A 449199-nucleotide genomic window follows, 5' to 3' on the forward strand; every position below is an offset into this window, starting at 1 on the left:
TAAGGGATTCACAAATCGAGAGGGCAGCCAATCCCGCCGCATCCCGCTCCGCCGCCATGCCGCCCCCCGCACTGCTCTGTTACCACCGCCGGCCGTTCAAAACCCCATACGGCCAATGCCACCAACAGTTTTGTATATGATCCCTCACCTGTCCGGTCGAGAAAATCTAACCTCCATTAACCTATGTTATAGATGGTTTTATCGTTTGGCTTAATCGTTCGAGGCCGCCCGGAATTGGGCTGGCACTGGCACTCGCTTCGGGGCCATAACAATTGGACGATCAAAGGCTGGAACAGAAATGACCCGCGCCCAGGCCAACATACCGTCATCTCCACTGGGGCGCAAGATAACGAGTTACATGAGCTTGACAGATGAGGAGAAGAGTTTCCTCAACGAGTTGGAGCGCAATGTTACGCGGCACGGTTCGCGATCCGATCTTCTCCAGCAAGGCGAACGCTACGGTTGCGTGCGCGTGATGCGCAAAGGTTGGGCGATCCGTCACAAGGCGCTTCCCGACGGACGGCGGCAGGTCGTCAATTTTGTACTGCCTGGGGACATCATCGGCTTTTACTGCAACCTGTTCGAAACGGCGGACCACGGCGTCACGACGCTGACCCCGGCGGAGGTCGCCAATTTCCAGCCCGAACGCATCATTGAACTGTTCAAGCTCTTTCCACGTCTCGCCGCAGCCCTCGCCTGGTCGGGCGCCAAGGAGGAGGCGATCATCGCCGAACGCCTGCTCAGCGTCGGGCGCCGCACCGCGCTGGAGCGCACGGCCCACCTGATCGTGGAACTGCTGCGGCGCCTGAGCATCGTCGGGCTGGTCGAGGAGGGACGCTTCACCCTGCCCGTCACCCAGGAGATCCTCGCCGACGCGCTGGGTCTGAGCATCGTTCACATCAACCGGACGCTCCGCCGGCTGCGCGACATCGGGCTGATCGATCTGGCGGGCCAGCAGATCACCGTCCATGACGTGAAGCAGCTCGCCTCCGTCGGCCAGTTCGACGAGCTGTACCTGCACCTGATTCAGGCACCCAAGCAGTTGGAGCACGCGTTGGACGCCAAGTCCGACCGCAAGCGCGCCGGCGATTGACCGGCTCGCCGTGCCCCGGCGATATCCTCTTCCGATTAACCTATGACAATGCAGTGGTGCGCTGTTCGATATAGAATCTAAATTACCTGCTCAGATAATTGAGCGGACAGATCACCCAGCGGACAGCGGCCACCCCGAGACGGCTTTCCTGAACACGCCGAACGAAGGGTATCGGGCAGCCGGCAGCGCCGTCCTGTTGTTCATTGGTCCCCCGCTGTTCATTTGGATACCGCATGACCGACGCTCCCCTCGCCGGCAGATCCACCAACTCCGGCACACTGACGGTCGCCCTCATGGAGGACGACATGGTGCTGTGCCTGTGCATGGAAACCCTGTTCGAGGATTGGGGAATGCTGCTGGTCAGCGCCCCGACCCCCGCCGCTCTCCTGGACGCGCTGAACGGCGGGGAACTCCCCGACATCCTGGTGGCCGACTATCATCTGGGGCGGCACGGCAAGGCTCCGGAGTCGGTGCGGACGGTTCTGGCGGACCTCGGCCCCGACCTCCCGGTCATCATCACGACCGGCGACGAGTCCGCGGCCACCAAGTCGGAGATCCGCAATGCCGGCTGGCATTTCCTTCCCAAGCCCTATGATCCGGAATCGCTGCGCGCCCTGATCCTCACCGTGCTGGGTCGGGCCGGCTGATACCGCCGAGAGTCGGTTCCGTGCGACGCTCGACGGTAAGAGCCGCGACCGCGGCTCCGCAGGACCATGCCCGTCGGTTTCGCCCGGCGCCGCCATCAGACGCCGGCCCGGACATCCTCCACCAGCGCTTCCAGCCGCCCCAGGTCGCGGACGACCAGCGCGTCGGCCCGCCGCTCCACCAGCCCATCGCGGGCGAGGTCGCTCAGCACGCGGGCGACCGTCTCGCGGGCGGTGCTGACCCGACTGGCGATGTCGGCATGGACGGGGATCGGCGTGATCACCGCCGTCCGCCCGTCAACCTGCCCCCGCTTGGCGAGCCGCAACAATTCGGCGTGGACGCGGTTGTTGGCGCCCAGCGTCGACAGTTCCATCACCCGGTCGGTGGCGATGCGGACGACCCGGCACAGCCGCCTCATCACCGCCATGGCGAGTTCCGGATGGCCGGACACCAGGTCCTGAAATGGCCGGGGCGCCAGGAAGGCGATCAGCGTCCCCTCCTCCACCGCCACCGCGGAGGCCGAGCGGGGAAGCCCGTCGATGGCCGCCATCTCGCCCAGAAAGCCGCCGGCCTCGATGTCGTCGAAGCTGATCTCGCGGCCCGCGGGTGAATGGCTCAGCACCCGCACGCGACCGTCGACCACCAGAGCCACGTCCCGCGTGTCCCCCTGATGATCGATGATCTGCTCGTTCACGTGGAAGCGGCGCCAGCGGCACAGCCGCGCGACGGCGGTGCGCTCCTCCGCGGTCAGCGGGCTCAACAGGGTGATCCCATCCAGCCGGGACGGTCCAGCGTCGGCGGGCACGGCGTCTCCTTGGTCGTTGGCGGCGGTCTATCGGTTGCCGTCGGTCGGTTGCAGTCGGTCGGCAGCCAGAGGTCATGGGCGGGCCAGCATAGCGGGGCCTGCGCAAAGGTGGAACCGCCTCCCTCCGACGGGTATCGCTAACGTCCCGTTAACCCTGAAGGCGGCAGAACGAACGGGACGCGCCCACCGGAATTGAGAGAGCCATGTCGTTCCAACTGCCCTCCGGCCCCGTTCCCCGCAGCCTGATCCCCAACGCCGGCCGCGTGGATTCGCAGCGCCTGCTGTCGGTCGTCGCCATTCCCTTCGCCGCGGCCATCGCCATGGCGACCGCCGTGGCGGCGATGGGCGGCGTGACCGACCCCATCGCCGAGGCCGGCGGGCCCATGTACTTCGTCCTGAACTTCGTGAAGTTCTGCTATCTGGCGGTGTCGATGGCCCATCTGTCCGGCGCCCTGGCGGAGCGCGCCAACGGTGGCCTGCCCGCCGGCCTGTGGCTGGACGAGATGGACCGCGATGAGCCGGAGCCCCGCGAGTCCTTCTGGCACGCCTTCCCGAACCACCTCGACGGGGCGGCCATCGCCGGCTGCGTCACGATGCTGTGCTTCCTGCTGACCTGAGCGTGCGCCGTCCGGACAGCGCGCCATCCTCGACACGGATGCGGTGCAGGGTCAGCGGCACATTCAGCAGAGTGGCCAGCACCGCGATCCACCACGCCCCGAAAACCAGGGGCAGAACCGCCAGTTCCCCCGCCACGACCAGATAATTGGGGTGGCGGACCCAGCGGAACGGCCCGCGCCGCACCAGCGGCGCGCCGGGCAGGGTGATGATGCGGGTGGTCCAGAACCGCCCCAGCGTGGCGATCACCCAGACCCGCCCCGCCTGCAGCAGGACGAACAAAGCGAGCAGCCAGCCGTTGATCGGCGCGTCCGCCGGCACGACGGCGAACAGCAGGGCCAGCCAGCCGGCGTGCAGCCCGACGAACAGCGGGTAATGGGCGGCCCCGACCTCCTGCGCGCCCTCGGCCAGCAAGCGGCGCGTGTTGCGCTGGGCGACGGCGAGTTCGCCCAGACGCTGGGCCGCGACCAGCAGCAGGATGATGTGGGGCCAGCCCAACGGCAGCGTCTCCATTCCAAACGCTCCTAGAGGTCGATCTGGGCCAGCGCGGCGGTAAAGCCGGGGCCGAGCGCGCTCATCAGATGGGGGCCGCGGGCGCCGGACGCGATTCGCCGCTCCAGAACGAACATCACGCTGGCCGCCGACATGTTGCCGCAGCGGCGCAGCACCGCCCAGGCGTCGTCCAGCCCGGCGGACACCGGGGCGCAGACCTCCTCCAGCGCGTGCAGGACCTTGGCGCCGCCGGGGTGGACGATCAGCCCGGCGAGGTCGCCGCGGGCCATCCGCCGCCGCTCGAGGAAGCCGTCCAACACCGGCTCCAGCCGATCGCGAATCAGCGCCGGGATGCTCTGGCTGAAAATCACACCAAGCCCGTCATCCTCGACCCGCCAGCCCATCACGTCCTGCGTGCCGGGCCAGGTGTGCTCCGCCCCGTCCACGAGGCGCGGCCCCTCCCCCTCCGCATCGGCCTCCCCATCGGCGCGCAGCACGGCCGCGGCGGCGCCGTCTGCGAACAGGGCGCTGGCGACGACGTTGGTCGGCGTCGCCTCCGCCGAGCGGAAGGCCAGCGTGCAAAGCTCCACCACCAGGAACAGAACCGTCCGCCCCGCCATCGCCTGGGCGATCTGCCCGGCGCGGGTCAGCCCCAGCACGCCGCCGGCGCAGCCCAGCCCGAACAGCGGCAGCCGCACCGTGTCCGGGCGGAAGCCCATGCGTTCCAGAAGCAAAGCCTCCAGGCTGGGCGTGGCGATGCCGGTGGTCGAGGCGCAGACGATGGCGTCCACGTCCTGCGGCCCCAGACCGGCGCGGACCAGCGCCTGCCCCGCCGCCTCTTCCAGCAAGGTCAGTGCCCCCTCGCGGAAGGCGGCGGTGCGCTCCGGCCAGCCACGCGGCTCCATGTACCAGCCGACCGGCATGACGGCGTGGCGCGTTTCGATGCCGGTGTTGGCGAAGACCGGCACCAGCCGTTCGAAGTCGCGCATCCGCGGCCCGAAGACCGCCCGCGCGACGCCGAGCGCCTCGTCCTGGCTGAGGCAATGGGGCGGCAGGGCCGTGGCGAGCGAGAGGATGCGGGGGGTATGGTTCATCAGCAGCGATGTGATGCGCGCGGGGGTGGCGGACCAGCCCCCCGGAGGGAGTTCCTTCGCTTGCTCCCCCGCGACTCTTTCCCGCCGTCCGATGCGTCGTTGTGGATTGAGCCGGAGCCATGTCCTGTATCACTATAGCGGGCGTCGGTTTTTCGGGGGTGGGACGGTGGATCGGAACGAGCAGAACGGCCAGAGCGCGGCGGACGAGAGCACGTCCCACCGGCCCGCCGGCATCGGGCTGACGGGGCGGCTGCGCGCCTATTTCCTGGCGGGCGTTCTGGTGACGGCGCCGATCGCGGTCACGGTCTATCTCGGCTGGTGGCTGCTAGCCTTCATCGACGGGCATGTGCGCCCGCTGATCCCCTCCGCCTACAACCCCGAAAACTACCTGCCCTTCTCCATTCCCGGCATCGGGGTTCTGACCCTGATCATCGTGCTGACCCTGATCGGCGCCTTCGCCGCCGGCTATGTCGGGCGGCTGGTGGTGCGCATCGGCGAGGGGGTGGTGGAGCGCATGCCGGTCGTCCGCTCCGTCTACGGGGCGGTGAAGCAGATCGTCGAGACGGTTCTCGCCAAGAAGTCCAAGGCCTTCCGCGAGGTGGTCCTGGTGGAGTTCCCGCGCCACGGCATGTGGTCGCTGGGCTTCATCACCGGCGGCGCCCACCCGGAGATTCAGAAGATCTCCGAGGAGGAGATGGTGCACGTCTTCATCCCCTGCGCCCCGCCGACCGCCGGCTATCTGGCGATCCTGCCGCGGCGCGAGGTGACCGTTCTGGACATGACGGTGGAGGACGGGCTGAAGCTGGTGATGTCCGGCGGCATCGTCACCCCGCCTGACCGCAAGCCCCCGCCGCAGCTTCACAAGCTGGATCGGGAGCGCAAAAGTGCCTGACGGTCACCAGCGCCCTCAACCCGCTCAGTAGCTCACACGGATGCCTTCACGGTATTGCTGAGCGGATTTCGCGTCCTCGAAGGCACCAACGCCGCCCTTCTGCATCGCTTCCCACGCCGCCATGACCTCTTCGCGCAATTGAACCCGCTGGCCCATCACCGGAGCGTCCGTCCTGGCTTGCGATGCAGGAAGGGAGATCGAGGGAAACAACGAATCGTCCGACGTGAATTCACGGTCCTGCGCAACCGTATGGGTGGATGGCTGCCCCGTTCGCTCTGCAATCAGAGAAGCCGCATCACGCTCTCCGAGGGAGCGAAGGGCCTTGTCGATGGACGACAGGTCAACCCCGGCATCTTTCAACTTATAAGCCGCATCGGCTTCCTTGCGTGTGTACGCCATCCGCGAATCGGCGGGCTGCGTGATGCTGAAACCTTGGAAGGGATCCAGAATCATACGCTGGTTACCGGATTGAGCAAGCAACAGCGCCGGGTTGGTGCCCTGCGCCATCAGTGAGGTCGATATCTCCCCATACTGCTCCGACGCTCCCTGACCACGCTGATCCAGCAGCGACAGCTTTCCCATAAGCTCCTCTCGCTTCGCGCTGGTCGCGCTGAGAGCTTTTCTGAAATCATCCGACGTGGCGTCGTCGCTGGAGAAAAGCCCCGCATTATCATTGTGAGCCATGCGAAACGTCGCCGAGTACGCCGTGAGACGGGACTCTTTGAGCCGCTGTTTGAGCGCATTATGGACGTCTTCGCCGGTCAGCTTGCCGCTGTCGACCAACGACGACAACTGCGTCCGTGTTTCAGCAGACAGCGCATTGAACGCGGTCAAAGACTCATCACGCAGGGAAGAGGCCAGAGGGCTCAACGACACACTGTCCGCAATCCCTCCGGTGGTCCCACCGATCGCCCGCCCTGCTCCGCCTCCTGACGCCGACGAAGCGGACGGAGACGGAACGGAAGACGATGTGCGTTGGATTGATCCGCCCAGTTGTGAGGAGACATCGGAAATGCTCATCGCCGGATTCCTCGCCAGTTAGGAAAAGTGGCATTGCGCAAATTATAAACAAAAAGGATCATGAAGACACCAGTCACACACAAAACCATGTACATACTCATTAATAAATTCAGGCCACATCTTGCAAAAAGCAAACATCGATCAACGCCCAGCCGACCATAAGCTTTGAATTTCTCACGCGACCTGCGTATGAGCGTTGATCATTGTTATTGATATTCAATTACTCTCTTCCAAAAATCACTCAGGAGAACAGGCTGTTCCATGACGAGTGCGCGAGAGCGCCCCAGCCGCCGACGAGCGATCCGTTGACTGCGGCTCCCTCAATGGTCCCGTAAACACGATCCCGTCCCCAGCCGCCATCAGCGTAATCGTTTCCATCATCGGGGTAGATCCAGTCATCTCCGCCGCAGCCGTATATTTCGTCGTTTCCTTGAAGTCCAACAATACTATCATCCCCGGCGGTTCCAGGCAGACAATCCGCGCCCGCCGTTCCAATAATCACAAACTTGACGAACTCCCTATTCAATTTATGATTCCATTGATTAGGATTCATCATTAGCCGACATAAAGACAATTTCCAAGAGAAAAAACATCAATGTGTGCCAATAATTAGTTATCTAATCATTAGAAGCAGATGCAAATTATTTGAATATTTGCGTATGCATCGCATTTCGTTGAAGAAGTGTAGACGAGCATTTCTACTGCCGACTTGGCAGTGGTGATGCATTGAGAGAGAGGCACTCTTTGGGGACTCGGCGACGGGCAGGCTCACGCGAAAAAGCGCGCACACGTCAGGCTTGAGAAGCTTGCCGGAAAACAGACTCGAGGCGCCGATCAAGATTTTGATCGCACCAAGCAAAATCAATGGTTTGCGCCCATTAAAACGGGGTCTTGATCTGCGCTCCTACCCCGACCGCAGCGTCTTTGCCGCAGCGTCCCGCTCGAACAGATACAACAGAGTCCGCAGCACCTGCCCCCGCTCCCCGGCCAAGTCCGGATCACGATCCACGATCAGCTTCGCGTCGTCACGGGCGGCGGCCAGCAGGTCGCCGTGCACCGCCAGATCGGCCATGCGGAACTCCGGCAGCCCCGACTGACGGGTGCCCAGCACCTCGCCCGCGCCGCGCAGCCGCAAATCCTCCTCGGCGATGACGAAGCCGTCCTCGGTGTCGCGCATCGTCTTCAGGCGGGCGCGCGCCGTCTCGGTCAGTTGCGGGTCGAACATCAGCAGGCAGGAGGACGGCTTCTCGCCACGCCCCACCCGGCCACGGAGCTGGTGAAGCTGGGCGAGGCCGAAGCGCTCGGCGTGCTCGATCACCATGACGGTGGCCTCGGGCACGTTCACGCCGACCTCGATGACCGTGGTGGCGACCAGCACGTCCAGGTTTCCGGCCTGGAAGGCGGCCATCACAGCGTCCTTGTCCGGCCCGCGCATCTTGCCGTGGACCAGTCCCACCCGGTCGCCGAAGGTGGCGCGCAGGAAGGCGTGGCGCTCGGTCGCGGCGGCGAGGTCGGTCTGTTCCGATTCGTCCACCAGCGGGCAGACCCAATAGACCCGCGCGCCCTCCTGCACCTTGCGGTGGATCCCGTGCACCACCTCCTCCAGCCGGTCGAGCGCGATGGTCACGGTCTGGATCGGCTTGCGCCCCGCCGGCTTCTCGGTCAGGCGCGACACGTCCATGTCGCCGTAGGCGGTCAGGGTCAGCGTGCGCGGGATCGGCGTCGCCGTCATCACCAGCACGTCCACCGCCCGCCCCTTGGCGGAAAGCTGGAGCCGCTGGTGGACGCCGAAGCGGTGCTGCTCGTCGATCACCGCCAGCGCCAGATCCTTGAAGGCGACGTCCTCCTGGAACAGCGCGTGGGTGCCGACCAGCAGCGGCAGCTCGCCCGAGGCCAGCCGGTCCAGCACCGCCTGCCGCGCCTTGCCCTTGTCGCGCCCGGTCAGCAAAGCGAGGTCCACCCCCGCCGCCTTGCACAGCGGGGCGAGGCTTTCGGCGTGCTGGCGGGCCAGGATCTCGGTCGGCGCCATCAGGGCGGCCTGATGGCCGGCCTCCACCGCGTTCAGCATCGCCATCAGCGCGACCACCGTCTTGCCGCTGCCGACGTCGCCCTGGAGCAGGCGCAGCATCCGCCGCTCCGCCGCCATGTCCTCGTAGATTTCCTCCAGCGACGTGGCCTGGGACTTGGTCAGGGAAAAGGGCAGCGCCTCGGCCACCTTGGCGCGCAGCCGCCCGTCGCCCTGGATGACACGGCCGGACAGGCGGCGCTGCTGCATGCGGACCAGCGTCAAAGCGAGCTGGTTCGACAGCAGCTCGTCATAGGCCAGCCTGCGGCGGATCGGGTTGGTCGGGGCGAGGTCGGCCTCGTCCTCCGGAGTGTGGGCGCGGCGGATCGATTCGTGCCAGGTCGGCCAGCCGTTGCGGGAGCGCCACGCCGCGTCCTGCCACTCCGGCAGTTCCGGCACGTCGCTCAGCATGGCCCGCACGGCCTTGCGCAGCGTCTTGGCCGGAAGCCCGGCGGTCATCGGATAGACCGGCTCCACCGCCTCGATCTCGTCCTTCGATTCCAGCGGGACCACGGCGTCGGGGTGGGTGATCTGCGGCGTGTCGTGGAACCACTCGACCTTGCCGGACACCACCACCGTCTTGCCGACCGGCATCTGCCGCTCCAGCCAGTCGCCCTTCACATGGAAATAGATCAGCTCCAGCACGCCCGTCTCGTCGGTGCAGCGGACCTTGTAGGGATGGCGGGAATTGTGCGGGGCGGCGTGCGAATCGACGCGCACCGTCATGGTGGCGATCCGCCCGTTCGGCGCCTCGGCGATCTTCGGGGCGTAGCGGCGGTCGATGACGCCGCAAGGCAGGTGCCACAGCAGGTCCACGACCTGCGGACCGGCCAGCTTTTCGACGAGCTTGCCCAGCCGGGGGCCAAGGCCGGGGAGAGCCGTCACCGGACGGAACAGGGGGAAGAGAACGACGGGACGCACGGGGATGGGGTCTCGGCAGGGGGAGCTACGGGGCCTGTGGCACCCATTCAAGCCCGCCGAGGGGGCTCCGCGTCAAGCGCGGCGGTTTCCGATGGGGACGGTGGGGAGAAAAGAAGACGGCGGTGTGCAGGGGTTTGGGGGGAAGCCTGGGCGGGGGACGCCGATCCAAGGCAAAAACCCGATGCACACCGCCGCAAGAAACGATCCGAGGGTATGCGGGAACATTCCGGATCGTGTGTGGCCGGCGGCGGGAACCGCCGGTGGATGACTCGCCAGTAATCAAACGTCGTCAATGACTGCAGTTGTAGCGCCGCCCGCCTGACCCCAGCGTTGCGGGATCATGAAATCGGTTTCATGAATCATCGCCCACGGCCTCACCCCTCACCGCGCCGCGGCCAGCAGGGCGTCGATGTCCACATGTTCCTCCAACCGGGCGGCGATGCGGTCGAGCGCCTGTTCGACCGTCGCCGCGTAGGACTGGCCGGACGCCTCGGCTCCCAGCCCCGTCAGCAGGGCGGCGCGGAAGCCGTCCGCCCCGAACAGGCCATGCAGGTAGCAGCCCATCACCCGCCCGTCGGCGGACACCGCGCCGTCCGTCCGTCCGCCGGTCAGGGTCAGCATCGGGCGGGCGCGGTCCGGCCCCTCCGTGCGGCCCATGTGCATCTCGTAGCCGGAGACCGCGGCACCGGTGACGGTTTCCACGCCGGTCGCCTCCTCCAGCACCTTTGGCCCCTTCAGGACGGTGTCCACCTCCAGCAGGCCCAGCCCCTCGGCCTCGCCCGGCGGCCCTTCGATGCCGTCCGGGTCGGTGATGCGCCGGCCGAGCATCTGGTAGCCGCCGCAAATGCCCAGCACCCGCCCGCCGCGCCGTCGGTGCGCCGCGAGATCGACGTCCCAGCCCTGGGCGCGCAGCACCGCAAGATCGGCGATGGTCGCCTTGCTGCCCGGCAGGATCACCAGATCGGCGTCGCCCGGAAGGGGCTGGCCGCGCGGCACCATCGACAGGGCCACGTCCGGCTCCTGGGCCAGCGGGTCGAAATCGTCGAAGTTGGCGATGCGCGACAGCATCGGCACGGCGACGCGCAACCGCCCACCCGAGCGGGTCCTCCAGGTGTCCAGCGCCACCGCGTCCTCCGCCGGCAGCAGGGCGGCATCGGCCAGCCAGGGCACGACGCCGAAGCTCGGCCAGCCCGTGCGCTCGGCGATCACCGAGAGGCCGCCGTCGAACAGCCGGACGTCGCCGCGGAACTTGTTGATGAGGAAGCCGGCGACCAGCGCCCGCTCCTCCGGCGGAATCAGGGCGTGGGTGCCGACGAGGCTGGCGATCACCCCGCCGCGATCGATGTCGCCGACCAGCACCACCGGCACGCCGGCCGCCGTGGCGAAACCCATGTTGGCGATGTCGCCGGCTCTGAGATTGACCTCGGCCGGGCTGCCCGCCCCCTCGACCACCACCACGTCGGCCTCGGCCTTCAGCCGCTCGAAGCTGTCGAGCACGGTGGGGAGGAGCTGCCCCTTGCGCGACTGGTAGTCGCCGGCCCGCGCCGTACCCGCCACGACGCCGCGCACCACCACCTGGGACCCGACGTCCGACTGCGGCTTCAGCAGCACCGGGTTCATGTGGACGGACGGCGCCACCCCGCAGGCCCGCGCCTGCAGCGCCTGGGCGCGCCCGATCTCGCCGCCGTCGGCGGTGACCGCGGCGTTGTTGGACATGTTCTGCGGCTTGAAGGGCCGCACGGTCAGGCCGCGGCGGACCAGCGCCCGGCACAGCCCGGCCACCAGAAGCGACTTGCCGACGTCGGAGCCGGTGCCCTGGAGCATGATCGCGCGCGGCATGGCTCAGAACTCGATGCCCGGCTGGGCCTTGATGCCCGCCTGGAAGGGGTGCTTGACCAGCGTCATCTCGGTGACGAGGTCGGCGGCCTCGATCAGCTCCGGCTTGGCGGTGCGGCCGGTGACCAGCACATGCAGTCCCTCGCGCCGCCCGGTCAGCACGGGAAGCACCTCCTCGACCGGCAGGTAGCCCATGCGCAGGACGATGTTCAACTCGTCGAGCACGACGAGGCCGTATTGGGGATCGGCCATCAGCTCCTGCGCCTTGGCCCAGGCGGCCTTGGCGGCGGCGATGTCGCGCTCGCGGTCCTGGGTCTCCCAGGTAAAGCCCTCGCCCATCGTGTAAAAATCCACGAGGTCGTCGAAGCGCTCCAGAGCCACCGTCTCGCCGGTCGACCAAGCGCCCTTGACGAACTGCACCACCCCCACCCGCATGCCGTGCCCGGCGGCGCGCAGGATCAGGCCGAAGGCGGCGGTGGACTTGCCCTTGCCGTTGCCGGTGTTGACCATCAGCAGACCCTTCTCCTGCGTCTTGCTGGCCATCACCCGGTCGTGCAGCGCCTTGCGCCTCTTCATCTTCTCGGCGTGGCGGGCGTTCTGGTCGGCAAGGTTCCGGTCGGCGTCTTCGGTCATGGCGTCTCTCCTTTCAGCAGCAGCGGCAGCCCGGCGGCGACGAAGGCCACCCGCTGGGCCACGGCGGCGATGTCCTGATGCAGCCGCCCCGCATGGTCGCGGAAGCGGCGGGCCAGCGCGTTGTCCGGCACGATGCCCAGCCCGACCTCGTTGGAGACCAGCACCACCCGCCCTTCCACATCGACCAAAGCGGCCAGCAGCTCGGCGGAGCGGGCGGGCACGTCGGCGTCGGCCATCATCAGGTTGGACAACCACAGCGTCAGGCAATCGACCAGCACGTTCGTTCCGGGACCGGCGTTGCGGCGCAGCGCGCCGGGCAGGTCGAGCGGCTCCTCCACCGTCGTCCAGCCGGGACCGCGGTCCTCCTTGTGGCGGGCGACGCGGTCGGCCATCTCGGCGTCCCAGATCTGGGCCGTGGCGATGTAGACCCGCGGGCCGGGCGATGCGGCCGCCAGCCCCTCGGCGTAGCGGCTCTTGCCGGAGCGGGCGCCGCCCAGGACCAGGGTGATGTCGGTGCTCATGACGGTCGGGCCACCTTGACGCTTGCGGGAGGGACGCTTGCCGGACACGCGCTTGCGGAGCCGGATGGTTAGCGCAGTTGGCGCCCCGGCGCAAACCGCCATGGCGGTTGTCCTCCTCCGCCTCCGTCCCGTACCATCCGCCGCCTTCCTCCCGAACGATCCCGGAGCCGCCGACCGTGACCGACCCCAACCGGCCCCGCCCGGCCCTGGCCCGCGCCGCAGCGTTCCTCCGCCGCCTGACCGGAAAACTGTTCCGCCGCGGCGCGCCCGTGCCTCCGCCCCCGCCGCGACCGGTTCCGCTGGCGGAGCCGATGGAAACCGGGGTCTTCGCCGGCGATTCCGGCTCGCTCGCCTACCGCCTGTTCGTGCCGAAGGGGGCTGCGGCGGGGCCGCGTCCGCTGCTGGTCATGCTGCACGGCTGCACCCAGTCACCGGAGGATTTCGCCGTCGGCACCCGCATGAACCGGCTGGCCGAGGAGGCCGGCTGCCTCGTCCTCTACCCGGAGCAGACCTCCGCGGCGAACGACAGGAAATGCTGGAACTGGTTCAACCCCGACCACCAGCGCCGCGAGCGCGGCGAACCGGCGCTGATCGCCGGAGCCACCCGGCAGGTCCTGGCGGAGCGAGTGGCCGACCCGCGGCGCGTCTATGTCGCCGGAATTTCGGCGGGCGGGTCCGCCGCGATGGTCCTGGCGACGACGCACCCCGACCTGTTCGCCGCGGTGGGCGTCCATTCCGGCCTGCCCTACGGCTCGGCCACCGGCGTGCCGTCCGCCCTGCTGGCGATGAAGGCCGGCTCCTCGCCCGGCCAGCGGCCGGCGGCCGGAGCTCCGGTGGTTCCGGCCATCGTCTTCCACGGCGACGCCGACAAGGTCGTGCATCCGCGCAACGGCGACCATGTGATGGCCCAGGCCACCGCCAACGCGGAGGGACTGACCGCGAAGACCGAAAACGGCCAAGCACCCGGCGGGCGCGCCTTCTCCCGAACCGTCCACACGGACCGCGGCGGAGCGGCGCTGTTCGAGCAGTGGATCGTCCACGGCAGCGGCCACGCCTGGTCCGGCGGCAGCCCGGACGGCAGCTACACCGACCCGCAGGGGCCGGACGCCGCGCGGGAGATGCTGCGCTTCTTCCTGTCCCACCGGCACGCCGCATCCGCAAAACCCGCAAAACCCGCAAAAAGCGCGTGAGCCCGCTGTTACCACTTTTGCACAACCGAATTCGCGCCGTCTGTGCCATAAACTTCATCAGCACCCACCAGCCCATCGAACCGGCCATGCGCGTCACCGCACCCCGCCTCGCTGCCCTCGGCGCCCTCGCTCTGTGCCTGTCGGTGTCGCCGACGGTCCGGGCCGCCAACGTCTCCGCCGGGCAGGCCGAGGCGAAGGAGGCCGCCAAGTCGCTGGGCAACTGCACCCCCGCCAAGGTGGAGGTGATGAGCTACGTCACCGGCCGCTCCGGCCAGACCGTGTTCAAGGTGGGCTGCACGGAGGACAAGGACACCTTCGTCATGGTGCAGTGCCGGTCGCGAATCTGCACGCTTCTGCGCTGATTCACGGCTTTTTAATGAGGTTCGCCTGGAATCGGACTCGAACACGGGACGGGGTGCAAGGGGTGATGAGGCTCGCTCAGTCAATCGCGGTGATGGCGCTGGCGGCCCTGCCTCTGGGCGCCTGCAGCGGGCCGATGATGGTCGCCAGCGTCGGCGCCGATCTCGCCTCCGTCACCAGCACAAAGAAGACGCTCGGCGATCATCTGGTGTCCGCAGCGACCGGGCGCGACTGCTCGTCCGTGTCCTTCTCGGAAACCGGCCAGTATTGCCCGGAGAAGCTCTACGTCGACCGTTCCCGCCTCTATTGCTACAAGACGCTGGCCGACGTGGATTGCCACCACATCCCCGATCCGCACCGCAACGGCCACACCGCCCTGGCGAGCCCGCCGCCGGACATCCGGCCGGAACCACGGCAGCCGGGCTGGATCGAACGGATGATGACCGCGGCCGAGCAATAAGCCCGGCGGAGCACCCCCCCGCGCCGGGCCTCAGCGCATCTTCTTTGCCACGAAGGCCTTGGCGAGGGTCATCATCGCCTTCTCATGGGTGACGCCGCCCTGACCGCCCTTGCCGGCGGGAACCACCATGGTGGCGGACGTGACCGGAGCGGGTGAACCGGCGCGGCCGCGCGCGGCCGGCGCCTCCTCCCCGGGGTCGCGGCCGAGGCGGCTCAGCACGTCGGCCAGCGCCTCCTTGCTCAGCGCCGAATCCGCGGGGCCGCGGGACCGGCCCGGCTGCGCGGGCGCCGAGCGGCTGGGCGCCGACGGGCGGACGCCCCGCTCGATGGCCGCGGCGGCGATGGCTTTCAGGAACGGCTGCGAAATGCCCAGCAAAAGCTGCGGGTCCTCGGCCGCCCAGGCCATCAGGAGCTTTTGCGCGGTTGCCCGGCTCCCCTTGGCCGCCACCAGCGCGTCGCGCACCTTGCCGTCCACATAGGAATTCGCCATCGCCCACACGCCTCCGACCGCCGCGGAAATCCGTCCGCGCAACAGGGCGACTCTCCGGCGGCAAGGGTTAACAAAGGGTTGCAAAGGCGGTTGCCCGAACGCGGCGGGACGCCCCACGGGCAGGGCGGTTGCGCGGCGGGGCGGGAATGGGGGATAGTGGGCCTATGCTGATCGAAACCTACGCCGACCTGATCTGCCCCTGGTGCTACATCGGAAAGCGGCGGCTTGCCCGCGCGCTGGCCGACCGGCCGCGCGTCCAGGTGGAGTTGCGCTGGCAGCCCTTCCAGCTCAACCCGGACATGGCACCGGGCGGCATGGAGCGCAGCGCCTATCTGGCGGCCAAGTTCGGCGGCACGGAGCGGGCGCGGCAGATCCATCTGGTGGTCGAGGAGACGGCGGAGCGCGACGGCCTGCCGCTGCGGCTGGACCGCATCCGGCGCACGCCCAACAGCTTCGACGGGCACCGGCTGATCCGCATCGCCGCCCGCCACGGGCTGGGCGACCGGATGGCCGACGCGCTGTTCAACGCCTATTTCGTGGACGGGCTGGACATCGGCGACCGCGACACGCTGGCCGCGACCGCCGCCGGCCTGGGTTTCGATTTCGCGGACATCAAAAACCTGCTGAACGGCGACGCGGAAACCACGGCGGTCTTCAACGCCGACGCCACCGCGCGCCAGCTCGGCCTTCAGGCGGTGCCCTGCTACATCTTCAACCGTCGCTACGCGCTGTCCGGCGCGCAGGAGCCCGCCAGCTTCCTTCCGCTTCTCGACCTCGGGGTGGAGGAGCAGGAAGGCGTGACGGCGGCGGCCGACTGACGATCATGGAATTTCAACGATGATCCGGGTCACCCCGCGCATCAGCCTGGACGAGAGCGAGCTTCAGGAAAGCTTCGTCCGGGCCTCGGGTCCCGGCGGCCAGCACGTCAACAAGACGGACAGCGCGGTGCAATTGCGCTTCGACGTGGCGGCCTCGCCGAACATTCCCGACGACGTGAAGGCCCGGCTGGTCCGGCTGGCCGGTTCGCGCATGACGGCGGCGGGTGTGCTGATCATCGTCGGCGACACCTACCGCAGCCAGCTGCGCAACCGCGAGGACGTGCGGGAGCGGCTGATCGATCTGATCCGCGACGCGACGGTGGTGCCGAAAAGCCGCCGTCCGACCAAGCCGACCCTTGGCTCCAAGAAGCGCCGCCTGGAGGCCAAGGGTCAGAGGTCGGACATCAAGCGCCTGCGCTCCGGCAAGCCGGAGGACTGACGCCGCTCAATGCGGGGTCTTCTGGCGGCTGAGCGAGATCATGTTCCCGCCATACTGGAATTCCGGCAGGTTGGCGAACTGGTCCTTGGTGAGCTGGGTCGCCACGATGGCGTCCTGCTGCTGGTTGTAGCGGACGTTGTCGATGTCCAGCGCGACGTTGCGCCCGCCGATGCCCATGATGCCGCCGGTCGAGACCACGAGTTGGCTCGGGCGGTTGCTGCGGTTGAACAGAACGTCCTCGACCTGCCCCACCTTCTGCCCGTCATAGGCGACGACGGACTTGCCCAGCATGGCCTGCGGCTCGATCCGCGAGGCGGTCTGGAGCGACTGTTCGGACATCGGACGGGACGCCTGCTCGCTTCCCCCACCGAACCAACTCGACGTCTCGGCGCAGCCCCCCAAAGCCAAAAGCGCGACCGCCGACAGGACCGGAACAGCAACCTTACGCATAGCCCCCTCCTTCTGACGAGATAACCACGCGGGTTTAAACAGGCCGTCGACCGCAATCGTCACGGTGTCTTGCGGCGATTGCGCCGGGGCGCCGGAACGCGCCGCGTCCGGCCGCGTTCTGCACACTCTCAACTCTCCCCCGAGGCTCCGCAGATCATGGCCGAAGACACCGCCCGCCGGTTGCAGGCCCGCCCCATTCCGGTGCCGAAGGCCGCCCCGCCCGCCTCCACCCAGACGACTCTGCTGGTCATCGCGCTGGTGGTGGCGACCCTGTATCTGGGAAGCGACATCCTGGTTCCCATCGCGCTGGCGGTGCTGCTGACCTTCGTCCTGGCGCCCATCGTCAGCCGGCTGGAGCGGCTGCGCCTGGGCCGGATTCCGTCGGTGCTGGCGGTGGTGGTGCTGGTCTTCGCGGGCATCGCCGGCTTCGGCACGGTGGTCGGCGGGCAGATCGCCGACCTCGCCAACAACCTGCCGACCTATCAGCGCAACGTGCACGCCAAGCTGGACTCGCTGCGCTCCCGCGCCGCGTCGGCGGGCAGCGGCGGGGTGGTGCAGCAGGCCACCGAAGCCTTCCGCGACCTGAAGCAGGGGCTGGAGCAGGTGACCGGCGACGCGGCGCCCGCCGCTCCGGCCAACGCCCTGCCCGCCCCCGGCGCCGCGAAGGAGCCGGTGCCGGTGCGGATCGAGCAGGACGGCGACGCGCTGACCATCATCAGCGACGTGCTGGGACCGGCCATGGCGCCGGTCGCCACGGCGGGCATGGTGCTGGTCTTCACCATCTTCATGCTGCTGCAGCGGGAGGATCTGCGCGACCGGCTGATCCGGCTGGCCGGGTCCGGTGACCTCAGCCGCACGACGGAGGCGATGAACGACGCGGGCGAACGGGTCAGCCGCTATCTGCTGATGCAGTGCGTGGTCAACGTCACCTACGGCCTGCCCATCGGGATCGGGCTGTGGCTGATCGGCGTGCCGAACCCGCTGCTCTGGGGCCTGCTGTCGACGGTGCTGCGCTTCATCCCCTTCCTGGGGCCGGCGATCGCCGCGGCCTTCCCGATCCTGCTGTCCTTCGCGGTCGATGGGGGATGGACCCTGCCGCTGCTCTGCATCGCCCTGTTCGTGGCGGTGGAGCTGTTCTCCAACAACGTGGTGGAGCCCTGGCTCTACGGTTCGGCCACCGGCCTGTCGTCGCTGGCGATCATCGTGGCCGCAGTGTTCTGGACCACGCTGTGGGGGCCGGTGGGCCTGCTGCTGGCGACTCCCCTGACCGTCTGCCTCGTGGTGCTGGGGCGGCACGTGCCGCAGCTGCATTTCCTGGAGGTGATGCTGGGCGACCGGCCGGTGCTGCCCGAAGAGGCCAAGCTGTACCAGCGCCTGCTCGCCCGCGACCCCATCGAGGCCATGGAGATCGCCGAGGAGAGGATGAGCAAGGGCGGGCTGGTGGAGGCCGGGCACGGCCTGCTGATCCCCACCCTGTCGTTGGCCGAGCAGGACCGCCAGCGCAACCGCCTCAACCCGGAGGGGCGGCAGGCGGTGGCCGAGGGCATGGTGGCCTTGCTGGACGAGCTGATGGAGGCTTCCCCGCCCGCCGCGGAGGACACGCCGCTGGTCCTGTGCATCGGCGCCCGCAACGACCTGGACGAGGCGGCGGCGGCGTTGCTCGGCCACATGCTGCGCCCGCGCGGGCTGCGCGCCGACGTGCTCCCCTGCGAGAAGGTGTCCGTCCGCTCCATCGCCGCGCTGGCGCCGACCGGGGTATCGGCGGTGGTGCTGTCCTACCTGAACCCGTCCGCCCTGTCGCACGCCCGCCGGCTGGTGCGCCGCTTGCGCCTGCATTTCGGCCCGGATGTGCCGATCCTGCTCTGCCTGTGGAGCGCCCACCCCGAAGCCGAGGCGCCGGAGCAGGCGACCACCCAGACCACCGCCGACCGCGTGGCGACCAGCCTGACCGGCGCCGTCACCCAGTTGGAGGAGCTGGGGGTGCTCGCCGCCGTCGAGGTGGAGACGGCCAAGCAGGCCTGACGGTCAGGAGGACGCGACGACGGTGCAGACCCGCTTCAGCGCGTCGGCCGCGCGCTCCACGTCCTCCTCGCGCACCAGCACGTAATCGGTGTCGTAGGTGGACATGGCGAAGATCGGCACGCGCGCCTGGGCCAGCGGCACGGCGATGCGCGCCAGCACGCCGAACAAGGAGAAATCCAGCGGCCCCTCCACCTTGAAGGCGCGCCAGCCGCGCTCCGCCGTCACGCCGTCCGGCACGCGGGATTCGCGGCAGAGGATCGACAACTCCTCCCCCGTGCGGGTGGCGCTGACCAGCGGGTCGGTCCAGTCGAGCCAGCCGGGCATTCCATCCCCCGGCGCCAGCCGGGCCACCGCCAGCCGGTCCGGCAGAACCGACAGGATCAGCGGCTTGGTCTCCGGCAGCAGGGCGGCGTCCAGGGTGGCGCGGTCCACCTCGAACGGCTTGAGGATGCGCTTGGCCCGTGCGGCCAGCGACGGGATGCGCGAGCGCATGGCCCGGCCCAGCATATCCGCCGCGACCGGGCGAAGCTCCGGATCGTCCGCCGCCAGATCGACCATGGCCTGAAGCGCGGCGCTCTGCACGATCCGGCTGGCCCGGTTCTCGAACCAGCCCTCCAGAAGCGCCACCACCCGCTCGCGCTGCTCCTCCGTCAGGGTCAGGCGCGGCAGGATCGCCGCCAGATGCCAGCGCACCTCGGCCTGCTCGATGGCCGCCGCGTCGGTCAGCAGCCGTTCCGCGAAGGCGTCCAGCGGACGGGCATCGCCGCGCGACACCCGCTCCAGCGCGTCGGCGGCGCGCATGCGCACCCCGGCGTCGCCGTCGAACAGGCAGGCGACCAGTTCCGGCAGGCGGGCGGGGTCGGCCGCCACCGCCTCCGCCACCGTCGGGATGTCGCCGAAGGCGCGCCGGTCACCGCCGAGCGCCAGGGCCTTCGCCAAGCCCCTGTCCTTGGACCCACCAACCTTGGGTCCGCTCTCCTTGCTCATCGCCTCAGCGCCGCCCGAAGGGACGCGAGGGGATGTTCCGCCCGAACTTCGACCCCGCCTTCAGCGCGCTGGGGCGCGGCGGCGGCGGGGGTGGCGGAGGCGGGGGCGCCTCGCCCTTCGGCACGGCGCCGCCGCCGGCCATCTGGGCGAGATCGCTCATCAGCCGGTTGACGCCGCGCACCCGCTGGCCCTCGTCGGTCCATTCGCGGGTGTAGACCAGCTTGTGGTCGGGCCGCAGCTTCATCAGGCTCATCTGCTGGCTGATGTAGGTCAGCAGCTTGGCCGGCTCGGCGTAGCTGTTGTTGCGGAAGGTCAGAACGGCGCCCTTCGGCCCGGCGTCCACCCGTTCCACCTCCGCCTGTCGGCAGAGCTGCTTGATGGTCACCACGTCCAGCAGGTTCTCCACCTCGCCCGGCAGCTTGCCGAAACGGTCGATCAGCTCCGCCGCGAAGCCGTCGATCTCCGCCCGGTCCACCAGATCGGCGATGCGGCGGTAGAGCGACAGGCGCACCGTCAGGTCGGGGACATACTCCTCCGGAATCAGCACCGGGGTGCCCAAGTTGATCTGCGGGGTCCAGGGCTGGTCCTCAGCACCGCTCGGCACCTGCCCGTCCATGTTGGCGCGGGCGTTGGCGACGGCCTCCTCCAGCATGTGCTGGTAAAGCTCGACGCCGACCTCCTTGACATGGCCCGACTGCTCCTCGCCCAGCAGGTTACCGGCGCCGCGGATGTCCATGTCGTGGCTGGCCAGCTGGAAGCCGGCGCCCAAGCTGTCCAACGTCTCGATGACGTGCAGTCGCTGCTGCGCCGTGCCGGTCAGCGGCTTGTTCGGCGCGTAGGTGAGGTAGGCGTAGCCGCGCACCTTCGACCGGCCGACGCGCCCGCGGATCTGGTAGAGCTGGGCCAGGCCGAACATGTCCGCCCGGTGCACGATCAGCGTGTTGGCGTTGGGGATGTCGATGCCGCTCTCGATGATGTTGGTGGCGAGCAGCACCTCGAACTTGCCCTCGTCGAAGGCGGTCATCACCTCTTCCAGCTCGCTGGCCGGCATCTGGCCGTGGGCGGTGACGATCTTCACCTCGGGAACCAGCTCGCGCACCCGCTCGGCGACCTTGGCCAAGTCCTCGACGCGGGGGCAGACGTAGAAGGTCTGGCCGCCCCGGTAATGCTCGCGCAGGATGGCCTCGCGCACCACCACGGGGTCGTAGGGCAGGACGAAGGTGCGCACCGCCAGACGGTCCACCGGCGGGGTGGCGATCAGCGACAGCTCGCGCACGCCGGACAGCGCCATCTGGAGCGTGCGCGGAATCGGCGTGGCGGTCAGCGTCAGGACGTGCACGTCGGCGCGCAGCTCCTTCAGCCGCTCCTTCTGCTTCACGCCGAAATGCTGCTCCTCGTCGACGATGACCATGCCGAGCTGCTTGAACTGCACGCCCTTGCCGAGCAGCGCGTGCGTGCCGATCACGATGTCGGCGGTGCCCTCCGTCAGCTCCTGCTTGACCTTGGTCTGCTCCTTGGCGGTGACCATGCGGGAGAGCTGGACGATGCGCAGCGGCAGTCCCGCGAAGCGCGTCGTGAAGGTCTTGAAGTGCTGGCGCGCCAGCAGCGTGGTCGGCACCACCACGGCGACCTGCTGGCCGCTCATGGCGACGAGGAAGGCGGCGCGCAGAGCCACCTCCGTCTTGCCGAAGCCGACGTCGCCGCAGACCAGCCGGTCCATGGGACGGCCCGAGCCGAGGTCGGTGAAGACTTCCTCGATGGCCTTCAACTGGTCGTCGGTCTCCGGGTAGGGGAAGCGGGCGGCGAACTCCTGATAGACGCCCTCCGGCGTGTAGACCGGGTCGGCCTTTTTCAGCATGCGCTCGGCGGCGATCTTCAGCAGCGCCTCGGCCATGTCCTTCAGGCGCTTCTTGACGCGGGCCTTGCGGCCCTGCCAGCCGGCCCCGCCCAGCTTGTCGAGCTGCGCGTGCGCGTCCTCCGACCCGTAGCGGGTCAGCACCTCGATGTTCTCGACGGGGACGTAGAGCTTGTCGCCGCCCTCGTAGATCAGCCGCAGGCAGTCGTGCGGGGCGCCGGACACCTCCAGCGTCTCCAGCCCGTCGTAGCGCCCGATGCCGTGGTCCATGTGCACCACGAGGTCGCCCGAGGCGAGCGCCGTGTATTCGGCGATGAAGTTGGCGGCCTTGCGCTTCTTCTTCGTCGCCGGGCGGACGAGGCGGTCGCCGAGGATGTCCTGCTCGGTGATGACGGCCATGTCGGCGGAGGTGAAGCCGTGCTCCATCCCCAGAACGATCATGCCGATGACGTGGCGGTCGAAGCGGCGGACGTCCTCGACGCTCTCCGCCGGCTCCAGCCCCGGAATGCCGTGGTCGCCCAGCACCGTCATCAGACGGTCGCGGGAGCCCGCGGAATAGCCGGCGACCAGCACACGCCGCCCGTCGGCCCGCAGGGCGCGGATATGGTCCTTCACCGCCTCGAAGACGTTCACGTCGGGCCGCGCCCGCTCCTCGGCGAAGTCGTGGCCGCGGCGCCCGCCGGCGTCCAGCGTGCCCTTGATTCCCGGCGGCGTGCCGAAGGGCTGGAGCTGCGCCACCGCGTGGGCCGCGAACAGGTCGTCCCAGGCCTGCGCGTCGAGGAACATCATGCCGACCGGCACCGGCTTGTAGACCGGCGAGCCCGTCCGCTTCTCGATGACGATCATGCTCTCGCGGGAGGCGTGGAAGTCCACCACCTGCGCGATGCGCGAATCGCGCGCCTCCGTCGCCTGATGGTCAAGCGACAGGATGGCCTTGGGCATGTAGGCCAGCAGCGATTCCATCGTCTCGTGGAACAGCGGCAGCCAATGCTCCATGCCGCCGTACTTGCGCCCGGCGCTGATCGCCTCGTAGAGCGGATCGTCGTCGGTGATGGCGCCGAACAGCTCGCGGTAGCCGGAGCGGAAGCGGGCGATGCCGGCCTCGTCGAGGAAGACCTCGGACATTGGCTTCAGGTCGATGCCGTCGCGCTTGTCGGTGGTGCGCTGCGACATGGGATCGAAGCTGCGCACCGCCTCCAGCTCGTCGCCGAACAGGTCGAGGCGCAGCGGCTCGTCGGTGCCCGGCGGGAACAGGTCCACGATGCCGCCGCGCACGGCGAACTCGCCCGGCTCGCGCACGGTCTGGGCGCGGGTGTAGCCGTTGCCGGCCAGATAGCGCTGCAGCTTCTCCAGGTCGATCCGGTCGCGCAGCTTCGCCGAGAACACCGCGTCGCGGAAGGCGGCGCGGGGCGGCACCTTCTGCACCATGGCGTTGACGGTGGTCAGCACGACCAGCGGCGCAGCGTCCGCCTTGCGCGCCAGCAGGCGGGTCAGCGTGTCGATGCGCTTCGCCACGATGCCGCCGTTGGGCGACACCCGGTCATAGGGCAGGCAGTCCCAGGCCGGGAACACCTGCACCTCCAGCGACGGCGCGAAGAAGGCCAGCGCCTCCGCCAGCTGGGCGGCGCGGGTGTCGTCGAGCGCGACGTGGAGAAGTCCGGCGCTCCCCGCCCGCTTGGCGAGGTCGGCGAGGACGCGGGCGTCATGACCGGCGGGGGCGCCGCCGACCAGAAGGCGGCCGGAGCGTCCCGGCTGCAACTGTTCGAAGCTGGGCAAGGATCGGGCCTCAGGACCCCTGACGGGGCGTGTAGCGGAACTTGGTCAACAGCTGCATGACGTCGGTGTCGTGCTCGGCGGGCACCGGCTCGCGCCCGGCGTACCAGTTGTAGAGGTCGGGGTCGCTGAGTTCGAGCAGCGCCTCGTAGCGGTCGAGCTGCGCGTGGTCGAAGGCCGGGACATGGGCGTCGGCGAAGCTGCCGATCAGCAGGTCCATCTCCCGCATGCCGCGGTGCCACGACCGGAAGCGCAGCCGCTTGCGCCGGTTGTCCAGGGATTCGCCGCTCTCAGACAGGGTGTTCTCGTCGCTCATGCCATCCACGCCAAAAAGCCCCGGCCCCGGAAGATAGGGGGCGGAGCGGTCCACATCCACCCCCGCATCCTGCACACCGGCACGCCCCCGCGCAAACCGAAATGCCGGACGATCCCCCGGAAGGATCTTGATTCAGCGCGCCAGCCACGCCTCCAGCCCGTCGCGCAGGTCCGCCCCCGGTGCCAGCCGGGCGAAGCGCTCGGTCTCCACCGCCAGCCCTTCGCCGATGGTCATGTTCAGCCCGCGGGTCACCGCCCCCAGGATGCCGGACACCGCCGCCGGGGAATGCCGGACGATCCGCCCGGCCAGCTCGAAGGCCGCGGGCAGCAGGGCGTCGTGCGGCACCACCTGATTGACCAGCCCCACCGCCAATGCCGTCGCCGGCGGGAAGGCGTCTCCGGTCAGCAGCCATTCCAGCGCCCGCTTGCGCCCGGCGTTGCGGGGAAGCCGCTGCGTCCCGCCAAACGTCGGCATCATGCCGAGCCTGATTTCCGCCTTGGAGAAGCTCGCCCGCTCGCTGGCGACGGCGAGGTGCGTAGCCTCCAAAATCTCGCAACCGCCGCCGTAGCAGATGCCGTTGACCGCGGCGATGATGGGCTTGGGGAAGGACTCAATCCGCGCGCACAGCGTCTGTCCGGGCCGGAAGGCGCGCACCGCCGCCTCCGCTCCCCGCCGGACGGCCGGGGTGAACTCAGCGATGTCCGCACCGGCGGAGAAGGCCCGCTCCCCGGCGCCGGTGACGATGATCGCCCGCACCGCCGCGTCGGCCTCCAGCGCGTCCAGCGTGTCGAGCATGGCGCCGGCCAGCGCCGTGCTGATGGCGTTCAGCTTGGCGGGACGGTTCAGAGTGAGGGTGGCGATCCCCCCGGCGGTGACGCACAGCACGGGGTTGGCGGGGTCGGCGTGTTTGGTCGTCAGGGACATGACGCGGTCCTTCTGTCCTGCGTTTGAGATGCCCCACTGTCGAGCCCGAGCCACGCCCCTGACAAACGAGTACGCCGCGTGTTCGGGTGAGCAACGCTCACCTGAAACCGGGCCACCGCCGCAGGCCAAAGCGTCACCTTGACAGAATCGCGACAGTTGGTACACTGAACAGTCCCAGCCACTCGCGGTGGAGGTCGCCATGACCGACGGATCGATCGGACGCACGGAACCTCTGGTCCGCTCGGCCGGCGTGGTGGAGCGCACGGGCAGCGCGACCGACCGCAGAAAACGGCGGCAGAACCGGCAGGATCTGCAACAGCAGGAGCGCGAGCAGCAGGAGCGCCGCGACCAGGACGAGGCCAACCACAAGCGGCGGCGTCTCTACGACCTGCTGTTCGACGAGATCGACGAGCTGGACACGCTGAACGCCGGGCAGCGGGCGCGCATCAAGCAGAATCTGCGCGCGCAGCTCGCCGACCGCCGACCGCCGCCCCACCTCGCCCCCAACCTCGCCCAGCCGCCGCCGGATGAGGACATCGAACGCATCGCAGCGGCGCTTCTTGAAAAAGCCGTCGCGGCCCATCCGGTCGATCATGACCACATCGTCGGCATGGCGGCGCCGACGCATCCGGCGCTTCCGCCGGGACAGACGGCGGAGAATGTGGCGCTCGCCAACCAGCTCCGCGAATGCCTGGAACAGCGGACGACGACATCGCGGCGCGTTGCCGTGTATCTCCGCCTGCTTCTGACGCTTGAAGGCGCCTTCCGGCCGCATCTGGTGGTGGACGCCTGACCGTCGCCACCGCGGGTGTGATGCGCGAATTCGGAGAAAGCCCCCCTCCGATGCGCCACCCTGGATGGTTGGACCATGCGGCACAATGGTTCCGTTGTTTCTCCGGCGGAGTCCGGGCGCGTTCCCGCGCCGTTCCCGCCGCGGAAAACCCGCTCCCGCAGGGAGGTTCCCCCGTGCCCGACACCCATCTCGCCACGCACGCCCAGCCGTCCGGCGACGCCCTTCGCCAAGCGCTCTCCACCCGCTTCCAAAAGATCCGCGCCCGCACCGCCGAACTCGCCGCCCCCCTGTCGCCGGAAGACCTGATGGTCCAGTCGGTGGCCGACGGCGCTCCGGCCAAATGGCACCTCGCCCACACGACGTGGCTGTTCGAAACCACCGTCCTGGTGCCTTGCAACCCCGGTTACCGGCCCTTCGACCCGGCCTTTCTGACGCTGTTCGCCGCACGCGACGACCGCTTCGGCAGCCATCAGCTTCCCTCACCCACCCTGCGCCTGCTCTCCCGGCCCAACGCGGCGGAGGTGATGCGCTACCGCGACCATGTGAACGCCGCGGTCCTGCACCTGCTGAACCAGGCCGACGAGGCGGAGTTGCCGGAGATCGCCGACCGCGTGATCGTCGGCATCACGCACGAGCGGCGCCACCAGGAACGGCTGCTGACCCACGTGAAGCATGCCTTCTGGAGCAACCCGCTGCGCCCCGCCTACGAGCAGCCGCCACAGGTCGCTCCCGCCCCGCCGCAGCCGGAACGCTGGGTCGAGCATGAGGGCGGCCTCGTCGAAATCGGGCGGAGCGAAGCCTGGGCCGGCTTCGACCATGAGGGGCCGCGCCACCGCGTCCATCTGGAGCCGTTCCGCCTCGCCGCCCTGCCGGTGTCCTGCGGCGCCTTCCGCGACTTCATCGAGGATGGCGGCTACGCGAAGCGCTCGCTCTGGCTCGCCGACGGCTGGGAGGCGGTGCAGACCGAAGGGTGGCAGGCCCCGCTCTATTGGGAATGGCGCGACGGCGCGTGGCAGATCTTCACGCTCTACGGCATGCGCCCGCTCGATCCGGCCGAACCCGTCTGCCATGTCAGCTGGTTCGAGGCCGACGCCTTCGCCCGCTGGGCCGGCAAGCGCCTGCCCGAAGAAGCCGAGTGGGAGGCCGTGGCGTCCCGCTGCGACAGCATGGGCAACCTGCTGGGCACGGGCCACCGCCACCCGCGCCCCAGCACCTGCCACGGCGACGGCCCCTGGCAGCTGTTCGGCGACGTGTGGGAATGGACGCGCAGCCCCTTCGTCCCCTACCCCGGCTACCGCCTGCCGGACGGGGTGGACGAGGCCGTCCACGGCCGCTTCATGATCAACCGCATGGTGCTGCGGGGCGGCAGCTGCGTCACCCCCTTCGACCACGCCAACCCGACGACCCGGCATTACCTGCGGCCGGACTCCCGTTTGTCCTTCACCGGCCTGCGGCTGGCAGAGGACGCCTGATGAATAGGACAGCTGAGACATTGGAATCGTTTTAATCGGTGGCGCTGCACCGCGGCAGGTCCTATAACCATAATTAAATTATGGATTATGGAGCCTTTCATGCCCCTCGACCTTCCCTCGGTGTTTCGCCACCACGTCTTTTGTTGCGCCCAGCAGCGCCCGCCCGGCCATCCGCGCGGGAGCTGCGCGGCAAAGGACGCCCACCCGCTGTGGGAGCGGCTCGGCCAGCGCATCCAGGCCAAGGAGCTTCCCGACGTCGGGATGGCCTGGACCGGCTGCCTCGGCTTCTGCTCCGCCGGGCCGCTGATGGTGGTCTATCCGGAGGGCCTGTGGTACCGCCCGGAGACGCCTGAGGACATCGACGAGATCGTCGACTCGCATCTCGTCAACGACACGCCGGTCGAACGGCTGGTGATGGTGCTGACCCGCTGAACGTAAAGGCTCAACGCAAAAACCCCTCCCCGGCTCGGCCGGCGGAGGGGCTTTCTTCGTGCGGAACGACGATGCTACTTGCGGAACAGGAACTCGCGGCCGACCTTCACGCGCTTCTCGCCATCGTATTCGATGATGTCGGCGGTGGCGTAGGTCTCGGTCCAGCGTTCCGGCAGATAGCTGCCGGTGCCGATGATGTCGACGGGGGCGTTGGCCTCCGCCATCAGGCGGCACTTCGCCGGGCCGAAGCCGGAGCTGGCGACGATCTTCACCGCCGGGAATCCGGCCTCGTCCAGCTTCTCGCGCATGAAATGGATGGCCGCGGCCGACACGCCGGTGCCGATCAGGTAGCGGAGCTGCGTCTCGTCGCGGTAGCCGCGGATGGAATGCGGCGCGTGCCGCTCCAGCACCGCGTAGGAGCCCGGCGGGTCCAGCCCCTCCAGGAAGCGCCCGCCCGGCGTGTCGAGCCGCACCGCCAGCTTGCCCTGCGCGGCGAGGCCGGGGAAACGGCGGCAGACCTCCAGCGCGTCGGTCACCTCGCGCCCGAAGTAATCGACCAGGACGGTCAGCGGCAGCTCGGGGAAGGTCTCGTGGAACATCTCCGCCGCCCGCACGGTCGATCCGGCATAGCCGATCAGCGCGTGCGGCATCGTCCCCATGCCCTTCTTCTGGCCGAAGAAATGGGCGGTGGCGTCGGTGGCGTTGCCGATGAAGCCCTTGGCGCCGACCTTGCGCTTCGCCCGGTCCGAACCGACCGAGGCGGCGTAGGCCATCATCTCCTCCATCTCCGTTCCGGCGCAGTGGCGCGCCTCCATGGCGAGGAAGGCGGTCTTCGGCAGGTCGGCGCACATGGTGAAGGCGTTGTAGGCGCCGACGCAGGCGGGGCCGAGCTTCTGCAGGATGATCGTCTCGGTGTCGACCAGATGGTAGAAGGAACCGGTGATGTAGAGGATCGGCTCGCCCGCACCGACCCACTTCCCTTCCGGATAGTTCAGGACGATGTCGAGATCGAACCCGCGCTCCCGCGCCACCGCCTCCAGCCATTCGATGGCGAGTCGCGGCGCGCAGACCACCGGACGGCGCATGAAGATGGCGTAGGTGACCTTCTTGTCACCGAACTTCCCGACCGCCTCCTTGGTCCGCTTGAAATAGGTGTCGGTCCATTCGGTGATGGCCGACGCGGGCGGATGGCTGGCGGGCGCGTGACTGGCCGGCGGCTGGTTCCTGGTCTCGTCCATGGCGATGTCCTTGTCTTCCCGCTCTTGCCCTTCGCGACGGTCACGTCCGGAGGCCGCCCCCACCGCGGGAACGGCGATCCGATAGAGAAACCAGCATTATACGCCCAGGCCCTCCGGTGGAAGAGGCTTCATCCGCGGCGGCCCACCGCCGCAAGCAATGGTGATTTACCAAAAATACGCTACGAAATCCGACGCATTTCAAACGCAAAGAAGCCGAGAAGAGATGCGCAGTTCCTCACTGTAATGCGGCATCGCCAAAAAGTATAAAATACCTGTATTTGACGACTTCCCTTTACCCATTCACCATAGACCCAAGAACAGGCACCACCCCCTTTCGGTGCCGGGAAAAGCGACGAGGTCGGCATGAGCCGGACAATCCACCAGAACGCGCCGAACATTGCGGCGGCCCCCTCGACGCTGGATCGCCTGGGCCGCCGGGTCGTGGTCGGGCTTCTCTGCACCATGGCCGGGCTGGCCGCGGCGGGCACCGGCGGGGCCTTTCTGCTGAAGCCCGGCACGGCGCAGGCCGGGCGCGTCGTGGGGGACACGCTGCGCACCGCCGCCAACTACGCGCGCCTGCCGGCGATGATCTTCACGCTGAGCGACGGCGAACGGCTGCGCGAGTTGCGGGTCCGCGTGGTCCTCGACATGGAGCCGACCGCCCCCGCCAAGACGGTGGAGAGCTACGGGCCGCGCATCGCCAGCGCCATGACCAACGTGATGCTGGACACCGACCCCGGCGAGCTGCGCGGACGCAACGGCGCCTTCTACATCAAGGACGCGGTGATGCGCACCGCCGCGAAGGAACTCGGCGCGATGAAGATCCGGCAGGTGCTGGTCCAGGAACTCGTCATGCGCTGACGGAAGGCCTGCCCGCCGACCCGAGCCGCCATCTCGGCCAACGCTCGACAGGCGTTCCGGAATGGGGAACACTCCTGTCCCCTTCGGATCTTGGGATTGCAAGGAGACGGCCGTGGCCGAGTTCGATTTCGACCTGTTCACCATCGGTGCCGGCTCCGGCGGCGTCGCGGCCAGCCGGCGGGCCGCCTCCATGGGCGCCAAGGTCGCCATCTGCGAAGGCAGCCGTGTCGGCGGCACCTGCGTCATCCGCGGCTGCGTTCCGAAGAAGCTGCTGGTCTACGCCGCCCAGTTCCGCGACGCCTTCGAGGATTCCAGCGCCTATGGCTGGGCCACCACCGCGCCGGCCTTCGACTGGGCCACGCTGATCGGGCGCAAGGACGCGGAGATCGACCGGTTGAACGGCATCTACATCAAGATGCTGGAGAATTCCGGGGTCACCCTGCACACCGGCTTCGGGCGGCTCATCGACCGCCACACGGTGGAGGTGGCGAACAAGCGCTACACCGCGAAGAACATCCTGGTCGCCACCGGCGGCTGGCCATCGCTTCCCAAGATTCCGGGGATCGAGCACGCCGTCACCTCCAACGAGGCGCTGCAGCTCGGCACCCTGCCCCACTCCGTCATCATTCTGGGCGGCGGCTACATCGCCGTGGAGTTCGCCGGGATCTTCCGCGGCCTGGGCGCCGAGGTCACGATCATGATCCGCGGCGAGGAGCTTCTGAACGGCTTCGACGACGACATCCGCGTCGCCCTGGCCCAGGAGATGCGCAAGCGCGGAATCACCATCCTCACCCGCACCCAGCCGGTGAAGGTCGAGGAGGGCCCCGGCGGCTTCACCGTCACCGACCAGCTCGGGCGGGAGCATTCGGCCGGCCTCGTCATGGCGGCGACCGGGCGCCGGCCGAACACGCGCGACCTCGGGCTGGAGGCCGCCGGCGTCGCGCTGGACGACGCCGGGGCGATCCGGGTGGACGAGTATTCGCGCACCAGCGTGGACAACATCTTCGCCGTCGGCGACGTGACCGACCGCATGGCCCTGACCCCCGTCGCCATCGCCGAGGGGCGCGCCTTCGTGGAGACGCTGTTCAACGACAACCCGACCAGCATCAGCTACGCCAACATCCCGACCGCCGTCTTCTCCATCCCGCCGCTCGGCACCGTCGGCCTGACCGAGGCGGAGGCGCGGGCGAAATTCGCGACGGTGGACATCTACAAGGCCGGCTTCCGTCCGATGAAGCACACCATGTCGGGCCGCGACGAGCGCGTCCTGATGAAGCTGGTGGTGGACGGCGAGAGCCAGCGCGTGCTCGGTTGCCACATGATGGGCATGGACGCGCCGGAGATTGTGCAGGGGTTGGGCATCGCCCTGAATTGCGGCGCCACAAAGAAAGATTTCGACCGCACCATCGCCCTCCACCCGTCTACCGCGGAGGAGTTCGTCCTGATGCGCGAGAAGGTGTCCTGACGATCGGGCATAAAACCAAAGGTCAGGCGCCGGATTTCCTGGAACGCTTCTAAGAAGCCTGTGTTGAGGGCACACGACGATGGCGGCGGCACCCATGGCGGCGCACCAGCACCCCCGCGGAAGCCGTCGCCTCCTATCCTTCATCAAAGGCTCCGGGAGGGCTCCTACGCATGTTCATGCACAACAAGAACCTGATGTACACGGTCCGCGTCGCTGAACCGGACCCGAAGCTGGCCAGCCTGATGCTGGAACAGTTCGGCGGTCCCCAGGGCGAGCTGGCGGCGGCCCTGCGCTACTTCACGCAGGGTCTGGCCGACGAGGACCCGGGCCGCAAGGACATGCTGATCGACATCGCGACCGAGGAACTGAGCCATCTGGAAATCATCGGCAGCATCGTCGCCATGCTGACCAAGGGCGTGAAGGGCAAGCTGGCCGAGGGCGCCGAGGAGGTCACCGATCTCTACGCCGACATCGCCAAGGGCAACGGCAGCCACACGCTGGCCCTGCTCTACGGCGGCGGCCCGGCCCTGACCAACTCCGCGGGGCAGCTCTGGAACGCCGGCTACATCGACAGCATCGGCGAGCCGACCGCCGACCTGCGCTCCAACATCGCCGCGGAATCGCGGGCCAAGATCATCTATGAGCGCCTCATCAACATCACCCCGGACCCCGGCGTGAAGGACGCGCTGACCTTCCTGATGACCCGTGAGGTGGCGCACCAGAAGATGTTCGAGAAGGCGCTCTACTCGATCGACAACAACTTCCCGCCGGGCAAGCTGCCGGGCAACCCCGAATACACCGACAAGTACTACAACATGAGCCAGGGCGACGGCGACATGCGCGGCCCGTGGAACCAGGGCGAGCAGTGGGAGTTCGTGAATGTCACCCCCGACCAGGGCCCGGTCAGCGGCGGCGACGGCAACCCCTCGGTCCGGCTGGCGGCCGAAGAGATGAAGGCCGTCAACGAGGCCGCCAAGCGCACCATGTCGCGCACCGACGTGAACCCGGTGACGGGTGCCGACCTCGGCGCCGGCCCCGGTTCCGGCAAGATGACCCCGGTGAAGTAAGGCCCATATTCCCCTCCCCCGCCCAGCGGGGGAGGGTCAGGGTGGGGGCAAGCGTCACGTTCCGGCCTTCACCACCGCCGCGTCCCGCCGTGGCCGCGTCATCAGCCACAGCAGCACCAGCAGCCCCGGCACCGCCCCGCCGGTGGACAGCAAGAAGAAGCTGCTCCAGTCCATCCGTTCGGCCAGCCAGCCCGACGAGGCGCCGAACAGGTCTCCGCCCAGCTTGTAGAAACTGCTGAGCAGCGCGTACTGCGTGGCCGTGTAGGCGGTGTTGCACAGGCTCGACAGGTAGGCGACGAAGGCCGCCGTCGCGATGCCGCCGCAGACATTCTCCAGCGCCACCGTCACCGCCAGCGCCGACACGTCGTGCCCGACCTGCGCCAGCATGACGTAGCCCAGGTTGGACAGCATCTGCATCAGCCCGCCGACCAGCAGCCCGCGCAGCACGCCGATGCGCCCGACCAGCACCCCGCCGATCAGCCCGCCGATGATCGTCGCCCACAGGCCAAACAGCTTGGTGACGTTGGCGATCTCCGTCTTCTCGAAGCCGAGATCGACGTAGAAGGGCGCCGACATCACCCCCGCCAGCACGTCCCCTAGCTTGTAGCAGGCGATGAACAGCAACACCGCCGCCCAGGCCGGGCGCGTCATGAACTCCACGAAGGGCGCCACGACGGCGCCGTAGACCCAGGCCAGCAGGTCCGCCTTCCACCCCGTCAGGTGCGGGCGCGCCGCCAGCCAGTCGGCCACATGCTGCTCCCGCGCCTTGGATTCCGCGGTGTCGGCGACCTGGGGCTCGCGGTTCAGCAGGATCGTCACCATGCCGACCGCGACCAGCCCGGCCATGACGTAATAGGCGACGTGCCACCCGAAGAACTCCGCGAGGTACAGGGCCCCCGCCCCCGCCGCCAGCATGCCGAAGCGGTAGCCGAGCACGAGGATGGCCGCACCGGCGGCCTGCTGGTGCTCCTCCAGCACCTCGACGCGGTAGGCGTCGACCACGATGTCCTGGCTGGCCGAGAAGAAGGCGACGACCACGGCCAGCATGGCGGTCCACCACAGGTCGGTGACCGGGTTGGTGCTGCCCAGCCCGATCAGCGCCGCCATCAGCCCGGCCTGCGCCACCAGCGCCCAGCCGCGCCGCCGTCCGAACAGGCGGGTCATCACCGGCAGGCGCAGCCGGTCGATCAGCGGCGCCCAGACGAACTTCAGCGCGTAGGGCATGGTGACCAGCGCGAACAGGCCGATGGCCGTCTTGCTGACGCCGCCCTCGCGCAGCCAGATCGACAGGGTGGACCCGGTCAGCGCCAGCGGCAGCCCTTCGGAAAAGCCGAGGAACAGAATGGCCAGAACGCGCCGGTCAAGATAGACGGAGGCCGCCTGACCCCAGGAGGATGGTTTCACCCGTTCAACCCTTCCGCACACCTGCGTAACCGTCTGTATAGGCTCCCGCCGGACGCCCCGGCCAGCGCGCTTTTTCGGGCGCGGCGCCGCATCATCCATTGCGGAAGTTGCGGTCGAAACTATGGAAAAATTTCCCGACGACCGCTATACAGAGTACCCCTCTGGCCGTCATCCGGCCTTCGAGAGGAACCCTTAGCACAAGGAAAGAGCGGGCGTCATGGTTGAGCGTTGGTCCCCCGACAGCTGGAGGTCGAAGCCGGCGAAGCAGCTTCCGACCTATCCGGACCCGTCCAAGGTCGAAGCGGTCGAGCAGCGCCTGTCCTCCTATCCCCCGTTGGTCTTTGCGGGCGAGGCGCGCCGGCTGAAGGACAGCCTCGCCGCCGCCGCCACCGGCAACGCCTTCCTTCTGCAGGGCGGCGACTGCGCGGAGAGCTTCGCGGAGTTCCACCCGAACAACATCCGCGACACCTTCCGCGTCCTGCTGCAGATGGCCGTCGTGCTGACCTTCGGCGCCGCCATTCCGGTGGTCAAGGTCGGCCGCATGGCCGGGCAGTTCGCCAAGCCGCGCTCCGCCGACACCGAGGTGATGGAGGGGATCGAGCTTCCGTCCTACCGCGGTGACATCATCAACGGCTTCGACTTCACGCCGGACGCCCGCGTTCCCGACCCGGAGCGCATGATGCAGGCCTACACCCAGGCCGCCGCCACGCTGAACCTGCTGCGCGCCTTCTCCCAGGGCGGCTACGCCGACCTGCACAAGGTCCATCAGTGGACGCTGGGCTTCGTCGAGCGCTCCCCCGCCGGTGAGCAGTTCCGCGAGATCGCCAACCGGCTGGACGAGACGCTGGGCTTCATGGCGGCCTGCGGCATCACCGCCCAGACCACCCCGCAGATCCGCGAGACCGAGTTCTTCACCAGCCACGAGGCGCTGCTGCTGCCGTTCGAGCAGGCGATGACCCGTGTCGACAGCACCACCGGCGACTGGTACGACGTGTCGGCCCACATGCTGTGGATCGGCGACCGCACCCGCCAGCCGGACGGCGCGCACGTCGAGTTCCTGCGCGGCGTGAAGAACCCGATCGGCCTGAAGTGCGGCCCGACCACCGATCCGGACGAGCTGATCCGCCTGATCGACCTGCTGAACCCGACCAACGAGCCGGGCCGCCTGACCCTGATCGTCCGCATGGGCGCCGACAAGGTCGCGGACAAGTTCCCGCCCCTGCTCCGCAAGGTGCAGCGCGAGGGCCGGATCGTCGTCTGGTCCAGCGACCCGATGCACGGCAACACCGTGAAGTCCTCCAGCGGCTACAAGACCCGTCCGGTGGAGAAGGTGCTGTCGGAGGCGCGCGACTTCTTCGCGGTGCACGAGGCCGAGGGCACCCACGCCGGCGGCGTCCATTTCGAGCTGACCGGCCAGGACGTGACGGAGTGCACGGGCGGCGCCCAGGCGATCACCGACCATAAGCTGGCGCTGCGCTACCACACCGCCTGCGACCCGCGTCTGAACGCCAGCCAAGCGCTGGAACTGGCCTTCCTGCTGGCCGAGGAGCTGAAGCGCGCCCGCCTGAAGCGCGACGCCGACCGCCGAGCGGCGGCGGAGTAAGACGTCCGCAGGGGCTTGCCCCCTCCCTACCCCTCCCTACCCCTCCCCCGCTAACGCAGGGGAGGGAACGGCAGCCGCTTCGCAGAAGGCACCCTCCCCTGCGTAGCGGGGGAGGGCCGGGGTGGGGGCAAGCGGTTCAAGCGCCTACCGCACCACCATCCGCTCCAGCAGCACCTCGCGCACCCGGATGGCCTGCGCCTCGCGCTTCATCACGCTCGCCACGGTGCTCTTGATCAGGTTGGCACCTTCGGCCCCGTTCAACTGGCCCGGCTCGATCTGGCGCAGCCGGTCGGCCATCTGGTCGGCGATGCGGGGAACGAAGGGCGTGGCGGGATTCGGGTCCCCGGTGGGCTCGATCTCCAGAAGCACGCGGATGTCCACTTGGCGCGCGTCGCTGCCGCCCAGGGTGAAGGTCATCGTCGGCAAGGAGGCGTAGGTCTTCTGCGCCTTGCGGTCGCCACCGCCGCCGCGGGCGCCGGATGCGCCGGACACGACCGTCCAGGTGCCCAGGGCGGCGAGCAGCACCAGGGCCACCGCGACGACGACGGGCATCAGGGACACCGATTCCCCATCGGAGCGCCGCAGCAGGAACCGCACGGGTCGCCTTTCCCCCACCGTTCCCCTGATGGGGCATGGGCACATTTAACGATGATTTATCCTAGATAAAAAAACGGGGCCGGTCAAAGCGCGTCGCGCGACCGGCCCCGCTTTTTTACTTGAAATCAGCGGCCGGCCTTCAGCCGCCGATTCCACCCATGCACAAATATTTGATTTCCAAGTAATCCTCGATGCCGTACTTGGAACCCTCGCGGCCGATGCCGCTTTCCTTCATGCCGCCGAAGGGGGCGACCTCGGTGGAGATGATGCCCTCGTTGATGCCGACGATGCCGTATTCCAGCGCCTCGGCCACCCGCCAGACGCGGCCGATGTCGCGGCTGTAGAAGTAGGCGGCCAGACCGAACTCGGTGGCGTTGGCCATGCGCACGGCCTCCTCCTCCGTCTCGAAGCGGAACAGCGGGGCGACCGGGCCGAAGGTCTCCTCGCGCGCCACCTTCATCGCCGGGGTCACGTCGGCGAGGATGGTCGGCTCGAAGAAGCTGCCGCCCAGCTCATGCCGCTTGCCGCCCAGCACCACGCGGGCACCCTTCTCAGTGGCGTCGCGGATGTGCTCCTCGACCTTCTCCACCGCGGCCATGTCGATCAGCGGCCCCTGCTGCGCCCCCTCGGTGGTCAGGCCGGGACCGACTTTCAGCGCCTTCACCGCCTCGGCCAGCTTGGCCGCGAAGGCGTCGTAGACTCCGGCCTGCACCAGCAGCCGGTTCGCGCAGACGCAGGTCTGGCCGGTGTTGCGGTACTTGGACGCGATGGCGCCCTTCACCGCCGCGTCGAGGTCGGCATCGTCGAAGACCAGGAAGGGCGCGTTGCCGCCCAGTTCCAGCGAGATCTTCTTCACCGTGCCGGCGCATTGGGCCATCAGCTCCTTGCCGATCTCGGTGGAGCCGGTGAAGGTCAGCTTGCGCACCGTCGGGTTGCCGGTCATCTCGCCGCCGATGGCGCGGGCCGAGCCGGTGACGACGGCGAGGATGCCCGCCGGGATGCCCGCCCGCTCCGCCAGCACCGCCATGGCGAGCGCGGTCAGCGGAGTGGCGGTCGCCGGCTTGATGACCATCGGGCAGCCGGCGGCCAGCGCCGGGCCGGCCTTGCGGGTGATCATCGCCGCCGGGAAGTTCCACGGCGTGATGGCCGCGGTGACGCCGATCGGCTCCTTGGTCACGACGATGCGGCGGCCCGGCAGATGCTGCGGGATGGTGTCGCCGTAGACGCGCTTGCCCTCCTCGGCGAACCATTCGATGAAGGACGCGGCGTAGGCCACCTCGCCCCGCGCCTCGGCCAGCGGCTTGCCCTGCTCCGCCGTCATGATGCGGGCGAGATCCTCCTGATTCGCCATCATCAGGTCGAACCACGTCCGCAGGGTTTTCGCGCGCTCCTTCGCGGTCAGGGCGCGCCAGGCCGGCCAGGCGCGCTCGGCGGCATCGATGGCCCGGCGCGTCTCGTCCGCGCCCATCATCGGCACGCTGCCCAGGACGCTGCCGTCGGCGGGGTTGGTCACCTCCACGGTCTTGCCGCTGTCGGCGTCGATCCACCGGCCATCGACGAAGCCCTGGAATCGCAGCAGATCGGCGTCCTTCAGCCCAAGACGGCGGGCGGTGTCCACGGAATCATACGGCATGGTGCCTTCCTTCCCTCGTTTCTTGCGCGCGGCCGCGCGTCCGGCCGCGTGTGCGGCAGAGAGTATAGGACACCATGCCCGCTCTGCGATCCTTCGCGTGGCGGGGGCAGGCGTGCGGGGCGGGGATGGAACGCCGGCGGTTACGCCGGAATAACCGGGACGTTGTCGATGAGGCGCGCCTTGCCCATCCAGGCGGCGGCCAGCAGACGCGCCGGACGCTCGACGCGGGTCACCGGCGCCAGCGTGTCGGCGTCGCGCAGCTCGACATAGTCGATCGCGCCGAATCCGGCGGCGGTGATGCGCGCCCGAACCGCCTCCAGGACCGTGGCGGCCTCCGCCCCGCCGGCCAGCGCCGACGCGGCTTCGAGAAGCGCGCGGTTCAGCTCCGGCGCGCGGGCGCGCTCGTCGGCCGACAGGTAGGCGTTGCGGGAGGACATGGCGAGCCCGTCGGCCTCGCGCACCGTCGGCAGCCCCTCCACCCGCACCGGGATGTCGAGGTCGCGCGCGAAGCGGCGGATGACCATCAGCTGCTGGTAATCCTTCTCGCCGAACACCGCCACGTCGGGCTGGGCCTGCAGGAAAAGCTTCGTCACGACCAGGGCGACGCCGCCGAACATCTGCGGCCGGAAGGTGCCGCACAGCCCCTCCGCCGGGCCGCCGACCGAAATGGCCGTGGCGAATCCCTCCGGATACATCGCGCGCACCGTGGGGGCGTAAAGGAGATGGCAGCCCGCCGAGGCGAGCTTGCGCGAATCCCCGGCCTCGTCGCGCGGGTAGCGGTCGAAGTCCTCGTGCGGGGCGAACTGGGTCGGATTGACGAAGACGCTGGCGACCACCTGATCGGCCAGTTCCCGCGCCCGACGCACCAGGGCGAGATGGCCGTCGTGCAGCGCCCCCATGGTCGGCACCAGGGCCACCGTCTTGCCGTCGCGGTGCCAGGCGGTGACCTGGGCGCGGAGATCGTCCACGCTGCGGACGACCGGAAGGGGCTGTTCCGACTCCGGCAGGCGGGCGGCGGCGAGGGAGGTCATGGCGGGTGCTCCACAGGCGTCATAAACGGCGCTGGGATAAACCGCCGGCCCGGCGCTGTCCAGTCATGGAATTAACCGGACGGACACGAATTTGTAATTTTTCCATCCTGCGGGCGGGTCGGACCGGGCGGTCCCCCGCCCGCGGGCGGGGTCAGCGCATCAGCGTGACGACGACCAGATAGGTCAGGTTCACCCAGGCACCGAGCGTGGCGAGGAGGACCAGGGTGGCCGGAGACAGCACCACCGAACCGAGGATCACGACGAGCGCCACGACCAGCAGGCCGAGGGCGAGAAGGGTCACGCGCGTATCTTCCATGTCACTGCTTCCAGATGATTGAGAAAATCGGATGCTGGAAGCGATAGACGAAAACCCCACGCGTTGTAGCTGATCTGAATCAACTGGGGCGGTGTTCGTCTCAAAAAGACACGAGCGATTGGGCAAGGGTATTTCGCGGTGTTCCGCACAAGCACAGGACCACGCAATCGGCGAGACAACCCATTACTGGCGACTTGCAACGATGTATCGGAGAGGAGGCGGTGTTTGGGATGGTGGGCGCAGTAGGGATTGAACCTACGACCCCACCCGTGTGAAGGGTGTGCTCTCCCGCTGAGCTATGCGCCCATCCCAAAGAAACAACCGCTGACGCACCGCGGAGACGGCAAAGCGAGGTCCGATGGACCCCGGTCTTAACCAGCTCTCGTGGTGGAGGGGATGGTACCATCCGCAAAGCCCAGGAACCACCGGACTTTGGGATGGTGGGCGCAGTAGGGATTGAACCTACGACCCCACCCGTGTGAAGGGTGTGCTCTCCCGCTGAGCTATGCGCCCATCCCAGTAAAACCGCGTCGGCATCCGGCTCGTTTCGCTGTCGCGTCGTTGCCACCGCTGCGGTGAGGCGGGTTTCTAAAGGCCCCGCCCCCTCCTGTCAAGCACCTGTTTCACACCAATATCAAAGAAGCCTTCCCGCCCGGAGCCCCCGATGAGCCAATGGACATGACGCACCGGACCGCGCCTCCCGCCAAGCCTTCCATCAAGCGTCCCTCGGCCGCCCTCGTCGCCGGCCTCACCGCCGGATTAGGCGCGGCGCTCGCCGGGCTGTTCCCCCTGCCCGCCCTGGCGCAGCGCTGGCAACTGGACTACCGCGTCCATGTCGGCGGCGTGGCCGTGCTCGACGCACGGGCGGAACTGACCTTGACCGAGGGCCGCTACAGCGTTCAGGTCGACGCCGCGACGGACGGCTTTCTGGGACGTCTGTTTCCCTGGGAAAGCCAGTCGCTCAGCGTCGGCACGGTCGGCCCGGATGGCGTCGCCCCGATCCGTCACACCCAGTCCGGCGTTCTGCGCGGCTCCCCGCGGACCGTCACCTTGGACTACGGGCCGGACGGCCGCGTTCGCACGCAGGTCTCCCCGCCCCCGGAGGAGGAGGACCGCGACCCCGTGCCCGACGACCTCACCCGGCAGACCCGCGACCCGCTGAGCGGCGTCCTGGACATGCTGCTGGCCGGGCTGCACGGCCAGGGGTGCCAGCGCACGTTGCCCGTCTATGACGGGCGGCGCCGTTACGACATGATTTTCACGGATCGGGGAATGACCATGGTCGGGGCGTCGCGCCATTCGGTCTTCGCGGGCGCGGCGCGGCAATGCCGGGTGTCCCACAAGCCGATCGCCGGCTACGAGCGCACGCCGCGCCAGGCCTTCTGGCAACGCGGCGGAAACCGGGAGGAACGCCCACCCGTCGATCTGTGGATCGCTCCGGTGGAGGGGGCGGGCCCGCCCCTGCCCGTCCGGCTGGAAGCCGACAGCGGATTCGGCGGGGTGGTCATCCACCTCACCGCCGCCCGCAAGAGCGAGCGAACGGCGGATCGCCCCGCCCCGCCCTGACCGATCAGGGCCGTGACGGATCAGGCGCGCCCGACGCCGCCGCTGCCGGCGGTGGGGTGGTAGAGCAGGTCGGCCATCGGCCGCTCGGCCAGCGCCTGCTCGCACAGGCGGTTGAACTCGGCCATCTTGCGCTGGAGGTCGCTGTGATGGGCCATCATGCGGTCGAAATCCGCGGTGGCCGAGTCGATCTGGCTGTTGGCCGGGGTGCGGGCCGCGTTGTGGCCCTCGATGGACAGAGCGTCGGCGGAGAGGGTGTTGCCGGTCTGGGTCCTACCGGGGAAGGCAAGGATCTGGGCCATCGGGTGTCTCCTTCGCTCGCCACCATTCGATGCACCCATCCAACAACATTTACATTTCGTTAGCCACTGTTAATCTCTCGTTAACCATGACAAGAAGGAGACCTACGGCAAAGCCGCCGCTGCCTCGGGCAACCCGCCTCCCTTGCTCAGGCGCCCAGCCGCCGCAGGGCGTCCGGCAGGTCGGCGATGCGATCGAGCAGGATGTCGGCGCCCAGTTCGCGCACCGGCATGCGGGGATATCCGTAGGTCATGGCCACCACCGGAACCCCGGCGGCGCGTGCGGCCGCCACGTCGTTGCGGTTGTCTCCCACCATGGCGGCGCTGCCGCCGCCCAGCGCCTCGACCACCCAGGACAGATGGCGGCCGTCGGGCTTCTTCACCGGCAGCGTGTCGCCCCCGGCCAGCGCGCCGAACAGCGGCGACAGGCCCAGCCCGGCCAGCAGCTTCCGGGTGATCCGCTCCGGCTTGTTTGTGCAAAGCCCAAGCCTCACGCCGCTCTCCGCCAGCGCCGCCAGCGTTTCCGGGACGTCGGGATAGAGCACCGGGGGCTCGTCATCCTGGAGATAGTCGTCCAGGTAGGCGGCCAGGGCCGTCCGGAGCGCCTCGTCGTCCAGGGCGTCTCCGGTCGCCGCGAAGGCCTGCCGGACGAGCGCGGCCGAGCCGTCACCCACCATGCCGCGCACATGAGCCTCGCTGAGGGCCGGCCGGGCGAAGCGCGACAGGGTGCGGTTGAGGACTCGGGTCATGTCCCGCGCGCTGTCGATCAACGTGCCGTCCAGGTCGAAGACGACGGCGGCAAAGGGAATGGCGGCGGGCACGGCAGACATCAGCGGAAGTTCCATGGTGGACGACGACGGGCGGACACCCCTTTCGATAGCATGGACTTCCCCCGGCGGCGACCCCCAGTTCCCGCAATCCCCCCGGCATAGGCTCTTTGGAGCCGCCGGCGCGGCGTGCGTACACCCTCGGGCCGCGCATTGTGTATGTCAGATTGACACAAAAGTTGACTTGGGGTCCCGGCACCGGATGTGGCACTCAATGCTTGAGGACACACCTTTTGCCCGGATATTGATGCACACGCTTTTCCACCCGTCCGCTATAACCCACACCCAATACTGCAGGGACATCCGATGACTCCGCACCGCCCGCTCGCCTGCGTCATTCTCGCCGCCGGCAAAGGCACCCGCATGAAGTCGGACCTGCCGAAGGTCCTGCACCGCGTCGCCGGCCAGCCGATGGTCGGACACGTCCTGTCCGCGGTGCGGGCGCTCGACCCCGACCATGTCGTCGTGGTGGTCGGCCCCGGCATGGATAATGTGGCCGACGCCGTCGCCCCCTACCCCACCGCCGTCCAGCACGAGCAGCGCGGCACCGCCGACGCCGTGCGCGCCGCCTTCGGCCTGCTGGAAGGCTTCGACGGCGACGTGGTGGTGCTCTACGGCGACACGCCGCTGGTCACGCCGGACACGCTGCGCGCCATGGTCGCCGCACGGCGCCAGCCGAGCGACCCGGCGGTCGTCGTGCTGGGCATGCGGCCCGACGATCCCGGCGTCTACGGGCGCCTGATCCTGAACGCCCGCGGCGGGCTGGAGAAGATCGTCGAGTATCTCGACGCCTCGGAGGAGGAGCGCCAGGTCACTCTGTGCAACGCAGGCCTGATGGCCTTCGACGGTGCGCGGATGTTCGACCTGATCAGCCGCATCGGCAACAGCAACGCCAAGAGCGAATATTACCTCACCGACGTGGTGCAGATCGCCCGCAGCAACGGCATGGCCTGCGCGGTGGTCGAGGCCGCCCCGGCGGAGGTCGTCGGCGTGAATTCCCGCGCCGAGCTGTCCGAGGTGGAAAAGCTGATCCAGCGCCGCCTGCGCAAGGCCGCCATGGACAACGGCGCCACACTGACCGATCCGGACAGCGTCACCTTCTGCGTGGACACCCGCCTCGGCCGCGACGTGATCGTCGGCCCGCACGTCGTGTTCGGCCCCGGCGTGGTCGTCGCCGACCGGGTCGAGATCAAGGCATTCAGCCATCTGGAGCAGGTGCGGGTGGACAGCGGCGCGCAGGTCGGCCCCTACGCCCGCCTGCGCCCGGGTGCGGAGATCGGCCCGGACGCCCACATCGGCAACTTCGTCGAGATCAAGAACGCGAAGATCGAGGCCGGCGCCAAGGTCAACCACCTCACCTACATCGGCGACGCGCGGGTGGGGGCGAAGGCCAACATCGGCGCCGGCACGATCACCTGCAACTACGACGGCTACGCCAAGAGCCACACCGACATCGGCGCCGGGGCCTTCATCGGTTCCAACACCGCGCTGGTGGCTCCGGTCCGGGTGGGCGACGGCGCGATCGTCGGGGCGGGCAGCGTGGTCACCACCGACGTTGAGGGCGACGCGCTGGTCGTGGCGCGCGGACGCCAGCAGGCTTACACCGGCTGGGCCAAGCGTTTCCGCGAACGGAAGCAAAACGAGAAAGCGAAAAAGGCGTAAGATTGCCCCGGTTGACCGTACACCCGGCCCCGGCCATCATTCAGGAGTTGCAGGTTCATGTGTGGCATCATCGGCATCATCGGCACGCATGACGCGGCCCCCCGCCTCGTCGAGGGTCTCCGCCGCCTCGAATACCGCGGTTACGACAGCGCCGGCGTCGCCACGCTGGTCAAGGGCGGCATTGAGCGCCGCCGCGCCGAGGGCAAGCTGCTCAACCTCGACGCCAAGCTGCGCGAGGCGCCGCTGCCGGGCGTGATCGGCATCGGCCACACCCGCTGGGCCACCCACGGCGGCCCGACCGAGAACAACGCCCATCCGCACGCCACCCACCGCGTGGCCGTGGTGCACAACGGCATCATCGAGAATTACCAGGAGCTGAAGACCGAGCTGATCGAGCACGGCTACGTCTTCGAAAGCGCCACCGACACCGAGGTGATCGCCCACCTCGTCACCTATTACATGGAGAAGGAGGGGCTGGGTCCGGTCGAGGCCGCGGCCGCCTCCTTCAAGCGCTTCACCGGCGCCTTCTCGCTGGTGCTGCTGTTCTCCGGCCAGGAGGAGATGCTGATCGGCGCCCGCCACGGCACGCCGCTGGCCGTCGGCTACGGCGAGGGGGAGATGTATTTCGCCTCCGACGCCTTCGCCCTGGCGCCGCTGACCAACCGCATCTGCTATCTGGAGGACGGCGACTGGGTGGAGCTGACCCGCACCGCCGCCGTGATCCACGACGCCAGCGACGCGGTGGTCGAACGTCCGGTCAAGACCACCGCGCTGTCCGGCGCGCTGATCGGCAAGGACGGCTACCGGCACTACATGCTCAAGGAGATCTACGAGCAGCCGCAGGTCATCGGCGACACGCTGAACGCCTACATCAACCCGGAAACCGGACGCGTCACCCTGCCGGAGACCAGCTTCGACATCGCCAAGGCGACGAAGCTGACCATCGTCGCCTGCGGCACCGCCTATTACGCCGGCGTGGTGGCGAAATACTGGTTCGAGACGCTGGCCCGCCTGCCGGTCGAGGTCGACATCGCCTCGGAGTTCCGCTACCGCGAGGCGCCGATGCCCGAGGGCGGCGTGGCGCTGTTCATCAGCCAGTCGGGCGAGACGCTGGATACGCTGGAGGCGCTGCGCTACTGCAAGCGCCAGGGCCAGAAGATCCTGTCCATCGTCAACGTGCCGGAAAGCACCATCGCGCGCGAGTCCGACGCGGTGCTCTACACCATGGCCGGTCCGGAGATCGGCGTCGCCTCGACCAAGGCCTTCACGACGCAGCTGACCACGCTGGCCTGTCTGGCGGTCACGGTCGGCCACGACCGCGGCGTCATCCCGGCGGAGCGGATGCAGCAGATCGCCCAGGCCCTGCGCGAGGTGCCGGCCCGCGCCGCCGACGTGCTGGCCCACGACGAACGCCTGCACGAGTTGGCGCAGGAGGTCGCGGAGGCCCGCGACGTTCTGTATCTGGGCCGCGGAGCGATGTACCCGCTGGCTCTGGAAGGTGCGCTGAAACTGAAGGAGATCAGCTACATCCACGCCGAAGGTTACGCGGCGGGTGAACTGAAGCACGGTCCCATCGCGTTGATCGACGAGAGCGTGCCGGTCATCGTCCTGGTGCCGTCGGACAACCTGTTCGAAAAGACCGTGTCCAACGTCCAGGAAGTCTGCGCGCGGTCCGGCAAGGTGCTGCTGATCGCCGACAAGAAGGGGATCGACAAACTGTCCGACAAGGTCCGCTGGTCGCTGGAGCTGCCGGCCTGCGACCCGCTGGTCGCCCCGCTGCTCTACGCCATCCCGGTCCAGCTGCTGGCCTATCACGTCGCCGTGCTTAAGGGCACCGACGTCGACCAGCCGCGCAACCTCGCCAAGTCGGTCACCGTCGAGTAACGCGGCCCGGCAGGTCCGGCCGAAGACGGCTCAGAGAAAGAAAAAGCCCCCGTCGCACGCGGCGGGGGCTTTCTTCATAGTCCCTCGGTGTGCAATCCGGCATAAGTCGCCCAGGAAAACACCACAGCATTAAGATTACCGGTGTAATCAAAGTGACTTACGTCTTGTTCGAGACTCTCGGTCACATCACGGAGCCGCATAGAGGAGGGATGCGCACCAGCCATCATCCGAGTGGATGTCATTTCCAACGCGATTGGAATAACTTAAAGACGCTGCGCACCAAACGTTGCAGGGGCACGCGCGCCAAGTTGGAGGACCGGAAGAACGTTTTGCTTCCTCCGTCCACTGCGGCTCCCATTACCGGAACAACATCATTGGCGCGTGGCGGGATGTTGGGCGCGGCTCCCGCCTCTTCGATCTTCCGGCGAACAGCGGCGCTGTCGTAGCCCTTGTCGCCGTGCAGGAGATCGGTGGCGGGCATCCGGTCGAGCAGACGGTCGGCGGCGGTGCATTCGGCAACCTGACCGCCGGTCAACAGGAAGGCGAGCGGCCGACCGCGCGGATCACTCAGGGCGTGGATTTTGGTGGTTCGTCCGCCACGGGACCGTCCGATGGCCTGGGCGCGCTCCCCCCTTTCCCGCCACTCGCCGAACGATGGGCGCGGACCGCCGCGGAGTCGATCATTACCTGGGCCGGTGGGCCGCCTGCCGCTGCCAACGCATGGAAGATGTCCTCCCACACGCCCTTGACCGCCCAGCGGACGAAGCGGTTGTAAAGCGTTTTGCGCGGACCGGAGACCGGCGGTGCGTCCGCCCAGCGCCCGCCCGACTTCAGCACATGGACGATCCCACTGATCACACGTCGGTCATCCACGCGCGGCTTGCCTCGGGCATCGTGTGGAAGGTGCGGCTCAAGCCGTCCGAACTGTTCCACCGTCAACCGGAGCGGACCGTCGTTCATCACAAAGCCCCTTTCCAGGGCTTCGAATCACAACGATTCCCTTCGGGAAAGGCTCTTTATGGGTCCAGGCCCTGACAGCCATCTCGTCACCCCCAAGAAGCATGACGGAGGACATGGGCAAGTCGGTTGGCGTTCGTTATGAGCATATCAAGGAACCGCTCCTGGGCGGCTTCCGGAGAAACAGCGCTGCGCAGCATCATGATGTTGAGCGTTGCGAGAATACCCTGCTCGTCACGCACCGGCACCGCCATGGCCCAAAGCTGGCCGGAATATTCACGGTCGCTGTAAGAGTCATCCATGCAGGCAAAACCTCGGGCCCGCACGTCACTCAGAAGGGCCTCAAGCCGTTGCGGATCGCTGGCCAGGGCATTGGCGGGATCGGTGCGGGGCCTCAGGCGTGCAAGAATGCGTTCCCGTTCGCTGTCGGCGCAGAAAGCGAGATAAGCCCGCCCAATGGAGGTTTCCAGGATCGGCGCACGGAAACCAGGGCGGCGATTGAAGAACAGCGGCCCCGTTTCGCGGCTCGTCTGGACGACGATCATGGCGTCGTGATCGAACAGCGCCACATCGGACGGCCAACCGATCGCCTGACGGAACTCCGTCAGGATCGGTTCGCACAGCAGCCCAATTCGGTGATGCAGGTCGTAACCACGGCTTAGCTGCAGCGTGCGCCCGGTCGCGACGTATCCTGAGTTGGATGGGTTGCGGGTCACGTAACCTTCATGCTCCAGCGTCTCCAGCATTCGCACGATCGTGGCCTTGTCGAGCCCCGTTTCCCTGTGCAGAGCGGCAACGGACGCATCGCGCAGTTCGTTGACGATCCGCAGGACGTCAAGGCCTCGGGTCAGAGCCGCAACGGGTTTGAAGGAAGGCATCGAGGTCACGTTCCCTTGTTTGGCGCCGGGACTTGGGTACGCCAGCGATGTCGCCATCGCCAACGGATTGTTGGAGGGGCCATCCGTCCGTCCCGCTGTTTTTTGACCAAGCTGAAAAGACGGTTGCCTTTTATCAGAGGGCCCGTTAGCCTATCCATAATGAAATGATCGTTTCACACAGTGAAATGACTGCGACGCCGGGAAATGCAAGTCCCAGGCGTCGGAAGTGAAAAGGGAGGCTCCCGTTCCAGGTCCGGAACGGTGACGCTTGCAGCCGGAGACCACTCATTGTGACATTGCCCGAATCACCCCAAGACGAAGCCGGCAACCGTGCCGCCGGCCCGATGTCCCTGGCCGGGCTGCGGGTGCTCGACCTCAGCCGTGTGCTGGCCGGTCCCTGGGCGTCCCAAATTCTGGGCGACCTCGGCGCCGACATCATTAAAGTTGAGCATCCGGAAAAGGGCGATGACACCCGTTCCTGGGGGCCGCCCAACCTGCGGCCCGCGCCGGGTGACCGAACCGACGATCCGCCCAGCGCCTATTACTTGAGCTGCAACCGAAACAAGCGGTCGCTTGCCATCGACATCGCCAAGCCGGAAGGAGCGGCTCTCGTCCGTCGGCTGGCACGAAGCTGCGACATTGTCCTGGAGAATTTCAAGGTCGGCGGCCTGTCTCGCTACGGATTGGATTACGAGAGCCTGAGGCGGGAGAACCCCGCCCTGGTTTACTGTTCCATCACCGGCTTTGGCCAGACCGGCCCCTACGCCCCCCGCGGCGGCTATGATTTCCTGATCCAGGGCATGAGCGGGCTGATGAGCGTTACGGGCCAGCCTGAGGGGGCACCCGGCAGCGAGCCGCTCAAAGTTGGAGTGCCGGTGTCGGACCTGTTCACCGGGCTTTATGCCACCATTGCCGTGTTGGCGGCGTTGCGCCACCGCGATCGCACTGGCGAGGGACAGCACATCGATTGCGCTCTGCTGGATACCCAGATCGCCGTGCTCGCCAACCAGGGCATGAACTGGCTGGTTGGTGGTCAGGTGCCGAAACGGCTCGGCAACGGACATCCCAATGTCGTCCCCTATCGCTGCTTTGCGACGGCCGATGGCCACATCATCGTCGCCGTCGGCAACGACGGGCAGTTCCGTGCCCTGTGTCGGTTGCTGGATCGCGAGGATTTGCTGGCGGACGAACGGTTCGCCAGCAACCCCGGACGGCAGGCCCACCGCGCGGAGCTGGAGGCCACGTTGGCGGAAAGCATGGCACGGTGGACGTCCGCGGACCTGATCGAAGCGCTGTCCGGCGGCGGAGTCCCGGCCGGCCCGATCAATCGCATCGATCAAGTGTTCGACGACCCACAAGTGGTGGCTCGTGGTCTTGTCCATCGCTTGGAAACGCCGGGCGGCACGCCGGTGCCGATCGTCGGCTTTCCGGCGCGCCTGTCCCGGACTCCGGCCCGCTACCGTCGCGTGCCGCCCCGTCTGGGGGAACAGACGGACGAGGTGCTGTCCGACCTGCTGGACCTCACCGAAAACGAGCTTGAGGAGTTGCGTGCCGCTGGCGTGATCGGCACCGCGAACCGCTCCTGACGGCCTTCCCCTGACATTTCCGGCGCCACCGGCCCGCCGCATCGAAGACGTGAGACCAAGAAGATGATGGAACGAAGGAATTGGATTGCCGGACGTCTGGTCGACGGTGTCCGATTGGAAGCGAACCGCAACCCGGCGCGGCCAAGCGAGGTGATCGGCCATTATGCCTGGGCCTCGGTCGAGCAGGCGGAAGAGGCGCTCGGCGCCGCACGCGCGGCCTTGCCGGGTTGGGCGGCGAGCAATCCGCAAACCCGCTCCGACGTGTTGCGGCGGGTCGGCGACGAGTTGAATGCCCGCGCCGAAGAACTGGGCGCTTTGCTGACGCGAGAGGAAGGCAAAACCCTGCGTGAAGGCATCGGCGAAGTCCGGCGCAGCGCACAGATCTTCCACTATGCGGCCGGGGAGCCGCTGCGCCAGGGTGGCGAAGCCCTTCCCGGTCTGCGCGACGGCACCACCGCCATGGTCAGCCGTGAACCGGTCGGCGTCGTCGTCCTGATCACGCCCTGGAATTTCCCGATGGCGGTTCCCGCCTGGAAAACCGCTTATGCGCTCGCATTCGGCAACACGGTGGTCTTGAAGCCCTCGGAAGTCACCCCGGCCTGCGCCTGGGAACTGGCGGACATCCTGCACCGCGCGGGACTGCCCGCCGGCGCGTTCAATCTGGTGGTGGGGGACGGCCGGACGCTGGGACCGGCTTTGGTCGACGGAGCCGACGCGGTCAGCTTCACCGGCTCGCCGGGTGTTGGCCGGGCGATCCTGGAACGCTCGGTCGCCCGCATGACCCGCGTCCAGCTCGAGCTTGGCGGCAAGAACCCTCTGGTGGTTCATGACGACGCCGATCTGGATCTGGCGGCGGACATCGCGTTGCAAGGGGCATTTCATTCCACGGGGCAGCGTTGCACCGCGACCAGCCGCATCATCGTCGATCGCCGGGTGCACGACGCTTTCGTCGAACGGCTGGTGAGGGGGATGGCCGCCCTGCGGGTCGGCGATCCCATGGATGCGGCGACGGACATGGGACCGGTCGTCAGTGACGCTCAACTCGCCAAGGACCTGCGCTGCATCGCGGATGCGCGCAGCGAAGGCGCGGAGCTGGCTTTCGGTGGCAGGCGCATGGATGGGGACGGCTATTTTCTGGAACCGACCTTGTTCGTCGGCACCAACAACGCCATGCGGATCAACCGTGACGAGGTGTTTGGTCCGGTTGCCTGCGTCATACCGGCTGACGAGCTCGATCACGCCATCGCCATCGCCAATGACAGCGAACACGCCCTGTCGAGCGGCATCGTCACGCGTGGGCTGGCATCGGCCGAAACCTTCCGCCGCCGTTCGCGGGCCGGCCTCGTCATGGTCAACGCTCCCACCGCCGGTATCGACTACCACGTCCCGTTCGGTGGCCGCGGTCCCTCCGGCTATGGCGGACGCGAGCAGGGCAGCGCGGCCGTCGAGTTCTTCACGGACGGCAAGACCGCGTACATCAACCACGGCATCGCCGGCTGACGCCGGACGGAACAGCCAACCAACAAGCCGGCCAGATAATCGGCCAGCAAGCCAGACGGCTGCACAGCGCCGGGGGCATTCGAAGGGGAGTGATAAAATGTCAGAGACGATCGCGTTCATCGGGCTTGGCGCCATGGGGTTGCCAATGGCCTCCAACTTGGTCCGCAAGAACTTTTCGGTCATCGGCTTCGACCTCGATCAGGGCAAGCTCGACAAGCTGGTTGCGCTGGGCGCACGCCCGGCCAGCGACGTCACCGCCGCCGTGCGGGACGCGACCGTCGTCATCACCATGCTGCCCGCCCCTCCGCAGGTGCGTGAGGTGATCCTGGGCGGTGCAGGCATTCTCGCCGGCCTCCGGCCGGGCTCGCTGGTGATCGATATGAGCACCGTCGACCCCCAGACCACGGACACGGTTGCTGCGGCGTGTCTGGAGAAAGGCATTGCCTTCGTGGACGCTCCGGTCGGCCGCCTGGTCAGCCATGCGGAACGCGGCGAGTCCCTGTTCATGGTCGGGGCCAGCGATGAGGGCTTCGCCCGTGCCGAACCGATGCTGAACGCCATGGGGACGACCGTCCACCGCTGCGGCCCGGAGGGGGCCGGCACCCGCATGAAGATCGTCAACAACTATCTGGCGGTGATCGGCGCGCAGTTGACGGCGGAGGCCATTTTGCTGGGCACCAAGCTTGGCCTGCCGGTGGACGTGATGAAGGCGGTGTCGGGTGGGACCACGGCGACCAATGGTCAGTTCCAGATCAACTTCGCGACCAAGGTGCTGAAGGGGGACACGGCGCCCGGCTTCACCATCGACCTTGCCCACAAGGATTTGATGCTGGCGCTGACGGCGGCCGCGCAGCAGCGTCTCGGTCTGCCGGTCGGGTTGGCGGCGGCCGGTGCGCTCGGCGCCGCTCGTGGCGGCGCCTATGCCCAGCGCGACTTCTCCGCACTGCTCGACTACGCCTGCGACATCGCCGGCGTCACCCCGCCGCGCCTGCCGGACTGACCGGACACGGCATCGGCACCGGCACCGGCACCGGCACGACAACCGCGAAAAGCAAAACCAGGTTTGGGAGGAAGAGAATCATGAAGACTTTGGCAGCTCTGGCCACGTCGCTCGTTGCGCTGACACAGGTGGCCTTCGCTCAAGGAATTTCCGACAACAAGGTCAAGATCGGCGTCATTACCGACCTGTCGGGCGTCTACACCGACATCGCCGGCAACGGTTCGGTGGTCGCGGCCGAATTGGCGGCTGAGGATTTCGGCGGGAAGGTCAAGGGCGTTCCTATTGAGATCATCAAGGCCGATCACCAGAACAAGGCGGATATCGCCAGTTCCGTCGTTCAAAAATGGTTCGATACCGAGCAGGTCGACGCCATCGCGGACATGGTGACATCATCGGTCGGCCTCGCCCTCCAACAGGTGGCGGTCCGCTCGAAGAAGGTGGCGCTGAACACCGGCGCCGGCACGTCCGGCATGACCAACGCGTCCTGTTCTCCTTACGGCGTGTCGTGGGTCTACGACACCTATTCGCTGGCCACCGTGAACGCCAAAGCAACCTTGCAGAGCGGTGGCGACACCTGGTTTTTCATCACCGCTGACTACGCCTTCGGCCACGACCTGGAAAACGATGTGCGCAAGGTGCTGGAGGCCAATGGCGGCAAGGTCGTCGGCAGCGTCCGCCATCCCTTCCCCACGCAGGACATGAGCTCCTACCTGCTGCAGGCCCAAGCGTCGGGTGCCAAGGTCATCGCTCTGGCCAACGCCGGCCAGGACACCATCACCGCCATCAAGCAGGCCAAGGAATTCGGCATTCTCGACGACAGCAAGGTCAAGGTCGTGGCTCTGCTCGCCTTCGAGCCGGACATCCGCGCCATCGGCCTGTCCGACGCGGCCGGCATCCTGATGTCGAGTGGTTTCATCTGGAACCGCTCGCCGGAGACCATCGCCTGGTCCGACCGCTTCCACGCCAGGACCGGAAAGCGCCCGACCAGCGTGCAGGCCGGCACTTATTCCGCGGTGTTGCATTACCTGAAGGCGGTCGAGGCGACCGGCACCGACAACGCCGACAAGGTAATGGAGGCCATGCGGGCCACGCCGGTCAAGGACATGTTTGCCGACGGCGGCACCGTGCGCGCGGATGGTCGGATGCTGCACGAGATGTATCTGGTCCAGGTGAAAAAGCCTGAGGAATCGCGGGACTCCTGGGACCTGTTCAAGGTGGTTGGAACGGTGCCCGGCGAGCAGGCCTTCCGCCCCGTCACCGAAAGCCAGTGCCCGCTGCTCAAGAAATAGGAAGGGGGCGGCACTCTTCGCTCCCGGCGCGCGGTCATCGCCATCGCACCCTCCCCTTCATGTCAAGAGATCCAAACGTGAGCGAGACAAGTCAGATCGTACGGGACACGGCCAACCGGCTGTTCACGGAACGCATCTCCCCGCAACTGTTGCTCGGTGCCGAAACCGGCGCCTGGCTGGGCGAGGAGTGGACCCTGATCGAGGAGATGGGCTTGCCCCTCGCCATGGTTGGCGAGGAGGATGGCGGGGTCGGACTCGACGACGTGGACGCTGCGATGCTGATCCGCGTCGCCGGAGCCAACGCCGTGCCGCTGCCCCTGGCCGAAACCATGCTGGCGAACCGCTTCCTGGCCGCCGCGGGACTGCCTCTGTCCTCCGGACCGGCGACCGTGGCGCCGGTCCGCCCCACCGATCGGTTCCATTTGGAACGAGCGGGCGGCGGATGGCACCTGTCCGGAACCGCCCACCGCATCCCCTGGGCGCGCTCGGCACAGACCGTTCTCGTCCTGGCCGAGGCGGGTGGACAGACCTTTGCCGTCCGGCTCGACGATGGGCAGGTCCGGACGGAATCGGCTCATAATCTGGCCGTCGAACCACGCGACAGCCTGTTCGTGGACGGCGCGGTTCCGGACACAGCGGTTGCCCCTCTGCCCGACGGGATGGGATTCGGCGACCTCATGGCGATGGGAGCGGCCCTGCGCACCGCCGCGATGGCCGGTGCCATCGGGCGCGTGCTGGAACTGACCGTCGGCTACGCCAACGAGCGCGCCCAGTTTGGCCGCCCCATCGGCAAGTTCCAGGCGATCCAGCAGTCCTTGGCCGTCATGGCGGGCCACGCAGCGGCCGCGTCCGGGGCCGCCGACCTCGCCGCCGAGGGGCTGTCCCAGGGGGCCCGGTCATTGACCGTCGCCGTCGGCAAGGCGCGGGCCGGCGAGGCGGCGGGTGTCGTCGCGACCATTGCCCATCAGGTGCATGGCGCCATCGGCTTCACCCATGAACACAGCCTGCATTTCCTGACCAAGCGCCTGTGGTCCTGGCGCGACGAGTTTGGGAACGAGGCGCACTGGAATCGCCTGTTCGGACAGCGCATGGCCGAGGCCGGCGCCGATGGAGTTTGGCCGCTGATCGCCTCCCTCTGATCAGCGCCGTCCTTCCCGGAGACATCCCTCGATGCAAGATTTTTCATTCCCGGCGCCGCCGACGGCGCCGGACACGGCGGAGCTGCGTGCCGAGGTGCGCGCTTTCCTGGCCGCGGAACTGGCCGGCTATCCCGCCGCCGAACGCATCCGCTCCTGGAGCGGGTTCGATGCCGACTTCAGCCGCAAGCTGGGGCAGCGCGGCTGGATCGGTATGACGTGGCCCAAGCAGTATGGCGGACACGAACGCAGCGCACTGGAACGCTACGTCGTTCTGGAGGAACTGCTGGCGGCCGGCGCTCCGGTCGCCGCCCACTGGATCGCCGACCGGCAAAGCGGCCCTTTGCTGCTGAAGGTCGGGACCGAGGAACAGAAGCGCACCATCCTGCCGCGCATCGCCGCCGGCGAGTTCTTCTTCTGCATCGGCATGAGCGAGCCGGATTCCGGATCCGATCTCGCGGCGGTGCGCACGCGCGCCGTTCCGGTGGAGGGTGGCTGGCGGGTCAACGGCACCAAGCTGTGGACGACCTATGCCCACCATGCCCATGCCATAATCCTCTACTGCCGCACCGGCGCTGCGGACGACCGGCACGGCGGGACCAGCCAGTTCCTGGTCGATCTGACGCTTCCAGGCATCACCGTCCGGCCCATCGCCGACCTGTCGGGCGCGCGGCACTTCAACGAGGTCGTGTTTGAGGACGTGATTCTGCCGCACTCCGCCCTGATCGGGCAGGAGGGCGACGGCTGGAACCAAGTGATGAGCGAACTGGCCTATGAACGCAGCGGGCCCGAACGCTTCCTGTCGACCTTCGTGCTGTTTGTCGAACTGGTGCGGACGCTTGGCAGCCAAATGACGCCGGATGCGGCGGGGGCACTCGGTCGGCTGGGCGTCCACCTGGTCGTTCTCCGCCGCCTGTCGCGGTCGGTGGCCGGCATGCTGCAGGATGGCCGCAACCCCGCTTTGCAGGCGTCGGTCGTCAAGGATCTGGGCGCCCTGGTCGAGCAGGAGATTCCGGAAATCGCCCGACAGCTTATGGCGATGGAGCCCGACCTGCGGTCGCACGACGCCCTGTCGTCTGTGCTGGGCTACTCCATCCTAAACGCGCCGGCCTTCTCCCTGCGTGGCGGCACGCGGGAAATCCTGCGCGGAATCATCGCGCGGGGCCTGGGGCTGCGCTGAGACGCCCCTCCCTTTAGCCGTCCGTCGGCGGCCCACACCGGCTTTTCAGGAATTCCCCCATGTCCGATCCAATCTTGTCCGATCCAATCATCTTCGAGAACGACGACGGGATCGTCACGTTGACGATCAACCGGCCGGAAACCCGCAACCCCATTTCCGACCCCGACATGATCGAGGCGATGCTGGAGGCGCTCGACCGGATTGACCGCGATCTGTCAATTCGTGCGGCGATCCTGACCGGCACCGGGACGAGCTTCTCGTCCGGCGGGAATTTGAAGACGATGGGGGAGAAGGGCGGAATCAACGACCCTTTGCCGGCCCAAACCCGACGGAACTACAAGTTTGGGATCCAGCGGCTTCCCCTGGCCTTCGAGGCGCTGGAGGTCCCGATCATTGCGGCGGTGAACGGCCCGGCCATCGGTGCCGGTTGCGATCTCGCCTGCATGTGCGATCTCCGGATCGCCGCGGAACGCGCCGTGTTCGCGGAGAGCTTCGTCAAAGTCGGCATCGTGCCGGGCGATGGCGGAGCGTGGTTGCTGCCGCGCGTCGTTGGCTTCTCCAAAGCCTGCGAGATGGCTCTGACCGGCGATCCGATCGACGCGGCCGAAGCGTTGGCCTGCGGCCTCGTATCGAAGGTGGTGCCGAACGACGCGCTGCTCGCCGAAGCCCGCAAGCTGGCGATGCGCATCGCCGCCAACCCACCCCACGCGGTCCGTATGACCAAGCGGCTGCTGAGAGAAGGGCGCAGCGCCACGCTCGACCATGTGCTCGAGCTGTCGGCGGCGATGCAGGCGCTCGCCCACGCGACGGCCGACCACAAGGAAGCGGTGGCCGCCTTGCTGGGCAAGAGGCCGCCGAGCTTCTCCGGGCACTGAAAGGATGGACGCACGGCCGAACGAGACAGGACTTGGGACAGCGGGCATGATCACCGGAACCAATGACATCATCCTCGAAGCGCGCGGACTCTCGAAGGAGTTTGGAGGCTTCATCGCGGTGAAGGAGGTGAACCTCCAGGTCCGCCGCGGCACCATCCACGCGCTGATCGGCCCCAACGGCGCCGGCAAGAGCACGGTCTTCAACCTGCTGACCAAGTTCCTGACGCCGACGCGCGGCCAGATCCTCTACAAGGGGCGCGACATCACCGCCATGAAGCCCGCCGACGTGGCGCTGCTCGGCATGGTGCGCTCCTTCCAGATCTCCGCCGTCTTCCCGCATCTCAGCGTGCTGGAGAATGTCCGCGTCGCGCTCCAGCGCCCGCGCGGCACCAGCTTCCATTTCTGGAAGCCCGAAGCCAGCCTTTACGACCTGCACGCCCGCGCCGAGGAGCTGATCGAAGCGGTGAACCTCACCCCCTGGATCGGCCACACCGCCGCCGAGCTGCCCTACGGCCGCAAGCGCGCGCTGGAGATCGCCACCACACTGGCCCTCGACCCGGAGGTGATGCTGCTCGACGAGCCGTTGGCCGGCATGGGCCACGAGGACATCGAGGGCACCGCCGCCCTGATCAAGCGCGTCTCCGCCGACCGCACCATCCTGATGGTCGAGCACAACCTGTCGGTCGTCGCCCACCTGTCGGACACCATCACCGTGCTCCGCCGCGGCGAGATTCTGGCCGAGGGCTCGTACGACGTCGTATCGCGCAACCCGCAGGTCATGGAAGCCTACATGGGAACGGGTGAGGTGGGCCATGCCTGACGGTGCGACCGTGAAGACCACCATGCTGGAGATCCGCGACCTCCAGGCCTTCTACGGCGAAAGCCACGTGCTGCACGGCGTCGACATCGACGTGCGCCAGGGCGAGGTGGTGACGCTGCTGGGCCGCAACGGCGCCGGCAAGACGACGACCATGCGCTCGATCATGGGCATCGTCGGCAAGCGCAACGGCTCGATCCGCTTCCAGGGCAAGGAGCTGATCGGCATGGCGCAGCACAGGATCCCCCGCCTCGGCATCGGCTATGTGCCGGAGGAGCGCGGCATCTTCTCCTCGCTCAGCGTGGACGAGAACCTGATGCTGCCGCCGGTGGTGAAGTCGGGCGGCATGACCGTGCCGCAGATCTACGAGCTGTTCCCCAACCTGCAGGGGCGCGGCACCACCCAGGGCACGCGCCTGTCGGGCGGCGAGCAGCAGATGCTGGCCATCGCGCGCATCCTGCGCACGGGCGCCGACCTGATCCTGCTCGACGAGCCGACCGAGGGCCTTGCCCCCGTCATCATCGAGCAGATCGGGGTGGCGGTGCGCAAGCTCAAGCAGCGCGGCTTCACCATCGTTCTGGTGGAGCAGAACTTCCGCTTCGCCGCGACCATCGCCGACCGTCACTACGTGATGGAGGAAGGCCATGTCGTGGACATGATCCCCAACGACCAGCTCGCCCAGAACATGGACAAGCTCCACACCTATCTGGGCGTCTGACGGCGCGGAAACGACCTGCCGTCCAACAATCAAAACCCAACAAGCGCTCGATTTATAGGGAGGGACGGTCATGTTTGACCTGCTGGGGGTGCCGCCCCAGGTGCTGTTCGGCCAATTGCTGCTGGGCCTGATCAACGGCTCGTTCTACGCGCTGCTCAGCCTCGGGTTGGCGGTCATCTTCGGCATGCTGAACGTCATCAACTTCGCCCACGGCGCGCTCTACATGATCGGCGCCTTCGTGGCGTGGCTGCTGCTGACGAAGCTCGGCCTCGGCTACTGGTGGGCGCTGGGCCTGTCGCCGCTGATCGTCGGATTGCTGGGCGTGGTGCTCGAAAAAACCATGCTGTCGCGCCTCTACAAGCTCGACCATCTCTACGGGCTGCTGCTGACCTTCGGCCTCGCCCTGATCATGGAAGGCGCCTTCCGCCACTTCTACGGCGTGTCGGGCCAGCCCTATCCGATCCCGGACGCGCTCAAGGGCGGCCAGAACCTGGGCTTCATGTTCCTGCCCAACTACCGCGGCTGGGTCGTCGTCGCCTCCCTGATCGTCTGCTTCGGGACGTGGTTCGCCATCGAGCGGACGCGGCTCGGCGCCTACCTGCGCGCCGCCACCGAGAATCCGGTGCTGGTCCAGGCCTTCGGCATCAACGTGCCGGTGATGATCACCGCCACCTACGGCTTCGGCGTCGCGCTGGCCGGGCTGGCCGGCGTGCTGGCCGCGCCGATCTACCAGGTGTCGCCGCTGATGGGCTCCAACCTGATCATCGTCGTCTTCGCCGTGGTGGTGATCGGCGGCATGGGCTCCATCCTCGGCGCCATCGTCACCGGCCTGGGGCTGGGGTTGCTGGAGAGCCTGACCAAGGTCTTCTACCCCGAGGCCTCCAACATCGTGGTGTTCGTCGTGATGGCGATCGTCCTTCTCATCAAGCCCGCGGGCCTCTTCGGACGGGAGCGCTGAGCCATGGCCGCCCAAATCAAGACGACCGACACCCAGACGACGACCATCGCGCTGCGCCGTCCGGGGCAGGACAGCACCCGCAACGCCATCATCCTCGGCATCGGGCTGCTGATCGCTCTGGCCGCGCCCTACGTGCTGTACCCCGTCTTCGTGATGAAGGTGCTGTGCTTCGCGCTGTTCGCCTGCGCCTTCAACCTGCTGATCGGCTTCGCCGGGCTGCTGAGCTTCGGCCACGCCGCCTTCTTCGGCGGGGCCGCCTACATCACCGCCCATTCCGCCAAGGTCTGGGGGCTGGGGCCGGAGGTCAGCATCCTGCTCGGCATGGGCTTCTCCGCGCTGCTCGGCCTCGCCTTCGGCGCGCTGGCGATCCGCCGGCAAGGCATCTACTTCGCGATGATCACGCTGGCGCTGTCGCAGATGGTCTTCTTCATGGCGCTGCAGCTCAAGTTCACCGGCGGCGAGGACGGCATCCAGGCGGTGCCGCGCGGGCATCTGTTCGGGGTGATCGACCTCAACAACTTGATGTCCATGTATTACTTCGTGCTGGCGGTCTTCCTGGTCGGCTTCGCGGTGGTCTGGCGCACGGTGCATTCGCCCTTCGGCCAGGTGCTGAAGGCGATCCGCGAGAACGAGCCGCGCGCCGTGTCGCTCGGCTACCGGACGGAGCGCTACAAGCTGCTGGCCTTCGTGCTGTCGGCGAGCCTCGCCGGACTGGCCGGCGGGACCAAGGCGCTGGTCTTCCAGCTCGCCTCGCTGACCGACGTGACGTGGCAGATGTCCGGCGAGGTGGTGCTGATGACGCTGCTCGGCGGCATGGGCACGCTGCTCGGCCCGGTGGTGGGGGCGGCCATCGTCGTCACGCTGCAGAGCTACCTGGCCGACTTCAACCTGCCGGTTCCGGTGGTGACCGGCGCCATCTTCGTGGTCTGTGTGCTGGTCTTCCGACGCGGCGTCGTCGGCGAGTGCCTTGCCTGGATCGGCAGGCGCGGCCGCTGATCCTTCCTCGCCATGCACCGGAGGTGTGGCCGTGTTCTTGACGTACAAAATCCCTGGCGCGTTGGTGACTTCGGCGGTGCTTGCTGCCGTGCTGCTCGGCAGTTTCGCCTATGACGCTGCGTCCAGGCGCTTGCGGGAGACGGCGCAGGACAAGCTGGTGGCGCTGGCCGATGCGCGCGAAGCCAGCGTGCGCGCCTACTTGGACAATTTGGAAAACGACATCGTGCTGACCGCCAGCACCCGGTCCATGCGTGACGCTGCGGTCGGGATGAGCAACGGATGGCGCGTCGAGGCCGACCGCGGGGACGCCGGCACTTCCCTGCGCAAGCGCTACGTGGACGACAACCCGTACCCGGCTGGCGAGCGCCACAGGCTGGAAAAGGCGGATTCCGGCGCGATGTACGACATCGCGCACCTGCGGCTGCATGGCTGGATGCAGGATCTCATGCAGCGCCGGGGTCTCGCCGACGTGCTTTTGCTGAACCCTGAGGGAGTGGTGATCTATAGCGTGGCCAAGGGGGCCGACTTTGCCCAACCGGTCGCGTCACCCGCCCTGGCCAACCTTCAGGCCGCCGTCCGAAGCGATCCACGCCCCGGTACCCTGCAGATCGCTGACTTCACTGTCTATGGCGCGCCCGATGAGCCTCCCTCGGCCTTCCTCGTCAGTCCCATCACCATGCCGCGGCCGGACGGCAGCGCCCAATTGCTCGCCCTTCTCGCATTCCGGCTCGAGCCCGACGGCCTAAACCGCATCATGCGTGCGACCGATGGCATGGGTGAGACCGGCGACACCTACCTTCTCGGCGCCGATGGTCTTCTGCGCAGCACGCCCCGCTTCGCTCACGGCCTGCCCGTCCTGTCCCGCCACGTCGGCGGATCCACAACCATGGGCGCAACTGGCGGATCTGATGACAACCCGCGCGTGGTCGAGACGACGAACGCGCTTGGCACGGCAACGGCCCTGGCCGCGGCCCGTCCGTTGCGGCACGAGCGGCTGGCCTGGACCGTTCTGGCGGAAGCCTCGGTGGCGGAGGTGCTGGCGCCGGTTCATGCCATGCGCAACCAGATGATGATCGCCGGTTGCCTCTTGCTTCTCATCATCTGCGCGGGCGGCATCCTGTTTGCCCGTGGGATCACGACGTCGCTGAGCGCGATGAGCCACGCCATGCAACGCCTCGCCGAAGGAGACCTCGACATCACGATTCCGGCCCGGGATCGCCGTGATGAGATCGGCCGGATGGCTGGCGCCATGCAGGTGTTTCAGGAGGCATTGGGGCGTGCCGAGGTTCTGAGGGCAGAACAGGAGCGGGTGCGCGCTCGGCGCGAAAAGCGGACGCGTGCGCTGGAGCAGGCAACCCAAGGCTTCGACTCCCGTGTCGGAGGCATCGTCCGCGCCGTGGCCTCTTCCGCGGACGGATTGGAAGCGACCGCCCAAACCATGAGCGACGGTGCCGACCGTACCCTGAGCGAGGCCACCGGCGTTGCCGCTGCGGCCGAGCAGACCGCGGCGAGTGTCGGCACCGTGGCCTCGGCGGCCAATCAACTCCGCGCTTCCATCAGCAACATCCGTCGCCACAACGAGGAATCCAGCCGCATCACCCAAGCTGCCATCGGTGCCTCCGTGCAGGCCGGCGACACCATGCGGGTGCTGGTGGAAACCTCCGGCCGTATCGGCGCCGTGGTGCAGCTCATCCACGACATCGCGGCGCAGACCAACCTGCTGGCTCTGAACGCGACCATCGAGGCGGCCCGCGCCGGAGAGGCCGGTAAGGGCTTCGCCGTCGTGGCGTCGGAGGTCAAAAGTCTGGCCGCTCAGACGGCCCGGGCGACCGAGGAAATCGGCGCCCAGATCGACACCATGCAGTCTGTAACCGACGGGGCGGCCGTTGCCATTGGCCAGATCGTCTCGGTGATTGAGGAATTGGGCCAAATCTCCGCCACCGTGACCGGCGCCGTCGAGGAGCAGGGCGCGGCGATTGCCGAGATCGCTGCCAACGCCGGTCAGGCGGCAACGGCAACTCAGTCCGTGACCGCCATCATCGACGGCGTGGCGCGCTCCGCCAACAGCACCAAGACGGCGGCGGGGGATGTGTTGAGCGCCTCCGGCGACCTTACCCGGCAAGCCGCCAGCCTACGCACGGAAATCGAACGTTTCCTGTCCGACATTCGAACCACGGAAGAAGCAACCCAGACATGAAGGTCCTCGTCCCGGTCAAGCGGGTGGTCGATTACAACGTCAAGATCCGCGTCAAGGCGGACGGCTCCGGCGTTGAGACCGCCAACGTGAAGATGAGCATGAACCCCTTCGACGAGATCGCCGTCGAAGAGGCCGTCCGCCTCAAGGAAGCCGGCACGGCGACCGAGGTCATCGTGGTCACCGTCGGCCCGACCGCCGCGCAGGAGACGCTGCGCACCGGCCTCGCCATGGGCGCCGACCGCGGCATCCTGGTCCAGACCGACGCCGAGACGCAGCCCCTGGCCGTCGCCAAGGTGCTCAAGGCGCTCGTCGACAAGGAAGGCCCCCATAAAAATGGGATTGGCCTGGTCATCCTCGGCAAGCAGGCGATCGACGACGACTGCAACCAGACCGGCCAGATGCTCGCCGCCCTGCTGGGCTGGCCGCAGGGCACCTTCGCCTCCAAGGTCACGCCGGGCGAGGGCGCGGTCACCGTGACCCGCGAGATCGACGGCGGCCTGGAGACGGTGCAGCTGACGCTGCCGGCGGTCGTCACCGCCGACCTGCGCCTCAACGAGCCGCGCTACGCCTCGCTGCCCAACATCATGAAGGCCAAGAAGAAGCCCATCGAGACGCTGGCCCCCGACGCGCTGGGTGTCGACGTGGCGCCGCGCCTGACCACGCTCAAGGTCGCCGAGCCGGCCAAGCGCAAGGCCGGCGTCAAGGTCGCCGACGTCGCCGCCCTGGTCGACAAGCTCAAGAACGAAGCCCGCGCGATCTGAGGGGCCAGTGCGCCTTGAAGGGAAAGTGATCTGACATGTCCATTCTCGTCATTGCCGAACACGACAACGCCGCGCTGAAGGCCGCCACGCTGAACGCGGTCAGCGCCGCCGCCAAGATCGGTGGGGAAGTCAACATTCTGGTCGCCGGCCAGGGCGCCCAGGCCGTCGCCGAGGCAGCCGCCAAGGTGGCTGGCGTGTCCAAGGTGCTGCTGGCCGACGACGCGGCCTATGCCCACCCGCTGCCGGAGAACGTCGCGCCGCTGGTCGTCGGCCTGGCCAAGGGCTACGGCCATGTGCTGGCCGCCGCCTCGTCGGAGGGCAAGAACCTGCTGCCGCGGGTCGCCGCGCTGCTCGACGTCGCGGCGATCTCCGACATCACCGGCGTGGTCTCCGCCGACACCTTCGAGCGGCCGATCTACGCCGGCAACGCCATCGCCACGGTGAAGTCCGCCGACCCGATCAAGGTCGTCACGGTGCGCACCACCGCCTTCGAGGCGGCCGCCGCCACGGGCGGCTCGGCGACGGTCGAGAGCATCGCCGGGACGGGCGACACCGGCTCGGCCAGGTTCGTCGGCCAGGAGCTGACGAAGTCGGAGCGTCCGGAGCTGACCCAGGCCAAGATCGTGGTGTCGGGCGGCCGCGGCATGCAGTCGGGCGACAACTTCAAGCTTCTGGAGGCGCTGGCCGACAAGCTGGGGGCGGCGGTCGGGGCCAGCCGCGCGGCGGTGGACGCCAGCTTCGTGCCGAACGACTACCAAGTCGGCCAGACCGGCAAGATCGTGGCGCCCGAGCTGTACATCGCCGTCGGCATCTCCGGGGCCATCCAGCACCTCGCCGGCATGAAGGACAGCAAGGTCATCGTCGCCATCAACAAGGACGAGGAGGCGCCGATCTTCCAGGTCGCCGACTACGGCCTCGTCGCCGACCTCTTCAAGGCGGTGCCGGAGCTGACGGCCGCGCTGGACAAGGCGTAACCGGCCAGTCCTCCTCGAAAGACCAGCGGGCCAAAAGACAAGCGGGAAAGCTCATATGTCCACGATCAAGAAGATTGGCGTCATCGGTGCCGGCCAGATGGGCAGCGGCATCGCCCACGTCTGCGCGCTGGCGGGGTACGAGGTCGTCATCTCCGACATCAGCGCGGAGATTCTGCAGAAGTCGGTGGCCGCCATCTCCAAGAACATGGACCGCCAGGTTCAGAAGGGGAAGCTGACGGAGGCCGACAAGACGGCGGCGATCGCCCGCATCGCCACGGGCTCCGACCTGTCCGTGTTCCATGACGCCGATCTGGTGGTCGAGGCGGCGACGGAGAACGAAGCGCTCAAGCGCGAGATCTTCAAGAAGCTGGTCCCGAACCTGAAGCCCGAGGCGCTGATCGCGACGAACACCTCGTCGATCTCGATCACCCGCCTCGCCGCCTCGACGGACCGCCCGTCCAAGTTCATGGGCATGCATTTCATGAACCCGGTGCCGGTGATGCAGCTCGTCGAGCTGATCCGCGGCATCGCGACGGACGAGGCGACCTTCAACGCGATCGCCGAGCTGACGGCGAACATCGGCAAGACCGCGGCGGTGGCCGAGGACTTCCCGGCCTTCATCGTCAACCGCATCCTGCTGCCGATGATCAACGAGGCGGTCTACACCCTCTACGAGGGGGTGGGCGGCGTCCAGGCCATCGACACGGCGCTGAAGCTGGGCGCCAACCACCCGATGGGCCCGCTGGAGCTGGCGGACTTCATCGGCCTGGACACCTGTCTGGCGGTCATGCAGGTCCTCTACGAGGGTCTGGCCGACAGCAAGTACCGCCCCTGCCCGCTGCTGGTGAAGTATGTCGAGGCCGGCTGGGTCGGCCGCAAGGTCGGCCGCGGTTTCTACGACCACTCCAAGAACCCGCCGGTCCCGACCCGCTGACAGACGTGGAAAACCCTTTCAAATTCTTTTTAGAAGGACGAAAAATGCTGACATTTGAAGACTGCCTGGCGATTTCCGACGCTGAGGGAAGCGCAATCACAACCACGGACATCAACACTGTTGAAGCATATAGAATGATGGCTCAAGCATCCATGCAACATTCCAGAATATCGACGCCGAAAGAAGGCTCATTCAGCTCAGCAGACGAACGAAATCAGCGGGAACGCCGAGACTGATCAGGACTCCGGTCAATTTCACGGCGTTCTGATCAAGCGTTCATCCAGACGTCCGGCTGGCGTTGTCACGGGACCGGGGGCGGCGCACCGATCGCAGCATTATCTTGTTCGGATGCCGCCGCTCTCGTATGCCCGCCATCGGTTCTCGCCCGCGGTCATCCAACACGCGATCTGGCTGAACCTGCGGTTCACACTGAGTTATCGCGATGTCGAGGAGTTGCTGGCCGAACGGGGTGTCGATGTGTCCTACGAGAAACCGTCCGGCGCTGAGTTTTGAAGTTCGGGCCGGCCATCGCCGGCAATCTGCGACGCCTCCGACCCAAGCCCAGCGCGCGCTGGCATCTGGATGAGAGGGTGATCAGGGTCAGTGGAAAGCTGATGCATCTGTGGCGGGCGGTCGATGATGAAGGCGAGGTGCTGGCGATGCTCGTCCAGCGCCGGCGCGACAAGGCCGCGGCCCTGAAGTTGATGCGCAAGCTGCTGAAGAAGCACGGCTTCGCTCCCACCCAGGTGACCGCCGACAGTCTGCGCTCCTTTGGGGTCGCCTTACGTGAAGTCGGCTGGGCGGCCCGCCATGAGCGGTGGCGGCGACAGAACAACCGGGCTGAGGTCTCGCACCAGCCGGTCCGCCTCCATGTGAGCCTGTCGGAAAGTCCGAGCAAGCTGCGCGGCGGACCGGTTTTCGTGACGAAGCCGTTGCGGGGCGTACTCATGTCCGCGACTATGCCACGAGAGTTCCGCTCCCGCCAAGCTGACAGCACCACCGGAGAGTGAGCAGGCGGTTCACGCCAGAAGTGTAGTGTCCAGTCCACCCGGCATCATGTTGGTGAGGTTGCCGGGATTGGAGTGGGAATGCCATATGCGTGGGCGAGTTGGTTGAAGGATTCGATGGTCGTCTGATCGACGGGAATGCCGAGAGTCCTGCGGCGCGCCGCCTCGGCCCATTCGCGGTCGCCGGGCGCCATGACCGTTCGGCCCGGCACGGCCTGGGACCCGCGCAGAGCGGCCAGATAGCGTGCCATGTTGTCCTGGAAGTTCTCCTGTGGCAGAAACGCGTCCGGACGGATCGCCATCACGAAAGCGCCCATGCCGCGCGGCGTGCTCATGTCCGGCCCCGGCATCGGCAGGATCTCGAAGCTCAGCTTCATGCCGGTCAGAACGGCGCTCAGGATTTCCACGAACCCCGCGAGCCCGGCCCCCTTGAAGCCGAATTCCCCACCCAGAGGCGCCAGCATTTCGGCCTGTTCGGGATCGGTGGTGTTGCGCCCCTCGGGGTCCGACGCGGTGGCTTCGGGAAGCGAAAGCCCGAGGCTGCGATAGAGCTGGACGCGGTTGTAGGGAATGGCGCTGGTGGCCATGTCGAACAACCACGGATCGCCGCCCTTCACCGGAACGGCTATGGCGATCGGGTTGGTGCCGTGGAAGCGCTCGGCACCATCGTGCAGCCTCATGAAGCTGTCGGAGTTGCAGAAGGCCATGCCGATGCAGCCCGCCTCCGCCGCGGCGAGCGCGAAGGCCCCGGCCGGTCCGAAATGGGAGTTGTTGCGGATGGCAACTGCCCCGATGCCGAACCGTCCAGCCAGTTCGACCGCCTTCTCCTGCGCGCGGTAGGCGCCGAGCGCGCCGTGCGCGTTGTCGGCGTCCAGCGTGGCGACGGCCCCGAATTCAGAGAGGATGCGCAGGGCGGGACGCGGATTCACCCGCCCTTGCGTCATGGTGGCGACATAGTGCCCGAGAAGCCTCACGCCGTGGCTGTCCACCCCCAATCGGGAGCCGTGCATCATCGCGCGGGTGGCGGCGTCCGCTGTCGCGGCGTCCGCGCCGGCCGCCAGGAACACCGCGCGGCAGAAGGTTTCAAGGGTATCCGCGTCGTAGCGTGCGGGCGACTGAGCGTGTCCGGTCACAGCGTCTGCCCTCCGTCGGCGACGAGCAGGCTGCCGGTCATGAAGCCGGATTCGTCGCTGGCCAGATAGACCGCGGCGGCGGCCATCTCCTCGACGGTGCCCAGGCGGCCCATCGGCTGGCGCGCGATGAACTGCGCCCTCATTCCGTCCGGGTCGGCGCTGGACTGGATGCGCTCCTCCAGCGACGGTGAGTGGGTGGTGCCGGGGCACAGCGCGTTGCAGCGGACGCCGAAGCCGATGAAGTCGCGGGCCACGGCCTTGGTCAGGCCGATCACCGCCGCCTTGCTGGTCCCGTAGGCGGTGCGGTTGGCAACGCCGGTCAGGCTCGACGCCACCGAGGCGACGTTCACAATGGAGCCCCGGCGCCGCTCGATCATGCCCGGAAGCGCCGCGCGGATGGTGTGGAACATCGAGGTGACGTTCTGGTCCAGACTGCGCGCCCAATCCTCGTCGCTGCAATCCAGAATGGTGCCGTTGTGGACCCATCCGGCGTTGTTGACGAGAATGTCAAGCGGCCCGGCCTCGGCGATGACGCGCCGGACCGCCACCGGATCGGTCACGTCGAGCGCGACGGGGGTGATGTTGGGATCGATCCCCGGCAGATCGTCCATCTTGGACAGCGTGCGGCTCGTCGCGACGACGCTGGCCCCCTCCCTGGCGAAGGCGAGCGCGATGGCCCGCCCCATGCCCTGTCCCGCTCCGGTCACAAGGGCGCGTTTTCCGTCTAGTCTGCCGGTCATCGTGTTTGGAACTCCACCAGTCGGCGCCGCACGCGGCCCCGGTTTGGACGCAAGGATTCGGCGTGTCTGTTGGACGTGGCCGGGCGGGCAGCGTTTCCACCACCCGCGCCGGCCGCGCCGCCATCATCCGAAGAGCAGGTTCGGGATCAGGAGGATCAACTCGGGCACGAAGATCAGAAGCAGGGTCGTCAACCCGATGGCGATCATCAGAGGCAGGGACTCCCGCACATAGGCGCCCACCGACACCCTCAGGATTGAGCAGACGGTGAACATCGCCGCTCCGACCGGAGGCGTGAAGTTACCGATGGTCGCCGCGACGATGAAGACGATGCCGAAATGCACCGGATCGCCGCCCATCGCCCGCACGGCCGGCAAAAAGATCGGCGTCATCATGATGATGATCACCGTCGCGTCGATGAACAGGCCCGCCACCAGAACCAGCAGGACGATGAGAACCATCACGAGTTGGACGTTGTCGGTGAGGCTGGTCAGGGACGACGCGATGACCTCCGGGATGCGCTCGAAGACGATGCCGTAGCTGAAGATCGCCGACAGGCTGATGAGGAACATCGCGGACCCGACGTCGGCAAGGCTGATCTCCAGCGCCTCGATGAAGCTCTTCGTCTTGAGCCTGCGGTAGACCACGAAACCGATGAACAGCGCGTACAGCACCGCGAAGGCGCCGATCTCCGACGGCGTGAAGATGCCCATGCGCAGCCCGACGAGCAGGATGACCGGGAACAGCAACGCCCAGACGCCGCCCTTCAGGGCGCTGCCGACCTCGGCCAGGGAGGCCCGCTTCGACCGCTCGGGCGGGTATCCGCGCTTGTTGGAGGTGTACCAGACGGCGATGCTCATGGCGATGCCGAGCAGAAGCGCCGGGGCGAAGCCCGCCGCGAACATCCGCCCGATCGACACCTGGCCGATGGTCCCGTAGAGGATCATGCCGATGCCCGGCGGGATCAGCGGGGTGAGGAGCGAGGTGAAGGAGATCACGCCGGCGGTGAAGCCGCGCGACATGCCCCGCTTCGTCATCTCCTCGCCGAGGATGCGCGACTGCATCGCCGCGTCCGCGATGGCCGACCCCGACACGCCGCCCATCAGCGCCGACAGGACGATGGAAATCTGGGCGAGCCCGCCCTTGAAGTGTCCGGTGGCCACCGACGCCAGATTCAGCAGGCTTTCGGTGATGCCGGACCGGTTCATGTAGTTGCCCGCCATGATGAAAAGGGGAACGGCGAGCAGGGCGAAGTTCTGGGTCTGCGACACCGTCACCTGCAGCGGGATGGTGAAGGGCAGCTCCGGGTGCTGGAGGAAGAACAGCACCCCGGAGATGCCGATCGCAAAGGCGACCGGCATACCGATGAGAAGGAAGACCGCGAAGGCCAAGGCGACGAGCAGCATGGTCAGGCGGTCTCCCCGGTGGCGGTGGCGGCGGTGCACGGGACGCCGTCGGACCGCATCAGCGTCCGGATCTTGAGAAGCGTGGTGACGAGCATCAGCGCCGCCCCGACGGCGATGCTGGCGGTGACCCAGGAATAGCTGACGCCGGGAATGCCGTTGAAGGTCCGGGACCGGCTGGTCCAGGCGAGCAGGGTCCCACCGTAGATGGCGTAGCAGAGGAACAGCGCGATCGCCGCGTAGTTCACGAACAGCAGGGTCCGCTGGTACCGCTCGGACAGCTTCGCGGTCACCAGGTCGAGGGACATGAGCATGTCCTTGCGCCAGGCGATGTCGGCGCACAGGAACACCGCCCAGGCAAAGAAGCAGGTCGCCAGATCGATGGTCCAGTTGAGCGGGTGCTGCATCATGCGCGCCACGCCGCCCAGCAGGAGCAGACCGACCATCAACATCAGGAACAAGCCGGCGAGGATCGCCTCCAGCTTCAGGACATAGTCGTAGAGAGTTTTCATAAGGCAGGCCTCGCCGGCTTCGGATGAGTTAGCGGCCCATTTCCTTGTAGACGGCCGCCCGGACGTCGGTCAGGCCGAGCTTCTCGTAAGCCGCGTCGCCGGCCTTGCGGAAGGCCGCCAGATCGACGTTGTCGGTCACCTTCATGCCGCCCTTGACCAGCGCGGCCTTCTCACCCTCGGCGGCGTCGGCGAGCACCTTCGACACCTTCTGGCCGGCGGCGCTGCATTCCTCGACCAGCGCGGTCTGGTAGTCGGCGGGCAGCTTCTTGAACCAGGAGGCGCTGACAACCTCGAAGTTGATCAGCGTGATGTGGCCGGTTTCGCTGACGTTGCGGACGACTTCCTGGAGGTTGCCCGGACGGATGTTGGCGTAGGTCAGTTCCGCGCCATCGACGGCCCGCTGCTGAAGGCCGGGGTAGATGTCGCCGAAGCTCATCGCCGTCGGGGCCGCGCCGATGGCGCGCACCGATTCCTGCCAGATGGGGGCCGGCGGGGTGCGGATGCGCAGGCCGGACAGGTCGCCCGGGTTGCGGACCGGCTTGTTGGCGAACACGTGGCGCTTGCCCTGCACGAAGTCGAAGCAGACGACCTGGAGGCCATGCTTGTCCGCCAGCTCCGTCTTCCATTTCTTGACGATGTCGAGCTTCGACAGCGCGAAGGCCTCGTCGAGCGTCTCGACGAAGTACGGGCCGTTCAGGACCGCAATCTCGCGGACATAGTTGCCGAGGCGCGCCGCGTCGGTGTTTTGGCCGATGTTGGCGCCCTGGCGGATCTGCTCGATGATGTCCTCTTCGTTGCCGAGCTGGGCGCTGTGGAACACCTCGATCTTGAGGCCGCCGTTGGTCCGCTCCTCGACGCGCTTGGCCCATTCCTGGAACGCCGAGTGATAGGCTTCGACCGGGCTGTGGACGTGGTTCATGCGCAGGATGTGCTTCTGCGTCTGGGCCTGGGCCATCCCCATGCCCGCGATCAGCGTCAGTGCGGTGGCTCCGAGAAGAGCGCCAAAGCGCTTGGACATGTTGGTCACTTCCTACTCCCTAGAATTTCTTATGAGCTTGGGGATCAAGGGCGCCCGTTGCTTTGAGCGCGGAGCCTGAGAATGCCCTTATGTCATTCATTGCTGCCCACTCCCGCGGAACGGACAGCCGACACGTGGATGGCGAACGGCTCAACCAACGCAACGTTCGGTTATCTTGCACACTTGTATCCAAGGATGCAAGATGGTACGGATCATCCATGGAACGATTTGATTGGCTCCCAATCAAATCCGAATTCGGATGGGATTCCGCCCGGCAGGAGGCGGTGTCGCGGACGGGAGGTGCAACCAATAGTGCCGAAGTGTTCGTCCGGCGGCCCCGGACATCGGTCCGGTTCCACCCGCGTCCCGGCCTGTGTTCAGCGGCGCTGCGACCTTGCGTGGACCAATCCGGTCCGGCGATAATCGTGATTCGAGACTCGGGAAGGGCGATGTCCGCTTATGCAGGGGCTGGGAGAGCACGGTGAAGAACGAACGGCTGGTGTTGGAACGCAACACGCTGGACAGCGTGATCTACAAGGAACTGCGGAAGAGGATCATTTCGCTTTCGCTCCAGCCCGGCTCGATGATCTACGAAAATGCCGTCGCCGACGAGTACGGCGTCAGCCGGACACCGGTCCGTCAGGCCTTCTCCCGGCTGGCGAACGAAGGTTTGTTGAGCATCCTGCCGCAGCGCGGCGCGCAGGTGTCCCACCTGTCCGCGGCGAAGGTGAAGGAGGCCCAATTCATCCGTGAGGCGCTGGAGGTTTCGGCGTTCGGCGAGGTGGCGCGCATCTGGAACAGAACCGCCGATCACAGCGTGGCGCAAAGCAAGGCGCTGTCGCTGATCGAGCAGCAAAGACAGGTCGTGCGGGAGAAGGACTATGTCGGCTTCACCGAACTGGATGTGGCGTTCCACGACACCGTCATCGGGGTTCTGGGAAACGCCATGCTCCTGGAGATGCTGAGTGACGTGAGGACGCATCTGACACGGGTGCGCTTCCTTGAGCTTCAGGAGGCCCACCATGAGGACGATGCGATCGCCGACCACGTCAAGCTGATGCGATCGATCATGGCCAACGATGTCGCGGGAACCCAGTCGCTTCTGCTCGCGCATTTGAAGATGATCGAGGCGATGCGCGACGACATCCTCAAGCGCCACGACATTCTCTTCGAATAAGCCCCGTCCGGGACCCCTGCCGAGGGGGTCCATCGCCGGACGGCTTTTCCAACCATCGCTGACGGACGCACCCCAAGCCGGTGGGGCTACCGGCGGGGATGGGGGCTGCTCGCCCTTCGCGAACCGGCGGCGAGACCAACGACCCGGCAAGCGGGTGCAATCAGGAGGAAACGAGATGAACAGGCGGTCAATCCACAGCTACACCTGGATTCCGAAGTGGTCCACCAAGGATGGTGCCTACGCGGCCGAGCGTGCCGCGGCCTTCGGCTACGGCCAGCTCGTCGTGCCGATCCGCGACCATGACAGCATCGAACCGGCGGCCATTGCCGCGCTGTGCGAGCGGGCCGGAGTCCGCCCCGTCGCGACCTCCCCCCTTCAGGTGGACAACGACATTTCGAGCACCGACCCGGACGTGCACCGCCGTGGGATCGAGCGGCATTGCGCGGCGCTCGCCCTGGCGCGCGATATGGGCGCGGACCGCATGGGCGGCATTCTCTACAGCGCCTTCGGGAAGGCCTCGAAGGTCCCGAGCGACGCCAACTTCCAGGCGGCGGCGGACGGGTTGAGGATCGTCGCCGAACGGGCCGCATCTTATGGGATGCTGTTGGCGCTCGAAGTGGTCAATCGGTACGAAAGCAACCTGATCAACACGGCGGAACAGGCCGTTCGAATGGTCAAGCTGATCGGCGCCGACAACGTCCGCGTCCATCTCGACACCTTCCACATGAACATCGAGGAGAATGACCTGTTGGGCGCGCTTGAGCTGGCAATGCCTTATCTCGGTTATTTCGAGATCGACCAGAACCACCGCGGCCGTCTGACGGAGGGGGCCATTGACTTCGCCCCGATGCTGCGCCGGTTGAAGGCGGCCAAGTATCAGGGACTGATCGGCGTCGAAGCCTTCTCCTCAGCCGTGTCCCACCCGGACATCACTGCGGGCGTCGCGTCCTGGCGCAACCTGTTCGAACACGGCGACGACGTGGCGCGCGACGGGCAATTGCTGCTCGATCAACACGGTCTCTGACGATGCCCACCACTGCCGGCAAACTTTCCCGGTCAACGGTTCGGGGATGTTCCGGCAGTGGCCAATTTTGGTGTGGAGTTGCCCCGGCTCGGTGGACACCATCTGACTTGCGCAGGCTGTGTTGACCGATGCCGAAAACCCGCCCCCCTTATCCGCCGGCTTCCGGCAGCATATGGTCGAGCTGGTCCGCTCTGGACGCGATACAGCCGACCTCGCCCGCGAGTTCGAGCCATCCGCCCAGGCGATCCGCAACTGGGTGCCCCAAGCCGATCGCGATAACGGTCACCGCAGCGACGGCCTGAGCAGTTCCGAAAAGGAGGAACCGGCTCGCCTGCATCGCGAGAACCGGCAACTGCGCCAGGAGCGCGACGTCCTGGCAAAGGCGGCGGCTTGGTTCGCGCGGGAGACCGGCACGATCCCGTCCGGGTCTTCCCGTTCATGAGCGCGAACGTCCTGTAGCCGCTTGTCGGACGTTATTAACCTCCAAGTCGGCGGCGTCGCGAACTATGCCAAGAGGAAGCCCATTCTCCGTTCCAGTTCCCATGGCCTCCCGCGCATCACACGGAATTCCCGCCACCCCAGACAAAACGAAGAAGCGGAAGCTATGTCCGCGACAGAACAACCGCCTAACCGGCTCGACTAATTTTCTCGAAAATGGACAAACAACCTAGGAGCACAACAGGCGCCAAATCCAATTTGGACTTGGCGCCTGATTGACCCATAGGGGCGAAATAAACTTTATGCCGAATTTTTACACTTTATGCCGGATTCTACAATCGGGAGCCGGTCAGGACGCCCACTGACGCTTCGGACCGACGTCGACATGGACGAAGTTGCTGTCCGGGTAATAGCCCACCCCGCCGCCACGCAGGCTGAGCGCCGCGCGCTGCAGGGTGCGCAGCGGCAGGCCGGGCACCCGCAGGTCGATGGCCTTGCCCTGCATGTGGAAGCTGTTCTGGGCGACGCCGCTGCCGTCCTGCTCGCGCAGCCACGCGTTGGATTCGGGAGAGCGGTAGCCGGAGATGATGTGCACCGGCGTCTTGCTGCCGACCTTGCGGGTCAGCGCGTGCAGCAGGTCCAGGAGCTTGGGGTCGATGGGATGCACGGCACCGGTGCGGTGGTCGCGCAGCAAGTGGTTGATTTCCCGCAGGCCGTCGCGCTGGTAGCGGCCCTTGGACCAGTACTCCGCCCGCACCCGCTCGCCGGTGTGGAGGTTGAGCAGGACCAATTGCCGCGGCGGGGCGCGCAACGCCGCCTCCGACACCTCCGGCGCCATGACCATGCCGGCAGCGGCCGTCGCCAGACCGATGCGCAACAGTTCCCTCCGGCCGAGCTTGGCTGCTGGGGTCGGTTGGAATTTGGCCTCGGTCATCATGCCTCCATGGGGTCCCGAACGGGGGGCGTACAGAGCGCCCCCTTTTTGTCCGATGACTTTTGGCGGCAGAGCCCCCGCTTCTGTCAAGAAACCAATGGTTAACGTCTTTAAAACGCCCACATTTCCAGGTCTTGATGGGGGGCCGTGCGAGGGTTGGGAAGGCCGGGCGTCACGTTACAAGGGTGACACACGACGGATCGTCCCTCCGATTCGCTTCCTGATTCGCCGCGGATGGAGTCACGCGCCCACGCCTCCCCTAGCCGATCGTGACAAGGACGGGGCAAAAAACGGCAACCATAAGGGGTACTGCCGTGGCCTTTACCGTTTAGCCTTCGGTAAGGAATCTACCTCCATAGTTTGGATAGCGAAAACAACCCCCGTTCGATTGCTGCCCGTGCCCCCCGTCGCCACAGCCCCCGCGCCGGCCCCCTCCTATCTTCGGCCCGACCAGCTGGCCGAAGTCCTGGACCGGCACGCCCGCTGGATCAAGGGCCAGCCGGGTGGCGCGCGCGCCAATCTGGCGCTGGCGGATCTGGAGGGCGCGGATCTGTCGCAGCGCGATCTGCGCGGCGCGCGGCTGGTGGGGGCGAAGCTGGCGCGCTGCCGGCTCAGCGGCACGAACCTCGCCGGGGCCGACCTCTTCGGCGTGGACCTGCGCGATGCGGACATCACCCGCGCCAATTTGATGCAGACGGATCTGCGCGGCGCGCGGCTGCGCTCCGCCGACTTCTCCAACGCCAATCTGCGCGACGCCGACCTGCGCGCCGGCACGCTGGAACCGGGCGGCACCGCCCGCCGCGGCACCGGTCCGGACGCCCATCCTGACGCCCAGGATGCCGAGTCCATCCGGCAGAGCCACCGGACCGCTTTGGCCCGTCTGCAGGGCGGCGTCACGGCGGAGGGCGGCATCCCGACCGATCTGACCGGCGCGGTGCTGGCCGGCGCCAACCTGACCGCAGCCGACCTGTGCGGGGCGGTGCTCCAGAACGCCGACCTCTCCGGCGCGGTGCTGACCGACGCCAACCTGTCCGGAGCGCGGCTGAACGGGGCCAACCTGACCGGCGCCCTGCTGGACGGCTGCACCTTCGACAACGCCGATCTGGTCGGCACGCGGATGGTCGATTGCGATCTGTCGCAGGCCAAGCTCGGCGCCGCCTGCCTGACCCGCCCGATCGACAGCATGGGGTCGGAAATCCAGCGGGCGATCTTCGATCATGAGCGCTGGATCGACAGCGTCGGCCAGCGCGGCGAGCGCGCCGACCTGGACGGCACCGACCTCAGCCGCGCCGACCTGCGCGGCGTCAATCTCAGCGCGGCCTCGCTGCGCGGCGCCAACCTGTCCGACGCGGCGCTCACCGGCGCCCGGCTGATGATGGCCGACCTGTCCGGCGCCAATCTTGAGCGCGCGAACCTGATGGGCGCCGACCTGTCCGGCGCCAACCTCAGCTTCGCCCGGCTGACCGGGGCCGATCTGACGCGGGTCAATCTCGGACCGGCGGAAATCAAGGACCCCAGCGGGCGCCCAACGGGCCGCTCCTGGGCCGCCAACCTGATGGGCGCCGACCTGCGGCAGGCCATGCTGACCGATTCCCGTATGGTCCAGGCCAATCTGACCGACGCCGATCTGGAGAACGCCGACCTGGACGGGGCGGATCTGGCCGGCGCGAAGCTGCAACGCGCCCATCTCAAGGGCAAGGCGCCGCGGCGGCGCTGACGCGCGCCCCTTCCCTCCCCTTCGCTCCACGACCGTCATCATCCCGCAAAGGACCCGGGGCATAGTGCGGCACCGCCATCGGCCGGACGCTTCGCCATGCCCACCCTTCCCCGCCCCCTCCGGCGGCGTGGCGCCCTGCGCCTGATCGCCGCCATCCTCGCCTTGTTCGCCCCCACCGCGCGGGCCGAGGACCCGCGCCTGTCCGAAATCTGGCGGTGCGGCGGCGATCGCCCCGGCTACGAGCATCACCCCCGCGACGGCGCCCCGGAGCACGGCGCGCCGGCGGGCACCGCCTTCCAGGATTTGCCGGGTGACTGGTTCTGCCCGCGCTGCGGCGCCGGCAAGCCGGACTTCCGCCGGATGGGCGGTTGATCGGAAAATTCTCCTTGTTAAACGCCGCATTATCGGCAATTATTTCGGCCATGGACGATACCGACCGCAAAATCATCGCACACATTCAGCAAGACGGACGCGCTTCCTACGCCGACATCGGATCGGCGGCCGGACTCTCGGTGTCCGCCGTGAACGAGCGGCTGAAGAAGCTGCAGGCCAACGGCGTGATCCAGGGGTGGGGGGCGCGGCTGTCGCCCAAAGCCGCCGGGCTGGACGTGCTGGCCTTCGTCGAGGTGCTGCTCGACCGTCCGGAGCATGACGCGCCTTTCCGCGACGCCATGCGCGCCACCCCGGCGGTTCAGGAGTGCCACCACGTCACCGGGGACTGGTCCTATCTGCTCAAGGTGCGCGTGGCCGACACGGAGGCGCTCGAACGCTTCCTCTCCGACCGGCTGAAGGCGCTGCCCGGCGTCGTGCGCTCCCACACCGTCATCGCGCTTTCCTCGGTCAAGGAGACGCCGATCCTTCCCATCGAGTCCGACTGACCCAACCGGAGCATTCGCCATGGACGCCCTGCCCGCCCTGCTGAAGGGGCTGATCATCGGATTCAGCATCGCCGCCCCGGTCGGGCCGATCGGGCTGCTGTGCATCCGGCGCACCCTGGCCGACGGGCCGGCGCACGGCTTCGTCAGCGGGCTGGGTGCCGCCAGCGCGGACGCGGTCTATGGCGCCATCGCCGGCTTCGGGGTGGCCCTGATCACCGACGCGCTCTTGGGTGCGCAGGTGGCGCTGAAACTGGTTGGCGGACTGATGCTGCTGTGGCTGGGCTGGAGCACCCTGCGCGCCCGTCCGGCGGAACGCGCCGCGGACGCCCGCGGCGGCGGCGGTCTGGCCGGGGCCTACGCCTCCACCTTCGCGCTGACGCTCGCCAACCCGGCAACCATTCTCAGCTTCGCCGCGGTGTTCGGCGGGCTGGGCGTGTCGGCGGGGGATGGCAGCAGCACCGGGGTGGCCGCCCTGCTCGTCGCGGGCGTCTTCACCGGGTCGGCGATGTGGTGGTTGGGGCTCAGCGCCTCGGTCGGGGCGTTCCGGCGCCGGGTCACGCCCGCCGCCATGCTGTGGATCAACCGCGCCTCGGGCGCGGTGCTGGGAGCGTTCGGGATCGCGGCCCTCGCCTCTCTGCTGTGAGGCGGCATGCGCCGGTCACCCGGGGCCGATCAGAACAGAATGGTCACCGGACCGCCCAGCGCGACCGCGGCGACGATCAGGATGGCCACCGCCGTCAGCTTCTCCGCTGCCGACCAGCGCTGCCAATCCTTCTTGAAACTCTTGAGATCCTGGGCCATGGCAACCTCCGCCATCCCTGACTGTCCGTGTTGAGAGCGACAATGGACGTTTCCAGTTGATGTTTGGTTAACGTCGCCCGGAAACTCTTTCATCCATCGCAATGCCACAGGTAATCGGAAGAAAAACTGATGCAAGTCAAATAGAGGGCAAAAGCGGGTACAATTTTCGGCATCCCCCATGCGGAGCCCCCCGGGCGCGTCCCGCGTCCCCCGGATGGAAGGGTTTCCGCCGGGGGGCCGATGCCCCAAATCCCTTTGGACACCCATCGACGCGTCGGTGCCGGACAAGCCTGACCGAGCCCACAAGACACGAGGTGCTGGCGGTGAGCGGACTGAAGATCGGACTGGCCCTGGGCAGCGGGGCGGCGCGCGGATGGGCGCACATCGGCGTTCTGCGCGCGCTGGAGGAGATCGGGGTCGAGCCCGACGTGATCTGCGGAACCTCCATCGGCGCAGTGGTCGGCGCGGCCTACCTGACGGACCAGTTGGACGAGTTGCAGGCCTGGGCGCAGAGCATGGGCTGGCTCGGCATGCTCGGAATCATCGACCTGACCTTCCGCCGCGGCGGGCTGCTGGCCGCCGACCGCACCTTCGACCGCTTCCGCAACCACCGGACCGAAGTCACCATCGATCAGCTGCGCAAGCCCTTCGCCGCGGTCGCCACCGACCTCAGCACCGGGCGGGAGATCTGGCTGCGCGACGGGCCGATGCTCAGCGCGGTGCAGGCGTCGGCCGCCATGCCCGGCCTGTTTCCGGCGGTGCGGCGCGACGACCACTGGCTGGTGGACGGCGCGCTGGTCAATCCGGTGCCGGTGTCGTTGTGCCGCGCGCTGGGGGCCGACGTGGTGATCGCGGTCAATCTGAACAGCGAGCTGTCGCCGCTGAGCCGCCCATCGGGGCGCGGCGCCGCCAAGCTGCGCAAGGCGGCGGAGGCCAAGCCGGCCCAGATGCAGGCGTCACAGATGCAGGAAGCGCGGATGCAGCAGGCCCAGCCCGTGCCGGAGGCGGCGATGGCCCCGGCGGGGGACGCGACCTCCCCCGTCTTTTCCACCCTGACCTCGCAGATCGCCTCCTGGATGGGGCGGCGGCCGGCGGCGCGCACGCGCTTCCTCGCCGACCAGCTGACGCGTGCCCCGGCCTCCAACGTGCCGCCCAACGTGATGGACGTGATGGCCGGGTCCATCGACATCATGCAGGACCGCATCACCCGCTCCCGCTTGGCCGGCGAGCCGCCGGACGTGCTGATCGCGCCGCGCCTCGCCCACATCGGCATCCTGGAGTTCGACCGCGCGGAGGAGGTGGTGGAGATCGGCTACGGCGCCGCGTCGATCCTCAAGCCCGCGCTGGAGCTGGCCCTGCGCCGGGCCTAGCGGCGCTCAGACGGGAGCCGCCGGCCACATCCAGGTCAGCTCGTGCTTGTTGTGGTGCAGGTGCAGCACCCGCCCGCCGGGGATCGCGGCGAAGGCGCGGGCCGTCTCGTGGTCCGTCTCGGCCTGGAACTTCAGCGTGCAGATGAAGCGCTTGGCCAGCCCGCTCTCCATCCACTGGTTCACCAGCCGCAGCAGGCGCGTGGGGTAGCAGATCACGTCGCAGCACAGCCAATCCACCGGCCCGACGTCCTGGGGCTTCAGGCCGAAGGCGCTCTCTTGGCGGAACTCGATGCGCGGCAGGGCGGCGATGGCCGGGTCGAGCGGCGCCTTGTCGACGCTGACCACGCTGGCGCCCAGCTCGTGCAGCACCCAGCTCCAGCCGCCGGGGCAAGCGCCGAGGTCGATGCAGCGGTCGCCCGGCCCCGGCTGTTCGCCGAACAGGGTCAGCGCTTCCCACAGTTTCAGATAGGCGCGGTTGGGCGGGACCGTCCGGTTCTCGACGAAGGCGACCTCGCCGTGACGGTAGGGGCTGGAGCAGCGCGCCGCCGCGACGATGGTGTTCTCGTCCAGCAGCGTCCAAGAGCCCAGCGGCGCCGTCGGCAGCGGCGACGGGAAGACCACCGGCTTGGCCGAGACGTGCGGCAGGTTCTCCTGGATCAGGCTGGCCCGCCGGTGATGGCGCAGCGTCCAGAGCGCCCAGTTGCGCTGGATGGAGCGCAGGGCCCGCGCCCCCTCCTTGATCGAGGCGAACTCGATCCGCACCGGGTCATGCCAGATGTTCTGCGCCCAGGCGGCGGGACGCGCCGGCCCGTCGGCGAAGACCAGCCGGTCCTCCACCGCCGCCACGTCGCCCAGTTCGGCCACGAGATCCGGTACGAAGCCTTCGGGCGCCAGATAGACGGTCTGCCCCAGGGGCGTGTGCGCCGGGAGTGGACGGGCGGACGAAGTGTCGGATGAATCGCTCATGCCGAGGGGCTAGCGCCCCTGGCGTTCGATTGCAAGAGCGCGGTCGAAGAAATCGGCGATCTCCGTGTTGAGCCGCTCGTGAAAGGCCGCGCGGTCGAAGCCCGGGGGGTCCTGAGCGGGCGGCCCGACCTCCGCCGCGATGTCCACCGGCACCGGCATCAGGAAGGAGAAGTGACCGGCGTCGCGCACCACCTCATACGCGGGCGGCGTCGGCAGGCGGTCGCGCACCCCCTCGACCTGGGCGGCGGCGATCTGCTCGTCCCGCTCCGCCCGGTAGAGGCGGATGGGGATCGTCACTCCGGCGAGGCCATCCTTGGAGAAAGGAACGCCGACCGGCGCCGCCAGGACGGCGGCACGGATGCGTGGGTCGCGCGCCTCGACGCGGGCCTGCGTCTCCTCGTTCCCGAGATGGCAGAAGCGCTCGCCGGCCGGCGGGGTCCGGCAATGGTCGGCGATGCGCCCCAGCTCCGCCACTCCTCCGGCCGCCACCAGAACCGTGTATCCGCCAGCGGAAAAGCCGAAGGCGCCGACGCGTTCACCGTCGAGCCGGCCGGCCAGACCCGGATCGGCCAGAACGTGATCGAGCGCGGCCGAAAGCTGGGCCGGGCGCTTGCGCCACATCCGCTCCGTGCCGGCGTCACGGTCGTCGTCGAAGGCGTTGCCCCGATGATGCACCGCCACGACCACATACCCCCGCCGGGCCAGCGCCATGGCGGTGTCGGCGTGGCCGAAGGCGCTTCCCCCCGCCCCATGGGACAGGACCACCAGCGGGTGGCGCCCCTCGGCCACCGGAGCGCCCTCCGCCACCCGGAACACGAAGGGGCCACGCCGCACCGGCGTTTCCGGCGCGTCCGTGGGGTACCAGACCACCGCGCGGGCGGTCCCGCCGTCCGCCGGGTCGGGAAAGGCCAGCGCGCGCATGCCCACCTCCGCCGCGGCACCGCCGGCCCAAAGGACGGTGGCTCCAACCACCGGCAGCCACCCATTTCGCAGCACCGCATCCTCCCGCCGCTTGAAGAAAGGCATCGACCACGGAGGTAGCCGCATCCCCCGTTCGCCAGGGCTGTGACATTCCGTCGCAATCCGCTCAAATTTGGCCGTCATGATTCAGATCAATTGACAATCATTCTCAGTCGCAGCACATTGGCCCGAGCACGACCGCACAACACGCACCGCTGCCGGGGGCCCATGTACGTCTGCATTTGCCACGCGCTGAACGACAAGCAGGTTACCAAGGCGCTGGAGAACGGCGCCCGCACCCCGGCTTCCGTCTTCCGGCATTACGAGCGTCAGGTCCAGTGCGGCAAATGCGTTCCAATGATGCGGGACATGGTGCAGAGCCACTGCGCGAACCAGTGCCCGTCCTGCCCCGGACAATCCGCCCCGAACCATGCCGTGGTGCAGCAACCGGTTGCCCTCCCGGAACCGGCCAACGCCGACGCGTTTCCCTACGGCGTCGCGGCGGAGTGACGGGCCTCGCCCTTCCCCACCCCACCAAGTCGCTGCACCGGGAATCCTCAGTTGCGCCCGACAGGGCAAAAGCAGCGACGGCCGCCTGACCGCCGTTGAGCGGTTTTTAATCCAGGGCATGCTCGCGCTATTTCGGAAGAAAATGGTCTTTTCGCACCGCTTTCTCCCGCTCGATGGAAACACCCCCCTTCCATTCGGCTGCGACAAATCGCCATAGACTTACACTCCTGGCCCGCTTGACGGGGCGGGAGCGATCGTGCAGAAAGAGTCCTACCGGATTCAAGAAATCCGAAGCATTCGGAGCGGCATGGAACGCTCCCGACTGGACAGGACACACAAAAAATCAAGTCCTTTGGAACTGGAATTGCTTTTCATATGTCTATGAAAGGCAACCGGATGGATTTCTTATTCAGGCGCCGCCGCCGTGTATTTGTGCAATGCACACGCTTTTGAAAGCGGGTGTCCAGCGCGCGGCGCCACGCTGGAAGACCGGCCGGACATCCGGTCCAAGGGTCCCCGAGCGATCCGAACGGAGGAGCGAGAGATGAGCCGCCGCAACCGGCACGCCCACGACACCAAATGCCGTACCCTGCTCCAGGCGACCGCCGACCGGCTGGACCGGTTGCGGTCGCAGGTGGAGCGGTTCGGTCTTGAGGGTCACGAGGGCATGAGCCGGGTCGAGTTGGAGCGCACGCTGGACGCCCTGCGCGGCCAGCACAACCGGCTGTCCGCCCGCGTCGAGGCGGCGCGCATCGCCACGGACGACGCCTGGCCCTTCGCGCGGGCGATTGCCGACCAGACGGCGGCGGAACTGACGGACGGCCTCGACAACATGGAAGCCCGCCTGAAGCGCGTGGCGGCCTGACCGGCCACCGCTGGGCCTTATCAATCGGCCTTGAGCAACACGACGGCGCCCGGTCCGGTCATCGGGCTGGGCGGCGGCGCGCCGGGCAGAACGATGCGCACCACCGTTCCCTCCCCGGGGGCGCTGCATAGGTCCAGCCGCCCGCCATGGGCCTCGATGAAGCGCTTGGCGAGCGGCAGCCCCAGCCCGGTGCCGGAATGGGCCTTGGTCATGTAGCTGTTCACCTGGCGGAAGGGCTCCAGCGCGATCTGGATGTCCTCCGGCGACATGCCGATGCCGGTGTCGGCGACGGTCAGGACCACGCAGCCCCCCTCGTCACGCATCGCGTCCGCGCGCACGCGCCCCCCCGCCGGGGTGAATTTGATGGCGTTGGACAGCAGGTTGAGGACCGCCTGCCGCAGACGGACGGCGTCGGCCATCACCGTCAGGCCGGGCTCGACCGGCGCTCCCTCCAGCCGCACGCCCTTCTGGACGGCCAGCGCCTCCATCAACTCCAGGCATTCGCCCAGCAGAACGGCGACCGGCACCGGCTCCGGGTAGAGTTCCAGCCGCCCCGCCTCCACCTTCGCCATGTCCAGCACGTCGTTGACCAGCGACAGCAGATGCTGGCCGGAGGCATGGATGCTGGAGATGTAATCCTGGTGCTTCGGCGGGCTGGGGCCGAACAGTCCGGACAGCAGCGCCTCGCTGAAGCCGATGATCGCGTTCAGCGGGGTGCGCAGTTCGTGGCTCATGTTGGCCAGGAAATCGGATTTGGCCAGATTGGCCGCCTCGGCATGCTCCTTTTCAGCCTCCAGCCGGCGGCGCTGCTCCGCGAGCATGGCCTCGCGGGCGACGCGGGCCTCGCGTTCGGCGTGGCGGCGCCGGCGGACGTGGCGCGTCACCACCAGCGACAGCACCAGGGTCGCCAGACCGGCGCCCGCCGCACCGGCCAGGATGGTGGTGCGCGTCCGGTTCAACTGGCTGCTGATCTGCTCGAACGGGACGGCCACGATGATCGACCAGCCGGTTTGTTGCGACCGGTGAACGAGAACCAGCGCCTCATGCCCCTCCCGCGTCGTCGCCGAAAACAGCCCCGGATTCTTCCCCGTCAGCCGGGGCACCATCAGGTCCCTGACCCTTTGGCCGACATGCCGTTCCGGGTCGTGGGACCGCGCGGCGATGTTCATGGCGGGGTCGACGACCGACACCGTCCAGGCCGCGGGGATTCCGGACCCGCGCAGCACGGCGTCGAGCCCGTCCAGCCCGACCGCCAGCGACAGCACATGGCGGATCGACGCACCCTCCGGGTCATCCGGATCGAGGACCGGCGCGCGGACGATCAGCGCCGGACGCCCCGGCGGCCCGCCGGGAGGGAGGACACCGCCGAACACCGTCCGCCGGGTGGCGGCCACCTGCCGGGTCACCTCGTCCAGGCGCGGCGGCGGCAGGGCGGCGCCCAGCGGGTACTGCGTATGGAACAGGAAGGACATGTCCTCCACCGTCACCAACCCCAGCGCCAGCCAGCCCGGCTGGCTGCGCACGGCCTCCCCCGCCTCCGACTTCAGCAGGGCGAGGTCGTTCACCGTTTTGCGGCTCAAGGCGGCGAGAAGCTCCAGAGGCCGGGCCTTGCTCTCCAGCTCCCGGTCGATGGCGACCATGACGGACCGCGCCTGCGCCGCCAGTTCAGCCTCCAGCACGTCCTGCTGCCGGAGGTCCAGAATCCAGACCACCACCGCCAGGAACAGCAGCAGAGGGGCGATGGCGGCGAGCCCCAGACCAAGCGTCGACGAGGGCAGTCGCAAGGCACTCTCCGACCGTTTGCGGAAACGGAATGGCGTCGGGACTGGAACGGGAAAGACGGCGCGCTTCCCACCCCAATGGGTCGCGCGCATCCGCCCTTCTGTCAAGCCCGCCGGTTGTCCGTCCCCCTGCGCTCAGCCCACCGCCGCGAGAATGCGGGCGAGTTCCACCGCCGTCTTGACCCCCATCTTCTCGAAGACATGGGCGCGGTGAACCTCGACGGTCCGCATGCTGATCCCCAGCTCGTCGGCGATGACCTTGTTCAGCTTGCCCGCCACCACCAGCCCCATCACCTGCCGTTCGCGCTGGGTCAGGGTCGCCAGCCGGGCGGCCACGCCGGCCTGCCCGGCCTGACGCGCCCGCTCCCCGGCGTCGAAGGCGAGAGCGTCGATCACCCGGTCGACGAGGTCGTTGTCGTTGAAGGGCTTCTCCACGAAGTCGCGGGCCCCCTTCTTCAAGGCCGACACGGCGATGGGAACGTCGCCATGGCCGGTCAGGAACAGCACCGGCATCCGGCAGCCCATGGCGGTCAGCCTATCGAACAGCTCCAGCCCGCTCATCCCCTCCATGCGGATGTCCAGCAGAAGGCAGCCGGCCATGGCGGGATCGTAATCGGCGAGGAACGCCTCCGCCGACGGCCAGGAGGCCACCGGCACGTTGCGCGACTGGAACAGCCAGCCCATGGCGTCGCGAATCGCCTCGTCGTCGTCGACGATGTGCAGCTTCGGCTCACACATCGGCGGCTCTCCCGTCTGGGGCGCCGGTCGCCGATGGTTCGGAGAGGACCGGCAGGGAGAAGAGGAACATGGTGCCGCCGTCCGGCGCGGGCTCGAACCACAGGCGTCCCTGGTGGTGCTCGATGATGGACCGGCAGATGTTCAGGCCCATGCCCATGCCCTCGGTTTTGGTGGTGAAAAAGGGAGAAAACAGTTTTTCCGCATTTTCGGGCGAAATGCCACAGCCGCGGTCCTGAATGCGCGTCAGGACGGCGCCATCCTGCGCCTGCACCGTCACGCTCAGCCGGCGGCGGTCGCGCCGCGTCGCCGCCATCGCCTCGATGCCGTTGCGCATCAGGTTCACCACCACCTGCTGCAGCAGGATGCGGTCGGCCATCACCGTCGGCAGGCCGCGCCCCATCTCCAGAACCAGCTTCACCCCCTGCTGGCGGGCGTCGGCCTCCATCAGCGCCACGCAGTCCTCCAGCACCCGCGCCAGACAGCAGGGGGCGACGTTCGGCTCGCTCTTGCGCACGAAGTCGTGGATCCGGCGGATGATCTGGCCGGCCCGCTTGGCCTGCCCGGACAGCTTCTCCAGCGCCGTCGCCAGCTCCTCCGGCCGGACGCTGCCGGCCTGGAGGCGGTTCAGGCAACCGGTGCAGTAGCTGGCGATGGCCGACAGCGGCTGGTTCAGCTCATGCGCCAGGGTGGAGGCCATCTCGCCCATGGTGATGAGCCGGGCGGTCTGCTGCAGCCGCTCCTGCTGCTGGCGGGCCAGCTCCTCCGCCCGCTTGCGCTCGGTGATGTCGAGGACGGAGCCCATCCAGCCGGTGTGCCGCCCCTTGGCGTCGATCAGCGGAGCTTCGTAGATCAGCGCGTCGAACCGCTCGCCATTGGCCCTTCGGAAGCGCAGCTCGAAACCGTTGGCCGGCGCGTTGCCGGCCAGAACGGCGCGGAAGACCTCCTCGGTGTGGACGAGATCCTCGGGCAGCCAATAGGGCATGACCGGCCCGGCCCCCACCAGTTCCTCCGCCGACCAGCCGACCATGCGGCAGAAGGCCGGATTCACATAGATGATGCGCCCATCCAAGTCGCGGGCGCGCATGCCCACCGTCAGGCTGTCCTCCATCGCCTTGCGGAAGGCGTGCTCGGCGCGCAGAGCCTCCTCCGCCCGGATGCGCCGGGCGATGTGGCGGCGCACCGCCCACAGGCTCCACAAGGCCGAGACGGTCAGCGCGAAGATGGCGGCGATCAGGATGTTGCGGCCGAGGTTGCCGGACAGCTGATGCAGCGTGGCGACCAGGGCCAGACCGTGCCCCGGCGGATCGAAGGGCACGACGTGGCTGCGCCTCGGCTCCGGCATGGCGATGCGCGACTTCGTCCCCAACACCGCCCCATAGGGGTCGATGACTTCCAGCTGGTAACGCTGGGCGAACCACCAGGGCACGTGATGGGTCAGCAGGGCGTCGATCGACAGCACGCCGGCGAGCGCGCCCGCGAACTCCTCCCCGCGGAAGATGGGGATGACGATCTCGAAGGCGGTGTCCGCGGCCCCCAGCCGGTAGGGCGCCGAATAGGCCCGGCGGCCCGACGAACGGGCGATCAGGAAGGCGTCGGCGCGCGGGCTGGGGCCGAAGGCGTCGTCCAGCGCCGGGCCGTCGTCCACCGGCGGCTCCGACCGCACCGGCCGGCCCTGCGTGTCCAGCCGCACCACGCGCTGGATCGCCGGATTCACCGTCACGATGTGGCGCGCCATCACCGGGTAGTTCACCGGGCTGCTGTCCTCGCGCCCCAACGATTCGGCGAGATGCTGCAGCTTCTCCTCGTCGGACGTGAGCTGGAAATGGAGATTCTGCTCCACCCACAGGACGTCCTTGATGAGGGTGAGCGTCTCCTCCTCCCGCTCGCTGCGGTGGAGCACCCACAGGAAAACGCCGAACAGAAGGACGACCAGCGCCATCGCCACGATGGGCATGGCCTGCACCGGGCTACGCTGGCCGAGGCCATGGGCGGCGCTGGCCGCGCCGCCGGTCATTGGGGGGAGAGGTATCGCCACGGCAACCAACGCGTCAGGATCACAGCTACGGATTTCCACAATAGCGTCGGGGGAGAAATTATCGAACAATGAAAGAATATCAAAGGCCGGACCATCAGTCTGACCAACAACAAGTGGAGGATGACCCCTATGAAGTTCGTTTCGCTGCTGTGCGCCACTGTCGCCGCCGGCTGCCTGATGGCCGCCACCGCCGCCACCGCGCAGGAGCCGATCGTCATCAAGTTCAGCCACGTCGTCGCCCCGGAGACCCCGAAGGGCAAGGGCGCCGAGAAGTTCAAGCAGCTGGCCGAGCAGCGCACCGGCGGCAAGGTGAAGGTCGAGGTCTACCCGAACAGCCAGCTCTACAAGGATAAGGAGGAGCTGGAGGCCCTGCAGCTCGGCGCCGTGCAGATGCTGGCCCCGTCGCTGGCCAAGTTCGGGCCGCTGGGCGCCAAGGAATTCGAGATCTTCGACCTGCCCTACATCTTCCCCTGCAAGACCGCCCTGGTGAAGGTCACCACCGGCCCGATCGGCAAGCAGCTGTTCCAGAAGCTGGAGAACAAGGGCATCACCGGTCTGGCCTATTGGGACAACGGCTTCAAGATCATGAGCGCCAACAAGCCGCTGCACGCCACGGCGGACTTCAAGGGCCTCAAGATGCGCATCCAGTCGTCGAAGGTGCTGGACGCGCAGATGCGCGCGCTCGGCGCCCTGCCGCAGGTGATGGCCTTCTCCGAGGTCTACCAGGCGCTGCAGACCGGCGTCGTCGACGGCACCGAGAACCCGCCGTCCAACATGTACACCCAGAAGATGCACGAGGTGCAGAGCCACGCCACGCTCTCCGACCACGGCTATCTGGGCTACGCGGTCATCGTGAACAAGAAGTTCTGGGACGGCCTGCCGGGCGACGTCCGCACCCAGCTCGACGGCGCGATGAAGGAGGCGACCGAGTACGCCAACAACATCGCCCAGGAAGAGAACGACAAGGCGCTGGAGGCGATGAAGGCCGCCGGCAAGACCAAGTTCTACGAGCTGACCAAGGAAGAGCGCGCGTCGTGGCGCCAGGCGATGCTGCCGGTCCACGAGGACATGGCGTCGCGCGTCGGCAAGGAACTGCTGGCGAGCATCAAGACCGAGACCGACGCCGCCAAGTGCGAGTAATTAAGAGCGGCGAGTAACCAAGAGCGTCTGATCGGGCGGCCCGGCCGCCCGATCCAATCAAGCAAGACCAACGCACGGCCTTCGGCAAGCGCCCGCTCACTCGACGCGGGCGCTTCCTCCTGCGCGCGGAGCCACCATGCCCATGAAAATCCTAGACCATCTGGAGGAGATTCTTATCGCCTTCCTGATGGCCGCGGCGACGACGATCATCTTCGTTGCCGTCGTCCACCGTTATGCGTCCGGCATCCCCGTCATCCAGGACTACATCCTGCATTGGAATCTGGCCTGGGCGCAGGAGCTGTGCATCTACATGTTCGTCTGGATGGCGAAGTTCGGCGCCGCCTACGGTGTCCGCACCGGCATCCATGTGGGTGTGGACGTGCTCATCAACAAGCTGTCCGGCCCGATGCGGTCGAAGTTCATCGTGTTCGGCCTGCTGGCGGGAGCTTTGTTCACCGGCGTGGTCGGCACCATGGGCTCCACCTTCGTCTGGCACATGTCGGACACCGAACAGGTCTCGGCGGACCTGGAATGGCCGATGTGGATCATCTATCTGGCGATCCCGGTCGGCTCCTACCTGATGTGCTTCCGCTTCCTCCAGGTGATGGTGAACTTCCTGCGCACCGGCGAGCTGCCGCACCACGACCACGGCCATGTCGAGGGTCTGGAGGAGGACACCACCGACCCGCAGCGCGCCGCGCAGGACGTCAACTGGTTCGAGATGGACGACAACCTGCACCCGCACGACATCGCCCATCACGAGGGCCGCAAGCCCGGCAACGGCCCGGATTCCGGCCCTACCGCCGCTAAGGGACCGAAGGAGAACGACCGATGAACGCCGCCATCATCTTCGGCCTCCTGCTGGTCCTGATGCTCACCGGCATGCCGATCTCGATCTCGCTCGGCCTGACGGTTCTGACCTTCCTCTTCACCATGACCAACGTGCCGATCGAGGCCGTGGCGCTGAAGCTGTTCACCGGCATCGAGAAGTTCGAGATCATGGCGATCCCGTTCTTTATCCTGGCCGGCAACTTCCTGACGCACGGCGGCGTGGCCCGGCGCATGATCAACTTCGCCACGGCGATGGTCGGTCACTGGCACGGCGGCCTTGGCCTCGCCGGCGTGATGGGCTGCGCCCTGTTCGCGGCGGTGTCCGGCTCCAGCCCGGCGACGGTGGTGGCCATCGGCTCCATCGTGCTTCCGGCGATGGTCGCCCAGGGCTTCCCGAAGCAGTTCGGCGCCGGCGTCATCACCACCTCGGGCGCGCTGGGCATCCTGATCCCGCCGTCCATCGTGATGGTGATGTACTCGGTCGCCACCAGCGGCAGCCCGCACGCCGCCTCGGTCGGCCAGCTCTTCATGGCGGGCGTCATTCCCGGCCTGATGCTGGCCTTCGTGCTGGGCGGCGTCACCTGGTATCGCGCGCGCAAGTTCGGCTACCCGCGCCTGCCCAAGGCCAGCCTGGCCCAGCGGCTGAAGGCCCTGCGCGAGGCGATCTGGGGCCTGCTGCTGATCGTCATCGTCATCGGCGGCATCTACTCCGGCGTCTTCACGCCGACCGAGGCCGCGGCGATGAGCGCCGTCTACGCCTTCATCATCGCGGTCTTCGTCTACAAGGACATGCCGCTGCGCGGCGTGCCGAAGGTTCTGCTGTCCTCGGCCAGCATGTCGGCGATGCTGCTCTACATCATCACGAACGCGGTGCTGTTCTCGTTCGTGCTGACGTCGGAGAACATCCCGCAGGCGATCGCCGACTGGATCGTCGGCCAGGGGCTCGGCGTGATCGCCTTCCTTCTGGTGACGAACATCCTCCTGCTGATGGCCGGCAACTTCATGGAGCCGTCGTCGATCGTGCTGATCATGGCGCCGATCCTGTTCCCGGTCGCCATCAAGCTGGGCATCGATCCGGTCCATTTCGGCATCATGATGGTCGTGAACATGGAGGTCGGCATGTGCCACCCCCCGGTGGGCCTGAACCTCTACGTCGCGTCGGGCATCACCAAGATGGGCATCACCGAACTGACCGTGGCCGTCTGGCCGTGGCTGCTGGCGATGCTGGGCTTCCTGGTGCTGATCACCTACGTGCCGATCATCTCCACCTGGCTGCCGCGCGCTCTGGGGATGATGTAATCCCTCATCCCCGGGCGAAGGCCCTCAAGGAAAACCCCTCGCCGAAGCGCTCCGGCGAGGGGTTTTCTCTTTTCGGGGACGCCGGGGCGCCGTCACGCCTTCTTGACGAATTCCGACTTCAGGTTCATCGCGCCGATGCCGTCGATCTTGCAGGCGATGTTGTGGCCGTCGGCCCCGTCGACCAGACGGATGTTCTTCACCTTGGTGCCGCCCTTGACGACCAGGGACGAGCCCTTGACCTTCAGGTCCTTGATGACCGTCACCGCGTCGCCGTCGCTCAGCGCGTTCCCGTTGGCGTCCCGCACCCCCTGATCCGCCGCCGCGTCCGCACCCGCGCCGCCTTCGGCCTGCGGGTTCCATTCATGGGCGCATTCGGGGCAGATCCACAGCATGCCGTCCTGATAGACATGCTCGGAATTGCATTTCGGGCACTTCAATCCGTCGTCCATTTCATCCTCGCCGTTCGGGAGCGGCATCCTAGTGCGGCGAGGCGAAATCCGGAAACGCAACTTGCCCGCGGCGGGCATGCGCGCCCACCGCAGGCAGGTTGCGTGTCGTCCCAAGGACGTTTACGCCGCCTTGATCGAGGCCAGGAACTTCTGCACCTCGTCGCGCAGATCGACGAAGCGCGCCTGGAGGGTCTGGGCGACCTCCACCGACTGGCGGGCCGCCGTCGCCACCTCCGACGAGGCGCCGGAGGCGACGGCGATGCTGCGGGTCACCGTGTCGGCCTCGCCGGCCACGGTGCGGACCTTCTCGGCGATCTCGCCGGTCGCCGCCAACTGTTCCTGAACCGAGGCGGCGATCTCCGCCGAACGCTGGCTGAGCTGGCCGATGGTCTCGGTGATGGCGCCGATGGCGGACACCGTTTCCTGGGTCACCGACTGGATGGCGCCGATCTGGGTGGCGATCTCCTCCGTCGCCTTGGCGGTCTGGCTGGCGAGGTTCTTCACTTCGCTCGCCACCACCGCGAAGCCCTTGCCGGCCTCCCCGGCGCGCGCGGCCTCGATGGTCGCGTTGAGCGCCAGCAGGTTGGTCTGCCCGGCAATGGAGGTGATGAGGCTGGTGATCTCGCCGATCTTGGCGGCGCCAGCGGCCAGCGCCTCCACCGTCTTGCGGCTGGCGTCGGCGCGGTCGATGGCCTGGGCGGACATGGCGACCGACTGCTTCACGCTCTCCGCAATGCTGCGGATCGACTGGGTGAGCTGCTCGGCCGCCGCGCTGGCGGTCTGGACGGTGCGGCTGGTCTCGTCGGCGGCGCCGGCCACCGAGGCGTTGCAATGGTCGGCGCGCAGCGCGCTCTCCAGCATGCTGCCGGCGCTGCCCTTCATCTGCGAGGCGGCGGTGGAGGCCTCGCCGACCGTCGCCTGCACCGAGCGGTCGAAGGCGGCGGCAAGACGGGTCAGCCGCTCGCCCCGCTGCGCCTCCTCCGCCTGCCGGGCGAGCTTCTCGGCTTCGAGCTGCTGGCGATGCTGGGCGTTCTGGCGCAGCATGTCGATGGTGCGGGCCATGGCGCCCATCTCGTCGCGGCGGTCCAGAGCCGGCACGGCGACCGCGTAGTCGCCCTGGGCCAGCCGCCCGACCATGGCGGTGATCTGCATCAGAGGTCGCGTGATGGCCGAGACGACCAGATAGAGCGCCGCCATGATGGCGAGGAAGGCGACCACCCCGACGGCGACCTGGGTCGCCGCGTCGGCGGTCACCCGCGCCTCCACCCGGTCGGTGCGCAGGCGCAGGACGAACTCACCGATGGTCTTGCGCTGCCCCGCCTGCCCGCCGACGATGGGTTTCACCACCTCGATGAAGCCTTTCGCGGACTTCGTGTCGCCCACTTCGGCGACCACCCTGGCCTTGTCGTCGCGCACCTGGGCGCCGAGGAAGTCGGGGTCGGAGGATGGCGCCTTGGCGACCTCGCGCACCTGCTCGGTGTCGAAATCGTAGAGCGGAATCGCCGCCGCGCGGGCCTGCAGCGACGCCACCATGTCGGCGCGCGCCGCCAGCGTCTCCTTCGCCTGACTGGCCGAGCCGTGCACCCCCCAGGCGATGGCCAGCACCTGATAGACCAGCAGAACGCCGCCGATCAGCAGCAACGCCCGCAGGCGCAGCCCCAGACCGCCACCTTGATCTTCGCCGTTCTGAAATCCGCCCGCCGAGCCGCTGACCGTCATGATCCGCCCTTTTCTCTTGCTGAACAATCGGTTGCCGAACGGTCGGCGCCCGCCTCGGCACTATTGGGTCGCCTTGAACCCGGCTTCGAGCTTCGCCAGGACCGCCGCGGCGTCGGGGGTCTTCTTCGACACCACGATGTAGACGTCCAGGCTCTGGACCGGCGTGGCCTTCAGGTCGGCGAGCGTCTTCCCGCCCAGCGCCTGCTGCATCGGCAGCGAGTATTGCAGCAGCGTCGGCGCCCGCCCGGCCTGGAGAAGCTGCAACGCCTGATCGGCGGTGCGCGCATCGACCAGCTGCACCTTGTTGGCCGGGTCCTCCATCCAGGCGCGCCAGCCGCCGTAGGAATAGCCGTTCAGCGCGATGACCGCCTTGCCCGACAGATCCTCCTTCGCCTTCACCGCCGGGGCTTCGCCGATGCCGTAGGCGTTCAGTTCGATCCGGGCGATGGGGGCGGCGCTGACCAGCGTGGAGCCGTCGAACTCCTTGACCGTGCGGATGCCCAGGAAAATGTTGAACTCCCCGTCCGCAATGCCGGAGAAGAGGCGGCGGGCCGGGGCCGATTCGGCGGTGTAGGCGATGCCGGCCGCCTTGGCCGCCTTGTCGAAGGCTTCGATCAGGCTTCCCTTCGCGGTCCCGCCGTCGGTCTGGGTGTAGGGCGGGAACTCCACATAGCCGAGCTTGACGCCGTCCGCCCGCGCCGTGGCGATCCCCGGAGCGGCCATGCCGGCAACGGCTCCGACCAAGGCTCCGATCAGGCCGGCGAACACCCCGGCCCTCGGCGTGCGCCGGGCGCCTTCGGCAACAATCGCGATCATACGGCTTCCCCTTGCTGTGTCGTCCCGTGCTCGCGCCGACGCATTGACGTCCTTATGCGAGCATTTTTCCGGAAACATACATCTTTTCTGGACGCGCCTCCACAAGGATAGGGCTGCAATATTGAAATCTGATGGCAGTCCTTAAACAATCCTGACCGGTTGCGGAAAGCCGAACGCCGGACATAAGCTGACCACCGCTCTTTCCCCGCCGAGGCGCCCTTCCGTGAACTCCGTCTTCCTGCCGACCGCCTGCCCGCACGATTGCCCGAGCACCTGCGCCCTCGAAGTCGAGCGGGTCGCGCCGGACCGCATCGGCAAGGTCCGCGGGGCCGCCGCCAACAGCTACACGGCCGGCGTCATCTGCGCGAAGGTCAGCCGCTACGCGGAGCGCGTCCATTCCCCCGACCGGCTGAAGACCCCCTTGCGGCGCACCGGCCCCAAAGGGTCCGGCCAATGGGCGGAGATCGGCTGGGACGAGGCGCTGGACCGGATCGCCGACGCCTTTCTGGACGCCGAGCGCGTCCATGGCGCGGAAGCCGTCTGGCCCTATTTCTACGCCGGCACGATGGGGCTGGTGCAGCGCGGCGGCATCCAGCGGCTGCGCCACGCGAAGGGCTATTCCCGGCAGATCAGCACGGTCTGCGACACCCCGGCCAACATGGGCTGGCTGGCCGGCCACGGCGACATCCGCGGCGCCGACCCGCGCGAGATGGCCGACAGCGACCTGATCGTGAACTGGGGCGGCAACCCGGTGGCGACCCAGGTCAACGTGATGACCCACGTCAGCCGCGCCCGCAAGGGCCGCGGGGCGAAACTGGTCACCATCGACCCCTACCGCACCGGCACGGCGGAGGTGTCGGACCTCCACCTGATGCTGCGCCCCGGCACCGACGGCGCGCTGGCCTGCGCGGTGATGCATGTGCTGTTCCGCGAGGGGCTGGCCGACCGCGCCTACCTCGACCGCTACGCCGCCGGGGCGGACCGGTTCGAAGCGCATCTCGCCACCCGCACGCCCGAATGGGCGGCGGCGATCACCGGCCTGACGGTGGAGGAGATCGTCGACTTCGCCCGCCTCTACGGCACCACCAAGCGCAGCTATCTGCGGCTGGGCTACGGGCTGACGCGCGCCCACAACGGGGCGGCGCAGATGCACGCCGTGTCCTGCCTGCCGGTGGTCACCGGCGCCTGGGCGCACAAGGGCGGCGGGGCGCTCTACTGTTCCTCCGGCATCTACAGCATCGACCGTACCCTGTCGGAGGGGCTGGACCGGCTGGACACCACCGTGCGCGGCTTCGACCAGTCGCGAATCGGCGCGGTGCTGACCGGGGAGGACATCTCCAGCGGTCCCCCGGTCACCGCCATGCTGATCCAGAACACCAATCCGGCGGCGATCTGTCCGGACAGCGCCCGCGTGCGCCGCGGCTTCCTGCGCGACGACCTGTTCGTGGCGGTGCACGAGCAGTTCATGACCGACACGGCGCAGCTGGCCGACATCGTCATCCCAGCCACCACCTTCCTGGAGCATGACGACCTCTACCGCGGCGGCGGGCAGATGCACATCCTGATCGGCCGCAAGGTGATCGAGCCGCAGTTCGACTCGCGCGAGAACCACCGGGTGATTTCCGAGCTGGCCCGCCGCGTCGGCGCCGAGCATCCGGGATTCGGCATGAGCGCGTTGGAGATCATCGATTCCATGCTGAAGACCTCCGGCCTGACCGACGCCGCCACCCTGACGGAACAGCGTTGGATCGACGCCCAGCCGGATTTCGAGACCTCGCATTTCCTGAACGGCTTCGCCTTCCCGGACGGGCGGTTCCGCTTCGCGCCCGACTGGGCGGCGCTCGGCCCCTACGGCGCCGGCCAGTTGCCGGAGCTTCCTGACCACATGGCGCCGGGCCGCCCGGCCGACGCGGAGCATCCCTTCCGCTTGGTCACCGCTCCGGCGCGGCAGTTCCTCAACTCCAGCTTCACCGAGACGGTGACCGCCCAGCGCCGCGAAGGCCGCCCCACCGTCCTGATCCATCCGGAGGACGCGGCCGACCTCGCCCTGGCCGACGGCGACGCCGTGCGCCTCGGCAACGGGCTGGGCAGCGTCGTCGTCCACGCCAAGCCCTTCGCCGGGGTGCCGCGCGGCGTGGTGATCGTGGAAGGCATCTGGCCGAACAGCGCCTTCGTGGAGGGGATCGGAATCAACACCCTGACCTCGCCCGAGCCGATCCCGCCGGCGGGCGGCGCGGCCTTCCACGACACGGCGGTGTGGCTGCGCGCCGCCTGAGCCCAGGTCGGTGCCGATCTCCGAGGCACCCATCACCGGACATGATCCGTCCCATCTGAACAAATCATTTTTCACGATGGCCGGACTGCCCTAGCCTCCCTCCGCGGATCACCGAAAGCGGAGGGCGGCGCGATGCCGGTTCACACCACCTTGACCCAGCGCCTGGGCCTGTCCCACCCCGTCGTCCAGGCCCCGATGGCCGGGGGCGCCGACACGGCGGACCTCGTCGCCGCGGTGGGCGAGGCCGGCGGAATCGGCTTCATCGGGGCGGCCTATCTGTCCCCGGACCAGATCGCCGAACGGGCGCGGGCGATCCGCACCCGCACCTCCCACCCCTTCGGCATCAACCTGTTCGCCCCCCTGCCCGCGCCCGAAGCACCGGGCGCCGGGCGGATGGAGGCGGCGGTCGCCGCCATCGCGCGCTACCACGCCGATCTCGGCCTGCCCGCTCCCGGAACGCCGGTCCTGGGAGCCGACGGCTTCGCCGCCCAGCTGGCGGCGGCGCTGGACTGCGGGGCGTCGGCCTTCAGCTTCACCTTCGGCATCCCGCCCGCCGACGCGCTGGCCGCCATCAAGGCGCGCGGCATGCTCCTGATTGGCACGGCGACCAGCGTCGAGGAGGCGGTTGCGCTGGAACGGGCCGGCATGGACGCCGTGGTCGCCCAGGGGGCCGAGGCCGGCGGACACCGCGGCAGCTTCGCGACGGGTCCGGGCGAGGTGGACTTCGCCGCCGGTCTGGTCGGCACCATGGCGCTCGTCCCGCAGGTGGTGGACGCGGTGAACCTGCCGGTGCTGGCGTCGGGCGGCATCATGGACGGGCGCGGCATCGCGGCGGCGCTGGCTCTGGGCGCCGCCGGGGTGCAAATGGGCACGGCCTTCCTGACCTGTGCGGAGGCCGGCATCCCCGAGGCGCACAAGCAGGCGATCCTCGACGCCAGCGAGACCCAGACACGCGTCACCCGCGCCTTCTCGGGCCGACCGGCGCGCGGGATCGTCAACCGCGTCATGGAGGACATCGCCGACGGCGACGCCCTTCCCTTCCCCCTCCAGAACACGCTGACCCGCCCGATGCGCACCGCCGCCGCCGGGCAGGGCCGGGCGGAGTTCCTGTCGCTGTGGGCCGGACAAGGCGTCCGTCTCGCGCGGCGGCAGACGGCGGCGGAGCTGATGGCGCGGCTGGCGGACGAGGCCGGCGCCGCGGTCCGGCGCCTGACCGGCAAGGATTGACGGGCGGCGGTCAGCCCGCCACCGTCGCCTCCGCGCAGACCCGGTTGCGTCCGCCGCGCTTGGCGGTGTAGAGCGCCTCGTCGGCGCGGCGCAGCAGGGCCAGCAGATCCTCGGCGGGGCGATACTCCGCGGCGCCGACCGACAGGGACACCGACCCGTAATTGGCGTTGCGCGTCCGGTTGATGATCTGACGCGACCCCACGGAGGCGCGGAGCTGCTCGGCCACCTTGACCGCGTTGGCAAGGGCCGTGTGAGGCAGGATGACGCTGAACTCCTCCCCGCCATAGCGGGCGACGGTGTCGCGGCCCTTCACCCCCTCGGTCAGCACCTTGGCAACCAGCTTCAACACATGGTCGCCGACGAGATGGCCGTGCACGTCGTTGAAGCGTTTGAAATGGTCGATGTCCACCATCAGCAGGGTCATCGGCATGCCGGACTGCATCGCCTCCTCCGCGGCAGAGGCCAGCGCCAGATCGAAGCCCCGCCGGTTGGCGATGCCGGTCAGCCCGTCGGTCATCGCCTCCCGCCGCGCGGAATCCAACACGACCCGCAGTTCGGCCAATTGCTGGCTGGATTCGAGGAGCTGGCTCTGCAGGCGGGTCTGGCGGTCGACGATGGCGGTCGTTTCCGCCGCGATGGCCGCCACCATGGCGCGCAGCTCGGCCAGGCTCATCGGCTGGTCCAGCTCTCCGCGGAAGCCGGCCAGCGTCTGCCCGTAGCGATCGGTTTCCGATCCGACGCTTCCCAACTGCTCAAGGATGCGACCCAAGGCGACCCGCGCCCGCTCCGACGTCTCGCGGATGGCCTGCGCTTCGGCGTCCAGCGTGAAGAAGCGCTTGTACAGCTCGTCGCAATGGCCTTGCGACAGCAAGGCCCCATCGCGCTGGGCCAGTTCGATGGCCCGCGTCAGCTCCGGATGCTGCCCGCCGAAATAGGCGTACCAGAGGGTGAAGTTTTCCGGGTTCGGCAAAAGCCCGTGCGCGGCGATCCGTTCCATGGCGCGGTCCGCGAGAATCCGCGCCGTCTCGAAATCCTGATCGCCCGCCATCCTGCCCGCCTTTCCACCGCGCTTTGAAAAAAAAGCTACCGCAGCGGGAAAGAGACGGGCAAGCGACTTTCCGGTAAGGTAATTATATTACGATCTGTTTGAAATTTACTTGCTGGCTGCTCAGTTGCACTGGCCCAAGGATTTCTCGGCGCAGACCGTCGTACCGTCGATCCAGGTGGCGCCCGACAGATCGGCATGCCGCAGGTCCGCCCCGCCAAGCCGCGCGCCGGTGAAGTTGGCGTTGTGCAGGATCGCGTTCACCAGCTTCGCGTTGCGCAGGTCCGTTTCCTTGAAGGAGGCCCCGGTCAGATCGGCCCGCGTGAAATCGGCCTCGATCAGGCGGGCGCCGTCCAGTTTCACCCCCGGCATGGTGGCGCTGAAGAACTTCGCGCGATAGCCGTCGGTCTCCGACAGGTCGGCGTCCTTCAGCGTGGCCCGCTGGAAAGTGGCGTCGCGCAGCATCGCCCCGGCCAGCTTCACAGACGACAGATCGCGCCCGTCGAAATAGCAGCGGCGCCAGTTCACCTTCGGCTGCGCCGGGTCGGTGCATTCGGCCAATGCGGCGGAGGGGACCAGGGCGGTGCCCAGGAAGGTGGAAAGTACCGCGAAGGCGGCGAAAATTGTCGTCTTCATGCGCCAACAGATAGTGTCGCAGGGACCGAATAACAAAGGGTCCGGCGCAACAAAAGGCGGCGGCGGGCAGCGACTTACCGTCACGCCCCCTTCGGCGTCCGCAGCCCGACCGAACGCCCGGCCTGCGGCGGGACGGGCAGAGCGGCGTGCTCGGCCGCGATGCGTGTCAGCCGCTCCGCGGTTTCCGGAGCCAGCGGCACCGACCGGCGCTCCGCCAGATCGACATGAAGCAGGACGAACTCGGCCGTGGCGGCGAGGAATCCGTCCTCCTCATGGCGCATCTCGTGGAACAGATGCAGCCGTTTGGCGTCCGCGCCCAGGACCAGGGAGGCGAAGGTCAGCCCGTCGCCCTCCGTCACCTCGCGGGCGTAGGTCAGGTGCGCCTCCACCGCGAACATCGACCGCCCCTCGCCCTCCGCGTAGTCCTTGCCGATCCCGAAATGGTCGAGCACGGCGTCGGTCGCGTGATCGAAGGCGAGCAGGTAATAGGCCACGTTCATGTGGCCGTTGTAGTCGATCCACTCCGGGCGGACGGTTTCCCGGTGCAGGCAAAGCGGGGCGGGCGAATGGTTCATGCCCCCAAGGATAAGCGATGCCGCCACGCTTTGGGAACCGGCTTGGAGGGTCCGCGGCGCCGGTTCGAGCCGAACGTAAAAGGCCTCCTTTCCCGTGCGACACGGGAAAGGAGGCAATGTCCCGGTTCAGGCGCCCCGGTTCAGGCGCCCCGGGTCAGACGCTGAAATACTTCGCCCGCGGGTGGTGCAGGACGATGGCCGACGTGCTCTGCTCCGGGTGGAGCTGGTGCTCGTCGGACATCTCCACGCCGATCCGCCCGGCGTCGAGGAGCGTCAGAAGCTGCTCCTGGTCGGCGAGGTTCGGGCAGGCCGGGTAGCCGAAGCTGTAGCGGCTGCCGCGGTAGGCCTGCTGCAGCAGCTTCTCCTTGTCGCGGCTGTCCTCGGCGCCGTAGCCCAGCTCGGCGCGGATACGGGCGTGGACGTATTCCGCCATCGCCTCGGTCATCTCCACCGACAGGCCGTGCAGGTAGAGATAATCCTGATAGCGGTTCTCGGCGAACCACTCCCGCGCCACCTCGGCGCAATGCTGGCCCATGGTGACGATCTGCAGTCCCAGCACGTCGCGCTCGCCGTCGTTCACGTCGCGCAGGAAGTCGGCGATGCACTCGCCGTCCTCCTTGGCCTGACGCGGCAGGGTGAAGCGGGCGACCTCGCTGGTCCCGTCCTCGGCGAAGAGGATGACGTCGTCGCCGTCGGCCGCCGCCTTCCAGTAGCCGTAGACCGCCTGGGGCCGCAGGATCTCCTCCTTCGCGGCGATCTGGAGGATGCGGTCGAGCACCGGACGAAGCTCCTTCTTCGCCCACTCCTTGAACTCCTCGAAGGACTTGCCGTCCTTCCGGTAGCCCCACTGGAGCTGGTAGAGCATGCGCTCGTTCAGGTAGGTCACCAGCGTCTTCAGCGGCACATGCTCGATGACCTTCGGCCCCCAGAAGGGCGGCGTCGGCACCGGCACGCCCTCGCCCAGACGGGCGCGGCGGGCGCGGGCGGCGTCCTTGTCCACCGGGCCGACGGCGGCGCTGGTCGCCTGCCCGAGCACGCGGCGGCGGTTGACCGCCCGCCCCGCACGCTTGGCCTGCTGGATGGCGAGCTGCTGGTCGAAGCTGCCGCCCACCACCTGATCCATCAGGGTCAACCCGTCGAAGGCGTCGCCGGCATAGGCCACGCGGCCCGAGCCGTAGGAGGCCACGCAGTCCGTCTCCACATAGGCGCGGGTCAGCGCGGCGCCGCCGAGCAGGACGGGGACGTCCAGCCCCTCGCGGGTCATCTCCTCCAGATTCTCGCGCATGACGACGGTGGACTTCACCAGCAGGCCGGACATGCCGACGGCGTCGGCCTTGTGCTCCTTCGCCGCCTGGATGATCGCGCCGACCGGCTGCTTGATGCCGAGGTTGACGACCTTGTAGCCGTTGTTGGTCAGGATGATGTCGACGAGGTTCTTGCCGATGTCGTGGACGTCGCCCTTCACGGTGGCCAGCACCATGGTGCCCTTCTGCTGGCCGTCCAGCTTCTCCATGTGCGGCTCCAGCCACGCCACGGCGGCCTTCATGGTCTCCGCGGACTGGAGCACGAAGGGAAGCTGCATCTTGCCGGCGCCGAACAGCTCGCCCACCACCTTCATGCCGTCGAGCAGGTAGGTGTTGATGATCTCCAGCGGCGGGTGGGTCTTCATCGCCTCGGCGAGATCGTCCTCCAGCCCGGTGCGGTCGCCGTCGACGATGCGCTCCTTCAGCCGCTCCTCGACGGTCTCGGCGCGGGCCTTCTTCTTGGCGTCCGCGGCCTTGCGGCCCTCGAACAGTGCGATGAAGGCCTGCAGCGGGTCGTACCCTTCCGCGCGGCGGTCGAAGATCAGATCCTCGGCGGTCTTGACCTCCTTCTCGGGAATCTGGTGCAGCGGCATGATCTTCGACACATGCACGATGGCACCGGTCATGCCGCGCTTCACCGCATGGTCGAGGAAGACCGAGTTCAGGACGTGGCGGGCCGCCGCGTTCAGGCCGAAGGAGACGTTGGACAGGCCCAGGATGATCTGGCAGCCGGGCATCTCGCGGCTGATCGCCTCGATGCCCTCCAGCGTCCAGATGGCCAGCTTGCGGTCGTCCTCGTTGCCGGTGGCGATGGTGAAGGTCAGCGGATCGAACAGCAGGTCGTGGGCCGGCAGGCCGAACTCGTTGACCGCGAGATCGTAGAGGCGCTTGGCGATGGCGAGCTTGCGCTCCGACGTCTTCGCCATGCCCTCCTCGTCGATGGTCAGGGCGATGACCGCCGCGCCGAACTTCTTGGCGAGCGCGAGGCGCTTGCGCGCCGGCTCCTCGCCGTCCTCGAAGTTGATGGAGTTGAGGATGGCCTTGCCGCCGTAAAGCGCCAGCGCCTTCTCCAGCACGATGTATTCGGTGGAGTCGATGACCAGCGGGGCGGTGACCGAGCCGGCGAAGCGCTGCACGACGGCCTTCATCTCCGCCACCTCGTCGCGCCCGACGAAGGCGGTGCAGACGTCCAGCGTGTGCGAGCCCTCCTTCACCTGCTCGCGCGCCATCTCGACGCAGCCGTCCCAGTCGTTCTTCTCCTGAAGCTCGCGCCACTTCTTGGAGCCGTTGGCGTTGCAGCGCTCGCCGATGGCGAAGAAGGCGTTCTCCTGGCGCAGCGTGACCTGGGAGTAGAGCGAGGCGACCGCGGGCACCCAATGGACTGTGCGGCCCTTCGGGTTCGGGCGGTGCGAACCGGCCGGGGCCAGCTTGCGCAGCATCTGGTTGGCCGCCGCGATGTGCGGGACGTTGGTGCCGCAGCAGCCGCCGACGAGATTCACCCCGTCCTCGGTCACGAAGCGCTCCAGCCAATGGGCGAAGTCGTCGGCGCGCAGCGGGTAGTGGGTCTTGCCGTCGACCAGCTCGGGCAGGCCGGCGTTCGGCTGCACGGAGACGAGGCCCGGCCAGTTCTGGGTCAGCCACTTCACATGCTCGCTCATCTCCAGCGGGCCGGTGGCGCAGTTGAGGCCCATCAGCGGCACGTCCAGCGCCTGGATCACCGTGGCCGCCGCCGCGATGTCGGTGCCGACCAGCAGCGTGCCCGTGGTCTCCACCGTCACCTGGACGAAGACCGGCGTGTCGCTTCCCGCCTCGGCGCGGGCGCGCTTGATGCCGTTGACGGCGGCCTTGATCTGCAGCGGGTCCTGGCAGGTCTCGACCAGGATGGCGTCGGCGCCGCCGGCGATCAGGCCGGCCGCCTGCACGAAGAAGCTGTCCTCAAGGTCCTGATAGGGGATGTGGCCCAGGCTGGGCAGCTTGGTGCCCGGCCCGACCGAGCCGATGACGAAGCGCGGCTGTCCGTCCGTGAAGGTCTCCGCCGCCTCGCGCGCCAGCTCGACGGCGCGCTGGTTGATCTCGAACGCCTTCTCGGAGATGCCGAACTCGCCCAGCGTCACCGGGGAAGCGCCGAAGGTGTCCGTCTCCACCATGTCCGCGCCGGCCTCGAAATAGCCGCGGTGGATCTCCCGCACGATGTCCGGGCGCGAGAGCGGCAGGATGTCGGTGCAGTTCTCGTGCCCCCAGTAATCCTTCTCGACGTCGAGATCGAGCGCCTGGATGCGGCTGCCGAACCCGCCGTCGCAGAGCAGGACGCGGTCGCGGAGAGTGTCGAGAATGTGCGGCATGGGAAGGGTCTGGTCCGTTTCGGAAAGAAGGTCGGGCGGAAAGCGTCAGAAGGTCGTCAGCGGTTCACTCAAGGCCATGGCGGTTCGCGGGCCACCAGTCGTGATCAAGCACCTGTTCCAGCGTGTAGGGGCAATCCTGTGGGACGGCGTCTTCGGACACTCCATCCCGGGCGAGACCAAGGACGGCCAGACGGCGGGCGTCCCGGTGGGCGCGCCCAAGGTCGATTTTCCTGCGCAGGCTGGGGCTGGCGTCGATCTCGTCCCAGGCGGCGATGCGGTGATTGACCACCGACTCCCGCCATCCCAGCCGAGGGTCGGAGGCCGGCGAATGTTCGAGCTTCAGAAGATGCTCGATCACCCGCTTCAAAGCGCTGCCGAGCGCCTTGGCATCCGAACACCCCATGCCCTCGATCTCCTCCGCCACATGCTCCCAGTCGATGGGCGTGTTCAGGCGTTCGCGGGCGGCTTCGCGGAGAAGGCGGGCCTGTTCCTGGGTCCAGGCGTAGAAGTCGTCGTCGTAACCGATCCGGCTGTCCATGGCCCTTCCTCCGCGACCGCGATCATCCGCAACACCCTAGCACAGGGGGGCGGTCAGGACACCGCCGGCTGCTTCGCCTTCACCCCCAGCATCCGGCAGATGGCCACCGTCAGCTCCGAGCGGTTGAGCGTGTAGAAATGGAAGTCCTTGATGCCCTGGGCCTGGAGCGCCTGGCACTGCTCCGCCGCCATGGTCGCGGCGACGAGCTGCCGGGTCTCCGGATCGGCGTCCAGCCCCTCGAAGGTCTCGGCGAAGCGCTTGGGCATCGCCGCTCCGCACTTGCCGGCGAACTCCACCGCGCGGGCGAAGTTGGTGATCGGCAGGATGCCGGGCACGATCGGCACGGCGATGCCGGCGGCGGCGCAGCGGTCGAGGAAGCGGAAATAGGCGTCGTTGTCGAAGAAGAATTGGGTGATCGCCCGCGTCGCCCCGGCGTCCACCTTGCGCTTCAGGTTGTCCAGGTCGAACTGCGCGCTCGGCGCCTCCGGATGGGATTCCGGATAGGCGGCGACGGAGATCTCGAAGTCGGCGACCTTCTTCATCCCCGCCACCAGATCGGCGGCGTAGGCGTAGCCGCCGGGGTGCGGAACGTAGCGTCCGCCGACCCCGCCCTCGGTTTCCGGCGGATCGCCGCGCAGGGCCACGAGGTGGCGGATGCCGGCGTCCCAATAGGTGCGGGCGATGGCGTCGATCTCCTCCCGCGTCGCGCCCACGCAGGTGAAGTGGGCGGCAGCGGGGATGCCCGTCTCCTTCTGGATGCGCGTCACCGTGTTGTGCGTGCGCTCGCGCGTCGAGCCGCCGGCCCCGTAGGTCACCGAGACGAAGGACGGGCCGAGCGGGGCCAGGCGCTGGATCGCCTGCCACAGGCTCTGTTCCATCTTCTCCGTCTTGGGCGGGAAGAATTCGAAGCTGACCGACGGGGTGCCGGACGTCATGACTGGGCTCCGCTGATGGAGAGGATGGAGGGGTCGGCCGGGGATGCGCCCTTCGCGGCGCGCACCGCCGGCCAGATGGATACGGTAAGCGGTTCGCCCGGCAGATGCACCACGGCTCCGCAGTCCAGGCCGCAGTGGCGGCACCAGGCGGCGACCTCGGCGTCGGAGAAACCCAGGCGGCGGTGCGCGTGCTCCGCGCGCAGGGATTCCAGGCCGTGGGGAGCGAAATCGACCACCAGCAGCAGGCCGCCGGGCCGCAGCACCCGCGCCGCCTCGGCCAGCAGATCGGCCGGCGCCTCCGCGAAATGCAGCACTTGGTGGACGACCGCCGCGTCGAAGGACCCGGACGGGAACGGAAGCTGGTACATGTCCGCCTGCCGGACGTGGCAGTGGCGGAGCGCCGTGTCCTCCAGCTTGGTGCGGGCGATGGACAGCATCTCGCGCGACTGGTCCACCCCCACGGCGCGCCGGGCCCGCGGGCCCAGCACCTCCAGCATGCGGCCCGTGCCGGTGCCGATGTCCAGGAGATCGCCGATTCCGTCGGCGGGGATCAGGCGCAGCAGCGCCTCCTCCACCTCGCGTTCCGGAACGTGGAGGGAGCGGATCTCATGCCAGCGGGCGGCGTTCTCGCGGAAATAGCTGGCCGCCGCTTCGGAGCGGGCGCGCTTGATCGCCTCCAGCCGCTCCAGGTCCAGCGTCAGGGTCGGGTCGTCGGACGGAATCGCGTCCACCAGGACCCGCGCCAGTTCCGCCGAGGCGCCGCGCTCCGTCAGCCGGTAAAAGGCGAAGGTGCCCTCGCGGAAGCGGTCCAGAAGCCCGGCGTCGCACAGCAGCTTCAGATGGCGCGACACCCGCGGCTGACTCTGGCCCAGAATCTGGGTCAGTTCCGTCACCGTCAGCTCGCCATGCGCGCACAGCGCCAGCAGCCGGAGCCGCGTGGTCTCCGCCGCCGCCTTCAATGTCGCAAGCAGTTCGTCCATGACCGCCGGCACCGCCCCGAAACGCCCCGAAGGACCGGCGGACCACCACGGCCCGCCATGCGGGATACAGATATAAAGATATCTTTATGCAGCGTAAACACGTTTTCACCGGACTCCCCCTTCCAATCGGGGAGTTCCGGCCGACGCGCCGCCCGGACGCGGCGCGAAGGGCGCGGCAATCCTACCACATAGGGCGGTATCCGTACGGTGACCTCGCGTGGCACGCTGGTCAAAAGGCGGCGCCTGTGTTAGGCACGGAACAAAGGGATCGCGCGGATTTTCCGGGCGATGTCCTGTCCGGCAGCCTCCGTTGCCGCCCCGACGCAGGGTCTCACCCCTCGGACGTGGCGCGATGGGGCCGCGGAATCGGATGCCCCGCCCAAAAGTCGTGTCCCCAGAAAGAGCCGTCGCCGATGAAGCTGGCCAACCTCTCCCGCTCCCTTCTTCGCTCGGCCGCCGTGGCCGTCGTCGCCCTCGGCATGGCGGGCTGCGCGACCGCGCCCGGCAGCAACGAAGCCGACGCCACGGTCAGCGATCCGCTGGAGATTCCCAACCGATTCGTCTTCGCCGTCAACGAGACCGCGGACATCCTGCTGATCCGCCCGGCGACGGAGGTGTATGTGGGCGTCGTCCCCGACCCGCTGCGCCAGGCGGTTCACAACTTCATCCAGAACCTGCTCGGCCCGCTCTACATCGCCAACAACCTGCTGCAGGGCGATTTCGAGGGCGCCCAAGTCGCCACCGGCCGCTTCATGACCAACACCATCCTCGGCCTCGGCGGCCTCGCCGACGTGGCGACGGAGGCCGGGATCGGCGACCGTCCGGAGGATTTCGGCCAGACGCTGGGCGTCTGGGGCGTCGGCCCCGGCCCCTATGTGGTCCTGCCCTTCCTCGGGCCGTCGAACGTCCGCGACACGCTGGGCTACGGCGTCGACACGCTGGCCGACCCGTTCCGCATCGGCACCAACGCCGCCGGGGCGGACAACGCGATGTACGGGCGGACCGCGGCCGCGGGTCTGGACCGGCGCTCGCAGCTCCTGCGCGAGATCGACGACCTTCGCAAGAACTCGCTGGATTTCTACGCGACGGCCCGCAGCCTCTACGCGCAGCAGCGCCGCGCCGCGATCGCCAACGACATCGCGCCGGCGACGCCGGAATTCCCCGATTTCGACGAACCCGCCAAGAAATAAGGAGGAGGCCTGCCGCGGTGCGACCGTCCGCGCTCGATCCTTTGCCGATTGAGTGTTGACAATGGCCCCGCGGCAGCCACTTTTGCCTTGCCATGCTGACACGTCGCCTGTTTCTCGTGTGCGCGGCCCTGCTCGCGGTGAGCAGCTGGGCCGCCCGTCCCGCCGCCGCGCAATCGGCCGATCCGGGCGCGACCGCGTTCATCCAATCGCTGGGGAACGAGGCCGTCGCCACCTTCTCGAACAAGAGCCTGTCGCGCGAACAGGCGGTGCAGCGCTTCCGCGCCCTGCTCTACCAGGGCTTCGACGTGGCCTACATCGGTCGCTGGGTCCTGGGCCGCTACTGGAATTCCGCCACGCCGCAGCAGCACGACGAATACCAGAAGCTGTTCGAGCGGCTGATCGTCAACACCTACGCCGATCGCTTCGTCGAATATTCGGGCGAGACCTTCCGGATCACCGGGTCCCGCGTCGAAGGCGAGGCCGACACCATGGTCAGCACCCAGATCGTCCGCCCCAACGGCCCGCCGGTGAACGTGGACTGGCGCGTGCGCAAGCGCGACACCGCCTACAAGATCATCGACGTGGTGGTCGAGGGGGTCAGCATGGGCGTGACCCAGCGGCAGGAGTTCGCCTCGGTCATCGGTCAGAACGGCGGGCGGGTCGAAGGGCTGCTCCAGGCGCTCCGCCAGAAGGTGGGAAGCGCCGGCTGATCCTTCGCGCCGGGAATGACAGGATCTTCGCACGGGCCGCCTTCGGGCGGCCCTTTTTCATGGCCGCGTTTTCATGGGGGGGCAAACGGCGATTCCGTGACGAACACCGTCGGAAGAGGTATGGTCGCGCCCGAAGCCTCTCTTGTGTTGCAGCAGCGGGCGCCCCATCCGATGGCCGACCGGACTCCGAACGAGATCGACCAGATCAAGGCGATCATCCTCGCCCACCAGACGTGGCTGACACGCCGCGGCGGGCGGCGGGCCGACCTTAGCTTCCGTGACCTGTCGGGCCTCAACCTCGACCGGGTGAACCTGAACGGGGCGAAGCTGGCCGGAGCCAATCTGGTCGGCGCCCGCCTCGTCCGGGCCGATCTCTCGCAGGCCGACCTGTTCGGTGCCGACATGGAGGGGGCGAACCTGACCGCCTCGACCCTGATCGGGGCCGATCTGCGCGGCGCCAACCTGCACCGGGCCATCCTGACCGACGCCAACCTGCGCGGCGCCGACTTCCGCGCCGGGTCGCTGATGAGCGGAACGGGCGACAAGCCGCGCAGCGACGGCGTCACCCGCCTGACCGAGGCCAAGATGGAGCGCTCCATCCTGGCCGGCGCGAACTTCACGGGCTGCGACCTCAGCGGCGCCGACCTGAACGACGCCGACCTGACGGGCGCCGACATGACCGCGGCCGTCCTGGTCGGCGCCGATTTCTGGGGCGCCACACTGGACGGCGTGACCTTCGACGGCACGACCATCGACGAGGCGACGCTCGACCGCAACTACCTGCCCGCCTCCCTTCCCGAGAACGCCATCGTCAAGCCGGCCTACAAGCCAATGCCGTCGGGCGCCTTCCTGGAGGCCGTCGCCGAACACGAGCGGTGGGTGAACAGCCAGGGGGCGGAGGGCCGCCATCTCGATCTCGACCTCGTGTCGGTGATCGGGGCCGACCTGACCGGCCGCGTTCTCGCCGCCGCGCGGCTGCGCCGCTGCCGCCTGATGGGCGTGCGGCTGCGCAAGGCCAGCCTGGAGATGGCCGACCTCTCCTACACCGAGATGATCGGGGCCGACCTGACGGAAGCCTGCCTGAACGGCACCAACCTGCGCCGCGCCGGTCTCTCCCGCGCCGTCCTCGCCCGCGCCGACGCCCGTCCCGCCCGGCTGTCCGGCGACCGGCCCTGGCCGGCCAATTTCGACGGCGCCAACCTGACCGGCGCCGATTTGCGCGACGCCCGGATGGAGGGCGCGGTGCTGCGCTCCGCCAAGCTGGGCGGGGCGAAGCTCGACGGCACGGGGATCACGGTGACGGTGGACACCGCGCCGCCGCCGGAGCCGGAGGAACGGCGGGCGCAGAAGCGCTACGCACAGCCCTGTCTGGTCGTCCAGACCGACCGCGGCGCCCACTCCTCCCGCAACTGGTCGATCGGCGGAATCTGCCTCTACGCGCCGGACGATCTGTTCGAGGAGGGCGAGACGATCGACGGCCGCCTGTCCATGGCCGGGCGGGACGACGTCACCGCCAGCGCGCGGATGGTGGTGGTCCACAAGGGCGTGGGAAAGGGACAGGTGTCCGTGCGCTTCCACCAGTACGGCGACGATCTCAAGCAGCTCTTGAAGACCGCCTTCCTGGAGCATCAGAAGCTGGAAGGGTAACCGGAAGAGGCCCCCTCCCCCGAAGCGGGAGAGGGGGTTCGCCGAAGCCGCTCAGGAACGGACCAGCGGCTTGTACTTGATGCGGTGCGGGTTCACCGCGTCCTCGCCCAGACGGCGCTTCTTGTCGGCCTCGTAGGCTTCGAAGTTGCCCTCGAACCACTCCACATGGCTGTCGCCCTCGAAGGCCAGGATGTGGGTGGCGAGGCGATCGAGGAACCAGCGGTCGTGGCTGATGACCACGGCGCAGCCGGCGAAGTTCTCCAACGCCTCTTCCAGGGCGCGCAGCGTGTCGACGTCCAGATCGTTGGTCGGTTCGTCGAGCAGCAGCACGTTGGCGCCGGACTTCAGCATCTTGGCGAGATGGACGCGGTTGCGCTCACCGCCGGAGAGCTGGCCGACCTTCTTCTGCTGGTCCGGACCGCGGAAGTTGAAGGACGAGACGTAGGCGCGGCTGGGCATCGACTTCTTGCCGAGGTCGATGATGTCCAGCCCGTCGGAGATCTCCTCCCACACGGTCTTGTTCGGGTTCAGCGAATCACGGCTCTGGTCGACATAGCCCAGCTTCACCGTCTCGCCGACGCGGAAGGCGCCGGCGTCCGGCCCGTCCTGCCCGGTGATCATGCGGAACAGGGTGGTCTTGCCGGCGCCGTTCGGGCCGATCACGCCGACGATGCCGCCCGGCGGCAGGCGGAAGGACAGGCCGTCGATCAGCAGGCGGTCGCCGAAGCCCTTGTTGATGCTCTCGGCCTCGATGACGACGTTGCCCAGGCGCGGCGGCGTCGGGATGACGATGCGGGCCTCGCCCGTCGTCTCCTTGCCGCTCTCGGCCAGCAAGGTCTCGTAGGCGGAGATGCGGGCCTTGCTCTTGGCCTGACGGGCGCGCGGGGACTGCCGGATCCATTCCAGCTCGGTGGCGAGCTGCTTCTGGCGGGCTTCCTCGGCGCGGCCTTCCTGCTCCAGGCGCTTCTGCTTCTGCTCCAGCCAGGAGGAGTAGTTGCCCTCCCACGGAATCCCCGACCCACGGTCGAGTTCGAGGATCCAGCCGGTCACGTTGTCGAGGAAGTAGCGGTCGTGGGTGACCAGGACGACGGTGCCCTTGTAGTCCTCCAGGTGCTTCTGCAGCCACGCCACGGACTCGGCGTCCAGATGGTTGGTCGGCTCGTCGAGCAGCAGCAGGTCGGGCTTCTCGAGGAGCAGCTTGCACAGCGCGACGCGGCGGCGCTCACCGCCGGACAGCTTGGTCACGTCGGAATCGCCCGGCGGGCAGCGCAGCGCGTCCATGGCGATCTCGACCGTGCGGTCGATGTCCCAGGCGTCGGCGGCGTCGATCTTCTCCTGAAGCTCGGCCTGCTCGGCCATCAGCGCGTCGAAGTCGGCGTCCGGGTCGCCCATCGCCTCCGACACGGCGTTGAAGCGGTCCAGCAGGCCCTTGGTCTCGGCCAGGGCCTCCAGGACGTTCTCCTGCACCGTCTTCGTCGGGTCGAGCTGCGGCTCCTGCGACAGATAGCCGACCTTGGCGCCCTGCGCGGCCCAGGCCTCGCCCGAATAGTCCTTGTCCAGGCCGGCCATGATCTTCATCAGGGTCGACTTACCGGCGCCGTTGACGCCGAGGACGCCGATCTTCACGCCGGGCAGGAAGGACAGCCAGATGTTGTCCAGAACCTTCTTGCCGCCGGGGTAGACCTTGGACAGGCCCTTCATCACATAGACATATTGATAGGACGCCATGCGCCGCTCCGACCCTTCTGCACAAAAAGGAAAAATCCAGGACGCCACCCGCGGCGCCACTTCGCTCGCCCAGGGTTTTAGCGCATAAGGACGCGGCATGAAACGGCGAAGGAGGGAAGCCGGGTGGTCGAGATCTATGTGGATGCCGATGCCTGTCCGGTAAAGTCGGAAATTTACCGGGTGGCCGGCCGCAACGGAATCAAGGTTTGGATCGTCAGCAACGGCCCGCTCCGCCTGCCCAACGAATGCCTGTCGGAACTGGTGGTCGTCGGGTCGGAATTCGACGCCGCCGACAACTGGATCGCCGAACACGCGACCGAAACCGACATCGTGGTCACCGCCGACATCCAGCTCGCCGACCGCTGCGTCAAGAAGCGCGCCGTGGTGATCGGCCCGACCGGCCGCCCCTTCACCGAGGACAGCATCGGCTCGGCCATCGCCACCCGCGCGCTGATGCAGGACCTGCGCGACATGGGCGTGGTCAGCGGGGGCAACAAGCCGATGAGCCAGCAGGACAAGTCGAAGTTCCTGCAGACGCTCGATCAGGCAGTCCAGGCGCTGAAGGCCGGGCGGCGCCCGAAATGGCGGTGAGGAGTCACTCCGGCAGCGCGCCGGCCTGACCGGCGGCGAAGGCTCGCGCCTGCCCGTGCGTGACGACCCCGCGCCGGTCGAGCTGCTTCAGCAGAGCCGCCGCCAGTTCCGCCTCGACCAGCGCCGGAGCGAAGGGCCCCATGCGGCGGTCGGTGGCGATGCCGCGGGCGGCGGCCAGCCGCTCCAGCGATGCTCCTTCCAGCGCCGGGTCGAGGGCCGCGGCCAGCCGCGCGAGGTCGAGCGTCGGCGGCGCCTCGGGCTCCGGCAGGCCGGCGTCGCGGCAGGCGCGGGCCAGCGTGCCGAGCGCCGCCTCCACTCCCCAGCCGACCACCGCGCAGCCGCGCAGGGCGTCGGCGATCACCGGCCAAGCGGCGGCGAAGGGACGGGCGCCCTCCACCATCGCCGCGGTCACGCCGTGGATCGCGGTGCCCTCCGCCGGGATCGGCGCGCCGGGATCGATGAACAGCTCCAGCGACAGGCTGCGGAAGACGCGCGGCCCGACCATCCGCACCGTGCCCACCGCGACGACCGGCCCCTCCTCCGCCCGCCCGGTGGCGGTGGCGACCCACAGGCTGACCATCGGCAGGGCCAGCAGCGGGTCCTCGTCGCCGAGATGGACGGGGCGGGCGTTGGGGCGCAGGAGCAGCCGCTCGCCGGACAGCAGCGGTTGCGCCTCCCCCGCCTTCGCCGGGAAGACCAGGGCGATGCCCGATTGAAGCCCCAGATCCTTGACGCGGACCGGCACCTCGCCCCCCTGGGCGCGGCGCAGCAGGGCGGAGACCATCTGGCCGTCCTCGCGCGCCCGCTCGATGGCGCGGAACAGCTCGGGGCGCGACAGGTGGTCATAGATGTCGGCCCCCGCCGCCAGCCCGAGATGGGCCGAGGCCGCGGGGTTCAGGGTGTCGACCCGCCCGAAGTCGTCGAGCACCACCACCGGTTCCTCCAGCGCGGCGATCACCCCGGCCAGCCGCTCGCCCGGCCGGTTCTCGCCATGACGGCCATGGCGAAGCGCCTCCGCCGCCGCCCGCGCGAGGTCGCCGGCCTCGTCCTCCTTGGCGTCGGCGGCAAGGGCGGCGGCGCTGCGCCCGCGCCACGCCGACAGGGTCTCGCGCAGCCGTCCCAGATCGCGGAAATGGCGGTTCAGCCGGGCGAAGGCCATCCACAGCGCCAGCACGCCGAGCCCGACCGCCCCCATGTCCAGTAGGGAGCGCTCGGGGTCGGCGACGGCCAGCCGCCCGATCTCCACCCCCAGAAAGGCGAGCGCCATGCCCGCCACCGCAAAGCCCAGCACCGCCGAACGCCACGCCCCGCCCCGCATCGGGCCGCCTCCACACACCGTCAGGATGTCGGGACTGTAGCGCCCCCGGACGCCCGCGGAAAGGGAGCGGGCGGACAAGCCCCCCGCTCCTCTCCGGCTAGTTTGCCGCGAAGCAATAGAGCAGCCCCGCCCCGCCCGTGCTCTTCAGGGCGTCCTGGCTGCAGCCGCCGCGCGTCAGGTGCGAGCTGTTCCAGGATTTGGCCGGCGGGTCGTCGCTCAGCCCGATGCGGTCGTGATGGCCGACCATGGCGGCGCCCTCCGTCCCGCTGCGGGTCCAGTTGCCGCAGGTCCGGTCCTCCGCGCCGTCGAAGGCCCGGCCGTCCGGTTGGCTGCCGGTCAGGATGTCGTGGGTGTTCGGAGTGTCGCCGCGGCCTTTGACCGTCTCGCCGGTTTCGGTCAGCCCGGTCTGCTTGGTCAGGCCGTTGGTGGCGTGCAGATCCTCCACATTGCGGGCGATCACCTGCCCCTTGGCGTTCTGCCAGGGGCCGGCGCCGATGCGGTCGCGGGCGTTCACCGCGGGCCGCCCATCCGCCGCCTGGGTGGAGAGATAAGCCTTCCAGTCGCGGTTCCCCGCCCCGACGGCCTGCGCCAATTGCTGGCAATGGCGGTCCGCGCCCTCCAGGCCGCCGAGATCGGCGCCCTTCCCCGATCCGACGCTGGTTATGAAGAAGCTCATGCCCGCGGGGCCTCCGCCTGCGGAACCGCCAGACGTCTGCGCGGGAGCCTGCGCCGCCGTCAACAGAACCGCCGCCGATAGCGCAGCGCCGATACCGGCCCCAAAGATGGTGCGGACCATGGATGCCCTCCCCTGACTTCTTGTTCAAACGATGGTGGATCGTGGACGCCGGGACGGACCGCTTTATTCCCGCATCCTTTCGGCGCATCCCCCGGCCGCATGGCCGATCCTTTTTTTTCCCCTTCCGATGCGGCGCGGAATCCTTATGGTCCCAGGCGGTCCCGGCACGCTGGCCCGTCCGTAGGATTTAGTACGAATTTCGAACCATTTTATCCTCATAACGATAAAAAGCTTCGGTCAACTCAAAATAATAATGAGAGAAAGCGTGAACGAACACACGCCTTCGTTATCGGCCCTTTAAACATTCAAAGACTTATTCGGCGCCTGTTAATCGCTCATTAAGGCAAATCCGGCAGATTTGGTCTTGCGTTCTCCTTCACATTTTTTGGGTCCGGCGATGGTGATGGTGTACCACCCTTACGCGCTCCAGCATCGGCAGGAACGGCGGTCCGGGCGCAAGCTCGCGCTGGCCTTGATCGTCGCGCTCGGCCTCCCCCTGGCGGTGGGCGCCGGCTACACCCTGGAGACGGTGCGCGGCTACGCGGTGCAGGCCCGCCTGGCGCAGGCGGTGGACGCGGCGGCGCTGGCCGGTGGACGGGTCATGTTCGACGACCAGCGCGACGGCCACATCCGCAGCTTCTTCGACAACGCCTTTTCCAGAAGCTTCCTGGGCGCCCACACCGCGGTGCTGAAGATCGAGGACGACACGCGCAGCGGCGTGCTGACGGTGCACGGGCAGGCGACGGTGAAGGCGCTCTTCACCCGTGTCCTGGGCGGCGGCGATCTGATCGTGGAAGCGCAATCGGTCGTCCGCCGCAACGTCCGTGGCCGCAAGGGGTCTTAACCCCTTCGAACCGCAATCCCCGGCGCCCTCCCGGCGCCGTCGGATGGACGGCCACCACGGCGCCGCTCCCCTGCCCGAATTTTTTAAGGCATCGGGAAGGTTTGCGCTGATACCATGGGGGTCCTGGCCCACCCACACCCCGCGCCGCCACCCGTGTCCAGCATCCTGCCCCTGTCATCGTCGTCGAGCGCGCCGTCCCTGTCGGGGATGAGCAAGATTCGCCAGATGCTGGCCAGCGAGGCCATCGCGGTGCAGCCGATCCGGCGCGTGCCGGGGGAACAGGAGCGCCGGCGGTCCGACGACATCTCGGCCACCGACGATGCGCTGAAAAGCGGAAGCCGGACGGAACTGGGCGAGGCGGAGGGAAACCGCGCCGGTCGCGCCGGTTCCTCCTCGGCGTTCGCGCTGGACGACGCGGAGGCCGGCAACCGGCCGGTCACCGGCGCGTCGCCGCGCCTCAGCGCCATGCCCAACGCCGGCTTCCTCGCGCAGAGCATCCATCAGGACGCCATGGGCAGCGGCCTGCACATCGAACCCTGGTCCGCCGCCATCTCGGCCTACCGCAAGGCCGACGCGGCGGCCTATGCCGCCAGCGCGTCGGCCGGGATGTCCGTCTAGGCGGCGGACCGCTCCCCATCGCTTGTTAGGTCGAGGAATCCTCGCCGTAGATCTGTTCCTGCTGGTAGGCGGTCAGGCCCACGCGCTGGATCAGGTCGAGCTGGGTTTCCAGCCAGTCGATGTGCTCCTCGGTGTCCTCCAGGATTTCCCGGAAGATCTCGCGGCTTTGATAGTCGCGCACCGCGTCGCAGTCGGCGATGGCCTCCAGCAGGTTGCCCCGGTTGTGGCTCTCGATGCCGAGGTCGGCGGTGAACATCTCCGGCAGGTCCTCGCCGATCTTCAGCTTGTGCAGGTCCTGCAGGTTGGGAAGTCCTTCCAGGAACAGGATGCGCTCGATCAGCTTGTCGGCGTGCTTCATCTCGCCGATGGATTCCTCATAGACCTTGCCCGCCAGCCGGTGCAAACCCCAGTTCTTCAACATGCGGGCGTGCAGGAAATACTGGTTGATGGCCGTCAGCTCGTTCGTCAGAATCGTGTTGAGGTGCCGGATAACCTTCGGATCACCTTTCATCTACCCCTCCGTCTTGATTGGCCGTGCGGCGTGGCGCGCGGCGCGCTGTTCTTTTGCCCGACGACTGGCGCCGAGTGTAAGCCAATAGCGCAGGATCGCAATCGGCTTCCGGTTCGGCTGGCTTCAGGACCGCTCGCCGCGCACCGCCTCGGCCAACCGGCGCAGCCCCTCGTCCCCGGCCATTGCCTCCACCGGCACGCCCAGGCGGCGGCGCCAGTTCGGGTGCTGGTCGACCGTTCCCGGCAGGTTCGGCTGCTCCTCCTCGCCCAGCGCGTCCTCGATCTGCACCATGGCGATGCGGCCCGGCGAGCGGGCGAGGTAGCGGTGAACCGCCTCCATCAGTTCGCGCGAGAAGGGCTGCGAGCCCTCGTTGTTCGGGTAGCGGACCGGGCGCAGCCCTTCCCGCTCCAGCGCCTGGAGCATCCACCAGCGGTCCACCCCGCGGTCCCAGACGTCCTTGTTCCGCGCGGCCTCGTCGGGATAGAGGTCGAGCCGGGCCCGCCAGTCGAGGTCGCGGTTGGTCCAGAACCCCTTGAAGGTGGCAAGGTCGTGGGTGGTCACCGTGACCATGGCCCCGGCGGGATACTCCTGCGGCGCCTTGAACCCGCCGTCCGCGCTGCGCTCGAAATAGAGCACGCGATAGCTGAGGATGCCCGTCCGCTCCAGCGCCGGGCGGAAGCCCTCCGGCACGGTGCCGAGATCCTCGCCGATGACGATGCAGCGGTTGCGCCGGCTTTCCAGCGCGATGATCCGCAGCAAGTCCTCGAACGGGTACTCGACATAGGCGCCGTCGCTGCCGTCCGCCGGAATCCAGAACAGGTGCTGCAGCGCCATCACATGGTCGATGCGCAGCGCCCCGGCGTGGCGCATGTTGGCGCGCAGCGTGGCGATGAAGCTGCCATAGGCCGATTCGCGCAAGCCCACCGGCGACAGCGGGGCGAGGCCCCAGTTCTGCCCCTTCATGTTGAACTGGTCCGGCGGCGCGCCGACGTTGGCCCCCTGCACCAGGATGTCCGACTCGCCCCAGGCCGCCGCGCCGCCCGGATGCGCCGCCACGGCGAGGTCGCGGTAGAAGCCGATGGGCAGCCCGGCCCGCCGCCCGCGCTCCGCCGCCGTGCCCAGTTGGCGGTCGGCCTCCCATTGCAGATATTCGAAGAACGCCACCCGCTCGGCCTGCTCGGCGGCAAAGGCCTGGACCTCCGGACTGTCCGGAATCCGGAAGGCCGGCGGCCAGCTCCGCCACATCCACTGGGAGGGGTCGCGGCGGTAGAAATGTTCGTGCAGCGCCTCGAACACGGCGTGGCGGCGCAGCGGCTCGCCCATCTCGCGCCGGAACGTCTCGAACGCCTCGCGCCGCGCGTCGCTCCCGCCGAGCGCGCGGAAAGTCGTGTGCAGCGCCTCCAGCACCGGCATCTTCAGGGCGGAGACGGCGGGATAGTCCACCAGCTCCGTCGCCCGCACGGCGGCCAGCCGCTGCCGGAACTCCTCCGACGCGATCAGAGCCTGCGCCTGCGGCGTGTCCGCCAGCTCCGGCACCCGCTCCACGTCGATGTAGAGGACGTTGAGGAAGGTCCGGCTGCTCGGCGAATAGGGGCCGATGTGGTTGGGGTCGGCCGGGAACAGGGCGTGCAGCGGGTTCAGCCCGACCAGCCCGGCCCCGAGCCCCGCCGCCGTCTCGGCGAAGCGTCCGAGATCGTCGAAGTCGCCGATGCCCCAGTCGTCGCCGCTCTTCAGCGCGTAGAGCTGCAGCCCGATGCCCCAGGTCCGCCCGCCGGGAACCACGTCCTCCACCGTCAGGCAGCGCTGCGGCGCGACGATCAGCACCGTGCCGCCCTCCAGCGTCCCCCCCACGCCCTGGGGCCGGATCACCACCGACAAACGGTGATAGCCGAGCGGCAAGGTCGGCGGCAGGCGGGTCGAGACGGTGCGCCGCTCGTAGGCCACGCCGTCGAGCACCCGCTGCTCGGCCAGCGGCAGGTTGCCGACGCGCAGCGACGCGCGGTGGGCGAGCCCACCCTCCTCGGTCAGCGTCCAGGTCAGTTCGGCGTCCTCCAGCCCGGCCGGGACGGCCAGGGCGAGGCTGAGCGGCGCGCCCTCGTCGATCACCAGGACGGGGGGCAGCATGCGCCGCCACGCCCGGTCCTCCACCGCGTGGAGGCTTGCCGCCAGTTCCTCGCCGTTGCCGGCGGGATAGCCCATGGCGGCGGACAGAGCGCGCTTCGTCGCGTCGGAGGTCTCGCGCCGGTTGCCCCAGATGTCATGGTAGAAGGGCTCGATGCCAAGCCGTTCGGCAAGCCGGTCGAGATCGCTCATTCAGGGGTCCCCGCGTTTGTCGGTCGTGGCGTCTTGGTGGCGTCATCCTGGCCGCAACGGCCTGCGCGCGAGCATTGCGCGTCGGGCCAATTCCGTCCAGCCCCGAACATTCGAATTTTCATATTGACCGCAACGCTTTCGCGCGCGGTGATGGGGCAAGGGTGACAACGCGCCGCAACCCTGGATGATCCCGGCTTCGCCGTCAGCGGCGCGCCCTTCGCCGGGTCATCCCTCCACCGCCTCTTTCGGGGCATTCCCATCGGCCGCCGGCACCGCCAGGGCGGCCCGCGCGGCCTCCGCCTTGGCCTGCGCCATCTGCTCCAGGCGGGTGCGGTAGCCGGTCACGGCGGCGGCGACCTCCGCCATCATCGCGTCGAGCGGGCGGGCCGTGTCCACCGCCTGCATGAGGTCGCGGGCGAGCGAGCGAGCGCTTTCCAGCTCCTCCGCCGCGACGGCGCCCGATTCGGCGTGGAGCCGCAGCCGCTCGGCCATCATCTTCAGGGACTTGGCAACGGACTCCGCCGGTCCCGGTTCGCCCAGATCGTCAAGGCGGCGCAGCAGGTCGTCGAGGAAGGCGGGGACGCGGGCCACATGCTCCATCGCCATGCGCTCCGGCGGGCGGGCGGCCAGGCCGGGGGCCGCGAACTCGATGAGGAAGGCGGCCTGGACGCTGATGCGCAGCAGCTTCTGCTCGTTGACGAAATGGTTGGCCTCGGCCATCAGCTGGCGGGCGTTGATGTGCGCCCAGCGGTTGGTGGCCTTCAGCCGCAGCGTGTTCGGCGCGTCGAGCAGCGGCACCTGGGCGCCCTCGCGCGGCGACTTGCGCCGGTCGGGTCCGGTGTAGTCGGCGGTCACCACAAATTTCTTGCGCGATTCGATCAGGGCGCCCAACCGCTCCTGCACCTGCTTGGGGGAGACCGGCTTCACCAGCAGATCGTCGGCCCCCGCGTTGGTGACGCGCATGACCAGAAGCGGTGTCGGCTGCCACGTCGTGGCGACGATGCAGGCGTAGGGGTTGCGGGTGTCCGGCTCGTTGCGCAGACGGCGGATGAGGCGCAGCGCCTCCGCCTCCTCCCCATCGATGTCCAGCAGGATCAGGTCGGGGGTGGCCGCCACCGCCATGTCCGTCGCGTCCCGGACCGAGCCGTAGGTCTCCGCCCGCTTCATCCCCAGCCGCGCCAGAACCTCGCGCAGGACGCGCTGGGTGTTGGACTGCGTGTCGATGATGGCGGCATCAACCAGGGAATAGTCGTAATCGGGCATGCGTCGATTCCGCGGTAACCGGAGGTGGAAGGGCCACCCCCGGCCAGGACGTTAGCACAGGCGGAAAATACCGCCTATTGACCCGCATCAACGACCGGGCGATTCGACCTGCACGAACACCAGCGCCGTCCGCCCATCCACCGGCATCGTCCGCCCGGCGAGTTGCATCCGCCCGTCGCCGGCCCCGTCGGCCACGCGGGTGTCGAGCACGCAGCGCCAGCCGCGCGCGTCGGGAACCTCGGGCAGGGTGACGTTGACCGTGTCGGTGTGGGCGTTCAGCACGATCAGCAGCACCCCGTCGTCCTGCGACGCCCCGTCCACCCCGGTGTAGCTCCCGGCATGGCCGTTCAGCAGCAGCATGATGCAGCGCGCGTGGCCGTTGCGCCAATCCTCCGCCGACTTCTCCACGCCCTGCGGGGTGTACCAGACGATGTCCTTCAGCCCGTCCGCGGAGGTGCGGCGGCCGTGCAGGAACACCGGGCGGCGCAGCACCGGATGGGCCTTGCGAAGCGCGATCAGCCGCTTGACGAAGGCGAGCATCGGCCCGCCCTCGCCCTTCAGCCGCGCCCAGTCGAGCCAGGACGTCTCGTTGTCCTGGCAATAGGCGTTGTTGTTGCCCTTCTGGCTGTGGCCGAACTCGTCGCCGGCCAGCATCATCGGCGTGCCCTGCGACAGGAACAGCGTGGCGAGCAGGTTGCGCTTCTGCTTGGCGCGGGCCTCGCGGATCGCCGGGTCGTCGGTTTCGCCCTCCACCCCGTGGTTCCAGGAATGGTTGGCGGAATGGCCGTCGCGGTTGTCCTCGCCGTTGGCCCAATTGTGCTTGTCGTTGTAGGAGACGAGGTCGTGCAGGGTGAAGCCGTCGTGCGCCGTGACGAAGTTCACCGACGACCAGGGCCGCCGCCCGCGCTTCTCGAACAGGTCCGACGACCCGGCGATGCGCCCCGCCAGTTCAGGCAGCATGCCCTCGTCGCCGCGCCAGTAGCGGCGCACGGTGTCGCGGTAGCGGTCGTTCCACTCCGCCCAGCCCGGCGGGAAATTGCCGACCTGATAGCCGCCGGGACCGACGTCCCACGGCTCGGCGATCAGCTTCACGTTGGCCAGCGCCGGGTCCTGCCGCACGGCGTCGAGGAAGCCCGAACCGGGGTCGAAGCCATAGGGCTCCCGCGCCAGCACGGTGGCGAGGTCGAAACGGAAGCCGTCGACATGCATCTCCGTCACCCAGTAGCGCAGGCTGTCCATGACCATCTGGAGGACGCGCGGGTGGCTGAGATTCAGGGTGTTTCCGGTGCCGGTGTCGTTGATGTAGAAGCGCGGGTTGTCGGGCAGCAGCCGGTAGTAGCTGAGATTGTCGATGCCCTTGAAGGACAGGGTGGGGCCGAGATGGTTGCCCTCGCCCGTGTGGTTGTAGACCACGTCGAGGATGACCTCGATCCCCGCCTCGTGCAGGCGGGCGACCATGGTCTTGAACTCCGACAGAACGCCGGTGGTCATGTAGCGCGGCTCAGGCGCGAAGAAGCCGACGCTGTTGTAGCCCCAGTAGTTGCGCAGGCCCTGCCCGACCAGATGCCGGTCGTCGGCGAAGGATTGCACCGGCAGGAATTCCACCGAGGTGATGCCGAGCGCCTTCAGATAGTCGATCACCGCGTGGGTGGACATGCCGGCGAAGGTGCCGCGCAGCGGGGCCGGCACCTCCGGGTGGCGCATGGTGAAGCCGCCGACATGCGTCTCGTAGATGACCGTGTCCGACCAGGGAACCGCCGGGTGCCGGTCGTGGCCCCAGGTGAAGGCGCGGTCGACCACCCGGCATTTGGGCATGCCGCGGGCGTTGTCGCGGCGGTCGAAGGACAAATCCTCGCGCGTCGAGCCGACGCGGTAGCCGTAATGGGCGTCGGACCAGCGGAACGGCCCGAACAGCGCCTTGGCGTAGGGGTCGAGCAGCAGCTTGTTCGGGTTGAAGCGGTGCCCCGCCAGCGGCTCGTACGGCCCGTGGACGCGGTAGCCATAGAGCAGGCCGGGCCGGGCGTCCGGCAGATAGCCGTGCCAGACCTCGTCGGTGTGCTCCGGCAGGACGACCCGTTCGACCTCCCGCTGGCCGGTCTGGTCGAACAGGCACAGCTCGACCTTTTCCGCGTGGGCGGAAAAGAGGGCGAAGTTGACCCCGAAGCCGTCCCAGTTCGCCCCGAGGGGATAGGGCTTGCCGGGCCAGACGGCGGTGCGCGTGGCGGTTGAGATGGACATCAGGGCAGACTCACCACGGGCACGGGAGATCGGGCGGAACCGCAAGCGGCTTGCGTCGGGCGCAGCGGGTGACCTGGCCGAAGCGGATAGCCACCTCCTGCAATAAAGGAGCGGCACGCCGGTCGCGTCAAGTGCGGAACGCCGCCCCGCCCTTCTCCCTTCGATCGAAACGCACCCGCTAACCGGCCTTGCGTTCCAACACCAGCGTGCCCAGCGGCGGCAGCGTCAGGTTGATGGAGTGCGGGCGGCCATGCCACGCGGTCTCCTCGCTCTCCACGCCGCCGGCGTTGCCGACGCCGCTGCCGCCATACTCGGGGGCGTCGGTGTTCAGCACCTCCTCGTAGCGGCCCGGCAAGGTGACGCCGACGCGATAGCCGTCGCGCGGCATCGGGGTGAAGTTGCAGACCACGACCACATGGTGCTCGGGGTCCTCGCCGCTCTTGCGCAGGAAGGCGAGGACGGAGTTGTCGCTGTCGTTGGCCTCGATCCATTCGAAGCCCGCCGGGTCGCAATCGGTCTGGTGCAGCGGCTTCAGCCCGCGGTACATGCGGTTCAGGTCGCGCACCAACGCGTGAAGCCCCTGGTGCAGCGGCTCCTCCAGCAGGTGCCAGTCCAGGCTGCGCGCCTCGCTCCACTCGCGCCACTGGCCGAACTCGCCGCCCATGAACAGCAGCTTCTTGCCGGGATGGGCGAACATGAAGCCGTAATAGGCGCGCAGGTTGGCGAACTTCTGCCAGTCATCGCCCGGCATCTTGTTGATGAGCGAGCCCTTGCCGTGCACCACCTCGTCGTGGCTGAGCGGCAGGACGAAGTTTTCCGAGAACTGGTAGATCAGGCCGAAGGTGAGCTGGTGGTGGTGGTAGCGGCGGTGGATGGGGTCCTTCGCCATATACTCCAGCGTGTCGTGCATCCAGCCCATGTTCCACTTGTAGCCGAAGCCCAAGCCCCCGAGATAGACGGGCCGCGACACCGCCGGCCAGGCCGTGGATTCCTCGGCCACCGTCATGATGCCCTGGTTCTGGCCGTAGGTCAGCTCGTTCATCCGCTTGAGGAAGGCGATGGATTCCAGGTTCTCGCGTCCGCCGAAGCGGTTGGGAACCCATTCGCCGGCCTTGCGGCTGTAGTCGAGGTAGAGCATGGAGGCCACGGCGTCGACCCGCAGCCCGTCCAGCCGGTAATGCTCCAGCCAGAACAGCGCGTTGCCGAGCAGGAAGTTCTGCACCTCCGTCCGGCCGAAATTGTAGATCAGCGTGTTCCAGTCCTGGTGATAGCCCTGGCGCGGATCGGCGTGCTCGTAGAGATGCGTGCCGTCGAACCAGCCCAGCCCGTGCGGGTCGGTCGGGAAATGGCCGGGCACCCAGTCGAGCAGCAGCCCGATCCCCGCCGCGTGGCAGGCGTCCACGAAATACTTGAAGTCCTCCGGCGTGCCGTGGCGGCTGGTCGGCGCGTACATGCCGATCGGCTGGTAGCCCCAGGAGCCGTCGAAGGGATGCTCGGTGATGGGCAGCAGTTCGATGTGGGTGAAGCCCAGGTCCTTCACATAGGGGACCAGCCGGTCGGCCAGCTCCCGGTAGGTGAGGAAGCGGTCGCCCTCCTCCGGCACCCGCGCCCAGGAGCCGAGATGGACCTCGTAGATGGAGATCGGCGCGGTCAGGTCGGCGCTGGCCGAGCGGGTCCGCTGCCATTCGGCGTCCTGCCAGTCGTAGGACGGCAGCCCGTGCACGACGGAGGCGGTCTGCGGACGGAACTCCGCCTGGAAGGCGTAGGGGTCGGACTTCAGCGGCAGCAGATCGCCGCCCGCCCCCTTGATCTCGAACTTGTAGCGCTGGCCGACGGTGGCGTGGGGAACGAAGATCTCCCACACGCCGGCTTCCATCCGCTTGCGCATCGGCAGGCGCCGTCCGTCCCACTCGCAGAAATCGCCGACGACGCTGACCCGCCGGGCGTTGGGCGCCCAGACGGCGAAGGCCACGCCGGCCACCCCGTCGATCTCCCGCGGGTGGGCGCCCAGCCGCTCGAAGCTCTTGAGATGGGTGCCCTCGGCCAGCAGATGGATGTCCAGCTCGCCCAGGACGGACCAGAAGCGGTAGGCGTCCTCGAACTCCACCGTCGCCAGCGGGAACTGGACGCGCAGGCGGTAGCGGAAGCGTTCCTTGCGGTCGGGCAGGACGGCGACGAAGAAGCCCTCGTCGTGGACCTTGTCGGCCTCGCCCACCGGGTCGCCCGACGCGCTGTCGACCACCCAGAGCTTTTCCGCGCCGGGGATGAAGGCGCGGACCTCGACGGGCTGGTCCTTGCCGGACTGGTGCATGCCCAGGATCGCGAAGGGATCGCCGTGGTCGGCGCGGACGATGGCCTCGATGCCGCCGCTCAACGGCGACACGGCCTTCGGCGACGCCCCCTGCGCCTTGGCACGGTTTCCCGTTCGGATGTCGTTCGGCATCGGCTGACCTTCCCCTACCCTTGCTCGTTCTTGGGGTGTGAACATAGCGCCGGGGCGTTTGTCACACCACGCCCGCGGCGTCCTATGCCCCGTTTCGGGTTTTCGCCTCAGGACTCGCCGTCCAGAAGCCCCAGCACGCCCTTCACCGGAATGCCGATCCAGTTCGGCCGGTTGGCGGCCTCGTAGGCGATCTCGTACAGCGCCTTCTCCATCAGGAACAGCGCCAGCAGGCGGCGATCCGTTGCGGTTCCGTCCGGCACGTCCGGGCAGGCCCCCATGGCGGCTCGGTAGGCCTCCAGGAAGCTCTGCATGCTGCGCCGCTCCCAATCGAGCGCCGCCTCCATCACAGCACCGGCCTCCTCCAGCACGCCCGTCTCGTCGATCCGGAACAGCGCCGCCCAGGTGGCGTAGTTGAAGGAGCGCAGCATCCCCGCCACGTCGCGCAGCGGGCTGTGCTTGGCCCGGCGCTCCTCCAGCGACTTCGCGGGCTCGCCCTCGAAATCGATGATGTACCAGTCGTTCTGGGCGCGCAGCACCTGCCCCAGATGATAGTCGCCATGGATGCGGGTCTTGTCGCCCTGCGGCGGGGTGTCGGCCAGCTCGGCCAGACGATTCATCACGTCGGCGCGGCGGGCCAGCAGCGATTCCGCCTGCTCGCGCACGGCGGGGGCCAGACGGTCGAGGGCGCCGGGCAGCGCGGCGAAGGCGGCCTCGGCCTGGCGGCGGGCGGCCTCGCCCCAGCCCTTCAGGTCGTCGGCGGTGACCGGCTCCGGATCGAAGGCCGGATCGCCGGTCCGCTTCGCCAGCGCGCAATGGAGTTCCGCCGTGCGCTGGCCGAGCGTCGCCATCATGGCGGCGTGCATGCCGAAAGGTTCGCCCTCGGTCGGTTCCTCCGGATCGTGGGCGAGGCCGAGACGGATGTCGTCCAACTCGCGCACCAGCGAGTCGACGGTGCTGCTCCAGCCGTCGCCCTGGTTGCGGACGAATCCCTGGAGCACGAACAGCGCGGTCGGCGTGCCGTCCTCCGCCACATGCTCGACGGAGCCGAGCAGCGGCGGCGTGTTCTGGAAGCCCGCCACCTCGGTCAGGAAGCGGCCGACCTCAAGCTCCGGATGGGCGCCGGGGGTCAGGCGGCGGAACGCCTTCAGCACGGCCTGGCTGCCGACCAGGATGGAGCTGTTGCTCTGCTCCACGCCCAGGCGGCGGATCTCGGTGTCGTCGTCCACCGTCAGGTCGGCCATGCAGGCCGTGGGCGAGAAGCGCAGATGCCCGTGCGATGCCGGGATCTCCCGCCCCTCGCGCAGGGCGGCCAGCAGGCTGCGGGTGAAGGCGTCGGCCTGCATCGCGTCGTAGATGGCGCCGGTGCGCGGACCGCGCCGGGCCTTGGCCAGCGTGAAGGGCAGCAGCGGCCAGCCGGTGTTGCCGGCGTTCTCCTCCCAGCTCATGGCGAGCGGCAGGAAGTAGGACTGCGTGCCGCCGCCGGAAAGCTCGACGTCGGTGTGGAGCAGCATGAAACCGTCGCCCGGCCCGTTCAGCCGCGCGGACACCGGAACATGCGCGCGCTCGATCCGGCGATCCTTGGCGGCGAACCAGCGCTGCTGCGGCAGGTAGGCCTGCAGGATGTCGCGCGCGAGCTCGGCCTCGGCGCGCCCGCTGATCAGGCTCTTCCAGCCGTCGCGCACCACGACCGTCAGCAGGTCGGGCACCGGTTCCGGCATCGTCTCGTGCCAGGACGGAAGCGCCGCCTCGGCGGCCAGCGCGAACCAGTAGAAGCCGTAGGCCGGGATGGTCAGCAGGTAGGGCAGGTCGCCGACCGGCGGGAAGACCGTCCGGCCCAGCATCTCCACCGGCACGCGGCCGCGGAACTGCTTGAGGTCCAGCTCCACCGCCTGGGCGGAGCGGGACAGGTTCGCCACGCAGAGGATGACCTCGTCGCCCTCCTCCGTCGAATGGCAGCGCAGATAGGCCAGGACCTTGCGGTTGCCCGGATAGAGGAGCTGGAAGCTGCCGCGCCCGAAAGCCTTGTGCTGCTGGCGCACGGCGATCAGCCGCTTCATCCAGTTCAGAAGCGAGGACGGGCTGCGCTGCTGCGCCTCGACGTTGATGGCCTGGAAGCCGTAGATCGGGTCCTGGATCGCCGGCAGGTACAGCCGCGCCGGGTCGGCGCGGGAGAAGCCGCCGTTGCGGTCGGGCGACCACTGCATCGGCGTGCGCACGCCGTCGCGGTCGCCGAGATAGATGTTGTCGCCCATGCCGATCTCGTCGCCGTAATAGAGCACCGGCGTGCCCGGCATGGACAGCAGCAGGCTCTTCAGCAGCTCGATCTTGCGGCGGTCGTTCTGCAGCAGCGGGGCGAGGCGCCGCCGGATGCCCAGGTTGATCCGCATCCGCCGGTCGGCGGCGTAGAAGTCCCAGAGATAGTCCCGCTCGCGGTCGGTCACCATCTCCAGCGTCAGCTCGTCATGGTTGCGCAGGAAGATGGCCCACTGGCACTCGTCCGGGATGTCCGGGGTCTGGCGCATGATGTCGGCGATGGGGTGCCGGTCCTCCATGGCGACGGCCATGTAGATGCGCGGCATCAGCGGGAAGTGGAAGGCCATGTGGCATTCGTCCCCGCCCTTCTCCAGGTCGCCGAAATAGGGCAGCACGTCCTCCGGCCACTGGTTCGCCTCGGCCAGCAGCATGCGGTCGCCGTAGCCCTTGTCGATCTCCGTGCGGATCGCCTTCAGGACGTCGTGGGTTTCCGGCAGGTTCTCGTTGTTGGTGCCCTCGCGCTCCTTCAGGTAGGGCACGGCGTCGAGCCGCAGCCCGTCCACCCCCATGTCCAGCCAGAAGCGCATGACGTTCAGCACCTCCTGGAGGACCTTCGGGTTATCGAAGTTCAGGTCGGGCTGGTGCGAGTAGAAACGGTGCCAGAAATAGGCCTGCGCCTCGGAATCCCATGTCCAGTTGGACTTTTCCGTGTCGCAGAAGATGATGCGGGTGCCCTGGTACTTCTGGTCGGTGTCGGACCAGACATAGAAATTCCGGTGGTTCGATCCCGGCTTGGCCAGACGGGCGCGCTGGAACCACGGGTGCTGGTCGGAGGTGTGGTTGATGACCAGTTCCGTGATGACGCGCAGGCCGCGGTCGTGGCACTCGCGCAGGAACCGCTTGAAGTCCTGGAGATTGCCGTAGGACGGGTTGACCGCCTTGTAGTCGGCGATGTCGTAGCCGTCGTCGCGCAGCGGCGAGGGGTAGAAGGGCAGCAGCCACAGCGTGGTGACGCCAAGCTCCTGGATGTAGTCGAGCTTCTGCGTCAGGCCGGCGATGTCGCCGATGCCGTCGTTGTCGGCGTCGAAGAACGCCTTAACGTGAAGCTGATAGATGACCGCGTCCTTGTACCAGAGCGTGTCGTTCCGATCGATCCGGCCATTGTCCGAGTTCTTCATCCGCCGCCGTCGCTCCGCTGGTCTGGTGGAGCGGGGCCGCCGCACGGGCGGGGAATCCCGCGCCCATCCGGCAGCCGCGCCACATCATAAACCAGTTAGAGTTGGGTCCGTTCCACGGCAAAGGCAACGTTGGACGTGAAACCTGCGATGGCGGACCACCATCGGAGGCGGTGCCGGGCTCAGGCGGAGGTCCGCTTCCGCTTGGCGCCTTGGGTCAGGCTCCGGTAGACGCCCTGATCCTCTTCGATGAAATGGGCGATCAGCCGATGCTCGACCCAGTTGGTCAATTCGTTGGGCGTGCAGAAGACCACCCCGTACGGCCCCTCGAACCGCAGCGCCAAAAGTTCCTCGGTGATCTCCCGGTGCAGCCGCTTGTGCTTCTCGACGGCGCTGCTCTTGGCGTCGATCCAGAACTGCTCCTCGTCGGAGAAATGCTCCGCCGTGTACTTGACCAGGGCGGCGAAGGCGTTTTGGATGATCTTGTAGCCCTGCCCCGCCGCCACAGCCATGTGCAGCAGCCCGGCCAGTTCCAGAAGGGTCCGGTGCTGTTCGTCGATGGATTCGTTTCCGACCGTGTATTCGGACTTCCACGGGAATCGGGCGGATGGCTGCATAGGGGGCCTGCCGACGAACGGCTGTGCTGAAGGTGTGGGGACGCCGCAAGATATCATTCCGAACCGTCCGCCGGGGTCGGACAACTTGCCGCAAATCGAATCCCCGCCCAGCGCGATAAATGCAATTTTTGGCAAATTATCTCAAACAAGCCGGGTCAGCCTTCCACCGGTTTCGTCATGTAGGTCATCCCGCCGCCGTAGGAAGCGAGCTTCGCCGCCAGCCCAGCCCCGCCGTCATGGGGCAGGAATCCCTGCGCGTCCCAGAAGGCCCGCGCGCCGGGGGTGGAGGTCAGGGCCAGCCAGCGCACCCCCTGCCGCGCCGCCAGCGCGTTCATGCGCTCCAACGCCGCCGCTCCCAGCCCCAGTCCCCGGGCCGCCGGCAGCAGGGCGACGTCGTGCAGGTAGAGGCAATCCGGCGAATCCGGCAGCGTGCCGAGCGGCGAATCGAGCGGCGGCGGAACGCCCAGCCGGCCCGGATGCAGGACGATGTAGCCGATGCAGGTTACGTCCCCCTCCGCCCCGGTCTGTTCCGCCATGGCGCAGCCGTCCGGGTAGAGGGCCAGCCGCTCGGCGAAGACGGCGCGGTCCTCCGGGTAATCGGGGTGCACGACCTCGGCGATGGCCATCACGCGATCCAGGTCCGCCTGTTCCATGGGGCGCCAGCCCGCCTTCATCCGCATTCTCCCATCCTCCCTGCCCTTTCCAGCCTTCCAGCCCACCATCCGGGCGCGCTATGGTGGCCGTTCGCCCACCAGCCGACCGGAGGACCACCCATGACCGACACCGCCGCGGCGAGCCTGCTGCCCAAGGTGCGGACCATCGCCCACGAAGCGGGTCAGGTGATCCTGCGCTTCTACAACGACGGCATCGACGCCGCCACAAAGGTCGACGGCAGCCCGGTCACCCAGGCCGATCTGGCCGCCGAGCACGTCATCACCCCGGCCCTGCACCACATCGCCCCCGGCATCCCGGTGGTGGCGGAGGAGGCCGTGGCCGCCGGGAACAGGCCGGACATTTCCGGCGGGCGTTTCTGGTTGGTCGATCCGCTCGACGGCACCAAGGAGTTCATCAACCGCAACGGCGAATTCACCGTCAACATCGCCCTGATCGACGGCGGACGACCGGTCCTGGGCGTTGTCTACGCGCCCGCCACCGGTGACCTTTACGCCGCCTGCGGGGCCGGTACCGCCGTCCATTGGGTGGAAGGCCGCCACGACTACCCGATCCAGGTGCGCAAGCCGCCCCCCGACGGCCTGACCGTGGTCGCCAGCCGCTCCCACGGCAGCGGCGGCGAGTTGGAAGGCTTCCTCGCCGGCTACACGGTGAAGGACCGCGTGACCTGCGGCAGCTCGCTGAAATTCTGCACGGTGGCGTCGGGCAAGGCCGACCTCTACCCCCGCTTCGGCCCGACCAGCGAATGGGACACCGCCGCCGGCCACGCCATCCTCGCCGCCGCCGGCGGGCGGGTGGAGCAGCCCGACGGCTCGCCCTTCCTCTACGGCAAGGCCGACATCCTAAACCCCCATTTCGTTGCGTATGGATGGTGACGACCCTGTGCGAGGCGGCCGTTGCGGTGCTGACCACCGCGGCGCCGCTGGAGAAGGTGCGCCTGACGCGGGACTACGCCGCGGCGTGGCGCGATGGCCGCATCGCCGCGTTCGGCGCGCTGGCCCCGCCGGAGCGCCCCGCCCGTCCGGAGCGCCCGCCGCTGATGCTGCCCCGCGACATGCCCAAGCGCGGGCGCGGCGGCAGCGCGCAGAACCGTCTCGCCCTGCTGCACGCCCTGGCCCACATCGAGCTGAACGCCATCGACCTCGCCTGGGACATCGTGAGCCGCTTCGTCGGGGAGGGGATGCCCAAGGGCTTCACCGACGACTGGGTGCAGGTCGCCGACGACGAGGCCCGGCATTTCCAGATGCTGGAGGAGCGGCTGAACCAGCTCGGTTCCGGCTATGGCGAGCTGCCGGCCCATGACGGGCTGTGGCAGGCGGCGACGACCACCGCCCACGACCTTGCCGCCCGGCTGGCCGTGGTGCCGATGGTGCTGGAGGCGCGCGGGCTCGACGTGACCCCGGAGACCGTCCGCCGCCTGCGCGAGTTCGGCGACGCGGAGAGCGCCGCCCTGCTCCAGATCATCCACGACGAGGAGATCACCCACGTCGCCGCCGGACGCCGCTGGTTCGGCCATCTCTGCGCCAAGCGCGGCGTGGACCCGGTGGAGACGTGGCAGGATCTGGTGAAGCGGTATTTCCGCGGCGGCCTGAAGAAGCCCTTCAACGTGCCCAGCCGCCAAGCCGCCGACTTCGGCCCGGAATTCTACGAGCCGATCGCGGAGTGACGCCCATGTCCTCGCTTCCCTCTCCCGCCCCGGGAGAGGGAAGCCCGATTCAGCCCCCCAACAGCTTCGGGTTGGCGATGCCCAGCCGGGCCTGGACGATCTCCTCCAGACATTCCATCAGCACATCCTGGCCGTCGTGATCGAAGTCGCCCGCGGCGATCTCGATGCACAGCCGGTGCTGCAGGGCCTCCACCCGCTGGCGCAGGTCGGCGCCGGACAGGCTGTCGTCGGCGTCCTCGCCGTAGAGCAGGGCGAGCGCCGCCAGCATGGCGTGGCCGGCCTCGTCCGCTCCGGCCAGCTCGCGCTGCACGATGCCGAGCGCGTTGGCGATCATCAGCGCCGTGTAGCGCTGGGCCGGCGGGATGTGGGGAAGCAGGTCCGTCCGGAAGGTTTCCGCGGTGATGCCCAGCAGCTCCTGGGCGTTCGGGCTGGTGCGCATCAGGCCACCCTCTCTTCGTCGGCATCGCCGGCGGGTGCGGCACCCACCGCCGCCGGGGCGGACGCCGTCAGTCCCAGCCCGTGGATGTGCCGCAGCAAATCCAACTCGATTTCCGGCAGCATCCGCCCGGTCAGCGCCAGCTCCAACGATCGCTCCTCCCCCGAGGTGTGGCGGCGCCCCTGGAGGACCGCGATGGCCGCCCAGCGCATGTAGGCGGCGGTTTCCCAATAGGCGACCGCCCGCGGGTCCACCCGGCGGCCCGACGTCTCCTCATAGCCGGCATAGAAGTCCTCACGACCGGCCAGTCCGCCCGCCTCGCGGTCGTGGCGCCCGAACCGCCAGGAGCGGGCGCAGAACCAGCCGAGATCCTCCATGGGATCGCTGAACCCCGCGAACTCCCAATCCAGGATGGCGGTCAGGCCGCCGTCCTTCACCAGATAGTTCCCGGTGCGGTAGTCGCGGTGGCACAGCACCAGTTCGCCCGGCGGCGGCGCGTGGATTTCCAGCCAGCGCAGGCCCCAGGCCAGCACGGCGTCCCGCAGCGCCAGATCGCCCAGCCAGTCGCGGTAGGCGTGGACGCAGTCGAGCCCAGGCGACGCGGCCGGCACCGGCAGGTCCTCCAGCCCCGGCGTGTCCGGCCCGGCCTTGTGCAGGCGGCCGAGTTGGCGGCCAAGCTCGCGGGCGAGTCCGCGCTGCGGCTGGTCGGCCTTCACCACCTTGTGCCCGGCGCCGATGCCCTCGGCGCGGCGCATGATGTAGAAGTCGGCGCCGAGGACCGCCGGGTCGCCGCAGGCGGCGATGGGTTCGGGCGCGGCCACCCCGGCGCCGAAGGCGGCGCGCAGCACGGCGAACTCCTGCGCCTTGGAGATGCTGGCCTTCATGCCGGACGTGGCGCCGCCGCCCGGCTGGGCGCGCAGCACGCAGGCGTGCCGACCGGCCTGCGGCCCGCCGTCGATGTCCAGAGTCACCGCGAGGTTGAGCGAGATGGCTCCCCCGCCCAGGGTGCCTTCGTCGGCCACCGACACGCGCGTCGCGCCGGTCGCCCCGGCCAGCCACGATTCCAGCCGCGGCCGGCTTTCCCCGTCGATCAGTGCGCCCATCCCGTCACCCCCAGGCCCAGAAGCCGTCACCCTCGTCCATGTAGAATCGCGCCAGGACCATCTTGTGGACCTCCGACGCCCCGTCCACCAGCCGGGCCTGCCGGGCGTAGCGGTACATCCACTCCAGCGCCGTGTCCTTCGAATAGCCCCTGGCCCCGCAGAGCTGGATGGCCGTGTCCACCGCCTTGTGCAGCGTGTCGGCGACATGGACCTTGGCCATCGACACCTCCTTGCGGGCGAAGTCGCCGCGGTCGAGCTGCCACGCCGCCTTCATGATCAGCAGGCGCCCGATCTCGATCTGCATGGCGACGTCGCCCATCATCCACTGCACGCCCTCGTGCCCGGCCAGCGTGGTGCCGAAGCTCTCGCGCTCGCGCACATAGCCGGCGGCGATCTCCATGGCCCGCTTCGACAGGCCGGTCCAGCGCATGCAATGGGTCAGCCGCGCCGGGCCGAGGCGGATCTGGGTGGCCTTCAGCCCGTCGCCGACGGTCATCAAGACGTTCTCGTCGGAGACTTCCAGCCCGTCGAAGCGCAGCTCGCAATGGCCGCCATGCTCCTCCGGCCCCATGATCGGGATGCGGCGGACGATCTCCCAGCCCGGCTGGTCCTTGTCGAACAGGAAGGCGGTCAGCCCCTTGCGCTTGTCGTCGGAGGTGCGGGCGATCAGGATGAAATGCTGCGCCTCGCCCGCGCCGGTGATGAACCATTTGTGGCCGGAGATCACCCAGCGGTCGCCCTTCCGTTCCGCACGGGTCTTCATCATCGAAGGGTCGGAGCCACCGCCGGGATGCGGCTCGGTCATCGCGAAGGCGGAGCGGACCCTGCCGTCGAGGATGGGCTGGAGCCAGCGCTCCTTCTGCGCCTCGGTCGCCACCTTGTTGAGAAGCTGCATGTTGCCGTCGTCGGGGGCGGCGCAGTTGAAGCAGACCGGTCCGAAGATGGAGCGGTTCATCTCCTCGTAGGCGGCGGCCATGCCGACGATGCCCAGCCCCTGCCCGCCGCGATCCTTCGGCATCTGCGGCGCCCACAGACCGGCGGCCTTCACCTCCCCACGCAGGCGCTCCAGCAGAGCGGGCGCGATGTTCTCGTGCTCGTCGTAGGAGGCCGGGTCGGCTTCCAGCGGCAGGATGCGCTCCTCCACGAAGGCGCGCACGCGGCGGCGGAACTCCTCGATCGGCGGCGGCAGGCTGAGATCCATCGGTTCGGGTCCTCTCCGTCGTTTTCTTTTTGATTACAAGGTGCTGACCAGATGCCCGCCGTCCACCGGCACGACCGCCCCGGTCATGTAGGCCGAGGCGTCGGAGCAGAGCAGCAGCAGCGGCCCGTCGAGGTCCGTCAGCCGCCCCAGCCGCCGCTGCGGCACCCGCCGGATCAGGGACTGCCCGGCGTCGGTCGCCAGGAAGTCGCGGTTCAGGTCGGTCTCCATGTAGCCGGGGGCCAGCGCGTTGACGCGGATGCCGTGGCGTGCCCATTCCAGGGCCAGCGCCTGGGTGAGCTGCGCCAGGGCGGCCTTCGACGCGGCGTAGGCCGCGACATGGCCGGCCACCCGCAGCCCGAGGATGGAGGCGATGTTGACGATCGAACCGCCCCGTCCCTGCTCCCTCATCACGCGCGCCGCCGCCTGCGCGGTGAGGAAGGCGCCCTTCAGGTTGGTGTCGATCACCCGGTCCCACTCCTCTTCGGTGTGGTCGAGCGCCGCCTTGGAGACCGTGGTGCCGGCGTTGTTGACGAGGATGTCGAGTCCGCCGAGCGCGCTCGCGGCCATCTGGACGCCATCGCGGACGGAGGCGGCGTCGGTGACGTCCAGCGGCACGGCGATGGCCTGCCCGCCCGCCGCCCCGATCTCCGCGACGGCGGCGTCCAGGCTCTCGCGCCGCCGCGCCGCCAGCGCGACGCGCGCGCCCGCCGCCGCGAGCACGCCCGCGAAGTGGCGGCCCAGCCCGGAGGAGGCCCCGGTGACCAGGGCGGTGCGGTTGGTGAGGGTGAGGATCATGGGGGTCCTGGGTTTGTGACGGTGGGGTTCATGCGTCGGGCCCCCTCCCTAGCCCTCCCCCGCTGCCCAGGGGAGGGAACGTCTCCTCCCCCTGCGAAAGCGGGGGGAGGTCGGGAGGGGCGCAAATGCCCCTCTCACAACCCCCTCGCCTGCTCGCGCAGCACGAACTTCTGGATCTTCCCGGTCGAGGTCTTCGGCAGGGCCCCGAACACCACCGTGCGGGGCGCCTTGAAATGGGCAAGATGGTCGCGGCACCAGCCGATCACCTCGGCCTCCGTCACCCGCCCTTCCGATCCCGGCTTCAGCGTGACGAAGGCGCAGGGAGTCTCGCCCCATGTCGGGTCGGGACGGGCGACGACGGCGGCCTCCATGACGTGGGGGTGCTTGTAGAGAACCTCCTCGACCTCCAGCGAGGCAATGTTCTCGCCGCCGGAGATGATGATGTCCTTGGCGCGGTCCTTGATCTCGACGTAGCGATCGGGGTGCAGCACGGCGAGATCGCCGGTGTGCAGCCAGCCGTCGCGCAGCGCCTCGTCGGTCGCCGCCGGGTTCTTCAGATAGCCCTTCATCACCGTGTTGCCGCGCAGCGCCAGCTCGCCCAGCGTCTCGCCGTCGGCGGGCACGGCGCGGCCGGTGTCGGGGTCGAGCACGGTCTGCTCGGACATGGTGACGTTCGGCACGCCCTGGCGCGCCATCTTCACCGCCCGTTCCTCAAGCGGCAGATCCGCCCAGCTGTCCTGCCACGCGCAGCCGGTGGAGGGGCCGTAGCATTCCGTCATGCCGTAGAGGTGGGTCAGGCGGAAGCCCATCCGTTCCATTCCCGCGATCACCGCGCTGGGCGGCGCCGCGCCGCCGGTCGCCACCTGCACCGGGCCGTGGTCGAAGCCGCGCTTCACCGCGTCCGGCGCGTGGATCAGCATGGTCAGCACGACCGGCGCGCCGCAGAGATGGGTGACCTTCTCCTCGGCGCTCAGCCGGAAGATCGCCGCCGGGTCGACGGCGCGCAGGCAGACATGGGTCGCCCCCACCGCCGTCACCGCCCAGGGATAGGTCCAGCCGTTGCAGTGGAACATGGGCAGCGTCCACAGATAGACGCTGTCGGGCCGCAGCCCGAAGGTGATGACGTTGCCGAGCGCGTTCAGATGGGCGCCGCGGTGATGGTAGAGAACGCCCTTGGGGTTGCCGGTGGTGCCGGAGGTGTAGTTGAGCGCGATGGACTCCCACTCATCCTCCGGCGTGCGCCAGGGCGCCTCGGGATCGCCGGTCTTGAGGAAATCCTCATACTCCAGATCGCCCAAGGGGTCGGCGTCCTGCGCCGCCGGGTCGTCGATCCACACCACCCGTGGCGGCGCCGCCATGCGCTCCAGCGCGGCGCGGGCCACCGTGGACAGGCCGCGGTCCACCAGGAACAGGCGGCTTTCGGCGTGCTCCAGGATGAAGGCGACGGCGGGCGGGTCGAGCCGCGTGTTGATGGCGTTCAGCACCGCCCCGGCGCCGGGGATGCCGAAATGCGCCTCCAGCATCGCCGGGGTGTTGAAGGCCAGGACGGACACCACCTCGCCCGGCCGGACGCCGGCCCCGGTCACCGCGGAAGCCAGCGCGCGGGCGCGGCGCTCGACCTCCGCCCAGCTCCGCCGCAGGGGGCCGTAGACCACGGCGGTCTTGTCCGGATAGACCATCGCGGAGCGGCGCAGGAAGTCCAGCGGCGTCAGCGGCACATGGTTGGCCGTGCGCCTGGATAGGTCTGCGGACGGAGTGGTGGCGTCCACGCTCGTCTCCTTCCCTGTTCTGCGGTCCCCGCTCTCGGGCCGGCGCCTCATACCGGACGCCTTGCTGATGATGGTAGTCACGAACCATTGGGCAGGACAAGATTCACCTTCGGTCGGTCCCTTTCCCTATGCCCGCAAGAACGTGGCAGGGCCGGGCGTGCGCGTTACCGCCTCTGGCGCCGCGGTCGCGGGCCGTCCGCCCGCTACACTGTCCGGCATCGAGCCGTATGGGGGCGACCATGACGACGGTGCGGATCGCGTTCGACAAGGAACTGGTGCTGTCCGGGCATTTCCTGCTGAAGCATCTGGATAAGCCGGAGTTGCAACGCCTCGCCGCCAGCGCCCGGCTGGCCTATTTCCGGCCCGGCGCGGTCATCTTCCAGAAGGGCGACCCCGGCGACAGCATGATGGCGGTCATCCGCGGGCGGGTGAAGATCTGCTCCCACTCCACCGACGGCAAGGAGCTGGTGCTGAACATCATCAACAAGGGCGGCCTGTTCGGAGAGATCGCCCTGCTCGACGGGGAGCCGCGGACCGCCGACGCCGTGGCGCTGGAGGAGACCGACCTTCTGGTGCTCGACCGCTCGAAGTTCGTGCCGCTGCTCAACGAGCGTCCGGCGGTGGCGCTCCAGCTCATCACGGTGCTGTGCAAGCGCCTGCGCCAGACCAGCGAGCATCTGGAGGACACGCTGTTCCTGGAGGCGTCGTCGCGCTTCGCCCGCGCGCTGATGCGGCTGGCCGACGTGTTCGGCAAGCCGGTGCCGGGCGGGCTGAAGCTGGACATCAAGCTGTCGCAGCAACAGCTGGGCTGTCTGGTCGGTGTGTCACGGGAGAGCATCAACAAGCTGCTGGGCGAATGGCAGCGCAACGGCGTGATCGCCGTGGAGTCCGGGCGGATCACCCTGCTCGACCGCGACGCGCTGGAGGAGATCGCCGAGGCGAATGGGTGAGGTGTCGCGTCGGGCCCCCACCCCGGCCCTCCCCCGCTGGGCGGGAGAGGGTGCCTTCTGCGAAGCGTCGTCCGTCCCCTCCCCTGCGTCAGCGGGGGAGGGTCAGGGAGGGGGCTCGCCTCAACCACTCCCCCTCAATTTAACTCCCGCAGCACCCTCATCCCGTTGTTCAGGTACCGCACGTCGGGATCGTAGAACAGCCGCGCCGTGTCGGTGATGTCGGTCAGGCCGCCCCGCCAGGACCCGCCGCGCAGCACGCGCTCCCGGCAGGTGGCCGAGGTCCAGGCGCTGCCGTCCGTGGGCGCGCCCGCATAGTCCGCGTGCCAGCAGTCGGCGACCCACTCCGCCACGCCGCCGTTCATGTCGTGCAGCCCGAAGGGGTTCGGCTTGTAGCTGCCGACCGAGGCGGGGGTCAGCCGCTCCTGCGCGCCGCCGCAGTCCTTGCAGTTGGCGAGCGTCCCCGTCTGGCCCTCCCACCAGTAGCGGCCGGTCGTGCCGCCGCGCGCCGCGTATTCCCATTCGGCCTCGGACGGCAGGCGGTAGCGCTGGCCGGTCTTCTGGCTCAGCCACTTCGCGTAGGCCTGGGCCTCCAGCCAGGAGATGTTGTGGATCGGGGTGCTGTCGGTGGGTTTGGTCATGCGCGGCATGCCGCCGGCGCAGCCCCCGCCCTCCACGCAGGCGCGCCATTCGGCCACCGTCACCTCGTAGGCGCCGAGCGCGAAGGGCTTGGCGATGGTCACCTTGTGCACCGGGCGTTCGGAACGGTCGCCCTGGTCGCTGCCCATGGAGAAGCTGCCGGGCGCGATGCGCACCATCACCGGGCAGTCCGGGCAGTCCTGGAAGCTGGCGGACTTGCTGTGGTTGCGCACCGCGCTGTTCCCGTTGCCGGCCGGGGGTGCCGCCGCGACCTGCTCTGGGGCGGGCGTCGGCTGGGGCGGTACCGGTGAAGGCGGCGCCGGTGAAGGCGGTTTCGCCGCCTCGACGACCGGGGCGGGGATCGGTGGGGGGGAGGGAGCTTTGGGCGGCGGTTGCGGCGCCGCCGCGACCTCCGGCGGCTTGGCGGCGGGGGTGAGCGCACCCAGCTTCTCCCGCGCCGGCTTGGCGTAGGTGCCGTTCCCGAACAGCCGCAGGAAGGCCTCGAAATCGGCGGGCTCGCGGCTGCCCTTGACCATCTGCCACAGCGATTCCTCCAGCGCCGGCGCGGCCGGGGCGGCGCCCGGCAGGGCGATCTCCAGCGTCACCGTGCCGATGGCCTTGCCGCCCTTGCCGTCCTCCACCTGATAGGTGAAGGCACCGGCGGCACCCGCCCGCTCCTGCTCCGGGTCGAAGGTCAGCCGGGTCAGAGCCTCGGCCGGCAGCCGGTCGCCGGGGCGGATCAGGGTGGCGCCGTCGCGCACCTTGCCGCGGTCGGGCACGGCGGTGACGGTGATGGTCAGCGGGTCGCCGTCGGGGTCCACCGGCGCCTCGATGGCCAGGGGATTCGGCAGGGCGCGGACGGTGCGCGCGCCGGCGACGACCGGCGGGCGGTTGCTCGGCTTGATGGTGATCGCCACGCCGCCCCGCACCACGCCGCCCCGCCCGTCCATAATCGCGAAGTCGAACCGCCCGGCGTCCCCCACGACCGTCGCGTCCGGCTTGAAGCTGGTGGCGGCAAGCTGCTCCACGGTCAGATAGTCGCCGATCAGCACGATGCGGTCGCCGATGCGCACGCTGCCGCCGCGCGGCAGGCCGGAGATCTGGGCGAAAAGCTGGTCGTCGTCGGGATCGGTCGGGCGCCCGATGCGCAGCGGCTCGGCATCGGCGCGGTCGGACAGCTCCAGCGGGCGGATCTCGCCGAGCACCGGCGGCCGGTTGGGCGGGCGCGGGTTGAAGTAGAAGGGCGCCGCCCCCAGCGAGCCGAAGATGTAGGGCTCCTGCCGCCCGTTGGTCGCCTGCCGCACGGTGTCGCGCACGTTGCGGAAGAACAGGCTTAGCTCCAGCCCCGGCGTCTGGAGGTGCTGGAGCAGCGCGTCGGTGTAGGGGCTGTGGTCGCCCTGCCCGTCCTCGGCCAGCTGGTCGGCGCGGGTGGCCATGGCGACCAGCGTGTCGCTGGGCGTGTCGTCGACGCGGGCGAAGCCGTAATTGACCTGGATGCGGTTCTGCCCGGCCTGCTTCAGCCGATCCACGAAGGGGTTGTTGCGGCAGGAGTCGAGCATCAGGATGCCCAGCTTGCGCGCCTGCGACAGCTCGCCCAGCATCAGGTTCAGCGGCATCGCCTCGTAGACGAGGTCGCGCTCGCGCTCCAGCTTGGCGTCGGCGGGAACGATGTAGTTGTTGCCGCCCACCTGGAGGCCGTGCCCGGCGTAGAAGATCACCGCCACGTCGGCCTGCGAGGCGCGAATGCCGAAGTCGCGCAGCGCCCGCTCGAAGCCGCGGTTGTCCATGTCGAACTTCTCGTCCACGTCGAACTGCAGCTTGCGCAGCGCCTCGGCGATGGCCTTGGCGTCGTTGACCGGGTTCTGGAGTTCGGGGGCGAATTCGTACTTGCCGATGCCGACGACCAGCGCGATGCGCTTCTCCGGGGACTGGGAGGCCTGGGGCGGCGGAGGCTGGGAGGCCGGGGATTGGGCGGCCGCGCCCGGCGCCCAGACGAGGAGCCCCACCAACAGCAGGGCAAGGGCGACCGACCAGCGGCCTGCGCCCGAACAACGCTGCGTCAAGGGTCCGTCGAACATCGGCCGGCTCCATGGTGGGAAGGCGGTTGCGCACCCCATACCCGGCACCTGTCGGCATAAAATTGCCAATTAGCCGATCTTAATATTTCGATTCCTGCGCACCAAGCGTTCATTCAGCCTAATCCCGAATACGGAGAAGGGCGGTCATTCCCCGGCCTCCGCCGCGGGCCTCGCCTCCTCCCCCTCGCGGTCGAGGACCAGCCAGGCGCGGACCGCCTTGCGCTTGCCCTTCAGCGCCATCTCGCCGACCGGCAGCCCGGCCACCGTGTCCCGCACCGCGGTCCAGGTCGGCTCCCCGATGACGATCCGGCAATGGGGCGAGGAGCGCATGTCCACCGTCTTGCCCAGCGCCTCCAGCCGGGCCGCCGTGTTGGCGGTGTCGCCGAGCAGCGAATATTCCATGTGCCGCAGCCCGCCCAGGCTGCCCGCCACCAGCGGACCGGTGTGGATGCCGACGCGGATGCCGATGGCCGGCAACCCCTCCGCCTGCCAGCGCTTGTTCAGCTCCCGAAGCTCCCGCCCCATCTGGATGGCGCAGCGCACGGCGCGCTCGGCGTCGGCGTCGATCTCCGCCTGGGTGCTGCGGGCGACGGGGGCGCCGAACACCGCCAGGATGGCGTCGCCGATGAAGCGCAGAACGATGCCCTCATGCGCCGCCACCACCCGCACCATGGCGTCGAGATAGCCCTCCAGCCAGAGGATCAGCGGCTCCGGCTCCAGCGCCTCGCAGACGGTGGTGAAGCCCTCGATGTCGGAGAAGAAGACGGTGGCGGTCAGCTCCTGCGGGCGGGGGCGCCCGCCGGCCAGGAAGGTCGCGCGCTCCCGCCAGATCTCCTCGGCGACGGGTTGGGAGACGTGGTTGGCGAACAGCTGCATCAGGCTGCGGCGGTCGGTGCGCTCCTTCAGCGAGAGATGCGCGGTCATCGCGGCGATGCCGCCCAGCCACGCCGCCGACGGCGCCATCATCGCCACCAGCGGCCCGCCCTGGGCGAACAGCGCCAGCGCCGCCGCCCACAGGGCCAGCAGCCCGAGCAGGCTGGCCGGCACCAGCAGCCACACCGGCCAGCCGGCCACCGCCAGCGCCACTCCCGCGGCGCTCAGCGCCAGCACCAGCGCGACGGCCCAGCCGTCGGACAGGTCGCGGCTGGTCCGCCCGTCGAGGATCTGGGCCAGCGCATGGGCCTGGATCTCCACCCCCGGCGTGGACAGGCCGGCGACCGACAGCGGCGTGCGGTGCTGGTCCACACCGACCAGGACGGTGCCGACCACGGCGATCCGCCCGGCCAGCCAGCCGCGCGGCAGCATCCCCACCATGTCCGCCGGATAGGTCGGGAAGGGCGGCGCGTCCGGCGACGGGCGGGCGTGCCAGTCGATGCGGAAGGGCTCCGCCGCGATCGCCGCCCCTCCGGCCCCCTCCCCTGCAGCCTTTCCGGCGACCTGGGCCAGCCGCGCCGGGAAGCTGGGCAGCCCGTCCGGCCCGCGCGGCACATGCCAGCGCACCGTGCCGTCCAGCCGGTCCTTGGCGAGGTTGGCGTGGCCGTGCGGGATGCCGTCGAGGAACCGCCCGAGGTAGCGGCGCTGCTCCTCGGTCAGCGGCGTGTCGCCGAGCGCCGTGATGGCGACCACCGGCACCGAGGCCCGCTGGATGCGCTGGCGCAGCCGCTCGTCGAGCGCCGGCAGGGTCGGCTGGTCGAACAGGATGTCCAGCCCGATCGCCCGCACCCCCGCCGCCTCCAGCGTCCCCACCAGATCGGCGAGAAAGCCGCGGTCCACCGGCGACCGGCAGGCCAGCGTGGCGAACAGATCCTCCCCCAGCGTGACCAGCACGATGCCGGGATGCTGCGGGGCGGGCGGCGTGAAGTAGGCGATGGCGAGGTCGCGGAAGCTCTCGTCGGCGGAGCGCAGGGGCGGCACCAGCCGGGTCAGCCCCAGCGCCGCCGCCGACACGCCGACCACAGCGGCCAATCCCACGAACCCTCTGGCAAGCCATGGGACCTTCGCCCAATCCAGCCTGCCCCCGGATGTCCCCAACGGCGGCGCCCTCACTCCACGCGCAGGATCACCTGCGCCATCACCAGTTCGGTCTGCTTCAGCGAGGCGAGCGTCCGCTCCAGCCGGGCCGCCGCCTCGTCGGACAGGGGCCGGAAGGCGTCCTGACGCCCCGGCAGGTCGGCGCCGAGATCGCGCCCGGCGGCGAAGCAGCGCACCTCCTGGTCGGCGGACAGGCTCCCCGACCGCTCCGCCGCGCGCAGCGGCACCGGCATGCGGTCGCCGGCCAGCGTCAGGGTGCGGTGCCCCTCCACGAGCGAGCTGGCCGACGGACCCGGCGGGTAGATCGGCGTCAGCTGGCCGCGCGTGTTGCGCAGGTAGCAGTAGAGATGCGCGTCCCGGTTCGTCTGGAGCACCAGCGTCACCGGCTCCCCGGACCGGTAGGTCGGGTAGAGGCCCCGGTCGGTGGCGAGATAGAGGTTCAGCGGCGCCACGCTGTCCCGCACCGGGTCGAGCAGGGCCGCCGCCTGCGCCGCGCAGCCGGCGCCGGCCAGCCGGACGGCCAGATCCGCGCCCTGGCCCGCGCCGGACCCGTCCGCGGCGATCACGCGCAGGGTCAGGCTGTGGCGCACCCGCCCGTCCGGTCCGGCGACGGTGACGGCGGTGCCGTCGCTCATCGGAAGCTCGCGCGGCCAGGGCACCGCGGTTCCCTTGTCCCAGCGCAGCGTGGCGGCGGCCTCGCGCCCCTCCGCGCGCAGGGTGGCCGGGATCAGCGCCGGGTCGGCGGGCTTGCGCAGCAGCACCGTGCCGCCGGACTTCACGCATTGGGTTCCGGCCCGGCCGGGGTCGAGGGTGAAGACCTGCTCCTCCCCCTTCTGCATCGGGCTGCCGACCGCGCGGGCGGCACCCAGGTCGGTCTGGAAGAAGCGCTCGCCACCGACGAGGCTGCCGACGCCGCTCCAGCCCGAGGCGTCGGGCATGCGGTCCAGCGGCCCGTCGAACGGCCCCTTGACCCGCAGCATGCGCCCGTTGGCGAACAGGAACATGGCGTTGGCGCCGTCCGGCACGGTGACGGCGGCGCCGTCGGGGACCAGTTGCCCCTGGGCGTAGCCGGGGGCGGTGGAGGCGACGACCACCGCCGGCTCCGCCGCCGCTCCGCCAGCGGTGACGCCGACTGCTCCGAAAGCGGCCAGGGTGAAGGCCGCCGCCACGAGTCCGCTCATGGTCCTGTGCGCCATGCTGGCCTCCACCGGCGGGGATCGCGGAATCATTGGCGTTTCCCGGACGCCTGTCCAGGCGGCGAAGGGGGAAGGACGGGGCTGGGGACCCGGCCCAAAGAAGGGCGGACACCGTGAACGGACGGGCATGGTCGGACCTCCGAAATGATGCGCGCCGGCCAAAGCGCCGGCCCGTCGAGGCTAGACGGCGCAGGTTGGCGGTGGCTGTGAGACGAACCACAAAGTTGCGCAGGAGTTGGGGTCCCTCCGACGTACTGAGTGTGGCGGGCGCCACAGCGCGGCCCGGTCCAACCCCCTAGAGTGCCGGGCAGGACCGGCGCCCCGTTGGTCCGCCCCATCGCCCGAGGAGACCGACCATGACCGCCCGCCGCACCAAAGCCGACGCCGCCGATGGTTTCGATGACCGCTTCGCCCGTCATGGAATCCTGGAGGTCGCCTATCTGCGGTCGGTGGAGATCGACGGCCTGCCCGCCTACGCCGTGTACGCCGCCAACGGCACCTGCCTGTGGCTGGACACCGACCGCGCCTCGGCGGGGGCGACGCTTCAGGAGCATGGGATGGAGCTGGTCAGCGTGCATTGAGGGGTCGGGGGCAAGGTGTTGCCCCCACCCTCGCCACGTCGTGGGTCCCCTCCCTCCCCCGCTACGCAGGGGAGGGATTTTTCGTGTCAGCAACACCAGTTGCCTCCCCTGCGTGGCGGGGGAGGGTCAGGGAGGGGGCAAGGCACTCAACTCATCCCTTCGGGCTCAACAGGCACGACGTGCGGTTCCGCGTCACGATGGCCAGGCTGTTCTCCGGCTCGCCGGCCCGGCGGAAACGCAACGCGTTCAACTGGCTGGCGACGCTGAGCGACAGGACGTTCAGATCGCTCTCGTCGATGATCTTCTCGCCGTCCTGCCAGCACTGGATGCGCACGCGGCCCTTGGGGACTCCGACGTCGATGCCGCCGGGCTGCACGCCCGCGTCGCTGCTCTTCTTGCGGACCACCGTCGCGTCGGCGGCGCCCCCCACGAGGGGGAGCGCCGCGATCGCCACCAGGAGAAGGAGTTTCCGGACCATGGCGCGCCCTCCCTTCCCTCTCGATCACTGGATGGGCCGGAACTCGACGCGCCGGTTGCGGCTGTCGGTCGGGTCGGGGGTCAGCGGCTGGCTCTTGCCCAGGCCGGCGATGGCGATGCGCTGCGGCTCGATGTGATGGACGCGCACCAGATACTCGCCGACCGACACCGCCCGGCGCTCGGAGAGGGCGAGGTTGTACTGCTCGCTTCCCACGGCGTCGGTGTGCCCTTCGATGACGAGGCGGAGCTGCGGGTCCTGCGACATCAGCCCACCGACGGCGTCGACGTAGGAATAGAACTCCTTCGGGACGTCGGCGGAATTGAAGGCGAAGTTGATGCGGAAGCCGAAGCCGTTGGTCGGGCGTGTCTCCGCCGGGGTCTCCGGCGCGGACAGCGTGGCCGGCTGCACGCCGTTGGCGCGGCGCGGCGCGGCCGGCGGCGGCGCGACGGGCGGGGCCGCGGCCTCCTGCACGGGCGCGCGCTTGGGCTTGGGCTGGGGAGCCGGTTCCGGCTGCGCCGCCGGAGCGGTCGGCGGGCTGTAGCTCTGTTGCGGGGTCGCCTGCTGCTGGGCAGGCGCGCCGTAGTTCACGCTGTCGGTCGGGCGCGGGCGGTTGGCGCTGTTCATGCCGCCGCCGATGATCTCGATGCTGCGGGTGCGGATCTTCGGCTGCTCGGCGCCATCGGTGGGCGCCGGGCCGGGCTTCACCGCCTCGCGCAGCTCGTCCACGGTCGGCGGGCGCTCGAACATCATGACGCGGTTGCCGCCGGAGCCCTCGACGGTCTGCGCCCGCGCGGGAACCGCCATGCAGGCCAGGGCGATCATCGGCAGGGCCAGAGCGGGAAGCGCCACGCCGTTCAGCCGTCGGGCGATGGTCTTGGAGGTCGGTCGCGGCATCGGTGGTCTCCCATGATTCGGCGCCATGATCTGGCGTGGTGTTCGGCTGCCCCCTTCTCTACCCCCGCCCCCGTCCCCGCGCTGTGAGCCGGCCCACAATCCCTGTGCCAAACCCCCTACCGCTGCGCCGACACCGCGGGCAGCACCTGCACGGCCATCTGCCGGCTGCGCACGTTGGTCCCCTGGATGCTGCCGTAGGCGCCCACCACATCGGCCAGCGTCGCGCCGGGAATGGGCTGCAGGTCCTCGGTCTTGTAGCGGTCGGCGATGCGCGTCCCGAGTTCGTCGGGCGAGACGACGCAGGCGATGGTCTCGGAGGCGCCGGGACGGTCCATGCGCAGGTTGAAGGGCTTCTGTGCCCCCGGCGGCACCTCCACCTGCTGGTTGGCCTGGACGAAGCTGTCGGGCTGGAAGCGGTTGGGGAAGATGCGGGCCACCGACCCGGCGGCGTCCTGGTAGTAGCAGTAGACGAAGCCGTTGGCCGTCGGCTGCACCTTGACCACCAGCGCCTCCCCGGCGCGGTAGCGCGGCTGCGGCCCGCGGTCGGAACTGAGCACCAGATCGGGCGGCGCTCCGGCGGGCGCCGGCGTGGCGCGGGGCAGCCCCTCGCCGCCGGCGTTCGACACCGATTGCAGGCGCGGCGCCCCCGGTCCCCTCTCCGACCCCCTTTGGCCGCTGGGCTGGGCGAGCATCCGCTGGTAGAGGTCGAAGTCGATGCGCCCCGTGGCGATCAGGTCGTTGTCCGCCTGATAGCGGGAAATCGCGTCGCGGGTGCGCTCGTCGAGCTGGCCGCTGTCCGGACCGTCGTAGTAGCCCTCGGCCAGCAGGACGCGCTGGACGTAGGCGACGCGCTGCGACGGCGCCATGCCGTCGAACCAGTCGCGCGCCTGCCCGGCGAAGGCCGGGTTGGTCTGGTCGATGCCCAGGCATTGCCAGTAGGGTGTGCGGGTCATCTTTCCCAGCACCTCGATCGTGCTGAGTTCGATCAGCGTGCGCACCGCCTGGTGCAGCCCCTCGGACTTGTTGAGCGAGACGTTGAAGGACAGGCCGGCCTTGCCGATCACCGCTCCGGCGTCCGCGCCCTTGCCCGACGAGATGATGGCGAGCGAGTTGCTGGCCGACAGGCCGGGAATGATCTGGCGGGTCGCCAGCTCCCCGATGTTCAGGTCCACCGAGATCACCGACATCACCTGGTCGGCGGAGATGCCCAGGTCGACGGTGGGCAGGGAGATGCCGGCGCTGGCCGCCTCGCTCACCACATTGTCGTCGAGCTGGGTGATGGCGCCGCGCACGTAATAGGACGGCGCGCGGAAGTTGGGCTGCACCCCGATCATCCAGTAGAGCGCGTTCACGTCGTCCAGCGTCGGCTCGAAATCGACGAAGCGGAAGGCGTTCGACCGCTCCGACATGCGCGACACGGCGGTGATCAGCATCTCCTTGGTGCCGCCGGCCACCCGGCCCGTGGCGTCGGGAATGCCGTTGGAGGTGATGAAGATGTCGCGCTTGCCATGGTTCCACATCAGCGTGTCCATGCAGCGCAGCGCCTCGCTGAAGTTGGACACGGTGCGCACGGGCGGGGTCTTCGGCTTCTGGACCAGGGTCGCCTGTTCGCCCGAGGTGACGCAGGCCGCGAGAAGCAGGAGCGATGCAGCGGCGGCAACTCTCGCGAAACCGGTGCGCCGGACAATTCCCGTCGCCTCAAATGCCATGGCCTCACTCCCTGGACGTTCACCCGACTGGATCAGCGAACCGACACGCGCGTGCTGTCGCCACCCGGACGCACGGTGATGGTGATCTTCTTGGACAGGATCGGCGGGTCGTGCGGGATGTGCTCGGCGTCGCCCATCAGAAGCTGGAGCGTGTGCCGCCCCGGCGGCAGTTCCAGGAAGGTTTCCGTCTGGCCCTTGCCGAAGTGGATGTAGTTGCGGTTGTTGGGGATCGGCTCGTCCATCGGCGGCAGGTCGGCGTCGACCAGCAGGTGATGGTGGCCGGTCTTGTCCCGCCGCACGCCCGCCGGAGCGACGCCGAAGTTGCGCAGCCCGAACCACACCTTGAAGCGGCCCCTCACCACCTCGCCGTCGTTGGGCCAGCCGATGTAGAGATAGGCGTCCTTCGGAGCCGCCGTCCGCCCGGACTTCCCCGCGTCGGGGGTGGAGGGCGTGCTCTCATGCTCGTGTCCCGGACTGGCCGGCTGCGGCGTGTTCGTGCTGTCGGACAGCGGCTTGTCGAGGGGGTCGGCCTCCGGCGACGACTGCGCGGCCAGCGGCCCGGCGGCGAGCAGGACGGCCAGAAGGAGCGGGGCGGCGGCGCTGCGCATCATGACTTCCTCCCTGTCGCGCTCTTATTGCGGCACGATGATGGTGATCTTCTGCGACATGATCGGCGGGTCGTGCGGCACATGGTCCGCGTCGCCCAGGATCATCTGGAGCGTGTGCCGGCCCGGCGGCAGTTCCAGCCGCACCTCCGTCTGGCCGCCGCCGAAATGCAGCGACTGCTTGGTGTTCGGGATGGGTTCGTCGTAGGTGGCGAGGTCGGTGTCCACCAGCAGGTGATGGTGACCGGTGTCCTCCTTGCGGATGCCCGCCGGGGCGATGCCCATGTTCTGCAGGCCCATGCGGACCCACAGCTTGCCGCCCGGAACGGTCGTCCCGTTGGACGGCCACATGATGTAGGCGCGCGCACCCTCCGGCGCCTTCTCCCGTCCATTTGTGTTCTGAGCGGTCGTGCCTTGAGTGTTCGTGCTTTGGGCGGTCGTGTTTTGGGCCGACGCCGCGCCCGGCAACAGGAGCAGCGCGGCCGCCACGATCATGGCGGCATGAGGCATGGACACCTCGCTCTTCTGGCTCTTCTCTTTGGGAGTCTCAATCTTATGCTTGGTGGACGGACAATGTTCGCGGTTTTTCGGACCTTATCCTTTCTCTCCCCGCCCTCCGAATATTAAGGAGCGCTGGCAATCTCCAGTCACCCCATTTTGCGCGAAGACCGGGACCGCTTCGCCTATTCCTATTTTGGGCTTGACGGTTCCGTTCGCGGTGCGAAGGTCACGGGGCAGGAGGTTGCCGGTCCCGCATGCCCGATTCATCCCGCCTCGCCCCGCTTCCCGTCGGTCCCACCGGGGCGCCGCCGCGCCCCGGCCTGCGCCACCTGCTGGCCCCGGCCCTGCTGACCCTCGGGGCGGCCGGATTGGCGGGGCAGCGCCCCTGGCTGTCCGGCCACATCGCCCCCATCGCCGGCGCCATGGTGGCGGACGCGCTGGCCTCGCTGCTCGCCGCGGTGGCGTGGCTGGGGGCGGCGTGGCTGGGGTCGCGGGTCATCGACCTCGTGGTCGCGCGCAACGCCCGCGCCACGCCGATGCCGCGCCTGCTGACCGACCTGCTGCGCGCGCTGCTCTACGGGCTGGCCGTCCTCGGCATCCTGGCCTTCGTGCTGGGGCAGCCGGTGACCGGGCTGGTCGCCACCTCCGGCGTGGTGATCGCGGTGCTGGGCTTCGCGCTGCGCAACATGATCGCCGACATCTTCTCCGGCATCGCGCTGAACGTCGAGCATCCCTACCGGATCGGCGACTGGGTGGAGCTGACCCCCGGCGTCACCGGGCGGGTGGACGAGATCAACTGGCGGGCCACCCGGCTGGTCACGTTGGACGGCACGGCGCTGGTGGTGCCGAACGGGCTGGCCGCGGGAAACCGCATCACCAACTACAGCCAGCCCGGCAGCGGCTTCCGCGCCGGCGTGCCGGTGACCCTCGACGCCGAGGTGCCGGTGGCCCGCGCCAAGCGGATCATCCTGTCGGCCATCGTCTGCTGCGACGCCGTCCCCACCGAGCCGCGGCCCGACGTGGTGGTGGACTCGATCACGCTGAACGGCGTCACCTATCAGGCGCGTTTCTGGGTGGCGGACTATTCCCGGCTGGCCGCCACCCGCGACGCCGTGGCGACCACCATCCTGGAGCATCTTTCCCGCGCCGGGCTGGAGCCGGCCAGCCCCAAGCAGGAGATGCGCCGCCGCCGCGCCGCGCCGCCCGCCTGTTCGGCGAACGGGCTGGGGCGGGAGCTGCTGTCCCACGTCGACCTGTTCGCCGCCTTCCGGCCCGAGGAGATCGCCGAGCTGGCGGCCGGCATGCACCTGCGCCACGTCGCCGCCGGCGAGGCGGTGGTCCGCCAGGACGAGACGGGGACCTCCCTCTTCCTGGTGGCCGAGGGGGCGCTGGACGTGCGCGGGGCCTTCGGCGGGCGGACGCTCCTGCTCGACCACATGGGGCCGGGCGACGTGTTCGGGGAGATGTCGCTGCTGACCGGCCAGCCGCGCAGCGCGTCGGTGATCGCCAACACCGACGCCTTGGTCTACGAGCTGGACAAGGAGGCGCTCGACCCCGTCCTGCGCCGCCGTCCGGAGCTGGCCGCCCGGCTGGCCGATCTGATGGGCCTGCGCCAGCGCCGCAACGACGCCCACCGCCGCGCCAGCGCCCCCGCCGCGGTGATCCAGACGACGACCGAGCATGACCTGCTGGCCCGGCTGAAGACCTTCTTCAGCCTGTGACTCAGCCGCTCAACGGAGAAAAGGGCATCCCCGCCTGTTCCAGCGCCTTCTCGATCACCTCCGCCGAGGTCTGGTCGAACAGCTGGAGCAGCAGGTCGTCGATCTCGCGGTCCTGGCTGTTGCCGCAGGTGTCGAACAGGGTGGCGATGGCCTCGGTCTGAAAGCGCTCGCGCCCCTCGTCGCCGCCCCGGTAGTCCATGGCCTTCGCCACCGCGATGGCGACGCGGAAGGGCTTCAGCAGGGTGAAGGACAGGCCGGCCTTGGCGAACAGCCCCTTCAGAGCGTGCGGCCCGCCGTCCCAGGCGAGCTGGCGGGCGTTCTCCAACGGCAGGTTGGCGCGCACCGCGATTCCGGCGTCGAACAGCGCGATCTCCCCGGCGCACAGCGCGCGGAAGAGCAACGGCGCCGACAGCCGCCCGCGGATCAGCAGATGGCGGGCGAGCAGCTCGACGTCCGCCTCCCGCGGGGTCAGCGGCTTCAGCAGGAGCAGGGTCGCCGCCTCCCGCGCCCGCTCCACCAGGATGCCGATCAGTCGGGGGTTGAGCCGGTGGGTGCGGATCAGCCGGTTGCGGATCTCCTCGGACACGAAGAGGATCAGCTTCTCCACCACCGCCGCCGACAGGTCGGGCCGCGCCGCCATGGCCTCGTTCACCGTGGCGACGCCGCCCCAGCGGTCCAGCACGCTGTGCAGGGACGGTTCCGGGATGACGGCGCCGCGGTTGCGCAGAAGCTCGGTGATGACGATGACGTTGCCGTTGCGCACCAGCGCGTCGGACACCGCGGGCGAGACGGCGCGGCGCCCGGCGATGGCCAGTTCCTTCGCCGGGCGCCGTTCGCGCAGGATGTCCAGAAGCAGCCCCTCGCTCAGCTTTTCCGCGTGGCGCAGGATGGGGAAGGCCACCCGGTCCACGTCGCGGGCCAGCTTCTCCGCCAGCTGCTCCGTCAGCAGGGAGGAGTTGTGGATCTGCCACGCCACCGCCTCGCGCACGGCGGTCACCGCGTCGGCGGCGAAGCGCTGCAGGATGTCCATGGCCAGCGCCCGCTCCGCCTCGGCGAGGTCCCCCGCCTCCAGGTCGCGCACCAGATGGGTCATGGTGTCGATGCGCGCCTGGGCGTCGGGGGCGGCCAGCAGGCGCTCGACATCCTTCTGGCTCAGGGACCGCTGTGACATGCGCTGGGTCTTCCGGAACGGACGCTCGGGATCAATACTCCGGCGTATCGTAGCGGATCAGATCGCTCCATGCCCGCTCCAAACGGCGCAGCGTGCGGTAGGTCGTCTCCAGATCGGCGGCTTCCTCGTCGGTGCGGATCAGCGCCTCGCCCCGCACGGCCTCCAGCCCGCGCAGCGCCTCGCACAGCTTCAGCCCGCGCTCCGACAGGCGTAGCCGCGCCGTGCGCCGGTCGCGCTGCGAGGCGGAGCGGTCGACGTAGCCCGCCTCCACCAGATGCTTCAGGTTGTAGGAGGCGTTGGAGCCGAGATAGTAGCCGCGCTCCAGCAGGTCGCGCACCGACAGCTCCTCGCCGCCGATGTTGATCAGCATCAGGGCCTGCCCGGGGCTGAGGTCGTCGATCCCGATCCGCGCCAGCTCCATCCGCAGCACGTCCAGGAAACGCCGGGTCATGCTCTCGATGATGCGGCCCAGGTCGGTGTAGACGGCGGGCAGGGACGCGCCCGCCGGAACGGCGTTGTCGGGCGCGGCTGGGGTCGGCTGCTGCTTGGCGGCGGCGCTCATCGCGATACTCCCGCTTTGGAAAAAAGCTTCATGGTATGGCGTCGATCCAATTCCGAACGATGGACGGTTCTCCCGTCCTTGTGTCCGCAGAATGATAAGATTTTAGTTTAATTTGTGGAAACAATGTTGAGACATGGCGGCCCTGCGCACCGGAACCGCCCCACCCACCTCCTGTTGCACCCCTGTTCCCGCAACACGGAGGAGGCCAGCCATGCCGCATCCCACACGCTGTTCCGTCGCACCGCAAGCGTGCACTCGGAGGGTCCGCTGATGCGCAGCGGCTTGGCTCTCGCCGCCGGTCTGCTGGCCGGCCTGTGGCTGGACACCCGCCGCCGCACCAACCGGGCGGAGCGGGAACACCCGCCGTTCGGGCATTTCATGAGTGTCGGCGGCACCCGCCTGCACTATCTCGACCATGGGCCGAAGGACGGCACGGCGCCCCCCGTGGTGTTCCTGCACGGCAACGGCACCACCGCCGACGACTGGGCGCTGAGCGTTCTGGACGAGGCAGCCCGGCACCGGCGCTGCGTCTGCTTCGACCGGCCCGGCCATGGCTACAGCGAGGCGACGCCGCGGCGCGACGCCGGTCCCGCCGCCCAGGCCGCGCTGCTGCGCGCCGCCACCCGCAAGCTGGGGCTGGAGCGTCCCATCGTCGTCGGCCACTCCCTGGCCGGGGCGGTGGCGCTGGCCTGGGCGCTGGATTTCCCGCAGGAGGTCGGCGGTCTGGTCATCCTGTCGGCCTTCACCCACCCAACCCCGCGGCTCGACTTCCTCCCCATGATGGGACCAGCCATTCCGGTGGCCGGTCCGCTGCTCAGCCACACCGTCCTGCCGCCGCTGGACCGGCTGATCCTGCCGGCGATGATGCGCCGCATCTTCGAACCGAACCCCGTGCCGCCCCGCTACAACGAGTTGCCTCCCGACCTTCTGCTGCGCCCGACGCAGCTGGAGGCGGCGGCCACCCAGCTCGCCGCGCTGATTCCCGGCGTGGCGGCGATGGCGCCGCGCTATTCCGAGATCCGCTGCCCGATGTCGATCGTCGCGGGACGGGAGGACCGCATCGTCGATCCCCACGCCCACGCGGTGCAGCTGCACAACGCGGTGAAGGGATCGACGCTGCACCTGCTGGCGGAAACCGGGCACATGCCGCAGCACGCCCGCCCGGACGCGGTGATGGCCGCCATCGAGCGGGTGGAGCGGGCCATGACCACCAAGTCGATTCACGCGGAGGCATGAGTCGACTCTCCTGATTCGGCGACCGGGGATTGCGACTCGAAAAAAGCGACTCGTGGCGACTCGGGTGAGGGATGGTTAACAGTTTGGTTACGATCCAAGCGCTAACCTTCGGCCATATCGCACACTTTCAGCGCCTCAAGGATTACGCCGATGTCCATGGCCGCCGACGTTGACACCATCGAACGCACGTCCATCGTCGCCTACACCCTCCTCAACGAGCTGCACGACGTGCTGGCTCTGCCCAAGGCGCCGGATGACGTGACGCTCGGCATCCTGATGGGGCTGTCCATGTTCATGGACGACAAGGTCGGTCCGATGCGCGCCAAGCGCCTGATGTCGGAAGCGCCGACCATCGTCCTGAAGACCGACGCCCATGTCACGTCGGACCAGATGCAGCGGATCATGCCGGTCCTGCGCGCCTTCGGCGACCATCTGAAGGACATGCGCGCCAAGGCCGCACGCCCGGTGGACGACACCGTCGCCTGACCGCGGAGCGCAACCCCGGTTTTACGAAAGGCCCGGCCGGCAACGGCTGGGCCTTTTGCCGTTCCGGTGCACGGCTTGACCCGCCCGGCAATTCATCGGATGCTGAAACCATTGGTTCACCGGAGGGTCGCCGCCGGTGGTCCGGGTGCAACGCTGGGGCGGCTTCGGCCATGGAACTGCCGACGGGGGATTGGATCTGGGCTCTGGCCATCGCCGCGCTCCTGACGGGCGCGGCGGTCAGCGTCATCGTGCTCGCCGCCGTCGGCTCGATCCGCCGCAGCGTGAACGAGGGCGGCGCCCGCCACGCCCAGCAAATGCGCCGGCTGGCCGAGACTGTCGCCGCCCTGAAGGCGCAGCAGCAGGCCGCCGAGGGGCGCATCCAAACGCTGACCGAGGCGAACCGCAAGCTGGCGGAGGACGTCGCGGCGCTGAACGAGCGGCTGCGCGACGCGGACTCCGCCCCCCGCATCACCGGCACCGCAAGGCTTCTCCACTGACCATGCCCGACCTGTCCTCCCGCCCCATCGACGGCGACGCCGAGCGCGCCCGCTGGACCGCCAGCGCCGACGCCTGGGACCGCTGGGCCGACCCGATGGCCGATCTGGCCGACAAGCTGAACCAGCCCCTGCTGGACGCCGCCGGGGTGGCGGCGGGCGACCGGCTGCTCGACCTCGCCTCCGGTGCCGGCGAACCGGCGCTGAGCGCCGCGCTGCGCGCCGGTCCGGACGGGCTGGTGGTGGGCAGCGACCTCGTGCCCGGCATGATGGCCGGCGCCCGGCGCCGCGCCGCGGGGATCGCCGACGGGCGGCGCCCGGTCTTCGCCGCCGCCGACATGACCGCCCTGCCCTTCGCTGCGGAGAGTTTCGACCGCGTGACCTGCCGCTTCGGCATCATGTTCGTTCCCGACGTGGCGGCGGCCCTGGCCGAGTTGCGGCGCGTGTTGCGTCCCGGCGGGCGGGCGGCCTTCATGGTGTGGGGGCCGCGCGCCGGCAACGCCCTGTTCGACACGGTGGGCGAGGCCGTCGCGGCCCGGCTGGGCGAGGACCGCAGCCTGGACCCGCTGTTCCGCTTCGCCGCCCCCGGCCTTCTGGCCGACGCCATGCGCGCCGCCGGCTTCGCCACGGTGGACGAGACCGACATCACCCCGGTCCGCAAGGCCCCCCAGGGTCAGCCCTTCTGGCGCGCCACGCTGGAGATGAGCTTCGGCCACCGCCTGCACGACCTCACCGCCGCGCAGCGTGCCGACCTGGACGCCGAGGTGACCCGCCGCTTCGACGCGCAGGCCCAGGGCGGCACGATCCCCCTGCCCATCCACGTCCGCATTGTGACCGGCGCTTAACTTCCCTCCCCTGCGAAGCTCTCGCGCAAACCAAAGGTTTGCGCTGACGCGGCAGGCGGACCTTCGGTCCGCCGAGAGCGGGGAGGGTCAGGGAGGGGGCAAAACCTCCCCACCCCAACAACGCGCCCAAGTGCCGCAGCCGCCTCACCGAGCCACATCCCCGGTTGACCGCGCCCACGCATTCATTCGGATGTTGCGTGCCGGCGGGCCCTACCCGTCCGGCATCCGAGAGGAGGTGATGCGCTTGAAAAGGTACCTGAAGTGGCTCCGACGCTTCTGGTTCCGGATGAAGTTCGAGTTCGAAGCCGGCTTCAACCAGGACCACGATCGCTAAGGAACCAATGGGCGGGGTCGGGAAACCGGCTCCGCCTCCAGGAGACCGAAGGCGCATCACCTCCTTGCCTCCCAAAATATCACAGCCTCGAAAGCCGTCAACGGGACGCAAAAGCGCTGCCGTTCTTGCTCCGTTCGATTCGCGACACTATTCTTTCCGGTCCCAGCGAATCACCCGGTCCTTCATGCCCGACCTTCCCTCCCCCCTCCTCCCCGCCAACGTCCAGGGCTGGTTCCGGTCGCGGGGCTGGGCGCCGCACCCGCACCAGCTTGCCATGGTCGAGGCGGCCGCCGCCGGGGACAGCGCCCTGCTGATCGCCCCGACCGGCGGCGGCAAGACGCTGGCCGGCTTCCTGCCCTCGCTGATCGATCTGGCGGAGCGCCCACGCGAGGGGCTGCACACGCTCTACATCTCGCCGCTGAAGGCGCTCGCGGTGGACATCCAGCGCAATCTGGACGAGCCCGTCGCCGAGATGCGGCTGCCCATCCGGACCGAGACGCGCACCGGCGACACGCCCGAATCCAAGCGGCGGCGGCAGCGGGCCAACCCGCCGCACATCCTGATGACCACGCCGGAAAGCCTGGCGCTGATGATCGCCTACGCCGACGCGGCGACGAGCTTCCGGCACCTGCGCTGCGTCATCGTGGATGAGTTGCACGCGCTCGCCGGGACCAAGCGCGGCGACCTGCTGGCCTTGGGGCTGGCGCGGCTCGCCCGGCTGGCGCCGCAGGCCCGGCGGGTCGGGCTGTCGGCCACGGTGGCTGAGCCGGCGCAGCTGCTCGGCTGGCTGTCCAAGACCGGGCACGCGGATGGCGGCGACGTGCGGCTGGTCACCGGGCGGGCCGGCGCCTCCGCCGAGGTGGACATCCTGACGACGCGCGAGCGGCTGCCCTGGTCCGGCCGCATGGCCATGCACGCGCTGAAGGAGGTGTACCAGCGCATCCGCGCCCACCGCACCACGCTGGTCTTCGTCAACACCCGCGCCCAGGCGGAGCTGGTCTTCCAGGAACTCTGGCGCCTCAACGACGACACCCTGCCCATCGCGCTCCACCACGGCTCGCTGGCGGCGGAGCAGCGGCGCAAGGTCGAGGCCGCCATGGCGGCGGGCAAGCTGCGAGCGGTGGTGGCGACCTCCTCGCTCGACCTCGGCATCGACTGGGCGGCGGTCGATCTCGTGGTGCAGATCGGCGCGCCGAAGGGGGCGAGCCGGCTGGTTCAGCGCATCGGCCGCGCCAACCACCGGCTGGACGAACCGAGCCGCGCCCTGCTCGTCCCCGCCAACCGGTTCGAGGTGCTGGAATGCCGCGCCGCGCTCGACGCCGTGGCGGCCATGAGCCTGGACGGCGAGCGGCCCCGCCCCGGCGGCCTGGACGTGCTGGCCCAGCATATGCTCGGCATGGCCTGCGCGGAGCCGTTCCGGCCCGACGACCTGTACGACGAGGTGGTCCGCGCCGCCCCCTACGCCGGGCTGTCGCGGGACGAGTTCGACGACGTGCTGGACTTCGTGGCGACCGGTGGCTACGCGCTCGGCAATTACGAGCGCTTCCACCGGCTCAAGCTGCGCGAGGACGGGCGCATGGCGGTGGCCGGGCCGGCGGTGGCGCGGCAGTACCGCATGAACGTCGGGACCATCACGCAGGAGGCCATGCTGCGCGTGCGCCTGAGCCGCGGCCCGGTTCTGGGCGAGGTGGAGGAGCATTTCATCCAGGGCCTCACCCCCGGTGACACCTTCGTCTTCGCCGGCCAGTTGCTGAAGTTCCTCGGCATCCGCGAGATGGAGGCGCAGGTCGCCAAGGGCGGCACCGGGGAGCCGAAGGTCCCGGCCTACGCCGGCGGTCGGCTGCCGCTGACCACGGCGCTGGCCGACCGGGTGCGCGCCATGCTGGCCGACCCGGCGCAGTGGCCCGGCCTGCCGGAGGACGTGCAGGAATGGCTGCGGCTCCAGCGCTGGCGCTCCGTCCTGCCGGCGCGCGACGGGCTGCTGGTGGAGAGCTTCCCCAAGGCGGGCAAGCGCTTCCTCGTCGTCTACGCCTTCGAGGGGCGGAACGCGCACCAGACCCTGGGGATGCTGCTGACCCGCCGGATGGAGCGGATGGGCTGCGGCCCGCTCGGCTTCGTCGCCACCGACTATGTGCTGGCGGTGTGGTCGCTGCGCACACCGAAGGACATGGACGGGCTGTTCGACCAGGACATGCTGGGCGACGATCTGGAAGCCTGGATGGACGAGTCCTCGATGCTGCGGCGGACCTTCCGCAACGTGGCGCTGATCACCGGGGTCATCGATCGCCGCCATCCCGGACAGGAGAAGTCGGGGCGGCAGGTCACCTTCTCCTCCGACCTGATCTACGACGTGCTGCGCAAGCACGATCCCGGCCATGTCCTGCTGCGCGCCACCCGCGCCGACGCGGCGGGCGGGCTGACCGACGTGCGGCGCCTGTCGGATTTCCTGGTCCGGGTGAAGGGCCGCATCACCCACAAGGACCTCGACCGCATCTCACCCCTCGCCGTGCCGGTCATCCTGGAGATCGGGCGGGAACGGGTGGACGGCTCCGCCACCGACGAGCTTCTGGAGCAGGCCGCCGCCGATCTGGTGGCCGAGGCGATGCCGGAACTGGATTCGCCCCGTGACGCGTCCCATGATGCGCAGGGCCGGCTGACGTTGTGATGGACATGGACACGACGATGACCCTGCGGGGCGCCGCGCTGGCCCCCGACCCTTCCGGCGCTCTGGTCTGGCCGGCGGAGCGGACGCTGGTGGTCGCCGACCTGCATCTGGAGAAGGGGTCCGCCTTCGCGGCGCGCGGCCGGATGCTGCCGCCCTACGACACGCGGGCGACGCTCGACCGGCTGGCGGAACTGGTGGAGCGGCTGGCGCCGGAGCGGGTGATCTGCCTGGGCGACAGCTTCCACGACCGCCGGGCGGCGAGCCGCATGGAGACGGGGGACGTGGCGCGGCTGCGCGACCTGACCGGGCGGGTGGCGGACTGGCTGTGGGTCACCGGCAACCACGATCCGGAACCGCCGGAGGGGTTCGGCGGGCGCATTCTGGACGAGCTGGCGCTCGGCCCGCTGACCTTCCGGCACGAGGCGGTGCCCGGCGCCGTGGGCGAGCTGTCGGGGCATTTGCACCCGGTGGCCGCCGTCGTCGTGCCGGGCCGGCGGGTGCGGGAGCGCTGCTTCGCCTTCGACGGGGGAAAGCTGATCCTGCCGGCCTTCGGCGCCTTCGCGGGCGGGTTGAACGTGCTGGACCCGGCGGTGTCCGGCCTGCTGGCGGCGCGCTTCGAGGTGCATCTGCTGGCCCGCGGCAAGGTCCACCGCTTCCCGCGCAGCCGCCTGTCGCCGGACAAGGCGTGAAAAGAAAAAGCCCGGAGAGTCGGGGGAACTCTCCGGGCGAGTGGTCCTGCCGGAACCGGCGGTGAAACGTCCGGCAGGAGGGACCTCAAGAAAAAGCAGAACGTCAGTTCGGCATCATGACCGTGTCGATCACGTGGATGACGCCGTTGGACGCCATGATGTCGGGCTTCACGACCTTCGCGTTGTCCACCATCACGCCGCCCTTCGTCGCGTCGATGTCCACGGTGGTGCCCTGCACGGTCTTCGGCGATGCCGTCTTGCCGGCGATATCGGCCGAGGTCACCTTGCCCGACACCACATGATAGGTGAGTACGGAGCGGAGCTTCTCACGGTTCTCCGGCTTCAAAAGATTTTCGACGGTGCCGGCGGGCAGTTTGGCGAAAGCCTCGTCGGTCGGGGCGAAGACGGTGAAGGGACCGCTGCCCTTCAGCGTGTCCGCGAGCCCGGCGGCCTGGACGGCCTGGACCAGCGTCTTGAACTGGCCCGCCGCGACGGCGGTGTCCACGATGTCCGCCGCCTTCGCGGACATGGCGGCGAGGGACAGCGGCAGGGCGACGGTGGCGGCGGTCAGCAGACGTGACAGGCGGGACATGTGGTTTCCTCCATTGATGGCATCTCTTTCCTCCCCCGACCGTGGAACCGGCGCCGTCGGCCGCCGTGCCTCCGGCTCCACGTCGTGGCAGCGAAGGCGGAAATAGCGGCGCGAAAATTGCCGTCAATAGGACTTTCCCAGGAAAAATTTTTGCCGCCGTGGTGATCCGGAGCAATCGGCGCCGCGTAGCAAGAGCCATTGACCGCGGTCATTGACTGCGGCGTTTTGGCATGCCCGTTCTTCTGTCCATGTCCTTAAAGTTGGCCGATGAAGACCGATCAGTCCCCCATCCTCGTCTGGTTCCGCAACGATCTTCGCCTTGCCGACAACCCGGCGCTCAGCGCCGCGGCGGAGGATGGGGCGCCGGTCATCCCGGTCTATATCCGGGAGAAGGACGCCCACGACCCCTGGCTTCCCGGCGCCGCCTCCCGCTGGTGGCTCCACGGCAGCCTGGAGCGGCTGGGCAAGGCGCTGGCCAAGCTCGGCTCGCCCCTGGTGCTGCGCAGCGGCGACCCCGCCGCGGTGCTGGCGGCGCTGGCCGAGGAGACCGGCGCCGACACGGTTCTGTGCAACCGCCGCGCCGGCCCGACCGCCATCGCCCGCGACCGGAGGGTGGGCGACCGGCTGACCGCGCGCGGCGTGACGGTCCACCCCCACAACGCCGCCCTGCTCTACGAGCCGGGGACCATCCGCACCAAGTCGGACACGCCCTTCCGGGTGTTCACCCCCTTCTGGAAGGCGCTGCTGTCCATGCCGGAACCGCCGCGCCCCACCCGCGCGCCGACGAGGCTGACGCCGCCGGCCAAGCCGGTGTCCAGCGAGTCGCTGGAGGATTGGGCCCTGCTGCCCAGCGCGCCCGACTGGGCCGGCGGGCTGCGCGAGCGCTGGACGCCCGGCGAAGAGGCGGCGCGGGAGCGGCTGGCCGACTTCCTGGACGGGCCGGTCGCCGCCTATCCGGCGGAGCGCGACCGCCCGGACCATGACGGGACCTCCGCGATGTCCCCGCACCTCGCCTTCGGGGAGATCGGGCCGCGGCAGATCTGGCACGCCGCCCGCCACGCCGCCGACCAGCGGCACGAGTTGGCCGCCGGCGCCGAGGCCTTCCTGCGCGAACTCGGCTGGCGGGAGTTCAACCACCATCTGCTGCGCGAGGAGCCGGGCATTCCGGACACCCCGCTGGATGCGCGCTTCGCCCGCTTCCCCTGGCGGACGGACAAGGCGGGCCTGCGCGCGTGGCAGCGCGGGCGCACCGGCTATCCCATCGTGGACGCGGGGATGCGGCAGCTCTGGCAGACCGGCTGGATGCACAACCGCGTGCGGATGATCGTCGGCTCCTTCCTCATCAAGGACCTGCTGATTCCCTGGCAGGAGGGCGAGGCGTGGTTCTGGGACACGCTGGTCGACGCCGACATCGCCAACAACGCCGGCAACTGGCAATGGGTGGCCGGCTGCGGCGCCGACGCCGCCCCCTTCTTCCGCGTCTTCAACCCGATCCTCCAGGGCGAGAAGTTCGATCCGGAGGGCGCCTATGTCCGGCGCTACGTGCCGGAACTGGGGAAGCTGCCCAACCGCTGGATTCACAAGCCCTGGGAGGCCCCGGACGAGGTGCTGCGGCAGGCGAATGTGAAGATCGGCAAGGACTATCCGCGGCCAATCGTCGACCACGGCACCGCCCGCGACCGCGCGCTGGCCGCCTTCAACGAGATCAAGAAAGCCGGCGACTGATCGTTGCGGGATCGTGAAATCCGACCGTGCGTTTTCATTCCGCCTTCATGGGAGTGCAAAGAAACCGTCACAGCCCGCCGGTAAGGTGCGCCCGCCCCTACCCAAAATAAATTTGCGGAAAGAGACGAGGCACACCGATGGACACCCATGACCTGCCCCAGAAGGGCACCAAGTATCTGACCTTCGAGGGCCGCGAGGACATCGGCTCCAACTCGTCCGAAAACCCGACCATGGGCGACGTCATCAACGCCCGCCTCGGCCGCCGCGACATGATGCGCGGCATGCTGAGCGGGGCCGCGGTCAGCGCCCTGATCGGCCCGGCCGCCCTGCTCTCCTCCCCGCGCGGGGCCGAGGCCGCCGTGACCGGCGCCCCGCGCCCGGCCAAGGCCAGCTTCTCCTTCCAGGAGGTGGCGCACGGCGTGGACGCCGACCATCATGTGGCCGCCGGCTACAACGCCGATATCCTGATCCGCTGGGGTGACCCGGTGGTCCCCGGCGCGCCGGCCTTCGACCCGATGAACCAGACCGCCGAGGCCCAGTCGAAGCAGTTCGGCTACAACAACGACTTCGTCGGCTACGCCCCGCTGCCGCTCGGCTCCCAGTCGCCGGACCGCGCCCTGCTCTGCGTGAACCACGAGTACACCGACGAGGAGGTCATGTTCCCCGGCGTCGGCGTGGAGCAGCAGAAGGACAAGTTCACCCGCATGACCAAGGCGCTGGTGGACATCGAGATGGCCGCCCACGGCGGCACCGTCGTCGAGATCCGCAAGGTCAAGGGCAAGTGGGTGACGGTGGCGGATTCCCGCTACAACCGCCGCATCACCGGCGAGACGCCCTGCGCCATCACCGGCCCGGCCGCCGGCCACGCCCTGATGAAGACCAGCTACGACCCGACCGGCACCATGGTCCGCGGCATGCTGAACAACTGTTCCGGCGGCATGACGCCCTGGGGCACCTGGCTGTCGGCCGAAGAGAACTTCAACGGCTACTTCTGGGGCAAGGTCGAGGACGGCAACCCGAACGCCAAGGCGCTAAAGCGCTACGGCTTCCCCGGCGAATGGTACAACTGGGGCGTCCATCACGACCGCTTCGACATCGCCAAGGAGCCGAACGAGTCCAACCGCTTCGGCTGGATCGTCGAGATCGACCCCTACGACCCGACCTCGACCCCGAAGAAGCGCACGGCGCTCGGCCGCTTCAAGCATGAGGCCTGCCAGATCGCGCTCGGCAAGGACGGCACCGTGGTCGCCTACACCGGCGACGACGAGCGCTTCGACTATGTCTACAAGTTCGTCGCGGCCAAGAAGTTCGACCCGAGGAACCGCGCCGCCAACATGGACATCCTGGAGACCGGGACGCTCTACGTGGCGAAGTTCAAGGCCGACGCCTCGGTCGAATGGCTGCCGCTGGTCCATGGCCAGGGCCCGCTGACCGCCGAGAAGGGCTTCCCCGACCAGGCCACCGTCCTGATCAACGCCCGCCTCGCCGCCGACGCGCTGGGCGCCACCAAGATGGACCGCCCGGAGGACATCGAGGTGAACCCGGTAACCGGCAAGGTCTACGTCATCCTGACCAACAACTCCCGCCGCAAGCCGGAGCAGGTGGACGCGACCAACCCGCGCGCCGAGAACAACTGGGGCCACATCGTCGAGATCCTGCCGGAGAACGGCAACCACGCCTCGACCAAGGCCGAATGGACCATCCTGGTCCGCGGCGGCAACCCGGCGGACGAGAAGGTCGGCGCGCAGTTCCACGCCGACACCTCGGCCAACGGCTGGTTCTCCTGCCCCGACAACGCGGCGGTGGACCATCGCGGCCGGCTGTGGATCACCACCGACCAGGGCGAGAACTGGAAGAAGGCGTCCGGCACCGCCGACGGCGTCTGGGCCGTGGAGACCGAGGGCGACCTGCGCGGCCTGTCCAAGATGTTCTACCGCGTGCCGGTGGGCGCCGAGATGTGCGGCCCCTGCTTCACCACCGACGACAAGACCCTGTTCGTCGCCGTGCAGCACCCGGCCACCGACGGCGTGGACCAGTGGGAAGGCTTCAAGGGCAAGCTTTCCTCCTTCGAGGACCCGGCGACCCGCTGGCCCGACTTCAAGCCCAACATGCCGCCGCGTCCGTCGGTGGTCGCCATCACCAAGAAGGACGGCGGCGTGATCGGTCTCTGACCGGTCGGGGAACCGCCCCCAATCGAGCGACACGCCTTGAAAGGGCGGTCCCCGCGTCCGGGGCCGCCCTTCTTCTTTGTCTGGTGTCGGCGTCCGGCGATGTAATAAGATAACGCCATGACCGTCGATCCCCACCCCACCGCCGGCCCGGCCTCCGGCCACGGGCACGACCACGCGCATTGCATCGCCGACGCGCTGACGCGCGCCGACGCCCTGTGCGCGGAGCGCGGCGCCCGGCTGACGGCGCTCCGCCGGCAGGTCCTCGAACTGGTCTGGAACAGCCACAAGCCGCGCGGCGCCTACGCCATCCTGGAGGACCTCAGCCAGCGCGAGGGCAAGGCCACCGCCCCGCTGACCGTCTACCGGGCGCTGGAGTTCCTGGTGGAGAACGGGCTGGTCCACCGCATCGAATCGCTGAACGCCTACATCGGCTGCGCGGCGCCGGGGGCCGTCCATTCCGGGCAGTTCCTGGTGTGCGAGACCTGCGGCAACGCCGTGGAAATCGACGACCCGCGCATCCGCGCCGCCATCGGCACCATCGCCGCCGAGCATGGTTTCCAGGTCAGCCGCCCCACCGTGGAGGTGCGCGGCACATGCACCGACTGCCAGGAGAACACCCCGTGACCGCCGCACCCACCCCCGCCGCCCCGTCGGCGCCCCGCCTGCCCGTCTCGGTGCTGACCGGCTTCCTCGGCAGCGGCAAGACCACGCTGCTGCAACGGCTCCTGCACCATCCCGGCATGGCCCGCACCGCCGTGGTCATCAACGAGTTCGGGGAGGTCGGCCTCGACCACCTGCTGGTCGCCAAGGCGTCGGAGAACATGGTGCTGATGGACAGCGGCTGCCTGTGCTGCACCATCCGCGGCGACCTCGTCGACACGCTGCGCGACCTGTTCCTGAAACGCGTGCGCGGCGACATCCCGGAATTCGACCGGGTGGTGGTGGAGACCACCGGCCTCGCCGACCCGGCCCCGATCATCCACACGCTGATGAGCGACCCGCTGCTGGCCGCCCGCTTCCGCCTGGACGGGGTCATCAGCACGGTGGACGCGGTGCACGGCGCCAGCCAGCTCGACCGCCAGCCGGAAAGCGTGAAGCAGGCCGCCGTCGCCGACCGCATCGTGCTGACCAAGACCGACCTCGCCACGCCCCAGACGACGCTCGCCCTGTGCCAGCGCCTGTCGGCGATCAACCCGGCGGCCCCGCAGATCCCCGCCGCCTTCGGCGAGGTGGACCCGAAGCAGCTGTTCGACGCCGGCCTCTACAACCCCGACACCAAGAGCCCCGACGTGGCGCGCTGGCTCCGCGAGGAGGCGTACCGGGACGAGCAGGCCCATCATCATGATCACGGGCATGATCATGACCACGATCATCACCACGACCACGGGCATGGCGACGCCTGCGGTCCCGACTGCGGGCACGATCACCATCACCACGACACCAACCGGCACGACGACCACATCCGCGCCTTCTGCATGGTGGTGGACGAGCCGATCCCGTGGAACAACTTCGTCGACTTCATGGAGGCCCTGATCGCCACCGGCGGGGAGAACCTGCTGCGCATCAAGGGGCTGCTGAATGTCAAGGAAAGCCCGCTGCCGGTCGTCGTCCACGGCGTGCAGCACATGTTCCACCCGCCGGTCCAGCTTCAGGAATGGCCCGGCGAGGACCACCGCTCCAAGATCGTCTTCATCACCCGCGACATCGGCGAGACGGTGATCCAGCCGATGTTCGACCAGTTCGTCCGGGGGGCGGAAGGGGCGGCCTGAGGGACGTCATTGCCCCCACCCCGGCCCTCCCCCGCTTGCGCAGGGGAGGGTGCCTTCTGCGAAGCGGCAGCAGTTCCCTCCCCTGCGTAGCGGGGGAGGGTTAGGGAGGGGGCGACCGCCCCCCTCACTTCACCTTGTAAAGCTGGAAGTACCGCCCTTCCTGCACCAGCGTCAGATGCTCCGGCACCGGGTTTGCGCGGCCCGGCTCGCTGAACAGCACATAGACGTAGCCGAAGCGCCGGGGCCAGTCGGCCCAGTAATGGTTGTCGCGCAGCCCCGGCTGGCGCACCGCGTCGGCGACGTAGCCGATGCGCGGCATGTAAGTGAAATCACCGTCCAGGTCCGCATAATCCGGCTTCAGCAGCAGCACCTGCTTGCCCGGATGGGTGAAGGCGATCGGCACGAGGCTGGAGCGCTCCATCAGCGCCAGCACCGGCGCGTGGTGCAGGCCGAAGGACAAGGCGCGGTCGTCGGTGAACTGGGTGGCGCGGAAGATCGACTTGTGCAGCGTCTCGTCGGCGTAGGTGGCGAGCACGGTGCTGCCCGGCTCGATCCGCTGCAGGGATTGGCGCACCTCCTCCAGCAGAGGGTCCACCTTGGCCAGCCCCACCCCGGCGTCGGCGCTGCGCAGCAGCGACAGGCCGACCACCACCGAGAGGAAGGCCACGCGCATGGTCGAGGTCGCCAGGTCCCAGCGGACGAAACCCAGCGCGACGAAGGCGATGCCGATGGGCAGGCGGCTGTCGGCGAACCAGGAACCGAAGAGGACCAGCGGCATCGCCGCATAGACGAGCAGCCCGAGCGCGATGGTGATGGCGCCGACGGGATGGACGCGCAGCGCCCCGCTCCACAGGCCCCAGGCGATGCCCAGCCCGACCGCGATCCCCGTCACATAGCCGACCGTGTCGGCGTAGCCGCCGAACAGGAAGTCGAAGCCCATCAGCTTCGCCGTGCCGACCCACAGCACCGCGTCGGCGAAGCCCGACGACGGGCTCATCAACAGAAGTGGCGGCACGATCAGGAAGGGCAGACCGAAGGCCAGCGCGTCCGGCAGCACCCGCCGCGGGTCGCGCCAGCCGCCGCTCCGCCACAGCCGCCAGCTCTCGAAGGCCAGCAGCGTCAGGCCATAGAGCCCGAGCGCGAACAGATGCGAGATGAACAGCAGCAAAACGATGCCGAGCGAGGCCAGCCCGCGCTGCCAGGGCGCGCGCTCTCGCATGACGATCCAGCCGGCGATTCCCCACAGCGCCAGACCCAGCCCGAACAGGTAGTTGAACAGGCCCATGTAGGTGGACAGGGTGTAGAGGAACAGCCCGGCGGCCAGCGGCCCCAGCTCCACCCGGCCCCAGACCGCGCGGTAGAGCGCGATGGAGCCGGTGACCAGCACCAGATAGCTGGCGGTGACGAACAGCCGGCTCGCCGTGTGCACGCCGATCAGCTTGGCCAGCGGCGGCACGACGATGTCCATCACCAGATTGGGGATGATCGCCCAGCGCACCATGTAGAACTGCGCCAGCGCCGGGTCCTGGTCGAGATGGGCCAGGGCGTACATGCGGGTGACGTGATTGACGTAGTCGCCCAGCGCCGGAATCTCGAACATCCAGACGGGAACCGAGGCCGCCACCAGGATCAGCAGGGCGGCGGGCCAGACATAGACGGACTCGGCGCGCGACGCCGCCCGCCGGTCGACGGTGAAATCCCTGAACATGCGGCCCCCCTCAGACGCTTTTCGGGAAGGACTGGGGCGGAGCGGCGGGCGCCGCGGCCGTGGGGGACGCCTGCAGGTCCTGCGGATAGCGGTTCTGCAGGCCGGCCCGGTAATGGGTCCAGAAGCCGCGCAGCCCCTTCACGTCGGCGCGCCGGTGCAGCAGGTAGTAGAGCGTGTACTTGACCATCATGCGGGCGATGGATTTGCGCTCGTAGGTGGCGTGGATGTAGCCCATGTTGCGGAAGAAATAGGGGGCGCGGTTCTCCGGCATCTCCTCGACGGTGCCGAGAAAGCCGCCGGCCAGCGGGCGTTGGGTGCGGCGGTTGCGCGGGTGGACGTGGAGGGCGTGCACCGCCGTCCCGTCGCGCAGCCCGGCCCGGCGGGCGCGCAGCGTGAACTCCCACTCGTCGCCCCAGATGAACATCTCGCGCTTGATGTTGCCGATCCGCTCGAACACGCGGCGGCGCAGCAGGGTCCCGTTGAACAGCGCGATGGCGCCCGGCACGATGCCGTCCTGCGCCGCCGCGGCGAAGGCGTCGGCCTTGGTGAAGCCCTGCATGGTGAAGGCGAGGTCGCCGCGGTCCTCCGCCGCGACCACGGTCGGCCCGACGAGGTCGAGGTCGTGCCGCTCGCCCTGGCGCAGCAGCTCGGCGAGCGCGCCGGGTGCCGGGATGCCGTCGTCGTCGGTGCTCCAGATCCAGCGGGCGCCCAGCTCCAGCGCCGTCGCGAAGGCGGTGTGATAGGCGCCGGCGGAGCCGATGTTGGCCTGCCGCACGACCAGAAGCTCCGGCATCACCGCCCGCTGCCCGGCCAGCCATTCGGCTGTGCCGTCGCTGGAGCCGTTGTCGACCACGACGATGCGGTCGGGCCGCGGCTCCTGCGCGTGGATGGCCGCCAGACAGGTCTTCAGCAGGGCCAGACGGTTGTGGGTGACCACGACCGCGACGACCGGAGTCTCCCAGGGCGTTTCCCGAGGCCGCTCCTGGGCTCCGGTGTCCAGCGTCCGGGGCGTCTGGGCTTCTGACATGCGGTTTCCGTCCTTCGTCTTTTGGGCGTCTGTGCCTTGGGGCTGCCCCTCGAAGAGGCCACCCCAAGTTTTTTGCTTTGCGAAGAGAGGGCAATGCCCCGGACGGAGAGGGGCGGCACCATTCGCATAGCCCATAAGGAGAAAAGTCAGCTCAGACGCATCCAGCCGGTGCCCCACAACCACAAAACGGCGAATCCCATCGACAAAAGAGTCATCGGGATGCCGCATCGGGCGTGCTCCACAAAGCCGAGCCGGACGCCGGAGGCCGCCGCGCGCTCCACCACGATGATGTTGGCGAGGCTGCCGGGGATCAGCAGATTGCCGGCCAGGGTGGACAGGATCGCCAGACCGTAGAGCGCCCCCTCCGGCGGCGACGGCCAGGCGGCGAGCAGCAGGATCACCGCCGGCACGTTGCCGATGCTGTTGCTGGCGGCCAGGGCGAGCGGGGTCATCACCGCCAGCCGGTCGGGCAGCCAGCCGGCGGCCTCTAGCCCCGACACGAACTCGGCGGGCAGGCCGGTCAGCTTCAGCGCGTGGTTGATGGCGAACAGCGCGGCGAACAGCACCAGCAGGTGCCAGTCCACCATGCCCAGCATGCCGCGCGAGGCCAGCCGTCGGCTGATCAGCATCGCCCCGGCGACCAGCAGCACGCCGATCTCGTGCGGCAGGTCGGTGGTGAACAGACCGAGCAGCACCAGGGTGGCCACCACCGCCTTGCCGAGCTGCGCCCGGTCGAGAGTCACCGGCTCCGCCCCGTCCGTCCCCGTCGCGGCGTCGTCCGGCTCGCCGAAGCGGCCCCGCCAGGCGAACCACACCACGGCATACACCACCAGGAGGCCGACCAGAGCCGGCACCCCGCAGACCGCCAGGAAGCGCCAGAAATCCAGGTGGCCCATCTGGCCGATCAGGATGTTCTGCGGGTTGCCGATCACCGTCGCCGCCGAGCCCGCGTTCGCCGCTCCGGCCAGGCCGATCAGATAGGGCCGCGGGTCCAGCCGGCGGGCCAGCAGCCCGACGCAGAGCATCGGCGTCATGGCGAAGACCACCACGTCGTTGGCGAGGATCGCCGACAGGCCGCCGCCCACCGCCACCGTCACCGCCAGCAGCCGCGCCGGGGAGCGCGCCGCCTGCGCCACCCGCAGGGCGCACCAGTCGTAGAAGCCGCTGGCCGCGTATTGGGCGGACAGCACCATCAGACCGAACAGGATGAACAGGGTCGGGAAGTCGATGGCCTCCGTCACCTGCCCCGACTCCAACGCCCCGATGGCGAGCAGCAGGATCGCCGCGACCAGCGCGATGCCCGTGCGGTCGATGCGCAGACCGGGAAAGCGCCCCAGCGCCATGCCGGCATAGGTGACGACGAACAGCGCGACGACCGTCAGCGTCATGGGCGGGACGGCCAGGAAGGAAATGGGCATGGATAGGGGATCGCTGCGGGGTGGAGGAAAACCCCTCTATAACGGCCCGGTGCCCGGTTGGGCCATAGGTGCGAAGCCAGGGTCAGGCCAGCGTGACCGTCATTCCTTCCCGCGCGGCGAAGCAGTCCGGAAACACCGCCTGGGCCGCCGCCTCGATGGCGGTCATGGCGGCGTCGTCATGGTCGGGGTCGTGATGGAACAGCACCAGCCGCTTCACCCCGGCCGCCCGGGCCAGCCGGACGCCCTCGGTCCAGGTCGAGTGGCCCCAGCCGATGCGGTTCTGCCACTCCTCGTCCGTGTAGGTGCTGTCGTAGAGCACGAGGTCGGCGCCGTCGATCAGGTCCAGAATGTTGCGGTCGGGGTGCCCGGGCACATGCTCGGTGTCGGTCACATAGGCGAAGGCTTTTCCCATATGCTCGATGCGGTAGCCGGTGGCGCCGTCCGGATGGTTCAGCCGCGCCGTGCGGACCTGAACCCCCTCCCCCAAGGCGAACCGGTCGCCCGCCGTGATTTCGTCGAAGACGATGTTGCTTCCCATGGTGCGCATCGGCACCGGGAACAGGGGGCGCTCCATCTGCCGGGCCATGGCCGCCTCGATGCCGGGGGTGCCGTTCAGATGGCCGGAGACGATGCGCAGGTGGAAGCCCTTGCTGTAGGCCGGGGCGAAGAAGGGAAAGCCGCAGATGTGGTCCAGATGGGTGTGGCTCATCAGCAGGGTCGCCTCGGTGGCGCCCTCCTTCAGCAGGCGCTTTCCGAGCATGCGGATGCCGGTGCCGGCGTCGATGACGATGCGCTGGTCGCCCGCCTGGACCTCCACGCAACTCGTGTTGCCGCCGAAGCCCATATGGGACGGCAGGGGACAGGAAACCGTGCCCCGAACCCCCCAGAAGGTCACCGAAAAGCCCATACCGACCTCAAGACGCCAATCTCCGGGCCACCGCGCCGCCTGAAGCCGCCGGGGACCGTTAAAACGGCATTTTAGCATGGTTTTCGGTTTACGCGGTGACGACCGTCACAGCCCCGCCGGTTCCAAAGAGGGAGGCCGTCCCCTTCCGGATTGGCAAGGCCTCAACTGGTCCATAGGATGCTTTCGATGAAACGTTCGCAGGACCGGCGGTGGAGGCATCCGGTACAGCCGGCATCGGAACAGGGAAGCCCGGCCTTCAGAACGGTCAGCCCATCCACCAGCCGGTCCTTCGTGGCCTGATCGATGACGTCCGCCACACACACGTCGCGGATCGCCTCCGCCACGAGGTCGTCTTCCTGTTCCGGTACGATCACGATCTGCCTGAGAGCCTGCATGCGAAACACCTTTCCGTGGCTCAACTGCACCACGGCGGTGTTTCGCTAACATTTCAAGCGCGCCTCTCAAAAGATTCGAATTGCTGCAATCCGAAACGTCTACTCGCAATGACTGACGGAGTTCTGGACGATCACTCCGAACCAGCCGAGCCCCTTGTAGGTTTCATAGCCCGGCGTCACGGCGAAGCCGACCACGCGCCCCTGGTCGTCGGAATAGCTTCCCTGGCCGAGGCCGCCGGTGCGCAGGGGGAAGCTCTCCGTCAGGACGCCCCGGCGGTCGGAGGCGGCGATGACGCGGTGACGGCTGTCCACCAGAAGGCAGCGGGTCCGGGCGCGCTCCTCGTCGGTCAGGCGGACGGAGTCGACCACGCCCTGGGACTGGGGCTGCCAGTCGAAGAAGACCCCCAGCACGCCGATGACCGCGCCCGTCTCCTCCCCGCCGGCCCGGATGGCCGTGGCGTAGGTGGCCACGGTCGCGCGGTCCAGCAGGTCGTTCGTGCCGATGTCCGCCACCGCGAAATCGGTGCCGCTGCGGGTCGCCATGGCCTCGCGGAACCAGGGCTCGGACGCGACCGACGCGCCCACCGGCCGGCGATAGCGGTCGGGCCGCCCGTTCGCTAGAACCAAGCCCTTCGCATCGACAACCCAGAGATCGAGATAGACCGTGTAGGCGCCGAGGATCACGCCCAGCCGCTGCGAGGCGTCCCGGCGGTTGGACTCGGAGGGAGCGGCGGCGCAATCCACCACGGCGCGGTCGGTCGCCCACCAGCGCACATCACAGGACCGCTCGTACAAATTGCGGTCGATGATGTCGATCATGTTGAGCGCCAGATCGGCGAGCCGACCGCCCCGCAACTGCGAGACCAGACGGTTGCCCAGCGTGTTCAGCTCGTCCGTCTGCACGGCCATCTGGGCGCGCAACTCGTCGCCGATGCCGGTGATCCGCTCCGAAATGGCCTTCACCTCCTGGGCCACCACGGCGAAGCCCCGGCCGGCCTCCCCCGCGCGCATCGCCTCGATCAGGGCGTTGAGCGCCAGTATCTTGGTCGTGTTGGTAACGGCTTGGATTTCATCCATCTTGCGCGTGGCGAGATCGGACACGGCGCGCGACAAGGCCACGATTCGCTCGGGCATGAACATCACCTCCCAGGATCATCAGCGATGACGCCCGTGGATGACCGAACGACCATTTTTCCGGCTCAGCCGATCATCCGCAACCCACCCCGGCGGCATTCAATGGATGCAATCATGAAACTGCAACACTCAATGGTATCCATTCCCTGGGTGTCCGGACGGCGTCGCGGCCTGTCGCGGGACGGCGGGCCTGCCGCCGTTCAGACCTTGTAGGCCAGACGCAGCCCGCCCCAATGGCGCCCGCGCACGGTGATCGGAGCGGACACGTCCTTCATCAGGGCGTACTGCCCGCCGCCCATGTCGCGCCGGTAGGTCTGGAGCAGGAACGGCTTCGTGCTGCGCCCCGCGGCGAGGCCGACCCGGTCGTTGAAGATGCGCCGGTTGCGGCAATTGGCCGCGTTCCAGGTGGGATCGGTTCCCTGGGGCTGGCTGAACCTCCGGTTGTGGGTCGGCAGATAGCCGTTCGAATCGACGGCCACGCAGAAGACGATGCGCTCGTTCTGCCCCAGCAGCGAATCGAGGACCTTCGGCAGCATGCGGTCGCAGAACTCGGTGAAGCGCGTCATGTGCTGCTGCGGGTTCGAGCCGGGGATGGGCTGGTAGTTGCTGTCGAACAGATCGCCTTCGCGCACCTCGCCGCGCGACAGCGCGTCCTCGAAGTCAGCGGAGATGCGCGACGCGGCGTCGGTGACCATGCGGATGAAGGGGGTGTCCACCGTCTCCACGTCCAGCTCGGCGGTGATGCCGATCAGCCGCTCGCTCATGCCGACCAGCGTGTTCACGCGGTCGCGCGCCTGGGCCAGATTGTCGCTGGACAGCTGCACGCCGGCCGCGAGGTCGTCGATCTCGTGCTGAAGCTCCTCGCAGTTGGCGCCGATCTCCGAGGAGGCCGCGTCGATCTTGTCCGTCTCGCCGTTCAGCTCCGCCATGGCGCGGCCCACCGTTTCGATGACCGCGCCGATGGCGGTGGTGCCCTCGCTCACCGCGCGGGCCTTGCCGGCGCTGGACGCGCTTTCGGCCATCAGGCGCTGCGCCTGCTCGTTCAGGTACTTCAGCGTGGCGTCGATCTCCGTCGTCGCCTCGCTGGTCTTCTTCGACAGGGCCTTGACCTCGTTGGCCACCACGGCGAAGCCGCGCCCGGCCTCCCCGGCGCGGGCCGCCTCGATGGTCGCGTTGAGCGCCAGCAGGTTGGTCTGCTTGGCGATGACGAAGATTTCCTTGGCGACCCGGCCCACCCGGTCCAGCGCCTCCTGCAGGCCGGCGATCTGCCCCTCGATGCCGCCCACGGCGGCGACGAGGGCGTGGATGTCGTTCATCGACCGCTGCACCCGGTCGTGGGAGGATTCGACCTCCTGCCGGGCCTGCTCGGTCACGGAACGCGCCACGGTGGCGGCGGCGGAGATGCGCTGCGTGCTCTCCGACATCTTGTTCCCGGTGCCGCGCAACTGCGCGAAAACGTTGGCCTGATGGCCGAGGCGGCCGTTGACCTCCTCCACATGGCCCGCGATGTCCGCGATCTCGATGCCGAGATTGCCCGCTTCAGTGGCAATATCCGCGATCAAATGAGAGCGGCCGCCGAACGCACTGTCCATTTTTCCGCCATCCGTTTCACAAGAATGCGCAGAGCGCTAAAATCCAATGCAATTATTACCGAACCCTTACAATTGCGCAACGGAGGAAGGGTCATTCTAAAAGGCAATATGATCAATTATTGCGCGTTGGTAACCCGCTCGCAACCGAAGGAGGAAAAACCCCGGCCGGCACGGACGCCGGCGCCCTGACCGCGGGCGCCCTAACCGCGCCCCCCCTGTCCATCGGCGCCCCGCACGACGGCGGAGTCATCAACCCCCTGGCCGTCCGCTATGCGGTGGTCCAGGCGGTCGTCCTGAAGGCCGGCGGGCTCCTGGTGGATCATGACCTCGGCGCCCGGAAAGGCGTCTTTCAAACGGTCCTCCACCCGGTCGGTGATGTCGTGCGCCTTGGCGACCGACAGCGTGGGGTCGAGTTCCAGATGCAGCTCGATGAAGGCGCCGACGCCGGAGCTGCGGGTGCGCAGATCGTGCATCCCCGCGACGTCCGGCTGCTCCGTCACCAGCGCGGCGATGCGCTCCCGCTCCTCCGCCGGCAGTTCCCGGTCCATCAGGACGTTCAGCGCCTCCCGGGCGACCTTGCGGGCGCCGTAGAGCAGGAAGGCGGCGATGCCCAGGCCGAACAGCGGGTCGAAGGCGCTGATGCCGGTCCAGCCGGTCAGCAGGATCGCCAGGATGACCGCCGCGTTCATCAGCAGGTCGCCGGAATAATGCAGCCGGTCCGCTCCCACCGCGACCGAGCCGGTGGCCGTCACCACATGGCGCTGGAAGGTGATCAGGCCGGCGGTCAGCAGGATGGACAGCAGCATCACGGCGATGCCCACCGCCCCCTCGCCCACCGGCTGCGGGGTGATGAGGCGGCGCACCGCCTCGATGGTCAGGAAAAGGGCGGAGCCGCCGATGAAGGCGGCCTGGGCCAGGGCGGCCAGCGCCTCCGCCTTGCCGTGGCCGAAGCGGTGCGCCTCGTCCGGCGGGCGCAACGCCGTCCGCACACCGAGCAGCGTCACCACCGAGGCCATCATGTCCGTGCTGGAATCGATCAGCGACGACAGGATGCTGACCGAGTCGGTGGCCAGATAGGCCGCCAGCTTCGCCAGGATCAGCGTCAGGGACACCGACACGCTGGCGTAGGTGGCGTACCGGCGCAGCCGGTGCGAACGCGCTTCGCTCATGAGCGTCTTCTTATGCGGTGACGGTGCCGCTCCTTTACGGGAAAAGACGCTCCGTCGTCCAGCGCGCCGGCTCCTGCGCCGCCGGATCGCCCTCGCGCAGGTACACGAGCCGCTCGTGCAGGCGGAAGGGACGGTCCTGCCAGAACTCGATTCGCCGCGGCAGGATGCGGAAGCCGGTCCAGTGCGGCGGGCGGGGAACCGCGCCCAGGCCGAACTTGGCGGCGAACTGGGCGACCCGCTTTTCCAGCTCCCAGCGCCCCTCCAGCGGGCGCGACTGCTGCGACGCCCAGGCGCCGATGCGGCTTTCCCGCGGGCGGCTCTCGAAATAGGCGTCGGCCTCGGCATCGGACACCGGCTCCACCGCCCCCTCGACGCGGACCTGACGCTTCAGCGTCTTCCAATGGAAGCACAGGGCGGCGTTGGCGTTGGCCAGAAGCTGCTCCCCCTTGCGGCTTTCCGTGTTGGTGTAGAAGACGAATCCGCGCGGATCGATGCCCTTCAGGAGCACCATGCGGACCGACGGCGCCCCTTGCGCGTCGGCGGTGGCCAGCGCCATGGCGTTGGGATCGTTGATCTCGCTGCGGGTGGCCTCGTCCATCCAGTCCTGGAACAGGGCGTACGGGTCCCGGTCGTTGGATTCGCTCATTGTCCCCTCGTCGCGCGGCCGTAGGCCCAAAGTTTCAACGTCAGGTTTCGGCGCCGTTTTCGGCGTCTTGCCAGTTCACAAATATGCCCAATTCACAGATAGGATAGCCTCGCATATATGAGTGTCCACCGGTGCGCCAGAAGCAAGGCATGCCGGCTCCCAACCTTTCGAGGCAGCATCGATGTTCGTGAAGAAGCTCGTCCCGGCGGCGATGGCGATCGCCCTGCTTGCGGGTTGCGTCAGCACCTCCAAGGAAGCCACCAAGAACGCGGAGACCGTCGGCGGCCGGATCTCGTCGACCTACGGCAACGCGTCGGGCAAGGTCGCCTCCTCGGGCACCGGCCCGCTGCTGGGCGCCTTCATCGGCTCGGCCGCCATCGAGCCGTCGGACGCCGCCGCCGCCGAGACCGCGGCCAAGCGCGCCTACGCCGCCCCGGTCGGCGACAAGATCGGCTGGACCAACCCGGCGACGGGCCATTACGGCTCGCTGACCACGACGCGTGAGGGCTACAACAACGCCGGTCAGTATTGCCGGGAATTCCACCAAACGGTAACCACAAAGAGCCAGACCGAATTGGCCTACGGAACCGCTTGCAAACAGGCCGACGGTACGTGGAAGATCGTCGCCAATTCGTAACGCCTCATCCCCGGGCTTCGGGGTGGAATAACTCTGTCCGTGGACCGCATGCGTGACCCTTATCAAATCCTCGGCCTCACCCGCTCCGCGAGCGCCGACGACATCAAGAAGGCGTACCGCAAGCTCGCCAAGGAGTTCCATCCCGACCTGAAGCCCGGCAACGCCGCGAACGAGGAGCGCTTCAAGGAAATCTCGGCGGCGTACACGCTGCTGTCGGATTCCGACAAGCGCGCCCGTTTCGACCGCGGCGAGATTGACGCCTCCGGCCAGGAGCGGCATTACGGCTTCGGCGGCCGCTCCCGCGCCAACGCCGGTCGCAGCCGCGCCTACAGCGGGGCCGGCGGCGGCACCGGCGACGACTCCTTCTTCGGCGGCGAGGACTGGTTCTCCGACCTGTTCAGCGGCGGGCGCAAGCGCGGCGGCCCGGCCGGCGGCGGGGCGGGCGGCGGTGGCTCCCGGTCGCGCGGCAGCGACATCAACTACTCGGTCTCCGTGCCCTTCGTCGAGGCGGCGCAGGGCACCAAGCGGCGCATCAGCCTGTCCAACGGCAAGAGCATCGACGTGACCGTTCCGCCGGGGACGGAGGATCAGGCGAAGCTGCGCCTGAAAGGCCAGGGGCTTCCCGGCGCCGGCGGCTTCGGGGCCGGCGACGCCATCGTCGAGGTCCATGTCGAGGCGCATCCCTTCTTCACCCGCCAGGGCTCCGACATCCATGTCGAGGTGCCGATCACCCTGAACGAGGCGGTTCTCGGCGCCACCATCCGCGTGCCGACCATCAGCGGCCCGGTCGCGCTGAAGATCCCGCCGGGGGCCAACACCGGCTCCACCCTGCGGCTGCGCGGCAAGGGCGTGATGAACCAGGCGACCAAACAGGCCGGCGACCAGTATGTGAAGCTGAAGGTCGTCCTCCCCGACCCGCCCGACGCCGAGCTGGTCAAGTTCATGGAGGAATGGTCGCGGACGCGCAGCTACGACGTGCGCAAGAAGGCCGGGCTGGAGTGAATCCGGCCCGTTAACCCTCTCGTCACTTGTATGTCAAAGAATAGTCCTGGACCGAATGCGGTTGATGCCGGGCGGTGGCGCCTTCATCAATGAAGGCAATGTGCCGGAAACGGTTTTCGCTGCCTTCGTAGGACGCCATGCCGCCGATCCCGAAAAAGTACCTGATCGCCCTCGCCGTTGTTGCTGCGCTTCTGCTTGGCTGGTTCGCCTTCGCGGCCTGGACCGACTACGCGCGCGACGGCGCCGAGGAGATCGCGACCTACAGCGACTTGGTGGCGGCGGCCGAACGGGGGGACATCGCCTCGGTCACCTTCCGCGGTGACGGGGCGCACGCCGTCACTCCGGACGGCCAGCGGCTGCGCGCCGTCGTTCCGGTCACCGACGACCTGCTGAAGGAACTGCGCGGGCGCAAGATCGCCATCGCCTTCGAGGAGGACGCCGGCGGGCTGGTCTCCGGCACCGTCTCCGTTCTGGAGAAGCTGGCGCCCTTCCTGGTGATCGGCCTGCTGGTCGGCGCGCTCCTGCTCAGCGGCGGGCAGTTCCTCGGCGGCAGCCGGGCCACCCGCGTCCGCCCGAGCGACACCGGCACCGTCTTCGCCGACGTCGCCGGGGTGGACGAGGCGAAGGACGAGCTTCGCGAAACCGTCGAGTTCCTGCGCGACCCGCGCCGCTTCGCTATGGCCGGCGCCCGCGTGCCCAAGGGCATCCTGCTGGTCGGCCCGCCGGGCACCGGCAAGACGATGCTGGCGAAGGCCGCGGCCGGCGAGGCCGGGGTGCCCTTCTTCACCGTCTCCGGCTCCGATTTCGTGGAGATGTTCGTCGGGCTGGGCGCCGCGCGGGTGCGCAGCGTCTTCAAGACGGCGCGGGCCGCCGCCCCCTGCCTGCTGTTCATCGACGAGGTCGACGCCCTGGCCGGCAAGCGCGGCGAATCCAATTCCCACTCGGAGCGGGAGCAGACGCTGAACCAGCTCCTGGTCGAAATGGACGGCATCGTCAACAGCGGTGAGGTGGTGGTGATCGCCGCGACCAACCGCGCCGAGATGCTGGACCCCGCCGTGACCCGGCCAGGCCGTTTCGACCGCCACATCCACGTCGCTCTGCCCGACGTGGCCGGGCGCGAGGCCATCCTGGGCGTCCATGCGGGCCGGCTGCGCCTCGCCCCCGACGTCTGCGTCCGCACGGTGGCGCGGGGCACGCCCGGCTTCTCGGGCGCGGAGCTGGCCAACCTGACCAACGAGGCCGCCCTGTCTGCCGCGCGCAACGGGCGGGTCATCGTCGGCATGGCCGATTTCGAGGCGGCGAAGGACCGCGTCCTGATGGGCAACGAGCGGCGCAGCCTCGCCTTGTCCGGCCATGAACGGCGCCTGACCGCCTACCACGAGGCCGGCCACGCGCTGGTCTCCATCCGCTGCCCGGAGGCCGATCCCATCCACAAGGCCACGATCATCCCGCGCGGCCGCGCGCTGGGCATGGTCGTCCGGCTGCCGGAAGGGGACCGCGTGTCGGTGTCGCGCGCCAAGCTGCTCGCCGACATCGCCGTCGCCATGGCCGGGCGCGCGGCGGAGGATCTGGTCTTCGGCCCGGACGCCGTCACGACCGGGGCCGAGGCCGACTTCCGCGCCGCCACCGACCTCGCCCGCCGCATGGTCACCGCCTGGGGCATGAGCGACGCCATCGGCTATGTCGCCCACGCCGGCAACGACCCCGCCGTGGTGCGCTCGGAACGCACCGCCTGGCGCATCGACGAGGAGGTCCGCCGCATCACCGACGAGGGGATGGAGCGCGCCCGCCGCATCCTGGCCACCGACCGCGCCGCGCTGGAGCGGATCACCGCCGCCCTGCTGGAGCGCGAGACTCTGAGCGGCGACGAGATCGGCGCGCTGGCGGCCGAGGAGCGGGAAACCGAAGCGGCCTGATGGTAAAAATCTTCTTTCACATTCAACGACAAAGATTGCTGCATACGCGCATACATTGGTAAAATGCCGTAGAATTTCCGCACGGTCGTGCGATCAGCATCGGGGCTGAGGATGGCAGACGCGGTTGCCCGCCGAACGATACTGGCTTTGGCGCTCGCCGGACTGGCGGCGGGCGGCCTGCCCTCGTCCGGCCGTGCTGCGGCGGCCGATTTCACGACCACCCCGCCGGCCGTCCCGGTGACCGTCAAGGTCGGCGCCTACGAGTTCCCCCCCTATGTCACCGAATCCGGCGGCGGCGTCACCCAGGCGCTGCTCGACCTGCTGAACGCGGAGCAGACCGACTTCCGATTCGAACTGGTCCGCACCTCTCCCCAGCGGCGCTACGAGGACATGGAGCGGGGCCGCTTCGACCTGATCGCCTTCGAAAGCCTCGCCTGGGGCTGGAAGGGGCGCCCCGTGGACGCCTCGCGGGTGTTTCTGCACGACGCGGAGGTGTTCGTCGCCAAGGCCGGCCCGGGCATGGACCAGAGCTATTTCGACCGGCTGGACGACAAGACGGTCCTGGGTCGGCTCGGCTACCATTACGCCTTCGCCGGCATGAGCGCCGACCCGGAGGTCCTGGAGAAGCGCTTCAACACCCGGCTGACCGTCACGCATGAGGGCAACGTGCGCAGCGTCGCCGCCGGGCGGGCCGCGCTGGCCATCGTCACCCGCTCCTTCCTGGCGAGATTCCTCAAGGCCAACCCCGACATGGCACCGCAACTCCTGGTGTCCGAGCGCACCGACCAGATCTACGAGCACACCATCCTGGTCCGCCGCGACGGCCCGGTCGGCATCGCCTGGGTCAACGGCACCCTCGACCGGCTGGAGCGCAGCGGCGCGCTTCCGGCTCTGTGGACCCGTCAGGGGATCGCCCCGTGACCGAATTGCGCGCCCTCGCCGTCGGTCGGCGTGACCGCTCGCTGCTGACCCGCATCGGCAGCATCATCCTGGTCACCGCCGCCGCCGTGGGGGTGGTCGCCGTGGCCGTGTCGGCCAACATCGTGGAGCACCAGCAGTTCTCGGCGCTGACCAAGCGGGCGCAGCTGGTCGCCGCCATGCAGACGGACGCGCTGGCCAACCCGATCTGGGAAATCGACGACCGCGCCGTCCGCAACATCATCGATTCGCTGCGCGAGCGCGACCCGGCCATCCTCGCCGTCTCCGTCTTCGAGCCGGGGCACAGCGAGCCGATGGCGGTGTCCGGCAACCCCAGGACCTCCGCCGACTCCACCACCATCGAAAAGGTCATCGACCTGCGGGGGCGCGACGGGGTGACCCGGCAGGTGGGAACGCTGCGCCTGCTCTACTCGACCGAGGAGGTCCACCGCAACACGCTGGAGGCGCTGCTGCCGGTGGTCGGACTGCTGCTGCTGTCCCTGGTCACCGCCATCGCCATCATCAGCGTCATGCTGAACCGCGTCGTCCTCGGCCCGCTGCGGCGGCTGACCCAGGCGGCCCAGGCGGTCTCCCGCGGCGATTACAGCGCCCGCCTCGCCACCGAGCGGGAGGATGAGATCGGCGTCCTGACCACGACCTTCAACCGCATGGCCGAAACGGTCCAGGACTACACCCAGACCCTGGAATCCCGCGTCCAGGAGCGGACCGAGGCGCTGGCCGACATCAACCGCCGCATCATGGACAGCATCAACTACGCCCAGCTGATCCAGTCCTCGATCCTGCCCAAACCCGAAGTTCTGGAAGGCGGGCTGGCCGAGCATTTCGTCCTGTGGCGGCCGCGCGACGTGGTCAGCGGCGATTTCTACTATTACCGCGAGGTCGAGGACGGATTCCTCATCGGCGTCGCCGACTGCACAGGGCACGGCGTGCCCGGCGCCTTCATGACCATGACGGCCAGCGCGGTGCTGAACAACGTGGTGGACGGCATGGGCGCCGCCGATCCCGCGGCGCTGCTCGCCACGGTGGACGAGAAGGTGCGCGCGGCCCTGCACCAGGACGGCGACGCGGCAAGCTGGGAGGGCGGCTTCGACAACGGGCTGGACCTGGCGCTGTGCTACGTCCAGCCGGCGCGGCGGCGGCTCGTCTATGCCGGTGCCCGCCTGCCCCTGGCCATCGCCGGCCCGGACGGGTTGACCGAGATCCGCGCCGACCGCCGCAGCCTTGGCTACCGCGCGTCCGGCCCCACCCCGGCCTTCACGAATCACAGCCTGGACCTGCAGCCCGGCCAGACCTTCTACATCTGCACCGACGGGCTGACCGACCAGTGCGGCGGGGAGCGCGGGCGGAGCTTCGGCAAGCGACGGCTGCACGGCGTGGTCGAGGAATGCCGCGCGCTGCCGCTCGACGGGCAGAAGGAGCGCATCGAGTCCAGCCTGTCCGGGTTCCAGGGCGACCGCCCGCAGCGCGACGACATCACCATGGTCGGCTTCCGCGTCCGGCTGGCCGGCGACCCGGCGGACCCGACGCGGAACACCCTGTGGGAAATCGCGTAACTAACCCTTGAGAGGATTGCGTGATCGTGCAGCAAGGGGGGCCTCATGGGGCGAAGTCGCTCGACCTACAATTCGAATTCATATAGTTTCCGCGCCGGCCCTATGAACAATAAGCACCGGTAACGGGGGAGCAGAGGGGATGGCGGCCGTTACGATCGTTGTCGTCGAGGACGAAGCGTCTCTGCGACGTGACATGATCGAGTATCTGCGCAGTTGCGGCTTCGATGCGGTCGGGGCGAAGAATGGGCGCGAACTGGACGAACAAATCGCCACACGCCCGGTGTCCTTGGTTGTTCTGGACGTCAATCTTCCAGGCGAGGATGGATTCAAGATCGCTACACGTCTGCGCGAGAATCCCGCCATCGGAATCATCATGGTGACTGCCCGCGGCTCCACCGTCGACCGGGTGGTCGGGCTGGAGCTGGGAGCCGACGCCTATCTGGTGAAGCCCGTCGAAATGCGCGAGCTGGAGGCCCAGGCGAAAGCCCTGCTCCGCCGTCTGGAGACCAGCAGCAGCGCCGCCGCCCCGTCCCAGCAACCCTCCAGCCAGCCCGCGGCTGACGAGGCCAGCTGGGTTCTGGACGCCACCGCCTGGGCGCTGACCAGCCCGGCGGGCGTACGGGTCAGCCTGACGAGCATGGAAATGAAGCTGGTCTCGCTGCTGGCCGGTCAGGCCCGCCAGCCGGCGACTCGCGACCAGATTTCGGTCGCGCTCTACAACCGCCGTTGGAACCCCGACGACCGCTCGATCGACACGGTCGTCGGGCGGCTGCGCCACAAGGTGGAAAACGCCATCGGCGAAACCGCCCCGGTCAAATCGGTCCACGGCGTCGGCTACGTGTTTTCCGCCCCCGTCCGGGTGATCTGAGGCCGCTCAGGCGGCTGGGTCGTCCGGGGGCGTGTTCTTCGGAAAGGTCAGGACGAAGCGCGTTCCGCGTCCCGGCGCGCTGTCCACCACGATCGTCCCCTTCAGAGCCCCGGCCGCCAGATTGTGCACGATGTGCAGGCCGAGCCCGCTGCCCCCCTCGCCGCGCCGGGTGGTGAAGAAGGGGTCGAAGATCCGGGGCAGATGGTCGGCCGGGATGCCGCGGCCGTTGTCGGTGTAGACCAGCCGGACGGTGCCGGGCTCCGGCTCGTCCACCGCGATCGACAGGACGCCGCCCTGCCCCTCCGTGCCCTGCGCGTCGACGAAGGCGTGGGTGACGGAATTCATCACGAGGTTGGTCAGGATCTGCGACAGCGCGCCCGGATAGCTGTCGACCACCAGCCCATCCGGACAGGACACCCCGATGCTGTGCCGGCCCTGGCGCAGCTTCGGCTCCAGGCTGACCAGCGTTTCCTGGATGTAGCGGTTGAGGTTCACCGCCCGCCGCTCGGCGCTGGCCCGGTCGACCGCCACCTGCTTGAAGCTGGCGATCAGCTTGGCCGCCCGCTCGCAATTGGTCAGGATCAGCGCCGCGGTGTCCGTCGCCGTGGCCAGATAGCGGGAAAAATCCGCCTTGCTCAGTTCCCCGGACTGGGCGCGCCGGCGCAGCCCGGCGGTGGCGTCCGACAGATGCGACGCGCAGGACACGGCGATGCCCACGGGCGTGTTGATCTCATGCGCCACCCCGGCCACCAGGGCACCCAGGGAGGCCAGCTTCTCGGCGCGGACCATCGCCTCCTGCGCCTCGCGCAGGTCGGCCAGCGCGGTTTCCGCCTCCTGCCGCCGGCGCTCCAGCTCCTGGTTGGCCGAGCCGAGCTGCGCCTGCAGCCGGTCGCTGACCCGGACCAGCCGGCGCTGCTCGCGCGTGCTGCGCTGGAACGCCTCCACCAGCGCCTCGAAGTCGGCGCGCAGTTCGGGCGCGGCGGTGCCCAGCCTCTCCCCCAGAAGGCGGGCCCGCTCGATGGCCTGCTCCTCAGCGGCGAAGAGGTTGAAGGTCATGACGCCCCGTCTGCGGGAATCTGTTTCAGCGTGAAGGCGACGTGCTCCAGGTCCTCGGCGAAATCCTCGCCCAGCTCCTGCATCGACTCGTCGTTTTCCTCGTAGCACCAGGTGACGGAGATGCTGCGCCCGTCGCCGGCCGCCGTCTCCAGCATCTGGAAGATGTTCATCAGGGCCTTCGCGCTGGAGCTGTTGAAATACAGCAGTTCCATGTCGAAGCGGATGGGGTGGCCGCCGGCTTCGGCAAGGAAGGCGCGGAGGGCTGCGAAGATCGGGCCGAAGAAGGTCGCGACGTCGTCGGGATAGGACTCGCCGCTCAGGCGGAGAACGCCCTGGGCGAAGTCGAAATCGACTTCGGGCGTCCGGCCCGTTGCGGGTATTTTCAGGGATTCCATGGTCGTCCGGATGTCCACAGCCGCTCTCAGATCCGAGCTTTGAGGCAGAAGAAGCTCTTGCCGTCGTCCAAGTCGAGGAAGTCGTACTCGATGGGTTCGCTGGCACGCCGCGCGATCTCGATCAGCCCGATGTTCGCACCGCGCGCGCCCTCTTCCGGGGTCTCGCGCAACTGCTCCCGGTAATAGGTCTTGATCGCGTCCTTGTCCAAGCCCTTGAGATACTCCAACCGGTCGCGCAGGCGCGGCACGTCGGCGTTGTACACGGTGTTGCCGCAGACGATGAACACCTTCCCGCCTTCCATGCCGATGGTGACCATCCCGGCGCTGAGCTCGACCGGCTTCTCGCGCGCGCCGGTCACCTTCTCGGCGGAATAGCGGATGATGTTCTGCATCTGCTCGACGAAGACGGCGAAGACCCGGCGGACCGTCGGGCCGTCGGTTTCCTCCAGCGTCATCTTTTCACGCAACGCCTCGCCCAAGGAATAGAGTATCCCCTCGGAGAGATAGCCGCTGAACGAGAAGATGATGCCTTTCTCGTCAAGGTCCCGTTTGATCCCGGCATATTGCTGAGCGAGCATAATGGAGTCCACGGCTCTTCCGTTGGATTGCGAAAAGGCCACCCGCCGCGTCTGAAGGGTCCGGACCGGTTTCCGGAGATCGCGTCGGCCTTGTTATGAGCACGTTACATTTCCGTCCGCCGCGCTGGAAGGATTATTGGGGGAGGACGGCGACGGACCGGCCTTGCGCGATCAGCCTTTCACGGGAAGGCGGACGCGGAAGAGGCTTCCCTGCCCGACCGTGCTTTCGGCGCTGATCGAACCGCCGTGCAGCAGGATGATCTGCCGCACGGTGTTCAGCCCGATGCCGGTTCCCGGCACGCCCGCCGATCCGGTCCCCCGGTAATGCCGCTCGAACAGCAGGGGCAGTTCATGCTGCGGGATGCCGCGCCCCTGGTCGGCCACCTCGACCACCGCCATGCCGCCGTCGCTCCGGCCGCGCACGGTGATGCGGCAGTCGCCGTCCGAGTATTTGAAGGCGTTGTTCAGCAGGTTGCTGAACAGCATGCCCAGCAGATGCCCGTCGGCCATCACCACCGGCGGCAAGCCGTCGAGGTCCAGATGGAAGTCGCAGCCGGTGTAGGCGGTGCGGAAGGGTTCCGTCACCGACCGCAGCAGCGCCCGCAGGTCGACCTCGCCCCGCTGCACCCGCAGCGTTCCGGCCTGCAGCCGCTCGTCGGTCAGATGCGTGTCGATCAGACCGGTCAGGCGCTGGACGCTGCTGCGGATGACGCGCAGCCGTTCCAGCGAGTCCGGGGTTTCGCGCTCCGCCCGCAGCGTCAGCATCTGGGCGGCGCTGTCGATGATGGCCAGCGGCGTGCGGAACTCGTGGCTGACCATGGTGACGAACTGGCGCTGCTGCTCGCGGGCGACCAGCTCCGCCTCAAGCGCCCGCTCCACCCGCTCCTTGGCGGCGACCAGGGCGGCCTGGTTGGCGGCCAGCTCGGCCGTCCGCTCGCTGACGCGCCGTTCCAGCGACTGGTTCAGCGCCACCAGATCCTCGTACAGGCACACATTGTCGAAGCCGATGATGACACGGGCGCAGAACAGCTCCAGCAGCCGATGATCGTCTTCGCGATAGGGCTCGCTCCGCTCCAGCGCGAACACCGTCGTCCCATGCTCCCGCGTGCGGAAGGCCAGGATGCAGCGCGACGACCCGAAATTGCTCTGCTGCGTCTCGAAGGCAGCGATCACCTGGGCGGTGAGTTCGGGCTCCAGCGTGTCGGAGGCGGGCCGCCCGACGAACCGCGAGAAGCGGCCGGAGCCGGCGACCACGGTGGCCCGCGTCTTGCCGTCGCCGCGGTCCACCATGCGGCAGGCCAGCACGGCGCCGCCGCTGTGGTCGACGACCTTGCTGAGCTGGTCGACCAGTTCCTCCACCAGCGTGCGCATCGAACGGGTTTCGAACAGCGGGGCGGAGGCGGCGAGGATGCGTTCAAGTCCCTGGCGGTGCCGCTCGATGGTCACGATGTCGCGCCACGCCCGCAGCCCGCTGACCAGCGTGGTGAACAGGCGCTGGGCGGTGAGTTCGCTCTTGGCCTTGTAATCGTTGATGTCGTAGGCGACGACCACGTCCCGCTCCGGCGCCTGTCCGGGCTGGCCGGTGCGCAGGATGATGCGCATGCGGTGGTTGTTCAGATCCTCGCGGATGAAGCGGACCAGACGCAGGCCGGCGTCGTCGGTCTCCATCACCACGTCAAGCAGCGCCACCGGGATGTCCGGGCGGGTCAGAAGCAACGACCGGGCCGCCGCCGCGGAGAGCGCGCTGACCACCTCGAACGGACGGTCTTCGAACTCGAAATCGCGCAGCAGCACCTCGGTCATGGTGTGGACCTGGGGATCGTCGTCGACCACCAGAACGGGCCATGGGTCCGCCGGCCGGGCGTTGGCCGTGGAGTCGTCGGCGAAGCCGTCGTCAGGTCCGAACAACGGTTCGTCGTCCAGACCTTCGTCCATACCCTGGCCCATGCTCTCCTCCACGCATGACCTACCCAAATGGTTCCGCATCGACGGACAAGGAAGGCACCAAAGCGGTACGAGACCTAAGCCCACCCGTCCAGGGCTGTATCAAATTGTCACAAAACGCCATGCATAAGAGACAGCTGGCACGAATTTGGGCCGATTCTGCCCTTTGATGAATACCCAAGTATTACCGTAATCTTTTATACTCTCCGAAAATGAGGGAGCTGGCCCGCGTATGGACATGGATCTCAAGGGCAGAGACCTCGAAAGGGGGATACCTATGGCAGGGACCTGGACGGCATGACCTCAGATTGCACAGGCCTGAACGGTGCGCCCCTGGACGGTCCGGAGCCGGACGGTGCGCCGGCTGGCCGGTACGCGGCCTTCCGCCGGTTCCTGTCGCGCTTCGACCACCGTCCCGGCGCGGCGCGGGCCGCGGAGCGACCGCCCGGGCTGCCGGTGCGCGCCATGCTTCTCGGCCTGCTGTCCAGCCGGCGGCAGGCGCACACCCGCCGCCTGTGGGCGCGCTGGCTGGAGCCGGTGATGCTGCGCGATCCGGTCCTGCTGACGATCGCCGACCCGCTGCCCGGCTGCATCCGCGTGCTCGACACCGCCGGCTGGTGGCCCGCCCTGTCGCGGCGCATGGACGACCTGCCGGCCACCCTGCAGACCCGTCTGGACAACCGGCTGGCCGACGGCGCCCTGGATCGGGTGCTCGCCTCGCCGGAGATGGTGGACTGGGCGGAAACGCTCCGCGACCGCTCGCTGACCGTCCTGGACGCGCTGCGCACCGACCCCGCCGCGCTCGCCCTGTTCCTGGAGGAGGCCAACACCCACCGCATGCGCGCCGCCAGCGCCCTGGCGATCCCCGGCGGCGTCGTGGCGCTCCGGCCGCTGGACGGCGCGGACGTGGAAACATTGACCGCCGCGCTGCGCCTGTCCGACAGCTGGCGGGCGCTGGGCGGGCGGGCGCCGGACATGGAGATCGACGAGTTGCTGGCCTGCGTGCGCGGCGCGCTGGCCGACGACGGCATCCCGCCGGAGGCGATGGCCCTGTTCGCGGTGGCCGGTCTCTACACGCGCCGCGATCCCCTGCTCGGCGCGGCGCTGCGGGCGCTGCTGCCGTTGCCGCTGGTCGATTCCGCCGCCGCATGGCTGACGGCGCACAGCGAGGAGACGGATGGCGGCGTCTCGGACTTACCGTTGCCCGGCGGCGGCCCGGCGCACGGTTCGGACCGCGGGCTGCGGGACCTGTTCGAAGCCGCGCGGCGCTCCGGGCCGTCCCTGCCCACCGCGCCGGCCCAACGGCTGGCGTCCCCCCTCGCCGGGGCGATGAACGCCACCGGCGCACCGGGGGCGCGCTGGCCGGGCGCGCGCTGATGGTTCGGATGGTGACGCGATGAACATGGACACCTTCGCCCTGGCCGTGCTGGTCCTGTGCGTCGGCGCGCTCGGCCTGGCCGTGGTCTACGAGGCCTCGCGCCTGACCGCAACCGGCAGCCGCAAGGCGCTGCTGCGGCGGAAGCTGGAGGCCCAGGCCGCCGACCTCGCCGCCCTCGACCGCCGCATCGAGGACACCCGGGCCGAAAGCGCCGCAAGGCAGGAGGCCCTCGATCGCCTGACCGCCGAGCGCGGGCGTCTGACCGGGCTGATCGCGTCGGTCAAGGCTTCCAAGATCGCCCTGGTGCACGAGGTCGGCGACGCGCAGAGCGGCGCCCAGCGCTATGAGAGCGAACTGCGCACCCTCCCGGATTTCGCCCGGCTCGATCCCCGGCGCATGCTGTTCGCGCGGGCGATCTGGGATCGCCGGAACATCGCCCGCGTCTGGGCCGACACGCCGGACGCGGCGGCGGCGATGCTCCAGCGCGCCTTCAGCGCGCGCAACGGGGTGCTGTCCTCGCGGCCGGAAGCGATCCCGTTGATCCCGGCCGGAAGCGGGGCCAACGACAGCGCACGGCCGGTGTCCCCATGACGGCGATCATCCTCTACGCGTCGCTGCTGCTGCTGGCCGCCAGCGTCCTGGTGAACCGGATGGGCGAGCGTCGCGTCCGCGCGGCGCGCGGCGAGATCGCCACCGCCGAAAAGGACATCCGGACCATGGAGCAGCGCCTCCAGGAGGGCCGGAAGACCCTGGAGTCGGCGCGCGGAACGCTGGGCGGGCTGGAGGAGGCGCTGGCCGAGGCCAAGCGGCAGGCCGAAATCCTGGAACGGCAACTCGACGCGGCCCAGCAGGCGCCGATGGAACTCTTCCACGTTTTCGACCGCCTGGAGGCCCGGCCCGGAACCATCTGGGAGGTGACGGTGCGGCGCGCCCCGGACGCGCTCTACACCAGCGGCGCCATGGCCGCCTCCTGGCGCGACGGGCGGGCCTATCTGGTCGTCGCCGCCAACCAGAAGGAGGCGCTGGACCGCATCGCCCAGCGCTTCCCCCGCGTGAACGGCTACGAGATCGGGCCGGTCCTGACCTGCCGCCAGTTCCTGCCCAAGGACGCGACGGAGCGAAAGCGGGCCTGACCCGAGCTGTGAGGCCGGCCACAGCGTGGGGGAAACGCTGCGGCTAGAGTGGAGCGAACGACCCTTCCACCCTGGTGACCGCCATGACCCGCCACACCGCAACGCCCCCTCAATCCCCTTCCCCGCCGCAATCGTCCACGCGCGAGCGCCCGGCGCCCGGCCTCGCGTTCCTGCCCTTGGACGACCGCCGCTGCCCCCGCCGCGAGGTCGCCGTGCTGTGCGAGACCGACAGCGGCCACCGCTGGGACGGGGCTTGACCGGACCGCCCGCCTCCCTATATCCCGGTCGCCCTCCCGTGAGGACGACCTCACCACGGCGCGCCCGCTTCGGGCGTGGGGAGTTCGGCGGGGACGACCCTGCCTCCAATCCATCGGAGGTGTTTCATGTCCTGGGTCATCCTGTTCTTCGCCGGCCTCTTTGAAATCGGCTGGGCCGTCGGCCTGAAGCAGACGGAAGGTTTCACCCGCCCCATTCCCACCGCCCTGACCGTCGCGTCGATGGTCATCAGCCTCGCCCTGCTTGGGATGGCGCTGAAGTCGCTGCCGCTCGGCACCGCCTACGCCGTGTGGACCGGCATCGGGACGGTAGGCACCGTCGTTCTGGGCATCCTGCTTTACGGGGAATCCGCCGACATCCTGCGGCTCGGCTGCATCGCGCTGATCGTGGCGGGCATCCTCGGGCTGAAGCTGATCACGCCCTGACCCGTCGCCGCCATCAGGCGCGCTCCTTCCGCAGGGCCGCGCGCGCGGCATAGCCGATTCCCCCGACCACCGCGAGGCCGGCGAGGAAGGCGAAGCCGCGCGCCGCGGTTCCCGTCGTGCTCAGCGACAGGCGCTCCTCCTGACCGGTGAAGCGCCCGTGCGTGCGGTGAAGGCCGGGCACCGGCTCGAACAGGTTGTCGGGCCGGTCCGGTGCTTCCGCCTCCTCCGTTTCCTGTCCCTCGAAGGCGGTGAAGGCCACCCGGTAGTCGGCGTAGGCGGGAAGCGCCTGCGTGCCGAGGATCGCCTCGGCGGTGGTGAAGCCCAGCCAGTGCTCCCGCTTCGGGTCCGCCGCGGCCCGGACGATGGCGCGGCCGATGTCGTCCGGGTCGAAGATGGCGCCGACCGGCCGCGCCCGGCGCGGCATGTGGCTGCGCGCCCAGTCGAACTGCGGCGTGTTGACGGCCGGCAGATGGACCATGGTCACCTGCAGGCGGCTGCCGTCGTGGATCAGTTCGGAGCGCAGGCTGTCGATGAAGCCGCGGATGGCGCTCTTGGCCCCGCAATAGGCGGCCTGGAGCGGGATGGAGCGGTAGGCCAGCGCCGACGCGACCTGCAGGATGAGGCCGCGGTCGCGCGGCAGCATGCGGCGCAGCGCCGCCATCGTGCCGTGGACGGAGCCGAGATAGGTCACCTCGGTCACCCGCCGGACTTCCTCCGGCGTCAGGTCGCGGATGCGCCCGAACACCGTCACCATGGCGTTGTTGACCCAGACGTCGATGGGACCGAGCGCCCGCTCGGCCTCGGCGGCGGCGGCCTCCACCGCGTCGGCGTCGGCGACGTCGGCGGGCAGCACCAGCGCCGTGCCGCCGAGCCGCTCGATCTCCGCCGCCACGTCCTGCAGCGCGTCGCGGGAGCGCGCGATCAGCCCGACCGCCGCCCCCCATTCCCGCGCGAAGGCGAGCGCCGTCGCCCGCCCGACCCCGGCGGACGCTCCGGTGACGACGACGACGGGCCGGTTGCGGCCGGCGAGGGGGTTGATGGGCATGGCGGCGTGGCTCCGTGGGCTGGGACAAGCGTCGACGCTGTCCAAACCCGCGCGGAGCCCGCCGGTTCCGCTGGCGCCGCAGTCCTTACGGTGCCTCGACGATCTCGAAATCGTGGGTGATCGCGGCGGTGGCGCCCAGCATGATGGAGGCGGAGCAGTATTTCTCCGCCGACAGGGCGATGGCGCGCTCCACCTTCGCCGGGTCCAGGCCGCGCCCGGTGACAACGAAATGGACGTGGATCTTCGTGAAGACCTTGGGATCGGTCTCGGCGCGCTCGGCCTCGATCTCGGCCACGCAGCCGGTGACGGCCTGACGGCCCTTCTCGAGGATCATCACCACGTCGAAGCCGGTGCAGCCGCCCATGCCGATCAGCAGCATCTCCATGGGGCGGATGCCCAGGTTGCGCCCGCCCGCCTCCGGCGCGCCGTCCATGACCACGGCGTGGCCGCTGCCGGACTCGCCGACGAACATCCGCCCATCAACCCACTTCACCCGCGCCTTCATGGCGGTCTCCCGGTTATTGTTCGTCTTCCAATGGATGGCAGGGCTTGCAGCCGGTGGGCCATGGCTCGCCCAGATCCTCCACGAAGCAGGTCCAGGACGGGCTTTCCAGCCGGATGCAGGCGCCGCCGGCAAAATTCAGGACCAGGGCGCCGTCGGCCGCCTCGACGGAGAGCAGCTCCAGGATCTGCGCGCGGTTCTTCACGTCGAGGCCGCGCAGCTTCACGGCCTTCACCCCTTCGATCCGCACGCCGCAATTGACGCGCTCGAAGGGGGTCAGGTGGTCGTCGTCGGCGGAGGGGCCGGGGCGGCGCCTGTCGGCCGTCTCCCACTTGAAGCGGTTGGCCACCAGCACGAAGCGCGCCTCTTCGGGCAGGAAGCACATGTCGCCGATCGGCAGGATGGCGTCCTGCAGGCAGGCGGAGACGACTTTCAGATCCTCGGCATCCTGGGCGCGCAGGCGGATCGGCGTGGCGGACATGGGCATCCTCGTGGGCTTCCCTTCGCTGTGGACGGCTGGACGGGCGGAGGACGCCGTCAGTCGTCCTCCGCCCGGATGCGTTCGATGTCCGCGCCGCAGGCCGCCAGCTTGTCCTCCAGCCGCTCGTAGCCGCGGTCGAGGTGGTAGACGCGGTTGACCGTCGTCTCCCCTTCCGCCGCAAGACCGGCCAGGACCAGCGACACCGACGCGCGGAGATCCGTCGCCATAACGGGCGCGCCGGTCAAACGCTCCACACCCCGGACGAGGGCGGAGGAACCGTGCACCGTGATGCGGGCCCCCATGCGGGTCAGCTCGGGCGCGTGCATGAACCGATTCTCAAATATGGTCTCGGTGATCATGCCTGCACCCCTGGCCGTGCACATCAGGGCCATCATCTGGGCCTGAAGGTCGGTGGGGAAGCCGGGATAGGGCTCGGTCATCACGTCCACGCCGACCAGCTCGCCGTTGGCGCGGGACACCCGGATGCCCGTCTGGCCGTTGGTCTCGATCTCGGTGAACTCCACGCCCGCCGGGACCAGCGCCGTCACCGCCGCCTTGATCAGGTCCAGGCGGGTGTTCAGGATGTCCAGCGTGCCGCCGGTCATCGCCGCGGCCATGGCGTAGGTGCCGGTCTCGATGCGGTCCGGCACCACCATGTGGCGGGCGCCGTTCAGCCGGTCGACGCCGACGATGGTCAGGCGGTCCGTGCCGATGCCGGTGATCTTCGCGCCCATCTTGACGAGGCATTCGGCGAGGTCGGTGACCTCCGGCTCGCGGGCGGCGTTGACCAGGACGGTGGTGCCGCGGGCCAGCGTGGCGGCCATCAGCAGGTTCTCGGTGGCGCCCACCGACACCTTGGGGAACACATACTCCGCACCGCGCAGGCCGCCCTTCGGCGCCTTGGCGACGATGTAGCCGCCCTCGATGCGGATGTCGGCCCCCATGGCCTCCAGGCCCTTGATGTGGAGGTCCACCGGGCGCGCGCCGATGGCGCAGCCGCCGGGCAGCGACACCTTGGCCTCGCCGCAGCGGGCGAGCAGCGGGCCGAGCACCAGGACGCTCGCCCGCATCTTGCGAACGAGGTCGTAGGGGGCCGTGGTGTTGGTGATGTCGCGGGCGGTGAACTCCACCACGCGGCCGGCGCAATCCCCGCCCGCCCCGGCCATGTGGATGGCGACGCCGTGCTGGAGCAGCAGGTTGCACAGCGTGTTGATGTCCGCGAGGATCGGCAGGTTGGTGAGCGTCAGCGTCCCGTCGGTGAGGAGCGCCGCGGTCATCAGGGGCAGCGCCGCGTTCTTGGCGCCCCCGACCGTGATCGACCCGTGAAGGGGCTTGCCGCCGCGGATGCGGATCTTGTCCATGAAGCTGTCTTGTCCGGTCTGATGCTGTCGAAAAGGCCGAAGCCCGGCGGATTAGGCCATCTTGCGGGTCCGAAGGTCCGGCGACAGGCCCATCGTCGGCGGACTCCTCGGGTCTTACGGGGATTGAATCTGTCAGGCGTTGTAGCGGAGCATGCGGGCGCGCTCAAGGGAAGGAATTGAGGCTTTTTCTCATGGAAGCCCTTCTCGCGCCGCATTTGAAAGGACTGACCGCGTGACACAGGACAGCGCCCGGGACGGCATGATGGCCGGGCTGACCCTCTCCCTCTCCGGACGGCTCGACCCGGACGAGGTGAAGCAGATCCACGGCGAGCTGCGCGCCTTCAACGAGCGCTTCACCGCCCCCTACGACCTCCAGGAGATCATGATCACCGTCCGCGACGCGGACGGGGCGCTGATGGCCGGGCTGACCGGCTACACGAACTGGGAGTGGCTGTATGTGGACTATCTGTGGGTCCATGACGGACGGCGCAGCGGCGGGCTCGGCGCCCGCCTGCTCGCCGCGGCCGAGGAGGAGGCGGTGAAGCGCGGCTGCCGCTGGTCGCGCCTCTACACCTATGATTTCCAGGCGCCGGGCTTCTACCGCAAGCAGGGCTACGAGGTCTGGGCGGAGATGGAGGGCTACCCGCCCGGGCACACGCAGATCTGGCTCAGGAAGGCTCTGCGGCGGGACGGGGAATAGCCTGCACGGCGGACTCGTTGCGCTTCAGGAAGACGATCACCGCGCAGACCACCGCCATCCCGGCCAGTTGGGGCGGCTCGAAGGTTTCGCCCAGCAGAAGGAAGGCCGTCACCCCGGCGAAGACGGGATCGAGCATGCCGATCACCGTCGCCGGGAACGGCTCGATGGTCTTCAGCCCTTCCAGATAGAGCCAGTAGGGCGCCACCGTGCCGAACACGCCGATGAACAGCACGAAGCCCACCGTCTCCCAGGTCACCTCGACCGTGGCGTAATCAATGGCGGGGGTGGCGAGCAGCCAGAACAGCGCCGACAGGAAGAAGGGCCAGAAGGTCATCGACCAGCTGTCCAGCCCCCGCCGGTGGCCGTGGGCGCAACGGACGTTGTAGGCGGCGAAGCACACGGCGCAGAGCATCCCCACCGCCGCCCCAAGCGCGTTGCCCGACCACAGGGCCGGGTCGTAGGCGCCGACCAGCAGGAAACAGCCGGCGGCGTTGCCGGCCAGGATCAGCGCCACCGCCCGGTTCATCCGGTGGGTGCCGAGCAACAGCCCGGCGGCCACGATCAGCATGGGCGCGGTGTATTCCAGCATCAACGCCAGCGCCACGTTGGTCAGCGCGATGGCGTAGAAGAAGGTCAGGTTGACCAGCGTCAGCCATACCGCCAACTCACCCAGGAACGGCAGGTCCGCCCGCCGCACCCGGATCGGCCGGCCGAGCGCCAGCATGATCAGGGCCAGCACGGCGGCCGACACCATGGCGCGCGCCGCGATCATCACCAGCGGCGGCATGGAAGCGACGAACATCATCTTGGCCGCCGTCCCGGCCACGCCGAACAGCAGGGCGGAGGCGACGATGCAGCCATAGCCCCACAGGCGCCCCCGCGCCGACTCAACCACCATGGCCCCGCCCTGCCCCGTTCCGGATCGGCGGCAACGATACCGTGCGCGTGGAACCGGACCGATGCGGCAAATGCGTCACAGGCCTTGCGACGGTCAGCCCGGCTGGCCGTCCTTCTCCCGCCCGCGCGCCTGCTCCTTGCGCTTGCGCAGGTTCTCGCGCAGGCGGGCGGCGAGCCGGTCCTGCTTGTCGTCCTTTTTCGGCAAAACGGCGGGAGGCGGGGCGGGGGAAGTCTTGGTCGTCTCGTCGGTCGTCATGCGGCGCTCGCGGCAAGCGGGGCCGGGGCGGCGGCGCTGCCCCAGCGGCGGTTCCAGTCCTGGAACATCAGCACGCTCCAGAGCCGGTGCTGGTTGTTGCGGGTCCCGGCCAGATGCTCCGCCCAGCAGGCGCGGATCGGCGCGGGGTCGAAGAAGCCCTCCCGGCGCAGCCGCCCCTCGTCCAGCAGATCCTCCGCCCAGTCGCGCAGCGGGCCGCGCAGCCAGCCGTCCAGCGGAATGGCGAAGCCGGCCTTGGGCCGCTCCACCAGGGCCGGCGGGACATGGCGGTACAGGACTTGGCGCAGCAGCCACTTGCCCTTGCCGTCGCGCAGCTTCTGCGCCGGCGGCACGCGCCAAGCGAACTCCACCACCCGGTGGTCGAGCAGCGGCACGCGCGCCTCCAGCGACACGCCCATGCTGGCGCGGTCCACCTTGGCCAGGATGTCGTCCGGCAGGTAGGTGACGCTGTCGAGATGCTGCATGCGCTCGACGAAATCGGGGATACCCGCGGCCAGCCCGTCGTCCCAGGCCGGGCCATGCGGCTCCCGGCCGCCGTGGACCAGCGCGTCGGGGTCCTGCCACTGGCTGACCAGCCGGCGGTAGATGGCATCCGGTCCGGCGGCGTCCAGCACCCCGGCCAGCTTGTGCAGCTTGTCGCCGGTCTGGCGCGGGCGCCGCCCCTCGGGGATCAGCCCGGCCAGCGCGTCCCAGCCGGCGGGCCGGACGGCGCGGATCAGCCCGGCGGCGCCACGGCGCAGCCCGGCGGGCAGCGACGCCATGCGCCGCCACAGGGCGGGCGCCGTGAGATAGCGGTTGTAGCCGGCGAACAGCTCGTCCCCGCCGTCGCCGGACAGGGCCACGGTGACGGAGCGCCGGGTCATCTCCGACACCAGCAGCGTCGGGATCTGCGAGCTGTCGGCGAAGGGCTCGTCGTACCAGTCGGCCAGCTTGGGGATGACCTCCAGCGCGTGGCGGGGCTCCACCCGAAGCTCGGTGTGCTCGGTGCCGAGATGGCCGGCAACGGCGCGGGCGTGCACCGCCTCGTCGTAGCCGTCCTCACCGAAGCCAATGGTGAAGGTGCGCACCGGCCGCGCGCTCTGCGCCTGCATCAGCGCGACGACGGTGGAGCTGTCGATCCCGCCCGACAGGAAGGCGCCCAGCGGCACGTCGGCCATCATCTGCCGCCCGACCGCGTCCTTGAGCAGCGCTTCCAGCGCGTCCGCGGCCTCGGCATCGGACAGCGACAGCCGGTCGGCGATGCCGGCCCGCGCCGCCGCTCCGGCGTCCCAATAGACGGTGCGCTCCGGCTCGCGCCCGGGACGGACGGTCAGGATGCTGCCCGGCTCCAGCTTGCGGACGCCCTGGTAAATGCTGTGCGGCGCCGGGACGTAGCTGAAACGGAGATAGGCGGACAGCGCGTCGCGGTCGATTTCCGCCGCGAAGGCCGGGTGGGCGCGCAGCGCCTTGGGCTGGGAACCGAACAGCAGCGCCCCGCCCATCCGCGCCCAATAGAGCGGCTTCACCCCCAGATGGTCGCGCACCAAGAAGAGCGTGCGCTCGCGGCGGTCCCACAGGGCGAAGGCGAAGATTCCGACCAGACGGCGCACGGTGCGTTCGACGCCCCAGGCGGCGCAGCCCTCAAGCAGCACTTCGGTGTCCGAATGGCCGCGAAACCGGTGGCCGGCGGCTTCGAGTTCCGCCCGCAAATCCTGAAAATTGTAGATCTCGCCGTTGTAGGCGATGACCCAGCGCCCGTCGGCCGATTCCATCGGCTGGCGGCCGAGCGGCGACAGCTCGACGATGGCGAGCCGCCGGTGCCCGAGCGCGATCCCGGCCTCCCCATCGGCCCACACGCCGTCCCCGTCGGGGCCGCGGTGGGCGATGGTGTCGGCCATGCGCCGTGCCGTGGCCTCAAGCCCGGACTCGAGGGCCGGGCCGGCCAGGAAGCCGCAGATGCCGCACACGGCGCGCGCCCTCGCTCAGTGGTCGGAGCGGTGCAGGATGCTGTCGCGCAGGCCCGTCTCGTAGGCCATGCCCTCGGCGGTCACCACGCCGTAACCGGCGTCGCGGCGCAGCATGCCCTTGCGCTCGAGGATGGTCCAGACGGCCTCGTTGGTCAGGCCGGTGGCATCGCGCGAGGCGACGACGGCGCTGCCCAGATGGAAATGGTTGCCGTGGGCGTGCGGCAGGTTGGTGACCTGGAAAGCGCCCTCCTCGCCCTCGACCGGCTTCTGCTCCAGACGGGCGAGTTCCTGGAGGAGGGTCAGCGTCTTGAGCTGGAGCGGGTTGAGGTTCGCGGGATTCTTCTTCGGCGGCATGGCTGTCCGGCTCGGCAACGTGATTAAGGTTGCGGCAGTAGATCGGGTGCGCCCGGCGGCTGTCAAGCGGCGGGCGCTGTTTGCGGGCTGGCATCCGACCATCGGCTCGGGCATAAGACGGGCTGGAGGCGCGCGCATTCCTTTCATCCCTGGGTCTGGCCGGCGCGCGCCCGTCAAGGGTGGTGGATATGACGATCGTGGTCACCGGCGCGGCCGGTTTCATCGGCTCGCACGTCGCGGCGGCCTTGCTGGATCGCGGCGAGACGGTGTTGGGGATCGACAACCTCAACGACTACTATTCCGTGGCGTTGAAGGAAGCCCGGCTGGCCCGCCTCTCCGCCCGTCCCGGCTTCCGCTTCGTCAAGGCCGACGTGTCCGACCGCACCGCCGTCGAGGCGCTGGACCCCGATTTCGCCGACGTCACCGGCGTGGTCCATCTGGCCGCCCAGGCCGGCGTGCGCTATTCGCTGGAGAACCCGTACGCTTACGTCGACGCCAACGTCACCGGTCAGGTGGCGCTGTTGGAGGCGGCGCGGCGCATGCCGAAGCTGAAGCATTTCGTCTACGCCTCGACCTCCTCGGTCTACGGCGCCAACAAGAAGATGCCCTTCTCGGTCGAGGACCGCGTCGACTCCCCTATGTCCATCTACGCCGCGACCAAGAAGGCGGCGGAGATGATGACCTACGCCTACTGCCACCTCTACAAGTTCCCGGCGACCGGGCTGCGCTTCTTCACGGTCTACGGCCCCTGGGGGCGTCCGGACATGGCCGCGTACCTGTTCGCCGACGCGATCATGGCGGGCCGCCCGATCCGCGTCTTCAACGAAGGGCGGATGAAGCGGGACTTCACCTTCGTCGAGGACATCGCGGCGGGCGTGCTGGCGGCGCTGGACCATCCGGCGCGGCCGGACGGCAACGGCGCACCGCACGCCGTCTACAACCTCGGCAACAACCGGACCGAGGACCTGATGCGCTTCATCGGCATCATCGAGGAGTCGCTGGGCCGCGAGGCCGTGAAGGTCATGGAGCCGCTGCAGATGGGCGACGTGCCGGAGACCACCGCCGACATCGAGGTCAGCCGCCGCGACCTGGGCTACGAGCCGAAGACGCCGATCGACGTCGGCCTGCCCCGCTTCATCGCGTGGTACAAGGATTATCACGGCATTGCCTGAGGCCCGCCCCGTGAGCAGCAGACCCGCAAACGCCGGCCGCAAGCTGATCTATCTGGTGACGGAGGACTGGTATTTCTGGTCCCACCGCCTGCCCATGGCCCGCGCCGCCCGCGAGGCCGGGTTCGAGGTCGCCGTCGCCACCCGCGTCGACAAGCACGGCCTCCGCATCGAGGCTGAGGGCTTTCGCGTGCTGCCGCTGTCCTGGCAGCGGCGCAGCATCAACCCGGCGGGCGCGCTGTCCGCGGTGGCGGAGATCGCCGCGCTGTACCGACGGGAAGCCCCGGATCTGGTCCACCATGTCGCCATGAAACCGGTGCTGCTGGGCGGGCTGGCCGCAGGGCTGGCCGGGGTGCCGGCGGTGGTGAACGCGCTGACCGGGCTGGGTTCCGCCTTCCTGGGCACCGGCGGCCTGAAGTCCCGCATCGCCGGGGCCGTGGCCCGCCCGTTGCTGCGCACCGTGCTGAAGCGCCCGAACAGCCTGACCATCCTGCAGAACGAGGACGACCGCCAGACGCTGGTGGCCGCCGGACTGCTGCCCGACGAGCGGGCCTGGATCATCCGCGGCTCCGGCGTCGACACCGCCCATTATCAGGTTCTTCCCGAGCCGCCGGAGCCGCCGGTGACGGTCGGCTGCGTCGCCCGCCTGCTGGCCGACAAGGGCGTCGGCCCGCTGGTCGAGGCGCAGCAGACGCTGCGGGCCAAGGGGATGGACGTCCGGCTGCTCCTGGCCGGCACGCCCGATCCGGAGAACCCGACCTCCGTGACGCAGGCCGAACTGGATCGCTGGGCCGCCTTGCCCGGCGTCGAACTGCCCGGCCACAGCGCCGACGTGCGGCAGATCTGGGCGCGCTGCCACATCGCCGTGCTGGCCTCCCGCCGCGAGGGGCTGCCGAAGAGCCTGCTGGAGGCCGCGGCCTGCGGTCGGGCCATCGTCGCCACCGACGTGCCGGGCTGCCGGGAGGTGGCCCACGCCGGCGAGAACGCCCTGCTGGTCCCGCCCGACAACGCCGCGGCCCTGGCCGAGGCGCTGGAGGTTCTGGTGCGCGACGCCGCCCTGCGCCGGCGCTTCGGCGCCGCCAGCCGGCGTCTGGTCGAATCCGACATGGCGTCCGATCGGGTCGGCGCGAAGACGGTCGAACTGTACCATCGCCTGCTGCAATCCAGCCGAACCAACATGGCCCCGGTCGCGGAGGCATCATGACCAGCTCTCCGGCTCCGCTTCTCGCCCTCTGCCTCGCTCTTGGCGGCAGCTTCGCGCTGTCCTGGCTGCTCACCGGGCGGGTGCTCGCCTATTTGCGGCGCAAGGCGATCCTCGACCACCCGAACGACCGCTCCAGCCACTCCATCCCGACGCCGCGCGGCGGCGGTTGGGGCGTGATGCTCACCCTCATCCCCGCCTGGACGCTCATCGCCGTGACGGCGGACCATCCGCTGCGGGCGCTGCCGATCCTGGCCGGGACGGTCGCGCTGATGGCGGTGTCCTGGATGGACGACCGGCGCGGGCTGGGGCCGGCGCCGCGATTCCTCGCCCAGATCGCCGCGGTGGTCGCGGGGCTGACCGCGCTTCCCGGAGGTGCGCTTCCCGGAGACGGGCTGGTCTTCCAGGGCCTGCTGCCCTTCTGGGCGGACCGGCTGGTGGCCGCGATCGGCTGGCTGTGGTTCGTCAACCTGTTCAACTTCATGGACGGCATCGACGGGCTGGCCGGCGGCGAGGCGGCGTCCATCGGCGCCGGGCTGGCGCTGGTCGCCACGCTCGCCGCGCTCGACCCGGCGCTGGCGCTCTACGGGCTGGCCGCGGCGGGGGCGGCGCTGGGCTTCCTCGTGTGGAACTGGCACCCCGCCAAGCTCTTCATGGGCGACGTCGGCAGCGTGCCGCTGGGCTTCACGCTGGGCTGGCTGCTTCTGGTCCTGGCGGCCTCGGGGCTGTGGGTCGCGGCTCTGCTCATCCCAGCCTATTTCCTGGCCGACGCCACCATCACCCTGCTGCGCCGGCTGGCCGAGGGGAAGAAGGTCTGGCAAGCCCACCGCGAGCATTTCTATCAGAAGGCCACCCAGCGCGGGCGCAACCACGCCCAGGTGGTTCGGCTGGTCCTGGCGCTGAACGCCGCGCTGCTGCTGCTGGCCGTGGCGTCGCTGGCGCTCGGCTGGACGGTCTTGCCGGCGGGAGCGGTGGCCGTCGTGATGCTCTTGGCGCTGCTGGCGCGCCCTGTTCGGGCGGCGGCGTGATGCGCGTCCTGGTCACCGGGGCCACCGGTTTCGTCGCGCGGACGGTCATTCCCCTGCTGGTGGAGCGCGGGCACAGCGTGCGCGCCGTGGTCCGCCGTGCCGATATGCAGGTCCCGCGCGCCGCGGAGACCGTCACCATCGGCGATATCGGCCCGGCCACCGCCTGGGGCAACGCGCTCCAGGGCATGGACGCGGTGGTCCATCTGGCTGCCCGCGTCCACGTCATGCGCGACCGCGAGTCCGACCCGCTGGCGGCCTTCCGCCGCGTCAACACCGCCGGAACCCGCGTGCTCGCCGAGGCCGCCGCGGCGGCGGGCGTCAAGCGGATGGTCTATCTCAGCAGCGTCAAGGCGCTGGCCGACGAGAGCCGCCCGGAGGAGCTGAGCGAGGAGACGGAGCCCGACCCCCACTCCCCCTACGGCATCTCCAAGCTGGAGGCGGAGCGCGCCCTGGCCGAGATCTCCACCCGCACCGGGCTGGAGGTGGCGGTGATCCGTCCGCCGCTGGTCTACGGGCCCGGCGTGGGCGGCAACTTCCTGCGGCTGATGCAGGCGGTCGACCGTGGCATCCCCTTGCCGCTGGGCGCCCTGGAGAACCGGCGCAGCCTGATCTTCGTCGGCAATCTCGCCGACGCCATCCAGGAGTGCCTGACCCACCCGCAGGCGGCGGGCGGGCGGTTCCTGGTCCATGACGGGCGTCCCATGTCCACGGCGGAATTGGTGCGCGCCATCGCGGAGGCGCTTGGAAAGCCCGCCCGCCTTCTGCCCGTGCCGCCGTCCCTGCTGGCGCTCGCCGCGCGGCTGGCCCGGCGCGAGGCCATGCTCGACCGCGTCGCCGGCTCGCTGGTGATTGACGATGGGGCCATCCGCCGTGCCCTGAACTGGCGCCCGCCCTGCTACCCTGCGTATGGCTTGCGCCTGACCGCCGAATGGTTCAAAGCTGTGCGCGGCTGAACGGCCATCATGGCCGCGGGTTGCCCGAAAGGGAACGGCCCCGGCAAAGCGATATTCCAAGGTAAAGCGCATGCGCATCCCGTCCCCGCGGGCGTCCCTCGTCTACCTGCACGACCTGACGATGACGGCCGTTTCCCTGGTTGTGGCGCTGTATCTGCGCGTGGGCCAGCAGGCGTTCGACGAATACAGAGACCCGCTGCTGACGGGCCTTCCCATCCTGGTGCTGATCGCAGCGGTGGTCTTCCGCCTCTCCGGCCTGTACCGCGGCATCTGGCGCTACGCCTCCGTTCCCGATCTGGCGCAGCTTCTGCGCGCGGTCACGATGGTGGTGCTGTGCTTCCTGGCGGTGATGTTCCTGCTGACCCGGCTGGACTCCCTGCCGCGCTCCCTGCCGGTGATCCTGTGGTTCGTGCAGCTCGTCCTGCTGGGCGGGCCGCGCTTCGCCTACCGGCTTATCAAAGACCGCCGTCTCGGCCTCCACGATCCGGCCTCGGGGGGCGTTCCGCGCATCCCGGTGCTTCTGCTCGGCGTCAGCGACGCGGCGGAGCTGTTCATCCGCTCGCTGGACCAGAACGCCGGCGCCGCCTACCGCGCGGTCGGCCTGCTGGACGACAAGAACCGGCGCATCGGCCACGCCATCCGCGGCGTGCCCGTTCTGGGCGGCCCCGACGACCTGCCCCGCGTGGTCGAGGAGTTGGCGCAGCGCGGCGACCGCCCGCAACGCCTGATCGTCGCCAAGGGCCAGGCCGACGTGCCCGGCACCGTCCTGCGCGATCTTCTGGAGCAGGCGGAATCGCTCGGCCTGTCCATGGCCCGCCTGCCCAGCCTGACCGAGTTCAAGTCGGCGCTGGGCGAAGGCAAGATCGAGGTGCGCCCGATCGCGCTGGAGGACCTGCTGGGCCGGCCCCAGGCGGTTCTCAACCGCGGCGCCATCGCCAGTCTGGTGACCGGACGGCGCGTCGTGGTGACCGGCGCGGGGGGCACCATCGGCAGCGAGCTGGTGCGCCAGATCGCCGCCCTCGAACCGGAGACGCTGACCCTGGTCGATGCCGGGGAGTTCAACCTCTACAGCATCGAGATGGAGGTGCGGGAGCGCTTCCCCGCCCTGGCGCTCCAGGCGGTGATCGCCGACGTGCGCGACCGCGACCGCATCTTCCGCCTGTTCCAGGCGCAGCGCCCGCACATGGTCTTCCACGCCGCCGCGCTGAAGCATGTGCCGCTGGTCGAGGCCAACCCGGCGGAAGGCGCGCTGACCAACGTCATCGGCACCCGCAACGTCGCCGACGCGGCGCGGGCCAACGGCTGCCAGGCGATGGTCCTGGTGTCCACCGACAAGGCGATCCGCCCGACCAGCGTGATGGGCGCCACCAAGCGCTTCGCCGAATGCTATTGCCAGGCGCTGGACATGCTGCCGCCGCGAGACGGCAGCGAGACGGCCACCCGCTACATGACCGTCCGCTTCGGCAACGTGCTGGGCTCCAGCGGGTCGGTGGTGCCGCTGTTCACCCGCCAGCTCGCCAAGGGCGGCCCGCTGACCGTCACCCACCCCGACATGCGCCGCTACTTCATGACGGTGCGCGAGGCGGTGGAGCTGGTGCTCCAGGCCTCGGCCCACGGCGTCGCCCGCGCGGAGGAGCGCGGCAAGGTGCTGGTGCTCGACATGGGCGAGCCGGTGAAGATCGTCGACCTCGCGCGGCAGATGATCCGGCTGGCCGGCTACCGGCCCGGCGAGGACATCAAGATCGAGTTCACCGGCCTGCGCCCCGGCGAGAAGCTGTTCGAGGAGATCCTGACCTCGGCGGAGGCGCCGTCGCGCACCGAGGCCGACGGCGTGTTCCTCGCCTCGCCGCGGGTCATCGACTACGCCCTCATCAACCGCGCCCTGGGCGAGCTGCAGACGGCGGCGCGGGCCGGCGATGCCGAGCGGGTGATGACGATCCTCTCCAACATCGTCCCCGACTTCCGCGCCGAGGCCGTCCTCCCGCCGCCCAGCGCCTTCGGAGGCACCTCGGGCGAGGCCGGCGCCGGCTGACCGACGGGAACAAAGGCGCGATCCCGGACGTGTTCCCGGGGGTGTTCATGGGCGGGGATTTCCCCGCCCATTTTTCTTTGCCGAAATGGCACTTACCCGCTTGCATCGCGGCAAAGCCTGTGGCATAACCCGCGCCACTTCGACGGTTGGCCGCAAGTTCTTCCCGGCCAGCATCACCGTCCCGGCGCTGCCGTAGCTCAGTGGTAGAGCACTCCCTTGGTAAGGGAGAGGTCGAGAGTTCAATCCTCTCTGGCAGCACCATCCTCCCCCTTCATCATTTCTTCGAGAATGCTCAAGCGCAGCCGTTTCCCGGCTTGCGTGGCTTTTTGCGTTCTGCCCCCTCCCTACCCCTCCCCCGCTTCGCAGGGGAGGGAACGGATGCCGCTTCGCATAAGGCCCCCTCCCCTGCGAAGCGGGGGAGGATCGGGGTGGGGGGCAAGGTCTCGCCAGGCTCAAAGCCCCTCCCCCGACGCCCCAAACGAAAAACGCCGCCCCGGATTGCTCCGGAGCGGCGTTTCCGTTGGAACCCGGACGGGCGCCGTCGTTAGTCGACGACGGTCACGCCACGGCGGTTCTGCGCCCAGGAGGCCTCGTTCGAGCCGAGGACCGCCGGCTTCTCCTTGCCGTAGGAGATGACCTTGACGCGCGAGGCGTTGATGCCGCCGGCGACGAGGTAGTTCTTCACCGAGTTGGCGCGGCGCTCGCCCAGGGCGAGGTTGTACTCGCGGGTGCCGCGCTCGTCAGCGTGGCCTTCGATGGTCACGGTGACGTTCGGGTACTGCTTCAGCCAGGAAGCCTGACGGTCCAGGGTGGCGCGAGCCTCCGGAGCCAGGTCGTAGCGGTCGAGACCGAAGAACACGCGGTCGCCGACGTTGACGACCAGGTCTTCCTGCGAGCCCGGACGGATCTGGCTGGACGTGGCGGCGCCCGTGGCGTTGGCGTTGCCGGCATCCTTCGGAGCGGTTTCGCAAGCGGCAACCAGAGCGACGGCGGCGATCAGGCTCAGATACTTGATACGCATGTTAAATGACCCCCTAAGCGACACGATGTGTTTTGACCGGATTGTGGAGGAAGAACGCCGCCGACTTCCGCCAGACCCCGACGGAAGTACCGACCTCCGGCCTTCGTCTTGAGCGTCGTTCTTGCGCGCGCAAAATAGGGCTACTCCACTAGGGAATCAAGGGCGACCATGCAGGATCGGAGCCGTCGAGCGGAGTGATCACACGGCGTTCGTTTGCGCCGGTCACGTCGATCGTGTAGAGCTTCGCGCTTCGCCCGCGGCCATCGCCGGCCGGAACATCGCGGAAGAAGCTCAGCACCCGGCCGTTCGGCGCCCAGGTCGGGCCTTCCACGTGGAACGACTCGGTCAGGATGCGCTCGCCGGTGCCGTCCGGACGGATCACGCCGAGCGCGAAGTTGCTGCCCCGCTGGCGGGTGAAGGCGATCAGGTCGCCGCGCGGCGACCACACCGGCGTGCCGTAGCGGCCCTCGCCGAAGGTCAGGCGCTTCGGCCCGGAGCCGTCCGCGTTCATGATGTAGAGCTGCTGGCTGCCGCCGCGGTCCGACTCGAAGACGATGCGCTGGCCGTCCGGCGAGTAGCTGGGACCGGTGTCGATTCCCGGCGAATCGGTGAGCTGGGTCTGGCGGCGCGTCCGCAGGTCCAGGGTGTAGATGTCGGTGTTGCCGTTCTGCGCCATGCTCATGATGACCTTGTTGCCGTCCGGCGAGAAGCGCGGGGCGAAGGTCATGCCGACGAAGTCGCCGAGGACTTCCTGGCGGCCGCTGTCGATGTTGAACAGGTACACGCGCGGCTTCTTGTTGAAGTACGACATGTACGTGATTTCCTGGGTCGCCGGCGAGAAGCGCGGCGTCAGGACCAGATTCTTGCCGTCGGTCAGGAACTGGTGGTTCTCACCGTCCTGGTCCATGATGGCGAGCTGCTTCTTGCGCGCGTTGGCCGGGCCGGATTCGGCCACATAGACGATGCGCGTGTCGAAGTAGCCCTCCTCGCCGGTCAGCCGCTTGTAGATGGCGTCGGCGACGATGTGGGCGATGCGTCGCCAGCTGTCGGCGGTCGCGGTGTAGCTCAGCCCCTGCATGTACTGGCCGGCGGCCACGTCCCACAGGCGGAAGTCGACCTTCATGCGGCCGTCGCCCATGGCGGTGGTGTTGCCGGCGACCAGCGCCTGGGCGCCGACGGCGCGCCAGTCCTGGTAGCGCGGCTCGCCGGAGCGGAGCTGGTCGGGGGTCTGCAGGAAGCCCTTGGGGTCAAGCGGCCGGAACAGGCCCGACCGCTCCAGATCGGCGGCGACCACCTTGGAAATGTCCGAGCCGACCTGCGCCTCGCGCCCGCCGGCACCGGCGAAGCTGGTGATGGCGATCGGCAGCGGCTCGACCACGCCCTTGGTGATGTCGATTCGCACCTCGGCGCGGGCCGGGGCGGGCGCCGCGACGCCGAGGGCGAGCAGCAGGGCGCCGGCGCAACCGGCGGCCTTCAGCAGGAGCCTCGTCTTCTTCGTCATCGTCAGAACATGTCCCTCGGGTCGAAATTGAACACGAAGTAACGCCACTCTTCATACCGGGCGGGCGTGAAGTCGCTGGAGAACTCGCTGATGGGCAGGGGGCTGGCCCGCTTCACCGCGCGCAGCGCGGCGTCGGCCGATGCCCGGAAGGCCGCGTCCGACATGTAGCGGGAGCGGTACCTCTCGTTGATCGTCGCGTTGAGGACCGAACCGTCGCGGCCCAGCTCAACGATGATCTCCACCTGCATGTTCCCGGCGTCCTTGCGGCCCGGGTCGAAGTTCCAGTTCTTGCTCACCGCGCCGCGGATACCGTCGATGGCGCGGCCCGACGGCTTGAACGGCTTGTCGGGTCCGTTCACCGCCTTGGCCGCCCCTGATGGCGCCGCCGATGCGGCGGCCTGCTGGGTCGGCTTGGCGTCGGCCTTGCTCTCCGACGCCGCCGGCTTGGCCGGGGCGTTCTTCTGAACGTTCTTCAGAAGGTCGGCCAGCGCGTCGGTCTTCTCCGGCGGCTTTTCCGGCTTCTTCGGCTCGGCCTTCGGAGGCTCCGGCTTGGTCGGCTCGGGCTTCTTGGGCTCGGGCTTGGGCGGTTCCGGTTTGGCCGGTTCCGGCTTCGGCGGCTCGGGCTTCTTCGGCTCCGGCTTCGGGGGCTCGGGCTTGGGAGGCTCAGGCTTCGGCGGTTCCGGTTTGGGCGGCTCCGGCTTCGGGGGCTGCGGCTTCGGCTCCGGCTTGGGCTCGGGCGGCTTGACCACTGGGGCCGGCTCCGGATCGGGCGGCGGCGGGGGCGGAGTCGGCTTGGGCGGCGGCGGCGGTTCGCGCGCCGGGGGCGGCGTCACCTGGGCGACCTTGGGCGGCTCCGGAACCTTCGGCTCGGGCCGGGGCGGCGGCGGGGGCGGGGGCTCGCTGGCCGGCTCCGGCGGCGCGGGGGCCGGCGGGCTCGGCTTGGCCTCGGGGACCGGCGGCTTGGGAGCCGACGGCTTCGGCTCGCCCTTGTCGACGCGCGCGGCCTGGGTCACCTCGCCTATGTCCACGATCTCGATCGGGATGGACTCGGGGATGTCCAGCTTGCGATCGCTGGGCGGCATGCCGAGCACGAACAGCGCGACCAGCGCGACGTGCAGCGTTGCCGAGGCGATCAGGGGTTTGCGCATGGGTCAGCCTTCAACTCGCCGTGGCGTCTCAGCGCTGCGCCGAGCCGCCGACGCGCGGCCCGGTGGCGCCCGGCCCGCTGGGCATCTCGGCGACCAGCCCGACCTTCTTGAAGCCGGCGGCGCTCATGGTGCCCATCACCTCCAGCATCTTGCCGTAGGCGATCTTCGCGTCGCCGCGCACCAGGATGCGGGCGTCTGGGTTGTTGTTGGTCACGGCGATCAGCAGCGGCACCATGTTGGCCGTCTCGACCGCCGTCTCCTGCACATAGACCCGGCCGTCGGACTGGACGGTCACGAACAGCGGGTCCTTCTGCGCCTCCAGCGGGGCGGCGTTGGTCTTCGGCAGATCCACCGGCACGCCGACGGTCAGCAGCGGTGCCGCGACCATGAAGACGATCAGCAGCACCAGCATGACGTCGATGAAGGGCGTCATGTTGATGTCGGCCATCGCGCGGTATCCGCGGCGGCGGCCCCGTCCGTGGCCGCCCTTTCCTGCGAGCTGGGCTCCCATGTCAGGCGGCTCCCCGCTCCTCGAGGTGGCGCGACAGGATCGCCGAGAACTCGCCCGAGAAGGTCTCCAGCCGGTCGGCGTAGCGGCCGAGGTCGGTGGTGAACTTGTTGTACGAGATCACGGCGGGGATGGCGGCCACGAGACCCAGCGCCGTGGCGAACAGCGCCTCGGCGATGCCGGGGGCGACGACGGCGAGGCTGGTGTTGCCCGACGCGGCGATGGAGGTGAAGGAGTTCATGATGCCCCACACCGTGCCGAACAGGCCGATGAAGGGGGCCGTCGAGCCAACCGACGCCAGGAAGGTCATGTAGCGCTCGGCGCGCAGCATCTCGCGCCCGATGGTCACCGACATGACGCGCTCGACCCGCTGCTGCAGCGAGCCCTTCATGGAGCCGATGCCGCGGTCGGCGGCGTGGCGCCACTCGCGCATTCCGGCGGCGAAGGTCGCCGACATCGGGTCGGCCGGGTTCTGGCCGATGCGGTCGTACAGGGCGTCCAGCGAGCCGCCGGACCAGAAGCTCTCCTCGAAGGCGTCCGCCTGCGCGTTGAGGCGGCGGATGCGCATCAGCTTCTCGATGATGATGGCCCAGCACCACACCGAGGCAACCAGCAGCATCAGCATCACGACCTTGACGATCATGTCGGCCTGCCAGAACAGGCCCCACATCGTGATGTCGTGAGCCTTCGCCGCGGCCCCGACCACCTGGGCGGAATTCAGATCCATCGCAGTCAGTCTCGCTTCTGCCTTTTGTACAAATCGATGAGCGCCTCGCGGACCGGCGCCGGAAGGCGCGCGGGACGTCCGGCCCGGTTACCGGTCAAATTGATCATCGCCAGCTGAATCACCGCCCGCGCGAGGTCACGGCCGTCGCGACGGGCAAGTTGTGCAACTGCGAAGGAGGCACCGCCGGTATCGGTGATTCGCGTCACCACTTCAAGCGTATCCTCGAGCTTTGCGGGAGCGACAAAATCGATCTCCGCCCGTCGTACCGCAAATGACACACCGTCGCTTTCGGCCAGCCCGGCGTTGGTGAATCCGGTCAGCCGCAGCATCTCGGTGCGCGCCCGCTCGAAGAAGCGCAGGTAGTTGGCGTGATAGACCAGACCCCCGGCGTCCGTGTCCTCGTAGTAGACCCGCAAGCGCAGCCTGTGCTGCGCGTTCTCGTCAAACCAGCCCGAAAGATTTGCCGTCCCGGCATCGTCAGACATCGCCGTCCTCCGGGTCCGGGTTGGCCTCCGACAGCCGGTCCAGCAGGTCGAACTGCCGCGTCGGCGCCGACGGCGGGTTGAGACCCAGATAGCGGAAGCCCTGGTCGGTCAGCATGCGCCCGCGCGGGGTCCGCTGCAGGAAGCCCTGCTGGATCAGGTAGGGTTCCACCACCTCCTCCAGCACGTCGCGCTGCTCGCCGAGCGCGGCGCCCAGCGTGTCCACGCCCACCGGGCCGCCGTTGTAGTTGTTGGCGATGATGCCGAGATAGCGCCGGTCCATGCTGTCGAGGCCGAGCCGGTCGACCTCCAGCCGGGTCAGGGCGGCGTCGGCGATGCGCGCGTCCACCTCCGGCACGCCGGCCACCGAGGCGAAGTCGCGCACCCTGCGCAGCAGCCGCCCCGACACGCGCGGCGTCCCGCGCGACCGGTTGGCGATCTCCCGCGCCCCTTCCGGGGTGATGAGCATGTTGAACACGGCCGCGGCGCGGCGGACGATCAGCTCCAGCTCGTCCGGCTCGTAGAACTGCAGCCGCACGGGAATGCCGAACCGTTCGCGCAGCGGGCGCGTGATCAGCCCGGACCGGGTGGTGGCGCCGACCAGCGTGAAGGGCGGCAGGTCGATCCGGATGGACCGTGCCGACGGGCCTTCGCCGATGATGAGGTCGAGCTGGAAATCCTCCATGGCGGGATAGAGCACCTCTTCCACGGCGGGATTAAGGCGATGAATCTCGTCGATGAAGAGGACGTCGTGCGGCTGCAGGTTGGTCAGCAGCGCGGCGAGGTCGCCGGCGCGCGCGATGACCGGGCCGGAGGTCGCGCGGAAGCCCACCCCCAGCTCGCGCGAGACGATTTGGGCCAGCGTCGTCTTGCCCAGGCCGGGCGGCCCGAACAGCAGCACATGGTCCAGCGCCTCCCCGCGGGAGCGGGCGGCCTGGATGAAGATCGACAGGTTCTCGCGCGCCTGCCGCTGGCCGATGAACTCGGCGAGCGAGAGCGGGCGGATCGAGGCTTCGCCGGAGTCGCCGGCGCCCCGCCCCGGCTGCACCAGCCGGTCGGGATCGGAGCCGTTCTGGTCGGCGGTCATTGGCTGAGTTCCTTAAGGCCATGGCGGATCAGCTCCGACACGCCGGCCCCGTCGCCCAGCTTGCGCCCGGCGGCCACGACGGCGCCGAACGCCTCCGACCGCCCGTAGCCGAGGTTGACGAGGGCCGAGACGGCATCCGCCATGACCATGTTGTCGGGGCCGCCCGCCGTCGGCGCCGCCTTGCCGCCCGCCGCCGGAGCGGCGGAGGCCGAGGCGCCGAGGGTGAGGTTGCCCACCTTGTCCTTCAACTCGTTGACGATGCGCGCGGCCACCTTCGGCCCCACGCCGTCGGCGCGGGTGAGCGCCGTCTTGTCCTGCGCGGCGATGGCGCGGGTGAGCTGGTCGGGGTCGAGCACGCCGAGAATCGACAGGGCGAGGCGCGAGCCGACGCCCTGGATGGTGGTCAGCAGCCGGAACCAGTCGCGCTCGCCCGCATCGGCGAAGCCGTAGAGGGTGATCCGGTCGTCGCGGATGAAGGTCTCGACGACCAGCGCCCGCCGCTCCCCCACCGCCATGCGCGACAGCGTGCGGTTGGAGCAGGCGACCTGGTAGCCGACCCCGTTGACGTCCACCACCACCCAGTCGGTCCCGACCGAATCCACGACACCGGTGAGCTTGGCGATCATGGAAGTGACTCCCTGCCGGACGGCTGGCGCCGCAGAATGGTTGTTTCGTCGAGGCGGGCCTTGATCGTTTCAAGGACCCCGTCCAGGTTCTCGTTCAATTCGTTGTTCCAGAAGCGCAGCACGCGGAAACCCGCCTGCTCCAGCATGCGGGTCCGGCGCTGGTCCTGTTCGACGCGATCCGCATGCTGTCCACCGTCCAGTTCGATGACCAGACGGTGGTCGTGGGCCACGAAGTCCACCGTAAAACCCAATATCGGTTCCTGACGGCGGAATTTCGCCCCCATCTGGGCGTTCCGCAGCCGCTGCCACAGCAACTTTTCGACGTCCGTGGAATCACGCCGCAACTGACGTGCCCGAACGGTCTGAACCTCGGACGGCTTCTTTTGCGCCAGGACTCCCCACTCCCCCTCTCCCCCCCGGGGAGAGGGTTGGGGTGAGGGGGGAACGCCGCCCATTTTGCCGCGCCCCAGGAGTTGCGCCCCCTCACCCTGCCCTCTCCCCGGGGGGGAGAGGGAAGACGCCGGTGTCCAGGACAAAAGGGACTGTCGGTGATGCGCGTGGCAGATGGCCACGGCCAAGGCGTCCGCGGCGTCCGGCGTGGTGATGGCGCAGCCGGGCAGCAGCAGGCGCACCATGGCCTGCACCTGCGTCTTGTCGGCCCGGCCCTGCCCCACCACGGCCTTCTTCACCATGTTGTTGGCGTACTCGGCCACCGACAGCCCGGCCAATGCCGGGACCAGCAGGGCCACCGCCCGCGCCTGCCCCAGCTTCAGCGTCGAGACCGCGTTGCTGTTGACGAAGGTCTCCTCCACCGCCGCCTCGTCGGGGCGGTAGCGCTCCAGCACCTCCGACAAGGCGTCGTGGATCTGGCACAGCCGTTCGGCGAGCGGACGGCCGTCGTCGGAATGGACGGCGCCGTCCGCCACATGGGTCAGCCGGTTGCCGGACACGTCGATGACGCCCCAGCCGGTGTGCCGGAGGCCGGGGTCCAGCCCCAACAGGCGTACGGGCGGCTGTTGTGCCGCCCCGCTCCTTCCGGCCTGCCCAAGCACCCCGGTTCCCTCCGCTCCGCAGCCTGAGATCAGGCCGTCAGCTTCTGCATCAGCTCGTCGGAGATGTCGAAGTTGCCTTCGACGGTCTGGACGTCGTCGTTGTCCTCCAGCACGTCCAGCAGCTTCAGCAGGCTGGCGGCGGCGTCCTCGGACGGGGCGACGGTGTTCAGCGGCTTCCAGGTCAGGCGCGCGCTCTCCGCGCCGCCGAACTTGGCCTCCAGCGCGTCGCGCACGACGGCGAAGTTCTCCACCGTCGTGGTAACCTCGTGACCGTTCTCGTCGGACGCCACGTCGTCCGCGCCGGCCTCCAGGGCCACCTCGAACACGGCGTCCGCCGCAGCGGCGGCGGCCGGGTAGTAGATCGCGCCGACGCGGTTGAACATGAAGCTGACCGAGTTCGTCTCACCCAGCGAGCCGCCGTACTTGGTGAAGGCGGAGCGCACTTCCGACGCGGTGCGGTTGCGGTTGTCGGTCAGCGCGTCGACGATCAGCGCGACGCCGCCGGGGCCGTAGCCCTCGTACCGCACCTCTTCGTAGTTCGCGTCGTCGCCGCCACCGGGCGTGCCCTGCTTGATCGCGCGGTCGATGCGGTCGCGCGGCATGTTCTGCGTGCGGGCCGCGGTGATCGCGGCGCGCAGGCGCGGGTTGGCCGCCGGGTCCGGCAGGCCGCCCTTGGCCGCCACGGTGATCTCGCGGGCGAGCTTGTTGAAGATCTTCGACCGCTTGGCGTCCTGCGCGCCCTTGCGGTGCATGATGTTCTTGAATTGGCTATGACCGGCCATGCGTCGAACGAGCCCCAGATGGATTCAAAGATACAAGGTCTTGTGAAACAGCTTGGTAAGCGGTGGGACACATGTACCAGCCTTTGTGCGCCACCGCACGCCTTCGGCGCCGGAGACGACACCTACCCATATAGAAAGTCAATATGGCAGTATTGGGGCGCCCCTTTTGCGCCGCGCGGGGGCTCGGCCGGCCGCCTCGCTCAGCCCCGCACCGGGACGGACTGGCTCAGCCGCCCGCCCAGCCGCACCGGCTGGATGCTGGTGGCGAGGCCGGTGCGGTCGTCCGTCTCGACGTAGCAGCCGCAGACCGTGGCCTCGCCTTCCGCCGGGCTCAGCCGCTCGGTGGGCAGCTTGCGGATCAGCTTGGCCATGGCGACCTCCTTCTTCATGCCGATGGCGCTGTCGTAGTCGCCGCACATGCCGGCGTCGGTCAGATAGGCGGTGCCGCCCTTCATCACCACATGGTCCGCCGTCGGAACGTGGCTGTGCGTGCCAACCACCAGCGAGGCGCGGCCGTCGCAGAAATGGCCCATGATCATCTTCTCGCTGGTCGCCTCGCCATGGACGTCGACCAGGATGGCGTCGGCGCCGTTGGGGCCCAGCCGGTGGGCGCGCAGCACCCGGTCCACCGCGGCGAAGGGGTCGTCCAGCGGGTCCATGAACAGGCGCAGCATCACGTTCATCACCAGCACCTTGCGCCCGCCCCGCGCCTGCAGCAGCACGAAGCCGCGCCCCGGGGTCCCCTCCGGGTAGTTCAGCGGGCGGATGATGCGCGGCTGCTGGTCGATCGCCGCCACCAGCTCCTTCTGGTCCCAGCTGTGGTTGCCCAGAGTCACCACGTCCACGCCGGCGGCGAAGAACTCCTCGGCGATCTTCACGGTGATGCCGAAGCCGCCGGCGGCGTTCTCGCCGTTGACCACCGTCAAATCGGGGTCCAGCCGGTCGCGCAGCATCGGCATGTGCGCGATCACCGCGTCGCGACCCGTCCGCCCCACCACGTCACCGAGAAACAAAAGCCGCATCGTCCCCAACCTTCACTGCGTAAAGCGGAGCGTCTCGCGCTCCGTCAGAATCCAATCGAGCCGCTCGTCGTGCGCCCCGCAGGGCACCGAGTCCATCTCCTGCGCGGCGAAGGCCATGCCGACCGCCAGGACGGGACGGATCGCGCGCAGGGCGTCCAGCGTCCGGTCGTAGTAGCCGGCGCCATAGCCCAGCCGGTGCCCGCTGCGGTCGAAGGCCAGCATCGGCACCAGCAGCACCGCCGGCACGACCTCGGGCCGGTCGGCGCTTGGCTCCTGGATGCCGTAACGGCCGGCGGCCAGCGGCTGCGCCGGGTCCCAGTCGCGGAAGGTCAGCGCCTGCCCGCGCGGCCCGGACACCGGAAGCGCGATGGAGCGCCCGCCCGTCCTAAGATGGAGCAGCAGGGGCCGCGCGTCGAGTTCCGAGCCGAGCGGCCAGTAGCCGGCGACCGGGCCATCCGGGACGAGCCCCGGCCGGACCAGCTCCTCCAGGAAGCGGTCGCGCAGAGCATCCGCGGCAAATGCGCGCATCCGGTCGTCGCTGAGGGAGTCGCGCCGGGCGCGCGCCTGGGCTCGGGCGGCGTCCTTGGCCGCGCGCGGGTCGGTCATCGTCGCCTGGAAACGCCGGGGAAAATCGGGGGAAAGGCGGAAGGTGCCGCCTCGGCCGTTGGCATGTGCTTATCCTCCATGACCTGCAGAGCAGGTGGGCGCCATATACCCGGACCAAGGCCCGGACAGGGACAGCTCCCGAGAGTCTAAGATTATCGGCCCTGGGGATTATTGCGACCTGACGAACCAGGCAGCGACCTTCCGTGGACTAACTTAAGCGCGCTCGAGCCGCGCGGCAACCTCTTCGATGCGCAAAGCGACATTATCCACGGCGGCGGCCACCTCGGCCTCGTTGACCGTGGACAGCGGGGCGAGGCCGCGGCCGGCCATCACGTCCTGCATCTCGTCGGCCATGACGATGGCGGTGAGGACGAGCATCTGCGCCTCCGACCCGGACTTCCCTCCGCCGGTCACCTGCTTCAGCTTGGCGTCCACGAAGCCGGCCAGCTCACGCAGGCGGGCTTCCTGGCCGTCCTGGCAGAAGACGCGGTAGGCGCGCCCGTTCACCTCGATGTCCACCTGGGCCATGGCTCAATTCTCCAGAACCGCTTCGAGACGGCCGATGGCCGCCTCCAGACGCTTCGACACGGTCTCCGCGTTCTCCTGCGCCCGCGCCTGCTCGATGCGGGCCTCGCGCAGGGACTCGCTCAGCTCCTGCTCGCGCTTGGCCACCCGTTCCTCGCGGGCACACGCGGCATGCTCCAGACGATCCACGGCCTTGGAGAGGCGGTCGAGCGCGGCTTTCAGGGAATCCATGGGCGGGGAACCTTGACGGACGGATGGACGGCGGGCGGGCCGCATGTTCACACATGCATAAAATGCCGAGCGCTACAGTTGGGCCGGCCATGCCGCCCCGTCAACCGGAATTACGCCACGGTTCGCGGTGGAAATGGCGCCGCCACAATGCGCCGGAAGCCGAACCGCCATCCCCATTCCCGTGTTGACCTGCGCACACGGGTTCTGCATGGTGCGCCCGTCCTGCGGGAAGCCTTGTTTCCCGCCCAATCGGTGTTGCCCGACCCCATTCGGCCCCACCGTTCGCTGCCCGCCTGCCCACGGGAACATTCTTCAGGAACCCTGCCCGATGTCCGCTGCTTCCGCCGCCACCCCGCCCGCCCCCATCACCACCATGGCGAACGCCATCCGCGCGCTGTCCATGGACGCGGTGGAGGCCGCGAAGTCCGGCCACCCCGGCATGCCGATGGGCATGGCCGACGTGGCCACGGTGCTGTTCACGCGCTTCCTGAAGTTCAACCCGAAGCAGCCGGCCTGGGCCGACCGCGACCGCTTCATCCTGTCGGCCGGCCACGGCTCGATGCTGATCTACTCGCTGGGCTACCTGACCGGCTATGAGCGGATGACCATCGACGAGCTGAAGCGCTTCCGCCAGCTCGGCAGCCTGACGCCCGGCCACCCGGAGGTCGATCCGTCGCTCGGCATCGAGATGACCACCGGCCCGCTCGGCCAGGGCGTCTCCACCGCCGTCGGCTTCGCCCTGGCGGAGCGGATCACCAACGCCCGCTTCGGCGACGACCTCATCAATCACTACACCTACGTCATCGCGTCGGACGGCGACCTGATGGAGGGCGTCAGCCACGAGGCCTGCTCGCTGGCCGGCCATCTCGGGCTGAACCGCCTGATCGTGCTGTGGGACGACAACCACATCTCCATCGACGGCTCGACCGACCTCAGCTTCACCGACGACACGCCAGCCCGCTTCCGCTCCTACGGCTGGAACACGGCGACCGTCGACGGCCACGATCCGGAAGCCGTCGCCAAGGCCATCGAGGCCGCTCAGTCCTCCGACAAGCCGACGCTGATCGCCTGCCGCACCATCATCGGCAAGGGCGCCCCGAACAAGGCCAACACCCACGGCTGCCACGGCTCGCCGCTGGGCGCCGACGAGGTGGCCGCCACCCGTGAGAACCTCGGCTGGCCGCACGAGCCCTTCGTCGTCCCGCAAGACGTGCTGGACGCCTGGCGCGCCGCCGGAACCCGCGCCGACGCCGCCTACGCCGACTGGGCGCAGCGCGTCGCGGCGATGGACCCGTCCGCCCGCAAGGCCTTCGAGGCCGCCATGGGCCATGGCGTGCCCGCCGGACTGGACGAGCTGATCGCCGCCTTCAAGAAGAAGGTGTCGGAGGAGAAGCCGAGCTGGGCGACCCGCGTCGCGTCCGGCAACGTGCTCGACATCCTGGTCCCGGCGGTGCCGGAGATGATCGGCGGCTCCGCCGACCTGACCCCGTCGAACAACACCAAGGCGAAGAACACCGCCGACGTGAAGGGCCGCGGCGAGTTCAACGGCCGCTACGTCCGCTACGGCGTGCGCGAGCACGGCATGGCCACCGTCATGAACGGCATGGCGCTGCACGGCGGCGTCATCCCCTATGGCGGCACCTTCATGCAGTTCGCCGACTACTGCCGCCCGTCGATCCGTCTGGCCGCGCTGATGAAGCAGCGCTCGATCTTCGTGATGACCCACGACTCGATCGGCCTCGGCGAGGACGGCCCGACCCACCAGCCGGTGGAGCATCTGGCCGCCCTGCGCGCCATCCCGAACCTGCTGACCCTGCGCCCGGCCGACGCCGTCGAGACCGCGGAGTGCTGGCAGATCGCGCTGGAGCGCGTCAACGGTCCGTCCGTCCTGGCGCTGACCCGCCAGAACGTGCCGACCCTGCGCACCGAGCACGCGGCGGAGAACCGCTCCGCCCGCGGCGGCTACGTGATCCTGGAGGCCGAGGGCGAGCGCAAGGTGACGCTGCTCGCCACCGGCTCGGAAGTCTCGCTGGCCGCCGAGGCCCGCAAGGCGCTCCAGGCCGAGGGCATCGGCGCCGCCGTGGTGTCGATCCCGAGCTTCGAGCTGTTCGAGGCGCAGGACGACGCCTACAAGGCCTCCGTGCTCGGCAGCGGCGTCCGCGTCGCGGTCGAGGCCGCGATCCGTCAGGGCTGGGACCGCTGGCTCGGCTATCCGGGCGCCACGGCCACCGCCTTCGTCGGCATGAGCGGTTTCGGCGAGTCGGCCCCCTATCAGGAACTCTACAAGCACTTCGGCATTACCGCCGAGGCCGTGGTCGCCGCGGCGAAGGCGCGCCTGTAAAAGAGCGAGCGTTCGCGGGATCGGGCTCCGGGCCGACGGTCCGGGGCTGACAATGACCGCCCCGGACCACACATCCGGGGCCGGGAGTTACCGCCCCAAGCCGTATGGTTCGGGGTCGGGGAATGCCAGACTGGAGGAAAAACAATGGCTGTTCGGGTAGCGATCAACGGTTTTGGCCGTATCGGCCGTCTGGTTCTGCGGGCCATCTACGAGAGCGGCCGCAACGACGTGGAGGTCGTGGCGATCAACGACCTGGCCGACCTCAAGGCCAACGCCCACCTGCTGAAGTACGACAGCGTCCATGGCCGTTTCCCCGGCACCATCGAGACCCGCGACGGCGAGCTGATCGTCAACGGCCACTCGATCAAGGTCGTGCAGGAGCGTGACCCGGCCAAGCTGCCGTGGAAGGATCTGGGCATCCAGATCGCCATGGAATGCTCGGGCATCTTCACCAAGCGCGCCGACGCCGCCAAGCACCTGGAAGCGGGTGCGGAGAAGGTGCTGATCTCCGCTCCGGCCACCGACGAGGACATCACGGTGGTCTACGGCGTCAACCACGACCAGCTCAAGGCCGAGCACCGCATCGTGTCGAACGCCTCGTGCACGACGAACTGCCTGGCCCCGGTGGCCTTCGTGCTGCACAACCTGATCGGCATCGAGAAGGGCTTCATGACGACGATCCACTCCTACACGGGGGATCAGCGCATCGTCGACACCAACCACAAGGACCTGCACCGCGCCCGCGCCGCGGCGCTGAACATGATCCCGACCTCGACCGGGGCGGCCAAGGCGGTGGGCAAGGTGCTGCCCGAGCTGAAGGGCAAGCTGGACGGCACCGCCATGCGCGTGCCGACCCCGAACGTCTCGGTGGTCGACTTCAAGTTCACCGCCAAGCGCGCCACCTCGGTGGAGGAGATCACCAAGGCGATCTCCGAGGCCGCCAACGGCCCGCTCAAGGGCATCCTGGGCGCCTACACCGAGGACCTCGTCTCCACCGACTTCAACCACGACCCGCACAGCTCGATCTTCGCGCTGAACGAGACCAAGGTCATTGACGGCAACTTCGTCCGCATCATGACCTGGTACGACAACGAGTGGGGCTTCTCCAACCGCATGAGCGACACCGCCGTCGCCATGGCCAACGCCAAGTAAGCCGTCCCCGGCTTTCGGCCAAAGGAAAGGGCGCCCTGAACAGGGCGCCCTTTTTCATGTCCACGCCGTCGCGGTCGCGCCCCTGCGGCTGGAACGCGGTCACCCCGCCTTGACGGCGTTGATCCCCGTGGCTTGGGTCAACTGGTCGGCGACCCAGGCGGCGACGCTCTTGCCCTCGCGTTCCGCGCAGGTGGCAATGGCGCGGTGGAGCATCGGATTGACGCGGATGGCGAGCCTGCCCGAATAGGGCTGCTCGGTGTTGCCCGCCATGTCGCAGGCCATCGCCAGATAATCGTCCACGGCCTCGCGGAAGGCCCGGCGCAGTTCATCGACCGACCGGCCGGTGAAGGTGATCCCGTCGCGCGTGTTGATGACGGCGCCGACGAAGATGCCGGCGTCGTTGTCGAAATCGATCTGGGCCTTGTAGCCCTTATAGTCCATCATCGGCGGCGACCCCAGGAATGCGTGGGCTGGAAGGATAGCCTCGCCTCCGCCCCTGCGGTTTGACCTGCCTCAATTCCCGGAATCGGGCCGAGGGAATGCCTGCCCTGTTTTTCCCGCCATGACCGCCCCGCCCCCGCATCCCCGCCCCGTCCGCATCCACAGCCTGACCGACGCCGAGGCCGCCTGCGCCGCGGCGGCGGATCTCGGCGTTCCATTGCTGCTGGTCAGCGCGCCCGGCGCGGCGGCCTCCGCCGGGGCCGGCTGGTTTGGCGCGGTCGTCGCCCGTGCCGCCGCCCGGCATCCGTCGGTTGCGATCACCGCGGTCCTCGACTGCGCCGACCGGCCCGGCGACGCTCTGGCCGCGCTGTCCGCCGGGATCGCCACGGTCCTGTTCACGGGACGGGCGGACGTCGCGGAGCGGCTGGCCGACATCGCCGCGCAGCGCGGTGCCCGCCTGCTGACGTGGCTTCCCGCGGCGTTCGACTTGCGCGGGGTCCGCGCCCCCCGGCGCGCCTGCCGGGATTGGCTAGGCGGGCAAGACGATGGCCATGTCACGGAATAGTCCCAACGCGATACCGCTTTTTCCCCGAATCCGCACGATCAAAAGTGGTGTATGGTGGTTTCATCATCACGATGCGGTACCACCCCCATGACCACGACCACGCCTTTGCGGCCCCAGGCGGACGCCACACCGCTGACGGGTGAGGACACCGCCCGGCTCCATCCGGAGCGGCCGGACGGTCTCCCGCGCGGCTCGCGCTTTCCCGCGCCGCAGGTGGAAAAGATCCGCGGCGCCCGCCTGCTCGTCGTCTGGGCCGGCCTGGCCGCCGGCGCCTGGGCCGTGGCGGTGGGCGCCGGCTACGGCCTCTACGTCATCGTCCAATCCGTGCTGTGACATAAAAGAGCGGGAGGAACGCCGCCGCCCGCCGGCCCTCGCCTCGCCCTTCGGCGAAGCCCGAACCTGCCCACCCGGATAGGCCCTTTTGCCGCCGTGAGAGGCCGCGCTACACCCCTGCCGACGTTGCAAAGAGTGCCGCGCTGGGCTATGAGGGCCGCATTTCCGACAGAAACCCCAAGGGGAAGAGCCAGATGAAGCTCACTCGTCGTGTTAAGGAAATTCTTGCGAACTACGAGAGCGACACCCCGGGCGTCAAGGCCAACCTTGCCCGCATTCTGATGGAAGGCAAGCTGGGCGGCACCGGCAAGCTGGTGATCCTCCCCGTCGACCAGGGCTTCGAGCACGGCCCGGCGCGCAGCTTCGCGCCGAACGAGCCGGGCTACGATCCGCATTACCATTATCAGCTCGCCATCGACGCCGGCTGCAACGCCTACGCCGCCCCGCTGGGTTCGCTGGAGGCCGGCGCCTCGACCTTCGCCGGCTCGATCCCGCTGATCCTCAAGATGAACAGCGCCAACAGCCTGTCGCGCCAGAAGGAGAACGCCGACCAGGCGGTGACCGCCTCGGTGCAGGACGCGCTGCGCCTGGGCTGCTCGGCCATCGGCTTCACGATCTACCCCGGCTCGGACGCCATGTACGACCAGTACGAGGAGATCCGCGAGCTGTCGAAGGAGGCCAAGTCGGTCGGCCTGCCCACCGTCCTGTGGTCCTACCCGCGCGGCGGCACGATCTCCAAGGACGGCGAGCTGGCCATCGACGTGATCGGCTACGCCGCCCACATGGCCGCGCTGCTCGGCGCCCACATCATCAAGGTAAAGCTGCCGTCGGCCCATCTGGAGCAGGCGGAGGCCAGGAAAGTCTACGAGTCCAAGAACATCCCGATCGCCACCCAGGCCGACCGCGTCCGCCACATCATGCAGTGCGCCTTCAACGGCCGCCGCATCGTGGTCTTCTCGGGCGGCGCGACCAAGGGCGAGGACGCGGTGTTCGAGGACGCCCGCGCGATCCGCGACGGCGGCGGCAACGGCTCGATCATCGGCCGCAACGCCTTCCAGCGCCCGCGCGAAGACGCTTTGAAGCTGCTCGACCGGATCATGAAGATCTACCAGGGCAAAGAGTAAGGATCGCCTCGGGTGAGCGAAACCGCCTGCCGGCTCTACCTCGTGACGCCGCCGGTCCTGGAACCGGCGGCGTTCGCGCCGAAACTGACCGAAGCTCTGGACGCGGGCGATGTCGCCTGCGTCCAGTTGCGTTTGAAGGACTGCTCCGACGACGCCGTGCGCCGGGCCTGCGATGCCCTGCGCCCGATCGCCCAGGACCGCGGGGTTGCCTTCATCCTGAACGACCATCCCGAACTGGCCCGCGAGACCGGCTGCGACGGCGTGCATGTCGGGCAGAAGGACACGCCCTACGCCCAGGCGCGGCGGATCGTCGGCAACGACGCCATCGTCGGCGTGACCTGCCACGACAGCCGCCATCTCGCCATGGAAGCGGGCGAGGCCGGGGCCGATTACGTCGCCTTCGGCGCCTTCTTCCCCACCACCACCAAGGACGCCGAATTCAAGGCGGAGCCCGAACTGCTCCAGTGGTGGTCGGAACTGATGGAGGTCCCCTGCGTCGCCATCGGCGGCATCACCCAGGAGAATTGCGGGCCTCTGGTGAGCGCCGGGGCCGATTTCCTGGCCGTGGTCGGCGCCGTGTGGAATCATCCCGATGGGCCGGGCGCCGCCGTGAAGGCGTTCAACGCCGCCATCGCCGCGGCCGAAGGGTGACGAAGGCCGCCGCCGAATCATGGACATCCTTTCCATCGAGACGCTGTCCGCGCTGTTCGCGGTCGGCCTGGTCGCGGGCTTTGTCGACGCCATCGCCGGGGGCGGCGGGCTTCTGACCCTCCCCGCCCTGCTCTGGGCCGGCCTGTCGCCCGCCCAGGCTCTGGCGACGAACAAGCTGCAATCCAGCTTCGGCTCTTTCTCCGCCGCGGTGAAGTTCACCCGCGGCGGCGAGGTCAAGCCGCGCGACATGGCGGTGATGATCGGCTGCACCTTCGCCGGCTCCGCGGCGGGCGCCATCATCGTCCAGATGATCGATCCGGGATTTCTGCGCAACGTCATCCCGGTGCTGCTGATCGGCATCGCCATCTGGCTGCTCGTCTCGCCGAAGGCCGGCGAGATCGACGCGCAGCAGCGCATCGGGGAGCGCGGCTTCGCCCTGCTCGCCGGGACGGGGATCGGCTTCTACGACGGCTTCTTCGGGCCGGGCACCGGCACCTTCTTCGCCATCGCCTTCGTCTCGCTGCTGGGCTTCAACCTGCGCAAGGCGACCGCCCACACCAAGGTGCTGAACTTCACCAGCAACATCGCCGCCCTCCTCTTCTTCCTCGCCGGCGGCCAGATCGCCTGGGTGGCCGGATTGCTTATGGGCGTGGGCCAGATGATCGGCGCGCAGATCGGCGCGCACATGGTCATCCGCAACGGCGCCGCCATCGTGCGGCCCATGCTGGTCATCGCCTCCATCGCCATCACGGCGAAGCTGATATGGACCGACGCCCAGGGCGTGATCGGCGCCGGCATGGCCATGGTCGCCGGCTGGCTGGGCTGAGAGCCCTCAACATCCCGATTTTCAGGCCCGCGGCGAATCGACCATAGCGGGCATTTCCCTCCCCCAGACACACCCGCGGGCGCATACTTCGTTGGCCCAACATTTTTTCAGCGGTCCCACTTTACGTTAACGTCAATCTGTGTATCATTGCGTCAAATAACGAAATTGGGGAGAAGCGCATGTCCAAAGGGTCTCTGAAGGGGAATCTGCTCGCCGCCGTCGCCGCCGTCGCCATCGCGGCCCCGCTGCCGGCCGGCGCCGCCGGCTATCTGCTGAAGGAGCAGAGCGCCTCGGGCCAGGGCACCTCCTTCGCGGGCGCCACCGCCAACAGCATGGGCGACGCCACCGGCCTGTTCTTCAACCCCGCGGCCCTGGGCGCCATCGAGGGGAATCAGGCGGTCGGCGTTCTGAGCGGCGTGTTCCCGACCTCGAAGACCAGCAACGCCCGCGGCACCCGCGCCACGCGGCTGGGCGGCAGCGCCATCCGGGGCACCTCCGACCCCGGCGACATCGGCATGGACGCGGTGATTCCGTCGGGCTATCTGGCCTACACGGTGTCGCCGGACGTCAAGCTGGGCCTCGCCATCACCGCGCCCTGGGGCCTGTCCACCGACTATCCGGAAAGCTGGACCGGCCGGTACCACGGCATCCATTCCAGCCTGCTGACCATCAACATTTCCCCGACCGTGTCCTACCGGCTGATGCCGGACCTGACCATCGCCGGCGGCCTGCAGTTCCAGTACGCCAAGGCCCGCCTCAGCCAGGCCGTGGACTTCGCCTCGATCCTGGCGGCCACCGGTGTCGCCATCGCGCCGGGCTCGCGCGACGGCGTGGGCGAGGTGAAAGGCGACGACTGGGGCGTCGGCTTCACCGCCGGCATGCTGTACGAGCCGGCCAAGGGCACCCGCTTCGGCGTCTCCTACCGCTCCTCGGTCTTCCACGAGCTGGACGGCGATTCGAAGTTCGAGGGCGTTCCCGCCGTGCCGGCGCTGCGCGCCAGCTTCGCCGGATCGCCGGTGCGGGCGAAGGTCGCCACGCCGGACATCATCTCCTTCGGCGCCTACCACGAGCTGACCAGTTCCATCGCCGTGATGGCCGACGCGCAGTGGACCAACTGGTCGCGCTTCAAGGAGCTGCGCATCCGCTACCGCAACCCGCTGCGCACCGACACGGTGACCGACGAGAACTGGGACGACTCCTGGTTCTTCGCGCTGGGCGCCGCCTACAAGTGGAACGAGAAGCTGACCCTGCGCTTCGGCGTGGCCTATGACCAGACCCCGGTCAGCGACCAGTACCGCACGCCGCGCATCCCGGACGAGGATCGCTACTGGGTGTCGATCGGCGCCGGCTACCAGTTCACGGACAGCATCCGGACCGACATCGGCTACAGCCACATCTTCGCCAACAAGGCCAAGATCGACCTGCGCGACAACCTGACGGGCAGCGACGCCTTCCGCGGCAACCTGTCCGCCGATTACAAGGCCCATGTGGACGTGATCGCGCTGCAGACCAAGATCACCTTCTGATCCGCACCCCGGTGGAGCGCGCGGGCCCCGCCCGTTCGCTCCACCCTCCCCGCCTCTTGTCCATCGCCGCGTCCGTGCTAGGCTTTCCCCCAATCAAGAACCCGACCCGGGAGAGGAATCCGCATGGCCGACACCTTCACCGCCTTCGTCATCGAGGACGCCGACGGCAAGCCCAAGGGGGGCTTCAAGCCGCTGAGCCTCGTCGACCTGCCCGACCATGACGTGCTGGTCGAGGTCGCCTTCTCCACCCTGAACTACAAGGACGGCCTCGCCGTCTCCGGCAAGGGCCGGATCGCCCGCAAGCTGCCGATGGTTGCCGGAATCGACCTCGCCGGCACGGTCGTGGAGTCGCGCTCCGCCGCGTGGAAGGCCGGCGACAAGGTCATCGTCAACGGCTGGGGCCTGTCGGAAACCCAATGGGGCGGCTACAGCCGGTTCCAGCGCGTGAAGCCGGAATGGCTGACCCGCCTGCCCGACGTCTTCTCGCCGGAGGAGGCGATGGGCATCGGCACCGCCGGCTACACCGCGGCGCTCTGCGTCGACGCGCTGGAGGACTGGGGCACGATCCAGCCCGGCGGCAAGGAAGTTCTGGTCACCGGAGCGGCCGGCGGCGTCGGTTCGGTCGCGGTCGCCCTGCTCGCGAAGGCCGGCTACCCGGTCACCGCCTCCACCGGGCGGCCGGAGACCCACGAGTATCTGTCGGGCCTGGGCGCCACCGGCTTCATCGACCGCGCCGCGCTGCAGGAGAAAGGCCCGCCGCTCCAGAAGGAGCGCTGGGCCGGCGGCGTCGATTCGGTGGGCGGGATCACGCTGGTCAACGCCTTGTCGCAGACCGTCTGGGGCGGCGCCATCGCCGCCTGCGGGCTGGCGGGCGGCGCCGACCTGCCCGGCACGGTGCTGCCGCACATCCTGCGCAGCGTCACGCTGATCGGCGTCGATTCGGTCGCCGCCCCGGCGGCGCGGCGCGAGCGCGCCTGGGCGCGGCTGGCCCGCGACCTCGACAAGTCCCACCTGAAGGCGATGTACACGGTGGAGCCGATGTCGAAGCTGCCGGAACTGGCCGGCCGGATCCTTGCCGGGCAAGTGCGCGGGCGCGTGGTGATCGACGTTACCGCCTGATGATGGTACCGCCGGTGACGGGCGGACTCAGGCCCCCGCCACCGGCAGCCACAGTACCTCGTCGATGCGCTCCGCCCCGCTGCACAGCATGACCAGCCGGTCGAATCCCAGCGCGATGCCGCTGCACTCCGGCATGCCGTGCTCCAGCGCGGCGAGGAAATCCTCGTCCACCGGGAAGCGGTCGCCGTAGATGCGCTCCTTCAAATCCATGTCGGCCTCGAAACGGGCGCGCTGGGCGCGGGCGTCGGTCAGCTCGCCGAAGGCGTTGGCGAGTTCCAGGCCGCAGGCGTACAGCTCGAACCGCTCGGCCAGCCGCGGGTCCTCGGGCTTGGGGCGCGACAGGGCGGCCATGCAGACCGGATAGTCGGTCAGCACGCAGGGCACCCCCGCTCCCAGATGCGGCTCGATCCGGTCGAACATGATGCGGAAGACGATGTCCTCCCAGCGGTCGCCGTCGTGCGGAGCGATGCCGATGGCCCGCGCCATGGCGGCCAGCGGGGCCGGGTCGGGGTCATGGCTGCCGTCGAAGGTCTCCAGCAGGTCGATCCCGGCGTATTCCCGGAAGGCGTCCTGCACGGTCAGCACCCGCCACTCCTTGAAGGGGTCGCAGGTCATCCCGCGGAACTCGAACCGCGTCCGCCCGGCCGCGACGGCGGCCTCGCGCACCAGATCCTCGCAATCGCGGATCAGCGTCCGGTAGCCCTCCCTCGCCCGGTACCATTCGAGCATGGAGAATTCCGGCGCGTGGGTGGCCGACCGCTCGCCGTTCCGGAAGACGTGGGCGATTTGATAGATGCGCGGCAGCCCGGCCACCAGCAGCTTCTTCATGGCGAATTCGGGGCTGGTGTGCAGGTGCAGCCGCAGCCGGTCGTCGGGGTGCGGCCCCACCAGCTCCGTCGCGAAGGCCTGGAGATGCGGCTCCATCCCCGGCGAGACCTGGAGCGCCGGGGTGTCCACCTCCAGGAAGGCGTTCTCCTCGAAGAAGCGGCGGACGGCGCCCAGCACGCGGCCGCGCACGGCCAGATGGGGGCGGCGGCGGGCGAAGGTCTCGGGAGCCCAGGACGGCGTGACGGAGGACATGATGGCCTTCACTGACGGGGTAATGGTGCTGCTTAGCAGAGTGGCAACGGCGGCGAAAACGGACAAAGAAGGCACGGAACGCCGATTGAGCCCCGCCCGGCGTTGCCACCGGCCCGGCAAGCTGCTAGGTTCCGCGCCGCCTGTCTCCTGGAAATCACGAGTATGTCATGAAGGTCAACGCCAACACGATGCGTCCCGGCCATGTGCTGGAGCATAACGGGAAGCTCTGGGTCATCACGAAGACCGCCATCGTCCAGCCCGGCAAGGGCGGCGCCTTCATCCAGCTTGAAATGAAGGATGTTCGCACCGGCACGAAGTCGATCGAGCGCTTCCGCACCCAGGAGACGGTCGAGCGCGCCCGCCTGGACGAGCACGAGATGACCTTCCTGTTCGCCGAAGGCGACAGCTACACCTTCATGGACAAGGAAAGCTACGAGCAGACCTCGATCCCCGGTGAGATCATCGGCGACCAGAAGGTCTTCCTGCAGGACGGCATGGAAGTCACCGTGCAGTCCTTCGAAGGCGCGCCGCTCGGCGTCGAGATCCCCGGCAAGGTCACCCTGCAGATCACCGAGGCCGACCCGGTGGTGAAGGGCCAGACGGCCTCCTCCTCCTACAAGCCGGCGAAGCTGGAGAACGGCGTGTCGATCCTGGTGCCGCCGCACATCGAGTCGGGCACCCGCGTCGTCGTCGACACCCAGACCGGCGAGTATGTCGAGCGCGCCAAGGACTGACCGTCCTGACTGATTTTCTGCGCACCGGCTCTCGCTTAAAGCGGGGGCCGGTGTATTCTTTTTCCGGTTCCGCACGAGATAAAGCACGCCCATGGCCACCCGCTCCGCCCTTATCAACGTGATGGTCCGCGCCGCCGAAAAGGCGGCCCGCGGCCTTGTCCGCGACTTCGGCGAGGTCGAGCACCTCCAGGTCTCGCGCAAGGGCCCGGCGGACTTCGTGTCCGCCGCCGACATGAAGGCGGAAAAGCTGCTGCGCGAAGAGCTGCAGAAGGCCCGCCCGGATTTCGGCTTCCTCATGGAGGAGACGGGCGCCAGCAAGGGCAGCGACCCGACCGCCCGCTGGATCGTCGATCCGCTGGACGGCACCACCAACTTCCTGCACGGCATCCCGCACTGGGCGATCTCCATCGCCGCAGAGAAGAACGGCGAGATCGTCGCCGGCGTCGTGTACGAGCCGGTGCACGACCAGATGTTCTGGGCCGAGAAGGGCCAGGGCGCCTTCCTGAACCACCAGCGCCTGCGCGTGTCGGAGCGCCGCAACCTCGCCGACGCGGTGATCGCCACCGGCATCCCCTTCAAGGGCCGCGGCGACCATGCCGGGTTCCTGGTGGAGGCCGAGGCCCTGATGAAGGAAGTCGCGGGCATCCGCCGCTTCGGCGCCGCCTCGCTCGACCTCGCCTACGTCGCGGCGGGCCGCTACGACGGCTACTGGGAGCGCGGGCTCGCCCCCTGGGACGCCGCGGCCGGCCAGCTTCTCGTCACCGAGGCCGGCGGCTTCGTCGGTGAGATCGGCGGCGGGCGCAATCCGGTGTTCGGCGGCACGATCCTGGCGGCCAACGCCCATTTCCATCTGCCGATCGCCAAGATCCTGCGCGGTGCGGCGGAACGCAAGGTGCGCTCCGCTCCCGCCGGAGCGGCCGGGGCGGCGAACGCCGGTCAGGGCTGACCTCCGGCCGAGCCATAAGCCCTTCATGACGTTGGGGTAGCCAGGGCCGCGCTTTGGTGGGGAAACACGCCGCGCGGCCCAAAGGGCGTTGTCCCTACGCCGATCGAAGGGCTATGGTACCAACGCTTTTCCGTGCCATTGGAAACAACGCGCTGGTCACCATGAGGATTGTCGGACGCATGAGCGGTTCTCCAAACGCCCCCGCCGGGCGGCGGGCACCCCTGCGCGTCCTTCCCGCCGCCGCGGCCGTGGCTCTGTCCCTGGCCGTGACCGCCTGCTCCTCCTCCGGCACCGCACCGCCCCCGACCAGCGCCGCCCCGCCTCAGACCGCCGCCGCCAACACGGGCGGATTGACGCTGGAGAACGCGCAGCCGCTGCCGATCCCGCCGCGGCCCGACATCTTCCCGCCGCCGGCCCCGCCGGCTCCGCCCGTCTTCAAGGCCCCGACCCTGATGACGGCGCCGGATCTGCCGCAGATTTCCGTGGGAGCCAGCCCACCCCCGCCGGCCATGCCGGAAGGCGCGCCGCCGGTGCCGGCCGCGAACCGGCCGGCGGCGCCGCCGCCCGACCGGACGCAGACCGCCGCCCTGCCGCCGCCGACTCCGAAAGCCCCCGCGGCGCCCGCCCTGCCCCGGATGGAGCCGTTGACCGTGCTGTTCGACGGCACCGCCACCGCCCTACCCGAACCGGCCCAGGCGCGGCTGGAGGCCATCGCGGAGCGCATGAACGCCAACCCGCAGCTCCGCCTGCAGATCCGCTCCTACGCCAGCGGCACGCCGGAAACGGCGCGCGAGGCGCGGCAATTGTCGCTCGCCCGCGCGCTGGCCGTGCGCGAGCGGCTGGGGACCGCCGGAATCGCCAGCACGCGCGTCGACATCCGCGCCCTGGGCATGGAGGCGGCCGGGGGCGCGCCGGACCGGCTGGACGTGGAGTTCCTGAACCAGTGAGCCGCTCTCGGTAACCCGCAACGCCTGCCCCATCCCCTGGACGAGAGTGCCCATGGCCGCCATCGCCCCGTCGTCCCACCCTCTTGAGGAGCCTTCCCCGATGACGCGCCCGGAGCGCTTCCTGACACGGATGATCCTCTTCCTGGTGGTCGTGGGAAGTGTGACGGCCTTGCTGTTCCCGGCCCTGCGCGCCGCCTTCATGAACAACCCGGCGCTGAACGGGCTGATCCTCGGCACGCTGCTCGCCGGCATCCTGTTCATCTTCCGCCAGGTTCTGATGCTGCGGCCCGAGGTGGCGTGGCTGGAGCATTTCCAGTCCGGCAACCCCGCCGTGGCCGCGCCGGAGCCGGTTCTGCTCGCCCCGATGGCGCGCATGCTTCGGGAGCGGCGCGGCCGGCTGACCCTGTCGGCGCTGTCGATGCGCTCCCTGCTCGACGGCATCGCCTCGCGGCTGGACGAGTCGCGGGAGCTGTCGCGCTACCTGATCGGTCTGCTGATCTTCCTCGGCCTGCTCGGCACCTTCTGGGGGCTGCTGCACACGGTGCAGTCGGTCGGCTCGGTGATCGGCGGGCTGTCGGTGCAGGGCGGCGACGTCGGCGCGATGTTCAGCAACCTCCAGCACGGGCTCGAGGCGCCGCTGACCGGCATGGGGACGGCCTTCAGCTCCTCGCTGTTCGGTCTGGCGGGTTCGCTGGTTCTGGGCTTCCTGGAGCTTCAGGCCAGCCAGGCGCACAACCGCTTCTTCCAGGACGTCGAGGACTGGCTGTCCGGCGCGACCCGCCTCTCCAGCGGGGCCGGCGGCAGCCTGGAGACCGGCGACCAGTCGATGCCCGCCTATCTGACGGCGCTTCTGGAGCAGACCGCGGAAAACCTCGACTCGCTCCAGCGCACCGTCGCCACCGCCGAGGAGGGCCGCCGCTCGGCCAACGCCAACCTCATGGCGCTGACCGAACGGCTCACCACGCTGACCGACCAGATGCGCGCCGAACAGCAGCTTCTCCTGCGGCTGGGCGAAAGCCAGCTGGAGATGAAGGGGCTGCTCGACCGGCTGTCGGACGCGGCCATCGGCGGCTTCGACGACGCCTCGCGCCAGCATCTGCGCAACATGGACATCTACCTCGCCCGCATGGTCGAGGAATCCTCCACCGGCCGGGTCCAGGCGGTGCAGGAGATCCGCAGCGAGATCAAGCTGCTGGCCCGCACCATCGCCGCCCTGGCCGAAGAATCGGAACAGCGCTGATCGGAACAGCGCTGACGCCTCCCCCCTGTCCGTCCGGAGGGACACCCCGCCATGCCCAGCATCAGCCGCCGCAACGGCCACCGCGAGGCCAGCGCATGGCCCGGATGGGTGGACGCGCTGTCGTCCCTCGTCATGGTGGTCATCTTCCTGCTGATGATCTTCATCGTCGCCCAGTTCTACATGGCGACCGCCCTGACCGGGCGTGACGAGCAGCTCGGCAGCCTCAACCGCAAGGTGGCGGAGCTGAACGACCTGCTGGCGCTGGAGCGGGACGCCAACGCCGACCTGCGCATCAACGTCGCCCAGCTTTCGGCGGAGCTTCAGGGCTCCGTCGCGGCGCGGGACACCATGACCAGCCGCATCGCCACGCTCCAGGGCGACCTCGACCACGCCACCCGCGCGGCGGAGGAGCTTCAGCGAACCATCCGCGCCGACAAGGACACCATCGAGCTGAAGCTGGCCGAGGCCGCCAGCCTCCAGGCCGACCTGAAGGCGCTGCGCGAGGCCCGGACCAGGCTGGAAGGCGAGCTGGCCGCCGCCGCCGCGCAGCAGCGCCTGACCGAGGAGCAGCGCCAGTCCCTGCTGGCCGAGCTGGGTGGGGAGCGCGACCGCTCCAAGGCGCTGGAAACCCGTCTCGCCACGGCGGACGAGAAGACGATGCTCGCGCAGAAGGACATCGAGAAGCGCGACATCCGCATCACCGAGCTGATGGCCTCGCTGTCGGCCGAACAGGGCGCGACCGGCAAGGCGAACGAGCAGGTCGACCTGCTGAACCGGCAGATGGCCGCCCTGCGCGAGCAGCTCGCCCGCATCGGCGCCGCGCTGGAGATCTCGGAGAAGAAGGCGGAGGAGCAGCAGGTCCAGATCGCCGAACTCGGCTCCCGGCTGAACCAGGCGCTGGCCGCCAAGGTCCAGGACCTCGCCCGCTACCGCTCGGAGTTCTTCGGGCGGGTGCGCGAGGCGCTGGGCAACCGGCCCGACGTGCGCATCGTCGGTGACCGTTTCGTCTTCCAGTCGGAGTTGCTGTTCCCCTCCGGCTCGGCGACCCTGGAGGAGGCCGGCAAGCAGCGGCTCGCGGAGTTGGCGCGCACATTGATCGAGATCGGCCGGACGATCCCGCCGGACATCAACTGGGTGCTGCGCGTGGACGGCCACACCGATTCGCGCCCGGTGCGCATCCAGTTCGCCTCGAACTGGGAGCTGTCGGCGGCGCGCGCGATCTCGGTGGTGAAGTATCTGATCGACCAGGGGATTCCGGCGGAGCGTCTGGCCGCCGCCGGTTTCGGCGAATATCAGCCGCTCGACCCCGGCACCAGCGAGGAAGCGCTGGCGCGGAACCGGCGGATCGAGGTGAAGCTGGATCAGCGGTGAGGGGCTTGCCCCCACCCTTCCCATGCTTCGCATGGGCCCCTTCCCTCCCCCGCTTCGCAGGAGAGGGAATTTGTCCCCTCCCCTGCGAAGCGGGGGAGGGTTAAAGCGGATTGTCGCTGAGTATAGACGGAATTTTGGCTGGCCTGAGCGGTTGGAGGAAGACACAGCTGAAGGACCGCGCGCCATGGGCCAGCCATATTCCTCCGATCTGCGCGAACGGGTTCTGCTGGCTTATGAGCGCCACGAGGGCGGCCCCGAGTTGCTGGCGCGGCGCTTCCAGATCAGCCGAGCCTGCGCGTACAACTGGGTGCGGGCCGCACGCCTTGAGGGGCGGCGGGTCGCCAAGCCGCATGCCGGCGGCGTACCAGCCAAACTGGACGCGGAGGGCGTGAGCGTGCTGCGGGCCTTGGTGCGGGAGGATAATGACGCGACACTGGCACAGTACCGCGACCGGTTGGCCGCACGCACCGGCATCGCGCTGAGCCCGGCGGTGGTGTGCCGCACCTTGAAGCGGCTGGGGTTGGCGCGCAAAAAAAGACGCTGAGGGCCAGCGAGCAAGAGCGCGCGGATATCGCCGCGGAACGCGCGGCCTACCGGGACGATGCGGTGGTCCATGAACCGGCGCGTTTGGTTTTCCTCGATGAAACCGGCATCAACACCCAGATGACGCCCACCCAGGCCCGGGCGCCGCGCGGCCAGCGGGCGCTCGGATCCGTGCCCTGTGGGTCGTGGCACCGCGTCACGGTGCTCGGGGCGTTGAGCGCCGAAGGCATGCTGGCCGCCATGAGCATCGAGGCGTCCACCTCCTCGGCCGTGTTTCTCGCCTTTGTCGAGCAGGTGCTCTTGCCCGTGCTTCGGCGCGACAAACCCGGCGCCGTGGTCGTGATGGACAACCTTTCCGCTCACAAGCGGGCCGATATCCTCGCCGCCTTTGAGACGGCGGGGATCCGTGTCCGCTTCCTCCCGCGCTACTCGCCCGACCTCTCGCCCATCGAGCCCGGCTGGGCCAAGCTCAAAGGAATCCTGCTCGAGCCCGGCTGGGCCAAGCTCAAAGGAATCCTGCGCGCCAAGGAAGCCCGCACCGTCGAGGCCCTCAACGAGGAACTCGGCCCAGCCCTCAATGCGATCACCGCTACCGACGCCAAAGCGTGGTTTAAGCTATGCGGCTACCCGAATCTAAACTGAACCGAAATCCGCTTTAGGGAGGGGGCAAAACCTTACTCCGCCGCGACCGTCTCCGGCTCCACCGCCGGCGTCCAGCGCAGCACCGGCTTGCGCGCCGCGGCGGTCTCGTCCAGGCGGCGGCGCGGGGTCAGGCGCGGAGCGCCCTGGAAGTACGCCACGTCGCCGGACTTGGCCCGCTCCGCCAGCGCGCGCAAGGCGGTGACGAACTGGTCCAGGCTGGCCTTCGACTCGGTCTCGGTCGGCTCGATCAGCAGGGCGCCATGCACGACCAGCGGGAAGTACATGGTCATCGGGTGGAAGCCCTCGTCGATCAGCGCCTTGGCGATGTCGAGCGTGGTCACCCCCGTGCCCTTCAGGAAGCGGTCGTCGAACAGGCATTCGTGCATGCACGGCCCTTCGAAGGAGGGCGTCATCACGTCCTGCAGGCGGGCCAGCAGATAGTTCGCGTTCAGCACCGCGTCGTTCGCCACCTGCCGCAGGCCGTCGGCGCCGTGGCTCATCATGTAGGCGAGCGCGCGGACAAACATGCCCATCTGGCCGTGGAACGCCTTCATCCGCCCAAAGGCCGGGCCGTCGCCGGCCTGCTCGACCAGACGGAAGGCGCCGTCCTTGTCCTGCACCACGTAGGGCACCGGGACGAAGGGGGCCAGCGACTCCGCGAAGACCACCGGGCCGGAGCCCGGACCGCCGCCGCCATGCGGGGTGGAGAAGGTCTTGTGCAGGTTGATGTGCATCACGTCGATGCCGAGGTCCGCCGGACGCACCCGCCCGACGATGGCGTTGAAGTTGGCGCCGTCGCAGTAGAAATAGGCGCCCGCCGCGTGCACCGCCTCGGCGATGGTGATGATGTCCCGCTCGAACAGGCCGCAGGTGTTCGGGTTGGTCAGCATCAGCCCGGCGACGTCGGGGCCGAGCTTGGCCTTCAGCGCCCCCAGATCGACACGCCCGTCCTCGGTCGCCGGAATCGCCTCGACCGCGTAGCCGCAGGCGGCGGCGGTCGCCGGGTTGGTGCCGTGGGCGCTTTCCGGGACGAGGATCTTGGTGCGCCCCGTGTCGCCCTTGGCGTCATGGGCGGAGCGGATCGCCATGATGCCGCACATCTCGCCGTGCGCGCCCGCCGCCGGGGCCAGCGTCACCGCCGCCATGCCGGTCAGCGTGGCGAGCCAGCGGCCCAGCTCCGCCATCAGCTCCAAGGCCCCCTGCACCGTGCTTTCGGGCTGGAGCGGGTGAACGTCGGCGAAGCCGGGCAGCCGCGCCATCTTCTCGTTCAGGCGCGGGTTGTGCTTCATCGTGCAGGAGCCGAGCGGGTACAGGCCGCTGTCGATGGCGTAGTTCTTCTGCGACAGGCGGGTGTAGTGGCGGACCACCTGCGGCTCGGCGAGGCCCGGCAAGCCGATCTTGCCACGCGGCTTGACGGCGCCCAGGCGCGACGCCACCGCCGGAACTTCGGGCAGGTCGACGCCGCAACGCCCGGCGCTGTCCTGTTCGAAAATCAGCGGCTCCTCGATCTGCAGGCCGCGGTTGCCGGTGACGGTCTGCGGAACGGCGCTGTCCGAATTCTGGATGCCCCCGGAGATATGAGTCGGGCGACCCTGGTTGTTCATGCTCATCACAGAACCTCGGCGAGGGCGGTGGCGAAGGCGTCCATGTCGGACTCGGTGTTGGTTTCGGTGGCGGCCACGATCAGCAGATCGTCAAGCCCGCCGCCGAACAGGCGGGAGGCCGGAACGCCGCCCAGGATGCCGCGTTGCGCCAGCGCCTCCACGACCTCCGCGGCCGGCTTCGGCAGCTTGACCGTGAATTCGTTGAAGAAGCTGCCGTTGACGATCTCCACGCCCTTCACCCCAGCCAGCTTGTCGGCCAGTTGCACGGCCTTGGCGTGGTTGATCCCGGCGAGCCGGTTGAAGCCCTCCTCGCCCAGCAGGCTGAGGTGGATGGAGAAGGCCAGGGCGCACAGGCCGGAGTTGGTGCAGATGTTGGAGGTCGCCTTCTCGCGGCGGATGTGCTGCTCGCGGGTGGAGAGCGTCAGCACGAAGCCGCGCCGCCCGTCGGCGTCCACCGTCTGGCCGCAGAGGCGGCCCGGCATCTGGCGGACCAGCTTCTCCTTCACCGCGAACAGCCCGACATAGGGGCCGCCGAAGTTCAGCGCGTTGCCCAGCGACTGGCCTTCCGCCGCCACGATGTCGGCGCCCATCTCACCCGGCGGGGTCAGCAGGCCGAGCGACACGGCCTCCGTCACCACGACGATCAGCAGCGCGCCCTTGGCCTGACACGCCTTGCCCAGCTCGGTGTAGTCGCGGACATGACCGAACACGTCCGGGTTCTGCACGACGACGCAGGAGGTGTCGCCGTCGACCTCGGCCAGCAGGTCCTCACCACCGGTCGGGGCCGGCGGCATCACCACCGTCTCGAAGCCGATGAAGCGGGCGTCGGTCGTCGTGGTGTCGCGGTAATGTGGGTGCAGGCCGCCGGACAGCACGGCCTTCTTCCGCCGGGTGACGCGGTTGGCCATCATCACGGCTTCCGCGCAGGCGGTGGCGCCGTCGTACATGGAGGCGTTGGCGACGTCCATGCCGGTCAGCAGCGAGACCTGGGTCTGGAACTCGAACAGGACCTGCAGCGTGCCCTGGCTCACCTCCGGCTGGTACGGCGTGTAGGCGGTCAGGAACTCGCCGCGCTGCACCAGATGGTCCACCGTCGCCGGAATGTGGTGGCGGTAGGCGCCGGCGCCGAGGAAGCTCGGCACGCTGCCCGCGGGCAGGTTCTTCCCCGCCATCGCCGACAGGGCGCGCTCGACCTCAAGCTCGCCCATGTGGTTGGACAGCCCCTCGATCGGGCCGGAGAGGCGGGCCGCCTCGGGCACGTCGCGGAACAGCTCGTCCACCGACGGCACGCCGATGGCCTCCAGCATGGAGCGCCGGTCGGCCTCGGTCAGGGGCAGGTAGCGCATCTCAGGCTTGCCCTTCCACGAAGGCCTTGTAGGCGGCTTCGTCCATCAGCCCGTCCAGCTCCGACGGGTTGCTGAGGCGCAGCTTGAAGAACCAGCCGGTGGTCTCGGCCCCGGCGTTGACCAGCGACGGGTCGTTCTCCAGATCGGCGTTGGCCTCGATCACCTCGCCGGACACCGGGGCGAACACGTCGCTGGCGGCCTTCACCGACTCCACGACGGCGGCTTCCTTGCCCTGGGCGAGCTGGCGGCCGACGTCCGGCAGCTCGACGAACACGACGTCGCCGAGCTGCTGCTGGGCGTGATCGCTGACGCCGACGGTGCCGACATCGCCCTCGACGCGGACCCACTCGTGGTCCTTGGTGTACTTGATGGTCATGGTTGTCCCCTGTTCGAAACGGTTTTGTGATTCTCAGCCGCGGTAGTAGCGCTGCGGCACGAAGGGCATGGCGGCGACCTTGGCGGCCAGCGGCTTGCCGCGGACCATGAGCTGCACCGGCGTGCCCACGGCAGCGTGCGCGCGGTCCACATAGCCCATGGCGACCGGGGCGGAGGCGGTGGGGCCGAAGCCGCCGCTGGTCACCTCGCCGATCTTTTGTCCATCGGCGTCGCAGACGTCGGTGTGCTCGCGGGCCGGCTGGCGGCCTTCCGGCTGCAGGCCGACGCGGCGGCGCGGGGCGCCGTTGGCGAGCTGGTCCATGATGATGGCGTGGCCGGGGAAGCCGCCCTCCTCCCGGCGGCGCTTGGACAGCGCCCATTCCAGGCCGGCCTCGACCGGGGTCGTCGTCTCGTCGATGTCGTGGCCGTAGAGGCAGAGTCCGGCCTCCAGCCGCAGCGAGTCGCGGGCACCCAGCCCGATGGCCTCGACCTCGTCCTCGGCCAGCAGGGCACGGGCGATGGTCTCGGCGTCGGATTTGTCGCAGGAGATCTCGTAGCCGTCCTCGCCCGTGTAGCCGGAGCGGGTGATGATGACCGGGATGCCGTCGAAGGTGGCCGGCAAGTAGCTCATGAACTTCATGGTGGCCGCTTCGGGGATGAAGCGCCCCAGCACCGCCGCGGCCTCCGGCCCCTGAAGCGCCATCAGGGCGAGGTCGTCCAGCAGTTCCACCTCGGCCTTGCCCTTTAGCCGCTCGCGCATGTGGGCGACGTCGTGGTCCTTGCGGGCGGCGTTGACGACCAGGAACAGGTGATCCCCGGCGTTGGTGACCATCAGGTCGTCCAGGATGCAGCCCTGCTCGTTCAGGAACAGCGTGTAGCGCATGCGCCCGCGGGCCAGCCCCTTGATGTCGCCGGGGACCAGCGACTCCAGCGCGGCCGCCGGGTCCTCGCCGGTCAGGCGCACCTGCCCCATGTGCGACACGTCGAACAGCCCGGCCTTGGCGCGGGTGTGCTGGTGCTCCTTGAGGATGCCGAGCGGGTACTGCACCGGCATGTCATAGCCGGCGAAGGGCACCATCTTGCCCTTCAGCTCCAGATGGAGGCTGTGCAGCGGCGTTGTCTTGAGGGACTCAGAAGCCTCGGTCACGCGGGTCCTCCGACATAGGGTCGCACAACCCGCGCCGGGATTGGCGCGAGTCCTGCCCCCTCTGTCCTGGACCTGAGAGATTCACCGGCGGGGTCCAACCCCGACAACCGGTTTACTCCTTCGGTGAGCCGTCGCCCGCTGTGCGCGGACGAAGCTGCTTTCCAGAGTTGCCTTATCCCCCTTGCGGTCCTTTTGCCTGAGAGTTTCCGGGGCGGTTGCTCCTTCGGCGCCACTGCCCGGCATCCGGTTCTCCGGTGGCCGGGCAATGATCTCTCCCGCGAGGGATCGTCGGCTTGTGCCGTTTAACCTACCGGGACCCTTGCGAATGTCAATCGGGGTTCGCTGGGGTCCCGGCGACGCTCATGTCAGGTCCAGATGGCTGCCGTCGCAGAAGGGCGGCTTCTTCGTCGCCTTGCAGCCGCAGAAGCGCGCCTTCATGGAGGTGGCGGGGGCGAACTTCATCGGCTCCAGGCCGGTTCCGGCGTGGCTGCCGTCGCACAGCGGCTGCTTGGCGCTGCGCCCGCAACGGCACCACCAGTAGGTCTTGCCGGCCTCAAGCTCGATGACGATGGGTTCCTTGGTCGCGGCGACCGGTGCGCTGGCCATGAATGTTGCCCCCCTTACCCGATCACTGCTTCATCTGCGCCCGGTTGAAGGCCAGCTGCTCCGGCGTCAGCTGGAAGCCCAGGAAAATCTTCCAGTCCTTGCCGTTGGCGTCCTTGGGCAGCGGGATCTTCGGCGCCAGTTCCTCGCGGCTGCCGGAGCGGAGCTTGCCGGACTCGAAGGTCACGGAGGTGTCGAACTCCGTCTTGGTGGTCGGCGTCTCCTCGCCCGGCTTGGCGACGGCGACGAAATAGCGGTAGTTCGCCGTGTTGCCCTGCATGGCCGGCCCGCGCTCCGCGATCAGGAAGACGTTCACGTTCACCGTGACGCCGTCGCTGGTGTAGTCGCAGTTGCCGGAATAGTCGGCCAGCGCCGCGCGGGAGGTCACGTCCGTCAGGTCGCGCCCGCCGCCGTTGCGGAACTGGGTGACCTCCGCCAGATCGCGGACGATGGACACTTTCGGGCAGGCCAAGGCCATGTCCGCCGGTGCGTTGCTGCCGCCCCCGAGTCCGGAGCAGCCGGTGAGCGCCAGAACACCGAGACTCGCGAATGCAAGCGCCCGCGGGCTTTTCCGGGCGGGGGTTCCTATATTACGGTCGCGGCGGCGGTCCATCGGTCTGGCCTAACGGTTGGAAGGGTGTGTTCTGCCACGACTTTAGAGAAGCGGTGGGGCCGGCACAAGGCCACGCCGCCGCTCCGACGTACGAACCCTTACGCCCCTTTTTTCGAGACACCGGAACGACGCGCATGACCCAGACGCCCCTGACCATCCTGCTCGCGGCCCCCCGTGGCTTCTGCGCCGGCGTGGACCGCGCGATCCAGATCGTGGAGGTGGCGCTGGAGCGGTTCGGCGCCCCCGTCTATGTCCGGCACGAGATCGTCCACAACCGATTCGTGGTGCAGAGCCTTGAGGCCAAGGGCGCCATCTTCGTGGACGAGCTGGATCAGGTTCCCGACGGCGTGCCGGTGGTCTTCTCGGCCCATGGCGTGCCGAAATCGGTCCCGGCGGCGGCGGAGCAGCGCGGCCTGTTCTACCTCGACGCCACCTGCCCGCTGGTCAGCAAGGTGCACCGCGAGGCCGAGCGCCACTTCAACGAGGGGCGCCAAATCGTCCTGATCGGCCACGCCGGCCACCCGGAGGTGATCGGCACCATGGGCCAGCTGCCCCCGGGCGCCGTGGTGCTGGTGGAGACGGTGGAGGACGTGGCGACGGTCCAGGTGGACAATCCGGACAACCTCGCCTACGCCACCCAGACCACCCTGTCGGTGGACGAGACGGCGAGCATCGTCGCCGCCCTCCAGGCGCGCTTCCCGACCATCGGCGGGCCGAAGAAGGAGGACATCTGCTACGCCACCACCAACCGCCAGCAGGCGGTGAAGGCCATAGCACCCAAGGTGGACGCCCTGCTGGTGCTGGGCGCGCCGAACTCCTCCAACTCCAAGCGGCTGGTCGAGGTGGCGAAGATCCACGGCTGCCAGCGCGCCCAGCTCGTCCAGCGCGCGGCGGACATCGACTGGTCGGCGCTCGACGGAGTCGCCACGCTGGGCATCACCGCCGGCGCGTCGGCCCCCGAAGTGCTGGTGGAGGAGGTCATCGAGGCCGCCCGCGCCCGCTACGCCGTGACGGTGGAGGAGCTGCGCACCGCCTTCGAGGACATCACCTTCAAGCTGCCGAAGCCGCTGCTGGACGGCGGCGCCCCTTCCCGTCCGGTCCCGGCGGACGCATAATCCGGGGACCGGCCTTCGCGAAGGAGACGTTCATGGGCGCGCCCGCCATCCAGAAGATGGACATCGACGAGTTTCTCGCCTGGGCCGACCGGCAGGAGCCGGACACGCGCTACGAGCTGGTCGGCGGGCAGCCGCAGGCGATGAGTCCGTGCAACCAGGCGCACAGCCGGCTGACGGCGGCGATCATCATCGCTATCGGCATGCGCCTCCGTCCACCCTGTCGAGTCTTGACGGAAACGGCCATCGAACGCGACGACCGTGCCGACCGCTTCTACGAGGCCGACATCGCCGTCACTTGCTCGCCCCACCAGCCCGGCCAGCGCTCGACGCCGAATCCGGTGCTGGTGGTCGAGATTTTGTCGGAGAGCACGGCCAGTCACGACCGCGGCACCAAGGTGCCTGACTATATGCAGATCCCCTCCGTGCAGGAGGTGTTGCTGGTGGACAGCCGCGCCGTCCGGGCACAGCTCTGGCGCCGCGACGGGCGGCGCTGGATCGTCGAGGATTTCACCGAGGACGCCACGCTGCCGCTGGCCTCCATCGGGGCGGAGCTTCCGCTGGCGGCGCTTTACGACGGCATCGCCCTGTGAGCGGCCCAGAGGCGAGCGGCCGCGGCGGCATTGACCGGCGCCCCGAATCCCGGTAAGGCGCTGGCATGGCCGTATACACCGAAGTCACCGACGACGAGCTGAACGCTTTCATCGCCCAGTACGATCTGGGCGCCGTCCTGTCCTGCAAGGGCATCGCGGAGGGGGTGGAGAATTCCAATTTCCTCCTGGTGACGGAGCGCGGCCCCTACATCCTGACGCTCTACGAGAAGCGCACCCGGCGGGAGGATCTGCCCTTCTTCCTGGGCCTGATGGAGCATCTCGCCGACAAGGGCATCGCCTGCCCGTTGCCGGTACAGGGCAAGGACGGGCAGTCCCTGCGCGAGCTGGCCGGGCGTCCGGCGGTGATCGTGACCTTCCTGGCCGGCATGTGGCCGCGCCGCATCACGCCGCACCACTGCGCGGAGCTGGGGACGGCGCTGGCCCGCCTGCATCTGGCCGTCGCCGATTTCCGGATGGAGCGTCCCAACGCCCTGTCGCTGGACGGCTGGAAGGACCTTGCCGGGAAATGCGCGCCGCGCGCCGACGAGGTGGCCCGCGACCTGCGCGCCACGCTGGAGGCGGAGCTTGCCGCGTTGGAGGCCAACTGGCCCGCCGGCCTGCCGTCCGGGGTCATCCACGCCGACCTGTTCCCCGACAACGTGTTCTTCCGCGGCGACGGGCTGTCCGGCCTGATCGATTTCTACTTCGCCTGCAACGACTTCCTGGCCTACGACATCGCGATCTGCATGAACGCCTGGTGCTTCGAGGTCGACGGGTCGTTCAACGCCACCAAGGCGCGGATGCTGCTGACCAACTACCAGAAGGTCCGTCCCCTGTCGCCGGCCGAGCTGGCCGCCCTGCCCTGGCTGTGCCGCGGCAGCGCCCTGCGCTTCCTGCTGACGCGCCTCTACGACTGGCTGAACCATCCGCCGGGGGCCTTCGTGCGCCCGAAGGACCCGCTGGAATATCTGCGCAAGCTGCGCTTCCACCAGACCGTCCGCGGGCTCGGCGACTACGCGCTCGACGACGGCGGCAGCTATCAGGTCTGACGCCATGACGGACACGACGGATACCAACGGCGGGGGCGGCACCGGCGGCGACAAGGGCGCGCCGAAGGTCGTCGACATCTTCACCGACGGCGCCTGCAGCGGCAACCCCGGCCCCGGCGGCTGGGGCGCCATCCTGCGCTACAACGGGGTGGAGAAGGAGCTGTACGGCGGCGAGCCGGCCACCACCAACAACCGCATGGAGCTGATGGCCGCCATCCAGGCGCTGGAGGCGCTGAAGCGGCCCATGGAGGTGCGGCTCTACACCGACAGCGAGTATGTGAAGAACGGCATCACCCAGTGGATTCACGGCTGGAAGGCCCGCGGCTGGAAGACCGCCGACAAGAAGCCGGTGAAGAACGAGGATTTGTGGCGGCGCCTGGACGAGGCGAAGCGGCAGCACCGCATCGAGTTCCACTGGGTGCGCGGCCACGCCGGCCATCCGGAGAACGAGCGGGCCGACGCGCTGGCGCGCCAGGGCGTCGCCGAGGTCCGGCAGGCCGCGCAGGGCTGATCCCTCCCGGCGAACGGTGACCATCCTCAAGGGTTTGTGGACGGCGGACCCGCCGTCCCGCTAGGCTTCCTCCGATAACGAACGACGAAAGATCGTTGGGAGGAGACCGAGATGTATCCGCATTTGCGGAACGAAGCCCGCTGGGTGCTGCCCGAGGTGCTGGCCCATCAGGCCGCCGAACGCGGCGCCAAGACCTTCGTCACGATGATCGCCGCCAAAGAGAACGCCGGCGAATCGCTGACCTACGCCGAGGCCCAGGAGCAGGCGAGCCGGGTGGCCGGCTTCTTCGCCGGGCTGGGCGTGAAGCCGGGCGACACGGTGGCGGTGATGCTGCCGAACGGGCTGGACTTCGTGCGCGTGTGGCTGGGGCTGGGGCGGCTGGGCGCCGTCATGGTCGCTCTGAACACGGAGCTGAAGGGCGGCTTCCTGGAGCACCAGTTGGAGAACGCCGGGGCGGCCCTGGCGGTGGTCGACGCCGCGCTGGCCGACCGCATCACCGACATCGCGCCACGCCTGACCGCGCTGCGTGGGCTGGTGGTGCCCGGCGCCATGGCCGGATCGCCGCACACGGCGCTGGAGGGCTGGCGCGACGCCGCCCCCTACGACGGCCCCCTGCCCCGCGCCGGCGACGACGCCTGCATCATGTACACCTCGGGCACCACCGGCCTGTCGAAGGGCGTGCTGATGCCGCACGGCCACGGCTTCCTGTTCGGGCTGGGCTCCATCGACAATTTCGCCCTGACCGACGAGGACCGCTTCTACATCTGCCTGCCGCTGTTCCACGCCAACGGGCTCTACATGCAGCTCTACGCCGCGATGATCTCCGGCGGGTCGGCGGTCCTGCGCGAGCGGTTCAGCGCCTCCGCCTGGCTCGACGACATCCGGCGGCACGGCTGCACGGTGACCAACTCGCTGGGCGCCGTCACCGCCTTCGTGGTGGCCCAGCCGCCGCGCCCGGACGACCGGGACCATCCCCTGCGCCTCGTCGGCGCCGCCCCCAACCCGGCGGACACCGAGCGGGTGCTGCGCGGGCGCTTCGGCGTGCGCGACGTCATCAGCCTCTACGGCATGACCGAGGTGAACATCCCGCTCTACGCCGAGATGGGCAAGCCGCGCCCCGGCACCTGCGGCAAGGTCTACGACCGCTACTTCGAGGTCGAGATCCGCGACCCGCAGACCGACATCCCGGTGCCGCGCGGCCAGGTCGGCGAGGTCATGGTGCGACCGAAGGCGGCCTTCGGCTTCCTGTCCGGCTACCACCGGATGCCGGACAAGACGGTGGAGGCGTGGCGGAACCTGTGGTTCCACACGGGCGACGCGGCGGTGATGGACGCGGAGGGCTACGTCACCTTCGTCGACCGCATCAAGGACTGCATCCGCCGCCGTGGCGAGAACGTCTCGTCCTACGAGGTGGAGACGGTGCTGTCGCGGCTGGAGGGGGTGGCGGAGGTCGCCGCCTACGCCGTGCCCGCGGGCATTCCGGGGGCGGAGGACGAGATCATGGTCGCCCTGGTCGCCGCGCCGGGTGCGGCCCTGACGCCGGAGGCGGTGGCGGCCTTTGCCGAGCGTGAACTGCCGCGCTACGCCCAGCCACGCTACATCGACATCGTGGACGCCTTCCCCAAGACGCCGACCGCCAAGGTGCAGAAGGCGAAGCTGCGGGAACGCGGCGTGGCCGACACCACCTGGGACCGCAAGAAGGCGGGGTGACGGTTATCCCCTCTCCCGCCCCGGGAGAGGGAGGGGCCCGCCGCATGGCGGCGGGCGGGTGAGGGTGCGGCCAAGAATCCATTATCGACCTTCGCACGACCCTCACCCGCCCGCTGCGCGGGCACCCTCTCCCGGGACGGGAGAGGGATTTCAGGCCCCCTTACAGGGCGCCCAGCACGGCCTCGGCCGAGGACACCTCGAACTGGCCCGGCTTCTCGACGGCGAGGTGGGTGACCTTGCCGTCCTTGGCGACCAGGGCGAAGCGCTGGCCGCGCAGGCCGAGGCCGTAGCCCGTGCCGTCCATCGTCAGGCCCAGCGCCTGGGTCAGCGCGGCGTTGCCGTCGGGCAGCATGGTAACCTTGCCGCCGACCCCGTTCTTCTCGCCCCAGGCGCGCATCACGAAGGGGTCGTTGACGGCGAGGCAGACGATGTCGTCCACGCCCTTGGCCTTCAGGTCATCGGCCTTCTGGACGAAGCCCGGCAGATGCTTGGCGGAGCAGGTCGGGGTGAAGGCGCCCGGCACGGAGAACAGCACCACCGTCTTGCCCTTGAACAGCGCGTCGGTGGTGACGTCCTGCATCCCGTTGTCGGTCAGATGCTTCAGCGTGACGGACGGGATGGCGTCGCCCACTTGAATGGTCATGTCTCCTGAACTCCCAATTTTTTGTGTTTCAGCTTTTGATCTTGCCTGACGCCCGGTCGAGCGCGTCCAGGACGGCGCCTTCGGTCAGCAGTTCCGGAAGCGCGATGCCCTCCGGAGCCCCCGGACCATAGACGATGTTGAAGGGAATGCCATAGCGGCCGTGTCGGGCAAGATAGCGGGCGATGGTCTCGTCCGGGCGGGTCCAGTCGGCGCGCATGGCGGTCACCGCCCCGGCGTCCTCCAGCCGCTGCGCGACGGTGCCGCGGTTCAGCACCAGCTTCTTGTTTGCCTGGCAGGTGATGCACCAGTCGGCGGTGACGTCCACGAAGACGGTGCGCCCGGCGGCCACCTGCTCGCGGATCGCCGCCTCGTCGAAGACGACCCAGCGCGCCGCTGTGTCTTCGGCGACCGGAGCCGCCCCGGCGGAGGGGCCGAAGACGGCGGGAACCGCGAAGGCCACCAGGGCGAGCAGGCCGGCCAGCGCCGCCCCGGCCCAGCGCGCCGTCTCCGCCAGCCGGCGGCCCAGCCACAGCGCGGCGACCAGCCCGCCCATCAGCACGGCGACGGCCAGCGCCGGCACCTCGCCCACCTGGACGACCAGCACCGACAGCAGCCACAGCGCGGTCAGGGCCAGCGCCCCGCCCAGCACCCGGCGCAGCGCCACCATCCAGCGCCCCGGACGCGGCAGCAGGCGCGCGGCGCGCGGGAATGCGGCGATCAGCAGGTAAGGCAGCGCCAGCCCGACGCCCAGCGCGGCGAAGATGGCGAACACCTCCAGCGCCCCACGCGACAGCGCGAAGCCCACCGCCGTCCCCAGGAAGGGCGCGGAGCAGGGCGTGGCGAGCAGCGTGGCGAAGGCACCCGTCGCGAACTGCCCTCCCAGCCCCTGCCCCTCCGGCCCACCCAGCCGGTCGGCCACGGCGCGCGGCAGCGGAAGCTCGAACAGGCCCCACAGGTTGGCGGCGAACAGGGTCACCAGCACGACCATGAAGACGAGGAACAGCGGCTGCTGGAACTGGATGCCCCAGCCCACGGCACCGCCCGCCGCCTTCACCGCGACCAGCGCCCCGGCGAGGATCAGGAAGGAGGTCAGAATGCCCGCCGCCGAGGCCAGGAAGCCGGCGCGCACCGCGGCGGGCGCCCGTCCGCCATGCTGGACGATGGACAGCAGCTTCAGCGACAGCACCGGCAGCACGCAGGGCATCAGGTTGAGGATCAGCCCGCCCAGCAGGGCGACGCCCAGCATGGCCAGCAGCCCCGCCGGAGCCGCCCCGGCGCCCCCGCCCAGTCCCGCCGCGGCGGTGGCCGGAGCCTCCACGGAGCGGTTGCCGTCCACCACGGTCAGCGTCATCGCCCGCCCGGCAAGGTCCAGGCCGGGAGTCGGGTCGGTCGCGTCCATCCGCAGGATCGCGCGCCGGTCGCCGTCGAGGAATTGGCTCTTGGGCGCGGCGAAGGTCACCGGCGGGTCGGTCTCCACGAACACGTCGGGGGCGACCATCGGCTCGCGCGCGGTCACCTCGACCTCCAGCACGGCGCCCTGGCCACGCACCGCCGTGACGGTCAGGCCCGACGCCCGCCCGTCGCCGGGCACCAGGGACTGGGCGCGGGCGATGTCGTTGGCCGACGGCCCGGGCGTCGCCGGTCCCTCGGGGATGGACAGGGACAGCGCCACCATCTCCGGCACGCAGATGGTCGAGCAGACCAGCAGTTCCGCCTTCAGCGCGAGGTCGAGCGGCTTGCCCGGCTCGGCCGGGATGGCGGCGATGGGGAACAGCACCTCCGCGTCGTAGCCCGCCGTCTCGAAGCCCAGGACGGTGAAGCGGTGCGGGGCCGGGTAGATCAGGTCCGCCGCCTTGAGGTTCCGGGATTCCGACCAGTCCAGGCGCGGCGCGAATCCGGCGTCGCCGGGGGTGCGCCAGTAGGTCTTCCAGCCCGGCTCCAGCCGGACCTCCAGCCCGAGGGGGATTTTGGCGAGATCGCCCACCCCCTGCACCGACGCGACGAGCCGCGCCTCCACCGGGCCGGACGTGACCCAGGCGGCGGTCTCCGCCCTCCCCGGTCCGGGTGCGGCCAAGGCCAGGATGGCGAGCAGGAACGGAACAAACCTTTTCATCGCACCGACTGTTCTCATATCAAGACGCAGCGGGCCGCCCATCGGCCTCGGCTGTATATGGATGACAAAGCTTGGCCCGTGCTGTCACACTCGGGCGAAGACGGCTGCGGGCGGCCGCCCAACGGTCCGCCCGTCCCCCGACACAAGGATAGCGCCCATGCCGCACCTGACCAAGTCCTCGGACTATCTGACCGGCCAGTTGCTGATCGCCATGCCGGGCATGACGGACCCGCGTTTTCAGCGGACCGTGATCTATATGTGCGCCCACAACGAAGACGGCGCCATGGGCCTCGTCGTCAATCGCCTGTTCGGGTCGGTCACCTTCGAGGATTTGCTGGAACAGCTCGAGATCGAGATCCAGGACCCGATCGCCAACATGCCCGTCCATTATGGCGGCCCTGTGGAGTCGGGGCGTGGATTCGTCCTGCATTCGACCGATTACGTGCGGGATGGCACGCTGGTGGTGGACGACGAGGTGGCGCTGACCGCGACCATCGACATCCTGCGCGCGATTTCGGAGAACCGCGGGCCGCGCCGCAACATCCTGCTGCTCGGATATGCCGGCTGGGGGCCGGGTCAGTTGGACGCGGAAATCCAGGCGAACGGCTGGCTGAACGTGCCCTGCGACGAATCGCTGCTGTTCGATCCCGAGTTGGACACCAAGTGGGAACGTTCCATCGCCAAGCTCGGCGTCAGCCTCTCCATGCTCTCGGCGGAGGCCGGGCACGCCTGACGGCGTCCGCTCCCGGTCACGGGCACGACCCGCCGCAGTGCACGCGGCGGGGCCTCTCATCAAACGTCGTTCACGGACCCTTGCTGGCGATCGCCAGGGCGAGGCCGCGTGCCTGCATCAGCTCGCTGCACCGCTCGACCAGCCTGTTGCCGGCGTAAACCGCCCAGCCGCTCTGGAAGCCCGACGCCTCGTAACGCAGGTCGACGCGGCGCCCGTCCAGCTCGACGGTGTAGGTCAGGGAATTTTCTTTCGTCCAGGTGGGGTTCGACGACATATCCGCCTCGCGCGATGGGAAGGACATGCCGTCAGCCTGCGCCCGCTCCCTTAACCGCGGGTTAAGCCGGCGGGAACAAAGCCTTGGGAATTGGGGTCCGGACACCCCGATCGGAGAGGTTAGCCCCGCCATTCCTCGCGCAGGATGGCGTAGAGGACATGGTCCCGCCACACCCCGTCGATGCGCAGGTAACCGCGCGCGTAGCCTTCGTGGGTGAAGCCGACCTTCTCCAGAAGGCCGCGGCTGGGCGCGTTGGTCGGCAGACAGGCCGCCTCGACCCGGTGCAGGCCCAACTGCCCGAAGGCGAAATCCAGCACCAGCCGGGTGGCGCCGGACATGTAGCCGTTGCGCGCGTAGGGCTGCCCCACCCAGTAGCCGAGCGTCGCCATCTGGGCCACGCCGCGCCGCAGGTTGGTCAGCCCCAGCCCGCCGACCAGCCGATCGGTCGCCCGGTCGTAGACGAGGAAGCTGTAGCCCTGGTCGTCGCGCCATTCCTGGGCCTGCCGCCGCAGCCGGCGCCCGAAGGCGGCGCGGGAGAGGGCGTCCGCCGGCCATGTCGGCTCCCAGGGGGTCAGAAAGGCGCGGGAGTCCGCCCGCAGGTCGGCCCATTCCCGCCAGTCCCGCGGCAGCGGCGGGCGGATGTAGCAGATCGGCCCGTCGAGCCGGACCGCCGGCGGGCTGATGAGACCGCCGCCGAGCAGGCGGATCATGCTGCCCCTCCCACCCTGGCGCGTCCCTTACCGGAACCGCGCGGCGATGCGGTCATACTCCTCAAGCCGTCCGATCGGACCGAGCGCGGCCACGGTGGGGCGGCTTTCCCGCAGGCGGCGGGCGACGCGGACGATGGACTCGCGGTCGACCGCACCGATCTTCTCGACGATCTCCTCCACCGGCACCGGACGCCCGTAGACCAGAAGCTGCTGGCCGAGCTGCTCGCAGCGCGACATGGAGCTTTCCAGCGCCATCAGCGTCCCGGCGCGGAGCTGGGCGGCGGCGCGGGCCACCTCCTCCTCGGTCACGTCCTCGGTCACCCGCATCAACTCGTCGCAGACGACGGGGACCAGCTCCGCCACCTCCTCCTCGCCGGTGCCGGCGTAGACGCCGAACAGCCCGCCGTCGCGGTAGGCGCCGGAGAAGGTGTAGATGGAATAGACCAGCCCGCGCTTCTCGCGCACCTCCTGGAAGAGGCGGGAGGACATGCCGCCGCCGAGCAGCGTGGACATCACCGAATGGGCGTAATAGTCCGGGTCATGCACCCCCACCCCGTCGAAGCCAAGGACGAGGTGCATCTGCTCCAGGTCCCGAGCCTCGCGGAAGTCGCCGCCGGCGTAGCGCGCGTCCTCGGACTCCGGCGCCGGGCGGGAGGACAGACCGTCGAAGGCCGACAGGGCCATGTCGACCAGCCGGTCGTGCTCCAGCCGCCCGGCGGCGGCCAGGACGATCCCCGGCGCGCCGTAATGGCCGTCGATGTAGTCGACCAGCGCCGGCCGCGACAGGGCGCCGACGATCTCCGCCGAGCCCAGCACGGGGCGGCCCAGCGCCTGCCCCGGATAGGCGGTGGACTGGAAATGGTCGAAGATGATGTCGTCGGGGGTGTCGGCGGACTGGCCGATCTCCTGAAGCACCACCGTGCGCTCGCGCACCAGCTCCTCGCTGTCGAGGACGGAGTTCTGGAGCATGTCGGCGATGAGGTCGAGCGCCAGCGCTGTGTCCTCGTGCAGGACCTTGGCGTAATAGGCCGTCTGCTCGCGCGTCGTGTAGGCGTTGAGCTGGCCGCCGACATTCTCGATCTCCTCGGAGATGCGGAAGGCGGAGCGCCGCTCGGTGCCCTTGAACAGCATGTGCTCGACGAGATGCGCCACGCCGTTGACGCTCGCGGACTCGTTGCGCGTGCCGACCCCGACCCAGCAGCCGAGCGAGACCGACTGCACGCCGGGCATCGTGTCGGTGGCGACGCGCAGCCCGTTCGGCAGCGTGGTCACGCGGATGCTCATGCGGCCTCCTTGGCGGCGCGGGCGCGGGCGACGACGAACTCCTGAACCGCCGCCACGTCGTTGGGCAGCTCCGACAGCCGCTCCTCCCGCTCGTAGAGGTCGGCGAGGCGCGGCGGCAGGACCGGGCGCCGGCCCGTGGCCTTCTCCACCGCGTCGGGGAACTTGGCGGGGTGCGCGGTCGCCATCACGACCACCGGCACCGACGGATCGACCGGCGCCACCATGGCGGAATGGATGCCGACGGCGGTGTGCGGATCGACCTGATAGCCGCCGGTCTTTTTCCAGACGCCCTTGATGATGTCCATGGTCAGCGCATCATCCGCGCGATTGGCCGTGAAGATGCCGTGCGCCTCGGCAAGCTGCTCGTCGGTAACGGCGAATTTGCCCTCCGCGCGGAAGCGCTCCATGGCGGCCTGCACGGCGCCGCCGTCGCGGCCCAGCAGGTCGAACAGCAGCCGCTCGAAGTTGGAGGAGATCTGGATGTCCATGCTGGGACTCAATGTGGGCACGACCGGAGCCGCCGACATGGTGCCGCTGGCAAAAAAGCGGGCCAGGATGTCGTTGGTGTTGGAGCCCACGACCAGCCGCTCCACCGGCAGCCCCATCGCCCGCGCGCCATAAGCGGCGTAGACGTTGCCGAAATTGCCGGTGGGCACGGTGAAGGCCACCTTGCGGTCTGGCGCGCCCAGCGCCACCGCGGCGGCGAAATAATAGACGATCTGGGCCATGATGCGCGCCCAGTTGATCGAGTTCACCGCCGACAGGCCCATCCGGTCGCGGAAGGCCATGTCGTTGAACAGCGCCTTCACCAGATCCTGGCAGTCGTCGAAGGTGCCGTGCAGCGCGATGTTGTGCACGTTGTCCGACAGGACGCTGGTCATCTGGCGGCGCTGCACCTCCGATGTGCGGCCCTTCGGGTGCAGGATGAAGATGTCCACGTTCTGGCGGTCGCGGCACGCCTCGATGGCGGCGGAGCCGGTGTCGCCCGAGGTGGCGCCGACGATGGTCACCCGCTCGCCGCGCTTGGCCAGCACATGGTCGAACAGGCGGCCGAGCAGTTGCAGCGCCACGTCCTTGAAGGCCAGGGTCGGGCCGTGGAACAGCTCCATCACCCAGATGCGCTGGTCGAGCTGCACCAGCGGGACCACCGCGGCGTGGTCGAAGCTGGCGTAGGCGTCCTTCACGATGGCGCGGAAATCGTCCTCGGCGATGGCGCCGCCCAGGAAGGGCAGCATGACGCGCACGGCGATCTCGCTGTAGGGAAGGCCGCGCATCGCGCGGATCTCGTCGGCCGAGAACTGCGGCCAGCTTTCCGGGACATAGAGGCCGCCGTCACGCGCGAGACCGGCCAGAAGGACTTCCTCGAAACCCAGGACCGGGGCCTGGCCCCGCGTGCTGACGTACTTCAACGCACACTCTCCGACGCCTGAAGGTGGCCGACGCTGTGGCGGGCCGGCGACTCTTGTGGAACGGGCATAGTTAGCGCCCTCCCACACGCCGTGCAAGCGGCGGGTTCCGGGTGCGTTGCATTCCACCGTCCCTCTCCCGCTCCGGGAGAGGGACGGTGGAATGCTGTCCTCCGATCAGGCGCCGGTGTGGACGTCCAGCGGGTCGTGGTGCAGCGCCGACGGATCGTGCGCGGCATCGACCGACGGAAGCTCCACCGTCTGGGCGGCGAGCGCGGCGTTCACCGAGGCGGCGGTGCTGTGGTCCGCCGCCTGCGGCTGGGCCACCGTGTGGGACAGGACGTTGATGTCGCCCTCACCCAGCGCCTGGGCCTTCGCCGGAGCCCAGGCAGCCTTGGCCGGGCTGCCGCCGTCGAACAGGCCTTCCTTGATGGCGTTGTACTTGGTCTGGTCGACCGTCTGCCAATCGTCCTTCAGGATGCCGCCGGTGTCGCCCGAGTTCGGGTTCCACGACCAGTAGGTCCAGCTCGCCCCTTCCTTGCCGGCGCCAAGGTCGTTGGTGCCGTTGCCGTCCAGGTCGCCGTTCATGTAGTCGATCAGCTTGGCCATGTAGGCCTTGTCCTGATCGGTCTCCAGCTTGCCGCCGAACTCGCCGACCAGCACCGGGGCCTTGTCCTCCTTGAGCAGCCAGCCCCAGTTGTCGGTGTACTGGCCCGGCAGGTTGTTCGGATAGTCGCTGGCCTTGAACCACTCCATCTCATGGATGGACGGGCCATAGGAGTGGACCGAGTAGACCAGCTTGCCCGGATTGTCGAACTCGATCGGGCGGTCCTTGGCGCCGCGCAGGTTGCCGCCCCACCACTCCCACTGGTTCTCGTGGATTTCCACGCCCTCGACCAGCAGCAGCCAATCCTTGTTGACCGACTGGATTTCGTTGCCGATGCGCTCCGCGGCCCAGGCCCAGTCGGTGGCCTTGTCGCCGCCGCCCCAGGTCGCCTGACCGTGCGGCTCGTTGTGCAGGTCGGCGCCGATGACCGTGTCGTTGCCCTTGTAGCGCTCGGCCAGCATCTTCCAGTTTTCGATCATCTTCGACTCCGGGTACTTCTCGTCGTACCACAGGCCGTTCTCGTTGGCCGACGCACCGTCGCTGGAGCGGTGGTGGTCGAGGATGACCTTCATGCCGATGCGCCCGGCGTAGTCGATCACCTTGTCCATGACCTCAAGCGGGGACTTGTTCGCGAGGTCGGGATTCTTGGAGGTGTCGATGCCCGTCGCCCGGTCGGCGTCCAGAGCCGCGTCGCTCCACGGCAGGCGGATGGTGTTGAAGCCCAGCTCCTTCATCTGCTCCATCATCCCCCAGTACCCGCGCATGTCCATGCCGTTGGGGTTGAAGACGAAGCCCTCGCCGCCGAACCAGTTGACGCCCGTCAGCTTGACGTTCTGACCCGACGAATCGACGATCTGGTTGCCGTCCGTGTGCAGGAAGCCCTTGGCGATGCCCATTGTGCTCAGCCCTCGTTGCCATTCGCGTTGGACCGGAGGCTGGCGGTTTATGGTTAATGAAATATTGCCAGGAATGTCGCTTAATTCCGGCAATCCAAGGCATATGTGACCATGTCCGGAAGAGCGGATTTTGAAAACATTTGAGACAAGAAAGACACGTCGAGTGCTTGCGCTGTTTTGAGGCTGTTTTTCGGATTGATCGCTTGATGGCGCGAAGAGGCGCACAGGAACGAAGGAGGGTTACGGGCTAGCCTTTTGCGTTCGGCGGATTCTGCGGTTCCTTCGGCGCGGATGTCACGCATCAGCGAAACCTTTGCCCCCTCCCCGGCCCTCCCCCGCTTCGCGGGAGAGGGAGAAGAGTTCCCTCCCCTGCGGAGCGGGGGAGAGTTAAGAAGGGGGCAAAGGCTCCGCTCAGGCGCCCAGATACCGGCTTTCCAGATGCCGCCGGAACACCGTCGCATCCAGAGGGCGCCCGGTGGCGGCGGTGAGCAACGCGTCGCCGGACTCGTACAGGCACCCCTTGCCGTGCACGTTCACAGCAAGCCACGCCACCAGCGGCCCGAGGTCGCCGCGCGCCAGCGCCGGACGGATTCCCGGATCGGCCTTCGCCGCGGCCTCGAACAGCTGAGCGGCGGTCATGGCGCCCAGCGTGTAGCTGGGGAAATAGCCCCAGGCGCCGGACGGCCAGTGGATGTCCTGAAGGCAGCCCAGCCGGTCGTTCGGCGGCACCACCCCGATCAGATCCCTCATGCCGTCGTTCCAGGCCCCCGGCAGGTCCGCCAGGGCGAGGTCCCCGGCGATCAGCGCCTTCTCCAGCCGGTAGCGCAGGATGATGTGCGCCGGGTAGGTCACCTCGTCGGCGTCCACCCGGATGAAGCCGCGCTCCACGCGGCTGTAGAGGCGGCGCAGGTTGTCGGGCTCCCAGGCGGGGCCGGAACCGCCGAACGCCTCCCGCGCGATGGGGGCCAGCCAGCACAGGAACTCCGGGGAGCGGCAGGCCTGCATCTCGACGATCAGCGACTGGCTTTCATGGACGGCCATGCCGCGGGCCAGCCCGACCGGCTGGCTCAGCCAGTCGCGCGGGCGGCCCTGCTCGTAGAGGGCGTGCCCCGTCTCGTGCATCACCCCCATCAAGGCCTTGGTGAAGTCGTCCTCGTCGTAGCGGGTGGTGATGCGCACGTCGCCGGTGGCGCCGCCGCAGAAGGGGTGCAGCGACACGTCCAGCCGCCCGCGGGTGAAGTCGAAGCCCGCCGCGCGCATCAACCGTTCGCCCAGCGCCTTCTGGTTGGCGACCGCGAACGGCCCCACGGGCCGCAGCGGCGCCGGCTCGGCGGCCTGCCGGTCGAGAACGCGCCCGATCAGGTCGGGCAGGAAGCAGGCAAGACCGGCGAACAGGGCGTCGATCCGCTCCGACCGGGCGCCGGGGTCGTGCTCGTCCAGCATGGCGTCGTAGGGCGACAAACCCATGGCCGCCGCCTTGGCCTCGCCGCACTCGCGCACGCGCCGCAGCACCTCCGACAGGCTGGGCAGCAGCATGGCGAAGTCGCTCTCCGCCCGCGCGGTGCGCCACGTCATCTCGCAGGCCGAGATCGCCTTGCTGGTCGCCTCGATCAGATCACCGGGCACGGCGGTGGCGTGACGGTGGGTGCGCCGCATCTCCCGCAGGTTGGCCGCCTGCCAGTCGTCCAGCCCGCCCGCCGCCTCGGCCTCTGCCAGCCAGTCGGCCACGCGGGGGTCGGTTTGCAGCTCGTGGGCCAGCACGGTCAGTGTAGCGGTCTGCTCGGCCCGCCCGTCGCTGGAGCCGTCGGGCATCATGGTCTGGCTGTCCCAGCTCAGGATGCCCAAAGCGTCGCCGATGGCGGCGATGCGGGCGAAACGGCGTTCCAGGTCCCGATAAGCAGCGGTCATGAAGCGCAACTCCTAGGATGCCGGACCGGTCCTCCGGCGTTGGGACAGCACATAGACGACGACCAGCGTCGCGGCGAGGCTATACCAGGTGAACGCGTATTGCCTATGGTTGTTGGGCAGTTCGACCAAAGGCTGAATCCCGTTCAGCGGCGCGTTGCCGCGCGCCGGGTCGGGAGTCATCTCGACCGCCAGCGGGGCGACCATGCCCAGCCCTGCGGACGCCGCCATCGCCGGAGGGTCCAGCCGCATCCAGGACTCCGCCCCCGGCCGGTTGCCCGGCTGGAGCCAGCCCGCGGGCTGCGGCAGGCGGACCAGACCGGTGACGGTCACCGGCCCTTCCACCCGGCTCTCCGGACGGCTGGCGGCGTCGCGCCTGTCCATGGGCAGGAAGCCGCGGTTGACCAGCACCACGCCGCCGCCGTCCTCCGCCGGGCGCTGCAGCGGGGTCAGCAGCTCATAGCCCGCCTGCCCCTGCCGGGGGCGGGCCACCAGCAGCAGTTCCTTGTCGTTCAGGAAGCGCCCGGCGACCGTCACCGGACGGAACTCCAGAGCCTCCGGATCGGTGATTGCGGCGGGAAGCGGGATGGGGGCGGCGTGCAGCCGCTGCTCCACCCGATGGACCAGATCCTCCTTCCACGCCAGCCGCTGCATCTGCCACGTGCCCAGCCCCAGCATGACCAGCACGGCGGGCACGGTGATCAGCGTCGCCCACAGCGAGGGGCGGAAGCGGCGGGGTTCGGCGGCGGCGGTCATGGTCACTCGTCCGGGTCCTCAAGCTCGTTGCGGCGGTGGCGGTACTGCAGCGCCACCACATAGGCCTTGGCCGGGCGCAGCATGCCGAGCGCCAGCCCGAGCACGACGATGCTCCAAACGATGGCGTGCAGCCACAGCGGCCAGTCCACCGTCATCGACACCCACAGCGCCACCGGCACGACCAGGAAGCCCAGGATGAAGATCAGGAAAACCGCCGGCCCGTCGCCGCTGTCCTGCCGGGCGAGGTTCAGGTTGCACACCGAACAGCGCTCATTGACCGTCAGATAGCCGTCGAACAGCTTGCCCCGCCCGCAGCGCGGGCAGGCGCAGCGCAGGCCGGCGGTCAGCGGCGATGGGCTGGTGTAATACGTACTCAAATGACCCGCCTCCTTCCAGGAATGGCAAGCCCCTCTCCCCCGGTGGAGGAGAAGGGCTTCGCAAGGCGACAGGGATGGGGTCAGTGGCCGCTGGCGGCGCCCAGCGACCCCCACCAGTAGATCGACACGAACAGGAACAGCCAGACCACGTCCACGAAGTGCCAGTACCAGGCTGCCGCCTCGAAGCCGAAATGGCTCTGCGGGGTGAAGTGGCCCTTCATGGTGCGGAACCAGCAGACCGCCAGGAAGATGGTCCCGATGATGACGTGGAAGCCGTGGAAGCCGGTCGCCATGTAGAAGGTCGACGGATAGATGCCCTGCTTGAAGCCGAAGGCGGCGTGGGCGTATTCCCAGCCCTGGAAGAAGGTGAACATCACCCCCAGCAGGACGGTCAGGCCCAGCGCGCGCGCCGCCTCCTTGTTGCGGCCCTCAAGGATGGCGTGGTGCGCCCAGGTGACGGTGACGCCCGACAGCAGCAGGATCAGCGTCATCATCAGCGGCAGGTGGAAGGTCTCCAGCACCGTGATGTTCGGCGGCGGCCAGACGCCCTGCGGGTTCTCGGCGAACACCTTGGGGTAGAGCGCCGCGTCGTAGAAGGCCCAGAAGAAGGCGGCGAAGAACATCACCTCCGAGGCGATGAACAGCGCCATGCCGTAGCGCAGGCCGATCTTGACCACCGGGGTGTGCGCCTTCTCGCGCACCGCCTCCTTGATGACGTCGCGCCACCAGCCGAACATCACGCCCAGGATGGACACGAAGCCGAGGGCCGCCAGCAGCCAGCCCCCGCCGTGCATGTAGATGACCATGCCCGTCGCGAACAGACCGGCGGCGAAGGCACCCAGAAGAGGCCAGGGGCTCGGCTTCACCAGATGGTAGGGATGCGGGATGCCGGCAGCCTCGCCCGCGCCGTGCGCGGAGGCTGGGGGATGCGGCATTTGCGCGTGCGTGATGTCGGCCATCGTCTCTTTCCAACCCCGGTTTGTTTCGCCCGATTTCTTCGTTCAGACTGTCTCTTTTTTCAGTTCGCCGCGGTCCCGGTGCCTTTCGCACCCGCGGCCTGCGTCGCGTGCTGCGCCAGCACCTGGGTCTCGTCCTTGGCGCGGAAGAAGGTGTAGGACAGGGTGATGGTGGTCACGTCCTCCATCGCCGGATCGTCGGCCAAGGCCGGATCGACGAAGAAGGCCACCGGCATGTCCACCGACTGACCGGGCTCCAGCACCTGCTCGGTGAAGCAGAAGCACTCGATCTTGTTGAAGTACTTGCCGACCTTGTCCGGCGTGACGTTGTAGAGCGCGGTGCCCACGGTGGCCCGGTCGGTGCGGTTGGCGGCCTGATAGGCGGCCAGCCCCATCTCGCCCAGCTTCACCGTCAGCTCCTTCTGCTCCGGCTTGAAGCGCCAGGGCAGCGACTGGTTCACGTCGGCGTTGAAGCGGACCTTGATGACGCGGTCGACCTGCCGCGCGGGGGCGGCGTCGGCCCGCTGGGTGGTGCCGCCGAAGCCGGTCACCTGACAGAACAGCGCGTAGAGCGGCACCGAGGCGTAGGCCAACCCGACCATTCCGAAGACGAGGCCGAAAAGCCCCGCCATGAACAGGCGGTTCTTCCGCCGGAGCCCCTTGTCGCCGTCTGGCCGGTCGTTCATGGCGCCGCTTCCTCCCCTGCCGTTTGTCCGATGTGCCACCCGCTTCGCCGCTCTCCGGCCGCGGTGGTCAGTGGCCTCCCATCCGCACCAGCGTGATGACGTAGAACATCACCACCAGCCCGATCAGAGCGGCCAGGACCGCGTAGTTGCGCCCGCGCAGCCGCTTGCGGCGTTCCTCGTGGGATTCATCCATGATCGTCATGCCCCGCCTCCGGTCGTCAGGAATCCGCTCACCAGATGCTCGCCCATCAGCAGGGCGAACAGCAGGAACAGGTAGAGGATCGAGAAGCCGAACATCTGCTTGGCCGGCTTGTCGTCGGTGGCGCGCAGCACGCGGACCGCGCACAGCACGAAGAAGGCGCCCAGCAGGCTCGACCCGATCAGATAGGCAAGGCCGCCGGTGCCCAGGAAGTACGGCGCCACGGCGACCGGCAGCAGGACCAGCGTGTAGGCCAGCATCTGCCGCTTGGTGGCCTCCGGACCGGCGACCACCGGCATCATCGGCACCCCGGCGCGCGTGTAGTCGCCGTTGCGGAACAGCGCCAGCGCCCAGAAATGCGGCGGCGTCCACAGGAAGATCAGCAGGAACAGCAGGATGGAGGGCAGTTCCACGCCACCCGTCACCGCCGCCCAGCCGATCATCGGCGGGAAGGCGCCGGCGGCCCCACCGATCACGATGTTCTGCGGCGTCCGCCGCTTCAGCCACATGGTGTAGATGAAGACGTAGAAGCCGATGGTCATCGCCAGCAGCGCCGACGCCGCCCAGTTGACCGCCAGCCCCATCACCACGACCGACGCCGCGGCCAGGATCACCCCGAAGGCCAGCGCGTTCTCCGGCTCCACCCGCCCCGACGGGATCGGGCGGCGGATGGTGCGCGACATCACCGCGTCGATGTCGCGGTCGTACCACATGTTGATGGCGCCGGACGCTCCGGCCCCGACCGCGATGCACAGCACCGCCACCGCCGCCAGGACGGGGTGGATGTGGCCGGGCGCCAGCACGATGCCGGCCAGCCCGGTGAACACCACGAGCGACATCACCCGCGGCTTCAGCAACTCGATGTAGTCACCCGGCGTCGATCCGGAGACCGGACCTGTCGAGACCCGTTCAATGCTCAGGTCCGTCATACTTCACTGTCCTCTGGCTTTTCAGCTCTCTGGCCGGAGGGAGCTTCCCGGCTCCCCCGGCGTCATGGTCACGAACGAACGTTCACTTCACCTGCGGCAGCGTCTCGAAGGCGTGGAACGGCGGGGGCGAACTCACGGTCCACTCCAGCGTGCCGGCCTGCGGCCCCCAATAGGCGGCATCGACCTTCTCGCCGCTGCGCAGGGTCTTGTACGCGATCCACACGAAGAGAAGCGTGGACGCAAAGGAGAGATAGGCGCCGAACGAGGAGATCATGTTCCAGCCGGCGTAGGCGTCCGGATAGTCCGGGATGCGGCGCGGCATGCCGGCCAGACCCAGGAAATGCTGCGGGAAGAAGACCAGGTTCACGCCGATGAAGGTCGTCCAGAAGTGAACCTTGCCCCAGAACTCCGGATACTGGCGCCCCGACATCTTGCCGATCCAGTAGTACCAGCCGGCGAAGATCGAGAAGACCGCGCCCAGCGACAGCACGTAGTGGAAGTGCGCGACCACGTAGTAGGTGTCGTGCAGGACGATGTCCATGCCGCCGTTGGCCAGCACCACGCCGGTCACGCCGCCGACCGTGAACAGGAAGATGAAGCCGAGCGCCCAGAGCATCGGCACCCGGAACTCGATCGACCCGCCCCACATGGTGGCGATCCAGGAGAAGATCTTCACGCCCGTCGGCACCGCGATGATCATCGTGGCGGCGGTGAAGTAGGCCTTGGTGTCGACGTCCAGGCCGACCGTGTACATGTGGTGCGCCCACACCACGAAGCCGACCACGCCGATGGCGACCATCGCGTAGGCCATGCCCAGGTAGCCGAAGACCGGCTTGTGCGAGAAGGTCGAGACGATGTGGCTGATGATGCCGAAGGCCGGCAGGATCATGATGTAGACTTCGGGGTGGCCGAAGAACCAGAACAGGTGCTGGAACAGGATCGGGTCGCCGCCGCCCTCCGGGTTGAAGAAGCTGGTGCCGAAGTTGCGGTCGGTCAGCAGCATGGTGATGGCGCCGCCCAGCACCGGCACGGCCAGCAGCAGCAGGAAGGCCGTCACCAGCATCGCCCAGACGAACAGCGGCATCTTGTGCAGCGTCATGCCCGGCGCGCGCATGTTGAAGATGGTGGTGATGAAGTTCACTGCACCCAGGATCGACGAGGCGCCGGCGAGGTGGAGGGCGAAGATCGCCATGTCCACCGACGGCCCGTTGTGGCCCAGCGGCGAGGACAGCGGCGGGTAGATCGTCCAGCCGGTGCCGGCACCCTGCCCCACGAAGGCCGAGCCCAGCAGCAGCAGGAAGGCCGGCACGATCAGCCAGAAGCTGATGTTGTTCAGCCGCGGGAAGGCCATGTCGGGCGCGCCGATCATCAGCGGCACGAACCAGTTGCCGAAGCCGCCGATCAGCGCCGGCATCACCACGAAGAACACCATGATCAGGCCGTGCGCGGTGATCAGCACGTTCCAGACCTGCCCGTCGCTGACGAACTGCAGCCCCGGCGACTGGAGTTCCAGACGCATGATGACCGAGAACAACCCGCCGATCAGCCCGGCGATCACCGAGAAGATCAGGTAGAGCGTCCCGATGTCCTTGTGGTTCGTGGAGAAGAACCAACGCTCGACGAAGCCCGGCATGTGGTGGTCATGGTCATGCCCGTGGCCGTGTCCCTGCGCTTCCCCCGGATTGGCGTTTGCCATGTCTCTAACCCTCGCGTCGGCGGAATGATTTTTCTTTGAGGTGCCGCTGCATCCAAAGCGTGAGGCTTACTGGACGGCCCCGGCGGACGGCATCTGGGCCACGTCGCGCTTGGTGTCGGGGGTCCCGTAAGCGGTCTTGGCCTTCTCGACCCACTGGTTGAAGGCCTCCTTCGAGACGGCCTCGACCGCGATCGGCATGAAGGCGTGGTTGACGCCGCAGATCTCGGAACACTGGCCGTAATAGACGCCCTCCTTCTCGATCCGCACCCAGGTCTCGTTGGCGCGGCCCGGCACGGCGTCCTTCTTCACGCCGAAGCTCGGCACCGCCCAGGAATGGATGACGTCGCCCGCGGTGACCAGCACGCGCACGGTCGTGCCGACCGGCAGGATCACGCGGTTGTCGACCTCCAGCAGGCGCTTCTGGCCGGGCTTCAGCTCCGACTCCTGGATCATGTAGCTGGAGAAGGCGATGTTGCCGTGGTCGGGATACTCATAGTCCCAGTACCACTGCCGCCCGGTGACCTTGATGGTCATCTCCGCCTCCGGCACCCGCTCCGCCTGGTAGAGCAGCTTGAAGGACGGAACCGCGATGACGATCAGGATGATGACCGGGATGACCGTCCAGGCGATCTCCAGCACCGTGTGGTGCGAGGTGGTGGACGGCACGGCGTTCTTCTTGGCGTTGAAGCGCAGCGCCACCCAGGCCAGCAGGCCCGCCACGAAGACGACGATGGCGACGATGATCACCGTCAGCAGGTCGTGGAAGGAATCCATGGCATGCTTGACCGGGGTGGCCGCCTCCTGAAGCCCCAATTGCCAGGGGTGGGGTTCGGCGGCGGAACCGGTCGCGGCAAATCCACACAAAGATGTCAGCGCCGCCAGAACGGCAGCGTTCAGGGTCTGCGTCTTCATCCCCACCCTCTTCGTTGCCCGCCGCCCACGGTCGCGGACGGCGGTCGTCCCTTCCCGCCGGACCCGCCTTCGCCCCTGTTTCCCTGGTGCGTTCCGTCTCTGTCAGACGGTTGCGCAGCCGGGCGTTGCGGCGGTGCCGGTCTATGCAGGGAGCGTGCCGTTTGAGGGCGACACGGTCCCCGCAGCGCGAGCTTAACCCTCCACTGCGCTTGGGTACAAGTCAGGTGTCCCTACACGAAGGACATAGGCGCAATGCCGGTTTCAAACCCACATCAGAACAGAAGTTGAGCTTCCGTCTCGGCTTCGCACTGCGACAAGCTGTCGCAGTTTGATGGTATAGCGAATTGTCTCGGAAAATCAAGTTTTTAGGCTTGCACGTCCCTGGCGCGGGACGCAAGCGACCTTCCGCGGACGGCGGCGTCCGGCCGCCGTTCGCGCTGCGGTACCCCACCACCGTGTTAGAACGGAAAAGCCCCGGCGCCGTCAGTGTTCGCCGGTGATGACCTTGCGGATTCGGCGCACGCCGGACCAGACGAAGGCGATGACGATGGGAATCATCAGCCCGACGAGCAGGTCGGGATCGACCTTCATCCCGAGTCCCTTCAGCCCCTTCGCGGCGTAGCCGACGATGCCGACGAGGTAGTAGCTGATCGCCACCACCGACAGCCCCTCCACCGTCTCCTGCAGGCGGAGCTGCAGCTGCGCCCGCTTGTCCATGGAGAGCAGAAGCTCGGCGTTCTGCCCCTCCACGGCGATCTCCACGCGGGTGCGCAGCAGGTCGCTGGCGCGGGCCACGCGCTGGGACAGGGCCTGCAGGCGCGATTCCACCGCCTCGCAGGTGCGGATCGCCGGGGCGAGGCGGCGGTCCATGAACTCTCCCACGGTGGGCAGCCCCTCGATGCGGATCTCGCGCAGTTCGACGATGCGCTTTTCCACGAGGTTGTAGTAGGCCCGCGCCGCGCCGAAGCGGTAGGCGGTCTCCGCCGCGATCTGCTCGGTCTGGGCGGCCAGCAGGGTCAGCCGGTCGAGCAGTTCCCGCTCGTCGTCCAGCCCGCGCAGGGTGGCGATGCGGGTGGTCAGGTCGGCCAGATCGGCCTCGATCGGTCCGATGCGCGGCAGCACGCCGCGCGCAACCGGCAGGGCCAGCAGCGCCATCACCCGGTAGGTCTCGATCTCCAGCAGGCGCTGCACGACGCGCCCCGCCTGGTTGGGCGTCATCGCGTGGTCGGCGATCAGGATGCGCGAGAAGCCGTCGCCGTGGATGCGGAAGTCGGTCCAGGCCGTCGCCGCCCGCCCGGAAATGCGCGTGCCGATGTAGCTCGGCGAGCCGAACATCGCCGCCAGCATATTGGACGAGGGCTCCGGCGATTCGGCGTCGAGCACGGCGACGTGGACGCCGACCATCAGCTCGCCCGGCAATTCGGCCAGCCATTCCTTGGGCACCGCGTTCAGCGCCGGCTCCAGGAAGGGATCGACCAGCACGCCGGCGCGGGCCGCGGCGCCGGGGCGGAAGACGGTCCAGGTGGAGAATTCGGTGTGCCGCTCCCACTTCAGGCGGAAGCTGCCGAAGGAGCCGCTGTAATGGGTGGCCCCGGCGGGCGGGCGCGGCACGCCGGCCCAGTCGCACAGCCTCTCCAGATGCAGCCGGTCGGCCTCCGACGCGCCCTCCCCCGACAGCATCGCCAGCATGGTCGCGCGCACCGGGGTCGACAGAACCTCCGGCGGGCGGGTGTGCACCTCGTTGGTCAGGGTCACGCGCAGGGCGTGGTTCTTCAGGGGGTGGGCCAGGGAGCGTCCGGCATCCCCGTTGCCGGTGCGGCCCATCGCCAGCGCGTCGTCGGTCATCGCGGCCATTCCCCTTCCAAGCCCCTTATGCCCACGGACGACGAGCCTTGCCGGATCGGCCGCCCGTCGCCACACTATAAGTGTGATCTTAGACCACATCGCGGGTGCGGGTGCGAGAGCGCCGGTGCCGCATTGGCGTCCTACGATAGACCGATACCCTGGAGTCCCCATGAGCGCGCTTGCCGTCACCGACGATCTGTTCTTCAACCGCGCCGGCCTGGACCGTTCCCGTGTCGAGGGCGTGGTGGCCGACGCGCTGCGGGGGGCGGACGACGGCGAACTCTATCTCGAATACTCGCAAAGCGAATCGCTGGGTTGGGACGACGGCAAGCTGAAGGCGGCCAGCTTCGACACCACCCAGGGCTTCGGCCTGCGCGCCATCGCCGACGAGGCGACCGGCTTCGCCCACGCCTCCAGCCTGTCCGAGGACGCCATCCGCCGCGCCGCCGCGACGGTGCGCGCCGTCCAGGCCGGGCACGCCGGCACCTTCGCCGAGCCGCCCGCCGGCACCAACCGCGCGCTCTACATCCCCGACAACCCCCTGCCCCTGGTTCCCTTCGAGGCGAAGGTGAAGCTGCTGGCGGAGATCGACGCCTACGCCCGCGCCAAGGACCCGCGGGTGCGGCAGGTCTCCTGCTCGATCAGCGGCGAGTGGCAGGCGGTGCAGATCATCCGCGCCGACGGCGTGCGCGTCGCCGACCTGCGCCCGCTGGTCCGGCTGAACGTCTCCGTCGTGGTGGCCGAGGGCGACCGCATGGAGTCCGGCGGCCACGGCGGCGGCGGGCGCGTCACCTATGAGCATTACATGCAGCCGGAGACGTGGCGGGCCTTCGTGGACGAGGCGTTGCGCTCGGCGCTCGTCAACCTGTCCTCCGTCCCCGCCCCGGCCGGCGAGATGACCGTCGTGCTCGGCAACGGCTGGCCGGGCATCCTGCTGCACGAGGCCATCGGCCACGGGCTGGAGGGCGACTTCAACCGCAAGAAGACCTCGGCCTTCGCCGGGCTGATGGGCCAGCGCATCGCCGCGCCGGGCGTGACCATCGTGGACGACGGCACCATCGAGAACAGCCGCGGCTCGATCACCGTCGACGACGAGGGCACCCCCGGCCAGTGCACGACGCTGATCGAGGACGGCATCCTGGTCGGCTACATGCAGGACCGCATGAACGCCCGGCTGATGGGGATGCGCCCGACCGGCAACGGGCGGCGCCAGAGCTTCGCCTGCCATCCCATGCCGCGCATGACCAACACCGTGATGCGCCCCGGCGCCTACGAGCCGGAGGAGATCATCAAGTCGGTCAAGAAGGGTCTCTACGCCAAGAACTTCGGCGGCGGGCAGGTGGACATCACCAGCGGCAAGTTCGTCTTCTCGGCCAACGAGGCCTATCTGATCGAGGACGGCAAGCTCGGCCCGGCGGTGAAGGGCGCGACGCTGATCGGCAACGGCCCGGACAGCCTGACCCGCGTGTCGATGATCGGCAACGACACGAAGCTGGACCCCGGAGTCGGCACCTGCGGCAAGGACGGCCAGGGCGTCCCGGTGGGCGTCGGCCAGCCGACCCTGCGCCTGGACGGCCTGACGGTGGGCGGCACGGCGGCCTGATGCTTCCCCTCTCCCCCCTGGGGAGAAGGTCAGGATGAGGGGGGCGCCGAAGGCGCGCCACGGCCGACTCATCCGGCGTTTTTCTTCGCCCTGCTGGGCGCATCGCCCCCTCACCCAATCCTCTCCCCAGGGGGAAGGGGGCTCAGCATCGGAGGTTCCGCCCGTGTCGTCCCTCGCGCTGGTTTCGACCTTCTGCCCCGACCGCGTCGGTCTTGTCTCCGCGGTCACCGGCCATCTGTTCGGGCTGGGGGCCAACCTGCGCGACGCGACCTTCGCGGTGATGGGGTCCGGGGCGGAGTTCTCGGCGGTCTGCGAACTGCCGGACGGCGTCCCCGTCGAGGAGGTGCAGGAGGGGCTGGCCAGCCTTCCCGAACTGGCCGGCGCGCAGATCAAGGTCACGCCCTTCGCCTTCGACCCCAACCCCGGCCCGCTCGCCCGCATCACCCACCGCGTCGAGGTGTCGGGCGGCGACCAGCCGGGCCTGATCGCCCGTCTGTCGGAGATCTTCACCCAGTTCGAGGCGAACATCGTGCGGCTCGACGCCCAGACCCTGCCGGAGCGGGAGGGCGGGCGCTACGCCATCCGCTTCGCCGTCTCGATCCCGCCGGAGCGCGCCGGAACCTGCCTGTCCGCGGTCGCCAACACCGCGGAGACGATGGGCCTGACCTGCGTCGCTGATCCGCTGTAACGCTTCTCGTGCATCAGCCCGCTTGCCCCTCCCCTGCGGAGAGGGATAAGGGTTGCATTCATACGCATGAAAATGCCATGGATCGGGAATCTGTCCCGATCATTTCCACCATGGCGTGAATCGCGTTCTCCTTGCCCTAGCGCTGTCCTTCGCCGCCCTGCCCGCTCGGGCGGAGGGGCTTGAGGCGACCCTGTCCGACTGGGGAACCGCCGGGCTGCTTCAGACACCGACGGCGCGCGGCCTGCCGGACGGCACCGTCACCGCCGGATTGACCGCTCTCGGTGGCCTGCACCGTCACGTCTTCGCCGGGGCCCAGCTTCTTCCCGGCCTGGAGGTCACGCTGCGCAACAGCACCTACCCGAGCTGGCACGGCCTCAGCGAACCGGGAGTGGACGCCAAGCTGCGCCTGTTGCGCGAAGGACCGTGGTGGCCGGCGCTGGCCGTCGGTGGGCGGGACATCACCAGCAGCGGGCTCGACCTGCCGGGCAAGGGCCGTTTCGCGGGAGAGTATCTGGTCGCCTCGCGCCGCTGGTGGACCGTCGATCTCAGCCTGGGCATCGGCTGGGGCGGCCTCGGCGACCGCGGCCATGTCCGCAACCCGCTGCGCGTCCTCGGCGGCCGCTTCAAGCGCGACCGCAATCCCGCCGACGCCTCCTCGCGGGGGCCGGAGGCGTGGTTCACCGGGGAGCGCGCGGCCTTGTTCGGCGGGCTCGAATGGCACACGCCGCTGGACGGTCTGAGCGTCAAGCTGGAATACAGCGCCGACCGCTTCCGCGCCCAGAAGCAGGAGGATTTGAACTTCCGCCCCGGGTCACCGCTGAACGCCGGCCTGGCGTATCGTCCGTGGCGCTGGCTGGAGGTCGGGGCCGGCGTCGAGCAGGGATCGCGGGCCATGCTGCGTCTCGCCGCCCGCTTCGATCCGCGGGAGGACGCGGACAGCGGCCCGCCACCGCCCACGCCACCGCCCACGGTCGGCGTCCGCCCCGCCGCGCCGGACGCCGCCCTGCCCGCCGCGGACATCGCGGCCCTGGCCCGGCTTCACCGGTTGCCCGCCCGCTCCGCGCGGATCGATGGGGATCGCGCCGCCCTCTGGCTGGACCCGGCGGGCGCCGGCACCGCCCCGCTGGCACGGGAGGTCGGGCGCGCCGCCCGCCTGCTGGCCGATGGCGCTCCGCCCGAGGTCGAGTGGCTGACCGTCGCCACCGGCAGCGCCGGGTTGGAGGGCACCGCCGTCACCCTGTCGCGCCGCGCCGTGGAGCAGGCCGCCGCCAAGCGCGGCAGCCCGGAGGAGATCTGGCGAAGCGCTCGCACGGAGCGCTCCGCCGGTCCCCCGCCGGACTGGACGACCCGGCTCGCCCCGACCGTCACCCCGACCGTGGAGGCCAGTCTGTTCGAGCAGAGCGCGCCCTTGGTGCAGCGGACCTACGCCGACGCCGTGCTGACGGCCGAACCGCTGCGCGGGCTGGTGCTCGGCGGCGGGCTGCGGTTGAACGTCAGCCACAACCTCCATCTCCTCGACACCAACGCCCTTCCGGCGGCGGAGCCGGTGCGCAGCGACCTGCCGCGCTACGCCGACCGCCTCGCCGCGGTCGAGCGGCTGTACGCGGCGTGGCTGGCCGCGCCCTCCGAACGCTGGAGCACGCGCCTGTCGGTCGGCCATATGGAGGAAATGTTCGGCGGCGTTGGAGCCGAGGCGCTGTACCGCCCCCTGACGGCGCGCTGGGCGCTCGGCCTCGACCTCAACCGCGTCTGGAAGCGCCCGCCCGACGACGCGCTGCGCCTCGCCCCGGAGAGCGGGCGAAACACCGGTCACGCCAGCCTCTACTGGGAGGCGCCGGGAGCCGCCACCACGGGGGTGCTGCGGCTGGGCCGCTATCTCGGCGGGGATTGGGGCGGCACGCTCGAACTGATGCGCGCCTTCGACGGGGGGGTGCGCCTGTCCGCCCAGGTCACCTGGACCGAGGGGCCGGAAGGCGCGCAGAGCCGCTACGGCGGCAGGCTGGAACAGGGAATAGCGCTGACGGTGCCCTTCAGCCCCGGCGGCTCCTGGCCGCCGGACGGACGGCTGGCGACCGCGGTGCGCACCCTCGGACGCGACGCGGGGCAACGGCTGCACCAGCCATTGCCCCTCTATGACGCGTCGGTGTCGGCGGGCTACGGCCGCCTCACCGGATCATGGCCGCGGCTGATGGACTGAGCCGCGGCAAACCGAGATCCGTATAGTCCGGACATCAGCGGATTTCGGAGATCGTCCCGGTCTTGGCATCGAGAAGCACGGTGCTCCAGGTGCCGTTGGCCGACTGGGCCTCCGCCACATAGTTCTCGCCCTGCTTGCGGAAGTCGCGGACCGAGGTGAAGCCGGCGGCGCTGAAATAGTTCAGCAGCGAGGTCTGCATCAGCTCCTTGCGGTTCTGGCCGCGCTCGGCGCGCTGGGCGGTGTTCGGGTCGACGTTCATGATGACCTGGCGGTTGCCCTGCATGGCGTTGGGCATGGTGCCGGTGGCCGAGCCGGTGGTCCCCATGGCGCCGCTGTTGGGCATGCTGTTGTTCATGGTGCCCGTCGAACCGTAGGTGCCGGGCGCGCCATAGGTGCCGGTGCTGCCGTAGGTGCCCGCGGTGCCGGCGCCGACGGTGGATTCGGCGCTGCCGCTGGTCACGCGGTCGGGCATACGGCCGTCCGGCATCCGGTTCCGGGTCTGATCGCTCCACGGCTCGGCCCGCTCGTTGGGCAGGCTCTCCACCTGCGGGCTGGTGGTCGGCAGGCCCGACGGGCTGGAGCGCTCGTAAGGCACCTGCGGCGCGTTGTTCTGATAGGTCTGGGCCATCGCGGCGGGGGCGGCGGCCAGGGTCGCGGCGAGAACGGCGAGGGACAGTTTGGCGTTCATGGCATCCTCTTCTCTCGATACGGCGTCTCGCACCGGCGGGGCGGTGCTGCGCCTTTTCGCCCGCCCGGCCGGAACCAAGCAGGCTGGCGACCCCGACAACAGCGTTCATCGGCCGTTGTTGCGGTCAAGCCAGCGTTATCGGAGCGCCCCTCCCCCTTCTGGAACCGACCCTACCCAAAAAAAGCTCTTTACGGCGGCGGGGTCCGGGAACCTTTCCGAGTGGCGGCGTGTTCTGCACAATACTGACACGCTCTTCACAGAGTACGACGTTCAACAGACTGCGCGCCGGACGAGCCGTAACGCGCTTCGGACCGAGCGAGGGAGGTTAGGATGCTCTATTGGGCACTTGTTTTCTTCGTGATCGCGCTGATCGCCGGCGCACTCGGCTTCGGCGGGATTGCCTCGGCCTCTTCGGGCATTGCGCAAATCCTGTTCTTCCTTTTCCTGATCCTGTTCGCGGCGAGTTTGATTCTGGGCCTGGTCAGGCGCCGCTAGACCCAGCACCCGCCCGGAACCGTCCGGGCGGGCGTCTTCCGCAGCGCGCCCTTGCCTGGCCATTCACGTCTCGAAGGGCCAGGCTCGCGAGTACCCCGAAAGCCTCTCGATGTTAGCCTCGCACCTGACCGGCAACGCCCCACCCGGAGCGTTGCCGGTTTCTCTGTGCGGTCGAGAGAAACGCGGTCGATAGAGATGGCGCGGGAACGGGCCCGGATGAGCCGGGGGGCTCAGTCCTCGTCGGTCGGGCTGTGCCCTTCCATGAGCTGGCGCAAGGCACGCCGTCCACGCGACAGGCGCGACTTCACGGTGCCGATGGAGATGCCGAGGATGTCGGCGGCCTCGCCATAGGAGATGCCTTCCAGCCCGATCAGCAGGACCACCTCCCGCTGCTCGGTCGGCAGCAGGCCGAGCGCGCGCTTCAGATCGCGCAGTTCCAGCCGGACGAACTGCCCGCCATGGGCGGCGCCGATCGCCGCCTGCCCCTCCCCGTCGATGTCGACGACGGCCTGCCGGCGGCGGATGCCGTTGATGTGCAGGTTGCGCAGGATGGTGAAGAGCCAGGCGCGCAGGTTGCTGCCGGGCCGCCAGAGATGCAGGCGCGACAGGGCGCGCTCCAGACATTCCTGGACGAGGTCGTCGGCCAGCGTGGCGTCCCGCACCATGGCGCGGGCGAAACGGCGCAGGCGGGGAATCTCCGCCTCGATTTGGGCGATGATCGCCGGGTCGGGGGGCGCCAGCGGTGCCGGCGCCGCGTCCGCCGACTCTTCCGCCGCCTCTTCGACGGCCGGATCGTCGGTTTCGATGCCATCTTCGGCTTCGACCGCAACGTTCAACTCGTCCTCGTCCGCACGGCGGCTTCCCATCACCGGCTTGAGGGCGACGGGGTCAAGCGGCGCGGGGCTGCTTGCCGGACGGCGCAAGGAACTCGCGACGTGGTTCGCCATCGGTGGAACGCTGCCTCCCTGTGTACCGAAAGATGTCCCGATCATTCCGGGCGCGTGTGGAAACGCCCGAACCATCGCTCCGGCCCCCGCCTTGCGCCGAATGCGCGCGGGGCATAACCGGATTCTCCAACGACAATCGTCGGTCCATCAGTACGTAATGGCGCACCACAGGGGCTGCCAGTTGGGAAAAAGGCTAAGCCCCTTAACAATTTGGCGAGATTACCCCTAAATGCCAAGGATTGCCCGATTGCTCCCGTAGCGTTCGATCGGAGATGAGGTATCGTCTCCGGACATACGGGAGGCTTCATGACTTTGCTCAAAAGGAAAAGGCCGGCTGGCTTTCACCAACCGACCTCAAATCTCCTTTGCGGGACAGCCATGTCTATGGCCAACGATGAATTCGCTCATTCATCCTTCCGCAGGTCCGCTGCCAGCGGTTCTTCTTCTCTGTATAGGCGGCGTTTCCGTCCCTTAGCGGAAGTCTTATTTCGTTGTGTTCCGCTTCCTCTCTTGGCTGGGACCATATCGCATTACGTCTTTCGTGGACAGCCGGACGTTGGCTCTAACGCGGCGATCTTCCCGCATACGCCGAAAGACCGGCCCGCTCCACCAATCGGAGAAAAGCGCGCCAAGGCGGTCAAAAGCGCGATGGCGCTGGTCGCCGGCGGGCTGATCGCGTCCTTTCTGACGGCGTCGCCGGCCATGGCGCAAGAGGCGTCCGCCGAGGGCGCTTCGGTCCAGACGGCGGCGGCCCAGCCACCCGCCTTCCAAAGCTCGACCGAGCGCACGATCCGCGCTCTGGAGGCGCTCGCCAGCAAGGGCAGCGCCCGCGCCCAGTACGAGCTGGCCATGCGCTACGAGGTCGGCAAAGGCGTGAACCGGGACGAGAGGATGGCCCTCTCCCTCTATTGCCGGGCGGCCCGCCAGGACTACCCCGAGGCGGCCTACCGCGCCGGGCGGATGCATCTGGCCGGGCGCGGCGCGGTGGCGAAAGACGAGGAGCTTGGCCGCTCCTGGCTGCGCCGCGCCGCTCTGCTGGGCAACGAGGACGCCGCGCAGATGGTCAAGCCGGCCAGCACCGCCGCCAAGGGCGCGGCGGGCAAGGCGCCCGACCGCTGCGAGCCACCGAGCGTGCGCTGGGGCGTGATCCGCATGCCGCCCAAGGAAATCCGCGCCATGGTCACCAAGATGGCCCCCAGCTACGGGCTCGACCCCGATCTGGTGCTGGCGGTGATCGCCGTGGAGTCCGGCTACCGCGTGGATGTGGTGTCGGAAAAGAACGCCATGGGGCTGATGCAGCTCATCCCCGAGACGGCGGAGCGCTTCGGCGTGACAAAGCCCTTCGACCCCGAGCAGAATCTGCGCGGCGGCATGAAGTATCTGCGCTGGCTTCTGGCCTATTTCGACGGCAACGTGACGCTGGCGCTGGCCGGCTACAACGCCGGCGAAGGGGCGGTTGTCCAGTACAAGGGCGTCCCGCCCTACCGCGAGACGCAGGACTATGTGGTGAAGGTCCACAGCGTCTACCCGCGCCGCGTCCACCCCCACGATTCCAGCGTGGTGCGCTCCGCCGGCCTGCCCGCCGCCAAGCAGGAGGAGGTCGCCGAGCTGAGCGTCTCCCGCTCCGGCGGCGCGCCGAAACGCTGACGCCGACCGTCCTCCGCGCTCAATTCGGCGGCCCCACCCGGCGATTTCCCGTATGATCGGGCATCGCCGACAGCGGGGACCACCGATGAGCAGCGCGGACGGAACGAACTCCGACAAGCATTACTGGCACCAGTACACCGACACCTACCGTCAGGCCTTCGAGACGCTGGGCCCGGTGCGGATCATCCTGGAATACGGGGTGTTCCGCGGCGATTCGATCCGCTGGCTGCGCTCCCGGTTTCCGGACGCCTTCATCATCGGGGCCGACATCCTGGAGCCGCAGCCGGACTGGCCGCAGGACGACCGCATCCAGTATGTGCGATTCGACCAGAACGATCCCGACCACATCGGGCGCAGCCTGCGGGCCAACGGCATCCAGTTCGATCTCATCATCGAGGACGGCAGCCACATCCCCCAGCATCAGGCCTGGTGCCTGACCCAGTCCCTGCCCCACCTGCGGAGCGGCGGCCTGTACATCCTGGAGGACATCCACACCTCGCACCCGGATCACAGCCTCTACCGGGCCTATTGCGCCGATTACGCCCAGCCCCCGGCCACCAGCCTCCAGGTTCTGCTCGCCCTCCAGCACATCCGGGCGGCGGGCATCCCCTTCACCGATGCGACGGCCGCGGACTTGGCGTCGAAGGATTTCTTCACGGCGGACGAGGTGAAGGCGCTGCACGCGGACATCGCCGGGATCGAGCTGTACCGGCGCACGCGCCTGCCCCTGCGCTGCTACAGCTGCGGCGGCAGCGATTACGACTATGCGGCGCTGCGCTGCCGCTGCGGCGTTGCGCTCTACGAAACGGCGGACTCGATGTCCTTCCTGATCCGCAAGGCCTGACGGGAGGACCACGCCGGAACGGCGTCGGCGCAAGGAGCCGAAACGATGACGGGCCGAAACGACGACGGCCCGCCGAAGGGCGGGCCGTGGATCGTTGATGCCGGAAAGGATGGCGTCCCCTAGGGGATTCGAACCCCTGTTACCGCCGTGAGAGGGCGGTGTCCTAGGCCTCTAGACGAAGGGGACCTTCATCGGGCGATGCTCGGTTGCCAGCCGAACGAAAGTGGCGTCCCCTAGGGGATTCGAACCCCTGTTACCGCCGTGAGAGGGCGGTGTCCTAGGCCTCTAGACGAAGGGGACAGTCTTTCGTCGTCTGACGACGTGGCGTCGTCGGCGTGGGCGGGTTTTTAGCGAACCCACCCGGCCCGATCAAGCCTTTTCTGACAGATCTTTTGCGATTTTCAGAAAAGAGTTCACAACGGCCTGCGGCGTGTCGAAGGCGGTGACCAGACGCAGCAGATCCCCCTCCCAGCGGTAGAAGCGGTAGCCCGCCGCCTCCAGCCCGTCGGCCAGCGCGGCGGGCAGGCGCACGAAGACCTCGTTGGCCTCCACCGGATGGGCCAGTTCCACCCCCGGCAGCGCGGCCAGGCCCTGCGACAGCCGGTCGGCCATGGCGTTGGCGTGGCGCGCCAGCCGCAGCCACAGGTCGTCGGCCAGCCAGGCGTCGAGCTGCGCCGACAGGAAGCGGCCCTTGGACACCAGATGCCCGGCCCGCTTGCGGAGGAAGCCGAAATCCTCGGCCAGCGCCGGGTTGAAGAACACCACCGCCTCGGCGGCGAGGCAGCCGCCCTTGGTGCCGCCGAGCGTCAGCACGTCCACCCCGGCCTTCCAGGTCACCTCCGCCGGGGCGCAGCCCAGCCGGGCCATCGCGTTGGCGAAGCGGGCGCCGTCCATGTGCACCGCCATGCCGTGGGCGTGGGCGACGTCGGCCAGGGCCGTCACCTCCTGCGGGCGGTAGACCGTTCCGGCCTCCGTCGCCTGGGTTAGGCTGAGGGCGGCGGGCTGCACCCGGTGGACGACGCCGATGCCCGCCCCGGCCAGGGCCGCGGTGAGGCCGGCGGGGGTCAGCTTGCCGCCCTCCCCCGCCAGCGGCACCAGCTTGGCCCCGCCGGTGGCCATCTCCGGGGCGCCGCACTCGTCGACGTGGATGTGGCTTTCCTGGTGGCAATAGACCGCGCCGTAGGGCGGCACCAGCGCCGACAGGGCCAGCGCGTTGGCCGCCGTCCCGGTGGCGACCGGGAACACCGCCACCTCCGCCTCGAAGAGGTCGGACAGGCGGCGGGTGACGCTGGCGGTCAGCGGGTCCTGCCCATAGGGATCGGCGGACCCGACCGCGGCCGCGGCCAGGGCGTTGACCGCCTCCGGCGCCGCGCCGGCCACATTGTCGCTGCGGAAATCGTGCACAAAGGTATCGGTCATGGCGCGGCGGCTCCGGCGGTGACGGTTACGGCGATGGCGCCGGTGCGCGGGTCCATCACATAGAGACGGTCCGCGGCGTCCGGTATGGTGGCGCGGAAGACGACGCGGTTGCCCACCGCCACCGGGTCGCCCAAGCGCGCGCCCGCCGGCAGGCCCAGCGCGACCTCCTCCGCCCGGCCCGCCGGAGCGGCGACCCGCTCGGTCTCCGCGGCGGCCCGGCGCTCCGGATCGCTGATGCGCTTGTAGAGTTCGACGCCGAGGATCGCGAAGCCGGCGATGATCATCACGCCCATGATGACGACGAGTGCCTTGAGGAACTGCACGGTTTGGGGTCCACTCTCGCGCGAATGTGAGGAGTTTTGCCGAACGATGCCCGAACGCACCGAATTCGACGACGATGAGGACGAATACACCGGAACGCAGGACGGCGAAACCGGCGAAGGCGCGCGGCGGCGCTGGAGCGTTCCGGAGGACGCCGGCGGCCAGCGGCTCGACAAGGCCCTGGCGGGCGGACTTCCCGGCCTGTCGCGGTCGCGCGTGCAGGCGCTGCTGGAGCAGGGCTGCGTGCAGGACGGCAGCGGGCGGACGGTCACGGACCCGTCGATGAAGGTCAAGCCCGGACAAACTTTCGACGTTTTCATCCCCGAAGCTGAACCTGCACAGCCCGAGGCCCAGGACATTCCCCTGGACGTGGTCTATGAGGATGAGGACGTGTTGGTGATCGACAAGCCCGCGGGCATGGTGGTCCACCCCGCCGCCGGCAATCCGGACGGCACGCTGGTCAACGCCCTGCTTGCCCATTGCGGCGACAGCCTGTCGGGCATCGGCGGCGTGCGGCGCCCGGGGATCGTCCACCGGCTCGACAAGGACACCAGCGGCCTGATGGTCGTCGCCAAGAACGACCGCGCGCACCACGCGCTGACGGAGCAGTTCTCCGGCCGCACGCTCAGCCGCACCTACCAGGCCCTTGTCTGGGGGGTTCCCTCCCCGCGCGAGGGGCGGATCGAGGGCAACATCGGGCGCAGCGGCACCGACCGCAAGAAGATGGCGGTGGTCACCGGCGGCGGGAAACACGCGGCCACCCGCTACCGCGTCGTCCGCTCCTTCGGCACCGCGCTGGCGCTGGTCGAATGCACGCTGGAGACCGGGCGCACCCACCAGATCCGCGTGCACATGGCGCACATCGGCCACCCCATCGTGGGCGATCCGCTCTACGGCAAGGGGCGTGCCGGACGGGCCGGCGGCAAGCACGCCTCTGCCCTGCCGGAACCCCATCGCGAGCGGTTTGTTGGCTTTCCACGGCAGGCGTTGCACGCCGTTGGATTGACCTTCCGCCATCCCGCAACAGGGGAGACGGTCCGCTTCCAGGCGCCGCTACCCACGGATATTAAAGATTTGTCAGATTTCTTAGAATCCCTGTAATCCACTATACCCGCGCGCAGAAGTCGGTTATTCTTCGCGTCAACAGCCGCCCAGGCTCACGCTTGCATCCGGGACCATCCCCGGCGGATCGAACGGGCAAGCGGACGGTGAGGCGGCGCAGAACAGTGAACGGCCGTGTGCCCGTCAGAAGGCACGAACAACAGCCGTCGGAGAGGGTCCAACATGGCGACGATATCCAGCGTTCCGGTCATCAGTTCCGAAAGCAACCTCTCGCGCTACCTCCAGGAAATCCGCAAGTTCCCCATGCTCGCGGCGGAGGAGGAGTACATGCTGGCCAAGCGCTGGCAGGAGATCGAGGATTCGGACGCCGCGCACAAGCTGGTGACCAGCCATCTGCGGCTCGTGGCGAAGATCGCCATGGGCTACCGCGGCTACGGCCTTCCGCTGTCGGAGCTGATCTCCGAGGGCAACGTGGGCATGATGCAGGCGGTGAAGCGGTTCGACCCCGACCGCGGCTTCCGGCTGGCGACCTACGCCATGTGGTGGATTCGCGCCGCCATCCAGGAGTACATCCTGCACAGCTGGTCGCTGGTGAAGATGGGCACCACGGCGGCCCAGAAGAAGCTGTTCTTCAACCTGCGCCGCCTGAAGGGCCAGATGCAGGCCATCGAGGAGGGCGACATGTCACCCGAGCAGGTGCGCCACATCGCCACGACGCTCGACGTGCCGGAGCAGGACGTCGTCAACATGAACCGCCGCCTCGGCGCCCCCGACCATTCGCTGAACGCGCCGCTGCGCGCCGACAGCGAGGGCGAGTGGCAGGACTGGCTGGTCGACGAGACGGCGAACCAGGAAATCTCCCTGGCCGAGAGCGAGGAGCTGGGCAAGCGGCGCAAGCTGCTGACCGCCGCCATGGAGAACCTGAACGAGCGCGAGCGCGACATCCTGGTGGAGCGCCGCCTGCGCGACAACCCGACCACGCTGGAGGACCTCTCGCAGAAGTACGGCATCAGCCGCGAGCGCGTCCGCCAGATCGAGGTCCGCGCCTTCGAGAAGCTCCAGAAGGCCATCCGCAACGCCGCGGTGGAGCAGAAGCTGGCCGGGTAATCAACCCTCTCCCCTCTGGGGAGAGGGGCTATCAACAACGGTCACGTTGTGACCCTCACGCCCCGGCGGGTTCGGCCAGCTGGTCCTGCTCGTCCGGCGACAGGCCGCCCGCCTCGTCGAACAGGTCGCCGGCGACCTCCGGGCCCCATTCCTGGACCAGCCCGACCTTGACGTCCTTCAGCGCGCCGACCCGTTTCTCGGCGCGCATCACCTCGAAATTCGCCACCATCGGCGGAATGCCGAAATAGAGCGCCCAGCCGATCGCCGCGGCGCCGTACATCACCAGCCAGGACAGCGGGTCCATGAAGATCTTTCCCGCGGCGCCGATGGTGTGGTTGTGCTTCCACAGCTCGATGGCGTAGGGCATGCAACCGCAGAAGTTCAGGCCGCCGACGGTGATCGGCGCCGACTTCTCCGGGTCGCGGTCGGTGACGTAGGCGACGATGGTCGGGATCATGCCGATGCCGAACAGGATCGAGGTGGGCAGCACCACCAGACCCGCCGGGATGATCAGCAGGATCAGCGTCAGCATGCTGCCCTTGCGCTTCTTCTTCTTCCCGCCGCTCTTGCCGCCGCGCGCCATGGGGGTTCCCGATCCTAGGTTTGAAGGCCGCCGTCAGAAGGCGAAGAAGAGGATGATGCCGCCGACCAGGATGGTCGAGAGCAGGCTCGACACGATGGCCGCCACCTGCCGGCCGGAGCTTTCGATGATGCTGTTCCGGTCGCCGATGCTCTGCCGCAGCTTGTTGATCTCGGCGTCGGCCTCGCGGTAGGCGATCTGGGCGGCCTCGAACTCCAGCTTGTCGCGGCGCAGCGCCTCCGGGTCGTCGACGATCTTCAGCAAATCGCCGAGGCGCCCGTTGTGGGCCGCGGAATCGGCCTGCTTGCGCACGTTGTCCTGGTGCGGCCGGCTGTGGAAGCGGCGGAAGGCCGGGTCGAGCAGCGACACCACCCAGGCGGCGAGGTGCGACAACGAGTCGGTGCCGGTGCGCGCCTGCACGTCGGCCAGGATGGTCAGCATGGCGATCACCCGGCGCATCGGCTCGATGCTGGAGCCGAGCTGGGTGTAGAGCATCTCGTCGGTCCGCCGGTGCCGCACCGCCAGGAAGGCGGCGATGTGGCGGTCGATGGGGTCCTTGTGCCGTTCGCTCCCCGCCCCCATCCAGTCGAGCGCGCGCAGCAGTTCCGCCGGCGTGGTCGGCATCTGCTTGGCGACCAGCGGGCTGATGCAGGGCATGGTGGGGTTCATCTCGTACAGGACGCGCTCCACCCCCAGCCCGTGGCCCGTGCGGTCCAGCAGGCCGCGGACCTGGTCGAAGTTCTGCACCATCGGCACGAACTCCGGCTTGAAGTCGCTCTGCACGCTCACCCAGAACATGGGCAGCTGGTTGGCCAGCACCTCGGCCGACGGCTGCGGCGACTCGCCGCGCAGGAAGGCGTCGGCCAGCATGGTGCCGATGCCGTCGGGCATCATGGCCTTGCCGCGGTAGCGGATGGGCGCCGCCGGGTCCAGCGCCATGCAGACCCGCGCCACCAGCCGTTCGGCCATGCTGCCGCCCTTGCCGGTGGTCGAGGCGGTCTGCACCGCGTTCGCCACCGCCTCCGCCCGCGCGTCGTCGCCCATGGAGCGGCGCAGCCATTTGTCCAGCTCGCCGCCCTCGATGACCGTGGCGGCGGGCGCCACATGGCGGGCGAAGGCGCGGGCCAGCGTGCGGCAATGCCAATAGTCCTGGCCCTGGAACTCCAGCGGGCGGGCGGCGCGGCGCGGCACCTGCGGCTGCTTCGGGCTGAGGCGGCGGCCAGCGACCCACAAATCGAGGTCCTGGAGCGTCCAGCGCTGCTTGGGATCGTCCACCAGCAGGCCGCGGATCACCTCGCTGATGGCCAGCGGCAGGCGCATCTGGCCGACCAGCGCCGGGTAGGACCCGCGCTCGATCTTCGCCTGGAGGATCGCCTCGTCCTCCAGCGCGCCCACCGGGTTGCGGCCCAGCAGCAGCAGGAGCAGCGTCACGCCCAGCGAATAGAGGTCGTCGGCCATGGTGCCGGTGCCGCGCCCGGCCGGGGAGGCCATGCCGCGCTCCACCGTTTCCAGCAGAACCGGCTGGCCGTAGCCCGGCGGGGTGGACAGGCATTCGCCCAGCATCAGGCTGCTGGACGCCAGATCGCGGTAATAGAGGTTGGTGGGGCGGATCGCGCCATGGACCACGCCGCGGCTCGACAGCTCCTTCAGAGCCGCGACCAGGGGGTGGATGATCTGGCGGGTCAGATGATCCTCGGGGATCGGGTCCGTGGGCTCGGTCAGGCTGTTCATCAGCCGCTTGCCCGCCGGACGCTCGAAGATCATGCAGAGGCGGCGGCCCTGGCTCGCCGGCCAGTCCACCATGCCCCAGTCGAGCAGGCGCATATGGGCCTGGTTGTCGAGGCTGGCGATGGTGGCGGCGATGTCGGTGCGCGCCAGCGTGGCGCCGTGGCCGATCAGGGCGAAGGCTTCGGACCGCTTGTCACGCAGCGGCTTGGCCGTGTAGGCGTTGCCGCCGATGGTGTTGAGGGCGGCGAGCGGCGCGCTGGGAAGGATTTCGTACCGCTCGGCCAGCTTGACCGGCTCGGCGTTCGCCATCATCCGATCCGCGGCGGCTGCGGTCATGGCATCGGATGGCATGGCGTTCGAATCCCCGGAGCCTGCGAGCGTGTGCCAGCCTTAGTCGCTCGAAAAGGGCAAACAAATTGTTAACGCGGGGAAAGTGGCCGCGTCGGGCCCCCTCCCCGCCCCCCCCCGCTGACGCGGGAGAGGGAGATCAGTCCCTTCCCTCACCGAAGGTAGGGGAAGGGTTCGGGAGGGGACCCGAGGCCTAAACCTTCACCTCAATCCTGGAACGGATCGTTCATCAGGATGGTGTCGTCGCGCTCGGGGCTGGTGGACAGCAGGGCCACCGGGGCCTGGATCAGCTCCTCGACATGGCGGACATACTTCACCGCCTGGGCCGGCAGCTCCGCCCAGGAGCGGGCCCCGTGGGTGCTGTCCTTCCAGCCCTCGAAGGTCTCGTAGATCGGCTCGACGCGGGCCTGGGCGCCGGCGTTGGCCGGGAAGTAATCCAGCTCCTGCCCGTCCAGACGGTAGCCGACGCACACCTTGATCTCGTCGAAGCCGTCCAGCACGTCCAGCTTGGTCATAGCGATGCCGTCGATGCCGCCGGTCTTCACCGCCTGGCGCACCATCACGGCGTCGAACCAGCCGCAGCGGCGCTTGCGCCCGGTGACCACGCCGAACTCCTTGCCGCGCTGGCCGATCAGCTCGCCGACGTCGTCGAACAGTTCGGTCGGGAACGGGCCGGAGCCGACGCGCGTCGTGTAGGCCTTGCAGATGCCCAGCACATAGCCGACGGCGCGCGGGCCCATGCCGCTGCCGGCGGCGGCGTTGCCGGCCACCGTGTTGGAGGAGGTGACGTACGGATAGGTGCCGTGGTCGATGTCGAGCATCTGGCCCTGCGCGCCTTCGAACAGGATGCGCTTGCCGGCGCGGCGCAGCTCGTCCAGCGTCTTCCAGACGACCGAGGCGTAGGGCAGGACCTGCGGGGTGATCTCGCGCAGCGGGTCCAGGATGTCGGCCGGGGTCATCTCCGGCGCGCCCAGGCCGCGGAGCAGCAGGTTGTGATGGGCCAGCAGGGCGTCCACCTTCTCCTTCAGCACCGCCTCGTCGCCGAGGTCGCACAGGCGGATGGCGCGGCGGGCCACCTTGTCCTCATAGGCCGGGCCGATGCCGCGGCCGGTCGTGCCGATCTTGCCGGCGCCGCGGGCCTCTTCGCGCGCCTTGTCGAGCGCGCTGTGGACCGGAAGGATCAGCGGAACGTTCTCGGCGACCTGGAGCGTGGCGGGGGACACGTCCACGCCCTGGCTCTTGATCGCCGTCACTTCGCGGATGAAGGCCCAGGGATCGAAGACGACCCCGTTGCCGATGATCGACAGCTTGTTGGAGCGAACCACGCCCGAAGGCAGCAGGCTCAGCTTGTACGTCACGCCGTTGATCACCAGCGTGTGGCCGGCGTTGTGACCGCCCTGGAAGCGCACCACCACGTCGGCCCGGCTGGACAGCCAGTCGACGATCTTGCCCTTGCCCTCGTCGCCCCACTGGGCGCCGACCACCGCCACGTTGGCCATGTGTGTCTCCGCAAAAAAAGAAGGCAGAAAGAAAACGTTGCCCATGCAAAGGCGCCCCCGCGGCGCGGGGGTCGCCACTCGTGAAGTCTCAGGTCAGCGGCGTGACCGTGCCGCCGTCCAGCCGGTGGCCGCAGTCCAGCCGCCGGGCCTCCGCCGCCGCGTCCGCCACGGGGGCCAGCCCCGCCACGGTGACCCAGCCCTCGGCGCGCAGCTTGCCCGCCGCGGCCCAGGAGGTGCCATGCGGCACATAAACGCGCTTGGCCGGCTCCGGCGCCGGAACGGCGCGCAGGAGCGTGTCCATGTAGAGGGTGAAGCCGGTTCCCGGCTCGCCCTCCTCCTCCACGCCCGGACGCACCCCGGCGCGGTAGCGGCCACCCGCCCCCAGTTCGCCGCGCACGTCGCGCGTGAACAGGGTGAAGCTGAGGCCGGTCTGGTATTCGAAGCCGCGGTGTTCCACCAGATCGACGGTGATCGTCAGATCGGGGCGCGCGGCGCGCAGCAGGCCCAGGGCGTCGGTCAGGCGGCGCCGGTCCTTCTCCGCCGTTTCCGGCAGCGGCAGCGCCGACAGCACCTCCATGGCGCGCTCCGCCGGGCCGGAGGCGGCCATCAGCGTGTGCAGCAGCGAGGCCGCCGGGCCGCCGACCGCGCTCACCGCGGCGGCGTCCTTCTTGTCCAGCGCCTCGCGCAGGCGGGCGGTCTCCTCCTCGCCGAGGCCCAGGCCGCGGCAGACCCGCGCCACCATGGTCGGAACGCAGAGATCGACGGACAGGTGCCGCACCCCCACCCCTTCCAGGGCGTGGGCGGCGAGCAGGATCACCTCGGCGTCCGCCTCGGCCTCCAGCGGCCCGATCAGCTCGACGCCGACCTGGGTGATCTGCCGCTCGGGACGGAGTTGCGAGCCCTTCACGCGCAGCACCGGCCCGGCGTAGCACAGCCGCACCGGACGGGCGCCGTTCTTCAGCCGGGTGGTGGCGATGCGCACGATCTGCGGGGTGATGTCGGCGCGCACCGCCATCATGCGCTGGGACAGCGGGTCCATCAGCCGGAAGGTCTGCTTCGCCATGGCGGCGCCGGAACCGGACAGCAGATTGTCCTCGAACTCGACCAGCGGCGGCTCGACGCGCTCGTAACCGTGGGCCGTGAAGTCCGCCAGCAGGCGCGCCACCGCCGCCGCTTCGTGTGCCGCTTCGGGCGGCAGCACGTCGTGCAGGCCGGCGGGCAACAGGGCGGAGCTCAGGGAATCAGCGGGCATGGCCTGCGTCGTCTCGTCGAATGGGTGGCAAACCGTCGGCATGGCGAGAGCCCGCAAGTCCGATGGGCATGCGGTGCTCGGGCATACGGAGCGGGTCAATACCCCACCCCGCCTTCCTCATGCAAACGGAAAAGCCCCGCAGCCCGTGCCCGTCTCCCCTGCGCGGGCCACAGGCGCCCGTTCGGGGCGGCTCGGAACAGGGAGGCATTCCAATCGAATCATTGTTGAGTTTGATGCGAAATCTCCGGCATCCTGTGTACGAACCGTGCCAGCAGCAGCGGGGCAATGGCGCCATGGCACGCCCGTCCGCCAGCTACGAAGTCCAGATCTACCAGCAGGACCACTGGATCCTCGAAGGCCGCTTCGACACCGAGGCGGAGGCGCTGGCCTTCGGCCGCAAGGCGCTGTCCGGCGGCCGGGTCGAGGGCATGCGGGTGGTGCGCGACTGGCGGCGCCCGGACGGCCGCCACGTCGAGACGGAAGTCCATGTGGAGTTCCGTCAGGTCTCCCGCACGGTGGCCCCCTCCCCCATCGACGAGGCGCCGGCGCTCTGCCTCACGCTCGACCACTGCTACGGCGTGCAGAGCCGGATGACGATGAACCGCGTCCTGCGCAACTACGTGGAGCGCGCGGTGGTCACCCCGACCGAGGTGCTGCACAACCACGCGGAGCTGGCGCGGCTCCTCAACACCGACAGCCTCGTGCCCACCGCGGTCGGGCGGGTCGCCGCGCTCCAGGCGGAGAAGGCCGGGACCGACGGGCGCGGACGGCGCGACGCGCTGAACCTGCTGATGCACGAACTGACCGACCGGGCGCGCGCCGCCGCCGCGCGCAGGGACCTGCCGGCCATCGCCGCCACCGGTTTCCGCCCCATGTTCGACCGGCTGGATTCGACCCTGCCGGCGGAGGAGCGCGACTTCCTCGCCCGCGTGGTCCTGTCGCGCGAGCTGGTGCAGATGCGCAACTGGCTGGCCAAGCTGGATTTCCTCGGCGAGCTGGCGCGCGAGGACGGGGCCGCGGCCGACCAGCCGCTGATGCTGCTCGACGGGGTGATCGCCGACGTCCTAGGCGCCCCCTCGGTCGCGCAGGAGCTTCTGGGCGTCCAGGGCAGCCTCGCCGAGGCGCTGTGCAACCTGATCGACCTGTCGCGGGGCCGCCTGTCCCCCGCCAAGCGGGCGGAGGGCGACCGCGCCGTCCAGTTGAACGAGCTTCTCGCCTTCCACGACCTCGACCAGACGCGGCTGGTCATCCTGGATCTGGTGCGCCGGCAGTTGAAGGGCACGCAGCCGCTCCACCGCTCCGACCCGTCGCTGGAGATGGAGGCCTTCCAGGAGATCCTGAAGCGCACGCTCGGCCCCGACGGGCCGGCGGGCGGCGGGCCGATGGCCGAGGCGCTGGTCCTGCGCTACCTGCGCTTCCTGGAGGGCGGCGGGGCGCCGGGCCGCAAGCAGGCCATCGCGGAGGTGGCCGGCCGCATTCCCGACGCGCGGGACCGCGTGCGCTTCCTGCTCGCTCTGGCCGACTCCGATCTCGGCCATGGGCATGCCGGGGACATCGCCCGGCTGCTGCGCGCGCTGACCGGCAACCCGGCGGGCTATGGCCGCTTCGTCCATCCCCGCCTGCCGCCCCGCGACAATCTGGAGGCGCTGACCCTGCTTTACTGCCAGGCCGCCGAGTCGGCGTTGCCGGAGGAGACGCGGACCCGCCTGACCGGCGACCTCGACGCGCTTCTGGTGGCCTACATCACCGAGGAGCGCGTGGTGGAACGGCTGGACGATCCCGGCGATTCCCTGCGGTTGCGGGCGAACCGCCTGCTGCAGGTCTGCGCGCCGGGCATCCTGCGCAGCCGGCGGGCGCTGGAGATGGTCCGGCGCCGCGTCGTCGAGCATCTCCGCCAGCCGCAGTTCGACCGGAGATATGTGGAGGACCTGCCCGACGCGGCGGCGCAGCAGCGCGCCCTGCGGGACTTCCACCGCATGTTGGGAGAGGCCGGCTTCGTGTGAGGCCCGGACGGTCCGGCCGCCCCGATGCGGATGGACAGCACCCGCCCCTTTGGATAATCAGCGCATCACATCGGCAAAAGACGGGGCGCCGCAACCGGCCCCCGCGGCGACGAAGGGCACAGCCTTGGGCAATGGCGTCGGCAATGGGATCGCGCTGGGACCGGTCTTCCACATCATCGGCATCCTTCTGACCATCCTGGGGCTGGGCATGCTGGTGCCGGCGCTGGCCGACGCCGCGGCGGGCAACAGCGACTGGACGGCCTTCGTCGGGTCCAGCGCGGCGACGCTGGCGGTCAGCGGCGGCATGGTGCTGGCGACGTCGAGCAAGGAGCACACGCGCTTCACCGTGAAGCAGCATTTCCTGCTGACGACGCTGTCCTGGTGCGTGCTGGCGGCCTTCGGCGCCCTGCCCTTCATGATCTCCGCCGCGCGCCTGTCCTTCACCGACGCCTATTACGAAGCGATGTCGGGCCTCTCCACCACCGGGGGCACGGTCATCGTCGGGCTGGACAACGCCCCGCCGGGGGTCCTTCTGTGGCGGTCGCTGCTGAACTGGTTCGGCGGGGTCGGCATCATCGTCATGGCGATCGCCGTGCTGCCCATCCTGCGGGTCGGCGGCATGCAGCTGTTCCGCACCGAATCCTCCGACAAGGGCGACAAGCCCTTCGCCACGGTGCAGGACACCGCCGGGGCCATCGCCATGACCTATCTGGCGCTGACCGTCCTGTCGGCGGTGGCCTACCATCTGGCCGGCATGACGTGGTTCGACGCGATCAACCACGCCATGGCCTCCATCGCCACCGGCGGCTTCTCGACCAAGGACGCCTCGCTCGGCTGGTTCGATTCCCACGCGGTGCTGTGGGTGGCGACCGTTTCGATGATCAGCGGGGCCTTGCCGCTGACCTGGTACATCCGCCTGCTGCGCGGCCAGCGCAACGCGCCGGTCTTCGGCGACAGCCAAGTGAACGCGCTGCTGGCGATCCTGCTGGTGGCCGGTGTCGCCATGACGGTGTGGGCCTTCACGGTGGTCGGCCTGCCCTTCTGGGACGCGCTCAGCCATTCGGCGGTGAACGTCACCTCGATCATCACCGGAACCGGCTTCGTCTCGACGGATTATTCGACCTGGGGCAGCTTCGCCATCGTCGCCTTCTTCTTTTTCTACTTCATCGGCGGCTGCACGGGGTCGACGGCGGGCTCCATCAAGGTCTTCCGCTGGCAGGTGCTGGCCCTGTCGATGCTGAACCAGATGCAGCGGATGCTGAAGCCGAACCGCGTGCTGGTCCCGCTCTACCAGGGCAAGGTGCTGGACGAGGATGTGGTCGGCTCGGTCATCAACCTCGCCTTCGCCTTCATGGCGGCCTTCGGCATCCTGTCGCTCCTGGTCGCCGCCATGGGCGTGGACTACCTGAGCGCGGCCAGCGCCGTCGCCTCCGCGCTCGCCAACGCCGGGCCGGGGCTGGGGCCGGTGGTCGGCCCGGCGGGCACCATGGCCCCCCTGCCCGACGCCGCGAAGTGGGTGCTGAGCTTCGCCATGCTGCTGGGCCGGCTGGAGGTCTTCACCGTGCTCGTGCTGATCCTGCCGAGCTTCTGGCGGGATTGAGCGGGCCATGAAAAAGGCCGCGCCCGAATGGCGCGGCCTTCCTTTGCGGCCCTGTACGACTCAGCGCCCGAAAGTCTCCGCCTTGACCGTGGCGAAGGCCCAGTCGAGCCAGGGCAGGACCGCCTCCATGTCCTCGTTCTCCACCGTGGCGCCGCCCCAAAGCCGCAGGCCCGGAGGGGCGTCGCGGTAGGAGCCGGCGTCGAAGGCGGCCTCCTCCTTCTCCAGAAGGGCGGCGAGCTTCTTGGCGAAGTCCGCCTGGGCCTCCGGCGTCAGGGCGGTCACCTCGGGGTCGGTGAAGCGCAGGCAGATCGACGTGCAGGAGCGCGTCGCCGGATCGTCCGCCAGGAAGCCGGCCCAGGTCGAGGCCGCCACCCATTCCGAGACGATGCGCAGGTTCTGCTCCGACCGGCGGATGAGCTGGGTCAGGCCGCCGACGGACAGCGACCAGCGCAGCCCGTCGATGGCGTCCTCCACGCAGAGCATGGACGGCGTGTTGATGGTGTCGCCGACGAAGACGCCCTCGATCAGCTTTCCACCGCTGGTCAGGCGGAAGATCTTGGGCAGCGGGCGGTCGGGCTGGAAGCTCTCCAGCCGCGCCACGGCGCGCGGGCTGAGCACCAGCATGCCGTGCGCGGCCTCGCCGCCCAGCACCTTCTGCCAGGACCAGGTGGCGACGTCGATCTTGCTCCAAGGGATGTCCATGGCGAAGGCGGCGGAGGTCGCGTCGCAGATCGACAGACCTTCGCGGTCCGCCGGAATCCAGTCGCCGTCCGGCACCCGCACGCCCGACGTCGTGCCGTTCCAGGTGAACACCACGTCGCGGCTGAAATCGGCCTGCGACAGGTCCGGCAGCGCGCCGTAGGGCGCCTGGATGGTCCGCACGTCGGACAGGCGGAGCTGCTTGGTTACGTCGGTCACCCACTCCTTGCCGAAGCTCTCCCAGGCCATCATGTCGACGCCGCGCGGCCCCAGCAGGTTCCACAGCGCCATCTCCACCGCCCCGGTGTCGGAGGCCGGGACGATGCCGATGCGGTAGTCGCCGGGAATGCCCAGCACGGCGCGCGTCAGGTCGATGACCTCCTTGAGCTTCGCCTTGCCCGGCTTCGAGCGGTGGGAGCGGCCGAGCAGCGCGCCGTCCAGGGCGTCCAGCGACCAGCCGGGCCGCTTGGCGCAGGGGCCGGAGGAAAACAGCGGGTTCGACGGCCGGCGGGCGGGCTTCATGGACACTCTACTCCCCGGAACATGGGATTGCGGTATGGCCGGGGACGATAGGAGGTGCGCGGAGGCCCGTCAATCAGCCGCTCACGCGCAGCAGCGTCGCCTGGATGTGCCGCGTGCCCGCCGCGTCGCAGATGTAGTAGCAGACCGCCACCCGCCCGTCCGCCAGCACGGTCGCCCAGGGATAGCCGACGTCGGGCGACGGGGCGTCGGCGCGGATGATGATCTCCGGCGCGCTTTCCAGCGTCTCCCGCCGGCAGTCCCAGACGCGGGCGCGCACGCCGTAGGGCCGGTGGCGGTAGCCGTAGACGACGAGCAGCCGCCCGTCCGGCAGCGGGCAGGCGTCGTAGGGATGCCCGACGACCGCGCTTTCCATCCAGGGCGCCCAGCTTTCCCCCTGATCGTGGGAGACGGAGGTGGCGAGGCGGTCGCCCAGCCCGGTGGTGCGGTGGAAGGCGACCAGCTGCCCGTCCGCGGTCAGGTGCAGGGCGGTCTCACAGAAGCCGGCCCGCCCCGCCGGATCGCGCGCGATGGTGCTGCGCAGAGCCCAGCTTTCCCCCCGGTCGCGGGAGGCGAACAGATAGCTCGTGTAGGGGCCGCCCGTGTAGGTCGCCATCAGCAGCGTGCCGTCCGGCGTCTCCACCGCCCGCCCGCGCACGGCGCCGCCCAGCATCGGGCGCAGGCCGGGCAGGATCGGCCCCTGGTCCGGCAGTTCCGGCAGGTAGCGGTGGGCCGACCAGTGCCGCCCGCCGTCGTCGCTGACCCGGGTGCTGCCGCCCCAGAACAGGAAGAAGGTGCCCGACGTCTCGGCGTTGCCCAGCAGATGGACGCCCTTCTCGCGCAGCCGCAGGCCGTGGCGCGCCGACATCGGGTACCAGCCGAAGCTGCCCAGGACGATCCGCCCCGAGCGCAGGACCAGCAGGTTGGGGTCCTGGTCGCCCGCCTCCGGGTCGGTCGGCAGCGTCTGCGGCGGGCCCTCCGGCTCGAAATCCGGGGTGAAGCGCTGAATGGCGAGGTGGGAACGCGAGTCCACATGGTCGACGCTGGTGAAGTCGCCGTTGCCCTCCGCCGGCTCGCCGTGCAGCCAGCGGTGGTCGCGGGCGCGCCGGAAGGCCACCAGCACCCGCCCGTCGGCCAGAGTCGCCGCGGAGGGGAAGGACGCGTAGAAGCGACGGTCGCTGTAGACGATGCGATGGGAAAGATTGTCGAGCATGCCCCTGGAATCCACCTTGCGCCCGCGGCATTGGGGACGGCCGGCCAATGTCCGGTTGCCGGAATGAAGGATTCCTTTACGGTGCGCGTGATCCCTTGCTAGTCACACGCTTTCCGCAGCCCTGCCCGGCGAAGGTCATGACCGAAGTGAGCACCGAAGCGGCCGCCCCCGCGAACATTCCCTACGGCCGTCACCGCGACCGCAACGACCTGTCGCGGGTGCTGCCGCTGACCACGCCCTTCTCGCTGCTGATCGACCCGTCGAACGGCTGCAATTTCCGCTGCGTCTTCTGCGCCACCGGAAATCCGGAGTTGCTGAAGGAGGTCGGACGGCCGCGCGGCGCCATGAAGTTCGACCTGTTCCGCAAGATCGCCGACGACATCGCCGAATTCGACGCGCCGATCAAATCCGTCCATCTCTACAAGGACGGCGAGCCGCTGGTGAACACGCGGATCGAACACATGGTCCATCTTCTGAAAGCGCGCGGTCTCGCCCGTCATGTCGAGATGACCAGCAACGGCTCCCTGCTGACGCCGGAACGGGCGGACGCCCTGCTGGCCGCCGGGCTGGACGCCATGCGCATCTCCGTCTACGGCGCCAGCGACGCCATGTACAAGCGCGTCACCCGGCGCTTCGACCGCTTCCAGACCATCGTCGACAATGTGGCCTATCTTCACCGCCGCAAGACGGAGCTGGGGCGCGACTTCCACCTGCACTGCAAGATCATCAACGTGGAGTTGACCGAGGAGGAGCGGCAGAGCTTCATCGACACCTTCACACCGATCGCCGACAGCCTGTTCGTCCACCCCCTGCACGGCGAGGCGCTGGCCGAGGAGAGCGCCTTCGCCGCCGCTCCGGACACCGCCCGCAAGGTCTGCTCGGAACCCTTCCTCAAGCTGGCCATCAACTTCAACGGCGAGGTGTCGGTCTGCTGCGCCGACTGGAGCATGGGAACCATCGTCGGCAACGTCGCCGAGGAATCGCTGCGCGACATCTGGAACGGCGAGCGGCTGCGCGATTTCCGGCTGAAGCATCTGGAGGGACGGCGCGACGAGATCGACGCCTGCCGCGGCTGCTCCTACGTCAAGACCCTGCCCGCCGACAACAATCTGGACGGCGTCGCCGCCGATCTCATCGCCAAATACCGGGTGTAGCGGGCCTTTGGCAGCACGGCCGCCCCCAAGGGGCGCTGTCCAGGGCGGCGTTTAGGGCCAGCGCTTCGCGCGAAGCGGCACCGCGCCGGAGCCCTCCCCCGTAGCCGCCCCGGAATCCGGCGCCTCCGGCCCGCGGGTCTCGGAATCGAGCGCTTCCGGCTCCGGAAGCCGGTCGGACAGCAGGTCCTTGATCGGCACCCCCAGGATCGCCTCCTGGTCCCGCTCCGCCTGCTCCAGCAAATGGGCCGTGCGGTCCTGCCAGGGCAGTTCCAACCCGCCCAGCCCGCGGACGGAGCCGCGCAGCCCGATGCCCAGCGCCTTCATCAGGTCGTAGAGCGTGGCCTCGCTGAGGTCGCGGGTGACGACCCAGGCGTTGTGCGTGGTGTGGGCCACCCAATGGGCGTCGCGAAGCTGCTCCAGGATGCCGTCGATCAGCACCGTCCCCACCGGCACGCGCCCGACCAGCGTCCGCCGCCGCAGGCCGACGCCGAGCCGCGTGCCCTCCAGAAGCTCGTGCAGGACGGCCAGCGCCAGCCCCAGCCGCTGGGCGGGCAGCAGCCCTTCCGGACCGCCGCGGGTGATCTTGCCGGCCCGCCATTCGGGCAGCGAGGCGGTGATGACCGCGCCGAACAGCACGGTGGACCAGGCGATGTAGAGCCAGAACAGGAAGATCGGCACGGTCGCCAAAGCGCCGTAGATGGTCTGGTAGGCCGGAAACTCCTTCATGTACATGGCGAAGCCGGCCTTGGACGTCTCCAGCAGCAGCGAGGCGACCGCCCCGCCGCAGGCGGCGTCCATCCAGCCGACGTCCCGGTTCGGGATGATGACGTAGAGCAGCGTGCAACCGACGAGTTGCAGCATGAAGGGCAGGATCGCCCCGATCCCCACCAGCGGGTCGGCGAAGCCCTCCAGATGGGCGAACTGCAGCACCGCCCACAGGGTGCTGGACAGCGAGAGGCTGGCGCCGGCGAACAGCGGGCTCAGCGACACCACCGCCCAGAAGGACAGGATGCGGGTGACGTAGGAGCGCGGCTCGCGCACCCGCCAGACGGTGGCGAAGGACCCTTCGATGGTCCAGATCAGCAGGACGGCGGAAATCGCCAGCCCGATGATGCCGAACACCGGCATCTGCCCGGCGTTGGCCATGAAGGCCGCCAAGTACTGAAGGATGGCGTCGCTGTTCTCCGGCACGAGATTCTTGAACAGCAGCGTCTGGATGCGCGATTGCAGCGCGTTGAAGGCGGGAAAGGCGGAAAAGATCGCGAAGCCGATGGTCATCAGCGGCACCAGCGCCAGCAGCGAGGTGTAAGTCAGCGAGGCCGCGGTCTGGAAACAATTGTCATTGTAGAAGCGCAGGGACGAATAGGCGATGAAGCCGCCGATTTCCCGAACGCGCACAAAGGGGTTCCAGCCCCCTTTCGACGTGCCTTCGGTTTCAGCCACAGGATGCCTCCCGCCTTGGTTTGACCGGGCCGGCCTTTCGTGTAGGATGCGGCCCACTTTTCAAAGCATACTCTGGATGCACGAGGTACGGATGTCCAACCCGAAGCCGCTCATGGACGGCAAGCGCGGCCTGATCATGGGCGTGGCGAACGATCGGTCGATCGCCTGGGGAATTGCCTCCACGCTGGCGCAGCACGGCGCCGAGCTGGCCTTCACCTACCAGGGCGACGCGCTGCTGAAGCGCGTGAAGCCGCTGGCCGAGCAGGTGAAGGCCCCGCTGCTGCTGCCCTGCGACGTCACCGACGAGGCCAGCGTCGACGCGACCTTCGCCGCCATCGAGAAGGAATGGGGCAAGCTGGACTTCCTGGTTCATGCGATCGCTTTTTCCGACAAGAACGAGCTGGACGGCCTCTATCTCGACACGACGCGGGCCAACTTCCTGCGCACCATGGACATCTCCTGCTACTCCTTCACCGCGGTGGCGCAGCGCGCCGTTCCGCTGATGAAGGACGGCGGCAGCCTCCTCACCCTCTCCTACTACGGCGCCGAGCGCGTGATGCCCCACTACAACGTGATGGGTGTCGCCAAGGCCGCGCTGGAGGCGAGCGTGCGTTACCTGGCCGTCGATTTGGGCGGTCGGAACATCCGCGTCAATGCCATCTCCGCCGGTCCGATCAAGACGCTGGCCGCCAGCGGCATCGGTGATTTCCGCTACATCCTGAAGTGGAACGAGCTGAACGCCCCGCTGAAGCGCAACGTCACCATCGGCGAGGTCGGCGGCGCCGGCCTGTTCCTGCTGAGCGACCTCGGCACCGGCGTGACCGGCGAGGTCATGCACGTCGACTCCGGCTACCACACCGTCGGCATGGTCGCGGTGGACGCCGCGGCCGAGGTGTCGCAGCTCCTGGGATCGCTGGGCGGCACCGGCAAGTCCGAGTGACGGCTTGGCGGGCGCCTTCGGCTTCGTCCAGGGCGCCCGCCGGCACGCCCGTCATCCTTCGCTGACATCACCGATTTTCGACCCTCATGCTTGACGCGCTGGCGGAAACGCCGCAAGAAACGCGCTCCACCGCACGTCGTGCGGACAGATCGTGTCGCATCGGGAGTCCTCGCCATGGCCGGCAACAGCTTCGGAACGCTTTTCCGTTTCACCACCTGGGGCGAGAGCCATGGGCCGGCGATCGGCGTGGTGGTGGACGGCTGCCCGTCGCTGCTCTCCCTGACCGAGGCGGACATCCAGCCCTGGCTCGACAAGCGCCGCCCCGGCCAGTCGCGCTACACCACCCAGCGCCAGGAGCCGGATCAGGTCAAGATCCTGTCCGGCGTCTTCGAAGGCCAGACCACCGGAACGCCGCTGTCGCTGCTGATCGAGAACACCGACCAGCGCTCCAAGGACTACAGCGAGATCGCCGCCAAGTTCCGGCCCGGCCACGCCGACTACACCTACTGGAAAAAATACGGCATCCGTGATTACCGCGGCGGCGGGCGCTCCTCGGCGCGCGAGACGGCCTGCCGGGTGGCGGCGGGTGCCGTGGCGCGCAAGGTGCTGGGCGACGGCGTGACCGTCCGCGGCGCGCTGGTGCAGATCGGCCCGCACAAGGTGGACCGCAGCCGCTGGGACTGGGCGGAGGTCGACAACAACCCCTTCTTCTGCCCCGACCCGCAGGCCGCCGCCGACTGGGCCGACTATCTGGACGGCATCCGCAAGAGCGGCTCCTCCATCGGTGCCGTGGTGGAGGTCGTGGCCTCCGGCCTGCCCGCCGGGCTCGGCGACCCGCTCTACGACAAGCTGGACGGCGATCTCGCCCGCGCCATGATGACGATCAACGCCGTCAAGGGCGTGGAGATCGGCAACGGCTTCGAGGCCGCCACCCTCACCGGCGAGCAGAACGCCGACGAGATGCGCGCCGGACCCGACGGCGAGCCGGAATTCCGGTCCAACCAGGCCGGCGGCATCCTCGGCGGCATCTCCACCGGGCAGGACATCGTGGTGCGATTCGCGGTGAAGCCGACCAGTTCCATCCTCACCCCGCGCCAGACGGTCGATCTGCAGGGCAAGGACACCGACATCCTGACCAAGGGCCGCCACGACCCCTGCGTGGGCATCCGCGCCGTCCCGGTCGGCGAGGCGATGATGGCCTGCGTGCTGGCCGATCATCTGCTGCGCCACCGCGCCTACGCGCGGGGCTGAGGCCGATGCGGGGACCGGAACGCGGAACGGGGGCGTGGCGTGGCGGCGTGATCGCCGGGCTTCTGGTCCTCGCCGCCCTTCCCGCCGCCGCCCAGACCCAAGCCCAGACCCAGCCCCAGACCCAGCCCCCCGCCTACCGCGAGCATGCCGAGACCTTCAAGGACTGGCGCCTCTACTGCCAGGTCTGGAGCGAGCCGCGCCGCGTCGAGTGCGAGCTGCTGTCACGCCCCGGCAGCGACCGGCGGTCCCGCCTCGTCTGGCTGCGCTCCAGCGAGCGCTGGTTGGAGGGCATGCGCTTCCGGCTGGACGAGCGGACGATGGACCTGTCCAAGATCGTCCGCGTCTGGGTGGACCGGGCGCTGTTCCGCCCCGAATACCCGTGCGAACGCTTCGAGTGGGAAACCAACACCTGCGCGGTGCTCGACCCGGCGACCAACGCCAAGCTGGTCGAGCGGCTGACTCCCGGCAAGGAGGTCTCCGCCGTCGGCTCCGCCCCGGCGGGCGGCAAGGCCGAGGTGCGCTTCTCCCTGACCGGCTTCAAGCCGGCGCTGGAGCGCATGGAGGACATCCGCCGCGAGGCCGGCGTCCGCTGGAAGTAGAACAGGCGCTCAGGCCGGATCGCCCTCGCCATCCGGCTTGGCGTATTTCTTCTTGGCGCGGTCCAGCGAGGCGAGGAGCTGCTGGCCGGTCGCCCCGCCGTCGCCGCTGATCCGCCCGGCCATCACCGCCTTGATGGCGTCCACATGGGCCTTCAGCAGCAGGCGCTCGTTGCCGGTGACGGCGGGAAAGCCGCCCTGCGTCGCCTCGTAGAGCGACTTGGCGATGCGGGTGATCAGCGGATAGCCGAAGATGCCGCCCTGCCCGCGCATCTCGTGGGCGGAGCGGTTGATCTGCGCCATCAGCGCCGGAACCACGGCGGCCTCCGTCCCCAGCCGGTCGACGCGGCGGGCCAGCTCGTCCACCTCCCCGGCGATCCAGGTGGCGTAATCGCCGGCCCTGTTCTGGATTTCCGCCTCCGCCGCCGCCAGGACCTCGTCGGGCAGCGTCGGCACCGGGTCCTTCGGCGCGATGCCCATCTTGGCGCCCAGACGGTTGGGCAGATCGAAATGGACGACCGGAAAGCGGTCGATTCCCACCGCCTTGGACGCGCTGTGCACAACCAGGACCTCCCGCGGGCCGGTCATCCGGCAGTCCATCGCCACCGGCCGCTGCATCCGCCGCCGGTCCGGCCCGAAATAGCCCTTGGCGAGCACGAAGCGCCGCGGCCGGGCGATGGCCGCCAGCAGGCGGCCGGCGATAATGGCCGCGGAAAAAGGCTTGGCGATGAAGTCGGTGGCGCCCAGGTCGCGTGCCTGCTCCACATAATGGCGGTCGGCGGCGCCGGACAGCATCAGCACGGGCAGGAAACGGTCCGGCGACCGCGGGCTGCAGCGCAGCCAGCGCAGCAGCATCAGCCCATCCACCTCCGGCATCACCAGATCCGAGAGGATCACGTCCACCGGCGTCGTGCCGGGCGGCAGGGCGGCGCGACGCTCCTCGAGGAAGCGGATGGCCTCCGCCCCGCCGGGCTCGGCGTGCACCGCGCCGACCCCGATGGTGCGCAGCGTGGCGGTCAGCACGTTGCGGATGAAGGCGCTGTCCTCGACCACCAGAACCGAGAGGAGGCCAAGCCTGGGCGCGCCCCTGCCGCCCGGATCGTTCATCGCTGGAACCACTGCGTTGCAACCGGTCAAGTCTTCGCACGGGTGACGACGCTTGGCGAGAGGCAACGCACGAAAGGCTGGGTTGCATCTCCCCGGCGAGGCGCCATGCCGCCTGACCGGAGGTGGGGCTTTGCGAAGGGCCGCCGCCCGGCTACCCTGTCGGCCAAAACAGCACCGGCCGCAACGACGCCAACACACCGGAGGACACCACCGCGATGCCGCAGCCCGATCACATCATGGCCCTGCCCGTTCCCGAGACGCCCGACCTTGACCCGGAGATGGCGTCGCTCTTCGCCAAGTGCGAGGAGAAGCTGGGCTTCGTCCCCAACGTGCTGCGCGCCTACAGCCTGCGCCCGAAGAAACTGCGCACCTTCGCCCAGCTCTACAACGAGCTGATGGTCGGCGAGAGCGGCCTGTCCAAGCTGGAGCGCGAGATGATCGCGGTGGTCGTGTCGTCGGCCAACCATTGCTACTACTGTCTCGTCGCCCATGGCCAGGCGGTGCGCAGGCTGTCCGGTGATCCGGAACTGGGCGAGATGCTCGCCTTCAACTACCGCGCCGCCAAGCTGGAGCCGCGCCAGCGCGCCATGCTCGATTTCGCGTGGAAGCTGACCAAGGAGCCCTGGACCATGGGCGAGCCGGACCGGCAGGCGCTGCGTGACGCCGGCTTCGGCGACGCGGAGATCTTCGACATCGCCGACACCGCCGGCTTCTACAACATGTCGAACCGCGTCGCCTCGGCGGTGGACATGATGCCGAACCGCGATTACCACAAGCAGGACCGCTAAACGCTGGCCACCAGACGCTGGGCCGCCGACGCCGCGCAACCACCGGAGCCCCCCGGATGCTGAGGTTCTTTGTCCGCCTGTTCGCCCTCATTGGCTTCCTCGTGGTGGCCGCCGTGGTCACCGGGGTCGTCCTGGCGGTCCGGCACGAGCCCTCCCTGCCCGACACCGTGGTGCTGGAGCTGGATCTCCGCGACCCTCTGGCGGAAGGCAGCGTCGACCGGCTGGGCAGCTTCCTCGGCCATGAGACGACTTTCCAGGAGGTGCTCGATGCGCTGGAGCGTGGGCGCACCGACCCGCGGGTGAAGGGCGTGCTCGCCCGCTTCGGCGGCGACGGCGCCAGCTATGCCCAGGTGCAGGAGCTGAGGGCGGCGGTGGAGCGGTTCCGCGCGTCGGGCCGCTTCGCCATCGCCTTCGCCGAATCCTACGGCGACACCGGGGCGGGCAACCGCTCCTACCTGCTGGCCAGCGCCTTCGACGAGGTGTGGATGCAGCCGCTGGGCCTGCTCGGCCTGACCGGCCTGTCCGCCCAGATCCCCTTCGCCCGCGGTGCCTTGGACAAGCTGGACATCCAGCCGCAGGTGTTCCAGCGCGAGGAGTACAAGAGCCTCGCCGACAGCGTCATGCGGACCGACTTCACCCCCGCCCACCGCGAGATGATGGAGTCGCTGCTCGGCGATCTGACCAACCAGATCGTCGACGGGGTGGCGGTGAGCCGCCGCCTTCCCGCCGCCGCCGTCAAGGCGGCGATGGACCGCGCGCCCCTGATCGACCGCGAGGCGGTGGACGCCAAGCTGGTCGACCGGCTGGGCTACGCCGACGAGGCGCGGGAGGAGGCGCTGCGCCGCGCCGGGGCCGCCCCCGGCGCCGACACCATGGAGGCGGCGGACTATCTGGGCATCGCCGGCCCGCCCAACCGCAGCGGCCCGACCATCGCGCTGATCCACGCCACCGGCACCATCACCGGCGGCGACAGCGGCAAGCCCGGCCTGGGCGAGGTCACCGCCGGGTCGGAGACGATCGTGTCGGCCATCGAGGACGCGGTGGACGATCCCGACGTCAAGGCCATCCTGTTCCGCATCGACAGCGGCGGCGGCAGCGTGACCGCCTCCGAAACGATCCGCCGCGCCCTGGTCAAGGCCCGCCAGTCGGGCAAGCCGGTGATCGCCACCATGGGCGGGACGGCGGCGTCCGGCGGCTATTGGATCGCGCTGGCCGCCGACCGCATCGTGGCGTCGCCCGCAACCGTGACCGGCTCCATCGGCGTGGTCGCCGGCAAGATGTCGGTCGCCGGCCTGTCGGAGCGGCTGGGCGTGCATTGGGGCGTCCTCGACACCGCGCCGAACGCCGGCCTGTGGTCGCCCTTCCGCCCCTTCGGCCCTTCCGGGGAGGAGCGGCTGAACGCCATCATCGACAGCAGCTACTCCACCTTCCTGTCCCGGGTGGCGGAGGCGCGGCACCTCACCCCCGAACAGGCGCGGAACGCCGCCAAGGGCCGCGTGTGGACTGGCGCCCAGGCCAAGGACCTCGGCCTGATCGACGAACTGGGCGGAGTCGCCACCGCGCTGACGCTCGCCAAGCAGGCGGCGAAGCTGGCGCCGGACGATCCGGTCACCGTGACCGGCTACCCCCGCCCGAAGCCGCTGATCCGGGAAATCCTCGACCTGGCCTCGGGCAAGGGCGATCTGGTGGAGGCCGTGGCGGTGCTGGCCGGGCTTCGGCCGGCGCTGGCCGAACTGGCGCCGCTGGTCAGGGCGGCCCGCAGCGGCGCGGTGGAGGCGCGCATGCCGCCGCTGGGCATCGAACGGTAGAACCGTCGGCGTGAATCACGGCGGATAAAAGTCAGGCCGGCGGGACAACCGCCGGCCTGCAGAAGAGTGGCTGCGTTGCGTCGTGACGGTTGCGCCCCCTCAAAAAGGGCCTCGTCAAAAAGGACGCCGTCAATGGCGCGTCGCAAGCCCCGCCGAACAGAGCATCATCAGCGAACCGGCGCTGGTCCGATTCTCACTTTCCAAGTAACTCTGAAATCCCGGTGAACAAACCAACCGCGCAATTTCGTCCTTCGAGAAGACCGGCAGGAAGGGATTGTTCGACAGCTCCTCGTAAGCAGCCCTGGCCACTACTCTCAGGCTAAGCGGAATCGCCGCGATATATCGGTCGAGAGCACATTCGTCCTCGCGCTCCATCTGGCGCACTCCTTTCCTACGTTTCTCATGATTAGTGGCTACGGATTAAAGATTGCGCAAAGTGCCAATCGCGTAAAGTGACATAAGCGAACGGGGCAACAGATCCTGCACAGTGTTGTGCCCGTATCACATCATACGTTTTGGGTAAGCTGTGCGCTGGTGGCAAATCCCATCGATTTTTATCTTTCTCCCCCGCCACCAAGCGCGGTCGATGGAAAAAGGAACGGGGCGCCATGACGCCATGAATTCACGCAATTGATCTCAGGACATTGAAAAGGATCGAATATGGAAAACCACGGCACATTCGAAAGTCTCATCCCGCCGATGCCGCAAAGCCGAATTCGAATCCCGGCAAGTGCATTGCCGGAGATCCATTGGTCATATGCGAAACGTTCAAGACGGCGTGCGGCCCACGGCACGCCTGGACTTCGGAACGACGATGCGGCGCGCCCCTTCAAGGGGTGGATTGTCCGGATTGACTGGCCTGGGCGCTTCCTATATAGCCGCTAGACCCTTCGCCGTTTCAAAACCGCCGGCGCGTACGGAAAAGGAAAGGCGCCGCGCGAGGGAGGGTTTGAATGTCACGGTCAGGCGGCAAATAATTCAATAGACCGTCCTTTACTCCCGCAGACCCGAAGTGCTCCGTGGAACCAGAAGACAACGATCACCCCATCACCGACGCCCCCACGCCGCCCGACGAGGGTGAGGAAACGGTCTCCGTCTATGGTCCCTATCCGGAAGGACGGGACCGGGTCTGCTGCATCGTCGGCATCGGCGCCTCGGCCGGCGGCCTGGAAGCGCTCCAGCGCTTCTTCGACAACGTGCCGGGGGAAAGCGACCTCGCCTATGTGGTGGTCCAGCATCTGTCGCCGGTCCACAAGAGCCTGATGGTCGATCTGCTGGCCAAGCACACCGCCATGTCGGTGGTGCAGGCCGCCGACGGCATGACGGTGGAGCGCAACACCGTCTATCTGCTGCCCCCCGCCAAGCACCTGTCCATCGAGGACGGGCGGCTGATCCTGACCGCCAAGGACGCCGCCGGGGGCATGAGCCTGCCCATCGACATCTTCTTCACCGCCCTGGCGAAGGACCAGGGGCCGCGGGCGCTCGGCGTGGTGCTGTCCGGCACCGGGTCGGACGGCACGCGCGGCCTGCTGGCGATCAAGTCCGCGGGCGGCTTCGCCGCGGCGCAGGACCCTGAATCGGCGCAGTTCGACGGCATGCCGCGCAGCGCCATCGCCACCGGACAGGTGGACGTCGTGAAAACCGCGGACAAGCTGCCGGCCTGCCTGATCGAGCACGCCGGCCGGGTGCTGTCCCGCAACCTGCCCGTTCCGGCCAAGCCGCAGGACCGCGACAACGACCCGCTGGCGCAGATCGTGGCGGCGATCCGCTCGGTCACCGGCGTGGATTTCTCGCATTACAAGCTGGCGACCCTGCTGCGCCGCATCGAGCGGCGGATGCACACCGCCGGTCTCGACTCGATGAGCGACTACGCCGCCCTGCTCCGCCGCAACAGCGCCGAGACGGTCAGCCTCTACAAGGAAATGCTGATCGGCGTCACGCGCTTCTTCCGCGACGAGGCCGCGTTCGCCTCGCTCGCCGACAAGGTGATCCCCACCCTGCTGGCCAAGCGCAGCCCCACCGACATGGTGCGCGTGTGGGTCTGCGGCTGCGCCACCGGCGAGGAGGCCTATTCCATCGCCATCCTGTTCGCCGAGGCGCAGGAGCGGATGGGCCGGTCCTTCGACGTCAAGATCTTCGCCACCGACATCGACCAGGACAGCATCGAGATCGCCAGCCTGGGCGAATACCCGCGCTCCATCGCCGAGGACGTGTCGCAGGAGCGGCTGACCCGCTACTTCATCGCGCGCGGCGACCATTATCTGGTGTCGCGCGACATCCGCCGAATGGTGGTCTTCGCCGCCCACAACATCATGCGCGATCCGCCCTTCACCAAGATCGATCTGGTGAGCTGCCGGAACCTGCTGATCTACATGGACTCGCCGCTTCAGCGGAAGGTGCTGAGCCTGTTCCAGTACGCGCTGCGGCAGAGCGGCTTCCTGTTCCTGGGCACCAGCGAGACGCTGGGCGACCTGTCGGCGGAGTTCCACGTGCTGGACAGCCGGAACAAGCTGTTCCAGAGCCTGCGCACCGGAATTCACCGGCTGTCGCGGCTGCTCGTCCCCACCGTCGCCGCCCCGGTGCACCGCCACGGCGACGAGACCATGTCGCAGGCGCAGGAGGAAGGGGCCGCCATCGACGAGGCGATCTCGACCCTGATGCGGGCCTATGTGCCGCCCAGCCTGCTGGTCAACGAGCAGATGAACATCATGCATGTGTTCGGCGAGGCGTCGGCGATCCTGAAGGTGCCGCCGGGCGAGGCCACGCTGAACGCGCTGAAGCTGCTGCCCTCCTCGGTCTCGATGGTGGTGGGAACCGCGCTGACGCGGGCCTTCCGCTCCGGTGAGGAATTCGCCCTGTCGAACATCCCGGTGAAGGACCGCGAGGGGCTTCCCGCCGTCAGCCTGCGCGTGAAGCCCTTCGTCGCCCGCAAGACCGGCCGGCGCTTCGCGCTGATCGTGCTCGACCCCAGCGCGCCGGCGCTGGCCCTGCCGGACAGCGACTTCGACTTCGACACCGACACCGCGGAGCGCATCCGCGGGCTGGAGCAGGAGCTGGTCTCCCGCGGCGAGAATCTCCAAGCCACCATCGAGGAGCTGGAGACCGCCAACGAGGAACTCCAGGCGACCAACGAGGAACTTCTCGCCTCGAACGAGGAGTTGCAGAGCACCAACGAGGAGCTGCAGTCCGTCAACGAGGAGCTGTATTCGGTCAACGCCGAGTATCAGGCGAAGGTGGAGGAGCTGACGGAGGTCACCAACGACCTGGACAACCTGCTGCGCTCGACCGAGATCGGCACGGTGTTCCTGGACAGCGGCATGGTGATCCGGCGCTTCACCCCGGCGGCGGCCCGCTTCATCAACATCATCCCGCGCGACGTCGGGCGGTCGATCTCGCACCTCTCCACCAACATCGACTACCCGGATTTCCTCAAGGACATCGAACGGGTCTTCCGCGACCACGACCCGGTGGAACGCCACGTCCCGGTGCGCGGCGACCGCTGGATCCAGACGCGGATCCTCCCCTACCTGACCGAGAAGAACCAGGTGGCCGGGGTGGTCGTCACCTTCGTGGACGTCACCGCCGCCAAGGCCGCCGAGCACCGGCTCCAGACGGTGCTGGACAGCCTGCCGGAGCATGTGGCCGTCATCGATTCCGATGGCGCCATCACCATGGTCAACCACGCGTGGCGCAACTTCGGGGAGAGGAACGGCGCCCCGGCTCTGGAACGCTGCGGGCCGGGAACCAATTATCTTGATGTCTGCAACGCCGAGGAAGGAACCGACGGCGAGGACATCGCCCGTGCCGTGAACGACGGGCTGCGCCGGATCCTGTCCGGCGACATCGAGCAGTTCACCATCGAATACCCTTGTCATTCCGACAAGGAGGAGCGCTGGTTCATGATGCACGCCTGCCGTCTGGCCGGATTGTCAGGGGGAGCGGTGGTCAGCCACATCGACATCACCAACCGCAAGATGATGGAACTGCGCGCGAGCGGACGGCACAGCAGCCAGCGCACACAAGCGGGCCAGGGCGTGAAGGACCGGGCGAAGGATTCGGCGTCCGGGGGCGCGGCGTGAACGGCTTCCGCAACGAACGGCTTCGCAAGCGCGCGGAACAGGCCCTCAACTCAGGCGGCTTCGAAGGAGCGGAGGTCTCGGCGACCACGCTCAAGGAAGTCCTGCACGAGCTGTACGTTCATCAGGCTGAGCTGGAGATCCAGAACGAGGAGCTGCGCAGCGCCCAGCAGGCGCTGGAGGCCTCGCGCATCCAGTATCTGCAGCTTTTCCAGTCGGTGCCGCTGGCCTGCTTCACCGTCAACGCGGCGGGCATCATCTGCGAGGCCAACGTCGCCGCGGAGCGGCAGTTCGGCCTGCCGCTCCGCCGGCTGAAGGGCCGTCCGCTGACGCTGATGGTGGAATCGCTGGACCATGGACGGCTGTTCACGGCGCTGGCCCGGCTGCGCGATTCCGGCCAATGGACGCGGCAGGAATACGCCTTCGTCGGCGCCCACAGCGCCATCGACGGGTTGACCGACGCCCGGGTCGTCGAGCTGGAGGCTGGGCCGGACGGCGTCGACAAGGGCGACGTCCTGCTGACCATCACCGACGTGACGGAGCGCAACGCCTGGGTCGGCGAGCTGCAGGACGCCCGCGACGAGGCGGAGCGCACCCGCGCCGCCTATCACCACATCCTTCAGGCGGTGGCCGACGGAATCTGCGGCCTGGACGCGCGCGGCGCCATCACCTTCGTGAACGCGGCGGCCCAGTCGATGACCGGTTTCGGCGCCAGCGAGCTGGTCGGCCGCTCCTTCGCCGCGCTGATCGGCGGCGACGCGGAGGAGGAAGGCCGGCGCGCCCTGACGCTGTCGCTGGCCGATGGGCTGGTCCGGCAGGTGACCGACGGACGCCTGCGCCGCCAGGGCGCCGACGACTTCGTGGCGGAGCTGACCGTGTCCCCGATCCGCCAGAACGGCGCGATCACCGGTGCGGTGGTCGCCTTCCGCGACGTGACCGCCCGCCGTGCCGCGGAACAGGCGCTGGCGGAGAGCGAGCGGCGGCACCGCACGCTGGTCCAGTCGCTGTCCGAAGGGCTGGTGATGCGGTCGGTGGACGGCACGGTGATGGTCGCCAACGCCATGGCGGAGCGGCTGATGACCGGGCCGGCGGCCGTGCTGCTCGATCCCCTGGCCCGCCCCCTCGAAAGCCGCAAGCCGGGCGACCGCGCGGGCCGCGCGGCGCGGCGGCGCTTCATCGGCGCCGACGGCGCCCGCCTGACCGGCCTGCCGCCCACCGCCAAGGCGGTGGGCAGCGGAAAGCCGGTCGTCGAGCAGATCGTCGGCATCGCCGAGGGCGACGAGGCGGCAGCCCCGACCCGCTGGCTGCGCATCTCCAGCCACCCCGTTCCGGGCGCCGACGGACGGCCCGAGGCGGTGGTGTCGAGCGTCACCGACATTTCCGCCATCAAGTCGATGGAGCGCGACCTCAATGTGGCGCTGGACGCCAAGGAGCGCTTCATGGCGGCGGCCAGCCACGACCTGCGCCAGCCGGCACAGGCCCTGACCCTGCTGTCCGGGCTGCTGCTGAAGGAGCCGATCCCGGAGGACGCGCGGCGCATCGCCACGCAGCTGCGCGACACGGTGGCCTCGCTCGGCGGGCTGCTCGATTGCCTGCTGGACATCTCCAAGCTGGAAGCCGGTCTCGTCACCCCCCACAGCGCCCCGGTCGAGGTCGGGACGATCATGGAGCGGCTGCACAACGAGTTCCGGGCGGTCGCCGCATCATCCGGCCTGACGCTGCGCACCGTGCCGGTGCGGCTGGGCGCCTGCACCGACGGCGGCCTGCTGGAGCGCGTGCTGCGCAACCTGCTGACCAACGCCATCCGCTACACGAAGCAGGGCCGCGTGCTGTTCGGCGCGCGGCGGCGCGGCGGCGCCCTGCGGTTCGAGGTGTGGGACACCGGGATCGGCATTCCGGAGAACCAGTTGGACCGCATCTTCCAGGACTTCTACCAGATCGGCAACGCCGCCCGCGACCGGCGGGAAGGGTTGGGCATGGGGCTCAGCATCGCGCGGCGCCTCATCCACATGCTGGGCGGCACCATCGAGGTGACCTCGGCGCCGGGCAAGGGCTCCTGCTTCTCCGTCACCCTGCCGCAGGCGGCGGTTCTCGACCAGCGGCACTGCGGCGATTCGCCGGACGACACCGCCTCGGGAAGCGGCGAGGCGGACGGCGACGCCTCCGTCCTGCTGGTCGAGGACGACGCGGTGATCCGCATGGCTCTGGCCCTGATGCTGGACGGCTGGGGGTACCGCGTGACCGAGGCCGGCTCGGTGGCGGAAGCGCTGGAGCTGGTGGACGGCGCGCTGGCGCCCGACCTCGTGCTGACCGACTACCGCCTGCCGGACGGCGACACCGGGCTGATGCTGATGGACACGCTGCGCCGCCGCTTCGGCCCCGACCTGCCGGGGGTGCTGCTGACCGGCGACACCTCGTCCGACCGGCTGCGCGAAGCCGCCGGCGCCCAATGCGCCCTGCTGCACAAGCCCATCCAGCCCGACGACCTGCGCCGCACTGTGCGCGCCAGCCTGGAGCACCGCGACGTGGAGACGGAGCCAACCTAAAGCGGAATGCCTTCCGCTCCGGACCGCGACGGCGGTCCCGGCCGCGCATGCGGCCGAAGCCCGCCTCTCGCGGGAACATCGTTCCCGCTGGCGGCAGGCGGATGCCATCGGCATCCGCTGAGAGCCGGCACATGAGGCCCTATGAGTCTGAAGCGAATGAAAAGTCGCTTCAGCGGTGAACCTTGCCCCCACCCCGACCCTCCCCTGCGTCAGCGGAGGAGGGCCAGGGAGGGGGCAAAACGCTGCCTTTACGGACGCCCCAGATCGGCCTGGGTGGCGCGCTTCAGGTGGTTCAGCCGCTCCTCGGCCTCGGTGCGGGCGTAGGGGCCCTCCACATCCATGCCGAAGCTCACATAGAAACCGTCGGCCTGGGCGATGTGGGTTCCGACGGGGAGATACTCGTCGGTCGGCTCGTCGTTGCCGACGATCGCGCCGTTCCGGATTTCCACGATGTGCGCCATGACCGTTCCCCCGCCGCCGTTGGTGAAATCCAATCGGTGTTCAACGGCGCCCCGCCCGCCCGGGTTCCTTAGGCCTGCCTGCGCCGCACCAGCCGGTCGAGCCGCAGCCGGTGCCGCCGGTCGCTGAGCCGCCGCACCGTGGCCAGCGACGCCGCCAGCACGCCCAGCCCGGTCGCGCCGGAGATCAGGAACATGATCAGGATCTGGTACTTCACCGCCTCCGCCGGATCGACGCCGGACAGGATCTGGCCGGTCATCATGCCGGGCAGGGCCACCACCCCCATGGCCGCCATGCTGTTGATCGTCGGCATCAGCGCGGTGCGCAGCGCGTGGCGCAGGATGGGCCGCAACGCCGTCCAGCGGGTGCGGCCGAGCGCGAGCTGCGCCTCGATCGCGGCCCGCTCCCGCGCCGCCGTCGCGGTCAGCGTGTGGAGCGCCAGCCCCACCCCGCTCATCGCGTTGCCCAGCACCATGCCCAGCATCGGGATGGCGTAGCGGGCGTCCCACCAGGGGTCGGGCCGCACCGCGGTGGTCAGGCCGAGCAGCAGGACGATCGCCGCCGCCGCTCCCATCGCCCCGGTGCCGATGCCGTAGGACCACCAGCCGGCCAGCCGCCGCTCCTGCCGGGCCATCGTCTCCTGGCCGGCGAACAGCAGCATGACCAGCGCCGCCCCCAGGGTCAGCCAGGGCGACTCCAGGGCGAACAGCCGGGTCAGCACCAGCCCGACCAGCGACAGCTGCACGACCATCCGCAGCGCCGCCACCAGCAGCGGCCGCGCCAGCCCCAGCTCCAGCGCCATGGACAGGCCGCCGTTGACCAGCAGAAGCAGCCCGGCCACGGCGAGATCGGTGTAATGCAGGGTCACCAGCATCGCCCTAGCCCTCCGTCACCACACCGTCCGCCACATGCAGATGCCGCCGGGCCAGGCGAACGGCCTGCTGCGGCGCGTGGGTGACGATCAGCACCCCGGCCCCGCGGGCCAGTTCGGCGCGCAGCAACGCCTCCACCCGCTCCGTCGCCTCGGCGTCCAGCGGGCCGGTCGGCTCGTCGAGCAGAAGCACCTCCGGCGCCTGGACCAGCGCGCGGACCAGCGCCAGCCGCTGCCGCTCCCCCGTGGACAGGCGGGCGACCGGCCAGCCCATCACCTCCCCCGGCAGGCCCAGCGCCGCGGCGAGCGCGGCGGCGCGGTCCGGCTGCGCGAAATGGGCGCCCACCCGATCCTCCCACCAACCCGACTCGGCGGCGACGTAGGTCACCCGTCGGCGCCAGAGCGGAGCGGGCATGTCCTCCCGACGATCGCCGTTCAGCAGCACCTCGCCGGTCGACGGGTCGAGGTCGGCCAGGGCGCGCAGGAGCACGGACTTCCCCGATCCGGACTTCCCCTGAACGGCGACGCACTCCCCGGCTTCCAACCGGAAGGTGGCGGGCTTGAGCACGGCGGTGGACAGGTTGCGGACGCTCAGCATCAAGGGTTACCGCGACTATTCCGGACTGTGGAAAGGGAGATTAGCAGCCATTCACGGCGGAGTCCTTGCACGGCGCGTCCTGGGGGCTATGGTACGCCCCACCGCTCATTCCGGCCTGAACCGAGACCATGACCGACGCCTCCAACGACCACGCCGTCTTCACCCACCGCGAGATCATGCGGGTGTTCAGCGGGGTGGCGCTCGCCATGCTGATGGCGGCGATGGACCAGACCATCGTCGCGACGGCCCTGCCGACCATGGCCCACGACCTGGGAAGCCTGGAGAACCTGCCCTGGGTGGTCACCGCCTACCTGCTGGCCTCGACCTCGACCACCCCGATCTACGGCAAGCTGAGCGACCTCTACGGGCGCAAGCGGGTGCTGCAGGTGGCGATCTTCCTGTTCCTGGTCGGGTCGGTGCTGTGCGCGCTGGCCCAGAGCATGGCGCAGCTGATCCTGTTCCGCGGCATCCAGGGTCTGGGCGGCGGCGGCCTGATGGCGCTGGCCTTCACCATCATCGGCGATGTGGTGGCCCCGCGCGAGCGCGGACGCTACCAGGGCTACATCGGCGGCATCTTCGCCCTGTCCAGCGTGGCCGGGCCTCTGCTGGGCGGGATTTTCACGGAACGGCTGAGCTGGCACTGGATCTTCCTCATCAACCTGCCGCTGGGGGCGGCGGCGCTGCTGATGACCAGCCGGGCGCTCGACCGTCTGCCGGCGGGCCGGGCGAAGCCGACCATCGACTATCTGGGGGCGGCGCTGCTGATGGGCACGGTGACCTCCCTGCTGTTCGTGGTGTCGCGGGCCGGCGTCGCCCTGCCCTGGACCTCCCCGACGATCCTCGGCCTGTGCGTCCTGGGCCTCGCCATGCTCGCGGTCTTCCTGTGGCACGAGCGGCGGGTCGAGGAGCCGATCCTGCCGCTGCATCTGTTCCGCGAGCCGGTGGTGGCGGTCGCCAACCCGGTGGTCGCGGTGTCGGCCATGGTGCTGTTCGCCGGCATCGTCTATCTGCCGCTGCGCTCGCAGCTCGTCGCCGGGACCAGCGCCACGACGTCGGGCTTCCTGCTGCTGCCGATGGTGCTGGGCATGGTGCTGGGCGCCGGCGGCGGCGGGCGGCTGATCTCCAAGTCGGGCCGCTACAAGGTCTTCCCGCTGGCCGGGCTGGCGCTGGCGGCGGTGATGTATCTGGCGCTCGGCCTGTCGCCGACGGTGTCGGAGAGCGGGCTGTGGTCCACGCTGATCCTGGTGCCGCTGGGCATCGGGCTGGGGCTGGTCATGCCGGTGATGACGGTGGCCGTGCAGAACGCGGTGGACCGCCGCGACCTGGGTGCGGCCACGGCGTCGGTCGGCTTCTTCCGCTCGCTCGGCGGGTCGATCGGGGTGGCGGTGTTCGGCGCGGTCTTCGCCGCCGACGTCGAGGCCCGGCTGAACGCCGCCGGGCTGCCGGGCATCAGCGGGCGCGAGGTGATGGAGCGCGGCCCGTCCGCCCTGTCCAATCTGGCCCCCGCCGCCCGCTCCACCGCCCAGTCGGTGTTCGAGCACGGCTTCTCCACGCTGTTCCTGCTGGCCGCCGGGCTGGCGGTGGTGTCCTTCGCGCTGACCCTGTTCCTGAAGGAGCTTCCCCTGCGCTCCGCCGCCGACGCCAGCAAGGCCGGGGCGGAAATCGCCTAAGACCGGGCCCCACACAGCGAATTTTCATTCGCTTTCGATGCACACGGCCCCATTTGCCGGCTCTCAGCGGATGCCGATGGCATCCGCCTGCCGCCAGCGGGAACGATGTTCCCGCGAGAGGCGGGCTTCGGCCGCATGTGCGGCCGGGTCCGCCGTCGCGGTCCAAAGTGGATTGCAATCCGCTTTAAGCCTTGTCTTCGCTGGGGAAGTGCCGCCCCTCCCCGAGCTTGTCCTCGATGTAGAGCATGTTGACGAGCACCAGCATCACCACCGCGAAGGGCGTGGCCAGAAACATGCCCATCAGCCCGAACAGCACGCCCCCCGCCGCGATGGCCGCGATGGTGATGACCGGGGGCAGGTCCACCACCTTCTTCTGCATCAGCGGCATGACGACGTTCCCCTCGACCTGCTGGATCGCCAGGTAGAGCAGAGCCACCCAAAGCGCGTCCTGCGGCGATTGGGCGAAGCCGATGAGGATCGCCGGGACCGCCGCCAGGAAGGGACCGATCAGCGGCACGAACTCCAGGAGGGCCGCCAGCAGGCCCAGCGCGGGGGCGCTCGGGATGCCCAGCAGAAACAGGCCCGCGGTGGTCAGAACGCCGACGATGGCCATGGCCGAAAGTTGCCCGATCAGCCACTTCCACAGCGAATCCCCCATGACGTCGAGCACCTCCCGCGCCCGCTCATGGCCGCGCGGCGGCACCAGCAGGATGACGCCGCGCTGATAGACGCCGGGCGATGCCGCGAGATAGATGGCCGTGAACATCACCACCACCAGATCGCCCAGGAAGAACATCACGCTGGAGGCGACCGTCTGCAACCGGCTCAGCCAGGAGGAGGCGTTCTGCCCCTGCTGCGCGATCTGGTCGCGCAGGGAGCCGGGAAGCTGCTGGACCGCGCCGGAAATCTGTTGGGAGAGCTGGTCGAACTGGCTCACCACCGACTGGCCCATCAGCACGCCGCCGCCGATCAGCAGCACCGCCAGAAGCAGCAGAACGACGCCGAGCGCCCAGCCCTGCGGCAGCCCGGTGAAGCGGCGCACCAAGCCGGCGACGCGCTGGAACAGGATCGCCAGAAGCACGCCGGCGAAGACCAGCAGCAGCGCGTCCGCCACCTGCCAGGCCAGGAACAGCGTCCCCAGCACGCCGGCGGCGATCAGCATCTTCCAGGTGAACAGCTTCAGTTCGGTCGCGGTGTTCCGCCCGGCGGTTGCCGGCTCCCCGACCTGCATGGGGGCCTGTCTGGTTGCGTCCATCGTCTCTTCCCGCCGTGTTGCCACCGGCATGCCGGTCCGATGGACAAACGCCGCCCGCAGGAAAGTGTTGCACCGTCAGCCGGCTAGCACCTTCGTGCTAATACACTTATCCGAATGCGCGCGGACGGTTGGCGCCCCATATCATGTCTGACGCCAAGGAGTCATTCTCGCTGATGTCACCTCAGAAGCCCGCCGGAAACGGCGGGCTCTTTTCTTGCGGGGATTCTCAACCGGCGTCCGGCGGGAAGACGATGCCGACCTTCAGGCCCGGCTCGTTGTCCTCCAGCCGCAGCGACGCGTCGTGCAGCCGCGCCACCGCCTCCACGAGGCTGAGGCCCAGCCCGTTCCCCGGCGAGGCCCGCGCGGCGTCCAGCCGGACGAAGCGCTCCAGCACCTTCTCCCGCATCTCCGGCGGGATGCCGGGGCCGTTGTCGGCCACGGTGACGCGGGCGGACTGGCCCGGCCCGGCGCCCTCCAGCAGCAGGGCGATGCGCCCGCCCTCCGGCGTGTACTTGATGGCGTTGTCGAGCAGGTTCGACACCGCCTGGGCCAGCAGCTGCTCGTTGCCGCGCACGGTCGGCTCCGCCCGGATGTCGGTGACCAGGGACAGGCCCTTCTCCTCCGCCACCGGCTCGTAGAGGTCCGCGGCCAGCCGGACCACGTCGGCCAGCCGCACCGGTTCCAGCGCCTTGCGGTTGGCGCCGGATTCGGCCTCGGCGATGGACAGCAGCGCGGTGAAGGTGGCGAGCAGCCGGTCGGCTTCCAGGATGGTGTCCTGCAGCACGGCGCGGTAGACCTCCGGGTCGTCGGTCTCGCGGATCAGCGCCAGTTCGACGCGGGCGCGCAGGCGCGACAGCGGCGTGCGCAGATCGTGGGCCACGCTCTCGGTCACCTGCCGCATGCCGGTCATCAGACGCTCGATCTGGTCCAGCATGGCGTTCAGGTTGCCGGCCAGCCGGTCGATCTCGTCGCCGCCGCCGCCGCGCGGGACGCGGCCCGACAGGTCGCCGGCCATGATGCGGTGGGTGGTGCGGTTGATCGCCTCGATCCGGTGCATGGCGCCGCGCGCCAGCAGCAGCCCGCCGCCCAGCCCCAGCACCACCGTCACCAGGAAGACCCAGCGCAGCGACACGACCATGCGCCCGCGGAGCTGGTCCAGCTCGCTCATGTCGCGGCCCACCAGCAGCCGGAACTGGCCGGGCAGGATGAAGCTGACCGCCATCGCGGTGGAAGGCCGGTTGTTCACACCGCCATAGTCGGAAATCTTGAAATGGGTCCAGCCGCCCGGTCCCGCCGTGGCGTCGGGCCAGCCCGACAGGTTGCCGGCCAGAATGACGCCGCCGGGCGTGGTCAGCAGATAGATGGAGTTGGTGTGCGAATAGCCGCTGCGCTCGCGCACGGAGTCGACCAGCCCGCGCAGGCCGGCGCTGCGGTACTGGTCCTGAAGCCCGGCGACCTCCAGCGCGATGGTGGCGCCGATCTCCTCCTCCAGGAAGCCCGCGGTGGAGCGGTAGACGACCCCCAGGATCACCCCGACCGAAATGATGAACAGGCCCAGATACAGCAGGGCCAGCCGGAACGGCGTCGTGCGCAGAAGGCGCAGGGTGGGAATGGCGGCCTTCACGCGCCCCGGCCCGCCACTGCGGCCGCCGCCATCATTGCGGCACCATCATCGCGGCGCCGTCATTGCGGCGCCCGCAGGCTGTAGCCGGCGCCGCGCACCGTGTGGATCAGCGGCGTCGGGAAATCCTTGTCGATCTTCTGGCGCAGGCGGGCGATGTGCACGTCGATGACGTTGGTCTGCGGATCGAAGTGATAGTCCCACACATTCTCCAGCATCATGGTGCGCGTCACCACGCTGCCGGCGTTGCGCATCAGATACTCCAGCAGGGCGAATTCCCGCGGCAGCAGGTCGATGGACTTGCCGGCCCGCCGGACGGTGCGCGACAGCAGGTCCAGCTCCAGGTCGGCGACCACCAGACGGGTCTGCGGCTGGGCGGCGCTGCGGCGGCGCACCAGCACCTCGATCCGGGCAAGCAGCTCGGAGAAGGCGAAGGGCTTGGTCAGGTAGTCGTCGCCGCCGGCCTTGAGCCCCTTCACCCGGTCGTCGACGCTTCCGAGCGCGGAGAGGAACAGCACCGGCGTGTCGTTGCCGGTGGCGCGCAGGATCTCGACCAGCGACAGCCCGTCGCGGCCCGGCAGCATGCGGTCCACGATCATGACGTCGTAATGCTCGGAGCCGGCCAGGAACAGCCCCTCCTTGCCGTCGTTGGCGGCGTCCACGACATGCCCGGCCTCCTTCAGCCCCTTGGCCAGATAGGAGGCGGCTTGCTGGTCGTCTTCGATGACGAGGACTTTCATGAGCATGAGTCTACCGCATCCTTCCGCGAGTCCAAAGGTGAATGCCCTCGCCCCTCCGGGGAGGGGAAAGGGCCAAACGACAGGAAGGTGGAGGACATCCGCGCGGCGGGGGCGCGCACCACGGACATCCTCCACCCCATCACACCGGCCCCCGATCATCTGAGGGACAGAGGATCGCCGGTGTGTTCCGGCGTCACGCTTTGCCGAGCTTCAGCGGGACGAAGCTCTCGTTGCCGCCGCGGTTGACGAGCAGCAGGACCGCCTTGCGGCCATCCTTCTCGGCCTCGTGCAGGCTCTTGGTCACCTCCGCGGGGGAGGTCACGGCGTGGTCGCCGACCTTGACGATCACGTCGCCCGGACGGACGGGCAGATCACCGGCCTGCGGCGACACCGCGGTGACGATCACGCCCTTGACGCCCTCGCCCAGGCCGAGACGGCTGCGGGCCGCACCGTCCAGCGGGGCCAGCTTCAGCCCCTTGACGGTCTCCACCGCGCTCTCGGCGGCGGGGCCGGCCCCCTCCGCGGCGGCCATGCGCTGCTCGGCGGGCAGCGGCGCGATGTGGGCGGTCAGGGTCGTCTCCTTGCCCTTGCGGACCACGGTCATGTCCACCGTGTCGCCGGCCTTGGTGTCGGCCACCCGGCGGGTCAGGTCGCGCAGCGTGTTCACCGGCTTGCCGCCATAGGCCAGGATCACGTCGCCCTGGCGCACGCCGGCCTTGGCGGCGGGGCTGTCCGGGGTCACCTCGGCGACCAGGGCGCCCTTGGTCTGGGACAGGCCGACCGACTCGGCGATCTCCGGCGAGATCTCCTGGATCTTCACGCCCAGCCAGCCGCGCTCGACGTGGCCGTTCTCCTTCAACTGGGCGACGACCTGCTTGGCGATGTTGGACGGGATGGCGAAGCCGATGCCGACCGAGCCGCCGTTGGGCGAGTAGATCGCGGTGTTGATGCCGATCACCCGGCCGTCCAGGGTGAAGGTCGGGCCGCCCGAATTGCCGCGGTTGATGGCGGCGTCAAGCTGGAGATAGTCGTCGTAGGGGCCGCTGTGGATGTCGCGGCCGCGGGCCGAGATGATGCCCTTGGTCACCGTTCCGCCCAGCCCGAAGGGGTTGCCGACGGCCATCACCCAGTCGCCGACGCGGGCGGCGTCGCTGTCGCCCCAGTCCAGAGCGGGCAGCGCCTTGTCGGACTTCACCTTCAGCAGCGCGATGTCGGTCTTGGCGTCGCGCCCGACCAGCGTGGCGGGCAACTCCGTCCCGTCCTGGAGCGTGACCTTGATCTCGTCGGCGCCGTCGATGACGTGGTTGTTGGTCACCACATAGCCGGCCGCGTCGATGATGAAGCCGGAGCCGAGCGAGCCGACCTTGCCGCGCGGCTGGCCCTCGGACTCGTCGTCCGAGCCGCCGCCCGGTCCGCCGTTCTGGCCGAACTGGTCCTGGAACTGGCGGAAGAACTCCTCGAAGGGCGATCCCGGCGGGAAGCCCGGCATGCGCGGGTTGCCGCGCTCGGCCTTGGCCTGCTGGGTGGTCGACACGTTCACCACGGCGGGCGACACCTTGGCGGCGAGATCGGCGAAGCTGCCCGGCGCGTTCTGCGCAAGGACGCTTTCGGCGGACGCGGTGGACGCGGCGGTGGCGTGGTTGGCGATCAGGAACGGACCGGTCAGCACCGTGGTGCCGAGGAGGACGGCGGCGATGGTACGCCGCACCCGGCTCGACCGCGGGGCGCGTTCGGCGTTGGCGGGGGTGGACATCGGTTGCTCTCCGTGACTGGCATGCGTTGTTCGTTGCCCACAAAGTAGCGGGCACCGAGTCACGGGGGGCTTGCAGGCGGATTAAAAGTTTTTCAGGGAGGGAATATAACTGCGCGCCGCCTACAGGGCCGATCCGGCCATGCGCAGACGGATGTTGGCGGCCTGCTGGCGGACGCGGTCGAGGTGCGGGTTGATCGCCAGCGCCGCGTCGAAGGCGCGCAGGGCGCCCGCCGGCTGGTCGATGGCGAGGTAGACGAGGCCCAGTCCGGCCAGCGCCCCGAAATGCCGCGGCTCCAGCGCCAGCACCCGGCGGATGTCGCGCACCGCGGCGTCGTAATCGCCCAGCATGTATTCGGCGTTGGCCCGCTTGTTCCAACCCTCGGCGTAGGCCGGATCGGCGGCGACCACCTGATCGAAGGCGGCCAGCGCGTCGCCGTAGCGGTCGGCGTTCAGGCTCTGCACGCCATGATGCATCAGCACGATGAGATCGTCGTTGGGATGCTCCAGCCAGACGTCCCAGATGCGGTCCTCGACCGCCTCCGCCGCGACCGCGTCGCCGGCGGTCTGCAGATCCTGGAACAAGCCACCGAGTCGCGCATCCTCCTGCCCTGCCCAGGCCCGCGAACCGGGGCCGGAAGCGCCGAGGAGCAGAAGGGCCAGGAAGGCCACGGGCAAGAAGATTCGCTGGGTCATTCCCAAAAACTGGGATGCGTCACTTGCCAGCAACACTGATCCGAAAGTGGTATCGCCGCAAGAAGAATCCCCCATCCCGCCGGGGTGGTCCCGGCAAAGTTCCCGCCGGACAAAGAAAAAGGGCCGGCGAATCGCTTCGCCGGCCCCTTCCCCTGACAGCGTCAGCCCGTTATCAGGCGGCCTTGTTGCTGCGGCCCGCCACGATCTCGTCGGTGACGTTGCGCGGCACCGGCTCGTAGTGGCTGAACTCCATCGAGTAGGACGCGCGACCCGAGGTCATGCCGCGGAGCTGGCCGATGTAGCCGAACATCTCGTTCAGCGGCACGTGGGCCTCGACCGCGATGTTGGTGCCACGCTCGAGCTGGCCCAGCACCGTGCCGCGACGGCGGTTCACGTCGCCGATGACGTCGCCCAGGTAATCGTCCGGGGTGACGACCTCGACCTTCATGACCGGCTCGAGCAGGATCGGACCGGCCTGCTTGAGGGCCTCACGGAAGCAGGCCTTGGCGGCGATTTCGAACGTCAGGGCGTTCGAGTCGACGTCGTGGTACTTGCCGTCCACCAGGCGGGCGCGGAAGTCCACAGTCGGATAGGAGGCGAGCACGCCCTCTTCCTTCTGCATTTCCAGGCCCTTCGCGACCGACGGGACGTATTCGCGCGGCACCGTGCCACCGACCGTCTCGTCCTTGAACACGAAGCCCTCGCCACGCTCCAGCGGCTCGAAGACGATCTTGACTTCGGCGAACTGGCCCGAACCGCCGGTCTGCTTCTTGTGGGTGTAGGTGTACTCGACCGGCTTGGTGATCGTCTCGCGGTAGGCGACCTGGGGCTTGCCCATGTTGCCTTCCACGCCGAACTCCGTGCGCAGACGGTCCAGCGTCACTTCCAGGTGCAGCTCGCCCATGCCGCGCAGGATGGTCTGGCCGGTTTCACGATCGGTCTCCAGACGCAGCGACGGGTCCGCGCGAACCATCTTGCCCAGCGCGATGGAGAACTTCTCCTGCTCGCCCTTGGTCTTCGGCTCGACCGACACGCTGATGACGGGGTCGGGGAAGCGCATGCGCTCCAGGATCACCGGCGCCGAGGCGTCGCAGAGCGTGTCACCGGTGTCCGTCTCCTGCAGGGAGACGAGCGCGATGATGTCGCCGGCGCGGGCTTCCTCGATCGGGTTGGCCTGGGCGGCGAACATCTCGACCATGCGGCCGATCTTCTCGCGCTTGCCGCGGGTGGTGTTCAGGACCGACATGCCCTTGGTCAGCACGCCCGAATAGACGCGGACGAAGGTCAGCGAGCCGTAGGTGTCGTTGATCACCTTGAAGGCCAGCGCGGCGAAGGGCGCATCGTCGGAGCTGAGACGCTCGCCGTTCGGGTTGCCGTCCTCGTCCACCGTCTTGATGGCCTCGACGTCGGTCGGGGCCGGCAGCAGGTCGACGACCGCGTCCAGAACCTGGCAGACGCCCTTGTTCTTGTACGACGAGCCGCAGAGGACCGGGGTGAAGGTGCTGGTGATGGTGCCCTTGCGCAGGCAGGCGCGCAGCACCTCGGCCGACGGCTCCTCGCCCGACTCCAGGTAGGCTTCCATCGCCGCGTCGTCCATCTCGAGCGCGGTGTCGACCAGCTCGGCGCGCAGGGCCGGGATGCTGGCGATGTTGTCGAGGTCTTCCTTGACGGTCAGGTTGAGCTTGCTGGCGAGATCGTCGGTGATCTCCCAGACTTCCCACTTGGCGTCCTTGTCGTCCGAGAACCAGACATACGCCTTCATCTCGATCAGGTCGACCATGCCGCGGAAGTTGTCTTCCGAACCCAGCGGAACCTGGATGCAGACCGGGCGGGCGTTCAGGCGGCTCTTGATCATGCCGACGCAACGCTGGAAGTTCGCACCCGAACGATCCATCTTGTTGACGTAGCAGATGCGCGGAACGTTGTAGTTGTCCGCGAGGCGCCAGTTGGTCTCGGACTGCGGCTCAACGCCGGCCACGCCGTCGAACACGACGACCGCGCCGTCGAGCACGCGGAGCGAGCGGTTCACCTCGATGGTGAAGTCCACGTGGCCCGGGGTGTCGATGACGTTGATCTTCTTGTTGCGCCAGAAGGCCGAGACGGCAGCCGACTGAATCGTGATGCCGCGCTTCTGCTCCTGCTCCATGTAGTCGGTCGTGGTCGAGGACTTCAGGTCCTTCGTCTCGTGCACGTCGATGATCGTGTGCTTACGACCGGTGTAGTAGAGGATGCGCTCGGTGGTCGTCGTCTTGCCGGCATCGACGTGGGCGATGATGCCGATGTTCCGGATGTCAGAAAGAGGCGTTTGGCGCGGCATGTTGCGAATCCATTACTGTAACGCAGCTATCGAAGCGCAACGACGGTCGTCCGCTCCGGCGGCAGAGGTTGGTCGGGGTTTTACGGATGATCTGTTAAGGCGTGATTAACGTTCTGTAAATCCGGAAGGTCAAGCCTTCCGGATTTTTTCGAAGCACGCGGCCCTCACAGTCTGGTGGGCCACGCCGGCAAACCCCAACCGAGGGAGCCGGGTCGCCCCGTCACGCAGCTTATTTGGCCGCGGTCACCTGAATTTCAACGAGATACTCCGGCGCGGCGAGCTTCGCTTCCACGGTGGCGCGGGCGGGCGGGTTGGCCGTGTCGACCCAGGCTTCCCAAGCCTTGTTCATCGCGCCGAAGCCAGCCATGTCCGTCAGATAGATGGTGGCGGACAGCAGCTTGCTCTTGTCGGAGCCGCCCTCGGCCAGCAGGGCGTCGATCTGGCCCAGGATCTGGCGGGTCTGCGTCTCCACGTCCGGAGTCGGATCGTTGGCCACCTGGCCGGCCAGATAGACCGTGTCCTTGTGGATGACCATCTGGCTCATGCGCGGTCCGGAATGGAAGCGCTGGATCGACATCGGTACGGCTCCGGTTACGGGGTCTTGAACGCGCGTACGTCTATGCGATTCACGCCCAAGGGCCTAGCAAAAAATGAGGCGCCACCGCTCAAAGCTGCCCCGCGCCCGTGCATCACCGCAAAGAAGGCGTATTTCCCTCCACCGCGGCCACGAAAGCGGCGCTCGGCACGGCGATGTTGCGCGGGTTGGGGCCGCTGACCGCGGCGACCGCGATGCCGGCCACCGCCCAGCCCTCCCCCGCCCCGTCCGCGCGCCCATCCCCGCCGGGCGTGCGCACCAGCAGCGCCGCCCCGCTCACCCCGCGCGTGCCGTCGCAGTCGTGGACGAGCAGCGGCCCGCGGTCGGTGTCGTTGATGCCCCGCGCCGCGCAGGCGGTGTCGGCGGTGACGAGGTGCGCCCGGTCCTGGCTGTAGCCGCCGAGCATCAGCGGCGTGCCGGCCTCCGGCGGGACTCGGGCGAGCGGCAGCGGCGGCATCCCCTCCGGCGCGTCGCCGTCCAGCGTCAGCACCGCCCAGTCGCCGACCAGCCCGTCGAGCCGCCGCTCGGTGTCGTAGGGGCCGCCGGTCTCCAGCGCGGCGACGGCGCGGTGCTGCCGGTACTCCCCGCGTTCATAGCCGAACAGGACGTGAAGGGAGGAGGCGGGCAGGAAGCGCTGCGCCCGGTTGATCAGGCAATGGGCGGCGGTGACCACCCGGCGCGGCGCCACCAGCACGCCGGTGCAGCGGGCGCCGAGGTTGCTCTGCACCTTGACGAGGCTGTTCCACGGCGCGTGCGTGGCATCCACCACCACCCGCCGGTCCTTCGCGCCGATCCCCGGCAGCAGCGGGTTTTGCGCCGTCGCCGGGAGGGCCGCGACAAGAAGCGGGGCGGCGAGCAGGATTCCGCTCAGGATGGCCTTCAAGCGTTCTTGATACGTTTTCATGTTCGTCTTACCATGGCGGCCATGGCCACGCTCATCATCACGGAAAAATCCAGTCAGGCAAAGGACCTGCGCGCCGCGCTGGGGGATCGCTACGGGCGCATCCTGCCGGCCGAGGGGCATCTGCTGCGGCTGGCCGAACCGGACGAGGTCAACCCGGACTGGAAGCGCTGGTCGCCCACCCTGCTGAAGCCGGACGGACTCTACCCGACGCGACCGGACAGCGGCGGTAACAAAACGGCGAAGCTGGCGGCCATCAAGGCGGCGCTGAAGGGCTGCGACCAAGTCATCCTCGCCACCGACTGCGACCGCGAGGGGCAGCTGATCGGGCAGGAGATCCTGGAGCATCTGGGCTTCCGCGGGCGGGTGCAGCGCGCCCTGTTCACCGCCCAGGACCCCAAGACGATCCGCGACGCCTTCGCCAGGCTGAAGCCGAACACCGAGCTTCGCCCGCTCTACGAGGCGGCGGTGGCGCGCCAGCAGGCCGACCAGATCTTCAACCTGTCCCTGACCCGCACGGCGACCAAGACGCTGCTGGCGCCGGGGACGCGCGGCGTGATCGGCATCGGGCGGGTGAAGACCCCGACCCTGTCCATCGTCTGCCTGCGCGAGCTGGAAATCCGCAACTTCAAGCCGGAGGACTACTTCGAGGTCGTGGCGACGGCCACCGCCGCGGGCGGCTCCTTCCTGATGCGCCACGCCCCGCCGCCGAAGGATCGCATCAAGGACCGCGCCCGCGCCGAGGCCATCGCCCGCGCCGCCGACGGGCATGGCGGTCCGCTGTCGGTGACGGTGGAGGACCGGCGGCAGGCTCCGCCGAAGCTCTACGACCTGCCCGCTCTGCAGAAGACCTGCGGCCAGCGCTGGGGCTGGACCGCCGACCGCACGCTGGAGGTCGCCCAGGAGCTTTACGACGGCGAGGGCAAGAAGCTCATCACCTACCCGCGCGCCGAGGCGCGCTACCTGTCGGAAAACCAGATCGCCGACGTTCCGGCGATCACCGGGGCGTTGACCCGGCTGCGCGGCTTCGCCCATCTCGACCTGTCCCGCCCGGTGATCCGCCGCGGCAAGTCCGGCCATTTCTGCGACAAGGCGCTGGAGGGCGTGTCGCACCACGCCATCGTGCCCAACGTCAACGTGCTCGACGATCTGGAAAGCCGGCTCAACCGCCTGACCGACGACGAGAAGCGGCTCTACGCGCTGATCTGCCGCTCCTACCTCGCCGCCGTCATGCCCGACTACGAGTACCGGCAGACCACCGTCCTGATGGACGTGCCGGTCGAGGGCAAGCCGGTGGTCTTCCGGGCGGTCGGGCGCATCCCCCTGAAGCTCGGCTGGAAGGCGGCCTTCGGCTCCGCCGAGACGGACGGCAAGCCCGACGAGAAGGAGGAGGAGCAGGCCCTCCCCCCGCTGGCCAACGGCGAGCCGGCCCGCCTGTCCGAGCCCCGTGTGGAGGCCAAGCGGACCCAGGCGCCGCCGCGCTACAACGAGGGCACGCTGGTCGACGCCATGCAGAACGCCTGGCGCTTCGTCGAGGACCCGGCGCTGCGCGACCGGCTGAAGGAAGCCAAGGGCATCGGCACCCCGGCCACCCGCGCCGAGATCATCAAGGGCCTGCGGCGGCAGAACCTGCTGGGCGCCGACGGCAAGTGGCTGGTGCCCACCCCCGCCGGGCTGCAGCTGTTCGAGACTCTGCGCGGCGCCGCCCCCACGCTGGTCGATCCCGGCACCACCGCCCTGTGGGAGATGCGGCTGGACGAGGTGGTCGTCGGGCGCGCCGATTTCCGCAGCGTCATCGACGGCATCGCCGACGAGGCCGGGCGGCTGATCGGCGTGCTGGTCGGCAACCGTGGGCCGGCGGTGGATCTCGGGGTGCGCGGCGGCCCGATCCGTGCCGGACGGGGAGTGGGACGCCGTCGCTCCACCAGCCCGCGCGCCGCGGGAACGACGCCGCGGCCACGCACGCGCAAGGCGGCGGTCGCTGCCGTCGGTGCGGACGGCGAGGCGCCGAAGGCGCCCCGGCGAAGCCGCAAGACGAAGGCTGCGCCAAAGGTCCCGGACTCGATCGCTCCGGTCGCCGACGCCGCCCCGCCGCCGCCCGCCGCATCGTCGAGCGGCGCGCGGCGCAAGGCCCCGACGGACAAGATGGTCGCCTTCGCCCGCAGCCTCGCCGACCGCAAGGGCGTCGAGCTGTCGGACACGGTGCTCCAGGACTTCGATTCCTGCCGCCGGTTCCTGGACCAGCACGCGCGCTGAGCGTCGGATTGCCCCCTCCCCGACCCTCCCCCGCTTCGCGGGAGAGGGAGATTTGTCCCCTCCCCTGCGACAGCGGGGAAGGGTTAGGGAGGGGGCAATACCTCCCACAAACCGCACCAATCCCCCCCGACTGTGGCCCGGGCCACAGCGGCGGGGGCGGCGTCCGCCTACCCTCTCCTCCACGGACATCGAGCCACACACGGCCCCACACCCCGGAGGAGACCCAGCCCATGCGCCGCCTGACCCTGATCGCCGTCGCCGCCACCACGCTGCTCGCCGCCCCCCACGCCTTCGCCAACGACCTCAAGACCGGCGGCATGCCGGTCAACCCGATGATGATGCAGCCGGGCTTCGGCAGCCCCTTCGCCGCCGCGCCGTCGCTCTCCAACACCAACGTCGGCGTCGCGACGAACCTCGCGGCGGGGATCGGCAACAAGGCCAAGCAGAACGTCTTCACCATGCAGCAGGGCACGGGCGGGTCGCTGGTGAACACCAACGTCGGCGTCGCCACCAACGTCGCCGCCGGAATCGGCAACAAGGCGAAGCAGAACGTCACCGGCGTCACCTTCGGCTTCGGCAAGGGCGGCCTGCTCGACACCAACGTCGGGGTGACGACCAACGTCGCCGCCGGCATCGGCAACGCCGCCGGGCAGAACCTGTTCGGTCTTAAGGCCCAATAGGTTCAAGGCTCAGTGATCCACCCCATCCGGCGCCGCCGATCCGCCCGGCGGCGCCCCCTTTCCGGACTCCTCATGGGAGGACTGCCGCCATGCTCCGCTTCGCCCTGCCGGTCTTCGGTGCGCTCGCCGCCATCCTGACCCTGGCCGGAACACCGCAGACCGCCGCCGCCGACAACCTCGCTTGCCAGACGGTCAACGGGAAGACGGTGTGCAGCCGCGGTTCGGGCTCGCTGTCGTGCCAGACGGTCAACGACCGGACAACCTGCGTCACCGGGCCGGGCGCGCTGACCTGCGAGACCGTCAACGGCCACACCGCCTGCCGCCGCGGCCCCTCGCAGCCGGACCTGAAACCGATGCCGATGCCGCCGATGCCCCCGCAGGCCGCGCCGATGCCTGACCATCCCTTCGGTAAGAATTTCCCTTTTGAGGAAGAGGCGTAAAGCGCCCCAGCTGTGGTCCGCCTCACAGCGGCTCCCCGCCCGGCCGCCCTAGGATCAGCGCACACCGCCGAACAGAGGAGCCACGCCATGATCCGCATCCGCCGCTTCGCGCCGCTGCTGTCCGGCCTCGCCGCCCTGGCGCTGCTGGGCGGAGCCGCCGCCGCCCAGGATGCCGGCGGCTTCTCCGTCAACCCGCAACTCGGCGCGGCGGTCGGCATGTCTATGGGGATGGGAATGGGGATGCCGCCGCTGCTGCCGCGCCAGCCCGTCTTCGTCAACGCCGCCCGGCGCGGCGCGCCTCCGGGGGCGACGGTGACCAACCCCACCGTCAGCCGGCAGGCCACGCACCAGCAGGCCATCGCGAAGATCCGCGGCGACGCCGGCTTCCTGGGCGGCTTCAACAAGGGTCAGGCGCTGGCCGCCAGCCGCCAGCCGCCGCCGGAGCCCATCGTGCCGAACTTCACCTTCATCGACGCGCCCTTCATCGTGAACAACTTCGACAGCTCGCTGGCCCTGTCCTTCGGCGACAGCAACGTGACGGAACAGTACGTCATCCAGGGCGGCGACGGGTCCGCCGGGGGCGGTGCCGCTGGCGGCAGTGTTTCCGAGCAGGCCGCCGCGCCGGTCTCCCCGGTGCAAACGCCCTCCCCGGTCCAGGCCGCCGCTCCGGTGCAGGCTTCGTCCCCGGCGCCGGTCAAGGCTCCGGCCCCGAAGCCCCAGCCGGGCGTGACCACCGGCAATGGCAGCCCGCCGCCCGACGGCTTCTTCGACCCGATGATGAGCAACTTCGGCCCGCTGCCGCATCTGCCCGCGGCCCTGGCCAGCGGCGGCATCCAGTTCAACAACGTCGGCACCGCCTTCAACGCCGCCATGGGCCAGGGCAACATCGCCTCCCAGCAGATCACCAGCATCCAGGGGAAGAAGGGCAAGCGCTGAGCCCTCTCTCCGGGCACGAAAAAGCCCCCTTGCCGGCGGCAAGGGGGCTGTCTCCATTCAGAGTCGCGCGGTTAGGCGGCGACCGGCTCGTTGGCGGCCTTGGCCGGGGTGGCGGCGGGCTGGACCACGCCCTGCGGGGCGGGCAGCGGCGCCGGGCGCGGGGCGCCGGCGGGCAGCATGTCGCCGATCGCGAGGCCCACGGCCATCAGGTTGGGCACCGCCATCGCGGTCAGCAGGATCGCCCACAGCTCCAGCGACAGGGTGCCCAGCGGGTTGGCGTACCAGGCCGTCACCGCGGAGACCAGCAGCGCACCCGACAGCCAGGCTTCCGGCTTGGCGCAGAAGGCGCCCTGGGTCCGCTTGCCGCCCTTGGCGGTGACGCGGAAGGCGTCGCGCTTGCGGACCACGCCGCGCAGAGCGGCCAGCGCCACCGTGGTGGACAGGGCCATGCCCACGGCGCAGGCCCCGAAGCTCTCCTTCCACGAGTTGCCGGAGGCGTAGCGCGAGGCCAGCAGGCTCGACCCGGCGCGCAGGACCAGGGCGCCCAGCACCGCGGCGGTGGCCTGGACCGGCGGCAGGTGCAGCGGCAGGACCAGCGAGGCGAAGGTCCAGGTGACCGCCGCACCGGCGGCCAGCACGCCCACCGCGTCGGACCACCAGCGCGCCCAGTTGGTCAGGTAGCCGATCTTCTGGCCGACCGTCAGCTCCTTGGCGCCGGGCAGGAACTTCCGCCAGTGGGCGCGCAGGATCTGCGTGGAGCCGAAGACCCAGCGGTCGCGCTGCTTGCGGAACTGCATGAAGTTGTCGGGGGCGAGGCCCTGGCCGAGACGCTCGTCCGTGTAGGCGGCGCGGTAGCCGGCCGACAGGATGCGGATGCCCAGCTCCGTGTCCTCGCAGATGCCCTCTTCCGACCAGCCGCCGACCTGCTCCATGGCGGAGCGGCGCAGCATGATCATCGTGCCGTGGCAGACGAAGGCCTGGGAGGTCAGACCCTCCTGCATGCCGACGTCGAAGAAGGGGCGGTACTCGGCGGTCATGGCGGCCTTCAGCGGCGTCTCATGGCCGTCGCGGTGCTCCTGCGGGGCCTGGACGATGCCGACGCGCGGGTCGGCGAAGGTCGGGGCCAGCTTGTTCAGCCAGTCCGGCTCCACCGTGTAGTCGGCGTCGAGCACGGCGACGATCTCGGCGCGCGGGTCGGTGTGGCGCAGCGCGGCGTTCAGCGCGCCGGCCTTGAAGCCGGAAATCTTTTTGTACCAGTGGAACTTGAACTTCGGGCCCAGCTCGGCGCACAGCTCCTCGACCGGGCGGACCAGCGCCTCGTCCTCGGTGTTGTTGATGAGGACAACGACCTCGTAGTCCGGGTAGTCGACGCGGGCCAGCGAGGTCAGCGTGGCGGCCAGCACGTCCGGCTGCTCGCGGCAGGCGGCGATGTGCACGGACACCATCGGCTTGTGCTCCGGCACCGCGGGAACCCGCGGCAGCAGGGCCGGGGCGCGGCCGGTGAACAGGCGGCGGGCCACTTCGGTCAGGTCGGCGAAGGCCACCGACATCATCAGGGCGCCCAGCAGGAAGGCGGAGCCCCAGGTGGTCGCGGCGCCGAAGGTGAAGTATTCGGCGTAGGCGCCGGCGACGGCCGAGCCGACGCCGAAGCCGACGATGTTGGCGCCCACCGACGCGGCCAGCGCGTAGGTCATGTTGGTGCGGCGGCGGAAGGCGGCGAAGGCCGACAAAGCGAGGCCGAGGGCCAGCGCCACGGCGGCGCCGGCACGGTCGCCCCAGGGGGCCGGGACGTCGCCGGCCAGCGGCCATTTCGGCGCGCGGTCGGCGTCGAGCACGCCCCAGGTCGGGCCCGGCGAGCCTTCGATGCTCGACTTCCACACGCCGTCGAACGCCTCGACCACGTTGTAGTCGATGCCGAGCATCCCCGCCTCGGCGGCGAAGTTGCGGACGACGAAGGCCTGGGCCTGCGGCGTCGGGTAGGCGTCGTGGAAATTCTCGCCGCCCGACGGCCAGCCCACCTCGCCCACGAACAGCGGCTTGCCCGGATGCGCCTTGCGCACGGTGTCCAGCCGGTCGCGGATCCAGGTCAGCGCCTTGTCCACCGGCACGCCTTCCCAGTAGGGCAGGACGTGGACGCCCATGTAGTCGGACGCCGCGATGGTCTCCTTGGCCTTGACGATCTCCGACCACACGTCGGCGGTGCCGACCTTGATGTGCTTCGGCACGCCGGCGCGGACGCGGCGGATGTAGGAGGCCAGCTCCGCGTCGGTCAGTTCGGCGCGCAGCAGCGTCTCGTTGCCGACCACGACGCGCTCGATGCCGCGCACGGTGCGCGACAGCACGATGGCGCGGGCGACCTCGCGCTCGTTGCGGGCCTTGTCGTCGCTCAGCCAGACGCCCAGCGTGACGTCCAGGCCATGCTTGGCCGCGATGGCCGGGACGTCGCCCTGGGAGCCCAGCGTGGAATAGGTGCGCACACCGTCGGCGAAGCCGGCGATGGCGGTCATGTCGCGGTCCAGCTCCACCGCATCGACCACCGGCTGGTGGTTCGGGTCGTAGCTGCGGCCCGAGGGGGAGTAGGAGACGGATTCGATGCGACCCGGCACGGCGTCCACAGGAGTGGGCGCGTTGCGCCAGGACCAGAAGGACGCGTGGCCGGCAGTCACGGCGAGCATCGCCGCGGCCAAGGCCGCAGACCGGATCGAACGCTTCGGGTTGCTCATGTGGGGATTTCGCAAGCCTGGGTAGGATGGGTGGCGGGCGCCACCGGACACACAGACGAACGTGCGCTGCAAAAAACTATTCCCGTGCCCGCGTCGAATTTTTTTCGGGTCGGTGCCCGTATTGCCAAATCGGGAACGGCCGCCGTCCCGCTCCTGTTGGCTTCACCGACCGCAACGACGGGAGACGACGAAATGACCGGCAAAAAGGTCGATGTGACCGCGCTGGAGGAAACGATGGACGAGGTGGTCGAAACCCTCGACCTCGCCGAGCAGGCCGCCGGCTATGTCCGCAAGGAAAGCAGCGACCCCATGGACCAGGCCCGCGCCGCCGCCGTGCAGAAGCAGGCCGAGGCCATGCTCGACGCCGCCGAGCAGGCCGCTTCCGGTGGGGAACGGTCGCAGCGCAGCAACCCCTCCCCCCTGCCGGGGATGCGCCGCCCGCCGCTGGTGAATTGAACGCATTGGAAACTTTGGCCCCCTCCCCGCCCCACCCCGGCTCTGCGGGAGAGGGGGCCCTCCGCGACGCGGCGGCAGTCCCCTCCCCCTCGCAGAGGGGGAGGGTTAGGGAGGGGGCAGAGGTCGCCTATTTTCCTTCGACCGATTTTTGCTCAGCCGACGCCCCACCCGCCATCCGTTTCTGCCCCTCCGGACACAGCTCCAGCAGGACACAGCGCTCGCAGGCCGGGTTCCGGTAGAAGCAGACCCGCTGCCCGTGCAGCATCATCACCTCGTGATGGTCGTAAATCTGCTGGGCCGTCCATTCCGGGGGAAGCCGCGCCTCCAGGACGGTGTGCGACGGGCCGACCGCCACGCTGGGCGGGATCAGCCCGGTCCGCACGGCGACGCGGTGATGGTGGCTGTCCACCGGCAAGGCGGGACGGCGCAGGCTGCTGAAGCTCATCACCGCGGCGCTGGTCTTCGGGCCGACGCCGGGAAGCGCCTGGAGCCAGGCCCGCGCCTCCGGCACCGTCATCTCCGCCAGGAAATCCAGGGAAAGCGCGCCGCGCAGTTCGGTGATCCGCCGGAGGATCGCCTGGATGCGCGGCGCCTTCTGCTCGGGCCACGTCACGCCGGCGATGACCGTCTCGACCTCCGCCGGGTCGGCGTCGCGGACGGCCGCCCAATCCTCCCCCCAGCGCGCCCGCAAGGCGCGGAAGGCCGCGCCGGACGCCGCGTTGCGCGTGCGGTGCGACAGCAGCGAGGACACCAGTTCGCTGAGCGGGTCGAGCGCGCGGAAATAGGCGATCGGACAGCCGAAGATCAGGCAGAGCCGGCGGTGGATCTCCAGCAGCCTCTCGTCGGGCAAAACCGGGGGCGACAGCGCGAAGGACGCCTGCTCGTCGTCGGCCTTGAGACGGCGCTTCACGGGGCCGTCACGCCGCCCGACCGGCCGCCGTCCGGCAGCATCAGCCCCTCGTCCGCCGCCATGGCGCGGGCGCGGGGGTCGGCCTGCACGGCGCGGGCGGTGCTGCGGGCGCGCTCCTGGACGCGGCGGAAGGCGCGGAGCAGGGCCTGGGCTTCCGCCCGCTCCTGCGCGTCGCGCCGCGACTCCGCCGCTTCCGACGCGGCGATCTTGCCGGCAGTGGACCGCTGCGTCTCGCTGTAGCCGAACAGGCCGGGCTCCCAGCGCTTCAGGTTGGCGTAGGCCAGGGCGCGGGCGGTGCCGTCCAACCCCTGCCCGTCCTCCCAGGCGGCGCGGGCGGCGTGCAGTTCGTCGGCCAGCACCCGCTGGGGCGGGCGCGGCGGCGGCGGTGGCGGCTGATGCAGCCGGGTGCGCGCCGCCTTCAGGGCGGCCACGCGGTCCGGATCGTCACGCCAACGGCGGGCGTCCGCGGCGGCGTCGCGCCACGCGCCGATGAGCCGTTCCGGATCGGGTGCGGTGTCCCGCTTCGTCGATGCCATGGCCCTCCCCGTTGCAAGGGAAACGAACGCGATGCTTTCGTCGTCAAGGATCTATGCCATGGCGCCGCAAAGGCCAGACCGGGAAGGGCGGTAATCCCGAGGGTGCGGTCAGTCCGCCGCCCTACCCAGCAGATAGTCGATGTCTCCGCCTTCAAGTGCACTGATGAGACCGGTGCCCTCGATGGTTGCGTCGGACAGGTTTCCTTTGCGCCGTTGCAAGTCGAGGATGCGCTCCTCCACCGTGTCGGCGGCGATCAGCTTGTAAACGAAGACCGGCTTGTCCTGCCCGATTCGGTAGGCGCGGTCGGTCGCCTGGTCCTCGGCCGCCGGGTTCCACCAGGGATCGTAATGGATCACCGTGTCCGCCGCCGTGAGGTTCAGGCCGCGCCCGCCCGCCTTCAGGCTGATGAGGAAGACCGGAACCTCGCGGTTCTGGAAGCGGTTGACCGGCTCCGCGCGGTCCAGCGTGCGCCCGGTCAGCTCCACATAGCCGATCTTCGCGTCCTCCAGCCGCAGCTTGATGAGGTCGAGCATGGAGGTGAACTGCGAGAAGATCAGGATGCGCCGGCCTTCCGGCACCATCTCCAGCACCATGTCGGTCAGCGCGTCGAGCTTGGCGGTCTCCTTCACCTTGCCGGCGGCGGGAATCTTGACCAGACGCGGATCGCAGCAGACCTGACGCAGCTTCAGGAGCGCGTCGATGATGGTGATGGCGTTGCGAGACACGCCGCTGACCGCCAACGCCGCCCGCACCGTCTCGTTCACCGACAGGCGGATGGTCTCGTAGAGGTCGCGCTGCGCCGGCTCCAGGTCGATGCGCACCACCACTTCGGTCTTCGGCGGCAGCTCCTTGGCCACCGCCTCCTTGGTGCGGCGCAGCAGGAAGGGGCGGATGCGCCGCATCAGCTGCTTGGCGCGGGTGCCGTCGGCGCGCTTCTCGATGGGCGTGCGGTAGCGGCGCCCGAACTCCTTGCGGTCGCCGAGCAGGCCGGGCATCAGGAAGGCGAACTGGCTCCACAGCTCGCCCAGATTGTTCTCCACCGGCGTGCCGGACAGGCAAAGCCGGTTGCGGGCGTTCAGCGCGCAGACGGCGCGGGTCGCCTTGCTGTCCGGATTCTTGATGGCCTGCGCCTCGTCGAGGATCAGCAGGTGCCAGTCCCGGCGCTTCAGCACCTCGACGTCGCGGCCGACCACCCCGTAGGTGGTCACCACGATGTGGGCACGGTCGAGCTCGCCCAGTTTCTCGTGACGGTCCAGACCGTGCAGCACGACCACCCGCAGATGCGGCGTGAAGCGCTGCGCCTCGGCCACCCAGTTGGGGACGAGGCTGGTCGGAACGACGACGAGGCAGGGGTCGGTCAGCCGCCCCTCCTTCTCCTCCATGGCGATGTGGGCCAGCGTCTGGGCGGTCTTGCCGAGGCCCATGTCGTCGGCCAGGATGCCAGCGACCCGGTTGGCCCGCAGCCCCTGCATCCAGGCGAGGCCGACGCGCTGGTAGTCGCGCAGCGTCCCCTGGAAGCCCGGCGGCGGGTCCATTTCCGCCGGCAGCTCCTGCTCCTGGATGGTGCGCAAATAGCGGTCGATCTGGCCGGTGTCCTCGGTGCGACGCGCGATCAGGTCGTCGATGTCCAGCAGCCCGTCGGCCTCGGTCAGCGGCACCTTCAGCGTGTCGTCGAGCCGCCGCCCGCTGTCCAGCATGGACTCCAGGACGCTGAGCAGCCGCTCCACCCGCTCCGCCGGCAGGGCCAGCACGTTGCCGTCGTCCAGCACCAGATGGGCGCGCCCTTCGATGACGCGCGTCGCCTCCATGCCGCCGCGCTCGATCAGCGTTGCCAGGATGGGCAGCAGGGCGCGGCGCTCCCCGTCGATCTCCACGCCGACGTCGAGGTCGAACCAGCCGTCGCCGGAATCGCGCACGGCGACCGCCACCTCCTCGTTGGCCTCGACGACGCGGGTGCCGAAGTCGGCGCCGATCTCGACGATCCAGCCGTCCTTGCGCAGGGCCGGCACCTCGGTCGTCAGGAAGGCCGACCAGCGCTCCTCGGCGTCCTTGCCGGTCAGCCAGTGGACGCGGGTGCCGCGGGCGTTCAACTGGCCCTTGGGCGGCTCGATGCGCGCCTGGGCGAAGCCGAAGGCGGCCAGACGGTCCAGCGCGCCCTGCTCCAGCGCCTTGTCGCGGCGGACGAAGACGGCCCCGGCGGGCTCCTCGACGCGGGCGAACTGGCGCTGGTCGTCGGGCTCGATCTCCGAGGGCGAATCCTCCTCGCCGTAATCGAAGGCCAGCCGCAACACGTCGACCAGACCGCCGTCCGGCGACACCACGCGGCCCAGCCGGGCGACGACGCGGGGGTCGCGCTCGACGATGGTGGCGGCGGGGTCCGAGCCCATACGCACGCCGCCGGGCATGGCCGCGGCGAAGGCCGAGGCCGCCGGGAAGTCCGGGCGCTCCGCCGCGGGCCGGGCAGCGGCTGGCCGGGCCGTTGCCGATCGGGCGGCGGCCTTCAGGGGCGCCGCCTTCGCGGAGACGGTCTTCGCAGGGGGCGGAGCGACCGCGGCCTTGGGCTTCGGCACCTCGACGACCTGCAACTCGACGGGGCAGACGGTGCCGGCCTTCGGATCGACGCACCAGTACCCCAGCCCCTTGATCAGCGCGGCGCCGGGCGGCAGGCCGGTCGGGCGCAGCTTGCGCGTCGCCGGATCGCGGAAGGCGCGGATGGTCATTCCCGCCCCCTCCGCCAGCATCGTGCCGCCGCGCCAGCGCAGCCGCCCGCAGCCGAGCAGACGGCGCAGGATGCGGTCCACCACGTCGCCGCGGCTCTTGGCGACCGGCGTGCGCACCACCCCGCCGCCGCCGAGCAGCCGGGCGATGGCGCGGTCCACGTCGCCGTCCAGGCTGCGCGGCGCGCGGGCCAGCACGTCGCGCGGGCTGGCCGGGGTGGACACGTCGTCGCCCTCCCCCGCCCCCTCGACCGCGATCACGGCGGAGACGAACATGGCCGCCTCGTCCTTTCCCGGCTCCAGGGTCCAGCGGACGCTGAGCACCGGATCGGGCGGCGTTGGTGAGGAGGGCGGCGGTTCCGGAAGCGGCGGCGCGGGGGCCGGTTCGGGAGCCGGCCGGACCGCCTGGAGCGTCGGCGGCTCCGCCGCCGGGTGGGCGGCCGGCGGCGCGTCGAACAGGGACATCTGCCGCCCTTCCGGACGGGCGTCCAAGGTCATCAGCGCCGCCGCGGCCATGTGGGCGCAGGTGTTCCGCCCGCAGGTGCAGCTCTTGTCGAAGACCACCCGGCTGCGCCCGCGCACCGGGACGACGGTCACGGACAGGCTCCGTCCGAGGTCGGTCACCGTGGCGGCGATCCGCCCCTCGGCCTCGAGCAGCGTCACCGCCCCGGTCAGGATGAGCGTGCGCCCGCGCTGCAGCGTCTTCGCATCGAAGACGCGCGCCAGATCCTCCTGTGAAAAGGAGACCGTCGCGCTGGCGGTGGCGGCGGCGCGGGGAAGGGAACCGAACAGCGACATGGGCCGGAAGGGATACCGAAAAGCAGAACGGGTCAGGAACGGGGGCGTCGGTATAAGCCCACACCATGCCCCGTCGCAAGCCCGCTCTCAACCCTCAACCCGCACCGCAAGGCAAACATTCCGGTTGCCAAGACCAGGGAAGACCAGTCGTGAAATACGGCCGCATCCGCCAAGCAGAACACCCGCTACAGCCGTTCCAGGAAACTGTTCAGCGGCGGCATCGGGCCGCAGACCGGCGATTCCTCACGAAGCAGATAGGCGAAATGCTTCAGCATCGGTTCGGCGTTGGTGCGGTCGCCGAGCGCGTAGGTGGCGACGCCGAACAGCACGACCAGGGCCAGCACCAGCGGGCTGAGGTTCAGGCGCGACGGGGTCAGCCGGTTGAAGCTTTGCGCGAAGGCCGCCACCGCCAGCCCGCCGAGGATGAGGCCGACCACCACCTCCGTCACCGAATGGTAGCGCAGCAGGATGCGCGACGCCGCGACGCCCGCCACCAGCCCGAGGGCGCCGAGGACCACCACGCCACGCCGCCAGCCGTCCAGCGAACGCGCCGCCATCACCCCGACCGCCCCGTAGACGGCGGCGGCGAGGGCGGCGTGGCCGCTGGGGCTGGTCAGCCGGTCGTCGAACAGGCGGATGCCGCAAGCGTGGCCCAGGATCTTCAGAAGCGCCACCGAGCCCATCAGCATGGCCAGCACAGCCAGCCAGCGCGCCGCCGAGACCGCCGAATGGCGGCGCCACAGCATCACGATCAGGATGCCCGCCACCGGCAGCACGAAGGACGTGCTGCCGAGGAGCGAGATCGCCTTGTTGACGTGCCAGAGGTTCAGATGTCCCACGGTCCTCGCGGCTCCCTTTCCATTCAGCGCATGCGAACGAGCATTCCGTCGCGGTAGTTCCAGGCCGCCGTGCTCTTTCCGTCGGTCGCGGGCAGCGAAACGGTCAGCGTGCGGTCGGCCTGCTCCACCTTCGGCGCGTCGCTGCAGGTCCCGAAGGGCAGCGAGACGGAAGGCTTGGCCCCGCCGAGGTCGAGCACGCGGAAGCGCGCGGCGCATTTGCCGTCCACGCTCTCCTGCAGCAGCACCAGCCAGCGCCCTTCCATGTTGTAGGCGTTCACGAAGGACAGGGTGCGCCCTTCGCGGTCCTCGTAGACGACGCGGTCGTTGACAGTCACCTGGATGACCTTCGGCCCGAGTTCGACCATCTGGACGACCTCGTTGCCGATGGCCGCCGACACCAGGACCGCGGCGCCCGCCCGGTCGTCCGCCGCTTGCGCCATCCCGGCCGCCGCAACCCCGGTCGCCGCGATCGCGGAAAGCGCCATCAGCGAAGCCGCCGGCCCCATGACGGCGCGGCTCAGAAACGTCATGCCCATAGCTGTTCTCAAATGCCCTTCTGGCTGGTCGCTCTCCACGCCAAGGTAAGCCCAACCGCCGCCATTCTGTAGTCCGTCAAAGGGCTGACCTCCCCTTGCCGGAAAAATTTCACGAGCCGGACGATTTTGGTTGCCTTCCGGGCACGGCCCGATTAAAAACCGCGCCACCGCAGACGACGGCCTCGCCGACGCCGCGGCAGAGAGAAGCGCCCGTAGCTCAGCTGGATAGAGCACCAGACTACGAATCTGGGGGTCAGGAGTTCGAATCTCTTCGGGCGCGCCACTCTCCTTCTTCAAAAACACGCATGACGGTTACCAAACGCGGTTGGATCGGCAGATCCGACGGCGTTATTGTCGTTTCCGGCGGTCGCTCGCCCCCGCCGCTGCGGACGCGCCGGATCGAAGGACGCAAGCATGACGCGACCAGGGACGGCCACGCCGCTGGCGGAGGCGGAACTTCCGGCCCTCGCGGCCCTTCTCGCCGCGGAGGGCTTGCCGACCCGGGACATCGCCGTCGCAGGGCGGCGCTTCTGGCGCGTGGACGCCCCTGACGGGCTCCTCGGCTACGGCGGCTTGGAAGTCTATGGGCGCGATGGGCTGCTCCGCTCGGTCGTCGTGCCGCCGGAGCGCCGCCGCAAGGGCGATGGCCATGCCGTCGTGGAGGCGCTCACCCGAGAGGCCCTGGCGCTCGGCCTGGAGCGGCTGTGGCTGCTGACCATCGACGCCGCCGGATTCTTCGAACGCATCGGCTTCAGGCGCGCGGAACGCGGCGACGCGCCGCCGGACATCCGGGCCAGCGCGCAATTCGCGGGTCTGTGCTCCGGCAGCGCCGTCTGCCTGCGTCGCGACCTCACCTCGCCTGCGGCGGGAATGGACAGCACACGAACCATGTGAGGAAATGGTGGGCCCGGCCGGATTCGAACCGACGACAACACCGTTATGAGCGGCGCGTTCTAACCGCTGAACTACAGGCCCCCACCAAGGGATGCCGAATGTGCCCAGAACCGGGAGCTTATGCAACCCCGTTCGATGGAGGGCGCAGCCAAAATAAAGGCGCGCAAAATGAAAAGGGGGACCCGAAGGCCCCCCGCTTTCCATACGACCGCAATCCGTGCGGGCGCTTTCGTCCCTGGAACCCTCAGGTGTCCAGGAAGCTGCGCAGCTTGCGCGACCGCGACGGGTGCTTCAGCTTGCGCAGGGCCTTCGCCTCAATCTGGCGAATGCGCTCGCGCGTCACGTTGAACTGCTGGCCGACCTCTTCCAGCGTGTGGTCGGTGTTCATGCCGATGCCGAAGCGCATGCGCAGCACGCGCTCCTCGCGCGGGGTCAGCGAGGCCAGCACGCGGGTCGTCGTCTCGCGCAGGTTCGCCTGGATGGCGGCGTCGAGCGGCAGGACCGCGTTCTTGTCCTCGATGAAGTCGCCGAGATGCGAATCCTCCTCGTCGCCGATCGGCGTTTCGAGGGAAATCGGCTCCTTGGCGATCTTCAGGACCTTGCGGACCTTCTCCAGCGGCATCATCAGACGCTCCGCCAGCTCCTCCGGGGTCGGCTCGCGGCCGATCTCGTGCAGCATCTGGCGGCTGGTGCGGACCAGCTTGTTGATCGTCTCGATCATGTGGACCGGGATGCGGATGGTCCGCGCCTGGTCGGCGATCGAGCGGGTGATCGCCTGACGGATCCACCACGTCGCGTAGGTCGAGAACTTGTAGCCGCGCCGGTACTCGAACTTGTCCACCGCCTTCATCAGGCCGATGTTGCCCTCCTGGATCAGGTCCAGGAACTGCAGGCCGCGGTTCGTGTACTTCTTCGCGATGGAGATCACGAGGCGCAGGTTGGCCTCGACCATCTCCTTCTTCGCGCGGCTCGCCTCCTTCTCGCCCTTCTGGACGGTGGAGACGATGCGGCGGAACTCGCTGATCGGCAGCTTGGCCTCATCCGAGATGCTCGACACGCCGTCGCGCGTCTTGCGGATGTCGGCCTCGTACTTGTCGTAGAACTTGCCCCAGGTCTTGGGGTTCAGGCCGCGGATGCGCTCCAGCCAGTTCGGGTCGAGTTCGTGCCCGAAATAGTGGTTGAGGAAGTCCTCGCGCTTCACGCGACAGTCGGTCGCCATGCGCAGCAGCTTGCCCTCGAAGCCGGTCAGCTTGCGGTTCAGGGCGTAGAGCTGCTCGACGAGCTGCTCGATGCGCTGGTTGTTCAGGCGCACCGTGTTCATCAGCTCGACCATCTCGGTCTTGAGCTTGTCGTACTTCTTGTCCGACTGCTTGGCCACGTCCTCGCCGCGCTGTATGGCCGCGATGCGGCCCTCGTGCAGCTTGTGCAGCTTGTCGTAGGTGGCCTTGATCTTCTCGAAGGTCTCGATGACCTGCGGCTTCAGCGCGGCTTCCATGGCCGACAGGGACAGGCTGTTCTCGCCGTCCTCGTCGCCCTCCTCCTCGCTTTCGCCCTCGGGGCGCGGCGGACGCTCCTCCTCGGTCTCCTCCGGGGCGGCTTCCACCGTCTCGGCCAGACCTTCGGGGATCTCCTCACCGTCCGGGCCGCCGCCGTAGGTGGCGTCCAGGTCGATGATGTCGCGCAGCAGCATCTTCCCTTCCATGAGGGCGTCGTGCCACTCGAGGATGGCGCGGATGGTCAGCGGCGATTCGCAGATCGCCCCGATCATCATCTCGCGCCCGGCCTCGATGCGCTTGGCGATGGCGATCTCGCCCTCGCGGGACAGCAGCTCGACCGAGCCCATCTCGCGCAGATACATGCGCACGGGGTCGTCGGTGCGGCCGATGTCGTCATCGTCCAGATTGCCGGCGGACCGGCCTTCGCCCTCGCCGTCGGCGTTGGCGTTGCCTTCCGAGTCCTGCTCTTCCGATTCGACGATGTTGATGCCCATCTCGGAGAGCATCGCCATCGTGTCTTCGATCTGCTCGGACGACGACGTATCCTGCGGCAGGGCAGCGTTCAGCTCGTCATAGGTGACGTAGCCACGCTCCTTGCCGCGGGCGATCATCTTCTTGACGGCAAGACCCATGCCGTCCATGAGCGGGCCGTCGCCGGCCTCGTCCCGGGCTTCGGAAACTTCAACGCTGTTCGCAGCTTTCGTGGCCATGCGATCGATGCCCCCGCATTACCCCATTATAAAAAACCATAGCGCGCACCGCAGCGGCCCCCCGCTGTCGATCCGCACCTGCTTAAACCGGTTGTGAACCGTTCCGGACCTTGTCCGGCCAGACCCCTCCGGGTCTCATTCCCTCCGGCCCTTCCCTTCCGCACCATGCCCGGCGGCGATGGCCGCTACGCATCGTCGAGATCCTCGTCATCCGTCATACCCATTCCGGACCTGATGACCTCCTGTTGAAGGGCCACGACCCGCGCGAAGTTCGCCTCGCTGTTGTCACGGGCCAAAGCCGCCTCCGCTTCTCTCAAATCGGCCATCACCTGCCTGTGATGCAGGTGATGCCATGTCGGCCACCACCCCCGTTTCGCGTCCAAGGAGGACGCGTCCGGGCGTGCAAAGCCGGCATGGACATAGGTCGACTCGCTGAGCAGAGAGCGGACAATGGTATCATAGCCGGCGGAAGACAAGTGGCGACAAAGCGATGCGGCGTCAAGTCCCGAGTCGTTATCACGCCGCTCGGCAAGCAATCCAATGACCGCTTGGCGCAATTCCTCCAGTTCCCGGTCGGGAAACGGCAGCATGCCCAGCGATTCCCCCAACTCGTCGAACAAGTCGGGGTGGTTGATGATCACCGCCAGCAGAACGCGCTCCCGCGCGGCGGCGAGATTGCCGGGGTTGCGGCGGCGGTGGCCGGGCGGCGGCGCGGTGCGCAGGCCCGGCAGGCCCGGCGTGTGCCGGCGCGTCGGCTGGCCGAAGCGCCCACCCCCCTGCCCCCCGCCTTGCCACGAGCCGCCCGGAACCCAGGGGCCGCGCTCGTTGCGCCGGCGCGGCGGCGCGAAGGCCTCGTCGACGCGGCGGCGCATCTCCGTGCGGTAGAAGACCTGCACGTCGCGGTCGGCGATCTGCGCGACCCGCGCGTCCAGCGCCGCCTTCACCGCCGCCTTCGATTCGGGCGTGTCGGTGGGCTTGCCCTCGGTCTCCATGCGCCAGACCGCCTCGGACAGCGGAATGGCCTCGCCCAGCACCTCCTGCATGGCGCGGGGTCCGTGCAGGCGGATCACGCTGTCGGGGTCCTCCCCCTCGGGCAGGAAGGCGACGCGGGCGGAATGGCCGGGGGCGAGGTGCGGCAGGATGCGCTCCACCGCCCGCCACGCCGCCCGCCGCCCGGCGTTGTCGCCGTCGAAGCAGAGGAAGGGCACTTTCTCCGCGTCGGGGATCAGCTTCCACAACTCCTGGACCTGCATCTCGGTCAGGGCGGTGCCGAGCGGCGCGACCGCGCCCTCGAACCCGGCGCGGACCAGCGCGATGACGTCCATGTAGCCTTCGGCGACGATCACCGGCTTGCCGTCCGCCGCGGCCTGCCGCGCCCGCGACAGGCCATACAACAGAGTGCCCTTGTGGAACAGCGGCGTGTCGGCGGTGTTGACGTATTTCGGGCCGTCGCCCTCCAGGATGCGCCCGCCGAAGGCGACCACCCGGCCGCGCCGGTCGGTCACCGGAAAGATCACCCGGTTGCGGAAGAAGCTGTAGGGCGTGCGCCCGTCGTCCGGCCGCTTCAGCAGGCCGGCGGTCACCATGTCCTCTTCCGAGAAGCCCTGCTTCAGAAGCTGGCTGCGCAGCGCGCCGGAATCGCCGGGGGCGAAGCCCAGGCGGAAGCGCGCCATGCCCTCGGTGTCCAGGCCCCGGCGCTGGAAATACTCCAGCCCGGCGCGCCCCGCGGGGGCGTAGAGCTGCTGTTCGAACCAGCGGGCGGCCTGCTCCACCAGGTCGTGCAGCGTCTTGCGCCGCTCGTAGCGCTGCTTGTCCTCCTCGGTGGCGCGGGGGACCGGCATCCCCGCCTCGCCGGCCAGCGCTTCCACCGCCTCCGGAAAGGCGAGGTTGTCGTGGCGCATGACGAAGCCAATGATGTCGCCGTGCGCCCCGCAGCCGAAGCAGTGGAAGAAGCCCTTCTGGTCGTTGACGTAGAAGGAGGGCGACTTCTCGTTGTGGAAGGGGCACGGCGCCTTGTACTCGCGGCCGGCGCGGATCAGGCGCAGGCGCTTGCCCACCACGTCCGACAAAGCGAGACGGGTGCGCAGCTCTTCCAGGAATTGAGGCGGGAAGGCCATGGGCGGGCGGCCCCCGTTCTAGATCGGAAACCGCACCGTCAGCAGGCCGAAAGCTGCTGCTTCACGGTGCCGCTGACCTTGGCGAAGTCCATCTGGCCGGCGTAGCGGGTCTTCAGCTCCGCCATCACCTTGCCCATGTCCTTGATGCAGGTGGCGCCGATCTCCTCCACCACCGTCCTGACGGCGGCGGCCACCTCCTCCTCCGACATCTGCTTGGGCAGGAAGCCCTCGATGACGGTGATCTCCTCGCGCTCCTGCTCGGCCAGCTCCAGGCGGCCGCCCTGCTCGTACAGCTTGATCGACTCGCCGCGCTGCTTGATCATCGTCTGCAGCATGGAAAGGATCTCCGCCTCGTCGATGCCGTCGGTGACGCCGCGCGTGCGCGCCGCGATGTCCCGGTCCTTCAGCGCGGCCAGGATCAGGCGCACGGTCGAGACGGCGCGCTGGTTCTTGGCGAGCATCGCCTGCTTCAAGGCCTCGTTCAGGCGCGTGCGCAGCATTGCGTGTGTCCTTGTATCGTCTGTGGTGTTCGCCGGGTCGCAGCGATCGTCGTAGCGATCAACGGCCGTCCGGCAGCGTCCGTGCCGCCCCGGTCCTCCGCTGGATCGCGCGGGGATGGCGCGGGAGACGCGGCGCGAACCGGTAATATTCCTAAATTTGCTCCGGATTGCCACGTCAATTCCGAAGGGCCGCCTCCCACCCCCCGACGGCGCGTTCCGCAGCCCCTCCAACGGCCAAGCCCCACCGGTGAAGCACGGCGATTATGCAAACGCGCCGCTGGAAATCGGGGTACCAATCGTCATATACGGTTGACCGGCTCACCCGTCCCGACTAATCGATCCAGGCTCAGACACCCGAACCGCAAGGAACCGGGATGGCGGGGCACGGACCGACGACGACGCGTGCGCCCAGCGGGACGGGACGCGGCGCCGACGTTCCGCGATGCAGGAATTTGTGGCCCGCGGCGGCTCTTGATAAGGTCTGAAGGATGGCTCAATCGACTCTCCCGGCGGGCGATGCCGGCGCTTACACCGGTGTCCTGGTTCTGGCCGACGGCACCGTCTTCAAGGGCCGAGGCATCGGTGCGGTGGGGGATTCGGTGGGCGAGGTGTGCTTCAACACCTCGATGACCGGCTATCAGGAAATCCTGACCGACCCCAGCTACGCCGGGCAGATCATCACCTTCACCTTCCCCCACATCGGCAACACCGGCGCCAACCCGGAGGACATCGAGACGGTGACCCCCGCCGCGCGCGGCCTGATCCTGCGCGCCGACGTCACCGACCCGTCGAACTGGCGCGCCACCCGCCATCTCGACGACTGGCTGAAGAGCTACGGGCTGGTCGGCCTGGCCGGGGTGGACACCCGCCGCCTGACCCGCCGCATCCGCGACCTGGGCGCGCCGAACGGCGTCGTCGCCCACGCGCCGGACGGCAAGTTCGATCTCGACGCGCTGGTCGCCAAGGCCAAGGGCTGGCCAGGGCTGGAGGGCATGGACCTCGCCAAGGACGTCTCCTGCCGCCAGACCTACGGCTGGGATGAGGGCGCCTGGACGCTCGGCGCCGGCTACGGCACCCAGGAAAGCCCGCGCTTCCACGTCGTGGCGATCGATTTCGGCGCCAAGCGCAACATCCTGCGCTGCCTCGCCGCGGCCGGCTGCAAGGTGACCGTGGTTCCGGGCACCGCCACGGTGGAAGAGGTGATGCGCCACAAGCCGGACGGCGTCTTCCTGTCGAACGGCCCCGGCGACCCCGCGGCCACCGGCGAATACGCCGTGCCGACGATCAAGGGCCTGCTGGACACCGGCCTGCCGATGTTCGGCATTTGCCTGGGCCACCAGATGCTGTCGCTGGCGCTCGGCGCCAAGACGAAGAAGATGCCGCTCGGCCACCGCGGCGCCAACCATCCGGTGAAGGACCTGGTCTCCGGCCGGGTGGAGATCACCAGCCAGAACCACGGTTTTGTGGTGATGGAGGAGACCCTGCCCGCCGACGCCGAGGTGACCCACGTCAGCCTGTTCGACGGCACCAACGAAGGCATCCGGCTGAAGAACAAGCCGGTCTTCTCGGTGCAGTACCACCCCGAGGCTTCGCCCGGCCCGCAGGACAGCCATTATCTGTTCGACCGCTTCGTGGCGCTGATGGACGGCAAGCAGCCGGCCTGACGTCCGCAGGACGCACCGGCCGATAAGGAAAAGGGAGCCGCTCGCGGCTCCCTTTTTGTTTGTCCGGTTATGTTGTCCGCACGCGCGGGGCATCGCAGGCCCCCGCCCATTCCGTCCCGGGATCGCCCCCTGGGCGACGGCATCGCCCGAAGGGGTGACCCAACCGAAATTTCCACCCCCTTCGATAAAAACCCTGCTCCGTCAAAGGTGTGTCCTTTGCTGCCGGACTCTGCGATGGTTACTGACGCGTCCCCCGCTATCCATACCGGAGCATGACAACTCGTGCCTGTGCACGCTCAGGATGACGACGGCACCGCCGCCAGCGACAGCGTGGCGGGCGACGACCAGACACCGGTCAGCGGCCTGTCGCTGCGCACCGGGCTGGTGCTGCTGGTCATGGCGGCGCTTGTGCCGATGCTGGGCTTCGCCGGCTGGACGGTCTTCCGCATGGCCGAGACGCAGAGCGCGGCCATCGAGCGGTCCGGCCAGGATCTGGCGCGGACCCTGGCCGTCGCGGTGGATCGTGAACTCATGGCGATGGAAACGGCGCTGCAGGTCCTGACCACCTCCCCCCATCTGGAGCGGGGCGATCTCGCCGCCTTCCACCGGCAGGCGACCGAGGTGCTTCAGCACAAGGGCGCCCGGCGCGAGGGCGTCCACATCGTCCTGAGCAACGCCCAGGGCCAGCAACTGATCAACACGCGCCGCCCCTACGGCGAGCCGCTTCCCCGCACCGCGGTGACCGGCCTGGTCCGGCGGGCGGCGGACAGCGGCCAGGCCCAGATCTCGGAAATCTTCATGGGCTCCGTCGCCCAGCGCCCCCTGGTCGCCGTCGCGCTGCCGATCACGCGGAACGGGCCGTCGGAGCGCGTGCTGTCCATGAGCATCCCGACCGAGATGTTCATCGAGGTGCTGCGCCAGCAGGGTCTTCCGGAGGGCTGGGTCGCCGCCCTGTGGGACCGTCAGGGCGTCGTCATCACCCGCACCGCCTCGCACGACACCTTCACCGGCACGCCGATCTCCGCGGAGGTGTTCCGCCGGACCGCCTCGGCCAGTTCCGGCGCCTTCGGCAACGTGGCGCGGGATGGCACGCCGCTGTTCAACGCCTTCGCCCGGTCGGAGCTGTCGGGCTGGACCGTCGCCGTCGGCGTCCCGCAGGAACTGATCGCCGAGCCCATGCGCCGCTCGGTCACGATGGTCTTATGCGGCGGCGGCATCCTGCTGCTCGTCAGCCTGGCGGTGGCTCTGGTGGTCGGGCGGCGCATCGCCGACCCGGTGGCGGCGCTGGCCGGCGCCGCCCTGGCGCTGGGGCGCGACGGCCCGCACGCCGCGCTGGTGATGAGGGCACCGGCGCCCATCCGCGAGGTCAACGCGGTGGCCGGCGCGCTGAACCGGGCGGCCCGCCGCCTGCGCGACAGCGAGGCCCAGCAGCGGCTGGTCATGGAGGTCGTCGGCCTGGGCGTCTGGCGCTTCGACACGCGCAGCCGCCGTTTCCACGGCTCGGACCACACCGCGGCCCTGCTGGGTGTCCCGGTGCTCGACGGCGCCTCGGTCGAATCCTGGATCCGCAACGTGGCGGCGGACCATCGCAACGTCATCCGCGCCGCCCTCTTCCGCGACGACCCGTCGAAGGGCGAGCTGGAGGCGGAGTTTCCCGTGGGGTCGCCCGACGGGCGGGTGCGCTGGCTGGCCATGCGCGGCTCGTGCCTGACCGACCCGGACGGCACCACCCGCGCCGTCGGAATCCTGGAGGACGTGACGGAGCGGCGGCGCGCCCATGAAATGCAGCTGGGCGAGCTGGTGGACCGCCACGCCTCCGACCGCCGCCTGTTCGCCGCGATCATCGAAAGCTCCACCGACCTGATCGTCGCGGTGGACCAGGAGCTTCGCTACATCCTCTTCAACGGCGCCTACCAGCGGGAGGTCGAGGCGCTCTACGGCCATCGCCCGGCCATCGGCCAACGCCTGCCCGAGATGATGGAGCACCTGCCCGCCGCGCAGGTCACCATGGAGTCGCTGTGGGGCCGCGCGCTCGGCGGGGAGCGCTTCACCATCGTGGAGGAGCTGGGCGACCCCACCTTGCAGCGCAAGCGCTACGAGCTGGCCTTCGGCACCATCCTGGATTCCAGCGGGCGGCGCATCGGCGCCTACCACGTCGCCCGCGACGTCGAGGAGCGGGAGCGCACCGGCCAAGCCCTGCGCGAGATCGAGGAGACGCTGCATCAGGCCCGCAAGATGGAGGCCATCGGCCAGCTCACCGGCGGCATCGCCCACGACTTCAACAACCTGCTCCAGGCCATCGGGACCTCGCTCTACCTGCTGCGCGCCGCCGGGCAAGGCGGCGGTTCCAGCCATCCCCAGGCCCTGGACATGGCGGAGAAGGCGGTGGAGCGGGGCGCCACCCTGACCCAGCATCTGCTGGCCTTCTCCCGCCGGCAGCGGCTGGAGCCGAAGACGGTCGACGTCGGCGCCCTGGTCACCGGCATGGGCGGGCTGCTGGAACGCACGCTGGGCGGCACCACCCGCATCGTGACGGAGACGGACCCCAGCCTGTGGCCGGCGCGGGTCGACCCGAACCAGCTCGAAATGGCCATCCTCAACCTCGCCATCAACGCGCGGGACGCGATGACGGCGGGCGGAACCCTGACCATCCGCACCGGCAATTGCCCGGACGACATGGAGGGCCGGCCGCTCGACCTCGCCGCCGGGGACTGCGTGTTCATCGCCGTCGCCGACACCGGAAGCGGGATGAGCGAGGAGACGGCGGCCCGCGCCTTCGAACCCTTCTTCACGACGAAGGGCGTCGGGCACGGCACCGGCCTGGGCCTGTCGATGGTGCACGGCCTGGCCGCGCAATCCGGCGGAACGGTGGTCCTGACGACCCGGCTGGGCAGCGGCACCACGGTGACGCTCTACCTGCCGCGGGCCGACGCCGAGGAGGAGGCGGGCCGGGACGCCGAGCCGCCCGCCGCCGACCAGCCCCCGCCCCGCCCCGCCACCATCCTGCTGGTGGAGGATGAGGCGCTGGTCCGCATGGCGACCGCAACGGTTCTGGAGCAGGCCGGTTTCCGCATCATGGAGGCGTCGAGCGGCCCCGACGCGCTGGACGCCTTCGCCCGAGACCCGGAGGTGGACCTCGTGCTGACCGATTACGCGATGCCCGGCATGACGGGGCTGGAACTGGTGCGGGAGTTGCGCGCCCGGCGCCCCGGCCTGCCGGTCCTGATGGTCACCGGCTATGCGGAAATCCAGCGGGCCTCGGCGCTGGACGGGCTGCCCATCCTGCAGAAGCCCTATCAGGCCGACGAGCTGGTCGCGCGCATCCGCGCCGCCCTGCCCCCGGCGCCCCCCGCCTGACGGCCGCCGCCCAGCCGGACGCTCCATGCCGCCGCCCGACCCGACCCGTCCGCCCTCGTTCGATCCGCCTTCGTTCGATGGGCCGTCACGCCATATGCCGTCGCGCCACCAACCGTCGTGCCATCCGCCCTGCCCACTCTGCGGACGTCCGATGGTGCCCGGCCCCAGCCTGAACGAGCATCACCTGATCCCGCGCACCTACGGGGGGCGGGACACCGTCACGATGCACCGCATCTGCCACGCCAAGATCCACGCGGTGCTGAGCGAGGCGGAACTGCGCGACCATTACCACACCATCGCCAGCCTGCGCGCCCACCCGGACATCGCCGCCTTCGTGCGCTGGGTGTCCCGCAAGCCGCCGGAATTCATCGACCGCCACGCGTCCGGACGCGGACGCCGGCGGTGACGCAGCCGCCAAGGGATCAGACGCGCCCAAGGTAGCGGTTGATCTCGCCGTTGCAGGACTGGCCGATGCGCTCATATTCGGCGGGGGTGTCGATGCGGGCCTGGCGCGCGTTCCGCTCGCGCCCGAACTCCTCCATCAGCTGGCGCATCGCCGCCTTGATCGGCTGCTCGATCGCCGCCATGACCTGCCGCTCGGAGCGGCCCTGGGCCGGACGGGCGCGGCTCACCACCTCCTCCAGCCGGCGCTTCAAGACCGGGACATATTCCCGCAGAAGCTGCTCGTCCACCGTGACATGGCGCATCTCGTGGGCCAGCACCTCGCCATGGATGCAACTGCCCTGCGGCAGCTCGCGGGCCACATAGACGGTGCGCTCGTCATAACCGAAGGTGACGGTCAGGGTCTGCGCCGCGCCGCAGTAGCGGCCCTGCCCCAGCGACGCCGTCATGACGCCGGCCTGCCATTGCTGATTGTACTGGATGGCCGCCAGCCCCAGCGTGTGGGAGTTGGCGGTCCGCCCGGCGACGGGCCGCCGCCCCGGCTTCTGGGCCAGCTGGCGGATCGACTGGCTGTAATCGGTGCGCAGCGGGGCGATTTGCAGATCGAGGACCACGCGGGCCGGCGCGAAGTCCGGACAGGCGGCAACCCCGCTCTGGGCGATCACGGATTGCCCGGTTCCGAATTGAGCGGTTCCGCTTTGAGCGGTCCCGGTTTGAGCGGTCCCGGTTTGAGCGGCTGCGGACGCCGAAAAGCCGAGCCCCCCGCCACCCAGGCACAGGAGCGTCAGGAGGCCGGCGCGCAGACGCGGTCGAAACGGGCGGAGGGTCATTCCGCCTATGTCGGTGCGGCCCCCGCCGAGGGCAAGGGCCGCGACGCCGGACCTCAGCGCTTGCCCGGGTAGAGGAAGCGGGCCTTCAGCGTGCCCTCGATGGCGCGCAGGTCGCTCGCCACCTCGTTCTCGTCCACGTCGCCGTCGACATCCACCACGACGTAGCCCAGCTCCGGGTCGGTCTGGAGATACTGCGCGGCGATGTTCAGGTTCCGGCCCGAGAACACCTCGTTGATCTTGCGCAGCACGCCCGGACGGTTCTCATGGACGTGCAGGAAGCGGGTGCAGCCGGCATGGACCACCGGCAGGCCGACCTGCGGGAAGTTCACGGCGCCCATGGTCGAGCCGTTGTCCGAATACTCGATCAGCTTCTGCGACACCTCGGTGCCGATGTTGGCCTGGGCCTCCATCGTCGAACCGCCGATGTGCGGGGTCAGGATGACGTTGTCGAGCCCGCGCAGCGCGCTCTCGAACACCTCCTTGTCGCCGCCCGGCTCCTTGGGGAACACGTCGATGGCGGCACCCAGCAGATGCTTGTCCTTCAGGGCGGCGGCCAGCGCCTCGATCACCACGACCTTGCCGCGGGCGGCGTTGATCAGGTGGGCGCCCTTCTTCATGGCGCGGATCTGCGCCTCGCCGATCATGTCGCGGGTCTGCGGGGTGTCGGGAACGTGCAGGGTCACCACGTCGGACACCGCCAGCAGCTCCTCCAGCGAGTGGCAGGGCTGCGCGTTGCCGAGCGCCAGCTTGTTCACGACGTCGTAGTAGCGGACCTTCATGCCCATCGATTCGGCCATGATCGACACCTGGGTGCCGATGTGGCCGTAGCCGACGATGCCCAGCGTCTTGCCGCGGATCTCGTACGAGTCCTTGGCCGACTTCATCCAGCCGCCGCCATGCACGAGGGTCGACTTCGAGAAGATGCCGCGCATCAGCATGATGATCTCGCCGATCACCAGCTCCGCCACCGACCGGGTGTTCGAATAGGGCGCGTTGAAGACCGGGATGCCGAGTCGGCGCGCGGCCTTCAGATCGACCTGGTTGGTGCCGATGCAGAAGCAGCCGACGCTGAACAGGCGGGTCGCCGCCTCCAGCACCTTGGCGGTCAGATGGGTGCGCGAACGGATGCCCAGCATGTGGACGGACCCGATGCGCTCCAGCAGCTCCGATTCGTCCAGCGCGTGCGGCAGGCGCTCCACGGTGGCGTAACCGCCATGCGCCAGCTCGTTGATGGCGTTGTCGTGAACGCCTTCGAGCAGCAGGATGTTGATCTTGTCCTTGGAGAGCGAAAGCTTCGTCACGGCCGGCATCCGTCGAAATGAATGGCCCCGCACGCGGCGGGCCGCCAATAATGCGAGCGCGCAAGGTAATGCCAAGCGCCGGCCTTGTCACGCGAGGGATGTTGCGTTGCCGCCGCCATTCCGCATGGCGGGTTGGCGCCGCACGCGGGGCGGGTGTATTCCTGGCGAAGGCAAAGCCATGGCTGGGAAGTGCAAGGGAAACACCGGGATGAGCGACGTCACCATCTACCACAACCCGCGCTGCACCAAGTCGCGCCAGACGCTGGAGCTGCTGCGGTCCAGGGGCGTCGAGCCCGCCGTCGTGGAGTATCTGAAGACCCCGCCGACCCCCGCCGAGCTGAAGGCCATCCTGGACAAGCTGGGCAAGGGCCCGCGCGACATCCTGCGCGCCAAGGAGGCGGCGGAGGCCGGGATCGCCAAGGATCTCGACGGCGACGCCCTGATCGCCGCATTGTCCGCCAACCCGGCCGCCATCGAGCGGCCCATCGTCGTCACGGGCGACAAGGCCCGCGTGGGCCGTCCGCCGGAAAGCGTTCTGGAGATCCTGTAAGTGACCAAGCCCTCCCTGGACCTCACCCCCGCCGACGCGGCGACCGAGCTGCGCACCGTCCGCGACCTGATCCGCTACGGCGTCAGCCGCTTCAACGAGGCCGACCTGGATTACGGCCACGGCACCACCAACGCCCATGACGAGGCGGTGTTCATGGTGCTGGAGGGGCTGAGCCTGCCCATCGACCAGCTCGACCCCTATGTGGACGCCCGGCTGACCCTGGCGGAGCGCCGCAAGGTCGCCGACCTGCTGCACGCCCGCGTCGAGACGCGCAAGCCGGCCTCCTACCTGCTGAACAAGGCCTACATCCAGGGCATCCCCTTCTATGTGGACGAGCGGGTGATCGTCCCGCGCTCCTACATCGGGGAGATCCTGTTCTCCGACCTGATCGGCGGCGACGACTTCACGCTGGTGGAGGACCCGACGGAGGTCGAGCGGGTGCTCGACCTCTGCACCGGCTCCGGCTGTCTCGCCATCCTGGCCGCGCAGATCTTCCCGGAAGCCCAGGTGGACGCGGTGGACCTGTCCGCCGACGCGCTGGAGGTGGCGAGGCGCAACGTCGCCGACAGCGGCTTCGAGGACCGCATCGCCCTGCACCACGGCGACCTGTTCGCGCCGCTGAAGAACCGCAAGTACGACGTCATCATCACCAACCCGCCCTATGTGGACGCCGAGGCGATGGCCAACCTGCCGCCGGAGTTCCGCCACGAGCCGCAGATGGCCCTGGCCTCGGGCGAGGACGGGCTGGACATCGTGCGCCGCATCCTCAAGGAGGCGCCCAAGCACCTCACGCCGGAGGGCGGCCTGCTCTGCGAGTTCGGCACCGGCCGCGAAATCCTGGAGGCCGAGTATCCGGACCTCGACTTTTTCTGGGTGGAGACCGCCAACAGCTTCGGCGAGGTCTTCTGGCTCACCCGCGACCAGCTGAAGCCGGGCAAGTGACCTAGACCGCGCGCCGGAGCAGCACGCTTCCCCCCTGGTGCGGCAGCCGTTCGTGCCAGGGGATGTCGGCGCGGCCGATCTCGGCGAAGCCTTCCTTGGCGTAGAGCTGGCGGGCGTCGGCGTTGTCGGCCCAGACGTGCAGCGTCACCCGGTCGAACCGTCCGCGGCGCGCCCGCTCGTAGACCCAGGCGAGAAGCCGGGAGGCAACGCCGCGGCGGCGCCACGCCGGCTCGACGGCCAGCGCCGAGAGGAAGTAGCTGCCCCAGTCGTGCACCCGGTTGAAATCCTCCATGTGGGCCAGCCGGTCGACGGGCAGGCCGCTGTAATCCTGGGTCCTGATCCAGTCCACGGGATAGGCGTGGGCGACCCCGACGATGCGCCCGGCCGCTTCCGCGACGCCCGAATGGCGGTGGGAGAAGGACCCCGACGTGCCCGCGAGCCCCGGAACCAGCATCTCCGCCGCCGTCTGGCCGGGCACCAGCCCGTCGAGCAGGAACTCGTAGACGCCGCCGCCGGCCATGTCGATGAGCCGCGCCAGGTCCGGCGCGTCGTCCGGCTCGGCCGGGCGGATGTGGATGCCGTTGTCGTTCATGGCTTCGCGTGTCCTGTTGAAAGCGTGCTTCCCCGCGCCCGTCTCGGGAGAGGGAATGTCCCGACTCCATTGACCATGGCCGCCCCTCGCCCTATCCTGACGCCCATGATCGACCGTCACCTTACCCTGGGTCTGCGAATTAGCAGCCCGGTTCTCCTGTGAGAGCCGGGGTTTTCGCGCGTCTGCAGGTCTGATCCTGCACTCATCGACTCAAGACCAAGGTAAGAACGATCCATGCCCACTGTCACGCTGGCGGCGCCCGCCGCCGAATCCCGTCCGACCGATCCGAACCGCCTCGTCCGCTTCGCCGTGCAGGCCGATGCCGATCCCGGCACCCTGCCCCGCGTGCTGGAGCTGTTCGCCAAGCGCGGCCTCGTCCCGCTGTCGCTGAACAGCCGCCTGCTGGGCGGCGAGCTGACGGTGGAGGTCGAAATGACCGGCATGGTGGCCGCGGAGTCAAACCATGTCGGCAATTGCCTGCGCCAGATCCCCATGGTCCTCGCGGTCGCCGTGACCGAACGGACCGTGCCGCTGGACCTGCCCGCCGCCGCCGAGTGACGGCGACGGCGGGCGTCCTTGGTCAGTCGGACGAGGGCGTCCTGGTCTTTTCGGGCAACATTTCAGGCGACGGGGGCGGCGCGTCCGGAGCGGCCGCCGCGGGCTCCTCCGCCGGCGTCTCCTCGGTCTCCTTCATCAGCTGGGCGGCGTGCTGCAGCTTGCGGAACTGCGCCACCGAGAAGGGCAGGCTCGCCAGATAGGCCAGCCCGAGGAAGGCCAGCGTCCACCAGGGCTGGCTGACCAGCGAGGCGGCGAGCAGGCCGACGCCGACCAGACCCGGCACCACATATTGGGTCGGCACCCGCATGCCCTTGAAGGAGAAGGTCGGCAGCGTGCTGACCATCAGCCCGCCCATCGCCAGCGTCCAGGGCACGACGACGGCCGGGTGGCCGGCGATGTCCGGACCGGCCTCGAAGCCGATGACCATGGGAAGGATGGCCAGACCGGCGCCCGCCGGGGCGGGAACGCCGGTGAAGTAGTTGAAGGCCCAGGGCGGCAGGTCGACGTCCAGGCGGGAGTTGAAGCGGGCCAGCCGCAGCGCCGCGCAGACCGCGTAGGCCATGGCGGCGATCCAGCCCAGGCTGCCGGCGCCGTTCAGCGCCCACAGATACATCATGAAGGCGGGAGCCACGCCGAAGCTGATGACGTCGGACAGGCTGTCCAGCTCCGCGCCGAACTTGCTCTGCCCGTTCAGCAGGCGGGCGATCCGCCCGTCCAGCGCGTCGAAGATCGCCGCGATGACGATGCAGACGACCGCCTGCTCCCACCGCTCGTGCATGGCGAAGCGGATGGCCGTCAGGCCGGAGCACAGCGCCAGCACCGTCAGCACGTTGGGCAGAAGATGGTTGATCGACAACCCCTTCAGCCGCGGATGCGGGCGGCGCGCCCGGCGCTTGCGGAACACTGCCGGCTTGAAGACCGGACGCTTCATCGGCGGACATCCCCCTGCCGTTGCGGTTCGGTGGCGGTCAGGTCGGCCAGCACGGTCTCGCCGCCGATCGCCGTCTGCCCGACGCAGACCAGCGGAACCACGCCGTCCGGCAGATAGACGTCGGTGCGGCTGCCGAATCGGATCAGGCCGAACCGCTCGCCCGCCTTGACCTCCTGGCCGGCCTTCAGCCAGTAGAGGATGCGGCGGGCGACGAGGCCGGCGATCTGCACATAGGCAATCTCACGCCCGTCGGGAAGGCGGTGGCGGAAGGCGGCGCGCTCGTTCTCCTCGCTGGCCTTGTCCAGCGCGGCGTTCACGAAGGTGCCCTTATGGTACTCCGCCGCGATCACCGTGCCGTCCGCCGGCACGCGGTTGACGTGCACGTTGAAGACGTTGAGGAAGATGCTGACGCGGGTCAGCGGCGTGTCGCCCATGCCCAGCTCCGGCGGCGGAACCGCGGGAACGATCATGGTCACGCGCCCGTCGGCGGGGCTGACCAGCAGGCCGGGGCGCGTCGGCGTCACGCGATCGGGATCGCGGAAGAAATACACGCACCACAGGGTGAGGACGAGACCCAGCCAGCCCAGCGGTTTCGCCACGGCAAGCCCGAGAATCAGGGAGACCACGGCGAAAGCGGCGATGAAGGGCCAGCCGGCGCGGTGGATCGGAACGACTACGGTGTTGAGGGCGGACATCGCCGGTTACTTCAGCCTCGGATCGTTGGAGCGGCGCATTCTAGACAGCATCCCCCTCCCTTTACAGAATTTTAGCAGGGAGGGTGGAGAGTAACGCCACCGACACCACAGGAATGAGCGAGCCCCCGTGTCCGTTCCCGCCGCCCGCCTTCAGGCCATGCCGTCGCTCGCGCAGGTCTCGCAGACCGCCCTGCCCTTCAGCCCCGACACCTTCGTGATGACTCCCGAGGGCGTGCTGGGCGTCGCCCAGCCGCCGCGCCCGGCGCGGCTGCACTTCATGGCCGACGGGCTGCCCTTCAGCATCGCCGTCAGCTTCGACGGGGAGACCTCGCGCTCGCAGGTGTGGGCGGAAATCGGCCACATCCCCTACACCGCCCAGTCGCCGGAACGGCGGCGCCAGCTCCTGGCGATCCTGCGCGGCATCCAGGACCGGCGGGGCACCCGCTTCCTCGTCCAGGAGGGCCAGAAGATCCTGCTGTTCTCCGAGGCGGAGTTCGAGGGTCAGGCGACGCCGGAGGATCTCATCCACCAGACCGTGGTCGCGCTCCAGCAGGCGCGGCCCTTCCTGCGCCTGCTCGCCCCCTATCTGTAGGATCCGGGCCGAGCCGGTTTCAGTTTGAGACCGGCAACGCGAAGATCTGTCCGGGATAGATCAGGTCGGGGTCGCGGATCTGGCCGCGGTTGGCCTCGTAGATCAGCGTGTACTGCACGCCGCGCCCGTAGGTGGAGCGGGCGATCCGCCACAGGCTGTTGCCGGGCTGGACGACCATCGACCGGCCGTCCGGCAGGTTGGCCGGAACCTCCGACACCTGCACCGGCAGCTCGACGCGGGCGGTGACCTTGCCCGAATCGGTGACCTGATCGGCGCGCAGCGTGTAGACGCCCGGCGGCACGGCGCGCTCCGGGCGCAGCCGCCACTGGCCGTTCGGGTCGGCGTGGGCGCTCCCGACCAGCAGATTGTCGAGATAGAGCTGCACGGCGCTGCCCGGCTGCGCCCGGCCGCCCATGGCGACCTGCCCCGAGGCATCGTAATCCATGCTTTCCAGCGACACCCCGCCCGGCGGCGGCGGGGCCGCCACGCCGCGGGTGGCGGGGGCGGCCGGCCCCTTCGGAGCCTGCAGGATCGTGCTGCCCAGCCCATCGCGCGGCATGGCGACGGCCAGCGGACCTGTGGGCGCGTCCGAGGACGCCCCGCCGGTGGCGGGCGGCGGGTCGGGCACCACGACCACCACGACGCGCTCCGACGGGGTCGGCTCGGCGGCGGGCGTCGTTCTTTCCGACAGGCTCAATTCACGGGCGCCGGGGGCCAGGGGCTGGTCGGGAAGCAGGACCCATTCGCCGCGCGCGTCGGCGTTGACGGAGCCGAGCGGGCGCTCCCCGTCATGGACGGTCACCGACGAGCCCGGGGTGGCGCGGCCGGCCATCACGGTGGCGCCGTCCGGCGCGACGCGCACGATGTCGAAGCGCGGACCGGCGGTCTCCTCCGCGGCTTTCGCCGGGGCGGGCGCGTTGGCCGGCGGCTTGGCCGGTGTCACGCTGCCCAGCGCGACGGTTGTTCCGGACCCGGCCGTTCCGGCGCGGGTGCCCGGCGCGGACGCCGGATCGATGGCCACATACGCGACCGCGGCAGCGGCGATCACCGCCGCCGCACCGCCGAACAGGAGAGCTTGCTTCACCGGAGCACCGCCGCATCGTTGCCGGCGGACACGCCGGCTGGCGGCAGGATAGCAGATTGCGGCGGCGGAACTGAACACCGCCGATGGAGCAGACGCATAGCCGCATCGGGACCGGTCCACCGCCTTCGCGCCGCCGGGCGGCACGGTCCCCCCGCCCGCGTCGGCGGGCTCACTTGTCCAGCTTGGCGACCGTCTCGGAATGGCGGCCGGAGGACAGGTCGCCCGAAGACATCTCGGCCGCGGAGACGCTGGTTTCCGTGGCCCGAACCGCCGTGGCGCCGCCCGCGTTCGCCTTGCCCCCGCCGGTCAGGAAGCCGATCCCGCCGCCGAAGCCGAGGAACAGGAACGTGGCCACCGAAATGGCGGCCAGGGCGTTGACGACGCGCGAATCCATAATGTTTCCTCCCGATGGGCTGAAGTCCGATGTCCGGGTAGACGCCGCCCCGGCTTTGCTATTCCCTTGCTTTAGGTGACCCCGCCGGGCGCGCCGGAACAGTCACCGGAACGTGTACCCATTCGGCGAGAAAGGGTGAGCGATGAAAGCCCCGAATTCCGTCTGCGTCTATTGCGGCTCATCCAGCCGCGTCGCCGCTGTCCACAAGGAGGCCGCCCATATGTTGGGCGACGGACTCGCCCGGCGGGGCATCCAGCTCGTCTACGGCGGCGGGCGCGTCGGGCTGATGGGCATCGCCGCGGACGCGGCGCTCGCCGCCGGGGGCCAGGTCGTCGGCATCATCCCGGAGCACATCCAGTCCGCCGAGATCGAGCACACCGGCCTGACCGAGCTGCACGTCGTCGACAGCATGCACACCCGCAAGCGGATGATGGTGGACCGCGCCGACGCCTTCGTGGTGCTGCCGGGCGGCCTCGGCACGCTGGACGAGGCGTTCGAGATCCTGACCTGGAAGCAGCTGGGCCTGCACGACAAGCCGGTGGTGATCGCGGACGTGGACGGCTACTGGCGCCCGTTGCTCGGCCTGATCGACCATACGGTGGCGCAGGGTTTCACCCAGCCGGCGCACCGCGCGCTGTACACCGTCGTCGATGACGTGGACGACGTCTTTGCCGCGCTGGCCTATGAACCGGAGCCCGCGCTCAAGATTCCCACACAAAAGCTCTGAAAAGGCCAAGTGGTAGGACCAGATCGCGCAAATTGCGCCGTTTTCAGCGCGATATCGTCTGTTTTGATGCCCCGCGGTCCTTTCTTTCGGCGGTGCCCCGGTGCTATATAACCGCCATCCGTTTCCGTCCGGGGAACCGGGGCCCGTCTTCGGATGGACGCCCCGGCCCGTGCCCTCGCACAGCGCGCCCGGCGTCCAAGCATAAGACAACCCCTACCCGTTCGGGGAGAACTCGCACCCATGACGAAGATCAAGGTAGCCAATCCGGTCGTCGAACTCGACGGCGACGAGATGACGCGCATCATCTGGCAGTTCATCAAGGACAAGCTGATCCTGCCGTACCTCGACGTCGAGCTGAAGTACTACGATCTGGGCATCGAGAACCGCGACAAGACCGACGACCGGGTGACGGTCGAGTCGGCCAACGCGATCAAGCAGTACGGCGTCGGCGTCAAGTGCGCGACCATCACCCCGGACGAGGCGCGGGTGAAGGAGTTCAGCCTCAAGAAGATGTGGAAGTCGCCGAACGGCACGATCCGCAACATCCTGGGCGGCACCGTCTTCCGCGAGCCGATCGTCTGCTCCAACGTTCCGCGCTACGTCCCCGGCTGGACCAAGCCGATCATCATCGGCCGCCACGCCTTCGGCGACCAGTACAAGGCCACCGACTTCGTCGTTCCCGGCAAGGGCAAGCTGACCATCAAGTGGGTGCCGGAGGGCGGCGGCGAGCCGATCGAGCACGAGGTGTTCGATTTCCCCGGCGGCGGCGTCGCCATGGGCATGTACAACCTGGACGAGTCGATCGAGGGCTTCGCCCACTCCAGCTTCATGTACGGCCTGGAGCGCGGCTACCCAGTCTACCTGTCCACCAAGAACACGATTCTCAAGGCCTATGACGGGCGCTTCAAGGACATCTTCCAGAAGGTGTTCGAGGAGCATTACGCCGCCCAGTTCAAGGCCAAGGGCCTCGTCTACGAGCACCGCCTGATCGACGACATGGTCGCCTCGGCCCTGAAGTGGGAAGGTGGCTTCGTGTGGGCGTGCAAGAACTACGACGGCGACGTGGAGTCGGACGTCGTGGCGCAGGGCTTCGGCTCGCTGGGCCTGATGACCTCGGTGCTGATCACGCCGGACGGCAAGACCGTCGAGGCGGAGGCCGCCCACGGCACGGTGACCCGCCACTACCGCGAGCACCAGAAGGGCAAGGAAACCTCCACCAACCCGATCGCCTCGATCTACGCCTGGACGCAGGGTCTGGCCTACCGCGGCAAGTTCGACAACACGCCGGACGTCGTGAAGTTCGCCGAGACGCTGGAGCGCGTCTGCGTCGAGACCGTCGAGTCGGGCTTCATGACCAAGGATCTCGCGATCCTCATCGGTCCGGAGCAGCCGTGGCTGACCACCAAGCAGTTCCTCGACAAGCTGGACGAGAACCTGCAGAAGAAGATGGCCGCCTGGGCGTAACGCGGCCTGGACGTAACGCGACGGCCGCGTCAGGTGCGACGACGCGTCCCGGTCAAACGGGACGCCGGATCGAGGTAAGGTTGCAGCGGGGAGTTTCGGCTCCCCGCTTTTTTCTTGCCTGCGCGGCGCGATGCCGGCGCGGACCTGACGAACCGGAACTCGAGACTTTCCCCATGGCCAAGGACATCTTCCGCATCGCCGTGATCGGCGCCGGCGAAACCGGAACGCCCCTGCTGACGCAGCTTCTGGACGCGCCCTTCGTCGAGATCCTGGGCGTCGCCGACCTCGACGCCGAGGCGCCCGGCATGCGGCTCGCCCGCGCGCGCGGCGTCGCCACCACGACCGACTTCATGGACCTCGCCCGGCTCGGCGCGGCGGTGGATGTGCTGATCGACGTGACCGGCGTGCCGAAGGTGCGCGAGGCGCTGCGCCAGCACATGCAGGACAGCGGCAACACCCACACACTGATCGTCCACGAGATGGTGGTGCAGCTCATGCTGTCGCTGCTGAGCGGCCGTCTGGTGCGGTTGAAGCACGAGGTCGAGGAGTACTGACCCCCGCCTTTGCCCCGCCCCCCTTTCCTGTGAGCCGCCGCGCCACCACATCCACGCGACGACGATGGAACAGGGAGTTGGGACCGGTCATGGACACGAAGGAGCCGGCTCGGGCGTCCGCGCTGCTCAAACGGCTGCACGGACGCATGACCGGCGACAAGCCGTCGCTGGGCGAGGTGCTGGGCCATCTGGGCGACCGCGCGCCGGGCTTTCTGCTGCTGGCGCTGGCGATCCCCGCCGTGGTTCCGACGCCGGGATTGCCGGCGGGCCTGGTTTTCGGCACGGTGCTGGTGCTGGTGGCGATCCAGATGATCGTCGGCCGCGACCGGCTGGAACTGCCGGGCTGGATCGGGCGCCGCCGCGTCGCCCGCGGCACGCTTGAAACGATCGTGGAGAAGGGGACGCCGCTGGTGGAGCGGTTGGAGGCCCGGCTGCGCACGCGCTGGCCGTCGCTGACCCATCAGGGGGTGCTGCGGCCGCTGGGCCTTTTCGTGCTGATGATGGGAATCCTGATCGCCCTGCCCATCCCGTTCGGCAACACCCTGCCCGGTCTGGCGGTGCTGGTGATCGCGCTGGGGCTGATCGTGAAGGACGGTCTGGCGGTCGCCGCCGGTCTCGGCCTGGGCGTGGCGGCGGCGGGTGTCTCGGCGATGCTGGTCGCCGGAAGCTGGTGGGCGATCACCGCGGCGCCCATCTGACCGGCGCTCCTTTTACGGCTGCCGATCCAGTCGCCGTGTCGGGCGGGCGCCCGCGTGAAGAGCGCCCGAAATCCGGAAATCCGGCGGAGAAATCCGGCGGAGTCTAGGCGGCGCCGACGTTGCGGTCGCCGGTGTTGCGGTCCTCGTCGCGCTTCTTGCCGGAGGACGCCGGCTGGTAGGCCACCGCCGCGTGCTCGGCGCAGTACGGCAGGCCGGGCAGCGAGGGCTTGCCGCAGAAATGGAAGTCCTGGTGCTTCGGATCGCCAACCGGCCATTTGCACATGCGCTCGGTCAAGGCGAGGATCGTCGCACCGCGGGTCGGCTTCTTCTTGATCGGCGACGGGCGTCCCGACAAGCCGAGGCGGTGCGCCTTCCCGATCACCGCGTTGCGGGTGATGTCGCCCAGGATGTCCGCGATTTCACTCGCGCTCAGCCCCTGGGCCCAGAGGTCCTTAAGCTGCTGAACCCGCTCGTCCGTCCAACTCATCCCCTGTCTCCCGTGGTCCGGTAACCGGTGTCTTGGTTAACCAATATACCTTCCGACCAGACGGCCGTTTTCCATAAGGCGCAATATTTTGTGCCCAACGCCGGCCAAGCTACCAGATGGCCGGATAGAGGGATAGGGGGCTTGAGCAACATTCCTGTGCATAAGTCTGTGGGTGTTATGAGTTCAACGCGCCGTACACCTCCTCGGCTATGGCCGAAAGGGTCACTCGGTCGAGGTCACCCGTTACCGCCCATGCCAAACCGTTGTCCCGCCAGTAGAAAGCCTGGACGTTGCCGTCCTGCGCGAAACGGAAGGACGTGTCCGGCGCGTCGGAGGCCGGACGGATGTAGAGGGTGATGCGGCGACCGGCCGCATCCTGGTACATGAGCTGGGCCGCCGGCCCCCGCGCGTCCGACAGCAGCCGCCCGCCCACCAGATCATAGCCCTTCGAAGCCAGCCGCGGCGCCTGCAGGGGCTTGCCCAGGCGCTTGGACAGCCAGCCCACGAGATGCGCCTCCTGGTCGGCCCCGACCTCCACGGGGTGGCGGACCTCCACCGCGAAGACCCGGTGCGCGGCCACCGCGTCGGCGACGAAAGCCGCGCCGCCGCCCGCCGCACCGCCCGACCAGCCGCGCGCCCACCAGCCCCCCGCCCCGCCGGCGGCGAAGACCAGCAGGACGGCCGCCGCGGCGAGCGCCGGGCGCCATCGGCGTGGACGCACCGCCGGCCGGCCCGGCGCGCGGGTGTAGGGCGGCACCAGAGCCGCCGGCAAGGGACGGTCGATCAGCGGGCCGAAGGTGTCCTTGAGCATCGCCCGCTGGGCGCGGTAGCGCTCGAAGCGGCGGGCCAGATCGGGGTTGCCCGCCAGATGGCGCTCGACCTCGCCGCGCCGTTCCTCCGGCAGTTCGCCATCCATCCAGGCGTGCAGGTCGGCCTCGGTCACCGGGCTGCCCGGTTCGGTGTCCATCACTTGATCCTCCTCACCGCCTGCTCCGCCCCGCCGTCCAGCAGGACGCGCAGCCGCTCCCGGGCGCGGGCCAGCCGCGACATGACGGTTCCCACCGGAACCCCCAGCACCTCCGCCGCCTCGCGGTAGGACAGCCCCTCCAGTCCGGTCAGCAGAAGCACGGCCCGGTGCTCCTCCGACAGCTGGTTGAAGGCGCGCACGAAATCCCGCACCTCCGCCCGGTCGGCGGGGGCGGCGCTGAGCGCCAGATCGTTGGCGAGATCCTCCACCGGCACCTCCGGCCCGCGGCGGCGGCGCCAGCGCAGGCCCGAAACGTGCAGGTTGTGCAGGATCGAGAGCAGCCAGCCGCCGAGACGGGTGACGTCCCGCAGCGTGTGCCGGTTGACCAGCGCCTTCTCGACGCAATCCTGCACGAGGTCGTCGGCGTCGGACAGGTTGCCGGCGAGCGCCGCCGCGTAGCGGCGCAGCCGCGGCACCTGCGCGGCGATGGCCCGCTCGTCCACCGGACCGTCCGCTGGCGGGGGATCGGGAGGCGGCTTTGGCAGAGGCATGCGGCGGCGCTCCCCTTGGAAGGATGTCCTGCCCGTCTGGACGCCCGGCGGGGACGGATTATTCCGCCGCTTCGCGCGTTACGTGGCCGAGAAGCCGGATTTGCCGTCGAAGTTGCACAGATTCTCGGTCTGGGTGAAATCCAGCCCGGCGCGGGCAAGACCCGACAGAAGCTCGACGATGTCGGGATGGCCGACCGCCACGCCCTCCGGCGCCAGGAAGCGGCAGCGCCAGTGGTCGGTGCAGAAGACGCCGATGTTGCCCTCCGGCCAGACCTTCTGCGAACGGTTGGAGATGCTCGACAGCCGCAGCGCCGGGGTGGCCACCGGCAGGACCAGCCCGGCCAGCTCGTCCGGGTTGCCGCCCGGCCAATGCAGGAACACGTCCACCCCGACCAGCTCCTTCACCGCCTTGCGGCGCGGCGACAGCCGCACCCCGGACTCGTAGGCGGGCCGCGCCGTGACGGCGTAGCCGACGGTGGGCAGGGTCACCGGCATCTGGCCCAGCCGCTCCACCACCGCGTTCGCGAAGGCATGGGTGCCGACGCGCTGGCGGCTGACCCCGCGGTTGAAGATGTCCACGGTGTGGATGCCGTCCTCGATGGTCTTGAGCCAGGCGTTGTGGACGCGCCCCGCCACGTCGCCCTGCCCGATGTGGACCAGCATCATCACCCCGGCCATCAGAAGGCCCGACGGGTTGGCGATCCCCTGCCCCGCGATCATCGGCGCCGAGCCGTGGATCGCCTCGAACATGGCGCAGGCGTCGCCGATGTTGGCGGAGCCGGCCAGCCCGACCGACCCGGTGATCTGGGCGGCGATGTCGGACACGATGTCGCCGTAGAGATTCAGGGTCACGATCACGTCGAAGCGCTCCGGCTGGTCGGCCAGACGGGCGGCGCCGATGTCGACGATCAGGTGGTCGGCCTTGATCTCCGGATATTCGGCGGCGATCTCGTTGAAGATCTTCAGGAACAGCCCGTCCGTCATCTTCATGACGTTGTCCTTGACGAAGGCCGTCACCTTGCGCCGGTGGTTGGCGCGGGCGTAGTCGAAGGCGTAGCGCACGATGCGCTCCGACCCCGGCCGGGAGATCAGCTTGACCGACTGGATCACGTCGTCGGTCTGGCGGTGCTCGATCCCGGCGTAGAGGTCCTCCTCGTTCTCGCGGATGATGACCACGTCCATGCGCGGGTGCCGCGTGCGGACGTAGGGATGGTGGGACACGCAGGGCCGCACGTTGGCGAACAGACCCAGCGTGGTCCGCGCGGTGACGTTCAGCGACTTGTTGCCGTAACCCTGCGGCGTGGTGATCGGCCCCTTCAGGAAGACCCGCGTGCGGCGGATCGACCCCCAGCCGGCGGCGTCGAGCCCGCCCAGATGGCCGCGGCGGTAGACCTGCTCGCCCGCCGGCACCTCCTCCACCTTCAGGCGGGCGCCGGCGGCCTCCATCACGTGAAGCACCGCGTCGGTGATCTCCGGACCGATGCCGTCGCCGCGGGCGACCGTGATGGGGGTGGTTTCGCGCATCCATTCACTCCTGGGGGAGCCCTCGAAGGAACGAAGCCGGAGGGACCGCGGCGACCCTAGACGAAATCAGGCCCGGAGTTCAATGGCCGGTGATTTTCTCCACCTGCAAAGCCGGGACCATTGATGCGGCGACTTGACGCTGATCTGCAATGCTTGCGTTTTCCCCATGGCGGCAATGGCAAAACGGCGGGGGCGTCCGCCGGGTTGGGCTTCTATCTTCCCGCACCCTTCGACCTTGCGACCCGCCCCGATGCTGCAATCGCTCCCCCGCGCCCCGTCCAACTCGCTTCTCGAACAGGGCCTGATCCGCGCCCTGAAGTCCTTCAACGGGCTGCTGCACGTCGTCCTGGCGATCGCCCTGGTCGCGGCGAGCGCCATGGTCGTCTGGGAATTCTTCGTGGAGGCCTGGGCGGCCTTCCAGAAGGACCAGCTGGCGCACGGCTTCCTGCACGCGCTCGGCGTGCTGTTCATCGTCTGGACGCTGTCCGCGCTGATCTCCGCGGAGGTCGATTACGTGCGGACCAACCGCTTCCACCTGCGGGTCTTCCTGGAGGTGGCGATGATCACGCTGCTGCGGCAGCTGATCGTGCGGCCGGTCCAGGCGGTGGCGGGCGACGTGCAGACGGGCGACTGGTCCAGCCTGTGGCAGTACGGCCTGCTGCTCGCCGGCCTGATCACCGTCGCCATCGCCCACCGCCTGATCGGCGACGAGGACGCGCTGAAAGGCTGAGCGCACCCGGCGCCTCAGCCCTCGCGCCCCACGGTCTGCCCCACCACGGTCTGAATAACCTCGAAGCCCTCGAACTGCGGCGGGCCGAGATACAGCGGCTTGCGGTCCCCCGCCCCGCGATGGGCGGCGCGGAACTCCTCCGAGCGGGTCCAGGCCTGGAAATGCGCCTCCGACTCCCAGACGGTGTGCGAGGAATAGAGGCGGTGGTCCTCGTAGCGCGGGCCGCGCAGCATATGGAACTCCACGAAGCCGGGGACCTTGTTCAGATGGACCTCGCGGTTCAGCCAGACCTCCTCGAAGTCCTGCTCCGAGTCCGGACGCACGCGGAAACGGTTCATGGCGATGTACATGGCGGTGCCTCCCGATGCCGTCCCTTTAGAAAGCCGAGCCTTCAAAGTGACGGCGGAGGCCCGCCCCGTCAACTTGACCGCATCACCTTGACCGAATCAACCTGACCGCGTCAGCCGGCCATCGGCCGTCAGATCTCGCCCTTGGCGAGCGCGCTTTGCAGGCGTCCGATGGTGTCGGCCAGATTGACGCCCAGATCCTTCGCCACCTTGTCCCAGGGCATGGCGGTCCAGGCACCCTGATCCGCGCACTTCTTGCAGGCGCTCCGGGTTCCCGACCCGATGTTCACCTCCTTGGGCGAGCGGACGGCCACATATTCCTTGTATGCCTCCTCCGCCGGGTCCGCCTTCGACAGCTTGCCTTTCAGGATCTTGTCGTAGAGTTCGACATTCTCGAGCGACATTTCCTGCTTGGCCATCTTGTGCAGAAGCTTGAACCAGTAGGGCGACTTGAAATAGCCGTCGATGGTCTTCGGCAGATCGTCGAACCGCTCCAAATCCGTCACGACGCTGCCGGCGATCTTGTTCAGCGACGCCACCATGTCGGCGCAGGCTTCGGCGTAGACAGTGTCGCCGTCCTGCTTGGCCGCCTTGCCCGCCGCGTCGAGCGTGGGGATGTAGCCGCTTGCCGCGGATTGGAAGGCACGGGCGTGCTTCTGGGCATCCTGCACGGTCGTGGCGGCGTCGTAGCTCTTCAGCGCGCCTTCCAGGCCGGTCGAGTTGATCTTGCTGAACAGCTTGCCGAAACGGCTCTTGGGGTCGGGCTTCTTCTTGCCCGTCGCTTTCTCGAAGCGGTCCTTCGCCTTCTTCCAGGACGCCAGATAGGATTTCGCCACGGTTCCCCTCCATTCGAACACGAATTGGGCGTGACGATAAAAACGGGATTTCGGTCCGGCAAACGCCGTTCGGTCCGTTCAGGATGAGAATGGGCGGGGGGCGTGTCCCGACACCCCCCGCCGACCCTGGACGCGCCCCCTTACGCGGCGCGGATGCCCGCCAGGAAGCGCTCCACCTCCGTCCGCAGAACCTCCGACTGGCGGGACAGCTCCCCGGCGGCGCCCAGAACCTGGGTGGCGGCGGAGCCGGTCTGGCTGGCGCCGTCGCTGACCTCGGTGATGTTGGTGGTCACCAGATGGGTGCCCTGCGCGGCCTGCTGCACGTTGCGGGCGATCTCGCCGGTCGCCGAGCCCTGCTCCTCCACCGCCGAGGCGATGATCGTGGCGATCTCGCTGATGGTGCCGATGGTGTCGCCGATTCCGTTGATGGCCGCCGCCGCCCCGCCGGTGGCCTCCTGCATCGACGCGATCTGGGAGGCGATCTCCTCGGTCGCCTTGGCGGTCTGGTTGGCGAGGTTCTTCACCTCCGACGCCACCACGGCGAAGCCCTTGCCGGCCTCCCCGGCGCGCGCCGCCTCGATCGTCGCGTTGAGCGCCAGAAGGTTGGTCTGGCTGGCGATGTCGGTGATCAGCTTCACCACGTCGCCGATCCGCTGCGCCTGCGCGACGAGGCCCTGGACGCGCTCGTTGGTCTGCTGCGCCTCGCCCACCGCGTGGCTGGCGATGCTGGTGGAGCGGGTCACCTGACCGCTGATCTCGTTGATCGACGCGCTCAGCTCGTTGGTCGCCGCGGCGACGGTCTGCACGTTGACCGAGGCCTGCTCGGCCGCCGCCGCCGTGTTGGCCGCCTGCCCCTTGGTCCGGTCGGCGGTCGTCAGCATGCTCTGCGCCGTGGCCTCCAGCTCCGTGGCGGCGGAGGCGACGGTGCGCAGGATGCCGGAGACGTTGCGGTCGAAGGACTGGACCAGCTCCTCGACGGCGTGGGTGCGCCGCTCCTTGGCCCGGCGCTCCGCCTCTTCGGCGGCCATCATGCGCTCGCGGTCGATGGCGTTGTCCTTGAAGACCGCCACGGCCTTGGCCATGCCGCCGATCTCGTCCCCGCGGCCGAGGCCCGGCACCGCCACGGAGGTCTCGCCCTGCGCCAGACGCACCATGGTGTCGGTGATCCCGGAGATCGGGCGGGAGATCCCGTTGCGGGCGACCAGGATGCTCAGCGCCAGCGCACCGAGTCCCCCGCCGATGCCGACGACCAGCATCAGGGTCGTCATCAGGCTGTTCAGAGCGCCCAACTCTTCGTTGGCCTTGGCGATGCCCTGCATGTTCCGCTCGGACGCCGCCTCCATGATCTGGCCGAGCTTGTTGCGGATCGCGCGCCCCTCAGTGGTGTCGCCGTGCTTGCGCGCCTCCGCGGGGCCGGTTTCAACGCCGAGGCGGGCAAGCTCGTTGCGGTGCATGACGAAGGCTTGCGCTGCCTGCTCGGCTTCCCGGAATTCGGTCATGGCCTGCGGAGGCAGGAGCGCCTCCAGTTCCCCCATGAGCGTTTCCAGGTCTCTGGTGGCGCTGAAGATGTTCTTCGCGTAGGGGGTGGCGTCCGTGGTGGTGTCCGCGGCATAGACGCCGCGGCTTTCCATGACGACCTTATAGATCACCCCATTGATCCGCTCGCTGAGCAGCGCACGCTCGGACCAGTTCTGAATGCTGTCGACCCTGTCGTCGTAGGTCTGCATTCCGAAGAAGCCAACCCCTCCAACCACGGCAGCCACCAGTCCCAGGATTGCGACGACACTGTAGACCTTGGCGCTGATGCTGATGCGCGCGAGAACCCCCTCCATTGCCCCTTATCCCCATTGCTGCACGGTGTATTCACGAAGCCGCATGCTTCGTATCGCCAGCCCGCGCGATCAAGGGATAACGATCCGCGCACATCGTTTTCCGGGCAATGTTGCGAAGATGCCGCATAAACGAGCCACAATGTTTAAAACTTCTATAAAGGCGCCCCGACTTGTATCGGGAAGCAATACGGGTCCGAAAAGCTTCCAAAGTCTTAACGGCCCCGCGCAAGCTTCCGGTTATTGGCATGTTTACAGGATTCCACAATTTATAATAACGCCGCCGCCGGTCATGGTGCGCGGCGCATCGGAAAATTCCCCCTCCGGTTGCACCTCCGGACGCCGCCCGGCCCAAAGCGGCGGCGTGAACGGGGCCGCACTCCGGCAAACGCCGTTCGGTCCGATCGGGATGTCGTGAAGCCGGCGTCCGGACGGTTCTACCGCACCAGTTCCCGCATCGCGGCGTCCAGCCCTTGCAAAGTCAGCGGGTACATGCGCCCGTTCAGCAGCCGTTGCAGGATGCGGGTGCTCTCCGTGTAGCCCCACAGGCGTTCCGGTGCGGGGTTCAGCCAGACGGCGCGGCTGTAGACGGACAGCAGCCGCTGCAGCCAGACCTGCCCCGGCTCCTCGTTCCAATGCTCGACGCTGCCGCCGGCATAGACGATCTCGTAGGGGCTCATCGCCGCGTCGCCGACGAAGACCAGCTTATAGTCGGCGGGATAGGTGTGCAGCACGTCCCAGGTCGGCGTGCGCTCCTCGTGGCGGCGCTTGTTGTCGCGCCACACGCTCTCATAGACGCAATTGTGGAAGTAGAAGTGCTCCAGATGCTTGAACTCGCCCTTCGCGGCGGAGAACAGCTCCTCCACCAGCCGGATGTGGTCGTCCATGGAGCCGCCGATGTCGAGGAACAGCAGCACCTTCACCGCGTTGTGCCGCTCCGGCACCATCTTCAGGTCCAGCCAGCCGGCGTTGCTGGCGGTGGCGCGGATGGTGCCCGGCAGGTCCAGCTCGCTGGCCGCCCCGGTCCGGGCGAACTTGCGCAGGCGGCGCAGCGCCACCTTGATGTTGCGGGTGCCGATCTCGACCTGATCGTCCAGATTCCGGAACTCCCGCTTGTCCCACACCTTCACGGCGCGGCGGTGGCGGGATTCGTGCTGGCCGATGCGCACGCCCTCCGGGTTGTAGCCGTAGGCCCCGAAGGGCGAGGTGCCCGCGGTGCCGATCCATTTGGAACCGCCCTGATGCCGCCCCTTCTGCTCCGCCAGCCGCTCCGCCAGCGTCTCCATCAGCTTTTCCCAGCCGCCCAGCGCCTGGATCTGCGCCTTCTCCTCCTCGGTCAGGAAGCGTTCGGCCAGCTTGCGCAGCCATTCCTCCGGCAGGTCGACCACGGGGACCTCGTCGCCCCCGGCGCCCTCCGCCCCTTCCAGCCCCTTGAAGACCTGCCCGAACACGCGGTCGAAGCGGTCGAGATTGCGCTCGTCCTTCACCAGACAGGCCCGGCTGAGGTAATAGAAGTCTTCGACGCGGAAGTCGGCGACGCCGCGCTTCATGGCCTCCATGAGCGTCAGATACTCGTTCAGCGAGACCGGCACGCCCGCCTTGCGCAGTTCGAAGAAGAAACCCGTGAACATGCCGCTTCCCCCCGTGGGGTTCCGTCCCCATCCGTCCCCATCGTAGCGCCGACCCGCCAGGAACGCCATGACAGCCCTTCTCGACTTCGCCCGCGCGTTGGAGTTCGCCGCGCACAAGCACATCGACCAGCGCCGCAAGGGCGTGCGCGCCGAGCCCTACCTCAACCATCTGTCGGAGGTGGCGTTCCTGTGCGCCGAGGCGACGGCGGGCAAGGACCCGGTGGTGGTCATCGCCGCCCTGCTGCACGACACGCTGGAGGACACCGACGCCTCCTATGAAGAGATCGAGCAGCATTTCGGGGCGGAGGTCGCCGGCGTCGTCGCCGAGACCACCGACGACAAGCGCCTGCGCAAGGCGGAGCGCAAGCAGCGCCAGATCGACGCCGCCCCCACCGCGTCGCCCCGCGCCAAGCTGGTGAAGCTGGCCGACAAGGTGTCCAACCTGCGCTCCATGGCGCACAGCCCGCCCGCCGACTGGCCGCTGGAGCGCAAGATAGAATATTTCGAATGGGCGCACGCGGTCGTCGCCGGCCTGCGCGGCACCGACGCGCGGCTGGAATCCCTATTCGACCGCGCCTACGAGGACGGGCTGGCCGAGTTGCGCGGCGAGGCGGTCTAGATCCATTTCGCCGCCGCGGCGGCTGATTTACCGCAGTGTGACTACATCACGGAAGGCTTATAAAGGAGGGGCTAGGTTGACCGCCGCGTCAAAGCAAGGTCGCACGCCATGTCCCTCACCTCTCCGGCACCCGCCGCCCCAACCCCGGCCGCCCATGATGCCGACCAGCCGCGCGAGCGCTGGTTCGTGCAACGCCCCAAGGTCTACGCCGCCGACGTCCATGGCCGCTTCCGCCGCCTGAAATGGCTGGCCCTGGCGGTCCTGCTGGGCGTCTACTACGTCACGCCCTGGCTGCGCTGGGAGCGCGGGCCGGGCATCCCCGATCAGGCGGTGCTGGTCGACATGGTGGGCCGGCGCGCCTACTTCTTCTGGATCGAGATCTGGCCGCAGGAGGTCTATTACCTGACCGGCCTGCTCATCATCGGCGCCTTCGGCATCTTCTTCGCCACAACCCTGCTCGGCCGCGTCTGGTGCGGCTACGCCTGCCCGCAGACGGTGTGGACCGACCTGTTCATGTGGGTGGAGCGCAAGCTGGAAGGCCCGCGCACCGAGCGCATCCGGCTCGACAAGGCGCCGCTGTCGGCGCGCAAGCTGGGCCTCAAGGCGTCGAAGCACGCCATCTGGCTGGCGATTTCCCTGGTCACCGGCGGCGCCTGGATCTTCTACTTCAACGACGCCCCGACCCTGCTGCGCGAGATCGCGACCGGCGCGGTGTCGTGGAAGGTGCTGGCCTTTGCCGGGCTGTTCACCGGCACCACCTACTTCTTCGCCGGCTGGGCGCGCGAGCAGATCTGCATCTACGTCTGCCCGTGGCGCAGCTTCCAGGCGGCGATGGTGGACGAGGACACTTACGTCGTCACCTACCAGGACTGGCGCGGCGAAGGGCGCGCCCCGCTGCGCAAGTCGCAGAGCTGGGAGGAGCGGACGGCGGAGGGGCTGGGCGACTGCATCGACTGCAAGCTGTGCGTCCATGTCTGCCCGACCGGCACCGACATCCGCAAGGGGCAGCAGATCTCCTGCATCGGCTGCGGCCTGTGCGTGGACGCCTGCAACGACGTGATGGCCCAGGTCGGGCGCCCCGGCGACCTGATCCTGTTCGACACCCGCTCCAACCAGGTCGCCAAGGCGGACGGTCAGGCCGCCCCGGTGCGGCTGCTGCGCCCGCGCACGGTGATCTACGCGCTCATCATCCTGGTGGTGGCCGGCGCCATGGCGATCTCGCTGGCGCTGCGCCCGACGCTGGACGTCAGCGTGCTGCGCGACCGCGCCCCGCTCTATGTGCAGCGGTCGAACGGCGACGTGCAGAACGCGTACACCGTCAAGATCCTCAACAAGACGCACGAGGCGCGGACCTACCGCCTGTCGGTCGAAGGGTTGGCGAACGCCGACCTGTCGGTCGCCAGCGTGGACGCCCAGTCGGGGAACGCGCTGACACTCGCCGCGGAAGCGGATTCTGTGGCGACCTACCGCATCTTCGTCCGCGTGCCGCGGGGCGCCGCGACGCCGGGCTCCACCGACGTGACGGTGCTGGCGCGCGACCTGACCAGCGGCGAGATCGGCCGGCACCGCAGCGTCTTCATGGCGCCCTAAAGCGGATTGCAATCCGCTTTGGACCGCGACGGCGGTCCCGGTCGCACATGCGACCGGAGCCTGCCGGCGAGTGAGGTTGATATGAGTCTAAAGCGAACGGAAGTTCGCTTTAGCCGCCGAACCGTCAGGCCGCCAGCGTCTGGACCCCAAGCGTGCGCACCAGCGTGCCAGGGTCCACGTTGCGGCCGGACAGAACGGCGACGGTCCGGCCGGCCGCCGGAACCTTCCCGGCCAGCAGGGCCGCCACCGCGGCGGCTCCGGCCCCTTCCGCCACCATGCCGAACGCACCGTGCAAGGTGCGCATCGCCGCCGCGACCTCCTCCTCCTCCACCTCGACCAGGGCGTCGACGAAGCCGGCCAGCAGAGCCTGCGGCAGCTTGCCCAGCGCGTCCACCGCGATCCCGTCGGCCAGGGTCGGCCCCCGTCGGCGCGCCAGCCGCACCCCGACCACGGTGACGGAGGGCTTGCGCGCCTTCACCGCCGCCGCCATCCCGGCCAGCAGACCGCCGCCGCCCACCGGCACCACCAGCGTGTCGAGGTCCGGGCGGTCGGCCAGCACCTCCAGCCCCACCGTGCCCTGCCCCGCGATCACGTCCGGGTCGTCGTAGGGATGCACGAAGGTCAGCCGACGCTCCGCCGCCAATTGCAGCGCGCGGGACTTGGCCTCGCCGACGTTGGCCCCGGACAGCACGACCTCGGCGCCCAGCGCCTCCGTCCGTTCGACCTTGCAGCGCGGTGCGGTGACCGGCATGACGATGGTCGCCGCCACCCCCAGTCGCTGGGCGTGCAGCGCCAGACCGGCGGCGTGATTGCCCGCCGACATGGCGACAACGCCCGCCGCGCGCTCCTGCGCCGTCAGGCGCAGCAGGCGGTTCAGCGCGCCGCGCTCCTTGAAGGCGCCAGTCGCCTGGAAGGTCTCGGCCTTCAGCCAGACGTCACGCCCCAGCACCGGAGCGGGCAGCAGCGGCGTGCGGACGATCCGCCCATCCAGACGCTCGGCGGCGTCCTCGATGGCGGAGAGGGGGAGCCAGGACGGCAAACGGTCTTCAGCATCATGACGAACGGAAACGGACGGCAGACGGGTGGCGTGCGCGGACGGCATCGCGGGAGTCCTCGGGCGGAGGGAACGAACGGGGGGCGGAAAAGGAAGGCGCGAAACCCGGCCCGCGTCAGCGGACCGGGACGATAATTCGCGCGGAGCCCCGCATTCGCTCCGCCGGATGGCGCAACGCACGCGTGAAGGACCGGGTGAGGGGATCGTGATGGACCGGATTGCGGGTTCCGGAAGACCCAGGGCGCACGGACACGCCACACTCCACACCAGATTGCGAAAACGAACACTCGCGGTCCGGCGCCCTCTGTCAGAGCGCCGGGGCGGTAATTCGCATTCGGTTCAGGTGCGGGGTCGCTTGCATGGGTTCAGGCTGCCCCAGAAGGGCGGCGCCGGTCAAGCGCTTCCTACCGCCCTTCCCGCTTGGCGAGAAAAGCCAGCCGTTCCAGCAGATGAACGTCCTGCTCGTTCTTCAAAAGCGCGCCGCACAGCGGCGGGATCAGGCTGCGGGCGTCCTTGGCGCGCAGGGTCTCGGGGTCCACATCCTCGACCATCAGCAGCTTGATCCAGTCGAGAAGCTCCGAGGTGGAGGGCTTCTTCTTGAGACCCGGCACCTCGCGCAGGCCGTAGAACAGCGTCATCGCCTCGCGCAGCAGGTCCTGCTTCAGGCCGGGATAATGAACGTCCACGATCCGCTCCATGGTGTCGCGATCGGGGAAGCGGATGTAGTGGAAGAAGCAGCGGCGCAGGAAGGCGTCCGGCAGCTCCTTCTCGTTGTTCGACGTGATGATGACGAGGGGTCGCCGCGCCGCCTTCACGGTCTGCCGGGTCTCGTAGACGTGGAACTCCATGCGGTCGAGTTCGAGCAGAAGGTCGTTGGGGAACTCGATGTCGGCCTTGTCGATCTCGTCGATCAGCAGCACGGGGGGTTCCGGCGCCTCGAAGGCCTCCCACAGCTTGCCGCGCACGATGTAGTTGCCGATGTCGTGCACTCGCTCCTCGCCGAGCTGGCTGTCGCGCAGGCGGCTGACCGCGTCGTATTCGTAGAGGCCCTGCTGCGCCTTGGTCGTGGACTTGATGTGCCAGGCGAGCAGCGGCTTGTTCAGGGCGCGCGCGACCTCCTGGGCCAGCACGGTCTTGCCGGTGCCCGGCTCCCCCTTCACCAGCAACGGGCGCTCAAGCGTGATGGCCGCGTTGACGGCCACCATCAGGTCGTCGGTGGCGACGTAGGAGTCGGTGCCGGTGAAGCGCATGCCAGTCGGTTCCGCGGTATTGTTCGTTGACCCGCGCATCCTTCCAGCACGGCGGGCGTCATGCAAGACGGAACCGCCGCAGGCCGCCCGGCGTTCCCCCGCGGAAGGAGTCCACTATGGCGACCGATCCCAATTTCTGGCCCGATTATCTGGAACAGCACCGCGACCCGGCGAACCGGGCGCTGCACGTCGCCGGCACGCTGTCGGCGGCGGCCCTGCTGGGGGTGGGCTTGGCGCGCCGCGACTGGCGGGCGCTGGTGGCCGCCCCGCTGGTCGGCTATGGCGCGGCGTGGCTGGGCCATTTCCTGGTGGAGCGCAACCGGCCCAAGACGTTGGACGCGCCGCTGGCCTCGCTGGCCGCGGACGTGCGCATGGCCGGGCTCGCCATCTCCGGCCAGCTGGCGCGGGAATACCGGCGCTACGGCATTCCCGACCGCCGCGGTCTCGTCATCCGCCGGCACCCGCCGGGCGCACCCGCCCCGGATTTGGAGCGGGCGGCGCCGGACGAAACGCGTCGTTAGTTAGGAGGCGGCCTTCGCCGCCAGCGCCTTCTCGATGGCCTCGACCGCGGCGGGCGCCAGCGCGGCGTCCGGACCGCCGGCCTGCGCCATGTCCGGACGGCCACCGCCGCCCTTGCCGCCCAGAGCCTCGGCGCCCACGCGCACCAGATCGACGGCGCTGATCCTGGCCGTCAGGTCGTCGGTGACGCCGACCACAATGGACGCCTTGCCCTCGTTGGAGGCGATCAGAACGACGACGCCGGAACCGACCTGCTTCTTCAGCTCGTCGGCCATCGGCTTCAGGTCCTTGGCGGGCAGGCCCTCGACAACGCGGGCGGCGTACTTGATGCCCGCGACGTCCTTGGCCTCGTTGCCGCCGTCCGCCTTGGCGCCGCCGCCCATCGCCACCTGACGGCGGAGTTCGGCCAGCTCGCGCTCCATCTTCTTGCGCTCGTCGACCAGCGCGGCGAGGCGCGTCGGGACGTCCTCCGGACGGACCTTCAGGACGGACGCCGCCTCGGTCAGCAGATGGTCGCGCTCCGACAGCCACGCCTTGGCGCCGGTGCCGGTCAGCGCCTCGATGCGGCGCACGCCGGCGGCGACAGCGCCCTCGGCGACGATCTTGAACAGGCCGATGTCACCGGTGCGGCGGACGTGCGTGCCGCCGCACAGCTCGATCGAGTAGTCGCGGTCCAGCTCGCCGTGCGGGCCGCCCATGGAAACGACGCGCACCTCGTCGCCGTACTTCTCGCCGAACAGGGCCATGGCGCCGGACGCGCGGGCCTCGTCCGGGGACATCAGGCGGGTCACGACCTCGCTGTTGCCGAGGATGCGGCGGTTCACCTCGTCCTCGACCGCGGCGATGTCCGCCGGGGTCAGGCCGGTCGGCTGGCTGATGTCGAAGCGCAGGCGCTCCTGCGCGACCAGCGAGCCCTTCTGGGTGACGTGCTCGCCCAGGCGGCGGCGCAGCGCCTCGTGCAGCAGGTGGGTGGCCGAGTGGTTGGCGCGGATGGCCGACCGGCGCTCCGTGTCGACGCGCAGTTCCACCACGTCGCCGACCTTCAGCGTGCCCTTGGTGACCGTGCCGACATGGGCCCAGACGGCGCCCAGCTTCTTCTGGGTGTCGGAGACGACGACCTCGGTGCCCTCGGCGGAGAAGATCACGCCGGCGTCGCCGACCTGACCGCCCGACTCGCCGTAGAAGGGCGTCTGGTTCACGATGACCAGCACCTCGTCGCCGGCGGCGGCCTGCTCGACGCGGGCGTCGCCCTTGACGATGGCGGTCACCTTGCCCTCGGCGACCTCGGTGTCGTAGCCGAAGAACTCCGTGGCGCCCAGTTCGTCCTTCAGCTCGTACCACAGCTTCTCGGTCGCGGCCTCGCCGGAACCGGCCCAGGATTCGCGGGCCTTGCGGCGCTGCTCGTCCATCGCCGTCTTGAAGCCGGCCTCATCGACCGGGCGGCCCTGGGTGCGCAGCACGTCCTGCGTCAGGTCGAGCGGGAAGCCGTAGGTGTCGTACAGCTTGAAGGCGACGTCGCCGGGCAGCGGCTGCCCCTCGCCCAGGCGGCCGACCTCGTCCTCCAGCAGGCGCAGGCCGCGCTCCAGCGTCTGCTTGAAGCGGGTCTCCTCCAGCTTCAGCGTCTCGACGATCAGGGCGCGGGCGCGGTTCAGCTCCGGATAGGCGTCGCCCATCTGCTGGATCAGCGCCGGGACGAGGCGGTGCATCAGCGGCTCGGCAGCCCCGATCATGTGGGCGTGGCGCATGGCGCGGCGCATGATGCGGCGCAGCACATAGCCGCGGCCTTCGTTCGACGGCAGAACGCCGTCGGCGATCAGGAAGGAGCAGGAGCGCAGATGGTCGGCGATGACGCGGTGCGAGACGGCGTGCGCGCCGTCCGGCGCGGTCTTCGTCGCCTCGGCGGAAGCCACGATCAGCGCCCGCATCAGGTCGATGTCGTAGTTGTCGTGCTTGCCCTGAAGCACGGCGGCCAGACGCTCCAGCCCCATGCCGGTGTCGATGGACGGCTTCGGCAGGGCGATCAGGTCGTCGGGACCGCGCTGCTCATACTGCATGAACACGAGGTTCCAGATCTCGATGAAGCGGTCGCCGTCCTGGTCGGGCGAGCCCGGAGGGCCGCCGGCGATGTGCGGGCCGTGGTCGAAGAAGATCTCCGAGCAGGGACCGCAGGGGCCGGTGTCGCCCATGCGCCAGAAATTGTCGTCGGTCGGGATGCGGATGATGCGGTCGTCCGACAGGCCGGCGACCTTGCGCCAGATGCCCGCCGCGTCCTCGTCGGAGCTGTGGACGGTGACCAGCAGCTTGTCCGCCGGCAGCCCGAACTCCTTCGTCACGAGGTTCCAGGCGAAGGCGATCGCGTCGTCCTTGAAGTAGTCGCCGAACGAGAAGTTGCCCAGCATCTCGAAGAAGGTGTGGTGCCGCGCCGTGTAGCCGACGTTGTCCAGGTCGTTGTGCTTGCCGCCCGCGCGCACGCATTTCTGCGAGGTGGTGGCGCGCGAATAGGGTCGCTGCTCCGCCCCGGTGAAGACGTTCTTGAACTGCACCATGCCGGCGTTCGTGAACATCAGCGTCGGGTCGTTGCGCGGAACCAGCGGCGACGACTCCACGATCTGGTGACCGTTCTTCGCGAAAAAGTCCAGGAACGTGCGGCGGATGTCGTTGGCGGTCTTCATAAGCTGTCCAGGCTCCGGCTACGGTCGGCTACAATCGGCGGCGCGGCCTTGTTCGCGGCCGAACCGTGCTTTTAACGTGACTTGCGGTGGCTGTCCACCGAGTGCCCGCCACTCCCCTGCGCGGCGACAGGCCGCGTGGACGGAGCGCCACACATTTGCATGATCGTCGGCGCGGACGGGCGATGGATGACCACCGCCCCGCCGCTCAGAAGGAGATGAGAGGATGCGGAAAATCCTCGAATTCCTGATCCTGCTGTTGCGGGCGCTCAAGCTGCCGCTTGAGATCCTGAACCGCTAGGACCGGGCCGGCGGACGGGTGCTGGAACACCCGTACGCCCAGCCTGAATGTAAGGTCTTTCCAGCCGTCCGGCAAGACGGCGAAAAGCCCCTCCCCGGCGGACCGGAGAGGGGCTTTCACGTAGAGAAACCAACCTGACGCCTTGGAATCACTCCGGTGTGGCGGCGTCCGCGTCGGCTTCCGGGGTGCCCATCATGGCGTCGGCGACGAGGCCGGCGTTGCCGCGGATCTTCGCCTCGATGGCGTCGGCCACCGCCGGGTTGTTGCGCAGGTAGGTCTTGGCGTTCTCGCGGCCCTGGCCGATGCGGGTGCCGTCGTAGCTGAACCACGCGCCCGACTTCTCCACCACGCCGGCCTGGATGCCGAGGTCGAGAAGCTCGCCCACCTTCGACACGCCCTCGCCGTACATGATGTCGAACTCGACCACGCGGAACGGCGGGGCCATCTTGTTCTTCACCACCTTCACGCGGGTCTGGTTGCCCACCACCGTCTCGCGGTCCTTGATCGCGCCGATGCGGCGGATGTCCAGGCGGACGGAGGCGTAGAATTTCAGCGCGTTGCCGCCCGTCGTCGTCTCCGGGTTGCCGAACATCACGCCGATCTTCAGGCGGATCTGGTTGATGAAGATCACCAGGCAGTTCGACTTGGCGATGGAGCCGGTCAGCTTGCGCAGCGCCTGGCTCATCAGGCGGGCGTGCAGGCCGACGTGGCTGTCGCCCATCTCGCCTTCCAGCTCGGCGCGCGGCACCAGGGCCGCCACCGAGTCGACCACCAGCACGTCGACGGCGCCGGAGCGCACCAGCGTGTCGGCGATCTCCAGCGCCTGCTCGCCGGCATCGGGCTGGGAGATCAGCAGCTCGTCCACGTTCACGCCCAGCTTGCGGGCGTAGGACGGGTCCAGGGCGTGCTCCGCGTCCACGAAGGCGCAGGTGCCGCCGCCCTTCTGGGCCTGGGCGATGGCATGCAGCGCCAGCGTCGTCTTGCCCGAGCTTTCCGGCCCGTAGATCTCGATGATGCGGCCGCGCGGCAGGCCGCCGATGCCCAGCGCGATGTCGAGGCCGAGCGAGCCGGTGGAAACGACCTCCGTCTCGACCGTGTTCTCGCGGGCACCGAGCTTCATGATCGAGCCCTTGCCAAAGGCGCGCTCGATCTGCGCCAGAGCGGCATCCAGGGCCTTCTGCTTATCCATGGAATCCTTCTCGACCAAACGAAGCTGTGCGGACGACATGCCCGTCTCCCCTTGTTAGATCACATCCGCGGCCCCAGGGCCAACGATCTCACCAACGGTCATTCGGTGAGAGGGAATGTACCAGCTTTGTTCCCCTACGCAAAGCCCTAAGTTCCGCGAATGTTCTCATGCAAAGTTAGGAACGATCCGCCGTTGCGCAATCTCCATTCGTCGGCTCCATTCGTCGGCTCCATTCGTCGGCTCCGTTCGCGAGCTTCGTTCGCTGCCGGTGCAACGAAGTGCCGACTGCGGCGTTCAGGAGGGGATGCACCGCCAACGACACGCCGAAACGCCACGCATGACGACAGCCCACTCCACGCTCGACCGCATGATCGACCGACTCACCACCCAGCGCGTCGCGCTCGGCTGGGCCGCCGGCTGCGTCGCGGGAACGCCCGGTCTGGTGATGGAGATCGGCTTGGGCAAGGGCCGCACCTACGACCATCTGCGCGGCCTGTTCCCGCCGCGCGACATCCTGGTCTTCGACATGTGGGCGCGGGTTCCCGCCTCCCTGCGCCCGGACGAGGACCGGCTGTTCCTGGGCGATTTCCGCGACACGCTGCCCGCCGCGACGGGGCGCTTCCGCGGTGCGGTGAGGCTGGCCCACGCCGACATCGGCAGCGCGCGGGAGGACGAGGAAGAGGGCATCCGCCATTGGATCGGCGAGCTGATCGACCCGTTCCTGGCGCCGGGCGCGCTCGTCCTGTCGGACCGTCCGATCGGCGCCGGGCGGCGCGGGTGGGAATCCCTCGACGTTCCGGGAACGGACCGCTGGGCCTATCACGGCTGGCGGGTCGGATAAGGCCCCGGCCGGTCACTTCCCGTCCCGGATGACCTCCTTCACCTTGGAGGCGAGCTGCTTCAGCGAGAAGGGCTTCGGCAGGAAGTGGGCGACCTCGACCCCGTCGATCTCGCCCAGACGATCCTCGGCGTAGCCGGAGATGAAGATCACCCGCATGTCGGGCCGCATCTGCCGGACATGGCGGGCCAGCGTCGGGCCGTCCATCTGCGGCATCACCACGTCGGTGATCAGCAGGTCGATGCGGCTGCCGTCCGTGCCGATCTGCTGCAGCGCCGCCTCGCCGTTCTTGGCCTCCAGCACCTGATAGCCCTTGTTGCGCAGCGCGCGCGCGGAGAAGACGCGGACGGCGTCCTCGTCCTCGACCAGCATGATGGTGCCGGAGCCGGTCAGGTCGCTGCCGCGCCGCTCGCGCGGCTCGCCCTGGTCGGGACGGGCCTCGCCCTTGTGGCGGGGCAGCAGGATGGTGAAGGTCGTGCCCTCCCCCTTCTCCGACTCGACCAGGACGAAGCCGCCGGTCTGGCGGACGATGCCGTAGACGGTGGACAGCCCCAGCCCGGTTCCCGATCCCACGCCCTTGGTCGTGAAGAAGGGCTCGAAGATGCGCTGGAGATTCTCCCTGGGAATGCCGCAGCCGGTGTCGATCACCTCGATGGACACATACTCGCCGGGCGGGATGGTCTCGTGCTCGCGGCGCTGCGCCTGATCCACCACATGGTTGGAGGTGACGATGGTCAGGCGCCCGCCCCCGGCCATGGCGTCGCGCGCGTTGACCACGAGGTTGATGATGACCTGCTCCAGCTGGTTCTGGTCCACCTTGACGTAGCCGATGTCCCGGCCGTGGAGCATCTTCAGCTCGATGTTCTCGCCGATCAGCCGGCGCATCAGATTGCCGAGTTCGGCCAGCACGTCGGTCACGCTGAGGATGCGCGGCTGGAGCGTCTGCTGGCGCGAGAAGGCCAGGAGCTGCCGCACGAGGTTGGCGGCGCGGTTGGCGTTCTGCTTGATCTGCATGATGTCGCTGAAGGACTGGTCGCCCGGCTTGTGGCGCAGCAGCAGCAGGTCGCAGAAGCCGATCATCGCGGTCAGAAGGTTGTTGAAGTCGTGGGCGACGCCGCCGGCCAGCTGACCGACCGCCTGCATCTTCTGCGACTGGGCGAACTGGGCCTCCAGACCCTTGCGCTCGGTCATGTCGATGAAATGCAGGATCAGCCCCGCGGCCCCTTCCGGCCCCACCCCGCCGAGCCGCCGCGCGTAGAGCTGGGCCACCAGCTCGCGCCCGCCGGTCAGCCGCACCTCCAGCGGGGCGGCGGGGTCGGAACCGCCCTGAACGGCGGTCAGCCGCTCGGTCACCATGGCGCGCTCCGCCGGGACGATCAGGTCGGCCATGGCCCGGCCGAGGATGTTGCCGGCCTCGCTGCCGATCAGCGCCAGGAAGGCCTGGTTGCACTCGGCCAGACGCCCGCCCTCGTCCACCAGGGCGATGCCGATGGGCGCGTCCTCGAAGAAGCGCTGGAAGCGCTGCTCGGACAGCCGCAGGGCCTCCTGCCATTCGCGCTCCGGCGTCAGGTCGCGCACGACGGAGCGGGTGTGGGAGATCCGCCCGTCCTCGCCCCTCACCACGCTCTGCGCGACATAGGCCTGGAAGCGGCGGCCCTGGAGCCCGTTCATGGCGATCTCGCCGCGCTGCTCCAGCCCGCCGCCGTCCAGCAGGTCGTAGGGCGCGCAGCCGGCGGGCGGATGGGCCAGCACGTCGTGAAGGCGGCGTCCGCCTTCGACCAGATCCTCGGGCGCGCAGCCCAACCACTTCGCCAGGGTCGCGTTGACGAACTGGAAGTGCCCGTCCTGGTCCACCGAGAAGAAGCCGATCGGCGCGTGGTCCATGAAATCGACGAGCTGGGTCTGCTCGCGCCGCGTCACCTGCTCCAGCTCGCGCCGGGCGGTGATGTCCTCGACGCGCCACATCACCGCGCCGGCGTGGCCGTCGATGGGCTGGCCCTGGATGCGGCGCCACTCGGCGGCGCGCCCCTGCTGGCGGACCGCCAGTTCGATGGAGCCGGAATAGCCGCCCTTCACCCGCTCGCACAGGCGGCGGAAGGCGTCGGCGCTGTCGGGATCGTCGGCGAACTGGCGTTCGAGCGCGCGCAACGGCGGCTCCCCCTCGCTCCAGCCAATCAGCGAGCGGAAGGTGCTGTTGACGAACACCACATGCCCGGCCCCGTCGCAGACGAGCTGGCCGGACGGAAGCCCCTCCAGCGCGCTGCCCAGCAGCGAGCCGACGCGGGCCACCCGCCGCCGCGCGCGGACCATGCGGAGCGCCAGGGCCAGAGCCCCCGCCCCGGCGGTGGTCAGGCCGGCCCAGGCCAGCGGGTCGTGGTCCAGAAGCACCCCGGCCCCCGCCGCGACCAGACCGGCCAGAAGAAGGACCGCCAGAATCCCGGTGGCGAAGCCGCCGCCGGGCCGTTCCGCCACCCCTGCGGCACCATCGGTGCGCCGTCCGGCGGGAGCGCTGTCGGCAAAGGAAGAGGTCGTGTCGTCCACCGGAACTCCAGGTCAGCCGTTCGCCGCAAGGAAAGGTCCGGGAACGGTCCTCAGTTCCGCACCGCGCGTCCTTTCAGCTTGAAGACATAGGTAATGACTTCCGCCACGGCGCGATAGTGCTCGGACGGAACCTCCTCGTCGATATCGCATGCGGCATAGAGCGCTCGGGCGAGGGGCGGATTCTCCATCACCGGCACGCCGTTCTCCTCGGCGATCTCGCGGATCTTGAAGGCGACGGCGTCGGCGCCCTTCGCCACCACCATCGGAGCGCCCATGGTTGTGGAGTCGTATTTCAGCGCGACGGCGAAGTGGGTCGGGTTGGTCACCACCACGTCGGCGCCGGGCACCGCCGCCATCATGCGCTTGCGCGCCCGCTCGAAGCGCAACTGGCGGATGCGGCCCTTCACATGCGGGTCGCCTTCGGCCTGCTTGTGCTCGTCCTTCACCTCCTGCTTGGTCATGCGCATCCTCTTGTCGAAGCTGTGGCGCTGCCAGAACAGGTCGGCCCCGGCGATCAGGGTCAGGATGGCCAGCACGCCGGCCAGCAGCCGGAAGGTCAGCCCGTCCATCTCGCGGAGCAGCATCATCATGTCGATCCCGATGAAATGCTCGATGGTGAGCATCATCGGCTGGAGCGCGATGTAGGCGACGATGCCGACCACCGCGACCTTGGCCAAGCTCTTCAGCAGATCGACGCCCTTCTGGGCGCTGAACAGATTGGCGATGCCGGAGATCGGATTCAGCTTGTTGAATTTCGGCGCGATCAGCTCCCAGGAGACGTTGAAGCCCTTCTGCCCGATGGTGCCGATCACCCCGGCGAACAGCAGGAACAGGATCGGAAGCCACAGCGCCCACAGGATGTCCTTCATCACCTGCATCAGCACCGCGCCGACCCCGCCCTGGTCCATGGGGATCTGGTCCAGATTCTCGAAGAAGAAGTTCAGGCGGGGCACCATGCCCTTCAGCGTCCCGGGCAGGGTCGTGACCAGGATCACCAGCGCCGCCGCGATCATCAGCCAGTTGCCGATTTCCTGGGTCATCGCGTACTGGCCCTGCTTGTGGGCCTCGTCGAGCTTCTTTTGCGTCGGCTCTTCTGTTTTGGATGATTCATCCGCGTCTTCGGACACCGGATCTCTCCCCGCTCAGCCCGGTCTCAGGAAATCGACGAAGGCGGCCTCGAAATGGGTCAGCCAGAACATCATCATCGCGGCCAGCGTCAGGGCGAACATGAACAGCCCAAGCGCGACCTGGAGCGAGGTGAACAGGAAGAACACCTGGATCTGCGGCGCCAGCTTGTTCAGCAGCCCCAGCGCCAGGGCGAACAGCATGCCCGAGATCAGGAACGGCGCCGCCATCTGCACGCCCAGCACGAAGGACTTGCCGACCAGCTGTCCGACCACGTTCGCCATGTCGTCGATGGGGATCGCCGCCCCGGGCGCGAAGGTCGAATAGCTGTCCACCACCGCCATGATCAGCAGGTGGTGCAGGTTGGTGATGAAGATCAGCAGCAGCCCCAGCCACCCCAAAAGGGCGCCGGGCAGCGACCCCTGCGACGCCATGGCCGGGTTGAACATCTGGGCGTTCGACAGGCCGGACTGGAGCGCGATGATCGTCCCGGCCACCTCCAAGGCGCCCATCAGCAGACGCGCGACGGTGCCCATGAAGATGCCGACGGTCACCTCGCCGGCGATCAGGACGAACAGCCGGAAGATGTTGTCGGGCATCGGCGGCATGCGGTCGCCCAGCACCGGCGCCACCAGAACGCTGACCGCCACGGAAAAGAGAAGGCGCGTGCGGGCGGAGACGAAGGCGTCGCCGATGGTCGGCATGATGCTGAAGGCCGTCCCGACGCGCGCGAACACCAGCAGCCAGACGAAGATCTGGTCGCCCAGAAACTGCTGGAGCAGGTTCATCCGCCGCCGCCGGGCAGGTTTCCGGCGTTGGGCACGCTGTTGACGCCGGTGCCGATGGCGACGATGCGGTCGGCGACCTCATGCTCGAAGAACGACCGCAGCTCGCCCAGCATGAAGGGCATCAGCAGGATCGACAGGCCGAAGACCAGCAGAACCTTCGGCACCATGGCCAGGGTCTGCTCGCTGATCTGGGTGACCGCCTGGAAGACCGAGATCACCGTGCCGACCACCATCATGGCGACCAGAACCGGCGCCACCACGAACACCAGCGTGACGATGGAGGTGCGGCAGATCTCGATGACGTCGGTTTCGCTCATGATGCTTCGCTCAGGGCACGGGCGTCAGGGTCGGCTGCTCAGGGGCCGCCGTCAGATCGGCATGCGCAGGATTTCCTGGTACGCCGACAGCACCTTGTCGCGCACGGCGGTGACGGTCTGCAGCGTCACCTCGGCGTTGGTCACGGCCTGGACCACGTCGGTCAGGTCGGCCTGCCCGACGGCGGCCTTGGCGGTCATCGTCTCGCCCTGCTTCAGGTCGCCGATGACCTCCTTGGCGGTCTGCTCCAGCACGTCGCCGAAGCTGACGCCGTTGCGCGGGGCCATGCCCGGCCCGGTCGTGGAGGCGGCGGTGTTCGCATAGGCCGCGGCGGCGTTGATCGGGTTGACCATGGGACGTGCGTCCTTCCTTCAGAAAAGCGTCGCCGCGCTCAGGCGCGGAGGATGTCGATGGTGCGCGTCAGCATCTGGCGGGCGCTGTCGACGGCCGACAGGTTCGCCTCGTAGGAGCGCTGCGCCTCGCGCATGTCCATCGCCTCGACCACCGAATTGACGTTGGGCAGCAGCACGTAGCCGTCCGCGTCCGCGGAGGGGTGCGAGGGGTCGTAGCGCCGCTCGAAGTCCTTCTTGTCGACGTCGATCTTGGCGACGCGGACCAGATCGACCCCCATCTGGCGGTCCAAGGCGTTCTGGAACATCACGACCTTGCGCCGGTAGGGCAAATCGCCCGGCGTTTCCGCCGTCGTGTTGGCGTTGGCCAGATTTTCCGCGATGGTCTTCAGACGGGTGCCCTGCGCCTTCATGCCGGACGCGGACACCGCCATCGACGTGTAGAGATCCATCTTTCCGCCTCCTTAGCCCCGAACCCCATCCGAACGCCGACTAACCCTCAACCGCCGCTGCGGATGGAGGAGCGGATCAGGTTGACCTGCTTCTTGTAGAGGTTCGTGATGGTCTGGTAGTCCATCCCGGTCTGTCCCTGTTTCAGCATCTGCTCTTCCAGGACCACGTTGTTGCCGTCCGGCGCCGTCTCGTAAGGATCGCGCTGGCGCTGCTCCTGGTTCAGCCCGCCCGCGCCGCGCGTCCCCTGGAGATGCGAGGCGTTGGTCGCGGTGGGCTGGAGGCGGCGGCTGTCGGACAGGGCGTCGCGGAAGGTGAAGGGCTTCAGGTCGCGGCCCTTGTAATCCGGCGTGTCGGCGTTCGCGATGTTCGCCGCGATCACGTTCTGGCGTTCGGTCAGCCAGCCCATCTTGCGCGACATCAGCTTGAAGAGGCCGAGGTTTTCGAGATTCATCGCCGGGTTCCGGTCTGGGGGCCTGCCGCCCGGACGCGCGAAGGCGCAGCGGGACGGGCGGGATGCATCACAGCATTCCGATCTTCCGCCGTTTCAGTTAATCAAAGATGAATCCCACCCACCACGCCGCTCCCCCTCCGCCGCCGCGCTTCAGCTTCATGCTTCGTTAAGCATGTTCCGCCAGGATACGCCCATCGACACAGGCCATCCGGCAGGAGCCCCTTGTCCGAGCCGACTCCCAACCGCCGCCCTCTCCCCAACCGGCCCGTCGCGGTCGCGCTGAAGTATGAGCTGGGCGACCAATCCCTGCCCCGCGTGGTCGCCACCGGCAAGGGGCATGTGGCCGAACAGATCCTGGAGCTGGCCTTCGCCAACGGCGTCAAGGTGCGCGAGGACGCCGACCTCGTGCAGATCCTGTCGGCGGTGGACATCGACTCGGAGATTCCCATCGAGGCCATCGCCGCCGTCGCCGAGATCCTAGCCTACGTCTACCGCGCCAACGGCACGCTGCCGCCCTCGGCGGAACCGGCCGCCGGAGAGGTTCCGTGACCGGCACCGCCACCCTCCTCCTCGACATCCAGGCGCTGGCCGCCGCGCTGGAGGAGACCCGCGACCAGATGGAGGCCGGCTTGGCGGCGGACCTCACCGGGCTCGACACCCGCGTCGCCGCCCTGTGCGCCGAGGCGCAGTCCGCCCGCGGCGACGCCGAGCTGGCCGCCGCCCTGGAACGCCTGCTGCCGACGCTGGACGCCGTCGCGTCCGCGCTGACCCGCCAGAGGGAAACGCTGGCCGCCGCCGCCGAAGGGCGCCACGACCCCCACACCGCGCGCCAGCGCGCCAGCGCCGCCTATGGCCGCGGCGCAGCCGCTGCGCCCGGCGACCTTCCGCCCGAACCGCCGGCCACGCCGTCCCGACAGAGCTGACCTGATCCATGGGCCTCGACCAGTACATCCAATTCGTTCTCGCCCTCGCCTTCGTCATCGCGCTGATCGTGCTGGTGGCCTGGGTGATGCGCCGCATCGGCTTCGGGGGCATGACGGCCTCGTCGGGACGCCAGCGCCGTCTGGGCGTCGTCGAGGTGTTGCCGCTCGACGGCAAGCGCCGGCTGGTGCTGGTCCGCCGCGACGACCGCGAGCATCTGCTGCTGCTGAGCGCCTTCGGCGACCAGGTGGTCGACCAGACGCCGCGCGGCGGCTTTCAGGGCGCGCTGGCCGAGGCTTCCGCCCCGCCATCCGCCCCGGCCCGCCCGACGGGGCCCGCTCCCCTGCCGTCCGCGGGAGACCGGTCATGACGACCGGCACCGGCGCGTCGAAGCGGCTGGCGTTCGCCGGCCTGCTGGCGCTGGCGATCGGCATCGCCGGCGCGCTGGCCGCCGGGCCGGCGCTGGCGCAGAGCATGACCTTCGACCTGGGCGACGCCGGGGGATCGACCACCGGACGCATCGTCCAGATGGTCGCGCTGATCACCGTGCTGTCGCTGGCGCCGTCGATCCTGATCATGATGACGGCCTTCACGCGCATCGTGATCGTGCTGTCCTTCCTGCGCTCGGCGCTGGGCATCCAGCAGGTGCCGCCGAACACGGTGCTGATGTCCCTGGCGGTCTTCCTGACCTTCTTCGTCATGGCCCCGGTGTTCGAGCGGTCCTACAACCAGGGCATCCAGCCGCTGATCAACCAGGACATCGACGAGACGGAGGCGTTCCGCCGCACGGTCGCCCCGCTGCGCGAGTTCATGCTGAAGCACACCAGCGAGAAGGACCTGCGCCTGTTCATGGACATGGCGCGCATCGAGAACGTGGCGGACGCCGAGCAGACCCCGCTGCACGTCCTGGTCCCCGCCTTCATGATCTCGGAGATCAAGCGGGCCTTCGAGATCGGCTTCCTGCTGTTCCTGCCCTTCCTGATCATCGACATGGTGGTGTCGTCCATCCTGATGTCGATGGGCATGATGATGCTGCCGCCGACCATGGTGGCGATTCCGTTCAAGATCATCTTCTTCGTTTTGGTCGACGGCTGGTACCTGATCGCCGGGTCGCTGGCCCGCAGCTTCGGCACGCTGTAGGCGCGTCCCTCGGGGGCGCCGGCCGGTCCCGGCACAGATCGTCGCAGGCGAAACGGCCAGCGGACGGGCGCATCGGCTTGCGCTAGTATTGGGCCAGGGAAGAGCGTAAGAGGATCGGCCCGCGCGAGCGCACCGACCGCCGCCGTACCCGCAGCTTGTGGCTTTCTCGTCCCCCGCTCGGACTCCCAACGGACCCCCCTCGACGTCCCACATGTCAGACACGACCCTGAAAGCCGCGGCACCCGACAAGGGCAGGCTGGCCGCGCTCACCCTCGGTGCGCTTGGCGTCGTTTACGGCGACATCGGCACCAGCCCGCTCTACACGCTGCGCGAATGCTTCTCGCCGGAGCACGGGCTCGCCCTGACGCCGCAGAACATCCTCGGCATCATGTCCATGGTCTTCTGGGCGCTGGTGCTGGTGGTCACGGTGAAGTACGTGCTGTTCGTCATGCGCGCCGACAACAAGGGCGAGGGCGGCATCCTGGCCCTGCTGGCGCTGGCGACCAACAGCCGGCCCGATTCCACCGGACGGCTGTCCGGCCTGATGGCGATGGGCCTGTTCGGCGCCGCCCTGTTCTACGGCGACGGCATGATCACCCCGGCCATCTCCGTCCTTTCCGCGGTGGAGGGGCTGGAGGTGGCGCAGCCGGCGCTGGAGCGGGTCGTGGTGCCGGTGACCGTGGGCATCCTGATCGCCCTGTTCGGGATCCAGAGCCGCGGCACCGAGCGGGTCGGCCGGCTGTTCGGCCCGATCATGGTCGCCTGGTTCGCCACGCTGGGCCTGCTCGGCCTGATCGAGCTGGTCAAGGAACCGCAGGTCCTGGCCGCGCTCGACCCACGCCACGCCGTGCGCTTCTTCGCCTCGAACGGCTGGATCGGCTTCCTGGTGCTGGGCGCCGTCGTGCTGGCCGTCACCGGGGGCGAGGCGCTCTACGCCGACATGGGCCATTTCGGCCGCCGCCCCATCAAGGTGGCGTGGCTGGCGGTGGTGCTGCCCGCCCTGCTGCTGAACTATCTCGGCCAGTGCGCCCTTCTGCTGAGCGACCCCTCGGCGGTGCGCAGCCCCTTCTACCTGCTGGTGCCGGAGTGGGGCCTCTACCCGATGATCCTGCTGTCGACCTGCGCGGCGGTGATCGCCAGCCAGGCGGTGATCTCCGGCGTCTTCTCGCTGACCCGGCAGGCGGTGCAGCTCGGCCTTTGCCCGCGGCTGGACATCCGCCACACCTCGCAGGAGGAGGGTGGGCAGATCTACATCCCGCGCGCCAACTGGGGGCTGCTGTTCGCGGTCATCGGACTGGTCCTGTGGTTCGAATCCTCCAGCCGGCTGGCGACCGCCTACGGAATCGCGGTGACCGGCGACATGGTCATCACCACCATCCTGGCGCTGGTCGTGGCGCACCGCCGCTGGAACTGGAGCCTGCCCGTCTGTCTGGCGCTGGGCGCGCTGTTCCTCAGCGTCGATCTGGCGCTGTTCCTCGCCAACGCGGTGAAGATCCCGCACGGCGGCTGGGTGCCGCTGGTCATCGCCGCGGTGACTCTCGGCCTGATGTCCACCTGGCGCCGCGGCCGCGCCGTGCTGAACCGCCGTCTGGCCGAGGATTCCCTGCCGCTGGATGGCTTCGTCAAGCGACACGCCAAGTCCTCCGACATCCAGCGGGTGAAGGGAACGGCGATCTTCCTGACCTCCAGCGCCGACACGGTGCCCATCGCCCTGCTGCACAACCTGAAGCACAATCAGGTGATGCACGAGCGCATCGTCTTCCTGACGGTGCTGGTCGAGGACGTGCCCCGCGTTCCGGCCAAGGAGCGCGTCGTCCTGGAGGGACTGGCCGACGGCTTCTACCGGCTGACGGTGCGCTACGGCTTCTCGCAGGAGCCGAACATTCCCAAGGCGCTGCGGCTGTGCAAGGCGTTCGGGCTGGAGTTCGACGTGATGACGACCTCCTTCTTCCTCGGCCGCGAGACGCTGATCCCCCGCATCAACCCGCAGATGGCCCAGTGGCGGGAAAAGCTTTTCGTGGTGATGTCGCGCACCGCGGTCAGCGCCACCGACTTCTTCAAGATCCCGCCGAACCGCGTGGTTGAGCTGGGCACCCAGGTTCAGCTCTGACGCTTTGCCGCCCTGCCAATGAAAAAGCCCCCTTCCGATGGAAGGGGGCTTTTTCATTGAGCGAAGACGCGTGCGACGCCGCCGTCAGTTGATCGCGGCGCTCTGCTTGCCGCGGTAGTTCTTCAGGAACTTCTGGAACACGTCCACCTCGGCGACGCGGGAGCGCACGGTGTTGACGTCGATCAGGCCCAGCGCCTGCTCCGGCCGGGTCAGGACGCGGAAGGCGTCGGCGTCGGGACCGTTGGTCATCACCGAGCCGAACTCCTTGCGCAGCAGGTTCAGGTTCGTGCCGTCCCCGGCCAGCGCCAGCGCCACCGCGCGGTTCAGGACGAGCTGCGAGGTCGCCGGGTTGATCGGCTGGGTCGGCGGCGGCGGCGGACCGATCAGCTTGTTCAGGGCGAAGGCCGCGGCCTCCCACTTCTGGGCGCGCCACGCGATGTCCACCCGCAGCGAGTTGGCCGGCTTGCCGTCGTCCTCGGCGAGCAGCAGCAGCGCCTCGTCGCCGCGGCCCAGCTCGGCCAGCGCCTTGGCCTGCATCAGGCGGCGCTCCCCCACCAGATCCGCCGGCAGGTTCGGCACGTTGGACAGCTCCAGCGCGCGCAGGGCGTCCTCCGGCTTGTTGTCGAGCAGCCGGACGGAGGCGAGCCGGGTGCCGACCCGCGCCTTGTCCTCGCCCGACAGGCGGTATTCCACCTGATGCTGCAGCAGGTCGGCGGCGCGGTTCAGCAGGTCCACGGAGATCAGCCGCTCGGCGAGCTGCCGGATCACCTCGTCCCCCGCCTCGCCCACCGGGGTCAGCTCGCGGAACTGGTCGTAGAGCTGGAGCGCCTCGATGGTCGGCAGCTTCTGCGCCCCATCCTTGTAGAGGTCGGCGAAGATGCGCGACATCTCGCGGGTGATCTCCTCCGCCCGCGGCGTGTCGGCGACCAGCGCGGCGGTCTCCTTCATGGCGTTGAAGCCGTCGGCGTACTGGCCGGCGGCGATCAGCACCTCGCCCATGCGCTGGCGGATCTGCATCTCCAGCTCGTCGCCGCGCCAGGTGAAGGTCAGCCCGGCCAGCCGCTCCGCCGCGGCGGGCGGCGACATGCGGCCTTCCGCCAGTTGCAGGTTCACCAACGCCAGCCCGGCCTTGGCGCGGTAATAGCGGTCGAGGCTGTTGTAGGAGGCGGTCAGCTGCTCCAGCGCCCGCTCCGGCTCGTTGGTCTGGGCGTAGTAGAGGCCGCGGAGATACTGGACGTCCGGCCGCTCCTCCGCGTCCGTGCCGCCGCGCTCGACGATGCGGTCGAGCAGCCGCTTGGCGAAGGGCGCGTCGCCGGTCTTCAGCGCGGCCTCGGCGGCGCGGGTCGCCAGCTTGGTCAGGATCGGGTCGGGGTAGGAATTCAGGATCGGCGCCGCCGCCTTGAAGCCGGCCTGGGCCGCCGGCCAGTCGTTGCGGTCCGCCGCGATGGCGGCGCGCCACAGCGCGGCCTCGCCGTTGTTGGCGAGGTTGGGGTGGGCGAAATCCTCCGCCGCGGCGTCGGTGTTGCCCGCCAAGAAACGCGCGGCGCCGCGCAGGGCGCGGAACTCCGGCCAGCCCTCCAGATCGGGCTGGGCCTCCTGAAGCACATCCATCATGCCGATGGCCTCCTGCCCGAAACCGTTCGCCAGATAGAAGCGGGCGAGGTCGAGCTGGGCGCGGGGCCGTTCGGAATCCGGCGCGTTGACGATGTTGAGCTGAAGGTTCTGCCGCGCCTCGGTGTAATGGTCGAGGTCGCCCTTCTTCCAGGCCGGCAGGTCGAACAGGCGGCGCCCGGAGGGCACCGGCTTCGGATCGGTGGGCGGCGTCAGCGTGTTGGACGCGCCGCCGGGGGACGGCTTCGGCGGCAGCGACGCCGTCTGCGCGGGCGCCGCCGGACGGTTCCCGGCGTCGGCCATGGGCGACAGGTGCAGGCCGCCCGCCGCGGTCACCTCCACCCCTTCCTTGACCGGGCGCACGGTGATGGCGTCGGCGATGGGCCGCACGACGACGCCCTGGTAGCTGGGCAGCAGCTCCAGGTCCGCGTAGCGGTGCGATTCGGGGATGGCGTTGCCCGGAACCGGCAGCGGCACGACCTGGAGGCGGTCGCCGACATCGGGATCGGACAGCGTCACCACGGTCGCTGCGTCCGCGGCGCGCACCAGCAGACGGGCGCCCAGCAGGAAGTCCGGCTCCGGGTCGATCTTCAGCTCGAAGGGCGGCGTGCCGGTCAGGCGGCTGGTCGGCGTGATCTTCCAGCTCGTCCCCTGCCGCTCGATCTTCGGCCAGACCAGCGAGCCGATCTTGGTGCGGAAGGCGCTGCCGCCGGTCGCCGGCACCGGCTCGATCGCGCCGACCGTCCCGGCCCCGCCGATGGCCTTGCCGGCGCCGATGGGCAGCGGCTTGTCGAACACGATGTAGAGATGCCCGGCGCGCGGGTAGACGGCGATGGACGCCGGGCCACCCGCGTCGAACACCAGCGTCGGTCCCTGCGGTTCGGCTTTGGCCGGCTCGGGTTTGGCCAATTCCGCCTTGGCCGCTTCGGCTTTGGCCGCCTCGGGCTTCGCGGGCGCGGGGACCGCCGCGACCTCCTTCGCCGGGGGAGGCGCTGCCGCCGGCCTTGCGGCGGGCGCGGCGGCCGGGGGGGTCGCCGGTTGCGGGGCCGCGGCCTCGGCCGCGGGTGGACGCACGGTGGTCGTGGTGGCGCCGGACGGCGGAGCGGCGTTCGCGGCGTCGCCCGTCGGCAGTCCGGCGCGCGTGCCCGGATTCTGCACGTCGATCACCACGGACCGGCCGGACTTGCTGTCCTTGATCTCGGCGTCCTGCGGCACGGCGAAGGTGATGGCCAGCGCGCCGTTGGCCTGCCGGAACTGCTCCACGTTCTGGATGTTGCGCAGCGCCGTCCGGGCCACCGGCGCCAGATCGGCATTGCCGTTGCGGTCGAACAGCAGCGTGGCCGACGCCCCGTCGCGGCGCAGCGTGTAGTTGGCGCCCTCCGGCCAGGTGAAGGACAGGCGGCTCTGCTCCGGCGTGTCGGCCGCGCTGACCGTCACCCGCCCCGCCGAGCGCGCCGGAGCGGGTGCGGCCGGTGTCTCGCTCTTGGCCGCGGGAGCCGGGGCTTGGGCCTGGGCTTGTGCTTGTATTTGGGCTTGGGTCTGGGCCGGCGCCTCGGCGGCGGGGGTCAGGTCGATCGCCACGGCGTTGCCGTTGCGGAAGCTCTTCAGCGTCACCGGCCGCTTCAGGTCGAAGGTCACCGTCTTGCCGTCGCTGCCGATCCGCACGCCCGACAGATAGCCGGGCAAGGCCGCCACCGCGCGGTCCAGCGCGGCGTTGATCGGCTCGTCGAAGCGGACGACCAGCGTGTTGCCTTCCACCGACGCGCTGTAGCCGGTCTGGCGCGGCCAGTCGAAGACCATGCGCCCGAAGGTCTTGTGGGTGGCGGCGCGCACCGGGACGTCGACGGCCCAGGCGGCCGGCGGGACGGCGACCTGGGCGGCGAGCAAAGCCGTGGCGGCCACGAAGCCGCTCAGCCAGCGCCGGTATGCCCCGCCCCGCCCCATCCGTTTCACTCCTCCGGCTCCGCGTCGCTGGCCGCCCCGGAGACCGGCGGTCCCGCCGTCTCCTCACGCACCACCACATCCACCCGCGCCCCGCCGGGCACCGGATCGATGCCGGGCGGTTCGCTCATCAGGCTGCGCGCCACGAGGTCGCGTTTGTAACCCGTCTCGCGCAGCAGCGCCGCAACGGCAACCGCGCGCGTCAGGGCGCGTTCCCAGGCCAGCCCCGCGGACTGGTCCTCGCGCTCGGCGTGGCCGACCACCTCGATCCGGTTGCCGATCCGTCCCACCGCCGCGCCCAACAGATACAGCACCCTCCGCCCCTGGTCGGTAAAGCTGCCGCCGGTCGGGTCGAACATCACGTGGGCCGGCAGGCCGATCACCACGCGGTCGTCCTCCCGCCGCACATCCACCGCCGCCAGATCCTCGTTGGCCGCGGTCTGGGTACGAAGCAGGGCGCTGAGATAATCCAGATTGATCGCGGAATATGACTCCACCGTGGCGGCGTTGAAGGCGGCCTTCGGCTCGGGCGGCGTCGCGGAGGGCGTGACCGCGGTGGACCGGGCCGACGACAGCGACTTGACCAGACCGGTCCAGCGCTGGGCCTCCGGCTCGCTCATCGAATACATCAGCACGAAGAAGGCGAGCAGCAGCGACATCAGGTCGGTGAAGCTGATCAGCCAGATCGTCCGGTTGTGGCCGCCGCTCTTGTCCTCGGCCCTGGGCAGTTTGGGCAGGCGGATCATCGGCGCCCTCCCCCCGGCGGATCATCCATGGCGCGCAGGCTGAACAGCAGGCGGACGGCGCCCGGCGCGCCGCGCTCGATGCCCACCGTCACCGCGTCGGCCGGCGCCCCGTCGGCGATCAGCAGCCGGGCCAGCGCGCCCGCCCGCACCACCGGGCCGGGCGGCTGGCTGGGGCCGCCCGCCGGGCCGATGGACAGCAGCGCGTCCAGCTCGATCCGCTCGCCGGGCCGGTTCTGCAGCAGCGCGTCGGCCACCCGGTCGATCAGGCCGATGCGGTCGGGGCGCAGGTCCGCCGTGCCGGGCCGGAACAGCTCGTCGGCGGGCAGGCGCACCTCCAGCAGGCGGCCCGGCGTGACGCTGTCCACCTTCGCCACGGCGACGGCGGTGGCGAACAGGTTGCCCAGACCGTCCAGCCGCTGCACGGCGAAGACGGTGCCGGCGCGCGAGGCCAGCGGGTCGGCCGGCTCGCGCAGGCGGGGGTCGATGTAGAAGGCGGGGAAGCTGCGCTCCAGCGACACCAGCACCGTGCGCACCCGCTGGGCGGTCTGCACGGACTGGGCGTTCAGCACGATGAAGAAGACGAGCAGCAGCAGGAACAGCGACAGCAGAAGCACGATGCTTCCGTTGTTCGGGTTCGGCCGGCTGCCCGACAGGTCCGGCTTCCTGTGGCCGGGCGCAGCCATGGGATTAATCGAAGCTCGCCAGCAGGCGGTCGATCTCGTCCTGGTCCATGGCGGCGCTGGTCATCTGCGGCCCGTGCAGCAGCCCGGCCTCCGGGTCGTCGGCCGGGCGGTCGGTGGCGAAGTTCGGCGCCGGATCGGTGTGGACGGCGGTCGCGGCCGCCGCGGCGGCCGCCGCCGGGCGGGTGTGGTTCTGCCGCACCTCGTCGCCGAAGGCCGCGACGATCATGTCGACCTTCGATTCGATGTGCTTGAGCGTGCGCACGACCTTGGAAATGCGCTGGCCGGTGATGTCCTGGAAATTGCAGGCCTCGAAGATCTTGGTCACCTGCTCGGTCAGCTTCGCGGAATTCTCCGGATCGATCCGGCCGGAAATGCCGGTGATGACGTCGCAGGCGTCGAAGATGGCGAAGGTGGCCTGTTCCGTCGCGCCGACGACGGCGTCCAGCTCATCGGTGGCGTTGGGAATGTGCTGGTCGCGGATTTCCGCGGGCTGCAGCGCCGCCAGCTCCTGCTTGGCGCTTTCGATGAAGCGGGCGAGGTCGACCACCTCCTTGTAGAGGCGCAGGTCGGTGGCGGAGATGTCGCCGTCCATGCTGCCGAGGATGGAGCGGACGATGTCCGTCACCTCCTCGCGGCTCAGCGGCTGGGCCGCTTCGGCATGGGCGGCGTCGAGCTGCTGGCGCAGGAGCTTCTGGTCGGCGAGCGAGGAGGAAACGGGCGGGGCCATGTGCGATCCGATGTGAGCGTTCCGTGGTCTTGTCCGGCCTGCGTGCGATCGGGTGCGTCGGCCGGCCCGGACGCAGACGCCCGAAGCGGGTTCGACCCAACTTCGCGTCCTCGCACGGCCGCCGCCGACTCGGAGCCTCGTCAGCCTTTCCAACCCTAAATTCGCTCGGTTAACACGCCGTTAAGCGCCTGAATCGTCGCAACGCAAAGACGGAAACGAAATCGCGCGCCGGGAAAGAAAGCGGAAGCGTTGTCCTGCGCCCACGCGCTTTCAACCAACGCCCGCCACTGTCGAACTTTAAAGAGAGCTGCGGCAATTTGTTTCAATCGGAGTCCGCAAACAGACAAAGGGCCGCCTTGGAGGCGGCCCTTCTTCACCGTTGCACCATGCGATTGTTCGGTCAGGCTGGTGCGTCAATGAAACAGTCAGCTGTGAAACAGGTTCGGTAAATCAGTCCCGACGGTCAGCTGCCGCTGCTCCGCCCGCCACCATGGCTGTGTTCGCCGCCCTTGCGGCCCGCTTCCGATGCGCGTTCCGGGTCGTTCTTGAAGTTGCCGCCGGACGCCTGGCCACCCTTGTGGCCGGCTTCCGAAGCACGCTCCGGGTCGTTCTTGAAGTTGCCGCCGGACGCCTGGCCACCCTTATGGCCGGCTTCGGAGGCACGCTCCGGGTCGTTCTTGAAGTTGCCGCCGGAAACCTGGCCGCCCTTGTGACCGGCTTCCGCCGCACGTTCCGGATCGTTCTTGAAGTTGCCGCCGGAGTGCTGACCGCCCGAGCTACGGCCCTGGTTCTGGTCGTTCATCTTGTCTCCTTCCTTCTTGCTGTTGGGCAAACTTGCGTTGCCCGAACACGCCGGAGCCAACATGAAACGAAGCCGACCGTTGCGGGCCTTCTACCATCCTGACAGTACGTGTACGTATATTCAGTAGATGCCCGCGGGCGCGGGGTATGACCAACCGCACGGTCATACCCACCCGACCCCGCATCTCAACCAAAGGGCGTACTCAATTCCTCGGTGTGGCGGGCACGCCACGGCGCTCGATGAGCGCGGACGTCAACTCCTTGGCCTTCAGCGGGTCCATCGCGGCCAGGATCGGCGCCGTCTTGGTTTCCTTCATCTTCTCCACCACACCCAGCAGGACGGGCATGTCCAGCTCCTCGAAGATGCGGGCGGCTTCCTTGGGCTTCATCGTCTCGTAGATCTTCACGAGGCTTTCGAGTTGGGCCGCCTGCTTCTCGTCGCCCTGCCGCATCAGCTTCTGGATGTCGGCGCGGACCTTGTCCATCTCCTGCACCTTCTGATCGATGCGCTTCTCGGCGGCGGTCAGCAGGGCCTCGCGCTGTTCCAGCTCCTTGGTGCGGCGCTCGATCTCGGCGCGGCGCTCGGCGAAATGCTGGAGAAGCTCCTCGTTCTTCACCGGGCCGAGGGCGGCGTTGTCCGGCGGCGTCGGGTTGGGCGGCGCGCCGTTGCTCGACCCGCCCTGGGCCGGGGCCGGTTCGGGCGAGGGCTTGGCGCCGTTCGCGGCAAGCTGCATCGGCGGGGCCGGAAGGCCGCTCTGCCCTTGGGCCAGGGTCGCCGGGAACTCCGGCAGGCGGGCGTCGCGCGTGGTGATCCGCCACAGGTCGCCGACGCGCACCCCCAGCATCAGGACGGCGACGAAGATGGTCAGGGGCAGGATGCGGAACCGCCAGGCCTTCATCTTCTCGCGCATCCGCTCCGACAGCGGGCGGCGCGGGACGGCGGGCTTGCGCTTGGCCTTCGCCTTCAGCTTGGCCTTCGGCTTCGCCCTGGCGGCGGCTTGGGCGGCCGCTTGCGCGGCGGCCTGCGCGGCCCCCGGAGCCGGCGGCTGGCCGGCCACGCTCGGGCTGGTGCGGACGCCGGTCGGGGTGGCCCCGGCCGGCCGGATCACGACCTTGGGCTCCCCGCCGGCAGCGGCGGTCGCGCCCTTCGTGCTGGTGGCGTCGCTCATCCGACCCCCTTGCCGGCGTTCTCGATGGCTTGCAGAAGTTCACGTTCGGCGCGGGACAGGCTCTCGCCCTCGCGCACGATGGGATCGGACGCCGGCGCCGGGCGCCGCGACAGAGCATCGACCCGCAGCGGATCGGCGCGCAGTGGATCGGCGCGCAGCGGCTCGTTCCGGAAGGCGGCGGAGCGCAGCGGCGGCAGGTCGTCGTGATCGTCGTGGTCGGCGTGGCCGTCGTCGTGGAGATCGTGGTCGTCGTGGTCGTGGTCGTCGTGACCGTGATCGTCCTCGAGGATCGGACGCGGGGCGACGGCCGGACGGGGCGCGACGGGCGGTCGGGCGGACAGGCCGGGGCGCGCCGCCGGACGCGCCGCGGGGCCCGGCTTCGGGCGCTCCCCGCCGACGTTGCCCAGCCGGTTCGCCATGGCGTCGGCGGCCTCGATCATGAATTCCAGCTCGTCGCGCAGGGTCTGCGCCTTGGCGACCGTGCGCTGCAGGTCGTCGCCGGTCTCGTGGGCCGTCTTCTTCAGACCGCGCACGCCGGTTTCGGCGCGCGACATGGCCTCGTTCAGGCCGCGCACCAGCTCGGCCATCTCGCCGCGGCTCTCGCGCAGCTTGATGATCTGCCGGTTGAGGATGATCGCATAGGCGATGGTCGCGGCGAGCAGCCCCACCATCACCAGATCGAGGACGAGCGTGAGGGTCGGGCTCATAGCCGCATGACCTCCTGCTTGGGCAGCTCCCGCTCGATCCGCACGGCGATGTGCCCGCCCTTGCGGCCCATGCGGCCTTGGAACATGGAAACGTCGCCGCAGCGCAGCTCGATGGTGCCGTCCGGCGTGGCGTTCAGAAGGATTCGCGTGCCGACGCGCCAGTTCAGCACGTCGTGAAGGGTCATCGTCACCTCGTCCAGCACCGCGGAGATGTCCACGTCGGTGACCAGCAGTTCCGAGGCGAGGTGGGTTTCCCAGATCGAGTCGCGGCCGAACTTCTCACCCATGAACATCTGGAGCAGAAGCTCGCGCACCGGCTCCAGAGTCGCGTAGGGGATCATCAGTTCCAGGCGGCCGCCGCGATCCTCCATGTCGATGCGCAGCTTGACCAGCACCGCCGCGTTGGCCGGGCGCGCGATGGTCGCGAAGCGCGGGTTGGTCTCCAGCCGGTCGAAGCGGAAGGTGACGGGCGACAGCGGGTCGAAGGCGGCGGACAGGTCGGACAGCACCACATGGACCATGCGCTCCACGAGGTTGCGCTCGATGGTCGTGTAGGGGCGGCCCTCGATGCGCATCGCCGCGGTGCCGCGCCGCCCGCCCAGCAGCACGTCCACGATGGAGTAGATCAGCGCCGAGTCCACGACCATCAGGCCGTAGTTGTCCCACTCCTCCGCCTTGAAGACGGACAGCATCGCCGGCAGCGGAATCGAGTTCAGGTAGTCGCCGAAGCGCACCGAGGAGATCTGGTCGAGGCTGACCTCGACGTTGTCGGAGGTGAAGTTGCGCAGGGACGTGGACATCATGCGGACGAGGCGGTCGAAGACCACCTCCAGCATGGGCAGGCGTTCGTAGTTGACCAGCGCCGAATTGACCAGCGCCATGATGCCGGAGTTGTCGCCGTCGCCGGCGCCGCCCTGGTCGAAGCCGAGCAGGCTGTCGATCTCGTCCTGGTTCAGGACGCGGGTCGACCCGCCGCCGCCCATGTCCGCCATGTCGCCCATGTCGCCGCCGTCTTCGGCGAGGGCGGCCCATTCGGCGGCAAGGCGTTCTTCTTCGCTCAGTTCCTCGGTGTTGCTCATGGCCCGTTTCCGCCGCCCCTACTGGACCAGCATTTCCTTGAACAGAACGTCCTTGACCTTCACCGGATGGGCGGACGCGGTGATCCGCATCAGCAGCTCCTGGCGCAGGCGGTACATGCCCGCCGACCCCTTCAGGTCCTCCAGCCGCAGTTCGCGCAGATAGACCTGGAAGTTGTCGATGATGCGCGGCAGCACATGCTCGATGGCCGGTATGTCCTCGCCCTTCGAGAGCTGGATCGAGATCTTGATCTTCAGGAAGGCCGGACGCTTGCCGCTGCTGTTCAGGTTCACCAGCATGTCCGGCAGGTCGTAGAAGACCGGCGCCGCGTGGGGATCGGGCTGCGCCGGTTCCGCCGGCGCCTCCGCGTGCTCCTCCTTCTTGCCGAGCAGCGAGTCGAGCAGGCCGCTGAAATAGACGCCCGCACCGGCGCCGATCAGCAGCACCAGGGGCAGGATGACGAACAGGACCAGCTTCTTGCCGCTGAATTTCTTGCGCGGCAGGCCATCGGTCGGAACGTCGTCTTCAGCGTGCGCGGTCATGGAATCCTAAGCGCGAGCGGTGGCGGAGCGTGGCCTTACCAGCCCAGCAACCCTATCTTTCGGATAGTTAACAAAGCCTTTCAGGCATGGTCCGGGGCTGTGACAGAAGCGCAACCACAGGCGGCGGCACGGTTCTTGATTGGGGCATCGCCGGAGATCCCCGTCAACCGAGGAGCGAACGCCCGAGCCACGCCCGCAGCCCACGCCACCCAGACCGCCCTGCCCCGCCTGCCCCGCCGCCCGTCCGCCCACGTTCGGCGGACGCGGCGGCCTTGCGATCCGCGCGCCGCCCGCGCCGCGGCAACGGGACGCTTTTGCCCGGCGCCGGGCGGCAGCCCTTGCCAGCCCACCGGCAGTTCTTGCCCGGCAGCCGCTTCCCCGACGGCGGCAACGCCCGCCATCGCCGTCTTCCCGGCCCTTTCCGCCGCTGGCACGCGTCGTGCATTGCCATTTGCGCCGGTCGGGACGCTCCCCCGGCCCGAATGGACGAGAGGCCGCCGATGGAAAACCCGATCTACGTGTCCCTGTCGCGTCAGATGACCCTGCGCCGCCAGTTGGACGTGATCTCGAACAACATCGCGAACATGAACACCACGGGCTTCAAGCAGCAGCGCATGCTGTTCACGGAGTTCCTGGAGCGTCCGGGCATGCACGAGCAGATCAGCTTCGTGCAGGACCGCGCCGTGGTGCGCGACCTCTCGGCGGGCGGCATGATGCAGACCGGCAACCCGCTGGATCTGGCGCTGACCGGCCACGGCTACTTCACGGTCGATACGGCGAGCGGCCCGCGCTACACCCGCGCCGGCAATTTCCGGCTGAACGACCAGCGCCAGATCGTCGACGGCGGCGGCCTGCCGGTCCTGGGCGACAACGGCCAGCCGCTCGCCATCCCGAACGGCACCCGGGACATCATGGTGTCCGGCGACGGCACCGTCTCCACCGAGCTGGGTCCGGTCGGCCGGCTGAACATCGTCACCTTCCGCAACGAGCAGCTGATGACCGAGGTGGGGGCCGGCCTCTACGTCAGCGACGAGGAGCCGCAGGCGGCCCCGGCCGACACGAAGGTGGCACAGGGAATGCTAGAGAATTCGAACGTGAAGCCGGTGGTCGAGATGACGGCGCTGATCGAGATCCAGCGCCAGTACCAGTCGAACCAGAAGCTGATCGAGAACGAGCACGAGCGCATCCGCAGCGCCATCCAGAAGCTGGGCCGCACAGCCTGATCGACCGCGTAAAGGAGCAAGAACCATGCGCAGCCTCGCCATCGGCGCCACCGGCATGATCGCCCAGCAGCTGAACGTCGAAACCATCTCGAACAACATCGCCAACGCGACGACGACCGGCTTCAAGAAGCAGCGGGCCGAGTTCCAGGACCTGCTGTACCAGAACTTCCGCCGCATCGGCTCCACCTCGTCGGACGCCGGCACCATCGTGCCGACCGGCGTGCAGGTGGGCGCCGGCGTGCGCGTCGCCGCGGTGGCCCGCGTGCTGGAGCAGGGCAACCTGACCGTCACCGACAACAAGCTCGACGTCGCCATCAACGGCTCCGGCTACTTCCAGGTGCAGCTTCCCAGCGGCGACACGGCCTACACCCGCGCCGGCAATTTCAAGCTGTCGCCGGAGGGCATCATCGTCACCGCCGACGGCTATCCGGTGCAGCCGGCCATCACCATCCCGGCGGAAGCCGTGGACGTCGCCATCAACGCCTCGGGCGAGGTGATGGTGAAGCTGGACGGCCAGGTGGCCCAGCAGAATGTCGGCCAGATCCAGCTGGCCACCTTCGCCAACGCGGCCGGCCTGGAAGCGGTCGGCGACAACCTGTTCCTGCAGACCGGCGCGTCGGGCGAGGCGGTCGGCGGCAACCCCGGCGCCCCCGGCTTCGGCCGCGTGGTGCAGGGCGCGCTGGAGACCTCCAACGTCAACATCGTGCAGGAGATCACCACCCTGATCTCCGCCCAGCGCGCCTACGAGATGAACTCCAAGGTCATCAAGACCACCGACGAGATGATGCAGCAGGCCTCGCAGCTCCGCTGATCCCGGCACCGCCGTAAGGCTCGTCTTTGCAAGGAAGTCCCGCCATGCCCCGCCCCGCCCTCCGCATCCTCGGCACCGCCCTCGTCGCCGCCGCCCTCGCCGGCGGCCCGGCGGTCTTCGCCCGGTCGGCCCTCGCCCAGACTGTGGACGGCGCCGCTTCCGCGGCGGCACAGGCGGTGGTCTACAGCCCGGCCCATGTCGAGGCGGCGCTGTCCGACGCGCTGTCCCGCCAGATCACCACCGGCCGCCTGCAGATGGAGCTGGACAACCGGGCGGTGGAGCTGCGCGCCCCGGCGGGCGCCGGCAGCCTGACGGTGGAGAACCTCTACTACAACCCGGTGCAGGGCCGCTTCGCCGCGGAGGTGATCGTGGCCGACACCCGCCCGGTCGTCCGCCTCCCGGTGTCGGGCCGCGCCTATGGCGTGGTGCAGGTGCCGGTGCTGTCGCGGCGCATCGCGCCCGGCGACGTGATCGGCCCCGGCGACGTGGATTGGCAGGACGTGCGCGCCGACCTCGCCGGCAGCGACATCGCCGCCACCGACGCCCAGCTCATCGGCCTGACACCCCGGCGCGGCGTCCCCGTGAATCAGCCGGTGCGGCTGCGCGACCTGCAGTCGCCGCGGGTCGTCGACAAGGGCGCGCTGGTCACCATCACGCTGGCCACCGAGAACCTGACCCTGTCGGTCCAGGGCAAGGCCCTGCAGGACGGCGGCCGGGGCGACGTGATCCGCGTCGTCAACACCCAGTCGAACCGCATCCTCGAAGCGACCGTCGCCGGCCCCAACATCGTCGCCGTGGCAAAGCCCGGCGTCCTCGCGAAGTAAGGAGAAAGCTCCCATGCCCGCCCTCAAGACGACCGCCCCCGGGCACACGGTCCGCATGGCGTTCCGCTTCGCTCTGCTCGCCGCCGTCGCCGCCGGCCTCCCCGCCTGCAACGCCATGTCGCGCGTGGCGGACATCGGATCCGCCCCGGAACTCACCAAGATCAAGGACCCGCAGGCGCAGCCCGGCTACCAGCCGGTCAGCCTGCCGATGCCCACGCCGCTGCCGACGGAGCGCAACCCGAACTCCCTGTGGCGGACCGGCGCCAAGGCCTTCTTCAAGGACCAGCGCGCCGCCAAGGTCGGCGACCTGCTGACCGTTGACATCCAGATCAACGATCAGGCGCAGATGAACAACCAGACGACGCGCACCCGCGGCAACACCGAGAAGGCCGGCATGCCGAGCCTCTTCGGCTTCGAAGGAAAGGCGCTGCAGCGCGCGCTGCCCGACGGGGTGAACGCCGGCAGCCTGCTGGACCTCAACAGCTCGACCTCCAACGACGGCAAGGGCGCCATCAACCGCAAGGAGCAGATCACCCTCAAGGTGGCCGCGCTGGTCACCCAGACCCTGCCCAACGGCAACATGGTGATCCAGGGCCGCCAGGAGGTCCGGGTGAACTACGAGGTGCGCGACCTGATCATCACCGGCGTGATCCGGCCCGAGGACATCACCGCGCAGAACACCATCAGCTACGAGAAGGTCGCCGAGGCCCGCATCTCCTACGGCGGACGCGGCCAGATCACCGACGTGCAGCAGCCGCGCTACGGCCAGCAGCTCTTCGACATCATCATGCCCTTCTGAGCACGATCCGGGAAGCCAGGGCCGGACAGCTCCCGTCATCACACCGGACGGGGCATCCGCCCTCTTCCCGCCGTCCTTCACGCGCCCGGGCGGGAAGTTTCTGCCGCCCGGCCGGATCTGCCGCGCCCCTTCCTGCCGCCCCCCGGCGGCCCGTCACCCGCTCCCGGCCAGAAGCGCCTCGTACCGCCGGATGGTCTCCCGCATCTCGTCGAGGATCTGGCGCTGCTCCTCGTTCACCGCCCGGCAGCGCTCCGCATCGGCGCGCGCCTGCTCGGCGTGAAGGCGGGCCTCCTCGGCGAAGCGACGGGTGGACTCGTGAATCCGCCGCGCCTGTTCCTCGGCGAACCGCGCCTCTTCCGCCGCAAGCCTGGCCGTCTCGGCGCATCGGCGCGCCTCCTCGTTGAGGCCGCGCGTTTCCTCGGCGTCCTGCCGCTGCACCTCGCCGGTGATCCGCCCCTCTTCCGCAATGAGCCGCGCGCCTTCCGCCTCGACCTGGCGCTGGAAGCCCGCGGCCCGCTCCACCTCGGCGGCTTCGCGTCGGCGCTCGGCCCCGGCGCGGGCCTCCTCGGCCTTCCTGCGCCCGGCCTCGCTGCGCCGACGCCAATCCTCCGCGTCACTGTCCTGCGCCTCGGGGCGGCCCGCCGGAAGATGCGTCTGGGTCATAGGACTTCCCTTTCAGCAGGCGGTGAGACCCTCTCAGCGCCTTCTCGGCGGAGCGCAGGCGCTCATGGGATTGCTCCAGGAGGCGCATCCTGCGTGTCTGCGCCTCACGGACCATGGCCTGCAATGTCTCGATCCGCTTCAGGACATCCATTTCACCGTCAACAGCCCATTATGGCAACCCGCACCATTGGGTTGTAAACGACCGGCCCGAACGGGAGGCCGGACGTGCGAATGCGCCACATCGAAAGGTGGGGCGCCATCGGAAGACGGTCGTCGTTTGGTGGTGGGTCGGCGGGGAGGGGCAAGCCGTTTCCCAGGCTGGCCGGAACCGGTCGGAACCGGTAGCGTGACGGCTCATTGCAGCGGGCCCGCGGCCGGCCCGAGCGAACCAAGCTCCGACAGAGGGGCGGGCCGCACCTTTCCCATCGCTGGACGGGCCCCATTTTCGGATGGGCGCCATCGCCGCGCAGACGTTCGACGTGACGCCGTTCCCGAACGGACAAAAGCCCCCGCCGGGATCGGAGGGGGCTTGTCCAAGACACGGCCGTTGGCGCGGAGGAGAACCGCCGCGTCAGTCGTCGCGCTGTGTGCGCTCCATCCGCTCGTGCCGCTCCTGGGCTTCCAGGCTCAGCGTCGCGATGGGGCGGGCGTCGAGGCGGCGGACGGAGATGGGCTCCCCCGTTTCCTCGCAATAGCCGTAGGACCCATCCTGCAACCGCTCCAGCGCCGCGTCGATTTTGGAGATCAGCTTGCGCTCGCGGTCGCGGGTGCGGAGTTCCAGCGCCCGGTCGGTTTCGGCCGACGCGCGGTCGGCGATGTCCGGTTCCTGGATGCCGCCTTCCTGAAGGCTGCTCAGGGTCTCGCTGGATTCAGCCAGCAGCTCCGCGCGCCAGCGCAGCAGCTTCTGACGGAAATATTCCCGCATCACGGGATTCATGAACTCCTCGTCTTCCGACGGGGTGTAGTTCTTAGGCAGAAGCGGAGACGACATCCGAGAGCATCCAACGCAAAAGGGTGATCCGGGCGGCGCGGAGTATAGGTAGGCGCATCGGCAACCGCAACCCCGCGCTTCGCCTATCGAAGCGCGAACAAGCCCTTGGAGAAGCAAAGTTTTGTGAAATCTCGGGCGATGGCCGTACGGCCGATGCCGAAAAGCCGGTCCTATGGCCGTTCAGGCCGGCGGCGCCCGGCCGCCCAGTGGCGCCCCGGACGGCGGCGCTGGGAAAGGCGCTCAGGGGGTGAGCTTCGCCAGCTCGACCTGGGCGCGCAGGTCGATCTGGTCAAGAATGTCGGCCAGACGCGGATCGTCCACATGGACGCGGCGCGACTGCACCACCTTCACGAGGTCCATCAGCTTCTGCGCCGGAAGCGTGCCGGCCAGAAGCCCGTGCTGGATCTCCTCCAGCTTGTCGAGCATCTCCTCGGCGCGCATCTTGCCGCGCGACGCGCGGGCCGTGGCGTCATCCACCTCCTGCAACGCCAGCACGCTGGCGATGCCGGCCAGCGGCGCCGCGGCGTGGACGCCCTGCGCGGTGTTGGTCTCGCCGACGAGCTGCTTGGAAAAGGACGCACCGGACGAGCCTTCGGCTTTCCCCGTGCGCCGGACCGAGCTGCTGCCGCGAAGTTTTCCGGGGCCTTCGACTTTCATGTTCCGTGCAACCGGTTTCGGAAAAGCGCGATACTCTAGATGGAAGCACCTTAACATCCGGTCAAGGTTTGCCGCAATCGGGCAAAAATTGCCCCTCTTCCGTGACATAAAGCGGTCGGACGCGGTGCCAATTTCCGGCCATTTCATCCGCCGCCGCCGCTTCCCCTTGCCGATCCTGCCCTTTGCCTGCCGTCCACGGCTCTGGCACGCCGTTTGTATAGGAAGGGACAGCCGTTGAGGAGTGTCCCCGCCATGACCGCCACCGCCCAGCCCCGTGCCATGATGCCCCGCGCCATGACGCTGCGTGCCGCCACCGTGCTGCGCGCGGTCGCGATGCTGGCCGCGCTCGCCGCGGCGCTGCTGGCGCTGTCGGCACCCGCCTCGGCTTCCTCGGCGCGCATCAAGGACGTGGTGGACGTCGAGGGCGTGCGCGACAACATGCTGATCGGCTATGGGCTGGTGGTCGGCCTGAACGGCACGGGCGACAGCCTCAACAACTCGCCCTTCACCGAGCAGAGCCTGGTGGGCATGCTGGAACGGATGGGCGTCAACACCCGCGGCACCAACCTGCGCACCAAGAACGTGGCGGCGGTGATGGTGACGGCGACCCTGCCCCCCTACTCCGCCCAGGGCACGCGCATCGACGCCACCGTGTCGGCGATGGGCGATTCGAAGAGCCTGCTCGGCGGCACGCTTCTGGTCACCCCGCTGCTGGGCGCCGACGGCGAGGTCTACGCCGTGGCCCAGGGGCCGATCGCGGTGTCGGGCTTCTCCGCCCAGGGCCAGGGGGCCAGCGTGACGCGCGGCGTCCCCACATCCGGCCGCATCTCCTCGGGCGCCATCGTCGAGCGCGAGATCCAGTTCTCGCTGGCCGAGCTGCCGGTGCTGCGCCTGTCGCTGCGCAACCCGGACTTCACCACGGCCCAGCGCGTGGCCACCGCCATCAACATCCAGCTCCGCGGCAACCGGGCGCAGGCCACCGACCCCTCCTCGGTGCTGCTGAGCGTGCCGGAGGCCCGGCGCGGCGACATCGTCGGGCTGATCACCGAGATCGAGCAGCTCCGGGTCACCCCCGACCAGGTCGCCCGCGTGGTGGTCGACGAGAAGTCCGGCGTGATCGTGATGGGCGAGAACGTCCGCATCTCCACCGTCGCCATCGCCCAGGGCAACCTGACGATCCGCGTCACCGAGACGCCGCAGGTCAGCCAGCCCGGCCCCTTCAGCCAGGGCCAGACCGCCGTGGTGCCGCGCACCGACATCCAGGTGGACGACCAGTCCAACAACCGGCTGGCCGTGATGAATTCCGGGGTGACGCTCCAGGAGTTGGTACAATCCTTGAATGCGCTTGGCGTGGGTCCCCGGGACATGATCGCCATCCTTCAGTCGATCAAGGCCGCCGGAGCCCTGCAGGCGGAGATCGAGGTGATCTGATGGATACGACGCTTTCCCTTCCCGGCCTCCCGCCCCCGCGCCTGCCCGCGGCCGCCGAGCGCGCCCAGAACGGCGCGGCGTCCGGCGCCCAGGCGGGCGTCCGGACGGCGGTGCGGACCGATCTGGTCGATCCCAAAAGCGCGGAGAGCAAGGTGGACCCGGCGATCCGCGCCAAGCTCCGCCAATCCGCGAACGAGTTCGAGAGCGTCTTCGTCTCCCAGATGCTGGGCCACATGTTCGACGGGATCGAGGTGGACCAGACCTTCGGCGGCGGCCATGCCGAGGAGATGTTCCGCTCCATGCTGACCAACGAGTACGGCAAGCAGGTGTCCCGCAGCGGCGGGTTCGGCATCGCCGATCAGGTTTACCGCGAGCTTCTGCGCGCACAGGAGGGCAACCATGGATAAGGTCGACGTCCGTTTCCCGCAGCCGTCCAAGGCGCCCGCCGCCAATCTGCCCAAGAACGCCGAGGAGCGCGCCGTCGCCCTGGTCGAGCTGATGAACCGGCTGAGCGCGCATCTGGCGCGCGAGACCGAGGCGGTGATGCGCCACTGCACGAGCGCCGAACTGGCCCGGCTGGGACGTGAGAAGCAGCCGATGATGCTGGTCTATGAAGAGGTGTCGCGCCTGCTGCGCGTGGACCGCGAGGGCATGGCCGCCCTGCCCGACGAGACCAAGGCCGCGCTGCGCGAGGCGACGCGCGGGCTGTACGAGGCGTCCGCCGCCAACGCCGACGCGCTCCGCCGCAACAGCGCGGCGCAGAAGATCCTGGTGGACACCGTGGTCGGCGCCATCAACCGCGCCCGCCAGACCACCACCCCCGCCTACGGCACCGCCCCGGTTCCGCCCCGCGCGACCTACGTCACGCCGAGCCACGGGCCGTCCACCTCGGCCACGCTGAACACCCGGCTCTGACTCGCGTCAGCCCCCCAGCATCCACAGGAAGGGCCGTCCGACCGGGCGGCCCTTCGGCGTTGCCGGGTCCGGCAAGAAGCGCCGGCCACCCGGCGGAATTTGCCGCCTTGCGGACGGAACTGCCGGGCGCGCGGTCGCGGGGGGACGCGCCGGCGCCGGCCTGAAACTGGCCCGCTAGTTGCTTCTGGATGGGGTGCACCTGTCCGCTTCCGGGAATCGCTTCCATGGCCATCCAAACGACCGTCGCGCCCTCCGCGTTCGAAAGCCTGGTCCGGGGCCAGACCCCTTCCGGCCAGAACACGGCCCCGCGAAGCGACAAGTTCGCCACCATGATGGACCGGCTGATCAGCGAGGCCGCGACCCGCAAGCGCGATCAGGTCCAGGCGGAGACGATGGCCCAGGAGCGCCGCAGCGCCGCGGCGAGCGCCGCCGACCAGGCCGCCGCCGATCGGACCGCCGCCAATCGGGCCGCCGCCAACCGGGCCGCCGATCAAAAGGCCGCGGAGCGCAGCCCCCCTCCCCGCCCCGACCCGATCCGCGCGGAACCCGCCAAGCCGCGCCAGACCTCCGACGCCGCCACCCAGGCCGCCACCCAGGCCGACGCCCGGGCCGCCCGCAAGGACGAGGCCCAGCGCACCGCCGAGCGCACGGAGTCCCGGGCGTCCGACGCGGCCAAGGCCGGCGAGGCCGCCCACGCGACTCGCACCGAACGGAGGGACGCCGGCGCCGCGGCTCACGCCGCAGCCAAGGACGCGAAGGCCGCGAACGCCAAGGCGGCGCTCGATGATTCCGCCAAGCCGGCGCCCACCAGCGTCGGCTCCGGCGGCACCCCTCCCGCCGACACGGCCGCGAAGCTCCTGCCGGACGAGACCAACGACGGGACGGGCGAGGGCGGCGCGCAGGACGGAACCGGCGATCAGGCCGCCGAAGACGGGACCGGCGAGGCCGTGATCCTCGACCTGACCGTCACGGTGACCGAAACCACCGTGGAGCTGGTCACCGCCGACCGGTCCACCGTCCTGACCGACCGCGAGGCCGCCCTGGCGCTGGCCGTCGCCCCGGTGGCCATCGGGCGGCCGGACGGCGAAGCCGAGGAGACGACGGACGACGGCACGCTCGGGGCCGTGGCCGAGACGGCTCCCTCCGACGCTCCGGTTCCGGATGGCGAGAAGGCCCCTCTGGCCGGTGACCCCGCCGCCGAGGCCGCTTTGGCCGCCGCCCTGGCCGCCGCCACCCCTCATCCCGACGGCAAGGCCAAGGCCGCCCCCGACGAGTCCGTGAAGGCCGCTGCCGCGGCCAAGCCGGTTGCTGAGGCGCCTGCAACGCTGGCGGACGCGGCAGCGGCCCCGGCTGTCCCGCCGGGCGGCCCGCAGGCCGAGACGCCGGCGCCCCACGCCGAGGCGAAGGACGCCGCCAAGGACAAGCCGGCGGCGGCCGCCGACGCGCTGTCCGCCGGCGCCCTGCCCATCGCCGACCTGCCGAACGACGACGACGCGCCGCTGCCGCAATCCCTGACCGATCTCGCCGGGGCGAAGGCCAAGGCTGCGACCCGGACCGGGGCGGACGGCGATGCCGGCGCCAACGCCGGCAACCGCGGCAACCCGGACCCGAACGGCAACCCCGCGTCCCTGGCCCAGCCGCCGGCGCCGCAGGCACCGCTTGCCGACCCGGCAAAGCCTGCCGGGCAAAGCGCGTTCCTGAACGCCGCCGCCGCGGCCGCCGCGGACGCGCCGCCGCCCGCCGACGGCGCCCCGCAAGCCACCACCCCGACTCACGCGGTTTTCGCCGGAATCGACGGCGCGCACACGGCGAGCGGCGTGGAGACGGGGCTGACCACCGCCCAGCTCCGCCCGTCCCGCGGGTCCGCCGGCCTGCCGATGGGCGTGCAGGAGCAGGTGGCGGTCCACATCAGCCGGAACGTGTCGGACGGCAACGACCAGTTCACCATCAACCTGCGTCCCGCCGAGCTGGGCCGCATCGACATCAAGCTGGAGATCGGCCAGGACGGGCGGGTCACCGCATCCGTCGCCGTGGAAAAGGCCCAGACCCTGGAACTTCTGCAGCGCGACAGCCGCAATCTGGAACGCGCCTTGCAAGACGCCGGGCTGAAGGCGGACAGCAACAGCCTCAACTTCAGCCTGCGCGGCGAAGGCGGCCAGTCGTTCCAGGAATCGGGACGGCAGGGCGGCTCGGGCCGGCGGGGTCGCGGCTTCGGCGGCGGTCCGGGCGAGGTGGAGGACGCGCAGACCGCCTACACACTGACCGTGGCCCCGGGCCGCGTCGACATCCAAGCCTGACCCAGAACGTTCAGACCAGCCGCAGCCATTCCAGCGAAGGACGACGACCATGGCCACCACCAACACCGATTACGGCAGCAGCTGGAACCTGAACCAGACCAAGACGAAGACGGACACCACCAAGACCACGAAGACCGCCGACGAGCAGAAGCTCGACACCGCGGTGAAGGGGTTGGGCGACAACTTCGAGCATTTCCTGAAGCTGCTGACCACGCAGATGCAGAACCAGGACCCGCTGAAGCCCATGGACACGAACGACATGACCAAGCAGCTGGTCGATTTCGCGAACGTGGAGCAGAACATCGGCACCAACAGCCGGCTGGACAAGCTGCTGAAGCTGCAGAACGCCTCGACCAACTCGACCAACCTCGCCTATCTGGGCCGCACCGTCACCTTCGAGGGCGACAGCTTCGACTACACCCAGGGCATGACGGCGGCCCCGCTGGCCTATGAGTTGGAGAAGTCGGCCAAGTCGGTGCGCGTCGACATCCTGGACAGCAAGAACCGCGTCGTCCGGTCGATGACCGGCGAGACCGCCGCCGGCATCAAGCATGTCGTGAACTGGGACTTCAAGGACGACGGCGGCAACGCCGTCCAGCCGGGCCAGTACCGCCTGAACATCGCGCCGGTGTCCGAGAAGAAGGACGACATCATCAAGGCGACCCCCTTCACCTTCGGCACGGTCAGCGGCATCGGGTCCAACAAGGACGGCGAGACGGTGGTGTCCGTGGGCAGCGTCGAGGTGCCGCTGTCCAAACTCAGCAAGGTGTTCTGAGGGCACCCCGCCCTCGCGCTCAAGCGTCGTCACGCTGCATGGTCAAAGGCATGGGCAGAGGTCCGCAGGGGCCTATGCGCCATGCCTTTTATGCTTAAAACATTAACCCTATCGTTTAGGCTTTTGTTAAGCGGAGAAGGGGTAGGTTACCACCAAATCGTGGAATACACTGCTGATGGTGGAGCGTCCGCGCATGTCATCTCGCGAGCTTGAAATGAGCGACGATGGCTCCAGTGGAGCGTCGGTCATCGGTCCAGCAGGACGGCCGATGACAGAAAATGATCTTCCCCCTCCGGACACCAAGCGCTGGGTGATGCGGCGCAAGGCGGAGGTTGTGGCCGGCGTGCGTTCGGGGCTGATCAGCCTTGAGGAAGCGTGCCGCCGCTACACCCTGTCCGTGGAGGAGTTCCTGTCCTGGCAGCGGCTGATCGACAGCCACGGCATGCGGGGCCTGCGGGCCACGCGGCTGCAGGATTATCGCGGAAACCAGCCGCCGCCGTCCGTGCGCGGCCGCATGGCCAGCACCGCCGCCGAATAAGCTGCTCCCGCGCACCGTCCGTCCGGACCAGACCGCCGCAGGCCCACCCTGCGGCGTCGTTGTTTTCTGCGCCGGCGCAGGAACGGCGAGCGTCTGACGCCCGGACACTTTGCGTCCGGACAGCTTTGCAATTTTTGCGTGGCAGATATCGCTTTCGTTCCCGCGCCGCAAAGATTAACGCAGAGCGGCAATGCAACCCGCGACGGGAGTTCACCGCCCCATGCGCTATCTCGACGATCTGACCCCCGGCGACCGCTTCACTGGCGGCCCGGTGACCGTGACGGAGGAGGACATCGTCGCCTTCGCGCGGCAGTTCGACCCGCAACCCTTCCACCTCGACCCCGAGGCGGCGCGGGACAGTCTCTTTGGTGGGCTGGCGGCCAGCGGCTGGCACACCGCCGGGCTGACCATGCGGATGATCGTCACGGGAGACGGCGCGCTGGCCGGCGGCTTCGTCGGAATGGGGGTGGAGGACATCCGCTGGCCCAAGCCCACCCGCCCCGGCGACGCGCTGCGGATCGAGAGCGAGATCCTGGAGGTCCGCGTGTCGGCCAAGCGCGCCGACCGCGGCATCGCCCGCGTGCGCACCACCACCCTCAACCAGGATGGCGCGATCGTGCAGCAGATGACCGCGAACCTGCTTGTCCTCCGCCGCCCCGCCGCCGATCCGGGGTGACGGCGCGCGGATCCCCAAACGCACAAAGGGCCGCCCGAGGGCAGCCCTTTTGTGTGCATCGCTGTCGTGCCGTTCGGCGGGAATGGTGGGCGCACAAGGACTCGAACCTTGGACCCGCTGATTAAGAGTCAGCTGCTCTACCAACTGAGCTATGCGCCCATTCCCATCCGGGCATCAAGACACCCGGCGGCGTGAAAGGGGCCTTGGGAAGCGATCCCTTTCGATCCGGAAAGTGATGGTGGGCGCACAAGGACTCGAACCTTGGACCCGCTGATTAAGAGTCAGCTGCTCTACCAACTGAGCTATGCGCCCATCACTTCTCGTTCACACCGGCACCGGAGCCTTCGTCTCCACGTCAGGGAATGCCTGACCGTATCGACTAGGGTTCCTGTCCGGCCAAGCCGTCGTCCCGGCCGGTGTGGCGCGGTTTATAACGAAGGGTCCGGGGCTTGTCGATACCAAAATGGATAGGATCGCATTTTTTTGCGGGGCTCGTTCCGGCTCCGCACACACCGATCAAAACCGCCCTCTTCGGCCGCCTTCTTTGACAGCCGGCCAAGCCCGGCGCTATCACCCTTCCCCAGCGGACCGAAGGAGTGGAGACGATGCAGGGCTGGACCGAGGGCTATGTGGGCGGGATCGGCTACATCCACGCCTTCTACCGGGAACTGTCGCCGGCGCTGCTGTCCTTCGCGCTGACCCTGCGCGGCTGGCGGCCCCCGATGGACCTCGCCGGGCCCTTCGCCTGCGCGGAGATCGGCTGCGGCCATGGGGTGAGCAGCGCCGTCCTGGCCGGCTGCCACCCCGACGCCCGGTTCGAGGCGGTGGACTTCAACCCCGGCCACATCGCCGGCGCCCAGCGCCTCGCCGCCGAGGCCGGGCTGGGCAACGCCGCCTTCCTGGAAGAGAGCTTCGCCAATTACGCCCAAGGCGGGACCAAGGACCTGGACATCGTGACCCTGCACGGCGTCTGGTCCTGGGTCAGCGCGGAGAACCGGGCGATCTTGGTGGACCTGCTGAAGCGGCGGTTGAAGCCCGGCGGGCTGGTCTTCGTCAGCTACAACGCCCTGCCCGGCACGCTCGCCTACATGCCGCTGCGCCGCGTGCTGGTCGAGCATTGCGCCGACCGCACCGGGCCACTGCCGGAGCGGATCGAGGAGGCCGTGGCCTTCGCCAGTCGCTTGACCGCCCTGAACGCCGGCTGGTTCGCCCAGGCCGACGCGGTGCCGGCGCGGCTGGACTCGCTGAAGCGCAAGTCGCCCAACTACATCGCCCATGAATATCTGAACCGCGACTGGACCGCCTTCTACCACGCCGACGTGGCGGGGGAACTGGCGGCGGCCAAGCTGGACTTCGCCGGCCCCGCCGTCCCGATGGAGCAGATGGACGAGCTGTCCCTGCCGCCGGACGCCCTGCCCCTGCTGGCCGAGGCGCGCGACCCGGCCTACCGCGAGACCTTGCGCGACCTGCTGACCAACCGCGCCTTCCGCCGCGACCTGTTCGTGAAGGGGGCGGAACGGCTGACCGCGGCGGAGCGGCGGGAGCGGCTGCGCGCCACCCGCTTCACCCTCCTGGTGCCGCCCGACGACCTGCCGGAGGTGGTTCTGGCCCCGGTCGGGCGCGTGCCCCTGCCCCAGGACCTGCACGGCCCGCTGGCCGGGGCGCTGGCCGCCGGCACACCGACTCTGGCCGAGCTGTCCGCCCTCCCCGCCCTGGCCCGCCACGGCGAGGAGGCGGTGCTGCGCGCCCTGATGATCCTGACCAGCCTCGCGCTGGCGGCGCCCGCGCTGCCCGAGTCCGGTCAGGCGGCGCGCGCGGTGCAGGCCGACCGGTTCAACGCCGCCATCCTGGAACGCAACCGCCGCGACGACACGCTGGACACGCTGGCGTCGCCGGTCCTCGGCTCCGGCGTCGCGGTCTCGCGGCTGGAGGCGCTGTTCCTGCTGGCCCGGCGCAACGGCACCGACCCGGCGGCGACCGCCTGGGAGGCGCTGGCGGCGGACGGGCTGACGCTGTCGCGGGACGGCGCGCGGCTCGACGGGGAGGAGGCGAACATGGCGGAGCTGCGCGCCCGGTTCGACCGCTTCACCCGCCTGCGGCTGCCGACTCTCCGCCGCCTCGGCGTGGCGTGACGGGCAAGCGGACCATCAGGTCCGGAACCAGTCGAGGCAACCGGTCGGCAGCAACGTGTTGCTGACCAGCAGGGCGCCGTGCCGGTAGAGCGCGGTCGGGTTGCCGCCCGCGCCCAGGTCGATGGCCCAGAGCTGGCCGGAGGGGTCCTGCCAGACCGTCCGCCCGTCCACCGCCGCCACCGCGGCAAAGACGTCCGTCGCCGTCGTGCCGGGCTGGAACAGCACCATCACTGTGGTCACGCCGGGCGGCGGCAAGGCGGCGACCGGCCCGGCGACCAGCACCGCCACGGTCAGGGCAACCGGCGCGACGCGGCCACCGCCGCCCGCTCCCCCACCGCGCCGCAGCCGCCAGCCCGCCGCGGCGACGGCGACTCCGAAGACGACGAACCACAGCAGGTCCCACAGCAGCGGGTTCGCCGAATCCATGCGGATGCGGTGGATGCCGAGAATCCAGTGCGACAGGACGCCGTCGAGGATGTGCCAGACGCCGAAGCCGATCAGCGCGTTGGCGGCCAGGAGACGATCCGCCCCCGCTTCGGCGAAACGGCGCCGGTTCCGCCAGAGCAGCCACAGGCCGCCCGCCGCGACGACGTACATCGCGGCGTGGAACAGGCCGTCCGCCAGGATCTGGACGCGGATGTCCCGCACGGCGGCGGAGTCGACCGCCGACAGCAGGTGATGCCACTGCAGCACCTGATGCAGCAGAATTCCGTCGAAGAAGCCGCCCAGCGCGAAGCCCAGCAGGTATCCCGCCCAGGGAAGCCCCGCCCTGGGATTCCTTGCCGTGGCCGGCGCCGGTGAAGAACGATGTGTCGTGTCTGTGGGCATGGCCCGACAACCGTTGCGGGCGCGGACGGGTTCCGCACCCGGCGCCCGAACGGCCGCAGGCTCGTTATCCGCCGACCAGCCCGGCCTCGTCCGCCGCGCGGTCGAACTGGAGCGCGGCGAGGCGGGCGTAGAGGCCGCCCTCGCGGACGAGATCGGCGTGGCGCCCGGTGGCGACGACTCGCCCCTGCTCCATCACCACGATCCGGTCGGCGTTGAGGACGGTGGCCAGGCGGTGGGCAATGATGATCGTGGTGCGCCGGGTCATCAGCTTGTCCAACGCATCCTGCACCATGCGCTCGCTCTCCGCGTCGAGCGCGCTGGTCGCCTCGTCGAGCAGCAGCACCGGCGGGTCGCGCAGGATGGCCCGCGCGATGGACAGGCGCTGGCGCTGGCCGCCGGACAGGCGCACGCCCTTCTCGCCCAGGAAGGTGTCCAGCCCTTCCGGCAAGGCCTGCAGGAATTCCAGCGCGTGGGCCGCCTCGGCGGCGGCGAGCACCTCGGCATCGGTGGCGTCCGGGCGCCCGTAGCGGATGTTCTCCCAGGCGTTGGCGGAGAAGACCACGGGGTCCTGCGCGACGAGGCCGAGCCGCCGCCGCACCTCCACCGGGTCGGCGTCGCGGACGTCCACCCCGTCCAGGGTGACCGCGCCGGCCTGCGGGTCGTAGAAGCGCAGCAGAAGCTGGAACACGGTGGATTTGCCGGAGCCCGACGGGCCGACCAGCGCCACCGTCTCGCCCGGCTCGATCTCCAGCGAGAAGTCCTTGAGCGCCGCCCAGTCCGGCCGCGACGGGTAGTGGAAGCGCACGTCGCGGAAGGACAGCGCGCCCTGCGCCGGTTCCGGCAGGGCGCGCGGGTTGGCCGGGGCGCGGATCTCCGGCTCGGTGTCGAGCAGGTCGAACAGACGCTCCGTGGCGCCGGCGGCGCGCTGAAGGTCGCCGGCCACCTCGCTGATCGCGCCGACCGAACCGGCGACGACCACCGAATAGATGACGAAGGCCGAGAGCTGCCCCACCGTCAGCCGCCCGGCCAGCACGTCGTGCCCGCCGATCCACAGGATGAGGCCGACCGAACCGAAGACCAGCACGATGACGATCATCGTCATGATGGCGCGCACCGTCACCCGCCGCCGGGCTGTGGCGAAGGCGTCCTCGACCCGCCCGCCGAACAGGCTGCGGTCGATGGCCTCGTGCGTGTAGGCCTGCATGGTGCGGATGGCGCCCAGCGTCTCCTCCACGAAGGAGCCGAGATCGGCGATCTTGTCCTGGCTGGCCCGCGACAGGGCGCGCACCCGCCGGCCCAGGATGATGATCGGCAGGATGACCACCGGAACGCCCAGGAACACCAGCCCGGCCAGCTTCGGCGAGGTCACCAGCAGCATCACCGTGCCGCCGACGAACATCAGCGTGTTGCGCAGCGCGATCGAGACGGAGGAGCCGACCACGGTCTGCAGCACCTCGGTGTCGGTGGTCAGGCGCGTCAGGATCTCGCCGGTCTTGGTCGTCTCGAAGAAGCCGGGGGACAGCTTCACCACGTGGCTGTAGACGGCCCGGCGGATGTCGGCCACCACCCGCTCGCCGATCCAGCTCACCAGATAGAAGCGCCCGAAGGTCGAGGCGGCCATCAGCACGATGACCACCAGCAGCACCAGGAGCGCCCGGTCGAGCAGCGCCGAATCGCCCGCAACGAAGCCCTGGTCCACCAGGACGCGCATCCCCTGCCCCAGCCCCAGAACGGTCCCGGCGGCCACGGTCAGGGCCAGCATCGCCCCCAGGATCTGCAGCCGGTACGGCCACAGGAAGGGAAAGAGCCGGCGCAGCGGCGACAGGTTGCGGCGGCGCGGCGCGGCGGAAGGCGTCGCTTCGGACACCGGATCGGACTTCGACGAAGGACGGGACACCGGGGCTCCCCAGCGGCAGGACGGGCGGCGGGACGATGTGCAGACGGTGCACGGGGGCAAGCCCGGCATATAGCAAGGGGGGGAACTATGAACAAGGTATGGTTTGGCGAGCGGACGGAACCACCCGTCTTTCCAGCGCAGGAACGCGGTTGCATCATGCCGCCTGCTTTGCTATAGACCGCGCTCGCTTTGCAGGAACCCCGGCCATGAAGACTGATATCCATCCCGACTACCACGAGATCAACGTGGTGATGACCGACGGCAGCACGTTCAAGACCCGCTCCACGATGGGCAAGCCGGGCGATACGCTGCGCCTCGACATCGACCCGAAGTCGCACCCGGCCTGGACCGGCGTGCAGAAGCTGCTGGACACGGGCGGCCAGATCGCCAAGTTCAACAAGCGCTTCGCGAGCTTCGGCCTGAAGAAGTAAGCTTCTTCGCCCGCAAAACGAAAAGGGGCGTCCGGTCCGCCGGGCGCCCTTTTCGCGTTTGCGGCTTCTGTTTTCGGTTTGCCGCGAAGCCGGCCGTCAGCCGGCCAGCGCCACCGCGTCGCGGGCGCGCTCGTCCAGGCGGGCGACGCGCATGTAGAGCCGGTGGCTGCGCTCCAGAAGACTGCGCAGGCCTTCCGGCAGCTGCTCGTTGTCGGGACCGGAGGGATCGGTGCAGATGTCCCCGCCCGACAGGGCGAAATCGTCGCTCGCCGCCTGCTCGCGGGTCATCTCCCCGGCGTGGACGGCCTTCTGCGCCAGCAGCCAAGCCATCACCTGGGTCAGTCGGCTGGTCACCCGCATGGATTCATACGAGATCTGAAGCCGGACCTGGGGCGGCAGCGCCCGGTGGCTGACGGCGTCGTGATAGGCGATGTAGTTCCGCGCCTCGATCAGCAGCGCCATCGTCTCGTCGTAAGTTCCGTTGAAGAAGGTCGGTGTTTCCATCACGGCCGTACCCCTCCTGCGGCCGAATGGCCCGATTCCGAGCCTCGGCGCAACTGATTAACAATCGATGAGTGGTTATGGACACCCGCAACCCGTCCGCTGGACGGAGACGGCGCGGCCCGGCGAATTTCAGAAAGCGCGCTCTTGAACGGCGGAAGCGCTCGCCTATCTGTCGCGGTGTCGGCGGACGCCCAGTTGGGGTTCGCCGACACCGCAAACCGGGGGACCGACGATGATCGTGGTCTCCGATCGCTGTATCGCTCATTTGGAGGATATGTCATGCGCTCCTACGACCTTTCGCCCCTGTTCCGTTCGACCGTCGGGTTCGACCGCCTCTCGCGTCTCCTGGAGAACGCGATGACCGGCGACGAGGCCGCCGCGTCCTACCCGCCCTACAACATCGAGAAGACGGGCGACGACGCTTACCGGATCACCATGGCCGTCGCCGGCTTTGGCCCGGAGGACCTGGAGATCACCGCTCAGCAGAACTCTCTGGTGGTCACAGGGAAAGCTAAGAAGGAACAGGAGACCGGCCAATTCCTCTACCGGGGTATTGCCGGCCGCGCTTTCGAGCGCCGCTTTCAGCTTGCCGACTTCATCAAGGTGGGCAACGCCAATCTGCTGAACGGTCTGCTCCACATCGATCTGGTGCGCGAGGTGCCGGAGACGATGAAGCCGCGGACCATCCAGATCGGCACCAGCGGCACGGCGAAGCCGGCTCTGACCCAGCAGGCCGCGTAACCGGAAGGCCTTGCGCGTCGGCGCACCACGCGTCCGCACGGCGCCCCGGAAAACCGGGGCGCCGTTTTTGCGTCCGCGGGGCGCCTTTGCCGTGCCCCTCACGAGTCGCCCCTCATGCGTCGGCCACGATCCGGCCGGGCGGCAGGGCCACGGTCACGGTGGTTCCCTGTCCCGGGGCGCTGGCGATGCGCAGCGTGCCGCCGTGGGCCTCGACCAGCCGCTTCGAGATGGACAGGCCGAGCCCCATCCCCTCGTAGCGCCGCGCCATCGACTGGTCGACCTGGACGAAGGGGGTCATCGCCTTCGGAAGATCGTCCGCCGCAATGCCGATCCCGGTGTCCGTCACCGACAGTTCCAGCCCGCCATCGCCTCCGCGATACGCACGGATGAGGGCGGGCTCTCCGGGATTGGAGAACTTGACCGCGTTCGACAGCAGGTTCACCAGCACCTGACGGAGGCGCAGCGCGTCGCCGGTCAGCATCGGCAAGCCGTCCTCCAGATCGATGTGGATCGGCACGCCGCGCTTGCCCGACTGGATGGCGACGAGATTCAGCGCCTCCCCCACCAGGGCGGACGGATCGACGGGGGTTTCGTTCAAGCGCAGCCCGCCGGCCTCGATGGTCGTGATGTCCAGGATGTCGTCGATGATCGCCAGAAGATGCTCGCCCGACTGGCGGATCGAGCCGGCATAGTCGATGTAGCGGTCCACCTCCGCCGCGCCGAGCAGCCGCATCTCGATCACCTGGGCGAAGCCGATGACCGCGTTCAGCGGGGTCCGCAACTCGTGGCTCATGACCTGGAGGAAGGTCGACTTGGCGCGGTCCGCCGATTCGGCGGCTTCCTTCGCGGCGATCAGGTCGCTTTCGCTCCGCTTGCGCGCGGTGATGTCGCGGATGATGCCGGTGAAGACCCGGCGCCCCCCCGTCTCCACCGCGCTCACCGACAGCTCGATGGGAAAGCGGTCGCCGCCGCGCCGCACCGCGACGGCCTCCTGCACGGCCCCGGCGCCGTGGGCCTCGCCGCCCGGCTGGTAGACGGCCAGCCCGCCCCCCTGGAGCAGCGCGCCGATGCCCGGAATCAGCCGGTCGACGCGATTCCACAGCATGTCGGCGGCCGGAATGCCGAACATCGCCTCCGCCGCCGGATTGAAACTGTGGACGATGCCCTCCCCGTCCATGGTGACGATGGCGTCGGCCGCGGCGTCCACGATGGCGTTGGTGCGGGCTTCCGCCATCAGCAGCGCATCGACCGTCCGCACATATTCGGTCATGTCGGTCAGCGTGCCGACCCAGCCCCGCGCCCGCCCGTCGGCGTCGGCCAGCGGCGAGCCCTGGCACAGGGCGAAGGTGACCGTGCCGTCGGCCCCACGGAAGCGGACGTTCAGGAGAATGGGTTGGCCCGAGGCCACGGCCTCCGCCCAGTCCGCCTCCAGCCGCGGGCGGTCATCCGGGTGCAGCGCCGCGCGCCAGGCATGGCCATGCAGGGCATCCGGCGGCAGCCCGACGATGGCGGCGAAGCGCGGGTTGGCGGACACGATGCCGCCGTCGCGATCCGTCTCGAACAGGCCGACCGGGGCGGAGCGGGCCAGCGTCTGGTACCGTGCTTCGCTCGCCCGCAGGCGCTGCTCGCCCTCCACCCGGTCGGTCACGTCGCGGGCGTGGATGAGGGTTTCCCGGACGCCGGCATCGTCCAGCCGACTCAAGGCCGTCATCCTCAAGGCCGTCATCTCGGTGTGCCGCCATCCGCCCGCCGCGTGGCGCAGCCGGCAGGCGAACGGGCCGATAACGTCTCCGGACGGTTCGTCGTCCCGGCGGGCGAGGCAGCGGACGACCTTCTCCCGGTCGTCCGGGTGAACGCAGTCCAGCATGGCGGTCCCCAGCAGCGCCTCCGGCGGAGTGCCGAGCGCGCGGAGCGACCCGGCTCCCACTTCGGCGAACCGCCCGTCCGGCGCCACCAGCGCGACGACATCGCCGGCAACCGCCATCAAGGCATGAACAGACCGCTCAAGACTCCGCACAGCTCACCATTCCGCATCACCGCTTCCATGCAGAACAGTAAGACGTGAATCTGTTAACGATTCATGATGAGACTGTAATCAACGAAGAAACAGCGGGCCTAGCGCGCAGAAAACCGGGCCGCCAGTGCATCTGTGGTTGCGTTTGGAGCTTCCGTCATAACCATATGGCCTATGCCGGACAGCAGAACGACTTCGGAACCACTGACCTTGGCGGCAAGCGCCTTGCCGGATTTTGCCGGAGTCATGCGGTCGACGCCGCCCAGCAGGAACAGCGCCGGGCAGGACACCGCCGCAGCCGCCTCGCCGCCGCGGACATAGGCGTTGCAGGCGCCGAGATCGACTCCCAGGACGCCGGGCCGCGCCCGCTGCATCAACCGCCGCCCGCCGGGCACCAGCGACAATCCGGGCGCCGCGGCACCGCCGACGTGGCCGCAAGGCCCGTGCCCCCAGCCGACCACCAGTTCGATGGCGGACGGATCGTTCAGCGCCGCGGCGGCCAGCAGGTCGGGATGGACCGGCATCGTCTCCGCCACCCCCAGCAGGGCCAGCGATTCGACGCGGCCGCCATGCCGCGCCGCGGTTTCCAGAGCCACCAGGGCGCCCATGGAATGGCCGGCGAGCGCTGCCTTGGCCACCCCCGCCGCGTCCAGCAGCGCCACGATCCAGTCGGCCAGATCCTCGATGGCGGCGAGCGGCGCCCCGGCGGACCGGCCATGGCCGGGCAGATCGACCGCCAGGACGGAGCGCCCGTGATGGGCGAGGTAGCGGCTTTGCAGGCTCCACACCGTGTGGTCCATGCCGGCGCCGTGGATCAGCACGATCGCTGGCAACGCCGGGTCGAAGGGCCGCCCGCCGGTGTGGGCGTAGACGGTTTGGCCGTTGACGGTCAGGTCCATGGCTGGCTCCTCACACCTTGGTGGCGGCGCGCAGCGCCTGGCGCAGATCGTCGATCAGGTCGTCGCAATCCTCCAGCCCGATGGACAGGCGGATCATGTCCTCCCCCACCCCGGCGGCGGCGAGCGCCTCGGCGTCGAGCTGGGCGTGGGTGGTGCTGGCCGGGTGGATGACCAGCGACTTGGCGTCGCCGACGTTGGCGAGGTGGGAGAACAGCGCCAGCTTCTCGATGAAGCGCCGCCCGGCCGCGCGCCCGCCCTTGATCCCGAAGGAGATGATCGAGCCGGCACCGTGCGGCAGGAGCTGGGCGCGCAGCCGGTGGTCGGGATGGTCGGGCAGCTCCGGATGGGTGACCCAGGCGACGCTGCCGTTCTCCGCATAGGCCTCCGATTCGAGGAAGCCCAGCACCTTGCGGGTGTTGTGAATGTGGCCCTTCATGCGCAGCGGCAGGGTCTCCACGCCCTGGAGGATCTGGAAGGCGTTCATCGGGCTCATGCAGGCGCCGAAGTCGCGCAGGCCCTCGGCCCGCGCGCGCATGACGAAGGCCGCCGGCCCGTACTCTTCCGCGAAGTCGATGCCGTGGTAGCCGGCGTAGGGCTCGGTCAGCGTGGGGAACTTGCCGGACGCTTCCCAATCGAAGGTGCCGCCGTCGATCACCACCCCGCCGATGGCGACGCCGTGGCCGGCCAGCCACTTGGTGCAGGAGTGCATGACCAGATCGGCGCCGAAACTCAGCGGCTTGCACAGATAGGGCGTGACGAAGGTCGCATCGACCATCAGCGGCAGGCCGGCCTCATGCGCGATGGCCGACAGGCGGGGGATGTCGAGCACCTCCAGCCCCGGATTGCCCAGCACCTCGCCGAACAGCAGCCGCGTCTCCGGCCGGATGGCCGCACGGAAGCCCTCGAGGTCGCGCGGATTCACGAAGGTCGTGGTGATGCCGAATCGCGGCAGCGTGTAGGCCAGCAGGTTGCGGCTGCCGCCGTAGATCGAGGAGGAGGCGACGATGTGCCCGCCGGCGTCCATCAGCGTCATGATGGCGAGCGTCAGGGCCGCCTGGCCGCTGGCCGTGCAGACCGCGCCGACACCGCCGTCCAGGGCCGCCAGCCGCTCCTCCAGCACCGCCACCGTGGGGTTGGAGATGCGGGAATAGATGTGCCCCGGCCGTTCCAGGTTGAACAGCGAGGCGGCGTGGTCGGTGTCGTCGAAGACGTAGGACGTGGACTGGTAGATCGGCACCGCCCGCGCCCCGGTCGCCGGGTCGGGCCGCTGGCCGGCGTGCAGGCTCAGCGTGTCGAACTTCAGGAACTTGGCGTCGGCCATTCCCATCCCCCTGAAAAGGTAAGGGCCGCCCGTGGTGCGAGCGGCCCTCTGCTGCTTCGTTATTTTTTGCCTGCCCTGCTCAACTCGGTGAGCTGATTTGCGGCGAGGGTATGGCTGGATGACGCAAAGGTCAAGTAGTGGCTTTCCGAAAGTTGCGATGGTTTTCGAAGCAACTCTTCGAGGCAAATCACTCCACCCCGACCATCGTCTCGTCGGCCAGCCAATCGACCACCTGGGCCAGGGCTTCCCATCCGGTAGCGCCCTGTTCCAGCGCTTCGCGATAGATGGCCACCTGCCGGTGGGCGCTGGTGCCGCGGCGGATGATGTCGCGGGCGTTGGCCACCTCCGCCACGCAGTCGAATCGCTCCGCGTCCTCGCGGGTCAGCTCGATCAGCTCCTCCATCAGGTCGGCGTAGGGAACGATGGTGCCGCGCCCGAAATCGACCAGCCCCTCGTCGAGCCCATAGCGCTGGGCGCGCCAGCGGTTCTCGCCGATCAGCAGGTTCTTGTAGGGCCGCCACGTCACGTTCCGCAGACGCAGCCGCCACAGCATGCGCAGCAGGCAACGGAACAGCGCCGCCACCGTCACCGCGTCGTCCAGCCGGGTGCAGACGTCGGTGATCCGCATCTCCAGCGTCGGGAAACGCTGGGACGGGCGGATGTCCCACCACAGCTTGCTCGCGTCCTCGATGATGCCGGCGTTGACCAGGACATTCACCTGCTGCTGGTACTCGCCGAAGCTCTGGAAGCTGTCGGGCATGCCGGTGCGCGGCAGCTCGTTCCACACCGCCAGCCGGTAGGATCGGCGCTGCATGTCCTGCCCCCGCCAGAAGGGCGACGAGGTCGACAGCGCCAGCAGATGCGGCAGGAAATAGCGGACCTGGTTCATCAGGTCGATGCGCAGGTCGTCGTCCTCGATCCCGACATGGACGTGCATGCCGCAGATCATCAGGCGCCGCGCCGGAGCGCCAAGGTCGCGGGCCAGCATGTTGTAGCGGTCGCGGTTGGTGTGCTTCTGCGGTTCCCACGCGGCGAAGGGATGGGTGGAGGCCGCGATGGGCGCCAGATTGTGGGCGTGCGCCACCCCGGCCACCGTGGCGCGCAGCCGCGCCAGTTCCGCCCGCGCCTCCGCCAGGGTGGAGCAGACCGGCGTGCCGACCTCGATCTGGCAGCGCAGGAATTCCGGATGGATCTGGCCCGGCGCCTGCTCCTGGCAGGCCGCCAGCATTTCGTCCGGCGGGTTGCGCGCGATGTCCCGCGAGTTGCGGTCGACCAGCAGATACTCTTCCTCAAGCCCCAGCGTGAAGGCCGGCTCCATGAACGCTCACTCCCGCGGGAACAGTTTGATCTGGTAGAGATCGGGGTCGGCCAGGATCGGCTCCAGCGCGTCGGCCAGCACCGTCGCCCACAGCCCGGCCCCCTCCGGCGTGGCGATCAGGTCCTGGCGCACCTCGACCAGGACGTTGGGCAGCCCGGCGGGGGTGGCGTGGCTTTCCACCGTGCCGCCCAGGGTCGTCCGGCCCGAATAGGGCTCGTTGTCGCCGACGCACCAGCGCCCGTCGGCGCGCAGCCGCGCGATCATCGGGATCGGGATGCGCGGGTCGTGGTCCCACAGGATGCCGACGTGCCAGGGCCGGGCGACCCCGCGCATGGCCGGCGTGAAGCTGTGGATCGACAGCAGCACCGGCACCTGCCCGCGCTCCCGCCGCCGCGCCACCTCGGCGGCGACCGCCTCGTGATAGGGCCGGAAGATGGCGTCGATCCGCCGCTCCTCCTCGGACCGGTCCAGGGCCCGGTTGCCGGGGATCACCACGTCGTCGCTGACCACCGGGATCGCCGTCGGGTCATCCAGCGCGCGGTTGGGATCGATCACCAGCCGGGAATAGCCGGACAGCACCGCCGTGGCGCCGAAACGGTCCGACAACCGGCGCGTCACCTCCGCCGCGCCGATGTCGTAGGCGATGTGCCGGCACAGGTTGGTCTCGTCCAGCCCCAGGGTCCCCAGCGCTTTCGGAATGGCGCGCGAGGCATGGTCGCACAGCAGCAGAACGGGACTCTCCGACTCCGGACGCAGAACGGTGACCGGCGGCGGATCGTCGGGGCCCAGCAGCGGCACCGGCGGCGCGGCGCGGGGCGGCGACGGCAGGGGCACCGGTCGGGGATGCTCGGCGGGCTTGCAGGGGGATCGCTGCGTCATGGTGGCACAGTATTGCAGGGTCTCGGTCGCAGCGGAAGTTCCCGCCGGAAGGTTCCCATGGCAACGGTCGGGACGCGTGGATGATCCCGGCGCCGCGGCAATGTCCCACAATCCGGGTCTTCCGCAGACGTGCCATGCGGCGGGGGGACATGGCGCCCGCAGGTTGCGTCCGTTATAACGGGCGCCATGCCGGACGCCAGCACCCTCGCCCCCGTCGCGCGCGTCGACTCCGCGCAGCGGATCGCGCTGATAGCCCTTCTCATCGGAGCGTTGGGCATCGCCTTCGCCCCGATCTTCGTGCGCCTGTCCGAGCTGGGACCGAGCGCCACCGCCTTCTGGCGGCTGGCCTTCGCCATCCCCGCCCTGTGGGTCTGGATGGCCATGGAGCCGAAGGGCGGCGCCCGCTCGCGCAAGCCATCGTCGATGCGCGACTACGCGCGGCTGACCGCCGCCGGCCTGTTCTTCGCGGGCGACCTCGCCATCTGGCACTGGTCGATCCGCTACACCTCCGTCGCCAACTCCACGCTGCTCGCCAACTTCGCGCCGATCTTCGTGACGCTGGTGTCCTGGCTCGTGTTCAAGGAGCGGTTCAGCCGGACCTTCCTCACCGGGCTCGCCCTGTCCCTGTGCGGTGCCATCATCCTGATGGGGCAAAGCCTGCAGCTCAGCCCCGACCATCTGTTCGGCGACGCGCTGGGGCTGCTGACCGCCGTCTTCTACAGCGGCTACTTCCTGATGGTCGGCCGTCTGCGGTCGGAATTCTCCACCGCGACCATCATGACCTGGAGCGGCATCGTCACCGGCCTCGCCTTGCTGCCCATCGCCTTGCTGTCGGGGGAAAGCCTGATCGCCGGAACGCTCGGCGGTTGGGGCGTGCTGCTCGGGCTCGCCCTGGTCAGCCATGCCGGCGGCCAGAGCCTGATCGCCTACGCGCTGGCCCACCTGCCTGCCGCCTTCTCCTCCGTCAGCCTGCTGCTCCAGCCGGCGGCGGCGGCGGTGCTGGCCTGGGCGCTGCTCGCCGAGCCGCTCGGCGCGTTCCAGGCGGTCGGCGGCGCCGTCGTGCTGGCCGGCATCCTGGTGGCCCGCCGCGGGAGCCGATGAAGGGGCCGCCGCTGGCGCCGACCATACGCCGCCGTCCGGATGCGAGTTGACGTGATTTGCCCGACTCGGGTACGACCTATGACCGATTGCTGATGAAAGGGCATGACACCGTGTCCGACACCGAAGAACCCCACCACGTACCGCCCTCCTCCCAGCGCATCTCCGAATGGGTGGCGGAGCGGATTCTCGAGCGGATCGCCCGCGGCGAACTGGTTCCGGGAGAGCGTCTGCCCGGCGAGCGCCAACTGGCCGAGCAGCTCCATGTCAGTCGGGTGTCGGTGCGCGCGGCCTTGCAGAAGCTGAAGACGCAGGGCTTCCTGACCGCCGTGCAGGGCGGCGGGACGAGGGTGGTGTCCTCCGCCGGCGCCATGGACGGCGCCCTGACCGAGATGGTCCGGGTGAAGCACGCCAACCTTTGCGACCTCGTGGAGATCAGGCAGGCCCTGGAAAGCTGGGCGGCGCGGCGCGCCACGGAGCGCGCGACGCAGGAGCAGATCGACCACATCGGGCGGGTCCTCGCCGCGATGGGCGAGACGGGCCGCGACGGCAAGCAGGCGGCCGACGACATGGACTTCCACCTCGCCGTCGCCCAGGCGGCGGGAAGCCCGGTCTACCTGCATCTGCTGGCGACCATCCGCGACATCCTCGGCCAGATGATGGAGTACCATCACACCGAGCCCTTCGCGCTGGGCCGCGAGGCGCTGATGATCGACCATCACCGCGCCATCTACGACGCCATCCGGCGCCGCGACGCCGACGCCGCGGCCGCCGCGGCGACCGATCACCTCGGCTGGGTGCTCGACCGTTACAACGACCTGAGCCGGAAGGCGGAAGACCTTTCCCGCCCCGACACCGACGCCGCTCCATAACCGCGGGCGGCGCCTTTTGGGGAGGACCGCCCTCCCCGCCTCGGCGTCACAGGCTGAAAAACGCGTCACGGCATGAAAAAAGCCGCGAGGATCCGAAGATCCTCGCGGCTTTTTCTTTCAGCCGATCATGGCGATCCCAGTCAGGAGGCCAGGATGCCCTCGATCTGCTTCGTCACGTCGTCGATCTCGGCCATGCCGTCCACCGTCTTCAGAACGCCGCGGCTCTGGTAATACGGGAGGATCGGCGCGGTCTGCTCGTGATACTGGGCGAGGCGGGTCTTCACCGTGTCGGCGTTGTCGTCGGCCCGGCGCTTGAACTCCGTGCTGCCGCAGACGTCGCAGACGCCCTCGACCTTCGGCTTCTCGAAGACGTCGTGATAGCCCTTGCCGCACTTGGCGCAGGTGTAACGACCGGTGATGCGCTCGACCAGGATGTCGTCGACGACTTTCATCTCGATGACATGATCGAGCTTCAGGCCCTTGTCCGACAACATGCTGTCCAGCGCTTCGGCCTGGGCGACCGTGCGCGGGAAACCGTCGAGGATGAAGCCGTTGGCCACATCCGGCTTGGAAATGCGCTCAGCGATGATTTCGACCATCAGCGCGTCCGGCATCAATTTGCCGGCGGACATGATGTCCTTCGCCTGCTGCCCAAGCGGACCACCCTCGGCGACCATCGCGCGGAGCATATCGCCCGTGGAAAGCTGGACGAGTCCGCGCGTGTCTTCGAGACGCCGCGCCTGGGTCCCCTTCCCGGCGCCCGGCGGTCCGAGCAGAATGAGATTCATTACTTTCTCCCCCGAAGCTTCGCTTTTTTAATCAGCCCCTCATACTGGTGGGCCAGCAGATGGGAATGAATCTGCGCGACCGTGTCCATCGTCACCGTGACCACGATCAGCAGGCTGGTGCCGCCAAAATAGAACGGAACCGAATGCTGGGAAATCAGGATTTCGGGGAGGAGACAAACCGCCACAAGGTAGGCGGAACCGATCACCGTCAGGCGGGTCAGCACGTAGTCGATGTAGTCCGCGGTGTTCTTGCCCGGACGGATGCCGGGAATGAAGCCGCCATACTTACGCAGGTTCTCGGCCGTGTCCGCGGGGTTGAAGACGATGGCCGTGTAGAAGAAGCAGAAGAAGATGATCAGCGCCGAATACAGGATCATGTAGAGCGGCGTGCCATGCGCCAGATAGCGCGTGACGGTCTGCAGCCACTCCGGACCCTCGCCGCCCGCGAAGCCGACCGCGGTCAGCGGCAGCAGCAGCAGCGACGACGCGAAGATCGGCGGGATGACGCCCGCGGTGTTCAGCTTCAGCGGCAGGTGCGACGCTTCGCCGCCGAACACGCGGTTGCCCATCTGCCGCTTCGGGTACTGGATCAGCAGACGGCGCTGCGCGCGCTCCATGAACACGATGAAGAACACGACGCCCACCGCCATCAGCAGCAGGAAGACGATGAACAACGTGGACAGCGCGCCGGTGCGGCCCAACTCCAGCGTGCTGACCAGAGCGCGCGGCAGCTCGGCGACGATGCCGGCGAAGATGATGAGGGAGATGCCGTTGCCGATGCCGCGGGCGGTGATCTGCTCGCCCAGCCACATCAGGAACATCGTGCCGCCGACCAGCGTGATGACCGTGGCGATCTTGAAGAACAGCCCCGGTTCCGGAACCGCGGCGCCGGACGCGCCGGTCATCGCCTCAAGCCCCACCGCCAAGCCCCAGGCCTGCACGGTCGCCAGAAGGACGGTGCCGTAGCGGGTGTACTGGTTCAGCTTCTTGCGGCCCGACTCGCCCTCCTTCTTCAGCGCTTCCATCTGCGGCGACACCGCGGTCAGAAGCTGCACGATGATGGAGGCCGAAATGTACGGCATGATGTTGAGCGCGAAGATCGTCATGCGGTGCAGCGCGCCGCCGGCCAGCATGTCGAACATGCCCAGGATGCCCCCGCCCTGCTGCCGGAAAATATCGGCCAGGATCTGCGGGTTGACGCCCGGAATCGGGATGTAGGTGCCCAGGCGGTAGATGATCAAGGCACCAAGGGTGAACCAGATCCGCTTCTTCAGCTCGGTCGCCTTGGAGAAGGCACCGAAATTAATGTTCGCGGCAAGCTGCTCGGCCGCTGATGCCATGGGTCGTATCCCTGTCCCTAATGCACGAACGGGGCGGTCCTGCAGGATGCAGGCCGCCCCTCGCAACTTCGCTTCATTTAGTGCCGGAAGATGCCCGCGCGCAAGCGCGGGCTTCCGATCACTCGGCGGCTTCGGCGGCGGACGCGGTCAGCGTGACGCTGCCACCCGCCTTCTCGACCGCTTCCACAGCCGACTTGGAGGCGCCGGCCACGGTGAAGCTGGCCTTCGTCGTCAGGGCGCCCTTGCCCAGCAGACGGATGCCGTCCTTCTTCACCTTGCCGGTGACGCCCGCCGCTTCCAGGGCCACCGCGTCGATGGTCTGGCTGGCGTCGAGCTTGCCGGCGTCGATGAACTTCTGGATCAGGCCCAGGTTCACGACCGAGTATTCCTTCGCGAAGATGTTGCGGAAACCGCGCTTCGGAAGGCGGCGGTGAAGGGGCATCTGGCCGCCTTCAAAGCCGTTGATGGCCACGCCGGTGCGCGAGGTCTGACCCTTGACGCCACGGCCGCCGGTCTTGCCCTTGCCCGAACCGATACCGCGGCCGACGCGCATGCGCTCCTTACGGGCACCGGGGTTGTCCCGGAGATCGTTCAGCTTCGTCATGGGTTCAGCCCTCGTTCTCGACGCGGACCAGGTGCGCGACCTTGGCGATCATGCCCCGCACGGCCGGAGTGTCCTCCAGCTCGCGGGTCCGGTGCAGCTTGTTGAGACCCAGACCGACCAGCGTTTCGCGCTGGTCGTGCTTGCGGCCGATCGGGCTGCCGGTCTGGGTGACGATGACGGTCTTCTTGTCGGCCATGATCAAGCCTCCTGCGCACCGGCGGCGCCGGTTTCACGCTTGCCGAGGATGTCGCTGACGCGACGGCCGCGACGGGCGGCGACGCTGCGCGGGCTGGAAACCTGCGACAGGGCGTCGAAGGTCGCCTTGATCATGTTGTGCGGGTTCGAGGTGCCGATGGACTTCGTCACCACGTCCTGCACACCCAGCGCCTCGAAGATCGCGCGCATCGGACCGCCGGCGATGATGCCGGTACCGGCCGGGGCGGTGCGCAGCACGACCTTGCCGGCACCGAAGTGACCGTTGGAGTCGTGGTGCAGCGTGCGGCCTTCGCGGAGCGGAACGCGGATCATGCCGCGCTTCGCCTGGTCGGTCGCCTTGCGGATCGCCTCCGGCACCTCACGGGCCTTGCCCGATCCGACGCCGACGCGGCCCTTGCCGTCACCGACCACCACCAGGGCGGCGAAGCCGAAGCGACGGCCACCCTTCACAACCTTGGCGACGCGGTTGATGCCGACGAGCTTTTCGATCAGCTCGCTCTCTTCCCGGTCGCGATCGCGCGGCTGCCGATCACGGTCGCTCCGCTCGCCTCTTTCACGTGCCATTTCGGAGCCTCCTTAGAACGTCAGCCCGCCCTCGCGGGCGGCGTCAGCCAGGGCCTTGACCCGGCCGTGGTAAATGTAGCCACCACGGTCGAACACGACCTCGGTGACGCCCGCCGCCTTGGCGCGCTCGGCGATGAGCGCACCGATCTTCTGGGCGGCTTCGACGTTCCCACCGTGCTTGAGCTGCTCGCGCAGCTCCTTTTCCACGGACGAGGCCGAGGCGACCGTGCGGCCGTTCTCGTCGTCGATGATCTGGGCGTAGATGTGCAGATTGGACCGGAAAACCGAGAGGCGAGCCCGCCCGCCGGCCTTCTTGGCAATCTGCGCGCGCACGCGCTGCTTGCGGCGCTCGTGGAGTTGCTTTGGCTTGAGCATGGCGGACCTTACTTCTTCTTGCCTTCCTTGCGGATGATCGTCTCGGTGTCGTACTTGATGCCCTTGCCCTTGTAGGGCTCCGGCTTCTTCCAACCGCGGATCTCCGCAGCCACCTGACCGACCTTCTGCTTGTCGAAGCCCGACACCGAGATCGCGGTGGGCTTGTCACACTTGATGGTGATGCCCTCCGGGATCGGGTACTTGACGTCGTGCGAGTAGCCGAGCTGCATGACCAGCTCCTTGCCCTGCACGGCGGCACGGTAACCGACACCGTTGATCTCGAGGTTGATGGTGAAGCCCTGGTTGACGCCCGTGACCATGTTGTTGATCAGGGTGCGCGAGGTCGCCCACATGACGCGGGCGCGCTTGCTGTCGTTCGCCGGGGCGACCACGACCTTGCCGTCTTCCAGCTTGGCCGTGATGTCGTCGATGAGGGTCAGGCTGAGCGAACCCAGCTTGCCCTTGGCCGTCACCAGCTGGCCGTTGACGGCGACGTCAACACCAGCGGGAACCGGCACGGGATGTTTTCCAATGCGCGACATCGAAGGGTCCCCCTTAGAACACGCGGCAGAGGACTTCACCGCCGACGTTGGCGGCGCGGGCCTCATTGTCCGACATCACGCCGCGCGGCGTGGAGAGGATCGCGATGCCGAGGCCGTTGAAGACGCGGGGCAGATCGGTGATCTTCGAATAAACGCGGCGGCCGGGCTTCGACACGCGGGCGATCTGCTTAATGACAGGCTCGCCTTCGTGATACTTCAGCTCGATCTTCAGGTTCTTGATGCCGGGGCGCAGCTCCTCCTCGGAGTAGCCGCGGATGTAACCCTCGCGCTTGAGAACCTCAAGCACGTTGCTGCGCAGCTTCGACGCCGGGCTCTGCACAACAGACATACGGGCGTGCTGACCGTTGCGGATGCGGGTCAGCATATCGCCGAGCGGATCGCTCAAAGACATTCTCCGACCCTCCTTACCAGCTCGACTTCACCATCCCCGGGATCTGGCCGGTCGAGGCCAGTTCGCGGAGGGTGACGCGGGACAGCTTGAACTTGCGATAGAACGCCCGCGGACGGCCGGTCATTTCGCAGCGGTTGCGGATGCGCACCTTCGACGAGTTGCGCGGCAGTTCGGCCAGCTTGAGGCGGGCGGCGAACTGCTCTTCCGGCGGGAGGGAGCGATCGGAGGCGATGGCCTTCAGGCGGGCACGCTTGTTGGCGAACTGCTTCACCAGCTTGGTGCGACGCTTGTTCTTCTCGATGGCACTGGTCTTAGCCATGGGGTCGTGCTCCAGCCAATCAGGCCACAAACGGCATGTCGAAGGCCTTCAGGAGAGCCTTGGCCTCCTTGTCGGTCTTCGCCGAGGTGACGAAAATGATGTCCATGCCGCGGATCTGATCGATCTTGTCGTAGTCGATCTCCGGGAAAATGATCTGCTCCTTCACGCCCATGGCATAGTTGCCACGGCCGTCGAAGCTGTTGCCGGGGATGCCGCGGAAGTCGCGGACACGCGGCAACGCGATCGTGACCAGGCGATCCAGGAACTCGTACATGCGGTCACGGCGGAGCGTGACCTTGCACCCGATCGCCATGCCCTCACGCAGCTTGAACTGCGCGATCGACTTGCGGGACTTCGTGACGATCGGCTTCTGGCCGCTGATCGCCGTCAGTTCGCTCACCGCATTCTGGATCTTCTTGGAGTCGCCGACAGCTTCGCCGACACCCATGTTGATGACGATCTTCTCGATCCGCGGAACTTCCATGTCGTTCGCGTAGCCGAACTCAGCCTTGAGCGCGGCGCGGATCTTGGAGTCGTACACTTCCTTCAAACGTGCAGCCATTGGTCCGGTCCTCACACGTCGATGACTTCGCCGGACCGCTTGGCGACACGCACCTTGCGGCCATCCTCAAGGATCTTGAAACCGACGCGGGTCGGCTTGCCGTCCTTGGGGTCGACATGAGCAACGTTCGAGACGTTGATCGGCGCCTCGAACTCAACGATGCCGCCCTGCGAGGTGGCGCTCGGACGCTGGTGCTTCTTCACCACGTTCACGCCCTGCACGACGACACGGTTTTCCGCCGGGATGACCTTGAGGACCTCACCGGTCTTGCCCTTGTCCTTGCCGGCCAGGACGACGACCTTGTCCTTGGTCTTGATCTTCGCGGCCATCACAGCACCTCCGGCGCCAGCGAGATGATCTTCATGAACTTCTTGCCACGAAGCTCACGAGTGACCGGCCCGAAGATACGCGTGCCGATCGGCTCGCCCTGCTTGTTGATCAGCACGGCGGCATTGCGGTCGAAACGGATCGCGGACCCGTCCTCCCGGCGCAGTTCCTTCGCGGTGCGGACGATGACGGCGCGATGCACGTCGCCCTTCTTGACGCGACCCTTCGGAATGGCCTCCTTGACGGAGACGACGATGACGTCGCCGACGGTGGCCACCTTCCGCTTGGACCCGCCAAGCACCTTGATGCACTGCACCCGGCGCGCCCCGCTATTGTCGGCGACTTCCAGGTTGGTTTGCATCTGGATCATGGTTTGTACCCTTCCGTTTACGCGGCGCCGCTAACGGCGGCGGACTCAAGCACGACCGTCCAGCGCTTGCGCTTGGAGATCGGGCGGCATTCGATGATCGAAACGGTATCGCCGACCTTGAACTGGTTGCCCTCGTCGTGGGCGGCGTACTTCTTCGACTGACGAATGAACTTCTTGTACACGGGGTGCATGACGCGGCGCTCGACCAGGACGATAACCGTCTTGTCGCCCTTGTCGCTGACCACCGTGCCCTGCAGAACGCGGCGAGGCATAGGTAGCCCTCCTTACTTGCCGGCTTCGGCCGAGCGCGAACGCTCGCCGAGGATCGTCTTGATGCGCGCGATGTCGCGACGCACCACCTGCACCCGCGCGGTGTTCTCCAGCTGGCCGGAGGCCCGCTGGAAACGCAGGTTGAACTGTTCCTTCTTGAGCTGGAGGAGCTGATCGTTCAGCTCCTCGGTGCTCTTCGCACGAACGTCGACGGGCTTCATGCCGCCACCTCCTCACCGCCGCCGAGGCGGGTCACCAGCTTGGTCTTGATCGGCAGCTTGGCGGCCGCCAGGGCGAACGCCTGCTTTGCCACATCCGCGGGCACGCCGTCCAGCTCAAACAGGATGCGGCCGAGATGAACGCGGGCCGCCCAGTACTCGGGCGTGCCCTTACCGGAACCCATGCGGACTTCGGCGGGCTTGGTGGAGACCGGCAGGTCCGGGAACACGCGGATCCACACGCGGCCCTGACGCTTCATGGCGCGGGTGATCGCGCGGCGGGCCGCCTCGATCTGACGGGCCGTGATGCGCTCCGGCTCCAGGGCCTTGAGGCCGAAGGAGCCGAAGTTCAGCTGGGTGCCGCCCTTCGCGTTGCCGTGGATGCGGCCCTTGTGGGCCTTGCGGTACTTGGTACGCTTCGGAGAAAGCATCGCTCGTGCCCCTTACTAGCGGTCAGCCCGCTCGGAGCGGTCACGGTCGCCGCGACCACGGCCCCCACGCTCCTCACGGTCACCACGCTCGCGACGCTCGCGCCGCGGCTCGCCATCGGTCGACACCGGCTCGGTGCCCATGCGCTTGTCCTGCGCCATCGGGTCGTGCGCCATGATCTCGCCCTTGAAGACCCACACCTTGACACCGCAGGTGCCGTAGGTGGTCTTCGCGGTCGCGGTGCCGTAGTCGATGTCCGCACGCAGGGTGTGCAGCGGAACGCGGCCCTCGCGGTACCACTCCAGACGGGCGATCTCAGCGCCGCCGAGACGGCCGGAGCAGTTGATCCGGATGCCCTGGGCGCCCAGACGCATGGCCGACTGCACGGCGCGCTTCATGGCGCGGCGGAAGGCCACGCGGCGCTCCAGCTGGCTGGCGATGTTCTCGGCGATGAGCTTGGCGTCGATCTCCGGCTTGCGGATCTCGATGATGTTCAGGCTCACCTCGCCGCCGGCCATCTTCGACAGCTCGGAACGCAGCTTCTCGATGTCCGCGCCCTTCTTGCCGATCACCACGCCCGGACGGGCCGAGTGGATGGTGACGCGGGCCTTCTTGGCCGGACGCTCGATGACGACGCGCGAGCAGCCGGCCTGCTGCAGGCGGCCCTGCAGATAGCCGCGCAGCTTCAGGTCCTGGTGCAGCAGGTTGGCGTAGTCGCGCTTGGCGAACCAACGGCTGTCCCAGGTCCGGTTGATGCCGAGGCGCAGCCCGATCGGATTGACTTTCTGACCCATCTTACTCGGCCCCTTCGGCAGCGGCGGCTTCGCGCTCACGCACGATGATCGTCAGGTTGGAGAACAGCTTCTCGACCCGCGCGCCGCGGCCACGGGCACGGGCGTGGAAGCGCTTCATCACCAGGGCGCGGCCGACCGTCGCCGAGGAGACGTACAGGCGGTCCACATCGAGCTGATGGTTGTTCTCGGCGTTGGCGATCGCGGCCTGCAGAACCTTCTTCACCTCGCCGGCGATGCGGCGCTTGGAGAAGGTCAGCTCGGCCACGGCGCTGCTGGCATCCTTGTTCCGGATGAGCTGGGCGACGAGGTTCAGCTTGCGCGGGCTGGTGCGGATCATCGGATTGGAGGCGATCGCCTCGTTCTCCGCGATACGGCTGGGGTTGGAGGGCTTGCCCATGGCTTACTTCCTCTTCGCCTTCTTGTCCGCCGCGTGCCCGTAGAAGGTGCGCGTCGGAGCGAACTCACCGAACTTGTGGCCGATCATGTTCTCGGTCACCAGAACCGGCAGGAACTTGTGGCCATTGTACACGCCGAACGTGAGACCCACGAACTGCGGCAGGATCGTCGAGCGGCGCGACCAGATCTTGATGATCTCGTTGCGGCCCGAGGCCCGCGACTTGTCCGCCTTCTTGAGCAGGTAGCCGTCGACGAACGGGCCCTTCCAAACGGAGCGTGCCATCGTCCGCCCTCCTTACTTCGAATGACGGCGGCGCAGGATCAGGCCATCCGTCTTCTTGTTGTGACGAGTCTTCTTGCCCTTGGTCGGCTTGCCCCACGGCGTGACCGGATGACGGCCACCCGAGGTGCGGCCTTCACCACCACCGTGCGGGTGGTCGATCGGGTTCATGGCGACACCACGGACGGACGGACGGATGCCCAGCCAACGGCTGCGACCGGCCTTGCCCTTGTTGGTGTTCATGTTGTCCGGGTTCGACACGGCACCGAGGGTGGCCATGCAGTCGCCGCGGACCACGCGAAGCTCGCCCGAGGGCAGCTTCAGCTGGGCGTACCCGCCGTCGCGACCGACCAGCTGCAGGTAGGTGCCGGCCGAACGGGCCAGCTGACCACCCTTGCCGGGCTTCAGCTCGACGTTGTGCAGCACGGAGCCGACCGGGATGTTCTTCAGCGGCATGGCGTTGCCGGGCTTCACATCCACCTTCTCGCCGGCGATCACCGTGTCGCCCACCTTCAGGCGCTGCGGCGCCAGGATGTAGGACAGGGTGCCGTCCTCATACTTGATGAGGGCGATGAAGGCCGTGCGGTTCGGATCGTACTCCAGGCGCTCAACGGTCGCCGGGACGTCGAACTTGCGACGCTTGAAGTCCACCAGACGGTAGACGCGCTTGTGACCGCCACCCATCCGGCGCGCGGTGATGCGGCCGGTGTTGTTGCGGCCGCCGGACTTGGTCAGGCCCTCGGTGAGGGTCTTGACCGGCTTGCCCTTCCACAGCTCCGAGCGGTCGACGATGACCAGCTGGCGGAGCGACGGCGTAATTGGGCGATATTGCTTCAGAGCCATCGGATCACACTCCCGCTCAGATGCCCGTGGTCACGTCGATCTTGTTCCCCTCGGCGAGGGTCACGACGGCCTTCTTGAAGTCCGAGCGACGGCCGATGGTGCCGCGGAAGCGCTTGGTCTTGCCCTTGGAAACCAGGGTGTTGACCGCCGTCACCTTCACGTTGAACAGCCCTTCGACCGCCGCCTTGATCTCCGGCTTCGACGCCGACAGCGGCACGCGGAACGTCACCTGGTTGTGCTCCGACGCCATCGTCGACTTCTCGGTGATCACCGGAGCCAGGATGAGGTCGTACATCCGCTCCTGGCTCACCGCAGGTTTCGACTGCTTGCTCATTTCAGGCGAGCCTCCAGCTGCTCGACCGCGTTGCGGGTCAGGACCAGCGTATCGCGGCGAAGAATGTCGTAGACGTTGGCGCCCTGCTCCGGCAGCACGTCGATCAGCGGGATGTTGCGCGAGGCCCGAGCGAAGTTCTCGTTCAGGTTGGCGCCATCGATGATCAGAGCCGAGGTCAGGCCGAGCGAAGCGAGACGGACAGCCAGTTCCTTGGTCTTGTGGGTCTCGGCCGAAGCGGCGTCGAGGACCAGGAGCTTGCCTTCCGCGGCCTTGGTGGACAGCGCGGTCTTCAGCGCGAGCTTGCGGACCTTCTTGGTCAGGTCATGCTCGTGCGAGCGGACGACCGGACCGAAGATGGTCGCGCCGCCGCGGAACTGCGCGGAACGCATGGAACCCTGACGGGCGCGGCCGGTCCCCTTCTGGCGGTACGGCTTCTTGCCGGTGCCGGAGATCTCGCTGACCGTCTTGGTCTTGTGCGTGCCGGCGCGGCGCTTGGCCAGCTGCCAGTTGACCATGCGGGCCAGGATGTCCGTGCGGGACGGGAGGCCGAAGACCTCGTCGGCCAGCTCGATCTCGCCGACGGTCTCGTTGTTCAGGTTCTTAATGGTCGTCTTCATGGCCATCACTCCTGCGGCTCGGCGGCGGCTTCAGCGGCCGGCGCAGCCTTGATCCCGGCGGGGAACGGCAGACCTTCCGGAGCCTTCTTCTTCACCGCGTCGCGGATGCGGAGCCAAGCCCCCTCGGCGCCCGGAACGGCACCCTTGAGGAAGATCAGACCGCGGTCCTCATCGACCGACACGACCTTCAGGTTCAGAACCGTGACCTTCTCGTCGCCGAGATGACCGGCCATCTTCTTGTTCTTGAAGACCTTGCCGGGGTCCTGGCGGTTACCCGTCGAACCGTGCGAGCGGTGCGACACCGACACGCCGTGCGTCGCGCGCAGACCACCGAAGTTCCAGCGCTTCATCGGGCCGGCGAAGCCCTTACCGATGGAAGTGCCGGTGACGTCGACGAACTGGCCCGGAACGAAGTGCGCGGCCGACAGCTCGGCGCCAACCTCGATCAGCGCGTCGGCGTCGACGCGGAACTCGACCAGCTTGCGCTTCGGCTCCACCTTCGCCTTGGCGAAGTGGCCGCGCTGCGGCTTCGTGACGTTCTTCACCTTGATGGCGCCTGCGCCGAGCTGGACGGCGGTGTAGCCATCCTTGTCCTCGGTGCGAACGGCGACGACCTGGCAGCTGTCGACTTTCAGCACAGTCACCGGCACGTGCTGCCCGTCGTCCGTGAAGACGCGGGTCATGCCGACTTTCTGCGCGATCAAACCGGATCGCATTGTTCTTTATCTCCTGACCAGGGACATCCTCAGAGGGAGAGGTCCCTCAACAGCAACGAATTAGAGCTTGATCTCGACGTCCACACCGGCAGCGAGGTCGAGCTTCATCAGCGCGTCCACCGTCTGCGGCGTCGGATCGACGATGTCGAGCAGACGCTTGTGGGTGCGGATTTCGAACTGCTCGCGCGACTTCTTGTCGACGTGCGGCGAGCGGTTCACCGTAAACTTCTCGATCTGCGTCGGCAGCGGGATCGGGCCCCGCACCCGAGCACCGGTCCGCTTGGCGGTGTTGACGATCTCGCTGGTCGACTGGTCGAGCACGCGATGATCGAACGCCTTCAAGCGGATGCGGATGTTCTGGCTGTCCATGTCCAAACGTCCCTTGCACCTCGTTTCGGTGACGCGACTGCGCCACCGGCACCCCAAAATCTGTCCCCCGGGGACCCGCGGCGGCAGGCGAACCTGCGCCGGCTCACCGAAGCGGTGGGCGGCGGTTCGCTCTGTCCGATCTGACGGCCGATACGAAAAGGAACATCCCCCGCATCGCAATGCGGGCGGATGTTCCGGGCAGCAACCGGTGCAAGTGGAGCTTGCGGTGCCGTTCGTGATCGGGCTGCGTCTAGGCCGGACGTGCCTACTACCAACCCAAATTCCAGAGGGCGTAACGTGTATGCCCTGGGCGCCCCGGTGTCAACCCACATTTTCCCCCTTGTGACAGGAGGGTGACGGGATCGGACCGGTTCGGCGCGTCACGCCGCATTTTCGCGGATCGGCCATGCAAAAAGGGGCCGACCCGCGGGCCGGCCCCCCTTCACAAACGACGATCTTACTTGATGATCGAGGCGACGACGCCGGCGCCGACGGTGCGGCCGCCCTCGCGGATGGCGAAGCGCAGGCCCTCGTCCATGGCGATCGGAGCGATCAGCTCGACTTCCATGGAGATGTTGTCGCCCGGCATCACCATCTCGGTGCCTTCCGGCAGCTTCACCATGCCCGTCACGTCGGTCGTGCGGAAGTAGAACTGCGGACGGTAGTTGGTGAAGAACGGCGTGTGACGGCCACCCTCTTCCTTCGTCAGGATGTAGGCCTCGGCCTTGAAGGTGGTGTGCGGCGTGATGCTGCCCGGCTTGGCCAGGACCTGGCCGCGCTCGACGTCCTCACGCTTGGTGCCGCGCAGCAGCGCGCCGATGTTGTCGCCGGCCTCGCCCGAGTCGAGCAGCTTGCGGAACATCTCGACGCCGGTCACCGTGGTCTTGACCGTGGTCTTCAGACCGACGATCTCGACTTCCTCGCCGACCTTGACGATGCCGCGCTCGACGCGCCCGGTCACCACCGTGCCGCGGCCCGAGATCGAGAACACGTCCTCGATCGGCATCAGGAACGGACGGTCCTTCGGACGCTCCGGCTGCGGGATGTACTGGTCGACCTCGGCCATCAGCTTGAGGATCGCGTCACGGCCGATCTCCGGCGAACGGTCCTCCAGCGCGCACAGCGCCGAGCCCTTGACGATCGGAATGTCGTCGCCCGGGAACTGGTAGGAGGACAGCAGCTCGCGCACCTCCATCTCGACCAGCTCGAGCAGCTCCGGATCGTCGACCATGTCGACCTTGTTCATGAACACCACCAGCGCCGGCACGCCGACCTGGCGGGCCAGCAGGATGTGCTCGCGGGTCTGCGGCATCGGGCCGTCGGCGGCCGACACGACCAGGATCGCGCCGTCCATCTGCGCGGCGCCCGTGATCATGTTCTTCACGTAGTCGGCGTGGCCCGGGCAATCGACGTGGGCGTAGTGGCGGTTGGTCGTCTCGTACTCGACGTGCGCCGTCGAGATCGTGATGCCGCGCGCCTTCTCTTCCGGCGCCTTGTCGATCTGGTCGTAGGCGGTGAAGGTCGCGCCGCCGCTCTCGGCCAGCACCTTCGTGATCGCCGCCGTCAGCGACGTCTTGCCGTGGTCGACGTGGCCGATCGTGCCGATGTTGCAGTGCGGCTTGTTCCGCTCGAACTTTGCCTTCGCCATGGTGTGTGCTCTCCGTCTCTTTGTCGTTCCAGCGGTTTCAGGCCATCCTGGCGCGGATGGTCTCCGCAATCGTCTGCGGCACCGGCTCGTGGTGGTCGAACTGCATCGTGTACTGCGCGCGTCCCTGGCTCATCGAGCGCAGGGTGTTCACATAGCCGAACATCGACGCCAACGGAACCATCGCCTGGATCGAGCGGGCGTTGCCCCTCTGGTCCATGGCGGTGATCTGGCCGCGGCGGCTGTTCAGGTCCCCGATGATGTCGCCCATGTAGTCCTCGGGCGTCACCACCTCAACCCTCATGATCGGCTCCAGAAGCATCGGGCCGGCCTTCTGCATGCCCTCGCGGAAGGCCGCGCGGGTCGCGATCTCGAAGGCCAGCACCGAGGAGTCGACGTCGTGGAAGGCGCCGTCGACCAGCGCCACCTCGAGGTCGATGACCGGGAAGCCGGCGACCACGCCGCTGTGCAGGGAGGACTCCAGCCCCTTCTGCACGCCCGGAATGAACTCCTTGGGCACGGCGCCGCCGACAACCTTGTTCCGGAAGACGAATCCGCTGCCGGCGGGCAACGGTTCGAAGACCAGCTTGACGCGGGCGTACTGGCCGGTGCCCCCGGTCTGCTTCTTGTGGGTGTAATCGATCTCGGCGGTCCGGGTGATGGTCTCGCGGTACGCCACCTGCGGCGCGCCCACGTCGGCATCCACCTTGAACTCCCGCTTCATGCGATCGACGATGATCTCTAGATGCAGTTCGCCCATGCCCTTGATGATCGTCTGACCGCTCTCATGGTCGACGGCCACGCGGAAGGACGGGTCCTCCTGGGCGAGGCGGGACAGCGCCATGCTCATCTTTTCCTGATCGGCCTTGGATCTCGGCTCGACGGCCACCTCGATGACCGGTTCCGGAAATTCCATCCGTTCCAGGACGATGGGCTTGGCGGGATCGCACAGCGTGTCGCCGGTCGTCGTGCTCTTCAGCGCGGTGAAGGCGACGATGTCGCCGGCGTAGGCCTCGTCGATCTCCTCACGGCTGTTGGCGTGCATCAGCAGCATGCGGCCGATGCGCTCCTTCTCGTCCTTGCCTGGGTTCAGCACGGCGGTGCCGGAGGCGACGGTGCCGGAATAGACGCGCACGAAGGTCAGCGACCCGACGAAGGGGTCGTTCATGATCTTGAAGGCGAGCGCGGAGAAGGGAGCGGCGTCGTCCGGTGCGCGCTCGTCCGTCTCGGGGCTGCCGACGCGGTGTCCTTTGACCGTTCCGACGTCCACGGGGGCCGGAAGATAGTCCACCACGGCGTCCAGCATCGGCTGGATGCCCTTGTTCTTGAAGGCGGAGCCGCAGAGGACCGGCACGAAGCGCAGGCCGACCGTGCCCTTGCGGATGCAGGCCTTGAGCGTCTCCTCGGACGGCTCCTGCCCGGACTCGAGATAGGCCTCCATGGCCGCGTCGTCGAGTTCCAGGACGGCGTCGAGCAGCGCCTGGCGGTGATGCGCCGCGGCGTCCTTCAGGGCGTCGGGAATGTCGGTGTAATAGAACTCGGCGCCCAGCGTCTCTTCTTTCCAGACGATGGCGCGCATGCCGACCAGATCGACGACGCCCACGAAGCTGGCCTCGGACCCGATCGGAAGCTGGAGGACGAGCGGAAAGGCGCCCAGCCGTTCCTTCATCATGTCGACGCAGCGGAAGAAGTCCGCGCCGGTGCGATCCAGCTTGTTGACGAAACACATGCGGGGCACGCCGTACTTGTCGGCCTGCCGCCACACGGTCTCGGACTGAGGCTCCACCCCCGCAACGGAATCGAACACCGCAACAGCACCGTCGAGCACGCGCAAGGAACGTTCGACTTCGATCGTGAAGTCGACGTGGCCGGGCGTGTCGATAATGTTGATGCGGTGATCGCGCCAGAAGCAGGTCGTGGCCGCGGAGGTGATGGTGATGCCCCGTTCCTGTTCCTGCTCCATCCAATCCATCACCGCGGTGCCCTCGTGCACCTCGCCGATTTTGTACGACTTTCCAGTGTAGTACAAAATCCGCTCGGTGGTCGTGGTCTTCCCGGCATCGATGTGGGCCATGATGCCGATGTTGCGGTAACGGTTCAGGGGATGGGAACGGGGCATGACAAGCACCTGGGCCGGTGGGTGCCTTACCAGCGGTAGTGCGAGAAGGCCTTGTTGGCTTCCGCCATACGATGGGTGTCCTCGCGCTTCTTCACGGCGGTGCCACGCTGGTTGGCGGCATCCAGCAGCTCACCCGACAGACGCTCGGTCATGGTGTTTTCCGAGCGGGCGCGGGCGGCGCCGATGAGCCAACGGATGGCCAGGGCCTGGGCACGGTCCGTGCGGACCTCGACCGGAACCTGGTAGGTGGCGCCACCGACGCGACGCGAGCGCACTTCGAGGTGCGGCTTCACGTTCAGCAGGGCGTCGTGGAAGACCTGAACCGGCTCGTTCTTGGTCTTGGCCTCGATGCGGCTCAGCGCACCGTAGACGATGCGCTCGGCGGCGGACTTCTTGCCGTCCAGCATCAGGCAGTTCATGAACTTGGTCAGGACGCGGTCGCCATACTTGGCGTCCGGCAGGACCTCACGCTTCTCGGCGCGACGACGACGGGACATCGTGAATACTCCTTACTTCGGACGCTTCGCGCCGTACTTCGAACGACGCTGCTTACGGTCCTTCACGCCCTGGGTATCGAGCGTGCCGCGGATGATGTGGTAGCGAACGCCGGGAAGATCCTTCACACGGCCGCCGCGGATCATAACCACCGAGTGTTCCTGGAGGTTATGGCCTTCACCGGGGATGTAGGAGGTCACTTCGAAGCCGTTCGTCAGGCGAACGCGGGCGACCTTACGCAGAGCCGAGTTCGGCTTCTTCGGCGTGGTCGTGTAGACGCGGGTGCAGACGCCACGCTTCTGCGGGCACGCCTCCATCGCGGGAACCTTATTGCGCGCGGCCAAGGGCTCGCGCGGCTTACGGATCAACTGGTTGATCGTCGGCATATCTGCCCTTCATCCCTTCAGGTCGATCGGCCGGCGGAGCCGGACCGATTGGAAAAACGCCCGGCACGAACCGGACGATGCAAAAGCCCGCCTGCGAAGCCTGGAGGGCTTCGAGCGGGCCCAATGGTCGAACGCCGTCGGATCGGTCCGCAGGGGCCCTGTCGTTCGGCTATGTCGCTTGGGTTCAGCCGGATGCCGGGCGGGATGGACGAAAGACCTTCCCGAGGCTCCTTTTGAAGTTCGCGGACTATATGGGTCTGCCATGGACCCGTCAAGCGCGCAGATGACCGTTCGTCGTGCGCTTCGACGACCTTTCCGCGTCAGCCGGCGCGCCTGGACCGGCGGCGGCGCAACGCCTCGACGCCCGCCGCCACCGCGGCGGCCCGCGCGTCCAGCATCGGTCGCATCCGGGCCAGGAGATCGGCCGCCACCCCCTCCCCCGCCCCGGCCGGCGACCCGGCGTCGAAGGGCGGCTTCGGGTCGTATTCGATGGCAAGCTGGACGAGTTTGGCGGCCTGCTCGCCGAACAGTTCGCCGACGATGCGGAGCGCCACATCGATTCCCGCGGTCACGCCGCCGCCGGTGAACAGCGTGCCGTCCACCACGACGCGCTCCGCCACCGGCGTGGCGCCGAAGGCCGGGAGAAAGCCGCGGGAGGCCCAATGCGTGCCGGCCCGCTTCCCCTCGAGCAGCCCGGCCGCGCCGAGCACCAGGGAGCCGGTGCAGATCCCGGAGAGATAGCGGGTGCCGGAGGCCCGGTCCGCCAGGAAGGACAGGACCTCCTCGTCGGTCAGCAGCGCGTTGATGCCGCCTCCGCCCGGCACCAGAAGGAGGTCGAGCCGGGGAGCGTCGGCCAGGGTCGCGGTGGGAAGGATGGTCAGGCCGGTGTCGGACCGCACCGGGTCGAGCGTCTTCCACAGCAAATGGACCTGGGCGCCGGGAACGCGGGCCAGCACCTCATAGGGGCCGGTGAGATCGAGCTGCGTGACGTTGGGAAACAACAGCAGGCCGAAACTGGGCGCGTTCTCGGTCATCGCGAAGACTCCGATGCGGGGCGTGGACGATCCTAAACCCACCGCAACAAACGAGAAAGGGGCGCGTCCCCTGCGGAACGCGCCCCCTTCCCTACCCTATGCGCCGAAGCCTCAGGCCGCGGTGCTCTCGCCCGGCTGCGGCAGGGCCGGAGCCTCGCCGTCGCCGCCCTCGCCCTCCGCCAGGGCGCGGTCGCGCTCGGCGGCGATCTGCTTCAGACGGTTGACGACGGAGCCCGTGCCCGCCGGGATCAGGCGGCCGACGATGACGTTCTCCTTCAGGCCTTCCAGGTTGTCGGTCTTGCCCGACACCGCCGCCTCGGTGAGGACGCGGGTGGTCTCCTGGAACGACGCGGCGGAGATGAAGGACCGGGTCTGCAGCGACGCCTTGGTGATGCCCTGCAGGACCGGGTGGCCGGCGGCCGGCTTCAGCCCCTCGGCGACGGTCTTCTCGTTCTCCTCGTCGAACTCCTGACGATCGACCTGCTCGCCCACCAGGAAGGTGGTCTCGCCGGCGTCGGTGATCTCGACCTTCTGCAGCATCTGGCGGACGATCACCTCGATGTGCTTGTCGTTGATCTTCACGCCCTGCAGTCGATAGACGTCCTGGATTTCGTTGATCAGGTAGTTGGCCAGAGCCTCCACACCCATCACCGACAGGATGTCGTGCGGCACCGGGTTGCCGTCCATCAGCAGGTCGCCGCGCTGGACATAGTCACCCTCCTGCACGGAGATGTGCTTGCCCTTCGGGATCAGATACTCGCGCTCATCCCCCGTCTCGTCGTTGCGGACGACGATGCGGCGCTTGGTCTTGTAGTCCTTGCCGAACTCCACGCGGCCGTCGAGGTCCGAGATGATCGCGAAGTCCTTCGGACGGCGCGCCTCGAACAGCTCGGCCACGCGCGGCAGACCGCCCGTGATGTCGCGGGTCTTGGACGACTCGCGCGGGATACGCGCCAGCACGTCACCGGCCTTCACATGGGCGCCGTTCTCGACCGAGAGGATGGCGTCGACCGACATGAAGTAGCGGGCCTCCAGACCGTTGGCCAGCGTGATGACCTCGCCCCGCTCGTCGCGCAGCGTGATGCGCGGCTTCAGATCCGCACCGCGCGGCTGCTGACGCCAGTCCACCACGACCTTCGACGAGATGCCGGTCGCCTCGTCCATCACCTCGCGCATGGAGATGCCCTCCACGAGGTCGACGTAGTGGGCGGTACCCTCGCGCTCGGTGATGATCGGCAGGGTGTAGGGGTCCCACTCGGCCAGCTTCTGGCCGCGCTCGACCTTCACGCCCTCGTCGGCGAGCAGCTTCGCACCGTACGGAACGCGGTGACGCGCCCGCTCGCGGCCCTGCTCGTCGAGCAGGATCACCTCGGTGTTGCGGCCCATGACCACCGGGATGCTCGACGAGTTGATGACGACGTTGCGGTTGTTGATCCGCACCGTGGCATCGAACGCCGCCTCCACCTGGCTCTGCTCCGCACCGCGCTGCGCCGCGCCGCCGATGTGGAACGTGCGCATGGTGAGCTGCGTGCCCGGCTCGCCGATCGACTGGGCGGCGATGACGCCGACCGCCTCGCCGACGTTCACCAGCGTGCCGCGGGCCAGATCGCGGCCGTAGCACTTGGCGCAGACGCCGTCCTTGGTCTCGCAGGTCAGGACCGAGCGGATCATGACGCTGTCGATGCCCGAACGCTCGATGCGGTCCACCGTGGCCTCGTCGATCAGGCCGGCGTTCGGCACGATCAGCTCGCCGTTCAGCGGGTCGATCAGGTCGCCGACCACCGTGCGGCCGAGGATGCGGTCGCCCAGCGGGGAGATGACCTCGCCGCCGTCGATCACCGCCTTGACGGTGATGCCCTTGTCGGTGCCGCAATCCGTCTCGACGATAATGGCGTCCTGGGCCACGTCGACGAGACGACGGGTCAGGTAACCGGAGTTCGCCGTCTTCAAGGCGGTGTCGGCCAGACCCTTGCGGGCGCCGTGGGTGGAGTTGAAGTACTCCAGCACGGTCAGGCCTTCCTTGAAGTTCGAGATGATCGGCGTCTCGATGATCTCGCCCGACGGCTTGGCCATCAGGCCGCGCATGCCCGCCAGCTGGCGGATCTGGGCGGCCGAGCCGCGCGCGCCGGAGTGGGCCATCATGTACACCGAGTTCACCGGCTTGCCCGGAGCGGTGTCGGAGATGACCTTCATCATCTCCGTCGCCACCTTCTCGGTGCATTCCGACCACACGTCGACGACCTTGTTGTACTTCTCGCCCTGGGTGATCAGACCGTCGAGATACTGCTGCTCGAACTCCTTCACCCGCTCCTTGCTGTCGTTGACCAGCTTCTTCTTCGCCTCGGGGATGACCATGTCATCCTTGCCGAAGGAGATGCCGGCGCGGCAGGCGTGGCCGAAGCCGAGCTTCATCAGGCGGTCGGCGAAGATCACCGTCTCCTTCTGACCGCAATGGCGGTAGACGGCATCGATGACGTTGCCGACGTCCTTCTTGGTCAGCAGGCGGTTGATCAGCGCGAAGGGCACCGCCGGGTTGCGCGGCAGGATCTCGGACAGCAGCATGCGGCCCGGGGTCGTCTCCACGATGGAGATCTTCTCGTCGCCGTTCTCGTCCACGCCCTTGTAGCGCGCCTTCACCTTGGCGTGCAGCGTCACGACCTTGGCGTCGAGCGCCTGCTCGATCTCGCCGACGTTGGCGAAGGTCATGCCCTCGCCCACTTCGCCCGGCCGGTCCATCGTGATGTAGTAGAGACCCAGCACGATGTCCTGCGACGGGACGATGATCGGCTTGCCGTTGGCGGGCGACAGGATGTTGTTGGTCGACATCATCAGGACGCGCGCTTCCAGCTGGGCCTCGAGGCTCAGCGGGACGTGCACGGCCATCTGGTCGCCGTCGAAGTCCGCGTTGAAGGCGGTGCAGACCAGCGGGTGCAGCTGGATCGCCTTGCCCTCGATCAGCGTCGGCTCGAAGGCCTGGATGCCCAGGCGGTGCAGCGTCGGCGCGCGGTTCAGCATCACCGGATGCTCGCGGATGACCTCCTCGAGGATGTCCCACACCTCGGGACGCTCCTTCTCGACCATCCGCTTGGCGGCCTTGATGGTCGAGGCGAGGCCGTACAGCTCCAGCTTCGCGTAGATGAAGGGCTTGAACAGCTCCAGCGCCATCTTCTTCGGCAGGCCGCACTGGTGCAGCTTCAGCTCCGGACCGACCACGATGACCGAACGGCCCGAGTAGTCGACGCGCTTGCCGAGCAGGTTCTGACGGAAGCGGCCCTGCTTGCCCTTCAGCATGTCGGACAGCGACTTCAGCGGGCGCTTGTTGGCGCCGGTGATGACGCGGCCGCGGCGGCCGTTGTCGAACAGCGCGTCGACGGCCTCCTGCAGCATGCGCTTCTCGTTGCGGACGATGATGTCCGGCGCCTTCAGCTCGATCAGCCGCTTCAGACGGTTGTTGCGGTTGATGACGCGGCGGTACAGGTCGTTCAGGTCGGACGTGGCGAAGCGGCCGCCGTCCAGCGGGACGAGCGGGCGCAACTCCGGCGGGATCACCGGAATGACTTCCAGGATCATCCATTCCGGACGCGACTGCGACGACAGGAAGGCGTCGATCAGCTTCAGGCGCTTCACGAGCTTCTTGCGCTTGGCCTCGGACGAGGTGTCCCGCAGCTCCTCGCGGCAGGTCTTCTTCTCCTCCTCCATGTCCAGCGCCGACAGCATGATGCGCAGCGCCTCGGCGCCGATGGAGGCGGTGAAGGCGTCCTCGCCGTACTCGTCCTGGGCGGAGACGAACTCCTCCTCGCTGAGGAGCTGGTGCAGCTTCAGCGGCGTCAGGCCGGGCTCGATGACGACGTAGTTCTCGAAATAGAGGATGCGCTCCAGATCCTTCAGCGTCATGTCGAGCAGCAGACCGATGCGGCTCGGCAAGGACTTCAGGAACCAGATGTGCGCGACCGGCGAGGCCAGCTCGATGTGGCCCATGCGCTCGCGCCGGACCTTCGACAGCGTGACCTCGACGCCGCACTTCTCGCAGATGATGCCGCGGTACTTCATGCGCTTGTACTTGCCGCACAAGCACTCGTAGTCCTTGATCGGGCCGAAGATGCGGGCGCAGAACAGGCCGTCGCGCTCAGGCTTGAAAGTGCGATAGTTGATGGTTTCCGGCTTTTTGATCTCGCCGAACGACCAGGACCGGATGCGCTCGGGGCTCGCGATCTGGATGCGGATCTGATCGAAGCTCTGAGGACCCTGGACCTGGCCGAAAATGTTCATCAACTCGTTCATGACCGTCTCCCGCTGGCAGCGCCGCGTTGTCGGTTAAGGGCAGTTCCCGCCGGAAGGGGCCAACATGGCCCCTCCTCCGGCGGGTTCAAGTCTCTTTGGCTCAGTACGTCCGCTGGTTCAGCTCGACGTTCAGGCCCAGGGAGCGCAGCTCCTTGACCAGAACGTTGAAGGACTCAGGGATGCCCGCCTCGAAGTTGTCGTCTCCGCGGACGATCGCCTCGTAGACCTTGGTGCGGCCGGACACGTCGTCCGACTTGACCGTGAGCATTTCCTGCAGCGTGTAGGCGGCGCCGTAGGCTTCGAGCGCCCACACCTCCATCTCACCGAACCGCTGTCCGCCGAACTGGGCCTTACCGCCGAGCGGCTGCTGGGTGACCAGCGAGTACGGACCGATCGAGCGCGCGTGGATCTTGTCGTCCACGAGGTGGTGCAGCTTCAGCATGTAGATGTAGCCGACGGTCACCTTGCGGTCGAAGGCCTCGCCGGTGCGGCCGTCGATCAGGGTGACCTGACCGGAGCGGTCCAGACCCGCCTTCTCGAGCTGCTGGCAGATGTCCTCCTCGCGGGCGCCGTCGAAGACCGGCGTGGCGAAGGGAACGCCCTTGCGCAGGTTGCCGCCCAGCTCCAGCAGCTCGCCTTCGGTCATGTCGGCGATCTGGTCGTCGTAGACCTTCTCGCCGTAGGCCTCCTTCAGCGTGATGCGCAGCCCGTCCATGGTCTGGGCGGCGTCGCCGCGGCCCTTCATGGCGAGGCGGTACTGGTCGATGGCGCGGCCGATCTGCTTGCCGAGGCCGGCCGAAGCCCAGCCCAGGTGGGTCTCCAGGATCTGACCGATGTTCATGCGCGACGGCACGCCCAGCGGGTTCAGCACCAGATCGACCGGCTGGCCGTCCTCAAGGTACGGCATGTCCTCCTGCGGCAGGATGCGCGAGACCACGCCCTTGTTGCCGTGGCGGCCGGCCATCTTGTCGCCCGGCTGCAGCTTGCGCTTCACCGCGACGAAGACCTTGACCATCTTCATCACGCCCGGCGGCAGCTCGTCGCCGCGCTGCAGCTTCTCGACCTTGTTCTCGAAGCGGTTCTGCAGCGCCTGGATCGAGTCGTCGAAGACCTTGCCCAGGCTCTCCACCGTCTCCATCACCTGCTCGTCGGCGATGGAGATCTGGCGCCACTGGCCCTTGGTCAGGTTCGCCAGCTCGGCGTCGGTCAGGACCGTGCCGGCCTTCATGCCCTTCGGGCCGGACTGCGCGGTCTGGCCGAGGATGACCTCCTTCAGGCGGGTGTAGAAGCTGCGCTCCAGGATCGCGCGCTCGTCGTCGCGGTCCTTGGCCAGCTTCTCAATCTCGGCGCGCTCGATCGCCAGGGCGCGCTCGTCCTTGTCGACGCCGCGGCGGCTGAACACGCGGACCTCGACGATCGTCCCGGCCACGCCCGGCGGCAGGCGCAGCGAGGTGTCGCGGACGTCGGACGCCTTCTCGCCGAAGATGGCGCGCAGCAGCTTCTCTTCCGGCGTCATCGGGCTTTCGCCCTTCGGCGTCACCTTGCCGACCAGGATGTCGCCCGGACGGACCTCGGCGCCGATGTAGACGATGCCGGCCTCGTCGAGGTTCTTGAGGGCTTCCTCACCGACGTTCGGAATGTCGCGGGTGATTTCCTCCTGGCCCAGCTTGGTGTCGCGGGCCATGACCTCGAACTCCTCGATGTGGATCGAGGTGAAGACGTCGTCCTTGACGATGCGCTCGTTGATGAGGATCGAGTCCTCGAAGTTGTAGCCGTTCCACGGCATGAAGGCGACGAGCACGTTGCGGCCCAGCGCCAGCTCGCCCAGCTCCGTCGAGGGGCCGTCGGCGATGATGTCGCCGGCCGCCACGCGGTCGCCCACCTTCACCAGCGGACGCTGGGTGATGCAGGTGTTCTGGTTGGAACGCTGGAACTTCAGCAGGTTGTAGATGTCCACGCCCGGCGCCGTGGCGTCGGACGAGTCGGTGGCCCGGACCACGATGCGGGTCGCGTCGATCTGGTCGACGATGCCCTTGCGCTTGGCGACGATGGTCACGCCGCTGTCGCGGGCCACCGTGGCCTCCATGCCCGTGCCGACCAGCGGCGCGTCGGCCTTGACCAGCGGCACCGCCTGACGCTGCATGTTCGAGCCCATCAGCGCACGGTTGGCGTCGTCGTTCTCGAGGAACGGGATCAGCGCCGCGGCGACGGAGACGAGCTGCTTCGGCGACACGTCGATCAGGTCGATGGCCTCCGGACGGAACATCAGGTACTCGCCGCCCTGCCGGCACGACACGAGGTCGGCGGCGAAGCGGTTGTCCGCGTCCAGCTCGGCGTTCGCCTGGGCGACGACGTAGCGGCCCTCCTCCATGGCGGAGAGGTAGACCACCTCGTCGGTGACCCGGCCGTCGATGACCTTGCGGTACGGGCTTTCGATGAAGCCGTACTGGTTCACGCGGGCGTAGGTCGCCAGCGAGTTGATCAGGCCGATGTTCGGACCTTCGGGCGTCTCAATCGGGCAGATGCGGCCGTAGTGCGTCGGGTGCACGTCGCGCACCTCGAAGCCGGCGCGCTCGCGGGTCAGACCGCCCGGGCCGAGGGCCGAGAGACGACGCTTGTGCGTGATCTCGGACAGCGGGTTGGTCTGGTCCATGAACTGCGAGAGCTGCGAGGAGCCGAAGAACTCGCGCACCGCCGCCGCCGCCGGCTTGGCGTTGATCAGGTCGTGCGGCATGACCGTGTCGATCTCGACCGAGCTCATGCGCTCGCGGATCGCGCGCTCCATGCGCAGCAGGCCGACGCGGTACTGGTTCTCCATCAGTTCGCCGACCGAGCGGACGCGGCGGTTGCCGAGATGGTCGATGTCGTCGATCTCGCCGCGGCCGTCCTTCAGGTTCACCAGGACCTTGAGGATCGACATGATGTCCTGCTTGCGCAGGACGCGGACGCTGTCGTCGGTCTGGAAGTTCAGGCGCGCGTTCATCTTGACGCGGCCCACCGCCGAGAGGTCATAGCGCTCGCTGTCGAAGAACAGGCCGGCGAACAGCGCCTCGGCCGACTCCAGGGTCGGCGGCTCGCCCGGACGCATGACGCGGTAGATGTCGATCAGCGCGTCCTCGCGGGACGCGTTGCGGTCGGCCGCCATCGTGTTGCGGATGTAGGCGCCGACGTTGAGATGGTCGATCGCCAGCACCGGCAGCTCGTCGACGCCGGCCTTCTCCAGCTTGTCGAGATCGCTGGCCGACAATTCGTCACCGGCTTCGAACAGGACTTCGCCGGTCCGCTCGTTGATGATGTCGACGGCGAGGTAGCGGCCGGTCAGCTCCTCGGTGGAGACGAGCTGCTCGGTGAGGCCGCCCTCGACCAGCTTCTTGATCAGGCGCGGCGTCATCTTGGTGCCGGCCTCGGCGACGACCTGGCCGGAGGTCGCGTCCACGAGGTCGGAGGCGACCTTCACGCCCTTCATGCGGTCGGCGTTGAAGGGGGTCTTCCAGCCGCCCGACGCGCGGGTGTAGGTGATCGTCTCGTAGAAGAAATTGAGGATCTCTTCCTTCGACATGCCCTGCGCCTCGTAGGGCAGCAGGTCCTTCTTCTGGGCCTTCCGCTCGGCGCGCAGCGCCTCGGTCTCCGCGCCGTCCAGGGCGAAGAGCAGCGTGGTGGCCGGCAGCTTGCGGCGGCGGTCGATGCGCACGTAGACGAGGTCCTTGGCGTCGAACTCGAAGTCGAGCCAGGAGCCGCGGTACGGGATCACGCGGGCGGCGAAGAGATACTTGCCCGACGAATGGGTCTTGCCCTTGTCATGGTCGAAGAAGACGCCCGGGCTGCGGTGCATCTGCGAGACGATGACGCGCTCGGTGCCGTTGATGATGAAGGTGCCGTTGGCCGTCATCAGGGGCATGTCGCCCATGTAGACGTCCTGCTCCTTGATGTCGCGGATCGAGCGCAGGCCCGTGTCCTCTTCCACGTCGAAGACGGAGAGGCGCAGGGTCACCTTCAGCGGGGCGGCGAAGGTCATGCCGCGCTGCTGGCACTCCTCGACGTCATACTTCGGCTGCTCAAGCTCGTACTTCACGAAGTCGAGGACGGCGCGGTCGGAGAAGTCCTTGATCGGGAACACCGACCGGAACACCTCCTGCAGACCCAGGTTGGCCCGCTTCTCCGGCGGGACGTCCATTTGCAGGAAGTGGTCGTAGGAGCTGCGCTGCACCTCGATGAGGTTGGGCATCTGGGTGACTTCCGGGATGCGCCCGAAGCTCTTCCGAACACGCTTTCGACCCGTAAAGGATTTGGCCATGGATGTCCCCAAACGTCAGAATCGTGAGTACGCTCGACCAGAAGCACGCGAACCAGGGTGCTCGCCGCGACGCGGCGATGATCGCGCGGCCCGCCCCTTATGCAGGGACGGAAAGAGCCGGACCGAGAAACTCGGTCCGGTGGAAGGCAGAAAACGCCGTGCGGCGGCGGGCCCCCTCGGGGACCAGCCGCCGTCCGGCGTGGATATGTCTTATCCGTCGCAGCAAGACGGTCTTACTTAATATCGACCTTCGCGCCGGCCTCTTCAAGCTGCTTCTTGATCTTGGCGGCCTCGTCCTTCGACACGCCTTCCTTGACCGGCTTCGGAGCGCCTTCGACCAGGTCCTTGGCTTCCTTCAGGCCCAGGCCGGTGATGGCGCGGACTTCCTTGATCACGTTGATCTTCTTGTCGCCGGCGTCGGCGAGGATCACGTTGAACTCGGTCTGCTCCTCGACCGGGGCAGCGGCGGCGGCCGGGCCGGCGGCGGCGGCAACGGCCACCGGAGCGGCGGCGGAAACGCCCCACTTCTCTTCCAGCAGCTTCGACAGCTCGGCGGCCTCGATGACGGTCAGGGCCGAGAGATCGTCGACCAGCTTCTGCAGATCAGCCATTTTAATGCTCCAACAACTCGATGTTCTGGGATGGGTAGAGAGTTAGACGGATGCGGCTCAGGCCGCCTCGTCCTTCTTCGCGTAGGCCGCCAGCACGCGGGCGACCTGGCCGCCCGGAGCCTGGAGAACGCCGGCGATGCGGGTCGCCGGGGTCTGGATCATGCCCACGAGCTTGGCGCGCAGTTCGTCCAGCGACGGGAGCGTGGCGAGAGCCTTGACTCCCTCCGCGTCGAGGACCTGGTTGCCGAGAGCGGCGCCGACGATCTTCAGCTTCTCGTTGGACTTGGCGTAGTCGGCCACCACCTTGGCGGCGGCCACCGGGTCCTTCGAGAAGGCGATCGCGGTCGGTCCCTTGAAGAGACCGTCCAGACCTTCGAACTGCGTGCCCTGAAGGGCGCGGCGGGCGAGCCGGTTCTTCGTCACCTTGAAGCCCGCGCCCGCGGCCCGCATCTTGCCACGCAGGTCGGTGACTTCCGCCACCGTCAGGCCCAGATGGTGGGTGACCACCACCAGGCCCGTGTCCTGGAGCTTCGACTGCAGGTCCGCGATCGTCGCTTCTTTTTGTGTACGATCCACGGATCGCCTCCTTGCACAGAGGTTTACGAGGGGCCCCTTCCCTTTCGGTCGAAGGCCCCGGCGAACCTGTCCCAGAAGTTCGAGCCGTTCCTGAACCGCGGGCGAGCCCGCGTGGTTAACGGTTCAACTCCTGTCTGCTCTGGCGGGTTTAAGCCCTTGCCTCCGGAGAGGCGCGGGCACCAGCGGTCTTGGACAGGGAGGGCGCCCCCGCAGGGACACCCGATCGCCGCCGGTTCCCGAGGGAGCCGGCGGCGAAACTCAGGTCACTCAGGCCGTGGCGGCCAGAGTGGACAGATCCAGCTTCAGGCCCGGCCCCATGGTCGAGGACAGCGAGACCTTCAGCAGATACTGGCCCTTGGCACCGGTCGGCTTGGCGCGGGTGATCGCATCCACGAAGGCGCGGATGTTCTGCACCAGCGCCTCTTCCGAGAAGCTGGCCTTGCCGACGCCGGCGTGCACGATGCCGGTCTTCTCGGCGCGGAACTCCACGGCGCCCGCCTTGGCGGCCTTGACGGCGCCGGCCACGTCGGGGGTCACGGTGCCGAGCTTCGGGTTCGGCATCAGGCCGCGCGGGCCGAGGACCTTACCGAGCTTGCCGACGACGCCCATCATGTCCGGGGACGCGATGCAGCGGTCGAAGTCGATGTTGCCGGCCAGGATCTTCTCGGCCAGATCGTCGGCGCCGACGATGTCCGCGCCGGCGGCCAGGGCGTCGTCCGCCTTGGGGCCCTTGGCGAACACGGCGACGCGCACGGTCTTGCCGGTGCCGTTCGGCAGGTTCACGACGCCGCGGACCATCTGGTCGGCGTGACGCGGATCGATGCCCAGGTTCATCGCGATTTCGATGGTCTCATCGAACTTCGCCTTGGGCAGGCCCTTCAGCAGGGAGACGGCGCCTTCCAGCGAGTAGAGCGCCTCGCGGTCGACCTTCTTGTAGGAATCGGTCAGACGCTTGCCGAGCTTCGCCATGGGATCAGCCCTCCACCACTTCGAGGCCCATCGAGCGGGCGGAACCAGCGATCATGCTGGCGGCCGCCTCGACGTCGTGGGCGTTCAGGTCCTTCATCTTCTTCTCGGCGATGTCACGAATCTGGGTCTTCGTGATCTTGCCGGCGAAAGCGCCCTTGCCGGTGGTCTGCGAGCCCTTGTCGATGCCGGCGGCCTTCTTCAGGAAGTAGCTGACCGGCGGGGTCTTCGTGACGAAGGTGAAGGTGCGGTCGCCGTAGGCGGTGATGACCACCGGGATCGGCATACCGACTTCCAGATCCTGCGTCTTGGCGTTGAACGCCTTGCAGAACTCCATGATGTTCAGGCCGCGCTGACCGAGCGCCGGGCCGATGGGCGGCGACGGATTCGCCTTGCCGGCCGGAACCTGCAGCTTGATGAAGCCGACGATTTTCTTTGCCATGTCACAACCTCCAGATACGACGCCTCGATACGCTGTCCGGCGTCGCGGGGCTTTGCGGTGCGGCTATGGCGGGCCTTCCGCAGCAGAAAGGAGCACGTGACTGTTCATCACGCGCCCCGGGAAAACTGTTGATCTCAGACCTTCTCGACCTGGGTGTATTCCAGCTCGACCGGCGTGGAGCGGCCGAAGATGGACACCGCCACCTTGAGGCGGGCCTTCTCCTCGTCGACTTCCTCGACGATGCCGTTGAAGGAGGTGAAGGGGCCGTCGCTCACACGAACCTGCTCGCCCACCTCGAAGGTGATCGAGGGCTTGGGGCGCTCAAAGCCTTCCTGCACCTGATGGATGATCCGCTCGGCTTCACGCTGGCTGATCGGCTGCGGCTTGCCGCCGCCACCCAGGAACCCGGTGACCTTCGGCGTGTTCTTCACCAGATGCCAGGACTCGTCCGTCAAATCCATCTTGATGAGGACGTAGCCGGGGAAGAACTTCCGCTCAGTGTTGATTTTGGAACCCCGGCGCACCTCGACCACTTCCTCGGTCGGCACCAGGATTTCTTCGAATTTGTCTTCCAGGCCCTTCTGGGCCGCCTTCTCGCGGATGGCCTGGGAGACCTTCTTCTCGAAGCCCGAATAGACGTGAACGACGTACCAGCGCGCGGCCATGGCGATCAGGCTCCCAGCCCAAGGATCATACGGACGGCGAAGGCCAGCACCTGATCCACGACGAGGAAGAACAGCGAAGCCAGCACCACCATGACGAACACCATGGCGGTCGTCACGCCGGTTTCCTTGCGGGTCGGCCAGGTGACCTTGGCCACCTCGCGGCGGACGTCGCGCGCGAATTCTGCGGGGTTCACTTTAGCCATCGTAGACCGTGCGGGCTCCGGTGCGACGTGTAGGGCGCGGTCAGCGGCCCGTTCTGGTTCGGTACGGCGTGGCAGGAGTGGAGGGGCTCGAACCCCCAGCCCCCGGTTTTGGAGACCGGTGCTCTACCAATTGAGCTACACTCCTATCGCCGCAGGCTCTACCCCCGGCGGGGAGCCGAGCTTATAGCGTATAGCCGCGTGGCTTGCCAGCCTTTTTATCGGCCGGCACGCCGAAAACGACAGGGACCGACCCCGTCGCCGAACCGCAAGGGAACGGCGGCGGGATCGGCTCCTTCACCTTACTTGATGATCGAGGCGACGACGCCGGCGCCGACGGTGCGGCCGCCCTCGCGGATGGCGAAGCGCAGGCCCTCGTCCATGGCGATCGGAGCGATCAGCTCGACTTCCATGGAGATGTTGTCGCCCGGCATCACCATCTCGGTGCCTTCCGGCAGCTTCACCATGCCCGTCACGTCGGTCGTGCGGAAGTAGAACTGCGGACGGTAGTTGGTGAAGAACGGCGTGTGACGGCCACCCTCTTCCTTCGTCAGGATGTAGGCCTCGGCCTTGAAGGTGGTGTGCGGCGTGATGCTGCCCGGCTTGGCCAGGACCTGGCCGCGCTCGACGTCCTCACGCTTGGTGCCGCGCAGCAGCGCGCCGATGTTGTCGCCGGCCTCGCCCGAGTCGAGCAGCTTGCGGAACATCTCGACGCCGGTCACCGTGGTCTTGACCGTGGTCTTCAGACCGACGATCTCGACTTCCTCGCCGACCTTGACGATGCCGCGCTCGACGCGCCCGGTCACCACCGTGCCGCGGCCCGAGATCGAGAACACGTCCTCGATCGGCATCAGGAACGGACGGTCCTTCGGACGCTCCGGCTGCGGGATGTACTGGTCGACCTCGGCCATCAGCTTGAGGATCGCGTCACGGCCGATCTCCGGCGAACGGTCCTCCAGCGCGCACAGCGCCGAGCCCTTGACGATCGGAATGTCGTCGCCCGGGAACTGGTAGGAGGACAGCAGCTCGCGCACCTCCATCTCGACCAGCTCGAGCAGCTCCGGATCGTCGACCATGTCGACCTTGTTCATGAACACCACCAGCGCCGGCACGCCGACCTGGCGGGCCAGCAGGATGTGCTCGCGGGTCTGCGGCATCGGGCCGTCGGCGGCCGACACGACCAGGATCGCGCCGTCCATCTGCGCGGCGCCCGTGATCATGTTCTTCACGTAGTCGGCGTGGCCCGGGCAATCGACGTGGGCGTAGTGGCGGTTGGTCGTCTCGTACTCGACGTGCGCCGTCGAGATCGTGATGCCGCGCGCCTTCTCTTCCGGCGCCTTGTCGATCTGGTCGTAGGCGGTGAAGGTCGCGCCGCCGCTCTCGGCCAGCACCTTCGTGATCGCCGCCGTCAGCGACGTCTTGCCGTGGTCGACGTGGCCGATCGTGCCAATGTTGCAGTGCGGCTTGTTCCGCTCAAACTTTGCCTTCGCCATCGCTTTGGTCTTTCGTTCCCGACGTTCCGGACGCACACAATGGCCCGGCCGAGACCGACATTTCCCTTAGCGCGGGGGGATTGGAGCGGGTGAGGGGAATCGAACCCCCGTCGTAAGCTTGGAAGGCTTCTGCTCTACCATTGAGCTACACCCGCCTGCCATGCCCCGCCCGGCGCTATCGACCGGGAACTGCGATCACGGACAAGCCGTGGAATGTAGTGGTGGAAGGGGCTGGATTCGAACCAGCGTACGCGTACGCGGGCAGATTTACAGTCTGCTGCCTTTAACCACTCGGCCACCCTTCCTCAGGCCCGCTGCGGGACATGCCCGCCGCGGAGTTCGGCACTATGAGAATTTTTCAGGCCTTGTCAACACGTCTGAAGCAGTCCAAACCAGAAAACTGTGAATAACCGCGGCGGGCTTAGCCCTGCCCCCTCCAGCCGGACACCATGACCCGTTCGAAGAAGCCATCCGCGCCCCACGGCCAGCCCCCTGCCCCGGCCAAGAGCCACCCCCCTTCCCACCGCGAGTCGCGCGGCGACCGCTCCTCTCCCGGACGCGGCGCGCAGGGCGTCCTGCTCTACGGCCTGCACCCGGTGTCGGCGGCGTGGCTGAACCCCGAGCGGCGCATCCATCGCCTGATCGCGACCGAGACGGGCCGCGTCGCTCTGGAGCCGGTGCTGGCCCAGGCCAAGGCCCGCGGGCTGCAGCGGCCCGGCCTGATGCCGGCCGACCGCAACGACCTGGACCGCATGCTGCCGCCGGGCGCCGTGCACCAGGGCGTGGCGGTGGACGTCGCCCCCTTGGAGGAAATCGGGATCGAGGACCTCTGCGCGGAGGCCGATTCGGACCCGTCGGCGCTGATCGTCGTCCTCGACCAGGTGACCGATCCGCACAACGTCGGCGCGGTGCTGCGCTCCGCCTCGGCCTTCGGCGCCAAGGCGGTGGTGGTGACGGAACGCAACGCGCCGGAGACCACCGGCGTGCTGGCCAAGAGCGCCTCGGGCGCGCTGGAGTCGGTGCCGCTGGTGCGCGTCACCAACCTCGCCCGCGCCCTGGCCGACCTCCAGCAGGCCGGATTCTGGACCGTCGGCCTCGCCGAGTCGGGAAAGAGCACGCTCGCCCAGTGCAACCTCACCGGCCGCACCGCTCTGGTGCTCGGGGCGGAGGGCGCCGGCCTGCGCCGCCTGACCATGGAGCGCTGCGACATCATCGCCCGCCTGCCGACGAAGGGGCCGGTCGGCAGCCTGAACGTGTCCAACGCCGCCGCCGTCGCCCTCTACGAGGTCGCCCGGCTGCGCTGAGGCGTCGCCGGACGCGCCGCACAGGTGAGGCTTGCCGCGGACCGCGCGGGACGCTAGTGTAAGCGCCCGCCGCGGTCTGGCCGGGCGGCATGCCGGTTTAGCTCAGTTGGTAGAGCAGCGGTTTTGTAAACCGAAGGTCGCGGGTTCGAACCCTGCAACCGGCACCACCTCTCCCCACCCGCCAGACCGACGCCCGGCCCTGCCCATGACGCACGCCCCGAACGGCGGCTCCCTGATCCCGCCCGGTTCCGGCGTCATCGACGCGGAGCACGGCGCCATCCTCGACCTTCTGTCGGCGATGACCGCAGGCGGCCCGGTCGGGCCGGCGGAGTTGTCCGCGCTCCGGCACGAGGTGGCGGAGCATTTCGCCACGGAAACGGCGGAGATGGCCGTCCTGGCCGCGGACCGGCGGGAACGGCACGAACACGCCCATCGCAACTACCTCGCCGGCATCGACGCTCTTTTGGACGCCGCGAAACGTGGCGATCCCGTGACCGGCGACGATGCGAATCGGCTGATGCTGTGGTTCATCGTCCATTCCAACACTGCCGACACCGAACTGGTGGAGGCCTCCCGGCGGTCTGACGACGAGCCGCCCATGATCTCCATGGATGAGTGGCTCGACGGCCTGGATGAGGCCGACCGGGACGCCCTGCGCTCCTGACGACTCCACGCCGCCCGGGGAACCGCGGCCGCGGGCACCGGTTGGAAAAGGGAACGTCCTCTTCCTGCAACCGATCCGGGCTCCTTCATGGCACAATCCGACACCCCCAACGCCGGGGCGCAGCGCCTGCGCGACGCCATCGACAAGGGACTGACCGGGGACAAGATCCCCGCCGCCGACCCCGCCGCGGCCCCTCTGGGCACCGACGACGAGGCCGCGGGCACCCGCCCGCCTCCCGCCGCCAGCGCTCATGACCACGCCCCTCCCGAGGCGCGTGCGCCCTCCGGCCACTCCAAGGGCGCCGACGCCTTCCGCAAGGGCGACCTCCCCTTCGGCGAGGGCACCCGCGACGACGGGTGACGGCCACGGCAAGTAGGCTGAGGAACAAAAAAATGTCCCTCTTCCCGGCGGGAAGAGGGACATCGTCATGGCGTTGAATGGTGGCGGGGCGCCTGCCCCAGTTTTCCGAAACAAATGGGCCGTCTGATGGACCGTCTGGCGAGTGTTCGGAACCGGCCGCCGATCAGAAATAACGCTCCGGCACGCGCAGCACGTCGTCGGGCATCACCGGCGTGGTGATCGGGGCGCGGCGCAGTTCCTTCTTGGGATCGGCACCGCGCGTGATCAGGACGTAGTCCTCCTTGGCGCGGTAGGTGTAGCCGCCGGCCATCGCCACCGCCGACAGGGCGGTCATGCCGTTGACATACTGGTACTGGCCGGGGTTGCGGACCTCGCCCAGGATGAAGAAGGGCCGGTGGTTCAACACCTCGACGCTGACCTTGGCGTCGCGGACGTAGCCCTGCGACAGGCGCTTGGAAATGTCGGCCTCCAGCTCGCGCGGGGTGTGGCCGCGGGCCGTCACCTCGCCGATCAGCGG

The 449199-nt window shown here is 68.9% G+C and carries 427 protein-coding genes, 13 tRNA genes, 1 other RNA gene, 3 pseudogenes and 1 riboswitch (2 of these 445 cut by a window edge); of the genes and pseudogenes, 179 read left to right on the top strand and 265 right to left on the bottom strand.

What is annotated here, in order from left to right:
• On the bottom strand, nt 1–58 hold the beginning of the coding sequence (locus ABVN73_RS06685; RefSeq protein ID WP_353857319.1) for a hypothetical protein. 227 nt of this gene lie to the left of the window's left edge; 58 of the gene's 285 nt are visible here — the first part of the coding sequence; the start codon lies at nt 56–58; the stop codon falls past the left edge of the window.
• A 300-nt stretch (nt 59–358) separates the two neighbouring features.
• On the opposite strand from ABVN73_RS06685, the gene ABVN73_RS06690 reads away from it, so the two are divergent.
• Together ABVN73_RS06690 and ABVN73_RS06695 are read left to right on the top strand one after the other, a co-directional pair.
• On the top strand, nt 359–1093 hold the full coding sequence (locus tag ABVN73_RS06690; protein ID WP_246653612.1) for a Crp/Fnr family transcriptional regulator: 735 nt from the start codon (nt 359–361) through the stop codon (nt 1091–1093).
• A gap of 233 nt (nt 1094–1326) precedes the next feature.
• Nucleotides 1327–1740, top strand: coding sequence for a response regulator (locus ABVN73_RS06695; protein ID WP_353857320.1), 414 nt, complete (start codon nt 1327–1329; stop codon nt 1738–1740).
• A 95-nt stretch (nt 1741–1835) separates the two neighbouring features.
• Here the strand turns inward: ABVN73_RS06695 and ABVN73_RS06700 are convergent, their stop codons facing one another.
• Complete coding sequence (locus tag ABVN73_RS06700) at nt 1836–2543, bottom strand: Crp/Fnr family transcriptional regulator (protein ID WP_353857321.1); 708 nt, start codon at nt 2541–2543, stop codon at nt 1836–1838.
• A 203-nt stretch (nt 2544–2746) separates the two neighbouring features.
• Here ABVN73_RS06700 and ABVN73_RS06705 point away from each other — a divergent pair, with 203 nt between their 5' ends.
• Complete coding sequence (locus ABVN73_RS06705; protein WP_353857322.1) at nt 2747–3160, top strand: hypothetical protein; 414 nt, start codon at nt 2747–2749, stop codon at nt 3158–3160.
• On the opposite strand, the gene ABVN73_RS06710 is transcribed toward ABVN73_RS06705, so the two are convergent.
• Nucleotides 3132–3671 (bottom strand): isoprenylcysteine carboxylmethyltransferase family protein, encoded by a 540-nt coding sequence (locus tag ABVN73_RS06710; RefSeq protein ID WP_353857323.1) that lies wholly within the window; start codon nt 3669–3671, stop codon nt 3132–3134. The two genes, ABVN73_RS06705 and ABVN73_RS06710, sit on opposite strands and share 29 nt — an antisense overlap.
• An 11-nt stretch (nt 3672–3682) precedes the next feature.
• On the bottom strand, nt 3683–4744 hold the full coding sequence (locus ABVN73_RS06715; protein ID WP_353857324.1) for a type III polyketide synthase: 1062 nt from the start codon (nt 4742–4744) through the stop codon (nt 3683–3685).
• A 166-nt stretch (nt 4745–4910) separates the two neighbouring features.
• Here ABVN73_RS06715 and ABVN73_RS06720 point away from each other — a divergent pair, with 166 nt between their 5' ends.
• On the top strand, nt 4911–5636 hold the full coding sequence (locus ABVN73_RS06720) for a DUF502 domain-containing protein (RefSeq protein WP_353857325.1): 726 nt from the start codon (nt 4911–4913) through the stop codon (nt 5634–5636).
• A 24-nt stretch (nt 5637–5660) separates the two neighbouring features.
• On the opposite strand, the gene ABVN73_RS06725 is transcribed toward ABVN73_RS06720, so the two are convergent.
• The 6 genes from ABVN73_RS06725 to cobU all read right to left on the bottom strand — a co-directional run bounded on the left by ABVN73_RS06725 (nt 5661) and on the right by cobU (nt 12632).
• Nucleotides 5661–6656: a hypothetical protein gene (locus tag ABVN73_RS06725; protein WP_353857326.1), complete on the bottom strand. Its 996-nt coding sequence runs from the start codon at nt 6654–6656 to the stop codon at nt 5661–5663.
• Between the two features lie 241 nt (nt 6657–6897).
• Nucleotides 6898–7212 carry a hypothetical protein gene (locus tag ABVN73_RS06730; RefSeq protein WP_353857327.1) on the bottom strand — a complete coding sequence of 105 codons (315 nt, stop codon included), beginning with the start codon at nt 7210–7212 and terminating at the stop codon, nt 6898–6900.
• A gap of 348 nt (nt 7213–7560) precedes the next feature.
• Nucleotides 7561–9642 (bottom strand): ATP-dependent DNA helicase RecG, encoded by a 2082-nt coding sequence (recG, locus tag ABVN73_RS06735; protein WP_353857328.1) that lies wholly within the window; start codon nt 9640–9642, stop codon nt 7561–7563.
• Between the two features lie 381 nt (nt 9643–10023).
• Nucleotides 10024–11481 carry a cobyric acid synthase gene (locus ABVN73_RS06740; RefSeq protein ID WP_353857329.1) on the bottom strand — a complete coding sequence of 486 codons (1458 nt, stop codon included), beginning with the start codon at nt 11479–11481 and terminating at the stop codon, nt 10024–10026.
• Between the two features lie 3 nt (nt 11482–11484).
• Entirely contained in the window at nt 11485–12111 is a 627-nt protein-coding gene (gene cobO / locus ABVN73_RS06745) for a cob(I)yrinic acid a,c-diamide adenosyltransferase (RefSeq protein WP_353857330.1), read from the bottom strand.
• Entirely contained in the window at nt 12108–12632 is a 525-nt protein-coding gene (gene cobU / locus ABVN73_RS06750; RefSeq protein WP_353857331.1) for a bifunctional adenosylcobinamide kinase/adenosylcobinamide-phosphate guanylyltransferase, read from the bottom strand. The genes cobO and cobU overlap by 4 nt, the downstream gene beginning before the upstream one ends.
• A 176-nt stretch (nt 12633–12808) precedes the next feature.
• On the opposite strand from cobU, the gene ABVN73_RS06755 reads away from it, so the two are divergent.
• The 3 genes from ABVN73_RS06755 to ABVN73_RS06765 all read left to right on the top strand — a co-directional run bounded on the left by ABVN73_RS06755 (nt 12809) and on the right by ABVN73_RS06765 (nt 14642).
• Nucleotides 12809–13822, top strand: a complete 1014-nt coding sequence (locus tag ABVN73_RS06755) for a PHB depolymerase family esterase (RefSeq protein ID WP_353857332.1) — start codon at nt 12809–12811, stop codon at nt 13820–13822.
• Between the two features lie 86 nt (nt 13823–13908).
• Nucleotides 13909–14184: a hypothetical protein gene (locus tag ABVN73_RS06760; RefSeq protein WP_353857333.1), complete on the top strand. Its 276-nt coding sequence runs from the start codon at nt 13909–13911 to the stop codon at nt 14182–14184.
• A 65-nt stretch (nt 14185–14249) separates the two neighbouring features.
• Entirely contained in the window at nt 14250–14642 is a 393-nt protein-coding gene (locus ABVN73_RS06765) for a hypothetical protein (RefSeq protein ID WP_353857334.1), read from the top strand.
• 30 nt (nt 14643–14672) lie between these two features.
• Here ABVN73_RS06765 and ABVN73_RS06770 read toward each other — a convergent pair whose 3' ends face one another.
• On the bottom strand, nt 14673–15131 hold the full coding sequence (locus ABVN73_RS06770) for a hypothetical protein (RefSeq protein WP_353857335.1): 459 nt from the start codon (nt 15129–15131) through the stop codon (nt 14673–14675).
• A 164-nt stretch (nt 15132–15295) separates the two neighbouring features.
• Here ABVN73_RS06770 and ABVN73_RS06775 point away from each other — a divergent pair, with 164 nt between their 5' ends.
• Together ABVN73_RS06775 and arfB are read left to right on the top strand one after the other, a co-directional pair.
• A complete protein-coding gene (locus tag ABVN73_RS06775; protein WP_353857336.1) occupies nt 15296–15949 on the top strand; it encodes a DsbA family oxidoreductase in 654 nt (217 codons plus the stop codon).
• A gap of 19 nt (nt 15950–15968) precedes the next feature.
• A complete protein-coding gene (gene arfB / locus ABVN73_RS06780; protein ID WP_353857337.1) occupies nt 15969–16388 on the top strand; it encodes an alternative ribosome rescue aminoacyl-tRNA hydrolase ArfB in 420 nt (139 codons plus the stop codon).
• Between the two features lie 6 nt (nt 16389–16394).
• Here arfB and ABVN73_RS06785 read toward each other — a convergent pair whose 3' ends face one another.
• Nucleotides 16395–16838: a PRC-barrel domain-containing protein gene (locus tag ABVN73_RS06785; protein ID WP_109068268.1), complete on the bottom strand. Its 444-nt coding sequence runs from the start codon at nt 16836–16838 to the stop codon at nt 16395–16397.
• 156 nt (nt 16839–16994) lie between these two features.
• Between ABVN73_RS06785 and ABVN73_RS06790 the strand changes: the two genes are divergently transcribed.
• On the top strand, nt 16995–18860 hold the full coding sequence (locus tag ABVN73_RS06790) for an AI-2E family transporter (protein ID WP_353857338.1): 1866 nt from the start codon (nt 16995–16997) through the stop codon (nt 18858–18860).
• Nucleotides 18861–18863: 3 nt separating this feature from the next.
• Here ABVN73_RS06790 and ABVN73_RS06795 read toward each other — a convergent pair whose 3' ends face one another.
• The 4 genes from ABVN73_RS06795 to ABVN73_RS06810 all read right to left on the bottom strand — a co-directional run bounded on the left by ABVN73_RS06795 (nt 18864) and on the right by ABVN73_RS06810 (nt 24715).
• Entirely contained in the window at nt 18864–19799 is a 936-nt protein-coding gene (locus ABVN73_RS06795) for an ACT domain-containing protein (RefSeq protein ID WP_353857339.1), read from the bottom strand.
• Nucleotides 19800–19851: 52 nt separating this feature from the next.
• On the bottom strand, nt 19852–23478 hold the full coding sequence (gene mfd / locus ABVN73_RS06800; RefSeq protein WP_353857340.1) for a transcription-repair coupling factor: 3627 nt from the start codon (nt 23476–23478) through the stop codon (nt 19852–19854).
• Between the two features lie 10 nt (nt 23479–23488).
• Nucleotides 23489–23791: a succinate dehydrogenase assembly factor 2 gene (locus ABVN73_RS06805; protein ID WP_353857341.1), complete on the bottom strand. Its 303-nt coding sequence runs from the start codon at nt 23789–23791 to the stop codon at nt 23489–23491.
• A gap of 132 nt (nt 23792–23923) precedes the next feature.
• Nucleotides 23924–24715 carry a crotonase/enoyl-CoA hydratase family protein gene (locus ABVN73_RS06810; protein WP_353857342.1) on the bottom strand — a complete coding sequence of 264 codons (792 nt, stop codon included), beginning with the start codon at nt 24713–24715 and terminating at the stop codon, nt 23924–23926.
• Between the two features lie 199 nt (nt 24716–24914).
• Between ABVN73_RS06810 and ABVN73_RS06815 the strand changes: the two genes are divergently transcribed.
• The 3 genes from ABVN73_RS06815 to ABVN73_RS06825 all read left to right on the top strand — a co-directional run bounded on the left by ABVN73_RS06815 (nt 24915) and on the right by ABVN73_RS06825 (nt 27412).
• Nucleotides 24915–25508 carry a hypothetical protein gene (locus ABVN73_RS06815; RefSeq protein ID WP_353857343.1) on the top strand — a complete coding sequence of 198 codons (594 nt, stop codon included), beginning with the start codon at nt 24915–24917 and terminating at the stop codon, nt 25506–25508.
• Between the two features lie 173 nt (nt 25509–25681).
• Nucleotides 25682–26980: an ergothioneine biosynthesis protein EgtB gene (egtB, locus tag ABVN73_RS06820; RefSeq protein WP_353857344.1), complete on the top strand. Its 1299-nt coding sequence runs from the start codon at nt 25682–25684 to the stop codon at nt 26978–26980.
• A gap of 99 nt (nt 26981–27079) precedes the next feature.
• The gene (locus ABVN73_RS06825; RefSeq protein ID WP_353857345.1) at nt 27080–27412 is read left to right on the top strand and encodes a (2Fe-2S) ferredoxin domain-containing protein; all 333 of its coding nucleotides are present in this window, start codon (nt 27080–27082) and stop codon (nt 27410–27412) included.
• 74 nt (nt 27413–27486) lie between these two features.
• Here ABVN73_RS06825 and ABVN73_RS06830 read toward each other — a convergent pair whose 3' ends face one another.
• The gene (locus ABVN73_RS06830) at nt 27487–28650 is read right to left on the bottom strand and encodes a nicotinate phosphoribosyltransferase (RefSeq protein WP_094302254.1); all 1164 of its coding nucleotides are present in this window, start codon (nt 28648–28650) and stop codon (nt 27487–27489) included.
• Between the two features lie 363 nt (nt 28651–29013).
• Here ABVN73_RS06830 and ABVN73_RS06835 point away from each other — a divergent pair, with 363 nt between their 5' ends.
• The 3 genes from ABVN73_RS06835 (at nt 29014) to ABVN73_RS06845 (ending at nt 32043) form a co-directional block, all read left to right on the top strand.
• Nucleotides 29014–29511, top strand: coding sequence for a flagellar basal body-associated FliL family protein (locus tag ABVN73_RS06835; RefSeq protein WP_353857346.1), 498 nt, complete (start codon nt 29014–29016; stop codon nt 29509–29511).
• 112 nt (nt 29512–29623) lie between these two features.
• On the top strand, nt 29624–30976 hold the full coding sequence (gene gor, locus ABVN73_RS06840; RefSeq protein WP_353857347.1) for a glutathione-disulfide reductase: 1353 nt from the start codon (nt 29624–29626) through the stop codon (nt 30974–30976).
• Between the two features lie 170 nt (nt 30977–31146).
• On the top strand, nt 31147–32043 hold the full coding sequence (locus ABVN73_RS06845; protein WP_353857348.1) for a manganese catalase family protein: 897 nt from the start codon (nt 31147–31149) through the stop codon (nt 32041–32043).
• A gap of 54 nt (nt 32044–32097) precedes the next feature.
• Here the strand turns inward: ABVN73_RS06845 and ABVN73_RS06850 are convergent, their stop codons facing one another.
• Nucleotides 32098–33447, bottom strand: coding sequence for an AmpG family muropeptide MFS transporter (locus tag ABVN73_RS06850; protein WP_353857349.1), 1350 nt, complete (start codon nt 33445–33447; stop codon nt 32098–32100).
• 217 nt (nt 33448–33664) lie between these two features.
• Between ABVN73_RS06850 and ABVN73_RS06855 the strand changes: the two genes are divergently transcribed.
• Nucleotides 33665–35050 carry a class II 3-deoxy-7-phosphoheptulonate synthase gene (locus tag ABVN73_RS06855; RefSeq protein WP_353857350.1) on the top strand — a complete coding sequence of 462 codons (1386 nt, stop codon included), beginning with the start codon at nt 33665–33667 and terminating at the stop codon, nt 35048–35050.
• Between the two features lie 144 nt (nt 35051–35194).
• Here ABVN73_RS06855 and ABVN73_RS06860 read toward each other — a convergent pair whose 3' ends face one another.
• The 6 genes from ABVN73_RS06860 to ABVN73_RS06885 all read right to left on the bottom strand — a co-directional run bounded on the left by ABVN73_RS06860 (nt 35195) and on the right by ABVN73_RS06885 (nt 39140).
• Nucleotides 35195–35647, bottom strand: a complete 453-nt coding sequence (locus ABVN73_RS06860; protein ID WP_353857351.1) for a flagellar basal body-associated FliL family protein — start codon at nt 35645–35647, stop codon at nt 35195–35197.
• Between the two features lie 139 nt (nt 35648–35786).
• Nucleotides 35787–37280: an NADP-dependent succinate-semialdehyde dehydrogenase gene (gabD, locus tag ABVN73_RS06865; RefSeq protein ID WP_353857352.1), complete on the bottom strand. Its 1494-nt coding sequence runs from the start codon at nt 37278–37280 to the stop codon at nt 35787–35789.
• 140 nt (nt 37281–37420) lie between these two features.
• Nucleotides 37421–38311: a pantoate--beta-alanine ligase gene (gene panC / locus ABVN73_RS06870; protein WP_353857353.1), complete on the bottom strand. Its 891-nt coding sequence runs from the start codon at nt 38309–38311 to the stop codon at nt 37421–37423.
• A 151-nt stretch (nt 38312–38462) separates the two neighbouring features.
• Nucleotides 38463–38612: a sugar tyrosine-protein kinase gene (locus ABVN73_RS06875; RefSeq protein WP_244439298.1), complete on the bottom strand. Its 150-nt coding sequence runs from the start codon at nt 38610–38612 to the stop codon at nt 38463–38465.
• Nucleotides 38613–38858: 246 nt separating this feature from the next.
• A tRNA-Val gene (locus ABVN73_RS06880) sits at nt 38859–38933 on the bottom strand.
• A gap of 132 nt (nt 38934–39065) precedes the next feature.
• Nucleotides 39066–39140, bottom strand: a tRNA-Val gene (locus ABVN73_RS06885).
• Nucleotides 39141–39305: 165 nt separating this feature from the next.
• Here ABVN73_RS06885 and ABVN73_RS06890 point away from each other — a divergent pair.
• Nucleotides 39306–40193 carry a DUF3108 domain-containing protein gene (locus ABVN73_RS06890; protein ID WP_353857354.1) on the top strand — a complete coding sequence of 296 codons (888 nt, stop codon included), beginning with the start codon at nt 39306–39308 and terminating at the stop codon, nt 40191–40193.
• A 20-nt stretch (nt 40194–40213) separates the two neighbouring features.
• Here ABVN73_RS06890 and ABVN73_RS06895 read toward each other — a convergent pair whose 3' ends face one another.
• Together ABVN73_RS06895 and ABVN73_RS06900 are read right to left on the bottom strand one after the other, a co-directional pair.
• Nucleotides 40214–40492, bottom strand: coding sequence for a hypothetical protein (locus tag ABVN73_RS06895; RefSeq protein ID WP_353857355.1), 279 nt, complete (start codon nt 40490–40492; stop codon nt 40214–40216).
• Nucleotides 40493–40638: 146 nt separating this feature from the next.
• A complete protein-coding gene (locus tag ABVN73_RS06900; RefSeq protein ID WP_353857356.1) occupies nt 40639–41319 on the bottom strand; it encodes an HAD-IA family hydrolase in 681 nt (226 codons plus the stop codon).
• A 303-nt stretch (nt 41320–41622) separates the two neighbouring features.
• Between ABVN73_RS06900 and glmU the strand changes: the two genes are divergently transcribed.
• A complete protein-coding gene (gene glmU, locus ABVN73_RS06905) occupies nt 41623–42978 on the top strand; it encodes a bifunctional UDP-N-acetylglucosamine diphosphorylase/glucosamine-1-phosphate N-acetyltransferase GlmU (RefSeq protein WP_353857357.1) in 1356 nt (451 codons plus the stop codon).
• Nucleotides 42979–43035: 57 nt separating this feature from the next.
• Nucleotides 43036–44862 (top strand): glutamine--fructose-6-phosphate transaminase (isomerizing), encoded by a 1827-nt coding sequence (gene glmS / locus ABVN73_RS06910; protein WP_353857358.1) that lies wholly within the window; start codon nt 43036–43038, stop codon nt 44860–44862.
• Between the two features lie 373 nt (nt 44863–45235).
• On the opposite strand, the pseudogene ABVN73_RS06915 reads toward glmS, so the two are convergent.
• Nucleotides 45236–45822, bottom strand: a pseudogene (locus tag ABVN73_RS06915) (IS5 family transposase); the annotation flags it as partial.
• Between the two features lie 86 nt (nt 45823–45908).
• Entirely contained in the window at nt 45909–46754 is an 846-nt protein-coding gene (locus ABVN73_RS06920; RefSeq protein ID WP_353857359.1) for a helix-turn-helix domain-containing protein, read from the bottom strand.
• Between the two features lie 233 nt (nt 46755–46987).
• Between ABVN73_RS06920 and ABVN73_RS06925 the strand changes: the two genes are divergently transcribed.
• The 16 genes and pseudogenes from ABVN73_RS06925 to ABVN73_RS07000 form a co-directional block, all read left to right on the top strand.
• Nucleotides 46988–48283 carry a CaiB/BaiF CoA-transferase family protein gene (locus ABVN73_RS06925; protein ID WP_353857360.1) on the top strand — a complete coding sequence of 432 codons (1296 nt, stop codon included), beginning with the start codon at nt 46988–46990 and terminating at the stop codon, nt 48281–48283.
• Between the two features lie 63 nt (nt 48284–48346).
• On the top strand, nt 48347–49783 hold the full coding sequence (locus ABVN73_RS06930) for an aldehyde dehydrogenase family protein (protein ID WP_353857361.1): 1437 nt from the start codon (nt 48347–48349) through the stop codon (nt 49781–49783).
• Nucleotides 49784–49880: 97 nt separating this feature from the next.
• On the top strand, nt 49881–50783 hold the full coding sequence (locus ABVN73_RS06935) for an NAD(P)-binding domain-containing protein (protein ID WP_353857362.1): 903 nt from the start codon (nt 49881–49883) through the stop codon (nt 50781–50783).
• A gap of 80 nt (nt 50784–50863) precedes the next feature.
• Entirely contained in the window at nt 50864–52072 is a 1209-nt protein-coding gene (locus tag ABVN73_RS06940) for an ABC transporter substrate-binding protein (protein WP_353857363.1), read from the top strand.
• Between the two features lie 77 nt (nt 52073–52149).
• On the top strand, nt 52150–53211 hold the full coding sequence (locus ABVN73_RS06945) for an acyl-CoA dehydrogenase family protein (protein ID WP_353857364.1): 1062 nt from the start codon (nt 52150–52152) through the stop codon (nt 53209–53211).
• Between the two features lie 31 nt (nt 53212–53242).
• On the top strand, nt 53243–54388 hold the full coding sequence (locus ABVN73_RS06950; protein ID WP_353857365.1) for an acyl-CoA dehydrogenase family protein: 1146 nt from the start codon (nt 53243–53245) through the stop codon (nt 54386–54388).
• Between the two features lie 59 nt (nt 54389–54447).
• A complete protein-coding gene (locus tag ABVN73_RS06955; RefSeq protein WP_353857366.1) occupies nt 54448–55263 on the top strand; it encodes a crotonase/enoyl-CoA hydratase family protein in 816 nt (271 codons plus the stop codon).
• A gap of 46 nt (nt 55264–55309) precedes the next feature.
• Nucleotides 55310–56083, top strand: coding sequence for an ABC transporter ATP-binding protein (locus ABVN73_RS06960; protein ID WP_353857367.1), 774 nt, complete (start codon nt 55310–55312; stop codon nt 56081–56083).
• Nucleotides 56076–56798 (top strand): ABC transporter ATP-binding protein, encoded by a 723-nt coding sequence (locus ABVN73_RS06965; protein ID WP_353857368.1) that lies wholly within the window; start codon nt 56076–56078, stop codon nt 56796–56798. Before ABVN73_RS06960 ends, ABVN73_RS06965 begins: the two co-directional genes overlap by 8 nt.
• Nucleotides 56799–56868: 70 nt before the next feature.
• Nucleotides 56869–57756, top strand: a complete 888-nt coding sequence (locus ABVN73_RS06970) for a branched-chain amino acid ABC transporter permease (protein ID WP_353857369.1) — start codon at nt 56869–56871, stop codon at nt 57754–57756.
• 3 nt (nt 57757–57759) lie between these two features.
• The gene (locus ABVN73_RS06975) at nt 57760–58752 is read left to right on the top strand and encodes a branched-chain amino acid ABC transporter permease (protein WP_353857370.1); all 993 of its coding nucleotides are present in this window, start codon (nt 57760–57762) and stop codon (nt 58750–58752) included.
• Nucleotides 58753–58783: 31 nt separating this feature from the next.
• Entirely contained in the window at nt 58784–60949 is a 2166-nt protein-coding gene (locus tag ABVN73_RS06980) for a methyl-accepting chemotaxis protein (RefSeq protein ID WP_353857371.1), read from the top strand.
• Nucleotides 60946–61710, top strand: a complete 765-nt coding sequence (locus ABVN73_RS06985; RefSeq protein ID WP_353857372.1) for an electron transfer flavoprotein subunit beta/FixA family protein — start codon at nt 60946–60948, stop codon at nt 61708–61710. Before ABVN73_RS06980 ends, ABVN73_RS06985 begins: the two co-directional genes overlap by 4 nt.
• A 35-nt stretch (nt 61711–61745) precedes the next feature.
• Complete coding sequence (locus tag ABVN73_RS06990; RefSeq protein ID WP_353857373.1) at nt 61746–62684, top strand: FAD-binding protein; 939 nt, start codon at nt 61746–61748, stop codon at nt 62682–62684.
• A 55-nt stretch (nt 62685–62739) separates the two neighbouring features.
• Nucleotides 62740–63618, top strand: coding sequence for a 3-hydroxybutyryl-CoA dehydrogenase (locus ABVN73_RS06995; protein ID WP_353857374.1), 879 nt, complete (start codon nt 62740–62742; stop codon nt 63616–63618).
• A gap of 348 nt (nt 63619–63966) precedes the next feature.
• Nucleotides 63967–64484 (top strand): annotated as a pseudogene (locus tag ABVN73_RS07000) (IS6 family transposase); the annotation flags it as partial.
• A gap of 188 nt (nt 64485–64672) precedes the next feature.
• Here ABVN73_RS07000 and ABVN73_RS07005 read toward each other — a convergent pair.
• From ABVN73_RS07005 to ABVN73_RS07025, 5 genes are all read right to left on the bottom strand, one after another.
• Entirely contained in the window at nt 64673–65758 is a 1086-nt protein-coding gene (locus tag ABVN73_RS07005) for an Ldh family oxidoreductase (RefSeq protein WP_353857375.1), read from the bottom strand.
• Nucleotides 65755–66498, bottom strand: a complete 744-nt coding sequence (locus ABVN73_RS07010; protein WP_353857376.1) for an SDR family oxidoreductase — start codon at nt 66496–66498, stop codon at nt 65755–65757. The genes ABVN73_RS07005 and ABVN73_RS07010 overlap by 4 nt, the downstream gene beginning before the upstream one ends.
• A gap of 123 nt (nt 66499–66621) precedes the next feature.
• A complete protein-coding gene (locus ABVN73_RS07015; RefSeq protein WP_353857377.1) occupies nt 66622–67902 on the bottom strand; it encodes a TRAP transporter large permease subunit in 1281 nt (426 codons plus the stop codon).
• Between the two features lie 2 nt (nt 67903–67904).
• Complete coding sequence (locus tag ABVN73_RS07020) at nt 67905–68411, bottom strand: TRAP transporter small permease subunit (RefSeq protein WP_353857378.1); 507 nt, start codon at nt 68409–68411, stop codon at nt 67905–67907.
• Between the two features lie 28 nt (nt 68412–68439).
• Complete coding sequence (locus ABVN73_RS07025; protein ID WP_353857379.1) at nt 68440–69429, bottom strand: C4-dicarboxylate TRAP transporter substrate-binding protein; 990 nt, start codon at nt 69427–69429, stop codon at nt 68440–68442.
• Nucleotides 69430–69910: 481 nt separating this feature from the next.
• Here ABVN73_RS07025 and ABVN73_RS07030 point away from each other — a divergent pair, with 481 nt between their 5' ends.
• The 3 genes from ABVN73_RS07030 to ABVN73_RS07040 all read left to right on the top strand — a co-directional run bounded on the left by ABVN73_RS07030 (nt 69911) and on the right by ABVN73_RS07040 (nt 72072).
• Nucleotides 69911–70606, top strand: coding sequence for a GntR family transcriptional regulator (locus ABVN73_RS07030; RefSeq protein WP_353857380.1), 696 nt, complete (start codon nt 69911–69913; stop codon nt 70604–70606).
• Nucleotides 70607–70781: 175 nt separating this feature from the next.
• Nucleotides 70782–71630 (top strand): sugar phosphate isomerase/epimerase family protein, encoded by an 849-nt coding sequence (locus tag ABVN73_RS07035; RefSeq protein WP_353857381.1) that lies wholly within the window; start codon nt 70782–70784, stop codon nt 71628–71630.
• Between the two features lie 121 nt (nt 71631–71751).
• On the top strand, nt 71752–72072 hold the full coding sequence (locus ABVN73_RS07040) for a transposase (RefSeq protein WP_353857382.1): 321 nt from the start codon (nt 71752–71754) through the stop codon (nt 72070–72072).
• Between the two features lie 345 nt (nt 72073–72417).
• Here the strand turns inward: ABVN73_RS07040 and ABVN73_RS07045 are convergent, their stop codons facing one another.
• Nucleotides 72418–72945, bottom strand: coding sequence for a DUF882 domain-containing protein (locus ABVN73_RS07045; protein ID WP_353857383.1), 528 nt, complete (start codon nt 72943–72945; stop codon nt 72418–72420).
• 454 nt (nt 72946–73399) lie between these two features.
• On the opposite strand from ABVN73_RS07045, the gene ABVN73_RS07050 reads away from it, so the two are divergent.
• From ABVN73_RS07050 to ABVN73_RS07065, 4 genes are all read left to right on the top strand, one after another.
• Nucleotides 73400–74719: a pentapeptide repeat-containing protein gene (locus tag ABVN73_RS07050; RefSeq protein ID WP_353857384.1), complete on the top strand. Its 1320-nt coding sequence runs from the start codon at nt 73400–73402 to the stop codon at nt 74717–74719.
• Between the two features lie 96 nt (nt 74720–74815).
• Nucleotides 74816–75091: a rubredoxin gene (locus tag ABVN73_RS07055; protein ID WP_353857385.1), complete on the top strand. Its 276-nt coding sequence runs from the start codon at nt 74816–74818 to the stop codon at nt 75089–75091.
• A gap of 50 nt (nt 75092–75141) precedes the next feature.
• Complete coding sequence (locus ABVN73_RS07060) at nt 75142–75597, top strand: Lrp/AsnC family transcriptional regulator (protein ID WP_353857386.1); 456 nt, start codon at nt 75142–75144, stop codon at nt 75595–75597.
• Nucleotides 75598–75616: 19 nt separating this feature from the next.
• Nucleotides 75617–76240, top strand: coding sequence for a LysE family transporter (locus tag ABVN73_RS07065; RefSeq protein WP_353857387.1), 624 nt, complete (start codon nt 75617–75619; stop codon nt 76238–76240).
• Nucleotides 76241–76269: 29 nt separating this feature from the next.
• On the opposite strand, the gene ABVN73_RS07070 is transcribed toward ABVN73_RS07065, so the two are convergent.
• The gene (locus ABVN73_RS07070; RefSeq protein ID WP_256380053.1) at nt 76270–76398 is read right to left on the bottom strand and encodes a hypothetical protein; all 129 of its coding nucleotides are present in this window, start codon (nt 76396–76398) and stop codon (nt 76270–76272) included.
• Between the two features lie 314 nt (nt 76399–76712).
• On the opposite strand from ABVN73_RS07070, the gene ABVN73_RS07075 reads away from it, so the two are divergent.
• Nucleotides 76713–77768 carry a patatin-like phospholipase family protein gene (locus ABVN73_RS07075; protein ID WP_353857388.1) on the top strand — a complete coding sequence of 352 codons (1056 nt, stop codon included), beginning with the start codon at nt 76713–76715 and terminating at the stop codon, nt 77766–77768.
• Nucleotides 77769–77774: 6 nt separating this feature from the next.
• On the opposite strand, the gene ABVN73_RS07080 is transcribed toward ABVN73_RS07075, so the two are convergent.
• The gene (locus ABVN73_RS07080) at nt 77775–78734 is read right to left on the bottom strand and encodes an SAM-dependent methyltransferase (protein WP_353857389.1); all 960 of its coding nucleotides are present in this window, start codon (nt 78732–78734) and stop codon (nt 77775–77777) included.
• A 9-nt stretch (nt 78735–78743) separates the two neighbouring features.
• A complete protein-coding gene (locus ABVN73_RS07085; protein ID WP_353857390.1) occupies nt 78744–79730 on the bottom strand; it encodes a dienelactone hydrolase family protein in 987 nt (328 codons plus the stop codon).
• A 192-nt stretch (nt 79731–79922) separates the two neighbouring features.
• On the opposite strand from ABVN73_RS07085, the gene ABVN73_RS07090 reads away from it, so the two are divergent.
• Nucleotides 79923–80204 (top strand): (2Fe-2S)-binding protein, encoded by a 282-nt coding sequence (locus tag ABVN73_RS07090; RefSeq protein ID WP_353857391.1) that lies wholly within the window; start codon nt 79923–79925, stop codon nt 80202–80204.
• Nucleotides 80205–80748: 544 nt separating this feature from the next.
• Nucleotides 80749–81069 carry a hypothetical protein gene (locus ABVN73_RS07095; protein WP_353857392.1) on the top strand — a complete coding sequence of 107 codons (321 nt, stop codon included), beginning with the start codon at nt 80749–80751 and terminating at the stop codon, nt 81067–81069.
• 20 nt (nt 81070–81089) lie between these two features.
• Here ABVN73_RS07095 and ABVN73_RS07100 read toward each other — a convergent pair whose 3' ends face one another.
• The 3 genes from ABVN73_RS07100 to ABVN73_RS07110 form a co-directional block, all read right to left on the bottom strand.
• Nucleotides 81090–82853, bottom strand: a complete 1764-nt coding sequence (locus ABVN73_RS07100) for a sensor histidine kinase (protein ID WP_353857393.1) — start codon at nt 82851–82853, stop codon at nt 81090–81092.
• Between the two features lie 132 nt (nt 82854–82985).
• Nucleotides 82986–83588 (bottom strand): response regulator, encoded by a 603-nt coding sequence (locus ABVN73_RS07105; protein WP_353857394.1) that lies wholly within the window; start codon nt 83586–83588, stop codon nt 82986–82988.
• A complete protein-coding gene (locus ABVN73_RS07110) occupies nt 83581–85602 on the bottom strand; it encodes a PAS domain S-box protein (protein ID WP_353857395.1) in 2022 nt (673 codons plus the stop codon). The genes ABVN73_RS07105 and ABVN73_RS07110 overlap by 8 nt, the downstream gene beginning before the upstream one ends.
• Nucleotides 85603–85752: 150 nt before the next feature.
• Between ABVN73_RS07110 and ABVN73_RS07115 the strand changes: the two genes are divergently transcribed.
• The 3 genes from ABVN73_RS07115 (at nt 85753) to ABVN73_RS07125 (ending at nt 88893) form a co-directional block, all read left to right on the top strand.
• On the top strand, nt 85753–86763 hold the full coding sequence (locus ABVN73_RS07115) for a TRAP transporter substrate-binding protein (protein ID WP_137138770.1): 1011 nt from the start codon (nt 85753–85755) through the stop codon (nt 86761–86763).
• Between the two features lie 136 nt (nt 86764–86899).
• On the top strand, nt 86900–87598 hold the full coding sequence (locus tag ABVN73_RS07120; RefSeq protein ID WP_353857396.1) for a TRAP transporter small permease: 699 nt from the start codon (nt 86900–86902) through the stop codon (nt 87596–87598).
• The gene (locus tag ABVN73_RS07125) at nt 87595–88893 is read left to right on the top strand and encodes a TRAP transporter large permease subunit (protein ID WP_353857397.1); all 1299 of its coding nucleotides are present in this window, start codon (nt 87595–87597) and stop codon (nt 88891–88893) included. Before ABVN73_RS07120 ends, ABVN73_RS07125 begins: the two co-directional genes overlap by 4 nt.
• A gap of 92 nt (nt 88894–88985) precedes the next feature.
• Here the strand turns inward: ABVN73_RS07125 and ABVN73_RS07130 are convergent, their stop codons facing one another.
• The 3 genes from ABVN73_RS07130 to ABVN73_RS07140 form a co-directional block, all read right to left on the bottom strand.
• Nucleotides 88986–89342, bottom strand: a complete 357-nt coding sequence (locus ABVN73_RS07130) for a zinc ribbon domain-containing protein YjdM (protein WP_038527454.1) — start codon at nt 89340–89342, stop codon at nt 88986–88988.
• Nucleotides 89343–89462: 120 nt separating this feature from the next.
• Nucleotides 89463–91061: a methyl-accepting chemotaxis protein gene (locus ABVN73_RS07135; protein WP_353857398.1), complete on the bottom strand. Its 1599-nt coding sequence runs from the start codon at nt 91059–91061 to the stop codon at nt 89463–89465.
• Between the two features lie 60 nt (nt 91062–91121).
• Nucleotides 91122–91877 (bottom strand): transporter substrate-binding domain-containing protein, encoded by a 756-nt coding sequence (locus tag ABVN73_RS07140; RefSeq protein WP_353857399.1) that lies wholly within the window; start codon nt 91875–91877, stop codon nt 91122–91124.
• Nucleotides 91878–92100: 223 nt separating this feature from the next.
• Between ABVN73_RS07140 and ABVN73_RS07145 the strand changes: the two genes are divergently transcribed.
• Entirely contained in the window at nt 92101–94152 is a 2052-nt protein-coding gene (locus tag ABVN73_RS07145; protein WP_353857400.1) for a molybdopterin oxidoreductase family protein, read from the top strand.
• A gap of 132 nt (nt 94153–94284) precedes the next feature.
• A complete protein-coding gene (locus ABVN73_RS07150) occupies nt 94285–95379 on the top strand; it encodes a nitronate monooxygenase (protein WP_353857401.1) in 1095 nt (364 codons plus the stop codon).
• 10 nt (nt 95380–95389) lie between these two features.
• On the opposite strand, the gene ABVN73_RS07155 is transcribed toward ABVN73_RS07150, so the two are convergent.
• From ABVN73_RS07155 to ABVN73_RS07185, 7 genes are all read right to left on the bottom strand, one after another.
• Nucleotides 95390–96427, bottom strand: coding sequence for a GGDEF domain-containing protein (locus tag ABVN73_RS07155; protein WP_353857402.1), 1038 nt, complete (start codon nt 96425–96427; stop codon nt 95390–95392).
• 120 nt (nt 96428–96547) lie between these two features.
• Nucleotides 96548–97060: a pentapeptide repeat-containing protein gene (locus tag ABVN73_RS07160; protein ID WP_353857403.1), complete on the bottom strand. Its 513-nt coding sequence runs from the start codon at nt 97058–97060 to the stop codon at nt 96548–96550.
• Nucleotides 97061–97140: 80 nt separating this feature from the next.
• A complete protein-coding gene (locus ABVN73_RS07165; protein WP_353857404.1) occupies nt 97141–97635 on the bottom strand; it encodes a thioesterase family protein in 495 nt (164 codons plus the stop codon).
• A 154-nt stretch (nt 97636–97789) separates the two neighbouring features.
• Nucleotides 97790–101281: a methionine synthase gene (gene metH / locus ABVN73_RS07170; protein ID WP_353857405.1), complete on the bottom strand. Its 3492-nt coding sequence runs from the start codon at nt 101279–101281 to the stop codon at nt 97790–97792.
• A 64-nt stretch (nt 101282–101345) separates the two neighbouring features.
• On the bottom strand, nt 101346–101819 hold the full coding sequence (locus ABVN73_RS07175; RefSeq protein WP_353857406.1) for a DUF29 domain-containing protein: 474 nt from the start codon (nt 101817–101819) through the stop codon (nt 101346–101348).
• Between the two features lie 53 nt (nt 101820–101872).
• Entirely contained in the window at nt 101873–102754 is an 882-nt protein-coding gene (metF, locus tag ABVN73_RS07180; protein ID WP_353857407.1) for a methylenetetrahydrofolate reductase [NAD(P)H], read from the bottom strand.
• Nucleotides 102751–103734, bottom strand: coding sequence for a metalloregulator ArsR/SmtB family transcription factor (locus ABVN73_RS07185; protein WP_353857408.1), 984 nt, complete (start codon nt 103732–103734; stop codon nt 102751–102753). The genes metF and ABVN73_RS07185 overlap by 4 nt, the downstream gene beginning before the upstream one ends.
• A 413-nt stretch (nt 103735–104147) precedes the next feature.
• Between ABVN73_RS07185 and ABVN73_RS07190 the strand changes: the two genes are divergently transcribed.
• From ABVN73_RS07190 to ABVN73_RS07200, 3 genes are all read left to right on the top strand, one after another.
• Complete coding sequence (locus tag ABVN73_RS07190) at nt 104148–104924, top strand: VacJ family lipoprotein (RefSeq protein WP_353857409.1); 777 nt, start codon at nt 104148–104150, stop codon at nt 104922–104924.
• Nucleotides 104925–105016: 92 nt separating this feature from the next.
• Entirely contained in the window at nt 105017–105634 is a 618-nt protein-coding gene (locus tag ABVN73_RS07195) for an ABC transporter substrate-binding protein (protein ID WP_353857410.1), read from the top strand.
• A 171-nt stretch (nt 105635–105805) separates the two neighbouring features.
• The gene (locus ABVN73_RS07200; protein WP_353857411.1) at nt 105806–107281 is read left to right on the top strand and encodes a pentapeptide repeat-containing protein; all 1476 of its coding nucleotides are present in this window, start codon (nt 105806–105808) and stop codon (nt 107279–107281) included.
• 51 nt (nt 107282–107332) lie between these two features.
• Here the strand turns inward: ABVN73_RS07200 and ettA are convergent, their stop codons facing one another.
• Nucleotides 107333–109009, bottom strand: a complete 1677-nt coding sequence (gene ettA, locus ABVN73_RS07205; RefSeq protein WP_353857412.1) for an energy-dependent translational throttle protein EttA — start codon at nt 109007–109009, stop codon at nt 107333–107335.
• Nucleotides 109010–109132: 123 nt separating this feature from the next.
• On the opposite strand from ettA, the gene ABVN73_RS07210 reads away from it, so the two are divergent.
• A complete protein-coding gene (locus ABVN73_RS07210) occupies nt 109133–109600 on the top strand; it encodes a YaiI/YqxD family protein (protein WP_353857413.1) in 468 nt (155 codons plus the stop codon).
• A 4-nt stretch (nt 109601–109604) separates the two neighbouring features.
• On the opposite strand, the gene ABVN73_RS07215 is transcribed toward ABVN73_RS07210, so the two are convergent.
• Together ABVN73_RS07215 and ABVN73_RS07220 are read right to left on the bottom strand one after the other, a co-directional pair.
• Nucleotides 109605–110996, bottom strand: coding sequence for an exonuclease domain-containing protein (locus ABVN73_RS07215; RefSeq protein ID WP_353857414.1), 1392 nt, complete (start codon nt 110994–110996; stop codon nt 109605–109607).
• A gap of 19 nt (nt 110997–111015) precedes the next feature.
• Entirely contained in the window at nt 111016–111594 is a 579-nt protein-coding gene (locus tag ABVN73_RS07220; RefSeq protein ID WP_353857415.1) for a hypothetical protein, read from the bottom strand.
• A 523-nt stretch (nt 111595–112117) separates the two neighbouring features.
• Between ABVN73_RS07220 and ABVN73_RS07225 the strand changes: the two genes are divergently transcribed.
• Together ABVN73_RS07225 and ABVN73_RS07230 are read left to right on the top strand one after the other, a co-directional pair.
• Nucleotides 112118–112558 (top strand): hypothetical protein, encoded by a 441-nt coding sequence (locus tag ABVN73_RS07225; RefSeq protein ID WP_353857416.1) that lies wholly within the window; start codon nt 112118–112120, stop codon nt 112556–112558.
• A gap of 207 nt (nt 112559–112765) precedes the next feature.
• Nucleotides 112766–113176, top strand: a complete 411-nt coding sequence (locus tag ABVN73_RS07230) for a hypothetical protein (RefSeq protein WP_353857417.1) — start codon at nt 112766–112768, stop codon at nt 113174–113176.
• Nucleotides 113177–113201: 25 nt separating this feature from the next.
• Here the strand turns inward: ABVN73_RS07230 and bfr are convergent, their stop codons facing one another.
• The 8 genes from bfr to ABVN73_RS07270 form a co-directional block, all read right to left on the bottom strand.
• A complete protein-coding gene (gene bfr, locus ABVN73_RS07235; RefSeq protein WP_353857418.1) occupies nt 113202–113687 on the bottom strand; it encodes a bacterioferritin in 486 nt (161 codons plus the stop codon).
• Between the two features lie 123 nt (nt 113688–113810).
• Nucleotides 113811–116000: a 4-alpha-glucanotransferase gene (gene malQ, locus ABVN73_RS07240; protein WP_353857419.1), complete on the bottom strand. Its 2190-nt coding sequence runs from the start codon at nt 115998–116000 to the stop codon at nt 113811–113813.
• A gap of 225 nt (nt 116001–116225) precedes the next feature.
• Nucleotides 116226–117263 (bottom strand): response regulator, encoded by a 1038-nt coding sequence (locus ABVN73_RS07245; protein WP_353857420.1) that lies wholly within the window; start codon nt 117261–117263, stop codon nt 116226–116228.
• Nucleotides 117264–117350: 87 nt separating this feature from the next.
• Nucleotides 117351–119501, bottom strand: a complete 2151-nt coding sequence (gene glgX / locus ABVN73_RS07250) for a glycogen debranching protein GlgX (protein WP_353857421.1) — start codon at nt 119499–119501, stop codon at nt 117351–117353.
• A gap of 178 nt (nt 119502–119679) precedes the next feature.
• On the bottom strand, nt 119680–121944 hold the full coding sequence (glgB, locus tag ABVN73_RS07255) for a 1,4-alpha-glucan branching protein GlgB (protein ID WP_353857422.1): 2265 nt from the start codon (nt 121942–121944) through the stop codon (nt 119680–119682).
• A 107-nt stretch (nt 121945–122051) separates the two neighbouring features.
• A complete protein-coding gene (gene treS, locus ABVN73_RS07260; protein WP_353857423.1) occupies nt 122052–125375 on the bottom strand; it encodes a maltose alpha-D-glucosyltransferase in 3324 nt (1107 codons plus the stop codon).
• Between the two features lie 179 nt (nt 125376–125554).
• Nucleotides 125555–125989 carry a hemerythrin family protein gene (locus ABVN73_RS07265; RefSeq protein ID WP_353857424.1) on the bottom strand — a complete coding sequence of 145 codons (435 nt, stop codon included), beginning with the start codon at nt 125987–125989 and terminating at the stop codon, nt 125555–125557.
• Between the two features lie 155 nt (nt 125990–126144).
• Nucleotides 126145–126669 carry a GNAT family N-acetyltransferase gene (locus ABVN73_RS07270; protein ID WP_353857425.1) on the bottom strand — a complete coding sequence of 175 codons (525 nt, stop codon included), beginning with the start codon at nt 126667–126669 and terminating at the stop codon, nt 126145–126147.
• A gap of 93 nt (nt 126670–126762) precedes the next feature.
• On the opposite strand from ABVN73_RS07270, the gene cysQ reads away from it, so the two are divergent.
• Nucleotides 126763–127536, top strand: coding sequence for a 3'(2'),5'-bisphosphate nucleotidase CysQ (gene cysQ / locus ABVN73_RS07275; RefSeq protein WP_353857426.1), 774 nt, complete (start codon nt 126763–126765; stop codon nt 127534–127536).
• The gene (locus ABVN73_RS07280) at nt 127530–128327 is read left to right on the top strand and encodes a ferritin-like domain-containing protein (protein ID WP_353857427.1); all 798 of its coding nucleotides are present in this window, start codon (nt 127530–127532) and stop codon (nt 128325–128327) included. The genes cysQ and ABVN73_RS07280 overlap by 7 nt, the downstream gene beginning before the upstream one ends.
• Nucleotides 128328–128376: 49 nt before the next feature.
• Here ABVN73_RS07280 and ABVN73_RS07285 read toward each other — a convergent pair whose 3' ends face one another.
• From ABVN73_RS07285 to ABVN73_RS07305, 5 genes are all read right to left on the bottom strand, one after another.
• Complete coding sequence (locus tag ABVN73_RS07285; protein WP_353857428.1) at nt 128377–128766, bottom strand: DUF6285 domain-containing protein; 390 nt, start codon at nt 128764–128766, stop codon at nt 128377–128379.
• Nucleotides 128766–129866 (bottom strand): phosphotransferase family protein, encoded by a 1101-nt coding sequence (locus tag ABVN73_RS07290; RefSeq protein ID WP_353857429.1) that lies wholly within the window; start codon nt 129864–129866, stop codon nt 128766–128768. Before ABVN73_RS07290 ends, ABVN73_RS07285 begins: the two co-directional genes overlap by 1 nt.
• Nucleotides 129867–129870: 4 nt before the next feature.
• A complete protein-coding gene (locus tag ABVN73_RS07295; RefSeq protein WP_353857430.1) occupies nt 129871–131067 on the bottom strand; it encodes an acyl-CoA dehydrogenase family protein in 1197 nt (398 codons plus the stop codon).
• 33 nt (nt 131068–131100) lie between these two features.
• Nucleotides 131101–131862, bottom strand: coding sequence for a glucose 1-dehydrogenase (locus ABVN73_RS07300; RefSeq protein WP_353857431.1), 762 nt, complete (start codon nt 131860–131862; stop codon nt 131101–131103).
• A gap of 134 nt (nt 131863–131996) precedes the next feature.
• Nucleotides 131997–133631: an acyl-CoA synthetase gene (locus tag ABVN73_RS07305; RefSeq protein WP_353857432.1), complete on the bottom strand. Its 1635-nt coding sequence runs from the start codon at nt 133629–133631 to the stop codon at nt 131997–131999.
• 239 nt (nt 133632–133870) lie between these two features.
• Between ABVN73_RS07305 and ABVN73_RS07310 the strand changes: the two genes are divergently transcribed.
• Nucleotides 133871–134581, top strand: a complete 711-nt coding sequence (locus ABVN73_RS07310) for a Crp/Fnr family transcriptional regulator (protein WP_353857433.1) — start codon at nt 133871–133873, stop codon at nt 134579–134581.
• A gap of 134 nt (nt 134582–134715) precedes the next feature.
• On the opposite strand, the gene ABVN73_RS07315 is transcribed toward ABVN73_RS07310, so the two are convergent.
• From ABVN73_RS07315 to ABVN73_RS07325, 3 genes are all read right to left on the bottom strand, one after another.
• The gene (locus tag ABVN73_RS07315; protein ID WP_353857434.1) at nt 134716–137295 is read right to left on the bottom strand and encodes an SUMF1/EgtB/PvdO family nonheme iron enzyme; all 2580 of its coding nucleotides are present in this window, start codon (nt 137293–137295) and stop codon (nt 134716–134718) included.
• A gap of 144 nt (nt 137296–137439) precedes the next feature.
• On the bottom strand, nt 137440–139266 hold the full coding sequence (locus ABVN73_RS07320; protein WP_353857435.1) for an adenylate/guanylate cyclase domain-containing protein: 1827 nt from the start codon (nt 139264–139266) through the stop codon (nt 137440–137442).
• Nucleotides 139267–139337: 71 nt separating this feature from the next.
• Nucleotides 139338–140522, bottom strand: coding sequence for a DUF4384 domain-containing protein (locus tag ABVN73_RS07325; protein ID WP_353857436.1), 1185 nt, complete (start codon nt 140520–140522; stop codon nt 139338–139340).
• A gap of 356 nt (nt 140523–140878) precedes the next feature.
• On the opposite strand from ABVN73_RS07325, the gene ABVN73_RS07330 reads away from it, so the two are divergent.
• Nucleotides 140879–141103, top strand: coding sequence for a hypothetical protein (locus ABVN73_RS07330; protein WP_353857437.1), 225 nt, complete (start codon nt 140879–140881; stop codon nt 141101–141103).
• Nucleotides 141104–141254: 151 nt separating this feature from the next.
• Here ABVN73_RS07330 and ABVN73_RS07335 read toward each other — a convergent pair whose 3' ends face one another.
• The 5 genes from ABVN73_RS07335 to ABVN73_RS07355 all read right to left on the bottom strand — a co-directional run bounded on the left by ABVN73_RS07335 (nt 141255) and on the right by ABVN73_RS07355 (nt 145299).
• Nucleotides 141255–141581 carry a hypothetical protein gene (locus tag ABVN73_RS07335; protein ID WP_353857438.1) on the bottom strand — a complete coding sequence of 109 codons (327 nt, stop codon included), beginning with the start codon at nt 141579–141581 and terminating at the stop codon, nt 141255–141257.
• 24 nt (nt 141582–141605) lie between these two features.
• A complete protein-coding gene (locus ABVN73_RS07340; RefSeq protein WP_353857439.1) occupies nt 141606–142475 on the bottom strand; it encodes an OmpA family protein in 870 nt (289 codons plus the stop codon).
• Between the two features lie 116 nt (nt 142476–142591).
• Nucleotides 142592–144184: a DUF4384 domain-containing protein gene (locus tag ABVN73_RS07345; RefSeq protein ID WP_353857440.1), complete on the bottom strand. Its 1593-nt coding sequence runs from the start codon at nt 144182–144184 to the stop codon at nt 142592–142594.
• A 32-nt stretch (nt 144185–144216) separates the two neighbouring features.
• On the bottom strand, nt 144217–144795 hold the full coding sequence (locus tag ABVN73_RS07350; RefSeq protein WP_353857441.1) for a DUF4399 domain-containing protein: 579 nt from the start codon (nt 144793–144795) through the stop codon (nt 144217–144219).
• A gap of 21 nt (nt 144796–144816) precedes the next feature.
• A complete protein-coding gene (locus ABVN73_RS07355) occupies nt 144817–145299 on the bottom strand; it encodes a DUF4399 domain-containing protein (RefSeq protein WP_353857442.1) in 483 nt (160 codons plus the stop codon).
• Nucleotides 145300–145544: 245 nt separating this feature from the next.
• On the opposite strand from ABVN73_RS07355, the gene ABVN73_RS07360 reads away from it, so the two are divergent.
• Nucleotides 145545–147011, top strand: coding sequence for a mechanosensitive ion channel family protein (locus ABVN73_RS07360; protein ID WP_353857443.1), 1467 nt, complete (start codon nt 145545–145547; stop codon nt 147009–147011).
• Nucleotide 147012: 1 nt separating this feature from the next.
• Here the strand turns inward: ABVN73_RS07360 and ABVN73_RS07365 are convergent, their stop codons facing one another.
• Together ABVN73_RS07365 and ABVN73_RS07370 are read right to left on the bottom strand one after the other, a co-directional pair.
• Entirely contained in the window at nt 147013–148182 is a 1170-nt protein-coding gene (locus ABVN73_RS07365) for a DUF2336 domain-containing protein (RefSeq protein WP_353857444.1), read from the bottom strand.
• A 31-nt stretch (nt 148183–148213) separates the two neighbouring features.
• A complete protein-coding gene (locus ABVN73_RS07370; protein WP_137114698.1) occupies nt 148214–148744 on the bottom strand; it encodes a MarR family transcriptional regulator in 531 nt (176 codons plus the stop codon).
• A gap of 270 nt (nt 148745–149014) precedes the next feature.
• On the opposite strand from ABVN73_RS07370, the gene ABVN73_RS07375 reads away from it, so the two are divergent.
• The 6 genes from ABVN73_RS07375 (at nt 149015) to pdeM (ending at nt 155493) form a co-directional block, all read left to right on the top strand.
• Complete coding sequence (locus ABVN73_RS07375) at nt 149015–149980, top strand: alpha/beta hydrolase (RefSeq protein WP_353857445.1); 966 nt, start codon at nt 149015–149017, stop codon at nt 149978–149980.
• Nucleotides 149981–150136: 156 nt separating this feature from the next.
• On the top strand, nt 150137–150466 hold the full coding sequence (locus tag ABVN73_RS07380; RefSeq protein WP_353857446.1) for a hypothetical protein: 330 nt from the start codon (nt 150137–150139) through the stop codon (nt 150464–150466).
• Between the two features lie 170 nt (nt 150467–150636).
• Nucleotides 150637–150963: a hypothetical protein gene (locus ABVN73_RS07385; RefSeq protein ID WP_353857447.1), complete on the top strand. Its 327-nt coding sequence runs from the start codon at nt 150637–150639 to the stop codon at nt 150961–150963.
• A 2-nt stretch (nt 150964–150965) separates the two neighbouring features.
• On the top strand, nt 150966–151805 hold the full coding sequence (locus tag ABVN73_RS07390; protein ID WP_353857448.1) for a methyltransferase domain-containing protein: 840 nt from the start codon (nt 150966–150968) through the stop codon (nt 151803–151805).
• A gap of 518 nt (nt 151806–152323) precedes the next feature.
• Nucleotides 152324–154804: a ligase-associated DNA damage response DEXH box helicase gene (locus tag ABVN73_RS07395; protein WP_353857449.1), complete on the top strand. Its 2481-nt coding sequence runs from the start codon at nt 152324–152326 to the stop codon at nt 154802–154804.
• Nucleotides 154804–155493: a ligase-associated DNA damage response endonuclease PdeM gene (gene pdeM / locus ABVN73_RS07400; protein ID WP_353857450.1), complete on the top strand. Its 690-nt coding sequence runs from the start codon at nt 154804–154806 to the stop codon at nt 155491–155493. The genes ABVN73_RS07395 and pdeM overlap by 1 nt, the downstream gene beginning before the upstream one ends.
• A gap of 103 nt (nt 155494–155596) precedes the next feature.
• Here pdeM and ABVN73_RS07405 read toward each other — a convergent pair whose 3' ends face one another.
• Complete coding sequence (locus tag ABVN73_RS07405) at nt 155597–156085, bottom strand: fasciclin domain-containing protein (RefSeq protein ID WP_353857451.1); 489 nt, start codon at nt 156083–156085, stop codon at nt 155597–155599.
• Nucleotides 156086–156352: 267 nt separating this feature from the next.
• Between ABVN73_RS07405 and ABVN73_RS07410 the strand changes: the two genes are divergently transcribed.
• The 4 genes from ABVN73_RS07410 to ABVN73_RS07425 all read left to right on the top strand — a co-directional run bounded on the left by ABVN73_RS07410 (nt 156353) and on the right by ABVN73_RS07425 (nt 161750).
• Nucleotides 156353–157810, top strand: a complete 1458-nt coding sequence (locus ABVN73_RS07410; RefSeq protein ID WP_353857452.1) for a deoxyribodipyrimidine photo-lyase — start codon at nt 156353–156355, stop codon at nt 157808–157810.
• A gap of 137 nt (nt 157811–157947) precedes the next feature.
• A complete protein-coding gene (locus ABVN73_RS07415) occupies nt 157948–159981 on the top strand; it encodes a PhoX family phosphatase (protein WP_353857453.1) in 2034 nt (677 codons plus the stop codon).
• Between the two features lie 117 nt (nt 159982–160098).
• Nucleotides 160099–160605, top strand: coding sequence for a Fur family transcriptional regulator (locus ABVN73_RS07420; protein WP_353857454.1), 507 nt, complete (start codon nt 160099–160101; stop codon nt 160603–160605).
• A complete protein-coding gene (locus ABVN73_RS07425) occupies nt 160575–161750 on the top strand; it encodes a GTP-binding protein (RefSeq protein ID WP_353857455.1) in 1176 nt (391 codons plus the stop codon). Before ABVN73_RS07420 ends, ABVN73_RS07425 begins: the two co-directional genes overlap by 31 nt.
• A 124-nt stretch (nt 161751–161874) precedes the next feature.
• Here ABVN73_RS07425 and ABVN73_RS07430 read toward each other — a convergent pair whose 3' ends face one another.
• The 9 genes from ABVN73_RS07430 to pdxH form a co-directional block, all read right to left on the bottom strand.
• Complete coding sequence (locus ABVN73_RS07430; RefSeq protein ID WP_353857456.1) at nt 161875–163458, bottom strand: hypothetical protein; 1584 nt, start codon at nt 163456–163458, stop codon at nt 161875–161877.
• A 10-nt stretch (nt 163459–163468) separates the two neighbouring features.
• The gene (locus ABVN73_RS07435; protein WP_353857457.1) at nt 163469–164485 is read right to left on the bottom strand and encodes a glycosyltransferase; all 1017 of its coding nucleotides are present in this window, start codon (nt 164483–164485) and stop codon (nt 163469–163471) included.
• A gap of 146 nt (nt 164486–164631) precedes the next feature.
• Nucleotides 164632–165903, bottom strand: coding sequence for an SLC13 family permease (locus ABVN73_RS07440; protein WP_353857458.1), 1272 nt, complete (start codon nt 165901–165903; stop codon nt 164632–164634).
• 82 nt (nt 165904–165985) lie between these two features.
• Nucleotides 165986–166810 carry an MBL fold metallo-hydrolase gene (locus ABVN73_RS07445; RefSeq protein ID WP_353857459.1) on the bottom strand — a complete coding sequence of 275 codons (825 nt, stop codon included), beginning with the start codon at nt 166808–166810 and terminating at the stop codon, nt 165986–165988.
• A gap of 161 nt (nt 166811–166971) precedes the next feature.
• Nucleotides 166972–167205: a hypothetical protein gene (locus ABVN73_RS07450; protein WP_353857460.1), complete on the bottom strand. Its 234-nt coding sequence runs from the start codon at nt 167203–167205 to the stop codon at nt 166972–166974.
• A 99-nt stretch (nt 167206–167304) separates the two neighbouring features.
• On the bottom strand, nt 167305–168339 hold the full coding sequence (locus tag ABVN73_RS07455; protein ID WP_353857461.1) for a methyl-accepting chemotaxis protein: 1035 nt from the start codon (nt 168337–168339) through the stop codon (nt 167305–167307).
• A 200-nt stretch (nt 168340–168539) separates the two neighbouring features.
• Nucleotides 168540–169931, bottom strand: coding sequence for a methyl-accepting chemotaxis protein (locus tag ABVN73_RS07460; RefSeq protein WP_353857462.1), 1392 nt, complete (start codon nt 169929–169931; stop codon nt 168540–168542).
• Nucleotides 169932–170131: 200 nt separating this feature from the next.
• On the bottom strand, nt 170132–171100 hold the full coding sequence (locus ABVN73_RS07465) for a cation diffusion facilitator family transporter (protein WP_353857463.1): 969 nt from the start codon (nt 171098–171100) through the stop codon (nt 170132–170134).
• A 34-nt stretch (nt 171101–171134) separates the two neighbouring features.
• Complete coding sequence (gene pdxH / locus ABVN73_RS07470; RefSeq protein WP_353857464.1) at nt 171135–171746, bottom strand: pyridoxamine 5'-phosphate oxidase; 612 nt, start codon at nt 171744–171746, stop codon at nt 171135–171137.
• Between the two features lie 181 nt (nt 171747–171927).
• Here pdxH and ABVN73_RS07475 point away from each other — a divergent pair, with 181 nt between their 5' ends.
• The 6 genes from ABVN73_RS07475 to ABVN73_RS07500 all read left to right on the top strand — a co-directional run bounded on the left by ABVN73_RS07475 (nt 171928) and on the right by ABVN73_RS07500 (nt 178661).
• The gene (locus tag ABVN73_RS07475) at nt 171928–172383 is read left to right on the top strand and encodes an RT0821/Lpp0805 family surface protein (protein WP_145676938.1); all 456 of its coding nucleotides are present in this window, start codon (nt 171928–171930) and stop codon (nt 172381–172383) included.
• A gap of 48 nt (nt 172384–172431) precedes the next feature.
• Nucleotides 172432–173385, top strand: coding sequence for a J domain-containing protein (locus ABVN73_RS07480; RefSeq protein WP_353857465.1), 954 nt, complete (start codon nt 172432–172434; stop codon nt 173383–173385).
• A 137-nt stretch (nt 173386–173522) separates the two neighbouring features.
• The gene (ftsH, locus tag ABVN73_RS07485) at nt 173523–175301 is read left to right on the top strand and encodes an ATP-dependent zinc metalloprotease FtsH (RefSeq protein ID WP_353857466.1); all 1779 of its coding nucleotides are present in this window, start codon (nt 173523–173525) and stop codon (nt 175299–175301) included.
• 147 nt (nt 175302–175448) lie between these two features.
• The gene (locus tag ABVN73_RS07490; RefSeq protein ID WP_353857467.1) at nt 175449–176222 is read left to right on the top strand and encodes a transporter substrate-binding domain-containing protein; all 774 of its coding nucleotides are present in this window, start codon (nt 175449–175451) and stop codon (nt 176220–176222) included.
• Nucleotides 176219–177793: a SpoIIE family protein phosphatase gene (locus ABVN73_RS07495; protein WP_353857468.1), complete on the top strand. Its 1575-nt coding sequence runs from the start codon at nt 176219–176221 to the stop codon at nt 177791–177793. Before ABVN73_RS07490 ends, ABVN73_RS07495 begins: the two co-directional genes overlap by 4 nt.
• A gap of 139 nt (nt 177794–177932) precedes the next feature.
• The gene (locus ABVN73_RS07500; protein ID WP_353857469.1) at nt 177933–178661 is read left to right on the top strand and encodes a response regulator transcription factor; all 729 of its coding nucleotides are present in this window, start codon (nt 177933–177935) and stop codon (nt 178659–178661) included.
• A gap of 6 nt (nt 178662–178667) precedes the next feature.
• On the opposite strand, the gene ABVN73_RS07505 is transcribed toward ABVN73_RS07500, so the two are convergent.
• The 4 genes from ABVN73_RS07505 to ABVN73_RS07520 form a co-directional block, all read right to left on the bottom strand.
• Nucleotides 178668–179717 carry an ATP-binding protein gene (locus ABVN73_RS07505; RefSeq protein WP_353857470.1) on the bottom strand — a complete coding sequence of 350 codons (1050 nt, stop codon included), beginning with the start codon at nt 179715–179717 and terminating at the stop codon, nt 178668–178670.
• Entirely contained in the window at nt 179714–180130 is a 417-nt protein-coding gene (locus ABVN73_RS07510) for a DUF1987 domain-containing protein (protein ID WP_353857471.1), read from the bottom strand. The genes ABVN73_RS07505 and ABVN73_RS07510 overlap by 4 nt, the downstream gene beginning before the upstream one ends.
• A gap of 8 nt (nt 180131–180138) precedes the next feature.
• Nucleotides 180139–180702 (bottom strand): SiaB family protein kinase, encoded by a 564-nt coding sequence (locus ABVN73_RS07515; RefSeq protein WP_353857472.1) that lies wholly within the window; start codon nt 180700–180702, stop codon nt 180139–180141.
• Nucleotides 180703–180861: 159 nt separating this feature from the next.
• The gene (locus ABVN73_RS07520; protein ID WP_353857473.1) at nt 180862–182637 is read right to left on the bottom strand and encodes a DUF3369 domain-containing protein; all 1776 of its coding nucleotides are present in this window, start codon (nt 182635–182637) and stop codon (nt 180862–180864) included.
• 294 nt (nt 182638–182931) lie between these two features.
• Here ABVN73_RS07520 and ABVN73_RS07525 point away from each other — a divergent pair, with 294 nt between their 5' ends.
• The 5 genes from ABVN73_RS07525 (at nt 182932) to sugE (ending at nt 185846) form a co-directional block, all read left to right on the top strand.
• Nucleotides 182932–184011, top strand: coding sequence for a hypothetical protein (locus tag ABVN73_RS07525; protein ID WP_353857474.1), 1080 nt, complete (start codon nt 182932–182934; stop codon nt 184009–184011).
• A gap of 19 nt (nt 184012–184030) precedes the next feature.
• Nucleotides 184031–184603 carry a hypothetical protein gene (locus ABVN73_RS07530; protein WP_353857475.1) on the top strand — a complete coding sequence of 191 codons (573 nt, stop codon included), beginning with the start codon at nt 184031–184033 and terminating at the stop codon, nt 184601–184603.
• Nucleotides 184600–185145: a hypothetical protein gene (locus tag ABVN73_RS07535; RefSeq protein WP_353857476.1), complete on the top strand. Its 546-nt coding sequence runs from the start codon at nt 184600–184602 to the stop codon at nt 185143–185145. The genes ABVN73_RS07530 and ABVN73_RS07535 overlap by 4 nt, the downstream gene beginning before the upstream one ends.
• 83 nt (nt 185146–185228) lie before the next feature.
• Nucleotides 185229–185402, top strand: a complete 174-nt coding sequence (locus tag ABVN73_RS07540) for a hypothetical protein (protein WP_353857477.1) — start codon at nt 185229–185231, stop codon at nt 185400–185402.
• Between the two features lie 126 nt (nt 185403–185528).
• The gene (gene sugE, locus ABVN73_RS07545; RefSeq protein WP_174441782.1) at nt 185529–185846 is read left to right on the top strand and encodes a quaternary ammonium compound efflux SMR transporter SugE; all 318 of its coding nucleotides are present in this window, start codon (nt 185529–185531) and stop codon (nt 185844–185846) included.
• A gap of 13 nt (nt 185847–185859) precedes the next feature.
• Here sugE and ABVN73_RS07550 read toward each other — a convergent pair whose 3' ends face one another.
• The 4 genes from ABVN73_RS07550 to murA all read right to left on the bottom strand — a co-directional run bounded on the left by ABVN73_RS07550 (nt 185860) and on the right by murA (nt 189235).
• Nucleotides 185860–186891: an SDR family oxidoreductase gene (locus tag ABVN73_RS07550; protein WP_353857478.1), complete on the bottom strand. Its 1032-nt coding sequence runs from the start codon at nt 186889–186891 to the stop codon at nt 185860–185862.
• Between the two features lie 85 nt (nt 186892–186976).
• Complete coding sequence (locus tag ABVN73_RS07555) at nt 186977–187396, bottom strand: OsmC family protein (RefSeq protein ID WP_353857479.1); 420 nt, start codon at nt 187394–187396, stop codon at nt 186977–186979.
• 13 nt (nt 187397–187409) lie between these two features.
• Nucleotides 187410–187874 (bottom strand): DUF2948 family protein, encoded by a 465-nt coding sequence (locus tag ABVN73_RS07560; RefSeq protein WP_353857480.1) that lies wholly within the window; start codon nt 187872–187874, stop codon nt 187410–187412.
• 56 nt (nt 187875–187930) lie between these two features.
• Nucleotides 187931–189235 carry a UDP-N-acetylglucosamine 1-carboxyvinyltransferase gene (gene murA / locus ABVN73_RS07565; protein ID WP_353857481.1) on the bottom strand — a complete coding sequence of 435 codons (1305 nt, stop codon included), beginning with the start codon at nt 189233–189235 and terminating at the stop codon, nt 187931–187933.
• A gap of 232 nt (nt 189236–189467) precedes the next feature.
• On the opposite strand from murA, the gene ABVN73_RS07570 reads away from it, so the two are divergent.
• Nucleotides 189468–189935, top strand: coding sequence for a GNAT family N-acetyltransferase (locus tag ABVN73_RS07570; protein ID WP_353857482.1), 468 nt, complete (start codon nt 189468–189470; stop codon nt 189933–189935).
• Here ABVN73_RS07570 and ABVN73_RS07575 read toward each other — a convergent pair.
• From ABVN73_RS07575 to ABVN73_RS07590, 4 genes are all read right to left on the bottom strand, one after another.
• On the bottom strand, nt 189904–190833 hold the full coding sequence (locus ABVN73_RS07575) for an EamA family transporter (RefSeq protein ID WP_353857483.1): 930 nt from the start codon (nt 190831–190833) through the stop codon (nt 189904–189906). The two genes, ABVN73_RS07570 and ABVN73_RS07575, sit on opposite strands and share 32 nt — an antisense overlap.
• A gap of 93 nt (nt 190834–190926) precedes the next feature.
• Nucleotides 190927–191088: a hypothetical protein gene (locus tag ABVN73_RS07580; RefSeq protein WP_353857484.1), complete on the bottom strand. Its 162-nt coding sequence runs from the start codon at nt 191086–191088 to the stop codon at nt 190927–190929.
• Nucleotides 191085–193052, bottom strand: a complete 1968-nt coding sequence (gene asnB / locus ABVN73_RS07585; RefSeq protein ID WP_353857485.1) for an asparagine synthase (glutamine-hydrolyzing) — start codon at nt 193050–193052, stop codon at nt 191085–191087. Before asnB ends, ABVN73_RS07580 begins: the two co-directional genes overlap by 4 nt.
• A gap of 15 nt (nt 193053–193067) precedes the next feature.
• Nucleotides 193068–193406 (bottom strand): hypothetical protein, encoded by a 339-nt coding sequence (locus ABVN73_RS07590; RefSeq protein WP_014240524.1) that lies wholly within the window; start codon nt 193404–193406, stop codon nt 193068–193070.
• Between the two features lie 188 nt (nt 193407–193594).
• Here ABVN73_RS07590 and ABVN73_RS07595 point away from each other — a divergent pair, with 188 nt between their 5' ends.
• From ABVN73_RS07595 to ABVN73_RS07620, 6 genes are all read left to right on the top strand, one after another.
• A complete protein-coding gene (locus tag ABVN73_RS07595; protein ID WP_353857486.1) occupies nt 193595–194578 on the top strand; it encodes an SDR family NAD(P)-dependent oxidoreductase in 984 nt (327 codons plus the stop codon).
• Nucleotides 194579–194588: 10 nt separating this feature from the next.
• Nucleotides 194589–195779, top strand: a complete 1191-nt coding sequence (locus tag ABVN73_RS07600) for a glycosyltransferase family 4 protein (protein ID WP_353857487.1) — start codon at nt 194589–194591, stop codon at nt 195777–195779.
• On the top strand, nt 195776–196804 hold the full coding sequence (locus ABVN73_RS07605; RefSeq protein WP_353857488.1) for a glycosyltransferase family 4 protein: 1029 nt from the start codon (nt 195776–195778) through the stop codon (nt 196802–196804). The genes ABVN73_RS07600 and ABVN73_RS07605 overlap by 4 nt, the downstream gene beginning before the upstream one ends.
• The gene (locus tag ABVN73_RS07610; protein WP_353857489.1) at nt 196804–197757 is read left to right on the top strand and encodes an NAD-dependent epimerase/dehydratase family protein; all 954 of its coding nucleotides are present in this window, start codon (nt 196804–196806) and stop codon (nt 197755–197757) included. Before ABVN73_RS07605 ends, ABVN73_RS07610 begins: the two co-directional genes overlap by 1 nt.
• A gap of 70 nt (nt 197758–197827) precedes the next feature.
• On the top strand, nt 197828–199789 hold the full coding sequence (locus tag ABVN73_RS07615; protein ID WP_353857490.1) for a nucleoside-diphosphate sugar epimerase/dehydratase: 1962 nt from the start codon (nt 197828–197830) through the stop codon (nt 199787–199789).
• A gap of 186 nt (nt 199790–199975) precedes the next feature.
• Nucleotides 199976–200050: transfer RNA gene (locus tag ABVN73_RS07620), tRNA-Thr, on the top strand.
• A gap of 283 nt (nt 200051–200333) precedes the next feature.
• Here the strand turns inward: ABVN73_RS07620 and pal are convergent.
• The 16 genes and pseudogenes from pal to ABVN73_RS07700 all read right to left on the bottom strand — a co-directional run bounded on the left by pal (nt 200334) and on the right by ABVN73_RS07700 (nt 211107).
• Complete coding sequence (gene pal, locus ABVN73_RS07625) at nt 200334–200810, bottom strand: peptidoglycan-associated lipoprotein Pal (protein WP_109069629.1); 477 nt, start codon at nt 200808–200810, stop codon at nt 200334–200336.
• A 148-nt stretch (nt 200811–200958) separates the two neighbouring features.
• Nucleotides 200959–202311: a Tol-Pal system beta propeller repeat protein TolB gene (tolB, locus tag ABVN73_RS07630; RefSeq protein WP_353857491.1), complete on the bottom strand. Its 1353-nt coding sequence runs from the start codon at nt 202309–202311 to the stop codon at nt 200959–200961.
• A gap of 2 nt (nt 202312–202313) precedes the next feature.
• The gene (locus ABVN73_RS07635; RefSeq protein ID WP_353857492.1) at nt 202314–203459 is read right to left on the bottom strand and encodes a hypothetical protein; all 1146 of its coding nucleotides are present in this window, start codon (nt 203457–203459) and stop codon (nt 202314–202316) included.
• 28 nt (nt 203460–203487) lie between these two features.
• Nucleotides 203488–203970, bottom strand: a complete 483-nt coding sequence (tolR, locus tag ABVN73_RS07640; protein WP_014240514.1) for a protein TolR — start codon at nt 203968–203970, stop codon at nt 203488–203490.
• Nucleotide 203971: 1 nt separating this feature from the next.
• On the bottom strand, nt 203972–204694 hold the full coding sequence (gene tolQ, locus ABVN73_RS07645) for a protein TolQ (protein ID WP_114861982.1): 723 nt from the start codon (nt 204692–204694) through the stop codon (nt 203972–203974).
• A 5-nt stretch (nt 204695–204699) separates the two neighbouring features.
• The gene (ybgC, locus tag ABVN73_RS07650; protein ID WP_353857493.1) at nt 204700–205179 is read right to left on the bottom strand and encodes a tol-pal system-associated acyl-CoA thioesterase; all 480 of its coding nucleotides are present in this window, start codon (nt 205177–205179) and stop codon (nt 204700–204702) included.
• Nucleotides 205172–206263: a Holliday junction branch migration DNA helicase RuvB gene (ruvB, locus tag ABVN73_RS07655; protein WP_014240511.1), complete on the bottom strand. Its 1092-nt coding sequence runs from the start codon at nt 206261–206263 to the stop codon at nt 205172–205174. The genes ybgC and ruvB overlap by 8 nt, the downstream gene beginning before the upstream one ends.
• Nucleotides 206260–206889: a Holliday junction branch migration protein RuvA gene (ruvA, locus tag ABVN73_RS07660; RefSeq protein ID WP_188259465.1), complete on the bottom strand. Its 630-nt coding sequence runs from the start codon at nt 206887–206889 to the stop codon at nt 206260–206262. Before ruvA ends, ruvB begins: the two co-directional genes overlap by 4 nt.
• Entirely contained in the window at nt 206886–207344 is a 459-nt protein-coding gene (locus ABVN73_RS07665) for a DUF559 domain-containing protein (RefSeq protein WP_246472343.1), read from the bottom strand. The genes ruvA and ABVN73_RS07665 overlap by 4 nt, the downstream gene beginning before the upstream one ends.
• Nucleotides 207345–207422: 78 nt before the next feature.
• Nucleotides 207423–207941: pseudogene (gene ruvC / locus ABVN73_RS07670) on the bottom strand (crossover junction endodeoxyribonuclease RuvC); the annotation flags it as partial.
• Nucleotides 207942–207970: 29 nt separating this feature from the next.
• Nucleotides 207971–208723 (bottom strand): YebC/PmpR family DNA-binding transcriptional regulator, encoded by a 753-nt coding sequence (locus ABVN73_RS07675; protein ID WP_353857494.1) that lies wholly within the window; start codon nt 208721–208723, stop codon nt 207971–207973.
• A 200-nt stretch (nt 208724–208923) separates the two neighbouring features.
• Entirely contained in the window at nt 208924–209745 is an 822-nt protein-coding gene (locus ABVN73_RS07680; protein ID WP_353857495.1) for a TIGR00282 family metallophosphoesterase, read from the bottom strand.
• Between the two features lie 12 nt (nt 209746–209757).
• Nucleotides 209758–210351 carry a 5-formyltetrahydrofolate cyclo-ligase gene (locus ABVN73_RS07685; protein WP_353857496.1) on the bottom strand — a complete coding sequence of 198 codons (594 nt, stop codon included), beginning with the start codon at nt 210349–210351 and terminating at the stop codon, nt 209758–209760.
• Nucleotides 210352–210390: 39 nt separating this feature from the next.
• Nucleotides 210391–210551: non-coding RNA, 6S RNA (gene ssrS, locus ABVN73_RS07690), on the bottom strand.
• Between the two features lie 13 nt (nt 210552–210564).
• A complete protein-coding gene (locus ABVN73_RS07695) occupies nt 210565–210879 on the bottom strand; it encodes a cell division protein ZapA (RefSeq protein ID WP_014240504.1) in 315 nt (104 codons plus the stop codon).
• Nucleotides 210880–210882: 3 nt separating this feature from the next.
• On the bottom strand, nt 210883–211107 hold the full coding sequence (locus ABVN73_RS07700; RefSeq protein ID WP_038527192.1) for a hypothetical protein: 225 nt from the start codon (nt 211105–211107) through the stop codon (nt 210883–210885).
• A 328-nt stretch (nt 211108–211435) separates the two neighbouring features.
• Between ABVN73_RS07700 and tkt the strand changes: the two genes are divergently transcribed.
• Together tkt and gap are read left to right on the top strand one after the other, a co-directional pair.
• Entirely contained in the window at nt 211436–213448 is a 2013-nt protein-coding gene (gene tkt / locus ABVN73_RS07705; RefSeq protein WP_353857497.1) for a transketolase, read from the top strand.
• Between the two features lie 144 nt (nt 213449–213592).
• A complete protein-coding gene (gene gap, locus ABVN73_RS07710; protein ID WP_353857498.1) occupies nt 213593–214600 on the top strand; it encodes a type I glyceraldehyde-3-phosphate dehydrogenase in 1008 nt (335 codons plus the stop codon).
• A 99-nt stretch (nt 214601–214699) separates the two neighbouring features.
• Here gap and ABVN73_RS07715 read toward each other — a convergent pair whose 3' ends face one another.
• Nucleotides 214700–215044: a type II toxin-antitoxin system HicB family antitoxin gene (locus ABVN73_RS07715; protein WP_353857499.1), complete on the bottom strand. Its 345-nt coding sequence runs from the start codon at nt 215042–215044 to the stop codon at nt 214700–214702.
• Nucleotides 215045–215162: 118 nt separating this feature from the next.
• Between ABVN73_RS07715 and ABVN73_RS07720 the strand changes: the two genes are divergently transcribed.
• From ABVN73_RS07720 to ABVN73_RS07750, 7 genes are all read left to right on the top strand, one after another.
• Nucleotides 215163–215606 (top strand): hypothetical protein, encoded by a 444-nt coding sequence (locus ABVN73_RS07720; RefSeq protein ID WP_353857500.1) that lies wholly within the window; start codon nt 215163–215165, stop codon nt 215604–215606.
• Between the two features lie 87 nt (nt 215607–215693).
• Nucleotides 215694–215939, top strand: coding sequence for a hypothetical protein (locus ABVN73_RS07725; RefSeq protein WP_353857501.1), 246 nt, complete (start codon nt 215694–215696; stop codon nt 215937–215939).
• A gap of 194 nt (nt 215940–216133) precedes the next feature.
• On the top strand, nt 216134–217063 hold the full coding sequence (locus tag ABVN73_RS07730; protein ID WP_353857502.1) for a class I fructose-bisphosphate aldolase: 930 nt from the start codon (nt 216134–216136) through the stop codon (nt 217061–217063).
• Nucleotides 217064–217075: 12 nt separating this feature from the next.
• Complete coding sequence (gene thiE / locus ABVN73_RS07735; RefSeq protein WP_353857503.1) at nt 217076–217714, top strand: thiamine phosphate synthase; 639 nt, start codon at nt 217076–217078, stop codon at nt 217712–217714.
• Nucleotides 217715–217733: 19 nt separating this feature from the next.
• A complete protein-coding gene (locus ABVN73_RS07740; RefSeq protein WP_353857504.1) occupies nt 217734–218540 on the top strand; it encodes a TSUP family transporter in 807 nt (268 codons plus the stop codon).
• A 179-nt stretch (nt 218541–218719) separates the two neighbouring features.
• Nucleotides 218720–220066, top strand: a complete 1347-nt coding sequence (locus ABVN73_RS07745; protein ID WP_353857505.1) for an outer membrane protein transport protein — start codon at nt 218720–218722, stop codon at nt 220064–220066.
• 123 nt (nt 220067–220189) lie between these two features.
• Nucleotides 220190–221185: an MDR family oxidoreductase gene (locus ABVN73_RS07750; RefSeq protein WP_353857506.1), complete on the top strand. Its 996-nt coding sequence runs from the start codon at nt 220190–220192 to the stop codon at nt 221183–221185.
• Between the two features lie 27 nt (nt 221186–221212).
• Here ABVN73_RS07750 and epmA read toward each other — a convergent pair whose 3' ends face one another.
• Nucleotides 221213–222265 carry an EF-P lysine aminoacylase EpmA gene (epmA, locus tag ABVN73_RS07755; RefSeq protein ID WP_353857507.1) on the bottom strand — a complete coding sequence of 351 codons (1053 nt, stop codon included), beginning with the start codon at nt 222263–222265 and terminating at the stop codon, nt 221213–221215.
• 167 nt (nt 222266–222432) lie between these two features.
• Between epmA and efp the strand changes: the two genes are divergently transcribed.
• The 7 genes from efp to ABVN73_RS07790 all read left to right on the top strand — a co-directional run bounded on the left by efp (nt 222433) and on the right by ABVN73_RS07790 (nt 228688).
• Nucleotides 222433–222999 carry an elongation factor P gene (gene efp / locus ABVN73_RS07760; RefSeq protein ID WP_353857508.1) on the top strand — a complete coding sequence of 189 codons (567 nt, stop codon included), beginning with the start codon at nt 222433–222435 and terminating at the stop codon, nt 222997–222999.
• Between the two features lie 91 nt (nt 223000–223090).
• Nucleotides 223091–223945: an inositol monophosphatase family protein gene (locus ABVN73_RS07765; protein ID WP_353857509.1), complete on the top strand. Its 855-nt coding sequence runs from the start codon at nt 223091–223093 to the stop codon at nt 223943–223945.
• Nucleotides 223946–224124: 179 nt separating this feature from the next.
• Nucleotides 224125–224892: an OmpA family protein gene (locus ABVN73_RS07770; RefSeq protein WP_353857510.1), complete on the top strand. Its 768-nt coding sequence runs from the start codon at nt 224125–224127 to the stop codon at nt 224890–224892.
• Between the two features lie 52 nt (nt 224893–224944).
• Nucleotides 224945–226132 carry a hypothetical protein gene (locus ABVN73_RS07775; protein WP_051657798.1) on the top strand — a complete coding sequence of 396 codons (1188 nt, stop codon included), beginning with the start codon at nt 224945–224947 and terminating at the stop codon, nt 226130–226132.
• Between the two features lie 51 nt (nt 226133–226183).
• Complete coding sequence (locus ABVN73_RS07780; protein WP_353857511.1) at nt 226184–227503, top strand: peptidoglycan -binding protein; 1320 nt, start codon at nt 226184–226186, stop codon at nt 227501–227503.
• 184 nt (nt 227504–227687) lie between these two features.
• Nucleotides 227688–228047: an IS630 transposase-related protein gene (locus ABVN73_RS07785; RefSeq protein ID WP_353857512.1), complete on the top strand. Its 360-nt coding sequence runs from the start codon at nt 227688–227690 to the stop codon at nt 228045–228047.
• Nucleotides 227999–228688, top strand: coding sequence for an IS630 family transposase (locus tag ABVN73_RS07790; RefSeq protein WP_353857513.1), 690 nt, complete (start codon nt 227999–228001; stop codon nt 228686–228688). Before ABVN73_RS07785 ends, ABVN73_RS07790 begins: the two co-directional genes overlap by 49 nt.
• A 32-nt stretch (nt 228689–228720) precedes the next feature.
• On the opposite strand, the gene gcvPB is transcribed toward ABVN73_RS07790, so the two are convergent.
• From gcvPB to ABVN73_RS07820, 6 genes are all read right to left on the bottom strand, one after another.
• Nucleotides 228721–230298 carry an aminomethyl-transferring glycine dehydrogenase subunit GcvPB gene (gcvPB, locus tag ABVN73_RS07795; protein ID WP_353857514.1) on the bottom strand — a complete coding sequence of 526 codons (1578 nt, stop codon included), beginning with the start codon at nt 230296–230298 and terminating at the stop codon, nt 228721–228723.
• The gene (gene gcvPA, locus ABVN73_RS07800; RefSeq protein ID WP_353857515.1) at nt 230298–231638 is read right to left on the bottom strand and encodes an aminomethyl-transferring glycine dehydrogenase subunit GcvPA; all 1341 of its coding nucleotides are present in this window, start codon (nt 231636–231638) and stop codon (nt 230298–230300) included. The genes gcvPB and gcvPA overlap by 1 nt, the downstream gene beginning before the upstream one ends.
• A 1-nt stretch (nt 231639) precedes the next feature.
• Nucleotides 231640–232014, bottom strand: a complete 375-nt coding sequence (gene gcvH, locus ABVN73_RS07805) for a glycine cleavage system protein GcvH (RefSeq protein WP_353857516.1) — start codon at nt 232012–232014, stop codon at nt 231640–231642.
• Between the two features lie 33 nt (nt 232015–232047).
• The gene (gene gcvT, locus ABVN73_RS07810) at nt 232048–233160 is read right to left on the bottom strand and encodes a glycine cleavage system aminomethyltransferase GcvT (protein ID WP_353857517.1); all 1113 of its coding nucleotides are present in this window, start codon (nt 233158–233160) and stop codon (nt 232048–232050) included.
• A gap of 174 nt (nt 233161–233334) precedes the next feature.
• A riboswitch (glycine riboswitch) is annotated at nt 233335–233448 on the bottom strand.
• Between the two features lie 72 nt (nt 233449–233520).
• On the bottom strand, nt 233521–233766 hold the full coding sequence (locus tag ABVN73_RS07815; RefSeq protein ID WP_353857518.1) for a CDGSH iron-sulfur domain-containing protein: 246 nt from the start codon (nt 233764–233766) through the stop codon (nt 233521–233523).
• A gap of 22 nt (nt 233767–233788) precedes the next feature.
• Entirely contained in the window at nt 233789–234241 is a 453-nt protein-coding gene (locus ABVN73_RS07820) for a hypothetical protein (RefSeq protein ID WP_353857519.1), read from the bottom strand.
• A gap of 269 nt (nt 234242–234510) precedes the next feature.
• Here ABVN73_RS07820 and ispH point away from each other — a divergent pair, with 269 nt between their 5' ends.
• From ispH to ABVN73_RS07845, 5 genes are all read left to right on the top strand, one after another.
• Nucleotides 234511–235491 carry a 4-hydroxy-3-methylbut-2-enyl diphosphate reductase gene (ispH, locus tag ABVN73_RS07825; protein WP_353857520.1) on the top strand — a complete coding sequence of 327 codons (981 nt, stop codon included), beginning with the start codon at nt 234511–234513 and terminating at the stop codon, nt 235489–235491.
• Nucleotides 235492–235523: 32 nt separating this feature from the next.
• Nucleotides 235524–236081 carry a Uma2 family endonuclease gene (locus tag ABVN73_RS07830; RefSeq protein ID WP_353857521.1) on the top strand — a complete coding sequence of 186 codons (558 nt, stop codon included), beginning with the start codon at nt 235524–235526 and terminating at the stop codon, nt 236079–236081.
• Between the two features lie 65 nt (nt 236082–236146).
• Nucleotides 236147–237130, top strand: a complete 984-nt coding sequence (locus ABVN73_RS07835; RefSeq protein WP_353857522.1) for a homoserine kinase — start codon at nt 236147–236149, stop codon at nt 237128–237130.
• Nucleotides 237131–237134: 4 nt separating this feature from the next.
• Nucleotides 237135–237641, top strand: coding sequence for a ribonuclease HI (gene rnhA, locus ABVN73_RS07840; protein WP_353857523.1), 507 nt, complete (start codon nt 237135–237137; stop codon nt 237639–237641).
• A gap of 111 nt (nt 237642–237752) precedes the next feature.
• The gene (locus ABVN73_RS07845) at nt 237753–239351 is read left to right on the top strand and encodes an AMP-binding protein (protein ID WP_353857524.1); all 1599 of its coding nucleotides are present in this window, start codon (nt 237753–237755) and stop codon (nt 239349–239351) included.
• Nucleotides 239352–239511: 160 nt separating this feature from the next.
• Here the strand turns inward: ABVN73_RS07845 and ABVN73_RS07850 are convergent, their stop codons facing one another.
• A complete protein-coding gene (locus ABVN73_RS07850) occupies nt 239512–239994 on the bottom strand; it encodes a peroxiredoxin (protein WP_353857525.1) in 483 nt (160 codons plus the stop codon).
• Between the two features lie 28 nt (nt 239995–240022).
• The gene (locus ABVN73_RS07855; RefSeq protein ID WP_353857526.1) at nt 240023–242107 is read right to left on the bottom strand and encodes a protein-disulfide reductase DsbD domain-containing protein; all 2085 of its coding nucleotides are present in this window, start codon (nt 242105–242107) and stop codon (nt 240023–240025) included.
• Nucleotides 242108–242264: 157 nt separating this feature from the next.
• Between ABVN73_RS07855 and ABVN73_RS07860 the strand changes: the two genes are divergently transcribed.
• Entirely contained in the window at nt 242265–242840 is a 576-nt protein-coding gene (locus ABVN73_RS07860; protein WP_353857527.1) for a YqgE/AlgH family protein, read from the top strand.
• A gap of 70 nt (nt 242841–242910) precedes the next feature.
• Here the strand turns inward: ABVN73_RS07860 and ABVN73_RS07865 are convergent, their stop codons facing one another.
• The 16 genes from ABVN73_RS07865 to ABVN73_RS07940 all read right to left on the bottom strand — a co-directional run bounded on the left by ABVN73_RS07865 (nt 242911) and on the right by ABVN73_RS07940 (nt 258278).
• Nucleotides 242911–243141 carry a hypothetical protein gene (locus tag ABVN73_RS07865; protein WP_353857528.1) on the bottom strand — a complete coding sequence of 77 codons (231 nt, stop codon included), beginning with the start codon at nt 243139–243141 and terminating at the stop codon, nt 242911–242913.
• A gap of 92 nt (nt 243142–243233) precedes the next feature.
• Nucleotides 243234–243824, bottom strand: coding sequence for a GNAT family protein (locus tag ABVN73_RS07870; RefSeq protein WP_353857529.1), 591 nt, complete (start codon nt 243822–243824; stop codon nt 243234–243236).
• A gap of 27 nt (nt 243825–243851) precedes the next feature.
• Nucleotides 243852–245108: a pitrilysin family protein gene (locus ABVN73_RS07875; RefSeq protein ID WP_353857530.1), complete on the bottom strand. Its 1257-nt coding sequence runs from the start codon at nt 245106–245108 to the stop codon at nt 243852–243854.
• Complete coding sequence (gene thrC / locus ABVN73_RS07880; RefSeq protein WP_353857531.1) at nt 245105–246517, bottom strand: threonine synthase; 1413 nt, start codon at nt 246515–246517, stop codon at nt 245105–245107. Before thrC ends, ABVN73_RS07875 begins: the two co-directional genes overlap by 4 nt.
• A 174-nt stretch (nt 246518–246691) precedes the next feature.
• A complete protein-coding gene (locus ABVN73_RS07885) occupies nt 246692–248017 on the bottom strand; it encodes a glycoside hydrolase family 5 protein (RefSeq protein ID WP_353857532.1) in 1326 nt (441 codons plus the stop codon).
• A gap of 80 nt (nt 248018–248097) precedes the next feature.
• Nucleotides 248098–248319, bottom strand: a complete 222-nt coding sequence (locus ABVN73_RS07890) for a hypothetical protein (RefSeq protein ID WP_353857533.1) — start codon at nt 248317–248319, stop codon at nt 248098–248100.
• Nucleotides 248320–248428: 109 nt separating this feature from the next.
• Complete coding sequence (locus tag ABVN73_RS07895) at nt 248429–249925, bottom strand: carboxypeptidase M32 (RefSeq protein ID WP_353857534.1); 1497 nt, start codon at nt 249923–249925, stop codon at nt 248429–248431.
• A gap of 12 nt (nt 249926–249937) precedes the next feature.
• Nucleotides 249938–250678 carry an SURF1 family protein gene (locus tag ABVN73_RS07900; protein ID WP_353859469.1) on the bottom strand — a complete coding sequence of 247 codons (741 nt, stop codon included), beginning with the start codon at nt 250676–250678 and terminating at the stop codon, nt 249938–249940.
• 2 nt (nt 250679–250680) lie between these two features.
• On the bottom strand, nt 250681–251055 hold the full coding sequence (locus tag ABVN73_RS07905) for a DUF983 domain-containing protein (RefSeq protein ID WP_109469270.1): 375 nt from the start codon (nt 251053–251055) through the stop codon (nt 250681–250683).
• Between the two features lie 80 nt (nt 251056–251135).
• On the bottom strand, nt 251136–252014 hold the full coding sequence (locus tag ABVN73_RS07910; protein WP_353857535.1) for a cytochrome c oxidase subunit 3: 879 nt from the start codon (nt 252012–252014) through the stop codon (nt 251136–251138).
• Nucleotides 252015–252073: 59 nt separating this feature from the next.
• The gene (locus ABVN73_RS07915) at nt 252074–252697 is read right to left on the bottom strand and encodes a cytochrome c oxidase assembly protein (RefSeq protein WP_353857536.1); all 624 of its coding nucleotides are present in this window, start codon (nt 252695–252697) and stop codon (nt 252074–252076) included.
• Nucleotides 252698–252764: 67 nt separating this feature from the next.
• Nucleotides 252765–252899, bottom strand: coding sequence for a hypothetical protein (locus ABVN73_RS07920; protein ID WP_256380051.1), 135 nt, complete (start codon nt 252897–252899; stop codon nt 252765–252767).
• Entirely contained in the window at nt 252896–253825 is a 930-nt protein-coding gene (cyoE, locus tag ABVN73_RS07925; protein ID WP_353857537.1) for a heme o synthase, read from the bottom strand. Before cyoE ends, ABVN73_RS07920 begins: the two co-directional genes overlap by 4 nt.
• An 82-nt stretch (nt 253826–253907) precedes the next feature.
• The gene (gene ctaD, locus ABVN73_RS07930; protein WP_353857538.1) at nt 253908–255521 is read right to left on the bottom strand and encodes a cytochrome c oxidase subunit I; all 1614 of its coding nucleotides are present in this window, start codon (nt 255519–255521) and stop codon (nt 253908–253910) included.
• A 66-nt stretch (nt 255522–255587) separates the two neighbouring features.
• On the bottom strand, nt 255588–256433 hold the full coding sequence (coxB, locus tag ABVN73_RS07935; RefSeq protein WP_353857539.1) for a cytochrome c oxidase subunit II: 846 nt from the start codon (nt 256431–256433) through the stop codon (nt 255588–255590).
• 483 nt (nt 256434–256916) lie between these two features.
• Entirely contained in the window at nt 256917–258278 is a 1362-nt protein-coding gene (locus ABVN73_RS07940) for a DUF3422 domain-containing protein (protein ID WP_353857540.1), read from the bottom strand.
• A 169-nt stretch (nt 258279–258447) separates the two neighbouring features.
• Here ABVN73_RS07940 and tldD point away from each other — a divergent pair, with 169 nt between their 5' ends.
• From tldD to ABVN73_RS07955, 3 genes are all read left to right on the top strand, one after another.
• Nucleotides 258448–259881 (top strand): metalloprotease TldD, encoded by a 1434-nt coding sequence (tldD, locus tag ABVN73_RS07945; protein WP_353857541.1) that lies wholly within the window; start codon nt 258448–258450, stop codon nt 259879–259881.
• Nucleotides 259882–260044: 163 nt separating this feature from the next.
• Nucleotides 260045–260569 carry an amino acid-binding protein gene (locus tag ABVN73_RS07950; protein WP_353857542.1) on the top strand — a complete coding sequence of 175 codons (525 nt, stop codon included), beginning with the start codon at nt 260045–260047 and terminating at the stop codon, nt 260567–260569.
• Between the two features lie 115 nt (nt 260570–260684).
• Nucleotides 260685–262766 (top strand): YjbH domain-containing protein, encoded by a 2082-nt coding sequence (locus tag ABVN73_RS07955; protein ID WP_353857543.1) that lies wholly within the window; start codon nt 260685–260687, stop codon nt 262764–262766.
• Between the two features lie 34 nt (nt 262767–262800).
• Here the strand turns inward: ABVN73_RS07955 and ABVN73_RS07960 are convergent, their stop codons facing one another.
• The gene (locus tag ABVN73_RS07960) at nt 262801–263454 is read right to left on the bottom strand and encodes a hypothetical protein (protein ID WP_353857544.1); all 654 of its coding nucleotides are present in this window, start codon (nt 263452–263454) and stop codon (nt 262801–262803) included.
• Between the two features lie 330 nt (nt 263455–263784).
• Here ABVN73_RS07960 and ABVN73_RS07965 point away from each other — a divergent pair, with 330 nt between their 5' ends.
• Complete coding sequence (locus tag ABVN73_RS07965; protein WP_035674837.1) at nt 263785–263949, top strand: DUF1328 domain-containing protein; 165 nt, start codon at nt 263785–263787, stop codon at nt 263947–263949.
• 230 nt (nt 263950–264179) lie between these two features.
• Here the strand turns inward: ABVN73_RS07965 and ABVN73_RS07970 are convergent, their stop codons facing one another.
• On the bottom strand, nt 264180–264815 hold the full coding sequence (locus ABVN73_RS07970; protein WP_353857545.1) for a sigma-70 family RNA polymerase sigma factor: 636 nt from the start codon (nt 264813–264815) through the stop codon (nt 264180–264182).
• A gap of 729 nt (nt 264816–265544) precedes the next feature.
• On the opposite strand from ABVN73_RS07970, the gene ABVN73_RS07975 reads away from it, so the two are divergent.
• Nucleotides 265545–266543: a transglycosylase SLT domain-containing protein gene (locus ABVN73_RS07975; protein ID WP_353857546.1), complete on the top strand. Its 999-nt coding sequence runs from the start codon at nt 265545–265547 to the stop codon at nt 266541–266543.
• A gap of 85 nt (nt 266544–266628) precedes the next feature.
• Nucleotides 266629–267387 carry a hypothetical protein gene (locus ABVN73_RS07980; protein ID WP_353857547.1) on the top strand — a complete coding sequence of 253 codons (759 nt, stop codon included), beginning with the start codon at nt 266629–266631 and terminating at the stop codon, nt 267385–267387.
• Nucleotides 267388–267497: 110 nt separating this feature from the next.
• On the opposite strand, the gene ABVN73_RS07985 is transcribed toward ABVN73_RS07980, so the two are convergent.
• The 4 genes from ABVN73_RS07985 to ABVN73_RS08000 all read right to left on the bottom strand — a co-directional run bounded on the left by ABVN73_RS07985 (nt 267498) and on the right by ABVN73_RS08000 (nt 269129).
• Nucleotides 267498–267573, bottom strand: a tRNA-Glu gene (locus ABVN73_RS07985).
• A 38-nt stretch (nt 267574–267611) separates the two neighbouring features.
• Nucleotides 267612–267687 (bottom strand) — tRNA-Glu (locus ABVN73_RS07990).
• 69 nt (nt 267688–267756) lie between these two features.
• Nucleotides 267757–268806 (bottom strand): low specificity L-threonine aldolase, encoded by a 1050-nt coding sequence (locus ABVN73_RS07995; RefSeq protein ID WP_353857548.1) that lies wholly within the window; start codon nt 268804–268806, stop codon nt 267757–267759.
• A complete protein-coding gene (locus tag ABVN73_RS08000; protein ID WP_353857549.1) occupies nt 268803–269129 on the bottom strand; it encodes a hypothetical protein in 327 nt (108 codons plus the stop codon). Before ABVN73_RS08000 ends, ABVN73_RS07995 begins: the two co-directional genes overlap by 4 nt.
• A gap of 46 nt (nt 269130–269175) precedes the next feature.
• Between ABVN73_RS08000 and ABVN73_RS08005 the strand changes: the two genes are divergently transcribed.
• The gene (locus ABVN73_RS08005; protein WP_353857550.1) at nt 269176–270228 is read left to right on the top strand and encodes an RluA family pseudouridine synthase; all 1053 of its coding nucleotides are present in this window, start codon (nt 269176–269178) and stop codon (nt 270226–270228) included.
• 183 nt (nt 270229–270411) lie between these two features.
• Entirely contained in the window at nt 270412–271296 is an 885-nt protein-coding gene (gene rpoH / locus ABVN73_RS08010) for an RNA polymerase sigma factor RpoH (RefSeq protein ID WP_109069601.1), read from the top strand.
• 55 nt (nt 271297–271351) lie between these two features.
• Here rpoH and ABVN73_RS08015 read toward each other — a convergent pair whose 3' ends face one another.
• The 4 genes from ABVN73_RS08015 to ABVN73_RS08030 all read right to left on the bottom strand — a co-directional run bounded on the left by ABVN73_RS08015 (nt 271352) and on the right by ABVN73_RS08030 (nt 276703).
• A complete protein-coding gene (locus tag ABVN73_RS08015; RefSeq protein WP_353857551.1) occupies nt 271352–271879 on the bottom strand; it encodes a hypothetical protein in 528 nt (175 codons plus the stop codon).
• 33 nt (nt 271880–271912) lie between these two features.
• Complete coding sequence (locus tag ABVN73_RS08020) at nt 271913–273955, bottom strand: serine/threonine protein kinase (protein ID WP_353857552.1); 2043 nt, start codon at nt 273953–273955, stop codon at nt 271913–271915.
• A gap of 203 nt (nt 273956–274158) precedes the next feature.
• Entirely contained in the window at nt 274159–275451 is a 1293-nt protein-coding gene (locus tag ABVN73_RS08025; protein ID WP_353857553.1) for an adenylosuccinate synthase, read from the bottom strand.
• Nucleotides 275452–275539: 88 nt separating this feature from the next.
• Entirely contained in the window at nt 275540–276703 is a 1164-nt protein-coding gene (locus ABVN73_RS08030; protein ID WP_353857554.1) for an ATP phosphoribosyltransferase regulatory subunit, read from the bottom strand.
• Nucleotides 276704–276996: 293 nt separating this feature from the next.
• Between ABVN73_RS08030 and ABVN73_RS08035 the strand changes: the two genes are divergently transcribed.
• Nucleotides 276997–278706, top strand: coding sequence for a hypothetical protein (locus tag ABVN73_RS08035; protein WP_353857555.1), 1710 nt, complete (start codon nt 276997–276999; stop codon nt 278704–278706).
• A 124-nt stretch (nt 278707–278830) separates the two neighbouring features.
• The gene (locus tag ABVN73_RS08040) at nt 278831–280306 is read left to right on the top strand and encodes a TrkH family potassium uptake protein (protein WP_353857556.1); all 1476 of its coding nucleotides are present in this window, start codon (nt 278831–278833) and stop codon (nt 280304–280306) included.
• 60 nt (nt 280307–280366) lie between these two features.
• Here ABVN73_RS08040 and ABVN73_RS08045 read toward each other — a convergent pair whose 3' ends face one another.
• Both ABVN73_RS08045 and ABVN73_RS08050 read right to left on the bottom strand, forming a co-directional pair.
• Nucleotides 280367–281527 (bottom strand): phosphoserine transaminase, encoded by a 1161-nt coding sequence (locus ABVN73_RS08045; protein ID WP_353857557.1) that lies wholly within the window; start codon nt 281525–281527, stop codon nt 280367–280369.
• Between the two features lie 73 nt (nt 281528–281600).
• Complete coding sequence (locus tag ABVN73_RS08050; RefSeq protein ID WP_353857558.1) at nt 281601–282737, bottom strand: sialidase family protein; 1137 nt, start codon at nt 282735–282737, stop codon at nt 281601–281603.
• Between the two features lie 137 nt (nt 282738–282874).
• Between ABVN73_RS08050 and ABVN73_RS08055 the strand changes: the two genes are divergently transcribed.
• Nucleotides 282875–283891, top strand: coding sequence for a radical SAM/SPASM domain-containing protein (locus tag ABVN73_RS08055; RefSeq protein ID WP_353857559.1), 1017 nt, complete (start codon nt 282875–282877; stop codon nt 283889–283891).
• A gap of 51 nt (nt 283892–283942) precedes the next feature.
• On the opposite strand, the gene ABVN73_RS08060 is transcribed toward ABVN73_RS08055, so the two are convergent.
• Nucleotides 283943–285289 carry a YihY family inner membrane protein gene (locus tag ABVN73_RS08060; protein ID WP_353857560.1) on the bottom strand — a complete coding sequence of 449 codons (1347 nt, stop codon included), beginning with the start codon at nt 285287–285289 and terminating at the stop codon, nt 283943–283945.
• Nucleotides 285290–285425: 136 nt separating this feature from the next.
• Between ABVN73_RS08060 and fabI the strand changes: the two genes are divergently transcribed.
• From fabI to ABVN73_RS08075, 3 genes are all read left to right on the top strand, one after another.
• Nucleotides 285426–286274 (top strand): enoyl-ACP reductase FabI, encoded by an 849-nt coding sequence (gene fabI, locus ABVN73_RS08065; RefSeq protein ID WP_353859470.1) that lies wholly within the window; start codon nt 285426–285428, stop codon nt 286272–286274.
• Between the two features lie 174 nt (nt 286275–286448).
• A complete protein-coding gene (aroC, locus tag ABVN73_RS08070; RefSeq protein ID WP_353857561.1) occupies nt 286449–287525 on the top strand; it encodes a chorismate synthase in 1077 nt (358 codons plus the stop codon).
• A 5-nt stretch (nt 287526–287530) separates the two neighbouring features.
• Nucleotides 287531–288124, top strand: coding sequence for a hypothetical protein (locus ABVN73_RS08075; protein ID WP_353857562.1), 594 nt, complete (start codon nt 287531–287533; stop codon nt 288122–288124).
• Nucleotides 288125–288133: 9 nt separating this feature from the next.
• On the opposite strand, the gene ABVN73_RS08080 is transcribed toward ABVN73_RS08075, so the two are convergent.
• Nucleotides 288134–289228, bottom strand: coding sequence for a response regulator (locus ABVN73_RS08080; RefSeq protein WP_353857563.1), 1095 nt, complete (start codon nt 289226–289228; stop codon nt 288134–288136).
• 215 nt (nt 289229–289443) lie between these two features.
• On the opposite strand from ABVN73_RS08080, the gene ABVN73_RS08085 reads away from it, so the two are divergent.
• Both ABVN73_RS08085 and sppA read left to right on the top strand, forming a co-directional pair.
• Nucleotides 289444–290016, top strand: a complete 573-nt coding sequence (locus tag ABVN73_RS08085; protein ID WP_353857564.1) for a peroxidase-related enzyme — start codon at nt 289444–289446, stop codon at nt 290014–290016.
• A 56-nt stretch (nt 290017–290072) separates the two neighbouring features.
• On the top strand, nt 290073–291824 hold the full coding sequence (gene sppA, locus ABVN73_RS08090) for a signal peptide peptidase SppA (RefSeq protein WP_353857565.1): 1752 nt from the start codon (nt 290073–290075) through the stop codon (nt 291822–291824).
• Nucleotides 291825–291953: 129 nt separating this feature from the next.
• Here sppA and ABVN73_RS08095 read toward each other — a convergent pair whose 3' ends face one another.
• A complete protein-coding gene (locus ABVN73_RS08095) occupies nt 291954–292199 on the bottom strand; it encodes a hypothetical protein (protein WP_149163289.1) in 246 nt (81 codons plus the stop codon).
• 644 nt (nt 292200–292843) lie between these two features.
• On the opposite strand from ABVN73_RS08095, the gene ABVN73_RS08100 reads away from it, so the two are divergent.
• Nucleotides 292844–295903, top strand: a complete 3060-nt coding sequence (locus ABVN73_RS08100) for a chemotaxis protein CheB (protein WP_353857566.1) — start codon at nt 292844–292846, stop codon at nt 295901–295903.
• Nucleotides 295900–298446, top strand: a complete 2547-nt coding sequence (locus ABVN73_RS08105; protein WP_353857567.1) for a PAS domain S-box protein — start codon at nt 295900–295902, stop codon at nt 298444–298446. Before ABVN73_RS08100 ends, ABVN73_RS08105 begins: the two co-directional genes overlap by 4 nt.
• Before the next feature lie 248 nt (nt 298447–298694).
• Here the strand turns inward: ABVN73_RS08105 and ABVN73_RS08110 are convergent, their stop codons facing one another.
• The 3 genes from ABVN73_RS08110 to ABVN73_RS08120 all read right to left on the bottom strand — a co-directional run bounded on the left by ABVN73_RS08110 (nt 298695) and on the right by ABVN73_RS08120 (nt 300374).
• Entirely contained in the window at nt 298695–298907 is a 213-nt protein-coding gene (locus ABVN73_RS08110) for a hypothetical protein (protein ID WP_353857568.1), read from the bottom strand.
• A 68-nt stretch (nt 298908–298975) separates the two neighbouring features.
• On the bottom strand, nt 298976–299779 hold the full coding sequence (gene fetB, locus ABVN73_RS08115) for an iron export ABC transporter permease subunit FetB (protein ID WP_353857569.1): 804 nt from the start codon (nt 299777–299779) through the stop codon (nt 298976–298978).
• Between the two features lie 4 nt (nt 299780–299783).
• Complete coding sequence (locus ABVN73_RS08120; protein WP_353857570.1) at nt 299784–300374, bottom strand: ABC transporter ATP-binding protein; 591 nt, start codon at nt 300372–300374, stop codon at nt 299784–299786.
• Nucleotides 300375–300502: 128 nt separating this feature from the next.
• Between ABVN73_RS08120 and ABVN73_RS08125 the strand changes: the two genes are divergently transcribed.
• Nucleotides 300503–302044: an MDR family MFS transporter gene (locus ABVN73_RS08125; protein ID WP_353857571.1), complete on the top strand. Its 1542-nt coding sequence runs from the start codon at nt 300503–300505 to the stop codon at nt 302042–302044.
• A 184-nt stretch (nt 302045–302228) separates the two neighbouring features.
• Here ABVN73_RS08125 and ABVN73_RS08130 read toward each other — a convergent pair whose 3' ends face one another.
• The 8 genes from ABVN73_RS08130 to ABVN73_RS08165 form a co-directional block, all read right to left on the bottom strand.
• The gene (locus ABVN73_RS08130) at nt 302229–303299 is read right to left on the bottom strand and encodes an AI-2E family transporter (protein ID WP_353857572.1); all 1071 of its coding nucleotides are present in this window, start codon (nt 303297–303299) and stop codon (nt 302229–302231) included.
• Nucleotides 303300–303525: 226 nt separating this feature from the next.
• Entirely contained in the window at nt 303526–304923 is a 1398-nt protein-coding gene (locus tag ABVN73_RS08135) for a HAMP domain-containing sensor histidine kinase (protein ID WP_353857573.1), read from the bottom strand.
• Nucleotides 304924–304982: 59 nt separating this feature from the next.
• A complete protein-coding gene (locus tag ABVN73_RS08140) occupies nt 304983–305660 on the bottom strand; it encodes a winged helix-turn-helix domain-containing protein (RefSeq protein ID WP_353859471.1) in 678 nt (225 codons plus the stop codon).
• 193 nt (nt 305661–305853) lie between these two features.
• The gene (locus tag ABVN73_RS08145) at nt 305854–307413 is read right to left on the bottom strand and encodes a DegQ family serine endoprotease (protein WP_353857574.1); all 1560 of its coding nucleotides are present in this window, start codon (nt 307411–307413) and stop codon (nt 305854–305856) included.
• A 120-nt stretch (nt 307414–307533) separates the two neighbouring features.
• Nucleotides 307534–307995, bottom strand: a complete 462-nt coding sequence (locus tag ABVN73_RS08150; protein ID WP_353857575.1) for a tetratricopeptide repeat protein — start codon at nt 307993–307995, stop codon at nt 307534–307536.
• Nucleotides 307996–308278: 283 nt separating this feature from the next.
• On the bottom strand, nt 308279–310423 hold the full coding sequence (fusA, locus tag ABVN73_RS08155; RefSeq protein ID WP_353857576.1) for an elongation factor G: 2145 nt from the start codon (nt 310421–310423) through the stop codon (nt 308279–308281).
• Between the two features lie 229 nt (nt 310424–310652).
• Nucleotides 310653–311000 (bottom strand): RidA family protein, encoded by a 348-nt coding sequence (locus tag ABVN73_RS08160; RefSeq protein WP_137138927.1) that lies wholly within the window; start codon nt 310998–311000, stop codon nt 310653–310655.
• A 112-nt stretch (nt 311001–311112) separates the two neighbouring features.
• A complete protein-coding gene (locus tag ABVN73_RS08165) occupies nt 311113–311922 on the bottom strand; it encodes a trypsin-like peptidase domain-containing protein (protein WP_353857577.1) in 810 nt (269 codons plus the stop codon).
• Between the two features lie 21 nt (nt 311923–311943).
• Between ABVN73_RS08165 and ABVN73_RS08170 the strand changes: the two genes are divergently transcribed.
• The 4 genes from ABVN73_RS08170 to ABVN73_RS08185 all read left to right on the top strand — a co-directional run bounded on the left by ABVN73_RS08170 (nt 311944) and on the right by ABVN73_RS08185 (nt 316231).
• On the top strand, nt 311944–314175 hold the full coding sequence (locus ABVN73_RS08170; protein ID WP_353857578.1) for a DNA topoisomerase: 2232 nt from the start codon (nt 311944–311946) through the stop codon (nt 314173–314175).
• A 230-nt stretch (nt 314176–314405) separates the two neighbouring features.
• Nucleotides 314406–314855: a hypothetical protein gene (locus ABVN73_RS08175; protein ID WP_353857579.1), complete on the top strand. Its 450-nt coding sequence runs from the start codon at nt 314406–314408 to the stop codon at nt 314853–314855.
• A gap of 89 nt (nt 314856–314944) precedes the next feature.
• A complete protein-coding gene (locus tag ABVN73_RS08180) occupies nt 314945–315295 on the top strand; it encodes a hypothetical protein (protein ID WP_353857580.1) in 351 nt (116 codons plus the stop codon).
• A gap of 87 nt (nt 315296–315382) precedes the next feature.
• The gene (locus ABVN73_RS08185; protein ID WP_353857581.1) at nt 315383–316231 is read left to right on the top strand and encodes a hypothetical protein; all 849 of its coding nucleotides are present in this window, start codon (nt 315383–315385) and stop codon (nt 316229–316231) included.
• A 71-nt stretch (nt 316232–316302) separates the two neighbouring features.
• Here the strand turns inward: ABVN73_RS08185 and ABVN73_RS08190 are convergent, their stop codons facing one another.
• Nucleotides 316303–318954 carry a glycosyltransferase gene (locus ABVN73_RS08190; RefSeq protein ID WP_353857582.1) on the bottom strand — a complete coding sequence of 884 codons (2652 nt, stop codon included), beginning with the start codon at nt 318952–318954 and terminating at the stop codon, nt 316303–316305.
• Between the two features lie 192 nt (nt 318955–319146).
• On the opposite strand from ABVN73_RS08190, the gene ABVN73_RS08195 reads away from it, so the two are divergent.
• Nucleotides 319147–319410 (top strand): hypothetical protein, encoded by a 264-nt coding sequence (locus tag ABVN73_RS08195; RefSeq protein WP_353857583.1) that lies wholly within the window; start codon nt 319147–319149, stop codon nt 319408–319410.
• Nucleotides 319411–319537: 127 nt separating this feature from the next.
• On the opposite strand, the gene ABVN73_RS08200 is transcribed toward ABVN73_RS08195, so the two are convergent.
• The 5 genes from ABVN73_RS08200 to ABVN73_RS08220 all read right to left on the bottom strand — a co-directional run bounded on the left by ABVN73_RS08200 (nt 319538) and on the right by ABVN73_RS08220 (nt 325741).
• Nucleotides 319538–320320 (bottom strand): Fe-S cluster assembly protein HesB, encoded by a 783-nt coding sequence (locus ABVN73_RS08200; RefSeq protein WP_353857584.1) that lies wholly within the window; start codon nt 320318–320320, stop codon nt 319538–319540.
• Nucleotides 320317–320856 carry a hypothetical protein gene (locus tag ABVN73_RS08205; protein WP_145678449.1) on the bottom strand — a complete coding sequence of 180 codons (540 nt, stop codon included), beginning with the start codon at nt 320854–320856 and terminating at the stop codon, nt 320317–320319. Before ABVN73_RS08205 ends, ABVN73_RS08200 begins: the two co-directional genes overlap by 4 nt.
• Before the next feature lie 108 nt (nt 320857–320964).
• Nucleotides 320965–324372, bottom strand: coding sequence for an SNF2-related protein (locus tag ABVN73_RS08210; protein WP_353857585.1), 3408 nt, complete (start codon nt 324370–324372; stop codon nt 320965–320967).
• A gap of 185 nt (nt 324373–324557) precedes the next feature.
• The gene (locus ABVN73_RS08215) at nt 324558–325211 is read right to left on the bottom strand and encodes a phosphatase PAP2 family protein (protein ID WP_353857586.1); all 654 of its coding nucleotides are present in this window, start codon (nt 325209–325211) and stop codon (nt 324558–324560) included.
• A 23-nt stretch (nt 325212–325234) separates the two neighbouring features.
• On the bottom strand, nt 325235–325741 hold the full coding sequence (locus tag ABVN73_RS08220) for a hypothetical protein (RefSeq protein WP_353857587.1): 507 nt from the start codon (nt 325739–325741) through the stop codon (nt 325235–325237).
• A 212-nt stretch (nt 325742–325953) separates the two neighbouring features.
• On the opposite strand from ABVN73_RS08220, the gene ABVN73_RS08225 reads away from it, so the two are divergent.
• Both ABVN73_RS08225 and arsN2 read left to right on the top strand, forming a co-directional pair.
• A tRNA-Arg gene (locus tag ABVN73_RS08225) sits at nt 325954–326030 on the top strand.
• 131 nt (nt 326031–326161) lie between these two features.
• Complete coding sequence (arsN2, locus tag ABVN73_RS08230; protein WP_353857588.1) at nt 326162–326641, top strand: arsenic resistance N-acetyltransferase ArsN2; 480 nt, start codon at nt 326162–326164, stop codon at nt 326639–326641.
• 5 nt (nt 326642–326646) lie between these two features.
• On the opposite strand, the gene ABVN73_RS08235 is transcribed toward arsN2, so the two are convergent.
• The 4 genes from ABVN73_RS08235 to ABVN73_RS08250 all read right to left on the bottom strand — a co-directional run bounded on the left by ABVN73_RS08235 (nt 326647) and on the right by ABVN73_RS08250 (nt 331464).
• A tRNA-Ile gene (locus ABVN73_RS08235) sits at nt 326647–326722 on the bottom strand.
• Nucleotides 326723–326885: 163 nt separating this feature from the next.
• Nucleotides 326886–328847, bottom strand: coding sequence for an RNA polymerase sigma factor RpoD (rpoD, locus tag ABVN73_RS08240; protein WP_094302951.1), 1962 nt, complete (start codon nt 328845–328847; stop codon nt 326886–326888).
• Nucleotides 328848–329032: 185 nt separating this feature from the next.
• Nucleotides 329033–330964, bottom strand: coding sequence for a DNA primase (dnaG, locus tag ABVN73_RS08245; RefSeq protein WP_353857589.1), 1932 nt, complete (start codon nt 330962–330964; stop codon nt 329033–329035).
• 38 nt (nt 330965–331002) lie between these two features.
• A complete protein-coding gene (locus tag ABVN73_RS08250) occupies nt 331003–331464 on the bottom strand; it encodes a GatB/YqeY domain-containing protein (protein ID WP_353857590.1) in 462 nt (153 codons plus the stop codon).
• 488 nt (nt 331465–331952) lie between these two features.
• On the opposite strand from ABVN73_RS08250, the gene carA reads away from it, so the two are divergent.
• The 3 genes from carA (at nt 331953) to ABVN73_RS08265 (ending at nt 336891) form a co-directional block, all read left to right on the top strand.
• Nucleotides 331953–333128 carry a glutamine-hydrolyzing carbamoyl-phosphate synthase small subunit gene (gene carA, locus ABVN73_RS08255; protein ID WP_353857591.1) on the top strand — a complete coding sequence of 392 codons (1176 nt, stop codon included), beginning with the start codon at nt 331953–331955 and terminating at the stop codon, nt 333126–333128.
• Nucleotides 333129–333410: 282 nt separating this feature from the next.
• Entirely contained in the window at nt 333411–336485 is a 3075-nt protein-coding gene (locus tag ABVN73_RS08260) for a cache domain-containing protein (RefSeq protein ID WP_353857592.1), read from the top strand.
• Between the two features lie 151 nt (nt 336486–336636).
• Nucleotides 336637–336891 (top strand): HNH endonuclease, encoded by a 255-nt coding sequence (locus ABVN73_RS08265; protein WP_353857593.1) that lies wholly within the window; start codon nt 336637–336639, stop codon nt 336889–336891.
• A gap of 16 nt (nt 336892–336907) precedes the next feature.
• Here ABVN73_RS08265 and ABVN73_RS08270 read toward each other — a convergent pair whose 3' ends face one another.
• On the bottom strand, nt 336908–337552 hold the full coding sequence (locus ABVN73_RS08270; protein WP_353857594.1) for a hypothetical protein: 645 nt from the start codon (nt 337550–337552) through the stop codon (nt 336908–336910).
• A gap of 218 nt (nt 337553–337770) precedes the next feature.
• Entirely contained in the window at nt 337771–339027 is a 1257-nt protein-coding gene (gene serA, locus ABVN73_RS08275; RefSeq protein ID WP_353857595.1) for a phosphoglycerate dehydrogenase, read from the bottom strand.
• A gap of 199 nt (nt 339028–339226) precedes the next feature.
• On the opposite strand from serA, the gene arsC reads away from it, so the two are divergent.
• Entirely contained in the window at nt 339227–339568 is a 342-nt protein-coding gene (gene arsC / locus ABVN73_RS08280) for an arsenate reductase (glutaredoxin) (protein ID WP_353857596.1), read from the top strand.
• Nucleotides 339569–340510, top strand: a complete 942-nt coding sequence (prmB, locus tag ABVN73_RS08285) for a 50S ribosomal protein L3 N(5)-glutamine methyltransferase (protein WP_103040005.1) — start codon at nt 339569–339571, stop codon at nt 340508–340510.
• A gap of 1 nt (nt 340511) precedes the next feature.
• Here prmB and ABVN73_RS08290 read toward each other — a convergent pair whose 3' ends face one another.
• Nucleotides 340512–341102 (bottom strand): GNAT family N-acetyltransferase, encoded by a 591-nt coding sequence (locus tag ABVN73_RS08290; protein WP_353857597.1) that lies wholly within the window; start codon nt 341100–341102, stop codon nt 340512–340514.
• Between the two features lie 234 nt (nt 341103–341336).
• On the opposite strand from ABVN73_RS08290, the gene ABVN73_RS08295 reads away from it, so the two are divergent.
• Nucleotides 341337–341660 carry a hypothetical protein gene (locus ABVN73_RS08295; RefSeq protein ID WP_353857598.1) on the top strand — a complete coding sequence of 108 codons (324 nt, stop codon included), beginning with the start codon at nt 341337–341339 and terminating at the stop codon, nt 341658–341660.
• Between the two features lie 22 nt (nt 341661–341682).
• On the opposite strand, the gene pssA is transcribed toward ABVN73_RS08295, so the two are convergent.
• Both pssA and ABVN73_RS08305 read right to left on the bottom strand, forming a co-directional pair.
• A complete protein-coding gene (pssA, locus tag ABVN73_RS08300; RefSeq protein WP_353857599.1) occupies nt 341683–342591 on the bottom strand; it encodes a CDP-diacylglycerol--serine O-phosphatidyltransferase in 909 nt (302 codons plus the stop codon).
• Nucleotides 342588–343286 (bottom strand): phosphatidylserine decarboxylase, encoded by a 699-nt coding sequence (locus ABVN73_RS08305; RefSeq protein ID WP_353857600.1) that lies wholly within the window; start codon nt 343284–343286, stop codon nt 342588–342590. The genes pssA and ABVN73_RS08305 overlap by 4 nt, the downstream gene beginning before the upstream one ends.
• A 127-nt stretch (nt 343287–343413) precedes the next feature.
• Here ABVN73_RS08305 and ABVN73_RS08310 point away from each other — a divergent pair, with 127 nt between their 5' ends.
• Nucleotides 343414–343878: a hypothetical protein gene (locus tag ABVN73_RS08310; RefSeq protein ID WP_353857601.1), complete on the top strand. Its 465-nt coding sequence runs from the start codon at nt 343414–343416 to the stop codon at nt 343876–343878.
• A gap of 19 nt (nt 343879–343897) precedes the next feature.
• Here the strand turns inward: ABVN73_RS08310 and ABVN73_RS08315 are convergent, their stop codons facing one another.
• Nucleotides 343898–344962, bottom strand: a complete 1065-nt coding sequence (locus ABVN73_RS08315) for a LysM peptidoglycan-binding domain-containing protein (RefSeq protein ID WP_353857602.1) — start codon at nt 344960–344962, stop codon at nt 343898–343900.
• A 169-nt stretch (nt 344963–345131) separates the two neighbouring features.
• A complete protein-coding gene (locus ABVN73_RS08320) occupies nt 345132–345356 on the bottom strand; it encodes a hypothetical protein (protein ID WP_353857603.1) in 225 nt (74 codons plus the stop codon).
• A gap of 142 nt (nt 345357–345498) precedes the next feature.
• Between ABVN73_RS08320 and ABVN73_RS08325 the strand changes: the two genes are divergently transcribed.
• From ABVN73_RS08325 to ABVN73_RS08340, 4 genes are all read left to right on the top strand, one after another.
• The gene (locus ABVN73_RS08325) at nt 345499–346083 is read left to right on the top strand and encodes a TIGR00730 family Rossman fold protein (protein WP_353857604.1); all 585 of its coding nucleotides are present in this window, start codon (nt 345499–345501) and stop codon (nt 346081–346083) included.
• Between the two features lie 240 nt (nt 346084–346323).
• Nucleotides 346324–347547, top strand: coding sequence for an NADP-dependent isocitrate dehydrogenase (locus ABVN73_RS08330; protein ID WP_353857605.1), 1224 nt, complete (start codon nt 346324–346326; stop codon nt 347545–347547).
• A 173-nt stretch (nt 347548–347720) separates the two neighbouring features.
• Nucleotides 347721–348101 carry an oxidoreductase gene (locus ABVN73_RS08335; RefSeq protein WP_353857606.1) on the top strand — a complete coding sequence of 127 codons (381 nt, stop codon included), beginning with the start codon at nt 347721–347723 and terminating at the stop codon, nt 348099–348101.
• Between the two features lie 89 nt (nt 348102–348190).
• The gene (locus ABVN73_RS08340; protein WP_353857607.1) at nt 348191–348799 is read left to right on the top strand and encodes an exopolysaccharide biosynthesis protein; all 609 of its coding nucleotides are present in this window, start codon (nt 348191–348193) and stop codon (nt 348797–348799) included.
• A gap of 103 nt (nt 348800–348902) precedes the next feature.
• On the opposite strand, the gene ABVN73_RS08345 is transcribed toward ABVN73_RS08340, so the two are convergent.
• The 4 genes from ABVN73_RS08345 to ABVN73_RS08360 all read right to left on the bottom strand — a co-directional run bounded on the left by ABVN73_RS08345 (nt 348903) and on the right by ABVN73_RS08360 (nt 352328).
• On the bottom strand, nt 348903–349286 hold the full coding sequence (locus ABVN73_RS08345; RefSeq protein WP_094302970.1) for a GcrA family cell cycle regulator: 384 nt from the start codon (nt 349284–349286) through the stop codon (nt 348903–348905).
• Nucleotides 349287–349461: 175 nt separating this feature from the next.
• A complete protein-coding gene (locus ABVN73_RS08350) occupies nt 349462–350253 on the bottom strand; it encodes an anti-sigma factor (protein ID WP_353857608.1) in 792 nt (263 codons plus the stop codon).
• On the bottom strand, nt 350253–350804 hold the full coding sequence (locus ABVN73_RS08355) for an RNA polymerase sigma factor (protein WP_353857609.1): 552 nt from the start codon (nt 350802–350804) through the stop codon (nt 350253–350255). The genes ABVN73_RS08350 and ABVN73_RS08355 overlap by 1 nt, the downstream gene beginning before the upstream one ends.
• 78 nt (nt 350805–350882) lie before the next feature.
• Entirely contained in the window at nt 350883–352328 is a 1446-nt protein-coding gene (locus tag ABVN73_RS08360; protein WP_353857610.1) for an NADP-dependent isocitrate dehydrogenase, read from the bottom strand.
• Nucleotides 352329–352578: 250 nt separating this feature from the next.
• On the opposite strand from ABVN73_RS08360, the gene ABVN73_RS08365 reads away from it, so the two are divergent.
• On the top strand, nt 352579–353058 hold the full coding sequence (locus tag ABVN73_RS08365; RefSeq protein WP_014240946.1) for a phosphate-starvation-inducible PsiE family protein: 480 nt from the start codon (nt 352579–352581) through the stop codon (nt 353056–353058).
• A 14-nt stretch (nt 353059–353072) separates the two neighbouring features.
• Here the strand turns inward: ABVN73_RS08365 and ABVN73_RS08370 are convergent, their stop codons facing one another.
• The 4 genes from ABVN73_RS08370 to ABVN73_RS08385 all read right to left on the bottom strand — a co-directional run bounded on the left by ABVN73_RS08370 (nt 353073) and on the right by ABVN73_RS08385 (nt 357701).
• Nucleotides 353073–353408 (bottom strand): antibiotic biosynthesis monooxygenase, encoded by a 336-nt coding sequence (locus tag ABVN73_RS08370; RefSeq protein WP_353857611.1) that lies wholly within the window; start codon nt 353406–353408, stop codon nt 353073–353075.
• Nucleotides 353409–353536: 128 nt separating this feature from the next.
• Nucleotides 353537–354241, bottom strand: coding sequence for a hypothetical protein (locus tag ABVN73_RS08375; protein ID WP_353857612.1), 705 nt, complete (start codon nt 354239–354241; stop codon nt 353537–353539).
• Between the two features lie 140 nt (nt 354242–354381).
• A complete protein-coding gene (locus ABVN73_RS08380) occupies nt 354382–356073 on the bottom strand; it encodes a methyl-accepting chemotaxis protein (protein ID WP_353857613.1) in 1692 nt (563 codons plus the stop codon).
• A gap of 434 nt (nt 356074–356507) precedes the next feature.
• A complete protein-coding gene (locus ABVN73_RS08385; RefSeq protein WP_353857614.1) occupies nt 356508–357701 on the bottom strand; it encodes a VWA domain-containing protein in 1194 nt (397 codons plus the stop codon).
• Nucleotides 357702–357768: 67 nt separating this feature from the next.
• Between ABVN73_RS08385 and ABVN73_RS08390 the strand changes: the two genes are divergently transcribed.
• Both ABVN73_RS08390 and ccoG read left to right on the top strand, forming a co-directional pair.
• On the top strand, nt 357769–358320 hold the full coding sequence (locus tag ABVN73_RS08390) for an HD domain-containing protein (RefSeq protein ID WP_109070583.1): 552 nt from the start codon (nt 357769–357771) through the stop codon (nt 358318–358320).
• 108 nt (nt 358321–358428) lie between these two features.
• Nucleotides 358429–359910: a cytochrome c oxidase accessory protein CcoG gene (gene ccoG / locus ABVN73_RS08395; protein ID WP_353857615.1), complete on the top strand. Its 1482-nt coding sequence runs from the start codon at nt 358429–358431 to the stop codon at nt 359908–359910.
• Nucleotides 359911–360034: 124 nt separating this feature from the next.
• On the opposite strand, the gene ABVN73_RS08400 is transcribed toward ccoG, so the two are convergent.
• Together ABVN73_RS08400 and ABVN73_RS08405 are read right to left on the bottom strand one after the other, a co-directional pair.
• Nucleotides 360035–360949, bottom strand: coding sequence for a pyridoxal-phosphate dependent enzyme (locus ABVN73_RS08400; protein WP_353857616.1), 915 nt, complete (start codon nt 360947–360949; stop codon nt 360035–360037).
• Between the two features lie 419 nt (nt 360950–361368).
• Nucleotides 361369–362214: a MoxR family ATPase gene (locus ABVN73_RS08405; RefSeq protein WP_353857617.1), complete on the bottom strand. Its 846-nt coding sequence runs from the start codon at nt 362212–362214 to the stop codon at nt 361369–361371.
• 116 nt (nt 362215–362330) lie between these two features.
• Between ABVN73_RS08405 and ABVN73_RS08410 the strand changes: the two genes are divergently transcribed.
• Entirely contained in the window at nt 362331–362735 is a 405-nt protein-coding gene (locus ABVN73_RS08410; protein ID WP_353857618.1) for a DUF962 domain-containing protein, read from the top strand.
• Here ABVN73_RS08410 and alaS read toward each other — a convergent pair whose 3' ends face one another.
• Together alaS and recA are read right to left on the bottom strand one after the other, a co-directional pair.
• A complete protein-coding gene (gene alaS, locus ABVN73_RS08415; RefSeq protein WP_353857619.1) occupies nt 362736–365405 on the bottom strand; it encodes an alanine--tRNA ligase in 2670 nt (889 codons plus the stop codon). It lies immediately after the preceding gene.
• A gap of 446 nt (nt 365406–365851) precedes the next feature.
• On the bottom strand, nt 365852–366931 hold the full coding sequence (gene recA, locus ABVN73_RS08420) for a recombinase RecA (protein ID WP_353857620.1): 1080 nt from the start codon (nt 366929–366931) through the stop codon (nt 365852–365854).
• 298 nt (nt 366932–367229) lie between these two features.
• Here recA and ABVN73_RS08425 point away from each other — a divergent pair, with 298 nt between their 5' ends.
• Nucleotides 367230–367733, top strand: a complete 504-nt coding sequence (locus ABVN73_RS08425; RefSeq protein ID WP_353857621.1) for a class I SAM-dependent methyltransferase — start codon at nt 367230–367232, stop codon at nt 367731–367733.
• A gap of 12 nt (nt 367734–367745) precedes the next feature.
• Here ABVN73_RS08425 and ABVN73_RS08430 read toward each other — a convergent pair whose 3' ends face one another.
• The 7 genes from ABVN73_RS08430 to flgB are packed head-to-tail and all read right to left on the bottom strand — an operon-like array spanning nt 367746 to nt 373753.
• Nucleotides 367746–370271, bottom strand: a complete 2526-nt coding sequence (locus tag ABVN73_RS08430; RefSeq protein ID WP_353857622.1) for a PAS domain S-box protein — start codon at nt 370269–370271, stop codon at nt 367746–367748.
• 50 nt (nt 370272–370321) lie between these two features.
• A complete protein-coding gene (gene flhB, locus ABVN73_RS08435; protein WP_353857623.1) occupies nt 370322–371398 on the bottom strand; it encodes a flagellar biosynthesis protein FlhB in 1077 nt (358 codons plus the stop codon).
• A gap of 15 nt (nt 371399–371413) precedes the next feature.
• Nucleotides 371414–372184 (bottom strand): flagellar biosynthetic protein FliR, encoded by a 771-nt coding sequence (gene fliR, locus ABVN73_RS08440; RefSeq protein WP_137103270.1) that lies wholly within the window; start codon nt 372182–372184, stop codon nt 371414–371416.
• Nucleotides 372181–372501 carry a flagellar biosynthetic protein FliQ gene (locus ABVN73_RS08445; protein ID WP_353857624.1) on the bottom strand — a complete coding sequence of 107 codons (321 nt, stop codon included), beginning with the start codon at nt 372499–372501 and terminating at the stop codon, nt 372181–372183. The genes fliR and ABVN73_RS08445 overlap by 4 nt, the downstream gene beginning before the upstream one ends.
• Before the next feature lie 51 nt (nt 372502–372552).
• On the bottom strand, nt 372553–372852 hold the full coding sequence (gene fliE, locus ABVN73_RS08450) for a flagellar hook-basal body complex protein FliE (RefSeq protein WP_014240969.1): 300 nt from the start codon (nt 372850–372852) through the stop codon (nt 372553–372555).
• 38 nt (nt 372853–372890) lie between these two features.
• Nucleotides 372891–373301 carry a flagellar basal body rod protein FlgC gene (flgC, locus tag ABVN73_RS08455; RefSeq protein ID WP_094302992.1) on the bottom strand — a complete coding sequence of 137 codons (411 nt, stop codon included), beginning with the start codon at nt 373299–373301 and terminating at the stop codon, nt 372891–372893.
• A 47-nt stretch (nt 373302–373348) separates the two neighbouring features.
• Nucleotides 373349–373753, bottom strand: coding sequence for a flagellar basal body rod protein FlgB (gene flgB / locus ABVN73_RS08460; protein WP_353857625.1), 405 nt, complete (start codon nt 373751–373753; stop codon nt 373349–373351).
• Nucleotides 373754–373975: 222 nt separating this feature from the next.
• On the opposite strand from flgB, the gene ABVN73_RS08465 reads away from it, so the two are divergent.
• The 5 genes from ABVN73_RS08465 (at nt 373976) to ABVN73_RS08485 (ending at nt 377924) form a co-directional block, all read left to right on the top strand.
• Nucleotides 373976–374302, top strand: coding sequence for an EscU/YscU/HrcU family type III secretion system export apparatus switch protein (locus tag ABVN73_RS08465; RefSeq protein ID WP_353857626.1), 327 nt, complete (start codon nt 373976–373978; stop codon nt 374300–374302).
• A complete protein-coding gene (locus tag ABVN73_RS08470; protein WP_353857627.1) occupies nt 374299–374676 on the top strand; it encodes a hypothetical protein in 378 nt (125 codons plus the stop codon). Before ABVN73_RS08465 ends, ABVN73_RS08470 begins: the two co-directional genes overlap by 4 nt.
• An 8-nt stretch (nt 374677–374684) precedes the next feature.
• On the top strand, nt 374685–375044 hold the full coding sequence (locus ABVN73_RS08475; protein ID WP_353857628.1) for a flagellar biosynthetic protein FliO: 360 nt from the start codon (nt 374685–374687) through the stop codon (nt 375042–375044).
• Nucleotides 375041–375814, top strand: coding sequence for a flagellar type III secretion system pore protein FliP (fliP, locus tag ABVN73_RS08480; RefSeq protein ID WP_353857629.1), 774 nt, complete (start codon nt 375041–375043; stop codon nt 375812–375814). Before ABVN73_RS08475 ends, fliP begins: the two co-directional genes overlap by 4 nt.
• A gap of 211 nt (nt 375815–376025) precedes the next feature.
• Nucleotides 376026–377924, top strand: coding sequence for a potassium transporter Kup (locus ABVN73_RS08485; protein WP_353857630.1), 1899 nt, complete (start codon nt 376026–376028; stop codon nt 377922–377924).
• 84 nt (nt 377925–378008) lie between these two features.
• On the opposite strand, the gene ABVN73_RS08490 is transcribed toward ABVN73_RS08485, so the two are convergent.
• From ABVN73_RS08490 to ABVN73_RS08530, 9 genes are all read right to left on the bottom strand, one after another.
• Complete coding sequence (locus ABVN73_RS08490; protein WP_353857631.1) at nt 378009–381479, bottom strand: tetratricopeptide repeat protein; 3471 nt, start codon at nt 381477–381479, stop codon at nt 378009–378011.
• Nucleotides 381480–381484: 5 nt separating this feature from the next.
• Nucleotides 381485–382222, bottom strand: coding sequence for a flagellar motor protein MotB (locus tag ABVN73_RS08495; protein WP_353857632.1), 738 nt, complete (start codon nt 382220–382222; stop codon nt 381485–381487).
• Nucleotides 382219–382905: a hypothetical protein gene (locus ABVN73_RS08500; RefSeq protein WP_353857633.1), complete on the bottom strand. Its 687-nt coding sequence runs from the start codon at nt 382903–382905 to the stop codon at nt 382219–382221. The genes ABVN73_RS08495 and ABVN73_RS08500 overlap by 4 nt, the downstream gene beginning before the upstream one ends.
• Nucleotides 382906–382909: 4 nt before the next feature.
• Entirely contained in the window at nt 382910–383632 is a 723-nt protein-coding gene (locus ABVN73_RS08505; RefSeq protein ID WP_353857634.1) for a protein phosphatase CheZ, read from the bottom strand.
• Nucleotides 383633–384095: 463 nt separating this feature from the next.
• Nucleotides 384096–384434 (bottom strand): general stress protein, encoded by a 339-nt coding sequence (locus tag ABVN73_RS08510; RefSeq protein ID WP_137114835.1) that lies wholly within the window; start codon nt 384432–384434, stop codon nt 384096–384098.
• Nucleotides 384435–384636: 202 nt separating this feature from the next.
• Complete coding sequence (locus ABVN73_RS08515) at nt 384637–385602, bottom strand: hypothetical protein (protein WP_353857635.1); 966 nt, start codon at nt 385600–385602, stop codon at nt 384637–384639.
• Nucleotides 385599–386309 carry a DUF6468 domain-containing protein gene (locus tag ABVN73_RS08520; RefSeq protein WP_353857636.1) on the bottom strand — a complete coding sequence of 237 codons (711 nt, stop codon included), beginning with the start codon at nt 386307–386309 and terminating at the stop codon, nt 385599–385601. Before ABVN73_RS08520 ends, ABVN73_RS08515 begins: the two co-directional genes overlap by 4 nt.
• Nucleotides 386306–387388: a flagellar motor switch protein FliM gene (fliM, locus tag ABVN73_RS08525; protein ID WP_035674995.1), complete on the bottom strand. Its 1083-nt coding sequence runs from the start codon at nt 387386–387388 to the stop codon at nt 386306–386308. The genes ABVN73_RS08520 and fliM overlap by 4 nt, the downstream gene beginning before the upstream one ends.
• Nucleotides 387389–387406: 18 nt before the next feature.
• Nucleotides 387407–387928, bottom strand: coding sequence for a flagellar basal body-associated FliL family protein (locus tag ABVN73_RS08530; protein ID WP_353857637.1), 522 nt, complete (start codon nt 387926–387928; stop codon nt 387407–387409).
• Nucleotides 387929–388428: 500 nt separating this feature from the next.
• On the opposite strand from ABVN73_RS08530, the gene flgF reads away from it, so the two are divergent.
• The 4 genes from flgF to flgH are packed head-to-tail and all read left to right on the top strand — an operon-like array spanning nt 388429 to nt 391585.
• Nucleotides 388429–389151, top strand: a complete 723-nt coding sequence (gene flgF, locus ABVN73_RS08535; RefSeq protein ID WP_353857638.1) for a flagellar basal-body rod protein FlgF — start codon at nt 388429–388431, stop codon at nt 389149–389151.
• Between the two features lie 25 nt (nt 389152–389176).
• Nucleotides 389177–389962 (top strand): flagellar basal-body rod protein FlgG, encoded by a 786-nt coding sequence (gene flgG, locus ABVN73_RS08540; protein ID WP_145626373.1) that lies wholly within the window; start codon nt 389177–389179, stop codon nt 389960–389962.
• A gap of 44 nt (nt 389963–390006) precedes the next feature.
• Nucleotides 390007–390786, top strand: a complete 780-nt coding sequence (flgA, locus tag ABVN73_RS08545; protein WP_353857639.1) for a flagellar basal body P-ring formation chaperone FlgA — start codon at nt 390007–390009, stop codon at nt 390784–390786.
• Nucleotides 390787–390799: 13 nt separating this feature from the next.
• On the top strand, nt 390800–391585 hold the full coding sequence (flgH, locus tag ABVN73_RS08550) for a flagellar basal body L-ring protein FlgH (RefSeq protein ID WP_353857640.1): 786 nt from the start codon (nt 390800–390802) through the stop codon (nt 391583–391585).
• 153 nt (nt 391586–391738) lie between these two features.
• Here flgH and ABVN73_RS08555 read toward each other — a convergent pair whose 3' ends face one another.
• The 3 genes from ABVN73_RS08555 to ABVN73_RS08565 form a co-directional block, all read right to left on the bottom strand.
• Complete coding sequence (locus ABVN73_RS08555) at nt 391739–392248, bottom strand: hypothetical protein (RefSeq protein WP_353857641.1); 510 nt, start codon at nt 392246–392248, stop codon at nt 391739–391741.
• 571 nt (nt 392249–392819) lie between these two features.
• On the bottom strand, nt 392820–393239 hold the full coding sequence (gene dksA, locus ABVN73_RS08560) for an RNA polymerase-binding protein DksA (protein ID WP_035675009.1): 420 nt from the start codon (nt 393237–393239) through the stop codon (nt 392820–392822).
• Between the two features lie 240 nt (nt 393240–393479).
• Nucleotides 393480–393896, bottom strand: coding sequence for a flagellar assembly protein FliX (locus ABVN73_RS08565; RefSeq protein WP_014240995.1), 417 nt, complete (start codon nt 393894–393896; stop codon nt 393480–393482).
• Between the two features lie 294 nt (nt 393897–394190).
• On the opposite strand from ABVN73_RS08565, the gene ABVN73_RS08570 reads away from it, so the two are divergent.
• The 7 genes from ABVN73_RS08570 to ABVN73_RS08600 all read left to right on the top strand — a co-directional run bounded on the left by ABVN73_RS08570 (nt 394191) and on the right by ABVN73_RS08600 (nt 400528).
• Nucleotides 394191–395327 carry a flagellar basal body P-ring protein FlgI gene (locus ABVN73_RS08570; RefSeq protein WP_353859472.1) on the top strand — a complete coding sequence of 379 codons (1137 nt, stop codon included), beginning with the start codon at nt 394191–394193 and terminating at the stop codon, nt 395325–395327.
• A complete protein-coding gene (locus ABVN73_RS08575) occupies nt 395327–395734 on the top strand; it encodes a rod-binding protein (protein WP_353857642.1) in 408 nt (135 codons plus the stop codon). The genes ABVN73_RS08570 and ABVN73_RS08575 overlap by 1 nt, the downstream gene beginning before the upstream one ends.
• Nucleotides 395727–396242, top strand: coding sequence for a flagellar basal-body protein (locus ABVN73_RS08580; RefSeq protein ID WP_353857643.1), 516 nt, complete (start codon nt 395727–395729; stop codon nt 396240–396242). Before ABVN73_RS08575 ends, ABVN73_RS08580 begins: the two co-directional genes overlap by 8 nt.
• A gap of 224 nt (nt 396243–396466) precedes the next feature.
• On the top strand, nt 396467–398539 hold the full coding sequence (locus ABVN73_RS08585; RefSeq protein WP_353857644.1) for a flagellar hook-length control protein FliK: 2073 nt from the start codon (nt 396467–396469) through the stop codon (nt 398537–398539).
• Between the two features lie 49 nt (nt 398540–398588).
• Complete coding sequence (locus ABVN73_RS08590; RefSeq protein WP_353857645.1) at nt 398589–399314, top strand: flagellar hook assembly protein FlgD; 726 nt, start codon at nt 398589–398591, stop codon at nt 399312–399314.
• 214 nt (nt 399315–399528) lie between these two features.
• Complete coding sequence (locus ABVN73_RS08595) at nt 399529–399852, top strand: DUF1153 domain-containing protein (protein WP_172428387.1); 324 nt, start codon at nt 399529–399531, stop codon at nt 399850–399852.
• 220 nt (nt 399853–400072) lie between these two features.
• Nucleotides 400073–400528, top strand: a complete 456-nt coding sequence (locus tag ABVN73_RS08600) for a MaoC family dehydratase (RefSeq protein ID WP_353857646.1) — start codon at nt 400073–400075, stop codon at nt 400526–400528.
• An 83-nt stretch (nt 400529–400611) separates the two neighbouring features.
• On the opposite strand, the gene ABVN73_RS08605 is transcribed toward ABVN73_RS08600, so the two are convergent.
• Nucleotides 400612–400687: transfer RNA gene (locus ABVN73_RS08605), tRNA-Lys, on the bottom strand.
• Between the two features lie 77 nt (nt 400688–400764).
• Nucleotides 400765–400840: transfer RNA gene (locus ABVN73_RS08610), tRNA-Lys, on the bottom strand.
• A 293-nt stretch (nt 400841–401133) separates the two neighbouring features.
• On the opposite strand from ABVN73_RS08610, the gene ABVN73_RS08615 reads away from it, so the two are divergent.
• Entirely contained in the window at nt 401134–402660 is a 1527-nt protein-coding gene (locus tag ABVN73_RS08615) for a class I SAM-dependent methyltransferase (protein ID WP_353857647.1), read from the top strand.
• Nucleotides 402661–402675: 15 nt separating this feature from the next.
• Here the strand turns inward: ABVN73_RS08615 and ABVN73_RS08620 are convergent, their stop codons facing one another.
• On the bottom strand, nt 402676–403488 hold the full coding sequence (locus tag ABVN73_RS08620; protein WP_353857648.1) for a DUF2243 domain-containing protein: 813 nt from the start codon (nt 403486–403488) through the stop codon (nt 402676–402678).
• Nucleotides 403489–403552: 64 nt separating this feature from the next.
• Complete coding sequence (locus ABVN73_RS08625; protein WP_353857649.1) at nt 403553–405385, bottom strand: ABC transporter transmembrane domain-containing protein; 1833 nt, start codon at nt 405383–405385, stop codon at nt 403553–403555.
• 206 nt (nt 405386–405591) lie between these two features.
• On the opposite strand from ABVN73_RS08625, the gene rpmE reads away from it, so the two are divergent.
• Nucleotides 405592–405816: a 50S ribosomal protein L31 gene (rpmE, locus tag ABVN73_RS08630; protein ID WP_014241009.1), complete on the top strand. Its 225-nt coding sequence runs from the start codon at nt 405592–405594 to the stop codon at nt 405814–405816.
• Between the two features lie 96 nt (nt 405817–405912).
• Here the strand turns inward: rpmE and ABVN73_RS08635 are convergent, their stop codons facing one another.
• Complete coding sequence (locus ABVN73_RS08635; RefSeq protein WP_109070617.1) at nt 405913–406320, bottom strand: DUF1465 family protein; 408 nt, start codon at nt 406318–406320, stop codon at nt 405913–405915.
• Nucleotides 406321–406599: 279 nt separating this feature from the next.
• Between ABVN73_RS08635 and ABVN73_RS08640 the strand changes: the two genes are divergently transcribed.
• Nucleotides 406600–407061 carry an Hsp20 family protein gene (locus ABVN73_RS08640; protein ID WP_353857650.1) on the top strand — a complete coding sequence of 154 codons (462 nt, stop codon included), beginning with the start codon at nt 406600–406602 and terminating at the stop codon, nt 407059–407061.
• Nucleotides 407062–407173: 112 nt separating this feature from the next.
• On the opposite strand, the gene ABVN73_RS08645 is transcribed toward ABVN73_RS08640, so the two are convergent.
• The 5 genes from ABVN73_RS08645 to ABVN73_RS08665 all read right to left on the bottom strand — a co-directional run bounded on the left by ABVN73_RS08645 (nt 407174) and on the right by ABVN73_RS08665 (nt 413492).
• On the bottom strand, nt 407174–409045 hold the full coding sequence (locus tag ABVN73_RS08645) for a PAS domain S-box protein (RefSeq protein ID WP_353857651.1): 1872 nt from the start codon (nt 409043–409045) through the stop codon (nt 407174–407176).
• A 131-nt stretch (nt 409046–409176) separates the two neighbouring features.
• Nucleotides 409177–409974: an alpha/beta hydrolase gene (locus ABVN73_RS08650; RefSeq protein WP_353857652.1), complete on the bottom strand. Its 798-nt coding sequence runs from the start codon at nt 409972–409974 to the stop codon at nt 409177–409179.
• Nucleotides 409975–409984: 10 nt separating this feature from the next.
• On the bottom strand, nt 409985–411295 hold the full coding sequence (locus ABVN73_RS08655) for an O-acetylhomoserine aminocarboxypropyltransferase (protein WP_353857653.1): 1311 nt from the start codon (nt 411293–411295) through the stop codon (nt 409985–409987).
• A gap of 187 nt (nt 411296–411482) precedes the next feature.
• Entirely contained in the window at nt 411483–412613 is a 1131-nt protein-coding gene (locus tag ABVN73_RS08660; protein WP_353857654.1) for a carboxylate-amine ligase, read from the bottom strand.
• A gap of 6 nt (nt 412614–412619) precedes the next feature.
• Nucleotides 412620–413492: an N-formylglutamate amidohydrolase gene (locus ABVN73_RS08665; RefSeq protein WP_353857655.1), complete on the bottom strand. Its 873-nt coding sequence runs from the start codon at nt 413490–413492 to the stop codon at nt 412620–412622.
• Nucleotides 413493–413678: 186 nt separating this feature from the next.
• Here ABVN73_RS08665 and ABVN73_RS08670 point away from each other — a divergent pair, with 186 nt between their 5' ends.
• Nucleotides 413679–414593, top strand: coding sequence for a DMT family transporter (locus ABVN73_RS08670; RefSeq protein ID WP_353857656.1), 915 nt, complete (start codon nt 413679–413681; stop codon nt 414591–414593).
• A 110-nt stretch (nt 414594–414703) separates the two neighbouring features.
• Complete coding sequence (locus ABVN73_RS08675) at nt 414704–415462, top strand: FCD domain-containing protein (RefSeq protein ID WP_353857657.1); 759 nt, start codon at nt 414704–414706, stop codon at nt 415460–415462.
• A gap of 140 nt (nt 415463–415602) precedes the next feature.
• Here ABVN73_RS08675 and ABVN73_RS08680 read toward each other — a convergent pair whose 3' ends face one another.
• The 40 genes from ABVN73_RS08680 to ABVN73_RS08875 form a co-directional block, all read right to left on the bottom strand.
• Complete coding sequence (locus ABVN73_RS08680) at nt 415603–416250, bottom strand: adenylate kinase (RefSeq protein WP_353857658.1); 648 nt, start codon at nt 416248–416250, stop codon at nt 415603–415605.
• Nucleotides 416250–417590, bottom strand: coding sequence for a preprotein translocase subunit SecY (secY, locus tag ABVN73_RS08685; RefSeq protein ID WP_109070627.1), 1341 nt, complete (start codon nt 417588–417590; stop codon nt 416250–416252). Before secY ends, ABVN73_RS08680 begins: the two co-directional genes overlap by 1 nt.
• 118 nt (nt 417591–417708) lie before the next feature.
• Nucleotides 417709–418194: a 50S ribosomal protein L15 gene (rplO, locus tag ABVN73_RS08690; protein WP_353857659.1), complete on the bottom strand. Its 486-nt coding sequence runs from the start codon at nt 418192–418194 to the stop codon at nt 417709–417711.
• A 4-nt stretch (nt 418195–418198) separates the two neighbouring features.
• Complete coding sequence (gene rpmD, locus ABVN73_RS08695; protein WP_353857660.1) at nt 418199–418390, bottom strand: 50S ribosomal protein L30; 192 nt, start codon at nt 418388–418390, stop codon at nt 418199–418201.
• A 2-nt stretch (nt 418391–418392) separates the two neighbouring features.
• Nucleotides 418393–418974, bottom strand: a complete 582-nt coding sequence (gene rpsE, locus ABVN73_RS08700; RefSeq protein WP_035675037.1) for a 30S ribosomal protein S5 — start codon at nt 418972–418974, stop codon at nt 418393–418395.
• A 12-nt stretch (nt 418975–418986) separates the two neighbouring features.
• Nucleotides 418987–419349, bottom strand: a complete 363-nt coding sequence (gene rplR / locus ABVN73_RS08705) for a 50S ribosomal protein L18 (protein ID WP_353857661.1) — start codon at nt 419347–419349, stop codon at nt 418987–418989.
• Between the two features lie 8 nt (nt 419350–419357).
• A complete protein-coding gene (gene rplF, locus ABVN73_RS08710; protein ID WP_353857662.1) occupies nt 419358–419891 on the bottom strand; it encodes a 50S ribosomal protein L6 in 534 nt (177 codons plus the stop codon).
• Nucleotides 419892–419904: 13 nt separating this feature from the next.
• Nucleotides 419905–420303: a 30S ribosomal protein S8 gene (rpsH, locus tag ABVN73_RS08715; RefSeq protein ID WP_035675041.1), complete on the bottom strand. Its 399-nt coding sequence runs from the start codon at nt 420301–420303 to the stop codon at nt 419905–419907.
• A 13-nt stretch (nt 420304–420316) separates the two neighbouring features.
• Nucleotides 420317–420622: a 30S ribosomal protein S14 gene (gene rpsN / locus ABVN73_RS08720; RefSeq protein WP_038526805.1), complete on the bottom strand. Its 306-nt coding sequence runs from the start codon at nt 420620–420622 to the stop codon at nt 420317–420319.
• A 19-nt stretch (nt 420623–420641) separates the two neighbouring features.
• Entirely contained in the window at nt 420642–421184 is a 543-nt protein-coding gene (rplE, locus tag ABVN73_RS08725) for a 50S ribosomal protein L5 (RefSeq protein WP_094303024.1), read from the bottom strand.
• A gap of 11 nt (nt 421185–421195) precedes the next feature.
• A complete protein-coding gene (rplX, locus tag ABVN73_RS08730) occupies nt 421196–421516 on the bottom strand; it encodes a 50S ribosomal protein L24 (RefSeq protein ID WP_353857663.1) in 321 nt (106 codons plus the stop codon).
• The gene (gene rplN / locus ABVN73_RS08735; protein ID WP_012973215.1) at nt 421513–421881 is read right to left on the bottom strand and encodes a 50S ribosomal protein L14; all 369 of its coding nucleotides are present in this window, start codon (nt 421879–421881) and stop codon (nt 421513–421515) included. Before rplN ends, rplX begins: the two co-directional genes overlap by 4 nt.
• Before the next feature lie 17 nt (nt 421882–421898).
• On the bottom strand, nt 421899–422153 hold the full coding sequence (gene rpsQ, locus ABVN73_RS08740; RefSeq protein WP_014241029.1) for a 30S ribosomal protein S17: 255 nt from the start codon (nt 422151–422153) through the stop codon (nt 421899–421901).
• Between the two features lie 12 nt (nt 422154–422165).
• Complete coding sequence (rpmC, locus tag ABVN73_RS08745) at nt 422166–422372, bottom strand: 50S ribosomal protein L29 (protein WP_137139006.1); 207 nt, start codon at nt 422370–422372, stop codon at nt 422166–422168.
• A complete protein-coding gene (rplP, locus tag ABVN73_RS08750) occupies nt 422369–422800 on the bottom strand; it encodes a 50S ribosomal protein L16 (RefSeq protein ID WP_353857664.1) in 432 nt (143 codons plus the stop codon). The genes rpmC and rplP overlap by 4 nt, the downstream gene beginning before the upstream one ends.
• A 15-nt stretch (nt 422801–422815) precedes the next feature.
• Nucleotides 422816–423592: a 30S ribosomal protein S3 gene (gene rpsC, locus ABVN73_RS08755; RefSeq protein ID WP_094303027.1), complete on the bottom strand. Its 777-nt coding sequence runs from the start codon at nt 423590–423592 to the stop codon at nt 422816–422818.
• A 1-nt stretch (nt 423593) separates the two neighbouring features.
• The gene (gene rplV, locus ABVN73_RS08760) at nt 423594–423989 is read right to left on the bottom strand and encodes a 50S ribosomal protein L22 (protein WP_035675046.1); all 396 of its coding nucleotides are present in this window, start codon (nt 423987–423989) and stop codon (nt 423594–423596) included.
• Nucleotides 423990–423992: 3 nt separating this feature from the next.
• Entirely contained in the window at nt 423993–424271 is a 279-nt protein-coding gene (gene rpsS, locus ABVN73_RS08765) for a 30S ribosomal protein S19 (RefSeq protein WP_014241034.1), read from the bottom strand.
• A gap of 12 nt (nt 424272–424283) precedes the next feature.
• A complete protein-coding gene (gene rplB, locus ABVN73_RS08770) occupies nt 424284–425111 on the bottom strand; it encodes a 50S ribosomal protein L2 (RefSeq protein WP_094303028.1) in 828 nt (275 codons plus the stop codon).
• 16 nt (nt 425112–425127) lie between these two features.
• Nucleotides 425128–425445 carry a 50S ribosomal protein L23 gene (locus ABVN73_RS08775; protein WP_114857561.1) on the bottom strand — a complete coding sequence of 106 codons (318 nt, stop codon included), beginning with the start codon at nt 425443–425445 and terminating at the stop codon, nt 425128–425130.
• Nucleotides 425442–426062, bottom strand: coding sequence for a 50S ribosomal protein L4 (gene rplD, locus ABVN73_RS08780; RefSeq protein ID WP_353857665.1), 621 nt, complete (start codon nt 426060–426062; stop codon nt 425442–425444). The genes ABVN73_RS08775 and rplD overlap by 4 nt, the downstream gene beginning before the upstream one ends.
• Nucleotides 426063–426067: 5 nt before the next feature.
• Nucleotides 426068–426778 (bottom strand): 50S ribosomal protein L3, encoded by a 711-nt coding sequence (gene rplC / locus ABVN73_RS08785; RefSeq protein ID WP_353857666.1) that lies wholly within the window; start codon nt 426776–426778, stop codon nt 426068–426070.
• A 60-nt stretch (nt 426779–426838) separates the two neighbouring features.
• Nucleotides 426839–427147, bottom strand: coding sequence for a 30S ribosomal protein S10 (rpsJ, locus tag ABVN73_RS08790; RefSeq protein ID WP_014241039.1), 309 nt, complete (start codon nt 427145–427147; stop codon nt 426839–426841).
• Nucleotides 427148–427604: 457 nt separating this feature from the next.
• On the bottom strand, nt 427605–428795 hold the full coding sequence (tuf, locus tag ABVN73_RS08795; protein WP_014241041.1) for an elongation factor Tu: 1191 nt from the start codon (nt 428793–428795) through the stop codon (nt 427605–427607).
• A gap of 37 nt (nt 428796–428832) precedes the next feature.
• Nucleotides 428833–430911, bottom strand: a complete 2079-nt coding sequence (fusA, locus tag ABVN73_RS08800; protein ID WP_353857667.1) for an elongation factor G — start codon at nt 430909–430911, stop codon at nt 428833–428835.
• 26 nt (nt 430912–430937) lie between these two features.
• Nucleotides 430938–431408 carry a 30S ribosomal protein S7 gene (gene rpsG / locus ABVN73_RS08805; protein WP_014241043.1) on the bottom strand — a complete coding sequence of 157 codons (471 nt, stop codon included), beginning with the start codon at nt 431406–431408 and terminating at the stop codon, nt 430938–430940.
• A 12-nt stretch (nt 431409–431420) separates the two neighbouring features.
• Nucleotides 431421–431792, bottom strand: a complete 372-nt coding sequence (gene rpsL / locus ABVN73_RS08810) for a 30S ribosomal protein S12 (RefSeq protein ID WP_012973201.1) — start codon at nt 431790–431792, stop codon at nt 431421–431423.
• A gap of 320 nt (nt 431793–432112) precedes the next feature.
• Nucleotides 432113–432826: a DJ-1/PfpI family protein gene (locus tag ABVN73_RS08815; RefSeq protein WP_353857668.1), complete on the bottom strand. Its 714-nt coding sequence runs from the start codon at nt 432824–432826 to the stop codon at nt 432113–432115.
• Between the two features lie 111 nt (nt 432827–432937).
• Complete coding sequence (rpoC, locus tag ABVN73_RS08820) at nt 432938–437107, bottom strand: DNA-directed RNA polymerase subunit beta' (protein WP_353857669.1); 4170 nt, start codon at nt 437105–437107, stop codon at nt 432938–432940.
• Nucleotides 437108–437207: 100 nt separating this feature from the next.
• Nucleotides 437208–441401, bottom strand: a complete 4194-nt coding sequence (rpoB, locus tag ABVN73_RS08825; RefSeq protein ID WP_353857670.1) for a DNA-directed RNA polymerase subunit beta — start codon at nt 441399–441401, stop codon at nt 437208–437210.
• A 233-nt stretch (nt 441402–441634) separates the two neighbouring features.
• Nucleotides 441635–442012, bottom strand: a complete 378-nt coding sequence (rplL, locus tag ABVN73_RS08830; protein ID WP_094306329.1) for a 50S ribosomal protein L7/L12 — start codon at nt 442010–442012, stop codon at nt 441635–441637.
• Nucleotides 442013–442069: 57 nt separating this feature from the next.
• A complete protein-coding gene (rplJ, locus tag ABVN73_RS08835; protein ID WP_353857671.1) occupies nt 442070–442588 on the bottom strand; it encodes a 50S ribosomal protein L10 in 519 nt (172 codons plus the stop codon).
• 267 nt (nt 442589–442855) lie between these two features.
• A complete protein-coding gene (gene rplA / locus ABVN73_RS08840; RefSeq protein WP_137139011.1) occupies nt 442856–443557 on the bottom strand; it encodes a 50S ribosomal protein L1 in 702 nt (233 codons plus the stop codon).
• Between the two features lie 4 nt (nt 443558–443561).
• Nucleotides 443562–443996, bottom strand: a complete 435-nt coding sequence (gene rplK / locus ABVN73_RS08845; RefSeq protein WP_014241051.1) for a 50S ribosomal protein L11 — start codon at nt 443994–443996, stop codon at nt 443562–443564.
• 134 nt (nt 443997–444130) lie between these two features.
• Nucleotides 444131–444661 carry a transcription termination/antitermination protein NusG gene (nusG, locus tag ABVN73_RS08850; RefSeq protein ID WP_038526785.1) on the bottom strand — a complete coding sequence of 177 codons (531 nt, stop codon included), beginning with the start codon at nt 444659–444661 and terminating at the stop codon, nt 444131–444133.
• 5 nt (nt 444662–444666) lie between these two features.
• Nucleotides 444667–444864, bottom strand: a complete 198-nt coding sequence (secE, locus tag ABVN73_RS08855; RefSeq protein WP_035675069.1) for a preprotein translocase subunit SecE — start codon at nt 444862–444864, stop codon at nt 444667–444669.
• A gap of 69 nt (nt 444865–444933) precedes the next feature.
• Nucleotides 444934–445009: transfer RNA gene (locus tag ABVN73_RS08860), tRNA-Trp, on the bottom strand.
• Between the two features lie 154 nt (nt 445010–445163).
• Entirely contained in the window at nt 445164–446354 is a 1191-nt protein-coding gene (gene tuf, locus ABVN73_RS08865; RefSeq protein ID WP_014241041.1) for an elongation factor Tu, read from the bottom strand.
• An 81-nt stretch (nt 446355–446435) separates the two neighbouring features.
• Nucleotides 446436–446509, bottom strand: a tRNA-Gly gene (locus ABVN73_RS08870).
• A 64-nt stretch (nt 446510–446573) separates the two neighbouring features.
• Nucleotides 446574–446659: transfer RNA gene (locus ABVN73_RS08875), tRNA-Tyr, on the bottom strand.
• A gap of 144 nt (nt 446660–446803) precedes the next feature.
• On the opposite strand from ABVN73_RS08875, the gene rlmB reads away from it, so the two are divergent.
• The 4 genes from rlmB to ABVN73_RS08895 all read left to right on the top strand — a co-directional run bounded on the left by rlmB (nt 446804) and on the right by ABVN73_RS08895 (nt 448682).
• Nucleotides 446804–447658, top strand: a complete 855-nt coding sequence (rlmB, locus tag ABVN73_RS08880) for a 23S rRNA (guanosine(2251)-2'-O)-methyltransferase RlmB (protein ID WP_353857672.1) — start codon at nt 446804–446806, stop codon at nt 447656–447658.
• Nucleotides 447659–447749: 91 nt separating this feature from the next.
• A tRNA-Thr gene (locus ABVN73_RS08885) sits at nt 447750–447825 on the top strand.
• A gap of 38 nt (nt 447826–447863) precedes the next feature.
• Nucleotides 447864–448322, top strand: a complete 459-nt coding sequence (locus tag ABVN73_RS08890; RefSeq protein ID WP_353857673.1) for a hemerythrin family protein — start codon at nt 447864–447866, stop codon at nt 448320–448322.
• An 87-nt stretch (nt 448323–448409) separates the two neighbouring features.
• Nucleotides 448410–448682, top strand: coding sequence for a hypothetical protein (locus tag ABVN73_RS08895; protein WP_353857674.1), 273 nt, complete (start codon nt 448410–448412; stop codon nt 448680–448682).
• Nucleotides 448683–448845: 163 nt separating this feature from the next.
• Here ABVN73_RS08895 and ABVN73_RS08900 read toward each other — a convergent pair whose 3' ends face one another.
• Nucleotides 448846–449199: the 3' portion of a polysaccharide biosynthesis/export family protein gene (locus ABVN73_RS08900; protein ID WP_114860736.1), read on the bottom strand. It continues 219 nt past the right edge of the window; 354 of the gene's 573 nt are visible here — the last part of the coding sequence; its start codon lies off the right edge, out of view; the stop codon is at nt 448846–448848.

This window comes from Azospirillum formosense (assembly GCF_040500525.1).
GTDB lineage: Bacteria > Pseudomonadota > Alphaproteobacteria > Azospirillales > Azospirillaceae > Azospirillum > Azospirillum formosense_A.

Bases quoted from the DNA above. Each gene is read 5' to 3' on its own strand.
- ABVN73_RS06690 (WP_246653612.1), top strand. From the start codon at position 359: ATGAGCTTGACAGATGAGGAGAAGAGTTTCCTCAACGAGTTGGAGCGC.
- ABVN73_RS06695 (WP_353857320.1), top strand. From the start codon at position 1,327: ATGACCGACGCTCCCCTCGCCGGCAGATCCACCAACTCCGGCACACTG.
- ABVN73_RS06705 (WP_353857322.1), top strand. From the start codon at position 2,747: ATGTCGTTCCAACTGCCCTCCGGCCCCGTTCCCCGCAGCCTGATCCCC.
- ABVN73_RS06710 (WP_353857323.1), bottom strand. From the start codon at position 3,671: ATGGAGACGCTGCCGTTGGGCTGGCCCCACATCATCCTGCTGCTGGTC.
- ABVN73_RS06715 (WP_353857324.1), bottom strand. From the start codon at position 4,744: ATGAACCATACCCCCCGCATCCTCTCGCTCGCCACGGCCCTGCCGCCC.
- ABVN73_RS06725 (WP_353857326.1), bottom strand. From the start codon at position 6,656: ATGAGCATTTCCGATGTCTCCTCACAACTGGGCGGATCAATCCAACGC.
- ABVN73_RS06730 (WP_353857327.1), bottom strand. From the start codon at position 7,212: ATGATGAATCCTAATCAATGGAATCATAAATTGAATAGGGAGTTCGTC.
- ABVN73_RS06740 (WP_353857329.1), bottom strand. From the start codon at position 11,481: ATGCCGCGCGCGATCATGCTCCAGGGCACCGGCTCCGACGTCGGCAAG.
- cobO (WP_353857330.1), bottom strand. From the start codon at position 12,111: ATGACCGAAGACGCCGACCGGAACCTTGCCGACCAGAACGCCCGCCAC.
- cobU (WP_353857331.1), bottom strand. From the start codon at position 12,632: ATGAGCACCGACATCACCCTGGTCCTGGGCGGCGCCCGCTCCGGCAAG.
- ABVN73_RS06760 (WP_353857333.1), top strand. From the start codon at position 13,909: ATGCGCGTCACCGCACCCCGCCTCGCTGCCCTCGGCGCCCTCGCTCTG.
- ABVN73_RS06765 (WP_353857334.1), top strand. From the start codon at position 14,250: ATGAGGCTCGCTCAGTCAATCGCGGTGATGGCGCTGGCGGCCCTGCCT.
- ABVN73_RS06770 (WP_353857335.1), bottom strand. From the start codon at position 15,131: ATGGCGAATTCCTATGTGGACGGCAAGGTGCGCGACGCGCTGGTGGCG.
- ABVN73_RS06775 (WP_353857336.1), top strand. From the start codon at position 15,296: ATGCTGATCGAAACCTACGCCGACCTGATCTGCCCCTGGTGCTACATC.
- arfB (WP_353857337.1), top strand. From the start codon at position 15,969: ATGATCCGGGTCACCCCGCGCATCAGCCTGGACGAGAGCGAGCTTCAG.
- ABVN73_RS06785 (WP_109068268.1), bottom strand. From the start codon at position 16,838: ATGCGTAAGGTTGCTGTTCCGGTCCTGTCGGCGGTCGCGCTTTTGGCT.
- ABVN73_RS06790 (WP_353857338.1), top strand. From the start codon at position 16,995: ATGGCCGAAGACACCGCCCGCCGGTTGCAGGCCCGCCCCATTCCGGTG.
- ABVN73_RS06805 (WP_353857341.1), bottom strand. From the start codon at position 23,791: ATGAGCGACGAGAACACCCTGTCTGAGAGCGGCGAATCCCTGGACAAC.
- ABVN73_RS06810 (WP_353857342.1), bottom strand. From the start codon at position 24,715: ATGTCCCTGACGACCAAACACGCCGACCCCGCCAACCCCGTGCTGTGC.
- ABVN73_RS06815 (WP_353857343.1), top strand. From the start codon at position 24,915: ATGACCGACGGATCGATCGGACGCACGGAACCTCTGGTCCGCTCGGCC.
- ABVN73_RS06825 (WP_353857345.1), top strand. From the start codon at position 27,080: ATGCCCCTCGACCTTCCCTCGGTGTTTCGCCACCACGTCTTTTGTTGC.
- ABVN73_RS06830 (WP_094302254.1), bottom strand. From the start codon at position 28,650: ATGGACGAGACCAGGAACCAGCCGCCGGCCAGTCACGCGCCCGCCAGC.
- ABVN73_RS06835 (WP_353857346.1), top strand. From the start codon at position 29,014: ATGAGCCGGACAATCCACCAGAACGCGCCGAACATTGCGGCGGCCCCC.
- ABVN73_RS06845 (WP_353857348.1), top strand. From the start codon at position 31,147: ATGTTCATGCACAACAAGAACCTGATGTACACGGTCCGCGTCGCTGAA.
- ABVN73_RS06855 (WP_353857350.1), top strand. From the start codon at position 33,665: ATGGTTGAGCGTTGGTCCCCCGACAGCTGGAGGTCGAAGCCGGCGAAG.
- gabD (WP_353857352.1), bottom strand. From the start codon at position 37,280: ATGCCGTATGATTCCGTGGACACCGCCCGCCGTCTTGGGCTGAAGGAC.
- panC (WP_353857353.1), bottom strand. From the start codon at position 38,311: ATGACCTCCCTCGCCGCCGCCCGCCTGCCGGAGTCGGAACAGCCCCTT.
- ABVN73_RS06890 (WP_353857354.1), top strand. From the start codon at position 39,306: ATGACGCACCGGACCGCGCCTCCCGCCAAGCCTTCCATCAAGCGTCCC.
- ABVN73_RS06895 (WP_353857355.1), bottom strand. From the start codon at position 40,492: ATGGCCCAGATCCTTGCCTTCCCCGGTAGGACCCAGACCGGCAACACC.
- ABVN73_RS06900 (WP_353857356.1), bottom strand. From the start codon at position 41,319: ATGTCTGCCGTGCCCGCCGCCATTCCCTTTGCCGCCGTCGTCTTCGAC.
- glmU (WP_353857357.1), top strand. From the start codon at position 41,623: ATGACTCCGCACCGCCCGCTCGCCTGCGTCATTCTCGCCGCCGGCAAA.
- glmS (WP_353857358.1), top strand. From the start codon at position 43,036: ATGTGTGGCATCATCGGCATCATCGGCACGCATGACGCGGCCCCCCGC.
- ABVN73_RS06920 (WP_353857359.1), bottom strand. From the start codon at position 46,754: ATGGCGACATCGCTGGCGTACCCAAGTCCCGGCGCCAAACAAGGGAAC.
- ABVN73_RS06930 (WP_353857361.1), top strand. From the start codon at position 48,347: ATGATGGAACGAAGGAATTGGATTGCCGGACGTCTGGTCGACGGTGTC.
- ABVN73_RS06935 (WP_353857362.1), top strand. From the start codon at position 49,881: ATGTCAGAGACGATCGCGTTCATCGGGCTTGGCGCCATGGGGTTGCCA.
- ABVN73_RS06940 (WP_353857363.1), top strand. From the start codon at position 50,864: ATGAAGACTTTGGCAGCTCTGGCCACGTCGCTCGTTGCGCTGACACAG.
- ABVN73_RS06950 (WP_353857365.1), top strand. From the start codon at position 53,243: ATGCAAGATTTTTCATTCCCGGCGCCGCCGACGGCGCCGGACACGGCG.
- ABVN73_RS06955 (WP_353857366.1), top strand. From the start codon at position 54,448: ATGTCCGATCCAATCTTGTCCGATCCAATCATCTTCGAGAACGACGAC.
- ABVN73_RS06960 (WP_353857367.1), top strand. From the start codon at position 55,310: ATGATCACCGGAACCAATGACATCATCCTCGAAGCGCGCGGACTCTCG.
- ABVN73_RS06965 (WP_353857368.1), top strand. From the start codon at position 56,076: ATGCCTGACGGTGCGACCGTGAAGACCACCATGCTGGAGATCCGCGAC.
- ABVN73_RS06970 (WP_353857369.1), top strand. From the start codon at position 56,869: ATGTTTGACCTGCTGGGGGTGCCGCCCCAGGTGCTGTTCGGCCAATTG.
- ABVN73_RS06975 (WP_353857370.1), top strand. From the start codon at position 57,760: ATGGCCGCCCAAATCAAGACGACCGACACCCAGACGACGACCATCGCG.
- ABVN73_RS06985 (WP_353857372.1), top strand. From the start codon at position 60,946: ATGAAGGTCCTCGTCCCGGTCAAGCGGGTGGTCGATTACAACGTCAAG.
- ABVN73_RS06990 (WP_353857373.1), top strand. From the start codon at position 61,746: ATGTCCATTCTCGTCATTGCCGAACACGACAACGCCGCGCTGAAGGCC.
- ABVN73_RS06995 (WP_353857374.1), top strand. From the start codon at position 62,740: ATGTCCACGATCAAGAAGATTGGCGTCATCGGTGCCGGCCAGATGGGC.
- ABVN73_RS07010 (WP_353857376.1), bottom strand. From the start codon at position 66,498: ATGACCGGCAGACTAGACGGAAAACGCGCCCTTGTGACCGGAGCGGGA.
- ABVN73_RS07015 (WP_353857377.1), bottom strand. From the start codon at position 67,902: ATGCTGCTCGTCGCCTTGGCCTTCGCGGTCTTCCTTCTCATCGGTATG.
- ABVN73_RS07020 (WP_353857378.1), bottom strand. From the start codon at position 68,411: ATGAAAACTCTCTACGACTATGTCCTGAAGCTGGAGGCGATCCTCGCC.
- ABVN73_RS07025 (WP_353857379.1), bottom strand. From the start codon at position 69,429: ATGTCCAAGCGCTTTGGCGCTCTTCTCGGAGCCACCGCACTGACGCTG.
- ABVN73_RS07035 (WP_353857381.1), top strand. From the start codon at position 70,782: ATGAACAGGCGGTCAATCCACAGCTACACCTGGATTCCGAAGTGGTCC.
- ABVN73_RS07055 (WP_353857385.1), top strand. From the start codon at position 74,816: ATGCCCACCCTTCCCCGCCCCCTCCGGCGGCGTGGCGCCCTGCGCCTG.
- ABVN73_RS07060 (WP_353857386.1), top strand. From the start codon at position 75,142: ATGGACGATACCGACCGCAAAATCATCGCACACATTCAGCAAGACGGA.
- ABVN73_RS07065 (WP_353857387.1), top strand. From the start codon at position 75,617: ATGGACGCCCTGCCCGCCCTGCTGAAGGGGCTGATCATCGGATTCAGC.
- ABVN73_RS07070 (WP_256380053.1), bottom strand. From the start codon at position 76,398: ATGGCCCAGGATCTCAAGAGTTTCAAGAAGGATTGGCAGCGCTGGTCG.
- ABVN73_RS07080 (WP_353857389.1), bottom strand. From the start codon at position 78,734: ATGAGCGATTCATCCGACACTTCGTCCGCCCGTCCACTCCCGGCGCAC.
- ABVN73_RS07090 (WP_353857391.1), top strand. From the start codon at position 79,923: ATGTACGTCTGCATTTGCCACGCGCTGAACGACAAGCAGGTTACCAAG.
- ABVN73_RS07095 (WP_353857392.1), top strand. From the start codon at position 80,749: ATGAGCCGCCGCAACCGGCACGCCCACGACACCAAATGCCGTACCCTG.
- ABVN73_RS07105 (WP_353857394.1), bottom strand. From the start codon at position 83,588: ATGTGTGAGCCGAAGCTGCACATCGTCGACGACGACGAGGCGATTCGC.
- ABVN73_RS07110 (WP_353857395.1), bottom strand. From the start codon at position 85,602: ATGACCGGCGGCGCGGCCAGCGCCGCCCATGGCCTCGGCCAGCGTAGC.
- ABVN73_RS07115 (WP_137138770.1), top strand. From the start codon at position 85,753: ATGAAGTTCGTTTCGCTGCTGTGCGCCACTGTCGCCGCCGGCTGCCTG.
- ABVN73_RS07120 (WP_353857396.1), top strand. From the start codon at position 86,900: ATGCCCATGAAAATCCTAGACCATCTGGAGGAGATTCTTATCGCCTTC.
- ABVN73_RS07125 (WP_353857397.1), top strand. From the start codon at position 87,595: ATGAACGCCGCCATCATCTTCGGCCTCCTGCTGGTCCTGATGCTCACC.
- ABVN73_RS07130 (WP_038527454.1), bottom strand. From the start codon at position 89,342: ATGGACGACGGATTGAAGTGCCCGAAATGCAATTCCGAGCATGTCTAT.
- ABVN73_RS07135 (WP_353857398.1), bottom strand. From the start codon at position 91,061: ATGACGGTCAGCGGCTCGGCGGGCGGATTTCAGAACGGCGAAGATCAA.
- ABVN73_RS07140 (WP_353857399.1), bottom strand. From the start codon at position 91,877: ATGATCGCGATTGTTGCCGAAGGCGCCCGGCGCACGCCGAGGGCCGGG.
- ABVN73_RS07150 (WP_353857401.1), top strand. From the start codon at position 94,285: ATGCCGGTTCACACCACCTTGACCCAGCGCCTGGGCCTGTCCCACCCC.
- ABVN73_RS07155 (WP_353857402.1), bottom strand. From the start codon at position 96,427: ATGGCGGGCGATCAGGATTTCGAGACGGCGCGGATTCTCGCGGACCGC.
- ABVN73_RS07160 (WP_353857403.1), bottom strand. From the start codon at position 97,060: ATGAAGACGACAATTTTCGCCGCCTTCGCGGTACTTTCCACCTTCCTG.
- ABVN73_RS07165 (WP_353857404.1), bottom strand. From the start codon at position 97,635: ATGAACCATTCGCCCGCCCCGCTTTGCCTGCACCGGGAAACCGTCCGC.
- metH (WP_353857405.1), bottom strand. From the start codon at position 101,281: ATGCCGCACATTCTCGACACTCTCCGCGACCGCGTCCTGCTCTGCGAC.
- ABVN73_RS07175 (WP_353857406.1), bottom strand. From the start codon at position 101,819: ATGGACAGCCGGATCGGTTACGACGACGACTTCTACGCCTGGACCCAG.
- metF (WP_353857407.1), bottom strand. From the start codon at position 102,754: ATGACGTCCGGCACCCCGTCGGTCAGCTTCGAATTCTTCCCGCCCAAG.
- ABVN73_RS07185 (WP_353857408.1), bottom strand. From the start codon at position 103,734: ATGGACGAACTGCTTGCGACATTGAAGGCGGCGGCGGAGACCACGCGG.
- ABVN73_RS07190 (WP_353857409.1), top strand. From the start codon at position 104,148: ATGAAGCTGGCCAACCTCTCCCGCTCCCTTCTTCGCTCGGCCGCCGTG.
- ABVN73_RS07195 (WP_353857410.1), top strand. From the start codon at position 105,017: ATGCTGACACGTCGCCTGTTTCTCGTGTGCGCGGCCCTGCTCGCGGTG.
- ABVN73_RS07200 (WP_353857411.1), top strand. From the start codon at position 105,806: ATGGCCGACCGGACTCCGAACGAGATCGACCAGATCAAGGCGATCATC.
- ettA (WP_353857412.1), bottom strand. From the start codon at position 109,009: ATGGCGTCCTATCAATATGTCTATGTGATGAAGGGCCTGTCCAAGGTC.
- ABVN73_RS07220 (WP_353857415.1), bottom strand. From the start codon at position 111,594: ATGAGCTTCTTCATAACCAGCGTCGGATCGGGGAAGGGCGCCGATCTC.
- ABVN73_RS07225 (WP_353857416.1), top strand. From the start codon at position 112,118: ATGGTGTACCACCCTTACGCGCTCCAGCATCGGCAGGAACGGCGGTCC.
- ABVN73_RS07230 (WP_353857417.1), top strand. From the start codon at position 112,766: ATGAGCAAGATTCGCCAGATGCTGGCCAGCGAGGCCATCGCGGTGCAG.
- bfr (WP_353857418.1), bottom strand. From the start codon at position 113,687: ATGAAAGGTGATCCGAAGGTTATCCGGCACCTCAACACGATTCTGACG.
- malQ (WP_353857419.1), bottom strand. From the start codon at position 116,000: ATGAGCGATCTCGACCGGCTTGCCGAACGGCTTGGCATCGAGCCCTTC.
- ABVN73_RS07245 (WP_353857420.1), bottom strand. From the start codon at position 117,263: ATGCCCGATTACGACTATTCCCTGGTTGATGCCGCCATCATCGACACG.
- glgX (WP_353857421.1), bottom strand. From the start codon at position 119,501: ATGTCCATCTCAACCGCCACGCGCACCGCCGTCTGGCCCGGCAAGCCC.
- glgB (WP_353857422.1), bottom strand. From the start codon at position 121,944: ATGCCGAACGACATCCGAACGGGAAACCGTGCCAAGGCGCAGGGGGCG.
- treS (WP_353857423.1), bottom strand. From the start codon at position 125,375: ATGAAGAACTCGGACAATGGCCGGATCGATCGGAACGACACGCTCTGG.
- ABVN73_RS07265 (WP_353857424.1), bottom strand. From the start codon at position 125,989: ATGCAGCCATCCGCCCGATTCCCGTGGAAGTCCGAATACACGGTCGGA.
- ABVN73_RS07270 (WP_353857425.1), bottom strand. From the start codon at position 126,669: ATGCGGATGAAGGCGGGCTGGCGCCCCATGGAACAGGCGGACCTGGAT.
- cysQ (WP_353857426.1), top strand. From the start codon at position 126,763: ATGACCGACACCGCCGCGGCGAGCCTGCTGCCCAAGGTGCGGACCATC.
- ABVN73_RS07280 (WP_353857427.1), top strand. From the start codon at position 127,530: ATGGTGACGACCCTGTGCGAGGCGGCCGTTGCGGTGCTGACCACCGCG.
- ABVN73_RS07285 (WP_353857428.1), bottom strand. From the start codon at position 128,766: ATGCGCACCAGCCCGAACGCCCAGGAGCTGCTGGGCATCACCGCGGAA.
- ABVN73_RS07290 (WP_353857429.1), bottom strand. From the start codon at position 129,866: ATGGGCGCACTGATCGACGGGGAAAGCCGGCCGCGGCTGGAATCGTGG.
- ABVN73_RS07295 (WP_353857430.1), bottom strand. From the start codon at position 131,067: ATGGATCTCAGCCTGCCGCCGCCGATCGAGGAGTTCCGCCGCCGCGTG.
- ABVN73_RS07300 (WP_353857431.1), bottom strand. From the start codon at position 131,862: ATGATCCTCACCCTCACCAACCGCACCGCCCTGGTCACCGGGGCCTCC.
- ABVN73_RS07310 (WP_353857433.1), top strand. From the start codon at position 133,871: ATGACGACGGTGCGGATCGCGTTCGACAAGGAACTGGTGCTGTCCGGG.
- ABVN73_RS07315 (WP_353857434.1), bottom strand. From the start codon at position 137,295: ATGTTCGACGGACCCTTGACGCAGCGTTGTTCGGGCGCAGGCCGCTGG.
- ABVN73_RS07325 (WP_353857436.1), bottom strand. From the start codon at position 140,522: ATGGCGCACAGGACCATGAGCGGACTCGTGGCGGCGGCCTTCACCCTG.
- ABVN73_RS07330 (WP_353857437.1), top strand. From the start codon at position 140,879: ATGACCGCCCGCCGCACCAAAGCCGACGCCGCCGATGGTTTCGATGAC.
- ABVN73_RS07335 (WP_353857438.1), bottom strand. From the start codon at position 141,581: ATGGTCCGGAAACTCCTTCTCCTGGTGGCGATCGCGGCGCTCCCCCTC.
- ABVN73_RS07340 (WP_353857439.1), bottom strand. From the start codon at position 142,475: ATGCCGCGACCGACCTCCAAGACCATCGCCCGACGGCTGAACGGCGTG.
- ABVN73_RS07345 (WP_353857440.1), bottom strand. From the start codon at position 144,184: ATGGCATTTGAGGCGACGGGAATTGTCCGGCGCACCGGTTTCGCGAGA.
- ABVN73_RS07350 (WP_353857441.1), bottom strand. From the start codon at position 144,795: ATGATGCGCAGCGCCGCCGCCCCGCTCCTTCTGGCCGTCCTGCTCGCC.
- ABVN73_RS07355 (WP_353857442.1), bottom strand. From the start codon at position 145,299: ATGCCTCATGCCGCCATGATCGTGGCGGCCGCGCTGCTCCTGTTGCCG.
- ABVN73_RS07360 (WP_353857443.1), top strand. From the start codon at position 145,545: ATGCCCGATTCATCCCGCCTCGCCCCGCTTCCCGTCGGTCCCACCGGG.
- ABVN73_RS07365 (WP_353857444.1), bottom strand. From the start codon at position 148,182: ATGTCACAGCGGTCCCTGAGCCAGAAGGATGTCGAGCGCCTGCTGGCC.
- ABVN73_RS07370 (WP_137114698.1), bottom strand. From the start codon at position 148,744: ATGAGCGCCGCCGCCAAGCAGCAGCCGACCCCAGCCGCGCCCGACAAC.
- ABVN73_RS07375 (WP_353857445.1), top strand. From the start codon at position 149,015: ATGCGCAGCGGCTTGGCTCTCGCCGCCGGTCTGCTGGCCGGCCTGTGG.
- ABVN73_RS07380 (WP_353857446.1), top strand. From the start codon at position 150,137: ATGGCCGCCGACGTTGACACCATCGAACGCACGTCCATCGTCGCCTAC.
- ABVN73_RS07385 (WP_353857447.1), top strand. From the start codon at position 150,637: ATGGAACTGCCGACGGGGGATTGGATCTGGGCTCTGGCCATCGCCGCG.
- ABVN73_RS07390 (WP_353857448.1), top strand. From the start codon at position 150,966: ATGCCCGACCTGTCCTCCCGCCCCATCGACGGCGACGCCGAGCGCGCC.
- ABVN73_RS07395 (WP_353857449.1), top strand. From the start codon at position 152,324: ATGCCCGACCTTCCCTCCCCCCTCCTCCCCGCCAACGTCCAGGGCTGG.
- pdeM (WP_353857450.1), top strand. From the start codon at position 154,804: ATGGACATGGACACGACGATGACCCTGCGGGGCGCCGCGCTGGCCCCC.
- ABVN73_RS07405 (WP_353857451.1), bottom strand. From the start codon at position 156,085: ATGTCCCGCCTGTCACGTCTGCTGACCGCCGCCACCGTCGCCCTGCCG.
- ABVN73_RS07410 (WP_353857452.1), top strand. From the start codon at position 156,353: ATGAAGACCGATCAGTCCCCCATCCTCGTCTGGTTCCGCAACGATCTT.
- ABVN73_RS07415 (WP_353857453.1), top strand. From the start codon at position 157,948: ATGGACACCCATGACCTGCCCCAGAAGGGCACCAAGTATCTGACCTTC.
- ABVN73_RS07420 (WP_353857454.1), top strand. From the start codon at position 160,099: ATGACCGTCGATCCCCACCCCACCGCCGGCCCGGCCTCCGGCCACGGG.
- ABVN73_RS07425 (WP_353857455.1), top strand. From the start codon at position 160,575: ATGCACCGACTGCCAGGAGAACACCCCGTGACCGCCGCACCCACCCCC.
- ABVN73_RS07430 (WP_353857456.1), bottom strand. From the start codon at position 163,458: ATGTTCAGGGATTTCACCGTCGACCGGCGGGCGGCGTCGCGCGCCGAG.
- ABVN73_RS07435 (WP_353857457.1), bottom strand. From the start codon at position 164,485: ATGTCAGAAGCCCAGACGCCCCGGACGCTGGACACCGGAGCCCAGGAG.
- ABVN73_RS07440 (WP_353857458.1), bottom strand. From the start codon at position 165,903: ATGCCCATTTCCTTCCTGGCCGTCCCGCCCATGACGCTGACGGTCGTC.
- ABVN73_RS07445 (WP_353857459.1), bottom strand. From the start codon at position 166,810: ATGGGCTTTTCGGTGACCTTCTGGGGGGTTCGGGGCACGGTTTCCTGT.
- ABVN73_RS07450 (WP_353857460.1), bottom strand. From the start codon at position 167,205: ATGCAGGCTCTCAGGCAGATCGTGATCGTACCGGAACAGGAAGACGAC.
- ABVN73_RS07455 (WP_353857461.1), bottom strand. From the start codon at position 168,339: ATGCCCGAGCGAATCGTGGCCTTGTCGCGCGCCGTGTCCGATCTCGCC.
- ABVN73_RS07460 (WP_353857462.1), bottom strand. From the start codon at position 169,931: ATGGACAGTGCGTTCGGCGGCCGCTCTCATTTGATCGCGGATATTGCC.
- ABVN73_RS07465 (WP_353857463.1), bottom strand. From the start codon at position 171,100: ATGAGCGAAGCGCGTTCGCACCGGCTGCGCCGGTACGCCACCTACGCC.
- pdxH (WP_353857464.1), bottom strand. From the start codon at position 171,746: ATGAGCGAATCCAACGACCGGGACCCGTACGCCCTGTTCCAGGACTGG.
- ABVN73_RS07475 (WP_145676938.1), top strand. From the start codon at position 171,928: ATGTTCGTGAAGAAGCTCGTCCCGGCGGCGATGGCGATCGCCCTGCTT.
- ABVN73_RS07480 (WP_353857465.1), top strand. From the start codon at position 172,432: ATGCGTGACCCTTATCAAATCCTCGGCCTCACCCGCTCCGCGAGCGCC.
- ftsH (WP_353857466.1), top strand. From the start codon at position 173,523: ATGCCGCCGATCCCGAAAAAGTACCTGATCGCCCTCGCCGTTGTTGCT.
- ABVN73_RS07500 (WP_353857469.1), top strand. From the start codon at position 177,933: ATGGCGGCCGTTACGATCGTTGTCGTCGAGGACGAAGCGTCTCTGCGA.
- ABVN73_RS07505 (WP_353857470.1), bottom strand. From the start codon at position 179,717: ATGACCTTCAACCTCTTCGCCGCTGAGGAGCAGGCCATCGAGCGGGCC.
- ABVN73_RS07520 (WP_353857473.1), bottom strand. From the start codon at position 182,637: ATGGGCCAGGGTATGGACGAAGGTCTGGACGACGAACCGTTGTTCGGA.
- ABVN73_RS07525 (WP_353857474.1), top strand. From the start codon at position 182,932: ATGACCTCAGATTGCACAGGCCTGAACGGTGCGCCCCTGGACGGTCCG.
- ABVN73_RS07530 (WP_353857475.1), top strand. From the start codon at position 184,031: ATGAACATGGACACCTTCGCCCTGGCCGTGCTGGTCCTGTGCGTCGGC.
- ABVN73_RS07535 (WP_353857476.1), top strand. From the start codon at position 184,600: ATGACGGCGATCATCCTCTACGCGTCGCTGCTGCTGCTGGCCGCCAGC.
- ABVN73_RS07540 (WP_353857477.1), top strand. From the start codon at position 185,229: ATGACCCGCCACACCGCAACGCCCCCTCAATCCCCTTCCCCGCCGCAA.
- sugE (WP_174441782.1), top strand. From the start codon at position 185,529: ATGTCCTGGGTCATCCTGTTCTTCGCCGGCCTCTTTGAAATCGGCTGG.
- ABVN73_RS07550 (WP_353857478.1), bottom strand. From the start codon at position 186,891: ATGCCCATCAACCCCCTCGCCGGCCGCAACCGGCCCGTCGTCGTCGTC.
- ABVN73_RS07555 (WP_353857479.1), bottom strand. From the start codon at position 187,396: ATGAAGGCGCGGGTGAAGTGGGTTGATGGGCGGATGTTCGTCGGCGAG.
- ABVN73_RS07560 (WP_353857480.1), bottom strand. From the start codon at position 187,874: ATGTCCGCCACGCCGATCCGCCTGCGCGCCCAGGATGCCGAGGATCTG.
- murA (WP_353857481.1), bottom strand. From the start codon at position 189,235: ATGGACAAGATCCGCATCCGCGGCGGCAAGCCCCTTCACGGGTCGATC.
- ABVN73_RS07575 (WP_353857483.1), bottom strand. From the start codon at position 190,833: ATGGTGGTTGAGTCGGCGCGGGGGCGCCTGTGGGGCTATGGCTGCATC.
- ABVN73_RS07580 (WP_353857484.1), bottom strand. From the start codon at position 191,088: ATGACGACCGACGAGACGACCAAGACTTCCCCCGCCCCGCCTCCCGCC.
- ABVN73_RS07590 (WP_014240524.1), bottom strand. From the start codon at position 193,406: ATGCCGCCGAAGAAGAATCCCGCGAACCTCAACCCGCTCCAGCTCAAG.
- ABVN73_RS07595 (WP_353857486.1), top strand. From the start codon at position 193,595: ATGACGATCGTGGTCACCGGCGCGGCCGGTTTCATCGGCTCGCACGTC.
- ABVN73_RS07605 (WP_353857488.1), top strand. From the start codon at position 195,776: ATGACCAGCTCTCCGGCTCCGCTTCTCGCCCTCTGCCTCGCTCTTGGC.
- ABVN73_RS07610 (WP_353857489.1), top strand. From the start codon at position 196,804: ATGCGCGTCCTGGTCACCGGGGCCACCGGTTTCGTCGCGCGGACGGTC.
- ABVN73_RS07615 (WP_353857490.1), top strand. From the start codon at position 197,828: ATGCGCATCCCGTCCCCGCGGGCGTCCCTCGTCTACCTGCACGACCTG.
- pal (WP_109069629.1), bottom strand. From the start codon at position 200,810: ATGCGTATCAAGTATCTGAGCCTGATCGCCGCCGTCGCTCTGGTTGCC.
- tolB (WP_353857491.1), bottom strand. From the start codon at position 202,311: ATGACGAAGAAGACGAGGCTCCTGCTGAAGGCCGCCGGTTGCGCCGGC.
- ABVN73_RS07635 (WP_353857492.1), bottom strand. From the start codon at position 203,459: ATGCGCAAACCCCTGATCGCCTCGGCAACGCTGCACGTCGCGCTGGTC.
- tolR (WP_014240514.1), bottom strand. From the start codon at position 203,970: ATGGGAGCCCAGCTCGCAGGAAAGGGCGGCCACGGACGGGGCCGCCGC.
- tolQ (WP_114861982.1), bottom strand. From the start codon at position 204,694: ATGGATCTGAATTCCGCCCAGGTGGTCGGGGCCGCGGCGAAGGCTCAC.
- ybgC (WP_353857493.1), bottom strand. From the start codon at position 205,179: ATGTCTGACGATGCCGGGACGGCAAATCTTTCGGGCTGGTTTGACGAG.
- ruvB (WP_014240511.1), bottom strand. From the start codon at position 206,263: ATGACCGCCGACCAGAACGGCTCCGATCCCGACCGGCTGGTGCAGCCG.
- ruvA (WP_188259465.1), bottom strand. From the start codon at position 206,889: ATGATCGCCAAGCTCACCGGTGTCGTGGATTCGGTCGGGACCGACTGG.
- ABVN73_RS07665 (WP_246472343.1), bottom strand. From the start codon at position 207,344: ATGGGCGGCGTTCCCCCCTCACCCCAACCCTCTCCCCGGGGGGGAGAG.
- ABVN73_RS07675 (WP_353857494.1), bottom strand. From the start codon at position 208,723: ATGGCCGGTCATAGCCAATTCAAGAACATCATGCACCGCAAGGGCGCG.
- ABVN73_RS07680 (WP_353857495.1), bottom strand. From the start codon at position 209,745: ATGCGGCTTTTGTTTCTCGGTGACGTGGTGGGGCGGACGGGTCGCGAC.
- ABVN73_RS07685 (WP_353857496.1), bottom strand. From the start codon at position 210,351: ATGACCGACCCGCGCGCGGCCAAGGACGCCGCCCGAGCCCAGGCGCGC.
- ABVN73_RS07695 (WP_014240504.1), bottom strand. From the start codon at position 210,879: ATGGCCCAGGTGGACATCGAGGTGAACGGGCGCGCCTACCGCGTCTTC.
- ABVN73_RS07700 (WP_038527192.1), bottom strand. From the start codon at position 211,107: ATGGATTCCCTGAAAGCCGCGCTCGACCGCCTCTCCAAGGCCGTGGAT.
- tkt (WP_353857497.1), top strand. From the start codon at position 211,436: ATGTCCGCTGCTTCCGCCGCCACCCCGCCCGCCCCCATCACCACCATG.
- gap (WP_353857498.1), top strand. From the start codon at position 213,593: ATGGCTGTTCGGGTAGCGATCAACGGTTTTGGCCGTATCGGCCGTCTG.
- ABVN73_RS07715 (WP_353857499.1), bottom strand. From the start codon at position 215,044: ATGATGGACTATAAGGGCTACAAGGCCCAGATCGATTTCGACAACGAC.
- ABVN73_RS07720 (WP_353857500.1), top strand. From the start codon at position 215,163: ATGACCGCCCCGCCCCCGCATCCCCGCCCCGTCCGCATCCACAGCCTG.
- ABVN73_RS07725 (WP_353857501.1), top strand. From the start codon at position 215,694: ATGACCACGACCACGCCTTTGCGGCCCCAGGCGGACGCCACACCGCTG.
- ABVN73_RS07730 (WP_353857502.1), top strand. From the start codon at position 216,134: ATGAAGCTCACTCGTCGTGTTAAGGAAATTCTTGCGAACTACGAGAGC.
- ABVN73_RS07740 (WP_353857504.1), top strand. From the start codon at position 217,734: ATGGACATCCTTTCCATCGAGACGCTGTCCGCGCTGTTCGCGGTCGGC.
- ABVN73_RS07745 (WP_353857505.1), top strand. From the start codon at position 218,720: ATGTCCAAAGGGTCTCTGAAGGGGAATCTGCTCGCCGCCGTCGCCGCC.
- ABVN73_RS07750 (WP_353857506.1), top strand. From the start codon at position 220,190: ATGGCCGACACCTTCACCGCCTTCGTCATCGAGGACGCCGACGGCAAG.
- epmA (WP_353857507.1), bottom strand. From the start codon at position 222,265: ATGTCCTCCGTCACGCCGTCCTGGGCTCCCGAGACCTTCGCCCGCCGC.
- efp (WP_353857508.1), top strand. From the start codon at position 222,433: ATGAAGGTCAACGCCAACACGATGCGTCCCGGCCATGTGCTGGAGCAT.
- ABVN73_RS07765 (WP_353857509.1), top strand. From the start codon at position 223,091: ATGGCCACCCGCTCCGCCCTTATCAACGTGATGGTCCGCGCCGCCGAA.
- ABVN73_RS07770 (WP_353857510.1), top strand. From the start codon at position 224,125: ATGAGCGGTTCTCCAAACGCCCCCGCCGGGCGGCGGGCACCCCTGCGC.
- ABVN73_RS07775 (WP_051657798.1), top strand. From the start codon at position 224,945: ATGGCCGCCATCGCCCCGTCGTCCCACCCTCTTGAGGAGCCTTCCCCG.
- ABVN73_RS07780 (WP_353857511.1), top strand. From the start codon at position 226,184: ATGCCCAGCATCAGCCGCCGCAACGGCCACCGCGAGGCCAGCGCATGG.
- ABVN73_RS07785 (WP_353857512.1), top strand. From the start codon at position 227,688: ATGGGCCAGCCATATTCCTCCGATCTGCGCGAACGGGTTCTGCTGGCT.
- gcvPB (WP_353857514.1), bottom strand. From the start codon at position 230,298: ATGAGCATGAACAACCAGGGTCGCCCGACTCATATCTCCGGGGGCATC.
- gcvPA (WP_353857515.1), bottom strand. From the start codon at position 231,638: ATGCGCTACCTGCCCCTGACCGAGGCCGACCGGCGCTCCATGCTGGAG.
- gcvH (WP_353857516.1), bottom strand. From the start codon at position 232,014: ATGACCATCAAGTACACCAAGGACCACGAGTGGGTCCGCGTCGAGGGC.
- ABVN73_RS07815 (WP_353857518.1), bottom strand. From the start codon at position 233,766: ATGGCCAGCGCACCGGTCGCCGCGACCAAGGAACCCATCGTCATCGAG.
- ABVN73_RS07820 (WP_353857519.1), bottom strand. From the start codon at position 234,241: ATGGCCTTGGCCTGCCCGAAAGTGTCCATCGTCCGCGATCTGGCGGAG.
- ispH (WP_353857520.1), top strand. From the start codon at position 234,511: ATGACCCAGACGCCCCTGACCATCCTGCTCGCGGCCCCCCGTGGCTTC.
- ABVN73_RS07830 (WP_353857521.1), top strand. From the start codon at position 235,524: ATGGGCGCGCCCGCCATCCAGAAGATGGACATCGACGAGTTTCTCGCC.
- ABVN73_RS07835 (WP_353857522.1), top strand. From the start codon at position 236,147: ATGGCCGTATACACCGAAGTCACCGACGACGAGCTGAACGCTTTCATC.
- rnhA (WP_353857523.1), top strand. From the start codon at position 237,135: ATGACGGACACGACGGATACCAACGGCGGGGGCGGCACCGGCGGCGAC.
- ABVN73_RS07845 (WP_353857524.1), top strand. From the start codon at position 237,753: ATGTATCCGCATTTGCGGAACGAAGCCCGCTGGGTGCTGCCCGAGGTG.
- ABVN73_RS07850 (WP_353857525.1), bottom strand. From the start codon at position 239,994: ATGACCATTCAAGTGGGCGACGCCATCCCGTCCGTCACGCTGAAGCAT.
- ABVN73_RS07855 (WP_353857526.1), bottom strand. From the start codon at position 242,107: ATGAAAAGGTTTGTTCCGTTCCTGCTCGCCATCCTGGCCTTGGCCGCA.
- ABVN73_RS07860 (WP_353857527.1), top strand. From the start codon at position 242,265: ATGCCGCACCTGACCAAGTCCTCGGACTATCTGACCGGCCAGTTGCTG.
- ABVN73_RS07865 (WP_353857528.1), bottom strand. From the start codon at position 243,141: ATGTCCTTCCCATCGCGCGAGGCGGATATGTCGTCGAACCCCACCTGG.
- ABVN73_RS07870 (WP_353857529.1), bottom strand. From the start codon at position 243,824: ATGATCCGCCTGCTCGGCGGCGGTCTCATCAGCCCGCCGGCGGTCCGG.
- ABVN73_RS07875 (WP_353857530.1), bottom strand. From the start codon at position 245,108: ATGAGCATCCGCGTGACCACGCTGCCGAACGGGCTGCGCGTCGCCACC.
- ABVN73_RS07885 (WP_353857532.1), bottom strand. From the start codon at position 248,017: ATGGGCATCGCCAAGGGCTTCCTGCACACGGACGGCAACCAGATCGTC.
- ABVN73_RS07890 (WP_353857533.1), bottom strand. From the start codon at position 248,319: ATGCGTGACATCCGCGCCGAAGGAACCGCAGAATCCGCCGAACGCAAA.
- ABVN73_RS07895 (WP_353857534.1), bottom strand. From the start codon at position 249,925: ATGACCGCTGCTTATCGGGACCTGGAACGCCGTTTCGCCCGCATCGCC.
- ABVN73_RS07900 (WP_353859469.1), bottom strand. From the start codon at position 250,678: ATGACCGCCGCCGCCGAACCCCGCCGCTTCCGCCCCTCGCTGTGGGCG.
- ABVN73_RS07910 (WP_353857535.1), bottom strand. From the start codon at position 252,014: ATGGCCGACATCACGCACGCGCAAATGCCGCATCCCCCAGCCTCCGCG.
- ABVN73_RS07915 (WP_353857536.1), bottom strand. From the start codon at position 252,697: ATGAACGACCGGCCAGACGGCGACAAGGGGCTCCGGCGGAAGAACCGC.
- ABVN73_RS07920 (WP_256380051.1), bottom strand. From the start codon at position 252,899: ATGACGATCATGGATGAATCCCACGAGGAACGCCGCAAGCGGCTGCGC.
- cyoE (WP_353857537.1), bottom strand. From the start codon at position 253,825: ATGACGGACCTGAGCATTGAACGGGTCTCGACAGGTCCGGTCTCCGGA.
- ctaD (WP_353857538.1), bottom strand. From the start codon at position 255,521: ATGGCAAACGCCAATCCGGGGGAAGCGCAGGGACACGGCCACGGGCAT.
- coxB (WP_353857539.1), bottom strand. From the start codon at position 256,433: ATGAAGACGCAGACCCTGAACGCTGCCGTTCTGGCGGCGCTGACATCT.
- ABVN73_RS07940 (WP_353857540.1), bottom strand. From the start codon at position 258,278: ATGACCGACGACGCGCTGGCGATGGGCCGCACCGGCAACGGGGATGCC.
- tldD (WP_353857541.1), top strand. From the start codon at position 258,448: ATGAGCGCGCTTGCCGTCACCGACGATCTGTTCTTCAACCGCGCCGGC.
- ABVN73_RS07960 (WP_353857544.1), bottom strand. From the start codon at position 263,454: ATGAACGCCAAACTGTCCCTCGCCGTTCTCGCCGCGACCCTGGCCGCC.
- ABVN73_RS07965 (WP_035674837.1), top strand. From the start codon at position 263,785: ATGCTCTATTGGGCACTTGTTTTCTTCGTGATCGCGCTGATCGCCGGC.
- ABVN73_RS07970 (WP_353857545.1), bottom strand. From the start codon at position 264,815: ATGGGAAGCCGCCGTGCGGACGAGGACGAGTTGAACGTTGCGGTCGAA.
- ABVN73_RS07975 (WP_353857546.1), top strand. From the start codon at position 265,545: ATGGCGCTGGTCGCCGGCGGGCTGATCGCGTCCTTTCTGACGGCGTCG.
- ABVN73_RS07980 (WP_353857547.1), top strand. From the start codon at position 266,629: ATGAGCAGCGCGGACGGAACGAACTCCGACAAGCATTACTGGCACCAG.
- ABVN73_RS07995 (WP_353857548.1), bottom strand. From the start codon at position 268,806: ATGACCGATACCTTTGTGCACGATTTCCGCAGCGACAATGTGGCCGGC.
- ABVN73_RS08005 (WP_353857550.1), top strand. From the start codon at position 269,176: ATGCCCGAACGCACCGAATTCGACGACGATGAGGACGAATACACCGGA.
- rpoH (WP_109069601.1), top strand. From the start codon at position 270,412: ATGGCGACGATATCCAGCGTTCCGGTCATCAGTTCCGAAAGCAACCTC.
- ABVN73_RS08015 (WP_353857551.1), bottom strand. From the start codon at position 271,879: ATGGCGCGCGGCGGCAAGAGCGGCGGGAAGAAGAAGAAGCGCAAGGGC.
- ABVN73_RS08020 (WP_353857552.1), bottom strand. From the start codon at position 273,955: ATGCCATCCGATGCCATGACCGCAGCCGCCGCGGATCGGATGATGGCG.
- ABVN73_RS08025 (WP_353857553.1), bottom strand. From the start codon at position 275,451: ATGGCCAACGTGGCGGTGGTCGGCGCCCAGTGGGGCGACGAGGGCAAG.
- ABVN73_RS08030 (WP_353857554.1), bottom strand. From the start codon at position 276,703: ATGCCCGCTGATTCCCTGAGCTCCGCCCTGTTGCCCGCCGGCCTGCAC.
- ABVN73_RS08035 (WP_353857555.1), top strand. From the start codon at position 276,997: ATGGCACGCCCGTCCGCCAGCTACGAAGTCCAGATCTACCAGCAGGAC.
- ABVN73_RS08045 (WP_353857557.1), bottom strand. From the start codon at position 281,527: ATGAAGCCCGCCCGCCGGCCGTCGAACCCGCTGTTTTCCTCCGGCCCC.
- ABVN73_RS08050 (WP_353857558.1), bottom strand. From the start codon at position 282,737: ATGCTCGACAATCTTTCCCATCGCATCGTCTACAGCGACCGTCGCTTC.
- ABVN73_RS08055 (WP_353857559.1), top strand. From the start codon at position 282,875: ATGACCGAAGTGAGCACCGAAGCGGCCGCCCCCGCGAACATTCCCTAC.
- fabI (WP_353859470.1), top strand. From the start codon at position 285,426: ATGTCCAACCCGAAGCCGCTCATGGACGGCAAGCGCGGCCTGATCATG.
- aroC (WP_353857561.1), top strand. From the start codon at position 286,449: ATGGCCGGCAACAGCTTCGGAACGCTTTTCCGTTTCACCACCTGGGGC.
- ABVN73_RS08075 (WP_353857562.1), top strand. From the start codon at position 287,531: ATGCGGGGACCGGAACGCGGAACGGGGGCGTGGCGTGGCGGCGTGATC.
- ABVN73_RS08080 (WP_353857563.1), bottom strand. From the start codon at position 289,228: ATGAACGATCCGGGCGGCAGGGGCGCGCCCAGGCTTGGCCTCCTCTCG.
- ABVN73_RS08085 (WP_353857564.1), top strand. From the start codon at position 289,444: ATGCCGCAGCCCGATCACATCATGGCCCTGCCCGTTCCCGAGACGCCC.
- sppA (WP_353857565.1), top strand. From the start codon at position 290,073: ATGCTGAGGTTCTTTGTCCGCCTGTTCGCCCTCATTGGCTTCCTCGTG.
- ABVN73_RS08095 (WP_149163289.1), bottom strand. From the start codon at position 292,199: ATGGAGCGCGAGGACGAATGTGCTCTCGACCGATATATCGCGGCGATT.
- ABVN73_RS08110 (WP_353857568.1), bottom strand. From the start codon at position 298,907: ATGGCGCACATCGTGGAAATCCGGAACGGCGCGATCGTCGGCAACGAC.
- fetB (WP_353857569.1), bottom strand. From the start codon at position 299,779: ATGCTGGTGACCCTGCATTACACCGATCTCGCCGTGGCCGGGCTGCTT.
- ABVN73_RS08120 (WP_353857570.1), bottom strand. From the start codon at position 300,374: ATGCTGAGCGTCCGCAACCTGTCCACCGCCGTGCTCAAGCCCGCCACC.
- ABVN73_RS08125 (WP_353857571.1), top strand. From the start codon at position 300,503: ATGACCGACGCCTCCAACGACCACGCCGTCTTCACCCACCGCGAGATC.
- ABVN73_RS08130 (WP_353857572.1), bottom strand. From the start codon at position 303,299: ATGGACGCAACCAGACAGGCCCCCATGCAGGTCGGGGAGCCGGCAACC.
- ABVN73_RS08140 (WP_353859471.1), bottom strand. From the start codon at position 305,660: ATGAAAGTCCTCGTCATCGAAGACGACCAGCAAGCCGCCTCCTATCTG.
- ABVN73_RS08145 (WP_353857574.1), bottom strand. From the start codon at position 307,413: ATGTCCACCCCCGCCAACGCCGAACGCGCCCCGCGGTCGAGCCGGGTG.
- fusA (WP_353857576.1), bottom strand. From the start codon at position 310,423: ATGCCGCGCCAAACGCCTCTTTCTGACATCCGGAACATCGGCATCATC.
- ABVN73_RS08160 (WP_137138927.1), bottom strand. From the start codon at position 311,000: ATGTCGATCCAGCGCTTCCATTCCGGACCGCGCATGAGCCAGATGGTC.
- ABVN73_RS08165 (WP_353857577.1), bottom strand. From the start codon at position 311,922: ATGAAAACGTATCAAGAACGCTTGAAGGCCATCCTGAGCGGAATCCTG.
- ABVN73_RS08170 (WP_353857578.1), top strand. From the start codon at position 311,944: ATGGCCACGCTCATCATCACGGAAAAATCCAGTCAGGCAAAGGACCTG.
- ABVN73_RS08175 (WP_353857579.1), top strand. From the start codon at position 314,406: ATGCGCCGCCTGACCCTGATCGCCGTCGCCGCCACCACGCTGCTCGCC.
- ABVN73_RS08180 (WP_353857580.1), top strand. From the start codon at position 314,945: ATGCTCCGCTTCGCCCTGCCGGTCTTCGGTGCGCTCGCCGCCATCCTG.
- ABVN73_RS08185 (WP_353857581.1), top strand. From the start codon at position 315,383: ATGATCCGCATCCGCCGCTTCGCGCCGCTGCTGTCCGGCCTCGCCGCC.
- ABVN73_RS08190 (WP_353857582.1), bottom strand. From the start codon at position 318,954: ATGAGCAACCCGAAGCGTTCGATCCGGTCTGCGGCCTTGGCCGCGGCG.
- ABVN73_RS08195 (WP_353857583.1), top strand. From the start codon at position 319,147: ATGACCGGCAAAAAGGTCGATGTGACCGCGCTGGAGGAAACGATGGAC.
- ABVN73_RS08205 (WP_145678449.1), bottom strand. From the start codon at position 320,856: ATGGCATCGACGAAGCGGGACACCGCACCCGATCCGGAACGGCTCATC.
- ABVN73_RS08210 (WP_353857585.1), bottom strand. From the start codon at position 324,372: ATGTCGCTGTTCGGTTCCCTTCCCCGCGCCGCCGCCACCGCCAGCGCG.
- ABVN73_RS08220 (WP_353857587.1), bottom strand. From the start codon at position 325,741: ATGACGTTTCTGAGCCGCGCCGTCATGGGGCCGGCGGCTTCGCTGATG.
- arsN2 (WP_353857588.1), top strand. From the start codon at position 326,162: ATGACGCGACCAGGGACGGCCACGCCGCTGGCGGAGGCGGAACTTCCG.
- rpoD (WP_094302951.1), bottom strand. From the start codon at position 328,847: ATGGCCACGAAAGCTGCGAACAGCGTTGAAGTTTCCGAAGCCCGGGAC.
- dnaG (WP_353857589.1), bottom strand. From the start codon at position 330,964: ATGGCCTTCCCGCCTCAATTCCTGGAAGAGCTGCGCACCCGTCTCGCT.
- ABVN73_RS08250 (WP_353857590.1), bottom strand. From the start codon at position 331,464: ATGCTGCGCACGCGCCTGAACGAGGCCTTGAAGCAGGCGATGCTCGCC.
- carA (WP_353857591.1), top strand. From the start codon at position 331,953: ATGGCTCAATCGACTCTCCCGGCGGGCGATGCCGGCGCTTACACCGGT.
- ABVN73_RS08265 (WP_353857593.1), top strand. From the start codon at position 336,637: ATGGTGCCCGGCCCCAGCCTGAACGAGCATCACCTGATCCCGCGCACC.
- serA (WP_353857595.1), bottom strand. From the start codon at position 339,027: ATGCCGGCCGTGACGAAGCTTTCGCTCTCCAAGGACAAGATCAACATC.
- arsC (WP_353857596.1), top strand. From the start codon at position 339,227: ATGAGCGACGTCACCATCTACCACAACCCGCGCTGCACCAAGTCGCGC.
- ABVN73_RS08290 (WP_353857597.1), bottom strand. From the start codon at position 341,102: ATGAACGACAACGGCATCCACATCCGCCCGGCCGAGCCGGACGACGCG.
- ABVN73_RS08295 (WP_353857598.1), top strand. From the start codon at position 341,337: ATGCCCACTGTCACGCTGGCGGCGCCCGCCGCCGAATCCCGTCCGACC.
- pssA (WP_353857599.1), bottom strand. From the start codon at position 342,591: ATGAAGCGTCCGGTCTTCAAGCCGGCAGTGTTCCGCAAGCGCCGGGCG.
- ABVN73_RS08305 (WP_353857600.1), bottom strand. From the start codon at position 343,286: ATGTCCGCCCTCAACACCGTAGTCGTTCCGATCCACCGCGCCGGCTGG.
- ABVN73_RS08320 (WP_353857603.1), bottom strand. From the start codon at position 345,356: ATGGATTCGCGCGTCGTCAACGCCCTGGCCGCCATTTCGGTGGCCACG.
- ABVN73_RS08325 (WP_353857604.1), top strand. From the start codon at position 345,499: ATGAAAGCCCCGAATTCCGTCTGCGTCTATTGCGGCTCATCCAGCCGC.
- ABVN73_RS08330 (WP_353857605.1), top strand. From the start codon at position 346,324: ATGACGAAGATCAAGGTAGCCAATCCGGTCGTCGAACTCGACGGCGAC.
- ABVN73_RS08335 (WP_353857606.1), top strand. From the start codon at position 347,721: ATGGCCAAGGACATCTTCCGCATCGCCGTGATCGGCGCCGGCGAAACC.
- ABVN73_RS08340 (WP_353857607.1), top strand. From the start codon at position 348,191: ATGGACACGAAGGAGCCGGCTCGGGCGTCCGCGCTGCTCAAACGGCTG.
- ABVN73_RS08345 (WP_094302970.1), bottom strand. From the start codon at position 349,286: ATGAGTTGGACGGACGAGCGGGTTCAGCAGCTTAAGGACCTCTGGGCC.
- ABVN73_RS08350 (WP_353857608.1), bottom strand. From the start codon at position 350,253: ATGGACACCGAACCGGGCAGCCCGGTGACCGAGGCCGACCTGCACGCC.
- ABVN73_RS08355 (WP_353857609.1), bottom strand. From the start codon at position 350,804: ATGCCTCTGCCAAAGCCGCCTCCCGATCCCCCGCCAGCGGACGGTCCG.
- ABVN73_RS08360 (WP_353857610.1), bottom strand. From the start codon at position 352,328: ATGCGCGAAACCACCCCCATCACGGTCGCCCGCGGCGACGGCATCGGT.
- ABVN73_RS08365 (WP_014240946.1), top strand. From the start codon at position 352,579: ATGCTGCAATCGCTCCCCCGCGCCCCGTCCAACTCGCTTCTCGAACAG.
- ABVN73_RS08370 (WP_353857611.1), bottom strand. From the start codon at position 353,408: ATGTACATCGCCATGAACCGTTTCCGCGTGCGTCCGGACTCGGAGCAG.
- ABVN73_RS08380 (WP_353857613.1), bottom strand. From the start codon at position 356,073: ATGGAGGGGGTTCTCGCGCGCATCAGCATCAGCGCCAAGGTCTACAGT.
- ABVN73_RS08385 (WP_353857614.1), bottom strand. From the start codon at position 357,701: ATGTTCACGGGTTTCTTCTTCGAACTGCGCAAGGCGGGCGTGCCGGTC.
- ABVN73_RS08390 (WP_109070583.1), top strand. From the start codon at position 357,769: ATGACAGCCCTTCTCGACTTCGCCCGCGCGTTGGAGTTCGCCGCGCAC.
- ccoG (WP_353857615.1), top strand. From the start codon at position 358,429: ATGTCCCTCACCTCTCCGGCACCCGCCGCCCCAACCCCGGCCGCCCAT.
- ABVN73_RS08405 (WP_353857617.1), bottom strand. From the start codon at position 362,214: ATGCGCTTCACCGGCACCGACTCCTACGTCGCCACCGACGACCTGATG.
- ABVN73_RS08410 (WP_353857618.1), top strand. From the start codon at position 362,331: ATGGCGACCGATCCCAATTTCTGGCCCGATTATCTGGAACAGCACCGC.
- alaS (WP_353857619.1), bottom strand. From the start codon at position 365,405: ATGAAGACCGCCAACGACATCCGCCGCACGTTCCTGGACTTTTTCGCG.
- recA (WP_353857620.1), bottom strand. From the start codon at position 366,931: ATGTCGTCCGCACAGCTTCGTTTGGTCGAGAAGGATTCCATGGATAAG.
- ABVN73_RS08425 (WP_353857621.1), top strand. From the start codon at position 367,230: ATGACGACAGCCCACTCCACGCTCGACCGCATGATCGACCGACTCACC.
- fliR (WP_137103270.1), bottom strand. From the start codon at position 372,184: ATGAACCTGCTCCAGCAGTTTCTGGGCGACCAGATCTTCGTCTGGCTG.
- ABVN73_RS08445 (WP_353857624.1), bottom strand. From the start codon at position 372,501: ATGAGCGAAACCGACGTCATCGAGATCTGCCGCACCTCCATCGTCACG.
- fliE (WP_014240969.1), bottom strand. From the start codon at position 372,852: ATGGTCAACCCGATCAACGCCGCCGCGGCCTATGCGAACACCGCCGCC.
- flgC (WP_094302992.1), bottom strand. From the start codon at position 373,301: ATGGATCTCTACACGTCGATGGCGGTGTCCGCGTCCGGCATGAAGGCG.
- flgB (WP_353857625.1), bottom strand. From the start codon at position 373,753: ATGAATCTCGAAAACCTCGGCCTCTTCAAGCTGATGTCGCGCAAGATG.
- ABVN73_RS08475 (WP_353857628.1), top strand. From the start codon at position 374,685: ATGGGCCTCGACCAGTACATCCAATTCGTTCTCGCCCTCGCCTTCGTC.
- fliP (WP_353857629.1), top strand. From the start codon at position 375,041: ATGACGACCGGCACCGGCGCGTCGAAGCGGCTGGCGTTCGCCGGCCTG.
- ABVN73_RS08485 (WP_353857630.1), top strand. From the start codon at position 376,026: ATGTCAGACACGACCCTGAAAGCCGCGGCACCCGACAAGGGCAGGCTG.
- ABVN73_RS08490 (WP_353857631.1), bottom strand. From the start codon at position 381,479: ATGGGGCGGGGCGGGGCATACCGGCGCTGGCTGAGCGGCTTCGTGGCC.
- ABVN73_RS08495 (WP_353857632.1), bottom strand. From the start codon at position 382,222: ATGATCCGCCTGCCCAAACTGCCCAGGGCCGAGGACAAGAGCGGCGGC.
- ABVN73_RS08500 (WP_353857633.1), bottom strand. From the start codon at position 382,905: ATGGCTGCGCCCGGCCACAGGAAGCCGGACCTGTCGGGCAGCCGGCCG.
- ABVN73_RS08505 (WP_353857634.1), bottom strand. From the start codon at position 383,632: ATGGCCCCGCCCGTTTCCTCCTCGCTCGCCGACCAGAAGCTCCTGCGC.
- ABVN73_RS08510 (WP_137114835.1), bottom strand. From the start codon at position 384,434: ATGAACGACCAGAACCAGGGCCGTAGCTCGGGCGGTCAGCACTCCGGC.
- ABVN73_RS08515 (WP_353857635.1), bottom strand. From the start codon at position 385,602: ATGAGCGACGCCACCAGCACGAAGGGCGCGACCGCCGCTGCCGGCGGG.
- ABVN73_RS08520 (WP_353857636.1), bottom strand. From the start codon at position 386,309: ATGAGCCCGACCCTCACGCTCGTCCTCGATCTGGTGATGGTGGGGCTG.
- fliM (WP_035674995.1), bottom strand. From the start codon at position 387,388: ATGAGCAACACCGAGGAACTGAGCGAAGAAGAACGCCTTGCCGCCGAA.
- ABVN73_RS08530 (WP_353857637.1), bottom strand. From the start codon at position 387,928: ATGACCGCGCACGCTGAAGACGACGTTCCGACCGATGGCCTGCCGCGC.
- flgF (WP_353857638.1), top strand. From the start codon at position 388,429: ATGGAAAACCCGATCTACGTGTCCCTGTCGCGTCAGATGACCCTGCGC.
- flgG (WP_145626373.1), top strand. From the start codon at position 389,177: ATGCGCAGCCTCGCCATCGGCGCCACCGGCATGATCGCCCAGCAGCTG.
- flgA (WP_353857639.1), top strand. From the start codon at position 390,007: ATGCCCCGCCCCGCCCTCCGCATCCTCGGCACCGCCCTCGTCGCCGCC.
- flgH (WP_353857640.1), top strand. From the start codon at position 390,800: ATGCCCGCCCTCAAGACGACCGCCCCCGGGCACACGGTCCGCATGGCG.
- ABVN73_RS08555 (WP_353857641.1), bottom strand. From the start codon at position 392,248: ATGACCCAGACGCATCTTCCGGCGGGCCGCCCCGAGGCGCAGGACAGT.
- dksA (WP_035675009.1), bottom strand. From the start codon at position 393,239: ATGTCGTCTCCGCTTCTGCCTAAGAACTACACCCCGTCGGAAGACGAG.
- ABVN73_RS08565 (WP_014240995.1), bottom strand. From the start codon at position 393,896: ATGAAAGTCGAAGGCCCCGGAAAACTTCGCGGCAGCAGCTCGGTCCGG.
- ABVN73_RS08570 (WP_353859472.1), top strand. From the start codon at position 394,191: ATGACGCTGCGTGCCGCCACCGTGCTGCGCGCGGTCGCGATGCTGGCC.
- ABVN73_RS08575 (WP_353857642.1), top strand. From the start codon at position 395,327: ATGGATACGACGCTTTCCCTTCCCGGCCTCCCGCCCCCGCGCCTGCCC.
- ABVN73_RS08580 (WP_353857643.1), top strand. From the start codon at position 395,727: ATGGATAAGGTCGACGTCCGTTTCCCGCAGCCGTCCAAGGCGCCCGCC.
- ABVN73_RS08585 (WP_353857644.1), top strand. From the start codon at position 396,467: ATGGCCATCCAAACGACCGTCGCGCCCTCCGCGTTCGAAAGCCTGGTC.
- ABVN73_RS08590 (WP_353857645.1), top strand. From the start codon at position 398,589: ATGGCCACCACCAACACCGATTACGGCAGCAGCTGGAACCTGAACCAG.
- ABVN73_RS08595 (WP_172428387.1), top strand. From the start codon at position 399,529: ATGAGCGACGATGGCTCCAGTGGAGCGTCGGTCATCGGTCCAGCAGGA.
- ABVN73_RS08600 (WP_353857646.1), top strand. From the start codon at position 400,073: ATGCGCTATCTCGACGATCTGACCCCCGGCGACCGCTTCACTGGCGGC.
- ABVN73_RS08615 (WP_353857647.1), top strand. From the start codon at position 401,134: ATGCAGGGCTGGACCGAGGGCTATGTGGGCGGGATCGGCTACATCCAC.
- ABVN73_RS08620 (WP_353857648.1), bottom strand. From the start codon at position 403,488: ATGCCCACAGACACGACACATCGTTCTTCACCGGCGCCGGCCACGGCA.
- rpmE (WP_014241009.1), top strand. From the start codon at position 405,592: ATGAAGACTGATATCCATCCCGACTACCACGAGATCAACGTGGTGATG.
- ABVN73_RS08635 (WP_109070617.1), bottom strand. From the start codon at position 406,320: ATGGAAACACCGACCTTCTTCAACGGAACTTACGACGAGACGATGGCG.
- ABVN73_RS08640 (WP_353857650.1), top strand. From the start codon at position 406,600: ATGCGCTCCTACGACCTTTCGCCCCTGTTCCGTTCGACCGTCGGGTTC.
- ABVN73_RS08645 (WP_353857651.1), bottom strand. From the start codon at position 409,045: ATGGCGGTTGCCGGCGATGTCGTCGCGCTGGTGGCGCCGGACGGGCGG.
- ABVN73_RS08650 (WP_353857652.1), bottom strand. From the start codon at position 409,974: ATGGACCTGACCGTCAACGGCCAAACCGTCTACGCCCACACCGGCGGG.
- ABVN73_RS08655 (WP_353857653.1), bottom strand. From the start codon at position 411,295: ATGGCCGACGCCAAGTTCCTGAAGTTCGACACGCTGAGCCTGCACGCC.
- ABVN73_RS08660 (WP_353857654.1), bottom strand. From the start codon at position 412,613: ATGGAGCCGGCCTTCACGCTGGGGCTTGAGGAAGAGTATCTGCTGGTC.
- ABVN73_RS08665 (WP_353857655.1), bottom strand. From the start codon at position 413,492: ATGACGCAGCGATCCCCCTGCAAGCCCGCCGAGCATCCCCGACCGGTG.
- ABVN73_RS08670 (WP_353857656.1), top strand. From the start codon at position 413,679: ATGCCGGACGCCAGCACCCTCGCCCCCGTCGCGCGCGTCGACTCCGCG.
- ABVN73_RS08680 (WP_353857658.1), bottom strand. From the start codon at position 416,250: ATGAATCTCATTCTGCTCGGACCGCCGGGCGCCGGGAAGGGGACCCAG.
- secY (WP_109070627.1), bottom strand. From the start codon at position 417,590: ATGGCATCAGCGGCCGAGCAGCTTGCCGCGAACATTAATTTCGGTGCC.
- rplO (WP_353857659.1), bottom strand. From the start codon at position 418,194: ATGACGAAGCTGAACGATCTCCGGGACAACCCCGGTGCCCGTAAGGAG.
- rpmD (WP_353857660.1), bottom strand. From the start codon at position 418,390: ATGGCCGACAAGAAGACCGTCATCGTCACCCAGACCGGCAGCCCGATC.
- rpsE (WP_035675037.1), bottom strand. From the start codon at position 418,974: ATGGCACGTGAAAGAGGCGAGCGGAGCGACCGTGATCGGCAGCCGCGC.
- rplR (WP_353857661.1), bottom strand. From the start codon at position 419,349: ATGCTCAAGCCAAAGCAACTCCACGAGCGCCGCAAGCAGCGCGTGCGC.
- rplF (WP_353857662.1), bottom strand. From the start codon at position 419,891: ATGTCGCGCATTGGAAAACATCCCGTGCCGGTTCCCGCTGGTGTTGAC.
- rpsH (WP_035675041.1), bottom strand. From the start codon at position 420,303: ATGTCTTTGAGCGATCCGCTCGGCGATATGCTGACCCGCATCCGCAAC.
- rpsN (WP_038526805.1), bottom strand. From the start codon at position 420,622: ATGGCTAAGACCAGTGCCATCGAGAAGAACAAGCGTCGCACCAAGCTG.
- rplE (WP_094303024.1), bottom strand. From the start codon at position 421,184: ATGGCTGCACGTTTGAAGGAAGTGTACGACTCCAAGATCCGCGCCGCG.
- rplN (WP_012973215.1), bottom strand. From the start codon at position 421,881: ATGATCCAGATGCAAACCAACCTGGAAGTCGCCGACAATAGCGGGGCG.
- rpsQ (WP_014241029.1), bottom strand. From the start codon at position 422,153: ATGCCTCGCCGCGTTCTGCAGGGCACGGTGGTCAGCGACAAGGGCGAC.
- rpmC (WP_137139006.1), bottom strand. From the start codon at position 422,372: ATGAAGCCCGTCGACGTTCGTGCGAAGAGCACCGAGGAGCTGAACGAT.
- rplP (WP_353857664.1), bottom strand. From the start codon at position 422,800: ATGCTTTCTCCGAAGCGTACCAAGTACCGCAAGGCCCACAAGGGCCGC.
- rpsC (WP_094303027.1), bottom strand. From the start codon at position 423,592: ATGGGTCAGAAAGTCAATCCGATCGGGCTGCGCCTCGGCATCAACCGG.
- rplV (WP_035675046.1), bottom strand. From the start codon at position 423,989: ATGGGCAAGCCCTCCAACCCCAGCCGTATCGCGGAGAACGAGGCGATC.
- rpsS (WP_014241034.1), bottom strand. From the start codon at position 424,271: ATGGCACGCTCCGTTTGGAAGGGCCCGTTCGTCGACGGCTACCTGCTC.
- rplB (WP_094303028.1), bottom strand. From the start codon at position 425,111: ATGGCTCTGAAGCAATATCGCCCAATTACGCCGTCGCTCCGCCAGCTG.
- ABVN73_RS08775 (WP_114857561.1), bottom strand. From the start codon at position 425,445: ATGAGCAAGCAGTCGAAACCTGCGGTGAGCCAGGAGCGGATGTACGAC.
- rplD (WP_353857665.1), bottom strand. From the start codon at position 426,062: ATGAAGACGACCATTAAGAACCTGAACAACGAGACCGTCGGCGAGATC.
- rplC (WP_353857666.1), bottom strand. From the start codon at position 426,778: ATGCGATCCGGTTTGATCGCGCAGAAAGTCGGCATGACCCGCGTCTTC.
- rpsJ (WP_014241039.1), bottom strand. From the start codon at position 427,147: ATGGACAGCCAGAACATCCGCATCCGCTTGAAGGCGTTCGATCATCGC.
- tuf (WP_014241041.1), bottom strand. From the start codon at position 428,795: ATGGCGAAGGCAAAGTTCGAGCGGAACAAGCCGCACTGCAACATCGGC.
- fusA (WP_353857667.1), bottom strand. From the start codon at position 430,911: ATGCCCCGTTCCCATCCCCTGAACCGTTACCGCAACATCGGCATCATG.
- rpsG (WP_014241043.1), bottom strand. From the start codon at position 431,408: ATGTCCCGTCGTCGTCGCGCCGAGAAGCGTGAGGTCCTGCCGGACGCC.
- rpsL (WP_012973201.1), bottom strand. From the start codon at position 431,792: ATGCCGACGATCAACCAGTTGATCCGTAAGCCGCGCGAGCCCTTGGCC.
- ABVN73_RS08815 (WP_353857668.1), bottom strand. From the start codon at position 432,826: ATGACCGAGAACGCGCCCAGTTTCGGCCTGCTGTTGTTTCCCAACGTC.
- rpoC (WP_353857669.1), bottom strand. From the start codon at position 437,107: ATGAACGAGTTGATGAACATTTTCGGCCAGGTCCAGGGTCCTCAGAGC.
- rpoB (WP_353857670.1), bottom strand. From the start codon at position 441,401: ATGGCCAAATCCTTTACGGGTCGAAAGCGTGTTCGGAAGAGCTTCGGG.
- rplL (WP_094306329.1), bottom strand. From the start codon at position 442,012: ATGGCTGATCTGCAGAAGCTGGTCGACGATCTCTCGGCCCTGACCGTC.
- rplA (WP_137139011.1), bottom strand. From the start codon at position 443,557: ATGGCGAAGCTCGGCAAGCGTCTGACCGATTCCTACAAGAAGGTCGAC.
- rplK (WP_014241051.1), bottom strand. From the start codon at position 443,996: ATGGCAAAGAAAATCGTCGGCTTCATCAAGCTGCAGGTTCCGGCCGGC.
- nusG (WP_038526785.1), bottom strand. From the start codon at position 444,661: ATGGCCGCGCGCTGGTACGTCGTTCACGTCTATTCGGGCTTCGAGAAG.
- secE (WP_035675069.1), bottom strand. From the start codon at position 444,864: ATGGCTAAAGTGAACCCCGCAGAATTCGCGCGCGACGTCCGCCGCGAG.
- tuf (WP_014241041.1), bottom strand. From the start codon at position 446,354: ATGGCGAAGGCAAAGTTTGAGCGGAACAAGCCGCACTGCAACATTGGC.
- rlmB (WP_353857672.1), top strand. From the start codon at position 446,804: ATGACCCGTTCGAAGAAGCCATCCGCGCCCCACGGCCAGCCCCCTGCC.
- ABVN73_RS08890 (WP_353857673.1), top strand. From the start codon at position 447,864: ATGACGCACGCCCCGAACGGCGGCTCCCTGATCCCGCCCGGTTCCGGC.
- ABVN73_RS08895 (WP_353857674.1), top strand. From the start codon at position 448,410: ATGGCACAATCCGACACCCCCAACGCCGGGGCGCAGCGCCTGCGCGAC.